This window comes from Pseudomonas sp. R4-35-07 (genome assembly GCF_003852235.1).
Taxonomy (GTDB): Bacteria; Pseudomonadota; Gammaproteobacteria; order Pseudomonadales; family Pseudomonadaceae; genus Aquipseudomonas.
Genome location: NZ_CP027732.1, coordinates 5206671 through 5660098 on the forward strand (window position 1 = coordinate 5206671; position 453428 = coordinate 5660098).

A 453428-nucleotide genomic window follows, 5' to 3' on the forward strand; every position below is an offset into this window, starting at 1 on the left:
AGACGGACTTTTACCCGCAAAGGTACGGCGTACGTAACACCGCGCAACACGCATTCTTTGACATCAAATGCCGGTTCGCCCAGGCGATAACCGACGTACTCCAGCGCAGCATTGCCGGAGTAGCTGATGATCGGGAAAACGGATTTGAAGGCCGCATGCAGGCCCACGTCGCGGAACTGATCTTTGGTCGCTCCCGCCTGCAAGAATTCACGATACGAATCCAGCTGGATAGCCAGAAGGTACGGGACATCCATGACGTCCGGCAACTTGCTAAAGTCCTTGCGGATACGTTTTTTCTCAGTATATGAGTAAGCCATCAGCGTTCCCCAGCTTGGTCACCTGCTTGTTTGGCCCTCCCGACGGGAGCAGCCAGAAAATCTTGCAAACCCCATGGTTTGCACCACCGCATCGGGTGGCTACAGCGCGTTAATGGCGGCGACCGAGTCGTCAGCCAAGAACGGAAAAAGGCCGGTGGCAAGAGCCACCAGCCATCAGCCTTCAGCTTAAAGCGTGGGCTGGAGACGCAAGGTCGATGCTTACTTCAGCTCGACTTTAGCGCCTGCTTCTTCCAGAGTAGCTTTGGCTTTGTCAGCAGCGTCTTTCGACACAGCTTCCAGAACCTGGGCAGGAGCGCCGTCAACTACAGCCTTGGCTTCTTTCAGGCCCAGACCGGTCAGTTCACGTACTGCCTTGATCACGTTTACTTTCTTCTCGCCAGCTTCCAGCAGCATGACGTTGAATTCGGTTTGCTCTTCAGCAGCGACAGCAGCAACAGCTGGGCCAGCGGAAGCAGCGGCAGCGGAAACGCCGAATTTTTCTTCGAAAGCTTTGATCAGCTCAACAACCTGCAGAACCGACATTTCAGCTACGGCGTTGAGGATATCGTCTTGGGAGATAGACATTGCTGTATTTCCTGAATTGGGGGACGGCCTACGCGGCCATCGAAATAAACAAAAATACGCGAGAGACGTTGCTCAGCCTTAGGCTGCGGCAGCTTCTTTTTGCTCGCGAACTGCAGCCAGAGTACGAGCCAGCTTGCTGGTAGCGCCTTGAATCACGCTCATCAGCTGCGAAATGGCTTCGTCGCGGGTCGGCAGTGTTGCCAGTACGTCGATTTGGTTAGCTGCGAGGAACTTGCCCTCGAACGCAGCTGCCTTGATCTCGAACTTGTCCTGACTCTTGGCGAATTCCTTGAACAAACGGGCAGCAGCGCCTGGATGATCTTTGGAGAACGCGATCAGAGTCGGGCCGGTGAACACGTCGTTGAGCACACTGTATTCAGTGTCAGCAACGGCGCGCTTGAGCAAGGTGTTACGTACAACACGTACGTACACGCCAGCTTCACGAGCCTCTTTACGGAGTCCGGTCATAGCGCCTACTGTCACACCACGGGCATCAGCCACGACAGCGGACAGAGCAGCTTTGGCAGCCTCGTTGACTTCAGCGACGATGGCCTTCTTGTCTTCGAGATTAATTGCCACGGGTTTAACTCCTGCTTGTTACCGTTTCATCCGGCCTAGGCCTGATGTCGTTTTGGTGTCTGATTCGGTAAGGAACCGGGAGCACCATCTGCGTAGGCTTGTTGGTTTAAGACTTGCGTCGCCTACGGTCTTGGATAGCCCCCGCCAGGCAGGGACCCCAATCTTTCAATTGGCGCAATCACTTGCGCCAACCTGTGTCTTATACGTCCAGCGAGCCTTGGTCGATGACCAGACCTGGGCCCATAGTGGTGCTCAGGGTAACGCGCTTGACGTAGATACCTTTCGAGGAAGCAGGCTTGATACGCTTCAGATCAGCGATCAGAGCTTCAACGTTTTCCTTCAGCTTGACGGCATCGAAGCCGACCTTGCCAACGGAGGTGTGAATGATGCCGTTTTTGTCGGTGCGATAACGAACCTGACCAGCCTTGGCGTTTTTAACCGCGGTAGCTACGTCTGGCGTTACGGTGCCGACTTTAGGGTTAGGCATCAGGCCACGTGGACCCAGGATCTGACCCAACTGACCTACAACGCGCATTGCATCCGGGGAGGCAATAACGACGTCATAGTTCAGGTCGCCGCCTTTCATTTCGGCAGCCAGGTCGTCCATGCCAACGCGATCGGCGCCAGCGGCCAAAGCAGCTTCAGCGGCCGGACCTTGGGTGAAGACAGCAACACGTACGGTCTTGCCAGTACCGTGTGGCAGCACAGTAGCGCTACGAACGACCTGGTCGGATTTACGTGGGTCAACGCCCAGATTCACAGCAACGTCAACGGACTCGCTGAACTTGACAGTCGACAGCTCGGTCAGCAGAGCAGCAGCGTCTACAAAATTGTAGGCCTTGCCCGCTTCGATTTTGCCGGCGATAGCCTTTTGGCGCTTGGTCAGCTTAGCCATTACACACCCTCCACGTTAAGGCCCATGCTACGAGCAGAACCGGCGATGGTACGCACGGCTGCATCCATATCAGCTGCAGTCAGATCCGCGTTTTTGGTTTTCGCGATTTCTTCCAGCTGAGCACGAGTTACGGTGCCAACCTTAACGGTGTTCGGACGAGCGGAACCGCTAGTCAGACCGGCAGCTTTCTTCAGAAGAACCGAAGCCGGAGTCGACTTGGTTTCGAAAGTGAAGCTACGGTCGCTGTATACAGTGATGATCACTGGAGTCGGCAGACCTGGCTCAAGACCCTGAGTACGGGCGTTGAAAGCCTTGCAGAACTCCATGATGTTCACGCCGTGCTGACCCAGAGCTGGACCGACGGGCGGGCTAGGGTTGGCCTGAGCGGCCTTCACTTGCAGCTTGATGTAAGCGGTAATCTTCTTGGCCATGAGGCACTCCAATTACGGGTTCGAACGCCTCGAAAGGCTCCCCGGTTACTTGCGCGTTTATCCCAGTGACGACAAAACCCCACAGCCTAGGCTGCGGGGTTGGGATGCTTGCTCAGCTAGACCTTCTCGACCTGACTGAACTCCAACTCTACCGGAGTAGAGCGACCGAAAATGAGCACTGCCACTTGGATCCGGCTCTTTTCGTAGTTAACTTCTTCGACAGTGCCGTTGAAATCAGCGAACGGACCGTCTGTAACACGAACAACCTCACCTGGCTCGAACAACGTCTTCGGCTTAGGTTTGTCGCTACCGTCAGCAACACGACGCAGAATTGCTTCCGCTTCTTTGTCAGTGATCGGCGCAGGCTTATCAGCGGTACCGCCAATGAAACCCATGACACGAGGAGTGTCCTTGACCAAGTGCCAAGTACCTTCGTTCATGTCCATCTGTACCAGCACGTAGCCAGGGAAGAACTTACGTTCACTCTTGCGCTTCTGACCATTCCGCATTTCAACCACTTCTTCAGTGGGAACCAGAATTTCGCCGAAGCCATCTTCCATGCCTGCCAGCTTTACGCGCTCCAGCAAAGAGCGCATAACATGCTTCTCGTAACCCGAGTAAGCATGCACAACGTACCAACGCTTAGCCACGGGACACCCTTAGCCAACAATCAAGGAAACAAGCCAGCCGAGCAGGGAATCAAGCCCCCACAACAGCAACGCCATAACCAGAACGACAGCCACGACAATCAATGTGGTCTGTGTGGTTTCTTGGCGAGTCGGCCAAACGACTTTACGAATTTCGGTGCGAGCTTCCTTTACCAGGACCGCGAAAGACTTGCCTTTAACGGTCTGCAGACCTACAAAGGCAGCTACAGCAGCAAGGGCAAGCAAAGCGAGAACGCGGTACAGGATCGGCGAAGCAGAATAGTACTGATTGCCAACAACGCCTACGACCACCAAGGCGACTACGGCGAGCCACTTGAACAGATCGAAACGAGAGCTTTGAGCTTCAGCCTTAGGAGTCATCTATGAAGATCCTGTGAAAAGAAAGCCAGACACACCACGTGAATCTGGCAGGTCAGGAGGGAATCGAACCCCCAACCTACGGTTTTGGAGACCGTCGCTCTGCCAATTGAGCTACTGACCTAAAACAAAATCAGGCCGACCATTATGCAGGCCCGAAAAAGACTTTACAACAACCAACCCCAACAGACTTGAAATCAACTGACAACCAACGCCAGAAACAACATGATACAAGCCGAGGCAGCCGTTAAAACAAAGGCAGATATTTTCATATCTGCCTTGTTATATGGAGCTCTTGAGCGGATTTGAACCGCTGACCTCACCCTTACCAAGGGTGTGCTCTACCAACTGAGCTACAAGAGCAAAACACCGTGCACAACCTGCAAACTTGGAGCGGGTAGCGGGAATCGAACCCGCATCATCAGCTTGGAAGGCTGAGGTTCTACCACTAAACTATACCCGCGGAGCTTGCAGCTCACGCTAAAATGGTGGAGGGGGAAGGATTCGAACCTTCGAAGTCGTAGACGTCAGATTTACAGTCTGATCCCTTTGGCCGCTCGGGAACCCCTCCTAAGCGAGCCGGCATTTTACATCACGCCGACCTTCTGTCAAGCATTTTCTCATTTAAATTATGAGGTTAGCTGCATTGACGTCGCTTCCCACCAAAGCCTCTGAAGGTCTTCACTGCGAAGCGGGCGCCATTCTATGCAAACTATTCGAGAGTTGCAATGCCTTCGCACAGCATTATTTTGTGTTTTAACTCATTGAATTCCTTAGCAAGGTTTTCAAAGGGCAGATCATCCGCCAAGCGCCTGCTTTCAGGGGCCACTCGAAGCCAGTAACCGCTGGCCTCAGGCATGTTCAGCAATTGAACCTTGACCTTTATATCCAGGCTGGTGAGGCGCTGCTCGACAGCTTGCGCCTGACGCTGATCGGTAAATCCTCCGATGTACAGGCAGGAATTTTGCGTGTCGGGCGTTTTTGCACGATCTCTTCGAGCCATCGTTTCGGAAGATTCACTCAGCAATCGTATGTCCTGCTGGGAGCCACGATAAAGGCTCAGGGGGGTGACGTCCTTGGCGCGCAATGGCGCCTCTTGCTGATGCCATATGTAATAAAAGACGTTGAGGATCAGTAGAAGCAGGAACAGCCAACGCATAAACACCTCATAACAACGGACATGCCATTGCCAGACCAATAAATACCAGATCAGGAACAAGCCGCGCCTGCGGCACAGCGTCGAACACCAGGTCAGCATCTCCACCCGTCAGGAACACCGTGAAGTCGTCTCCCCAATAACCTCTGGCAAGCTCGATCTGTGTCAACACAAACCCCCTTAGCATCAGTGTACAGCCACGCTCGACGGCCTCGGCGGTTGTACGTCCAGGCGATAGACGTTCCAGAGCACGCTCAGCAGCAGCGTCGTCGTAGCGTATCTTGCGCGTATGCGTGCGCAGCTGGTCGCGCATAAGAGGCAGACCAGGGCAAATGAAACCTCCCAAGTGTTCGCCATGTGCATCGATAAAATCGGCAGTCGCCGCAGTGCCAAAATCCAGCACCAGGCAAGCGCCTGACGCCAACTTGTACCCACCAAGGATCGCCAGCCAGCGATCAAGACCAAGCCGCTCGAAATCGTCATAGCCATTGCGAACGCCCGCCATCTGCGCAGCTGATGTCGCGCACGAAACAGTGATGCCAAAAGCCTCGACCAATGTCTCGACCAGCTTGTTTGTTTCCTCCAGCGCACGAACGCTCACCAGCCGGCAACGGGTGAGCGACATGTCCGGCACCGCATTCAGACTTTCAATCAATGCGAGATTCGAACCGACAACGCCCTCCGCCACGGCGGCGACCCTGTCGACACTCAGCACTCGCCATTTGATAAAGCTATTCCCACAGTCGAGCTCAAGAATCATCACGCAACCTCAGGCTTAGCTCACCACCGCTGTAAGTTTTCTCAACACCGTCAACGCTCAAGCGCAACGCACCTTGACGGTCAACACCGAGTACCACTCCATCAATACGACTCACACCGGCGATAAGCGATACCGCCCGCCCTTGCCATGCATGATTGCTCTCCCATTCCTCCTGGAGAGCTGAAAAGCCAGACTCCCTGTGCCGATCCAGGTAGCGCTGGAGCTGCAAGCTGACTTGGGCCACCAAGGCATTACGATCAGCAGCAGAACCCGTCTCAAGCTGTACCGACGTCCATTGCTGGTCAACCTCGGCCTTCTGCATATTCACGTTGATGCCGATGCCGACAACCACGTGACAGATGTCTGCCGGATCCCCCACTAACTCCAGCAATATTCCAGCAATCTTCTTCTGCCCGACCAATACGTCGTTTGGCCATTTCAAGGCTGCGCCCTGCACACCCGACTCACGCAAAGCCTGGATGACCGCCAAACCCACCACAAGACTCAAGCCCTCCAATTGCCCGAGGCCATCCTCAATACGCAGCACGAGACTGTAATAGATATTTTGGGCGAATGGACTGACCCACTTTCGGCCACGCCTGCCTCGGCCAGCTGTTTGCTGCTCAGCCAATACCAGAACCGGCGCGGCTTGCGCAGCACCCACCAAGCGCAACGCCTCAGCATTGGTGGAATCAATCGAGTCATGAACGTGGATAGGCCACGGCGCCGACGGCACACTTCGCGCAATCTCTTCTGCATTCAAAAACACCAGCGGCGCTGCTAGCTGGTATCCCTTACCACGCACCTTATGAATAGGTAGATTCAATTCAGCCTCAAGAAGCTGAAGCTGCTTCCACACGGCACTGCGGCTAACGCCCAGGGCGGCACCCAGCGCCTCCCCGGAATGGAATCGGCCATCTTTCAGAAGTTCTAACAGCGTAAGCATGCAGGTATCGCCTCACAATGAGGCACGCATAATAGCCATGCGAAGAGGCATTGCATAGAAAGGCCGCACATCCCCAGCCGGAGATATATACCCCTGGCACTTTTCGACCGTCCAAAACAAAACCCCTGTTTGCGTACGCAAACAGGGGTTCTGGAATTTAATCTTGACGATGACCTACTCTCACATGGGGAAACCCCACACTACCATCGGCGATGCATCGTTTCACTACTGAGTTCGGGATGGGATCAGGTGGTTCCAATGCTCTATGGTCGTCAAGAAATTCGGGTACTGAGTCGTGGCCAGATGGCCTCGCTTCAGCAAATTGGGTATGGGATAGAAGTCGGTGTTTTGTGAGCCTCGAACTTTCGGTTCATTGCGTCTTCACACACCGCAATCTGGTTGCTCTGGATTAAAGAGCCGACGCAAATTGCTTGGGTGTTATATGGTCAAGCCTCACGGGCAATTAGTATTGGTTAGCTCAACGCCTCACAGCGCTTACACACCCAACCTATCAACGTCGTAGTCTTCGACGGCCCTTCAGGGGACTCAAGGTCCCAGTGAGATCTCATCTTGAGGCTAGTTTCCCGCTTAGATGCTTTCAGCGGTTATCTATTCCGAACATAGCTACCCGGCAATGCCACTGGCGTGACAACCGGAACACCAGAGGTTCGTCCACTCCGGTCCTCTCGTACTAGGAGCAGCCCCTCTCAAATCTCAAACGTCCACGGCAGATAGGGACCGAACTGTCTCACGACGTTCTAAACCCAGCTCGCGTACCACTTTAAATGGCGAACAGCCATACCCTTGGGACCGGCTTCAGCCCCAGGATGTGATGAGCCGACATCGAGGTGCCAAACACCGCCGTCGATATGAACTCTTGGGCGGTATCAGCCTGTTATCCCCGGAGTACCTTTTATCCGTTGAGCGATGGCCCTTCCATACAGAACCACCGGATCACTAAGACCTACTTTCGTACCTGCTCGACGTGTCTGTCTCGCAGTCAAGCGCGCTTTTGCCTTTATACTCTACGACCGATTTCCGACCGGTCTGAGCGCACCTTCGTACTCCTCCGTTACTCTTTAGGAGGAGACCGCCCCAGTCAAACTACCCACCATACACTGTCCTCGATCCGGATAACGGACCTGAGTTAGAACCTCAAAGTTGCCAGGGTGGTATTTCAAGGTTGGCTCCACGCAGACTGGCGTCCACGCTTCAAAGCCTCCCACCTATCCTACACAAGCAAATTCAAAGTCCAGTGCAAAGCTATAGTAAAGGTTCACGGGGTCTTTCCGTCTAGCCGCGGATACACTGCATCTTCACAGCGATTTCAATTTCACTGAGTCTCGGGTGGAGACAGCGCCGCCATCGTTACGCCATTCGTGCAGGTCGGAACTTACCCGACAAGGAATTTCGCTACCTTAGGACCGTTATAGTTACGGCCGCCGTTTACCGGGGCTTCGATCAAGAGCTTCGCGTTAGCTAACCCCATCAATTAACCTTCCGGCACCGGGCAGGCGTCACACCCTATACGTCCACTTTCGTGTTTGCAGAGTGCTGTGTTTTTAATAAACAGTCGCAGCGGCCTGGTATCTTCGACCGGCATGAGCTTACGGAGCAAGTCCTTCACCCTCACCGGCGCACCTTCTCCCGAAGTTACGGTGCCATTTTGCCTAGTTCCTTCACCCGAGTTCTCTCAAGCGCCTTGGTATTCTCTACCCAACCACCTGTGTCGGTTTGGGGTACGGTTCCTGGTTACCTGAAGCTTAGAAGCTTTTCTTGGAAGCATGGCATCAACCACTTCGTCGTCTAAAAGACGACTCGTCATCAGCTCTCGGCCTTAGAATCCCGGATTTACCTAAGATTCCAGCCTACCACCTTAAACTTGGACAACCAACGCCAAGCTGGCCTAGCCTTCTCCGTCCCTCCATCGCAATAACCAGAAGTACAGGAATATTAACCTGTTTTCCATCGACTACGCTTTTCAGCCTCGCCTTAGGGACCGACTAACCCTGCGTCGATTAACGTTGCGCAGGAAACCTTGGTCTTTCGGCGTGGGTGTTTTTCACACCCATTGTCGTTACTCATGTCAGCATTCGCACTTCTGATACCTCCAGCAAGCTTCTCAACTCACCTTCACAGGCTTACAGAACGCTCCTCTACCGCATCACTTACGTGATACCCGTAGCTTCGGTGTATGGTTTGAGCCCCGTTACATCTTCCGCGCAGGCCGACTCGACTAGTGAGCTATTACGCTTTCTTTAAAGGGTGGCTGCTTCTAAGCCAACCTCCTAGCTGTCTAAGCCTTCCCACATCGTTTCCCACTTAACCATAACTTTGGGACCTTAGCTGACGGTCTGGGTTGTTTCCCTTTTCACGACGGACGTTAGCACCCGCCGTGTGTCTCCCATGCTCGGCACTTGTAGGTATTCGGAGTTTGCATCGGTTTGGTAAGTCGGGATGACCCCCTAGCCGAAACAGTGCTCTACCCCCTACAGTGATACATGAGGCGCTACCTAAATAGCTTTCGAGGAGAACCAGCTATCTCCGAGCTTGATTAGCCTTTCACTCCGATCCACAGGTCATCCGCTAACTTTTCAACGGTAGTCGGTTCGGTCCTCCAGTTAGTGTTACCCAACCTTCAACCTGCCCATGGATAGATCGCCCGGTTTCGGGTCTATTCCCAGCGACTAGACGCCCTATTAAGACTCGCTTTCGCTACGCCTCCCCTATTCGGTTAAGCTCGCCACTGAAAATAAGTCGCTGACCCATTATACAAAAGGTACGCAGTCACCTAACAAAGTAGGCTCCCACTGCTTGTACGCATACGGTTTCAGGATCTATTTCACTCCCCTCTCCGGGGTTCTTTTCGCCTTTCCCTCACGGTACTAGTTCACTATCGGTCAGTCAGTAGTATTTAGCCTTGGAGGATGGTCCCCCCATATTCAGACAAAGTTTCTCGTGCTCCGTCCTACTCGATTTCATGACTAAGAGATTTTCGCGTACAGGGCTATCACCCACTATGGCCGCACTTTCCAGAGCGTTCCGCTAATCTCAAAGCCACTTAAGGGCTAGTCCCCGTTCGCTCGCCACTACTAAGGGAATCTCGGTTGATTTCTTTTCCTCAGGGTACTTAGATGTTTCAGTTCCCCTGGTTCGCTCCATACACCTATGTATTCAGTGTAAGGTAACCATCTTATGATGGCTGGGTTCCCCCATTCAGACATCTCCGGATCAAAGTCTGTTTGCCGACTCCCCGAAGCTTTTCGCAGGCTACCACGTCTTTCATCGCCTCTGACTGCCAAGGCATCCACCGTATGCGCTTCTTCACTTGACCATATAACCCCAAGCAATCTGGTTATACTGTGAAGACAACATTCGCCGAAAATTCGATCATACTCAATTAAGAGCGACTCACAAATTTTACCTTAGCCTGAGCCGTTACCAGTGAAAGTAACGGTCAGTCTATCTTTCTATCACATACCCAAATTTTTAAAGAACGATCTAATCAAAGACTAGAAATCAATATTCACAGCGGAATACTCATTTCTAAACTCTAACAGCAGAAACAGTTAATGGTGGAGCCAAACGGGATCGAACCGTTGACCTCCTGCGTGCAAGGCAGGCGCTCTCCCAGCTGAGCTATGGCCCCATAACAAAATTGGTGGGTCTGGGCAGATTCGAACTGCCGACCTCACCCTTATCAGGGGTGCGCTCTAACCAACTGAGCTACAGACCCAATTTCGAGCGCAACTGATTAGCTAAGAGCTATCAGCTTGGAGCTTAAAGCTGCTTCTATCGTCTTCTTCAATGAATCAAGCAATTCGTGTGGGAACTTATGGAGCAGCTGATGTCGTCGATTAAGGAGGTGATCCAGCCGCAGGTTCCCCTACGGCTACCTTGTTACGACTTCACCCCAGTCATGAATCACACCGTGGTAACCGTCCTCCCGAAGGTTAGACTAGCTACTTCTGGTGCAACCCACTCCCATGGTGTGACGGGCGGTGTGTACAAGGCCCGGGAACGTATTCACCGCGACATTCTGATTCGCGATTACTAGCGATTCCGACTTCACGCAGTCGAGTTGCAGACTGCGATCCGGACTACGATCGGTTTTCTGGGATTAGCTCCACCTCGCGGCTTGGCAACCCTCTGTACCGACCATTGTAGCACGTGTGTAGCCCAGGCCGTAAGGGCCATGATGACTTGACGTCATCCCCACCTTCCTCCGGTTTGTCACCGGCAGTCTCCTTAGAGTGCCCACCATGACGTGCTGGTAACTAAGGACAAGGGTTGCGCTCGTTACGGGACTTAACCCAACATCTCACGACACGAGCTGACGACAGCCATGCAGCACCTGTCTCAATGTTCCCGAAGGCACCAATCCATCTCTGGAAAGTTCATTGGATGTCAAGGCCTGGTAAGGTTCTTCGCGTTGCTTCGAATTAAACCACATGCTCCACCGCTTGTGCGGGCCCCCGTCAATTCATTTGAGTTTTAACCTTGCGGCCGTACTCCCCAGGCGGTCAACTTAATGCGTTAGCTGCGCCACTAAGAGCTCAAGGCTCCCAACGGCTAGTTGACATCGTTTACGGCGTGGACTACCAGGGTATCTAATCCTGTTTGCTCCCCACGCTTTCGCACCTCAGTGTCAGTGTTGGTCCAGGTGGTCGCCTTCGCCACTGGTGTTCCTTCCTATATCTACGCATTTCACCGCTACACAGGAAATTCCACCACCCTCTACCACACTCTAGTCAGTCAGTTTTGAATGCAGTTCCCAGGTTGAGCCCGGGGATTTCACATCCAACTTAACAAACCACCTACGCGCGCTTTACGCCCAGTAATTCCGATTAACGCTTGCACCCTCTGTATTACCGCGGCTGCTGGCACAGAGTTAGCCGGTGCTTATTCTGTCGGTAACGTCAAAACAATCACGTATTAGGTAACTGCCCTTCCTCCCAACTTAAAGTGCTTTACAATCCGAAGACCTTCTTCACACACGCGGCATGGCTGGATCAGGCTTTCGCCCATTGTCCAATATTCCCCACTGCTGCCTCCCGTAGGAGTCTGGACCGTGTCTCAGTTCCAGTGTGACTGATCATCCTCTCAGACCAGTTACGGATCGTCGCCTTGGTGAGCCATTACCTCACCAACTAGCTAATCCGACCTAGGCTCATCTGATAGCGCAAGGCCCGAAGGTCCCCTGCTTTCTCCCGTAGGACGTATGCGGTATTAGCGTCCGTTTCCGAACGTTATCCCCCACTACCAGGCAGATTCCTAGGCATTACTCACCCGTCCGCCGCTCTCAAGAGAAGCAAGCTTCTCTCTACCGCTCGACTTGCATGTGTTAGGCCTGCCGCCAGCGTTCAATCTGAGCCATGATCAAACTCTTCAGTTCAAACATCTTTGGGTTTTTAAGAAACCCTAAACTTGGCTCAGCAATCGTTGGTTACATCTTTGATTTCTCGCGGAGTAACTTGTGATGCTGATAATCTTGTTGACTATCAGTCTGACTCCACAAGCACCCACACGAATTGCTTGATTCAGTTGTTAAAGAGCGGTTGGTTAAGAGCTATTCGTCTCAACCGAGGCGCGCATTCTACAGCAGCCTCATTTGCTGTCAAGTGGTTATTTTCAGAAGTTTTCGAAGATTTCTTCAACAACTTCAACCACTTGCGCTTGCGATCTCTCGTAAGCGGGAGGCGAATTCTACAGCGTTACACGCTGCTGTCAACACCTCTTTTTCAACTTCCTTTCGGCTTCGATGAACTGAAGCAACCTGCCGCCGAAACCTACTTAACTCATTGTTTACCAAGGAGTTTCCGTTTCGACTGCGCCGGAAGTGGGGCGAATTATAGAGAGATATAATTCGCCGTCAAGCCCTTATTAACGACTTATTCGGATTTGAGCGTAATGCGCGCAAATGCCTTCTTCCCCGCCTGGCAAACGTGAGTCGCGCCCAGCTCGTATATAAAGGTGCGATCAACTACCTCACCATCGATACGCACACCACCCGAGCCGAGAAGATCACGGGCAACCGCTGAGTTCTTCACCAGGCCAGCCTTATTAAGGACAGCTGCGATCGGCATTGCCTCGGTCGCCGTCAACTCGATCTCCGGCAGGTCGTCTGGCAACTCGCCATCCTTCATACGATTACCCGCCGCACGGTGAGCGTTGGCCGCAGCCTCTTCACCATGAAAGCGCGCCACGATTTCTTCGGCCAGCTTGATCTTCACATCACGCGGATTGGCGCCTGCTTCCACATCGGCACGCAACGCATTGATCTCATCCATCGAGCGAAAGCTCAGCAATTCGAAGTAACGCCACATCAACGAATCCGGAATGGAAACCAGCTTGCCGTACATCACGCCCGGCGCTTCCTGGATGCCAACATAGTTACCCAACGACTTGGACATCTTCTTGACGCCGTCCAACCCCTCCAGCAACGGCATGGTCAAGATGCACTGAGCTTCCTGCCCATAGGCACGCTGAAGCTCACGCCCCATCAACAGGTTGAACTTTTGATCCGTGCCACCCAGCTCGACATCCGCACGCAAAGCCACCGAGTCATACCCCTGGACCAACGGGTAAAGAAACTCATGAATAGCAATCGGCTGATTGGTGGAGTAGCGCTTGTCGAAGTCATCCCGCTCGAGCATGCGCGCAACAGTGTATTGCGACGTCAGGCGAATGAAATCCGCCGGCCCCATCTGGTCCATCCAGGTGGAATTGAATGCCACCTCGGTTTTGGCCGGATCAAGGATTTTGAATACCTGGGTCTTGTAGGTCTCAGCGTTGTCGAGCACCTGCTCGCGCGTCAGCGGCGGACGCGTCGCACTCTTGCCGCTCGGGTCGCCGATCATCCCGGTGAAGTCGCCGATAAGGAAGATGACTTGATGACCCAGCTCCTGGAACTGACGCAGCTTATTAATAAGCACGGTATGGCCAAGGTGCAGATCCGGCGCGGTTGGGTCAAAGCCGGCCTTAATACGCAGGGGCTGGCCGCGCTTGAGCTTTTCGACCAGCTCAGCTTCGACCAACAGTTCTTCCGCACCACGTTTTATCAGCGCTAGCTGCTCTTCAACCGACTTCATAACAGACCCGCAAGGCTCAGATTCAAAAGGGAACCAACCATACAAGATCAGGGCCTAATTACAAGTTTTGCCCTGCGCACGGACACCATTACGCAAGCCCAGCGTTCGCGAGCTTGCGCCACAGATGATTTGGTTATATTTTATACAGTTATTTCATCTTCATCATGTCATTCATCTTTTCCATTTCATCTTCAAAGTCAAAATACCTATGACCACTGAACCGTCTAAAGCGCCGCCGCTTTACCCGAAGACCCACCTGCTTGCCGCAAGTGGTATCGCCGCCCTTCTCAGCCTGGCACTCCTGGTATTCCCTTCCAGTGACGTAGAAGCCAAACGAACATCCCTAAGCCTCGACCTGGAAAGCCCTGTTGAGCAACTGACACAAGATCAAGACGCTTCCGACGCCCAACAAGCCACAAATCCCCCTGCTGAGTCGCCGTTCGCGCAGATTGAAAACACGCCCGAAGAGACTCAGGAAGCCGTCCAGGAAAAGCCCGCAGCAATTGCAGTCAAGAGTCCTCAGCACCGCGAAGTGATCGTGAGTAAAGGCGACACACTCTCAACGCTGTTCGAAAAGGTCGGATTGCCTGCCGCGACCGTCAATGACGTGCTGGCCACCGATAAGCAAGCCAAGCAATTCACCCAGCTCAAACATGGCCAGAAGCTTGAGTTCGAACTGACGCCCGATGGCCAGTTGAACAACCTGCACACCAATATCAATGACCTGGAAAGCATCAGCCTGAGCAAGGGCGCAAAGGGCTTTGCCTTCAATCGCATTACCACCAAACCGGTCATGCGTTCTGCCTACGTACACGGCGTGATCAATAGCTCGCTGTCGCAATCCGCCGCCCGTGCGGGCCTGTCCCACAGCATGACCATGGACATGGCCAGTGTATTTGGCTACGACATCGACTTTGCCCAGGACATCCGCCAGGGTGACGAATTCGATGTGATCTACGAGCAGAAAGTCGCCAACGGCAAAGTGGTCGGCACCGGCAATATCCTCTCTGCGCGCTTCACCAACCGCGGCAAAACCTACACCGCAGTGCGTTACACCAACAAACAGGGCAATACCAGTTACTACACTGCGGATGGCAACAGCATGCGCAAGGCGTTCATCCGTACACCGGTGGACTTCGCTCGTATTAGCTCGCGTTTCTCCATGGGTCGCAAGCATCCAATTCTGAACAAAATCCGCGCCCACAAAGGTGTCGACTATGCCGCTCCCCGTGGCACGCCAATCAAAGCAGCTGGCGACGGTAAGGTTCTGTTGGCCGGACGTCGCGGTGGTTACGGCAACACAGTGATCATCCAGCACGGCAACACCTACCGTACGCTATACGGCCACATGCAAGGGTTCGCCAAAGGCGTCAAAACCGGTGGCAACGTGAAGCAGGGGCAAGTGATCGGTTACATCGGCACGACTGGCCTGTCCACCGGGCCGCACTTGCATTATGAATTCCAGGTCAACGGGGTACACGTAGATCCATTGGGCCAGAAACTGCCAATGGCCGACCCGATCGCCAAGGCAGAACGCGCGCGCTTCATGCAACAAAGCCAGCCGCTGATGGCCCGCATGGATCAGGAGCGTTCCACCCTGCTGGCTTCGGCGAAGCGTTAAGGCATGCCGCGCTATATCGGTGTGATGTCCGGGACCAGCCTCGATGGCCTGGATATCGCCCTTATCGAACAGGATTCGGCGATCAGTCTGATCACCACCCATTACATCCCCATGCCTGCCCCCCTGCGCGCCGAGCTGCTCAGCCTGTGCGCCAGCGGCCCGGACGAGATCGCCCGTTCGGCAGTCGCCCAGCAAGCCTGGGTAACACTTGCCGCTCACGGCATCCACACTGTGCTAGACCAGCAAAACCTCAAGCCCCAGGACATCCGTGCGATTGGCAGCCATGGGCAGACCATCCGCCATGAACCTGCCCGGGGGTTTACCGTACAGATTGGCAACCCCGCGTTGCTCACCGAGCTGACCGGCATCACAGTGGTCAGTGACTTTCGCAGCCGCGACGTAGCCGCAGGCGGTCAGGGCGCCCCCTTGGTACCTGCCTTCCACGAGGCGCTGTTCGGTGAAAGTACCGGCAAGCGTGCGGTGTTGAATGTCGGCGGTTTCAGCAACCTGAGCCTGATAGAAACCGGCAGGCCGGTATCGGGCTTCGACTGCGGCCCGGGTAATGTCTTGCTGGACGCGTGGATTCATCATCAACGTGGCGAGCACTTTGATCGTGACGGGCAATGGGCAGCCAGCGGCAAGGTTCAGCTGCAGTTACTCAACACGCTGCTCAGCGACCCTTTTTTCGCGACCAAAGGCCCGAAAAGTACCGGCCGGGAAGTTTTCAATCTGCGTTGGCTGCAGCAACATCTCGACGGGCTGCCAGCGTTTCTTCCCGAGGACGTGCAAGCCACATTGCTGGAGCTGACCAGCCTGACCATCGTCGAATCTCTGCAAAGCGCCCAACCTCAGACAGAAACCCTGTTGATATGCGGCGGCGGCGCTCACAACGGGACGCTGATGGATCGATTGGCCGCGCTGCTACCGTCCACACAGGTCAGTAGCACCGCGTTCTATGGTGTAGACCCCGACTGGGTGGAAGCCATGGCCTTCGCCTGGCTGGCCCACTGCTGCCTGGAAGGCATCGCCGCGAACCGCCCTAGCGTCACAGGTGCTCGCGGGCTGCGCGTGCTGGGCGCGATCTACCCGGCCTGATCTCCAGGCAGCAAAACGCCGCTTGGCCGATCAAAGCCAAGCGGCGTTTTTTATGCGTGCAGATCAGGCTTCGATCAGATCGAGAACGAAGACCCACAACCACAGGTCGTCGTAGCGTTAGGGTTCTTGATCACGAAACGCGACCCCTCGAGCCCTTCCTGGTAATCCACTTCAGCACCCGCCAGGTACTGGAAGCTCATCGGATCAACGACCAGGCTCACGCCCTCGCGCTCAACGATGGTGTCGTCATCGGCCACATCTTCATCGAAGGTAAAACCGTACTGAAACCCTGAACAACCGCCGCCCGTAACGAATACGCGCAGCTTCAAGCGATCATTACCCTCTTCATCGACCAGGCTCTTCACCTTGTGCGCAGCACCGTGGGTGAATTGCAAAGCCGTGGGGGTGAAGGATTCAACGCTCATGCTGATAATCTCCCGGCGTAGCGCCGCCATATGCGTGATGGCCGGTATTATCCGCTTCTCCTAGAAAAGCGGTCAACTATTATGGGAGCAGCGACAAGCTTCAAGCCGTTGAGGTCCAAGCTTGCCGCTGACAACTTGAAGCTTGCGGCTGCCTTTAAGGCAACATGCCCGCATGGGACAAGCCCAACTTCTCATCCAGACCAAACAGGATGTTCATGTTCTGCACCGCCTGGCCCGATGCGCCCTTGACCAGGTTATCGATCACCGACAATACCACCACCAGGTCGCCATCCTGCGGACGATGCACCGCAATCCGGCACACGTTGGCGCCCCGCACGCTACGGGTTTCCGGATGGCTGCCCGTCGGCATCACATCGACGAACGGTTCGTTGGCATAACGCTTCTCGAACAATGCCTGCAGGTCTACCGAGCGATCGACAACGGTCGCGTACAACGTGGAGTGGATCCCACGGATCATCGGCGTCAGGTGCGGTACGAAGGTCAGGCCCACATCCTTACCCGCAGCACGGCGCAACCCCTGGCGGATTTCAGGCAGGTGACGATGCCCTTTTACCGCATAGGCCTTCATGCTTTCCGACGTCTCGGAGTACAGCGAGCCTACTGCGGCCCCACGACCGGCTCCGCTGACGCCCGACTTGCAGTCCGCGATCAGACGCGAAGCATCCGCCAAGCCGGCTTCCAGCAGCGGCAGGAAACCCAGCTGGGTCGCAGTCGGGTAGCAACCCGGCACCGCGATCAGGCGGGCCTGCTTGATCTGTTCACGATTGACTTCCGGCAAGCCGTACACCGCCTCCTCCAGTAACTCTGGCGCGCCGTGGGGCTGGCCGTACCACTTGGCCCACTCATCGGCATCTTGCAGGCGGAAGTCCGCCGACAGATCGATAACCTTGGTGCCCGCCGCCAATAGCTCGCCAGCCAACGCGTGCGCAACCCCGTGAGGCGTGGCGAAGAACACCACATCGCAGGCGCCCAACGTCTTGATGTCCGGCACACTGAAGGCCAGGCCGTCATAGTGGCCTCGCAGATTGGGGTACATATCGGCCACGGCCAGGCCAGCCTCGGAGCGTGAAGTGATAACCACCACCTCAGCCTGCGGATGCTGAGCCAACAGACGCAGCAATTCGACACCGGTGTAACCCGTGCCGCCGACGATACCGACCTTGACCATAAACCTGCCCTCAACGAACCCACTGGAAAGCCGTCGATAATAGGGGCCGTATCGCCCTGCGACAACCGCCAACGTGACGTACGGGCGCATGAGCTACTACTATCTTCGCTACCGTGAACCTGGGAATTACTGAAAATGCTCTATCTATGGGTCAAAGCCTTCCATATCGTCAGCATCGTCTGCTGGTTTGCCGGGTTGTTCTACCTGCCACGCCTGTTTGTCTACCACGCCCAAAGCGAAGACACCGTCAGCAAGGAGCGCTTCAGCGTCATGGAACGCAAGCTGTACCGGGGCATCATGGGCCCGGCGATGGTTGCCACGCTGGTCTTCGGCATCTGGTTGCTGGTGCTCAACCCCGGTATTTTCCAATCGGGCGCGTGGATCCACGCCAAACTCACCCTGGTCGTCCTGCTGATCGGCTACCACCACATGTGCGGCGCGCAGGTAAAACGCTTTGCCCGTGGCGAAAACACCCGCAGCCATGTCTTTTATCGCTGGTTCAATGAAGTGCCCGTTCTGATATTGCTGGCGGTCGTAATTCTGGTCGTGGTCAAACCGTTTTAACGTCAATTACCCGGGGAACCTCCAATGTCGCTGCCCGCCCTGCTTGAACAACGTTTGCGCCTGCCTGTGGTGGCTGCGCCGATGTTCCTGATTTCCAACCCGCAACTGGTGCTGGCCTGCTGCCGCAACGGGGTCGTCGGCAGTTTCCCGGCGCTCAATCAACGCGAAAGCAGCGGTTTCAAGGCCTGGCTGGAGGAAATCGAAGCCGGCCTGGCGCTGTTGGATAACCCGGCACCCTATGCCGTCAACCTGATCGTGCACAACAGTAACCCACGACTGGCGGCCGACCTGGCGATCTGCGTCGAGCACAAAGTGCCCATCGTTATCACCAGCCTCGGTGCGGTGAAGGAACTGGTCGATGCCGTGCACAGCTACGGCGGCCTGGTGTTTCATGACGTAACTACTCGTCGCCATGCCGAAAAAGCCGCTGAAGCGGGCGTCGACGGCCTGATCGCGGTCGCCGCCGGCGCGGGTGGTCACGCCGGCACCTGGAGCCCGTTTGCGCTGATTGCCGAGATACGCCAGTTCTTCGACAAAACCCTGTTGCTGGCCGGCTGTCTCAACCACGGTCGGGAGATTCTCGCCGCCCAAGTGCTTGGCGCGGACCTGGCGTATTTCGGCACGCGCTTTATCGGCACCACCGAAAGCCATGCCCCGGATGCGTATAAAGAGATGCTGCTCACAGCGCGCGCCGCCGACATCGTGCACACTCCGGCTGTTTCCGGCGTGCCTGCAAGCTTTATGCGCCAGAGCCTGGAAAACGCCGGTTTTGATCTCGCTGCCCTTCAGGGCAAAGGTGAGGTCAACCTCGGCTCCAAGCTCAAACCGTTGAGCGATGAGGCCAAAGCATGGAAGACTGTATGGTCTGCCGGCCAAGGCGTCGGTGAGATCAATGATTTGCCGAGCGTGGATGAACTCGTCGCGCGACTGGATGCGCAATACCGCCAGGCACGCGAAAACGCGGCACAATTACGCTGGCCACGTTGAACCAAATACCAGGCCTGCCAATTGGGCAGCCTGCATACCCTCCCCTGATCAAGTGACAAGGATGCCCGCATGAGCGACAGCCGTTTCAAGATTGTGTTCGACGGAGCCTTGCGCCCGGGTGTCGAAAGCACCACCGCCAAACTGAACCTCGCCGAGCTGTTCAAGAGCGATGTCGAAGCGATCGAAAAGCTTTTCACCGGCCGCCCGGTCGCGCTCAAGCGCGATCTGTCCCGCGCCGATGCCGACACCTACCTCACCGCCTTGCAAAACGCCGGCGTCGAAGCACGTATCGAAGCCGAACAACCCGTGGCTTTCAGCCTTGCCGAAACCCACGAGACAGGCGCATCGGCCTCGGACTTCTCGCACGCCGCCGCATCGCCTTACGCACCGCCACGCGCTGCGGTCGGTGATAACTTGCCGGAGTACGCCACGCTCAAGGTCTTCACTATCCACGGGCGTATCGGTCGCCTGCGCTATCTCGCCTGGACGCTGGCACTGACCGTCGCGATGCTTGTGGCTGCAGGCATCATCAGCACCGTGGGTTTCGCGGTGGCCACTGCCTCGCCAACGATCGCGATCATTCTCGGTTCGCTGCTGGGCTTTGCACTGTTCGTTGCGCTCGTCGTGGTAAGCGTGCAAATCGGCGTGCAGCGCCTGCACGACCTGGGCTGGTCTGGCTGGCTGTATTTGCTGAACCTGGTTCCGCTGGTGAACAGCGTTTTCCCTCTGCTGCTGCTGGTACTGCCGGGTAACACTGGCGCCAACCAGTACGGTGCGCCCCCACCGCGCAACTCCACAGCGGTTAAAATCCTGGCTTCGTTGTGGCTGGCGTTTATCCCGTTGATGCTCATCGTCGTGGTCACCCTGGGCATGAACGGCTATCTGGATCAACTCGAAGCCAACATGGGCAGCAGCTATGAAAGCAGCTCCCTGAGCACCGATGAAGATGCCGACCAAAGCGTCATCGGTGATGAAGACGCCGCGCAAAGTGCTGACGACGCGGCCGAACCTGTAGACTCTCCAGAACAGTGAAGAAACGCCCGCCGCCTGTGATGCCTCTGTCACAGGCCGGCGGCGTTGCGATGGAGAAAGGCATGACCCGTTACGCTCTGATCACCGGTGCCTCCAGCGGTATCGGCCTGGCTTTGGCCGAAGCCCTGGCCCGACGTGGCCGCAGCTTGATTCTGGTGGCCCGCCAGCGTGATCAGCTGGAAAGCATTGCGATCGAATTGACTCAGCGTTTCGGCGTCGAGGTGCTATTTCGCGCCTGTGACCTTGGCGAGCCGCTGCGGTTGTCGGGTTTTTTGCTGGAACTCGAAGAAGGTGAGCGGCAGATCGACCTGCTGGTCAACTGCGCCGGTATCGGCACCAGCGGGCCGTTCCTGGCCCAGGACTGGATGACCGAGCAGGACCTGATCGAAGTCAACATCCTCGCCCTGACCCGCATGTGCCATGCGTTGGGCAATGCCATGGCGCTGCACGGCGGCGGGCAGATTCTCAACGTGGCTTCGGTCGCCGCCTTCCAGCCAGGCCCGTGGATGAGCAGCTACTACGCGAGCAAAGCCTTTGTGCTGCACTTCTCCGAAGGCTTGCGCGAGGAACTGAAGACCTGTGGCATCAACGTCTCGGTGCTGTGCCCCGGCCCCACGCGCACCGCCTTCTTCGGTACCGCGCAAATGGACACCGCAAAGCTCGACCGCAGCCAACAGTTGATGAGCCCCGAAGAAGTCGCGCTCTACACCGTGCGTGCGCTGGAGAAGAACAAGGCCATCATCATCCCCGGACGGCGCAACCGCTGGCTGGCATTCAGCCCACGCCTGAGCCCGCGCTGGCTGACCCGCAAAATTGCCGGCGGCATCAACAAGGCCTATTGCCCGCGTTGACCGCTTAAGTACACTCACCTTCACTTTCACCCTGGAGAAACAGCTGTGGATACTCTGTTCACCAAGATCATCAACCGGGAAATACCCGCGAACATCATCTATGAAGATGACCAAGTCCTCGCTTTCCACGACATCGCCCCACAGGCGCCGGTCCATTTTCTGGTCATCCCGAAAAAGCCCATTCGCACCCTCAATGACCTGACCGAAGACGACAAAGCCCTGGCCGGCCATATCCTGTTCACCGCCCAGCGCCTGGCGGTGGAACTAGGCTGCGAAAAAGGCTTCCGCGTGGTGATGAACTGCAACGAAGACGGCGGGCAGACCGTTTACCACATTCATATGCATGTGCTGGGTCAGCGCCAGATGAACTGGCCGCCGGGCTGAGTGCGCAGGGGCAAATTGACTCAGCGCAAACGCGCCGTCCTCTCTTGCGGTAAACTGGCCGCCGAGATTCTTCCCGGAGGTCAGCATGACTACCCAACGTCACTACTCGCCGATTGACCGTCTGTTGCTGCAAGCCGACACGGCCATGCGTACGCTGCTGCCGTTCAGCGGCCAACCGTACCGCCCGTCACCCGCCATCGTGCAGCCGGACGCACAGATGAGCGAGACCGAAACCCGCCATGTGGCCGGGCTGATGCGCATCAACCACACCGGTGAAGTCTGTGCCCAGGCGTTGTACCAGGGCCAGGCCCTGACCGCCAAGTTACCGCAGGTACGTGCAGCGATGGAGCACGCGGCCGAGGAAGAGATCGACCACCTGGCGTGGTGCGAACAACGCATTCGCCAGCTGGGCAGTCATCCCAGTGTGCTGAACCCGCTGTTCTATGGTTTGTCGTTCGGTATCGGCGCCGCTGCCGGCCTGATCAGTGACAAGGTCAGCCTCGGTTTTGTCGCAGCCACCGAACGTCAGGTCTGCAAGCACCTGGACGAACACCTTGAACAACTGCCGGCCGAGGACGAAAAGTCCCGGGCCATTCTTGAGCAGATGCGCATCGATGAAGAGCACCACGCTGAAAGCGCACTGGATGCCGGCGGCTTCCGCTTTCCTGCGCCGGTGAGATTCGGCATGAGCATGCTGGCCAAGGTCATGACCAAGAGCACCTACAGAATCTGAAGCATGAAGATCATTCCCACGCTCCGCGTGGGAATGCCACCCAGGACGCCCCGCGTCCCGCTTTCAGCGCAAAATCCGGCACCTGCGCAAGGGTGACGCGGAGCGTCACGAGATGCATTCCCACGCAGAGCGTGGGAACGATCAATCAGCCGAGCTCGATGATTTCGTAATCATGGGTAATGACCACACCGGCCGCGCCCAGCATGATCGACGCCGAGCAGTACTTCTCTGCCGACAGCTCGATGGCACGCTTGACCTGCGCTTCCTTCAGCGCGCGCCCCTTTACCACAAAATGCATATGGATCTTGGTAAACACCTTGGGATCTTCGGTTGCGCGTTCGGCTTCCAGAAAGGCTTCGCAGCTTTCCACGGCCTGACGGGATTTTTTCAGGATACTGACCACGTCGAAATTGCTGCAACCGCCGACACCCAGCAGCAACATTTCCATCGGGCGTACACCCAGGTTGCGGCCACCGGCTTCCGGCGGGCCGTCCATGACCACCACATGGCCACTGCCCGATTCACCGAGGAACATGGCTTCGCCCGCCCATTGGATGCGTGCCTTCATCGCCCAGACTCCACTGCTAAAAAAGGGTCGCCAGCTTAGCACAGGGCCTCGCAGCGGCAGCGCCCTGCAGGAAAACGATCAATAACAGCGTTTGCCGGTGAAATACGCTAATCGAGTCAGAATGTGTCTGGTAAGCTGGCGCCAAATCAATGGCGCATTGCCATCGTTTGTACAGCGTGTATCAATGCCGGTCGCGCTGATAAAAACAAATCCAACCACATCGTGCAGTTTTTCGGGATACAACCATGGTTGCTCTTACTCCCACACCCAAGATCAAGAACCTCGACAAGCTGCTGATGCATTGCCAGCGCCGGCGTCATCCGGCCAAGCACAACATCATCTGCGCGGGCGAGCGCTCCGAAACACTGTTCTTCATTATCAAGGGCTCGGTCACCATCCTGATCGAGGACGAAGACGGTCGCGAAATGATCATCGCCTACCTCAACACCGGGGATTTTTTCGGCGAGCTGGGGCTGTTCGAGCAGGCTGGCAAGGAGCAACAGCGCAGCGCTTGGGTGCGCACCAAGGTGGAGTGCGAAGTGGCTGAGATCAGCTATACGAAATTTCGCGAACTGGCCCAACATGATCCCGACATTCTGTATGCCCTGAGTGGGCAGATCGCCCAACGTCTGCGCGATACCACGCGCAAGGTCGGCGACCTGGCGTTCTTCGACGTGACCGGGCGTGTCGCTCGCTGCCTGCTGGAGCTGTGCAAGCAGCCCGACGCCATGACCCACCCCGACGGGATGCAGATCAAGGTCACGCGCCAGGAAATCGGGCGCATCGTGGGCTGTTCGCGGGAAATGGTGGGGCGTGTGCTCAAGGATCTGGAAGAGCGCAACCTGGTGCACGTCAAAGGCAAGACGATGGTGGTGTTCGGAACCCGTTAGCCTGGCAGCAAGCCTGCCAACATCTGACGGTACAAGGTGTCGAGCCGGCTGATTGCGTCCGGCACGGGAAACACTTCGTGCAGCGCGATATGGCTCTCGGCACGCACCCGCTGTTCCAGGCCACAGGCTTGATTGAAACGATTGACCGCCGCAACCAACTCATCGCGATCGTTATCCAGCAATAAAGCACCGTGTACCAACCCCACTGGGCGACCACCGCTCTGCCGCCAACGTTGGGCCGTGCCGACCATTTTCCGGCCGTTGAGATTGACGTTGTAACGACCGTCGCAGAACGCGCCATCGATTTCGCCAATAGACGCCTCGCCGCCCAATTCAAGCAACACATCGCAGATCGGCTGGCACAGGCGCTGGTAGCCGGTTTCGATGCGCCCTTGATCCCCCTCACTGCGCGGCGGCGCATAGACCAAGGCGATATTGACCGTGGCGGCCGACTGCGGCACCGGCTCACCGCCGGTTTCGCGCAACAGCACCGGCCAACCGGCCTCTGCCGAGACTCGGCTGGCCGCTTCAAAAGCCGGCAATCGGCTCAAACGTCGCGGCATGACCAAGGCTTGATCGTTGGGTTGCCAGAACAACAGCCCGTATTCCCGCTCACCCGCGCAGACGGCGGCCAGCAAGTCCTGCTCGGCGGCAAGGCCTGCTTGCACAGTCATCGAAACCAGCTTAGTCATCTACATTGACCTACCTGAATAAGCACAAGACCAATGTGGGAGGGGCCTTGCTCCCGATGGCGGTGTATCAGTCGTGAATCAGTCAACCGAACCACCGCTATCGGGAGCAAGCCCCCTCCCACACTTTTACTGCGTTTCACATCTCGACTGCGCTGGGATCAATCCAGTGTGGAACCGCTGACCGCCCCACCCCGCTCCGGGAAGAACAGACGCTGCAGTTCCGCCCCTGGGTTCTCGGCGCGCATGAACGTCTCGCCGACCAGGAACGAATACACCTCGCTGATCTCCATCAGCTCCACATCGGCGCGGTTGACGATGCCGCTCTCGGTGATCACCAAGCGGTCACGCGGAATACGCGGCAGCAGGTCGAGGGTGGTTTCCAGGCTGACATCGAAGGTGTGCAGGTTACGGTTGTTGACCCCCACCAGCGGTGTGTCGAGGGTCTTCAGCGCACGCTCCAACTCGTCGCCGTCGTGCACCTCGACCAATACATCCAGGCCTACGCTCTTGGCTACCGCTGCCAGCTCGGCCATCTTCACGTCATCCAGTGCGGAAACGATCAGCAGCACACAGTCAGCGCCCAAGGCACGGGCTTCGACGATCTGGTAAGGATCAACCATGAAGTCCTTGCGGATCACCGGCAACGTGCACGCGGCGCGCGCCTGCTGCAGGAACAGGTCGGAGCCTTGGAAGAAATCGACATCGGTCAGTACGGACAGGCACGTCGCCCCGCCCTTTTCATAGCTGACGGCGATTTCCTGTGGCACGAAGTGTTCGCGGATCACGCCTTTGCTCGGTGAGGCCTTCTTGATCTCGGCGATCACCGCCGGCTGCTTCTTCTTGGCCTGTTCGAGCAAGGCCTTGGCAAACCCTCGTGGCGCATCAGCAGCTTTTGCCAGGGCTTCCAGCTCGGCCAGGCTCACACGGGCACGGCGCTCGGCGACTTCTTCAGCCTTGCGCGCCAGGATTTTTTCCAGAACGGTCGGAACACTCATGCTTCATTCTCCATCTTGAATACGGCGGTGAATGCTCCGAGTTCTTCAAGTTTCTCGCGAGCCAGACCGGTGTGCAGCGCATCGTGGGCCAAGGCGACACCTTCCTTAAGACTATAGGCATGGTCGGCTGCGTAAAGTGCCGCGCCAGCATTGAGCACAATCATTTCCGCGGCTTTTTGACCGTTTTCGGTCTTGCGTCGCCCCAAGGCATCACGAATCAATTCCAGCGACGCCGCTGGGCTTTCCACCGCCAGGCCATGCAGGCTCTGGCTCTTCATGCCCAGGTCCTCAGGCTCGACCCAATATTCTGTAACTTGGTCGTTCTTCAACTCCGCCACGAAGGTTGGCGCCGCCAGGCTGAATTCGTCCAGGCCATCTTTGGAATGCACCACCAGCACATGCTTGCTGCCCAGGCGCTGCAGCACTTCGGCCAGTGGCCGGCACAACGCCTGGCTGAATACACCGACGACTTGATGCTTCACACCGGCCGGATTCGTAAGCGGGCCGAGCATATTGAACAGGGTACGCAGGCCGAGGTCCTTGCGCGGGCCGGCCGCGTGTTTCATCGCGCCGTGGTGGGATTGGGCGAACATGAAGCCAATGCCGACGCTGTCGATACAGCGTGCCACCTGTACCGGCGTCAGGTTCAGGTAGATGCCGGCCGCTTCCAGCAGGTCCGCGCTGCCACTTTTGCCGGACACCGCGCGGTTGCCGTGCTTGGCCACGGTGCAACCCGCTGCCGCGACCACGAACGAGGACGCCGTCGATACGTTGAAGATGTTCGCACCGTCGCCGCCGGTGCCGACCACATCGACCACGCCGTCGAGGGTCTTGAGTTCGACCTTGTCCGCCAGCTCGCGCATAACCGATACGGCACCGACGATTTCGTCGATGCTTTCGCTCTTCATGCGCATGGCCATCATAAACGCGCCGATCTGTGCGTCGGAGCATTGGCCGGTCATGATCTCGCGCATCACATCGCTCATTTCAGCGGTGCTCAGGTCCAGGTGACCGACGATACGGCCCAGGGCAGTCTTGATATCCATGGAAAGTCCTTAGCGCGTGCCGCCGCTCTGCTTGAGAAAATTGGCGAACAGCTCGTAGCCCTGCTCGGTCAGGATCGATTCAGGGTGAAACTGCACCCCTTCGATATTCAGTGTCTTGTGGCGCAGGCCCATGATCTCGTCGACCGAGCCGTCCTCCAGCTGGGTCCAGGCCGTCAGTTCCAGGCACTCGGGCAGGGTGTCGCGCTTGACCACCAACGAGTGATAACGGGTCACGGTCACGGGCAGGTTCAAGCCGTGGAACACGCCCAGATCCTTGTGGAATACCGGGCTGGTCTTGCCGTGCATCACCTGGCGCGCGCGCACCACATCGCCGCCAAACGCCTGGCCAATGGACTGATGGCCCAGGCACACGCCGAGAATTGGCAGCTTGCCGGCAAAATACTGAATGGCTTCCAGGGAGATGCCCGCTTCGTTCGGTGTGCACGGGCCAGGCGAAACTACGATGCGTTCCGGATTCAGTGCCGCGATCTCGGCGACGGTCAGTTCGTCGTTGCGCACGACCTTGACCTCGGCACCCAGCTCGCCCAGGTACTGCACAACGTTGTAGGTAAAGGAATCGTAGTTATCAATCATCAGCAACATGTGGGTTCAAACCTCTTGAATTCACTGATTTCAAATGACCGCCTTCCAAGCGTGTGGCCCGCTGCCAGACGCACGTTCCGGTTGCCGGGGTGAACGGCAAGGGGCGTCAGACAAAGGGTAAAAGAAGGCAAATCGGTACAGATCCGGCCAGGCCGGCAGGGAAAAATGTCAGGCGCGCCAACGCCAACGGGCGTGTGCCTTGACTACTCGCATCAAGAGTTTGCTGATGATCAACACGGGGAGGGTCTCATTCATACGTTCAGGCACAGTAACGTAGCCTCGCCAGCGGTGCAATATAGAGCAGCAAATACGGGCTTATGCTCGCTGGGATGCGCGTAGGAAAATTCGGTTTTGCGCTATAGAAAACGCTCAATACTTTGCTAGTGTTTCGATTCCGACATAAAAACAACTCAATGGAATTTTCCATGCCCAGAGCTCCGTTCTTCGCCCCCCTGGCTGCCGGCCTGCTTTCCCTGGCTTGCGCGCAGGCCTATGCGGCACCGTCACCCTACTCAACCATGGTGGTGTTCGGCGACAGCCTGGCCGATGCCGGTCAGTTCCCCGACGGCAGTGCCGGATCGACGTTGCGCTTTACCAACCGCACCGGGCCGACGTTCCAAGGGGATTACGGTCTCGTTTCTTCGACCTTGCTCGGCGCAAAGCTGGGTGTAGCGCCAAGCGACCTGAATGCCTCCACCTCACCGGTGCGTGCGGTCCAGGGTTTGCCGGACGGCAACAACTGGGCAGTCGGCGGCTACCGTACCGACAATATCCTCGACTCGATTACCTCGGTCTCCAACGCTGCGATCCCACCCGGCAATGCCGGGGGCGGCACGGTGCTGCGCAGTCGACAGGGTTACCTGCCGGCAAACGGCGGGCTGGCCGATCCGAATGCGCTGTACTTTCTGTCCGGAGGCGGCAATGACTTCCTCCAGGGTCGCGTACTCAGCCCCGCTCAAGCGGTCGCCGCCGGCGGGCGCCTGGCGGACAGTGCCCAGGCCCTGCAACAAGCCGGCGCGCGTTACATCATGGTATGGATGCTGCCCGACATCGGCTTGACGCCGGCCGTCAACGGCACCCCGCAGCAGGCAGCAACGTCAGCCCTGAGCGCTGTTTTCAACCAATCCCTGGTACAGCGCCTGTCGCAGATCGATGCACAGGTCATCCCGCTGAACATTCCATTGTTATTGAACGAAGCCTTCGCCGATCCGGCCCGCTTCGGCCTCGCCACCGGGCAAAACTTGACCGGTACCTGTTTCAGTGGAAACAGTTGCACCGCCAACCCGGTCTACGGCATCGGCGGCACCAATCCGGACCCGACCAAGCTGATCTACAACGACTCGGTCCACCCCACGGTGGCGGGGCAACAGCTGATCGCCGACTACGCCTATTCCCTGCTCGCGGCGCCTTGGGAGCTGACCTTGCTGCCGGAAATGGCCCAAGGCACATTGCGCGCCCATCAAGATGAGTTGCGCAACCAATGGCAGGCAGACACCGGCCACTGGCAAGCCGTGGGCCAATGGCGAGCGATCGTGGCGGGAGGGGGTCAGCATCTGGATTTCGATGACCAGAGCAGCTCGGCCAGCGGCGATGGCAGTGGCTATAACCTCAACATCGGTGGCAGCTACCGACTCAACGAGGCCTGGCGCGTGGGCGTCGCCGCAGGCCTGTACCGCCAGACACTGGAAGCCGGCGCCAGCGATTCGGATTACAAGCTCAACAGCTACATGGGCACGGCGTTCGCCCAGTATCAGCAGAATCACTGGTGGGCCGACGCCGCCTTGACCGGCGGCAAGCTGGACTTCGACAGCCTCAAGCGCAAGTTCGCCCTGGGCGTCAGCGAGGGGTCGGAAAAGGGTGACACCGATGGCTGGCTGTGGGCCTTGAGCGGTCGCGTGGGTTATGACATCGCCGCGCCAGGCAGTGACTGGCACCTGTCGCCCTTTATCAGCGCCGATTACGCGCGGGTCGAAGTGAACGGCTACTCGGAAAAAGACAGCCGCTCCACCGCCCTGACCTTCGATGACCAGCAGCGCGACTCCAAGCGCCTGGGCGTCGGGCTGCAGGGCAGCTATCGCATTAACCCGCACACCCAGGTGTTTGGCGAAGTGGCCCACGAGCACGAGTTCGAAAATGACACCCAGAGGGTGAATATCTCGCTCAACAGCGTGCAGGGGATCGACTTCAAGCTGGACGGGTATACGCCGCGCAGCAATTCGGATCGCTTGAGCCTGGGGGTCAGCCACAAACTGACGCAGGAACTGGCGTTACGGGCGGCGTATAACGTGAGGAAGGATGACAATTTGACCCAGCAAGGGGTCAGTGTCGGGGTGAGTCTGGATTTCTAACGAGACCTTACAACCAACACAAAATCCATGTGGGAGGGGGCTTGCTCCCGATAGCAGAGTCTCAGTCACTGCATCTGTAACTGATACACCGCCATCGGGAGCAAGCCCCCTCCCACATTTTTGATCGGCGCCAGCCGCTAGTCCTGCGGCGTTTGCTCAGCCAACGCCACCGCACGGAACATCGCCCGGCGCTTGTTCAGGGTTTCTTCCCATTCAAGGGCCGGCACCGAGTCAGCGACGATGCCGCCACCGGCCTGCACATGCAGTTCGCCGTCCTTGATCACCGCCGTACGGATCGCAATCGCCGTGTCCATGTTGCCGTTCCAGGCGAAATACCCCACGGCGCCGCCGTAGACGCCTCGCTTGACCGGCTCCAGTTCGTCGATGATTTCCATGGCGCGAATCTTTGGTGCGCCCGACAAGGTACCGGCCGGCAGAATCGCACGCAGTGCGTCCATCGCAGTCAGGCCGGCCTTCAGCTCACCGGTGACGTTGGACACGATATGCATCACATTGGAATACCGTTCGATGACCATCTTCTCGGTCAACTTCACCGAGCCGATTTCCGAGACCCGCCCGGTGTCATTACGTCCCAGGTCGATCAGCATCAGGTGCTCGGCGATTTCCTTGTCGTCGCTCAACAGGTCCTCTTCCAGCGCCAGATCCGCTTCTTCGGTGGCGCCACGCGGGCGCGTACCGGCGATCGGGCGCACGGTGATCAGGTTGTCTTCGACGCGCACCAGCACTTCCGGCGAGCTGCCCACCACGTGGAAGTCACCGAAATTGAAGAAGTACATATACGGCGTCGGGTTGAAACAGCGCAGCGCTCGGTACAGGTCGATCGGCGCGGCCTTGAAGTCGATGGACATCCGCTGCGAAGGCACCACCTGCATGCAGTCACCGGCGAGGATGTATTCCTTGATGGTATCGACTGCCCGCTCGTAGTCCGCCTGGGTAAAACTGGAGCGAAATACCGGGTCGGCGGCGGGCGGACGGCTGAGGTCCAGGCCACGGCGCGGGGTGATCGGCTGGCGCAGTTTTTCCAGCAGCGCTTCGAGGCTGGCCTGGCCTTGCTCGAAGGCATCCGCCTGGGCAGGGTCGGCCAGCACAATCGCGTGCATCTTGCCGGCAAGGTTGTCGAACACCACCACCGCGTCGGAGACCATCAGCAAGATGTCCGGCACGCCCAGCGGGTCCGGGTTCGGGCATTTACCCAAGCGCTGCTCCACGTAGCGCACGCAGTCGTAACCGAAATACCCCACCAAACCGCCGTTGAAACGCGGCAGGCCGGGAATGGTCGGCACGTTGTAGCGCGCCTTGAAGGCTTCAACGAAGGCCAGCGGGTCTTCTACGTCATGGCTTTCGATCTCGAGGCCATCATGGGTGATGCTCACATGATGGTCATGCACGCGCAGTACCGTGCGGCACGGCAGGCCGATGATCGAATAACGGCCCCACTTCTCGCCGCCCTGTACCGATTCCAGCAGATAAGAGTTCGGCTCGTCGGCCAGTTTCAGGTAGATCGACAGCGGCGTGTCGAAGTCGGCCAGGGTTTCACAGGCCATGGGGATACGGTTATAGCCGGCAGCGGCCAAACGCAGGAATTCTTCGCGGATCATCAGGTGCCTCGTGGTGTGAGGGTCAATCGGTCAGGTAGGCAAACGGGCCGCAGCGCGGCGGGGATCAGTCAGGCGCGCCAACGCCAACGGGCCAGGGCCTTGATGACTTTCATCCAGAGTTTGCGAGTGACCACCACGATGGCATTTCCAGTAGGGGACGGGTCGATGTCGGGCAACGTTATCTCAGCGCCCGCGCCCAAGCAACCGGGGATTAACAGGCGCAGGTCATCGATGACCAGCGCTGGCGATTCTTCTGCAATCGGCCGGCCATGGTTGTAGCCGTAACTCAAGGCCACGCACTGCACCCCCGCCGCTTTTGCCGCCAAGACATCACTGCGCGAGTCGCCGACGAACAACGATTGGGACGCCGGAATATTCGCCATTTTCATCACGAAAAACAGCGCCGCCGGGTCAGGCTTTTTCTGCGGCAGGGTATCGCCGCCGATGATCCAGCGAAAATACCGGCCGATCTTCATCTGGTCCAACAGCGGAGCGACGAAGCGCTCCGGCTTGTTGGTGATCAGGGCCATTTCCACGCCCTGCTTGCTCAGCCACTTGAGGGTGTCACGCACGCCGGGATACACCACCGTCCGTTCATGGCTGCTTTCGTAGGCGGCATTGAAGAGTTCCAGGGCATGTTCGGCTTCAACCTCATCCACACCGGTGGCGTCGATATGGCCTGCCAGTGCCCGTCGCACCAACATCGGCGCACCGTTGCCCACCCATTCACGCACCGCCTCGATCCCCACAGGCTTGCGCCCCAGCTTGAGCAGCATCTGGTCCACCGCCGCCGCCAGGTCGGGCACCGAGTCGATCAAGGTACCGTCCAGGTCGAACATCACCAGCCGTGGCAATTTGCCGGGGAACAGCTGCTCAAAGCCGCTCATGGACGCGCCAGCGCCAGTTCGGCATGCATCTTGGCGATCACTTCCTGGTAATCCGGCGCATTGAAGATCGCCGAGCCGGCCACAAAGGTGTCGGCGCCCGCCGCCGCGATCTCACGGATATTGTTCACATTGACCCCGCCGTCGATCTCCAGGCGTATGTCCCGGCCCGACGCATCGATCAGCGCCCGCGCCTCGCGCAGTTTGTTCAGGGTGCCGGGGATGAACTTCTGCCCGCCAAAGCCTGGGTTGACGCTCATCAGCAGGACCATGTCGACCTTGTCCATCACGTACTCCAGCACACTCAGCGGCGTGGCCGGGTTGAACACCAGGCCGGCCTTGCAACCGCCTTCGCGGATCAATTGCAGGGTGCGGTCGACGTGCAGCGTGGCTTCCGGGTGGAAGGTGATGTAGGTCGCGCCGGCGTCGATGAAGTCACCGACGATGCGGTCCACCGGGCTGACCATCAGGTGCGCGTCGATCGGCGCGGTAATCCCGTATTTGCGCAGCGCAGCGCACACCATCGGGCCGATGGTCAGGTTGGGCACGTAATGGTTGTCCATGACGTCGAAGTGCACGAAGTCGGCGCCGGCGGCCAACACCTTGTCCACTTCTTCGCCCAGGCGGGCGAAGTCGGCGGAGAGAATCGATGGAGCAATGACGAAGGGCTGCATGACGCACCTTTTTTGAGCTAAATCACGATGGCGCGCATTGTATACCTCATGCTTTGCCCTGCGCACCGTGACCTAACTCAACGGCTAGTACGCAGCCCGGTAGATTTTCTCGATATCGGCGGCACTGAGCTGGCGCGGATTGTTGCGCATCAGGCGTTCGATACCTGCAGCTTCAGTGGCCATCGCCGGGATAGCCTCCTCCGGCACGCCGAAACTGCGCAGGCCCGACGGAATCTCGACGGCGGCGCACAGTCGCGTCATCGCCTCGACGGCCTGGTCGGCGGCATCATTCACACTCAGCCCGCTGACATTTACCCCCATGGCCTGGGCGATGTCGCGCATCCGCTCGACACAGGCCAGCTTGTTCCAGTGCATCACATAGGGCAGCAACAGTGCGTTGCTCACGCCGTGGGCGATGTTGAACCGGCCGCCCAACGGATACGCCAGCGCATGCACCGCGCCGACGCCCGCGTTGCCAAAGGCCATGCCGGCCATCAGGCTGGCGGTGGCCATATCGTCACGGGCCTGCAGGTTGGCCGGGTTGGCATAAACCTTGGGCAAGGCGCCGGCAATCAGCTTGATCGCGCCGATCGCCAGGGCATCGGTGATCGGCGAGGCGTTCAGCGACAGGTAGGATTCAATGGCATGCACCAGTGCGTCGACGCCACTGGCGGCCGTGACGCTGCGTGGGCAGGTCAGGGTCATTTGCGGGCTGATCAGCGCGACATCCGGCAGCAGGTAGTCGCTGACGATGCCTTTTTTCAGCTGGGCGACCTTGTCGGAAAGAATCGCCACATTGGTCACCTCGGAGCCGGTGCCGGCGGTAGTGGGAATCGCGATCAGCGGCGGGCCCTTGCGCGGCACCTGGTCGACGCCGAACAAATCCGCCAGGGCGCCGTGGTAACCGGCGTACGCGGCCACGCTCTTGGCGATGTCGATGGCACTGCCGCCGCCCACGCCGATCAACCCGTCGTGCCCGCCATCGCGGTAGGCCTGCATGCAGTCTTCGACAATGGCGACTTCCGGGTCGGGCAGCACGCGGTCGAAAATTTCATAAGTCCGCCCGCCCAGATGCTCAAGTGCCAGCGCGACGGTGCCGGACTTGACCAGCGCGGCATCGGTGACAATCAGCGGGTTATCCACATCCAGGCGCGTCAACTCGGCGCCGAGTTGCTCAATGGCGCCAGCGCCGGTCAGCAGTTTGTGGGCGATCTTGAATGAGGAAGTACTCATGTGCGCGGCCTCTTGTCGGTGATGGGCTGGCACAAGAATAGCTGGGGATTTTGGGTTGCCTAGCATTCACCGACTGAATGGTAATTTCCTGAATGAACGCAAACTAATGTGGGAGGGGGCTTGCTCCCGATAGCGGTGAGCCAGTTGATAAATAAATCAACTGACAGAATGCCATCGGGAGCAAGCCCCCTCCCACATTTTGATCTCCAACAGGCTTTAGACCTGGGCGGTGCGCAGCTTCTCGCTACGGCCACGCAGCCATTCCAGGGTCAGCAACAGCACCACCGAGAAACCGATCAGCAGGGTCGCCGCGGCGGCAATGGTGGGGCTGAGGTTTTCACGGATGCCGCTGAACATCTGCCTGGGCAATGTGGCTTGCTCCGGCCCGGCAAGGAACAGCGTCACCACCACCTCATCGAACGAGGTGGCGAAGGCAAACAACGCGCCGGAAATCACCCCCGGCGCGATCAGCGGCAAGGTCACCCGGCGAAACGCGGTCAATGGTGATGCGCCCAGACTGGCCGCCGCCCGCACCAGATTGTGGTTGAAACCCTGCAAGGTCGCCGACACGGTGATGATCACAAACGGCACGCCCAGTACCGCATGTACCACGATCAGCGAGAAGAAGCTGTTGCCCAGGCCCAGCGGGGCAAAGAACAGGTAACTGGCCACGCCAATAATCACCACCGGCACCACCATCGGCGAAATCACCAGGGCCATCACCAAGGCTTTGCCAGGGAAATTGCCACGGGTCAGGCCAATCGCCGCCAGCGTGCCGAACACCATCGCCAGCACCGTGGCTGCCGGGGCGACGATGATGCTGTTCTTCAGGGCGCGCATCCATTCGGCCGACGCGAAGAAGTCCTGGTACCACTGCAGCGAGAAGCCCTGCAACGGGTACACCAGGAAACTGCCGCTGTTGAACGACAGCGGGATGATCACCAGCACCGGCAGGATCAGGAACAGCAGGATCAGGCCACACAGAATCCGCAGGCTGTAGAACCACAGCCGCTCCACCGGTGACATATAAGGGCTCAGCATCGCAAGGTCTCCTCAGCTCAGGCGCAGGCGACTGGCGCCCACCAGCCGGTTGTAGATCAGGTACAGCAACACCGTCGCCAGCAGCAGCAAGCCGCCCAACGCCGTGGCCATGCCCCAGTTGATGCTGGTGTTGGTGTAGAAGGCCACGAAGTAGCTGACCATCTGGTCGTTCGGGCTGCCCAGCAACGCCGGGGTGATGTAGTAACCAATCGCCAGGATGAACACCAACAGGCAACCGGCGCCGACACCGGCGTAGGTTTGCGGGAAGTACACGCGCCAGAAGCTGGCGAACGGGTGGCAGCCCAGGGAAATCGCCGCACGCATATAAGTCGGTGAGATACCTTTCATCACGCTGTAGATCGGCAGAATCATGAACGGCAGCAGGATATGCACCATGGAGATGTACACGCCGGTACGGTTGAAGACCAATTCCAGCGGCGCATCGATCAGCCCCAGGCCCATCAGGGCGCTGTTGATCAGGCCGCCGGATTGCAGCAGTACGATCCACGCCGCCACCCGCACCAGGATCGAAGTCCAGAATGGCAGCAGTACCAGGATCATCAGCAGGTTGCTTTTGCGCGCCGGCAGGTTGGCCAGCAGGTAAGCCAGGGGATAGGCCAGCAGCAGGCAGATGACCGTGATCACCAGGCCCATCCAGAACGTTCGGGCGAAGATATCCAGGTAGATGGCCTGGTCGGGGGTGGCCGGAGCGATTTCGCCCAAGTCGTCGATACGGTGATCGACGGCCGCCAGCAGGTAGTAAGGCGTCAGGCTGCTGGTATTGCGCCGGATCGCCTGCCAGTACGCCGGGTCGCCCCAACGTTCGTCGAGGGTTTCCAGCGCGGCTTTATAAGAGGCCGGCGCTTCGGTAAACGGCAGCGCCCGCGCGGTTTTGGTGAGCAGGCTGCGATAGCCGGCCAGTTCCATGTTCAAGCGTTTGGACAGATCGCCAAGGGTCTGGTTTTTGCGCGCTTGGGCCAAGTCTTCACTGAGCGCCTGGTACACCGGCTCGCCGGGCAAGCCACGGCCATCCCAAGCCGTGACCGCCACCACCGTACGCGGCAAGCCGCCCACCACTTCCGGGTTGCCGACGCTCTTGTAGAGCAACGCAACGATGGGCACCAGGAACACCAGCAGCAAAAACAGCACTAATGGCGCAATCAAGGCCTGGGCTTTCCAGCGATTGAGCCGCTCGGCACGGGCCAGGCGCTGCTTGAGGGTGGGAATGGCGAGGGCCATGGCTGAACTCCGGATCTTGAAGATAAATGCAGATCCCTTGTGGGAGGGGGCTTGCCCTAATGCCAGTGTAGGAGCGAGCTTGCTCGCGAAAAACGCCCAGGCAACGCGTTCATTCTGAATAAACGCGGGGCCCTGAGTTCTTCGCGAGCAAGGGCTAGCCGCCCGCCTCGCTCCTACAAAAAGCCTCAAGGCTTGCCCCCTCCCACATGGGTTACTTGGCTGCCCAGGAATTGAAGCGCTGCTCGAGCTGCTCGCCGTTATCGGCCCAGAAGCTCACATCGATCTGCACCTGGTTGGCGATGTTTTCCGGGGTGGTCGGCATGTCCTTGAGCACGCCCTTGGCCAGCAACGGGACGGCCTGGGTGTTGGCCGGGCCGTAGGCAATGTTTTCGGAGTAGGTCTTCTGCTGCTGCGGCTGCACCGAGAAGGCGATGAATTTCTTCGCCGCTTCGGCGCGGTCCTTGGCCAGGCCCTTTGGAATGGCCCAGGCGTCGAAGTCATAGATGCCGCCGTTCCACACCACTTTCAGATTGCTTTCTTTCTGCACGGCGGCGATGCGGCCGTTATAGGCCGAGCTCATCACCACGTCGCCCGAAGCGAGGTACTGCGGCGGTTGCGCACCGGCCTCCCACCATTGGATCGAGGCTTTGAGTTCGTCGAGTTTCTTGAACGCACGGTCCTGGCCATCTTTGCCGGCCAGCACTTTGTAGACGTCCTTAGGCGCGACGCCGTCGGCCATCAAGGCGAATTCCAGGGTGTACTTGGCGCCTTTGCGCAGGCCACGCTTGCCCGGGAATTTCTTGGTGTCCCAGAAATCCGCCCAGCCGGCGGGTGCGGACGCCAGTTTGTCGGCGTTGTAGGCCAGCACCGTCGACCACACGAAGAAGCCTACGCCGCAAGGCTGGATCGCGCCTTTGACGTAGTCTGCCGTGTTGCCGAACAGTTTCGGGTCCAGGGGCTCGAACATGTCTTCGTCGCAACCACGGGAAAGCTCAGGCGACTCCACTTCCACCAGGTCCCAGGACACGCTCTTGGTGTCGACCATGGCTTTGACCTTGGCCATCTCACCGTTGTATTCACCGGCGATGATCTTGCCGTTGCCCGCGCTTTCCCACGGTGCATAGAAGGCCTTGACCTGGGCCGCCTTGTTGGCGCCGCCAAACGATACGACGGTCAGGTCCGGGCCTGCCATGGCCTGTGTCGCGCCCATCAGGCCGATAGCCAGGACGGAAAACTTAAGGGATCTCAACATTGTTGTGCTCTCCACGTGCAGGGTTGGTGAAGCCAGGGGGCGATCAGTTCGCCTCTAGAAGTGGGTCGAGTGCGCGAACGTGCTCGACTTGCCAGCCAATCGGTACTACGTCGCCGACCGCCAGGGCCGGGTCCAGCTCGGCGATCGGTTGTTTCACGAAAAAATCGGTCTTGCCGCAGACTTCCAGGCGCAAACGCACGTGGTCGCCCAGGTAGATGAACTCCGCCACCCGCCCGGAAAAACGGTTGATGCAGCTGTCACTTGCGCCATTGAGGCTGACACGCTCCGGGCGCACCGACAGGGTCACCGGGCCGCCGATCTGGCCGACGTTCACCGCCAGCGCCTCCACCTTCTCGCCGCGCGCCAGTTCCACCACGCAGCGCTCGCCGGTGTGGCTGTACAGACGGCCATTGAGGCGGTTGTTTTCGCCGATGAAGTTGGCCACAAAGGTGTTTTTCGGTTCTTCGTAGAGGGTGCGCGGCGCGGCGATCTGCTGGATTTCGCCCTGGTGGAACACCGCCACGCGGTCGGACATGGTCAAGGCTTCGCCCTGGTCGTGGGTCACATACACCACGGTGACGCCAAGGCGCTGGTGCAGGTGCTTGATTTCCATCTGCATGTGTTCGCGCAGTTGCTTGTCGAGGGCGCCGAGGGGTTCGTCCATCAGCACCAGTTGCGGCTCGAACACCAATGCGCGGGCCAGAGCCACCCGCTGTTGCTGGCCCCCGGACAGTTGCGCCGGGTAGCGCTGGGCAAAGGCGTCGAGCTGCACCATGCTCAACACGCGCTTGACCCGCTCGCTGATGTCGGTCTTGCTCAAGCCACGTACGGACAGGGGAAACGCCAGGTTCTCGGCCACGGTCATGTGCGGAAACAAGGCGTAGTTCTGGAACACCATGCCGATATCGCGCTTGTGCGGCGGCACGTTATTGATCGAGCGGCCAGCCAGCTGGATTTCGCCAGCGGTGGGCGTTTCAAAACCGGCCAGCATCATCAGGCTGGTGGTCTTGCCCGAACCGGACGGCCCGAGCAAGGTGAGGAACTCGCCCTTGCGAATCTCCAGGTTGAGGTCTTTGACGATCAGGTTTTCGCCATCGTAGCTTTTCTGCACGCCACGAAAGCTGACCAGCACATCATTTGAATCCACCTCGCTCATACCCGCACCTTTGTGTTTTGGACTGCTGTGACACAAGCGTAGTCCAGGCGCGAGGCCCCGGAAATCGGGGGCCAGGAGAGAATCGCATCAGCCGGATGGAAGGTTCGGGGTAGGGATCGCCCTACACACATGGCGGGCATGGGACAGTGCAGCGACAAGCCTTCGCTGGGCGGCGCTTGCGCGGTGTCGTTAATGGATACGCCGCTACAGCAGCTTGTGTTCCATGGCGTATTTCACCAGCTCGGCCAGGGAGCTGATATGGAGCTTTTGCATCAAGCGCGCCTTGTGGGTGCTGATGGTTTTGCTGCTCAGGGCCAGTTGCACGGCGATGTCATTCACGTTGGCGCCCTGGGCCAGGCGTTCGAACACCGAAAACTCGCGCTCCGACAACAGCGAATGCAAGGGGCGTGAGTCCGTCAGGCCGACTTCGAAGACCATGCGGTCGGCCAGGTCCGGGTCGATATAACGCCCGCCCGCCGCGACCTTGCGAATCGCCATCAGCAACAGCGCCGGGTCGCTGTCCTTGGTGGCATAACCGGCCGCGCCAACCTTGAGAGCACGGGCGGCCATTTGCGCTTCATCGTGCATGGACAGCACCAGGATTGCCGGCGGGTTATTCAGCGCACGAATGCGCGCGATGGCTTCCAGGCCATTCACACCGGGCATGGAGATATCCAGCAACACCACCTCGCAGGGCACATGACGCAGCGTCTCCAGCAACTGCTCGCCATTGCTCGCTTCGCCCACAACCAGCAGGTCTTTGGCCAGGCCGATCAATTGCTTGATGCCTTCACGAACAATGGTGTGGTCTTCGGCTACCAGTACGCGGATCACGGGAATTTCCTTTTTAGTGTCATGCATTCAACGGCACCGTGACACTCAGGGTGGTGCCCTCCCCCAACTCACTGACCAGGGACAACTGCCCGCCCATGATCAGCACCCGCTCGCGCATGCCGACCAGGCCGAACGATACCGGCCGCCCTTGAGCCTGCACGAAGCCGATACCGTCATCGCTGATGGTCAGCCGCAGGTCCGGGCCGTCCACCTCCAGCGTGAGTTCTACAGTATGCGCCTGGGCATGGCGCATCACATTGGTCAGGGCCTCCTGCAGAATGCGAAACAGGCCGATGGCCTTGGCATCGCTCAGCACCGGCACGTTTTCCGGGACTTTGACCAGACAGGGAATCTGCGTGCGCGCTTCGAAACGTCGCGCCTGCCATTCGATGGCCGAAGCAATGCCGGCATCGAGAATCGGCGGGCGCAGCGCGGTTGCCACATCCCGCACCAGTTGGAAGAGCTGGGCGATCAGGCGTTTCATACTGTTCAAACGCTCGTTGAGGCCCGGGTCGAGCTGCGCATAGGCCAACTCACACATTGAGGTTTCCAGCTTGAGCACGGTGAGCATCTGCCCGAGTTCGTCGTGAACCTCGCGGGCGATACGCGCCTTTTCTTCTTCGCGCACCGTTTCCAGGTGAGCTGACAATTCGCGCAACTGCGCCTCGCTTTGCAGCAAGGCGGCCACATAGCGGCGGCGCTCGGTGACGTCCGTCAGGTACACCACCAGGTACTCGCCGTCGGCAAAGCGCAGAAAGCTCAAGGACACATCGGCGGGCAGGATGCTGCCGTCAGCGCGCAGGCAATCGGTGGCGAAGGTCTGGGCACCGTCCTCGCTGGCACGTGCGCGTTTCCACAGGTTGAGCCAGCGGTCCATGCTCAAGGCCGGGTCAAGATCGATCAGCGGCCGCTCGATCAACGCGCCAGGGCCATAGCCGAGCATGCTTTCGGCGGCGCGGTTGGCATACCGCACATGGCTGTCCCAATTGACCCACAGGATGCCGACCGTACTTTGATCGATGGAAAACTGCGTCAGCCGCAAGGCTTCGGCACCGGCGGCACGCGCTGCGCTTTCCTCCCGAGCCGCCAGCAGGGCGTGCTCCAGGCTGCGCTGCTGGCGGCGCTGCCAGAGCACTGCCGCGAGGCTGGCGAGCAGCAACAGGCCCAGCAACACGCTGAGGTTTTTCCACAAGCCCATTGATTCGGAAAAACGCGGGTACTGGGGTTGCAGCCAGCGGTTATGCAACTGGTCGAGGTCGCGGGCGGGTATCGCCCGCAAGGCACTTTGCATGATGCCCGCCAGTTCCGGCCACTCATGCCGCGTGGCCACCCGCAGCAACTGCGGCAGGCCGATATCGCCGACCACCGCCAGCCCGGCAAACTCCGCCTCGCCGGCCAACCGGCTCAGTTGCGCCTCATCCACCACCGCATAGCGCGCCTGCTGGCTCACCAGTAACTGCAGGGCCTGGCGTTCCACGGGCACGCCTTGCAGGTTGAGGTTGGGATACGTACTGCGCAGGTAGTCGGCCACCGCGCTGGGCATGCGCACAGCGATGCGCGAGTGTGTGTCGAGTTTTTCCAGCTCCACCGCGCCGCCGCCTTCGCGAATGCCGACGATATGCTGAGGCACCCGCATATACGGGTCGCTGAACAACCACAGGCGCAAGCCGGCCGGGGTTTGCTGCAGGCCGGGAGCGATATCCACCTCGCCGTCACGCACGGCGGCTTCCAACTGCTCCTGATCAGGAAAGTTTCGCCAGGTCAGCTCGATACCCAGCGCCTTGGCCAGCCACTGCATCAACTCGACATTGGCTCCGGACAAGCGCTGCAGGCGTCGGTCGTATTGTGCGTAGGGCGCCTGCAGTACCAAGCCCACCCGCAATTGCGGGTGCAGCGCCAGCCACTCACGCTGCTGCGCATTCAGTTGCGCCTGAGGGGCGACGGGTGCCGGCGCGGCGTTCGCCATCAAGGCAACCCACAGACAGCCGATAACCAGCAGGAAGCGAAAACCCATGATCCACGTCTCACATCACTGACAAATACTGATCAACCCATTAGGCTGCTGGAATCATTTCTGGCCGGGATTTAACGATGCCACCTCGAAACCGTTCGGCACTGCCAGCATTGTGCCTGTCGCTGCTATTTACCAGCGCCTTTTCTGTCCAGGCCGCCGACGCGCCAGCGCCCGCCGCCGAAACACCCGTCGAGCGCCAGCCTTTGCTCGAGCGCAGCCAGGCAGAAGCCAGCGCGCTCGAACGCCAGGTCGCGCAACAGGAACAACAACAATTGCAGGCCGGCAGCGATACGTTCCTGGCCCTGTGGAAGCCCGCCAACAGCGCCGAACCCCAGGGCGTGGTGATTATCGTGCCAGGCGCCGGCGAAAATGCTGACTGGCCGCAAGCAATCGGCCCGCTGCGGCGTAAATTGCCGGACGCTGCCTGGGGCACCCTCAGCCTGTCGTTGCCGGACGTCAATCTGGACACCCTGCCGCCACGCGTCATCGAGCCGCCCAAAGCGGCGGTCGATACCAGCAGCAAAGACGGCAGCACGGTCGCCAAGCCGGTCGAACAGGCCGCCAGCGCAGAAGCCGAAGGCACTGACCCGGCGGTGGTACCGGGCGCGGATGAACAGGACAAGACCGATGCCAAACGCATCTTCGACCGCATCGACGCCGCCGTCGCGTTCGCCCAGACCCAGGGCGCCCGCAGTGTGGTATTGCTCGGTCATGGCACCGGCGCATGGTGGGCCGCGCGTTATCTGAGCGAGAAACAGCCTGCCCAGGTACAGAAACTGGTGATGGTGGCCGGAAAGACACCCGCCGCGCGTCAACCGGACCTGCAGCAAATGGCGCCGGCGTTGAAAGTACCTACGGCGGATGTGTTCTATCAAGACGGCGCCCAGGACGGCAAAAACGCATTGGCACGTGCCCAGGCGGCCAAACGCGGCAAAAATGAGGGCTACAAGCAGGTGCAGCTCAAGGCGTTGCCCGGCAACAGCGCCGCCGAGCAGGAACAACTGTACCGGCGCGTTCGCGGCTGGTTGAGCCCGCAGGCCAGCAAAGACTGAACACAGTGTCCGCCATTGCCAAAAAACAATGTGGGAGGGGGCTTGCTCCCGATAGCAGTGTGTCAGTCTCAGTAATTCAAACTGACCCACCGCTATCGGGAGCAAGCCCCCTCCCACATTAGGGCAATCGCCTCAGCGAAAGTCCCGCCGCTCGCGAATCAACGCATAGGCGTTATGCAGCTCACGGGTTCGCTCGGTCGCCTCGCGCACCTGCGCGGGGCTGGCGCCACTGCCGGCGATCTTGTCCGGGTGGTGGCGGCTGAGCAGGCGGCGATAGGCCCGCTTGATCACCGAAGGCTCGGCGGTGGCCGTCACCCCCAGAAGCCGCAACGCGTCCTGATAAGCCCCGCTACGATTGACCAATGGCTTGCGCGCCGGCGTGTAATCGGAGGCCAAGGCCCGGACCTGTTGCGGCGTCCAGCCCAGCCATTTACCCCACAGCTCGATCAGGTCGCGCTCGGCATCATCCGCCCGGCCGTCCGCCCAGGCCATGCGCCAGCAGGCCCGTAAAACACCCTCGGCGGCATGGGGTTGCGCCTTGAGCACGCGCAGATAACTGCGCACTCGGTCACCGCCGGACTTGCCACGATTAAACGCCAGGATGGCTCGGCGCTGGGCCGACTCGGTCATCTCCAGTGCGCGCATTTCCTGGCGCGCCTGCTGGATATGCCCGTCCACGATCCGGCCGTTACTTTTGGCCAGGCGCCCCAACAGCACGAACAACAACTCGTCGTTGCGCAACGCGGGGCGCCCGCCAAGGCGTTCGCGCAACTGCGCCCAGCTGTGCAACTGCAGGCGCCGGTCCAGCGCCTGTCCCAGCAATGCACCCAACAAAGCCCCCGGAATACTGGCAATCGCAAAGCCAGCCCCGGCGCCGATCAGCGTCCCTGGCCACAACATCCTACGGCCTCGCTGTCAGCAAGGTTTCGACCTGCGCCAGACGCTCAAGCGTTCCGACATCAACCCAGCGTCCCTTCATGTGTTCACCCGTTACCAGACCTTTGTCCATCGCCGCCCGCAACAGCGGCGCCAGCTTGAAGGCACCCGCACTGCAGCCCGCGAACAACTGGGGGTCGAGCACGGAAATGCCACTGAAGGTCAGGTTATCGGCACCGGGCGCCGCATCATGAAGCAACCCGTCGTTCAAGTGGAAGTCGCCACCGGAGGGGTGATGCGCCGGGTTGTCGACCATCACCAGATGGGCCAGGCCCTGGAGCGGTCGCTTCAACTGGCTGAAGTCGTAGTCGGTCCAGATATCACCGTTGACCACCAGAAACGGCGCATCCCCCAGCAACGGCAACGCCTTGAAAATCCCGCCGCCGGTTTCCAGCGGCTCGCCTTCGGCTGAATAGCGGATGCGCAGGCCGAACTGGGCACCGTCGCCCAGGTAGCTTTCGATCTGTTCGCCGAGCCAGGCATGGTTGATCACGATCTCGGTGAAGCCGGCCTTGGCCAGCGCTTCAAGGTGATACTCGATCAGCCGCTTGCCGCCCGCCTGCACCAGCGGCTTGGGCGTATGCAGCGTCAGCGGGCGCATGCGCTCACCCTTGCCGGCCGCCAGGATCATCGCTTTCATACGCAGGCCTCGGCCGGTTGGCGCAGGCTGGCGAGCAGCTCGCCCAGGTCATTCAACTCCGGTCGGTCGGCGAGCACCGCTTCTATATAGGCAAAGAAGCGCGGCACATCCGCCAGGTAGCGTGGTTTGCCATCACGGTGGCAAATCCGCGAAAAGATACCGATGACCTTGAGGTGACGCTGCACGCCCATCAGGTCGCTGGCGCGCAGGAAGTCTTCAAACTCGGCCTGCACGGGGATCCCCAACTGCCCGGCGCGCTCCCAATAGCCACGCTGCCACTCCCGCACGCGAGCCTGGGGCCAACTGAGGAAGGCGTCCTTGAACAGGCAGGTAATGTCGTAGGTTACCGGGCCGTAGACCGCGTCCTGGAAATCCAGCACGCCGGGGCTGGGCTCGCTGATCATCAGGTTGCGCGGCATATAGTCGCGGTGCACCAGCACTTTGGGCTGCGCCAGGGCGCTGTCGATCAGCTGTTCGCTGGCGCGCTGCCAGAGGGCTTGCTGCTGGGTATCCAGCTCGATACCCAAGTGACGGCGTATGTACCATTCAGGAAACAATTCGAGCTCGCGGCGCAGCAACGCCACGTCATAGCTGGGCAACGGCGCGTCCATGGGCAACTGCTGGAACGCCAGCAACGCGTCGATGGCGTCGGCAAACAATTGATCGGCGTTTTGTTCGTCAATCACGTCCAGGTAGGTGTTTCGGCCCAGGTCATTGAGCAAAAGAAAGCCACGCGGCAAATCTTCCGCATAAATTTTTGGCACATTAATTCCCGATTTCGCGAGCAAATGCGCGATATCGACGAAAGGTTTGCAGTTTTCCTGGGGCGGTGGCGCATCCATCACGACGAATGTATGCGCCCCACCCTCCCAGCGGAAGTAACGCCTGAAACTCGCGTCGCTGCTGGCCGCAGTCAATGTGGCCGGGGGTACGGCGCCCCAGTCCTGGGCGTTGAAGAGGATCGGCAACTGCTCATCCAGCCAGACTTCCAGCTGTTGTAAACGTAGATCGTGCTCGGGCATTACAAGGGTCTCCGACGGCGCTAGCCGTCAAGCGGGGCATGCTTTATTATCACGCATCTTTTTCAGACCATCGAGAGGCGTGCGGCCCAAACCGCGGGCAGATGGCACGCAGGAAGCCCGGACTAATAAGATGGCATTGAAATCCCCCGCGTTTCGTAGAAAATTTCCGTTGCTGGTAACCGGCAGTCTGCTGGCCTTGCAACCCTTCGCCACCTCATTCGTGGTCGCCGCGGAACAGTATGACTGCTCAGTCTCTGCTTCGGGTGCCTGGGATTGCGCGCCGAAAACCGCCGCCGCCCCATTGCCACCGCGCCCGGTGCATGACGGCTCTGCCGTCAGCTCGGCCAACAGCACGCCGCAAGGCGAGGCTGGCGGCAGCGTCGACGCCGAGCCCAAGACCATGCTGGTCACCGAAGCCAAGGGCCGTGGGCTGCGTTCGCGCAGCAAAGACTACAGCCACCTGGACTGGGTGCCTCGCGAGAAGCTGACCGCAGCGCAGCTGGCCGAGACCGGCCCTTACTGCGGCGGTGCCTACATCGAGCCGACTCGTCCTGGCATGAACGACAAGACGGACAAGAGCGATGCGCCGACCTTCATCGGTGCCAAGGCCTCTCGTTACGAGCAGGAACAGCAGGTCGCGACACTGGCCGGTGACGTCGTCATGCGCCAGGGCAGCATGCAGCTGGAGTCCCAGGAAGCCAGCCTGTATCAGGCCGAGAACCGTGGCGAGCTGAACGGCAACGTGCGCCTGCGCGACAACGGCGCCCTGATCGTGGGCGACCATGCCCAGGTCCAGCTCGATACCGGCGCGGCCCAGATCGACAACGCCGAATACGTGATGCACAAGTCGCGTATCCGCGGTAACGCGCTCTACGCCAAGCGTGCCGAGAACGCGATCATCCGTCTCAAGGACGGTACGTACACCACCTGCGAGCCGGACAGCAACGCCTGGCAGCTCAAGGGCAACAACATCACGTTGAACCCGGCCACCGGTTTCGGTACAGCCACCAACGCGACGTTGCGGGTCAAGAACATCCCGATCCTGTACACCCCTTACATCTATTTCCCGATTGACGACCGTCGTCAGTCCGGCTTCCTGCCGCCGAGCTTCAGCACCGGCAGTGAAACTGGCTTTACGCTGGTGACGCCGTACTACTTCAACCTGGCACCGAACTACGACGCCACGTTGTACCCGCAATACATGACCAAGCGCGGCATGTTGATGGAAGGCGAATTCCGCTACCTCACCAAGTCCAGCGAAGGGCAGTTTGGTGGGGCGTACCTCAACGACGACAACGACGAGCGGAAGAACCAGAGCGATTACGAAAAAACCCGCTATATGCTCAATTGGCAGCATAAGGGTGGGTTGGATTCGCGTCTGACGTCTCAGGTGGATTACACCCGGATCAGTGACCCATACTACTTCCAGGATTTGAAGTCGTTCGAGGAAGGGGTTGAGAGCCAGGATTATCTGAATCAGCAGGGCTCCCTGACGTACCGGGGCGATTCATATCAGGCCCGTTTGAACGTCCAGGCCTATCAGCTCGCGACGATTTCTCAGATCACGCCGTATGACCGGTTACCGCAGCTCACGTTGAATGGCCAACTGCCATTCCACCCGGGCGGATTGAACTTCAGTTATGAAACTGAAGCTGTACGCTTTGATCGTGACTTGGAAAATGGCACCTTTACTGACGAGAACGGCGCCGTGTCGCCTCGTCTGGACACCAACGTCAGAGGCCTGACCCGTGCAAACGGCACACGCCTTAACGTTGCACCAGCCGTCGAATACCCGATGAACTGGGCTTACGGTTTTATTACACCGAAGCTCAAATACGTTTACACCAAATACGATCTTGACCTTGATACGCTTGGCAAAAACTCGCTGGGTCCGGGAGATGAGTTCAAAAGCTCCCAAGACCGCGCCATACCTATCGCCAGTGTAGACAGCGGCCTGTACTTCGACCGTAAAACCAATTTGTTCGGTAAAGATTTCAATCAGACCCTGGAACCACGGGCCTATTACCTTTACGTACCGAACAAGGACCAGAGCGACATTCCGGTCTTTGATACCAGTGAATACTCGTTCAGCTACTCTTCGCTGTTCCGCGATAACCGCTTCAGCGGCTCCGACCGGATCGGTGACGAGAACAAGCTGTCTCTGGGCGTGACGAGCCGCTGGATCGAAGATAACGGTTTCGAGCGCCAACGCGTTTCGGTAGGTCAGGCCGTGTACTTCAAGGATCGTGAGGTTCAACTGCCAGGCGTATTGGCCGCTGATCGTGATGACGCCCGTACGGACGTATCGCCTATCGCTTTGGAATATGAATTCCGCTTCAACCGCGATTGGCGTGCCAGTGCTGACTACAATTGGGACCCCGAAAGCCATTCCCCACGGTCCGGCAGCGCGATGTTCCACTACCAGCCGGAAAACAACCCGAACAAGGTGATCAACGTCGGTTATCGTTATCGCAACGACCAGATCGTATATAACCAGTTGACCAACAAATGGCAGTTCGGCGGCGACTACGGTCAGCCAGGCGATCCGAACTACGTGAAGGATTATTACAAAATCCAACAACACGACTTCTCGATGATGTGGCCGATCATTCCGCAGTGGAACCTGATCACCCGCTGGCAGTATGACTACGCCCGCAACCGTACCCTTGAAGCCTTTGGTGGTTTCGAGTACGACAACTGCTGCTGGAAACTGCGCGTCATCAACCGCTACTGGGTTTCCAACGACGAATACAGCCAGATCGCCCCTCTCAACGAAAAGGGTGACCACGGGCTCTTCTTCCAGATTGTCCTCAAAGGACTCGGCGGCCTGACCGGCGCCAAGGTAGAGAGCTTCCTCGACAAAGGCATTGAAGGTTATCGTGAACGTGAAGACAAAGCTTTCTGAGTGTTTGCGCCCGCTCGTGCTGGGCGCGCTGTTCCTGGGTGCAGCCTCGGCGCATGCCGCGGTGCAACAGCTGGATAAGGTCGCAGCCATCGTCGATAACGACGTGATCATGCAGAGCCAACTGGACCAACGGGTCAAGGAAGTTCAGCAAACCATCGCCAAGCGTGGCGGTGGTGTGCCGCCGACCAGCGTCCTGGAACCCCAGGTGCTGGAACGCCTGATCGTGGAAAACCTGCAACTGCAGATCGGCGAGCGCTCCGGTATCCGGATTTCTGATGAAGAGCTGAACCAGGCTGTCGGCACCATCGCTCAACGTAACAACATGAGCATCGATCAGTTCCGCGCGGCCCTGGCCCACGATGGCCTGTCCTATGAGGACGCGCGTGACCAGATCAAGCGTGAAATGATCATTAGCCGTGTACGCCAGCGTCGCGTCGCGGAGCGGGTTCAGGTGTCGGAGCAGGAAGTGAAGAACTTCCTGGCCTCGGACCTGGGCAAGATGCAGCTCTCCGAAGAGCTGCACCTGGCCAATATCCTCATCCCAACACCCGACAGCGCCAACGCCGAGCAGCTCAATGCAGCTGCAGCCAAAACCCAGGCTATCTATGATCGCCTCAAGGCCGGCGCTGATTTCGCCCAAATGGCGATTGCCCAGTCCGGCAGCGACAACGCGCTCGACGGTGGTGACATGGGCTGGCGTAAAGCCGCTCAACTACCACCGCCGTTCGACCGCGAGCTGAGTGCGATGAACGTGGGTGACATTACCCAACCGGCACGTACCCCAGGCGGTTTCATCATCCTCAAGCTGCTGGCCAAGCGCGGCGGCGAGACCTCGCTGAAAGACGAAGTACACGTTCGTCACATTCTGGTCAAACCAAGCGAAATCCGTACCGAGGCACAAACCAAGGAACTGGCCCAGAAGATCTATGACCGCATCGAAAGCGGTGAAGACTTCGCCACCCTGGCCAAGAGCTTTTCGGAAGACCCGGGTTCTGCCCTCAACGGCGGCGACCTGAACTGGATCGACCCGAAAGCCCTGGTGCCCGAGTTCCAGCAGGTGATGGCCGATACTCCGCAAGGCGTACTGTCCAAGCCATTCAAGACCCAATACGGCTGGCATGTGCTGGAAGTCCTTGGCCGTCGCGCCACCGACAACACCAACCAGGCCCGCGAACAGCAAGCCCTGACCGTACTGCGTAACCGCAAGTACGACGAAGAGCTGCAAACCTGGTTGCGTCAGATCCGTGACGAAGCCTACGTAGAAAACAAGCTGCCAGGCGCCGAGCAAACAGGCACCGACCAGGCAACCCAGTGAAACCCCAGCGTTTCGCGGTAACACCCGGCGAGCCGGCCGGCATTGGTCCAGACCTGTGCCTGCTGCTCGCCTCGCAACCCCAGCCATATCCCCTGATTGCCATTACCAGCCGCGACCTGCTCCTTGAGCGGGCCGCGCAGCTGGGTGTGGCTGTCAACCTGCTGAGCGTCGCACCGGGCAACTGGCCCGACCTGCCGGCGCCGGCGGGCAGCCTGTATGTGTGGGACACGCCCCTGCAAGCCAAGGTCATCGCCGGGCAACTGGACAAGGCCAATGCGGCCTTCGTGCTGGAAACCCTGACCCGCGCCGGCCAAGGCTGCATCGACGGCGACTTCGCCGGCATGATCACCGCGCCCGTCCATAAAGGCGTGATCAACGAATCCGGTATCGCCTTTTCCGGCCATACCGAATTCCTGGCCGAACTCACACACACCGAACAAGTCGTGATGATGCTGGCCACCCGTGGCCTTCGCGTCGCGTTGGTCACCACGCACCTGCCGCTGCGCGACATCGCCGACGCCATCACCGCCGAGCGCATAGAACGCGTCACACGCATCCTGCACGCCGACCTGCAACACAAGTTCGGCATTGCCCAACCGCGTATCCTGGTCTGCGGGCTCAACCCCCACGCCGGTGAAGGCGGGCATTTGGGCCGTGAAGAAATCGACATCATTGAACCGACATTAGAGCGTCTGCGCCAAGAAGGCATGGACCTGCGTGGCCCATTGCCTGCCGACACTCTGTTTACCCCCAAATATCTGGAGCACTGCGACGCAGTGCTGGCGATGTACCATGACCAGGGGCTGCCCGTGCTGAAATACAAAGGCTTCGGCGCCGCAGTCAACGTGACACTGGGCCTGCCGATCATCCGCACCTCCGTCGACCATGGCACTGCCCTGGACCTGGCAGGCAGCGGCAAGATCGATACCGGCAGCCTGCACGTAGCCCTGGAAACCGCCTATCAGATGGCCGAGACCCGTATATGACTGAGCATTACCAACACCGGGCGCGCAAGCGCTTCGGGCAAAACTTCCTGCACGACGCTGGCGTAATCGACCGCATCCTGCGCTCCATTCACGCCAAGCCTGAAGACCGCCTGCTGGAGATCGGCCCAGGCCAGGGCGCATTGACCCAGGGCCTGCTGGCCAGTGGCGGCCAATTGGACGTGGTTGAGCTGGACAAGGACCTGATCCCGATTCTCAACCAGCAGTTTGCCGACAAGCCCAACTTCAATCTGCATCAGGGCGATGCGCTGAAGTTCGACTTCAATACGCTCAACGCTGCGCCCAGCAGCCTGCGTGTGGTCGGTAACCTGCCGTACAACATCTCCACCCCGCTGATTTTCCACCTGCTGAACAACGCCGGAATCATCCGCGACATGCACTTCATGCTGCAAAAAGAAGTGGTGGAGCGCCTGGCCGCCGGGCCGGGCGGGGGTGATTGGGGCCGGCTGTCGATCATGGTCCAGTACCATTGCCGCGTCGAACATCTGTTCAACGTCGGCCCGGGCGCATTCAACCCGCCGCCGAAGGTCGACTCGGCCATCGTGCGCCTGGTGCCGCATGCCGTGCTGCCGCACCCGGCCAAGGACCACAAACTGCTGGAGCGCGTCGTGCGCGAAGCGTTCAACCAACGCCGCAAGACCCTGCGCAATACGCTCAAGGCGCTGTTGAGCAACGCCGAAATCGAAGCGGCCGGCGTCGACGGCAGCCTGCGTCCAGAGCAACTGGACCTGGCCGCGTTCGTACGCCTGGCCGACCAGCTTGCCATCCAGCCTGCGCCGACAGTGGAATAAGGCATCAGGCAAAAAATGTGGGAGGTCCCACTAAGTCTTCGACGTAGCGCTGTCGCGCATCAAACTGGTTCATCGTAAGGTTGAAGAACGCGTGCGGGGCAAAGGCCGTAGCCAACACTGGTGTGACAGCACCCGAGTGGGAGAGTGGCCTGCACGGTATCGGCGTGGAGTCATTGTCGGCACAGCAAAGCTGTGACCACGTATAAGAGAGTGAATCCGCTCGCCACCGTGTACCCCGCCCGCGTCGTTCAATCCTGCGAGGAATTGTCATGACGCGCAAGAACCAAAAGCGTTTTGAGGTTATCCATCCGGACTGCGCTGCGGTTGATGTGGGCGGCAGTGAGCATTTAGCCGCTGTTGATCCGACCAAATGCGATGATCCGGTTAAGCGGTTTTCAACCTTCACCGATGATTTGCATGCCATGGCCGATTGGTTTGAATCCATGGGCGTCAAGGTGGTGGCGATGGAGGCGACCGGAGTTTATTGGATCCCGCTCTTTGAAATACTCGATAGACGGGGGTTTGAAGTCTATCTCGTGAATTCCCGTGCGACTCGGCAAATAACCGGCCGCAAGTCCGACGTACTGGATTGTCAGTGGATCCTTCAGCTCATGACGCACGGTCTGCTGCGAGGCGCTTTTCGGCCCTCGGACGATGTGTGTTCACTGCGCTCACTGGTCCGTCAGCGTGGCAATAAGGTCCGCGACCAAGCCAAGGCCCTCAACCGGATGCAAAAGGCTTTGGTCCAGATGAACATCCAACTGGCTCAAGTCATCAGCAACATTGCCGGGGTGACAGGCATGAGTATTTTGCGGGCAATCGTTGATGGAGAACGTGACCCCGAAGTACTTGCCATGCTCAGAGACAAGCGCGTCAAAGCCGACCAGGCCACTGTCGCCCGAAGTTTGCGGGGTAACTGGCGAGCTGAGCATTTGCATGCACTGAGTCAGGAACTGGCGGCTTACGACTTCCTTGAAAAACAGATTGGTGAATGCGACCAAGCCATCGCCTTTGCACTTGAACGGTTGCCTGTTCTTCAAGACGAGGTCGTGCTCCCAGCTAAAACGCTGCGCAACCCACACCGCTCCACTGAGCAGCAATTGACCCTGCATCGAGCGCTGAATAAGGTGATGGGGGTAGATTTAACCGCAATTCCTACTATCGGCATCGATACGGCGTTGGTTTTGGCTAGCGAATTGGGATCGGACTTGTCACGGTTTCCGACCTCACAGCACTTCTGTTCCTGGCTGGGCCTCGCGCCGCCAACGCGAATTTCGGGAGGAAAACCCTTGCCCGGGAAATCTCTAAAAGTGATTAACCGAGCTGCACAGGCTTTAAAGCAAGCCGCTTCTATCGCACGCAATGATAAAAGCTTTATCGGAGCAAGCCATCGGGCGCGCCTAACCCGAATGGATACTTGCTGCGCAATCAAGGCGACAGCGCATCAACTGGCCCGGCTGATTTACGCGATGCTGACTAAAGGTCAACCGTACGTTGAAAAAGGAATCGAGGAGTTTGAAGAAAAAAGCCGCGACCGGCAGATGCGCGCCTTGGAGCGCAAGGCGCGTAAGTTAGGAATGCAGCTGGTTAAAGCGGCTTGAAATTAAGAGCAAAAACAATGAGTTATTTTTTGTTTGATAAGAGGGGGCTTGCCCCCGATGGCGGCGCGTCAGTCAATGACTGTTTAACTGACCCACCGCTATCGGGGGCAAGCCCCCTCCCACCTTTGAACTGCGCGCCCCCGACACCATCTCTGGCCTAGTGCCCACCTATTGGCCTAGACTGGCCCGCATCTGCTGTCCTGCGCATCTGCTTTTAAGGCCTCTTGCATGTCCGATCCTCGCTACCAGATCGACGTCAGCGTCGTTACCCGCTTCCTGGCGGACCAATCGCAACCTGAACACAACCGCTTTGCCTTTGCCTACACCATCACGGTGAAAAACAACGGGCTGGTGCCGGCCAAGCTGCTGTCGCGCCATTGGGTGATCACCGACGGTGATGGTCAGGTCGAAGAAGTACGCGGCGCGGGTGTTGTCGGCCAGCAACCGTTGATCGACATCGGCGCCAGCCATACCTATAGCAGCGGCACGGTGATGACCTCCAAAGTCGGCACCATGCAAGGCACCTATCAAATGAAAGCGACCGACGGCAAGCTGTTCGACGCGATCATCAAGCCGTTCCGCCTCGCCGTACCCGGAGCCCTGCACTGATGGCAACGTATGCGGTCGGTGACCTGCAAGGCTGCCTGGAGCCCCTCAAGTGCCTGCTCGAACGCGTCACGTTCGACCCGGCAACCGATCGCCTGTGGCTGGTCGGCGATCTGGTCAACCGTGGTCCGCAGTCCCTGGAAACCTTGCGCTACCTCTATAACCTGCGTGATTCGCTAGTCTGCGTGCTGGGCAACCATGACCTGCACCTGCTCGCGGCCGGCCACAACATCGAGCGCCTGAAAAAAGGCGACACGCTGCGGGAAATCCTCGAAGCGCCGGACCGGGCCGAGTTGCTGGAATGGGTGCGCCGACAAAAGCTCATGCATTACGACGAGGCCCGCAACATCGCCATGGTCCATGCTGGCATCCCACCGCAATGGACGTTGAAAAAAGCCCTCAAGTGCGCAGCCGAAGTCGAAAGCGCCCTGGCCGATGACAACCTCTATACCGCCTACCTCGACGGCATGTATGGCAACGAGCCGATGAAGTGGGACAGCGACCTCAGCGGCGTTGCGCGCCTGAGGGTGATCACCAACTACTTCACGCGCATGCGCTTCTGCACGGCCGAGGGCCGACTGGACCTCAAGAGCAAGGAAGGCGCCGATACCGCGCTGCCTGGCTATAAACCCTGGTTTGCGCACAAGGAACGCAAAACCCGTGACACGAAAATCATCTTCGGTCACTGGGCCGCCCTTGAAGGCAAATGCGAAGAACCCGGCGTATTCGCCCTCGACACCGGCTGCGTGTGGGGTGGTGCCATGACCTTGATGAACATCGACACCGGCGAGCGCATCAGTTGCCAGTGTGAATCCCCCGTATCCAATACACAGACGGCCGCCGCCAAGCCCTAGGAGCCCGCCATGACAGAATTCAAACGTATTCCCCCGAACAAGCCCAAGCCCTGCGCGAACAAGGCGCTGTGGTCGTCGATATCCGTGACCAGCCTACGTATGCCGCTGCGCACATTGCCGGCGCCCAGCATCTGGACAACGTCAACATCGCCGACTTCATCCGCGCCGCCGACCTCGACGCGCCGCTGATCGTTGCGTGCTACCACGGCAACTCCAGCCAGAGCGCAGCGGCCTATCTGGTCAGCCAGGGTTTCTCCGACGTCTACAGCCTGGACGGCGGCTTTGAGCTGTGGCGTGCGACCTATCCTGCGGAAATATCTTCAGGCGATTCGCAATAATTTTTTTCACACCCCGCTACCCCGCGTGACGCTTGGGCTTGCGCCGTTTCTGACGAACGGCGCGGCCAAACTAATTACGCATCGCGCCTTGACCTCCCCGATTCCGAACTATCCTTAGGCACAGGCCATCCAAATCAGGGGAGAGCCGGTACACCGGCGTGCGGGTCATCGGTAGCGTTTCAGGGTGTTCTGGGGGGAAAACAGCTATTGGCGAACGTCAATGACTGCCAGCATCGACTGATTGATCCGGCGTCGGCTCCACGTATCGAGCGAGGTGACGACGTCATGAGTATCTTTAGCCACTTCCAACAACGTTTCGCGTCCACACAGGAGGAGGAACTCACGCTTCAAGAGTACCTCGAACTGTGCAAACAGGACCGCAGTACCTATGCGTCTGCCGCCGAACGCCTGCTGCTGGCAATCGGCGAGCCGCAGCTGGTGGAAACCGCCAACAACTCGCGGCTGTCGCGAATATTCTCCAACAAGGTGATCCGCCGCTATCCGGCCTTTGAAGACTTCCACGGCATGGAAGAATGCATCGACCAGATCGTCTCCTACTTCCGGCATGCTGCTCAGGGCCTGGAGGAGAAGAAACAGATCCTCTACCTGCTCGGCCCCGTCGGCGGTGGCAAGTCGTCCCTTGCCGAAAAACTCAAGCAACTGATCGAAAAGGTGCCCTTCTACGCGATCAAGGGCTCGCCGGTGTTCGAGTCGCCCCTGGGCCTGTTCAACGCCACCGAAGATGGCGCGATCCTCGAAGAAGACTTCGGCATCCCTCGGCGCTACCTCAATACCATCATGTCGCCCTGGGCCACCAAGCGCCTGTCCGAGTTCGGCGGCGATATCAGCCAGTTCCGCGTGGTCAAGCTCTACCCGTCGATCCTCAACCAGATCGGCGTCGCCAAGACTGAACCGGGCGACGAGAACAACCAGGACATCTCCGCACTGGTGGGTAAGGTCGATATCCGCAAACTGGAAGAATACCCACAGAACGATGCCGACGCCTACAGCTACTCGGGCGCGCTGTGCCGGGCCAACCAGGGCCTGATGGAATTCGTGGAGATGTTCAAGGCGCCGATCAAGGTGCTGCACCCACTGCTCACGGCCACCCAGGAAGGTAACTACAACAGTACCGAGGGCCTGGGCGCGATTCCGTTTACCGGGATCCTGCTGGCTCACTCCAACGAATCGGAGTGGCACACCTTCCGCAACAACAAGAACAACGAAGCCTTCATCGACCGTATCTACATCGTCAAGGTGCCTTACTGCCTGCGGGTCAGCGATGAAATCAAGATCTACGACAAACTGCTGTTCAACAGCTCCCTGGCCAAGGCGCATTGCGCACCCGACACCCTGAAGATGCTCGCCCAGTTCACCGTGCTGTCGCGCCTCAAGGAGCCGGAGAACTCGAATATCTACTCGAAAATGCGCGTGTACGATGGGGAAAACCTCAAGGACACCGATCCCAAGGCCAAATCGATCCAGGAATACCGCGACACGGCGGGCGTCGATGAAGGCATGAACGGCCTGTCGACGCGCTTCGCGTTCAAGATCCTCTCCAAGGTCTTCAACTTCGACCCTCACGAGATCGCCGCCAACCCGGTGCATTTGTTGTATGTGCTGGAGCAGCAGATCGAACAGGAACAATTCCAGGCCGAAACCCGCGAGCGCTATCTGCGCTTCCTCAAGGAATACCTGGCGCCGCGCTACATCGAATTCATCGGCAAGGAAATCCAGACCGCCTACCTGGAGTCCTACAGCGAGTACGGCCAGAACATTTTCGACCGCTACGTGCTGTACGCCGACTTCTGGATTCAGGACCAGGAATACCGCGACCCGGAAACTGGCGAAATCCTCAACCGCGTGGCACTCAACGAGGAGCTGGAGAAAATCGAGAAACCCGCCGGCATCAGCAATCCGAAGGATTTCCGCAACGAAATCGTCAACTTCGTGCTGCGCGCCCGCGCCAACAACAACGGCAAGAACCCAACCTGGCTCAGCTACGAGAAGCTGCGGGTGGTGATCGAGAAGAAAATGTTCTCCAATACCGAGGACCTGCTGCCGGTTATCAGCTTCAACGCCAAGGCGAGCAAGGAGGACCAGCAGAAACACAACGACTTCGTCACACGGATGGTCGAGCGCGGCTACACCGACAAACAGGTACGGCTGCTCTCCGAGTGGTATCTGCGGGTGCGCAAATCGCAATGACGTAGCTGCAAGCTTTTAGCTACAAGCTGCAAGTAAAAGCCGATCCGCTTTTACTTGTCGCTTGCGGCTTACGACTTGAAGCTCCCCGGAGGGGCCCCCATGAGCTATGTGATCGACCGACGCCTCAATGGCAAGAACAAGAGCACGGTAAACCGCCAGCGTTTCCTGCGGCGTTACCGTGACCATATCAAAAAGGCTGTTGAAGAGGCCGTCAGCCGCCGCTCCATCACCGACATGGAACATGGCGAACAAATCAGTATTCCCGGACGGGACATCGACGAACCCGTGCTGCACCACGGCCGGGGCGGTAAGCAAACCGTGGTGCATCCGGGCAACAAGGAGTTCACCACGGGTGACCACATCCAGCGCCCGCAGGGTGGCGGTGGGGGCAAGGGCGCGGGCAAGGCCGGTAACTCCGGCGAGGGCATGGACGAATTCGTGTTCCAGATCACCCAGGAAGAATTTCTTGAATTCATGTTCGAGGACTTGGAGTTGCCCAACTTGGTCAAACGCAACCTGACCGGCACCGACACGTTCAAAACCGTGCGTGCGGGTATCAGCAACGAAGGCAACCCGTCCCGTATCAACATCATCCGCACGCTGCGCTCAGCCCACGCCCGGCGTATCGCCCTGTCGGGCAGCAGCCGTGCAAAATTGAAGCAGGCCAAGGAAGAGCTGGAGCGCCTGAGGCGCGAAGAACCGGACAACTTCGGCGATATCCAGGAAATAGAGGCAGAAATCGAGAAACTCAGCGCGCGCATTCATCGCGTGCCGTTTCTCGATACCTTTGACTTGAAATACAACCTGCTGGTCAAGCAGCCCAACCCGAGTTCCAAGGCCGTCATGTTCTGCCTGATGGACGTGTCCGGTTCCATGACCCAGGCCACCAAGGACATTGCCAAGCGCTTCTTTATCTTGCTGTACCTGTTCCTGAAGCGGAACTACGACAAGATCGAGGTGGTGTTCATTCGCCATCACACCAGCGCCCGGGAAGTGGACGAAGAAGAATTCTTCTATTCCCGCGAAACCGGCGGCACCATCGTCTCCAGCGCGCTGAAGCTGATGCAGGAAATCATGGCCGAGCGCTACCCGGTCAATGAGTGGAATATCTACGCGGCCCAGGCGTCCGACGGGGACAACTGGAACGATGACTCGCCGATCTGCCGCGACATCCTGATCAACCAGATCATGCCTTTCGTGCAGTACTACACCTACGTCGAAATTACCCCCCGTGAGCACCAGGCGCTATGGTTCGAATACGAGCGCATCGGCGAAGCCTTTGCCGATACGTTCGCCCAACAGCAACTGGTCTCGGCCGGCGATATCTATCCGGTCTTCCGTGAACTCTTCCAGCGCAGGTTAGTGACATGACCGCCAAAAAAGAGCATAAGCGCCAACCCATTTCCACAGGGTCCGAATGGACCTTTGAACTGATCCAGGCCTATGACCGGGAAATCAGCCGCATCGCGGCGGGTTATGCCCTGGACACTTACCCCAATCAGATCGAAGTGATCACCGCCGAACAGATGATGGACGCCTACGCCTCCGTCGGTATGCCGCTGGGTTATCACCATTGGTCCTACGGCAAACACTTTCTCAGCACCGAAAAGTCCTATACCCGCGGCCAGATGGGCCTGGCCTACGAGATCGTGATCAACTCCGACCCGTGCATCGCTTACCTGATGGAAGAAAACACCATCTGCATGCAGGCGTTGGTGGTGGCCCACGCATGCTACGGGCATAACAGCTTTTTCAAGGGCAACTACCTGTTCCGCACCTGGACCGATGCCAGTTCGATCATCGATTACCTGGTGTTCGCCAAGCAGTACATCATGCAATGCGAAGAGCGCCACGGCATCGACGCGGTGGAAGACCTGCTCGACTCCTGCCACGCGTTGATGAACTACGGCGTTGACCGTTACAAACGGCCCTATCCGATTTCGGCCGAAGAAGAACGCCTGCGTCAGAAGGAACGTGAGGAACACTTGCAGAAACAGATCAACGATCTGTGGCGCACCATTCCAAAGCGCGCCGGCAAGAACAGCGACAAGGACAATGCACGCTTCCCCGCCGAACCTCAGGAAAACATCCTGTATTTTCTGGAAAAACATGCGCCGCTGCTGGAGCCATGGCAACGCGAAATCGTGCGCATCGTGCGCAAGATTGCCCAGTACTTTTATCCACAGCGCCAGACCCAGGTGATGAACGAGGGCTGGGCGACGTTCTGGCACTACACGCTGATGAACGACCTGTACGACGAAGGCCTGGTCACCGACGGGTTCATGATGGAATTCCTCACCTCCCACACCAGCGTGGTGTTCCAGCCCGGCTTCGATAGCCCGTACTACAACGGCATCAATCCCTATGCGCTGGGCTTTGCGATGTATCGGGACATCCGGCGCATGTGCGAACACCCCACCGAGGAGGACCGCCGCTGGTTCCCGGAAATCGCCGGTAGCGACTGGCTCTCCACCATCAAGTTCGCCATGAGCAGTTTCAAGGACGAGAGCTTCATCCTGCAGTACCTGTCTCCCCAGGTGATTCGCGACCTCAAGCTGTTCAGCATCATGGATGACGATCTCAAGGACGACCTGGTAGTGCCCGCTATTCATGACGAACCCGGCTACCGGACTATCCGCGAGACCCTGGCGGCGCAATACAACCTGGGCAACCGCGAGCCCAACGTTCAGATCTACAGCATCGATGTGCGGGGTGACCGCTCGCTGACCTTGCGTCACCAGCAGCACGACCGCAAACCCTTGGGCGAATCCACAGAGGAGGTGCTCAAGCACTTGCACCGGCTGTGGGGCTTCGATATCCACCTGGAAACCCTGCAGGGCGACCAGGTGGTGAAAACCCACCACGTTCCCCCGCGCAGTGATCATAACGACACCGACTACGGCCGCCTGGACCTGGCCGTCGTGCATCTCTGAAACGGCAAAGCCTCCATTGGCCCGGCACAGACGGTATCCTGTGCCGCTAATGGAGGCTTTTTCATGAAAATCTACAAAGTCGGCGGTGCGGTGCGTGATCGCCTGCTGGGCATCGAGGTCACCGATATCGATCGCGTCGTCGTTGGCGCCACCATCGAAGAGATGCAGGCCAAAGGCTTCAAGCCGGTCGGCGCTGACTTCCCCGTGTTCCTGGACCCGAAAAACGGCGATGAATACGCCCTCGCCCGCACCGAGCGCAAAAGTGGCAGGGGCTACGGCGGCTTCGTGTTTCACGCCAGCCCCGACGTCACGCTGGAAGAAGACCTGGTTCGTCGCGACCTGACCATCAATGCCATGGCCGAAGATGATGAGGGCAATCTGACCGACCCCTATCACGGCCAACACGACCTGGAAGCACGTGTTTTACGTCACGTTTCGCCCGCGTTCGCCGAAGATCCCCTGCGAGTGCTGCGGGTTGCGCGGTTTGCCGCTCGCTATGCGCACCTCGGATTCAGCGTGGCTCCCGAAACCCTGGCACTGATGCGTCAGCTCAGCGAATCCGGCGAACTGGAAGCGTTGACGCCGGAGCGTAGCTGGAAGGAAATTTCCCGGGCATTGATGGAAGACCAGCCCCAGGTGTTTATTCAAGTGCTGCGCGACTGCCATGCGCTGAAAACCCTGATGCCGGAAGTGGATGCGCTGTTCGGCGTACCGCAGCCCGAAGCCCATCATCCCGAGATCGACACCGGCGTGCACACCCTGAGCGTGCTGGAACAGGCTGCAGTGCACAAACAACCGTTGACCGTACGCTGGGCCTGCCTGCTGCACGACCTGGGCAAAGGGCTGACATCTGTGGATAAGTTGCCGCAGCACATTGCCCACGAACACCGGGGCTTGAAGCTGATCAAGACGGTTAATGAACGCTTCAAAGTGCCAAAGGATTGCCAGGAACTCGCGCTGCTGGTGGGCCAATATCACACCCACGGGCATCGCGCCCTGGAGCTGAAGGCGTCGACGCTATTGGAGTTGCTGCAAAGTTTTGACGTCTACCGTCGACCGCAACGCTTCGAGGAATTCGTGGTCGCCTGCGAGATGGATGCGCGGGGCCGCAAGGGTCTTGAACAGCGCAGTTATCCACAGGCGGATTATTTGCGGGGGGCGGCAAAGGCTGCGCGCGAGGTGGCGGTGGCGCCACTGCTGGAAAAAGGCTTCAAAGGTCCGGAGCTGGGTGAGGCGCTCAAGCGTGAACGGCTCAACGCACTAAAAGCCTACAAAGAACAACATAAGCCTCTGTAGGAGCGAGCTTGCTCGCGAAGGACATCAACGATAACGCAGCGCCCTCTGGTTTTTCGCGAGCAAGCTCGGCTCCTACAGAAGCACATCTGCCGTGAGTGGCCGGCCCTGCCACTCAAACGCCACAGGCGCGAGCACCTGATCGATCTGCGCATCACGCCACAGCGCCGCCATGGTCTTGCCCGCCTCAGGATGCACACGATCCGGCGCCATCATCGAGAGCGGCCACAACACGAAAGCGTTTTTCAGGATTTCTGCCCGTGGCAGGATCAAACCGTCGAAATTACCCACCAGATCGCCATACAGCAGCACGTCGATATCCAGGGGCAACCCTTTACGATCTGGCGCATAGCGGCCGTTGTCGGCCTCGATGGATTTCAACCGACGGTCCAGCTCCATCAATGACAGGTCGGTCCAGGCCGACACCACCAGATTGAAGAACGGCCCGCTCTTGATACCCACCGGCTGGCTTTCGAACACCGCCGAACAGCGCATGTCCGTCAAAAAGCTCGCCAGCGCATCGAGTCCCGCACGTAAATTGAGCTCGCGCTCGATATTACTGCCTAGGCCAAGGTAAACCTGAGTCAGCGACATCCGCGCTCGATCTCCACGCCCACGCCTTTGGCCGCTGGGACGGCACCTGGCTTGGTCAATTTGAGGTGCAGCCAGGGAATCTGGAATTCACTCATCAACACTTCGGCCAGGCGTTCGGCGAAGGTTTCCACCAGTTGGTACTGGGACTGCTCGGCAAAGGCCTGGATACGCGCGGACACGCTGGCATAGTCCAACGCCAGGGTCAGGTCGTCACCGGCAGCGGCCGGACGGTTATCCCAGGCAAAGCTCAGATCCAGGCGCAGGCATTGACGGATTCCGCGCTCCCAGTCGTAGGCTCCGATCACGGTGTCGACTTCCAGGCCTTCGATAAACACTCTGTCCAAGCACTCTTCTCCGCAGCACGACAAGGGCGCGATGCCCCGTTAGAATCAGGGCGTCCTCGCCCGGAATAGTTAGCATGTTTTGGTCACTGGCGATTCTCGCCTACCTGCTCGGCTCGCTGTCCTTTGCCATTTTGCTCAGCCGCCTGACGGGAAATCCCGATCCGCGAATGAGTGGCTCAGGCAATGCCGGCGCCACCAATATGTTGCGCCTGGCCGGCAAGAAACTCGCCGTGCTGACGCTGCTGGGCGACATCTGCAAGGGCCTGCTGCCCGTACTGCTCGCCAGCCTCGTCGGCCTTTCCCTGCAACAGCAGGCCTGGGTGGGCGTATGCGCCGTCCTAGGCCATCTGTTCCCCCTGTACTTTCGTTTTCGCGGCGGCAAAGGCGTCGCCACGGCGGCCGGCATGCTGCTGGGGATCTACCCGCCGGCAGCCTTGCTGGCGGTGCTCGCCTGGCTGCTGACGTTCTACCTGACCCGCACCAGCTCGCTGGCTGCGCTGATCGCCACACCGCTCACCCTGCCATTACTGGCCTGGCAAGCACCGGCGGCGCTGCTGCCGATGAGCGTGCTGACACTGCTGATCGTCTGGCGCCACCGCGGCAATCTACGCGACCTGTTTGCCGGGCGCGAACGGCATTTCTAACGGGCGTCCAGGCTAACCCTTACAACGGCGACAACTGCTCCATCGGCCAACGTGCCTGCACGCTGATCGCCAGGCTCTCATGCTGCCCGGCCTGCAGGCGTTGGCAGCCGGCGTAGGCGATCATCGCGCCATTGTCGGTGCAGAACTCAGGGCGCGCATAGAACACGTCGCCGTTCATCTCACCGAGCATTTTCTCCAACGCGCTGCGCAAAGCCTTGTTGGCACTGACGCCGCCAGCAATCACCAGGCGCTTCATGCCTGCCTGCTTCAGGGCGCGCTTGCACTTGATGGTCAAAGTCTCCACCACGGCCTGCTGGAACGCCAGCGCGATGTCGCAACGGGCTTGCTCGCCGTCGTCTCCGGCGCTGACGCTCTGCTGCCAGGTATTCAACGCCGAGGTTTTCAAGCCGCTGAAGCTGAACATCAGCCCCGGGCGATCGCACATCGGCCGTGGGAACGTGTAACGACCGGCCACGCCTTTTTCGGCAAGACGGGCGATTTCCGGACCACCGGGGTAATTGAGCCCCATCATCTTCGCGGTCTTGTCGAATGCTTCGCCTGCGGCGTCGTCCAGCGACTCGCCCAACAACGTGTATTGGCCGATGCCGTCGACCTGAACCAGCTGCGTATGCCCCCCCGAAACCAACAAAGCGACGAACGGGAACGCTGGCGGTGTTTTTTCCAGCATCGGTGCCAGCAAATGCCCTTCCATGTGGTGCACACCGAGGGCCGGAATCCCCCAGGCAAACGCCAGCGCCTGGGCACAGGAAGCCCCAACCAGCAGGGCCCCGACCAATCCCGGGCCTGCGGTATAGGCAATCGCGTCGATCTCGGTCGGCACGCAGCCGGCCTCATCCAACACCTGGCGAATCAACGGCAGCATGCGTTTGACGTGATCACGGCTGGCAAGCTCCGGCACCACGCCGCCATAGGCGCGGTGCAGGTCGATCTGACTGAACAGCGCATCGGCCAAAAGCCCGCGTTCACTGTCGTAAAGTGCGACACCGGTTTCGTCGCAGGAGGTTTCAAGTCCCAGTACTAGCATGGGTTTGCGCCTTGTAGAGGCTGAATTCGAAGGCGCGCATAATAGTCGCCACTCCCCCTCCCGACTAGCGGTTTTCGATCAGAGGCTTTGCATTCCTGCCAATGAGGGGTTAACATCCGCAACCCTTAAAAACCGACGACCTCAGCCGCGAATTGTTTGCGACGAGAACGTTGATCCCGGTAATGAAAGAAGGTAGCTCTGGATGCCAGCCGTCAAAGTAAAAGAGAACGAACCCTTCGACGTAGCTCTGCGTCGTTTCAAGCGCTCCTGCGAAAAAGCCGGTGTTCTGGCTGAAGTTCGTAGCCGCGAATTTTATGAGAAGCCAACTTCTGAGCGTAAGCGTAAAGCAGCAGCCGCTGTTAAGCGTCACGCCAAGAAAGTTCAGCGCGAACAGCGCCGCGCCGTTCGTCTGTACTAATACACAGACGTTCGTAGCAAGCTTCTGCCAAGCCCGGCCCTCAGCCGGGCTGTTGGCATTTGCGGATATCGCTTGATGCTTCATCGTCGACGCCGCACACGCGACCGAGACACCGCTTCACACGTCAGGACTGGCTCTTTTGCCAGCGGTGCACGTCTCTTCTGACGAGCCTAACAAGGCTACTGACGAGCACACCTATTCTTCAAGCAGGCGATCAACTGTGTCGACTGTGCCCATTGATGAGCTTCCGAGACCGCTCACAGGTCAAGACCGGACTCACGGGCAACTTTTATTCGTCGGACACTGATAGAGACTAACGTCAGCGAATGTTCGGCAGATACACTCCCTGACACCCCATGCAGACGATAATGCTCGAGCGCCCAACGTGCGCTTGAACATTTCACGGGTCCTCATTTACACGCAGTGATGACGAGAACGCCATGGCCGGGCTGATTCCCCAGAGCTTTATTGACGACCTTCTGAACCGCACCGACATCGTCGATGTTGTCAGCTCACGCGTGCAACTGAAAAAAGCCGGCAAGAACTACACCGCCTGCTGCCCGTTCCATAAAGAAAAAACCCCGTCGTTCAGTGTCAGCCCGGACAAGCAGTTCTATTACTGCTTCGGTTGCGGCGCCGGCGGCAACGCCCTCGGCTTCCTGATGGACCACGACAACCTGGATTTCCCCCAGGCCGTCGAGGACCTGGCGAAAGCCGCCGGCATGGAAATCCCCCGCGAAGAAAGTGGCCGTGCGCACAAACCGCGACAACCCACCGACTCGCCGCTGTATCCGCTGCTGACCGCCGCCGCCGATTTCTACCGGCAAGCACTTAAAAGCCATCCGCAGCGCAAAGCCGCTGTCGATTACCTCAAGGGCCGGGGCCTCACGGGGGAAATCGCCCGGGACTTCGGGCTCGGTTTTGCCCCGCCCGGCTGGGACAACCTGTACAAGCACCTGAGCAGCGATACGCTCCAGCAAAAAGCTATGATTGACGCCGGCCTACTGATTGAAAACGCCGAGACCGGCAAACGCTATGACCGCTTCCGTGACCGCGTGATGTTTCCGATCCGCGACAGTCGCGGCCGCATCATCGCGTTCGGTGGCCGAGTGCTGGGGGACGACAAGCCCAAGTACCTGAACTCCCCGGAAACCCCGGTGTTCCATAAAGGCCAGGAACTCTACGGCCTGTTCGAAGCGCGCAAGAACAACCGCAACCTCGACGAGATCATCGTGGTTGAAGGCTATATGGACGTCATCGCCCTGGCCCAGCAGGGCCTGCGCAATGCGGTGGCGACCCTCGGCACCGCCACCAGCGAAGAACACATGAAGCGCCTGTTCCGCGTCGTGCCCAGCGTGCTGTTCTGTTTCGACGGTGACCAGGCCGGCCGCAACGCCGCCTGGCGCGCACTCGAGGCCACGCTGTCGAGCCTGCAGGACGGGCGCCGTGCACGCTTTTTGTTCCTGCCCGAAGGCGAAGACCCGGACACCCTGGTGCGCTCCGAAGGCACCGACGCGTTCCGGGCGCGTATCAATCAACATGCGCAACCGCTTGCGGATTATTTTTTCCAGCAATTGACCGAAGAAGCCGACCCGCGCTCGCTTGAAGGCAAGGCCCATATGGCTACCCTCGCAGCGCCGTTGATCGACAAGGTTCCAGGCGCCAACTTGCGCACCTTGATGCGCAAGCGCCTGCTGGAAATCACCGGATTGAGCGGCGAAGCCGTGAGCCAGCTGGTGCACAGCGCTCCTCAGCATGCGCCGCCCGCCTACGACCCAGGCATGGATTACGACGCCATGCCGGACTATGCCGACTTCCACCAACCGCAGGAGGCGTTTACGCCCCAGCAGGAGTGGACGCCGAAGAAGCCCGGGGCCGGCGGCAAGAAGTGGGACAAAAAGCCCTGGAGCAAGAATGGCAAGCGCGGCGATCGCGATGAGGCCTATGCCCCGCGCACGCCGGTTGCCGTAGAAGCGCCAACGCTGATTGCGTTGCGCACGCTTATCCACCACCCGCAATTGGCGGGCAAGGTTGAAAGCGCCGATCATTTCGCCAACGAAAGCAACACCTACGCTCAGGTGCTTATCGCCCTGATCGAGGCCGTGCAGAAAAATCCTAAGCTAAACTCAATTCAGCTGATGGCTCGCTGGCATGGCACGGAACAGGGCCGCCTATTGAAGGCACTCGCGGAAAAGGAGTGGCTAATTGACGGCGATAACCTTGAACAACAGTTTTTAGACACCATTAACAGGTTATCCGCGGGTCAACATACACAGACCCTCGATGAGCTCATCAAGAGAGCAAGACAGCCGGGATTGTCGGCTGAAGAGCAAATTCAGATAGCAAAACAGATGCGCGACCTCTTAAAACAGAACGTTTGCACATCAAACCCGACCTCAGCTGGCGTGTGAGGTCATAGCTCGGGTATAATCCTCGGCTTGTTTTTTGCCCGCCAAGACCTTCAGTGGATAGGGTGTTATGTCCGGAAAAGCGCAACAGCAGTCTCGTATCAAAGAGTTGATCACCCTTGGTCGTGAGCAGAAGTATCTGACTTACGCAGAGGTCAACGACCACCTGCCTGAGGATATTTCAGATCCAGAGCAGGTGGAAGACATCATCCGCATGATTAATGACATGGGGATCCCCGTACACGAGAGTGCTCCGGATGCGGACGCCCTTATGTTGGCCGACGCCGATACCGACGAGGCAGCCGCTGAAGAAGCCGCTGCCGCGTTGGCCGCGGTGGAGACCGACATCGGTCGCACGACTGACCCTGTGCGCATGTATATGCGTGAAATGGGTACCGTCGAGCTGCTGACACGCGAAGGCGAAATCGAAATCGCCAAGCGTATCGAAGAGGGCATCCGTGAAGTGATGGGCGCAATCGCGCACTTCCCTGGCACGGTTGACCACATTCTCTCCGAGTACACTCGCGTCACCACCGAAGGCGGCCGCCTGTCTGACGTCCTCAGCGGTTATATCGACCCGGACGACGGCATTGCGCCGCCTGCCGCCGAAATACCGCCGCCTGTCGATCCGAAGGCGCCGAAAGCGGACGACGACGCCGACGAAGACGAGGCTGAAGCCAGCACCGACGACGAAGAAGAAGTCGAAAGCGGTCCAGACCCAGTCATCGCTGCCCAGCGTTTCGGTGCGGTTTCCGATCAAATGGAAATCACCCGCAAGGCCCTGAAGAAGCATGGTCGTGCCAACAAGCAGGCAATTGCCGAGCTGCTGGCCCTGGCTGAGCTGTTCATGCCGATCAAGCTGGTACCGAAGCAATTCGAAGGCTTGGTTGAACGCGTTCGTAGCGCCCTTGAGCGTCTGCGTGCACAAGAGCGTGCGATCATGCAGCTCTGTGTCCGTGATGCGCGCATGCCGCGTACCGACTTCCTGCGCCAGTTCCCGGGCCACGAAGTTGACGAAAGCTGGAGCGACGCCCTGGCCAAAGGCAAGGCGAAATACGCCGAAGCCATTGGTCGCCTGCAGCCGGACATCCTCCGTTGTCAGCAGAAACTGAGCGCACTGGAGGCTGAAACCGGCCTGACGATTGCCGAGATCAAGGACATCAACCGTCGCATGTCGATCGGTGAGGCCAAGGCCCGCCGCGCGAAGAAAGAGATGGTTGAAGCCAACTTGCGTCTGGTGATCTCCATCGCCAAGAAGTACACCAACCGTGGCCTGCAATTCCTCGACCTGATCCAGGAAGGCAACATCGGCTTGATGAAAGCGGTGGACAAGTTCGAATACCGTCGCGGCTACAAGTTCTCGACTTATGCCACCTGGTGGATCCGTCAGGCGATCACTCGCTCGATCGCCGACCAGGCCCGCACCATCCGTATTCCGGTGCACATGATCGAGACCATCAACAAGCTCAACCGTATTTCCCGGCAGATGTTGCAGGAAATGGGTCGCGAACCGACCCCGGAAGAGCTGGGCGAACGCATGGAAATGCCTGAGGATAAAATCCGCAAGGTATTGAAGATCGCTAAAGAGCCGATCTCTATGGAAACCCCGATCGGTGATGACGAAGACTCCCATCTGGGTGACTTCATCGAAGACTCGACCATGCAGTCGCCAATCGATGTCGCCACTGTTGAGAGCCTTAAGGAAGCGACTCGCGACGTACTCTCCGGCCTCACTGCCCGTGAAGCCAAGGTACTGCGCATGCGTTTCGGCATCGACATGAATACCGACCACACCCTTGAGGAAGTCGGTAAGCAGTTTGACGTGACCCGTGAGCGGATCCGTCAGATCGAAGCCAAGGCGCTGCGCAAGTTGCGCCACCCGACGCGAAGCGAGCATCTGCGCTCCTTCCTCGACGAGTGATACCAGAACCCCCGGCCCAGGCCGGGGGTTTTGCTTTCTAACAATTACTTCCACAGATAACTGCCCCGCAACCCCCCTCCCCCGCAATGCCCGTCTACACTCGAGAAATTCCCCGTGCCATAACGAGACCGTTATGCCCAGATTGCCGACCGTGATACTGCTGTCGCTGCTGACCTGGACCGCAACGGCTGGCGCGTTGACTCTCACGGATGATGAGCGTAGCTGGCTGACGGACCATCAGGAGCTGCGCCTTGGGGTGGATACGTCCTGGCCCCCCTTTGAATACCGCGATGAAGAGAGCCGCTACCAGGGTTTGTCCGCCGATTATGTGCGCCTGATCCAGGATCGCCTGGGCATCCGGGTCAAGCTGATCGAGCCAGCAAACTGGACCGCTGTGCTTGAGCAGGCACGCAACAGTCAGCTCGACCTGCTACCTGGCGTCATGTCTACCCCGGAACGCCAGAGTTTCCTGGCCTTCACGCGCCCCTATCTCGACTTTCCCATCGTGATACTGGCCCATGAAGGCGGCGCCAAGCCGCGCAATCTCAACGATTTGTACGGACTGAAAATCGCCGTGGTGGAAAACTATGCGCCTCATGAATTACTACGCACCCACCACCCGGACCTCAATCTCGTCGCGATGCCGAACGCCAGCTCTATGCTGCAGGCCCTGGCCACCGATGAAGTCGATGCGGTCGTCAGCGACCTGGCTTCCAGCGTGTGGAGCCTGCGCCAACTGAAACTCGATGGTTTGTACGTGAGCGGCGAAACGCCCTACCGCTATCAGCTGGCAATGGGCGTTCCGCAGGATGAGAAAATACTGGTGGGCATTCTGGACAAGGTCCTCGCCGATCTCAGCCCAGCCGAAACCGATGCGATCCAGCAGCGTTGGGTCGGCAGCTTCAGCGATCACCGCACGCTATGGGCGGATTTGCTGATGTACGGTCTGCCTGCGGTATTGCTGCTGAGCACCGTGCTGGCCGTTGTGATTCGAATCAATCGTCGGCTCAGCTCGGAAATTTCCCGCCGGGTCGCCCTTGAGCAAGAACTGCGCAGCAGTGAGTACCACTATCGCGGCCTGGTGGAGAGCCTGTCCGCTATCGCCTGGGAAGCCAACATCAGCGATTTCACCTACAGCTACGTGTCGCCCCATGCTGAAGAATTGCTCGGCTACCCCCGCGCCCATTGGCTGATCCCCGGTTTCTGGCGCAACATCATTCATCCTGCCGACCTGACCCGCGCCGAAACGTATTGCTACCGTGAAACCCGCGCTAACCGTGATCACAGCATCGACTATCGCGTTATCACCGCCGATGGCCGCTGCCTGTGGGTACGCGACATTGTCAGCCTGATCGAATACGGCCATGAACCGGTGCTGCGCGGCTTGATGATCGACATCAGCGAAGCCAAGCGTACGGAAGAGGCACTGCAGCTGTCCGAGCAGAAGTTTGCCTCAGTGTTCCAGCAATGCCCGGACATCCTGGTGATCGCCCGCCTGTCCGACGGATGCCTGCTTGAAGTCAACAAGGCCTTTGAAGACCAGATCGGCCTGAGCGCCCAGGAGGTGGTGGGCAAAACCGCCACCGAGCTGAATATCTGGGGTGTTGAAGGCGTCGGTCCGGATTTGCTGCAACGCGTGCAGACCACCAGCATCCGCAACCTGGAGATGATTTTCTGGCGCAGCAATGGCCAGGCGTTTACTGGGCTTATTTCGACCGAGCCGTTCCAACTCGATACCACCGAGGCCCTGGTGGTCGTGGTGCGAGATATCACCCAGCTCAAGGAAACCCAACAGCAGCTGCAAACTTCCGAGGAGAAGTTTGCCAAGGCGTTTCATGCCTCCCCCGATGGCTTGTTGCTGAGCCGGCAAAGCGATGGGCTGCTGATCGAAGTGAACGAAGGCTTCAGCCACCTGACCGGCTACACCAGCGCCACGTCGCTCGACCAGTCGGCCCTGGACCTTGGCATCTGGGTCGACCTCAATGAGCGCAAGCACATGCTCGAGTTGATGCAGCGCGACGGCTTTGTCCGCGACTTCATCTGCCATATCCGCCGCGTTGACGGCCAGATTCGCCTCTGCGAACTGTCCAGCCGCCCGCTGCCCATCGGTGACGAAAACTGCATGCTGACCATCGCCCGCGACATCACCGAACGCCAGCTGATGCAGGAAAAACTGCAACAAGCCGCCACGGTGTTCGAAAGCACCGCCGAAGGCGTATTGATCACCGACACCCGGCAGAACATCAGTGCAGTAAACCGCGCCTTCAGCGAAATCACTGGCTACAGCGAGGCCGAAGCGCTGGGCCATACCCCGCGCCTGCTCGCCTCCGGCATGCACGACAGCGCTTTCTATGCCGCAATGTGGCACCAACTGACGACCCAGGGTCATTGGCAGGGCGAAATTTCCAACCGGCGCAAGAACGGTGAGCTGTACCCGAGCTGGCTGACCATCAGCGCCGTGCGCAATCGCGAGCAGGTGGTCACGCATTTTGTCGCCGTATTTGCCGACATCTCCAGCCTCAAGCTCGCCCAGGCGCGCCTCGACTATCAGGCCCATCACGACCCGTTGACCGGCCTGCCCAACCGCACGCTGTTTGAAAGCCGACTGCAGGCCGCCCTCAACGGCCAGCAGGAAAGCGGCAATCAAGGCGCGGTGTTGTTTCTTGACCTGGACCGCTTCAAACACATCAACGACAGCCTGGGCCACCCGGTCGGCGACCTGCTGCTCAAAGACATCGCCGTACGCCTCAAGGACCAGCTGCGCGATATCGACACCGTCGCCCGCCTGGGCGGCGATGAATTCATCATCCTGCTGCCCGGCCTGCACCAGGCCAGCGATGCGCAATATCTGGCGAACAAACTGCTCGATTGCTTCACACCGCCCTTCCAGGCCGGCGAGCACGAGTTCTTTATCAGCGCGAGTATCGGCACAAGTTTGTACCCGCAGGACGGCACCGATGTCGCCACCCTGGTCAAAAATGCCGACGCCGCGATGTACCGCTCCAAAGCCAAGGGCCGCAACCGCGTTGAAAGCTACACCCGCGACCTGACGGCTCAGGCCAACGAACGTGTGGCACTGGAGCATGAACTGCGCCGCGCGATCGAACGTGAAGAGATGAGCCTGTATTACCAACCCAAACGCAGCCTGCTCACCCAGCAACTGATCGGCGCCGAAGCCTTGATACGCTGGCATCACCCGACCTTTGGCGACGTACCGCCGGAACACTTCATCGCCCTGGCCGAAGAGAACGGCACGATTCTGCAAATTGGCGACTGGGTACTGGAACAGGCCTGCCGACAGATGCACGCCTGGCAAGGCGCTTTCGATGATTTCGGGCCGCTGTCCGTCAACCTCGCCGGCGCGCAATTGCGTCACCCAAACCTGCTGTCACGCATCGAACAACTACTGCGCGATTACCGCCTGGAACCCGGCTGCCTGCAACTGGAGATCACCGAAAACTTCATCATGAGCCAGGCCGAAGAAGCGCTTGACGTGCTGCACCAACTCAAAGGCCTGGGCGTGCAGCTGGCAATCGATGATTTCGGTACCGGCTATTCCTCCCTCAGCTACCTCAAGCGCCTGCCGCTGGACTTCCTCAAGATTGACCAATCCTTCGTCCGCGGCCTGCCCGACGACCCTCACGACGCCGCCATCGTCCGCGCCATCATCGCCCTCGGCCACAGCATGCAATTCACCATCATCGCCGAAGGCGTGGAGAACCCCGCCCAGCAAGCCTTCCTCGCCGCAGAAGGCTGTGAACAGATGCAAGGCTACATCGTCAGCCTGCCACTGCCACCGGAGCAATTTGCCGCAACCTTCCTTCATACACGGATGAGGGATTTTACGGATGGCACAGCGGGGAAACCGTCGTTATAATCCGCGTCCAGTTACAAGGGCCTATAGCTCAGTTGGTCAGAGCAGAGGACTCATAATCCTTTGGTCCACGGTTCAAGTCCGTGTGGGCCCACCACTTTGAAAGCCGCGCATTGCGCGGCTTTTGTGTGTCTGGCGGAACCCTCACCAATACAGTCCTACGGTCCACAATAGCCTTCGGACCTTGCGCCGCATTGATGCACGACATCAGCCCATCGATTTTCGAAAGCCGGCTTTTAGCCGCGTCGTAGGCATCAAGAGCAACCGCTTTGTCTTGAGATGGTTTGACCGCCCGCGCTTCACTCGCCCGTTGCGCGTCGCGGGAGTTGATGAAGTTGCAGCTATCAAATGTCTTGTTGGCGGCATAGACCTGTTTACCGCGACCACTCAGGCCGGCATAGCCACCGTCCCTCACCGAGTCGTAGACCTGTTGCCAGTCTTGCGGCAGGTAATCACGCAGAGCCGGGTTGTCCATGATGCTGCCTATTCCACGCGATCCGGTGATCGACTGGTACTGCTGCTTCATCTGGTCAATCTGCGACGTCATCTGCTCGACTTGCTGCGCCCAGCGCGCAGTGTTGGCCGTGAACTCGGCCATGGTCATCGGCGAGTCACTTGCCTGGGTGGTTACTGTTACAGGTATTTGCGCGAAGGCTGCTGAAGGCATTGCAATGCCTACAGCCAAGAACCAAGAGGGTAAGGGACTTTTCATATTCGCCACTCCAAAGGTTGGGGGCGAACGCAGGATCGTACTGTTCCGATCTGTCGGTCTGTTTAGGAACCGCGCCCGGCACGCTGAGCGTTCTTGGGGCGACTAGGCGGCCATTCTGTTCTTGGCGGTCAGGCCCTTCTTCTCAGGCCGGCACCCGGTACGCGCGAGGCGTTCTTGGGGCGGTGCAACGTTCGTTAAAAGACCAAAACTATTCATTCTGGCGTGCGGCACTTTCCCATTTTGGCTAGGGGATGTCGATCATGCAGAACGTTTAGCCAGCGATTTGCTCGCGTTTTAGCGAACGCGCTTTCCGGAGAAAAATTTAGTCATGACGAAGAAATACAAAGGTATGAGGACTAGTGCAGGATAGGCTAACCGCCGGTAAACTACCCCGGTAGTTTCTGATCGCCCTGCCGGGGCTTTATTCATTGAGGTGCTAGCCACATATGGAGAAAGCGAAGATGCCGAAGTCGGCTCAGTACCTGGACGTTTACTTGGGGGCGCTCAAAGAGCCATGGGCTGATTACTGCAAGGCTCTCGGTAAGAAGCCCGGCGCGGCAATCAAAGAGGCTATCGAGCAGCAGCTGGCGAAGGCGGCCGCAAATCCGCAGCCGAAGATTTACCATCAGATCTACGAAGCACCTGCCGCCGAGCCTAAGCAACGATTTGAAGTCCTACTGACGGCTTCTGAAAAAGCGGCAATAAAAGAACGGGCGCAGATGGAAAGATGTTCAATGCGCCGGTGGATTGTCGATGCCATCCGAGCTGGACTGACTCATGAGCCGCAATTTGGAATGAATGAGATCGACGCACTGGGTGAGTCGAACTATCAGCTTTTGGCCCTTGGCCGCAATCTGAACCAGATCTCTCGTCGCCTGAACGAAGGTGCATACGAGCCGGTAACTGTCGAGCGGATCGAAGCGCTAACCCGCATCGTTGATAACCATACAGATGTCGTCAACAGAGCTATAAGGGCAAGCCTAGAGCGATGGAAGGTCGAGTGATAATTTCCCCGATGGAGTACTGCTTACCACACACAAACCCATCAAGTCAGTCCACGTATGCCTCGCAATGATAGAGCGCTCATGCTGCACCGATAATCAGTTCAATATCCAATGGATGGCGATATGAAATCACGTGGTTTTTTCAGCTTCATTAAAGACACCCCTGCCTACAAAGACTCTGAAAAAAACTGGTACGTCGAACTAGCCGACTATACGGTCTTTTGGTTCGATCTCGTGATCAATTCGCCCCCAGGAATCGACTTTCAAAAAGTAGCCGCTGCATACCTGAAGGACTACCGCGACGTAGTAAAAGAGAGCAATGACAAACGTTTTGTGTATTTCATAGCCGCCAGGCAAAAAGTGCGATTCAGCACTAGAAAGCCCCCGAAATACAGTCTAACAAAGAGAGAGATAATAATTTATCTAGAAATAGGCAAGAAGCGAAAAGTTAGAAAACTGCGCTTCCTGGCATCGCCATCTCTTAGCGGCAGACGACTGCCCATTATCGTTGACAATGGACGATTCATTTCAATTTGGGGCAGCGATCAGAGTAAGCCTGTAGGAGTATCGGTGCACGAGTTCTTAATGGGGGAGAATATCAATATTGGAATCGATACTGAGATATTATACGTTGGCTCCACCGATGATCCCGCAACCCGCCCGTTGAAGCGAGACCATCGAGGTTACAGTGATTCGCTATATGACACGCCCACCGATGAAAGAGACATTTTTGTCTATTACAACCTATTTAAAGCGACTTCAGTTACACAGTCAAACCCATATCTAATTAGCTTCGCAGTTAGCAACTCTGCAATAGATGAAGTACAAAAGATGGAGGAAGGCATACTGCTAGAGCATGGACTCATCCATTATTTCGGAACTAAAAGTCAGGAAAAAAGCAAAATTTTGGAGTACGGAAGACTAAGAGATGGGTTAAGAAGACTTTCTGCCAATTACAAAATTGAGTCTGTTACTTACTATATCCAGGCGGCGACGCCTACTGAATACTGGCACATCTATTCCAGGCAAGTGCCAGTGAACCATCGACACAACTTCTCTCTTAGCCTCGCAGGCGAAGAAGCGTTATTGGGAGAGCCAGTGGAGCTCTGAAGCCGTCTAGTCAACACTGAAGATATCTCTCAAATTGCTTAGTGCTGACAGAAAGACCATCAGCATTAACCCGCTTGAGCACCCGGAAAGTTGCCTATCGCCCACTGACCTAACTCGATGCCGTCGAGTTCGCTGATCAGAATTCTGCGCCGCCCCCAGCCCCCCTGTTGTTGATCTTGAGCTTCGCGGTCTCTAGGAATGCGCCACATGTCTGCCCCGGACGTGTGCCCCCAGTTCTTTTCGTTGACCCTAGATAAACGAAGCCCTCTCCCTTTTCGGTTCGACCACTGCTGGTCGATCCTCAAGCCAATCCGGAACCGAAGCGCACTTCTAAAATGGTAAACAAAAACCAAAAAAATCTAGAAAATTTACCAATTATGGTAAGCTCAGACCGAGAAATGGTAAATTTTACGGCATCTCATCTATAGGTCAGAGCCGTGCGCTTCCGGAGCACACATGGACAGCAAAGCAATTCTAAGCCTCATAGACCTGGCGCTAGGCGGAGATCCGCGCACTCTACGCATGCATCTTCACAAAATGGCGGTCAAAACCGGCCACCGGGATCCAGAGCTATCTGAAAAAATCCTGTCACGACTATCGACCAACGGCCTTAGATCAGCTCAGCCAGCGAAACCTATCCCAGTGGATTCAGACAGCCGACTAAATTTAGTCAGGGTCGAAAATCCGGTCGTCATGGATGACGCCCCCATTTACTCCGAAGAAATCCTGGCACTGCTAGACCAGGTCGTTCTTGAGCGAAAGTCGGCATCAAAGCTATTAGCCGAAGGTTTGTCTCCTGCTAAATCACTATTATTCCAAGGGCCACCTGGAGTCGGTAAAACGATGACGGCACGGTGGCTTGCATCAAGACTAGGCCTCCCGTTTTTAACGCTAGACCTAGCAACTGTCATGAGCAGCTTTCTAGGCAAAACCGGAAATAATATCAAGGCAGTGATTGATCATGCGTCTTCATTTCCCTGCGTGTTGCTTCTTGACGAGTTTGATGCGGTAGCTAAGCGGCGAGATGACGACAGGGAGCTAGGAGAACTTAAACGGTTGGTAACTGTACTGTTACAGGTCATTGATGAATGGCCTGAATCGTCAGTATTAATAGCTGCAACAAATCACGGCGACCTCTTGGACCCTGCCATCTGGCGTCGGTTTGATCTGGAAATATCATTTGATCTTCCAAGCGAACAAATGCGAAAAGCTTATATCATTAGCTACTGGCCAGAACTAACTAAACACGCGGATAATCTCGCACATTTTTTTGGTGAAATCTCCTACAGTGATATTGATCGAAGCCTAAGGAAAGCCAAGAAGAAAAGCATATTAAATGAGTGCAATTTTATCACCTGTATCACTGGAGCCATCGAGAACAAACCAGGTAATAAAGTTGAGTTAAAAAAGAAAGATGTCATTAGATTAGCAGCAGAAGGAATGTCTCAGAGAGCCATATCTATCGCACTGGAAATAAGCAGACCAACCGTAAAAAAAATTATGGACCAACACGTCGAATGTAAGGAAACCTAATGAACAATTTTATAGTCGGATATGGCGAAACGCTTACAACAAAGGTAGATATCGGTGGTGGTGGTGGCGACAAAAAACACCCATACTCAATATCCGAGGCAATGAAGCGCATTGGCTCTCAGCTTGAAGAGATAATATCTAAAATAGAAAACAAACCAGATACAGAGTGCGCTGGCGGCAAGGTAGTCATAAAATTTATTCAGCACCCTTCCTATCTAGCAAAGTCTTATTATCCAAGGAAACTGTTCTCTGCCTACGGAATGGAAGATATTGGGTCCCGGGCGGTAACCGTAAAACCTGAGCAATGGGGTGTCAAAAAGCACCCGGAAGCTGGATTGGCTAGCTGTGTGTTTGTATCTGGTGAAAAAAGTCAATACAGGAAACTACTAACTGATCTAACATCAAACTCTTTAACAAGAGCATCCGAAGACGTTCTAAGAACTCTTGAACGTATCGAATATTTTGATGCAGCCGAAAAGATAAAAAGCATTGACACGTCTGGCGACAGTTTGAATCTTGAAGTGGTTATACACGCATCCGCTGACGACGAGTATGTTGTTCGCGCTTTCGACGACTATGCTTCTCTCAACGGCGGAGCAGTAAGACGAGAAAAAGCCAAAGTCGTAGGTGGATTGACATTTTTGCCTGTAAGCATTCCACATGGCAAGGAACAAATTCTGGCAAAATTTGCTCAACTCAGAGTACTCAGAAGCATTCCAAAGTTGAGGATGAATAAACCGGAAACACTACGCAGCCCTGTGAGCAACCCGGTAACTCTTCCTAACTGGAATCCAGACATCTTGAATCGTGACTTCAAGGTTTGCATTTTCGATGGAGGCTTAGGAGACGGAAATCATATATTTAACTGGGTGACCGAGATCGTACCAGCAGGAATGGAAGGTTCACATCCAGAGTATCTTGCTCACGGTAGCGAAGTTTGCTCTGCATACTTATTCGGACCAGCGTTGGGTTCGGACTGTACGCTCGGATCTCCGTACACTACAGTCGACATAGTCAGAGTTATTTCCCAGGGTGACGACGACCCTGACCTATTTGATGTACTCACTCGCATTGAAGACACCCTGAAGCTCAAAACTTATAAATATGTAAACCTGAGCCTCGGACCTAATATTGCGATTGACGATGACGAAGTTCACGTGTGGACATCCGTTATCGATGCGCTTCTTCAGGACGGTGACTGCCTCGCAGTCGTCGCAGTAGGGAACGACGGTGACCTACCAGGCGATTATGGTCGTGTACAACCACCTAGTGATATGGTCAACAGTCTTTCAGTTGGGGCAAGTGATGGGGAGCTCCAAGGGTGGGCAAGAGCGCCTTATAGCTGCGTGGGGCCAGGCCGCAGTCCTGGAGTGGTAAAACCTGATGGCGTGATGTTCGGTGGCGCGCCTCACAACCTGTTCAGAGTCTACTCACCAAGGATCCATTCTTTCGTAGACACTATGGGCACAAGCTATGCTGCTCCATACGCATTACGTGTGGCTGCCGGCATTGACGCCATCACAGACTTCAATTTATCCACAAACACAGTTAAAGCTCTGATGGTGCATTCTGCGAAACCGGATGAGCATGATCTGAAAAATGTAGGTTGGGGTAGATTCCCTACCTCACCTGAATCGGTAATTACATGCCTTGATGATGAGGCGACTATCGTGTTCCAAGGCGAGCTTGAGAACTCAAAGCATCTCCGAATCCCAGTACCTCTTCCGGCATCAACTGATTCAACATGGGTACATTTAAGTGCTACATTCTGTATAAGTGCCATCGTGGATCCTGAACATCCATTGCGCTACACCAGATCCGGTCTTGAAATTTCTTTTCGGGCGAATGAAGATCGGTTTACGTTGGACGGAGCTAATGCTGACACCAAGCCATTTTTTTCGCTAGGAAAACTATACCCGAGTGAGTATGAGTTGAGAGAGGATGCACACAAATGGGAAACCACTCTTTCTAGACATCAACGTTTTAAACGATCTACACTTCAATCCCCAGTTTTTGATGTTAAATATCACGCCCGCGAGCAAGGCGGAACAATTAGCGAAGATCTACCTGCCATTCGCTATACATTGATACTTACAATACGCGCAGAAGGTGACAACAGTATCTACAACAAGATACTGCAAGAAAACCAAACGTTACAGGCTATAAATGTAAGAACCAGAATTGAGATTAAACCCTAGATTGATTGAGTTCTATAAACAATGAGCAACCCAACAGGGTTGCTCATTGCCCACCTAGCTTAGCGAAGACTAGTTGTTTGCAACTCATAATCGATCGCTTCTTGGCTCGTGCCCCGGGCCACTTTTTTATGACGACTCAACGCCATGGACGTTTGCTCTGAATTGGACTAGCCTCGGCATACAGGCAATGTCGAATAGCCATCACGGAGAAAAATTATGCCAAGGCAGGCGATTCAAGCTCACTCCACCGCTCGTGGTATCCCTTACCTACTCCATTTCACACGAGCATCGAACCTTCCTACAATCCTTCAACATGGGCTATACCCGATAGGAAGGACCCATGAGGTCGGCTTAGCTCCCCAGATCAACGATCAACTGCGCCGTGACGGTCACAAAGATAGCAACTCGGTTTCAATCGGATTTCCAAACAGCCAGATGCTGTACAAGTACAGAATGGCCGAGCCCCTCGTCGACTGGGTCATTCTGGTCCTGCACCCCAGCATTTTATGGGTAAAAGATTGCGCATTCTGCAAGCACAATGCTGCTGATGGCCGAATCAGTTGCTGCCCGCTCCCCGAACTGATGACTCCTGAATCGCTCTTGGGTATGTTCGAGGAAATCGACGGATGCTTGCCGCGGGTTGAGCAACGGTTGAAAATATCAGACCCTACAGACGTTCAAGCGGAGGTTTTGGTTTTCGATGTAATCGAGCCGCAGTACATCGTCGGAGTTATTTACGAGAAAGCCCTTGTCCGTGATGCCCATGCACATTTGCTAGGCGATCGAAAGCCGTATGTGCATTCGAACAACAAAGGCATGTTCGCAAACCGTAAATATGCTCGCACATGGGGCTGAGAAAAAATTAGGATTTTTATGGCATCTAGACCGATTTTTATCCCGAACAGCACAGGACCTACGCTAGTAGACACTAGGCATGTCGAATTCAAATGGTTTCCAGGATTATCAGCATCTCAAAAACAGAAATCTGTTGAGTCGCTGCACCAAGCTGCAAAGGAACAGATCTCCTCACTCACCGACGTCCTTGAGGTGTCCAGCAAATCGAAGCTCGACCTTGGAATCGCTCTAAGTGCTTTCAACCTCACCATTACCACGCTCAAAAACAATCTGACATTTAGTGTTGAATGTGCATTTCAAGGCAGCAAGGTTTTTGAGCATGGCGGACCTTATCGCGATATTTTTTCCCTAACCTCCCGGGAAGCCAAGAAAGATGAGAGGATAAAATCGTCGGGAAGGCTCACAGCGTTTCAGTTTTTCGGCACTGAATGGCCACTCGAGCCAAGAACCGCATTCTATGATTGGCTATACATCAACGCGCTCAAAAAGCATCCATTGATCGCAACTCAGCTAACGTTATATTCAGCGTTTACAGATATTGAGTTTAATCCTGAGCGCTCAATAAATTGCCAGGCGTACTCTGTAGCGCTGTTCATAGCGCTTGAGCAGCGCGGCCTACTTGAACAGGCCGCCAGTTCGAAAGATGCATTTCTGGAGATCGTAGAAAGCGCAAAGGTCAGCAATACGCATCGCGACGACACCATTCAAGGCGATTTGCTGAGTTAGGCTGTAAAGGCCCGGTTCGACCCCACCGTCATAGAAAAAGAGAGCGTCACCGCCTGCGAGTTTGCCTTGGAGTCGATCCTTGCTTACAAATGTGTACAAGCTGCAAAAACAGTACCTTTGCGGTACAGTGCCCAGCTTGAACAACCTTCTCAAGACTACGCTCAACGCCAAGTAATACGGGGCCTCCAGCTATGCCAAGCTACGTTCAGTTTCGGACGGTTTCTCGAGGCATATCAGCTCGCCCAGCAACTCACAATCCCTTGGTCGTAGGTTCGAGTCCTACTGGGCCCACCAATTTCAAAAGCCGCGCATTGCGCGGCTTTCGCATGTCTGGCGCCGCAGTTCTGTAAGCCCGACCAAGCCTGTAACATGCACACCCACTGCCCCCCGCACTGGAGCTTCACCCTTGCCCGCCTTAGACGAAATCGACCGTCAACTGATCGCCGCCTTGCAGCTCAACGCCCGCGAAAGCGTGGCCATGCTTGCCCGGCAGTTGGGGATCGCGCGTACCACGGTGACTTCGCGCCTGGCGCGTCTTGAGAAGACCCAGGTGATTACCGGTTATGGCGTGCGCCTGGGTCAGCGCGTGGCGGATGGCGGGTTGCAGGCGTATGTGGGCATTACCGTGCAACCACGTTCAGGCAAGGAAGTGCTGCGCCGGCTGAGCGCGATGGCTCAGGTGCAGCAGTTGTGCGCAGTGAGCGGCGAATTTGATTATGTGGCGTGGCTGCGCACAGAGTCGCCGGAGCAGCTTGATCAATTGCTGGATCAGATCGGCAGTGTGGAGGGTGTGGAAAAAACTACCACCTCCATCATCCTCAGTAACAAATTGGACCGTGGACAACCTATCTGACCAGCCACTTCGCCATATTGACTAAAACCAGTGCAATCCGACGACACATTGCGTCTTATTAACGAGCGCAACGCTCCCTAAACTGGCTGCCATCTTTTCCTATACTCAACGGGCCCTGTCCCGCCGAGTCGTCAGTAAGGTCAGCCATGAGCATTCCGTCCAGCACCATCAGCAAGACCAACCGACACCCCGCCAATGGTAAAAAGCCCATCACCATCTTCGGCCCGGATTTTCCGTTTGCCTTTGATGACTGGATCGAACACCCCGCCGGCCTGGGCAGTATTCCTGCCGCCAACCATGGTGCTGAAGTGGCGATTGTCGGCGCGGGGATCGCGGGCCTGGTGGCCGCTTACGAACTGATGAAGCTGGGCCTCAAGCCGGTGGTATACGAAGCCTCGAAAATGGGCGGTCGCCTGCGTTCCCAAGCGTTTGAAGGCGCCGAAGGCATTATCGCCGAGCTGGGTGGGATGCGCTTTCCGGTGTCGTCCACCGCCTTCTATCACTATGTGGACAAGCTGGGCCTGGAAACCAAACCCTTTCCCAACCCGCTGACGCCGGCGTCTGGCAGTACCGTCATCGATCTGGAAGGCCAGACGCACTACGCGCAAAAACTCTCCGACCTGCCGGTGCTGTTCCAGGAAGTCGCCGACGCCTGGGCCGACGCGCTGGAAGCCGGTTCGCAGTTCGGCGATATCCAACAGGCGATCCGTGACCGCGACGTGCCGCGCCTCAAAGCGTTGTGGAATAAGCTGGTGCCGCTGTGGGACGACCGCACCTTCTATGACTTCGTCGCCACCTCAAAAGCCTTTGCCAAGCTGTCGTTTCATCATCGCGAAGTATTTGGTCAGGTCGGTTTCGGCACCGGCGGCTGGGACTCGGATTTCCCCAACTCGATGCTGGAAATCTTCCGCGTGGTGATGACCAACTGCGACGACCATCAACATCTGGTCGTTGGCGGCGTGGCCCAAGTGCCCATGGGCATCTGGCGTCACGTACCGGAGCAATGCGCCCACTGGCCTGCCGGCACCAGTCTCAGCTCATTGCATCGAGGCGCACCACGGGCCGGCGTGAAGCGCATTGCTCACGCCGCCGACGGACGTTTCGCCGTTACCGATATCTACGGTGACACCCGCGAATACGCCGCCGTATTGACCACCTGCCAAAGCTGGCTGCTGACCACCCAGATCGAATGCGACGAAACCCTGTTCTCGCAAAAAATGTGGATGGCCCTGGACCGCACGCGCTACATGCAGTCATCGAAAACTTTTGTCATGGTCGACCGCCCGTTCTGGAAAGACAAAGACCCGGAAACCGGCCGCGACCTGATGAGCATGACCCTCACCGACCGCCTGACGCGCGGCACTTATCTTTTCGACAACGGCGACGACAGGCCTGGGGTGATCTGCCTGTCCTATTCGTGGATGAGCGACGCGCTGAAAATGCTGCCCCAGCCCATCGATAAGCGGGTCAAACTGGCACTCGACGCGCTGACGAAGATCTACCCGAAAGTCGACATCAAGGCGCGCATCATCGGCGACCCGATCACCGTGTCCTGGGAAGCCGACCCGCATTTCCTCGGGGCCTTCAAAGGTGCATTGCCCGGCCACTATCGGTATAACCAGCGCATGTATGCGCACTTCATGCAGAAGGACATGCCCGCCGAACAACGTGGGATTTTTATCGCCGGCGACGACGTTTCCTGGACCCCAGCCTGGGTGGAGGGCGCGGTACAAACCTCGCTGAACGCGGTGTGGGGCATCATGACCCACTTCGGCGGCAGCACCCATCCGGAAAACCCAGGGCCCGGCGATGTGTTTGACGAGATAGGGCCAATCGCCCTGCCCGAATAAGGAGCCTGACATGCGTGTCGCCCTGTACCAATGCCCGCCACTGCCGCTGGACGTGGCCGGTAATCTCAAGCGCCTGCAGCAACTGGCGCATGAAGCGTCGGGTGCCGATGTGCTGGTGCTGCCGGAAATGTTCCTGACGGGCTACAACATAGGCGCCGAAGCCACAGGCGCCTTGGCCGAGGCCCGGGATGGCGAGTCGGCACACACCATTGCTGAAATCGCGCAAAGTGCCGGGCTGGCGATTCTGTATGGTTACCCGGAGCGGGCCGAAGACGGCCAGATCTACAACGCCGTGCAGTTGATCGACGCCCACGGCAAACGCCTGTGCAACTACCGCAAGACTCACCTGTTTGGCGACCTCGATCACGCGATGTTCAGCGCGGGTGAGGATGACTTCCCGCTGGTGGAAGTGAACGGCTGGAAGCTGGGTTTCCTGATTTGCTACGACCTGGAGTTTCCGGAAAACACCCGGCGCCTGGCCCTGGCCGGTGCCGAACTGATCCTGGTACCGACTGCCAATATGGTGCCGTTCGACTTTGTTGCCGACGTCACCGTGCGGGCGCGGGCGTTCGAGAACCAATGTTTCGTGGCCTATGCCAATTACTGCGGGCACGAAGACGATATTCACTATTGCGGCCAAAGCAGCATTGCCGGGCCCGATGGCCAACGCATCGCCCAGGCGGGCCTGGATGAAGCGTTGATTGTCGGCACGCTGGACCGGCAATCGATCCTCGACGCCCGCGCCGCCAATCATTACCTGCACGACCGTCGCCCCGAGCTTTACGGCGCGCTGCACAAGCCCTGATCCACCGGGTTTGCTAGCATAGGCGCTTCCCCCGCTTCGGAAGTGCCCATGCCTGCGTCGGTTCACGCTCAACCCCTGCACCTCACTCTGGCTAATGGCCTGCGGATTCGCCTGCGCCATGCACCGCGCTTGAAGCGCTGCGCGGTTGTTTTGCGGGTGGCTGCCGGCAGCCATGACGCGCCATTGGCATGGCCGGGGCTGGCGCATTTCCTTGAGCATTTGTTGTTTTTGGCAACCGAGCGCTTTCCGGCAGACGAAGGGTTGATGGCCTACGTGCAGCGCCATGGCGGGCAAGTGAATGCCAGCACCCGCGAGCGCACTACCGAATTCTTTTTCGAGCTGCCGGTTCCGACCTTCGCCGATGGGCTCGTGCGGTTAGCCAACATGCTGACGCACCCTCGTCTGGCCCTCGACGACCAACTACGCGAGCGCGAAGTGCTGCACGCCGAGTTCGTTGCCTGGTCGCAAGATGCCAAGGCGCAGCAACAGGTGGCCTTGCTGGAGGGCTTGGCCGCTGATCACCCGTTGCGCGGCTTCCATGCGGGCAATCGCGACAGCCTGCCAGTGGAATGTGAGGCTTTTCAGCAGGCGTTGCGCGAACTTCATCAGCGCTTCTATCAAAGCGGGCAGATGACGTTGAGCCTTGCCGGCCCACAATCGCAGCAAGACCTGGAAGCGCTGGCGCAGCAATTCAGTGCGCAGTTGAACGGCGGCCCGTTACATCCCCAGGCCGCGCCGCCAGCGTTGATGGCCGGGCAAGCCAGGGGCTATCAACATGTTGCCGATCATCATCTGCATCAGGTCATCACCTGTGACGCACCGCGCGAAGCGCTGGCGTTTCTCTGTACCTGGCTCAACAGCCCGGCGCCGGGTGGCTTGCTCGCTGAACTCAAAGCGCGACGCCTGGCGACTGCCTTGCACGCCTCGGTGCTGTACCACTTTGCCGGACAGGCTGTGCTGGATATCGACATCCAAGGCGATGCGACTACACAGATCGAGGCGCTGCTGCACGACTGGCTGAGTTTTTTCGCACACAGCGACTGGACGCCCCTACGCGAAGAGTTCGTCTTGCTGACTGCTCGCCAACAACAAGTCCAAAGCGCCCTGGGGCTGGCACGCAACGACCTCGAAGACGTATCGGACCAAAGTCTCGCAGCGCTCAAGGCCATGCTCGACGCACTGCATCTGCCGCCCGCCAGGCATGAATGGCAGCTTGCGCCGGCTAACCCGTTTCTTCGTCCCGCTGCTCAAGAAGAACGTGCCGGCTTGATTCGCGGCCAGACCAGCGCCCACCGGGGCTTGCGCACATTCGCCCAGGACCGCTCGCGGGGCCGACGGGAAACATCGGCGCTGACATTCAGCCAGGCATTGGCCAATGACACCGGTGAAGGCGCCCTGTACCTGCGCTGGCGATTTGAGGGCGCCGTGCCTGCTGGCCTGGACAGTCTGTTACAACCGCTGCGCGACAGTGCCGGTCAAGCGGGCGTCGAGTTGGCTTTCGAAACCATCGCCAATGACTGGCAGGTAAAAATGCTCGGTTTCCACGAGCCCATGCCAGCCGTGCTTGAAGCAATGACGCGCTGCTTGAGCACTGCCGCTGAACACTTGGCGCCTCCACCCCCGGCACCGATGATTGCCATCCGCGAATTGCTCAAGGCATTGCCCGCCTGCTGTGCCGGCGTTCAGCCGACGCCCCAAGCGACGCCAGCCTCGTGGGCCACCGCCCACTGGCAAGGGCTGGGCTCAGGGTTGCCGGCAGCCTGTGAAGCGGCGATCAAGACCGCAGCGGCCCGCTTGCCTGGGCAGCCTGCGCCTTTGCAATACGAACCTCAATCGCTCAAAGGTCAGCGTCGCTGGCACGAGGTCAACACCGCGTCCAGCGAAGCGGCGATGCTGCTGTTTTGCCCGACACCCACTCACGCCCTGTCCGATGAAGCCGCCTGGCGCTTGCTCGGTCATCTGCTTCAGGGGCCGTTCTACCAGCGCCTGCGGGTCGAGCTACAAATCGGCTACGCCGTTTTCAGTGGCATCCGACAGGTCAATGGGCAGACCGGCTTGCTGTTCGGCGTGCAGTCCCCCAGCGCATCCCTCGGTGAGATCGTTGAACAGGTGCAGACGTTCCTGGCACAACTGCCGTCGTTGATCGAGCGCAACGCAGACATGGGCAACGAGGCCTTGGCGCAGCAATTCACTGCCCAATCCCTGCCGATGGCCCAAGCCGCTGTTTTGCTGTGGCATGCGCAGTTGGCGGGCCACTCATCGGGTTATCTGGAACAATTACAAGAATTGATACAAAGCTGCTCGCGGGACGATATGCGGCGCGCCGTGCAACAACTGAACGACGCCACAGGCGGCTGGCGCTGCATTGCTAATGGCCCGTGCATCGGGGGGCGCTGGCAGCCAGCTGCGTGATCATTGCCAACCGTGCAACAGGCTTTTTCTTTCGGGACAGCGCTAACTTGAAAAGAATTGCGTAATATTCCCACGCAATATCTGAACATCTCCCATGGGAGGTGGACTATATGTACTACTTGGTAGTGAACATCCCGTCCCTTGATAGGAGTATGAATATGACCTGGTCCAAACCTGCTTACACTGATTTGCGCATCGGTTTCGAAGTCACCATGTACTTCGCCAGCCGTTAATCCGCTGGGTAATACAACGCCTCGGTTCGCCCGGGGCGTTTTTGTTTTGAGCTGTGCTTGATGGAGCGATCATGTTTGTCCAGATTCTAGGTTCCGCCGCCGGCGGCGGCTTCCCGCAGTGGAACTGCAACTGCGTGAATTGCGCAGGTTTTCGTGATGGTAGCCTGCGGGCCCAGGCGCGGACCCAGTCGTCCATCGCGATTTCCGATGATGGTGTGAATTGGGTACTGTGCAACGCATCACCGGATATCCGCGCACAACTGCAAGGGTTTGCGCCGATGCAACCGGGCCGCGCCCTGCGTGACACCGGCATCAGCGCGATCATCCTGATGGACAGTCAGATCGACCACACCACCGGCCTGCTGAGCCTGCGCGAGGGTTGCCCGCACCAGGTGTGGTGCACCGACATGGTCCATGAAGACCTGAGCACCGGTTTCCCGCTGTTCACCATGCTTACTCACTGGAACGGCGGCCTGGCCTGGAACCGTATTGAGCTGGACGCCAGCTTCACTATCCCGGCCTGCCCCAACCTGCGCTTCACGCCACTGCCGCTGCGCAGCGCCGCCCCGCCGTATTCGCCGCACCGCTTCGACCCGCACCCAGGCGACAACATCGGCCTGATCGTCGAAGACCTGCGCACTGGTGGCAAACTGTTCTACGCCCCAGGCCTGGGCAAGGTCGACGCGCCGCTGCTGGACATCATGGCCGGCAGCGACTGCCTGCTGGTGGACGGCACGATGTGGGACGACGACGAAATGCAGCGCCGTGGCGTCGGCACCCGCACCGGCCGCGAAATGGGCCACCTGGCGCAAAATGGCCCTGGCGGCATGCTCGAAGTGCTGGAACAGTTGCCCGAGCAGCGCAAAGTGCTTATCCACATCAACAACACCAACCCGATCCTCGATGAAGATTCCCCCGAGCGAGCCGAGCTGGTGCGGCGTAATGTCGAAGTAGCCTACGACGGCATGAGCATCGAGTTGTAGGAGACTCATATGACTGATACACCGATGACCCCTGAAGCATTCGAACACGCCCTGCGCGCCAAAGGCGCCTTCTATCACATCCACCACCCGTATCACGTGGCGATGTACGAAGGCCGCGCCACCCGCGAGCAGATCCAGGGCTGGGTCGCCAACCGCTTCTACTATCAGGTGAACATTCCCCTCAAGGACGCGGCGATCCTGGCCAACTGCCCGGACCGTGAAATCCGTCGCGAATGGATCCAGCGCCTGCTCGACCACGATGGCGCGCCCGGAGAAGACGGCGGCATCGAAGCCTGGCTGCGCCTGGGCCAAGCCGTCGGTCTCGACCCGGACCAACTGCGCTCCCAGGAACTGGTATTGCCCGGCGTACGCTTTGCGGTAGACGCCTACGTCAACTTCGCCCGCCGCGCCAGTTGGCAAGAAGCCGCCAGCAGCTCCTTGACCGAACTGTTCGCGCCGCAGATCCACCAGTCGCGCCTCGACAGTTGGCCGCAGCATTACCCGTGGATCGACCCGGCCGGCTACGAATACTTCCGCACCCGCCTGGGCCAGGCCCGTCGCGACGTGGAACACGGGTTGGCGATCACCCTGCAGCACTACACCACCCGTGAAGGCCAGGAGCGCATGCTGGAAATTCTCCAGTTCAAACTGGACATCCTGTGGAGCATGCTTGACGCCATGAGCATGGCCTACGAACTGAACCGCCCGCCATACCACAGCGTGACCGAGCAGCGGGTGTGGCATAAAGGGATCATCCTATGAGCTTTGATCGCAGCAAAAAACCGACCTGGCGCCCGGGTTACCGCTTCCAGTATGAGCCCGCGCAGAAAGGCCATGTGCTGCTTTACCCGGAAGGCATGATCAAGCTCAACGACAGCGCCGCGCTGATTGGTGGCTTGATTGACGGTGAGCGCGACGTGGCGGCCATCATCGCCGAGCTGGACCGGCAATTTCCCGGCGTGCCGGAACTCGGTGATGACATCGAGCAATTCATGGAGGTCGCCCGTGCCGAGCACTGGATCACCCTTGCCTGAAAAACCCGCCATCGGCCTGCCGCTGTGGCTGCTCGCCGAGCTGACTTACCGCTGCCCGCTGCAGTGCCCGTACTGCTCCAACCCGCTGGATTTTGCCGAGCAGGGCAAGGAGCTGAGCACCGAGCAATGGATCAAGGTCTTTCGCGAAGCCCGCGAAATGGGCGCCGCCCAGCTCGGGTTTTCCGGCGGTGAACCGCTGGTGCGGCAGGACCTCGCCGAACTGATCTTCGAAGCGCGCAAGCTGGGGTTCTATACCAACCTGATCACCTCAGGCATTGGCCTGACCGAACAGAAGATCAGTGATTTCAAAAAGGCCGGCCTGGACCATATCCAGATCAGCTTCCAGGCCAGCGACGAACAGGTCAACAACCTGCTGGCCGGCTCGAAAAAAGCCTTCGCGCAAAAGCTCGAAATGGCTCGGGCGGTGAAAGCCCACGGTTACCCGATGGTGCTGAACTTCGTCACCCATCGGCATAACATCGACAAGATCGACCGCATTATCGAGCTGTGCATTGCCCTTGAGGCGGATTTTGTCGAGCTTGCCACCTGCCAGTTCTACGGCTGGGCGCAGCTCAATCGTGTGGGGTTATTGCCGACCAGGGAACAACTGGTACGCGCCGAACGCATCACCAACGAATACCGCGCCAAGCTCGAAGCCGAAGGCCACCCGTGCAAGCTGATTTTCGTGACGCCGGATTACTATGAAGAACGCCCGAAAGCCTGCATGAATGGCTGGGGCAGTATTTTTCTGACAGTGACACCGGACGGTACCGCCCTGCCCTGTCATGGTGCCCGACAAATGCCGGTGCAGTTTCCCAATGTGCGCGACCACAGCATGCAACACATCTGGTACGACTCGTTCGGCTTCAACCGTTTTCGCGGCTACGACTGGATGCCCGAGCCGTGCCGTTCATGCGATGAGAAGGAAAAGGACTTCGGCGGCTGCCGTTGCCAGGCCTTCATGCTCACGGGGGATGCGAGCAACGCCGACCCGGTGTGCAGCAAGTCCGAGCAGCACGGCATCATCCTTCAAGCGCGGGAAGAAGCCGAACACGCCACCCAGACCATCGAGCAACTGGCGTTTCGCAATGAGCGCAATTCGCGCCTCATCGCCAAAGGCTGAGGGTCTCAGCGCTTGGCGATGATGTACACCGCGTGAATGATGCCGGGGAAGTAACCGCACAGGGTCAGCAGAATGTTCAGCCAGAACGCGCCGCCGAAGCCTACTTGCAGGAACACACCCAGTGGCGGCAGCAGAATGGCGATGATGATACGAATGATGTCCATGGGTCAGCTCCAGAAAATCGGCTCGTGTGAGCCGTGTAGCTAATCGACCTTGGCGCTTCGTGAGGGTTCAGTGGGTTCTGGCGTTGGGCCATCTCACGCCAGAATCTGCAGGCCATGCTTTTGAACGATGCTCAACAACTTGAGCGCCATGCCGCTGGGTTGTTTTTCGCCGGATTCCCACTGCTTTACTGTCGAGGCGCTGGTGTTCAGGTAGCGAGCGAACACCGGTTGGCTAACGTGGCTGCTTTCACGCAAGTGTTTGATCTGCTCGGCTAGCATTTGTGCAGGAACCGATGCCAAACACGATTCGTCGAACTCACGAAGCGTGGTTTTGCCAATGGCACCAATTGTAAAAAGCGCTTCGGCAGATTGGTGAATGGACTCAAGCGCCTCACTTTTATATTTTCTGGTCATGATATATCTCCACAAACTCTGTTAGATCCGGCAATTGCTGAATCTGAGCATCGTTTAAATTTTCATAGATCTTCGCCAGCGACCGAAACCCATCCAGTTCACTCTGACTGATATTGCTCTGACTCTGCTTGGCGAACAGGAATTGGTACATCCAGTAAGAAGAGGAGCACTGAGTGCCCCCATCGACAATCCTTGCCGAAGCCCGCTAAAAAGCCACTATTTCCAATGACGCACAAGCAACCTTTCCAGTCTAAAAATTACGCACGCAAAAAAACGCCCCCAGCCAAAAGAATCAGGCTGGAGGCGCCGCGTATCCCGCGAGACGGTTCAGGAAGTCGAGGTCAGACAGCGATGCCCTTGCGGCATTGCAGTTGGGCGGTACGTACCCGAGAGAAGGCGCGGGCAAGGCGCAGAAGCATTTCGTCGATGTGGTTTCTGCTGACATTCAGGGCGGGGGTAAAGCGCAGACAATCAGGCTGCGTAGCGGTGAGGATCAGACCTTCGTGCAGCGCGGCCTTTACCACCGCAGCCGCAGAATCGTCCGACAGCGTGAGGCCCCATAGCAGACCGTTGCCGCGCAATTGTCCGTGTTCATAACGGTGGGCCAGGCGCGCGAGGCCTTCTGCCAGGTAGTGGCCGGATTCGCGTACCTGTTCGAAAAAGCCGCTGGCCAACACGGCATCGAGTACCGCACTACCCGCTGACGCCATCAGCGCATTGCCGTGATGCGTGCCGTCCAGCTCGCCCGCTTCGAAACAACAGGCTGTGCCGCGCGCCAGCAACGCCGCCAGGGGCACGCCACCGCCCAGGCCTTTGCCGAGGGTAATGATGTCGGCGCGTACGCCGTATTGCTGTTCGGCGAGCAGGCTGGCGCAGCGGCCGATGCCGGTTTGCACTTCGTCAAGAATCAGCAGGATGCCCAGCTCGCGGCACAGACGTTCGACGCCTTTGAGGTAGTGTTCGGTGGCGGGAATGACACCCGCGGCGCTCTGGATTGGCTCCAGCATGATGGCGACGGTGTGCGCATCGACGGCGGCGTGCAGCGCCGGCAGATCGTTGAACGGCACATGGCTGAAGCCCGGCAGTTGCGGTTCGAAACGGTTTTCGCAGGCACCTGCCGAAGCCGACAAGGCCGCGAAACTGCGGCCATGGCAGCCGTTGCCTGCCGTGATGATGTGGTAAGCGCCGCCGCGATGCAGTTGGCCCCATTTGCGCGCCAGCTTGATGGCGGCTTCAGAGGCTTCCGCACCGCTGTTGAGCAGGTACGCCTGATCGCTGCCGGTGTGATGGCACAGGCGATCAACCAGGTCGAGCTGAGCCCGGTTGTGCAGGCCCATCCCAGGGTTGATCACGCTTTGCATCTGCTCGGCAATCGCGTCGCGCACGACTTGTGGACTGTGACCGAGGCTATTGGCGCCGCTGCCTTGGCTGAAATCCAAGTAGGCACGGCCGTCGCTGTCCGACAGCCAGGCGCCTTGACCCTGGACGAACACCTCGGCGGGGCGGGTGGCAGACGGCATCAGACAATGGCTGGAAAAATCACGATGCGGATCATGAAGCACCAGGTCGTCAAGGCTAGGCGCGGCGCGCCGGAACAGGTTCACAGTTCACCTCTGACAGCAAGCGGACCTTGGTCGGTACCGGATGCAAGCTCGGTGCTGAGGTGTGTTGCCTTTCCTATGTAAACGCCATTACCAAAAACGTTATTCATTGCTCGATCCGGCCCTGCAAGCCCTGCGAATAGGCGCTAGACTAGGCGTCTCAAGGGCCCACGGCCATTTCGATTTTTCAGCTTTTTCGATAAGCAAAACTTATGGATTTCAAGCAACTGCGTTATTTCGTCGCGGTTTACGAAGAAGGTCATGTAGGCCGTGCCGCCGAGCGTCTGTCGATCTCCCAGCCGGCCTTGTCGCAGCAGGTTCGCCAACTGGAACAGAACCTGGACGTGAGCCTGTTCGAGCGCAGCAGCAAACGCCTGCTCCCTACGCTGGCAGCACACACGTTATACAACCATGCCTTGCCCCTGATCGACGGCATGCAGCAAGCCGTGGAGGCGTTGCGCAACTTCAAAGGCCAGGCGATGCGCACCTTGGCCATCGGCGTGCTGCAAACCGTGCACACCAGCCTAGTGCCGCAGATGCTCGAGCGAGTGCGCAAGGCCCAACCTCACCTGGTGGTGCAGATCTACGAATTGACCGGGCTGGAAATCGAACGCCGGCTGCTCAACGGCTCGCTGGACATCGGTATCAGCTACCTGCCAACGCGTCAGCCGGGCCTGCATGGCGTGTTGTTGTATGAAGATGAATTGAAGGTGGTCATCCCTGAGCAGCATCCCTTGCGGGAATTCAAGAAGGTCTCGCTGAAACAGGCAGCCGAGTTGCCCATGTTGCTATTGGGCGAGGAATTTCAGGTGCGCCAGATCTGGCAGGCCCAGTTGGCCAACCTGGGCCGGCGCCCGCAGGTGCAGGCGGAGCTCAATACCATGGTGGGGATTCTCGACAGCTTGCCCCACACCCAGTTGGCCACTGTGCTACCGGGGCGCTCACAGGACGAACACAACAGCCAGTCGTTGCTGTGGAAACCATTGAGCGAACCCAGGGTACCGTTGAAAGTCGGATTGGTGTGCCGTGACGTGCAGCGCCAGCAAGCGACGGTGGCATTGCTGCTCACGTTGCTGGAAGACGTGATGAATGCCCCGCAGGCAGGCGCCTGACTTTTTCGCGGGCAAAAGAAAACCCCGCCGAAGCGGGGCTTTGCAGACTGTTTCCCTGACATCCATTTCACTCCGCCATCCTGGCAGAATCCTACGTGTCCGTGTTGTTGCTTTGCGCTTCCTGCGCGACGTCCATGTGAAGTAGATTATCCGTGGATCCAATATGGCGATAGAGGACGATTAGCAGCACGTCATGTAAGAGAATGCTTACAAGCGCGCCTCGCCCCCTAGAACAGCGCTTCATCCATCAGGAACAGCGATTCGCTACCGGCTTTTACCGACGCACTCAACGAGTGAATGCGTGGCAACAGGCGCGCAAAGTAGAAGCGCGCAGTGCCCAGCTTGCTGGCATAGAAATCTTCTTCGGCCTCTTTGCCCAACGCGGCCTTGGCCATGCGCGCCCACATATAGGCGTACGCCATGTAACCGAACGCATGCAGGTATTCCACCGAGGCTGCGCCGATTTCATTCGGGTTGGTCTTGGCACGGTCCAGCACCCAGGCGGTCAGTTCATCCAGGTTATCCACCGCCGCGCCGAGCGGACGGGTGAACTCGCCCAATGCCTCGCCCGCAGTGGCGATGAACTGGCGGATCTCATCGGCGAACAAGGTGTAGAACGCGCCACCGCTGCCGACAATCTTGCGCCCCATCAAATCCAGCGCCTGGATACCATTGGTGCCTTCGTAGATCTGGGTGATGCGCACATCACGCACCAACTGCTCCTGGCCCCACTCGCGAATGTAGCCGTGGCCACCAAATACTTGCTGGCCGAGCACGGTGGTTTCCAGGCCCAGGTCCGTGAGGAATGCCTTGGCGACCGGCGTCAGCAACGCCACCAAGTTGTCGGCGCGCTCGCGGGCGGCGGCGTCTTCGCTGAACTTGGCGATGTCCAATTGCGTTGCGACGTAGGTGGAGAACGCACGGCCGCCTTCGTTCGCCGCCTTCATGGTCAGCAGCATGCGGCGCACGTCCGGGTGCACGATGATCGGGTCGGCGGGTTTTTCCTTGGCTTGTGCGCCCAATGGAGAGCGGCTCTGCAGCCGGTCGCGGGCATATTCAATTGCGTTCTGGTAGGAGCGTTCCCCGGAAGCCAGGCCCTGAATGCCCACCCCCAGGCGCTCGTAGTTCATCATGGTGAACATCGCCGCCAAGCCACGGTTAGGCTCACCCACCAGGTAACCCACCGCTTCGTCGAAGTTCATCACGCACGTCGCGGAGGCCTGGATGCCCATCTTGTGTTCGATCGAACCGCAGTTCACCGGGTTGCGTGCGCCGAGGCTGCCGTCGGCGTTCACCATGAACTTCGGTACCAGGAACAACGAGATACCTTTGGGGCCCGCCGGTGCATCCGGCAGTTTGGCCAGCACCAGGTGGATGATGTTTTCGGTCAGGTCGTGTTCGCCGCCGGTAATGAAAATCTTGGTGCCGCTGACTTTGTAGGAACCGTCCGCTTGCGGCTCGGCCTTGGTGCGAATCATGCCCAGGTCAGTGCCGGCATGGGCTTCGGTCAGGCACATGGAACCGGCCCACTCGCCGGAATACATCTTCGGCAGATAGGTGGCCTTGAGTTCCTCGCTGGCGTGGGTATTGATCGACACGCAAGCGCCCGAGGTCAACATCGGGTACAGGCCGAAAGCCAGGCTGGACGAGTTGATCATCTCTTCGACCTGTGCCGACACCGCCTTGGGCATGCCCATGCCGCCGTACACCGGGTCGCCACCCACACCAACCCAGCCGCCTTCGGCGTAAGTCGCGTAGGCCTGGGGGAAACCGTCCGGCGTAGTGACCGCACCGTCCGTCCAATGGCAACCTTGCTCATCGCCGCCACGGCTTAACGGCGCGATGGATTTGGCGGTGACCTTGCCGGCTTCTTCGAGGATCGCTTCAACGGTTTCGGCGTCAACCGTGTCTGCCAGGGCAGGCAATTGGGCCCACGTCGTGGCGACTTCAAAAACTTCGTTGAGGACGAAGCGCATATCACGCAACGGCGCTTTGTAATCAGCCATGGCAAACCTCGTGAGAAGGTGAAAAGTGATTCGATAGGATCGGTTTTACAGACTCCGAGTGTACCCGAACAACTTTTCAGACACATAGGGTCCGTTCGTGACCAATAAGTATTTATAAGTCACAACGACCCGTTCGGCCTATAGGGAAAACGCGCGCGCCGGTAAGCTCATCAGGCAGTCGCTGCCCGCCTCCACCGCAGCCCGGTGCATGGCGGTGCGTGGCAACAGGCGCTTGAAGTAAAAGTCGCAGGTCGCCAGTTTGCCCTGGGCAAACTCTGGCTCGTGGTGTGCCTGCGCCGCGATCGCCATGCGCAACCACAGGTAGGCAAGGATTATGTAGCCGCTGTACATCAGGTAATCCATGGCCGCCGCGCCCACTTCGTCGGGATTTTTCATCGCCGCCGTGCCGACCTTCAGGGTCAGCTCACCCCATTGCTGGTTCAACTGGTTGAGCTGCTCTACAGCGGCCTTGAGTTGTGCGTGCTCGGCATTGGCGACGCAGAACTTATGCACAATTCTGGTAAAGCCGCGCAGCAACTTGCCCTGGCTGCCCAGCACCTTGCGCCCCAGCAGGTCGAGGGCCTGGATACCGTTGGTGCCTTCATAGATCGGCGCAATCCGGGCATCCCGGACCAATTGCTCCATGCCCCACTCGCGAATGTAGCCATGGCCGCCGAATACCTGCATACCGTGGTTGGTCACCTCCAGCCCGGTTTCGGTCATAAAGGCTTTGCAGATCGGCGTGAGGAAGGCCAACAGGTCCTCGGCCTCTTGGCGCTGGCCGGCGTCGTCACTCAGGTGCGCCGTGTCGAGCAACTGGGCGGTGAAGTAGGTCAGCGCGCGATTACCTTCGTTGAAGGCTTTCATGGTCAGCAGCATGCGGCGTACGTCGGCATGCACGATGATCGGGTCGGCGGCTTTCTCCGGGGCCTTGGCGCCAGTCAACGAGCGCATTTGCAGGCGGTCGTTGGCGTATTTGATCGCGCCCTGGAAGCTCGCCTCGCCATTGCACAAGCCCTGCATCCCAGTGCCCAGGCGCGCGTGGTTCATCATGGTGAACATGCAGTTGAGGCCTTTGTTCGCCTCACCAATCAGGAAGCCCTTGGCGCCGTCGAAGTTCAGCACGCAGGTGGCCGAGGCCTTGATGCCCATCTTGTGCTCGATGGCGCCGCAGTGCACCGCGTTGCGTTCACCGGAGTCGGCATGGAACTTGGGCACGATAAACAACGAGATGCCTTTGGTGCCCGCCGGTGCATCCGGCAGTTTGGCCAGCACCAGATGGATGATGTTGGCACTCATGTCGTGCTCGCCGGCCGAGATGAAGATCTTGCTGCCCGTGACCGCATAACTGCCGTCGGCCGCAGGTACGGCGCGGGTCTTGATCAAGCCCAGGTCGGTGCCGCAGTGGGCTTCGGTCAGGCACATGGTGCCGGTCCATTCGCCAGCGGTGAGCTTGTGCAGGTAAGTGGCTTTCTGTTCGTCGGTGCCGTGGGCGTGGATCGCTGACATTGCACCGTGGGTCAGGCCTGGGTACATGCCCCAGGAGGTGTTGCTGGAGCCAATCATCTCGCTCAGCACCAGCCCCAGTGACTGCGGCAAGCCTTGGCCGCCGCAGGCCGGGTCTGCCGCCAGGCCATGCCAGCCGCCTTCCACGTACTGGGCGAAGGCTTCCTTGAAGCCCTTGGGCGTGGTCACCACACCCTGATCAAAATGACAGCCCTCTTCATCGCCGCTGCGATTGAGCGGCGCGAGTACGTTCTCGCAGAACTTCGCGCCCTCTTCGAGAATTGCATTGACCATGTCGGGGCTGGCGTCCGTCGCGCCCAGGGCCGCGTAATGGCCGTGGAAGTCGAACACGTTGTCGATCAGAAAGCGCATGTCGCGCAGGGGAGCTTTGTATTCAGGCATGGCAATGTCTCCGGCGGCAGATAGTTCAACCTACTGCCGGCCAACGCCCCGGACAATCACTGTAGCGCTGCTGAATACAGCACCATTACTCAACCGGCAGCACGCTCCATACGCACCGCACCGCGACGGTTCTGCCCGGCCGCAATCACACAATTGCGCCCAGCGCCCTTGGCGGCATACAGCGCCTGGTCGGCGCACTTGAGCACTTCTTCAGCGCTGCGCTGCTCGGCCTGACGCTCGGCCACGCCGATGCTGACGGTCACCGACACACTCGAGGCGCCGCTGCCGGCTCGACGCTGGCGGCCTTGATGGTCATCAGGCGGGCGGTCCGGGTTGCGCAACTTGATCGCATAGTTGGCGATGATCTCGCGAATTTCCTCCAAGTGGGGCAGGCATTCATCCAGGCTCTTACCGGCGAACACCACGGCAAACTCTTCCCCGCCGTAACGATAAGCACGCCCACCACCGTTGACCTTGGACAGCTTGCTCGCCACCAGGCGCAACACCTGGTCACCCACGTCATGGCCATGGGTGTCGTTGAAACGCTTGAAGTGGTCGACGTCGCCCATCGCCAGCACGTAGTTGCGCCCCAGCCGCTGCATGCGCTCGTTAAGGGCGCGGCGCCCCGGCAAGCCGGTCAGCTCATCGCGAAACGCCATTTGATACGCCTCGTGCGCCACACCGGCAGCGATCATCAGCATGACCTGGCTGCACATGATGTTGAGGGTAAACGGCAGGATGAAGGTTTGCGGCAGCATCCAGAACATCCCCAGCAACCCCACCAGTTGCGCGGCGTGCAGCGGGCGCGGCTGATACCAGTACTGGGCGGCCAGGGTGAGAAAGCCGATCAGAAACATCGGGTATGACAGCTGGATCAGGCTCATCCAGGCGCCATGCAGCACCGGCCAGCGAATTTCAGCCAACCAGTCCAGCACGCCCTGGGGATAACTTTGCTCCAGCGCCAGCGCCACGCTGCCGACGGCAAGCAACACCGCGCAACGTGCGACGAAGTCGCGGAACAGGTGGGTCTTTTCCTGCCACAGCGCATACACGCTGAACAACAAGGGCAGCAGCAGGCAGCACAGGTGAAACACCACGGCGGCGTCTTCGCGCACGCGGCCATTATCGCGGTAGAAATCGGTCTGGGTGTCGAGCAGGAAATAAGCGACATACACCGTGATCATCAGGAACAGCTCACGCTGGCGCCGATACACCGCGCAGTACGCACCGCCGAGCAACAGCACCAAGGTTGGCAGCACGTTGAACAGCGAGGTGAAGAAGACGTTGAGGTCTTTGAGATACGCAGCCGAGAGCCCGGCCAGCAACAGCAGCAACGAGGGCAGGAAATGGCTGAACCGTACAGCAGACACGCGTGACAAGGGTAAAACTCCGACCCGCAAAAAATGATGGCATAGTGCCTCTGCGCGACCAGTTAACCACAACTCGTCCGGCATGTATCACATTGCCATCACTGTAACGGCACGGTCCGGTAATCCCTTAATGCCAGGGTGCAATTTTTATAGTCGACAGTGACCGAATGTGGGAGGGGGCTTGCTCCCGATAGCGGTGTATCAGTCAACCCCTTTGTAGCTGACCCACCGCTATCGGGAGCAAGCCCCCTCCCACAGGGGATCGCATTAACACTCTCAGGCTCGTGGCATTACAACTGGCGAAAAAAAACCGCCGCCCCTTAGGGCGGCGGTTTTGGAAGATCCCGGTGCAGCTTAGTAAGCCAGGCCGAAGTCTTCTTCTTTCATGTCCATCAGGTTGCTGGCGCCCGACAGCATGGTTGCCACGTGGGTGCGGGTACGCGGCAGGATGCGCTGGAAGTAGAAGCGCGCGGTCTGCAGCTTGGCGGTGTAGAACGCCTCTTCGGTGGTGCCAGCAGCCAGTTTTTCAGCGGCCAGGCGGGCCATGTCGGCCCAGAAGTAAGCCAGGCACGCGTAACCGGAGTACATCAGGTAGTCCACCGAGGCGGCACCGACTTCTTCACGGTCTTTCATCGCGGCCATGCCGACCTTCATGGTCAACTCGCCCCACTCTTTGTTCAGCGCCGCCAGCGGTGTAACGAACTCTTTGACCGCGTCATTGCCTTCGTTGGCCTGGCAGAACTTGTGGACGATCTTGGTGAAGCCCTTCAGCGCTTCGCCTTGGGTCATCAGCACTTTACGACCGAGCAGGTCCAGCGCCTGAATGCCGGTGGTGCCTTCGTACAGCATCGAAATACGGCTGTCGCGAACGTTCTGCTCCATGCCCCACTCAGCGATGAACCCGTGGCCGCCGTAGATCTGCACGCCGTGGTTGGCGGACTCGAAACCGACTTCGGTCATGAACGCCTTGGCGATCGGGGTCATGAAGGCCAGCAGGCCATCAGCCTGTTTCTTGGCTTCGTCATCGGTGCCGTACTTGACGATGTCCACTTGCTTGGCGGTGAAGTACACCATCGCACGGTTGCCTTCGGCGAAGGCTTTCATGGTCAGCAGCATGCGGCGTACGTCGGGGTGCACGATGATCGGGTCGGCGGCTTTTTCCGGCGCTTTCGGGCCGGTCAGGGAGCGCATCTGCAAGCGATCACGCGCATATTTGAGGCCGCCCTGAAAGCCGATTTCGGCGTGGGCCAGGCCTTGCAGCGCAGTCCCCAGACGCGCGGTGTTCATAAAGGTGAACATGCAGTTCAGGCCTTTGTTCGCCGGGCCGATCAGGTAACCGGTAGCCGCGTCGAAGTTCATCACGCAGGTGGCGTTGCCGTGGATACCCATCTTGTGCTCCAGGGAGCCACAGGTCACCGCGTTGCGCTCGCCCACCGAACCATCGGCGTTGGGCAGGAACTTGGGCACGATGAACAACGAGATACCTTTGGTGCCAGCCGGTGCATCCGGCAGGCGCGCCAGGACGATGTGGACGATGTTGTCGGCCATGTCGTGTTCACCGGCCGAGATGAAGATCTTGGTGCCGGAGACTTTGTAGGAACCGTCAGCCTGGGGTTCGGCCTTGGTGCGCAGCATGCCCAGATCGGTGCCGCAGTGCGGCTCGGTCAGGCACATGGTGCCGGTCCACTCGCCCGAGACCAGTTTGGTCAGGTAGGCGTCTTGCTGCTCGGGCGTGCCGTGCTCGGAAATGGTGTTCATCGCGCCATGGGACAGGCCTGGGTACATGCCCCACGACCAGTTGGCTTCGCCGACCATTTCACTCACCGCCAGGCCCAGGGACTCCGGCAGACCTTGGCCGCCGTGCGCTACATCGTGAGCCAGGCTCGGCCAGCCGCCTTCGACGAACTGTTTGTAGGCTTCTTTGAAACCTGCTGGGGTTTTAACGCCTGACTCGCTCCAGGTACACCCTTCGATGTCACCCACGCGGTTCAACGGTGCCAGCACTTGCTCACAGAACTTGGCGCCTTCTTCCAGAATGGCGTCGACCATGTCCGGCGTAGCGTCCTGGCAAGCCGGCAGGCTCTGATAGTGCGCTTCATAGCCGAGCAGTTCGTCACGCACGAAGCGAATATCACGCAAGGGGGCCTTGTAGTCAGGCATAGCGATAAACCTCTGCTGATGTATCTGGGATGAACAACCGCGTGGATGTGTGATGGCGGTCAAACAGGTGTTTGAAACATACGTTTACGACCTGGGGTTGTCAAGCGTCGGCCCGATGCCGTTTGTCTTGATGCGGGTCAATGGCAGGCACGGCGAAGCCTGTGGCGGGTTGCCACAGCTCAAGAAGTGTAGGAGTTCGGCGGGAGGGCACGGAACACATGTGGGAGGGGGCTTGCTCCCGATGGCGGTGCATCAGTCAAATAGCTATCGACTGATAGACCTCTATCGGGAGCAAGCCCCCTCCCACATTGTGAAGTGCATTCAGCGTGAATCAGGCGTAGGTATCGATCAACGTACCGAGCATTTCGTCCGAAGCCTTGGCAACTTTTGCCCCCAGCTCCACTTGAAACTTGCCCTGGGCCATTTCGACCATATTGCTCGCCGAATTGGATGCCTGGGCACGATCGTTGGCTTGCAGACGGTCGCTCTGCGCGGCCGATGGCTGGGTGGTCGCGGCGCTGGCAATGTTGCCGGCGGCCTGGTCGACACGGCTCTGCCCGGCCTGAATAGTGCTCAGGCCCGAATAAAACGCGCTGCTTCCAGAGATTTCCATGGCGCAAGCCTGCCTTTAGAGAATCGTGATGGCCAATTGAACCAGACATCCTGGCAAAAGGCCCGCTAAAAACACTAATGGCATATTGCCTTAGCGATAGCCAAAATCAGTCAAGCAGGTCCATTTCCAGGTAGGCGGCCACCGCGCCTGCCCCGGCGTGCTTGAGTTTGGGTACTCGCCCCAGGCAAGGCGCCGGCAAACGCTCGGCCAAGGTGGCGAGGTTCTCTTCCAGACGAGAGGTCTTCGGATCGATGATATTGGCCACCCAACCGGCCAGCGACAGACCATCTCGTGCGATCGCTTCGGCCGTGAGCAACGCGTGGCTGATACACCCCAGCCGCACCCCCACCACCAGAATCACCGGCAGCTTGAGCGCAATGGCCAGGTCCGACAGATTGGCCTGGTCGGCCAGGGGCACACGCCAACCGCCCGCGCCTTCGATCAACGTGAAGTCCGCTTGGTGCGCCAGGATCCGTTGCATCGGCTTGAGCAGCGACTGCACCGTGAGCGCGACACCTGCCTCACGGGCGGCCAGATGCGGTGCAATCGCCGGTTCGAACGCCACCGGGTTGACCTCGGCATACGTCAAGGGCAACGAACATTCGGCGAGCAGCGCCAGGGCATCGGCATTGCGCAACCCCTTGGGCGTTACCTGGCAGCCCGAGGCCACGGGCTTTCCCGCCGCCGTGCTTTTGCCGGCTTGCCGCGCGGCATGCAGCAGGCCGGCAGCGATGGTGGTCTTGCCCACATCGGTGTCGGTACCGGTGATGAAATAAGCGGCGCTCATAGCGGTTTCTCCAGTACGGCGTACACCACCTGATAGGTGGCGGGCAGGCCGTGGGCCTGACGGAACTGCTCGTAAGCCTGGATCAATGCCGCGATTCGCGCACGGCCGGTCAACCCTCCCGGGCGCCCTGGGTTGAGGTTATGCGCGCCCAAGGCTTTCAATTCGTGGGTCAGGCTGCGTACGTCCGGGTAATGCAGTACATGGGCCCGCCGCTCCAGGCTCGCCACCCGAAAACCACTGGCGGCGCACAGCTGTTGATACGCCTCGAAGGTGCGGAAGCGGTTGACGTGAACCAGGCCATCCGCCGCGCGCCAGCTTTCGCGCAGCTCATCCAGCGTGCCCACGCACAGGCTGGCGAAGGCCAGCACGCCGCCCGGTTGCAGCACGCGAAACGCTTCACTGAGGACCGCATCGAAATTCGCACACCACTGCACCGCCAGGCTGGAGAAGATCAGCTCGAAGCTGTCGGCCTTCAGCGGCAGGCGTTCCGCATCCCCCGCGACGAAGTGCTGCGCGCCGCCCAAAGGCAGCGCATGGTTGAGCATGCCCTCGGCAATATCCAGCGCCGTGCCTTGGCCGGCCGGCAGGCGCTCAGCCAGTGCACGGCTGAAATAGCCCGTGCCGCAGCCCAGGTCGAGCCAGCGCTGGGGCGCGCGGCCCATCGGCAGCCGAGCGAGCAGTGCGTGCCCGACCGCCCGCTGCAACTCGGCCACGCTGTCGTAACTGGCGGCGGCTCGAGAGAACGACGCGGCCACCTGACGCTTGTCCGGCAAGGCGCCCGGCAGAGGAGGATGGGATAGATCAGTCATCAACGCACTCATGCAAAAAAGCCTGGATGGCCCCCGCCACACCGTGGGGGTCCTCCAGAAGAAAAGCGTGACCGGCCTGTTCAATCAGGCCGATTTCCACATCGGGCAGCAGCGCCAGCAAATCACTGGCGGCTTCGGCCGGCACCAGCCCGTCCTGACCGGCAAACAGGTGCAGCTGTGGCCCGCGAAAGGCCTGCAAGGCGGCGCGGGTGTCCAGTTGGGCGAGCAACTCCAGGCCGGGCATCAATACGCTGGGCGCAGTGTTCGGTGCCCCGCTGACCAGCAGCCGCGACAGCCCGCGTGGGTCGGCGGCGCCTTTGGCGCACAACAGGCCAAAGCGCTTGAGGGTGACCTGGGAATCCGCGTGGCAGCCGGCGAGGAACGCGTCGAATGTTTCAGCGGGCATGGCATGCGGCCAATCAGCGTGGGCGACAAAACACGGATTGCTCGCCAGGGTGAGCAAACCGCAGCAACGCTCGCCGCGTCGCGCCGCCAGCTCTGAGGCGAGCATGCCGCCGAGGGACCAGCCGCCGAGCCAGACATTGTCCGGCAGCGTGGCATCCAGTTCGTCGAGCCATTCGGCCAGTTCGCTGCCGTCCAGTGCCGGCAAGGGCTCGACCTGCACCTGCAGGTGTTCATTCAAGCCCTGCAACGCCGCAGCCAGCGGCTCCAGCGGCGACACCCCCAGGCCCCAGCCGGGCAGCAATACCAGTCGGTCACGCATGCTCGGGCTCCGTGGCGTTCAACAATCGGAAACATGCTTCCAACGCGTTTAACAATAGCTGCACCTGCGCCGCGCTGTGGGCCGCCGTCAATGTCACGCGCAAACGAGCACTGCCGGCGGGCACAGTGGGCGGGCGAATCGCGGTCACCATCAACCCGCGCTCGCGCAGCATGTGCGACAGGCGCAGGGCACGCGCGCTGTCGCCAATCAGGATCGGTTGGATCGGGGTAAAACTGTCCATCAGCGCCAGGCCGATCTGTTCGGCGCCCTGGCGAAACTGGCGGATCAACGCGTTGAGGTGCTCGCGTCGCCAGTGTTCGCTGCGCAGCAGCTCCAGGCTTTTCAGGGTGGCGCAGGCCAATGCCGGTGGCTGGCTCGTGGTGTAGATGTATGGACGGGCGAATTGGATCAGGCTTTCGATCAGTTCTTCACTGCCCGCCACAAAGGCCCCGGCGGTGCCGAACGCTTTGCCCAGGGTGCCGACCAGCACCGGCACGTCCTCCTGACTCAGGCCGAAATGTTCGACGATGCCCGCGCCATTGGCCCCCAGCGGGCCAAAGCCGTGGGCGTCATCCACCATCAACCAGGCACCTTTGGCCTTGGCTTCACGGGCCAGCGCCGGCAGATCGGCCAGGTCGCCATCCATGCTGAATACGCCATCGGTCACCACCAGCGTGTTACCGCAGGCTTTCTCCAGGCGCTTGGCCAGGCTGGCGGCATCGTTATGCAGGTAGCGGTTGAAACGCGCCCCCGACAACAAGCCGGCATCCAGCAACGACGCATGGTTGAGACGGTCTTCCAGCACCGTATCGCCCGGCCCCACCAACGCCGTGACCGCACCGAGGTTGGCCATGTAGCCGGTGGTAAACAGCAACGCACGCGGGCGCCCGGTCAGGTCGGCCAGTGCTTCTTCCAGCGCATGGTGCGGCGTGGCGTGGCCCACCACCAAGTGCGACGCACCACCGCCCACGCCCCAGCGGGACGCACCGGCGCGCCAGGCCTCGATCACCTGCGGATGGTTGGCCAGGCCCAGGTAGTCGTTATTGCAGAAGGCGAGCAGCGGCTTGCCGTCCACCACCACTTCCGGGCCCTGAGGGCTCTGCAGCAAGGGGCGTTGACGGTAAAGGTGTTCGGCACGGCGGGCAGCGAGGCGCGCGGCGAGATCGAAAGACATGCAGGGTCAACTCGGTCAAAACTGTGGGAGGGGGCTTGCTCCCGATGGCGGTATCTCAGTCAACATAAGTGCTGACTGACCCATCGCCATCGGGAGCAAGCCCCCTCCCACATTGGGATTTGGTTTCAGTCAAACAGCGGCGTTGTAGAACTGTTCGCTGCTCTTCTGCTCCACCAACGCCTGCTCAATGGCCGCCTGATGCACTTCATCGGCGTGCTCCTCGCGGGCTTCCGGCAGGATCCCGAGGCGCGAGAACAATTGCATGTCCTTGTCCGCCTGCGGGTTGGCGGTGGTCAGCAGCTTGTCGCCGTAGAAAATCGAGTTGGCGCCAGCAAAGAACGCCAGCGCCTGCATCTGCTCGTTCATCGCCTCACGCCCAGCCGACAGGCGCACATGGGATTGCGGCATCAGGATGCGCGCCACCGCCAGCATGCGGATGAAGTCGAACGGGTCGATGTCGTCGGCATTTTCCAGCGGCGTACCGGCCACCTTGACCAGCATGTTGATCGGCACCGACTCCGGATGCTCCGGCAGGTTGGCCAGGTGGATCAGCAGGTTGGCACGGTCATCCAGGGACTCGCCCATGCCAAGGATGCCGCCCGAGCAGATTTTCATCCCCGACTCACGCACGTAGGCCAGGGTTTGCAGACGCTCGCCGTAGGTGCGCGTGGTGATGATCGACCCGTAGAATTCCGGCGAGGTGTCCAGGTTGTGGTTGTAGTAATCAAGGCCAGCCTGGGCCAGCGCGGCGGTCTGGTCCTGATCGAGACGGCCGAGGGTCATGCAGGTTTCCAGGCCCATGGCCTTCACGCCTTTGACCATCTCCAGCACGTAGGGCATGTCTTTGGCCGAAGGATGCTTCCATGCGGCGCCCATGCAGAAACGCGTCGAACCGATGGCCTTGGCGCGCGCGGCCTCTTCGAGGACCTTTTGCACTTCCATCAGTTTTTCTTTTTCCAGGCCGGTGTTGTAGTGACCCGACTGCGGACAATATTTGCAATCTTCCGGGCACGCGCCAGTTTTGATCGACAGCAGGGTGGATACCTGCACGCGGTTGGCGTCGAAATGCGCGCGGTGCACGGTCTGCGCCTGGAACAGCAGGTCATTGAACGGCTGCACGAACAGTGCTTTGACTTCGGCCAAAGACCAATCGTGACGCAGGGTGGCAGAGGTGCTGGCGCTCATGGGTGATTCCTTGATTATGCTTAGGCTAACGCTGCGGGCAGGGCAATACCCACAGGTACGACACGGATGCTCGGCATATTTAAGGAAGATTCATGCGCTGTCAACCAACCCACAAACACCAGGTTTACATCTGGTTAAAAAGCGTACAAACCTGTTTAATCTGCGATGAACGGGCTGATAGCGTCGATTGTGTGTGCAATGCCTGCGAAACCGAGCTGCCATGGTTGATGGAGCAGTGCGACGTGTGCGCCCTGCCCTTGCCGATGGACGGGTTGATTTGCGGCCAATGCCAGAAACACCCACCCGCGTATAAACAGGTGATCGCGCCCTGGACCTACAGTTTTCCGGTGGACAGCCTGATCAGCCGGTTCAAGCATCAGGCACGCTGGCCCTTGGGGCACTTGCTGGGACGCCTGCTCGGGCGATTCCTGCACCACCGGTTCGAGAATACCGAACTCAGCCGCCCCGATTGCCTGCTGCCGGTGCCGATGCCACCCAAACGTCTGCGCCAGCGGGGTTATAACCAGGCCGCAATGCTGGCGCGCTGGCTCAGCAGCGACCTGAACATCCCCTACGATGAACACCTGCTGTTACGTCCCCATGAAACCGTTGCGCAACAAGACCTCGACGCCAAGACGCGCAAGCGCAACCTGCGCGATGCCTTCGCCCTGGCACCCGGCGCCTGGGTGCAGGGACGTCACCTGGCGCTGGTCGACGATGTACTGACCACCGGCGCCACCGCCCATAGCCTGGCGCGGTTATTGATGCAGGCCGGTGCGCGCCAGGTCGATGTGTATTGCCTGGCCCGCACGCCAAAACCCGGCGCGTGACTTGACTCCCGTGCCGCTGGGCGGCAACGTCCGCTCATTCCAGCCAAGCGTGTCCACATGCCTCTGACCTCCCCGCTCAGCCAGCACATCATCCGCCGCCCTCAGCGCATTGCCCTGCTGGGGCATATCGCCGAGCAGGGCTCCATCACCCGCGCCGCCAAAAGTGCGGGGTTGAGCTACAAAGCCGCCTGGGACGCCATCGATGAACTGAACAATCTGGCGCAAAAACCTCTGGTGGAGCGCAGCGTCGGCGGCAAAGGCGGTGGCGGCGCCAGGCTGACCGCCGAAGGTGAGCGCGTGCTGCGCCTCTATCAGCGCCTGCAAGTGCTGCAAGCTGAAGTGCTCGCCACGGACGAAGCGGCCCGCGACTTCAACCTGCTGGGGCGCCTGATGCTGCGCACCAGTGCGCGCAATCAACTGCACGGCCAGGTCAGCGCCATTGAGCGCCAGGGCCGTAATGACCGAGTCCGCCTGCGATTGGCTGGCGGCCTGCAGCTGGACGCACAGATCACCCACGACAGCACGCAACGGCTGGAGCTTGAGGCTGGCGTGGAAGTGGTTGCCCTGATCAAGGCCGGATGGTTGGAATTGTTGGCCATCGGGCAAGCCGCAACACCTGGACACAATTGCCTGAGCGGTATGATCGAGACGATTCTGGACGCCGAAGACGGCCCCAGCGAAGTGCGCATCGGCCTGCCCAACGGTCAGGTGCTGTGTGCCCTGGCGCAGCCCGCCGCACTTACCGCGCTCAATGCAGCGCAAGGCCAGCCGATCCAAGTGCAGTTCGCCCCCGGCAATGTATTGCTCGGCACCCCGGTGTAGCCGGCACGCGCCATCAAACTGCAACAATTTCGTCACGCGCGCTCCTTAAGGTGTCTGCAAAAACCGTAGGGAGCCTGACATGAACTTATTAGAAGAAAACCAAGCCACCGACCTTGAACAGATGGTCGGCCTCACCCGTCGCCGCTTCATCGGCGCCGGCGCCCTGTGCGGCGCTGCGATGTTCCTGGGCGGCAACCTGCTCAGCCGCAGCGCACTGGCCGTGAACGCCGCTTCTGCCAGCCCGTTGCTGGGGTTTGCCAGCATCGGCGCGGCTACCAGCGACGGCATCACCCTGCCGCCCGGCTACAGCGCCTCGGTGCTGATCAGTTGGGGCCAGCCCTTGAGCAAGCGTGCGCCAGCCTTCGACCCCAGCGGCAACGGCACCGCCGAGGCCCAGGAACAACAGTTCGGCGACAACAACGACGGCATGAGCCTGTTTCCCTTCCCCGGTGACGACCGCCGCGCACTGATGGCGATCAACAACGAATACACCAACTACCGCTACCTCTATGCCCATGGCGGCGCGCCGCAATCGGCCGAAGACGTGCGCAAGGCGTTGGCCAGCGAAGGCGTTTCGGTGATCGAAATACAGCGCAAGGGCGATACCTGGCAGTTCGTCCAGGATTCACGCTACAACCGGCGCATCCACGGCAACACGCCGATCCGCCTGAGCGGGCCCGCCGCCGGCCACGACTGGTTGAAAACCCGCGCCGACAAAACCGGCAAGAAAGCCCTCGGCACCTTCCAAAACTGCGCCAACGGCAAGACGCCGTGGGGCACTTACCTGACCTGCGAAGAGAACTTCACCGACTGCTTCGGCAGCAGCGACCCACAGCAAAGCTTCGACGCCGGGCAAAAACGCTATGGCGTGGTCGCCGCCAGCAAAGACATCCACTGGCACACCCACGACCCGCGCTTCGACATGGCCAAGAACCCCAACGAACTCAACCGCCATGGTTGGGTAGTCGAAATCGACCCGTTCGACCCGCACTCCACACCCGTCAAGCGCACCGCCCTGGGCCGCTTCAAGCATGAAAATGCCGCGCTGGCAGAAACCCGCGATGGCCGCGCCGTGGTGTACATGGGCGATGACGAGCGCGGCGAGTTCATCTACAAGTTTGTCAGCCGCGATCGGATCGACCACAACAACCCGAAAGCCAACAAGGATCTGCTCGATCACGGCACTTTGTACGTGGCGATCTTCGACGCGGGCGATGGCGACGCCGACCATCCCAAGGGCAAAGGCCAATGGGTCGAACTCACCCACGGCAAAAACGGCATCGATGCCAGCAGCGGCTTTGCCAGCCAGGCCGAAGTGCTGATTCATGCGCGCCTGGCTGCCAGCGTGGTGAAAGCCACGCGCATGGACCGCCCGGAATGGATCGTGGTCAGCCCCACCGACGGCCAGGTCTATTGCACACTCACCAACAACGCCAAGCGCGGCGAAGACGGCCAGCCGGTGGGCGGGCCCAACCCGCGCGAAAAGAATGTGTATGGCCAGATCCTGCGTTGGAAAGCCGACGCCGATAACCACGGTGCCACGCACTTTACCTGGGACCTGTTCGTGGTCGCCGGCAACCCCGGCGTGCACGCGGGCTCGGCGAAGGGCGGCTCGTCCAACATCAACCCGCAAAATATGTTCAACAGCCCGGACGGCCTGGGTTTCGACAAGGCCGGCCGCCTGTGGATCCTCACCGACGGCGACTACAGCAACGCGGGCGACTTCGCCGGCATGGGCAATAACCAGATGCTCTGCGCAGACCCAACTACTGGAGAAATCCGCCGGTTCATGGTCGGGCCGGTGGCGTGTGAAGTGACCGGGATCAGCTTTTCGCCGGATCAGAAAACCCTGTTCGTGGGCATTCAGCATCCGGGTGAAACCGGGGGCTCGACCTGGCCGGAGCACCTGCCGAATGGCAAGCCGCGCTCGTCGGTGGTGGCGATTCGGCGGGATGATGGCGGGGTTGTCGGCGCCTGACAAACCGCTATCGGGGGCAAGCCCCCTCCCACATTTTGAACTGCGGATACATTCAAGTGTGGGAGGGGGCTTGCCCCCGATAGCGATAGCACAGCCCCCACCTATCTCAAGCCCGGTGCGTTACCATACCCGGCCGGACGCGGCGCCCTGCTGCGCGCAGGAGTTCGCATGGCCCACCCGTTTGAAACACTCACTCCCGACCTGGTGCTCGACGCCGTCGAAAGCATCGGCTTTCTCAGCGACGCCCGTGTATTGGCGCTCAACAGCTACGAAAACCGCGTGTATCAGGTGGGCATCGAAGACTCCGAACCGCTGATCGCCAAGTTCTACAGGCCCCAACGCTGGACCAACGAAGCGATCCTGGAAGAACACCGTTTCACCTTCGAGCTGGCTGACTGCGAAGTACCGGTGGTCGCCCCACTGATCCACAACGGCGAAAGCCTGTTCGAGCACCAGGGTTTCCGCTTCACTCTGTTTCCACGCCGTGGCGGCCGGGCGCCGGAGCCGGGTAACCTCGATCAGCTCTATCGCCTCGGGCAATTGCTCGGGCGTTTGCATGCCGTGGGTTCCACCCGCCCGTTCGAACACCGCGAAGCGCTCGGCGTGAAGAACTTCGGTCACGACTCCCTGACCACGTTGCTCGAAGGCAACTTCATTCCCAAGAGCCTGTTGCCGGCCTACGAGTCCGTGGCCCGCGACCTGCTCAAGCGCGTGGAAGAGGTCTACAAGGCCACCCCGCACAAGAACATCCGCATGCACGGCGACTGCCACCCCGGCAACATGATGTGCCGCGACGAGATGTTCCACATCGTCGACCTGGATGACTGCCGCATGGGCCCGGCGGTGCAGGACCTGTGGATGATGCTCGCGGGTGACCGCCAGGAATGCCTGGGCCAACTGTCGGAATTGATGGACGGCTACCAGGAATTTCACGACTTCGACCCACGGGAACTGGCTCTGATCGAACCCTTGCGCGCCCTGCGCCTGATGCACTACAGCGCCTGGCTGGCGCGACGCTGGGAAGACCCGGCATTTCCCCACAGCTTCCCGTGGTTTGGCAGCGAGCGCTATTGGGGCGACCAGGTGCTGGCGTTGCGTGAGCAGTTGTCGGCGCTCAATGAAGAACCCCTCAAACTCTTCTGACCGCTGATCGTTCCCACGCTCGCTGATCGTTCCCACGCTCCGCGTGGGAATGCATCGGGTGACGCTCTGCGTCACACATTCAAGAGCAGACGCAGAGCGTCCAAATCGGCATTCCCACGCGGAGCGTGGGAACGATCGAAAAACCCAATTACAATCGCGCTTTGTTAGCTGCCTAAGCAAGGATTCTGCAATGCACGCCGCCAACCCTCGCAAGGGGTACATCCTGGGCCTGAGTGCCTATGTCATCTGGGGTCTGTTCCCGCTCTATTTCAAAGCCATTGCCAGTGTGCCCGCCGCCGAGATCATCGTGCATCGCGTGCTGTGGTCGGCGCTGTTCGGCGGTTTGCTGTTGATGGTGTGGAAACACCCAGGCTGGTTTCGCGAGCTGCGCGACAACCCCAAACGCCTGGCGATCCTCGCCCTCAGTGGCTCACTGATCGCCGCCAACTGGCTGACCTACGTGTGGTCGGTGAACACGGGGCGCATGCTTGAAGCGAGCCTGGGTTACTACATCAACCCGCTGGTGAATGTGCTGCTCGGCATGCTCCTGCTCGGCGAACGCCTGCGTCGTCTGCAATGGGTGGCCGTGGGTTTGGCGGCGGTCGGTGTGGCGCAACAGGTGTGGCAGGTCGGCAGCTTGCCGTGGGTGTCATTGGTGTTGGCGCTGACGTTTGGCTTCTATGGCCTGATCCGCAAGCAGGCGCCGGTCAAAGCGCTGCCGGGGCTGGTGGTGGAAACCTGGATGCTGGTACCGATTGCCATCGCGTGGTTGCTGTTCAACCCGACGGCGCACAGTGCACAACTGGCTTTCTGGAGCACCTCCGAAGCCTGGTGGCTGGTGGCGGCCGGGCCAGTCACGCTGGTCCCGCTGGTGTGTTTCAACGCCGCCGCACGGCATTTGCCCTACACCGCACTGGGCTTTCTACAGTACGTCGCGCCCACGCTGGTGCTGTTGGAAGCCGTGCTGCTGTTCGGCGAACATCTGGCGCCCAGTACGTTGATCGCCTTCGCCTTCATCTGGGCCGGCCTGGTTATCTACAGCCTGGACGCCTGGCTGACCGTGCGCAAACGCTGATCAAATAACGTACAAACCCTTGCAAGCCACGGCCTTCGTGGCTTGCAGCGATTCACCCCAAGGTTATCCACAACCTGATCCCCGCCATTTGTGCACAAGCCGTTGAAACTGTTCGTTTTTTGCTCAGGCGGCAAAGAGGCCCGGTCGGCGTGGCTTGGCGACGGGTCTCTACAGGTTATCCACAGGCCCATGCAAGATTTCCATGCATAACCTTGTGCATGATTATTCGTCGGCGCGCAGTTCCACCATCAGATCATCCGCCAGGGTTTCCAGGGAGGCCTGCAACGTATCCAGGGATAACGTCGACGGCACCTGCAGCAAGGCCTCGGCGTTGAACAGCGGATCGCCGCTCATCGGCGCCGGGCGCACGTCGGTGCTCAAGCGCTCCAGGTTGACGCCCTGTTGACTCAACAGCGCAGTGATCTCACGCACGATGCCCGAGCGGTCATTGCCCACCAGGGTCATCACAATCGGTTTTGAAGCCGACGCCTGCCCGGAACTGCCCTCACCCACCAGCACGCGAATGCCGTGTGTGGATAAATCCTCCAGCGCCCCCACCAATGCCTGACGACTCTCTGCGGGAACGCTGACACGCAGAATCCCGGCAAACTGCCCGGCCATATGGGCCATGCGGCTTTCCAGCCAGTTGCCACCGTGGGCGGCAATGTTTTGCGCGATGCGCTCAACCAGGCCGGGTTTGTCGGCGGCGATAATTGTGAGTACAAGATGGTCCATGGCGAAGCCCTCTGGAATTCAATCTACAAGGTGGACCCGGGAGCCCTCGAAAACAAATCGTGTACCATTTTTATATTTATCTGGAACAATCCAATAGTTTTTTGAGAACATCCGATTCTCCGCTGTGACCGTACGACCAAAGTGGGTCGCTAAACGACGTATTTAGTCTAATTTTCACAACCGCAAGTCATCATGTAGTATGCCCAACCGTGCACTACATAATGAAAATCTGAAAAAGCGCATAAGCTCCGCAGAGTGAGGCAAGCAATGACTGAACACGTTCAAGTCGGTGGCCTGCAGGTCGCCAAAGTCCTGTTCGACTTCGTGAACAACGAAGCCATTCCCGGTACCGGCATCACTGCCGACCAGTTCTGGGCCGGCGCCGACAAGGTCATCCACGACCTGGCCCAGAAGAACAAAGCCCTACTCGCCAAACGCGACGATTTCCAGGCGCGGATCGATACCTGGCACCAGACCCATGCCGGCCAACCCCACGACCCGGTGGCCTACAAAGCCTTCCTGCAAGACATCGGATATCTGCTGCCAGAAGCCGCAGACTTCCAGGCCTCGACCCAAAACGTCGACGATGAAATCGCGCGCATGGCCGGCCCTCAGCTGGTGGTGCCGGTGATGAACGCCCGCTTCGCCCTCAACGCCTCGAATGCGCGCTGGGGTTCGCTGTATGACGCGCTGTATGGCACCGACGCCATCAGCGAAGCCAACGGCGCGGAAAAGGGCAAGGGCTATAACAAAGTGCGCGGCGACAAGGTCATTGCCTTCGCCCGTGCGTTCCTCGACGAAGCCGCGCCGCTCAGTGCGGGCAGCCACTTTGATTCCACCGGCTACAAGATCGTCGACGGCAAGCTGATCGTCAGCCTCAAGGGCGGCAGCAACAGCGGCCTGCGTGACGACGCGCAGTTGATCGGTTTCCAGGGCCCCGCGGCCGAGCCGATTGCGATTCTGCTCAAGCACAACGGCCTGCACTTCGAGATCCAGATCGACGCCAGCACCCCGGTCGGCCAGACCGACGCCGCCGGCGTCAAAGACGTGCTGATGGAAGCCGCACTCACCACCATCATGGACTGCGAAGACTCCGTCGCCGCCGTGGATGCCGACGACAAAGTGGTGATCTACCGCAACTGGCTCGGCCTGATGAAGGGCGACCTGGCCGAAGAAGTGGCCAAGGGCGGCAAGACCTTCACCCGCACCATGAACCCCGACCGCGTCTACACCGGCGTGGATGGCAGCGACGTGACCCTGCATGGCCGTTCGCTGCTGTTCGTGCGCAACGTTGGCCACTTGATGACCATCGACGCGATCCTCGATAAAGACGGCAACGAAGTGCCCGAAGGCATCCTCGACGGCCTGCTCACCAGCCTGGCGGCGATCCACAGCCTCAACGGCAACAGTACGCGCAAGAACAGCCGCACCGGCTCGGTGTACATCGTCAAACCGAAGATGCACGGCCCCGAAGAAGCGGCGTTCACCAATGAGTTGTTCGGCCGTATCGAAGACGTGCTGAACCTGCCGCGCAATACCCTCAAAGTCGGGATCATGGACGAGGAGCGGCGTACCACCGTCAACCTCAAGGCCTGCATCAAGGCGGCCAGCGAGCGTGTGGTATTTATCAACACCGGCTTCCTCGACCGCACCGGCGATGAAATCCACACCTCCATGGAAGCCGGCGCGATGGTGCGCAAGGCCGCCATGAAAGCGGAAAAATGGATCGGCGCCTACGAGAACTGGAACGTCGATATCGGCTTGAGCACGGGCCTGCAAGGGCATGCGCAAATCGGTAAAGGCATGTGGGCGATGCCCGACCTGATGGCCGCGATGCTCGAACAGAAAATCGCGCACCCACTGGCCGGCGCCAACACCGCCTGGGTGCCCTCGCCCACCGCGGCTGCGCTGCATGCGCTGCACTATCACAAGGTTGACGTGTTCGCGCGCCAGGCCGAACTGGCCAAGCGCGAGCGCGCATCCGTGGACGATATCCTGACTATTCCCCTGGCCAGCAACACCGATTGGTCTGACGAAGAAATCCGCAACGAACTGGACAACAATGCCCAGGGCATCCTGGGTTATGTCGTCCGTTGGATCGACCAGGGCGTCGGCTGTTCGAAAGTGCCGGACATCAACGATGTCGGCCTGATGGAAGATCGCGCTACCCTGCGTATCTCCAGCCAGCACATCGCCAACTGGTTGCGCCACGGCATCGTCGACGAAGCCCAGGTGATGGAAAGCCTCAAGCGCATGGCGCCGGTGGTGGACCGTCAGAATGCCGGGGATGCGTTGTACCGCCCGCTGGCGCCGGATTTCGACAGCAACATCGCGTTCCAGGCAGCGGTGGAGTTGGTGATTGAAGGGACCAAGCAACCGAACGGGTATACCGAGCCGGTGCTGCATCGTCGGCGTCGGGAGTTCAAGGCTAAAAATGGCCTGTAAATGAAGAAGCCCTGATCGGAAGATCGGGGCTTTTTTTCGGGTGTTGGGGTGATTGAACTGGCCTAATCGGGAGCAAGCCCCCTCCCACATTTTGAATTGTGAATACTTTCAGAAGGTGGGAGGGGGCTTGCTCCCGATGGGGCCATCACCTTCATCACAAAACTCAGGAAACCATCCCCAACTCCTGCTTCACCAACTTCGCCAACTCCGCGCTATCAATCGGCTTGAGCAAAAAAGCCACCACTCCCAACTCCATGGCATCGATCACATCCCGCGCTTCGGCGTCCCCCGACATGATGATGATCGGCAACTCCGCACGAGTCGACTCGCGCACTTTTCGGATCAGTTCCAAACCGTTGCTCGGCGCCATGCGCAGGTCGGTGATCAGTAAACCGATGGAGCTGGTGGATTTCAACAAATCCCACGCCGCCTCACCATTGTCAGCCGTCATGCAGCGAATGCCATTCAGCCCGAGGATTTCCGCCAGCAATTCACGCGCATCCTTGTCGTCGTCCACGATCAATACACGTTGGGGCGGTAAATCGGGCTCCAGCATCACGGCGCTCAGCGCCTCGCGCTCGGCATCACTCAAAATATCGTGGTCGGACATACAGTTCTCAGCAATTCTCATCAATCTCGCAGCACACTCGTCAGACATCTGCGGGAGGGCGAACAATGTGCACTTCGTCGGAAAGTTTGCCTAGTGGGTGTTCTACGGGCTTTGGACGATAGTCATGTAAGGTTTTTCCTTAGTTTTGCGTGGGTTTCACCAACCTAGACTTACGTCCAATGGGCACCCGCCGTGCGGCAGTCGACCATGCAGCACGATAACGACAAAAAAACTGCGGTCACTGTTATGAGTAAAGCTGATGCTTTCACGCAGGCGGGTAAAACCGCCGTGTTGCAGAACATCCATGGCACTTTGCAATTCCTGCAACGCTTTCCTCCATTCAATCAGATGGAGCAGGCACACCTGGCGTTTCTGGTGGAACAGTGCCAACTGCGCTTCTATGGCCCCGGCGACAGCATCCTCAAACCGTCGGGCGGGCCGGTCGAGCATTTTTATATCGTCAAGCAGGGCCGCGTGGTCGGCGAGCGCCCGGACTCGGCAGATACCACGTTCGAAATCACCACCGGCGAGTGCTTCCCCCTCGCCGCCTTGCTCGGCGAACGCGCCACCCGCACCGAGCACAAAGCCTGCGAAGACACCTTCTGCCTGCAACTGAACAAGATGGCGTTCATCAAGCTGTTCGCCCTGTCCAGCCCGTTTCGGGATTTCGCCTTGCGCGGTGTCAGCAGCCTGCTTGATCAGGTCAACCAGCAGGTGCAGCAAAAAGCCGTGGAAACCCTCGGCACCCAATATTCCCTGAACACGCGCCTGGGTGAACTGGCCATGCGCCATCCCGTCACCTGCAGCCCGGACACCGCGCTGCGCGAAGCGGTGAGGCTGATGCACGAACAGCAGGTCGGCAGCATTGTGATTGTCGATGAGCACAAGGCGCCGCTGGGCATCTTCACCTTGCGTGACCTGCGTCAGGTGGTGGCCGACGGTACCGGTGATTTCAGTCAAGGTATCGCCGGCCATATGACTCAGGCGCCGTTTTTCTTGTCCCCGGACCACAGCGCATTCGACGCGGCGATCGCCATGACCGAGCGGCATATCGCCCATGTATGCCTGGTGCAGGACCGGCGCCTATGTGGCGTGGTATCGGAGCGCGATCTGTTTTCCCTGCAGCGCGTCGACCTGGTGCACCTGGCGCGGACCATCCGCAACGCGTCCCGGGTGGAACAGCTGGTGGCGATCCGCGGCGAAATCGGCCAACTGGTCGAGCGCATGCTGGCCCACGGCGCTTCGTCGACCCAGATTACTCACATCATTACCTTGCTGAACGATCACACCGTGTGCCGGGTCATCGAGCTGACCCTGGCGGAAAGAGGCGACCCCGGCGTGCCCTTCAGTTGGTTGTGCTTTGGCAGCGAAGGCCGCCGCGAACAGACGCTGTACACCGACCAGGACAACGGCATCTTGTTCGAGGCCAAAGACGCCGTGGAGGCCGCCGACATTCGCGAGCGCCTGCTGCCCCTGGCGCAACAGATCAACCAGAGCCTGGCGCTGTGCGGCTTCAGCCTGTGCAAGGGCAATATCATGGCCGGCAACCCGGAGCTGTGCCTATCACGGGCCGAGTGGGCGCGGCGGTTTGGCGCCTTCATCCGCGAAGCGACGCCGGAAAATCTGCTGGGGTCGAGCATCTATTTCGATTTGCGGGTGGTGTGGGGCGACGAGCAGGGCTGCGAGCAACTGCGCCAGGGCATTCTGGACCAGGTGGCGGACAACCGACTGTTCCAGCGCATGCTGGCCGAGAATGCCTTACGCCAACGCCCACCCGTGGGGCGCTTTCGCGAGTTCGTGCTGACGCGCAAAAGCGGTGAAAAGGCCACCCTTGATCTCAAGGTGCAAGGCCTCACGCCGTTTGTGGACGGTGCGCGCCTGCTGGCCCTGGCCCACGGCGTGCATGCCAACAACACCCTGGAGCGGCTGCGCCAGTTGGTCGCCAAAGGCGTGATCGAGCCACTGGACGGCGCCGCGTATGAAGAGGCCTATCACTTCATCCAACAAACCCGCATGCAACAGCACCAGGTGCAGACGCGGGAAAACCAACCGTATTCCAACCGCGTCGATCCGGACAGCCTCAACCACCTGGACCGCCGCATCCTGCGGGAATCCCTGCGTCAGGCCCAGCGCCTGCAAAGCAGCCTGACCTTGCGCTATCAACTGTGAGCCTGTTCAGTTGGCTGCGCGCGAAAAAACCCAGGCTCGACGCGGCGCAGCAGCAACGCCTGGCCGAGTTGCGCGGGCCCTCGCCGCTGGGCCATGGCACATTGCGCAGCCAGCGCTGGGTGGTGGTCGACCTGGAAACCAGCGGCCTGAACCTCAACCGTGACCAGGTGCTGTCCATCGGCGCCGTGGTGATCGAGGACGGTGCGGTGGATTTCTCGCAGATGTTCGAACGCACCCTGCAACGCACCGCCACCAAACTCAGCCCCAGCGTGTTGATCCACGGCCTCGGCCCCAGCGCCATCGCGGCCGGCAGCGACCCGGTGGACGCGCTGCTGGACTTCATGGCGTTCGTTGGCGACAGCCCGCTGCTGGCCTTCCATGCGCCGTTCGATCAACACATGCTGGGCCGGGCGCTGATGGACAGCCTGAGTTATCGCCTGACCCACCCGTTTCTCGATGTGGCCGATATCGCCCCGCTGTTATGCCCTGAAGCGAACATCCGTGAGGCGGGGCTGGATGACTGGATCAGCCATTTCAAATTGCAGGTGGGCGAGCGCCATCACGCCAGCGCTGACGCACTGGCGACGGCGGAGCTGATGCTGATTCTGTTCAGCCGTGCGCGCCAGCAACACATCGACACGCCCCAGGCGCTGCAAGAGCGTTTGTCCCAGTGGAAGCGGCGTAAACAAGCTCCGTCTTTCTAGGGGACGCGGAGCGTCCGGGGCGGCATTCCCACGCCGTCGTTCTAGGGGACGCGGAGCGTCCGGAGCGGCATTCCCACGCAGAGCGTGGGAACGATCTCCCGACAGACGCCAATTGCGCCCATCCCACGCCTCTGACACAATCGCGAATAATTCTCGTTAGTTTAAACTTTTATTCGGTGATGCCTTGTCGTCGGTCCAGCCCCCACACAGTGAGCTTGTTGGCGCATTGTATCGCGACCATCGTGGCTGGCTGCTGGCCTGGCTGCGGCGCAACGTAGCCTGCCCGAGCCGCGCCGAAGACCTCAGCCAGGACACCTTCATGCGCCTGCTGGGCCGAGATGAGCTGCGCGCACCCCGCGAGCCACGCGCCTTTCTGGTGGCAATTGCCAAGGGCTTGCTGTTCGATTATTTCCGCCGCGCCGCCCTGGAACAGGCCTACCTCACCGAATTGATGCTGATCCCGGAAAGCGAACACCCTTCGCCCGAAGAACAGCACCTGATCCTTGAAGACCTCAAGGCCATCGACCGCCTGCTCGGCACACTGTCGAGCAAAGCCCGCGCCGCGTTCCTCTATAACCGCCTCGACGGCATGGCCCATGCAGAAATCGCCCAGCGCCTGGGTGTGTCGGTGCCGCGTGTGCGCCAGTACCTGGCCCAGGGCATTCGCCAGTGCTACATCGCGCTGTATGGCGAGCCGACGTGACGCTGATCAGCTCCAAGCCAGTATCGGCCCGCGTGCTGGACGCCGCGATTGCCTGGCAACTGTCCCTCGACGCAGGCGATGGCAGCGAGGTGGAACAGGAAGAATTCGCCAAATGGCTGGCCAGCGATGAAGAACACGCCCGCGCCTGGCGCCAGCTGGGCATGCTCGACCAGCGGTTCAGCGTAGCCTGCGGGCCCGCGCGGGCCGCGTTGTTGCAGTCGCGCGAAAGCGTTCGCCAGCGCATGCGCAAGCTGGGCCGTGGCCTGGCGAGTATTGCGCTGGTAGTGGGGCTGGCGTTGTTTGCCGGTGAGCGGTATGTGCCGATCCACTATTGGCTGGCCGATCAACGCACCGCCACCGGCGAACAGCGCACGCTCACGCTGGCGGACGGCAGCCGGATCACGCTCAATACCCACAGCGCAATTGACGTGCATTTCGACGCTAAACGCCGTTTGATTGTGTTGCAGGAAGGCGAAATTTTCGTCGAAACCGGCCACAACGATGCGCGTCCGTTCTCTGTCCAGACCCGCGACGGCAACCTGCGGGCGTTGGGGACGCGGTTTATCGTCAGGCGCGAAGATCACGCCACGCGCCTGAGCGTGCTGCAATCGGCCGTGGCCGCCCAGCCTCAGGCACTGCATCAGGAGCAGGTGTTCAAGCAAGGCCAGCAAGTGCTGATGCGCAGCGATGGCCTCGGCCCTTTGCTTGCCGTCCCGCCGGCCACCGACGCCTGGACCCGCGGCATGCTGGTCGTCGACAACGCCCGCCTGGGCGATGTGGTGGCGGAACTCGGCCGGTATCGCACCGGCCATCTGGGCGTGGATGACAACGTGGCCGACCTGCGCATCACCGGCAGCTTCCCACTGCATGACACCGCCCTGGCGCTCAATGCGCTATTGCCCACACTGCCGGTGCGGATCGAGCAGCACACGCCGTGGTGGGTGACTGTCAAGGGTAAACCTTAGGGTTTGAAGTGCCTGGGCGGGCGCCATCGGGGGCAAGCCCCCTCCCACACTTTGATTTGTGAATACATTCAAAATGTGGGAGGGGGCTTGCCCCCGATGAGGCCCTGAAGAACACCACAAAAAAATATTTCAACCCCGCCCTATCACTTTCCAATTCTCGTCCGGCACCTAGGCAATTGAGAAATATTTCCATTCAGGAGCCGCCCATGTCCCGCACGCTAGACACTTTATTGCGCCCCAGCCTGTTAGCCTTGGCGATTGCCCTCGGCGCCCCGCTGCTCAGCGCCCCGCTGATCGCCGCCGAACAGGCCACCAGCGTGCGCGCCTACAACCTGCCGGCCGCACCACTGGCCGCCACCCTGAACCAGATCGCCAGCCAGGCCGGCCTCGCCCTCACCCTCAACCCGGCGCTCGCCGCCGGCAAGACCTCGGCCCCGGTCAAGGGCCAGTTCGACGCGCAGGGTGCGTTGCGTGAAGCGTTGCGGGGCACGGGGTTGCAGTTGGAGCAGAGCAGCGCCGGGACGTTTACGTTGGTAGCGATTGCAGATGGTGTCGTGGCGTTGCCGGAGACGAGCATTATTGGTCAGGGCAGTTATGAGAGCGCGTGGGGGCCGGTGGACGGCTATGTTGCCACTCGCACTGCAGCGGGCACCAAGACCGACACGCCCATCGCAGAATTGCCCCGTTCGGTCACGGTAATCACTCGCCAACAAATGGAGGACCGCTCTGTTCTCAACCTTAACGATGCCCTGCGCTACACCGCAGGCGTGCAGAGCAGCGGCTATGGCTCGGATTCACGCAGCGATTGGTTGCTGGTGAGGGGTTTCGTTCCCACTCAATTCCTCGACGGCCTACCACTCCCAAAAGGCAACTACGCCACGCCCAAAATAGACACCTGGAACCTTGAGCGAATTGCCGTCCTGCGTGGCCCCGCATCGTCGGTTTACGGGCAAACACCGCCAGGGGGATTGTTGGATATGGTCAGCCGACGTCCCCAGGCCGACGCCTCGAACGAAATTGAAGTACAAGCCGGCAGCAATAATCACAAGCAGATCAACTTCGATAGCACCGGCAAAATCGACGACGAAGGCCAGTTTCTCTATCGTATCAGCGGCGTCGTGCGCGACAGCAATACTGCGGTGGACCACATCCCCGACAAGCGCTACAACGTTGCCCCCAGCCTTACTTGGAATATCAATGACGATACCAAGCTGACCCTGCTCACCCAGTTCACCCGCGACGATACCGGTATTACCGGACAGTTTCTGCCGCTTCAGGGCACCAAACTAAGCTCGCCCGCCGGGAAGATTTCCCACCATAAGAACCTGGGTGATCCGGATTGGGAATTTTATGATCGCACCTACTACGCACTCGGCTATGCCTTCGAAACACGCTTAAACGACACGTGGCAGTTTCACCAGAACCTGCGCTATACCAAGAATGACTTGTCGTTCCAAGGCATAACCGCCGGTGGCGCGTTCTTCCCAAATGGACCTGAAGTCGCGGTCGACGCCGATGGCAACGTGAGTCGCTCTGCAGGCAAGGTCGATGAGAACATCGGCCAGTTTGCCGTAGATAACAATTTTCAGGCTGACTTCAAGACCGGTTCGATCAGTCATACGCTGCTACTGGGGCTCGATCACCAGCGCTCGGACAGTGACGCACGCTGGCTGTGGGGCTCGGCAGGTGTCCCCACCATCAACTTCAACCGCCCGGTATATGGACAGGACTTCTCCAAGGTCCAGTACTTCAGCATGTACGACTACACGCAGAAGACGCACCAGACCGGTTTCTACGTCCAGGACCAAATGGCGCTGGACAACTGGCGGCTGACCCTGGGTGGACGCGAAGACTGGGTGCACACCGGCACCACGTTCCATAATCAGAACGACGCCACCAATACTCAGCGCGACAAGCACTTCAGCGGCAATGCTGCACTGAGCTACGTCTTCGAAAACGGTATCACTCCGTACCTGTCCTACGCCGAATCATTCCAGGCAGGGTCAGGCACCCAAGTGGGCAGTACCGGGGCGTTCAAACCCACCGAAGGCAAGCAGTACGAGGCCGGCCTCAAGTATCAGCCGCCAGGCACCCAAGCCCTGTTTACCGCTGCAGTGTTCGACCTGACACAGCAAAACACCTCCGTTACCGAAGGCAGTATCACTCGTCAGGTGGGTGAAGTACGGGTCCGTGGTTTTGAATTGGAAGCCAGCGCTGACGTCACAGAAAGTCTCAAGCTGGTAGGTTCCTATACCTACAACGACAGCGAAATTATCGAGGGTGCAGCCGCTGAAAAGGGCAATCGACTGAACCAATTGCCTCGCAACCAAGCCACGGGATGGGCTGATTACACTTGGCGCAGCGGCATGCTGGATGGCTTCGGGGTTGGCGCGGGCGTGCGCTACGTCAGCGACACCTATGGCAACGCCGCCAACACCGAACTGGGCCATGTAGGCTCCTACACCGTCTACGACGCCTCGGTGCACTACGACCTTGGCCGTTTGAACAGCACCATGAAGGGGGTGACCGTAGCCGTCGACGCCAAAAACATCTTTAACAAGGACTACCTGTCTACTTGCGACGGTTTTTACTGCTACTACGGTGACCAGCGTAATGTGGTTGCCAGCGTGAACTACAAATTTTAAGACGGTGAACAACCGCTGATAAAGGGCCGCCCAAGTTGCGGCCCTTTTGCCTTTGGAGCCGTGATGAAAAGCAAAACCATCCGCCGCTGGTCCTTCATCCACACCTGGACCAGCCTGATCTGCACCGTATTCCTGCTGCTGCTCGCCCTAACTGGCCTGCCGCTGGTGTTTCACCACGAGATCGACCATCTGCTGGGCAACGAGCCGCAGCTCAAGCAGATGCCCGTCGGGACGCCGCAACTCAACCTGGAGCAACTGGTGGCCAAGGCCCAGGCTCATCGACCCGGCGAGGCCATGCAGTACCTGGCGTGGGACGAGGACGACCAGAACGGTGTGATCGCGATCATGGCTGCAACAGCCGGCACCGAACCGAATTCGTCCCACACCTTCATGCTGGATGCGCGTACCGGCGAAGCGGTGGAAATGCCCTCCGCCAACGGCGGGCTCACCCTGTTCCTGCTGCGCCTGCATGTGGACATGTTCGCCGGGCTGCCAGGCAAGCTGTTGCTGGCGTTCATGGGGGTTCTGTTCGTGCTGGCGATCGTCTCGGGCACGGTGCTGTACCTGCCGTTCATGCGCCGCTTGAAGTTCGCCACCGTGCGCCAAAACAAGTCAACTCGCCTGCGCTGGCTCGACCTGCACAACCTGATCGGCGTAGTCACCCTGACGTGGGCACTGGTGGTGGGCGTGACCGGTGTGATCAGCGCCTGCGCCGACCTGATCATCGCCGCCTGGCGCGAGGACGCCCTCAGCACCATGATCGAACCCTATAAAAACGCCCCGCCACTGACTCAGCGCGCACCGGCCACTGAGCTGCTGAGCATTGCCGCCAACGCCGCGCCGGGAATGGAGCCAGACTTCATCGCCTTCCCCGGCACGCGCTTTTCCAGCGAACATCACTACGCCGTGTTCATGAAGGGCAGCACCCACCTCACTTCCCATCTGCTCACCCCGGTATTGATCGACGCCCGCACCCTGGCCGTGACCGCCATCGCCGCACGGCCCTGGTACATGGACGCCATGGGCATGTCCCAGCCGCTGCACTTCGGTGACTACGGCGGCATGCCGATGAAAATCCTCTGGGCGGTGCTGGATGTGCTGACCATCATCGTGCTGGTCAGCGGGATTTACTTATGGATCGTGCGGCGCAAGGCGGGTAAGGCATGAAGCCCCGGCAGTCGAGTTTCTGGAAAGTGTTTGGCATTCCGCTGGGGATTGGCCTGCTCAGCGCCGCCGGGTTGTTTGCGGCGTTGCTGGGGGACGGGGGGTGGGATGCGTTGAGTTGGGTCGGATTGGGCGTTCCCGCTGGCATTGGTGCATGGGCGTTGTTCAAGCGGCGCGGCTGAGGGTGCTATCGGGGGCAAGCCCCCTCCCACACTTGACTGTGTGAACCCGATCCAATGTGGGAGGGGGCTTGCCCCCGATGAGGCCTTCAAAACCACCAAAAATCCCCCTCGCCAGCCACGGCACAAGCCTCTAGGCTAGCCACATCCCATTTCGAGGAATGCCCATGTCCGCCCCCAGCATGACCTTGTTCCACAACCCCGCGTCGCCGTTCGTGCGCAAAGTGCGCGTGCTGCTGATCGAGACCGGCCAGCAGGACCGTGTGGCCCTGCATGCCTGTATGCCCACCCCCGTCAACCCGGATGCGCACGTGGTGCAAGGCAACCCGGTCGGCAAGATCCCGGCCCTGCGCCTGGCCGACGATTCGGTACTGCATGACAGCCGGGTGATCCTCGATTACTTCGACCACCAGCACGTCGGCAACCCGCTGATCCCCCGCGACGGTTCGGCCCGCTGGCGCCGCCTGACCCTGGCCTCGATGGCCGACGGGATCATGGATGCCGCCGTGCTGGTGCGCTACGAGACTGCGATGCGCCCGGTGGAAAAACACTGGGACCAGTGGCTGGACGAACAGCGCAACAAGATGCGTCGCGCACTGGCCGAGCTGGAAGCCGAGGCGATTGCCGAACTGGCCAGCCATTTCGACATCGCCGCGATCAGCGTGGCCTGCGCCTTGGGCTACCTCGACTTCCGCCATCCCGACCTGCAATGGCGCATGGATAACCCAAGGCTTGCCGCCTGGTACGCTGAGGTCAGCCAGCGGCCTTCGCTGCAGCAGACCCAACCGCCCGCGTGATGTTCACACAGACCCAATGTGGGAGGGGGCTTGATCTGGCCTAATGAAATTGGACACATCAATAGGGCGCTATGATGGCGCCCAAATCTAAGGTGTGCAGATGATGCGAAAGTCCTATTCCAGCGAGTTCAAGCTCAACGCCGCAAGCATGGCGCTTGATCAGAACATGCCTGTTCCCGAAATTTGCGCCAGTTTGGATATAGGCCCTACGGCTTTGCGCCGCTGGGTCGAGCAGGTGCGCAAAGAGCGCGCCGGAGCAACAATGGTGGGCACAAAGGCGATTACTGCCGACCAGAAGAAAATTCAGGAACTTCAAACCCTGCTCAGGCAGAAAGATCGGGATATCGAAATCCTAAAAAAGGCCAGTGTTCTCCTGCTTTTGGACTCCAAAGATCATTTCCTCTGATCAGCGAGCTAGGCGAACAGTACGGCATTACAGATTGCTGCCGCGTTTTTGAAGTCAACCGCAGCAGCTACTACGCCTGGCGTCAGCGCCAGGGGAAAATCAACCTGGAGCGCGAAGCGCTCAAGGTTGTTCTAGTTAAGTACCACAAGGCCTCAAGAGGATCGGCTGGAGCGAGAACCCTCTCTGAAGACCTGCGAGGCGCAGGCCATCAGGTGGGGCGTTACATGGCTCGCAGCTTGATGAAGGAAGCCGGGATTGCAAGCCGCCAACGCAGGCCCCATAAATACAAGTCATCAGGCGCGGAGTCTTTAGTGGCTGAGCATGAGCTGGAGCGCGAGTTTTACGTAGCTGACATCAACAAGGTCTGGTGCGCGGACATCACCTATATCCAGCTCGGTAAGCGCTGGCTTTACTTCTCGGTAGTTTTGGATCTGTTTGCCCGCCGAGTGGTGGGATGGTCGTATTCACTGGTCGCCGATGCGACGCTGGCAAGTGAGTCACTGCGCATGGCTGTTGAATTGAGAGGGCGGCCTAAAGGTGTGCTGTTTCATTCCGATCAGGGCTGCCAGTACACCAGCCATAAATTCAGGGCCGAACTGCAGGCACATGAGCTGAAGCAGAGCATGAGTCGAAAAGGCCAGTGCTGGGATAACGCCCCGATGGAGCGTTTTTTTGGCAGTTTGAAGTCCGAGTGGGTGCCCGAGAAAGGTTACAGCTCGGAGTGCGAAGCTCGGGCAGATATCAACCGATATGTGGCGCGCTACAACAGCGTAAGGCGCCACAGTTACAACGGTTACCACTCACCGATAGCGGCGGAAAAGCTAGCGGCGTGAAAACCGAAAAGAATGTCCAAAATTACTAGACCAGAACAGCTTGCCCCCGATTGCGGTGTGTCATTGAGCACATCTGTTTCTGAACCACCGCTATCGGGGGCAAGCCCCCTCCCACATTGGAAAGCGGTGTGATTGAGGAAGTCGATCATCCTGGCCTTCATTTGCTGATCTTCGCGCAATCCGATCATTGCACCGCCTCCACCTTGCGCTTGCCCACGCCATACCAATCCAGCCTGCGCGTCAGCACCATCACCGTGCCCAGCAGGCTGAACAGCAACAACGAGCCCATCAGCAACGCGTAATCCTCGGCACTCAGCAGCCCGTACAACAACCCATACAACGCCGCCAAGCCCACCGAAAAGCCCAGGCCATGGACCACGCTGCGCAGCACATGGCACACGTAGAAGCCGATCAACAGCACGCAGGCGCTGGCCGATATCAGGTACGCCAGGGCAAACCCCAGATGCTCGGACAGCGACAACAGCAGCAGGTAGAAGAACGCCAATGCAAAGCCCACCAAGGCGTACTGGATGGGGTGCACCGCCAGGTTCTTGAGCACTTCGAACAGGAAGAAGCCGGCAAAGGTCAGGGCGATGAACAGCAGCGCGTATTTGATCGCGCGCTCGCTCTTGAGGTACTGGTCCACCGGGTCGATGAAGTTCACGCCGAAGCTGCGGTTATTGAAGTCATCACAGCCCTGGCGGTCCAGGCAAGTTTGCAGGGCCTGCTCGAGGTTGGTTGCGAAGAACGAGGTTTGCCAGTGGGCGGTAAAGCCCTTGTCGGTGACTTCCCGCTGCGCCGGCAGGAAGTTGCCGATAAAGCTTGGGTGCGGCCAGTTGGAGGCAAGTGATACCTGGCTGGTCTTGCCCACGGGCACCACCTGCAGTTGTTCGGTGCCCTGCAGGCGCAGGTCAAAGGCGAAGTCCACGGCGGCGGGTTGGCTGCTGTCCTGGTCGGGCAGCAGCACATGCACGCCCTCCCCCAGCCAGTCCACCAGGGAGCCCGGCGCAAATTCCAGGCGCTGATCGCCCAGCTCCAGCGTCAGCGCATTTTCGATGCCGCGAATATCGCTGATGCCCATCGCCAGAAACGCCGGTTCAAAACGGTAATCAGCGAAGTTTTCCGTGATGCCCAGTTGTGCTGGCAGTTGGAAACGCCCACTGATGCGGTTGTCGGCATGAAACAACCGCGCCTGGTAGATGCCCCGTGCGCGCAGCTCGGTCTGCACCTGGCCGTCGAGTTCAAAGCGCTCCGGCAGGAAATACAGACGGCCGCGCTCCTCGCGGGTTTCTTCGTAGCGTTTGTTGAGTTTTTCATTGAGTTTCCATTCGCGCACCGTCTTGCGATAAGGCACCACCATTACCGGGCCGGTGAGGCGCTGCGCGAAGCTGGAACTGCGGGCGATGTCCATCAATACGCCGTCGCGCAGTTGCTGGCGGTCGCTGATAATGCCGTTGATCATCAGCAACGGAATCAGCAACAGCAGGATCAGCAGCGCAATCGCGCCAAGTTTGAAAAGCAGGCTGCGGTTCATGGGACTCTCCCTGTTTTGATAAGGAGAGTCTGGGCAGCCTGTGTGGGGGATTTATGTGGGCAGTGTGGAGATTGTGTGGAGATGCAGCACCACCTCCACGCCACCCGGTACGTTGCCGATCTGCAGCGTACCGCCGTGCAGCTTCATCACTTCTTCGACAAAGTTAAGGCCCAGGCCGGTGCTTTTGCGCCCGCTGGCCGGACGCGGCAGGGAATAGAAACGCTCGCTCAGGCGCGGCAAGGCGTAATCCGGAATCGGCGCGGCCTGGTTGAACAGGCTCACCCGAACGTCGTTGTGCCGCACCTGCGCACTGAACCGCAGTTCGCCGCCGGGCGGGGTGAAGTCCAGGGCGTTGTCCAGCAGGTTGCCCAGGGCCTGGCGCAGCAGGAAGGGTTCGCCAAACACCCGCACATCGGCGCCGATACTTTGCTCGACCTGCAGGCCGGCGCTTTCGATCCGCGCACATTGCGCCTTGAGTACATCATCGACCAGGCCCGCCAGCGCGATACTCGATTGTTCTTCCAACCCCTGGCGTTGCTCCACCTGCGCCAGGTTCAACAACCGCTCGATCAACTGTTGCAGGCGCGCGCTTTCACTGTCGATATTGCCGACAAAACGCTGCTGCTGTTCGCGGGTCATGTCGCCCTGCAGCAACTCCGCCGCGCCGCGAATGGCCGCCAGCGGGCTTTTCAGTTCGTGGGTCAGGGTGTGCACGTAATGTTCGACATAGGCTTTGCCCTCCAGCTGCGTGCGCATGTGTTCGACAGCGGTGGACAGCTGCTTGAGCTCGCCGCCACGGTAATGCGGCAACTCGGCCCGACGCCCTTCGCTGACGGCCTCGGCATAGGCGGTCAAGCGTTTCAGGGCGACGCTCAGCCACCAAGACAACAGTGCGCCCAGCAGCAGGCCCAGAGTCACCAGCCCGGCGCCGTACCACAGCAGGCGCCGCTCGGTGCGGTCGACGTAGGGCTGTAACGAGCTATTGGGCTTGGCCACGGTCACCACGCCGATAATCCGGCCGTCGTCACGAATCGGCGCGCCCACGTGCATCACCGACGAGGTTGGGTCATCCGCTTCGCTGCGGGTTGAGCGCGCGCCGTACTCACCGCGCAGGGTCAGGTACACGTCGTTCCACCTGGAATAGTCCTGACCCACCGCCTCGCCCGTGGAGTCGAGTAATACCGTGCCCTTGGCGTCGGTGACATAGATGCGGTGGTTGACCTGGTTCTTCGGCAGGCCCCAGATGACCGCGCCCGGCTGACGATTGCCATACGCCTTGAGCACCTGCGGCCAGTGGCTCTGGCCGAGGGTGCCGTTCTTCACATCGGTGCGTAGGATTTCGGCGAGCAGGTTGGCGGTGTCCACCAGGGTTTCTTCGGTGGACTGGCGTACGCCGGGGCGGATTTCCTTCATCACTGTGTTGAGCACAAAGTAACCGGTCAGGCCGATAAACAGCGCGTACACCAGGAAAATCCGCAGCCCCAGGCGCATCAGCTATGGCTCGGGCTGTAGCTGTAACCCAGGCCGCGATGCGTCTGGATCGGCTCGGCATCGGCGGCCACGCTGCGCAACTTGCCGCGCAGGCTTTTGATATGGCTGTCGATGTTGCGCTCGTAACCAGCGTCGGCGGGTACGCCTACCGCGTCCAACAGTTGCTCGCGGCTGAACACACGCTCGGGTTGCTCCAGCAGGCTTTGCAGCAGGCGGAATTCGTGACGCGTCAGGCTCAGCGGCTGGCTGCGATAGTGGATCTGCATGCGTTCCAGGTCGACCTGGAACACCGCAGGCGCCGCATTCGGGCCGACCCGCTTGAGAATCGCCCGCACCCTGGCCGCCACTTCACGCGGGCTGAAGGGCTTGACCACGTAATCGTCGGCGCCGATTTCCAGCCCCACCACCCGGTCGATCTCGCCATCGCGCGCGCTGAGGAACATCACCGGCACTTCGCTGAACCTACGCAGTTGCTTGCAGGTTTCAAAACCGCTGATGTCGGGCAGGCCGATGTCGAGGATGATCAGGTCGGCCGGGGTTTGGCGCTGATGCTCCAGCGCCGCCTGGCCCAGGCTCAGCCAGGTGGTGCTAAAGCCCTCGCCTTGCAGGGCGAAGATCAGCGTGTCGGCAATCGCCGCTTCGTCTTCGACAATCAGGATATGCGGCATGTGGGTCCGTCAGCAGTCCGGTTTTTCGGCAGTGTAACGACGGGCCGGGTTTACTGCTGCACCGAATTCACGCAAGGCCTTGGCGCCGATCAGCAGCGGGTAATTGAAGCTGCTGCGGTCGGTGAGGTTGACCTCGACGGTACGCTTGACGTCACCCAGGCACATCTCCAGGTCGATCACCGGGCGCTTGGCCACACTGGCTTCGTCCTTGTCGTCATCTTCGTCGGCGCGGCTCTTGATCTTGCTGATGCGCGAGACCTTGTGCTCGTAGACTTTGTTGTCGGCGTCCTTGCCGCCGAGGCGGAAGCGCACCCAGTCATCGCCATCACGGGTGAAGGTTTCGATATCGCGGGCCGACAGCGAGGCGGTCAACGCGCCGGTGTCCATCTTGGCCTTGAAGGTCTGGCCGATTTCCGGCAGTTGAATGTATTCGTAGCGACCGTAGAGGGTCGGTTCGGCGGCCATCACGGGCAAGGTGGTGATAACGGGAAAAACTAGGGCGAACGCGCCAAGGAGCAATTTCACGGCATGATTTCCTCGAAAGAAGTGGACGGATTCTAGACCGCACGCACGGCACTTAGTTGGATCACCGAGCATAACCGGCACGTTGTGAAACATTCGTACAGCCATTTGCGATTTGGCCTCTAGACTCACCTTGCTTATCATTGCCCGCCCACAGAATTTCAAGAGTTGCTTATGCGCCGCCTGCTCACCGGCTGTTTGGTCACACTGCTGCTGTTACTCAACACGCTGATTTTGATCGGCCCCTTGCTGGTGTTTGCCCTGCTCAAGCTGGTGGCACCGGGCCGCTCGCGTGACTATGCGTCATCGGCGGTGATGTGGATCGCCGAGACCTGGGCCGAGATCGACAAGCTGATCTTCGCGGTGTGCATTCCCACCCAGTGGGATATTCGCGGCGGTGAGGACCTGCGGGGCGACACCTCTTACCTGGTCATCAGCAACCACCAGTCCTGGGTGGATATTCCAGCGCTGATCCAGGCATTGAACCGGCGCACACCGTTCTTCAAATTCTTCCTGAAAAAAGAGCTGATCTGGGTGCCCTTCCTTGGCCTGGCCTGGTGGGCGCTGGATTATCCGTTCATGAAGCGCTACACCAAAGCGTACCTGGCCAAGCATCCGGAGTTGGCCGGGCAGGACCTGAAGATCACCAAAGAGGCCTGCGAGCTGTTCAAGCGCCAGCCGGTGACGGTGGTCAACTACCTGGAAGGCACGCGGTTCAGCGAGGCTAAACGCAAGCAGCAGGACTCGCCGTTTAACCGACTGCTCAAACCGAAGGCGGGCGGCGTGGCCTTTGTGTTGGCGGCGCTGGGCGAGCAGTTGGATGCCGTCCTCGACGTGACCGTGGTCTATCCACAGCCAAAGATTCCAGGGTTCTGGGATTTGATCAGCGGCGCAGTGCCGAAGGTGATCGTGGATATCCGCACCCGTGAATTGGACGCGGCGCTGTGGCAGGGGGACTACGAGAACGATCCGGCGTTTCGCCTGACCGTCCAGAACTGGGTCAACCAGCTCTGGCGGGAGAAGGATGCGCGCATCGAGCAGCTGCGCGCGCAGCAGTCTTAGCTGCCGGTGCCCCAGGCCTGGGCCAGCTTGCCCAGCACCGAGCTATCGGCGCCCTGCCCGCCCAGGTATTGCAGGATCACCGGGGCAAACTGACCGATCATGCCGCTGTCCATGCCCAGGGCGCTGAACGCGGTGTTCAAGTCATTGGTGTTTTTCACGTTGCCCAGCAGGCCGTCCAGGCCGCTGGTCTTGCTGCCGCCGGCCTGGCCGAGCATCCCGCTCAAGGCACCCAGGCTGCCCAGGGCGTTGTTACCCGACAGTTTATCGAGGCCCGGCACGCTATCGCCCAGCTGCGAAAAGTCATTGCTGCTCAGCTTGTTCTTCGCCAGGCCCAGCATCGCGCCCGTGCCGCCGACGGCTTGCTCCGGGGTGATATTGAGTTGAGAGGTCAAGGCTGTCAGCAGGTCGGCCGTCTCCGATGTTGGAGCAGCGGCGGCGGCTTTGTTGTTGCCACCCTGCATGCCGGAAATGGCGTTGGCCGCATCGCCAAGGCTGAAGCCTGCGGCAAACACCGGGCTGGCGGCCACGGTCAACAGGCAGGAAAGGGCAAAACCGCGTGAAATCTTCATCAAGACAACCTCAGGAGATAGGTGCAAAAGCAGGCGTTGGACTGGGTATCCCGTCGGTTGTTCCGGAACCCATCGGGGATAAGCGGGTCTAGGAACTGACTACAAAATTTGTCAGGAAGAGACTTATGACTGCGATCCAACCCCAAGTGATTGAGCACAAGCCTGCCTTCTGGAGCCGCCCGCGTCTGTTCATCGGCGCCTGTGCCGTAGTGGCTGCCGGCATCGGCGGCGCGCTCTACACCCAGGACAGCGTCAAATCCGCGGCGACGTTGGTGACAACGACCCAGCAGCCGGCCGCGCAAATCATGGCGCACAAGGATTATCTGGAAGTACAGCCGATTGCCGCCACGGCGCCTGCGCCCGACCAGAGCCTGGAGCTGTGGGCCATCCCCAAAGACGGCACGCCTGTGTCTCTGGGACTTTTGCCGGAAGATGGCAAAGGCATCATTGGTTTGAATCCACGCCAACAGGAAAGCATCAGCAAGCCGGTGGAACTGATGGTGAGTTCGGAGACCAAGGGTGGCTCGCTGAGCAAGCAGCCAACCGGCCCGACCGTCTACCAGGGGGCACTGGCCATACGCTAATCCCTAAAACACCCTAAATCCCTTGTGGGAGGGGGCTTGCTCCCGATAGCGGCAGGTCAGTCACACAGGCACTGACTGAACCACCACCATCGGGGGCAAGCCCCCTCCCACATTTGGTTTTCAGTGGCTGGGACATCTGCCCAAGGCTTTACGCCGCGCTGAACAGCTTATGCGGGTCAATCACAAACTTCTTCGGCACACCCGCATCGAACTCGCCATAGCCACGTGGCGCGTCATCCAGGCTGATCACCTGCACGCCGACGATTTCGGCGATGTTGATACGGTCCCACATGATCGCCTGCATCAGCTGGCGGTTGTACTTCATCACCGGCGTTTGCCCGGTGTGGAAGCTGTGGGATTTGGCCCAACCCAGACCAAAACGAATGCTCAGGCTGCCCATTTTAGCGGCGGCATCGACAGCGCCTGGGTCTTCGGTGACGTACAGGCCAGGGATACCGATCTTGCCCGCCACGCGTACCACGCCCATCAGTGAGTTGAGCACCGTGGCCGGGGCTTCGGCCTTGACGCCGTCGTGGCCGTGGCCGCGTGCTTCAAAGCCGACGGCATCGACGGCGCAGTCCACTTCCGGCTCGCCGAGCAGCGCGGCAATCTGTTCGTGCAACGGCGTGTCGGTGGACAGGTCGGCGATTTCAAAGCCCTGGGCCTTGGCGTGGGCCAGGCGGATCGGGTTGACGTCGCCGATGATCACGACCGCAGCGCCCAACAGACGTGCTGATGCGGCAGCGGCGAGGCCCACGGGGCCAGCACCGGCGATGTAGACCGTGCTGCCTGGACCAACGCCTGCCGTGACCGCGCCGTGATAGCCGGTCGGCAGAATGTCGGAGAGGCACGTCAGGTCACGGATTTTCTCCATCGCCTTGTCGCGGTCCGGCAGTTTCAACAGGTTGAAGTCGGCGTAAGGCACCAGCGCGTATTCAGCCTGGCCACCGGTCCAGTCGCCCATGTCGACATAACCGTAGGCACCGCCCGGGCGCGCCGGGTTGACACTCAAGCACACGCCAGTGTGCATTTCCTTGCAGGAGCGGCAACGACCGCACGCTACGTTGAAGGGCACCGACACCAGGTCACCGATCTTCAGGTTCTCGACATCGCTGCCCTTCTCGATCACTTCGCCGGTGATTTCATGCCCCAGCACCAGGCCGGTCTGGGCGGTGGTGCGGCCACGCACCATGTGTTGGTCGGAGCCGCAGATGTTGGTAGAGACCACGCGCAGGATGACGCCGTGCTCGATCTTCCTGCCACGGGGGTCCTGCATTTTGGGATAGTCGATTTTCTGTACTTCGACCTTGCCGTTGCCGAGATACACGACACCACGATTACCAGACATGCTTTCACCTCGCTGTTGTTTTTATGGAACTGCGTTGCCCTGTTAGGTGGGCAGCGCGTTTAAGTGCTCGGGTTACAGATGCTGTTTTTGCGTTGTTTGTGAGGGCCTCATCGGGGGCAAGTCGAATCGTCGCACCGCCCCTCCCACATTGGAATGCGTTCCCCTGTGGGAGGGGGCTTGCCCCCGATGGCGCCGGTCAGAGCACCACCGTCCGATTGGCGTTCAGAAACACCCGCCGCTCGATGTGATACCCCACCGCCCGCGCCAACGTGAGCCCTTCGATATCGCGTCCCTTGGCAATCAAATCCTCGGGATAGTGGCTGTGATCCACCACCTCCACGCCTTGGGCGATGATCGGGCCTTCATCCAGATCGTTGTTGATGTAATGCGCCGTGGCGCCGACCAGTTTCACGCCCTTGTTGTACGCCTGGTGATAGGGCTTGGCGCCCTTGAAGCCCGGCAGCAACGAGTGGTGGATGTTGATCGCCTTGCCATCCAGCTTGCGGCACAGTTCCGGCGACAGCACCTGCATGTAGCGCGCAAGAATCACCAATTCGGCGCCGGTGTCTTCCACCACTTGCCACACCTGGCGCTCCTGGGACGGCTTGTCGTTGGGGTCCAGCGGGAAATGGAAGTAGGGAATCTGGTGCCAGTCGGCCAAGGGTTTCAGATCGGGGTGGTTGGACACCACCGCGACCACGTCCATCGACAATTGGCCGATGCGCTGGCGGTACAGCAAGTCATTCAGGCAGTGATCGGCCTTGGAGACCATGATCACCACTTTGGGCCGGTAGTTGGGCGCCGTCAGCTCGAAGATCATGCCAAAGGCTTCGCCGCGCGTGGCCAGGCCGTCGCGAAAGGCTTGCTCGTCAAAACCGTCCGGCTGGCGAAATTCCACGCGGATGAAAAACCGGCCCGAGAGGCGGTCATCGAACGAGTGGTGCTCGGTGACGTAGCAGCCCTGCTCGAACAGGTAGCGGGTGACCGCGTCCACCGTGCCGAGCACGCTGGGGCAGTCGGCGGTTAAAATCCATGTATCGGGTGCGCGGCTCATTACGGTTGACTCCTTGATCGTTCCCACGCTCTGCGTGGGCATGCCGCCATGGACGCTCTGCGTCCGCTCTTGGGACGCGGAGCGTCCCGGGATGCGTTCCCACGCGGAGCGTGGGAACGATCAGGCTTGAACGCTCAGGCCAAACTCGGCGCAGGCGTCCTGCAACCACAACCACCAGTAGTCCGAGAAGCTGCGACGGATCAGCAGTTCCCAGGTGTCTTCTGCGGTATGACGGATCACCAGTTGCGACTTGGCGAACACCGTGCCCACCGCCTTGCCCACCGGGAAGTTGTTGGGGTGCACGTCGTAGCTGGTGGACTTCATCAGCACATCGCGCACGTTCGGACCACTGAGTTCAAGAATTTGCTGGCCGCCGCTGACGTTGACGATCTGAATATGCAGGTCGCCCAACGCCGCGCGCAGGTTTTGTTCGGCAGCGAACTCTTCGCCGCCTGGCACGATCAACAGCCACTCGTCCGGGCCGAGCCATTGCAGGCTGGTTTCACCGTTGACGATGACCTGCAGGGCGCCAGGCAGTTCGATGCCCAGGGCCTTGTGCACGCCGCTGGCGAATGCGGCATCGTGGCCGTCGCCGCGGAGGGTCAGGTGGCCCAGAAGCTTCTTTTCACGCACGGTCACGCCGGCATTCTTGCGGCCCTTGCCGACCAGGGTGGCGAGGTCGGCATGGTGCAGCGAGGACTCGGCCTTGGCGCCGGTGGTGGGGCGTTGTTGGTATACGTTGGCTGCTGTCATAAAGCACCTGTCTGAATTCTGTATTGATCGTTCCCACGCTCTGCGTGGGAATGCCGCCATGGACGCTCTGCGTCCGCTCAAGGGACGCGGAGCGTCCCGGGGATGCATTCCCACGCCGAGCGTGGGAACGATCAGGTATCAGATGTTCTGCCGCTCACCTTTCGGATCAAAGAACACCGAAGACACGATCTCCGCCTCGATCACGCTGCCATCGGCCTGGGGCGAAAACACCCGTTCGCCGATGCGCTTCAAGCCGCCCTTCACCACGCCCATGGCAAACGAATAGCCCAGGGAGTTGTGCGCATAGCTTGAGGTGACGTGGCCGACCATCTTCATCGGGATCGTCTGCTTCGGATCGAACACCAACTGTGCGCCTTCCGGCAGCCATACCGTCGGGTCAATCGGTTTGAGCCCGACAAGCTGCTTGCGCTCTTCACGCACGCAGTCTTCGCGGTTCATTCCGCGCCAGCCGATCCAAGAGAACGGTTTGGTACGGCCTACGCACCAGCCCATGTTCAGGTCGTCCGGGGTCATCGAGCCGTCGGTGTCCTGGCCGACGATGATGAAGCCCTTCTCGGCGCGCAGTACGTGCATGGTTTCGGTGCCGTACGGCGTCAGGTTGTACTTTTTGCCGGCCTCGACGATCTGTTCCAGCACGCCCATGGCGTAGTCGGCCTGCACGTTGACTTCATACGACAGCTCGCCGGTAAACGAGATACGGAACACCCGCGCCGGTACGCCGCCCACCAGGCCTTCTTTCCAGGTCATGAACGGGAAGCCGTCCTTGTCCAGGTCGATGTCGGTGACTTCACTCAGCAGTTTGCGGCTGTTGGGGCCAGACAGGGTCATGGTCGCCCAATGGTCGGTGACCGAGGTGAAGTACACCTTGAGGTCCGGCCATTCGGTCTGTTGATAGATTTCCAGCCACTGCAGAACACGCGCGGCGCCGCCGGTGGTGGTGGTCATCAGAAAGTGATTGTCGGCCAGACAGGCGGTGACGCCGTCGTCGAAGACCATGCCATCTTCCTTGCACATCAGGCCGTAGCGCGCCTTGCCCACGTCGAGCTTGGTCCAGGCGTTGCTGTAGATACGGTTGAGGAACTCACGGGCATCCGGGCCCTGGATATCGATCTTGCCGAGGGTGGACGCATCCAGCAGGCCGACGCTGTCGCGCACGGCCAGGCATTCGCGTTTGACCGCAGCGTGCAGGTCTTCGCCGTTGCGCGGGAAATACCACGGGCGTTTCCACTGGCCGACGTCTTCAAATTCGGCGCCGTTCTTCACGTGCCAGGCTTGCAGCGCGGTGTAGCGCACCGGTTCGAAGATGTGCCCACAGTGACGGCCCGCTATCGCCCCGAATGTCACGGGTGTGTAATTGGGACGGAACATGGTGGTGCCCATCTGCGGGATGGTCACGTTCAGCGAGCGGGCGGCAATGGCCAGGCCGTTGACGTTACCCAGCTTGCCCTGGTCGGTACCGAAGCCCAGCGCGGTGTAGCGCTTGACGTGCTCGACCGATTCGAAACCTTCGCGGGTAGCCAGTTCGATGGCGGCGGCGGTCACGTCGTTCTGCAGGTCGACGAATTGCTTCGGCGCCCGTGCGGTAACTTTTTCGTGCGGCACCTGGAACAGCGCCAGGGTCGGCTCTTCCAGACGGCTCAAGGCTTTCGGCAACACGCCTTCAACCGGGGCGAATCCGGCTTCGCTGGCCGCACGTACGCCGCCTTCGAACCCATCGGCCAGGGAATCGCCCAGGCCGTAGACGCCGTTGATACCGCCGACGCACACGCGTTTCTGCGGCGCTTCGCCCGGCACGAAACCGAGGATGTCTTCACGCCAGGTCGGCTTGCCGCCCAGGTGCGAGGCCAGGTGGACCACCGGGCTGTAGCCGCCGGAGCTGGCCACCAGGTCGCAGTCCAGCCACTCGCCGGGGCTGGTGACTTTGTGTGCTTTCACATCGATCGCAGCCACTCGGGCAGCGCTCACGCGCTTGGTGCCACGCGCTTCGACCACGGCGCTGCCGGTGAGGATACGAATGCCTTTGGCGCGGGCTTCTTCAACCAGCGCGCCGCGTGGATTGTGGCGTACATCGGCCACCGCGACCACTTGCAGGCCCGCATCGAGCCAGTCCAGTGCAACGCGGTAAGCGTGGTCGTTGTTGGTCGACAGCACCAGCTTTTTGCCCGGTGCCACGCCGTAGCGGCGCACGTAAGTAGAGACGGCTCCGGCGAGCATGTTGCCCGGCACGTCGTTGTTGCCGTACACCAGCGGACGCTCACACGCACCGGTGGCCAGCACCACACGCTTGGCACGCACGCGGTGGATACGCTGGCGCACCACGCCAATCGGCGCACGGTCGCCAAGGTGGTCGGTGAGGCGCTCGTGAATGGTCAGGAAGTTATGGTCGTGGTAGCCGTTGACGGTGGCGCGGGGCAGCAGCACCACGTCCGGCAGGGCTTTGAGCTCAGCGATCACGCTGGCGACCCATTCGGTCGCCGGCTTGCCGTCAAGGCTTTCACGCGAATCCAGCAGCGAACCACCGAACTCTTCCTGTTCATCGGCAATGATCACCCGCGCACCGCTGCGCGCAGCCGCCAGTGCAGCGGCGAGGCCGGCCGGGCCGGCACCGACCACCAGCACATCGCAGTGACGGTTGAAGTTGTCGTAGGTGTCCGGATCGTTCTCGGTCGGCGAACGGCCAAGGCCGGCCGCCTTACGGATGTACTTCTCGTAGGTCATCCAGAACGACTGCGGGTACATAAAGGTTTTGTAATAGAAACCCGGCGGCATCAGCTTGCCGCCGACCTTGCCGAGGATGCCCATCATGTCGTTGTTGACACTCGGCCAGCCGTTGGTGCTGGTGGCAACCAGGCCTTGGTACAGCGCTTGTTGCGTGGCGCGCACGTTGGGAATCTGGGTGGCTTCGGTGGCGCCGATCTGCAGCACCGCGTTCGGCTCTTCGGCGCCGGCGGCGAAGATGCCGCGAGGGCGCGAGTACTTGAAGCTGCGGCCGATGATGTCGACGCCGTTGGCGAGCAGTGCAGCGGCCAGGGTATCGCCTTCAAAGCCCTTGTAGCTCTGCCCGTTGAAGGTAAAGGTCAGGACTTTGTTACGGTCGATCCGGCCACCGTTGGACAGGCGATTGATCTGGCTCATACCTTCTCTCCAGCGGCCTTGGCGGTGAATTGCGGCTTCTCGCCGATCTTGTAGGTTTCAAGAATTTCGTAAGTCAGGGTGTCGCGCGTTGCGTTGAAGTACTGACGGCAACCGGCGGCGTGAATCCACAGTTCGTGGTGCAGGCCACGGGGGTTGTCGCGAAAGAACATGTAGTCGCCCCACTGCGCATCGGTGCAGGCATTCGGGTCCAGCGGGCGCGGGATGTGCGCTTGGCCGGACGCGTGGAATTCCTCTTCGGAGCGCAGTTCGCCACAGTGAGGACAGAAGATATGCAACATAGGAAATTTCTCCTGTTAGTGGGCGACGGCCGCAGCGCCGTGTTCGTCGATCAGCGCACCGTTGTGGAAACGGTCGATGGAGAATGGCGCGGCCAACGGATGCATTTCACCCTTGGCCAGGCTCGCGGCAAACACGTTGCCTGAGCCCGGCGTAGCCTTGAAGCCACCGGTACCCCACCCGCAGTTGAAGAACATGTTCGGCACCGGGGTCTTGGAGATGATCGGGCAGGCGTCCGGCGTGGTGTCGACGATGCCGCCCCACTGGCGGTTCATGCGCACCCGGGACAATACCGGGAACATCTCGACGATGGCCTGGATGGTGTGTTCGATCACCGGGTACGAACCACGCTGGCCGTAGCCGTTGTAGCCGTCGATACCGGCGCCGATCACCAGGTCGCCCTTGTCGGACTGGCTGATGTAGCCGTGCACGGCGTTGGACATGATCACGCTGTCGATAATCGGCTTGATCGGCTCCGACACCAACGCTTGCAGCGGGTGGGACTCGATCGGCAAACGGAACCCGGCGAGTGACGCCATGTGCCCGGAGTTACCCGCCGTGACCACACCGACGCGCTTGGCGCCGATAAAGCCCTTGTTGGTTTCCACGCCGATGCACACGCCGTTTTCCTTGCGAAAGCCGATCACCTCGGTCTGCTGGATCAAGTCCACACCGAGAGCGTCAGCGGCGCGGGCAAAACCCCAGGCCACGGCATCGTGGCGGGCCACGCCGCCGCGCCGTTGCACGGTGGCGCCGAGGACCGGGTAACGGGTGTTTTTCGAGCAGTCGAGGTACGGGATCTCGTCCGCTACCTGTTTGGCGTTGAGCAGTTCGCCGTCTACGCCGTTGAGGCGGTTGGCGCTGACGCGACGCTCGGAATCGCGGATGTCCTGCAGGGTGTGGCACAGGTTGTACACACCGCGCTGGGAGAACATCACGTTGTAGTTCAGGTCCTGGGACAAACCTTCCCAGAGTTTCATCGCGTGTTCATACAGGTGCGCCGACTCATCCCAAAGGTAGTTGGAACGCACGATGGTGGTGTTGCGCGCCGTGTTGCCGCCGCCCAGCCAGCCTTTCTCGACCACGGCCACGTTGGTGATGCCGTGCTCTTTGGCCAGGTAGTAAGCGGTCGCCAGACCATGCCCGCCGCCGCCGACGATGACCACGTCGTAGACCTTCTTGGGGGTCGGCGTGCGCCACATCTTCTGCCAGTTTTCGTGATGGCTGAGGGAGTGCTTGAAGAGGCCGAAGCCTGAGTAGCGTTGCATAGTCATTACTCCAAAACCGCGCTCAGCGATAAACCGGGAAATCAGCGCACAGGGCAGACACGTGCTTGGCCACGTTGGCCTCGACATCGGCGTCGCCGAGGTTGTCGAGGATGTCGCAGATCCAGCCGGCCAGTTCGATGCACTGCGGCACTTTGAAGCCACGGGTGGTGACCGCCGGGGTACCGATGCGCAGGCCCGAGGTCACGAACGGCGACTGCGGGTCATTCGGCACAGCGTTCTTGTTGACGGTGATGTGGGCGCGGCCGAGGGCGGCGTCCGCGTCTTTGCCGGTGAGGCCCTGACGGATCAGGCTGACCAGGAACAAATGGTTGTCGGTGCCACCAGAGACCACATCGTAGCCGCGCTTGATGAACACTTCGGCCATGGCCTGGGCGTTGTCGATCACTTGTTGCTGATACGCCTTGAAGCCTGGCTCTGCTGCTTCCTTGAAGCACACCGCCTTGCCGGCGATCACATGCATCAGCGGGCCGCCCTGGGCGCCGGGGAAGACAGCCGCGTTGAGTTTCTTTTCGATGGCTTCGTTGGCCTTGGCCAGGATCAGGCCACCGCGTGGACCGCGCAGGGTCTTGTGAGTAGTGGTGGTGACCACGTCCGCGTACGGCAGCGGGTTCGGGTACAGACCGGCGGCCACCAGGCCGGCGACGTGGGCCATGTCGACGAACAGCAGCGCGCCCACCTTGTCGGCGATCGCACGGAAGCGTGGGAAATCCAGGGTCTTGGAGTAGGCAGAGAAACCGGCCACGACCATTTTCGGCTTGTGCTCCACGGCCAGGCGCTCGACTTCGTCGTAGTCGATCAGGCCGGTGTCGGTGTTGATGCCGTACTGCACCGCGTTGTACAGCTTGCCCGAGGACGACACCTTGGCGCCGTGGGTCAGGTGACCGCCATGGGCCAGGCTCATGCCGAGAATGGTGTCGCCGGCATTGATCAGCGCCAGGTACACCGCACTGTTGGCGGAGGAGCCGGAATGCGGCTGCACGTTGGCGTAATCGGCGCCGAACAGCTGCTTGGCGCGCTCGATGGCCAGGGCCTCGACCTTGTCCACATGCTCGCAGCCGCCGTAGTAGCGCTTGCCCGGGTAGCCTTCGGCGTATTTGTTGGTGAGGCCGCTGCCTTGAGCTTCCATCACGCGCTTGCTGGTGTAGTTCTCCGACGCGATCAGCTCGATATGATCTTCCTGACGCTGCTCCTCGGCATTCATCGCCGCCAGCAGTGCGTCGTCATATCCCTGGATCTGGTCTTGTTTGCTGAACATCGCGTCTCTCCCAGCCTTTCGTATTGTTGAGGCCCGTGCAGGGCCCTTTGATGCGATGGTAGGGCTGGCGCGTGCAGGTCAAATGCCTGCGCACGCCACGCAAAGGTGCGTTTACGACATTAGATGAGCGACACGAAACAAATGTGGGAGGGGGCTTGCCCCCGATAGCGGTGGATCAGCTTGCAGATGCAGCGGCTGACACACCGCAATCGGGGGCAGCCCCCTCCCACAAGGGTTAAGCGATGATCTGGCGGATGAGTAGCAGCAGGAGGAAATGCGCGGGGTACAGAGCGTACGCCCAGCGACGCATGGCGGGCGGGGAGGCGCTTTTGGCATGTCGCAACAAGACCAATCCGGCCAATGGCGCGATCAGGCACGCGGCCAACCCGGTCAGCGCAACGATCGAGCCGCTGTTGAGCAAAATCTGCCATTGGTTGGCGGCCACGCAAACCAAGCCCGGCAATACACTGAAATACCATGGCCGACTGAATACCAGCAGCATCGCCAGTGGCAGCAATACACCAAAAAACCCGAACATCAGTTGCGTGGAAAATACAGCGCCTATTGCGAGCGCCAGCAGCGCCAATCCCCGATCAACCAGGGCTTTGTGCTGCCATCCCCTGGCAACCAGCACGCCCAGTGCCAGGGTCGGCAGCACATTCAACGTATCGGCATCTTCGATGAACAGCCGGTAGGGCACTTCGCTGATCACACTGAACAACAGCAGCCAGCCCAGGTAGCGCCACTGGCCGCTCATCGGCGCCTTGCGCGCGCGATGCAGGTTCGCCGCGATCGCCAGGCAAAACCACGGGAACGCCAGGCGCCCCGGCACGTACAGCCCATCCAGGCTCAACCCCACATAGCGCAGGTGGTCCAGCACCATGCTCAGCAGTGCCAGCCACTTGAGCAGATCCAAAGCGCCATCGCGGATACGTCCGACAGGAATCGTTTCAGTACCGTGCATAATTCCCCAACGACTTTGCATTTACAGTGCGTGCGCCCCCCTCCCAATCTTGGTTAAAGTGCGCACCAACATCGACCACAGGAATGGGCCATGACCGACAAGAGCCAACAATTCGCCAGCGACAACTATTCCGGCATCTGCCCGGAAGCCTGGGCCGCCATGGAACAAGCCAACCAGGGCCATCAACGCGCCTACGGTGATGATGAGTGGACCCACCGCGCCGCCGACGGTTTCCGCAATCTGTTCGAAACCGACTGCGAAGTGTTCTTCGCCTTCAACGGTACCGCCGCCAACTCCCTGGCGCTGTCTTCGCTGTGCCAGAGCTACCATAGCGTGATTTGCTCGGAAACCGCCCACGTCGAGACCGACGAATGCGGCGCGCCGGAGTTTTTCTCCAACGGCTCCAAGTTGCTCACCGCGCGTACCGAAAACGGCAAGCTGACCCCGGAATCGATCCGCGAAATCGCCCTCAAGCGCCAGGACATCCACTACCCGAAACCGCGCGTCGTCACGCTGACCCAGGCCACCGAGGTCGGCAGCGTCTACACCCCGGAGGAAATCCGCGCCATCAGCGCTACCTGCAAGGAACTGGGCCTGAACCTGCACATGGACGGCGCACGCTTCTCCAACGCCTGCGCCTTCCTCGGCTGCTCACCGGCCGACCTGACCTGGAAGGCCGGTGTAGACGTGCTGTGCTTTGGCGGCACCAAGAACGGCATGGCGGTGGGTGAAGCCATCCTGTTCTTCAACCACAAGCTGGCCGAAGACTTCGACTACCGCTGCAAACAGGCCGGCCAACTGGCGTCGAAGATGCGCTTTTTGTCGGCACCGTGGGTGGGCCTGCTGGAAAACCACGCCTGGCTCAAGCATGCGCGCCACGCCAACCACTGCGCGCAACTGCTCAGCAGCCTGGTGGCGGATATTCCTGGCGTTGAGCTGATGTTCCCGGTGCAAGCCAACGGCGTGTTCCTGCAACTCTCGGAACCGGCCATCGCCGCGCTGACCGCCAAGGGCTGGCGTTTCTACACCTTTATCGGCAAAGGCGGCGCGCGCTTCATGTGTGCGTGGGATACCGAGGAAGAGCGTGTAAGAGAATTGGCGGCCGATATCAGGGAAGTGATGAACGCTTGAAGTAGAAATCAGCCCAGCCCGTGCTGGCCGATTGCCGAGTCTGTTTTTTGATATTTCTGACAGCAGCGCAATGTGATTTCGTTGTCTAGCCTCTTGGAACCCGAAAGGAAACGCAGCGATACCTGCCACCTTTCGGGTCTATTACCCGTCGAATGATCGGCCGGAAATACCTATCCAATGGAGAGCTTAATCATGGAATATCAAAACAACATCAATACCCTGCAAAGCAACGGCACCGATAGCACCACCGTCATCGACTGGGACGAGTTCAGGAAACACGCCAAAGTCGGCGACACCATCCGCGAGCCATCCAGAACGCTCAGGATCTATGACAAAGTCTACGAAATGACCGCCTCAGGCCAACACTTCGTCATCCACATCTACGCCCAGTAACCCCCAGATCGTTCCCACGCTCTGCGTGGGAATGCCTCCTCCCCTGGACGCTCCGCGTCCCACCCCAACTCAAGGATGAGCACGTGGGTAGAAGCCGCTACGTCATCACCGAGCCCGAAAAGCCGCACTTTCTAACCTGTACGGTCATGGAGTGGCTGCCACTCTTCACCCGCAGTTACTTGGTGGACCATCTTTTAGATTGCTGGCGATATCAACAAAGTAACCATGCGTTAAACCTGTTTGGCTACGTCGTGCTGGAAAACCACCTGCACTTCGTTGCCCAAGCGCCCGACTTGGGAAAATGCGTCAGCCAATTCAAATCCTTCACTGCCCGCACCATCATCGACGACCTGCAAAGCAAAGGTGCGGAGCGCGTGTTACAGCGCCTGCGTTTCAGCAAACGTGCGCACAAGGCAGATCGTGTTTATCAACTCTGGCAGGAAGGCTCCCATGCAGAACTGGTCTACAGCGAGGCCGTCATGCGTCAGAAGCTTGATTACATCCATCACAACCCCGTGAAACGAGGCTATGTGGACCGCGCAGAACACTGGCGGTACTCCAGCGCTCGCAACTATGCAGGGATGGAAGGGCTGATCGACATACAGCCTTGGCTCTGATAAGCGGGACGCGGAGCGTCCCATGAGGCGTTACCACGCGGAGCGTGGGAACGATCAGCGCTAGTCAAGATCGTTCCCACGCTCCGCGTGGGAATGCCTCCCGTGGACGCCGCGTCACCAGCGCTCGGGTCAGAACTCGATGCGCACATCGCCCTTCGGCACACTGCAGCATGACAGGATGTAACCCTCGGCTTCGTCCTCTTCGGTAATCCCGCCGTTGTGCTCCATCTCCACCTCGCCGCCCAGCTTCATCACCTTGCATGTGCCGCAGATGCCCATGCCGCATGCTTTCGGGATCAACAGGCCAAGCTTGGCCGCCGCCGCATGCACGGTTTCGCCCGGCGCCACGCGAATGCTCTTGCCGGACGCAATGAATTCCACCTGATGCAGGTCCGCCAAGTCGACTTCAGGGGCATCAGCGGCCTGTTCGGCCTGCTCCACCGCGTCGGCCCGCGCTTCCGGCGGCGTCGCGCCGAAGGATTCTTCGTGATAGCGCGTCATGTCGAAACCGGCGGCTTCCAGCAGGCGTTTTACCGCGCTCATATACGGCGTAGGGCCGCAGCAGAACACTTCGCGCTCGAGGAAGTCCGGCACCATCAGTTCGAGCATCTTGTGGTTCAGATAGCCGCGGTACCCGGCCCAGGGTTCTCCAAGTCCATGCTTCTCGCAGATCAGGTGCAGGCTGAAGTTATCGATCCGCGACGCCATGTGTTCCAGTTCGCGGTGGTAGATGATGTCTTTCGGCGAGCGGGCGCTGTGGACGAAGACCATGTCGACATTGGCGTTGGTGTCGTAAAACCAGCGCGCCATGGACATCACCGGGGTGATACCGACGCCGCCGCTCAGGTACAACACTTTCGGATTGGTGTAGTCGATCGCGTTGAACAGCCCCACCGGCCCGTGCACCGCCAGCTCCTGGCCTTCATGCAGCGTGTCGTGCAGCCAGTTGGAAACTTTGCCGCCCGGTACGCGCTTGATGGTCACCGAAAAACTGTAGGGCACCGAGGGCGAACTGGAAATGGTGTAGGAGCGCATGATCGGCTGGCCTTCGATTTCCAGCTCCAGGGTGACGAACTGCCCGGGCTTGAAAAAGAACAGGATCGGTTGATCGGCCATGAAGCAGAAGGTGCGCACGTCCCAGGTTTCCTGGATGACTTTGACGCAACGGACGATGTGCCGACCATTGGCCCAGGTCTGGGTGGTTACCGGATTCAGGAAGCTGTTGGACATACTGTTCTCCACCGCCGAGGCTCGGCCTTATGGTGGCGATTCTGCGTAACGCGAGAATCCGCCATTTACCTATCTGCGACATTCACATACTTACCGCGACCAGCCCCCAACGACAGGGGGTTGCGCGTCGGGATCAGATTGGGCCATGTCGCCCATGGATAAGGTTCGACGCAACGCCGGGCCCACACTCGCTCCCAACGAAAGACACTTTCTTTACGCCTTGCACAGCACCAACCGTAGCCACTATTCGCCGGCCACACAGAATGGCCATGAGGACATACACGATGGACGTCACCGCAACCTTAAGCTTGGGCGATCCGCTGGAACCCGCACGCAAGGCCACCGCGCAGATGCTGCAAGAGCGCGAGCGCACCTTTTCGCTGCCACAGCCGTTTTACTCTGATGAGCGACTGTTCGATATCGACATGCAGGAGATCTTCCAGAAAGAGTGGTTGATTGCCGGCATGACCTGCGAAATCCCCACCAAGGGCAATTACCTGACCCTGCAAGTGGGCAAGAACCCAATCATCGTGATCCGTGGCGCCGACGGTGTGGTGCACGCCTTCCACAACGTATGCCGCCACCGTGGCTCGCGCTTGTGCACCAGCGAGAAGGGCAAGGTCGCCAAGCTCGTTTGCCACTACCACCAGTGGACCTACGAGCTGGACGGTCGCCTGTTGTTCGCCGGCACCGAGATGGGCGCTGACTTCGACATGAAGCAGTACGGCCTCAAACCGGTGAACGTGAAGACCGCCGGCGGCTACATTTTCATCAGCCTGGCCGAAAACCCACCGGCCATCGATGACTTCCTGTCGACCCTGAACCATTACATGGAACCGTACGACATGGAGAACACCAAGGTGGCGATCCAGACCACCTTGTTTGAAAAAGCCAACTGGAAGCTGGTGCTGGAAAACAACCGCGAGTGCTACCACTGCAACGCGTCGCACCCGGAACTGCTGAAAACCTTGCTGGAATGGGACGACGTCACCGACCCGCGCGCCGACCAGGCGTTCAAGGACCACGTGGCTGCTTCCGCCGCCGCCTGGGATGCCGAGAAAATCCCTTATGCTCACGCCAGTTTTGGCCTGCGCAACCGTATCGTGCGCATGCCACTGCTCAAGGGCACCGTGTCGATGACCCTGGACGGCAAACAGGGCTGCGCAAAACTGATGGGCCGGATCAAGAACCCCGACCTGGGCTCGATGCGTATCCTGCACCTGCCCCACTCGTGGAACCACTGCATGGGCGATCACATCATCGTGTTCACCGTGTGGCCGATCAGTGCCCAGGAAACCATGGTCACCACCAAGTGGATCGTGCACAAGGACGCGGTGGAAGGCGTTGATTATGACGTGGAGCGCATGCGCCAAGTGTGGGACGCCACCAACGACCAGGACCGTCGCCTGGCCGAAGAGAACCAGCGCGGGATCAACTCCACCGCTTACCAGCCAGGCCCGTACTCCAAGACCTATGAGTTCGGCGTGGTTAACTTTGTCGATTGGTACAGCGAACGCATGCTGAACAACCTCGGTGCCGCGCCCGCGCCCTACCTCAAAGGCGTGGCCGCCCACGAATAACTGACACGCCTTGGATCAAAATGTGGGAGGGGGCTTGCTCCCGATAGCGGAGTATCAGCCAATGCATGTGCAAGCTGATCCATCCCTATCGGGAGCAAGCCCCCTCCCACACTTGTACCAGGTGCTGAACAATATTTGATCAACTCTCGCGCGGACCGCTAAAAGCCTGCCCTCCAGCCATTGCCCAACAACTTATCCACAAAGCCACTCACAGCAATTGTGGGCAACTGCGTTTTCCTTTGAAAATAAATCAAGAAAATCCGTGACTTATTCAAAGCCCAGGGTTTCACCTCCCATTGATCATTTTTTGATCTAAAGCCTGTAAGCCACGGTACTCAAGGGCTACAGAGGAACGCGAACACCTTATCCACAGAAGCACCAACAGACTTTGGGGGCAACTTTGCTCACGCTGTGGAAAACCGCGTCAAACCTGCATATATCGGGGGGTTCAGCACTTTCAGGGCTGTAAAAACAACCTTTGATCAGATTTTGAGCAGATTGAGGATAGCCTTTGTTTATAAGGCCTGTAACCGACAGCGAACATCTTATCCACAGGCGGATCAACAGCCATTGTGGGTAAACCTCAGATCCAAATGTGGGAGGGGGCTTGATCTGGCCTAATGAAATTGGACACATCAATAGGGCGCTATGATGGCGCCCAAATCTAAGGTGTGCAGATGATGCGAAAGTCCTATTCCAGCGAGTTCAAGCTCAACGCCGCAAGCATGGCGCTTGATCAGAACATGCCTGTTCCCGAAATTTGCGCCAGTTTGGATATAGGCCCTACGGCTTTGCGCCGCTGGGTCGAGCAGGTGCGCAAAGAGCGCGCCGGAGCAACAATGGTGGGCACAAAGGCGATTACTGCCGACCAGAAGAAAATTCAGGAACTTCAAACCCTGCTCAGGCAGAAAGATCGGGATATCGAAATCCTAAAAAAGGCCAGTGTTCTCCTGCTTTTGGACTCCAAAGATCATTTCCTCTGATCAGCGAGCTAGGCGAACAGTACGGCATTACAGATTGCTGCCGCGTTTTTGAAGTCAACCGCAGCAGCTACTACGCCTGGCGTCAGCGCCAGGGGAAAATCAACCTGGAGCGCGAAGCGCTCAAGGTTGTTCTAGTTAAGTACCACAAGGCCTCAAGAGGATCGGCTGGAGCGAGAACCCTCTCTGAAGACCTGCGAGGCGCAGGCCATCAGGTGGGGCGTTACATGGCTCGCAGCTTGATGAAGGAAGCCGGGATTGCAAGCCGCCAACGCAGGCCCCATAAATACAAGTCATCAGGCGCGGAGTCTTTAGTGGCTGAGCATGAGCTGGAGCGCGAGTTTTACGTAGCTGACATCAACAAGGTCTGGTGCGCGGACATCACCTATATCCAGCTCGGTAAGCGCTGGCTTTACTTCTCGGTAGTTTTGGATCTGTTTGCCCGCCGAGTGGTGGGATGGTCGTATTCACTGGTCGCCGATGCGACGCTGGCAAGTGAGTCACTGCGCATGGCTGTTGAATTGAGAGGGCGGCCTAAAGGTGTGCTGTTTCATTCCGATCAGGGCTGCCAGTACACCAGCCATAAATTCAGGGCCGAACTGCAGGCACATGAGCTGAAGCAGAGCATGAGTCGAAAAGGCCAGTGCTGGGATAACGCCCCGATGGAGCGTTTTTTTGGCAGTTTGAAGTCCGAGTGGGTGCCCGAGAAAGGTTACAGCTCGGAGTGCGAAGCTCGGGCAGATATCAACCGATATGTGGCGCGCTACAACAGCGTAAGGCGCCACAGTTACAACGGTTACCACTCACCGATAGCGGCGGAAAAGCTAGCGGCGTGAAAACCGAAAAGAATGTCCAAAATTACTAGACCAGAACAGCTTGCTCCCGATAGCGGTGGGTCAGTTACAGCTATATCAACTGATACTCCGCCATCGGGAGCAAGCCCCCTCCCACAGGGGTTCAGCGTACGACGCCTTCTTCTATCAACAGCTTGAGAATGGCTTCAGCGCCCGCCTCCGGGCTCACGCCCTTGAGCACCTGCCCACCACCACCACTGGCTTTGGCCGTTGCTGCCTTCATACGGTCGGCGCCGCTCTTGGCCTTGATCACCTTGAGGCGCTTGGGCCGCGGCTTGGCCGGCTGCAGCAGCGCGTCTGTGAATAACTCGTCCTGCTCGATCTCGACTTCGTGGGCGGCAAGCTCGCCACGTTGCGCCGGCCCATAGGCGCTTTGCCGAGGCTTGGGCGCGGCGTTATCCACAGTGGCGAGAAAAGGCAGGCGTACCTTCAAGCGCCGCCGCTGGCCACGGGGCAAGGCTTGCAGCATGTGGGCTACGCCGCTTTCGATGGACTCCACCTGGGCCAGGCCGACAATCAGCGGCCAACCCAATTGTTCGGCCAGCAGGAACGGCAGCATGCCCGACCCCTCGCCGGTTTCCGCCTGGCTGCCGGTGAGCACCACCTGGGCACCGGCGTCGCGTAGATAGTCACTCAACACCGGCAACGCATCGGCGCCCGCCGGCTGTTCCAGTACATGCAGTTGCGGCAGGCCCATGCCCAGGTAGCTGCGCAAGGTCGGCTCGCTGATGTCACCGGCGTGCAGTACCTGCAACTTATCCCCAGCCATCTGCAGCCCCAGCTCGACCGCACGCGCATCTTGTTCGGCACGGCGCGGGCGCCCGGAAGTGGGGTGGGCGCCGACGGATACCAGGCTGATTACATTGGTTGTCATGGTCATATCCCTAGGCTGCATCGCGCTTGGCGCCGTTGCGGTGGGCCTCGACCGCAGCGATCAAGGCTTGCAGAATCGCGGCGCTTTCGCCGATCACCGACAGGTCGGCACGCTTGATCATGTCGCAACCCGGGTCGAGGTTGATCGCCACCACCTTGTCGCAGGCACCGATGCCTTGCAGGTGCTGGATCGCCCCGGAGATGCCTACGGCCACGTACACCCGAGCCGTGACCCAAGTGCCGCTGGCGCCGACCTGGCGATCACGCGCCATATAGCCATCGTCCACCGCCACCCGCGACGCGCCCTCGGTGGCGCCCAAAGCGGCGGCGGTCTGGTGGAACAGCGCCCAGTCCTTCACGCCGTTGCCGCCAGAAAAAATGAATTCCGCTTCAGCCATGGGAATCGCCGCCGGGTCTACCGCCACGGCGCCGAGGTCTTCGATACGTGGCAGGCTGCGCGCGAGGGTTGTGGATAACTCCACGGGCAAGACTTCATGGCGCGTCTCGCTGACCGGATCAGCACATTCAGCGGCCGCGAGGATCAGGCGCGGCAATGGCCGGGCCAGATCTTCCTGGCCCGCACCGGCGCGGCCGATGCACGCCTGGCCTTTGATCTGCCACACCCGCGTGGCCGGGCGCTCCTTGAGGCTGGCGGCAAAGCGCCGCCCCAGCTCGCCGCCGCCGCTGCGGCTGTCCGGCAGCAACCAATGACGCGGGTTGAACTGGTTATCCACAGCCCGCAGGCCCTGGACGCGCTGCTCCGGTGAATAACCGTCGAACTCGTGACCGTCCAGCACCAGCAGGCGGTCTACACCCGCTGTAGCAAACGCGCTTTCCTTATGTTCACCAAACACCACCGCCAGTACCGCGCCGTCACTGCCGGCAAGTTGCCGGGCCAGGCCAAGCAAATCGCGGTCGTGGCTGCTCAGGCGGCCGCCGACCATGTCCGGCACCACATTGATGTAGAACGCCGGCGTCGGCACCTGGTGCAGCGGCAACAGCACCTCGACCGCCGCCGTACGCTTGGCCGCACCGCCCTGCTGGGCGCCACTGCGGTCGATACGCTTGATCCCGTTGGGGCCGATAAAACCAATACCATGCACGTTCTTGCGGATCACACCGTTGGGCCCCATCCAGCTCTGTTGCACGGGCTGCATCGCCGCGTGCAAAGGATGAAGACGGTTACGGGCGATCCATTCGGCACGGGGATCGCGGCGGATAATGTCGCTCATCAATGCACCTCCGCAGGTTCACGCTTGTTGGGCGCCTTGGCCGGTGCCGCATCTTCAAGCAAGGCGTCGGCCACCAATTCGGCAATGTCTTTGATCAACGGGCGCGGTTCGACCACGCCTTCAAGCATCGCCGTGCACTGCGGGCAACCCACAGCTACCAGTTCGGCGCCGGTCTCGCGGATGTCGTCCATGCGCATGTCCGGGATGCGTTGCTTGCCGGGGATGTCGGTGATCGGCGCGCCGCCACCGCCGCCGCAGCAGCGTGAACGAAAGCCCGAGCGTTGCATCTCCTTGACCTCGATGCCCAGCGCCCGCAGCACCTGGCGCGGCGCTTCGTACTCGCCGTTGTAGCGGCCCAGGTAGCAGGGGTCGTGATAGGTCACGCTGTTGCCTTTGTGCTGACCCAGGTTCAGCGCGCCCTCGCCGATCAGCTCGGCCATGAAGGTGCTGTGGTGCTGTACGAGGTAGTTGCCGTTGAAGGCGCCGTATTCGTTTTTCAGCACATGAAAACTGTGCGGATCGCAGGTGACGATGCGCTTGAAGCTGTACTTGGCCAGGGTCTGAATATTGCGCGAAGCCAGCAACTGAAAGGTCGCTTCATCGCCCAGGCGCCGTGCCACGTCGCCGCTGTCGCGCTCTTCCAGGCCAAGCACGGCGAAGTCGACCCTGGCCGCCTTGAGCACTTTGACGAACGCGCGCAGGGTGCGTTGGTTGCGCATGTCGAAGGCACCGTCGCCGACCCAGAACAGCACCTCGCAGCTGCCTTTTTCGCTGAGCAGCGGCAGGTTCAAATCCGCCGCCCAGTTCAGCCGGCCGCCGGGTGCGAAGCCGCCGGGGTTGTCGGTGGCGATCAGGTTTTCCAGGACTTCGGCGCCTTTGTTCGGCGTTGCGCCCTTTTCCAGGGTGAGGTAGCGGCGCATGTCGACGATGGCGTCCACGTGCTCGATCATCATCGGGCACTCTTCCACGCAGGCGCGGCAGGTGGTGCATGACCACAGGGTTTCGGCGTCCACCAGGCCGTTGACGATCGGCTGGTGCGGGTTGCCGCCGTGCTCGCCTACCGGTTTGCCTGGATAGGGGCTGCCGGCGAACTTGGCATCGGTGCCACCGGCCAGGCCGACCACCATGTCCTGGATCAGCTTTTTCGGGTTCAGCGGCTGGCCGGCGGCGAACGCCGGGCAAGCGGCTTCGCACTTGCCGCACTGCACGCAGGCGTCGAAACCGAGCAGTTGGTTCCAGGTGAAGTCCTTGGGTTTTTCCACGCCCAACGGCGCGGTTTTGTCGCTCAGGTCCAGCGGTTTCAAACCGGTGGAACGCCCGCCCCCAAAGCGCTCGGCGCGGCGGTGCCAGGCCAGGTGCAAGGCACCGGCGAAGGCGTGCTTCATCGGGCCGCCCCAGGTCATGCCGAAGAACATTTCAGACACGCCCCACAGCACGCCCACGCTCAACAACGCGGCCAGCAGCCAGCCGCCGAAGTCAGCGGGCAAGATGCCGGCCACCGGCAGCGTCACCAGGAAAAAGCTGACCGAGAACGCCATCAGGCTTTTCGGCAAGCGCATCCACGGGCCCTTCGACAGGCGCGCGGGCGGGTTGCGGCGGCGCAGGTACATGAAGATGGCGCCGACAAACATCAGCACCGAAGCCAGCAACAAGGCGTAGCCGAGGATACGGTTGTGCAGGCCGAAACCGTGCACCAGGATCGCCAGCAGCGCCGACAGCACAAAGCCCAGCGCAGTAGCGACGTGGGTATTGGCGATGTATTTGTCGCGGGCGACCACATGGTGCAGGTCGACCATGTAGCGCTTGGGCATGGCCAACAGGCCGCCGAGCAGGTCGACCTTGGAGGCGCGGCCACGGCGCCACATGTTCACCCGGCGCAGGGCGCCGAGGACGGCAAGGCCTAGGGCGGCAAACAAAAGAATAGGCAGCAAGGTGTTCAACATGGTGAAGCTCCCACAGACCACACAGGTCTACTGTGAAACTGGCCTTGAAATGTGGGAGGGGGCTTGCTCCCGATGGCGGAGTGTCAGTCGATATAGCTGTAGCTGACCCACCGCTATCGGGAGCAAGCCCCCTCCCACATTTGGACCGAGTCCACTTTGGTTCGGTGTCGGCTTAGAAATCCTTGCACAAGCGCAGGGCGTCATAGATCGCGGCATGGGTATTGCGCTGGGCCACACAGTCACCGATGCGGAACAACAAGTACCCTTCACCCGCTTCGCTCAGGCACGGCTGCGGCTTGATCGCGAACAGGGCTTCGACGTCTATCTGGCCCTTGTTGCGCGAACCTTCCTTGAGCCCGTAATAAATCGCCTCGTCCGGGCGCACGCCGTTCTCCACCACCACCTGGTCAACCACCCGCTCTTCCTTGGCCCCGGTGTATTCGTTCTCCAGCACCGCCACCAGCTTGTCGCCTTCGCGGTAGACCTTTTCCAGCATCATGTCGCCGGTCATGATCACTTCCTTGGGGTACATGCTGCGGTAGTAAGTCGGGAACGACGTACCGCCGATGGCCACGCCCGGCTTGATATCGTCAGTGACGATCTCGACCTGGCAGCCTTTGTCCGCAAGGAAATCCGCCACCGACATGCCGGTGAATTCGCAGATGGTGTCGTACACCAGCACGTTCTTGCCCGGTGCGACTTTGCCGTCGAGCACGTCCCAACTGCTCACCACCAGGCCTTCGGCAGCGCCCCAGTGTTCGTTCTGTTCAATGAACGGATGCCCACCGACGGCCAGCACCACCACGTCCGGGCGCAGGTCGAGGATAGTTTCGGCATCAGCCGCCACACCCAGGCGCAGGTCGACTTTCAAGCGTGCCAGCTCCAACTGGAACCAGCGGGTGATACCGGCGATCTGGTCACGCTGTGGCGCTTTCGATGCGGTGGTGATTTGCCCGCCGATAAATTCTTTCTTCTCCAGCAGGGTTACGTCGTGGCCACGTTCGGCGGCGACGCGCGCCGCTTCCATCCCCGCAGGGCCAGCACCGACCACCACGACTTTGCGTTTGGGCCCGGTGGACTTCTCAATAATGTGCGGCACGCCCATGTATTCACGGGAGGTCGCGGCGTTCTGGATGCACAGCACATCCAGGCCCTGGTACTGGCGATCGATGCAATAGTTGGCGCCGACGCACTGTTTGATCTGGTCGATCTGGCCCATCTTGATCTTGGCGATCAGGTGCGGGTCGGCAATATGGGCGCGGGTCATGCCGACCATGTCCACGTAGCCGCCTTCCAGAATGCGCGTGGCCTGGTTCGGGTCCTTGATGTTCTGCGCGTGCAGCACCGGGACTTTCACCACTTCCTTGATACCGGCCGCCAGGTGCAGGAACGGCTCCGGCGGGTAACTCATGTTCGGGATCACGTTGGCCAGGGTGTTGTGCGTATCGCACCCCGAGCCCACCACGCCAATGAAGTCGAGCATGCCGGTGTCGTCGTAATACTTGGCGATCTGCTTCATGTCCTCGTGGGACAGGCCGTCCGGGTGGAACTCGTCGCCGCACAGGCGCATGCCCACACAGAAATCGTCACCGACTTCGGCGCGCACGGCCTTCAACACTTCCAGGCCGAACTTCATGCGGCCTTCGAAGGTACCGCCCCATTCGTCGGTGCGCTTGTTGACCCGCGGACTCCAAAACTGGTCGATCATGTGCTGGTGCACGGCGGACAGTTCCACCCCGTCCAGGCCACCGGCCTTGGCGCGCTTGGCGGCGCTGGCATAGTTGCCGATCACGCGCCAGATCTCTTCCGGCTCGATGGTCTTGCAGGTGGCACGGTGCACCGGCTCACGCACGCCGGACGGCGACATCAGGGTCGGCCAGTTGAAGCCGTCCCAACGCGAGCGACGGCCCATGTGGGTAATCTGGATCATGATCTTGGCGCCATGCTTGTGCATGGCGTCGGCCAGGTTCTGGAAGTGCGGGATGATGCGGTCAGTGGACAGGTTCACCGAACTCCACCATTCCTGGGGACTGTCGATGGCCACCACCGAGGAGCCGCCGCAGATCGCCAGGCCGATACCGCCCTTGGCCTTCTCTTCGTAGTACTTCACATAGCGGTCGGTGGTCATGCCGCCGTCGGTGGCATACACCTCGGCGTGGGCGGTACTGAGCACGCGGTTGCGGATGGTCAGTTTGCCGATCTGAATCGGTTGGAACATTGCTTCGAAAGCCATGGCACGGTCCTCGGCTTACAACGGCTTGACGGTGAACAGGCCATCATCGTGGCCCTCTTCGGAGCCTCCGTAGACTTGTTCGGCCACAGTGCGAATAGTGCTGCCACGCGCTTGAAGGATCTGGTCCATCGCGCCGGCAAACCAGCCGGTGAACATGTAGTCGACTTTGCGCCCGACCTTGCCGTACACGTAGACGAAGGCCGAATGTTCCAGCTTGACGCTGGCGGTGCCTTTATCCAGGTCGATGTCCTGGATCTTGAACAGGCCCCAGCCGCGTTGCGACAGGCGCTTCATGTAGTGCTCGAACACCGCGACGCCTTCCAGGCCGTGGCACTCGGCTTCTTTTTCACACCAGTGCCAGGCGGACTTGTAGCCGGCCTTGTAGAGGATCTCGGCGTAGGCGTCGGCACCCAGCACTTCTTCGATGCCCATGTGGTTGTTGACGAAGAAATGGCGCGGCACGTACAGCATCGGCAGGGCGTCGGAGGTCCAGACACCGGTTTCGCTGTCGACTTCGATTGGCAATTGCGGGGCGATCTTGGCCATGGAAACTTAACTCCAGAAAAATTCGTAGTGGTGTTGCCGGTGGGTGTCTGGCTTATTCGCCCCAGACGTCTTTCAAGACATTGACCCAGTTCTCGCCCATGATCTTGCGCACCACGCGTTCAGGATGGCCGCGCTTGAGCAGGGTCTCGGTGAGGTTGGGAAACTCGCCCACGGTGCGGATGCCCAGCGGGTTGATGATCTTGCCAAAGCTGGTCAGGCGGCGGGCGTAGCCTTTGTCATGGGTCAGCATTTCAAAGAAATCCTGGCCATGGCCCTGGGTGAAGTCGGTGCCGATGCCGATGGCGTCTTCGCCGACGATGTTCATGGTGTATTCGATGGCTTCGGCGTAATCGTCGATGGTCGAATCGATACCCTTGGCCAGGAACGGCGCGAACATGGTCACGCCGACAAACCCGCCGTGGTCGGCGATGAACTTGAGTTCTTCATCGGATTTGTTGCGCGGGTGCTCCTTGAGGCCCGAGGGCAGGCAGTGGGAATAGCACACCGGTTTTTTCGATTCGAGGATGACTTCTTCGCTGGTCTTGGAACCGACGTGGGACAGGTCGCACATGATGCCGACGCGGTTCATCTCGCCGACAATCTCACGCCCGAAACCCGACAGGCCACCGTCGCGCTCGTAGCAGCCGGTGCCCACCAGGTTCTGGGTGTTGTAGCACATCTGCACCACACCGACGCCGAGCTGTTTGAAGATCTCGACATAGCCGAGCTGGTCTTCAAACGCGTGGGCATTCTGGAAGCCGAAGATGATGCCGGTCTTGCCCTGCTCCTTGGCGCGACGGATATCGGCGGTGGTTTTCACCGGGATCACCAGGTCGCTGTTTTCGCGGATCAGGGTCTGGCTGGCGACGATGTTATTGATCGTGGCCTGGAAGCCTTCCCACACCGACACCGTGCAGTTGGCGGCCGTCAGGCCACCTTTGCGCATGTCTTCGAACAGGTCGCGGTTCCACTTGGCAATAATCAGACCGTCGATAACGATGCTGTCGGCGTGCAACTCGGCTGGGCTCATCAGGCGTCCCCTTATTGGCGATTCATGCGCCGAATCGTCTGCCGGCGCTTTGGGGCCAGCATATGCCCAGGGGCCGACGGAGCCGGGTGCAAAAACGACAGGGGAATTGCCGAAAGCGTCAATCCGCGACAAAGCCTGTGTAGACATGCCTGACTGGCGACTGTTCTTTGTCTTACGCTTGAGCCAGAATTCCGCATCACCTGATATGAGACGGCGCAATGAAATCGATTTTCCTGGCTTTGGCACTCATCGCAACCGGCGTCCACGCCGCCGAAGACACCGACAGCACGCCGTGCGACGGCATCGAGAACGACCAGCAAACCCTGGAATGCGCCACCTACAACAAAACTACCGCCGAGCAATTGTTGAAAGACAACTATCAGGGCCTGCTGGAACGCATGGGGTCCACCTACGGCAGCGACAAGACCAAGCTCGCCGACATTACCGCTCGTCTGAAGGATGCCCAGCAGAAGTGGGAAAAACTGCGCGATGCCGATTGCGCGGTGGACACCTTCCCGGCGGCGACCGGGACCAAGGCGTATGCGATTGCGCTGAATGATTGCCTGGCGCGGATGAGTGACGAGCGGTCGGAGTTTTTGGAGTCGATTGGGCAGGAATAAGCCCACCTTTTCAACGCTACTACCTGACTATTTTTAAATGGACTTTGCATGAAACTTACGCCGTCAGAATGGCTGGAAAAAATAGACTTCCTAATAAATAAAGCAGTAACCTCCGACCTCGACAGAGGGTGGGACGAAGACATCATCACCTACAAAATACTGAACAGTTTTACCAAGAAGTTGAAAAAAGTAACGATCACATCTCCCGCCCCTCAAAACGTCGCATGGGACCTTTACAAATTTGCCGGAAAGAATTTTGAAACCAAGTATGGAGATATTGCCATACTTGTAAAATTCACTTTTCCAAACGGCAACGAAAAAGAGGGAGTTGCTTTTCTTGAAGCCAAGCGTTTCTATACGCAATACAGTCGCTTCAAAGCGCTTGACTTTGAACAGCTGCAACTTCAACTTGACAATACCCATGCCCACCGAACATTGCTGTATGTTGGCAGCGCCAGTTCGCGACACGCCACTAACTTGGAACTACAGTACTGCAGCACTTTCCAGCAGGACGCACTCAGCGAAGGTCACGCATTGACAGTGCCCTCAGAGACCACTGTTTCTCTTGAGGATAAAAAGCTAACGCTCCTGGATCATTCGCTGCCTCTATCTTATATCTTGACAACGCGCTACCTGAAAGGAATGGAGCTCGATTACGACCCCGATACGGTTCGTCGTACGAAAGGCTTTATGAACGATAAAAGCGGCGTGAAGTTTCTACTGGTGACGCACATCACCTACGACCTGACGCTTGAGCCGGAACCTGGAAAAATAAAAATCGGTCGTCAGTACAAACTCGTCAGCCTGGTTCCAGACGACCCCATGCCAGCGAATTAAATAAACATCATAACGTCACTTTCCGCCTGACATCCCTGAGTACTCATATGACTATCTGCGGCATCGAAATCAAAGGCAGCGAAGCCATCATCGCCGTCGCCTCCCTGGATGGCCTGGCGCTGACCCACGTCGCTCTGGCCACCAAGAAAATCGCCCTTGAAGATGACGACGAAGCCGCCAACGTCAAAGCCTTCGCCGTCCAGGTGAAAGCGTTCGTGCAGGCAAACGCCATCACCCGTATCGCGATCAAGAAACGCAGCAAGAAAGGCGAATTCGCCGGTGGCCCGACGACGTTCAAGATTGAAGGGGTGTTTCAGTTGCTGGACGGGGTGGAGGTGACGCTTTTGTCACCGCAAACCATCAATGCGCAGAACAAGAAGCGCAACTTTGATCTGCCTGCCACGCTGAACAAGTATCAGCATGAAGCTTACAAGGCGGCGTGTTCGGCCCTGCTGAAGAAATAAGCCACACCAAAATCTACTGTGGGAGGGGGCTTGCCCCCGATGGCGGTGTGTCAGTCACTTATGTGCTGCTGACCCACCGCTATCGGGGGCAAGCCCCCTCCCACATTTGATCCGCGGTGCCGGCCGCTTTTATACCTAATTATAGAAACAACTATAAATTATAGTCGCGCCTATAATTGACTAAAAAACGATCAAACCACCTCCCGTCGCCGATCCTCCCTCGGACATTTCGCAAACCTCGCCCGATAGCTGCGGGTGAAATACGACGGCGACTCGAACCCGCAAGCAATACTCACTTCCAGCACGCTCATATCGCTCTGGCGCAGCAGTTGCCGGGCTTTTTCCAGGCGCAGGCGCAGGTAGAAGTTGCTGGGTGTGTCGTTCAGATGCAGGCGGAACAAGCGCTCCAGTTGGCGCCGGGTGACCTTGATCGCGTCGGCCAGCGCCAGGGTGCTCAGCGGTGGCTCGGTGTGTTGCTCCATCTCGCCGATCACGTGCACCAGCTTCTTGTTGTTGATGCCGTAGCGCGTGGCGATCTGCATGCGCTGGTGGTCTTTGCGCGGGCGGATGCGGCCCAGCACGAACTGTTCGGACACCTGGATCGCCAGGTCCGGGCCGTGGGCCTGGGCGATCAGGTCGAGCATCAGGTCGATGGACGCGGTGCCGCCGGCGCAGGTGATGCGACGGCGGTCGATCTCGAACAGTTCCTGAGTGACGCTCAGGTGCGGATACGATTCCTTGAACGCATCGATGGCTTCCCAGTGCAAGGTCAGGCGGTGGCCGTCGAGCAGGCCCGCTTCGGCCAGCACACAGGCGCCGGTGTCGATGGCGCCGAGGGTCACGCCGTCGTGGTCGAGACGGCGCAGCCAGTGTTCCAGCGCGGGCGTGGCGAACTGCAGCGGTTCGAAGCCGGCCACCACCAGCAGCGTTGCGCCTTTCTTCAGCGGTTCCAGTGCGGCGTCGGCATTGACCGACATGCCGTTGCTCGCCAATACCGCACCGCCATCGGCGCTCAAGACATGCCAGCGGTACAGCTCGCCACGGAAGCGATTCGCCACCCGCAGCGGCTCCAGCGCGGAAATAAAGCCAATGGCCGAGAACCCCGGCATCAGTAAAAAGTAGAAATCCTGGGACATGGTGGCGCTCTCGTCGGACCGGCAGCGTGGCACTGTGATACTCCCGTTCCTGGGCGGATTCAAGGGGCAGGTCGCTGCAGTGCAAAAGTGGGTCGCCGCCGTGCGTTTTGTCACCAGCCAAGCTGCGTAACGTGGCACCACGGCGCACAAAGACGCCGGCCCCACAATAACGACCTGCCGAGGGCTCCACCATGAACCGACTGATCAGCCGCAGCGTGCTTGCACTCAGCGTCAGCGCTATTTTGAGCACCCCCGTCATGGCAGCGGATGCCGCTTCCTGCCAGAACGTGCGCCTGGGCGTGGTGAACTGGACCGACGTGATCGCCACCAGCGCCATGACCCAAGTGCTGCTCGACGGGCTCGGCTACAAGACCAAACAGACCAGCGCCTCCCAGCAGATCATCTTTGCCGGCATCCGCGACCAGCGCCTGGATCTGTTCCTGGGCTACTGGAACCCGCTGATGACCCAGACCATCACGCCGTTCGTCGACGCCAAGCAAGTCAAAGTGCTCGACAAGCCGAGCCTGGAAGACGCGCGCGCTACCCTCGCCGTGCCGACTTACCTGGCGGACAAGGGCCTGAAAACCTTTGCCGACATCGCCCGCTTCGAAAAAGAGTTGGGCGGCAAGATCTACGGCATCGAGCCGGGTTCGGGCGCCAATACCCAGATCAAGGCCATGATCGCCAAGAACCAGTTCGGCCTGGGCAAGTTCCAACTGGTCGAATCCAGCGAAGCGGCCATGCTCTCTGCGGTCGACCGTGCGGTACGGCGCAAGGAACCCGTGGTGTTCTTCGGCTGGGCGCCGCACCCGATGAACGTCAACGTCGCCATGACTTACCTCACCGGCAGCGAAGACGCCCTGGGGCCCAATGAAGGCAGGGCGACCGTGTGGACCGTCACCGCGCCGACCTATGCCGAGCAGTGCCCCAACGTCCACAAGTTGTTGACCAACCTGACCTTCACCGCCGCCGATGAGAGCCGGATGATGCAGCCCTTGCTGGATCACAAGGACCCCATTGAGTCGGCCAAGCAGTGGCTCAAGGATCACCCGCAAGACCAGGCGCGCTGGCTGGAAGGTGTGACCACCTTCGATGGCAAGCCGGCGGCGGCCAACCTCCAACTGACCGTTAAATAACCTGTTCAAGACACCGCTTCGCAGCCCCGACCGACTGCGAACGGCACCCCCACGCCTGTAAGGAACCGCCTCATGAACCACGACGTCATCATCACCTGCGCACTCACCGGTGCTGGCGACACGACCGCCAGAAGCCCGCACGTGCCGGTCACCCCCAAACAAATCGCGGCCGCCGCCGTGGAAGCCGCCAAGGCCGGCGCGACCGTGGTGCACTGCCATGTGCGTGACCCGCACACCGGCAAGTTCAGCCGCGACGTGGCGCTGTACCGCGAAGTGATGGAGCGCATCCGCGAGGCCGACATCGACATCATCGTCAACCTCACTGCCGGTATGGGCGGCGACCTGGAGATCGGCAGTGGCGAGCACCCCATGGAGTTTGGTCCCAACACCGACCTGGTCGGCCCACTGACGCGCCTGGCCCATGTCGAGGAATTGCTGCCGGAAATCTGCACCCTCGATTGCGGCACCCTGAACTTCGGCGATGGCGACACCATTTACGTGTCCACTCCGGCGCAATTGCGCGCCGGCGCCAAGCGTATCCAGGCGTTGGGCGTTAAAGCCGAGCTGGAGATTTTCGACACCGGCCACCTGTGGTTCGCCAAGCAGATGATCAAGGAGGGCCTGCTCGACAACCCGCTGTTTCAACTGTGCCTGGGCATCCCGTGGGGCGCGCCGGCCGACACCACCACCATGAAAGCCATGGTCGACAACTTGCCCGCCGACGCCGTGTGGGCCGGCTTCGGCATCGGCCGCATGCAGATGCCGATGGCGGCGCAGGCGGTGCTGCTGGGCGGCAACGTGCGAGTCGGCCTGGAAGACAACTTGTGGCTGGACAAAGGCGTGCTTGCCACCAATGGGCAGTTGGTGGAGCGCGCCGGTGAAATCCTCAGCCGCCTCGGGGCGCGGGTCATGACCCCGGCGGAAGGTCGCATCAAGATGGGCCTGGCCAAACGCGGCTAGTCCCTGCCAAAACCAAATCAAAAATGTGGGAGGGGGCTTGCTCCCGATAGCGGTGGCTCAGCCTAAAGATGCATGACTGAAACACCGTCATCAGGAGCAAGCCCCCTCCCACAAGGGATCACCGAACGCTTTAGGAATGTGCCAATGAGCTTTATCACCGAAATCAAAACCTTCGCCGCCCTCGGCAGCGGTGTTATCGGCAGCGGCTGGGTGTCCCGCGCCCTCGCCCACGGCCTGGACGTCGTGGCCTGGGACCCGGCACCCGGCGCCGAAGCGGCCCTGCGCAAACGTGTCGCCAACGCCTGGGCCGCCCTGGAGCAACAAGGCCTGGCGCCGGGAGCATCCCAGTCGCGCCTGCGCTTTGTTGCCACCATTGAGGAATGCGTAAGGGACGCCGACTTCATCCAGGAAAGCGCCCCGGAACGCCTGGAGCTGAAACTGGATTTGCACAGCAAGATCAGCGCCGCAGCCAAGCCAAATGCGCTGATCGGCTCGAGTACTTCCGGCCTGTTGCCGAGTGAGTTCTACGAGCGCGCCACCCACCCGGAGCGTTGCGTGGTTGGCCACCCGTTCAACCCGGTTTACCTGCTGCCGTTGGTGGAAGTGGTCGGCGGCAAGCACACCGCGCCGGAGGCGATCCAGGCCGCGATCAAGGTCTATGAATCCCTCGGCATGCGCCCACTGCACGTGCGCAAGGAAGTGCCGGGGTTTATTGCTGACCGCCTGCTGGAAGCGCTGTGGCGCGAGGCGCTGCACCTGGTCAACGATGGCGTGGCGACCACGGGCGAAATCGACGACGCGATTCGCTTTGGCGCCGGGCTGCGCTGGTCGTTCATGGGCACCTTCCTCACCTACACCCTGGCCGGTGGCGATGCGGGCATGCGCCACTTCATGGCGCAGTTCGGCCCGGCATTGCAGTTGCCGTGGACCTATTTGCCGGCGCCGGAACTCACCGACAAGTTGATCGACGATGTGGTCGATGGCACCCGCGACCAGTTAGGCAAACACAGCATTGCGGCGCTGGAGCGCTATCGTGATGATTGCCTGCTGGCGGTATTGGAGGCAGTCAAAGTGACTAAAGCCAAACACGGCATGAGCTTTGCCGAATAACTCACATTCTTGACCGAGTCTGGATCCATGCCCGCATTGAAGACCTACACCACTCAAATCCTGCCTGAATGGGTCGACTACAACGGCCACCTGCGCGATGCGTTCTACCTGCTGATCTTCAGCTACGCTACCGACGCACTGATGGACATGCTGGGCCTGGACAGTGACAACCGCGAAGCCAGCGGCCACTCGCTGTTCACCCTCGAGTTGCATCTGAACTACCTGCACGAAGTGAAGCTGGGAGCCGAAGTGGAGGTGCGCACCCAGCTGATCGCCCACGACGCCAAGCGCCTGCATCTCTATCACAGCCTGCACCCGGTGGGGGATGACAAGGAACTGGCCGGCAACGAACAGATGCTGCTGCATGTCGACCTGGCGGGGCCGCATGCCACGCCGTTCACCGAGGCCGCGCTGGAACGTCTGGCTGCCATCAGCGCCGCACAGGCCGAGCTGCCAATGCCCGCCCTGCTTGGCCGTGTCATTGGTTTGCCGGCAAAAAAAGCCCCGAGCCAGCCGTGACTGGATCGGGGCAGAGTGCCTTGTGTGAGCCGTGCATCCGGAGGGTGACCAAACCATCAAGCTGCGTGCCTGGGACCAGTGTGCCGGTAAGTGCACCTGGCGCATGGCCCGAAAACGACACCCTCATAGCCATCTGAGGCATTCACGCATTCTGCCCTTGCCGACCGCCTGGGCGGCTACCAGAATCGAGGTCGAACCCCGCTCCCCTCACCAGGATAAACGTCATGATGCATGCGGATTTGATTGACCAGGATGACCTGTTGGGCCAACTGCGCTCGTTGGGTTTCGAAGTGTCCAGCGGTGCCACTGCCGAGCAGGCTTGCGAGTGCGCGGTACGCGGTTTGAGCGAGGCACGGGCCAAGGCGCTCAAGGGCATGGTTGAGCGGATGTACAGCGGCAGCGCGACGATTCTGCCGGCGGTGCGTCAGGCGATCGATAAGCAGTTGTTGCCGGCCTTGATGCAGTTCAGGCAGAGCTCCGGCGCCTGACAGAGTGCTATCGGGGGGCAAGCCCCCTCCCACCTTTGACTGTGTTCACAAATCAAATGTGGGAGGGGGCTTGCCCCCGATGCAGTCAACCCGGTCTAGAGCCTTACACTGGCGAAAGTCGACTCATTCCTGGCCTGGCTCAACGCCGACATCGGCCCCGACAACGGTGACAACACCAGCGCCTGCGGAATCGGCAGCATCGCCACCTGCTGGGTGGTGTTGGAGCCTACACGCTCATCGCGCGGCGGAATGCCGAAGTATTCGCGGTAGCACTTGGAGAAATGCGGGGTGGACACAAACCCGCACACCGACGCCACTTCGATGATCGACATCGGCGTTTGCTTGAGCAACTGCCGCGCACGGATCAGGCGCAACTTGAGGTAGTAGCGCGACGGCGAACAGTGCAGGTATTTCTGGAACAACCGCTCCAGCTGGCGACGCGACACGGCGACATAGACCGCCAGTTCGTCCAGGTCGATGGGCTCTTCCAGGTTGGCTTCCATCAGCGCCACGATTTCCTGCAGCTTCGGCTGGTTGGTGCCGAGCATGTGCTTGAGCGGCACACGCTGGTGATCCTGTTCGTTGCGGATGCGTTCGTACACGAACATCTCGGAGATGGCGGCCGACAGCTCACGGCCGTGGTCGCGGCTGATCAGGTGCAGCATCATGTCCAACGGCGCGGTGCCGCCGGAGCTGGTGAAGCGGTTGCGATCGAGGGTGAACAGGCGTGTGCTCATGGCCACGCGGGGAAACGCTTCCTGCATCGACGCCAGGCATTCCCAATGCACGCTGCAATCGAAACCGTCGAGCAGGCCCGCACAGGCCAGGGCCCAACTGCCGGTGCAGACCGCACCGAGACGACGGGATTGACGCGCCTGGCTTTGCAGCCACGACACGTGTTCGCGGGTGACGGTGCGCTGGATGCCCACGCCACCGCACACGATCACCGTGTCCAGGGCTGGAGCCTTGTGCATGGCGGCATCGGGGGTGATCTGCAGGCCGTCACTGGCCCATACTTGGTTGCCGTCGACACTCAGGGTTGTCCAGCGATACAACTCGCGGCCGGACAGCTGGTTGGCCATGCGCAGAGGTTCCACGGCCGACGCCAGGGAAATCAGCGTGAAATTGTCCAGCAGCAAAAAGCCGATGGATTGAGGCGCACGGTTCTGGGGTTGAGCCCCGGAGTTGAACGACGTCATCGCAGTATCTCCTCACACAAAGCGGGTGATGGCCTCAGGCGAGGCTCTTGTTATTGCGCTCATCTCCTGAGAGGGAGAGAGGCTTTGAATTGATAGAGCAAATGCCATGCCTGAAATTGAATAGCCATTCAACAAATCCTGAAAACGACCTGTTGATGCGTCTATATAAGCCCGCCGATTAAACGCGAGATATGACGCACGAGGCCGGGGCCCAGAGGGCCGTGAGCAGATCGGTAGCACTTGTGGGAAGGCGCTTTGCGGGCGTAGGAGAAGTCTGTCACCCAACGCACGGGAGACGGGTGGTCGAGGGAGAAATCGTTCGCGAGCTACTTATCTATTTGCGACGCGCTAAAAGGTGGCGCTTTGGGCTCGGGTGTTCACTTTATGAGCAGTACTGGTTGCACTGGCGCTATCGGGGGCAATCCCCCTCCCAGCGTTGAAATGTATTCACAGGTCAAAATGTGGGAGGGGGCACCCCCTTCCCACATTGGTCTTGCCTGTTACTCGTGATATTGCGCCGACAGCTCGTGCACCGCGCGCAGGAACGCGCCGGCATGCTCCGGGTTCACTTCCGGGGTGATGCCATGACCCAGGTTGAACACGTGCCCGGTGCCTTTGCCGTAGCTGGCGAGGATGCGCCCGACTTCGGTGCGGATCGCTTCCGGCTTGGCGTACAGCACGGTCGGGTCCATGTTGCCTTGCAGCGCGACCTGGTTACCAACGCGGCGGCGGGCTTCGCCAATGTCGCAGGTCCAGTCCAGGCCCAGGGCATCGGCACCGGCGTCGGCGATGCTTTCCAGCCACAGGCCACCACCCTTGGTGAACAGGATGACCGGCACCTTGCGGCCTTCGTGTTCGCGGATCAGGCCGCTGACGATCTTGCGCATGTAGGCCAGGGAGAATTCCTGGTACGCCGCCGCCGACAGGTTGCCGCCCCAGGTATCGAAAATCTGCACCGCTTGCGCGCCGGCCATGATCTGGCCATTGAGGTACGACGTGACCGACTGCGCCAGCTTGTCCAGCAACAGGTGCATGGCGTGCGGGTTGTCGTAGAGCATGGCCTTGGTCTTGCGGAAGTCTTTCGACGAGCCGCCTTCGACCATATAAGTGGCCAGGGTCCATGGGCTGCCGGAGAAACCAATCAGTGGCACGCGGCCGTTGAGCTCGCGGCGGATGGTGCTGACGGCATCCATCACGTAGCCGAGGTCTTTGTGCGGATCAGGGATCGGCAAGGCTTCGATATCAGCCAGGGTACTGACGACTTTCCTGAAACGCGGGCCTTCGCCGGTCTCGAAGTACAGGCCTTGGCCCATGGCGTCCGGGATGGTGAGAATATCGGAGAAGAGGATGGCCGCATCCAGCTGCGGGTAGCGGTCCAGCGGCTGCATCGTGACTTCGCAGGCGAACGTAGGGTTCATGCACAGGCTCATGAAGTCGCCGGCATTGGCGCGACTGGCGCGGTATTCCGGCAGGTAGCGACCGGCTTGACGCATCATCCACACGGGCGTGACGTCTACGGGCTGCTTGAGCAGGGCACGAAGGAAACGGTCGTTCTTGAGGGCAGTCATGTCGGCATCCGCAAAAAAAGTGAGGGCATTTTCTCAGAGCGCGACGCAAAAGGCACGGAATGCGCCGTGCCTTTTGTCTATCGGGTCAATTTGTCGCGGACATGGAAACGCTGCAAAACCAATGTGGGAGGGGGCTTGCTCCCGATTGCGGTGGTTCAGTTATAGATACTGAAACTGACACACCGCTATCGGGAGCAAGCCCCCTCCCACATTTTGATCCCATTTCAAGCGGGGATCGGGGTCAGACTTGCAGGTAGTCCAGGATCCCTTCTGCGGCGTTACGGCCTTCGAAGATCGCGGTTACCACCAGGTCCGAGCCGCGCACCATATCGCCGCCGGCGAAAATTTTCGGGTTGCTGGTCTGGTGCTTGTACTGGCCTTGCTCCGGGGCCACAACACGGCCCTGGCTGTCGGTCTGGATCTCGAACTGCTCGAACCACGGCGCCGGGCTTGGGCGGAAACCGAAGGCGATGACCACGGCGTCGGCCGGGATGATCTCTTCGGAACCCGGGATCGGCTCAGGGCTGCGACGGCCACGGGCGTCCGGTTCACCGAGACGGGTCTCGACCACCTTCACGCCTTCGACGCGGTCTTCACCAACAATCGCGATCGGTTGGCGGTTGTAGAGGAATTTCACGCCTTCTTCCTTGGCGTTCTTCACCTCTTTGCGCGAACCGGGCATGTTGGCTTCGTCACGGCGATACGCACAGGTCACCGACTTGGCGCCCTGGCGGATCGAGGTGCGATTGCAGTCCATCGCGGTGTCGCCACCGCCAAGCACCACGACCTTCTTGCCTTTCATGTCGACGAAGTCTTCCGGCGACTTTTCAAAGCCCAGGTTGCGGTTGACGTTGGCGATCAGGAAGTCGAGCGCGTCGTACACGCCCGGCAGGTCTTCACCGGCAAAGCCGCCCTTCATGTAGGTGTAGGTGCCCATGCCCATGAATACCGCATCGTATTCGGCGAGCAGTTGCTCCATGGTGATGTCTTTGCCGATCTCGGTGTTCAGGCGGAACTCGATGCCCATGCCGGTGAACACTTCGCGACGGTTGCTCAGTACGGTCTTTTCCAGCTTGAACTCGGGGATGCCGAAGGTCAGCAGGCCGCCGATTTCCGGGTTCTTGTCGAACACCACCGGGGTCACGCCGCCACGCACCAGCACGTCGGCACAGCCCAGGCCCGCAGGGCCCGCGCCGATGATCGCGACGCGCTTGCCGGTCGGCTTGACCTTGGACATGTCCGGGCGCCAGCCCATGGCGAACGCGGTATCGGTGATGTACTTCTCCACCGAACCGATGGTCACCGCGCCAAAACCGTCGTTGAGGGTGCACGCGCCCTCGCACAGACGGTCCTGCGGGCACACCCGGCCGCAGACTTCCGGCAGGGTGTTGGTCTGGTGCGACAGCTCGGCGGCGGCGAGGATGTTGCCCTCGGCCACCAACTTGAGCCAGTTGGGAATGAAGTTGTGCACCGGGCACTTCCATTCGCAATACGGGTTACCGCACCCCAGGCAGCGGTGGGCCTGGTCGGCCGAGTGCTGGGGTTTGAAGGGTTCGTAGATCTCCACGAACTCTTTCTTGCGTTGACGCAACAGTTTCTTCTTCGGATCTTTGCGCCCGACATCGATGAACTGGAAGTCGTTATTCAGACGTTCAGCCATGTTAAAACCTCATCAAACTGTTCAGGCGCATATCACTGCGGGTTGGCACGGATGCTGGAAAGCAACGATTTCAGGTTGGCAGCCTTGGGCTTGACCAGCCAGAAACGACGCAGGTAGTCATCGAGGTTTTCGGCGAGGTTACGCCCCCATTCACTGCCGGTTTCCTCGACGTACTCGTCCAGCACGTGCTGCAAGTGGTTTCGGTATGACTCCATGGCTTCGCCGCTGATCCGCTGGATCTCGACCAACTCGTGGTTGACCTTGTCGACGAAGGTGTTGTCCTGGTCGAGCACGTAGGCGAAACCGCCGGTCATGCCCGAACCGAAGTTGTAACCGGTCTTGCCCAGTACCGCGACAAAGCCTCCCGTCATGTACTCGCAGCAGTGATCGCCGGTGCCTTCCACCACGGTGTGGGCACCGGAGTTACGCACGGCGAAACGCTCACCAGCGGTACCGGCGGCGAACAGCTTGCCACCGGTGGCGCCGTACAAGCAGGTGTTGCCGATGATGGCGCTGTCCTGCGACTTGTAGACGCTGCCGAGTGGCGGAACGATCACCAGCTTGCCGCCGGTCATGCCCTTGCCCACGTAGTCGTTGGCGTCGCCTTCCAGGTACATATGCAGGCCACCGGCGTTCCACACGCCGAAGCTCTGGCCCGCAGTGCCCTTGAAACGGAAGGTGATCGGCGCTTTCGCCATGCCCTGGTTGCCGTGCTTGCGTGCGATTTCGCCGGAAACACGAGCGCCGATGGAGCGGTCGCAGTTGCAGATATCCAGCGCGAATTCGCCACCGCTGGCATCGTTGATCGACGAACCGGCCAGGTCGACCATTTTCTCGGCCAACAGGCCCTTGTCGAACGGTGGGTTGCGGTCTACCTGGCAGAATTGTGGCTTGTCTGCCGGGATGTGATCGCTGCCCAACAGCGGCGTCAGGTCCAGGTGCTGTTGCTTGGCGGTCTGGCCTTCGAGGATATCCAGCAGATCGGTACGACCGATCAGCTCTTCCAGCGAGCGTACGCCCAGCTTGGCCAGCCACTCACGGGTCTCTTCGGCGACGTAGGTGAAGAAGTTCACCACCATGTCGACGGTGCCGATGTAGTGATCCTTGCGCAGCTTTTCGTTCTGAGTGGCGACGCCGGTAGCGCAGTTGTTCAGATGGCAGATGCGCAGGTATTTGCAGCCCAGGGCGATCATTGGCGCGGTGCCGAAGCCGAAGCTCTCGGCGCCGAGGATTGCGGCCTTGATCACGTCGAGGCCGGTTTTCAGGCCACCGTCGGTCTGTACCCGAACTTTGCCGCGCAGGTCGTTGCCGCGCAGGGTCTGGTGGGTTTCGGCAAGGCCCAGTTCCCATGGCGCACCGGCGTATTTGATCGAGGTCAGCGGCGATGCGCCGGTACCGCCGTCGTAGCCGGAGATGGTGATCAGGTCGGCATAGGCCTTGGCCACGCCGGCGGCGATGGTGCCCACGCCAGCCTCTGCTACCAGCTTCACCGAGACCAACGCCTGCGGATTGACTTGTTTGAGGTCGAAAATCAGCTGCGACAAATCTTCAATCGAATAGATGTCGTGATGCGGCGGCGGCGAAATCAGGGTCACGCCGGGTACCGCATAGCGCAACTTGGCGATCAGGCCGTTGACCTTGCCGCCAGGCAGTTGGCCGCCTTCACCGGGCTTGGCGCCCTGCGCGACTTTGATCTGCAGCACTTCGGCGTTGACCAGGTATTCCGGGGTCACCCCGAAACGGCCGGTGGCAACCTGCTTGATTTTCGAGCTCTTGATAGTGCCGTAACGCGCCGGGTCTTCACCGCCTTCGCCGGAGTTGGAACGCGCACCCAGGCGGTTCATGGCTTCGGCCAGGGCTTCGTGAGCCTCGGGCGACAAGGCGCCCAGGGAAATACCGGCGGAGTCGAAGCGCTTGAGGATCGATTCCAGCGGTTCGATTTCGCTGATGGCCAGCGGCGTGTCCAGGGTCTTGACCTTGAACAAGTCGCGGATCATCGACACCGGGCGGTTATCCACCAGGCTCGTGTACAGCTTGAACTTGGCGTAGTCGCCCTGCTGCACGGCGGCTTGAAGGGTGCTGACCACGTCCGGGTTGTAGGCATGGTATTCGCCACCGTGCACAAACTTGAGCAGGCCGCCTTGCTGGATTGGCTTGCGCGCGCTCCAGGCTTCGGCCGCCAGGGCTTTCTGCTCGGCTTCGATGTCGACGAAACGCGCACCCTTGATGCGGCTCGGCACACCACGGAAGCTCAGCTCGCAGACTTCTTCGGACAGGCCGATGGCCTCGAACAGTTGCGCGCCACGGTAGGAGGTGACGGTGGAGATGCCCATCTTCGACAGGATCTTCAGCAAGCCTTTGGTGATGCCCTTACGGTAGTTCTTGAACACTTCGTAGAGGTCGCCCAGCACCTCACCGGTACGAATCAGATCGCCGAGCACTTCGTACGCAAGGAACGGATACACAGCCGAGGCACCGAAACCGATCAACACGGCGAAGTGATGCGGGTCACGGGCGGTGGCGGTTTCCACGAGGATGTTGGAGTCGCAACGCAGGCCCTTTTCAGTCAGGCGGTGGTGCACCGCGCCCGTTGCCAGGGCGGCATGGATCGGCAGCTTGCCTGGGCCGATATGACGGTCGGTCAGCACGATCTGGGTACGACCGGCGCGCACGGCTTCTTCGGCCTGGTCGGCGACGTTGCGCACAGCGGCTTCAAGGCCCAGGCTCTCGTCGTAGTTCAGGTCAATGATCTGGCGGTCGAAGCCCGGACGCTCCAGGGTCATCAAGGAGCGCCACTTGGCCGGGGAAACGACCGGCGAGCTGAGGATCACGCGCGACGCGTGCTCCGGCGATTCCTGGAAAATGTTGCGCTCGGCACCCAGACACACTTCCAGAGACATCACGATCGCTTCGCGCAGCGGATCGATCGGTGGGTTGGTCACCTGGGCGAATTGCTGGCGGAAGTAGTCGTACGGCGTGCGCACACGCTGGGACAGCACGGCCATCGGCGTGTCATCGCCCATGGAGCCGACCGCCTCGTAGCCTTGCTCGCCGAGCGGACGCAGCACCTGGTCGCGCTCTTCGAACGTGACCTGGTACATCTTCATGTATTGCTTGAGCTGGTCGACGTCGTAGAAAGCCGAACCGTGGTCGTTGTCTTCCATGGTCGCCTGGATGCGCAGGGCGTTCTTGCGCAGCCATTGCTTGTACGGGTGACGGGACTTCAAACGGTTGTCGATGGCGTCGGTATCGAGGATCTGCCCGGTTTCGGTGTCCACGGCGAGGATCTGGCCAGGGCCTACGCGGCCTTTGGCGATCACATCTTCAGGCTTGTAGTCCCACACGCCGATTTCCGACGCCAGGGTGATAAAGCCGTTGGTGGTGGTGACCCAACGCGCCGGGCGCAGGCCGTTGCGGTCGAGCAGGCACACCGCATAGCGACCATCGGTCATGACCACGCCGGCCGGGCCGTCCCACGGTTCCATGTGCATCGAGTTGTACTCATAGAACGCCCGCAGGTCGGGGTCCATGGTCTCGACGTTCTGCCACGCTGGCGGAATGATCATGCGCACGCCACGGAACAGGTCGATGCCGCCGGTGACCATCAGCTCGAGCATGTTGTCCATGCTGGAGGAGTCGGAACCGACGCGATTGACCAGCGGGCCGAGCTCTTCCAGGTCCATCAAATCATTGGCGAACTTGGTGCGACGGGCCACGGCCCAGTTGCGGTTGCCGGTAATAGTGTTGATCTCGCCGTTGTGGGCGAGGAAGCGGAATGGCTGGGCCAGCGGCCATTTCGGCAGGGTGTTGGTGGAGAAGCGCTGGTGAAACACGCAGATTGCGGTTTGCAGGCGCTCATCGCTCAGGTCCGGATAAAAGGCGGTGAGGTCCGCCGGCATCATCAGGCCTTTATAAATGATGGTCTTGTGGGAAAAGCTGCAGATGTAGTGGTCGGTATCGGCGGCGTTGGCCACCGACGAACGACGACGGGACGTGAACAGCTTGATCGCCATGTCCTGGTCGCTCAGGCCGTCGCCTGCGATGAACACTTGTTCGATCTGCGGCAGGCGCTCCAGGGCCAGGCGGCCGAGTACGCTGGTGTCGATCGGCACTTTGCGCCAGCCGACGAGCTGCAGGCCGGCAGCAACGATCTCGCGGTTCATGTTCTCGCGAGCAGCTTCGGCTTTAACCGGGTCCTGGTTGAAAAACACCATGCCCACGGCGTACTGCTTGGGCAGCTCGACGGCGAAGTGCTCTTTGGCGACCGCGCGCAGGAACTGGTCGGGCTTTTGAATCAGCAAGCCGCAACCGTCACCGGTCTTGCCGTCGGCGTTGATCCCACCGCGGTGGGTCATGCAGGTCAGGGCCTCGATGGCCGTTTGCAAAAGGGTATGACTGGGCTCGCCCTGCATGTGGGCTATCAGGCCGAAACCGCAGTTATCCTTGAATTCATCGGGTTGGTACAGACCTGCTTTCATAGACACTTTCTCACCAGGCTGCCTCTTATATCGAGGCAAATTTCTTTTCAATTCAACCGGTTACCTTCCACGCCGGACGTGCGCCGGCTTAGCGGGGGCAAAAGGGAGGTCATTGTACACACCGCCACAGACGCTCACAAATTTAGCGACGAAATGTCGCAAATCTATGTCGCATTTATGAAAGGTTTAAAGCGATATGCTGTGCTAGTCAAAACTTTTTTAATTCTGACCGCTACGACTCAAAAGCTACCGTGACGCAGACACCACAAAGCGCGCGGCCTTCAGGGCTGCACGCTGTTGTAGTTTTTTGAGGTGCCGGGAGGGCGGCCTGGGTAAGGCCGCCGGATCTTCAGCGAGTTGTTGCCAGTTCTTGTTGAACGCTGGCAACAGTGCGAGGCCAAGGTTTACCAGCCTGAACCTTCGCTGGCAAGGCCTTGATGGCGGAATCGGCTGCGGCGCGGCTTGGGAAGCTGCCGTAGGTGATCACATACAGCGGCTTGCCGTTGAGCACTTTCTTGAAATAACGGTACTGGCCGCCCTGCTCTTTGACGAACGCCTGGGCGTTGGCCTCGGAGCTGGTGCCGAGTATCTGCACCACGAAGTTGCCGGTGGGCTGGCTGCTGTACCAGCTGCTGCCGGCAGCGCCGGCCTTGGCAACGGTGGCCGCCGGTTTTTCCGCAGGCTTGGCCGCTGGAGCAGGCGTTGGCGCGGGCTTGGTCACCGGCGCAGGCGCAGGCTTGGCTGTGGCAACCGTCGGCGCGGGGGTCGGCTTGGCAGCTGGCGCAACCGGTGCAACGGGAGTCGCTGGCGTACCGGCAGGCACGCCCGCAGGTGGCGCGGTGGTGGTCACGGTTGGCGGTGTCGCGCTGGAGCCTTCCACCGGCACGCCGTCGTCGCCTTCGGAGATACCACCGGCTTCTTCGGCCAGTGGGCCGCGCATCACAGGTTGGCCGACCATCGGCAGGTTGGTCGGTTGGCCGGAATTGGCGAATTCGACGTTCGGCGTGGGCTTGCCCAGTGGCAACTGCGCCTGTTCGGTTGGCGCGCCAGCGGTTGCCGGTGCCTTGCTGCGGCCTGGGATCAACCAGGCGGCGGCAACAGCGACCACGACAACGGCAGAAATAGCCAATACGTGCTTCTTAGGCATAGTGAACCCCATCTTTGGACGCTTGACCGCAGAGCGGCTGGCAATCATGGCTTCGATCATTGCATCGCGGGCAACCTGATTGATGTTGCCAGGCCAGCCATCGGAGCTTTCGTGAATATCAGAGATCTGCGCAGCGGAGAAAAGTTCGATACCCGCCCCCGCGCCCTCGAGGCGTTGAGCCAGGTATTCGCGGGTCTCTTCTTCTTCGTACGGCTGCAATTCGATGACGTGGAACAGCTCTTGGTCACCGCTGATCTGCTCCAGATCGGCGATCAGTGACGACTCGCCAAACAAGAACACATGGGGACGCCCTTCCGGGGTACCCGCCGCCAGCGCCAACAGGGCTTCCAGGGCAGATTCGTCGAGCTGCTCGGCGTCATCCACCAACAGATAGACTTCCTGGCCGGTCAGGCCCAGTTGCACCACCTGTTTGAGAATCGCGTTCGGCTCAGGGTTGGCCACGTCCAACGCCTGCGCCACCTGGCGCAACACGCCGGCCGCGTCACCGGCACCACGGGCCGAGACGACGACGCTCTGCACCGATTGCTTGTTGGTGCTGGCAACCAGCGCCTGGCGCAGCAAGGTCTTGCCGCTACCCAACGGCCCCGTCACCACCAGCAGCAACTGGCTGTAGCGCGCGAGATGGTGCAATTGCCCCAGTACCGGCTTGCGCTGGGCAGGGAAGAATTTGAAACCAGGCACCCGAGGCGCGAAAGGGTCGTGGCTCAGGTGGTAGTGGCCGAGGAACGCCTCGTCGGCATGCAAACTAGTCATCGGGATCTTATTAACCTTTAAGCTGGGCCAGGGCGCGGTAATCCGCTCCCAGCGTGGCCTGTAAAATCTCTTTCGGATAATCGTCGGTCACCACCGCTTCGCCCATGTGGCGCAACAGCACCAGTCGCAGTCGACCGTCGATCACTTTCTTGTCTATCGCCATGTGTTCCAGGAAATCCGCCTCGCTCATTTCAGACGGCGGAATCACCGGCAAACCGGCGCGCTGGAACAGACAGATACCGCGATCACGCTCCTGGACGCTGATCCAGCCCAGGCGCTGCGACATTTCCAATGCCATCACGGTGCCAGCCGCTACGGCTTCCCCATGCAGCCACACACCATAGCCCATGTGGGTTTCGATCGCATGGCCGAAGGTGTGGCCCAGGTTCAGGGTAGCCCGCACACCGGACTCCCGTTCGTCGGCATTCACCACCAACGCCTTGGCCGCACAGGAGCGGGAAATCGCTTCGGTGAGTGCCACCTGGTCGAGGGCGCGCAAGGCGTCCATGTGTTCTTCCAGCCAGGTCAGGAAGGGCTCGTCGCAGATCAGCCCGTACTTGATGACTTCCGCCAAGCCCGCCGACAGCTCGCGCGGGGGCAGGGTGTTGAGGGTTGCGGTGTCAATCAGCACGGCCTGCGGCTGATAGAACGCGCCGACCATGTTCTTGCCCAGCGGGTGGTTGATACCGGTCTTGCCGCCCACCGACGAATCGACCTGGGACAGCAGCGTGGTCGGCACCTGGATAAAGTCCACGCCACGCTGGTAGCAGGCGGCCGCGAAGCCGGCCATGTCGCCGATCACACCGCCGCCCAGAGCGACCACGGTGGTACGGCGGTCATGCCGTGCGCTCAGCAGGCCATCGAAAATCAGTTGCAGGGTTTCCCAGTTCTTGTGGGCTTCGCCGTCGGGCAGGATCACCGAGATCACCGAGTACGCCGCCAGGCTGCGGCTCAGACGCTCAAGATACAGCGGCGCCACCGTTTCGTTGGAGATGATCGCCACTTGCCGACCGGCAATATGCGGTGCGAGCAGCTCGGGCTGGTCCAGCAGACCTTCGCCAATATGGATCGGGTAGCTGCGCTCGCCTAGATCGACCTTAAGTGTCTGCATGTGTCCCCGCGTTGAAGATATTTTGACGACCGGTAACGCCTGGATCAGACGCTGCCTGATGGCTCTACGCCACACCCCGCGAGGTCATGGCGCGCCGCCGAGAATAGCGCATTTGCGGCCAGGCTTTAACGGGGTGGTAGCCGTTGCAGGCGCTCAAGAATGTCGAGTACCACCATTCGCGGCGGCCGTTCATCGGTTTCCACCACCAGATCGGCGATTTCCCGATACAGCGGATCACGCAGCGCCAGCAGGTCTCGCAAGGTTTTTTCCGGGTTGGCCGTGCGCAGCAACGGGCGATTGCGATCACGGGCGGTGCGGCCCACCTGCTGCTCCACCGAGGCATGCAGGTACACCACGCGACCACCGGCGTGCAGGGCGCGGCGATTTTCATCGCGCATCACCGCGCCACCGCCGGTGGCCAATACCACGCCATCGCAGCCGCACAGCTCGGCAATCATTGCCTGCTCGCGGTCGCGAAAGCCCAGCTCGCCTTCCTTATCGAAGATCCATGGGATATTGGCACCCGTGCGCAATTCAATTTCCTTATCGGAATCTTTGAATGGCAGGCGCAGCTCTTTGGCCAGCAAACGGCCGATGGTGCTTTTTCCAGCCCCCATCGGCCCTACAAGAATCAAATTTCGCACAGAATCAACGACTCACAGCAATCGCCTGGTTATTCATGATACGCGGAGTCAGGAATACCAGCAGCTCGGATTTTTTCTCCGCCCGCACATCGCGCCGGAAAAGGCGGCCAAGATACGGCACATCGCCTAAAAATGGCACTTTATCTACCACTTTGCTTTGGGTATTGGAGAAAACCCCGCCGATGACAATGGTCTCGCCATCCTTGACCAGGACCTTGGCATTGACCTCGTTTTTCTTGATCGGTGGAACGTCGTTGAGTTTGTTCAGATAGTCGGGCTCGTCCTTGGTGACTTTGACCACCATGATCACATGATCGTCGGGGGTGATTTGCGGCGTGACCTCCAATGACAGCGAGGCTTCCTTGAACGACACCGAGGTTGCGCCCTGGGACGTGGATTCCTGGTAGGGGATCTCGGTGCCCTTGAGGATGCGTGCGGTTTCCTTGTCCGAGGTGACCACCTTGGGCTGTGAGACGATTTCGCCGTTGCCGGACTTTTCCATGGCGGTCAGCTCAAGGTCCAGCAGCAGGTTGTCGGTGATAAAGGCCAGTCCCAGGCCCGAGGTGGCGGTCAGCGAACCCAGGTCGACGAAGGGTGAGCTGGGTGGGTTCTCTGGTAGCTGCGCGCCGTCCGCCTGGGGCTTGGGGATACCGCCGGCGCTCCAATTGCCGCGATTGAGCCGCCCACCCCAGCGTGCGCCCAAGCCTTTGTCGTAATCGACATTGGCCTCGACGATGCGCGCCTCGATCATCACCTGGCGCACCGGCACATCCAACTGCGCCACGATCCGCCGCAGTTCTTCCAGCCGCTCTCCAGTCTGGTAGGCGATGATATTGTTGGTGCGGTCGTCGACCGCCACCGAGCCGCGCTCGTCGGTCGCGCCTTCAAAGCCGGTCACTGACTGGAACAGCTTGGCCAGGTCCGCTGCCTTGGCATAATTGACCTGCAGCAACTCCCGGCGTAACGGTGCCAGCTCAGCCATCTGCTTGCGCGCCTCCAACGTCAGCAGTTCGCGAGCGGCCAATTCGTCAGCCGGCGCCACCAGCAATACGCCGGCCTTCACCCGTTTGTCCAACCCCTTGGCTTGCAGCACCAGGTCCAGCGCCTGGTCCCAAGGCACCTCCTTGAGCCGCAGAGTGATCGAACCTTGCACCTCGTCACCGGCCACCAGGTTGAGGCCTGCGACATCGGCGATTTGCTGCAGCGCTGCGCGCAAATCGATGTTCTGGAAATTGAGATTCAGCTTGTCGCCCGTGTGGCCGACCGAAGCAGCACTTTCGGGCGGCGGCAATTGGATCAGGTCGAGGCGATTGGGTACAGCAGCAGCCGTCGGCGCCGTGAACGCTATCCATAGCGCCACACCGAAGCACGAGAAAATCCTTTTCATGGTTTGATTCCGTTATGAGTTGACGTTCATTACCAGGGTTCGCGGGCGCTCCAGCCAGAGGCCCTGTTCATCGGGAAAGCGCTCGATCAGCTCGACATGACTGTCCTGGATGGACATGACCTGGCCATGATCGGGCCCGAGGTAGTCACCGACCGCCAGCCGATGCACTGTCGGTCCGGCACGCAATAGCGCGAAGGTCTGTCCACCGCCCGACAGCGTACCGACCATGGCGAACTGCTCGATTGCGATGCCCTCCAGCAGCCCGCGAGGCCGAGTGAGATCCGGAGCAAGGGCCGCTCGCCCAGGCGTGTGCTCCGCTTGCAAGGCGGGCCGTTGAAACGGGTCGCGCAGGGATGATGAGTCATAAACAAAGCGCGGAGCCGGGACGACCGCCTGGGACGCGCTGCCGCCTGGGGACGCACTTCGATAGGCCTTGGCCAACAGGTCAAGACGCAACAATGCCCCTTCAGGCCGCACCGCCACGTCATGCACCGTGACGATGCGCTGCAACCCGCCCAGGGCGCTGACGAACGCCGCCAAGTCGTGATAGGCCCCCGTAGCGGCAATCTTCAAGGGCTGCTCGACATGGAACGGCAGCGACGCCTCATCCAGCACCTCGACGCCCTCGATCCAGACGCCTTTGGCAACCGCCAGCCGGGCGATGTCCTCCAGCAAGCCCGGTACGGAGGACTCACCGGACAACTGCCCTTGAAGGCCCGCGACAGTCTCTTCCATCGCCCTGACTTGTTCGGTGTACGCCTCAAGCTCGGCGGCCAAGCCGGTTTTTTCTTCAAGCTGCGCTTGCAGCGCCTGCTCCCGAGCCTCGAGGCCGTGCAGTCGCTCCCGCGAAGCCCCCAGGTAAACCCCCTCTCCAAGCAACAGCACCAAGCCGGCCAGCGCACAGCCAAGCAGGGCCTTTCCAGGCCAGGGCCATTTTGCAGCGTTGTAGGAGAGTGCGGAAAAGTCGAGCCTGGGCAGGCTCATGGTTGCGCCTCGATGGTTTCCCCCTGACGCACCATCAACTGAAACTCGTGATCGCCGCGCTCGCCCTCTGCCCGCACCCGCTCGAGCCGCGCGGAGTGGCCTCCCTGTGACGCCTCCAACCGACGCATCAACTGGGCGATATCCTGATTGCTGTCGGCACTGCCACGGATGCTGATCGTATCGCCACTCGCGACCACTTCATGCAGATGAACGCCATCGGGCATCGCGCGCGCCAACTGATCGAACAGCCGAGCACCGGAAGATCGCGCATCGTGCAGGTCCTGCACGACCTTCATGCGCTGTGCCAATTGCTGGCTTCGCTCCTGCAGGTCGTCGATGGTCTTGATGCGTGAGTCCTGCACGGCGACATCCCCGTTCAGGCGCACATTGCGGGTAACCTGCCGGTCGATCGCCTGGTCGATCACCTGGTCAGCCAGCCACACCGCCGCGAGCGCCAGGCAGGCAAATACCAGCAACAGTGCCAGGAAATATTTGCGGCGCCGCTCCGCCAGCAACCGGCGCCAGGGCAAAAGATTGATTCGTGTCATCCAGCGAAACTCCTCAGGGCTAACCCGCAAGCCACTCCCATCCCCTGGGCATCGACGGCCCATTGTGCGCCATCGACTCGATGACCCGGCGTGAAGCTGGCAAAATCCTGACGGCAAGCGCGCTCCAATGCAAACGCTTCGACATCCACTACCTGTGTCACCAGCCCGGCCAGGGCCAGCGCCGCCTCGCGGGCCTCGACCTGCTCACGCAGGCACGCCACCAGCAACACCTCGACCCGCCCCGCTTCCTGGGGCGATGGCCCGCGCACCTGAAAATCGATGGCGACCTCGTCCAGAGGATAAGGAATGTACTGGTCGGCCTCCATCTGTATCTGCCAGGCCATCTCTTCGTCGCCCAGGTCCGTGTCCATTTCGATCACCCGCGTAATGACCGAAGGGCCCGCCACCGCGACGGCCGCGTGCCTGGTGCCACTGTGCAAGCGGGATAAAGCCTGGTGCAGCGCCCGCCCTACGCCGTCGAGGTCAAGCAATGTGCCATCGACCACCGCATGTGCCGGCAATACCTGCGTGACATACCCCTGAATGCTGAAACCTTGCGCCGAACGGCCCAGCTCGACCAGCTTGATACCCTGGTCATTGATGTCAACGCCGAGGACGACGTCGAGTTTTCGCCTGAAAAATCCCTTTCCCATAAAACTCCCTAAAGCTTTGCCTGTCTTACCGCCTGATTGCCGCCGGGCAGCGTGCATTCGGTCGACTTGTTTGAGCCGCGCGAATGACGCCCGAAGGCGAAAATGCTTTAATGCCCAGCGTTTTTTCCCGCTTTTTATCTGCTGCCCGGGTCGATCCATCGTTTGCCATGCATGCCCCGACGCGTAACTCTTTCATTTCTCTGGAAATCCAAAAGCCTTGATTCGTCTGCTGAAGTTTTTCGGGTACTCCATTGTCGCGATCGTCTGCGGGCTGCTGCTCGTACTCAGCGGGGCCTACCTCTACCTTAGTCCGGGTTTGCCGTCCGTAGAGGCTCTCAGAAGTATCCAGTTGCAGATTCCTTTGCGGGTCTACAGCAGCGATGAAAAACTGATCGCGGAGTTCGGCGAAATGCGCCGCACCCCGATCCGTTTCGCCGACATTCCACCCAATTTCATCAGCGCGTTGCTGTCGGCTGAAGACGATAATTTCGCCAACCACTACGGCGTCGACCCCAGTAGCCTGGTACGCGCAGCCACGCAGTTGGTAAAAAGCGGACACATTCAATCGGGCGGCAGCACCATCACCATGCAGGTGGCGAAGAACTTCTTCCTCACCAGCGAGCGCAGTTTTTCGCGCAAGGCCACCGAGATCCTGCTGGCGCTGCAGATTGAACGTCAGCTGACCAAGGATGAAATTCTCGAGCTGTACGTCAACAAGATTTACCTGGGCAACCGCGCCTACGGCATCGAGGCGGCTTCCCAGGTGTACTACGGCAAGTCGATTCGTGATGCCAGCCTGGCTCAGATGGCGATGATTGCCGGCCTGCCCAAGGCGCCGTCGCGCTTCAACCCCTTGGCCAACCCGGCGCGCAGCAAGGAGCGTCGCGACTGGATCCTGGGGCGCATGTACAAGCTGGGCAAGATCGACCAGGCCGCCTACGAAAGCGCGGTGGCCGAACCGTTGAACGCCAGCTATCACGTGCCGACGCCGGAAGTGAATGCGCCGTATATCGCCGAAATGGCGCGTGCCGAGATGGTCGGCCGGTATGGCAGCGAGGCCTACACCGAAGGTTTCCGTGTTACTACCACCGTTCCAAGCAACTTGCAGGAAATTGCCAACCATTCGCTGCACGAAGGCCTGATCACCTATGACCAGCGCCATGGCTATCGCGGCCCTGAATCGCGCTTGCCGGGCAAGACCCTGAGCGCCTGGACCACCGAGCTGGGCAAACAGCGCTCCATCAGTGGCCTGGAGCCAGCCATCGTCACCCAGGTGAAGAAAGACGGCGTGCAAGTGCTGACCCGCACCGGCGAAGCGCATGTGGCGTGGGACAGCATGAAATGGGCGCGCCCGTTCCTGAATACCAACAGCATGGGCCCGATGCCCAAGCAGCCGTCCGACGTGGCGCAGGTGGGTGATTTGATCCGCGTGCAGCGCCAGGCGGATGACAGCCTGAAATTCAGCCAGGTCCCGGTCGCCCAAGGCGCCCTGGTGTCCCTCGACCCGCAAAACGGTGCGATCCGCTCCCTGGTCGGCGGCTTCGCCTTCGAGCAGAGCAACTACAACCGCGCCACCCAGGCCAAGCGCCAGCCGGGCTCGAGCTTCAAGCCATTCGTCTACAGTGCCGCGCTGGATAACGGCTATACCGCCGCCAGCCTGGTCAACGACGCACCGATCGTGTTTGTCGATGAGTACCCGGACAAAGTCTGGCGCCCGAAGAACGACACCAACACCTTCCTCGGCCCGATCCGCATTCGCGAGGCGTTGTACAAGTCGCGCAACCTGGTGTCGATCCGCCTGCTGCAGGCGATGGGCGTGGGCAAGACCATCGATTACATGACCCGCTTTGGCTTCGCCAAGTCTGATCTGCCGCCGAACCTGTCCCTGGCCCTGGGTACCGCCACTCTCACGCCGATGGAAATCGCCACCGGCTGGAGCACCTTTGCCAACGGCGGTTACAAAATCTCGCCATACCTGATCGACAAGATCGAAAGCCGCAATGGCGACACCCTGTTCACTGCCAACCCGCCACGGGTGCCCGGCGATGTGGTCAACGGTGTGGCGGCGACCGATGGTCTTGCCGCACCTAGCAACGGCGGCATCACCATCGAGCCGACCCCAGGCACGACGCCTGCCGCAAATCCCCCCGCGCCGGCCGAGCCGCAAGCACCGGCAGTGGCTGAACGCATCGTGGACGGCCGCACCACCTATATCCTCAACAGCATCCTGCAAGACGTGATCAAGAAGGGTACCGGCCGGCGCGCATTGGCCCTCGGCCGCGCGGACATCGCTGGCAAGACCGGTACCACCAATGAATCCAAGGATGCCTGGTTCTCCGGCTACAACGGCGACTATGTGACCACCGTATGGACCGGTTACGACCAGCCGGAAAGCCTGGGCCGTCGCGAATTCGGCGGTACAGTCGCGCTGCCGATCTGGATGAGTTACATGGGCGCGGCACTGAAGGACAAGCCGCTGCACACCCAGCCGGAACCGGAAGGCATCCTCAGCCTGCGCATCGACCCGGTAAGCGGCCGCGCAGCCTCGCCGAGCACGCCGAACGCGTACTTCGAACTGTTCAAGAGCGAAGACACACCGCCGTCGGTCAACGAGCTGGGCAACGGGGTTGCACCGGGCAGCCCGCTGCCGGCGGATGAAGGTGCGCCGATCGATCTATTCTGATGACGCGCACGGCTTTGTGGTCAAGCACATGTGACGCGGAGCGTCACGGGGTGCATTCCCACGCGGAGCGTGGGAATGATCAGCCACAAAAAAGCCCCGACTCGCGAGAGCCGGGGCTTTTTTGTGGGTGCGCTACAACGGATTAGCCGTTGAACACATCATCCACGCTTTTGAGCGGGTAGTTCTTCGGATACGGCAGGGTTGCCACACCAGTCTCGATTGCAGCCTTGGCCACGGCATCGGAGATCAGGGTGATCAGGCGCTTATCCATCGGTTTGGGAATGATGTACTCACGCCCGAATTCCAGCTTGGCGCCACCGTAGGCGTCGCATACATCCTGCGGCACCGGCAGCTTGGCCAGTTCACGCAGGGCGTTGGCGGCCGCTACTTTCATCTCTTCGTTGATGCGCTTGGCGCGAACGTCCAGGGCGCCACGGAAGATGAACGGGAAGCCCAACACGTTATTGACCTGGTTCGGGTAGTCCGAACGGCCGGTGGCCATGATCACGTCGCTGCGGGTGGCGTGCGCCAGTTCCGGGGAGATTTCCGGGTCAGGGTTGGAGCAGGCGAACACGATCGGGTTCGGCGCCATCGACTTCAGGCCTTCGGCGCTCAGCAGGTTCGGGCCGGACAGGCCGACGAACACGTCGGCACCGTCGAGGGCATCCGCCAGGGTGCGCTTGGAGGATGGGTGGGCGAACATTGCCTTGTACTGGTTCAGGTCGGTACGCTCGGACTGGATAACGCCCTTGCTGTCGACCATGTAGATGTTTTCCAGCTTGGCGCCCATGCTGATGATCAGCTTCATGCAGGAAATGGCCGCAGCACCGGCGCCCAGGCAGACGATTTTCGCCTCGCTCAGGGTTTTGCCGGCGATTTCCAGGGCGTTGATCATGCCGGCCGCAGTAACGATCGCGGTGCCGTGCTGGTCATCGTGGAATACCGGGATGTCGCACTGTTCGATCAGGGCCTTTTCGATCTCGAAGCACTCAGGTGCCTTGATGTCTTCCAGGTTGATGCCACCGAAGGTGATGGAGATGCGCTTGACGGTGTCGATGAAGGCCTGCGGGCTTTCGGAGTCGACCTCGATGTCGAAAACGTCGATGCCGGCAAAGCGCTTGAACAGCACGCCCTTACCTTCCATGACCGGCTTGGAAGCCAGTGGGCCGAGGTTACCCAGGCCCAGGATCGCGGTGCCATCAGAAATCACTGCAACCAGGTTGCCCTTGCCGGTGTACTTGTACGCCAGCTCGGGGTCGCGGGCGATTTCACGTACGGGCTCGGCAACGCCAGGGCTGTAGGCCAGCGACAGGTCGCGGGCGGTGGCAGTGGCTTTGGTGAGCTCTACACTCAGCTTTCCTGGACGAGGATTGGCATGATATTCGAGAGCGGCAGTTTTCAAATCAGACATATCGGCATTCCGCTTTTACTGTTGGTCGACGGACCGCCGAGGATACGCGTGTCGTAAAGCCCCTACAAGACTGGTCGGTCACAGGTGTCAAGGCCCTGCAACAGCGTACTTTAGTCTAAAGCCACGGGATACAAGGGCTTGACTGTTCACAATCGACTGAAAAAATGTCTACAATTTTTTATCATTGCACCAATTTGAGCATGCCGGGATCGGTAATCGGCAGCAGCCAACGTGCCTGGCCGCTTTTGCGCCCACCACGCCGAGAGCGATCCTGCACCCAGCCACGCGCCTCGATTGTCTTGCCTTGCAGACCATCGAGCATGGCAGTGTCGAATTGATGGGCCAGATCGGGCGCAACGCGTAATACCAGTGAACCCTGCAATTCGATCCAGGTTCCGGCGCGATTGCGTTCGATCTTGCTGACACGGCCGCTGACCAGGGCGAAGCCGGACTGCTTGAGCCGGGCCACTCCTTGCACCGGCGATTGCCGCCACAGGCCCAGCCCTGCCTGGCGCGCCGTGTGCTCAGCCGCCTGCTGACAGGCAACGAGGTCGACGTTGGGCGCGACACCCACCTGAAAACCCAGGCCCTCGGCCAGTAATTGGGCTTCCAGGTTCTTGCCGTCGGCGCTGTAAAGGTGCGCCAGGGTGCGCCCATAGCGATCCTTGGCCTCGCGACCCGGCACCAGCCCGACGCGTCCTCCACTGGCCCTCACCAAGGCTTGCAAGCGCTGGCGCGCGGCGATGGCAAAGGGCTCGTCAGCGCGGCCCTTCTTGCCGGTTTCCGGGGCGTTGAGGCCGATCAGCCGCACGCTGCGGCCATCCTTGAGGCGCACGGTGTCGCCGTCCACCACGCGCTGTACTTCTACACGCGCCACGGAGGCCGGCGCCGGGCAAAACACCTGGGCCTGGGCCGCGCCGAACCAAATCCCAGGCACAAAAAAGGCGCCCACAAGGGACGCCTTTTTCAACAGCTGGCAAAAGCCCATAAGGCCTTTGAGCCTTACTCTGCTGGAGTAGCAGCAGCAGGCTTCTTGCCGAAAGCACCAAAGCGATCTGCGAAGCGCTGTACACGGCCGCCGGTGTCCAGAGTTTTCTGCTTACCGGTGTAGAACGGGTGGCACTCGTTGCATACGTCAGTACCCAGTGGCTTGCACAGGTTCGAACGAGTCTCGAACTTGTTGCCGCAGCTGCAGGTGACTTCGATGGTTTCGTACGCTGGATGGATATCGGCTTTCATGGCACTTCCTCGGGCTAGCGTGCCGCCACTCGACACTATTGTCGAATACCGCACGTAATTAGGCCGCGAATTCTAACAGACCTTTTCAATCGCGCAAGCGGCGGTGACGGCCGAGTACGCCCTTTCATCAGAAAATCCCGGCGCCTGCGCAAGTCTCTCCTTCCTGCAGCAGAGACGGGACACCTCCACCGTCGGTCTGCTAGGCTCCCGCCCCTGCGCCACCGCCTGCCTTTATAGATGAGACTTCTCGCGTGCCCGACGCCATTTTGCGCCTAGCCCTGCCCTCGCCCCTGCGCCGCCTGTTCGATTATCGGGCCCCGGCCGGTGTGCCACGTGCGCAGCTGGAGCCAGGCATGCGCGTGCGCGTGCCGTTCGGGCGCCGGGAAATGATCGGCATCCTGGTGGAAGTCACCGACCACAGCGAAGTGCCCGCCGAAAAACTCAAGCCGGCCATCGCCATCCTCGACACCACCCCGCCGCTGCCGCCCGCGCTGTTCAAGTTGTGCCTGTGGACCGCACAGTATTACCAGCACAGCCTGGGCGATACCTTGAGCTGGGCGCTGCCGGTGCTGCTGCGCCAGGGCGAACTGGCCGAAGCGCGCCAGGAGCGGTTCTGGTCGATGACGCCCGGCGCCCGCCTGGATGACCCGCGTATCGCCCGCGCCCCGCGCCAGCGTGAAGCCCTGGCCACCCTGGCCCAGCACCCGCATGGCGTCGCCCATCAGCTCTTGAGCAAGCTGATGCTGAGCAAAGACAGCCTCGACCTGTTGCTCGCCAAAGGCCTGGTGCAGGTGGAAATCCGCAAGCATGCCCCCGACCCGCGCCACGAACACTGGCTGGCGCAACCGGAGCTGCCGTTGAACCCCGAACAGCGCGCCGCCTATGAAGCGATCCGCGCCGGGTTCGACAGCTTCCACGCGTTCCTGCTGGCCGGCGTTACCGGCAGCGGCAAGACCGAAGTCTATTTGCAGTTGATCCGCGAAACCCTGCAAGCGGGTAAACAGGCGCTGGTGCTGATCCCCGAGATCAACCTCGGCCCGCAGACCCTGGCGCGTTTCGAACAGCGTTTCAACGCCCGCATCGCGCTGGTGCACTCGGCGGTCAACGACCGTGAGCGTCTGGAGTCGTGGCTGGCGGCGCGGGACGGCGAAGCCGACATCATCATCGGCACCCGCTCGGCGCTGTTTACCCCGATGAAAAATCCGGGGCTGATCATCATCGACGAAGAACACGACGGCTCCTATAAACAGCAGGAAGGCCTGCGTTACCACGCCCGCGACCTGGCGCTGGTACGCGCACGCCAGGAAGACATCCCGATTGTGCTCGGCTCGGCCACGCCTTCCCTGGAAAGCCTGCATAACGCCTACACCGGCCGGTATGGCCTGCTACGCCTGAATGAGCGCGCAGGTGGCGCCAAACAGCCGCGTTTCCTGCGCCTGGATGTAAAAAGCCGTCCGCTGGACAGCGGTATTTCCGGCCCGATGCAGCAAGCCATCGGCCAGACTCTCGCCGCCGGCCAGCAAGTGTTGGTGTTCCTCAATCGCCGTGGCTTTGCGCCGACGCTGTTGTGCCATGACTGTGGCTGGATGTCCGAATGCGAACGCTGCGATGCGCGCATGACCGTGCACCAGCGCTACGGCGAATTGCGCTGCCATCACTGCGGCCATGTCGAGCCGGTGCCGCGCCACTGCCCGCAATGCGGCAAGGTCGACCTGCGCCCGGTCGGCGCGGGCACCGAGCGCGCCGAAGAGCGCCTGGGCATTCTGTTCCCGGATTACCCGGTACTGCGGGTGGACCGCGACAGCACCTCGCGCAAAGACGCGATGAACCAATTGTTCGCCACCATCCAGAAAGGCCAGCCGTGCATTCTGGTTGGCACGCAAATGCTCGCCAAAGGGCATCACTTCCCACGGGTGACCCTGGTGTCGATCCTGGATGCCGACGGTGGTTTATTCTCCGGCGACTTCCGCGCCAGCGAGCGCATGGCGCAGTTGATCGTGCAGGTCGCCGGCCGCGCCGGGCGCGCCGAAGAGCCGGGCCGGGTGATTATCCAGACACACCTGGCCGACCACCCACTGCTGATTCAACTGACCGAGCAAGGTTACTTTGCCTTCGCCGAGCAGGCATTGAGCGAACGCCGCGCCGCCGGGCTGCCGCCGTTTTCGCACCTGGCACTGCTGCGCGCCGAGGCGCATAAACCGGGCCAGGCCGAAGCCTTTCTCGACGAGGCCTGCAGCGCCGCCGAACGTTTGCTCGCCGAACTGGGTCTGAGCGGCATCGAACTGCTCGGCCCGGTGCCCGCACCGATGGAGCGCCGCGCCGGGCGCTATCGCGCGCAGTTACTCTTGCAGGCAACGTCCCGCGCACCGCTGCATCGGCTATTAAGTAGCTGGTTGCTTGCCCTGGAGCAAATGCCCAGCGGCCGGCAAGTGCGATGGTCGCTGGATGTAGACCCGGTAGATTTGTATTAAGCCGTTCCCTGTAGGAGCGAGCTTGCTCGCGAAAAACGTTAACGATAACGCGGTATCCTGATTTCACGCGGCGCCCTCGGGTTTTTCGCGAGCAAGCTCGCTCCTACAGGGAGGCACAACGCCCTTAAACAGCTCCACAGGTCTGGAACGGTTGGCAAGCCCGCCCTCGCCACGGATAATGCCCAGTTTTTCCACCTGCGCATCGCGCGCCGCCGCTTGCGGTCGAAAGAGAACACCATGAAAGACACCATTCGCCAGCTGATCCAGCAAGCCCTCACCCAACTCGTCAACGAAGGTGTGTTGCCTGAAGGCCTGTCGCCGGCGATCCAAGTGGAGAACACTCGCGACAAGACCCACGGCGACTTCGCCAGCAACATCGCGATGATGCTGTCCAAGCCCGCGGGCATGAAACCCCGCGACCTGGCGGAAAAAATCATCGCGGCGCTGCCGGCCGACGCCAGTGTCACCAAGGCCGAAATCGCCGGCCCAGGCTTTATCAACTTCTTCCAGAACACCCAGGCCCTGGCGTCGCGCCTGGATGCCGCCCTGGCCGATGCCAGCATCGGCGCACGCAAAGCCGGCGACAGCCAGCGCGTGGTCATCGACCTGTCGGCACCGAACCTGGCCAAGGAAATGCACGTTGGCCACCTGCGCTCGACCATCATTGGCGACGGCGTGGCGCGGGTACTGGAATTTCTCGGCGACACCGTGATCCGCCAGAATCACGTGGGCGACTGGGGCACCCAGTTCGGCATGCTGATGGCGTACCTGCAGGAAAACCCGATCACCAGCAACGAACTGGCCGACCTGGAAAACTTCTACCGCGCCGCCAAGAAGCGCTTCGACGAATCCGCCGAGTTCGCCGACCGCGCGCGCAGCCTGGTGGTCAAGCTGCAAGCGGGCGACAAGGAATGCCTGGAACTGTGGGGTCGTTTCCGCGATATCTCGCTGTCCCACTGCCAGGAAATCTACGAACTGCTCAACGTCAAGCTGACCATGGCCGACGTGATGGGCGAAAGCGCCTACAACGATGACCTGATCAACGTGGTCAACGACCTCAAGGCCGCAGGCCTGCTGGTCGAGAGCAACGGCGCGCAGTGCGTGTTCCTTGAAGAATTCAAGACCGCCGAGGGCGAACCGCTGCCGGTGATCATCGTCAAGGCCGATGGTGGCTATCTCTACGCCACCACCGACCTGGCCGCCGTGCGCTACCGCAGCGGCGTGCTCAAGGCCGACCGCGCGCTGTATTTCGTCGACCAGCGCCAGGCCCTGCATTTCCAGCAGGTGTTCGAAGTGGCGCGCCGCGCCGGCTTCGTCACTCACCCGATGCACATGGAACACATGGGCTTCGGCACTATGAACGGCGCCGATGGCCGCCCGTTCAAGACCCGTGACGGCGGCACCGTGAAGCTGATCGACCTGCTGACCGAAGCCCAGGAACGCGCCTACAGCCTGGTGAAGGAAAAGAACCCTGAGCTGGCCGAGGCCGACCTGCGCAACATCGCCCGCGTGGTAGGCATTGGCGCGGTGAAATACGCCGACCTGTCCAAGCATCGCACCAGCGACTACAGCTTCAACTTCGACCTGATGCTCAACTTCGAAGGCAATACCGCACCGTACCTGCTGTACGCCTACACCCGCGTGGCCGGTGTATTCCGCAAACTGGGCAAGGACTTCAGCGAAGTCGAAGGCCAGATCGTGCTGGACGCACCCCAGGAGCAGGAACTGGCCGCCAAGCTCGCGCAGTTCGGCGAAGTGCTCAACAGCGTCGGCGAGAAAGGCACGCCGCATATCCTCTGCACCTACCTGTACGAAGTGGCCGGCCTGTTCTCCAGCTTCTACGAGAATTGCCCGATCCTCAGCGCCGACGATGAAGCCCAGAAGCACAGTCGCCTGCGCCTCGCCGCATTGGCTGGACGGACCCTCAAGCAAGGCCTGGAGCTGCTGGGCCTGGAAACTCTGGAGCGCATGTAAGTTGGCCGCCAAGAAAAAACCTGCACCCAAGCGCGGCGCCAGCCGCTATCAGGCCCCGGCCAAGCAGCCGATTCCGGGTTGGCTGTGGATGGCCATCGGCCTCACGGTCGGCGCATTCGTGGTATTTCTGATGAAGCTGGAGCCCGGCCAGGGCGATGACGTCAAGCGCGTCAAACAGGAGCAGCAGAAAGCCACGAAGATCGCCGAGGCCAACAAGACCGCACCAAGCCCCACGGCGCCGGTGAAGCCCAAGTACGATTTCTACACACTGCTGCCGGAATCGGAAGTGATCGTGCCGCCCGACGCCGTGCCGGAGAAAACCCTGCCGACGCCGCAAGTGCCGACCACGCCGGTGACGCCTGCGGAAGCGGCGAAAATCGACACGGCGCGCGCCCAGGCGGCATTGGCAGGTATCACCCCGCCGCCGGCACCTCCAGTGGCAGAGACCAAGGCCGCACCGGTGACCAAGTTCTTCCTGCAAGCGGGCTCGTTCCCGAAACAGGCGGATGCCGATCGTGTGCGGGCGCAGATCATTCTGCTGGGTCAGGCGGTGACGGTGGAATCCGGCACGGTGAAGGACGCGACCTGGTATCGCGTGCTGGTAGGCCCGTTCAGCAACCGCGAGCAGTTGACCGTGGCGCAGAAACAATTGGCCGGCGCAGGGTTTAGCAACCTGCTGTTACAACAGCGCCAGAGCCGCTGATCATCCCTCATGATCGTTCCCACGCTCCGCGTGGGAATGCAGCCGTGACGCTCCGCGTCACAAGAGAAGACGCAGAGCGTCAATTGCGGCATTACCACGCAGAGCGTGGGAACGATCAGTCCACCACTCATCCCTGCGACCGTCCTACGGTTGAAATCCCCTCCGCCACCCCCATATCAGTTTCCATCAGGGCATTTTCGCCCCGCTGCGTGGAGACTCTCCCCTTGACCACCATCGTTTCAGTACGTCGCCACGGCAAAGTCGTCATGGGCGGCGACGGCCAGGTTTCCCTGGGTAATACCGTGATGAAAGGCAACGCCAAGAAAGTGCGTCGCCTGTACCACGGCCAGGTGCTCGCCGGGTTCGCAGGCGCGACCGCCGACGCCTTCACCCTGTTCGAGCGTTTCGAAGGCCAGCTTGAAAAGCACCAGGGCCACTTGGTGCGCGCCGCCGTCGAACTCGCCAAGGAGTGGCGCACCGACCGCTCCCTCAGCCGTCTTGAAGCTATGCTGGCGGTCGCCAACAAAGACGCGTCCTTGATCATCACCGGCAACGGCGATGTGGTTGAACCTGAACACGGCCTGATCGCCATGGGTTCGGGCGGCGGCTATGCACAGGCCGCGGCCAGCGCGCTGTTGAAGAAAACCGATCTGTCGGCGCGTGAAATCGTCGAGACCGCGCTGGGTATCGCCGGTGATATCTGCGTGTTCACCAACCACAACCAGACCATTGAGGAGCAGGACCTCGCCGAGTAAGCCGTAGGCTTATTCCCGCTTGAGGCCGCCAAACACTATGTCCATGACTCCCCGCGAAATCGTCCATGAACTCAATCGCCATATCATCGGCCAGGACGATGCCAAGCGCGCCGTTGCCATTGCGCTGCGTAACCGCTGGCGCCGGATGCAACTGCCCGAAGAGTTGCGCGTTGAAGTAACGCCAAAGAACATCCTGATGATCGGCCCGACCGGTGTTGGTAAAACCGAGATCGCCCGGCGTCTGGCCAAGTTGGCCAATGCACCGTTCATCAAGGTCGAAGCCACCAAGTTCACCGAAGTGGGCTATGTGGGCCGCGACGTCGAATCGATCATTCGCGACCTGGCCGACGCCGCCTTGAAAATGCTGCGCGAGCAGGAAGTGACCAAGGTCAGCCACCGCGCCGAAGACGCCGCCGAAGAACGCATCCTCGATGCCTTGCTGCCACCGGCACGCATGGGCTTCAACGAAGATGCCGTGCCGTCGTCAGACTCCAACACCCGTCAGCTGTTTCGCAAGCGCCTGCGTGAAGGCCAGTTGGACGACAAGGAAATCGAGATTGAAGTGGCCGAGGTGTCCGGCGTCGATATTTCCGCGCCACCGGGCATGGAAGAAATGACCAGCCAGTTGCAGAACCTGTTCGCCAATATGGGCAAGGGCAAGAAGAAAAGCCGCAAGCTCAAGGTGAAGGAAGCGCTGAAACTGGTGCGCGACGAAGAAGCCGGGCGCCTGGTGAATGAGGAAGAACTCAAGGCGAAGGCCCTGGAAGCGGTCGAGCAACACGGCATTGTGTTTATCGATGAGATCGACAAAGTCGCCAAACGCGGCAACTCCGGTGGTGTCGATGTGTCTCGCGAAGGCGTACAGCGCGACCTGCTGCCGCTGATCGAGGGCTGCACGGTGAACACCAAGCTGGGCATGGTCAAGACCGACCACATCCTGTTTATCGCTTCCGGTGCGTTCCACCTGAGCAAGCCAAGCGACCTGGTGCCGGAGCTGCAAGGTCGCCTGCCGATCCGCGTGGAACTCAAGGCGCTCACTCCGGGCGACTTCGAGCGCATCCTCAGCGAGCCGCATGCGTCGTTGACCGAGCAGTATCGTGAGCTGCTGAAAACCGAGGGCCTGGGCATCGAATTCCAGGCGGACGGTATCAAGCGCCTGGCGGAGATTGCCTGGCAGGTCAACGAGAAGACCGAGAATATCGGTGCGCGGCGTCTGCACACGCTGCTTGAGCGCCTGCTTGAAGAAGTGTCGTTCAGCGCCGGGGACATGGCAGGCTTGCAGAATGGCGTGGCGATCAAGATCGATGCGGATTACGTCAACAGCCACCTGGGTGAATTGGCGCAGAACGAAGACTTGTCGCGGTATATCCTGTAAGCCTCACACAGAACTGCTTTGCTTAAAATGTGGGAGGGGGCTTGCCCCCGATTGCAGTGGGTCAGCTACAGATAAGCTGACTGATCCACCGCTATCGGGAGCAAGCCCCCTCCCACATTGTTAAGCCGGTTTATTCAGGATTATCTCCAATGTCGAAATTTCCTACTGCTGTAAACCTGCACAAAACCTCCAACACCCTCGGCCTCACCTACGGCCCCGACGAGGTTTACCAACTGCCCGCCGAATTCCTGCGCGTGCACTCACCCTCCGCCGAGGTCCAGGGCCACGGCAAACCCATCCTGCAATTCGGCAAGCTCAACGTTAAGTTGATCAAGCTGGAACCGGCCGGCCAGTACGCACTGAAATTGACCTTCGACGACGGCCATGACAGCGGGCTGTTCACCTGGGACTACCTGTATCAACTGGCCGTGCGTCAGGACGCGCTGTGGGCGGATTACCTGGCCGAACTGAAAGCTGCCGGAAAAACCCGCGACCCGAGTCAGTCGGTCGTGCGCCTGATGCTCTAGCCCAGGCTTCTTGCTCTTTAGAGGGCATTTTCTAATTTCATCTGCTTGAATGCCCTGTCTGGTGGCCAACGATTGGCCCGCTTGCGAAAAAAATTAAACTCGGGTAACCAATGGAACTGGCAAGTTCCCTGCATTTGACGATGCGGTATCAACGGTCACCCGAGTCGCAGTACCAGGCTGGTGTCGTGTATCGAAATGGGTGCGCAGCAATCGCCGGTACTCGTCTTTCGGACAATGGAGCGTCGTAGATGAGTAACAAGAATAACGATGACTTGAAACGCCAGGCCTCTGAAAACACCCTGGGGTTGAACCCGATCATCGCGTTACGCAAAAAGGATCTATTGGCCTCGGCGAAGATGGTGCTGACCCAAGCCATCAAGCAACCGTTACACAGCGTCAAACACGTCGCCCATTTTGGGGTGGAGCTCAAGAACGTGATGTTCGGCAAATCGGCGCTGGTGCCGGAAAGCGACGACCGCCGCTTCCACGACCCGGCCTGGAGCCAGAACCCGCTCTACAAGCGCTACCTGCAGACTTACCTGGCGTGGCGCAAGGAACTGCACGACTGGATCGGCGATAGCAATCTGTCGGAACAGGACATCAGCCGTGGCCACTTCGTGATCAACCTGATGACCGAAGCCATGGCCCCCACCAACAGCGCAGCCAACCCGGCGGCGGTCAAACGCTTCTTTGAAACCGGTGGCAAAAGCCTGCTCGACGGCCTGTCCCACCTGGCAAAGGACATGGTGCACAACGGCGGCATGCCGAGCCAGGTCAACATGGGCGCCTTCGAAGTGGGCAAGACCCTGGGCATCACCGACGGCGCCGTGGTGTTTCGCAATGATGTGCTGGAGCTGATCCAGTACAAGCCGATCACCGAGCAGGTGCACGAGCGCCCGCTGCTGGTGGTGCCGCCGCAGATCAACAAATTCTATGTATTCGACCTGAGCCCGGAGAAGAGCCTGGCGCGTTTCTGCCTGCGCAATGGGCAGCAGACCTTTATCGTCAGTTGGCGCAACCCCACCAAGGCCCAGCGCGAGTGGGGCCTGTCGACTTACATCGAGGCGCTCAAGGAAGCAGTGGATGTGATCAGGGCGATTACCGGCAGCAAGGACGTGAACATGCTGGGCGCCTGCTCCGGCGGCATCACCTGCACCGCGCTACTGGGCCACTACGCGGCGCTGGGCGAGAAGAAGGTCAACGCCCTGACCCTGCTGGTGAGTGTGCTGGACACCACGCTGGACACCCAGGTGGCGCTGTTCGTCGATGAACAGACGCTGGAAGCGGCGAAGCGCCATTCCTATCAGGCCGGCGTGCTCGAAGGCCGCGACATGGCCAAGGTATTCGCGTGGATGCGGCCCAACGACTTGATCTGGAATTACTGGGTCAACAACTACCTGCTCGGCAACGAGCCGCCGGTGTTCGACATTCTGTTCTGGAACAATGACACCACGCGCCTGCCGGCCGCGTTCCATGGCGACCTGATCGAGCTGTTCAAGAACAACCCGCTGGTGCGCGCCAACGCGCTGGAAGTGTGCGGTACGCCCATCGACCTCAAGCAAGTCACGGCCGATATCTATTCACTGGCCGGCACCAACGACCACATCACACCCTGGCAGTCCTGCTACAAGTCGGCGCAATTGTTTGGCGGCAAGGTGGAGTTCGTGCTGTCGAGCAGCGGGCATATCCAGAGCATCCTCAACCCGCCGGGCAACCCCAAGTCCCGCTACCAGACCAGCGAGGGGCTGGCGGGCACTGCGCTGGAGTGGCAGGAAAACGCGACCAAGCATACGGATTCGTGGTGGCTGCACTGGCAGGTGTGGCAGGCGGAGCGGGCGGGTAAGTTGAAAAAAGCGCCTACGACATTAGGCAGTAAGACCTATGCTGCCGCCGAAGCGGCGCCAGGCACCTATGTACATGAGCGGTAGATTGGAATGAGATCCAAATGTGGGAGGGGGCTTGCTCCCGATAGAGATGGATCAGTGTCAGGTGTGCTGACTGACACACCGCCATCGGGAGCAAGCCCCCTCCCACATTTTGACCCCATTTCTCCTGTAATACTTCACAGGGCTTGAGCATGCCGCAACCGTTCATCTTCCGCACTATCGACCTGGATGGCCAAGCCATCCGCACGGCGGTACGACCGGGCAAGCCGCACTTGACGCCGCTGCTGATCTTCAACGGCATCGGCGCCAACTTGGAGTTGGTGTTTCCGTTCGTGCAGGCCCTGGACCCGGACCTGGAGGTGATCGCCTTCGACGTGCCGGGCGTGGGCGGTTCCTCCACGCCCAACCGGCCCTATCGCTTCCCCGGCTTGGCCAAGCTGACGGCGCGCATGCTCGATTACCTGGACTATGGCCAGGTGAACGCGGTGGGCGTGTCGTGGGGCGGAGCGCTGGCGCAGCAGTTTGCCTATGACTACCCGGAACGGTGCAAAAAACTGATCTTGGCGGCCACGGCGGCGGGTGCGGTGATGGTGCCGGGCAAGCCGAAAGTGTTGTGGCTGATGGCCAGCCCCAGGCGTTATATCCAGCCGTCCCACGTGGTGCGTATTGCGCCGATGATTTATGGCGGCTCGTTTCGCCGCGACGCCAAGCTGGCCGCCGAACATGCCAGCAAAGTGCGCTCGGCCGGTAAGCTGGGCTACTACTGGCAACTGTTCGCGGGGCTGGGCTGGACCAGCATTCACTGGTTGCACAAGATACGTCAGCCCACCCTGGTATTGGCCGGGGACGACGACCCGCTGATCCCGCTGATCAACATGCGCCTGCTCGCCTGGCGCATCCCCAATGCACAGCTGCACATCATCGATGACGGCCATTTATTCCTGATCACCCGGGCGGAAGCCGTGGCGCCGATCATCATGAAGTTTCTCGAGGAAGAGCGCCTGCGCGCCGTGATACATCCGCGCCCGGCGGTGTGAAGGATCGCACCACCGCGCAACTTGCCAGGAACCGACTATGGTTCTGAATTGGCGTGCCTCTTGATGGCTTGACGAAGGAGTGTTGGCTCATGCGAGAAAGACCCGTGACGAACCCGGCGCCCACCCCTGCTGCGTTCATCAACGCGCAAAACGCGATCACTGGGCTGCGCGGCCAGGATCTGCTGTCGACCCTGCGCACCGTCGCGGCACATGGCATGCGCAACCCGATGCACACCGCACGCCACGCCCTGGCCCTGGGCAGCCAACTGGGCCGCGTGTTGCTGGGTGAAACGGTGCATGAACCCAACCCCAACGACAACCGCTTCAGCGACCCCACCTGGAAGCTCAACCCCCTGTACCGGCGCAGCTTGCAGGCCTACTTGAGCTGGCAAAAACAGACGCGCAACTGGATTGATGACAGCGCCCTCAGCGCGGATGACCGCATTCGCGCGCAGTTCGCCTTCACCCTGCTCAACGATGCCGTCTCCCCGTCCAACACCTTGCTCAACCCTCTGGCGATCAAGGAACTGCTCAATTCCGGCGGCAACAGTGTGGTGCGCGGCGTGAGTCACTTGTTCGAAGACCTGCTGCACAACAACGGCCTGCCGCGCCAGGTCAGCAAGCATGCCTTCGAAGTGGGCAAGACTGTCGCCACCACCCCGGGTTCAGTGGTGTTTCGCAACGAACTGCTGGAGCTGATCCAGTACAAGCCCATGAGCGAAAAACAATACGCCAAGCCCTTGCTGGTGGTGCCGCCGCAAATCAACAAGTACTACATCTTCGACCTCAGCCCGGCCAACAGCTTCGTGCAATACGCCCTGAAAAACGGCCTGCAGACCTTCATGGTCAGTTGGCGTAACCCGGATGTGCGCCATCGCGAATGGGGCCTGTCCACCTACGTTGCTGCGCTGGAGGAAGCGCTCAACGTCTGCCGCGCGATCACCGGCGCGCGCGAGGTCAACCTGATGGGCGCCTGCGCGGGTGGCCTGACCATTGCGGCTCTGCAAGGCCACCTGCAAGCCAAGCGCCAGCTGCGGCGCGTCGCCAGCGCCAGTTATCTGGTGAGTTTGCTGGACAGTCAGATCGACAGCCCGGCCGTGTTGTTCGCCGATGAGCAAACCCTTGAAGCCGCCAAGCGTCGCTCCTACCAGAAAGGCGTGCTGGACGGCCGCGACATGGCCAAGGTGTTCGCCTGGATGCGCCCCAATGACCTGATCTGGAACTACTGGGTCAACAACTACTTGCTGGGCAAAGAACCGCCGGCCTTCGACATCCTGTACTGGAACAACGACAACACGCGCCTGCCCGCCGCGTTGCATGGCGACCTGCTGGATTTCTTCAAGCACAACCCGCTGAGCCATCCCGGGGGCCTGGAGGTGTGCGGAACCCCCGTCGACCTGCGCAAGGTCACGGTAGACAGCTTCAGCGTGGCCGGCATCAACGATCACATCACGCCATGGGACGCCGTGTATCGCTCCACCCAACTGCTGGGCGGTGAGCGGCGTTTCGTGCTGTCCAACAGCGGACATATCCAGAGCATCCTTAACCCGCCCGGCAACCCCAAGGCCAATTACGTCGAGAACCCCAAGCTGAGCAGCGACCCGCGCGCCTGGTACTACGACGCCCATCACGTCGAAGGCAGTTGGTGGCCGCAGTGGTTGGCGTGGGTCCAGCAACGTTCGGGCGTGCAACGCGAAACCCTCACTGCCCTGGGCAACCAGAATTACCCACCGATGGAAGCGGCGCCAGGCACCTACGTGCGCGTGCGCTGAGCTCAACGATCCCACTTAAGAAGGCTGGATGAAGACCCGCGACCGTATCCTTGAATGTGCCCTGCTGCTGTTCAATCGCAAGGGCGAGCCGAACGTGTCGACCATGGAAGTGGCCAATGAAATGGGGATCAGCCCCGGCAATCTCTATTACCACTTCCACGGCAAAGAGCCTTTGGTGCTTGGGTTGTTCGAGCGCTTTCAGGCTGAGCTGGCGCCCTTGCTCGATCCGCCCGCCGACGCGCAACTGGAGCCCGAGGATTACTGGCTGTTCCTGCACCTGATCGTGGAGCGCATGGCCCACTACCGGTTCCTGTTCCAGGACCTGTCGAACCTGGCCGGGCGTTTGCCGAAACTGGCGAAAGGCATTCGTAGCCTGCTCACGGCGCTCAAGCGCACCCTGGCTTCTTTACTGGCACGGTTGAAGGCGGCGGGGCAATTGGTCAGCGATACACAAGCGCTCGGCCAATTGGTGGAACAGATCACCATGACGCTGCTGTTTTCCCTGGACTACCAACGGATTCTCGACCGCAAGGGTGAAGTGCAGGTGGTGATTTACCAGGTGATGATGCTGGTAGCGCCGCACTTGCTCGCGCCGGCACGGCAGGCGGCCGAGAGATTTGCGCTCAAATACCTGGATAACACCGACTGAACAGATCGTTCCCACGCGAGAGCGTGGGATGATCGTTCCCACGCTCCGCGTGGGAATGCCTCTTGGGACGCTCCGCGTCCGCCAACCGCGCGCACAGGTGACGCAGAGCGTCACGGCCGCATTCCCACGCGGGAGCGTGGGAATGATCTTTAAAATGCAGCGCCATAAAAAATGCCCGACCTCTGCAGGCCGGGCATTTTTTGTGTCCTGGAAAAACTCAGGACTGACTGGATGGCGTCGGCGTCGACGTAGCAGTCGGGGCCACAGCAGCTGGGGTCGGTGCGGACACTGAGTTGGCTGTGGAAGCGGTTGCCGCAGCAGGCTTGGCTGCCGCTGGTTTTTTCGCTACCGCTGGCTTCTTAGCAACGGGTTTTGCCGCAGGCTTGGCAGCGGCAGATTTGGCTGCGGGTTTTGCAGTTGCAGGCTTAGCGGCGGGTTTCGCGACGGCCTTGGCTGCGGGTTTAGCGGCAGCTTTGGCGGCTACGGGTTTTGCGGCAGACTTGGCGGCCGGCTTGGCAGCGGCAGTTTTCGCCGGAGGCTTGGCGGCCGATTTTGCAGCCGCTTTGGCTGGAGCCTTCACCGCAGGTTTGGCGGCAGCTTTAACCAAGGGCTTGGCCGCGGCTTTCGCAGCGGGTTTGGCCGCAGCGGTTTTAGCGGCAGGCTTGGCCACAGGGTTTGCAGCAGCTGCCTTCACGGGAGTCGCTTTCGCGCCAGTGAGTTTTTCGATTTGCTTGGTCAGGGTGTCGACCTTGCTGTGCAGCGTTTTCAGTTCAGCCTTGCTCGGCACGCCCAGTCGCGAAATAGCACTGTTGAGACGCTTGTCGAAGGTTTCTTCCAACTTGCTCCAAGTGTCGGAAATGCTCGACTTGGCAGAACCTGCGCTGGCCTTGGCCGCATCAACTTTTTTACCAACGGTGCTCTTGGTCAACTTCTCGGCCTTCTCACCGTCCTTGACCAGCGTCTCGAAGTATTTGCCACCGTCACTGCTAACCTTCGAGTACACGCCTAAACCAGCAAGCCAGATCTTTCGGGAATATTTTTCAACTTCCCCGACCCACGAGCTGCTTTCTTTCTGAGTAGTTTTTTTAACAGCCATCCCGATGTCTCCTTAGTGTTTACGCGCGACACGTTCGAGCAATGCCGTCAGCTCTTCGAGCTTAGCAGAGAGTGTCTCCACGTCATGTTTAGACGCAATGCCGATTCGATTCAAGGCACTTGCAACACGTGTGTCAAAAGCTTTTTCAACTTTATCCAGTTGCACTTCAACCCGGCGGCTGATGCTGGAGACGTTACTCGTTACTTGGTCAATCTGACTGTTGGCGGCATCAAGTTGTTCAACCACAACTTTTTTGCTTTTACTTTCAATATGTTGACCGCTCTTAACGAGCTCTTTGAAGTATTCGCCACCCTCGCTGCCGACCTTGGCGTAGGCACCAAGACCCGCCAGCCAGATCTTGCGGGCATAGCCTTTGACCTCACTCAGGACAGTGGTCTGACTGTCGATTTTTTTCTTCAAAATAACTTTGGCCATGGTGCACCTCACGCAAAATTGGGTGGAGGAACCGCCCGCAGGAGTTGAGGGCTTGGGCACAAAGTAAGGTGAAAAATTAGAATCGGCACCCTAAGCGTCATCACATCAGGCCAATGCCTTATCCACGGCTTTTTCGATTTCGGATTTGAGGGTACCGCTCATGGCCGACATCAACAGCCCCAGTTCCACCTCGATACGCAATGAATCATCGGCGACCAGAACGGTGCCTTTAACGCCTGACCGCTTGAGGTTCAAGGTATCGCCAGACCATGACGACTCCAGGCCATATTTATCCTTGAGTTTCTGCGCCAGCAGGTCGGCCTTCGCCCGGGCGCCTTCTTTACCCAGGGTATGCTCACGCTCAACGGTTATACGGGCCATTGCAATGACTCCTCTCTATAAGTGCCTGGAAACCTTCGATGCGGCAAAAGGTCTCGATAAGCACCTATCTTACCTTCAGCCTTGCCAAGACAAAGCAGGCCCTGGGGATTATCATGTCCCGCATTCTCTTTTGGTGACAGCGATATGACTGATCAGCGCAAAGGCAGCGATGCCGAACCCACCACTCACTTCGGCTTCAAGAACGTCCCGGAAAGCCAGAAAGCGGAAAAAGTCGCTGAGGTGTTCCACTCCGTAGCCGCCAAGTACGACTTGATGAACGACGTGCTCTCCGGCGGCATGCACCGCCTGTGGAAGCGGTTCACCATCGAACTGTCGGGCGTACGCACCGGCAATCGCGTGCTGGACATCGCCGGCGGTACGGGTGACCTGGCGGCCAAGTTTTCCAAGCTCGTGGGGCCGACCGGCCAGGTGGTATTGGCCGATATCAACGGCTCGATGCTCAAGGTTGGGCGTGACCGCCTGCTCGACAAGGGCGTGGCCGGCAATATCGAATTCGTCCAGGCCGACGCCGAAAAGCTGCCATTCCCCGACAACCACTTCGACTGCGTGACCATCGCCTTCGGCCTGCGCAACGTCACCCACAAGGAAGACGCGATCCGCTCGATGCTGCGCGTACTCAAGCCGGGTGGCCGCCTGTTGGTGCTGGAGTTCTCCAAGCCGACCAACGCGCTGATGTCCAAGGTGTACGACACCTACTCGTTCGCCTTCATGCCGTTGATGGGCAAGCTGATCACCAATGACGCCGAGAGCTACCGCTACCTGGCCGAATCGATCCGCATGCACCCCGACCAGGAAACCCTGAAGTCGATGATGGTGGAGGCAGGTTTCGACCGCGTGACCTACCACAACATGACCTCGGGCATCGTCGCCCTGCACCGCGGCATCAAGCCCTGATGTTGCTCGCAGGCCTTCTGGCAAGCGTCGAACACGGCCTTAACCGTGTTTTGCGCCTGGACAGCACCGCACTGGCGCGGCTTGCGCACCTGACCGGCAAAGTCATCGCCGTCGATTGCCGCAGCCCCGCCTTGCAGCTGTTTATCCTGCCCAGCGATGAAGGCCTGCTGCTCGCAACGCAATGGGCCGCCGAGGCCGACTGCACCCTGCGTGCGCCTGCCTCCAGCCTGTTGCACCTGGCGCTGAGCCGCAACAAGACCGCTATCCTGCACAGCCCCGAAGTGGCGCTGGAAGGCGACAGCGCGGTGCTGATGGACCTGGCCGCCGTGCTGCAAGACCTGGAGCTGGACTGGGAATACGAACTGTCACGCTGGATCGGCCCCGTCGCCACCCAGTTGGTCAGCGGTCACCTGCGCAGCCGTTCGCGCTGGTACCAGCAAGGGTTCGCCAGCCTCAACCAGAACCTCACCGAATACCTGAGCGAAGAATCGCGCACCCTGGTCGGGCAACGGGAAGCGCAAGCGCGCTTTCGTGAGCTCGACAAGGCCAAAATCGACCTGGAACGCCTCGAGGCCCGCTTCGAGCGCCTGAGCCGTTCCCTTGATCCAAGCGATAACGCATGAAGCTGCTCGCCGTCCGCCGTTTGTTTCGTATCCAGCGCGTCGTAATCCGCTACCGCCTCGATGACCTGCTGTTCGCCCTGCCCCTGCCATGGTTCCTGCTGGCGGTGCGCTATGTGCTGCCGTGGCGCTGGTTGCCGCGTAAAAAGCTGGAGCTGAGCCGAGGCGCATGCCTGCGCCTGGCATTGCAGGACCTGGGGCCGATCTTCATCAAGTTCGGGCAGATCCTATCGACGCGCCGCGACCTGCTGCCCGAAGACATCGCCGATGAACTGATGCTGCTGCAAGACCGCGTGCCGCCGTTCGATTCGCAGGTGTCGATGAAGCTGATCGAAGAGCAGCTGGGCAAGAAGATCACCGAGGTGTTCAGCCGCTTCGATGTCGAGCCGCTGGCATCAGCCTCGGTCGCGCAGGTGCATGCCGCGCAGCTCAAGAGCGGCGAAGAAGTCGTGGTGAAGGTGATCCGCCCGGGCCTCAAGCCGATCATCGGCCAGGACCTGGCGTGGCTGTTCATTCTCGCCCGCGCCGCCGAACGTTTTTCCGCCGATGCGCGCCTGCTGCATCCGGTGGATGTGGTGGCCGATTACGAAAAAACCATCTACGACGAGCTCGACCTGCTGCGCGAGGCCGCCAACGCCAGCCAGCTGCGCCGCAATTTCGAAGGCTCGCAACTGCTGTATGTGCCGCAAGTGTATTGGGACTGGTGCCGCCCCAAAGTGCTGGTGATGGAGCGCATCTACGGTGTGCAGGTCACCGACCTCGCAACCCTGGCCGACCAGCGTACCGACATGAAGATGCTGGCCGAACGCGGCGTGGAGATTTTCTTCACCCAGGTGTTCCGCGACAGTTTCTTCCACGCCGACATGCACCCCGGCAATATCTTCGTCAGCACCGTCAACCCGTGGAGCCCGCAATACATTGCGATCGACTGCGGCATCGTCGGCAGTCTCACGCCGGAAGACCAGGACTACCTGGCGCGCAACCTGTTCGCCTTTTTCAAGCGTGACTACCGCCGCGTGGCGCAGTTGCACATCGACTCGGGCTGGGTGCCGGCGGAAACCAAGCTCAACGAATTCGAAGCGGCGATCCGCACCGTGTGCGAGCCAATCTTTGAAAAACCGTTAAAAGATATTTCGTTCGGTCAGGTGCTGATGCGTCTGTTCCAGACCGCGCGGCGCTTCAATATGGAAGTGCAGCCGCAGTTGGTGCTGCTGCAGAAAACCTTGCTCAACATCGAAGGGCTGGGCCGTCAGCTGTACCCGGACCTCGACCTGTGGAACACCGCGCAGCCGTTCCTGGAACGCTGGATGCGTGAGCGGATGAGCCCGAAAACCATGCTGGGCAACCTGCACAGCCAGATGGAACAGCTGCCGCACCTGGCCAACATGACCCGCGATTTGCTGGAGCGCATGTCCCAGCCGCACGCCAAGGATCCCGAGCCGCCATGGCGCAAGCGCAAGGACGACTGGTTCCTGCGCCTGCTCGGTGCCGCGCATCTGGTGGGTGGGGTCATGCTGGCGATTGGTGGCCCGTTGAATCAACTGGGCCAGTGGCCGGCCGGCATCATGGTGGCCGTGGGCGTTTATCTGATCGTGCGTCGATAACCCATCCGGTTATACACTGTCGCAAATTGCCGGAGCCGAACATGAAAGACTGGCTGGACGAGATCAAGTGGGACAGTGACGGCCTGGTGCCGGCCATTGCCCAGGACTACAAGACCGGGCGCGTGCTGATGATGGCCTGGATGAACCGCGAGGCCCTGAGCCTCACCGCCGCTGAGCAGCGCGCCATCTACTGGTCACGTTCGCGTGGCAAACTGTGGCGCAAGGGCGAAGAGTCCGGGCATGTGCAAACACTGCATGAGTTGCGCCTGGACTGCGATGCCGACGTGGTGATCCTCAAGGTCGAACAGGTCGGCGGCATCGCCTGCCACACCGGCCGTCACAGTTGCTTCTATCGCGTGTTCGAAAACGGCGAATGGAAGGTGGTGGAACCGGTACTCAAAGACCCGCACGCCATCTATTCGGCAGGACATTGAACATGAGCGATACCCTGAACCGTGTGGCCCAGGTGCTGGAAGAGCGCAAAGGCGCGGATGCCGACAGCTCCTACGTCGCCAGCCTGTATCACAAGGGTCTGAACAAGATCCTGGAAAAGCTCGGCGAAGAATCCGTCGAGACGATTATTGCCGCCAAGGATGCGCAGATCAGCGGCGATTGCAGCGATGTCATCTATGAGACCGCCGACTTGTGGTTCCATAGCCTGGTCATGCTCGCCCAACTGGGGCAGCATCCACAGGCCGTGCTGGATGAACTGGACCGTCGCTTCGGCCTGTCCGGGCACGCTGAAAAGGCCTCGCGCCCGTCCGCCTGAATAACTTTTATCGAGGATTTGCAGCATGGGTATTTTCGACTGGAAACACTGGATCGTCATTCTGGTGGTAGTGGTCTTGGTGTTCGGCACCAAGAAACTGAAAAACCTCGGCACCGACGTGGGTGAGTCGATCAAGGGCTTTCGCAAGGCCATGAACGATGACGAAAAACCTGCCGACCCGGTGGTGAATCCGGTTCCGCCAGCCCAACCGGTGCACCCTCAGGCCGCCCAGCCGATCACCGAGCGTCGTACCTTCGACGTGCAGGCTGAAAAAGTCGAAGAGCCGACCCGCAAAGACTCGTGAGCACTGACTAATGTTTGGTATCAGCTTCTCTGAACTGCTGCTCGTCGGCCTCGTCGCCCTGCTGGTATTGGGGCCGGAACGCCTGCCCGGTGCAGCACGCACAGCCGGCCTGTGGATCGGGCGCCTGAAACGTAGTTTCAACGCGATCAAACAGGAAGTTGAACGGGAAATCGGGGCCGACGAGATCCGTCGACAGCTGCACAACGAACACATCCTGTCGTTGGAGCAGGAAACGCGCAAGATTCTGTCGCCGGTGCAGGAACCCGCCAAACCTGCGGAACCTGTGGTTGAAAACAGCATCGCGCCAGCAGCCGCAACCACCCCGACAGAGCCTGCGCCGACGCCCGTTGCGTCGCCCGCGCCCCATGACCCTACATTGCCGCCGCGAGCCCCATGAGCGCTGATAAACCGGAAAACGACCAGCACATGCCGCTGGTCTCGCACCTCACCGAGCTGCGTACCCGCCTGCTGCGTTGCGTAGCGGCCATCTTCATCATTTTTGCCGGGCTGTTCGCCTTTACCCAGCAGATCTATACCTTCGTCTCCACGCCACTGCGCCAGTATTTGCCGGCGGGCGCGACGATGATCGCCACCGACGTGTCGTCGCCGTTCCTGACGCCGTTGAAGCTGACCATGATGGTCTCGCTGTTCCTGGCGATCCCAGTGATCCTGCATCAGATCTGGGGCTTCATCGCGCCGGGGCTGTACAAGCATGAGAAACGCATCGCCGTGCCGTTGCTGGTGTCGAGCATCCTGCTGTTCTACACCGGCATGGCGTTCGCCTACTTCCTGGTGTTTCCGCTGATCTTCAAATTCTTCGCCGCCGCCACCCCGGCCGGCGTGGAGATGATGACCGACATCACCAGCTACCTCGACTTCGTGATGACGCTGTTCTTCGCCTTTGGCGTGGCCTTCGAAATCCCGGTGGCGGTGGTGTTGCTGGTGTGGATCGGCGTGGTCAATGTGAAGTACCTGAAGAAGATCCGCCCGTACGTGATCATCGGCTGCTTCGTGGTCGGCATGATCCTTACCCCGCCAGACATCTTCTCCCAGACCCTGCTGGCCGTGCCGATGTGGATGCTGTTCGAGATCGGCATCCTGTTCAGCGGCTTGATCAGCAAGCGTGGCGAACACCCGGATGATCAGGCCGCCGACGACGACCAGCCGCCAGCGACCCAGCCGTGAACCTGCTGCTACTCGAAGAGGCCGATTTTATTGCGGCCGACCGGGTGATCCTGCGTGATCGGCGCCTGGTGCATATGCAGCAAGTGCATCGCGCCGAGGTGGGTGACAACCTGCGAGTGGGGCGTATTGGCGGGGCGATGGGCAATGCGCAGTTGCTGCGCCTGCAAGACAGCGAGGCCGAGCTGCAGGTCAGCTTCGACCAACCGCCGCCGAGCAAACTGCCGCTGACCCTGCTGCTGGCGCTGCCACGCCCGAAGATGCTGCGCCGGGTGCTGCAAACCGTTGCGGCCATGGGCGTGCCCAAGGTGGTGCTGGTCAACAGTTACCGGGTGGAAAAAAGCTTTTGGCAAACGCCGTTCCTTGAGCCGCAGGCGGTCCGCGAGCAACTGATCCTGGGCCTGGAACAGGCGCGGGACACGGTACTGCCCGAGATCATTATCGAGAAACGCTTCAAGCCGTTCGTTGAAGATCGCCTGCCGGCCATGGCTGAGGGCACGCTTGGCCTGATCGGCCACCCCGGCGACTACCCGCCCTGCCCACGAGGCCTGGAGGAACCGGTGACCTTGGCGATTGGGCCGGAAGGCGGCTGGATTCCCTATGAAGTCGAGCTGCTGACCAAGGCCGGCCTGCAACCGGTGCAACTTGGCGCACGTATCCTGCGGGTGGAAACCGCCGTGACCGCCCTGCTTGCCCGGTTGTTCTAACCCAATAACCTATGCACAGCGCAGTCAAGCCAGCGCCCACAAGGTATGTGCGTTAACCGTCAGATCGAGACAAAGAAGAAACTCGCGATCAACGCCATCCCCACGGCCCACACCAGCGAACGCAACAGCGCCCAGTCCGCCAGGTAGCAAATGATGTACAGCAGGCGGCTGGTGATGAACAGCACCGCCAGCACGTTGATCGTCACCAGCTCGGCGGTGCCGGCCAAGTGTGCGATGATCACCGCCGCCGCAAAGGCCGGGGTGACTTCAAAGCTGTTGAGTTGCGCATTGTGGGCACGCTTGGCAACGCCTTCGACCGTGTCCAGGAACGCGCGCGGGTCGTGGTTATGCCGCGGCCCGAACTTGCCGCCGCTGAACTTGGCCACACCGGTACACAGGTACGGCAGAAAGATTGCGATCAACACACACCAGAAAGCCACTGTCATCAGTCATTCCCTTTTTTGGTTTTATCAAGGCAGTCAGAGCGTCATCACTCACAGGCCGATCGGCGCCGACGTTCAAGCTATGAGCCATGATCGGCCGAAAGGTTCTTTCCTGTAAGGGCACCTGTTTATACTAAACAACTTCCCGACGCACGCTGTGCACCTACATTTCCCCGTCCCAAGGACCCCGGATGCTTGAACTTGTCGCCGCCTTCATTTGCCTCACCACCCTGCTCACCTATGTGAACTTTCGTTTTATCGGCCTGCCGCCGACCATCGGTGTAATGGTCACTGCGCTGCTGTTTTCGCTGATCCTGCAAGGCCTCAGTTTCATCGGCTACCCCGGCCTGGAAGAGCGCATCCAGCAACTGATCGGCCAGATCGACTTCGGCGATTTGCTGATGAACTGGATGCTGTCGTTCCTGCTGTTCGCCGGCGCGTTGCACGTCAACCTGAGCGACCTGCGCAGCTACCGCTGGCCCATCGGCCTGTTGGCGACCTTTGGCGTATTGATCGCTACCCTGGTGATCGGCAGCCTGGCGTACTACATCTTCGCCCTGTTCGGCTGGCACGTGAGTTTCCTGTATTGCCTGCTGTTCGGCGCGCTGATCTCGCCGACCGACCCGATTGCGGTACTGGGCGTGCTGCGTACCGCCAACGCCTCGAAACCGCTGAAAACCACGATCGTCGGCGAATCGTTGTTCAACGACGGCACCGCAGTGGTGGTGTTCACCGTCCTGCTGGGCATCGCGCAGCTCGGTGAAACACCGACCGTCGGCGCCACGGCCATGCTGTTCGCCCATGAGGCACTTGGCGGTGTGGTGTTCGGTGGGCTGATCGGTTACCTCGTGTACCTGATGATCAAGAGCATCGAGCAGCACCAGATTGAAGTCATGCTGACCCTGGCGCTGGTGATCGGCGGCTCGGCGATGGCCACTGAACTGCACGTCTCGGCACCGATTGCGATGGTGGTGGCAGGGCTGATCATCGGCAACCTGGGCCGCAAGCTGGCGATGAACGACATGACCCGGCGCTATCTGGATGGTTTCTGGGAGTTGCTCGACGACATGCTCAACGCCCTGCTGTTTGCATTGATCGGCATGGAACTGCTGCTGTTGCCGTTCAACTGGCTGCACGTATTGGCGGCCAGTTTGCTCGCTGTGGCGATCCTGCTGTCACGCCTGCTGACCGTGGCGCCGGCGATCCTGCTGCTGCGCCGCTGGCGTACGGTACCGCGCGGCACCATCCGCATCCTGACCTGGGGCGGTTTGCGCGGTGGCGTCTCGGTAGCACTGGCCCTGGCATTGCCGCTGGGCCCGGAACGCGACTTGTTGCTGAGCATCACCTATATCGTGGTGCTGTCGTCGATCTTGTTGCAAGGCTTGACCATTGGCCGGGTCGTAAAGCGCGTAGCCGAGTCGCAGTGAGCCCCTGAGCATTTACATTTCTACACCACAAGTTTGCCTACGGGCGCTCTGCACAGATGTTCAAGCAGGTGCCGCATCGCCAGTGGGCGGCGCGGCATCGAGCTGTGCATGACAACCAGATCCCGCGAATAGCGCGACGCGTCGTCGACCGACAAGACACATAGGCCACGGCTCGACATCCCCGACCACTGCGGTACCAGTGATACACCCATGCCTTGGGCGACCAGCATGACGATGGTTTCCAAGGCATCCAGCTCACACAATACCTGCGGAGCAAAGGACTGTTCATCCAGAAAACGCTGGGCAATCTGCCCACCCCACGAACGGGCGTCATAGCGAATGAATGGCCGCTCGCGCAGCAATGCTTCGAAGGTCTGCGCGTCACACTCAGCGGGAGCAATCAGAATCAGGGGTTCGGCCCGCAGCAAGGTGGTCGCTAACGCCTTGGGCGGCTCAAACGGCGGTCTGACAAGAATCGCCGCGTCCAACTCGCGGGCAAGCAATCTCTCATAGAGGCTTCTGGAGTCACCCGGTGTGATCTTCAGCTTCAGCTCCGGTGCTGAAAGTGCCAGTCGCTCGATCGTTCTTGGCAAGACGCCGGTCAATGCCGTTGAAATAGCGCCGATCTTGATCTCTCCCGATAAGCCATCCTGACTCAGGTCCTCCTGCAACTCGCGCGCCTGCTCGATGACTGCCTGAATTTTTGGTAACAGCAGCAGGCACTGGTCCGACGGCCACGCGGCATGCGCCGTGCGCATAAGCAGCGTGCACCCCAGCGTCCGCTCAAGCGCCTTGACCCGTTGGCTGATCGCCGCTGCGGTACGGTTTTCGCGTCGCGCCGCCGCAGCAATGGAGCCGGTTTCAATGACCGCGACCAGGCTTCTCAGGAATCGAATATCCATAAATTTTCCTTTCGCTCAGACCAACGCGAACCCGTTTTACCCGGATGCGCGGCCTGTTTAATTTGAGGATCCCCCTACAGAGATTCCGCTCATGAACAGACCCTTCCACGCTGCATACCATGTTTATGACTTAAACAAGGCGCGCATTTTTTATCGAGATGTTTTGGGCTGCGCAGAAGGCCGCAGCAGCGAGACCTGGATCGACTTCGACTTTTTCGGCAACCAGCTTTCACTGCACCTGGGCACGCCCTTCCCCACGACGCGTACCGGCCTGGTGGGGGACCATCATGTGCTGATGCCGCACCTCGGTGTGGTGTTACCGCTGGAGGAGTGGCTGGCACTGGCCGAGCGTCTCACTCAAATGAGCACGCCCTTCGAGATCCCGCCGGTGGTTCGTTTCGCCGGCGAGCCGGGCGAACAGCGCACGATGTTTTTTCTCGACCCCAGCGGCAATCCCATCGAAGTGAAAGGCTTCAAGGATTTCGCTGGACTGTTCGCTCAATAAACCCCTGACAACTACAACAATAAGGGTCACCTGCATGAACACCAAAAAACCAACCAGCCTCGTCACCCGGATTATGATCGGCCTGGCAGCCGGAATAATCGTCGGTATCCTTCTTAACCAGTTTCCCGAACATAAGTCCTGGTTCATTGACAACCTGCTGCAACCGGCAGGCGACCTGTTTATCAAGCTGATGAAGATGATCGTCGTGCCTCTGGTCTTCGCTTGCATGACGGTCGGCATTGCCGGCATGGGAAATCCCGCCGCCTTGGGACGTGTCGGCGTGAAGACCCTCGTTTATTTCTTCACGATCACCAGTATTGCAATCGTCTTCGGCCTGATTGTGGGTAATGTCGTCGCGCCCGGCTCGGGCGCAGAATTCGGCAGCACTTTGCCAACACCCGTAACAGGGCTGGCTGCCAACAGCACAACGCAGAACCTGGGCCAGACGCTATTGGCGATCGTGCCGGATAACATCGTGTTGGCCATGTCGCAGGGCAAGCTACTGTCGGTGCTGTTTTTCGCCATCCTGTTCGGCTGCGCCTTGTCTATGTTGCCTGAGCAGCGCAAGGCTCCGCTGATCAGTGTGATGCAGGGCATCTCAGACACCATGTTCAAAGTCACCCATCTGGTAATGCACTACTCGCCGATAGGCATTTTCGGGCTGATAGCGGTCACCGTCGCCAGCTTTGGCCTCAGTGCCCTGCTGCCGTTGGCCAAGCTGATCGGCACGACTTATGTCGCAGTGCTGTTATTTGCCCTGTGCATATTGGGTGCAGTCGCTCGATTGGTGGGTGTCGGTTTTTTCCATTTGGTGCGAGAAATACGCAGTGAATTGCTGCTGGCCTATAGCAGTGCCGCCTCAGCGACGGTGATGCCTCAATTGATCGAGAAGATGGAGCGCTACGGCGCGCCACGCCCTATTACCAGCATGGTTATCCCGTTGGGCTACTCGTTCAACCTGGATGGCGCATCGCTGTTCGCTGCACTGGGCACGTTGTTCATCGCCCAAGCGTATGGCATCGACTTGAGCCTGGCCGATCAGGGGATGCTGATATTGATCATGGTGTTGACGTCGAAGGGCGCAGCGGGCGTGCCAGGCTTCATGTTTATCATCCTTACCGCGACGTTGACTGCAGCGGGGCTCCCCGTAGAGGGCGTGGCGATCATTGCAGGCGTTTATCGCCTGATGGATATGCCAGTCACGGCATTGAATGTGCTGGGCAACGCGTTGGCGCCGCTGGTAATTGCTCGGTGGGAAGGCCAATTGAAGGCACCTGACAGCACGCCTGCGGCCAATCTCGCCGACGTACCGGTCCAAGGCCTGAAGGTTCCCGGAACGCCCCGCAAAGCTCGCATTTGAGCCTTGTGCGGGGCTGCATCATTGCTTTTCCTTGCTTTGAGGACGCTGCTCCGCTGCGCCGACGTGAGTCCCGGAAAGCACCTTGCCTTCGCTACGAATCTGCGCATGGCTGATCAGCGCAAAGATGAAGCTGCCACCGATGATATTGCCGGCCAGGGTCGGGCCGGCAAATATCAGCCAGAAGTCATGCCAGGACAGTTCGCCGGCAAACACCAGGTAGGACACTTCCGCCGAACCCACTACGATGTGGGTAAAGTCCCCCAGCGCCATGAGGTAGGTGATCACAATAATGATGAACATCTTGGCGCTTTCCATCGACGGGATCATCCACACCATGGTGGCGATCATCCAGCCGGAGACGATGCCCTTGGCGAACATCTGGCCGCTGTCATTCTCCATGACCTTGCGCCCGATTTCGAGGAAGGCCAGGTCGGTCTTTGCATCGAAGATCGGCAGGTGCAACATCACATAAGCCACCAGCAAGGTCCCGCACAGGTTGCCCACCAGCACCACCGTCCAGAGCCGCAACAGGCGCCCGGCATTGGCCAGAGTCGGTTTGCTCATCACCGGCAATACGGCAGTGAGGGTGTTTTCGGTAAACAGTTGCTGGCGCGCGAGGATCACCGCCAGGAACCCCGCGCAATAACCAAAGCTGGCGATGACCTTGAACGCTTCGCCGTCCGGCAAGCGCGAGTTGAGCAATCCCATGGCCATCAGCGACAGCCCCATGGTCAACCCGGCAGCCAGGGCAGACCACCACAACGCCGCGACGTTGCGCTCCAGCTCCTGGTCGCCCTGAGTACGGATGATTTCATGCAGCACCGCCGCGCGGGGCGGCTGGTTCTTGTCTACGTCCTGCTGCTCTTCGTGGGACAGGTTGGGGGTTTTGCCTGCTTCGTCGGTGGCCATGATGTTCCGGTGTCCAAGGGGGGCGTGTAGCTACGACACGCCGCCACCGTGGCTGTTCAGTGACCAGGCAACTAAAGCGCAATCCTCCAGGCCTTGACCCAACTCCATCGGACTCTTGAAGACAGTATTTACACCGCCACGCTGTTACTCGGAAAGACCGTCGCCCTCGAACTGATCCTTCACGTATTTGATTTCGGTGCGGCCGTGAGGCGCTGGCAGGCCGTCTTCACCGAGGTTGACGAAGACCATTTTCTCTACGGTCAGGATGCTCTTGCGGGTGATTTTGTTACGCACTTCACAGGTCAGGGTGATGGAGGTGCGGCCGAACTCGGTTGCGGTGATGCCCAGTTCGATGATGTCACCCTGGCGCGAGGCGCTGACGAAGTTGATTTCGGAGATGTACTTGGTCACCACGCGCTGGTTACCCAATTGCACGATCGCGTAGATCGCCGCTTCTTCGTCGATCCAGCGCAGCAGGCTGCCGCCGAACAGGGTGCCGTTGGGGTTGAGGTCTTCGGGTTTTACCCATTTGCGGGTGTGGAAGTTCATGGGGGGCGGACTCCGAGGTGTTTGAGCGATAAATTTCTCCCCCCAGCTTCAAGTTTTAAGCGACAAGCTGCAAGTTAAAAGCCGATTCGCTTTTACTTGCCGCTTGTAGCTTGTCACTTGCCACTAGCCAACCAAAGAAAGCTATAATCGCCCCCGATTTCGAACGGCTACTCCCGTTCTCCCGCCACCTGTCCGAGGGGCGCTGCAGCAGGCTTGGCCTGTCAGGCTCGGATGGGGCGTTGTCTGGCCTGGCTCACCTGGCTTGATACTAAACGCACAACGGCGCCCATTCGCACACTACGAATGGAGGCTCTTCATGAGCGCTGTAATTACGCCTGCAGAATTCAACGACTACAAAGTCGCCGACATGTCCCTCGCCGCCTGGGGCCGTCGCGAAACCTTTATCGCCGAATCCGAAATGCCAGCCCTGATGGGCCTGCGTCGCAAATACGCCGCTGAGCAGCCGCTCAAGGGTGCGAAGATTCTCGGCTGCATCCACATGACCATCCAGACTGCCGTGCTGATCGAAACCCTGGTTGCCCTGGGTGCCGAAGTGCGTTGGTCGTCCTGCAATATTTTCTCGACTCAAGACCAGGCCGCTGCCGCTATCGCCGCCGCCGGTATTCCGGTGTTCGCCTGGAAAGGCGAAACCGAGGCCGAGTACGAGTGGTGCCTGGAGCAAACCATCCTCAAGGACGGCGCGCCTTGGGATGCCAACATGATCCTCGACGACGGCGGCGACCTGACCGAGCTGCTGCACAAGAAATACCCGCAGATGCTCGACCGCGTCCACGGCGTGACCGAAGAAACCACCACCGGCGTACACCGCCTGTTGGACATGCTGGCCAAGGGCGAGCTGAAAATCCCGGCCATCAACGTCAACGACTCGGTGACCAAGAGCAAGAACGACAACAAATACGGCTGCCGTCATAGCCTCAACGACGCCATCAAGCGCGGCACCGACCACCTGCTGTCGGGCAAGCAAGCCCTGGTGATCGGCTACGGTGACGTGGGCAAGGGTTCGTCCCAGTCCCTGCGCCAGGAAGGCATGATCGTCAAGGTCTCCGAAGTTGACCCGATCTGCGCCATGCAAGCCTGCATGGACGGTTTCGAAGTGGTTTCGCCGTTCATCGACGGCATCAACGACGGCACCGAAGCGAGCATCGACAAGGCGCTGCTGGGCAAGATCGACCTGATCGTGACCACCACCGGTAACGTGAATGTCTGCGACGCGAACATGCTCAAGGCGCTGAAGAAACGCGCAGTGGTCTGCAACATCGGCCACTTCGATAACGAGATCGACACCGCTTTCATGCGCAAGAACTGGGCATGGGAAGAAGTAAAGCCACAGGTGCACAAGGTTCACCGTACCGGCTCGGGCGATTTCGACCCGCAGAACGACGATTACCTGATCCTGCTGGCCGAAGGCCGTCTGGTGAACCTGGGTAACGCGACCGGCCACCCAAGCCGCATCATGGACGGCTCGTTCGCCAACCAGGTACTGGCGCAGATCTTCCTGTTCCAACAGAAATACGCCGACCTGTCGCCTGCCCAGAAAGCCGAGCGCCTGACCGTGGAAGTACTGCCGAAGAAACTCGACGAAGAAGTGGCCCTGGAAATGGTCCGCGGCTTCGGCGGCGTGGTGACCCAACTGACCAAGACCCAGGCCGACTACATCGGCGTGACCGTTGAAGGTCCGTTCAAGCCGCACGCTTATCGGTACTAAGCAGCTGCAAGCTTTCAGCTACAAGCGCCAAGGAAAAGCGTTTGTGCTGAGGGTTTGCTACTTCATTGCTCTTTAAGCAGCCGCGAGCTGTGAGCTTCATGCTGCAAGAACAGGCGCACCGCCCTCTTGCAGCTTGAAGCTTGCAACTCGCAGCTGGAGACCTCCCCATGTCCCAAGACCGTCGCTACAGCTTCGAGTTCTTCCCGACCAAGACCGATGCTGGGCATGAAAAACTGATGACCACTGCCAAGCAGTTGGCCAGCTACCAGCCCGACTTCTTTTCCTGCACCTACGGCGCCGGCGGTTCGACCCGTGATCGCACGATCAACACCGTGCTGCAGCTCGAAAGTGAAGTCAAAGTTCCTGCCGCTCCGCACTTGTCGTGCGTGGGCGATAGCAAAGCCGACCTGCGCGGCCTGCTGACCCAATACAAAGCCGCCGGCATCAAGCGCATCGTCGCCCTGCGTGGCGACCTGCCCTCCGGCATGGGCATGGCCAGCGGTGAGCTGCGCTACGCCAATGACCTGGTGAGCTTCATCCGCGAAGAAAGCGGCGATCACTTTCACATCGAAGTGGCCGCTTATCCGGAGATGCACCCCCAGGCGCGCAATTTCGAAGACGATCTCAAGAACTTCGTACGCAAGGCCAACGCCGGCGCCAATAGCGCGATCACCCAGTACTTCTTCAACGCCGACAGCTACTTCTACTTCGTCGAGCGTGTACGCGCCATGGGTGTGAACATCCCGATCGTGCCGGGCATCATGCCAATCACCAACTACAGCAAGCTGGCGCGCTTCTCCGACGCCTGCGGTGCCGAAATCCCGCGCTGGGTGCGCAAGCAACTGGAAGCCTATGGCGACGACGTCAAAAGCATCCAGGCGTTCGGCGAGCAGGTCATCACCGAGATGTGTGAGCAATTGTTGCAAGGTGGTGCGCCAGGGTTGCACTTCTATACCCTGAACCAGGCTGAACCCAGCCTTGCCATCTGGAACAACCTCAAGCTGCCACGCTAAGGCTTGCCCGGTTGTGCCAAGGCCCTCGTTCAAACGAGGGCCTTTGTGCTTCACATACACACGGAACCCCGCAGTCCATGAATACAGTGTCTTCCTCTTCCCGTCCGCAGCTGGTCTACCTCGTCTTCGGCGCCGAAACCTACCACCAGGAAGCGGTATTCAGCATCGCCAGCGCATTGGCTTTCCTGCAGGACACCCCTGATGCAGCCGTGGACATCCAGGTCTTCAGCGACAACCCCGAACCCTATCGCCTGCTGCCGGTGCGTGTACGCCCGCTGGACGAGGCGACCCGCAAGCGCTGGAGTGAACCCCACGGTTATCACTTTCGCACCAAGCACGTTGTGCTGCGCCAGGTGTTGCAAGAGTCGCCGGTAGCGTTGCTGATCGACACCGACACGTTTTTCCACCGTTCCCCCCTGACGCTGTTCGAGCGTGTGCAGCCGGGCACCTTGCTGTGTAACGCCTTCTACACCAAGTACGGCGATAACCACGAAAGCATCCTCTACACCGCCCTGCGCCAGCGCCTGTTGGAGATGGGCGTGGCCGACGATGACATGATGACCCTCAACTCCGGCGTGATGGGCCTGACCCAGAAGGACGCGCACATCCTCGACCGTTCGATCGAGTTGATGGACGAACTGTTTCCCCATGCCCAGGGTGCCTACACACTGGAAGAGTTCTGCCTGTCCATCGCCGCCTACCGCACCGTCAACGTGCGCGAGTGCCCGGACCTGATCCACCATTACTGGAGCCGCAAGCAGCTGTTCCGGGCCAAGGTCAAGGCCTGGATCGCCAAGCACGCCGCCGCGCCCACCAGTGCACTGGCCCTGGCCGACACGCGTCAGGTGTCCGCCCACTTGCCGCGCCCGCCGCGTTTGCAGCGCACGCTGTACAAACTGATTACCCTGTTGCTGCCCAAGCACCAGCAGCAGTTCATCCGTGAAATCCTCTACGGTTGCTATGAACACGAAAACGAATTCGACCAGGCCTGCGGCCCCGTTTGGTGGGACAAGGCCCGACAGAACCAGGAAGAGCGCCAGCAACGCCCGATTGACGCGCACCAGCTCGAACGCTGGTTCGCCAACCCGGTGGTGCGCCTGATCCTCGGCGAGCGGCGTGCCGCGATCCACGCTCACCTGATGGACGCGCCAGTAAACTGAGACCCGGCGCCAACGCGCGTGCCAGAGCTTCTCTTTATCTCGGTAGCGTCGTAACCTCAGGGAATGCCCGTCATTTTCAAGTTGTTGATCGCTACGCTTTTCACTTGCCTGAGCCTGGCCGCTTATGGCGAGAAACTGCGCATTGTCACCGAACCATGGGCGCCCTACGTCTACGACGACAACGGCAGCATGCGTGGCCTGGACTACGAAACCACGGTGATCGTGTTCCAGCGCCTCGGCGTGGATGTGCAATGGCAGTTCCTGCCCTGGAAACGTTGCCTGGCGATGCTTGACCAAGGCCACGCCGACGGCGCGCTGGATATTTTCCACAGCCACGAGCGCGACGCCTTGCTGCTCTACCCCAGCGAACCCTTGTCGACGGTCGAATTCGTGCTGTTCTACGCCAATGAGCGTCCGCACCCCGCCGAAACCCTCGAAGACCTGCGCGGCCTGAGCGTGGGCATCTCTCCCGGTTACCTGTATGGCGACGCCTTCGGCGCGTCCGACAGCTTTGCCCGTGAACCCGCTCCCAGCCATGAGGCCAACTTCGGCAAGCTGATGCTGGGACGCATCGATATGGTGGTCACTGACCGTCGCGTGGGGCAGCACGTGATCAAGCAATTGGGCCTGGAAGACAAGGTCAGCCAGGCGCCGCTGGTGGTCAGCCGCCAGCAGCAGTTTCTTGCCGTACGCCGTGGCGCGGGCATGGATTTGCTGGTCCAGCGCTTTGCCGCTGAGCTCAGGCGCTTCAAGCAAGAGCCGGCCTACGCCGCCTTGAGCGCCAAATATGGCGGTATCCAGGCGCAAACGGCGCCCATCAGCGCGTCCGAATACACCGTTGAGCAGCAGGAAAGCAGCGCGCAGTGATTGCTCTGTTATACTCCGGCCTTTCCGCCAGGCTTACGCCCGGCCGCTGAGGTCTTGAAAAAGGCACCCAACCCCGCTACAGCGCAGCTTTGCAGCCCGCGCGAGCCGGTGGAGTGCCCGCCAGACGCAGCAGGACCGGACGGGATTACGCTCCCCTAAGCGCCATTCACGCCCGGCAAGATTATCCCTCTGGGCCAAGCCCTAACTAAAACAGGATTACTCATGTCCTTTGCTTCCCTCGGTCTCTCCGAGGCTTTAGTCCGCGCCATCGAGGCAGCGGGCTATACCGAGCCTACTCCGGTGCAACAGCGGGCCATTCCCGCCGTGTTGCAAGGTCGCGACCTGATGGTTGCGGCGCAGACAGGTACCGGTAAAACCGGTGGTTTCGCCCTCCCGATTCTGGAGCGGTTGTTCCCCAACGGTCACCCGGACAAATCCCAGCGTCACGGCCCGCGCCAACCGCGCGTACTGGTCCTGACCCCTACCCGCGAACTCGCCGCCCAGGTGCACGACAGCTTCAAGCTGTATGCCCGCGACCTGAAGTTCGTCAGCGCCTGCATTTTCGGCGGCGTCGGCATGAACCCCCAGGTTCAGGCCATGTCCCGTGGTGTTGACGTGCTGGTGGCCTGCCCGGGTCGCTTGCTCGACCTGTGCGGCCAAGGCAGCGTCGACTTGTCCCACGTGGAAATCCTCGTGCTGGACGAAGCCGACCGCATGCTCGACATGGGCTTTGTCCATGACGTGAAGAAGGTCCTCGCCCGCCTGCCGGCCAAACGTCAGAACCTGCTGTTCTCGGCAACGTTCTCCCAGGACATCACCGCCCTGGCCGGCAAGCTGTTGCACAACCCGGAACGCATCGAAGTCACGCCGCCCAACACCACGGTCGAGCGTATCGAGCAACGCGTGTTCCGCCTGGCCGCCAGCCACAAGCGTTCGCTGCTCGCGCACCTGATTACCCACGGTGCCTGGGAACAGGTGCTGGTATTTACCCGCACCAAGCACGGCGCCAACCGCCTGGCCGAGTACCTGGACAAGCACGGCCTCACCGCCGTCGCCATCCACGGTAACAAGAGCCAGAACGCGCGCACCAAAGCCCTGGCCGACTTCAAGGCCGGCAGTGTGCGCATCCTGGTCGCCACCGATATCGCCGCGCGCGGCCTGGATATCGACCAGTTGCCCCATGTGGTCAACTTCGAGCTGCCGAACGTCGACGAAGACTACGTGCACCGTATCGGCCGTACCGGCCGTGCCGGTCGTTCGGGCGAGGCCATTTCCCTGGTCGCACCGGACGAAGAAAAGCTGCTGAAAAGCATCGAGCGCATGACCAAGCAGAAAATCGCCGACGGCGACCTGATGGGCTTCGATTCCAGTGCCGTGGAGGCCGAAAAGCCTGAAGCGCGCGAGCGTCCTGACGTGCGCAACCCCCGCAACCCACGCGGTCCGAAGGGCGATGGCCCTAACGGCGGCGGTGGCGGTGGTGGCCGTCGCGACAAGGGCAAGGACAAGGGCAAGGAAAAAACTGCGACCAGCAGCCGTGGCGAACGCCCGGCCCGCGAGCAGAAGCCCCGTGAAGGCACCCCGGCCCGCGAACAGCGCCAGCCGAGCCAGCCTCCACGCGCCGCATCCGACCGTGCCCCGGACGAATTCCTCGACGACGATGTGGATAACTTCGGTAACCGCGTTGACTACGTGCCACAAGCCAAGCCGGCGCAAGGCCGTGGCCGTCGCCCAGGTGCCCCGGCACAAGGCGCAGGCGCAGCCGCTCCACGGGGTGGCCAGCCACAGGGCGCGCGCCAGAACGGCCCGCGCAACAGCAGCGGCGGCACCACCGGCACACCACCGGCCAAACGCAGCGGCCCGCGCAACGGCGCACCGCGTGACGGCCAGGCCCGTCGCGAAGACTCGCGCAGCAACAACCGCCGCCCGGCCCGTGACGACCAGCCGCTGTCCGAGCCTGCGGTGCAAAACCCGCGCGGTGGCCCGGCACCGAAGATCATCCACAAGGAGTCGAAAGCGGATCGCTTCCCGACACCCGAGCAGTTGGATCAACTGCCTGGCCGTCCTCGTGGTGAAAAACCAGCGCTGCTGACCCGCAACCGCTGAGTTCCAAGGCGCCATAAAAAATGCCCCGCATCTTGGATGCGGGGCATTTTTTTTGACTCGACCAGATCAAATGTGGGAGGGGGCTTGCTCCCGATAGCAATGGATCAGCCAGCACTGCTGGGGCTGACCCACCGCTATCGGGAGCAAGCCCCCTCCCACAAAGGTCCGCATTGTCAGGCGGACATTACTTCTGCTTCACACCTTCCAGCGAAATATCCAGGTCGACGGTCTGCGAAGTCGGGCCTGGGCCTTTCACGCCGAAGTCGTTCAGGTCGATCGTGGTCTTGGCGTTGAAGCCTGCACGCTCGCCGCCCCATGGGTCCTTGCCTTCACCGTTGAAGGTGGCCTTGAAGGTCACAGGCTTGGTCACACCGTGGAAAGTCAGGTCGCCGGTCACGTCAGCGGTTTTGTCGCCGGTGGGTTTAACCGCGGTGGACACAAACTTGGCGTCGGCAAACTTGGCCACGTCGAGGAAGTCTTTGCTGGCGATGTGCTTGTCACGCTCAGCGTGGTTGGACCACAGGCTGGCGGTTTTCACGTCGACTGCGATTTTGCTGGCTTCCGGCTTGGCGGCATCCCAGCTGAAAGTACCATCCCAGTCCTTGAAGGTACCGTGGATGGAGCTGTAGCCCAGGTGGCTGATTTTCCAGTCGATGAAGGCGTGCTGGCCTTCCTTGTCGATCTTGTAGTCAGCAGCCATCACCTGACCTGCGGACAGCAGGGCGGTACCGATAGCCAGAGCGGCGAGAGTCTTTTTCAACATGCTTTCTATTCCTTGTGAGTCGAGGTTGAACATCAGGCTTTGCGCCCCAGCATTCGCTTAAGGGTCACATCACGATCGATAAAGTGGTGTTTCAGCGCAGCCACGCCATGCAAGCCGGCGAAGACCACCAACACCCAGGCGAGATACAGATGCACCACGCCAGCGGTGTCTGCCTGGTCCGGTAGTCCGGAAACCACGGCAGGAATCTCAAACAGGCCAAACACCGGGATACCGACACCGTCTGCGGTGGAAATCAGGTAACCGGCAATCATCACGGCAAACAGCCCCACATACAGGAACGCGTGACCAAACGCGGCGCCGATGCGGGTCAGCCGGCTGTAGCTGGCCAGCGGCGCGGGCGGCGGGCTGACCAGGCGCCAGACGATACGTACCAGCATGATGGCGAACAGCGTGATGCCAATGCTCTTGTGCAGGTCCGGCGCGTCTTTGCGCCAGGCACTGTAGTAATCGAGACCGACCATCCACAGGCCCAGGGCGAACAATCCAAATACCACCAAGGCCACGCCCCAGTGCAAAACCATGCTGACCCAGCCATAGCGGGCCGATGAATTGCGTAACTGCATGAACTTAATCCCGTAAGAACTGTGCCCAAGACTAGCGCTTTACCTATCGAATTAAAGCGAAAAATTTCGCTTTGAAATATCGAGAAATGCGATCTGAAGGCTATGCATCATAAATTAACAAGGGATTAAGACTATTCCCAAGAAACGTGACAGACCGTCCTGCATTTACCGCGAATTTCCCCACAATGGCTTGTGACCCACGCCACCATTGCATAGGCTTGCGCGATTGTTTCGCCCGCGCAGGTTGCGGGACCGCTTCGAGGAGATCACCGATGGGCTTGAACAACCAGTGGATGCAACGCGACCTCGCGGTGCTGTGGCATCCCTGCACCCAGATGAAAGACCACCAGCAACTGCCACTGGTCCCGATCAAGCGCGGTGAAGGCGTATGGCTGGAAGACTTCGAAGGCAAACGTTACCTCGATGCCGTCAGCTCTTGGTGGGTCAACGTGTTCGGCCACGCCAACCCGCGCATCAACCAGCGCATCAAGGATCAGGTCGACCAGTTGGAACACGTGATCCTCGCCGGCTTCAGCCATCAGCCGGTGATCGAGCTGTCCGAGCGCCTGGTGGCGATGACCCCAGATGGCCTGACGCGCTGCTTCTACGCCGATAACGGCTCGTCGTGTATCGAAGTCGCGCTGAAAATGAGCTTTCACTACTGGCTCAACCGTGGCCTGCCGAACAAGAAGCGCTTCGTCACCCTTACCAACAGCTACCACGGTGAAACCATCGCGGCGATGTCGGTGGGCGACGTGCCGCTGTTTACCGAAACCTACAAGGCATTGTTGCTCGACACCCTCAAAGTGCCGAGCCCGGACTGCTACCTGCGCCCCGAGGGCGTGAGCTGGGAAGAGCACTCGCGCACGATGTTCCAGGCCATGGAACAGACCCTGGCCGAGCACCACGACAGCGTCGCCGCCGTGATCGTCGAACCGCTGATCCAGGGCGCCGGTGGCATGCGCATGTATCACCCGGTGTACCTCAAGCTGCTGCGCGAAGCCTGTGACCGTTATGGCGTGCACCTGATCCACGACGAAATCGCCGTGGGCTTTGGCCGCACCGGCAGCATGTTCGCCTGTGAACAGGCCGGCATCCGCCCGGACTTCCTGTGCCTGTCCAAGGCCCTGACCGGCGGTTACCTGCCGCTGGCCGCCGTGGTCACCACCGACGACGTATACGACGCCTTTTACGACGACTACCCGACCCTGCGCGCCTTCCTGCACTCCCACAGCTACACCGGCAACCCGCTGGCCTGCGCGGCGGCCCTGGCCACCTTGGATATTTTCGAAGAAGACAACGTCATCGAAAACAACAAGGCCTTGGCCCAACGCATGGCCACGGCCACGGCGCATCTGGTCGACCATCCGCATGTATCTGAAGTGCGCCAGACCGGCATGGTCCTGGCCATCGAGATGGTGCAGGACAAAGCTACCAAGACCGCCTACCCCTGGCAGGAACGCCGTGGCCTGAAGGTGTTCGAGCACGCCCTGGAACGCGGCGCGCTGTTGCGACCGTTGGGCAGCGTGGTGTACTTCCTGCCGCCGTATGTGATTACCCCGGAGCAGATCGATTTCCTTGCCGAGGTTGCGAGTGAAGGCATCGATATCGCCACCAACAGCAAGGTCAGCGTTGCCGTGCCGAAGGACTTCCACCCAGGCTTCCGCGACCCAGGTTAACCATGATCGTTCCCACGCTCCGCGTGGGAATGCAGCCCTGGACGCTCCGCGTCCGCTCTGCACACCCTTTTCCAGAGAACACATATGAGACTGTCCCGCTTTTTCACCGACACCCCGCTGAGCCTCGGCGATCACGAGTTGCCCGAAGCCCAGGCGCATTACATCAGCCGCGTGCTGCGCATGAGCGAGGGCGACGCCGTGCAACTGTTCGACGGCTCCGGCCAGGAGTTTCTCGGCAGCTTGCTGGAAGTCGGTAAAAAACGCGTCAGCGTGCAACTGACGGAAAGCTTCAAAGGCCAGGCCGAATCGCCGCTGCATATCCACCTCGGCCAAGGCCTGTCCAGGGGCGAGCGCATGGACTGGGCGATCCAGAAAGCCACCGAACTGGGCGTCAACGCCATCACCCCGATTTTCAGCGAGCGCTGCGAAGTGCGCCTCAAGGACGAACGTGCTGACAAGCGCCTGCTGCACTGGCGCCAGGTGGCGATCAGCGCGTGCGAGCAATGCGGGCGCTCGACGGTGCCGGTGATTCACCCGCCGCTGTTACTGGCGGACTGGCTCAAGCAAGCCGAGGCAGACTTGAAGCTGGTACTGCACCCGGTGGCCGAGCCGATGGTCAGCCACGCCAAGCCTGCGAGCCTGGCCTTCCTGATCGGGCCTGAAGGCGGACTGACCGACAACGAAGTCGACACCGCCCAAGGCGCCGGCTTCCACGCCGCCCGCCTCGGCCCTCGGGTGTTGCGCACCGAGACTGCACCGGTGGTCGCCTTGGCCGTCGCCCAACAACTCTGGGGCGACTTCTAACTACCCCTTTGCAAACCCAGTCAACACTGTGGGAGGGGCAAGCCCCCTCCCACATTTGGTTGGGTTGCTACCGCCTACTCCACTGGGTCGTTGGTAGGGTTGGCAATGATCGCCTTCAACTCACGGGTCATCGGGAACTCCAGGTTCAGGCCCTTGGGCGGAATCGGCTGTTCAAACCAGCGCTGGTAAATCCCGTTGATCTCCCCCGAGCGGTACAGGTCGCCCAGCGTCTCATTGACCACCGCAAGCAACTGCGGATCATCCTTGCGCACCATGCAGCTGTAGATCTCCCGCGACTGCTCCTCGCCCACCACCACCCAGTTGTGCGGGTCCCTGGCCTTGGCACGTTCACCGTAGAGCAACGCATCATCCATGTAGAACGCTGCCGCACGGCCGGTCTCGAGCATCTTGAACGCCTCGCCGTGGTCCTTGGCGCTGATGACAAACATATTGGCCTTGTGTTCGGCGTTGTAGCTTTTGAGGAATCGTTCGTTGGTGGTACCGGCGGTGGTGACCACGTTCTTGCCGTTAAGGTCGGCAAAGCCCTTGATGCCGCTGTCCTTCGCCGTCAGCAATTGCCCCTTCACGTAAATAAACCCGTAGGAAAACGCCACCTGCTTCTGCCGGTCGGCCGTCACCCCGGTAGAGCCGCATTCCAGGTCGACGGTACCGTTCTGCACCAGCGCAATTCGGGTCTGTGAGGTCACCAGGGTGTACTTGACGTTGAGGTTGGCCACCCCGGTTTTCTGCTGGATACGCTCGACGATCTTGCTTGCCAGGTCCACTGAATAGCCCATGGGTTTGCCACTGCTATCCCCTACATAGGAAAACGGCACCGACGCATCGCGGTATCCCAGGGTGATGGACCTGGTGTTGGCGATCTTGCCCAGGGTGCCCTCCAGCGGCGCTTGGGCCCCATGGGCCTGTGCGCCGAACAAAAGGCCCAGGGTACAGCCGGTCAACAGGATCTTTTTCATTGTTATTCTCCGTTGGTTTTCGGGTGGTCGAGTGTCAAGCGGCGCGGGGCGTCAGGCCCTGCATATCGATGGAAGGGCTGCGCTGACCGATCAACTCGGCCAGCAGTTGGCCGCTGCCGCACGCCAGCGTGAAGCCAAGGGCGCCGTGGCCGAGATTCAGCCACAGGTTGCGGTAGCGGCTTGCGCCAATCAGCGGCACCCCGGTGGGCGTGGCCGGGCGCATACCGGCCCATTCAACCGCGTGGGCGTAGTCGCCGGCATTGGGAAATGTCTCAAGGGCCTGGCGTTTCATCAAAGCCAGCCGCTTGGGATCAAGACCCGCGTCGAAGCCGACAATGTCCACCATGGCCGCGACCCGCAGTTGCTCACCGATGCGCGCGTAGACGATCTTGCGATCGTAGTCGGTGATGCTCACATTCGGCGCCCGGTGCTGCGCGCCAATCGGCACGCTCAGGCTGTAGCCCTTGAGCGGATACAGCGGCAGCGACAACCCCGGCAAGCCCAGTTCAGCGCTGCGATGCCCTGCCGCCAGCACCAGTTGCTCGACCGGCATCACCTCATCACCCAATTGAAGGGCGTGCACCACTGCGTCGGTGTGGCGAATCCCGGTGACCCTGCGCCCCAACAAAAACGTGCAACGCCCCGATGCTTCAAGCCGCGCCGCCAATTGCTGGCAAAAGGCATGACAATCCGCTACTTCCTCGTTGGGCGTGTAGATCCCGCCGACAAAACCATCACCGGCCAACGCCGGCTCCAGGCGCGTGCAATCGCTAGCGGACAACACCTGCTGTTGCAGGGCATTGGTGACTTTACTGCGGGCATGTTCAAAGGTATTGGCGTTGCGAAACGTCACCAGCTTGCCATTGCGTCGCCAATCGAAGTCGCCCAGGCGATCTTCCTCGCGCCATTGCTGCAAGGTGTTCTGGCTCAGGGATGCCAGGCGCAGCAAGTGAGCGGCATTGCGCTTGTTCACCGAACTACGACAGGCGCCGATAAAGGCGGCCATCCAGCGCCATTGCTGGGGATCGAGACGCGGGCGCAGCTTCAACGGCGAGTCACCGCGCAGTAACCAGCCAATCGCTTGCAGCGGCACCCCGGCGTCGGCCAGCGGCGCAACATAGCGGTAGGACAACTGCCCGCCATTGGCGTAACTGGTTTCACTGCCCAGGCTGTCACGCGCTTCGATCAGCGTCACTCTATGGCCGGCACGCACCAACGCAAAAGCGCTCGCCAGGCCGATAACCCCACCACCGATGATGCAAACCTGCCTGGCCATCCCCGCCTCCCGCCGTTAATTGACAGCACTCAGCGTAGAGCCAGGTGACAGGCCACCGACAATGAATAAAGATGGCGCACCTATAAACAAAGGTTATGGGACTCGCCATGCGCTTGCGTCATATCGAAATCTTCCAGGCCATCCGCCAGACTGGTTCTATCAGTGCCGCCGCGCAGTTGTTGCACGTCTCGCAACCGGCTGTGACCAAAGTGTTGCAGCATGCCGAACTGCAACTTGGCTTTGCGCTGTTCCTGCGGGTACGCGGCAAATTGCAGCCCACGCCTGAAGCCCTGGCCCTGGAAAGCGAAGTCGAAAAAGTCAGCGCAAGCCTGCAAGGCGTGCGGCGTCTGGCCAAGAGCTTGCGTCGCGAACCGGGGCAAAGCATCCGCATCGGTGCGATCCCGGCGTTGGCGCTGTCGCTGCTGCCGCCGTCAATCCTGGAATGGAAGCGTGATTACCCGGACATCGCCTGTGAGCTGTCCAGCGACCATAGCGGCGAGCTGGTGCAGAAGCTGTTGATGCGCGAGATCGACCTGGCGTTGACGCTCACGTTCTCCGGCCATCCGGGGCTCACCACCCAGGTGCTGGCCAACGGCGTGCTGGTGGCGCTGGCGTCAAAAGGCTACTGGTCGGACGCTGAACGGCACAAGCCCTTGCCGTTGGCCGAACTGGCCGGCGCGCCCTTGATCGGCTTGTCCAGCGCTGACCCGCTGGCAGCGAAGCTGGGCAGCTACCTGGAAAATGTAGAGCCCGCGCCTCGGGTGACGATCGCGGTGCAAACCTATTCCCTGGCCCGCGCGATGGTCGAATCCGGCGCCGGCCTCACCGTGATCGATCCGTTCACCGCGCTGGGTGCCTCAACGGCCACTACCCACATTCGCACGCTCACCCCGCCGCTGCCGATTACCCTCTATGCATTGACCCGCGCCAACGAGCCCCCGCCGCATATGCTGGCCAGGCTGCTGGAGATTTTCGGCAGTCGCGCCTGTGAGCTGCTGGAACGTCTCTAAACACACCTCCCACATTCAGAGCACGTAATGCATGATCGCCACAAAATGCAGCAGGCTGCCGCCGATCACAAACAAGTGCCAGATGCCATGGGAATGGCGCAGGCGATCCTCCAAAGCAAAAAAGATAATGCCAACGGTGTACAACACCCCACCCGCCGCCAGCCAGGTAAACCCTGCCGTGCCCAACGCCGCGAGCAGCGGCTTGACCGCCACCAGCACGATCCAGCCCATCACCGCATAGATCACGATCGACAGGATGCGCTTCTCCGAGCGGGGCTTGATCTCCTGCAAGATGCCGATCACCGCCAGCCCCCACACAATCCCGAACAGCGTCCAGCCCCAAGGCCCGCGTAGCGTCACCAGGCAAAACGGGGTGTAGCTGCCGGCGATCAACAGGTAGATCGAAAAGTGATCGACCTTCTGCATGATCTCTTTTCGTCGCCCGCGCACGCTGTGGTACACGGTGGACGCGCTGTACAGCACCATCAAGGTAAAGCCATAAATCGCCACACTGACGATTTTCCAGGGGCTGCCGTCCAGGCTCGCCACCACCAACATCCACACGACGCCAATACACGCCGCGACTGCACCGAGCAAATGGCTCCAGGCGTTGAATCGTTCCCCGTGGTACATCTGCAACCGACCTCCCGTGACCAATAAGGGTTGGCTGGCAAGCCTCCAGCCTTCGCCATAAGAGTGCAAGCGCCTTATGACGTTCCGAGGACGCCGAGCACATTTGCGGGCACAATCGAGGGCATTCGAACAAGAGCCACGGCCATGCTGATCGACGAAGAATTCACCCTCAAAAAGCTGGAAATCTTCCTGGCATTCATGCGCACCGGCAACCTGGCCCGCGCCGCCGCCGAGCTGCAAACCAGCAACGTCAGCGTGCACCGCGCCATTCATTCGCTGGAAAACGCCCTGCGCTGCCCGTTGTTCAAGCACGAAGGGCGCAATCTCACGCCACTGGAAAGCGCCTATGTACTCGAAGAGCGCGCGCAGAAACTGGTGGCTGATGTGGTCGACAGCGTACGCCTGACCCGCGAAGCCGCCGGCTTTTCCGCCGAACGATTCAAGCTGGGTTCGCTGTATTCATTGACGGTCAAGACCGTGCCGCAACTGATCATGGGCCTGAAAATCAGGCGCAGCGAACTGAATATCGACCTGATCCTTGGCTCCAATTTCGACCTGCTCTACAAGCTCAAGAACATGGAAGTGGACGCGATCCTCATCGCCCTCGACGACCATGCGAACGACCCGGACTGCGCGCAGATTGCGCTGTTCAGCGACGATATCTTCCTCGCCACTCCGGCCGACTCGCCCTTCGACCGAGAACAGCAGATCGACCTGGCCGACGTGCGCGACGCAACCTTCATCACCCTCACCCAAGGCTTTGCCACGCACCAGGACGGCAACCGCGTGTTCAAGCAGGCCGGGTTCGAGCCGAAAGTGGCGATGCAGGTCAACGACATCTTCACGCTGCTGAGCATGGTCAGCTCGGGCGTGGGTTATGCGCTGCTGCCGGGCCGGATTGCAGCGGTGTATGAGAACCGCGTGAAGCTGATACCGCTGCAGCCCAGGTATCGGCTGCAGCAGCATATCGGCGTGGTGTTCTTGAAGGCCAAGGAGCGCGACCCGAACTTGCTGGCGCTGTTGGCGGAGTGTCGGATGTATGCCAATCGCCAGGGGTCAGCTTGAGCTGATCGTTCCCACGCTCCGCGTGGGACACGCCTCCTGGGACGCTCCGCGTCCCGACTTCAAGAGCGGACGCGGAGCGTCCAGGGCTGCATTCCCACACGGAGCGTGGGAACGATCACTCAGCCCACCAACCCCCGCACGATGAAATACAGCAGCGAAGGCCCGAGCAAACACCCAAGCCCGGTATGAAACGTCGCCGTCAGCGCGCCATACGGCACCAACCGCCGATCCGTCGCCGCCAGCCCCGCCGTCACCCCGCTCACGGTGCCGGCCAAGCCACCAAACACCATCGCCGAACGCGGGTTGTCCAGGCCCATCCAGCGCGCCGCCACTGGTGTGCCGACCATCACCAGAATCGCCTTGATCAACCCGGTGGCAATCGACAGCGCCATCACATCCGAGGTCGCGCCAATCGCCGCGCCGGTCACCGGGCCGACGATGTAGGTCACTGCGCCCGCGCCAATGGTGGTCATGCTGATCGCATCGCGATAACCGAACGCCCAGGCCATGCTCGCGCCGACGATGAACGGCAGGATCGTGCCCAGCAGCAGCGCAATCACACCGATCATGCCGGCTTTGCGCGCCTCGGTGGCCTGCACTTCAAATGCAGTGGCAACAATGGCGAAATCGCGCAACATCGCACCGCCCATCAGGCCGATACCAGAGAACAGGGCCAGGTCCGCCAGGCCTTTCTGCCCACCCGTTAGCGTGCCGCCGACCCAGGCCAGCACCAGGCCGATGACGATGGCAATCGCCGAGCCGTGGATGCGCCCGAACGTAAGGCGCTTGGACAGCACCACGGAAATCCACATCACCACGCCCACAAAGGCAAACGCGGTGATCAGGCCGTTATGCTCCAAGCCTTTCTCTATGAGGTCCCACATTTCAGCGACCTCCCGCAGGAACGATCAGCGGTTCTTCGGCGGGCAGAGGCTCGCCCCTGTGCGTGCGGCTGATCAAGGCGATGGTGCAACCACAGACCACCACCGAACCAATCGCCGCCAGCACCGCGACCGGGCCGCCGTGCAGGGCGGTCACGACGTTTTGTTGCGCCGCCATCGCCACCACCACGGGAATGTACATGGCGCCCCAGAAGCCCACGCCCATCTCGCACTCCTTGGTCATCCCGCCGCGCTTTTGCATCCACAACCGTGCGCAGATCAGCAGGATCATGGCGATGCCCACGCCGCCCACGTTGGATTTGACACCCAGTAAAACGCCGAGCATGTCGCCCATGATCACGCCTGCAAGCGTGCAGATCGCCAGCAATGCCACACCGTAGATAATCATCGTTGTTGTCCTCAAAGTGCTCGATCGAAATTGTTGTTGTTGTGCTTCGAAAGCCTTGGGTAGTGCTTTATCGGTGGCGGCGCTCCTCCTCTTCCAGCAAGGCCTGCAAGGTGTCCAGGCGCGCGCCTTCGCAGGCGATCACCGTGCCTTGTTCGAACACGCGGCGTGACAGGCCGGTGAGCACGGCGCCGGGGGGCAGTTCGATTTGCAGGCGCACACCGCGCTCATAGGCGCTTTGCACGGTGCCGCGCCAGTCGACGACGCGGCACATGTTGAAGGCCAGGTCGTCGCAAAGGTGTTCGGGGTTGTGGATCGGCCGCGCGCGGGTGCTGCTCAGGTAGGTGATGCGCGGCGTCTTGAGCGGAATGAAGGCCTGGGCGAGGACCTTGGCGGGCGCGTCCAGCAACGCACAGTGGGACGGTACGCTGACAGCCAGGCGCCGGGCGATGCCGTTGCCTTTGATGCGCGCCGCCACCTGTTTCATCGCCTCGTCGCTGCCGGCGATGACCGTCTGGTTATCGGCGTTGATATTGGCCAGGTACACGGGGGTTTGCGCGCTGTGGATCTCGGCCAGCAACGTTTCAACGGTGGATAAATCAGGGCCTATCAGCGCGGTCATGCCATAGCCCTGTGGATAAGCCTGCTGCATCAACTCACCGCGCAGGCTGACCAGCCTGACGGCGTCGGCGAAATCCAGCGCGCCGGCGATGACAGCGGCGGGATAGGCGCCGATGGACAGGCCCGCGACGTAATCCGGGGTGCGCTCCAACAGACGGGCGTGGGCAATGCCGGCGATCAACAGGCACAGTTGCACGGCGCGGGTACTTGCCAGGGCTTGCTCCGAATCGAGCAGGCGTACGTCTTCGCCCAGCACATCGCTGGCTTCTTCCAGCACCGCTTCGGGCAGCGACTGGAGCATGCCCGGCCGTTGGGCACCCTGCCCCGGAAACACCAGCAGGCTGCTCATGCCACGGCCTGCCACGGGTCGAGCACCAGGTGTGCACCGCTGGCGGTTTTCAGCAGCACGCGGGGTGATCCGCTGGCCCATTCGCGCAAGGCGACGGCGCCGAACGGGGTTTGCAGTTGCAGGTCGACGGCGCACTCTGCCCTATCAAGCATCGCCAGGAGGTCTTCAGCATCACGTCGGGCCAAAGGTGCGGCTGTGCGCAGAAGCAAATCCAGGTCACTCTGGGCATGCAGCGCTTCAATCCCGCTGGCCAACTCGAAACCCGCGCTGCCCGTGACGCCCCATCTCTCCTGCGCCAACACCGGCCGCAGTTGGTCGAGCGCGCGCAACGCCGGTAAATCCCTCGGCGAAATCACCCCACGCAACGCTTCCGGGATCACCCGCCGCTGCACCGCCGCCAGCGGCATCCACCCGGCAAAACGGTGCTCGCGCAAACGCCCGCGCACGCCGACCGCCACATAACCCGGTTCGGCGATGGCACGGCGCACCACCACCGGGTGGCCGGCACCGAGCGTCTCCCGCACCCAGGCCGGTGCGTCGGCGGGCACATGCGCCGGGGTCATGCCCCAGAGCAAGTCGTGGGCGTTCACCATTGTTCCCGCAACAGTTGGCGAACGTGGCTGGAGGCTGCGCGATTGGTCGCGCCGAGGCGCACGCTCAAATCGGTGCTGCCGACATCCTTGATCGCATTCATCAGGCAATCGCCGACTCGCGCCACATCGTCCGCCGTGGGCTGTTCAATCTGGCTGACCGACAAGGTCTCCCAGAGCAAGCCGAGGCTGGCATAGCTGTCGATGTCGTAGGCCATGGGCGGCACGCTGGCGGCCAGGGCTTCCAGCTCTTCGACGCTGCGCAGCGTCACCCGCGCCGCCGAAGCCTTGCCCATGGCGTGCACCATCACGCCGGGGTCACGCAGGGCGATCAGGCGGTTGGCCTGGTAACCGTGGGCCAGGAACGCACCGGACATGGCCTTGCCCACCAGCAATGCGATCACCGGATGCCCGGCGAGACGGGCACGAGCGTAGCTGTCGGCCGCAGCGGCCAGGGCCTGATGGATGCCGAGCGCTTCTTCGCGACGGCCATAGGCTTGGCTAGGCACATCGACGATGGCGATGATGGGACGCTTGTCGCCCCTCGCGACGGCCTCATCGACGGCCTTGGCCAGGCCCCAGCCTTCGAGCAGGCCGACTTCGCCATTGCGCGCCCGGGGGAAGCGGTTTTGCGCGTCCGTGACCACGGCGACAAAGCGCACTTTTTGCTCACCCAAGACCGCGTCGGCAACCCTCAGCGACGCCGGCAAACCTGCTACAGGCGCAGCGCCGGCGCTCAATGCGTTGAACCACTGCAAGCCTCTCATGAGCGTTCTCCTTGATACAGCTCGCGCACCGTCGCCGGGTCGATTTGCGGTACGGCGTCCAATTCGGCCAAGCGTGTGAGGTAATAATCAGCCTGGCGACTGCGTTGTAGCGCGGGCAAGCCTTGCTGCAACAACGCACTGACCGTCTGCTGGATCTGCGCCACATCGTCGGCCACGTAACGGTCGGCCAGGCCGCTGTTGAAACGCTGTTCGCCGCCCGTAAGGCTCCAGATAAAGGGCCGATCGCGCGAGTCGTATTCTTCCAAGCCGGCTTCCTGTTCGATCACTTGCGGACCATTGAGGCCCAAGCGCGCTTCACGGGTGAGGACGAGGTAGCTGCACAGCCCGGCCGCGATGGACATGCCACCGAAACAACCCACGCTGCCCGCCACCACGCCGATCACCGGCTGGTACTGGCGCAGGTCGACAATCGCCGCGTGTATGTCGGCAATCGCAGCCAGCCCCAGGTTCGCTTCCTGCAGCCGCACACCACCGGTTTCCAGCAGTAGCACGGCGCGGGTCGGGACGCCGGTGCGGTTATCTTCAGCCGCCAGTTCCAGGGCGCCGGCGATTTTCGCGCCGCCCACTTCGCCGAGGCTGCCGCCCTGGAAGTTGCCTTCAATGGCTGCAATCACCACAGGCAAGCCGCCGATGCTGCCCTTGGCGATCACCACGCCGTCATCGGCCTGGGGCACCACACCTTGGCGGCTGAGCCAGGGCGACATGACGCGCTGGAAGGGGTCGATCAGTTCGCGAAAGGTGCCGGCATCCAACAAGGCCTTGGCCCGCTGCCGCGCACCCAGTTCGACAAAGCTGTGTTTGGCGAGCAAGTCAGTCATGGCCGATCTCCTCGAAGCCTTGCTCCAGGCGCAAGCGCACCACGCCGGGGGTGGCGCCGAAATCGTGGATATCAATGTTCAGGGCCGGTGGTGTCTGCTCCTGGAAGATGCGTTCGAACAGGTGCTGCCAGCGTTGTTCGGCGCCATTCACCGAGGTCTGTACCTGGATGGTCAACGTGCCGGCGGTGCCCGGTTCCAGCAGCACCTCAAGGTCGCCGGAGCCGACGCACCCCACCAGCGCGCGGCCTTTTGCTGGCTGCCCGGCGGGGAATTCAAAGGTTAAGGTTTCCATCACAACGCTCCGTCGAGGCGGTCGATAAACAGGCAGGCGGCCAACAGGTCGGCGGCGCCACCGGGGGAGGCATTCAGGGCCAGCAGTTGTTGGTCCAGCGCGTGCAGTTGGCGGCGACCGGCGAGGCTGGCGCTGCCGCCGGCTTCGAGCACGGCCTGGGCGCCGCGCTGCATGGCCTGCAGGCCTTCCGGGCCGGCGCGGTAGAGCACGCAGGTGTCGGCCAGGTCGGTCATGATCGCGAGCAAGGCGTCGAGGCGCGCGTTCTGTTCACCGGCGTGTTGCTGGCGGCTTTTGTGCAATTGCGGCAGGCCGCGTTGCAGCACTGACGGGAAGCCCAGTTGCGCTTCTTCACGGGCGCCGCGTGCGCCGTAGCGCTGGGCGACCAGCGCGCCGTGGCTCAGGGGTTGCGGGGCGTAGCGGTCGTTGAGCAGGGCCAGCCTGGCGGCGGTCAGCGGTATGGCGCGGGGTTGCAGCGCTGCCGCCGCAGTCAGCAGGCCGAGGGCCCAGATCGCGCCGCGATGGGTATTCACGCCGCCCGTGGTAGCAAGCATTGCCTGTTCACCCTCGCGACCGATACGACCCAGAGCTTCACGCAGGGGCAACCCGATTTCACCGATCTCGAGGGCGGCTTCGGCCATTTCCTTGAACATCGGCCACAGCGACAGCGCCGACGCGTGCATCAGCCCCAGGTGCAAATCAAGGTGCGCACCGTTGCCGCGACGGTCCACCAGGGCCGGTTTGGGCGACAGGTCGGCTTCATCGATCAGCGCATCGACGGCCATATCCGCCAGGCGATCGGCCAGGCTCACTTCATGCAGTTTGAGCGCGCGCATTTACCAGCTCCTGAATTTGGCGGGCGGGTTGTACAAGCCACCGGACCACTCCACCAGGTCGGCCACGCTCTTGGCGGCCAGCAGTTCACGGGTGGCGTCGGTGCGGCGGATACCCAAGTCTTCGGGCAAGGCAATCAAGCCTTCGCGGCGCATGCGGGCGGTGTCCTTGGGGTTATGGCGCAGGCCGATGGCGGTCACCCCGGCGACGGCGGCGATCATCGCCTGGCGCTCCTCCAGGGAGCGGGCCTTGTAGAGGTAGGCGATGCCTTCTTCGGTGAGCAGATGGGTGACGTCGTCGCCGTAGATCATGATCGGCGCCAAGGGCATGCCGCTTTTGCGTGCCACTTCCACCGCGTCGAGGGTCTCGACGAAGGTGGGTTTGCCGCCTTCCTGGAAAGTCTCGACCATTTGCACCACGAGTTTTTTGCCGCGCTCGAGCAGTACGACCGGCGCATCGTCGTGGCGCATATCCAGCCAGGCCGGCGTGCCATGGCGGCGGCCGCGTGGGTCGTGGCCCATGTTCGGCGCGCCGCCAAAACCAGCGAGGCGGCCACGGGTCACGGTGCTGGAATGGCCATCGCCGTCGACTTGCAGGGTGGCGCCGATAAACAGGTCCACCGCATATTGGCCAGCCAATTGGCAGAACATGCGGTTGGAGCGCATCGAACCGTCGCGGCCGGTGAAGAACACATCCGGGCGGGCGGCGATGTAGTTTTCCATGCCCAGTTCGGTGCCGAAGCAATGCACGCTTTCAACCCAGCCGCTTTCGATGGCGGGGATCAGCGTGGGGTGCGGGTTGAGGGTCCAGTTGCGGCAGATCTTACCTTTGAGGCCGAGGGATTCGCCGTAGGTGGGCAGGATCAATTCAATGGCGGCGGTGTTGAAACCGATGCCATGGTTGAGCGACTGCACATTGTGTTTTTCGTAGATGCCACGGATCGCCATCATCGCCATCAACACATGCACCGGCTTGATGTGGCGCGGGTCGCGAGTGAACAGCGGCTCGATGTAGAACGGCTTGTCGGCCACCACCACAAAATCGACCCAGCTTGCCGGGATGTCGACGCGGGGCAAATCAGTAACGTCGTCCACCAACTGGTTGACCTGCACGATAACGATGCCATCGCTGAACGCGGCCGGTTCGATCAGCGCCGGCGTGTCTTCGGTACTGGCGCCGGTGTAGATGTTGCCGGCGCGGTCGGCCATGAAACCGGCGGAGAGCACCACGTTGGGGATCAGGTCCACCACCAGCCGTGCGTAGAGTTCGATGTAGGTATGGATCGCGCCGATTTCCAACAGGCCGTCTTCGAGCAATTGGCTGATGCGCAGGGATTGGGTGCCGGCAAAGGAAAAGTCGAGCTTGCGCGCGATGCCCTTTTCAAACAGATCCAAGTGCTCGGAGCGCCCGACGCTGGGCATGATCATGTGCAAATCGTGGAGCTTGGCCGGGTCAGCCTTGGCGAGGGAGCGCGAGAGGAAATCCGCCTGTTTCTGGTTGTTGCCCTCCAGCACCACGCGGTCGCCGGGGAGGATCAATGCCTCAAGCGCCTCGACGATCCGGTCACTGGGCAACACTGCCCCGTCTGCAAACGGCTTAACCAGCCCGAGCCGCCGCTGCTTCTCGTCGCGCCGCCGCGTCCAGCGCGAGTCGGGGTTTATTGTGGTTGTCATGGTCGCTCCACGGGGTTTGCTGTCGTGGGCTGTACCTTAGGAGTGATTCAGGGGGGCATCAATCAAGCTCAGCAGCAAACCGTTACGCCTGGAGTAATGGAGCATCAGCAAATGCTGAACCAAGCCAAGTGAAGATCAAAAAGGTGGGAGGGGGCAAGCCCCCTCCCACATTTGCTCGCCGGTGTCTGTTAGATAGCGGTCCCAAAAAGGGAACGATCAGTCCCTTTTTAGGACCGTCTCAAGTTTCCAGCGAAGGGCTGACTTGCTCCAATGCTCTATCAACCAACAACTGCCCCAACTCAGCCATTTGCTGGATCCCGAGCATGATTGCGCGCTGGGAAGTGTCCAGGTCGAAGGCCAGATTGCAGGTGAGTGCATTGAGAGAGGACAGAGTTTCGCTGGCGTTGACCAGCAGGGTTTCGGTGTTTTGGTGAGGGGTTACGGTGAAGAGGCTTGCGGGTGGATTGGGTGTAAGTTTGACCATGATTTACAGCTCCGATATGTGATGGAGACTGCCCTTTTCCGCTTGCACGCGAATAAGGTGGCAGCTGTGCGCAGGTGTGCAAGACCGGGCATATCGGACCCCGGCAGACCCCGAAGGATCTCCCGCGCACAGCCGCCATAACAAGTACAGCAGGCATGAAAAACGCCCGCTGAATGGCTATGGGCGTTGGTGCGCCGACATGTAACCGGACTTGCACGTCCGTGTCACCGTTTTTTGCGATGACGGGACGAAGACTAGGCGCGCGGGCCTCTCATCACAAGTTCATGCGCGGCCCAAAATCTTGCAGGAAAAGTCCGAGAGCCAGCCCATCACAACACCATCATCACCTTGACCTTCCCCAGGCCTTCCAGTGCATAACTGTGGTACTCATACACTTCTCCCTGAATAACCAGCTGCAGGGCCCCCCCTTCATTATTGACTTGGACATCCGGCTCTTTTGTTTTGAGAAAAGGGGGTGCAGGCACTAATGCGCTGAGGATTTCCTGATCACTTCCCAAATCCTTATGCACGTAGTACCTGTAGGAAAACCCCACCGTCGCACCACCTTGGCTATCTCGCGCACCATAGATCGACATACCGTTGCCCAGGGAATGCTTCAACACCACTTCATCCAAGTCCGGTGTTCCGGGCGACAGGATCCAACTGCCGCCGATATAGATCAGGCAGACCACAAGCAGGCAATTACGCAGAACAGGCATGAGGCGCTCAGTGGCCTTGCGAAATGGCATATTCAATACCTCTTCTTATCCAATATTGGTCCCGTGGGTCATCACCAAAAGGCTCACCGCCCCACCATGATCCAAAATCCGGACGGGTCGTTTTGGCGACGGTTTGAGCGACACCGGCGGCTCGCAGCAACACATTTTCGGGAATGCCCAGCACCGTGCCCGTAGCACCGTAATTGAAGTTACCAAAAGCTTCGTACTGACGCCCCCGCTTCTTGTAGTTCCATGGGCCGGCTGCACGAACCTGGGAATAAAACCACGAATAGGCGAATGCCGAACCGGGCTTGAGATGAATGCGCTTGCATTTGGATATCGCCATGTTTTCAAGCATTGAAACACCAGGCGGCATTAATGGTACGGCCATTTGCAGGTCCTTGCTGGCAGTGAGGAGCGTAGAACTTAGCCACCCCGCTCAGGCCTGAAAACCCAATAAATACAAATGCAGAACTCGCCGACAACAACCACATCTCATTCCTACAAGATGTTCAGGTTGTTGCTCGGAACTTGTCTCTCTAGCCTTTCTTCATCCAACCCCACCACGGGCGATCCTTCGTTTGAGGTCTGGAGACGAGCATGAACAATGTTGGAGAGGGCTTGCACCCGATAGCGGTGTGTCAGCTGACAGATTCATTGGCTGATACACCGCTATCGGGAGCAAGCCCCCTCCCACATTTGTCCAGTGGTGTCTATTAGATAGCGGTCCCAAAAAGGGAACGCTAAATCCCGTTTGAAAGGCGATCTGATCGACTACTGGTCCGTCAGCATAAGTGGTAACTGGCGCATCATTTTTCGGATGTTCGACGACCAGGTCGAACTGGTGGATTATCTTGACTACCACTGAGTAGAGGTACCGATATGGGTATGCACAACCCACCTCACCCAGGTGAAATATTGCTTGAAGATGTGATTCCGGCCCTGGGCATTACCATCACCGAAATAGCACGGCGGCTTGGCTTCGCCCGCGAAACCTTTTCAAGGATCCTGCATGGTCATGCGCCTGTCAGCCCCGACCTTGCCGTGAGGTTGGAGCGCGCTGGCGTAAGCAGCGCTCGGCTATGGCTGTCGATGCAAAGCGCCTACGACTTGTGGCAGGCCGAGCATCGTGAGCAGCCAGTGATCGAGCGGTTTGCGCGGATTGACTGAGGTCTGCAGACGAGCACAATCAGTGTGGGAGGGGGCTTGCTCCCGATAGCGGTGGTTCAGTGACAGTTGCTGAGACTGGCACACCGCCATCGGGGGCAAGCCCCCTCCCACATTGGATCTGCGTAGGGCTCAGGCCAGTCCGGACTCGGCCAGCAACGCTTCCAGCCCCATCAAGTCCGGCACCTTCGCCACATGTTCGCCCACCTGTACCGCCGCCAGCTCCAGCGGGCACAGCGGGACGTCCACGTAGCTCAGTTCACTGTCGAGCTTGTACGAGCGCGGGATTCCCTGGATTACCAGCGCAATGAACTTCAAGGTCGGCCGTCCACCCAGTGCATTCAACACGACGATGCGTGAACGCTCGCCGGTCATGCTGGCTTCGCCGCACACGGCTTCGAAGCTGATCAAGGGGATTTGCCGATCGCGCCAGGTCACCTGGCGCAGGTACCACGGCGGTGCATCGCTGGCCGGTTCGCCGCGCTGGAAGTCGATCAGTTCGGCTACCGCAACGTTGGGCACTATCAGGTGACGGTCAGCCAACGGTAGCAACAGCCCGGTGAGTTGGCTTGCGCGATGGTCAAGCATGGGACTTGCTCCAATACGCGATGCTTTCCAGCAGCACCGACTCCTGGTACGGCTTGCCGAGGTAGTCGTTGACGCCGATGGCCATGGCGCGGTCGCGGTGTTTCTGGCCGGTGCGCGAGGTGATCATGATGATCGGCAGGCGCATCAGGCGTGGATCGTTGCGCACCTGGATCGCCACTTCAAAGCCGTCCATGCGCGGCATTTCGATGTCGAGCAGCATCAGGTCCGGGGTGTGTTCCTCGAGCACGGCGAGGGCGTCGAGGCCGTCCTTGGCGGTCAGCACGTTCATGCCATTGCGCTCCAGCAGGCGGCTGGTGACTTTGCGCACGGTGACCGAGTCGTCCACCACCAGCACCAGCAGCGGGCGCTTTTTCAGCGGGTCGTTGAGGATCAGCGGCGCATCCACCGACTGCGCCGGCAACGCCGGTTGTCGTGCGCGGATATGCGCCAGCAGGTCGATGATCAACACCACACGGCCATCGCCCAGGATCGTCGCCCCGGACAAGCCCTGAACACCCGCAAACTGCGGTCCCAGGCCCTTGACCACAATCTCGCGGGTCCCGGCCATGGCATCCACATGCACCGCCACGTGCCGTTCATTGCACTGCACCAGCAACACCGGCACCGGCTGGTACTGGCCGAGCAGTTTGGGGCGGCTGACGGTGTGCAGCAGGTCGCCGAGGTAAAACAGTTCGTAGACTTGGCCGGCATAGGCATAGCGCGGCGGATCTTGCTGGTAGTGCCCCGCTAGTTCATGGGGCGGCACGCGCACCAGGCCGTCGATGGTATTGAGCGGGATCGCATACTGATCGTCCGCGCACTGCACCATCAGCGCACGGTTGACCGACACGGTAAACGGCAGGCGAATCCGGAAATGCACACCCACGCCGGGGATCGAGTCGATCACCATCGAACCGCCGAGCTGGCGCACTTCTTCGTGCACCACGTCCATGCCCACACCGCGTCCGGAAATCTGGGTGATTTTTTCTGCAGTGGAAAACCCCGGTTGCAGGATGAACTGCAGCACGTCGCGGTCGCTGATCTCTTGATTGGGGTCGAGCAGGCCGCGCTTGATCGCCTTGCGGCGCACGGCTTCGAGGGGCACCCCGGCGCCGTCGTCGCGCATGTCGAAGACGATGTCGCCGCCTTCGTGGGTCAGGTCCAGGGTGATGCGCCCCTTCTCCGGCTTGCCCGCCTGAAGGCGCACTTCGCGGGACTCCAGGCCATGGTCGACGGCGTTGCGCAGCATGTGTTCCAGCGGCGCCGCCATGCGCTCCAGGACGTTGCGGTCCATTTCGCCCTCGGCATTGCCGACCACGAATTCGACGTCCTTGCCCAGTTCACCCGCCACTTGGCGCACGATGCGCTTGAGGCGCGGCAGCATACGCTCGAACGGCACCATGCGCGTGCGCATCAGGCCTTCCTGCAGCTGGGTGTTGATACGCGCCTGTTGCTGCAGCAGGTCATGGGCGTCTTGATTGCGGCGCTCAAGGGTTTCTTTGAGGTCGAGTAAATCGGAGGCCGATTCGGACAACGCGCGGGACAATTGCTGCAATTGCGAATGGCGATCCATTTCCAGCGGGTCGAATTCTTCGTAGCCCAGGCGCTCGGCCTCGGCCTGCTGGCGACTGAAAAGCCGGCTCTGGGTTTCGGTGTCGAGGCGGCGCAGTTGGTCGCGCATGCGCTCGATGGTGGTTTCCACTTCCGTGAGCGCAGTGCGTGCGTCGTTGACTTGTTGCTCGATACGGCCGCGGAAGATCGATGTTTCGCCGGCCAGGTTGACCAGGTCGTCGAGCAGTTCGGCAGATATCTTCACCATGTCGGCGGCCGGGTCGACCGCCGCTTCCGCCTTACCCACCGGTAATGCCACCGGCACTACCGGCTCATCGCTGGGGTGCACCAGGCTTTTGATGCGCTCGATCAGCTTGTCCACCGAGCCCACCGGCAAGCCGTCCGCCACCGCATCGATCATCTGCGCCAGCCGGTCGTGGCAACCTTGCAGCAGCGCGAACAGCTCGGGCGACGGCGCGAGCAGCCCTGCGGACAGCCCCTCGTAGAGAAACTCCAACTCGTGGGCCAGGTCGCCAATCGGGCCGATCTCGACCATGCGCGCGCCACCCTTGAGGGTGTGCAGGTCTCGCAGCAGGGTTTCCACTTCCTGGCGGTTGCCGGGTTCGGCCTGCCAGCGCAGCAACGCACTGCCGGAGCTGTCGAGAATATCGGCAGCTTCCTCGAGGAAAATATCCAGCAGCTCGGGGTCGGCACCCGAGGCTTCCGGTGACGCAACCGGGGCCGCCGAAAGGCTGCTGTGGCGCAGTTCGCGCAACCTCGCGACCAGCTCGGCGCTGTCGCTCAGGGGCTGGTGCTGATGCAGTTCCTCCAACTGCAAGGCCAGGCGTTCGTGGCTGGCCATCAGCAGCTGGGACAGCTCGGTGGAATAGCTGTAGCGGCGGTCTACCAGCCCCTCGTAGACACATTCCAGCTCCTGGGCCAGGTCGCCCACTGGGCCGATTTCGGCCATGCGTGCGCCACCCTTGAGGGTGTGCAGGTCCCGCTGCAACGAGGACAACGGCGCCAGGCCATCGGGCTCCAGCAACCAGCGTTTGAGCGATTGCCCGGCGCTGTCGAGGATATCCACCGCCTCTTCAAGGAAGATGTCGACGATCTCATCGTCCATCGCCGTGTGCCGGCTCAGCTCCTCGGTCGCAGCACCCAGCTCGGCGACACTCAGGCCACGGCTGCCGTCACGTTTGATCAGGCCGGTGGCAGAGGGATCGAGGGCGTCATCCAGCAACGCGCGCAGGGCCTGTACCCGTATCGGCGCCGGGCTGATTTCCTGCCCGGCCGCCAGTTGGTCGAGCATATTGATCAGCGCTTCATGGGCCTGCTCGGCCTCTTGGAAGAACCGCTCGCTGACCGCCAGGCTGCTTTCTTCCACCGCGCCATACAGGTCGAGCAAGGCTTCGCACAATTGATCGATAGGGTGCAGATCGGCGATGTGCGCGCCCTCGCCCAGGGTGGTCAGTTCGTCCAGCAGCGCAGTCAGCTCCTGGCGCTCGCCGGGGTGTTGCTGCCAGCGGCGCAGCAGGCTTTCGGCGTCGAGCAGGATGTCCATGCCCTGGGCCAGGAAGTTGCTGATCAGTTGCGGGTCGCACTTGACGCGCAGGCCGGTGCCGGGGGCGTTGAGCAGGTTTTCGAGCTGTTGGTCCAACAGACCTTGGGTGCGCGTGATCAAGTCTGCGGCGCCCTTGATCGGCGCCAGGGGATCGCCGTTCAGATCACGCAATCCCTTTTGCAACAGGCCCTCGGCTTCCAGCAACAACTCGATTTCGTCCAGGTCCAGCGGCACACGGTGCGCCTTGTATTCGCGGGTCAGGTGGTCGAGCGGACGTACCAGTTCGGCAATCGGCAACACGCCGGCCATGTAGGCGCTGCCCTTGAGGGTATGCAGGGCGCGTTGCAATTCATCACTGACCTGCAGCGGCAGGTGTTCGGCGGCCTGTTGCAGGAACTGGTCGAGGCTGTCCAGATGGCTCTGGGCTTCATTGCGGAAGATCTCCAGCAACATCGGATCGTGGGGCTCGGCAACCGGTACCTGGGCGCCGCTGGCCAACCCGTGGGCGCGGGCAGCGAGGGCGTCGACCTCATCGCGCTGGCGCTGGTCGTCGGTGGCGAAGTCGGCGATCAACTCCGGCAGCAGCGCCACCGCGTCATCCAGCACCTGCTGCACTTCAGGGCCCATGGCGACGTTGCGCTCAAGCACGCGGTTCAGCAGGTTTTCCACGGCCCAGGCCAGTTCCGCCATCACCAGGGCGCGGACCATACGGCCGCTGCCTTTCAGGGTGTGGAAGGCACGGCGCATTTCGCCCTGGGCGGTTTTTTCCGTGCTGTCGGGCAGGTAACGGTGCAGCACTTCGAGGACTTCATCGGCTTCCTCGAGGAAGACTTCGCGCAACTCATCGTCAATCGGCGCTTCATCGGGTGGGGGCGGCTGCAAGCTCCCCGGGCGCTGCAGGGCCGGAGGGTTGAGGCGCGAGGTGGGACTGGCCAGCGCATCGAATTGGGACTGGCTTGGCGCGCTGTCGCCGGACAGGGCACCGTCGGGCGCAGCCAGTGCCTGGCGCCAGGGTTTTTCCACCGGCAGGTAGCCCAGCGCGCTCAGGCCCTGGGTGGCCAGTTCCAGCACTTTTTCCCCAGCGGCGTCGGGGTCCTGGAGCATGCGTTCCAGGTAGTACTCCAGGCTGCTGATCACCTCGGCGAAATGCGCCAACGGCGCTTGGCCGGGCGCGGCATCGTTGACCATCAATTGCTCATCGACGTAATTGGTACAGCCGCGCATCAAGCTTGCCGCGCGAGGCAGTGGAATCATCGCCAGGGCGCCGCGCACCTGGCTCAGCAGCTCCGGCAGGGATTCCAGGCGTTGGCGGTCCCAATCGGCCTCGATGCAATCGATCACCAATTCTTTGGCCTGGCGCAGGCACTGGCAGGATTCGCGGATCACCAATTGGTGGATCTGGGTCAGGTCGGTGGTCGGCAGGCGGCTCTCTTCGCGGCTCTCCGGCTCCACCGTGCCGACCATCCCGGCCAATGTGGCTTCGACGTAGAGCAACGCCCCGGCAACGTCCATCAGTACAGCGTCACTGGGTTCGCGCTGGCCCTGCACCAGGCTCAAGACCACGGCGAGCTGGTCGATGATCACTTTGCGCGGCTGGCCGAAACCGAGGACCGCCAGGGTATCGGCGATCTGCCGCAGCGGCGCCAGCAGCGGGTCAAGGTCCTGGGTGTGCTGGCGGTCGCTGCGCACGAACAGATCGAGGCGTTCCTTGACCCGCACCAGCTCTTCGCACAATGCGCCGAGCACCGAGCCCATGGCGTTGCGGTCCGGCCCGGCCAGGCGCGCCCGCTCGGCATCGACCACGGCACTGTCGGGCAGGGCCTCGTCCAGGCCGTAGCGCTCCTTCAGGCTCTGCATGCGCGGCGTCGGCCGGGTGACTTTGGCGACGTAGAACAGCAGGCTCTTGAGCAGCTCATCCGGCGCCGGCTGGTTGATCCCGACAATGCCCTGGGCTAGCAGGCGCTTGAGTTGCTTACCGCTGGCCTTGAGCAGGCTGCGCAGTGCCGGGCTGTTGGCGATCACCCCGGTGAGCATGCCTTCGACCAGCGCCGAGGTGACTTGCCACAACGGCAACAGCGGCGCGCCCTGGCACAAAGCTTCGAGGCGCGCGAACACCCGCGCCATGTCTTCCAGGTTGCTCGGGCCGTGGTCCTCGCGCAGCAACCCGGCCAGGGCTTGTTGCAGCAGTGCGTGCCATTGGCGCAGTTGTTCGTGAATGTCCGGCGCTGTGCGCTGAGCCAGCGCCTCATCGGGCAGCGGCGCGATCGTCAGCAACTGCGGGCTGAACAGGCTGGTCTCCGACAGCAGGCCTTCACCGCGGGCGCTGCGCAAATCGTTGAGCAGCGGCAGCACCACCAGCGGCAGGTCGCGACGGGCGCTGTGCACGCGGTCCAGGTACAGCGGCAATTGGCCGAGGGCCTGTTGCAGCAGGCGGATGCTTTCGTCGCGCTGGCTGACCTGCCCGGCCTGCAGCGCGAGTGCCAGGGCTTCGATCTCTTCAGCCAGCAGGGCCGCGCCGTAGAACTCGACCATTTGCAGCGCGCCGTGCACCTGGTGGATACCGGCCAGGCACGCATCAATGCCGTCGCCGGTTTCAACATAAGCGTCCAGCGCCGAACGAGCCTGTTTCAGGGTTTCGGCAATGTCGCCCTTGACCCATTCGAGGGCCACGTAGTCGTGCCGATCAACCATAACTGCTCCGCTTAGAATTCATGAGTTGCTGGTATCTCACAAACGATGGAGATCCAATGTGGGAGGGGGCTTGCCCCGATGGCGGTGTGTCAGGCGACCAACTTTTGACTGTTAGACCGCAATCGGGGGCAAGCCCCCTCCCACATTTTGACCGCATTTCAATCATCGACCTCTTTGGGTGGCGGGAGCGTGAAACCCGACACCGAGCGCCGCAACTGACTGGCCATCTTCGCCAGGTTGCCAATGCTTTCGGCCGTCGCCGTGGAACCGGACGACGTCTGCGTGGTGATCTGCTGAATCACATTCATGGTCAGGGAAATCTGCCCCGCCGACGAGGTCTGCTGCTGCGCCGCGTTCGAGATGCTCTGGATCAAGGCCGCCAGGGTTTTCGAGACCCCTTCGATCTCTTCCAGGGCCACCCCGGCGTCCTGGGCCAGCCGCGCGCCGCGCACCACTTCGGTGGTGGTCTGTTCCATGGAAATCACGGCTTCATTGGTGTCGGCCTGGATCGCCCGCACCAGGGTTTCGATCTGCCGGGTGGCGGCCGATGAGCGTTCGGCCAGCCGTTGCACTTCATCGGCCACCACCGCAAAACCGCGCCCGGCATCCCCGGCCATGCTCGCCTGGATCGCGGCGTTCAGGGCGAGAATGTTGGTCTGGTCGGCGATGTCGTCGATCAGGCTGACGATGTCGCCGATCTCCTGGGACGATTCCCCCAGGCGCTTGATGCGCTTGGCGGTGTCCTGGATCTGTTCGCGGATGTTGTCCATGCCGTGGATGGTGTTGTGCACCACCTCGTTGCCCTTGTTGGCGATCTCTACCGAACGCTCCGCCACCGCTGAGGACTCGGCGGCGTTGGCTGACACCTGGTCGATGGATTGGGCCATCTGGTTGATCGCGGTGGAGGCTTCGGCGATCTGCTGGGCCTGATGCTCCGAGGCCTGGGCCAGGTGCATGGCGGTGGCCTGGGTCTCCTGCACCGCGCCGGCGACTTGCCCGGCGGTGAGGTTGATGGTCGCCACCAGGTCGCGCAGCTGATCCACCGAATAGTTGATCGAATCGGCAATGGTGCCGGTGAAGTCTTCGGTGACCGAGGCCGTGACAGTCAGGTCGCCGTCAGCCAAGTCTTCGATTTCGTCCAGCAGACGCATGATCGCGTTCTGATTACGCTCATTTTTCTCGGCGGTTTCATGCAGTTGGCGGTTGGTCTCGCGCACCATCACCAGGCCGATCAGGATGATCGAGGCCAGCGCCAAAAGCCCCAGCACATAGCCGCCGAGGGTATCCAGACTGCGCCCGCCAGCGAGGTTTTCAAAACCGGTGGCCAGGTGCGAGGCTTCATCGAGCAGGGTTTGCGACAGGTTGAAAATATTGCTCGCCGAAGCGCGTACCTGAAACAGCTGTGGCGAGGTTTCGAGAATTTCATCGACGGAACCCGAGACGAATTCGAACAGTTCGGCAATTTCCCCCAACCGGGCGCGGGCATCAGGGTCTTCGACCTGGGTGATGCGCAGGCCGGGGTTGCCGTTGAGCATGCCATTGAGCACCACGCCAAAACGGTTGGCGTCGCGACCGAAGGCATCGGCGGCCTGCACCGCGGTTTCGTCGCCGGCGAGCACGGTGTTGACCGCGCCCAGGATGCGCTCCGCCAGCAATGACTGGCGCTGGGCCAGCGCTACCTGGCTCGCGGGGGCGCCGCGCTGGAGCAATATGTCGACGACTTTTTCCGACTCTATCTGCAACTGCGGCACGGTCTCGGCGAGGGTGGCGGCCACCTGGTGCAATGACAGCACGGTCTGTTCGCTGGCGAGAATGGCATCGGTGTTTTTCAGCAGGGCTTCCCAGTCGGTCTGCACCGCACGCATTTCAGCGCGTACGGCGCTGGGTGCGGCTGGCAGGCCCGTTTGCGGGTCGCCTTTTTTCAGATAGCCCCAGCGCTGGGCAAAATCGTTGCGCGCCTCGCCCAATAGTTTGAACGCGGCTGCCTTGCCGGCGGCGGCTTCGGTGGCGTTCTTGGCGATGCGCTGGGACAGCACCCGCAGTTCGCCAGCGTGGCCGATGTACTGTTTGTCGTAGGTGGACTGCGTGTTGAGGTACGCGAAGTTGGCGAACAACAGCATGATGAACACGATCAGGGCGATAAACAGCACGATGATCTGCGAGCGGCTGCGCGAGGCGGCCTGGGGCTTGGGCGTGGTCACGGTGCTCATGCGGCAACATCCATGAAGCCTGGAGCCTGGGCCAGGGCGAAGGGGCTGAAGACCTGCCACTGCGGGTCGCCATCGAATTGGCCCTGGATAAACGGCGCGCCAGCGGCGGTACTCGCCTGCCAGGCGTCCAGTGCGAAATGCTGCATGCCCACCACCTCGTCCACCAGCAACCCGACAAACAGATCGTTGAATTCCACCACCAGCACCCGCCGTTGCTTGCGCGCCTTGGACAGTGCCTGGCCGAGGAACCCGCCCAGGTCCATCACCGGCAGCAAGCGCCCGCGCAGGTTGGCCACGCCCTTGACCCAGGGCTTGACGCCAGGCATCAGGGTGCAGCGCGGCTCATGCAACACCTCGGCGACTTCGCCCATGGGCGCCACAAACCATTGCTGCCCCAGGCGAAAGCCAATCCCGCTCCAGCGTTGCAGGCGGGTTTCCTGGGACGGCAGGTCGGCGGCCAGCAGGCGGCAGCGGCGGTCGATGTCCAGCAGCAGCTCAAAGGCGGTTTGCGACTCGGTCATGATGGCGTGCCGTCAACCGGCCAGCACCTTGTTCAGCGTGGCGATCAGGGTTTCTTCATCGACCGGCTTGGTCAGGTAGTCCTTGGCGCCCTGGCGAGTGCCCCACACCTTGTCGGTTTCCTGGTCTTTAGTGGTGATGATGATTACCGGGATGTGCTCGGTTTCTTTGTCTTTGGTCAGTTGGCGCGTGGCCTGGAACCCATTGAGGCCCGGCATCACGATGTCCATCAATACCGCGTCAGGTTTTTCCTGGCGGGCAAGCGCCACACCATCGCCGCCATTGGCGGCCTTGAGAACCTCGTGACCGTGCTTTTCCAGCATGCCGGTCAGTTTGTACATTTCGGTCGGCGAATCGTCGACGATCAGAACACGTGCCATGGTTTTCCCCACTACATTGGTCGGCGCCGGCCCCTTTGAGGCGGCGTCAGTGTGCTTGTTCTACTGCGGCGAAGGCAGGCACATAGGCCTTGATCGCACCCAGCAGTTCTTCCTTGCTGAAAGGCTTGGTCAAAAACTGATCGACACCCACGATACGCCCCTTGGCCTTGTCGAACAGGCCGTCCTTGGAGGACAGCATGATCACCGGGATCGACTTGAACGCCGGGTTATTCTTCACCAGCGCGCAGGTCTGGTAGCCATCCAGGCGCGGCATCATGATGTCGACAAAGATAATGTGCGGGTGATGGTCCACGATTCGGGCCAGGGCATCGAAACCGTCGATGGCCGTGATGACCTCGCACCCCATGTTCTTCAACAGCGTCTCGGCGGTGCGGCGGATCGTTTTCGAATCGTCGATCACCATCACTCTCAAGGCGTTGGAATGCTGTTCCATAGTTGCTCTACCATCGCCACAGCGAATCGGTTTTCGGTGTGTACTGCCTGATCTCTCACAGAATGAGCGCCACAAGCCTTGGAATTCAAGGGCTGCTGCGCCGTGGCAGTCTTTTTAGCACAGTCTCCGGGCGCAATCTATCGAGGCGCCCGCCTGGTGGTTTTTCCTTGACCCACAACAGCCGCAGCGCCACTCTGACGCCACTTTTATGCGCCCTAATTTGCTAGAGGAAATCCCCCATGAGCGTTCGCGTCGGCATTGTCATGGACCCTATCGCCAGCATTTCCTATAAAAAGGACAGCTCGCTGGCCATGCTCCTGGCCGCCCAGGCCCGCGGCTGGACCCTGTTCTATATGGAACAGCGCGACCTTTACCAGGGCGACGGCGAGGCCCGTGCGCGGATGCGCCCGTTGCAGGTATTCGCCAACCCCGAGAAGTGGTTCGAACTGCAGGATGAAATCGACAGCCCCCTGAGCGACCTGGACGTGATCCTGATGCGCAAGGACCCGCCGTTCGACATGGAATTCGTTTATTCCACCTACCTGCTGGAGCAGGCCGAACGCGCCGGCGTGTTGATCGTCAACAAGCCGCAAAGCCTGCGCGACTGCAATGAAAAACTGTTCGCCACGCTGTTCCCGCAGTGCACGCCGCCGACCGTGGTCAGCCGCCGCGCCGACGTGCTGCGTGAGTTCGCCGCCAAGCACGGTGATGTGATCCTCAAGCCGCTGGACGGCATGGGCGGCACCTCGATCTTCCGTCACCGCGCGGGCGACCCGAACCTCTCGGTGATCCTGGAAACCCTGACCGCGCTGGGCACCCAGCAGATCATGGGCCAGGCCTACCTGCCAGCGATCAAGGATGGCGACAAACGCATCCTGATGATCGACGGCGAGCCGGTGGATTATTGCCTGGCGCGCATCCCGGCGGCCGGCGAGACCCGTGGCAACCTGGCGGCCGGTGGCCGTGGTGAAGCGCGGCCGTTGTCGGACAAGGACCGCTGGATCGCCGCTCAAGTCGGCCCGACCCTTCGCGAAAAAGGTCTGCTGTTCGTAGGACTTGACGTAATTGGCGAAAACCTCACCGAGATCAACGTCACCAGCCCGACCTGTATTCGCGAGATTGATAACGCATTTGGCACCAACATCGGCGAAATGCTGATGGCCGCGATAGATGCGAAGCTGCAAGGGGCAAGCTCCAAGCGGCAAGGTTAAAGCCGGACTACGTCAAAGCTTGCAGCTTGTAACTTGTCGCTTGAAGCTAAAAACCAACATTGCGCTATCATGCCGAACCCAGATACACGCGATGTTGGTTTTTATGCCTCTGCCGTCCGAACTGCCCCCCGAACTCTCCCACAGCGGCGTGCGCCCGGCTGATCGGCTCGGATTTACCCTGTTCCTGGCAGCGCTGATTCACCTCGCACTGATCCTCGGCCTGGGTTTCACCATGGTCGAACCCAAGCAGATCACCAAAACCCTGGAAATCACGCTGGCCACCTTCAAGAGCGATAAAAAGCCCGAGAAGGCCGATTTTCTCGCCCAGGAGAACCAGCAAGGCAGCGGCACGCTCGACAAGAAAGCCGTGCCCAAGACCACCGAAGTGGCGCCGTTCCAGGACAACAAGGTCAACAAAGTCACCCCACCGCCGGCTCCCAAGCCTGAAGTCAAACAGGCCACGCCCAAGGCTGCCGTGACCACGGTTGCGCCCAAACCGCAAAAAGCCCCGACCCAGCGAGAAAAGACCAAGACCGAGCCCAAACCCGAGCCCGTCAAGCCTGCGCCAACGTTCGATAGCTCGACGCTGTCCGACGAGATTTCCAGCCTCGAAGCCGAACTGGCCCACGAACAGCAGCTCTACGCCAAGCGCCCGCGCATCTACCGCCTGAACGCCGCCTCGACCATGCGCGACAAAGGCGCCTGGTATAAGGACGAATGGCGCAAGAAAGTCGAGCGCATCGGCAACCTCAACTATCCGGAGGAGGCGCGCCGCCAGCAGATCTACGGCAATTTGCGCTTGCTGGTGTCGATTAACCGCGATGGTTCGCTGTATGAAGTGCAGGTACTGGAGTCGTCCGGCCAGCCCTTGCTGGACCAGGCCGCCCAGCGCATCGTGCGCCTGGCCGCGCCCTTCGCGCCTTTTACGGGCGACTTGAACGATGTGGACCGCCTGGAAATCATCCGCACCTGGAAATTCGCCAAGGGTGACCGCCTTTCCAGCAACTAATCGCCGGATCATTCCCACGCTCCGCGTGGGAATGCTGCCCCGGACGCTCCGCGTCCTGTTTTAAAGCCGCGACGCTGAGCGTCACCGGATACGTTCCCACGCAGAGCGTGGGAACGATCAGTAACTCCCAGCTTGTCAGTTCGCCCCTCCAACGCCACACTAGTGGACATGAAAAATGTCAGCCCGACCTACCTCAAGCATCACTTCCTGATCGCCATGCCCCATATGGCCGACCCGAACTTTGCGCAGACCTTGACCTACATCGTCGAGCACACGGCCAATGGTGCCATGGGGCTGGTGGTGAACCGCCCGCAGGAGCTGAACCTGGCCGATATCCTCGAGCAGCTGCGCCCGGAAATCGATCCGCCAGCCAGCTGCCAAGGCGTGCCGATCTACATCGGCGGGCCGGTGCAGACTGATCGTGGCTTCGTGTTGCACCCAAGCGGGCCGAAGTTCCAGGCCACGGTAGACCTTGAGGGCGTCTCGCTGTCCACGTCCCAGGATGTGTTGTTCGCGATTGCCGACGGCGTCGGCCCCGAGCAAAGTGTGATCACTCTGGGATACGCCGGTTGGGAAGCCGGGCAGTTGGAGGCCGAACTGGCCAGCAATGCCTGGCTGACCTGCCCGTTCGACGCCGACATCCTCTTCAATACCGCCAGCGAACTGCGCCTGGAAGCCGCCGCCGCCAAGCTGCGGGTCAACCTCAGCCTGTTGACCAGCCAGGCGGGGCACGCCTGATGGCTTTGCGTCTGATCCTGGGGTTCGACTACGGCACCAAACAGATCGGCGTAGCGGTGGGCCAGGTGATCACCGGCCAGGCCCGCGAGCTGTGCACATTGAAGGCCCAGAACGGCGTGCCGGACTGGAACCAGGTCGAAGCGCTGATCAAGGAATGGAAGCCCGATGCCGTCGTGGTCGGCCTGCCCCTGAACATGGACGGCACGCCCAGCGAGATGTGCCTGCGCGCCGAAAAGTTCGCGCGCCGCCTCAATGGCCGCTACAACCTGCCCTTCTATACCCACGACGAGCGCCTGACCACCTTTGAAGCCAAGGGCGAGCGCCGTGACCGTGGCGGGCAGAAGGGCAGTTACCGCGACAACCCCGTGGATGCCATCGCCGCCGCCCTGTTGCTGCAGGGTTGGCTGGATGAAAACACCGCTTTATTTGAATCCTGACTGACGCGGCTTGCTGCTTTGCCGCTTTTGTAGGAGCGAGCTTGCTCGCGAAGAACTCACAGGCACCGCGTACATCCAGGCTTCACGCGTTATCGTTGACGTTTCTCGCGAGCAAGCTCGCTCCTACACACTTAATGAGGAGCCACCATGAGCCTGCCCAATCCCGCCGAACTGATCAGCCAGATGGCGATACGCCTCAAGGCGCACCTGGAACACCGTGCCATCGGCGAACCGCGCTTTATCGGCATCCGCACCGGTGGTGTGTGGGTGGCCCAGGCGTTGCTGGAAGAGCTGGGCAGCGACTCGCCCCTGGGCACGCTGGATGTGTCCTTCTACCGTGACGATTTCAGCCAGAACGGCCTGCATCCGCAAGTGCGCCCCTCACAGCTGCCGTTCGAGATCGAAGGCCAGCACCTAGTGCTGATCGACGACGTATTGATGAGCGGGCGTACCATACGCGCAGCCATGAATGAGCTGTTCGACTACGGCCGCCCGGCCAGTATCACCCTGGTGTGCCTGCTGGACCTGGAGGCTGGGGAATTGCCGATCAGCCCGGATGTGGTCGGTGCGACGCTGTCTTTGCAAGCCCACCAGCGGGTAAAATTGTCCGGTCCAACGCCGCTCGAACTCGAACTGCAAGACCTTGCCCTTTAACCCGCCTTGTAAAAGAGTCCCCGCGATGACGCCTCTAGATGCCAAGCGCCCGCTGCAGCTCAATGCTCAGGGTCAGTTGCAACATTTCTTGTCCCTCGATGGTTTGCCCCGCGAACTGCTCACCGAAATCCTCGACACCGCTGACTCGTTCCTCGAAGTCGGTGGCCGGGCGGTGAAAAAAGTCCCGCTGCTGCGCGGCAAGACCATCTGCAACGTGTTCTTCGAGAACTCCACGCGCACCCGTACCACCTTTGAGCTGGCCGCCCAGCGGCTGTCGGCCGACGTGATCACGCTGAACGTATCCACCTCGTCGGCCAGCAAAGGCGAAACCCTGCTCGACACCTTGCGCAACCTGGAGGCCATGGCCGCAGACATGTTCGTGGTACGCCATGGCGATTCCGGCGCGGCGCATTTCATCGCTGAACATGTCTGCCCGAATGTGGCGATCATCAATGGCGGCGATGGCCGCCACGCCCACCCGACCCAGGGCATGCTCGACATGCTTACCATCCGTCGGCACAAAGGCAGCTTTGAAAACCTCTCGGTGGCCATCGTCGGCGACATCCTGCACTCGCGGGTCGCGCGCTCGAACATGCTGGCCCTGAAGACCCTCGGCTGCCCGGACATTCGCGTGATCGCGCCAAAAACCTTGCTGCCTGTTGGGGTCGAACAGTACGGCGTGAAGGTCTACACCGACATGGCCGAAGGCCTCAAGGATGTCGACGTGGTGATCATGTTGCGCCTGCAACGCGAACGCATGGCCGGTGGCCTGCTGCCGAGCGAGGGCGAGTTCTACCGCCTGTTCGGCCTGACCACCGCACGCCTGGCCGGTGCCAAGCCGGATGCCATCGTGATGCACCCCGGCCCGATCAACCGAGGGGTGGAAATCGAGTCGGCGGTGGCGGACGGCCCGCAGTCGGTGATTCTCAACCAGGTGACCTACGGCATCGCCATCCGCATGGCCGTGCTGTCCATGGCCATGAGCGGGCAAACCGCGCAACGTCAATTCGAGCAGGAGAACGCCCAGTGAAGCTCAGCATCCTCGGCGCCCGCGTCATCGATCCGGCCAGTGGCCTGGATCGCGTTACCGACCTTCATCTGGACGCCGGCAAGATCGTCGCCATTGGCGCAGCGCCGGCAGGCTTTCTTGCCGTCGAGAGCATCGACGCCAAAGGCCTGGTGGCCGCGCCAGGGCTGGTGGACCTTAACGTCGCCCTGCGCGAGCCGGGCTACAGCCGCAAAGGCAACATCACCAGCGAAACCCGTGCGGCCGCCGCCGGTGGCGTGACCAGCCTGTGCTGCCCGCCGAACACCAAGCCGATCCTCGATACCTCGGCGGTCACCGAGTTGATCCTCGACCGTGCTCGTGAAGCGGGTAATTGCAAAGTGTTCCCTGTCGGCGCCTTGAGCAAAGGCCTGGAAGGCGAACAACTGGCTGAGCTGATCGCCTTGCGCGACGCCGGTTGTGTGGCGTTCAGCAACGGCCTGGAAAGCTTTCGCAGCAGCCGTACCTTGTGCCGTGCCCTGGAATACGCGGCCACCTTCGACCTGACGGTGATCTTTCATTCCCAGGACCGCGACCTGGCCGAAGGCGGCCTGGCCCATGAAGGCGCGGTGGCCAGCTTCCTCGGCTTGCCGGGCATCCCGGAAACCGCAGAAACCGTGGCCCTGGCCCGTGATTTGTTGCTGGTGGAACAAAGCGGCGTACGCGCGCACTTCAGCCAACTGACCAGCACCCGCGGCGTCGCCCTGATCGCCCAGGCCCAGGCCCGCGGCTTGCCGGTGACGGCAGACGTGGCGCTGTATCAGTTGATACTGACCGACGAAGCGCTGATCGACTTCTCCAGCCTCTATCACGTGCAGCCGCCGCTGCGCACCCTGGCCGACCGTGAAGGTTTGCGCGCGGCAGTAAAGTCGGGCGTGGTCTCGGCGATTTCCAGCCACCACCAGCCCCACGAGCGCGATGCCAAGCTGGCGCCGTTTGGCACCACCGAGCCGGGTATCAGCAGCGTCGAGCTGCTGCTGCCGCTGGCGATGACCTTAGTGGAGGATGGCTTGCTGGACCTGCCTACGCTGCTGGCACGTCTGAGCACCGGCCCGGCCCAGGCCTTGCGCTTGCCGGCGGGCCAGCTGGCGGTGGGGTCGGCGGCGGACCTGGTGCTATTTGACCCGGCCAGCTCCACGGTTGCCGGGGAGCACTGGCTGTCCAAGGGGGAAAATTGCCCGTTCATTGGTCACAGCCTGCCGGCGACGGTGCGGTACACCCTGATGGATGGGCGGATCAGCTACCAGGCTTGAAGCCGATCTGAAGCGAACACAAAAAATGTGGGAGGGGGCTTGCCCCGGTACAAACCGGGGACATCGTTTACATTTCTAACCGGGGACATGGTTTACAGGTTAATACGCATGATCAGGAGGTAACTGATCATGCCCTGGAACCAAGAGTCTCCGATGAATCAACGAATCAGACTGGTCGCTGACTGGCTTTCTGGTAATTACACCAAAAGCCAGCTGGCGCGCCGCTTTAACGTAAGTCGGCCTACCGTCGACAAATGGATCGGCCGGCACAATGGCGATTTAAAGTCGTTAGCCGAACTGTCCCGACGCCCTCACAACAGCCCCAATAAAATCGACGATGAAATCCTGGCCCGTGTGGTGGCGATGAAGGAGGCGCACGATAAATGGGGTCCGAAGAAGCTTCTCGAGCTATTGCGACTTGAAGATCCCTCCATCGCCTGGCCTTCCCCAAGTACAGCAGGCCAATGGCTTGATCGACTTGGGCTCGTCCAAAAGCGGCGCTTCAAGCGCAGACACGGTACTTCCCCTGTAGTAATGCGCGAGGCCAACGAACCTAACCAGACGTGGTGCGCCGACTACAAAGGGCAATTCAAAATGCATAACGCGCAGATGTGCTTCCCTTTGACCATCACAGACCACGCTTCCCGGATGATTTTGGCGTGCAGGGCTCATTCAAAGATCAAGACTGAACCTGTTAAACAAGCCTTTGAGAGACTGTTTCAGGAGTACGGCATGCCCGAAGTTATTCGGTCGGACAACGGTGTTCCGTTTGCCTCTCCTGGCCTGGCAAGAATATCCACGCTGGCAGTTTGGTGGATACGTCTGGGCATCTATCCGGAGCGCACCATGCCAGGAAGACCGGCCCAAAATGGTCGCCATGAGCGGATGCACCGTAGCTTGAAACTGGAGCTGCCCTTAGGAGAAAACTTAATCGAGCAGCAGCTTTTGCTGGAGCATTTCAGGCATGAGTTCAATTACGTGCGCCCTCATGAAGCGCTCGGTATGAAGCGTCCAGGGGACGTGTATGTGCCGTCTACCCGGATTTACCCAGGATGCTTGCCGGATGTGGAGTATCCGTCCGAAATGAAGGTTCGAAGCGTCAGACAGGACGGGTCGATCAAGTGGAACGGCAAGTTGGTATTTATCAGCGAGGCGCTGTCAGGGGAGCAGATAGGGCTTAAAGAGGCTGAGGATGATGTTTGGGATTTGTACTTGTGTGATTATCCCCTGGGAAGGCTTGGGCGAGGTATGACCCGCGTCCAAGCCTCAAATGTGTAAACGATGTCCCCGGTTTCAGATGTAAACGATGTCTACGGTTCTACACCCCGATTGCGGTGGGTCAGTCAGCTTATCTGTAGCTGACCCACTGCTATCGGGGGCAAGCCCCCTCCCACATTGATTTTCTATTAGGCCTAAACGATCAGCGCCCGTTGTTACGCTCGGCATTGCGGATCGAAATCTGGCTGTTCAATGTCCAGAAGTCGTACAGCACCCCCACCAGGAACAAACCGCCGGTCAGCAGGTAGATCAGGCCGGTGATCCATTTGCCCTGGTACATCCGGTGCACACCGAACACGCCCAGGAATGCCAACAGAATCCAGGCCACGTTGTACTCGATGGGCCCGGCGGTAAAACGCAGGTCAGCTTCACGGTCCATGGCCGGGATCAGGAACAGGTCGATCAGCCAGCCAATGCCGAGCAGGCCGAAGGTGAAAAACCAGATCGTGCCGGTGACCGGCTTGCCGTAATAGAAGCGATGCGCTCCGGTAAAACCGAAAATCCATAGCAGGTAACCGATCACCTTGCTGTGGGTGTCTTGCTGCGAAGCAACCTGTTGATAGGTGTTCATGAACTACCTCTTTTCACTCAATAGATAAATTTGTTCATTTTTTTTGTGACTTTTTTACGGGCGCCCGACGTACGGCAAATGGTATCTTCCTGCCCTCAAAGCCTTATGCCGCCTGACTTGTGTCGGACAATTGCGACGAATCGTCGCGTTTTTGCTGAATTTGACCTCAAGGTTCAGTCGACAAACGGCCTGAGAACGACACCAAAACCTGTTATAAAGTTGCGCGCAAACCCATAAGAGCCACGCCTAATGCGACCATTTTTCAAGACATGGCTAACCATTTGCCTATTAATGCCACTGGCCGCCCACGCCACCAATCGTGAGCAACGTCTTCCAAACGTTAACGGTTTTACCCCTAAAGTTCATAGCACGCCCAGCACCGCCAAATCGGTAAAGCCGACTGTCAGCCGCCCGACTCAACTGAGCAAGGCCCACGGTAAAACGCTTTCCACCCAGCTGGCCGTGAATACCAAGCAAAGCAGCGATGTTCTCAGCCGTGCCGTCAACGTGCTCGGTACTCCTTATCGTTGGGGCGGCAGCAGCCCAAGTAAAGGGTTCGACTGCAGCGGCCTGGTGAAATATGCGTTCAACGATGTCAAGGCCGTGGATTTGCCGCGCACGTCCAACGCCATGGCCGCCGGCCACGGGTTGAAAGTCGATCGCAAAGACCTGAAGCCGGGCGATTTGTTGTTCTTCAAGCTCAAGAGCCGCCAGGTCAACCATGTTGCCATCTATCTGGGCAACGACCGCTTCATCCACGCGCCACGTCGTGGCAAGTCGGTGAGCATCGACACGCTGAAAAAGCCGTTCTGGGACAAGAACTACGTGATCGCCAAGCGGGTGCTGCCCAAAGAGCAGAACAACACCCTGCGGATCGTGCAGCGCTGATTCCAGGCTGAAATGCAGTCAATGTGGGAGGGGGCTTGCTCCCGATAGCAGAGTGTCATTCAACAGATTTGTTGGCTGATCTACCGCTATCGGGAGCAAGCCCCCTCCCACATTTGGTTTCATTGTTTGCTGAAACTCATATGTCTGCTGGCACCCTCGCCTTTTCTCGCGCGTCGTCCCGACTGATCACGCCCTGCGCGACCAACGCCTTCAAGCTCATATCCAGCGTCTTCATCCCCACTGCCCCGCCGGTCTGGATGGCCGAGACCATCTGCGCCACCTTGTCTTCGCGGATCAGATTACGAATGGCCGGCGTGCCCAGCATGATCTCGTGAGCCGCTACCCGTCCGCCGCCGACCTTCTTCACCAGCACCTGGGACACCACCGCCTGCAGCGACTCCGACAGCATTGAGCGGACCATGGCCTTTTCTGCGGCCGGGAACACGTCCACCAGCCGGTCTACCGTCTTTGCCGCCGAGGTGGTGTGCAAGGTGCCAAATACCAGATGGCCGGTCTCAGCGGCCGTCAGCGCCAGGCGGATGGTTTCCAGGTCACGTAGCTCGCCCACCAGGATCACATCCGGGTCTTCGCGTAGCGCCGAGCGCAGGGCCACCGAAAAGCTGTGGGTATCGCGATGCACCTGGCGCTGGTTGATCAACGCCATTTTCGGCCTGTGGATAAATTCGATGGGGTCTTCCAGCGTGAGGATGTGCTGGCGCCGATGCCGATTCAGGTAGTCGATCATCGCCGCCAACGTGGTGGACTTGCCCGACCCGGTGGGCCCGGTCACCAGCACCAGGCCACGGGGTAACAGCGCGATACGCTGGAACACCTCGCCCAAGCCAAGGCTTTCCAGGCTCTGGATGTCGGTGGGGATGGTGCGAAACACCGCGCCAACGCCACGCGCCTGCTGGAACACATTCGCGCGAAAGCGCGCCACGCCAGGCAGCTCGAACGCAAAATCCGTTTCAAGAGATGTTTCGAAATCCTTTTGTTGGTATTGGTTGAGCAAAGGGCTCAGTAAATCCGCCACTTGCGTGCCGGCCAGTATCGGACTGTCCAGCGGCCAGACCTCGCCATCGATGCGCAACATCGGCGCCAGGCCGGCCGACAAATGCAGGTCGGAGGCGCCTCGGCGCACGCTGGCCGTCAGTAATTCAGTGATATCCATAGGGCTTTCCATTTCCAGTAGAATGCCGCGGACTCCATATCCACGGGCGCAACTTGAATGTCGACGATAGCAGACAACATCGGCCTGGTTAGCCAGCGCATCCGCGCCGCCGCCGACGCCGTGCAGCGTGACGCAAGCAGCATCCACCTGCTGGCCGTGAGCAAGACCAAACCGGCGCAAGCCGTGCGCGAAGCCTTTGCCGCCGGGATGCATGACTTTGGTGAAAACTATCTGCAGGAAGCCCTGGGCAAACAGGCCGAATTAACCGACTTGCCCTTGAGTTGGCACTTCATCGGCCCCATTCAATCGAACAAGACTCGCGCGATCGCCGAGAACTTCGCTTGGGTGCATTCCGTGGACCGCCTGAAAATCGCACAACGTCTGTCCGAACAACGCCCTGCCGACCTGCCGGCGCTGAATATCTGCATCCAGGTCAACGTCAGTGGCGAAGCCAGCAAGTCCGGCTGTACGCCCGCCGACCTGCCGGTCCTGGCCAATGCCATCAGCGCCCTGCCGCGCCTGAAGCTGCGGGGCCTGATGGCGATCCCCGAGCCGACTGACGATCGCGCGGCGCAGGATGCGGCGTTCGCTACGGTGCGCGAGCTGCAAGCCAGCCTGAACCTGCCACTCGACACACTTTCCATGGGCATGAGCCACGACCTCGAGTCGGCCATCGCTCAAGGCGCCACCTGGGTGCGGATCGGTACCGCGCTGTTTGGCGCCCGCGACTACGGCCAGCCGTGAAATGGCTGACGTTCATCTAGCTAAGGACCTGTCATGAAAGACATGCGTATTGCCTTTATCGGCGCCGGTAACATGGCAGCCAGCCTGATCGGCGGCCTGCGGGCCAAGGGCCTGGACGCTGCGCAGATTCGCGCCAGCGATCCAGGCGCCGAAACCCGCGCCCGCGTCAGCGCCGAACACGGCATTGAAACCTTTGCCGACAACGCCGAAGCCATCCAGGGCGTCGACGTCATTGTGCTGGCGGTCAAGCCCCAGACCATGAAGGCCGTGTGCGAAAGCCTGCGCCCAAGCCTGCAGGCGCATCAGCTGGTGGTGTCCATCGCCGCCGGCATCACCTGCGCCAGCATGAACACCTGGCTCGGTGCCCAACCGATCGTACGTTGCATGCCGAATACGCCGTCCTTGTTGCGCCAGGGCGTGAGCGGCTTGTACGCCACCGCCGACGTCAGCGCCGCACAGCGTGACCAGGCCCAGCAACTGTTATCCGCCGTGGGCATTGCCCTGTGGCTGGAGCAGGAGCAGCAACTGGACGCAGTCACCGCCGTTTCCGGCAGCGGCCCGGCGTACTTCTTCCTGTTGATCGAAGCCATGACCGCCGCCGGCGTGAAACTGGGCCTGCCTGCCGACGTTGCCGAGCAACTGGCCGAGCAAACCGCCCTGGGCGCCGCGAAGATGGCGGTGACCAGCGATGTGGATGCGGCCGAGCTGCGCCGTCGCGTAACCTCTCCGGGCGGCACCACGCACGCCGCTATCGAATCATTCCAGGCCGGTGGCTTTGAAGCCCTGGTGGAAAAAGCACTGGGTGCTGCGGCACATCGTTCCGCCGAAATGGCTGAGCAACTGGGCAAATAGTCGTCACTTACCAAGGTAAACAAACATGCTCGGAATCAATGACGCTGCCATCTTCATCATCCAGACCCTGGGCAGCCTGTACCTGCTGATCGTGCTGATGCGCTTTATCCTGCAACTGGTGCGGGCGAACTTCTACAACCCGTTGTGCCAGTTCGTGGTCAAGGCCACCCAACCACTGCTCAAGCCGCTGCGCCGGGTGATACCGAGCCTGTTCGGGCTGGACATGTCGTCGCTGGTACTGGCACTGCTGCTGCAGATCCTGCTGTTCGTGGTGATTCTGATGCTCAACGGCTACCAGGCCTTCACGGTGCTGCTGTTGCCATGGGCGCTGATCGGCATTTTCTCGCTGTTTTTGAAGATCATCTTCTGGTCGATGATCATCAGCGTGATCCTCTCGTGGGTTGCCCCCGGCAGCCGCAGCCCAGGCGCCGAGTTGGTCTACCAGATCACCGAACCGGTGCTGGCGCCGTTCCGCCGCCTGATCCCCAACCTGGGCGGTCTGGATATTTCGCCGATCTTCGCGTTTATCGCGATCCAGCTGATCCAGAGCTGGGTGATTCCACGGCTGGCGTTTTATGCGTTCATGCCCAAAGAGCTGTTCGGCCTGATCTGACAATACGCTGGAAAGTGTGGGAGGGGGCTTGCCCCGATGGCAGTAGATCAGTCAAATAGATGTCGACTGACACACCGTCATCGGGAGCAAGCCCCCTCCCACATTTTGTATCTGTGTACCGGCGCAGGCCTTTGCTTGCCGCTGGGTCCAGTGGTCTTTAGACTTACGCCTCATTTAAACGAGAGCAGGGTCGATGCCAACTGCCTTCCCCCCCGATTCCGTTGGACTGGTCGTGCCCCAAATGGCGCACTTCAGCGAACCCTTGGCCCTGGCCTGCGGCCGTTCGCTGCCCGCCTACGACCTGATCTACGAAACCTACGGCCAACTCAACGCCACGGCGAGCAACGCCGTGCTGATCTGCCACGCCTTGTCCGGCCACCATCACGCTGCGGGCTTCCACAGCGTCGACGAGCGCAAGCCCGGTTGGTGGGACAGCTGCATCGGCCCCGGCAAGCCCATCGACACCAACAAGTTCTTCGTGGTCAGCCTGAACAACCTCGGCGGCTGCAACGGTTCCACCGGCCCCAGCAGCCTCAACCCGGAGACCGGCAAGCCCTTCGGCGCCGACTTCCCGGTACTCACCGTGGAAGACTGGGTGCACAGCCAGGCGCGCCTCGCCGACCTGCTGGGCATCGGCCAATGGGCGGCCGTGATCGGTGGCAGCCTGGGCGGCATGCAAGCCCTGCAATGGACCATCACCTACCCGGATCGCGTGCGCCACTGCCTCGCGATCGCCTCGGCGCCCAAGTTGTCGGCGCAGAACATTGCCTTCAACGAAGTGGCGCGCCAGGCCATCCTCACTGACCCGGAGTTCCACGGTGGTTCGTTCCAGGAAGCGGGGGTGATCCCCAAGCGTGGCCTGATGCTGGCGCGGATGGTCGGGCACATCACCTACCTGTCCGATGATTCCATGGGCGAGAAATTCGGCCGTGGCCTCAAGAGCGAGAAGCTCAACTACGACTTCCACAGCGTCGAGTTCCAGGTGGAAAGCTACCTGCGTTATCAGGGCGAGGAGTTCTCCGGGCGTTTCGACGCCAACACCTACCTGCTGATGACCAAGGCGCTGGACTACTTCGACCCGGCCGCGAACTTCAATGACGACCTGGCGAAAACCTTCGAGCAGGCCACGGCCAAGTTCTGCGTAATGTCGTTCACCACCGACTGGCGCTTCTCGCCGGCGCGCTCACGCGAGCTGGTGGACGCCCTGATGGCTGCGCGCAAAGACGTCTGCTACCTGGAGATCGATGCACCGCAAGGCCACGACGCCTTCCTGATTCCGATCCCGCGTTACTTGCAGGCGTTCAGCAACTACATGAACCGCATTACGCTTATATGAATTGCTTACGCTTTGGGAGAACGCCATGAGAGCCGACCTGGAAATCATCCAAGACTGGATCCCCGCCGGCAGCCGCGTGCTCGACCTGGGCTGCGGTGATGGCGAGCTGCTGAGCTGGCTGCGCGACAACAAGCAAGTCACCGGCTACGGCCTGGAAAACGACCCGGACAACATCGCCCAGTGCGTGGCCAAGGGCATCAACGTGATCGAGCAGGACCTGGACAAGGGCCTGGGCAACTTTGCCAGCGACAGCTTCGACATCGTGGTGATGACCCAGGCCCTGCAAGCAGTGCACTACCCGGACCGTATCCTCGACGAAATGCTGCGCGTCGGCCGCCAGTGCATCATCACCTTCCCCAACTTCGGGCACTGGCGCTGCCGCTGGTACCTGGCCACCAAGGGCCGCATGCCGGTATCGGACTTCCTGCCGTACACCTGGTACAACACGCCGAACATCCACTTTTGCACCTTCGAAGACTTCGAAGCCCTGTGTGGCGAGCGTGAGGCCAAGGTGATCAACCGCCTTGCCGTCGATCAACAACATCGCCACGGCTGGGCGAGTAAGCTATGGCCCAACCTGTTGGGCGAAATCGGTATCTACCGGGTCAGCAGCCCTGGCCTGACCGACCACAAGATTGCCGTCTAATCATTATCAAGAGGGACGCTCATGAGTCGTTTGGCTGTTTTTCTCCTGACCGCCTGCCTGGGCGCCAGCGCCATGGCTGCGCACGCTATCGACGCTAACCGCAAGAAAGACTTTGGCGATATTACCGTTCACTACAACACCTTCACCTCCAGCTTCCTGCCACCCGAGACCGCCCAGAACGTCGGCATCGTGCGCAGCAAGGAAAAGGGCTTGATCAATGTGACCGTGATCAAGGGCGTCACACCGGTCGCAGCCCAGGTAACCGGTACCATCAAAGACCTGGGCGGCAAGAGCGAAATCCTGACCTTCAAGCAAATCGAAGAGAAAGGCGGCATCAGCTACCTCGCGCCCTACTCGGTGACGCAGCGGGAATACAAGACGTTCACCATCAACGTTGAAACCGGTGGCAAGGCCCATGGTTTCCAATTCAACCAAGAACTGTTCCCGGCCGAATGATGAACCTTACCCAACTCGTACTGGCCAGCCACAACGCCGGCAAACTCAAGGAACTGCAGGCCATGCTCGGTGAGTCCGTGCAACTGCGCTCCATTGGCGAGTTCAGCCAGGTAGAGCCGGAAGAAACCGGCTTGTCGTTCGTTGAAAACGCCATCCTCAAGGCACGTAACGCTGCACGGATCTCCGGCCTACCGGCTTTGGCGGATGATTCTGGCCTGGCGGTAGATTTCCTCGGCGGCGCGCCGGGCATCTATTCGGCACGCTACGCCGATGGCAAGGGCGACGCGGCCAACAACGCCAAGCTGCTCGACGTCCTCAAGGACGTGCCCGATGCCGAACGTGGCGCGCAGTTCGTCTGCGTGCTGGCGCTGGTGCGGCACGCCGATGACCCGCTGCCGATCCTGTGCGAAGGCTTGTGGCAGGGTCGCATTCTGCACGCGGCCAGCGGTGAGCATGGCTTTGGCTATGACCCGCTGTTCTGGGTACCGGAGCGCAACGTCTCCAGCGCCGAACTGAGCCCGGCCGACAAGAACCAGATCAGCCACCGCGCCCGCGCCATGGCGTTGCTGCGCCAGCGTTTGGGCCTGAAATGACCCAGAACACCTCTGCGCAGCCGCTGATCCACGGTGGCACGCAAACACCCCGGGCGGCTCTGCCGGTGCTGCCGCCCCTGGCGCTGTACATTCACATTCCGTGGTGCGTACGCAAATGTCCGTATTGCGACTTCAACTCCCATACCGCAAGCAACGTGCTGCCGGAAGAAGAGTACGTGGACGCCCTGCTGGCGGACCTGGACCAGGACCTGCACGCCGTTTACGGCCGAGCGCTGAGTTCGATCTTTTTCGGCGGAGGCACCCCCAGCCTGTTCAGCGCCGCAACCTTGGGGCGCCTGCTTGAAGGCGTGCAAGCACGCATCCCGTTTGCCGACGATATCGAGATCACCCTGGAAGCCAATCCGGGCACCTTTGAGCAAGAGAAGTTCGTCGCTTATCGCAAGCTGGGGATCAATCGCCTGTCCATCGGCATCCAGAGCTTCCAGCAGGAAAAACTCGAGGCGCTGGGTCGCATTCATAATGGTGACGAAGCCGTACGTGCAGCGGATATGGCGCGCCAGGCCGGGTTCGATAACTTCAACCTGGACCTGATGCACGGTTTGCCCGATCAGTCCCTGGACGACGCCCTGGCCGATCTGCGCCAAGCCATCGCATTGAAGCCGACGCACTTGTCCTGGTACCAGTTGACCCTGGAACCCAACACGGTGTTCTGGAACCAGCCCCCTGCGCTGCCGGAAGACGACACCCTGTGGGACATCCAGGAAGCCGGCCAGGCGCTGCTCGCCGAGCACGGTTACACACAATATGAAGTGTCGGCCTATGCCCAACTCGGTCGACCGGCGCGGCATAACCTCAATTACTGGAGCTTTGGCGACTTCATCGGTATCGGTGCCGGTGCCCATGGCAAGCTCAGCCATCCGGACGGGCGCATCGTGCGCACCTGGAAAACCCGCGCACCGAAGGACTACCTCAACCCGGCCAAAAGCTTCCAGGCGGGGGCCAAAGAACTGACCAATGAAGAGCTGCCGTTCGAGTTCCTGATGAACGCCCTGCGTCTCACCGAAGGCGTAGACGCCAGGCTTTACGCCGAGCGCACCGGCCTTGACCTGGCGAGCCTCGCCGAAGGCCGCCGCGAGGCAGAACAAAGTGGCTTAATGCAGGTCGAACCGTCACGCCTGGCGGCGACCGACCGCGGGCAACTCTTTCTCAATGACCTGTTGCAGACGTTTTTGAGCTGACGCTTTTTAAGGAAATCGAATGGATTTGGTACTCGACCTGCTCGCCACCGTATCCCGCTGGAGCCGTAGCAACCTGTCGGAAATCTCCCTGGCCTTGGTCGGTTGTTTGCTGGTGCTGTTCGGCGCTGACATCAAGGGCTGGATCGAAGCCCGCCTGGGCAGCATCGCCGGCGCGTTGCGCGTCCCCCTGATGGCGTTGGTGTGCATGATCGGCAGCGGCGCGGCGCTGATCTACGCCACGCCGTGGATCGTGCGGGGGCTGAGCCAGTTCAATAACTACAGCCTCGCGCCGGTGCTGGTGGTGGTGCTGGTGTTGATTGGCGTCGTCGCCGACCGCCGCTGATTCCAGACCCAACACAGATACCAATGTGGGAGGGGGCTTGCCCCCGATTGCGGTGGATCAGTCACCAAATCTTTGGCTGATACACCGCTATCGGGGGCAAGCCCCCTCCCACATTTTTACTGCATTTCAAATTCGGAAGCGGGTCTCAGGCCAGCTTCTCGAACTTCAAATCCCACACGCCATGCCCCAACTTCTCGCCACGGCGTTCGAACTTGGTGATCGGGCGCTCCGCAGGGCGCGGTACGCATTTGCCGTCTTCGGCCAGGTTGCGGTAGCCGGGGGCGATGTTCATCACGTCCAGCATGTATTCGGCATAGGGCTCCCAGTCGGTGGCCATGTGCAGGATGCCCCCCACTTTCAGCTTGCTGCGCACCAGTTCCGCGAAGGAAGCCTGGACGATGCGACGCTTGTGGTGACGGGCTTTGTGCCATGGGTCGGGGAAGAACAGCATCAGCCGGTCGAGGCTGTTGTCGGCAATGCAGCGGTTGAGCACTTCAATCGCGTCGCAGTCGTAGACCCGCAGATTGGTCAGGCCCTGGGTCAGCACGCCGTTCAACAGCGCGCCGACACCTGGGCGGTGCACTTCTACACCGATGAAATCCTGGTCCGGCGCGGCCGCCGCCATTTCCAGCAGGGAATGGCCCATGCCGAAGCCGATTTCCAGGGAACGCGGGGCCGAGCGCCCGAACACCTGGTCGAAGTCCACCGGCGCATCGGCCAGGGGCAACACGAACAGCGACGTGCCTTGGTTGAGGCCTTTTTGCTGGCCTTCGGTCATGCGCCCGGCGCGCATCACGAAGCTCTTGATGCGGCGGTGCTTGGACTCGTCGCCTGCTTCCACGGGGTTCGGCGTTTCGTTTGATTCAGTCATCAATAGCTCTTACTTGATCAGGCCATCCAGCGGCGAAGAGGCGCTGGCATAGAGTTTTTTCGGCATACGCCCGGCGAGGTAGGCCAGGCGGCCCGCGACAATTGCGTGTTGCATGGCTTCGGCCATCATGATCGGTTGCTGGGCATGGGCAATGGCCGAGTTCATCAGCACCGCGTCGCAGCCCAGCTCCATGGCGATGGTAGCGTCGGAGGCAGTGCCCACGCCCGCATCCACCAGCACCGGGATCCTGGCTTCTTCAAGGATGATCTGCAGGTTGTAAGGGTTGCAGATCCCCAGGCCGGAGCCGATCAGGCCAGCCAGCGGCATCACCGCGATGCAGCCGATTTCCGCCAGCTGGCGGGCGATGATCGGGTCATCGCTGGTGTAGACCATCACGTCAAAGCCTTCCTTGACCAGGGTTTCGGCGGCCTTGAGGGTTTCGATCACGTTGGGGAACAGGGTTTTCTGGTCGGCCAGCACTTCCAACTTCACCAGGTTGTGGCCGTCGAGCAACTCACGGGCCAGGCGGCAGGTGCGCACGGCTTCGATGGCGTCAAAGCAGCCAGCGGTGTTCGGCAGGAAGGTGTAGCGGTCCGGCGACAGCACGTCGAGCAGGTTCGGCTCGCCCTCGATCTGGCCGAGGTTGGTGCGACGTACGGCGAAGGTAACGATTTCGGCGCCCGAGGCTTCGATGGCCAGACGGGTTTCTTCCATGTCGCGGTACTTGCCGGTGCCGACCAGCAGACGGGACTGGTAGGTACGACCGGCCAGGACGAAAGGCTTGTCGCTACGAACGATGCTCATGGGAAATCCTCGTAATGGGGTGAGGTTCTGCAGAATGCGTTACGGCCGGGGCGACTAACCGCCGCCGATGGCGTGCACCACTTCGACACGGTCACCTTCGCTGAGCGCGGTGCCTTCGTGCTGGCTGCGCGGGACGATATCCAGGTTGAGCTCCACTGCGACACGACGCCCGGTGAGGTCCAGGCGGGTCAGCAGGGCCGCGACGGTTTCACCGTCGGGCAGTTCAAGGGGTTCGCCGTTCAACTGAATGCGCATGCCACGGGCCGCCATCGTTTTTAGGGGCCGGCATTCTAACGCGATTGGGCGCTGAAGGTCAGCTTCAAGCGTCAAGCGGTCAGTTGCAGGCGCCAGGCGAGCAAGCCGAGGAAAAACCAGCCGAGCAGGAACGCCAGCCCGCCGAACGGCGTGATGATCCCGAGTTTGCTGATGCCGGTCAGGGTCAACAGATACAGGCTGCCGGAGAACAGCACGATGCCGACCACAAATGAAATGCCCGCCCAGGTGACCAGTCGACCAGGAATATGCGCGGCCAGCAGCGCCACGCCAAACAACGCCAGGGTATGCACCAGTTGATACATCACGCCGGTGTGAAAGATCGCCAGGTAGTCGGCGCTCAGGCGGTTTTTCAGGGCATGGGCGGCGAACGCGCCGAGGGCGACACCGGTAAAGCCAAAAAAGGCAGCCAGCATCAGAAAGCTACGCAGCATGAGGAACTCCAGTCAGACTCATCGGGCAGGGTCTGTATAATGGCCCGCTCAACGGGTTCGGCCAAGCCATCTCTATGCTGCGTGTCCTCTTCAATCGCTTTCTCAACGTCGTGAAATGGTTCGCCATCGGCAGTGTGCTGCTGGTGCTGCTGTTTCGCGTCGTACCGCCGCCGTTCACTGCGCTGATGGTGGAGCGCAAGGTCGAATCCTGGATCGACGGCGAACCTATTGACCTGCAGCGCAGCTGGGTGGCGTGGGACGAGATTTCCGACGACCTCAAAGTGGCGGTGATGGCCAGTGAAGACCAGCGTTTCCCGCAACACTGGGGCTTCGACTTTGGCGCGATTCAGGCGGCGATCGTGCATAACGAGCGCGGCGGTACCATTCGCGGCGCCAGCACCTTGAGCCAGCAGGTGTCGAAGAACCTGTTCCTGTGGACCGGCCGCAGTTATCTGCGCAAGGGCCTGGAAGCCTGGTTTACCGGGTTAATCGAGGTGCTGTGGCCCAAGCAGCGCATCCTTGAGGTGTACCTCAACAGCGTGGAGTGGGACGAGGGTGTGTTCGGTGCGCAAGCAGCGGCGCGGCATCATTTCGGGGTGAGCGCCAAAGGGCTGTCGCGTCAGCAGGCCAGCTACCTGGCGGCGGTGTTGCCGAACCCACGGGTGTGGAGTGCCAGCCATCCAACCGCCTATGTGGCGCGGCGCGCGGCGTGGATTCGCCAGCAAATGAGTCAGTTGGGTGGCGAGGACTATTTGGTCGAGTTGAACAACTCCCGCAAGGCTCCCTGGTCCGACTGACACAACACAGAAACAAATGTGGGAGGGGGCTTGCTCCCGATAGCGGTGGATCAGTCACTCATATGTCGACTGACACTCTGCTATCGGGGGCAAGCCCCCTCCCACATTTTTAACCCAGCATTGCCAGCTGGATCAGGCGGCGATCGACAGCTTCAGCTTGTTCATCGCGCTTTTCTCAAGCTGACGAATCCGCTCGGCCGACACGTTGTACTTCTGCGCCAGGTCGTGCAGCGTGGCTTTTTCTTCCGCCAGCCAGCGCTGGTAGAGAATGTCACGGCTGCGGTCGTCCAGCACTTCCAGCGCTTCGTGCAGGTTGTGATTGGAGTTGTCGCTCCAGTCGGCGTCTTCCAGTTGACGCGCCGGGTCGTACCGGTGGTCTTCCAGGTAATTGGCCGGCGATTGGAAGGCGCTGTCGTCGTCTGCTTCGGCAGCCGGGTCGAAGGCCATATCATGGCCGGTCAGGCGACTTTCCATCTCGCGCACTTCACGGGGCTCCACGCCGAGGCTTTCGGCCACGCGGTGGACTTCCTCGTTGTTCAGCCACGCCAGGCGTTTCTTCTGGCTGCGCAGGTTGAAGAACAGCTTGCGCTGGGCCTTGGTGGTCGCGACTTTCACGATGCGCCAGTTGCGCAGGATGAATTCGTGGATTTCCGCCTTGATCCAGTGCACGGCGAACGACACCAGGCGCACACCCATTTCCGGGTTGAAACGCTTCACCGCCTTCATCAGGCCAACGTTGCCTTCCTGAATCAGGTCAGCCTGTGCCAGCCCGTAGCCGCTATAGCTACGGGCGATATGTACGACAAAACGCAGGTGGGCGAGCACCATCTGCCGAGCCGCCCCCAAATCCTGCTCATAGTAGAGACTCTCGGCCAGTTCACGCTCCTGCTCGGGCGTCAGCAAGGGAATGCTGTTTACCGTGTGCACATAGGCTTCCAGGTTCGCACCCGGGACCAAGGCATAAGCAGGTTGCAAAGAAGTGGTCATACGAAAAAACCTCCGACTCACATAACTCGTGCAGTTCAGCACTGCGAAAATTGACCGGGGAACCGTAGGACAAGTTCCCTAAACTGCTGACAAGGTCAATACAAACGAAACTACATTACCCTGACATTAACTACTTCGGTGCCAGCTCACGTAAGTGCCGTGCCACCGCAATCCACGCACCGATATACCCCAACAATACCGCGCCAAGCAAGAGACTCAAACCATCGGCTACCGGCACCCCTGCCAGGGCAAAATCGCTGCCGTACAAGCCGGCAAGCCCGATAACCGCATCGTTCAGCCAGTTCAGGCCAAAAGCCAGCACGCCCCAGGACAAAATCCCGGCACCAAAGCCATAAAGCGCACCCATGTACAGAAAAGGACGACGCACATAGCTGTCCGTGCCGCCGACCAGTTTAATCACTTCTATCTCGGTGCGGCGGTTTTCAATATGAAGACGAATGGTATTACCTATCACCAAAAGTAATGCAGACACCAACAGCACCGTCAAACCGAACACGAAGCGGTCGCCCAGCTTGAGGATCGCGGCCAGCCGCTCTACCCAGACTAGATCAAGTTGCGCCTGTTGCACCTTGGGCATCTCTGCGAGTTTTTGTCGCAGGGCTTCCAGGGCCGGCTTGTCCACTTCATTGGGCGTCACCAGCACCACGCCTGGCAGCGGGTTCTGCGGCAGCTCTTTAAGCGCCTCGCCCAGGCCGGATTGTTGCTGGAACTCTTCCAGCGCCTGATCGCGGCTGATGTATTCGGCATCCGCCACCCCTGGCAGGTTCTTGATCTCGTCGCGCAGGCCCTCGCCGTCCTTGGTGCTGGCGTCGAGGTTCAGGTACAGGGAAATCTGCGCCGCGCGCTGCCACGAACCGCCCAGGCGCTCCACATTATTGAGCAGCAACGACAAGCCCATTGGCAGGCTCAGGGCCACGGCCATCACCAGGCAGGTGAAAAAGCTGCCGATCGGCTGCTTGCCCAGGCGGCGCAGGCTGTCGAGCAGGCTGGCACGATGGCTTTCGATCCAGGCACGCAACAGGGTGCCAAAGTCCGGGCCGTCGTCTTCGTCGTGTTTTTTCTTTTTCGGTTGCGGGTCGGCCGGTTTCGGCGCCACGCGTTCGGATACCTTAGGGCTGCGTGTTGCACTCATACGCCGGCCTCCCCGTCGCCGATCAAACGACCGCGTTGCAGGGTCAGCATGCGATGGCGCATGCGCGCAATCAGCGCCAGGTCGTGGCTGGCGATCAACACGCTGGTGCCCAGCCGGTTGATGTCTTCGAACACCCCCATGATCTCGGCCGCCAGGCGCGGGTCGAGGTTACCGGTGGGTTCATCCGCCAGCAGCAAGGCCGGGCGGTGAACGATGGCGCGTGCGATACCGACGCGCTGTTGCTGGCCGGTGGACAGGTCGCCGGGGTAGAGGTCGGTCTTGTCCGACAAGGCCACGCGCTCCAGGGCTGAATCGACCCGCTTGACGATCTCGGCCTTGGACAGCCCGAGAATCTGCAGGGGCAAGGCAATGTTGTTGAACACCGTGCGGTCGAACAGCAACTGGTGGTTTTGAAACACCACGCCAATCTGACGGCGCAGGAACGGGATCTGCGCATTGCTGATGGTGGCCAGGTCCTGTCCCGCCAGCAGCAGCTTGCCGGTGGTTGGGCGCTCCATGGCCAGCAGCAGGCGCAACAAGGTGCTCTTACCGGCGCCGGAATGCCCGGTCACGAACAAAAACTCGCCCCGCCGTACTCGAAAGCTCAGCTCATGCAAGCCCACATGCCCGTTGGCGTAGCGTTTACCGACCTGTTCGAATCGAATCATGAACGCTCCCGCTCGGCAAACAGTGCCTGTACAAAGGGTTCGGCTTCAAAGGTGCGCAGGTCGTCGATGCCTTCACCGACGCCGATATAACGAATCGGCAACCCGAACTGCTTGGCCAGGGCGAAAATCACACCGCCCTTGGCCGTGCCGTCGAGCTTAGTCAATGCCAGGCCGGTCAGTTGCACCGTCTGGTTGAATTGTTTGGCCTGACTGATGGCGTTCTGCCCGGTACCGGCGTCCAGCACCAGCAGTACCTCATGCGGGGCGTCGGCGTCGAGCTTGCCGATCACGCGGCGGACCTTCTTCAGCTCTTCCATCAAATTGTCTTTGGTGTGCAGGCGGCCGGCGGTGTCGGCGATCAACACATCGATGTTCCGGGCCTTGGCTGCCTGCACGGCATCGAAAATCACCGACGCGGAGTCGGCACCGGTGTGCTGGGCGATCACCGGGATCTTGTTGCGCTCGCCCCACACCTGCAGTTGCTCAACGGCAGCGGCACGGAAGGTGTCGCCGGCGGCGAGCATGACTTTCTTGCCTTCGGACTGCAGTTTTTTCGCCAGCTTGCCAATGGTGGTGGTCTTGCCGGCGCCGTTGACGCCTACCACCAGGATCACGAACGGCTTCTTCGGGGTGATCACCAGCGGCGCTTCAACGGGTTTAAGCATGGCGGCCAGCTCGGCCTGCAAGGATTTGTACAACGCGTCGGCGTCGGTCAGCTGCTTGCGGGCGACCTTCTGGGTCAGGCTCTGGATGATCACGGCGGTGGCTTCGACGCCTACGTCTGCGGTGAGCAGGCGGGTTTCGATGTCTTCCAGCAGCTCGTCATCAATGGTCTTCTTGCCGAGGAACAGGCTGGCCATGCCCTCGCCGATACTGGCGCTGGTTTTGCTCAGACCTTGCTTGAGCCGGGTGAAAAAGCCGGTTTTGCTGGTTTCAGCGGCCGGCTCTTCGATGATGGCAGGCGCAGGGGCCTCAACGGCGGGTGGCGTCTGGACGACTGTCGCTACGGGTTCAACCACCGTAGGAATAGGCGGCGCTACGTGCTCAACCTGCACATCTTCAACCAGCGCCACCGGCTCTTCAGCCACCGGCAGTGGCGGCCACGGCTTGTGCTCTGGCTCTGGCTCTGGCTCTGGCTCTGGCTCGACCGCAGGCTGCAGCACCGGCTCGGCCATCGGCAACACCGTCGGCGCCGGTGTTTCGGCTACCGGGTCGGCTTCTACTATAGGCTCAGGGATAGGTTCAGGTTGAACCTGTGGCTGTTCGACGACGGTTTCCTGCGGCTTTTTGCGCAGCCATCCGAACAGGCCTTTCTTCTCGCCAGCCGCAGCTGGGGTCTTCTTGTCGTCGTTGGAACCAAACATGGAGACGGCTATCTCAAGGTAGCGACGCGCCAGCAGGCGCTTCGGTAAATAAAATTCGATGCGTAACAGACTGTTTTTTAGCCAGCTCGTTCATGCGCAACATTTTGAAGGCCAAAATAGAGCCTCAACAAGACAGCCGCAGTGGCCGCCCCTAAGTCGGATCGGTATCCTAGCACCTCCTCGCCCGCCGACGCTAAGACCAAGCGGGCAGTCCAACAGGTTAAAAAACGAATGAATGCTCTAGCCCGCCGCGCCGCAGGCCTGCTGCTCAGCACAGTTTGTCTGCCCCTTTCAGCTTTGGCTGCCGACCCACAACCCACCCACGAATTCACCCTCGACAACGGCCTCAAGGTGGTCGTGCGCGAAGATCATCGCGCGCCGGTGGTGGTTTCCCAGGTCTGGTACAAGGTCGGCTCGAGCTACGAAACCCCGGGCCAGACCGGTTTGTCCCATGCCCTGGAACATATGATGTTCAAGGGCAGCGCCAAGGTCGGCCCCGGCGAAGCCTCGCTGATCCTGCGCGACCTGGGCGCTGAAGAAAACGCCTTCACCAGTGACGACTACACCGCTTATTACCAGGTGCTGGCCCGCGACCGCCTGGGCGTGGCCTTCGAACTGGAAGCCGACCGTATGGCCAGCCTGCGCCTGCCGGCCGATGAGTTCAGCCGCGAAATCGAGGTCATCAAGGAAGAGCGCCGCCTGCGCACCGACGACAACCCGATGTCCAAGGCCTATGAACGCTTCAAGGCCATGGCCTTCCCGGCCAGCGGCTATCACACGCCCACCATCGGCTGGATGGCTGACCTTGAGCGCATGAAGGTCGAGGAACTGCGCCACTGGTACCAGGCCTGGTACGTGCCGAACAACGCGACCCTGGTAGTGGTCGGCGACGTCACGCCGGACGAGGTGAAAAACCTGGCCCAGCGCTACTTCGGCCCGATCCCCAAGCGTGACGTCCCGCCAGCCAAGGTCCCGATGGAGCTGGCCGAGCCCGGCGAGCGCCTGCTGACCCTGCACGTGCAAACCCAGCTGCCCAGCGTGTTCCTCGGTTTCAACGTGCCGAGCCTGGCCACTGCCGAGGACAAGCGCTCGGTACAAACGCTGCGCCTGATCTCGGCCCTGCTCGACGGCGGTTACAGCGCGCGTATCTCCGAGCAGCTGGAGCGGGGTGAAGAACTCGTCTCCGCCGCGTCCACCGATTATGACGCCTTCACTCGCGGCGACACGCTGTTCATGCTGACCGCCACGCCCAACCAGCAGAAGAAAAAGACCGTCGCCCAAGCCGAAGCCGGCCTGTGGCGCCTGTTGGAAGAGCTAAAAGCCAAGCCGCCAACCGTCGAAGAGCTGGAACGCATCCGCGCCCAGGTGATTGCGGGCGTGGTCTACCAGCGCGACTCCATCACCGCCCAGGCCACGGCGATCGGCTCGCTGGAGACCGTAGGCCTGTCCTGGAAGCTGATGGACACTGAGCTTGCCGACCTGCAAAGCGTCACCCCGGAAGATATCCAAAAAGCTGCACGCACCTATTTCACCCGCGAACGTCTGAGCGTCGCCCATGTTTTGCCTGAGGAGACCGCTCATGAGTGACCGCAAGAGCAACCGCCTGATTCTGCCCGGCCTGATCGCCGTCACCTTGATCGCGGCCGGTGCTGTGTACCTGTTGCGCCCGAGCGAGTCGGTCGCCAGCCAGGCCCTGGACAAGGCCCAAACGGCCAACACACTGCAATCGCTGGCTGAACTGGACGGCAAGGCGCCGACCAACCGCAAGCTAGACGTGCAAACCTGGAACACCGCCGAAGGCGCCAAGGTGCTGTTCGTCGAAGCCCATGAACTGCCGATGTTCGACGTGCGCATCCTGTTCGCCGCCGGCAGCAGCCAGGACGGCGATGTGCCGGGCCTGGCCCTGATGACCAATGCCATGCTCAACGAAGGCGTGCCGGGCAAGGACGTCAGCCAGATCGCCAGCGGCTTTGAAGGCCTGGGGGCCGACTTTGGCAATGGCGCCTATCGCGATATGGCCCTGGTATCCCTGCGCAGCTTGAGCGACAGCGACAAACGCGATGCCGCACTCGCGCTGTTTGATGACGTGATCGGCAAGCCGACCTTCCCGGCCGACTCACTGGCACGCATCAAGAATCAGATCCTGGCCGGCTTCGAATACCAGAAACAGAATCCCGCCAAGCTGGCGAGCATCGAGCTGTTCAAGCGCCTGTACGGCGACCATCCGTATGCCCACCCAAGCGAAGGCACGCCTGAAAGCGTGCCGGCGATTACCGTGCAACAGCTGCAGGCATTCCACGCCAAGGCTTATGCGGCAGGCAATGCCGTGATCGCGGTGGTGGGCGACCTGACCCGCGCCGAAGCCGAAGCCATGACCGCCAAGGTCTCTGCCGCGTTGCCCAAGGGCCCGGCCCTGGCGAAGATTGCCCAGCCAACCGAGCCAAAGGCCGGCCTGAGCCGCATCGAGTTTCCCTCCAAGCAGACCCACCTGCTGTTTGCCCAGTTGGGCATCGATCGCGCCGACCCGGACTACGCTGCACTGTCCCTGGGCAACCAGATTCTGGGCGGCGGCGGTTTCGGCACGCGGTTGATGAGCGAAGTGCGTGAAAAACGCGGCCTTACCTACGGCGTGTACTCCGGCTTCTCGCCGATGCAGGTGCGCGGCCCGTTCATGATCAACCTGCAAACCCGCGCCGAAATGAGCGGCGGCACGTTGCGCCTGGTCGAAGACGTCGTGGCCGACTACCTCAAGACCGGCCCCACCCAGAAAGAGCTGGATGACGCCAAGCGCGAACTGGCCGGCAGCTTCCCGCTGTCCACCGCGAGCAACGCCGATATCGTCGGGCAGCTCGGCGCCATGGGTTTCTATAACCTGCCGCTGAGCTATCTGGAGGATTTCATGAAACAATCCCAGGCCCTGACCGTGGAGCAGGTCAAGGCTGCAATGAACAAACACTTGAGCGCCGACAAGATGGTCATCGTGACCGCCGGCCCGACGATTGCGCAAAAGCCACTACCGCCCCCCACTGATAAACCTGCCGAGCAGCCGCTCGGGGTTCCGGAGCATTAATGGCCAGTTCATCTCGCCCGAAAAAACCTGTCCACAACGTACATAACGGTGTGGGCCAACTGCGCATCATTGGCGGTGAATGGGGCAGCCGCAAGCTGAGCTTCCCCGATGTCGTGGGCCTGCGCCCGACGCCAGATCGCGTGCGCGAAACCTTGTTCAACTGGCTTGCGCCCTACATCGGCGGCGCCAAGGTGCTCGACCCGTTTGCGGGCAGTGGCGCGCTGTTCCTGGAGGCGCTGTCCCGTGGCGCCTCCCAGGCCCAGGCGCTGGATGCTAGCAATGTGGCGGTGTCCAGCCTCAAAGAACACTTGGGCACGTTGCGCTGCACCAACGGCCAGGTTCAGACCGCCGACGCCTTACGCTACCTGGAAACCCAGGCGGCCAGCGAATACGACGTGGTGTTCCTCGACCCACCGTTCAACCAGAACCTGCTGCCGACCGTGTGCGCATTGCTGGAAGAACGCCAATGGTTGGCGCCGGATGCGTGGGTCTACACTGAAAGCGAGACAGCGCCGTCGACGCTCGGCCTGCCGGGGAGCTGGCGCTTGCACCGTGAGCAGAAGTCCGGGCGGGTTTATTACGCGTTGTGGCACCGCACCCTGTAGGAGCGAGCTTGTCAGGCAGCGAGTATTTCATGACGGCATCTGTGGACCGCTTCACCCCCGCCTTCGGCCTCGGCAACCCCCATCTGCAAACGCTGTGGGGGCCGCTATGGCGTCCCACCACGCATATCGAGCGTCAGCGCGAACGCCTGTGGCTGGAAGACGGCGACTTTCTGGACCTCGACTGGCACGGCCCACATGACGTGCACGCGCCTCTGGTGCTGGTGCTGCACGGGCTGACCGGTTCGTCCAATTCGCCCTACGTGGCCGGCCTGCAAAAGGCGCTCGCCGCCCAAGGCTGGGCCAGCGCAGCCTTGAACTGGCGCGGTTGCTCAGGCGAGCCGAATTTGTTGGCCCGCAGCTACCATTCCGGTGCCAGCGAAGATCTGGCGGCAGCGATCGCCCATCTGCGTGCCAAGCGGCCGTTGGCGCCGTTATATGCGGTGGGTTATTCCTTGGGCGGCAATGTATTGCTCAAGCACCTGGGGGAAACCGGCGACGCCTCCGGGCTGCAAGGCGCGGCGGCGGTATCGGTGCCGTTTCGCCTGGATCAATGCGCGGACCGTATCGGGATTGGCTTTTCGCGGGTGTATCAGAAGCACTTTATGCGCGAGATGCTGGCTTATATCCGCGTCAAGCAACGCCAGTTTTTGCAGGACGGCCGACAAGACGGGCTCAACACCCTGGAGGCGTTGGGTCCGTTGGAGAAAATGCGCACGTTCTGGGATTTCGATGGCCGGGTCACCGCGCCGCTGCACGGTTTCCTCAGCGCCGAGGATTACTACCGCCGCGCCTCGAGTCGCTATTACCTGGGCGCTATCCGCACGCCGACGTTGATTATCCAGGCGGCGGATGACCCGTTTGTGTTTGCCCACAGTTTGCCCGAAGCCAGTGAGCTATCAGACTGTACCGAGTTCGAGCTGACGGCCAAGGGCGGGCATGTGGGGTTTGTAGAGGGTTCGCTGAAACGCCCCGGCTACTACCTGGAACGCCGCATCCCCCAATGGCTACTGGCACAACACGGATAAAAATGTGGGAGGGGGCTTGCCCCCGATAGCAGTGGGTCAGCTAGAGATCAGCTAGCTGATACCCCCCTATCGGGGCATAGGTATCTACACAACTTTGGCGTGGCCTGACCCTGTGACGGCTCGGGAGCCGAAGCCTCTCTAACTGACGCCCCGCGACCTAAATGTGGGAGGGGGCTTGCCCCCGATGGCGGCCTGACAGCCGACCAAGCTGTTGGATCAGAGTGAGTACATATCCTTTGCTGCGGTAACGGCGGCTTAGGGTTCCGCCCTGACGGCGGGTCACTTTGGAAAAGAGCCCCAAAGTAACCAAAGGGCTCTTGCCCCACCACTCGGCACCTCGCCCCGGCTCGGTGTGCCCGTAATCCGACAGTGATGTGGGGGGCCGCCGCCACGCGCCATCCATGGCGCGGGGCGGCTAAACCGGCATCCCTGCCGGTTTACCCCCCAAATCACTGTCGAATTCCGGCCAGCGTGGTTTAACGGGGCGCTTAGATCAAAAGCAAGAGCAAGAGCAAGAGCGGCTCGCTTCGCATCGTGGTTACTGTTGGCTGCTGCACAGTTGTGTAGATACCTATGGCTATCGGGGGCAAGCCCCCTCCCACATTTTGATTGGGTTCGCAGGCCGATTGCTCAGTCGCCTGTGGCCACTTCCCGCTTGGGGTCCGTAATCCACTCACTCCAAGATCCCGCATACAACTTGCCCAACGGATACCCCGCCAAGCCCAACGCAAACAGGTTATGACACGCTGTCACACCCGAACCGCAATACGCCACCAGCTCATCCGGCGACCGGCCCTGCAACTGCGCAGCAAAACGCTGTTTGAGCTGCTCAGCCGGCAAAAAGCGCCCATCACTGCCCAGGTTTTCATTGAAGGCCGCGCATTGAGCGCCTGGAATATGCCCGGCGATCGGGTCGATTGGCTCCACATCGCCACGAAAACGCGCCTGGGCGCGAGCATCGATCAACGTCATGCCCGGTTCGCCCAGGCGTTTCTGCAACTGTTCGGCATCGAGCACCAATCGATTATCCGGCGTACCGGCAAACGTGCCTCGTTCAACCACCGGCGCATCCAGGCTCAATGGGAAGCCCGCCGCGTGCCACGCCTTGAGGCCGCCATCCAGGATAAACACACCCTCGCGCTTGCCGAGCCAGGCCAGCAACCACCATGCCCGAGCCGCAAAGGCCCCTGGGCCGTCGTCATACAGCACCACGTCGGTATCAGCGCTGATGCCCCATGCCTGCAATTGCTGAATGAAGGCGTGCGCCGCGGGCAGCGGGTGACGGCCGGTCACGCCCTTGATCACCGGGCCGCTGAGATGGCGCTCCAGGTCGGCATATTGCGCCCCTTCGATGTGCCCTTCGGCATAGCTGCACAGGCCGTAATCCGGGTCTTCCAGGGCAAAACGGCAATCGAGGATCACCAGCCCGGCCGACGTTTGGCGCTCGGCTAATGCCTGGGGGCTGATCAGTTGGGCAAGCGGCATGACTGACTCCTGTGCATACAAAGGGGAAAGGTCTTACTTCACTTCTTCCAATGCCTGGTTCAATGGCACGTAAAACTCTTTGAACAACGCATCCACCGCCGTTTTTGCCTGAGGCGTGACAAACCCAGCCTCCAGCACCAGCACCTGATAGACCCCACGTTTTATCGCTTCGGCGCTCAAATGGGTGGAATTTTCATTGGTGGTGCACAGGAAACGCACCCACGAGGTCAGGATGATCCAGGCATTGAGGGTCAGGGCCTCGGTTTGCACCGGGTCCATCGTGAGGATGCCGGCGTCGACAAAGCCCTGGTAGATCGCCCCGCCCTGGATCAGGCAGCGCTGGGAGAAGCGTCGGTAGCCAGTGGCCAGCTCGGGGTCGCTTTCCAATAAATGTTCGAGGTCGCGGTGCAGGAAGCGGTAGCGCCACATGCCGGCCAGTACCGCCTGCAGGTAAAAGCGCTTGTCTTCCACCACCATCGCCCGCCCCTGGGGCGGGCGTAGGAAACTGTCCACCAACGCTTCGTATTCGCGAAACAGCACGGCGATAATCGCCTGCTTGTTGGGGAAGTGGTAGTACAGGTTGCCCGGGGAAATTTCCATATGGGCAGCGATATGGTTGGTGCTGACACTGCGCTCGCCCTGCTGGTTAAAAAGCTCCAGGCTGGTTTGCACAATTCGCTCGCTGGTCTTTACTCGTGGTGCCATAGGGCTCAGCTTCCAAACACGGGATTGGGCATCTTACGGCCTATCCGGGTCAGGATAAATCTGGTTGTTACTGCAATGTTATTTGACAATTTAGAGTAATGACTCTAAAAATCCAGGCAGACCTATAACAACCGGGACCGCGCCATGTCTGCCAACGTTGCCTACCTGCAGCAATCCCAGGCGCTGGATCAACTCCAGATCCTGTTCGACGCTCAACGTCGCGCCTATGCCGCCAACCCGATGCCGCCGGCCGCGCAACGCCAGCAATGGCTCAAGGCCCTGCGCGATGTGCTCAGCGATGAACGCCAGGCGCTGATCAATGCGATCAGCCAGGACTTCAGCCATCGCAGCGCGGACGAAACCCTGTTCGCCGAACTGATGCCCAGCCTGCACGGCATTCACTACGCGAGTAAACACCTCAAAGGCTGGATGAAACCTTCTCGACGTGCTGTAGGCATTGCCTTTCAGCCCGCGTCGGCCAAAGTCATTTACCAACCGCTGGGTGTGGTCGGCGTCATCGTGCCGTGGAACTACCCGCTGTACCTGGCCATCGGTCCGCTGGTCGGGGCCTTGGCCGCCGGTAACCGGGTAATGCTCAAGCTCAGCGAATCCACGCCGGCAACCGGCGAACTGCTCAAGGCATTGCTGGCAAAAATCTTCCCCGAGGACCTGGTGTGCGTGGTGCTCGGCGAAGCTGACGTCGGCGTGGCGTTTTCCAGGTTGCGTTTCGATCATTTGCTGTTCACCGGCGCCACCAGCATCGGCCGGCATGTGATGCGGGCCGCCGCCGAACACCTCACACCGGTCACCCTGGAGTTGGGCGGCAAATCGCCGGCCATTGTTTCCGCCGACGTACCGCTCAAGGACGCCGCCGAACGTATCGCCTTCGGCAAGGCCTTGAACGCCGGGCAAACCTGCGTGGCGCCCGACTATGTGCTGGTGCCGGAGGAACGTGTGGACAGTTTTGTCGAGGCTTACGCCAACGCGATTCGCGGGTTTTATCCGACCCTGGCCGACAACCCGGACTACACCGCCATCATCAACGAGCGACAACTGGCCAGGCTCAATGCCTACGCCAAGGATGCCACCGACAAGGGCGCCACCCTGATTCCTCTTTACGACCAGGGCCAGGCACGCCGTATGGCCCATAGCCTGTTGCTGAATGTGAGCGACGATATGACGGTCATGCAGGACGAGATCTTTGGTCCGCTATTACCGATCGTGCCCTATCGCGGCATCGACCAGGCCTTTGCCTACATCAACCAACGCCCTCGCCCGCTGGCCCTGTATTACTTCGGCTACAACAAACGCGAACAGGACCGTGTGCTCCACGAGACCCACTCGGGCGGCGTGTGCCTGAACGATACCCTGCTGCACGTGGCCCAGGACGACATGCCATTCGGCGGCGTCGGCCCCTCTGGCATGGGCCACTACCACGGCCACGAAGGTTTCCTGACGTTCAGCAAGGCCAAGGGCGTGCTGGTCAAACAGCGTTTGAACGCGGCGAAGCTGATCTACCCGCCCTACGGGAAAACCATCCAGAAGTTGATCCAGAAGCTGTTTATCCGCTGATAACCTCACCTGCGGGACAAAAAAAACAATGAACCCCAGCCTGACTGAAACACCTGCGCTGTCGCGGCGCGGCGTCTTGAAAATCGGCCTGTGCGCCAGCGCGTTCCTGGCCACCGCCGGGCTGGGGGCGAGCCTCAGCGGCTGCTCAAGCAGCACGCCGGCCAGCGGCTTTGCGCTGTTGCGGACCAGTGACCTGCCATTTTTGCGCGCGGTCATCCCGGTACTGCTGGAAGGCGCAGCCAGCGCCCAGGCCATCAGCGCCGGAATTGAAGACACCCTGAAAAAGCTCGACTACAGCCTGCAGTATCTGTCACCGCAGATGTTCAAGCTCACCCAGCAGCTGTTCGATGTGCTCGGCATGGGCATTACCCGAGGCCCGCTGACGGGTATCTGGGGCAGCTGGGAAAATGCCAGCGCGGAGCAGCTGCGCAACTTCCTGCAGCGCTGGGAAAACAGCTACCTGAACCTGCTGCGCATGGGCCAGGGCTCGCTGCTCAAGCTGGTGACCATGGCCTGGTACTTCCGGCCCGAGTCCTGGGCCCATTGCGGCTATCCCGGGCCGCCGAAAATCTGATTTGCATCCCCGACAATAAAAACCAGAGACGAACCTGATGCCCGTACCCGATCTATTCCGCGACGGCATGGCCCGCGGCTGGAAAACCCACAACGGCGCCGCCCTCGACAGCGACCTGACCCTGGAAGCCGACGTAGCCATCATCGGCAGCGGCGCCGGTGGCGGCACCACCGCCGAAATCCTCAGCGCCGCGGGCTACAAGGTGCTGTTGATCGAAGAAGGCCCACTCAAGACCAGCACTGATTTCAAGCTGCTGGAAGACGAAGCCTATGCCAGCCTGTACCAGGAAGGGATCGGCCGCATGAGCAAGGACGGTGCGATTACCATCCTGCAGGGCCGGGCGGTGGGCGGCACGACGTTGATCAACTGGACCTCCAGCTTCCGCACACCGGATGCCACCCTCGCCCATTGGGCCAGCGACTACGCGGTGAAGGGCCATAGCAGCGCCGAGATGGCGCCATGGTTCGAGACCATGGAGCAGCGCCTGGGCATCGCGCCATGGGCCCTGCCGCCCAATGCCAACAACGACGTGATCCGCAAAGGCTGCGAAAAGCTCGGCTACAGCTGGCACGTGATCCCGCGCAATGTGCGCGGTTGCTTCAACCTGGGTTATTGCGGCATGGGCTGCCCGGTCAACGCCAAGCAATCGATGCTGGTGACCACCATCCCCGCCACGCTGGAGAAAGGCGGCGAGCTGCTCTACCTGGCTCGCGCCGAGCGCCTCAAATACAGCGGCGACATGATCAGCAGCCTGGAATGCGTGGCCATGGATGAGCGCTGCGTGGCGCCTACCGGCCGCAAGATCACTGTTAAGGCCAAACACTACGTACTCGCGGGCGGCGGCATCAACAGCCCGGCATTGCTGATGCGCTCCGGCGCGCCCGACCCGCATTCACGCCTGGGCAAACGCACCTTCCTGCACCTGGTGAATTTCTCCGCCGGGTTGTTCGACGAGGTGATCAACCCGTTCTACGGGGCGCCGCAGTCGATCTATTCCGACCACTTCCAGTGGCAGGACGGCACCACCGGTAAAATGTCCTACAAACTAGAAGCTCCGCCCCTGCATCCAGGACTGGCCACCACCCTGTTCGGCGGCTACGGCGCGCAGAATGCCTTGGACATGAGCCAATTGCCCCACACCCACGCCATGCTCGCGCTATTGCGAGACGGCTTTCACCCCGACAGCCCTGGCGGCGCAGTGGAATTACGCGGTGACGGTACGCCGGTGCTCGACTATCAGGTCTCGCCCTACGCCTGGGACGGCCTGCGCCGGGCCTTCCACAGCATGGCCGAGATTCAGTTCGCGGCCGGCGCCAAATCGGTCAAGCCCCTGCATCACGACGCCCGGTACGTGAATAACCTGGCAGACGCACGTAGTTTGATCGACGGTTTGAGCCTCGAGCTGCATCGCACCACCCTGGGCAGCGCCCATGTGATGGGCGGTTGCGCCATGGGCGAAGACCCGACAAACGCAGTGGCCGATAGCCTCGGTCGCCATCACCAACTGCGCAACTTGTCGATTCACGACGGCTCTCTGTTCCCCACCAGCATTGGGGCAAATCCCCAATTGTCGGTGTATGGATTGACTGCCCAACTGGCGTCGGCTTTGGCCGAACGTCTGAAAACAGCGTGAAAAATCGCAGGATTCACCGCATCTATCTACATAAGTCGACTTGGCCGACCGGGATGGCTGCGATACCATCCGGTTCCCCAACGGACTCCGCCAGGACGACGCGATGAACCGAGTGTTGTACCCAGGTACCTTCGACCCGATTACCAAAGGCCATGGCGATCTGGTCGAACGCGCCTCTCGCCTGTTCGACCATGTGATCATCGCGGTTGCCGCCAGCCCCAAGAAAAACCCGTTGTTCCCGCTGGAACAACGCGTGGAGCTGGCCCGTGAGGTCACCAAGCACCTGCCTAACGTAGAAGTGGTGGGCTTTGCGACGCTGCTGGCGCATTTTGCCAAGGAGCAGAACGCCAATGTGTTCCTGCGTGGCCTGCGCGCGGTGTCGGATTTCGAATATGAATTCCAGCTGGCCAACATGAACCGCCAACTGGCGCCGGACGTGGAAAGCCTGTTTCTGACGCCGTCGGAACGTTACTCGTTCATTTCCTCGACGTTGGTGCGCGAAATCGCTGCTTTGGGCGGAGATATCACCAAGTTCGTGCATCCAGCCGTTGCGGACGCGCTGACGCTACGCTTCAAGAAGTAAGACCGCTCAACCGGCGCCCGCTCGCGCTGCGGGCGCCAATGCGGCACAATTGCGCGCATTAGTTTTCAGATGCCTTGGCTGACGGCCCTGGCAGGAGTTTTCATGTCCCTGATCATCACCGACGATTGCATCAATTGCGACGTCTGCGAACCCGAGTGCCCGAACGCTGCAATTTCCCAGGGCGAAGAGATCTACGTGATCGACCCCAACCTGTGCACCCAGTGCGTCGGCCACTACGACGAGCCCCAATGCCAGCAGGTGTGCCCGGTGGATTGTATTCCATTGGATGAAGCCCATCCGGAGACGGAAGAGCAGTTGATGGAGAAGTACCGGAAGATTACCGGTAAGGCTTGAGGCTATTCAGCGTCTGTAAGGGCCTCATCGGGGGCAAGTCGAATCGTCGCACCGCCCCTCCCACATTTGAAATGTGTTCACATGTGGGAGGGGGCTTGCCCCCGATGGCGATATCAGCCATCACACAGCACTCAGCTCTGACACTTGGGGCAAAACACACTCGCCCGCTGCCCCAGCACCACATTGCGCAACTCGGTCCCGCAGACCTTGCACGCCGCGCCGCCCCGGCCATAAACGAACAGTTCCTGCTGGAAATACCCCGGCTGCCCATCGCCGCCGATAAAGTCGCGCAACGTGGTACCGCCGCGCTCGATGGCTGCCGCCAGCACGCGCTTGATCTCGATCGCCAGCTTCAGATAACGCCCCCGCGATATACCGCCCGCCGCGCGACGCGGATCGATTCCCGCCGCAAACAGCGCTTCCGTCGCATAGATATTGCCCACGCCCACCACCACCGCGTTATCCATGATGAACGGCTTCACCGCCATCGACCGTCCACGGGACAGCTGGAACAAACGCTCGCCATCAAACAGCGCGGTCAACGGCTCCGGCCCCAGGCGGATCAGCAGCTCGTGGTTGTGCGGGTCCTGGCTCCAGAGCATCGCGCCAAAGCGCCGGGGGTCGGTGTAGCGCAGGGCCAGGCCGGATTCCAGCTCGATATCCACATGTTCATGCTTGGCCGCAGGCATGCCGACTTCAACCAGGCGCAGGTTGCCCGACATGCCCAGGTGGCTGATCAAGGTGCCCACTTCGGCATTGATCAACAGGTACTTGGCGCGCCGCTCCACCAGCACGATGCGCTGCCCGGACAGGCGCACATCGAGGTCTTCCGGGATCGGCCAGCGCAGACGGCGCTCACGCACCACCACCCGGCTGACGCGCTGGCCCTCCAAGTGAGGGGCAATCCCGCGCCGGGTGGTTTCGACTTCTGGTAACTCAGGCATGTGTACCTCGGGAAGAAAGGCTCAGTGCGCGCCCAGCTCGCGGATCGACAACTTCAGGCTTTCGAAGTCGTAGTCCGACAGGCCCACGTAATCCAGCACCAGGTGGCCGATCGCCTCCCATTCACGGTCGACGGTCTGGTTGCCCAGCACGCGATAGGACGAACAAATGTGCTCGGCCATTTTCAGGATCGCCAGCAGGTTTTTAAGCACGGGTGCGCGCGATGACTCATCGCTGAAAATCGCCAGGGCGTTGTGGTGATTGGCGATGGCGTCGGTCACATGCTCCGGCAGGCGCCAGGATTTGGCGGTGTAGTAGCCCACCACGGCATGGTTGGTGTTGAACGCGTTGTTTTCGGTGTCGACCACACGGCAATCCGGGCCGGCATTGGCGTAGGCCTGTTCCAATACCGTCATGTAATTGGGGAACCGCTTGAGCATCAGCGGTACGCCGCAATCGTGGAACAGGCCCAGGGCATAGGCTTCGTCGACCGCTTGAGCGCCGGTGCGCTTGGCCAGGGTCAGGCAGGTCATAGCCACGTCCTGAGCCGTGTCCCAGAAGCGGTTGAGCGTGACGATGGTGTCATCGCTCATCTCGCCTTTGATCGACAACGCATTGATCAGGTTGATCACCGAGCGGCTGCCCAGCAGGTTCACCGCGCGCTGGATCGAGGCGATCTTGTTGCTCAGGCCGTAATACGGCGAGTTGACGATTTTCAGCAACGCGCCGGACAGGCCCGGGTCCTGGGCGATCAACCGGGCGATCACTTCCAGGTCCGGATCGGGCATGTACTGTTCCATCTGCAAATCCACCATGATTTGCGGCTGGGGCGGCACGCTGATGCCTTGCAGCACCTGCTGAATCTGTTCGGCGGAAAGCTCTTGGGACATAAGTACACACTCTGGGCTAGGCGGGGATTCTAACCCTTATGCAGACATGGCCGACACCCAAATGCCAGATTGAAACCGGACTTAATGTGGGAGGGGGCTTGCTCCCGATAGCAGTGGATCAGTCAGCTCATCTGTTTCTGACATACCGCTATCGGGAGCAAGCCCCCTCCCACATGTCCGGCGGCGCGCTCAGTAACTACACAACACGGTATACTCCCGCTCTTTTTTCCGGAGCGACGTCATGTCCCTGCCAAGCCTGCGTCTCAAAGCCAACGCCGATCGTCGTTTGCGCAACGGCCACCTGTGGGTCTACAGCAACGAAATCGACGTGGCCGCCACCCCACTCCACGGCTTCCAGGCAGGTGACCAGGCTATCCTGGAAGCGGCCGGCGGCAAGACCCTCGGCATCGTAGCCATGAGCCCGAACAACCTGATCTGCGCCCGCCTGCTGTCGCGCGACATCAAGTTGCCGCTGGACAAGTCGCTGCTGGTGCACCGCATCAACGTCGCCCTGTCGCTGCGTGATCGCCTGTTCGACAAGCCGTTCTATCGCTTGGTCTACGGTGATTCCGACCTGCTGCCAGGTTTGGTGGTCGACCGTTTCGGCGACATCCTCGTCGTGCAGATCGCCTCGGCGACCATGGAAGCCCATAAAGAAGACGTGATCGCCGCGCTGACCCAAGTGCTCAAGCCGAGCGGCATCTTGTTCAAGAACGACTCCGCCGCGCGCGACGCCGAAGGCCTCAACCGCTACGTCGAAACCGTGTTCGGCCTGGTGCCGGAGTGGGTAGCGCTGGAAGAAAACGGCGTGAAATTCGAAGCCCCGGTGATCCAGGGCCAGAAAACCGGCTGGTTCTACGACCACCGCATGAACCGCGCACGCCTGGCGCCGTATGCCAAGGGCAAGCGCGTACTCGACCTGTACAGCTACATCGGCGGCTGGGGCGTGCAAGCTGCCGCTTTCGGCGCCAGTGAAGTGTTCTGCGTCGACGCCTCCGCCTTCGCCCTCGATGGCGTCGAGCGCAATGCCGCGCTGAACGGCGTCGCCGAGAAAATGACCTGCATCGAAGGCGACGTGTTCGAAGCGCTCAAGGAACTCAAAGCCAGCGAAGAACGCTTCGACGTGATCGTCGCCGACCCGCCGGCCTTCATCAAACGCAAGAAAGACATGAAAAACGGCGAAGGCGCCTACCGCCGCCTGAACGAGCAAGCCATGCGCCTGCTCAGCAAGGACGGCATCCTGGTCAGCGCCTCGTGCTCCATGCACCTGCCCGAAGACGACCTGCAAAACATCCTGCTGACCGGCGCCCGCCACCTGGACCGCAATATCCAGATGCTCGAACGCGGCGGCCAGGGCCCGGACCACCCGGTGCACCCGGCGATTGTCGAGACGCGCTATATCAAGAGCATTACGTGCCGGTTGTTGCCGAACAGCTAACACCGGAACCTCCCTGTAGGAGCGAGCTTGCTCGCGAAAAACTCATACACGACGCGGGCTACCTGATAGCGCTGCGTTATCGTTGACGTTCTTCGCGAGCAAGCTCGCTCCTACAAGTGAAGGTGCGTCATATCCAGATGGCATCCCATAGCGGGTATTGACCAATGTGCTCGACCAAACCTGCACGCAAAGGATTTGCGACGATATAACGGGCCATTGCCTTCAAATCCTCCTCACGACGCAATGCCCGATCGAAATAGCCTTTTTGCCAAAGCGTCCCGTAAGAGCACCTCGCACTGTTGATCGCGCGGGCACTTCGCGACTTGGTGATTCGCATCAGTCTTGGCAAGTCGCCATTGTGCAATTCCACCAGCCAGTGGAAGTGGTCAGGCATGACCACCCAGGCGAGCGAAGTCGCCTCACCCTCTTCCTGAGCTTTCCTGAATTCGCTGACGAGCAGGCGACCAATGCGCCAGTCCTGAAAAATTGATTGTCGTTGGTAGGTAACAGCCGTGATCAGGTACACGCGGCCCGATTCTGAATAGCGCCCAGTGCGCAGCCGATGAGCATTTTGCTGGGTGGACATTCCTTCGTCCTCTTCTGTGATTGGAAGAGAAACGGTAGGAGCCGAAGCGTCGACTAGCCTGTAAACAATAGTTCTGAATATGTCTTGCCCCTGTAGGAGCGAGGCGGGCGGCTAGCCCTTGCTCGCGAAAAACCAACAGGCGACGCGCGCTGCCTGATAGCGCTGCGTTATCGTTGACGTTTTTTGCGAGCAAGCTCGCTCCTACAGGAAGACGGTGTAGAATCGGCCCTATTCATCGCCAGTCATCCCCCGGCGGGTTTATGAGCTCGAGGCCCCAGCACGCGGCGATCCCGCGACGCGAGTGGCAACTTCCGGACACACGGCCATTTTCTGAGTGTTCCAGACGTCTATAGAAGCTCACTCCCTTTAGTACTTGATTAGCCGCCCGGAGTGCTCCATGCCAGATTATCGCTCGAAAACATCCACCCACGGCCGCAACATGGCCGGCGCGCGCGCACTGTGGCGTGCCACGGGGATGAAAGATGACGACTTCAAGAAGCCGATCATCGCGATTGCCAACTCGTTCACCCAGTTCGTCCCTGGCCACGTCCACCTCAAGGACCTGGGCCAATTGGTCGCCCGCGAGATCGAACGCGCCGGCGGCGTGGCAAAGGAATTCAACACCATCGCCGTGGACGACGGCATCGCCATGGGCCATGACGGCATGCTGTACTCGCTGCCGAGCCGCGAGATCATCGCCGACTCCGTGGAGTACATGGTCAACGCCCACTGCGCCGACGCCATCGTGTGCATTTCCAACTGCGACAAGATCACCCCCGGCATGCTGATGGCCGCCCTGCGCCTGAACATCCCGGTGATCTTCGTCTCCGGCGGCCCGATGGAAGCCGGCAAGACCAAGCTTGCCTCCCACGGCCTCGACCTGGTCGACGCCATGGTCATCGCCGCCGATTCCAGCGCTTCTGACGAGAAGGTCGCGGAATACGAGCGCAGCGCCTGCCCGACCTGCGGTTCATGCTCCGGCATGTTCACCGCCAACTCGATGAACTGCCTGGTGGAAGCCCTGGGCCTGGCCTTGCCGGGCAACGGTTCGACGCTGGCCACCCACAGCGACCGCGAGCAACTGTTCCTGCAGGCTGGCCGCACGATTGTCGAGCTGTGCAAGCGCTACTACACCGAGAACGATGAGTCGGTATTGCCGCGCAATATCGCCAACTTCAAGGCGTTCGAAAACGCCATGACCCTGGACATCGCCATGGGCGGTTCCACCAACACCATCCTGCACTTGCTGGCTGCCGCCCAGGAAGCCGAGATCGATTTCGACCTGCGCGACATCGACCGTCTGTCCCGTCACGTGCCGCAACTGTGCAAGGTCGCGCCGAACATCCAGAAGTACCACATGGAAGACGTGCACCGCGCCGGTGGGATCTTCTCGATCCTGGGCTCCCTGGCCCGTGGCGGCCTGCTGCACACCGACCTGCCGACCGTGCACAGCACGTCCCTGGCCGAAGGCATCGCCAAGTGGGACATCACCCAAACTGACGACGAAGCCGTGCACACCTTCTTCAAGGCAGGCCCTGCAGGCATTCCGACCCAGACCGCGTTCAGCCAGTCGACCCGCTGGGACACCCTGGACGACGACCGTGAAAACGGCTGCATCCGCAGTGTCGAGCACGCCTACTCGCAAGAAGGCGGCCTGGCCGTGCTGTACGGCAACATTGCCCTGGACGGTTGCGTGGTGAAGACCGCCGGTGTGGATGAATCAATCCACGTGTTCGAAGGCCGCGCCAAGATCTACGAAAGCCAGGACAGCTCGGTGCGCGGCATCCTGGCTGACGAAGTCAAAGAAGGCGACATCGTAATCATCCGCTACGAAGGCCCCAAAGGCGGCCCGGGTATGCAGGAAATGCTTTACCCAACTTCGTACCTCAAGTCCAAAGGCCTGGGCAAAGCCTGCGCCCTGCTCACCGATGGCCGCTTCTCCGGCGGCACCTCGGGCCTGTCCATCGGGCACGCTTCGCCGGAAGCCGCTGCCGGCGGCGCGATCGGCCTGGTGCAGGATGGTGACAAAGTGCTGATCGACATTCCGAACCGTTCGATCAACCTGTTGATCAGCGATGAAGAACTCGCCGCACGCCGGGTTGAGCAGGACAAGAAAGGCTGGAAGCCGGTGGAGAAGCGTCCGCGCAAAGTCACTACCGCGTTGAAGGCATACGCGCTGTTGGCAACCAGTGCCGATAAAGGCGCTGTGCGTAACAAGGCGATGCTCGACGGGCTGTAAGCCTCGCCCATGAAAATGCCCCGTACTTGGCGGGGCATTTTTTTGCCTGGAGATAAACCCCAAGACCGATGAAGATCAAATGTGGGAGGGGGCTTGCTCCCGATAGCAGAGTGTCAGGCAATATATGAGCTGCCTGACCCACCGCTATCGGGAGCAAGCCCCCTCCCACATTTTCTTTGACCGCGCTCAGCCTGTTACTGAATATCCTCCGGCTTGACGATCACCCAGTTCTTGTCCGCCGTCACCGGCAACCCTTCCTTGGCCTGCGCCGCCGCATGCTTGGCCATCATGCCGTTGAGCTGGGTCATGTATTTGTCTTTGCGGTTGATCCACAAATGGATGCCACCCTTGGCCACGTCTACATCGTGGAACAGCATGTAACCGTCGCTGGTCGGGGTGTCGCCGCCGACGATAACCGGTTTTTTCCACTCGTCGATGTACGTGAGGATCGCCGCATGTTTGCCGGCCATCCAGGTCGCCGGGGTCCACAGGTACGGCGTCAGTTCCAGGCCGAGGTTGGCCTTCTCGTCGTACTTGCCGGCAGCGATCTGTTTGCGCGCGGTGGTCAGTTCGCCCGTTGTGCGGTCCTTGAGCAGAGTGGTCACGCCGATGACATTTTCGGGTTTGACGTTGTAGCCATACTTCGGATCGGCGGCGACCATGCGCACCAGTTCCTCCGAGGCAGCAGTCATCACATACACGTCGATGCCGTTTTCCATCAGCTTGTTGTACAGCTCGGCCTGGCCGGTGAAGACTTTCGGTGGCTGCACTTCGGATTTCTTCACTGCGTCGCCTTCAAAATAGGTGACGGGCACAGGCTTGCCGGAGGCCATCAGCTCGTCGACCTGAACCTTGAGTTCCTTGAGGGTGAAGCCGGAAAACACCTGGGCCACCCACGGGTAGCACACCATGTCGTCCACTTCGCAGAGGCGATAATAGTAGCTGAACAGGCTTTCCTTGTGGTCGGCGGTGTCTTTGAACGGCATCAGCTTGAGCGAAGGGTCGAGGCTGTCGCGGGTGATCAGGCCCTTGTTCTCCATGTACGGCAGCAAGGATTCTTCAAGGTCGTAGCGGTAGCTGGTGTTGTCCATGTCGAACACCGCGAAATTGCCCTTGTTGGCATTGGCAGCGATCATCTCGTTCAATTGTTTGGCGGCAGGCGCCGGCCAGTGTTTCAACTCGGTGGCGGCCAGCGCCTGGCTGGCGAGCCCAAGGCAGAGAGCGGCGGCAAGCAATTTCGGCGCGAGCTTCATAAGCGTTCCTTCCTGAGTGAAAGACATCGACGCTAACAAATCTGTGTGACAGTCCTCGCGTTGAGCACGACGGCCTGCGTCCTGATTCCGCCAAGGGCATACGCGGCAGCGTCAAACGCTTATTCCAAAAACGACAGTGACCATTCCATATCGGTATTAAATCAATATATTTCAAGCTGTTAGGCTCTCCGGTTCGCAATCGCAGGCTCACGCGATTGGCTGCCTTCTCAACGGAGCTTCAATGAATCTTCCCCTGATTCTCAACTTACTGGTGTTCGTGGCCCTGTTGCTGGGCCTGGCACAAACCGGCCGTACCCACTGGAGCCTTGCCAAGAAGGTGCTGTTCGCCCTGGTGCTTGGCGTGGTATTCGGTGTGGTGTTGCACGCCATCTATGGCGCCGGCCACCCGGTGCTCAAGGCTTCCATCGGCTGGTTCGACCTGGTCGGCAACGGCTATGTGCAACTGCTGCAAATGATCGTGATTCCGCTGGTGTTCGCCTCGATCCTCAGTGCCGTGGCGCGTCTGCACAATGCTTCGTCCCTGGGCAAGATCAGCTTCCTGACCATCGGCACCCTGCTGTTCACCACCGCGATTGCCGCGCTGATCGGTATCGGCCTGACCAACCTGTTCGGCCTGACTGCCGAAGGCCTGGTCGCCGGCACCCAGGAAATGGCGCGCCTGCAAGTGATCCAGAACGATTACGCGGGCAAGGTCGCCGACCTGAACATCCCGCAATTGCTGCTGTCGTTCGTGCCGGCCAACCCGTTCGCCGACCTGGCCCGGGCCAAGCCGACGTCGATCATCAGCGTGGTGATTTTCGCCGCGTTCCTGGGGGTTGCTGCGCTGCAACTGCTCAAGGATGACGTGGAAAAAGGCCAGAAAGTGCTCAACGCCATCGACACCCTGCAAGCCTGGGTGATGCGCCTGGTGCGCCTGGTCATGAAGCTGACCCCGTACGGCGTACTGGCGCTGATGACCAAGGTGGTCGCCAGCTCCAACCTGCAGGACATCATCAAGCTCGGCAGCTTTGTCGTGGTGTCGTACTTGGCCCTGGGCCTGATGTTCGTGGTGCACGGCCTGTTGTTGTCGCTGGCCGGCGTCAACCCGCTGCGCTTCTTCCGCAAAGTGTGGCCGGTGCTGACGTTTGCCTTCACCAGCCGCTCCAGCGCGGCCTCGATCCCCTTGAGCATCGAAGCGCAGACCCGTCGCCTGGGCATCCCGCAGTCAATCGCCGGTTTCGCCGCTTCGTTTGGCGCGACCATCGGCCAGAACGGCTGTGCAGGGCTTTATCCTGCGATGCTGGCGGTGATGGTGGCGCCGACTGTCGGCATCAACCCGCTGGACCCGCTTTGGATCGCGACATTGGTGGCGATTGTGACCTTGAGCTCGGCCGGCGTTGCCGGGGTTGGCGGTGGTGCGACCTTCGCCGCGCTGATCGTGCTGCCGGCCATGGGCTTGCCGGTGTCACTGGTAGCGCTGCTGATTTCCGTGGAGCCGCTGATCGACATGGGCCGCACGGCGTTGAACGTGAATGGCTCGATGACGGCGGGGGCGATTACCAGCCAGCTTATGGGGCAGACGGATAAAGCGTTGCTCGATGCCGATGAGCATGCTGAGTTGGCGCAGGCCTGATAGGACGCTATCGGGGGCAAGCCCCCTCCCACACTTTGATTTGTGAATACATTCAAATGTGGGAGGGGGCTTGCCCCCGATGCTTTTAGGCCTTTTCCCACACTTCGAAGTTGTAAGCCGGTTTATCACCCTCTGCCGGGTTCTCCAGATTCGACACCAACTTCCACTGGCTCTGATCAAACTCCGGAAACCACGCATCCCCTTCCGGGCTCAACGCCACCCGCGTCAAGTACAGGCGATCGGCATGTTCCAGCCCCTGCGCATACAGTTGCGCACCGCCGATCAGCATCAGCTCATCCACGCCCTGCTCCAGTGCCCACGCCTCGGCGCGTTCAACCGCAGCTTCCAGTGACGCAAATACTTGCGCACCTTCAAGCACCAGATCGGTCTGACGGCTGACCACGATGTTCAGGCGCCCCGGCAACGGTCGGCCCAGGGAATCCCAGGTCTTGCGCCCCATGATGATCGGCTTGCCGAGGGTGGTGGCCTTGAAATATTTGAAATCCCCCGGCAAATGCCAGGGCATGCTGTTGTCGACGCCGATCACGCGGTTTTCACCGAGGGCTGCGATCAGGCTTAGAGGGAGAGTTTTTTTCATGGCGACGAGAATACCAGAGCTGCGAGTCAGCGGTTATGCTCCAACCTCACGAACACAACAGGATGGCGCGTGACTGCACTGAACCCGCTGCACACACTCTGGCTGACCGAAACCGTGCGCCTGCGCGAAGAACACGCCGGCCCCCTGGAAGACCTCGAAGCCAACCGCCTGGCCCGCTCGGCCGGTGGCGACCTGCCAACGCGTATCGCGCAACGTGCGCTGCACCTGGCCGAACGCGACGGCCTGACCGGCGCGCTCAGTCGCTGGCTGCAAGGCGCGCGCCTGGCCGTGATACTGCTGGCGATAGTCGCGATTATCAGCGGCGCCGGCCTGGCGTTTGCCGCGCTGGGCAACGGCGTTACCCCGGTGAATGTGTTCTGGGCCCTGGGCAGCCTGCTCGGCCTGAACCTGATCCTGCTGCTCAGTTGGGCCCTGGGCCTGGTGTTTGCCGGCGAACACAGCGCCAGCCTCGGTCGCCTGTGGCTGTGGCTCAGCGAAAAACTTGCGCGCGACGCCAAGGCCGCGCAGCTGGCACCGGCACTGCTACTGTTGCTGCAGCGCCATAAACTCAACCGTTGGGCGGTTGGTGTGCTGGTCAACAGCCTGTGGTTGCTGGCGTTGCTCAGCGCCCTGCTGGTTTTACTGATGCTGCTCGCCACCCGGCGTTACGGCTTCGTGTGGGAAACCACCATCCTGGGAGCGGATACCTTCATCGCCGTCACTCAGGCCCTTGGCACACTGCCCGCCCTGCTCGGCTTCAACGTACCGACGGTCGAGATGATCCGCGCCAGCGGCGACTCCGCACTGAATATCGAAAGCGCCCGCCAGGCCTGGGCCGCCTGGTTGGTGGGGGTGTTGCTGGTCTACGGGGTGCTGCCCCGGCTGGTACTGGCGCTGCTGTGCCTGTGGCGCTGGAAACGTGGGCGCGCGGCCTTGGGCCTGGACCTCACCCAGCCCGGCTATGCCCAACTGCGCGAGCGCCTGATGCCGAGCAGCGAGCGGCTGGGGGTCAACGATGCGGCGCCGGAACACCTGCACCAGGTGGCGGGCGGCGTCAGTGAGCTGCACAGCGACGGCGCGCTGCTGGTTGCCATCGAACTGGACGAGCAGCGCCCCTGGCCGCCCAAACTGCCCGGCACGGTCAAGAACGCCGGCATTCTCGACAGCCGTGAATCGCGCAACAGACTGCTGGAGCAGCTCACACGCTTCCCGCCCGCGCGCCTGGCCATCGCCTGCGACCCGCGTCGCTCGCCCGACCGTGGCAGCCTGGCGCTGATCGCCGAACTGGCGCGCAGTGCCGCGGCCACACGGGTGTGGCTGCTGCAAGCGCCGCCCGGCCAGGCGCTGGATGCCGAGCGCCTGGGCGACTGGCACAGCGCGCTGCAACAGCTTGAGCTGCCCTTCGCCGACTGCGCACCGTTGAACTGGCTGGAGAGCGGTCATGACTAAACCCCTGAAGCTCGCCGTAGTCGGCCATACCAACGTGGGCAAGACCTCACTGCTGCGCACCCTGACCCGCGATGTCGGCTTTGGCGAAGTCTCCCATCGCCCCAGCACCACGCGGCATGTCGAAGGTGCGCGCTTGTCGGTGGATGGCGAAGCCTTGCTGGAGCTGTACGACACACCCGGCCTGGAAGACGCCATCGCCCTGCTCGACTACCTCGAACGCCTCGACCGCCCCGGTGAACGCCTGGATGGCCCGGCCCGCCTGACGCGGTTCCTGGAAGGCAGCGAAGCGCGCCAACGCTTCGAACAGGAAGCCAAGGTGCTGCGCCAACTGCTGGCCTCGGATGGCGGCCTGTACGTGATCGACGCCCGCGAACCGGTACTGGCCAAGTACCGCGACGAGTTGCAGGTGCTGGCCAGCTGCGGCAAACCCTTGCTGCCGGTGCTCAATTTCGTCAGCAGCAGCGAGCACCGCGAACCCCAGTGGCGCGAAGCCCTGGCTCGCCTTGGCCTGCATGCGCTGGTGCGCTTTGACAGCGTGGCGCCGCCGGAAGACGGCGAACAGCGGTTGTATGAAAGCCTGGCCCTGCTGCTGGAAAACGCACGGCCGCAGTTGGAACGGCTGATCCTCGACCAGCAAGCCCAACGCCAGGCGCGCCAGCAAAGCGCCGCACGCTTGATCGCCGAATTGTTGATCGACTGTGCAGCGTGCCGGCGCAGCGTAATGACCGCAGATGAGCCGCACGCGATCAGCGAACTGCGCAAGGCCGTGCGCCAACGCGAACAAAAGTGTGTGGATTCCCTGCTCAAGCTGTTCGGCTTCCGCCCGCAGGACGCCGCCGCCAGCGACCTGCCGCTGCTGGACGGACGCTGGGGCGACGACCTGTTCAACCCCGAAACCCTCAAACAGCTTGGGGTGCGCGTAGGTGGCGGGATCGCCGCAGGCGCGGCAGCCGGCGCGGGCGTGGACCTGTTGGTCGGCGGCTTGACCCTCGGCGCCGCCGCCATCGCCGGTGCGATTGCCGGTGGCGCGCTGCAGACCGCACGCAGTTATGGCGGCCGCCTGCTCGGCAAAATCAAAGGCCAACGCGAGCTGACCGTCGATGACAGCGTGCTGCGCCTGCTTGCCCTGCGCCAACGCCAGTTGCTCAAGGCCCTGAACCTGCGCGGCCATGCGGCGATGCACGGCATCAAGGTCGATACGCCCCAGGATAAAACCTGGCGCGAAGGCAAGCTGCCAGACGCCTTGAACAAAGCGCGCGCCTATCCGCAATGGTCATCGCTCAACCCCCACTCCAGGTTGAGCCAGGCCGAGCGTCAGGAGCAAATCGAGGCGCTGGCTCAGCGGTTGGACGAAGCCTGATCCGCCATTAGCGCGCCGGCCCCCACAGTGCCGTGATATTTCGCTCGGCCATGGCCGGCCCCACACTCATGCCCACACCGGTATGCATCAGCGCAATGCTGATGCCGGCAGCCGCCTGCACAAACGAAAACGGCGCGGGCCCACGCGAGCCATATACGCCCTGCCAACGCTCCAGCACCTGGAGTGTGCAGCCCAGGGTCTGCTCGGCCAGCTCGATCAGCCAGTCATCGACCTGCTCGGCGTTGAACGGCGAGGCATCGCTGCCGTAATCATGGGAATCGCCGATAATCAGGTCGCCATGGGGCGTAGGGCTGATCAGCAGGTGAATGCCGTGCTCATGCAGGTGCGGTGCTTCGCGCAGGATCTGCGCCTGCACCGGCGCCGCTTGCGGCAAGTCGGCGAACGCGCCGTAATGCACGCAACTGAGGCCGGTCAACACGGCGTGTTGCAGGTTCAGCTCAAGCGTCGGCCGTGCATGTAGCATTTGCAGGCGGCACACCTGTGGATTGAGCGCAGCGATCGATTCGACCAGCAGGGTCTGGTAGTCGTGCCCGGAACAGACAATGATCTGCTCGCCGCGAAAACGCCCCGCCGTGCTGTGCAACTGGCCTGGCTCGACGTCGCGCACCAGGGTCGAAAAGTGAAATTCCACATTCAGTTCCTGGGCCAGGTAGTTGATCAGCGCCGGGATCGCTTCGCGCGAATACAGTTGCTGATCGTCCGCGCCATGCAGCGCGGCGCGGTGATGGCGGAACTGGCCGCCGTACAGGTCGTTCAACGCCGCGCCTTGCAGCAACGCCACGTTGTAGCCGTGCTCGCGGGCACGCCCGGCGCAGAAGGCTTCGAGCAGGTGCTCTTCGGCTTCGGTACGGGCGAACAGGTAGGAGCCATTGCGCTTGAGCTGAAAGCCGGCGACCTGCGCCCAGTGTGCCCAGATATCGCGGCTTTGCCGCGCCAGGTCGAGCATCGGCCCCGGCGGTTGGCCGGTGACCAGCGCCTGGCCGAAGTTGCGTACAGACGCACCCAGCGGGGTAGCGCTGCGTTCGAAAACCTTGACCTTGAGCCCGCGCCTGGCAGCGGCGTATGCATGGGAGAGGCCGAGAATGCCGGCGCCGACAATTAACAGATCACTACTCATACTGTCCTCTCGTTCCCGCGCTCCGCGTGGGAATTCATCCAGTGACGCTCCGCGTCACGACCTTCAAGAGCGGACGCGGAGCGTCCGGAGCGGCGTTACCACGCGGAGCGTGGGAACGATCGGTACCCTTACTGCCCCGCCACCTTCTCCGACTTGCCGTCATAGCGCTTGCGCCATTGCGCCAGGATGCTGTCGCGGTTCTTCGAGGCCCAGGCAAAGTCGTTCTTGATCAACCGCTGCTCGTAATCGGCGGGCAATTCGGTCTGTGGCTTGGCAATCCCTGGCTGGGCCAGTACCGCGAAGTTGTCCTTGTACAGCTCCATCGCCGCCGGGCTGGCGGAGAAGTCCGCGAGTTTCCTGGCCGCATCGGCGTGGGCCGTGCCCTTGAGCACCGCCGTCGCCTCGATTTCCCAGCCCAGGCCTTCCTTCGGCAGGATGATGTCCAGCGGCGCCCCCTGGCGCTTGAGCTGTACGGCCGGGTATTCAAACGAAATACCAATCGGAAACTCCCCGGACGCCGCCAGCTTGCACGGCTTGGAGCCGGAGTGAACGTACTGGCCGATGTTCTGGTGCAGCTCGTCCATGTACTGCCAGCCCTGCTGCTCACCAAAGGTTTGCAACCAGGCGCTCACGTCCAGAAAGCCGGTACCGGAGGACGCCGGGTTGGGCATCACGATCTTGCCCTTGTACTCAGGCTTGGTCAGGTCCTGCCAACTCACCGGTTTGCTCAGGCCCTGTTTTTCGGCTTCGACGGTGTTGAAGCAAATGGTCGCCGCCCACACATCCATGCCGACCCAGGCCGGTGGGTTGGCGGCGTCGCGGTAGTTTTTGCCGATCTTGTCCAGGTCCTTCGGCGCGTAACGATCGAGCATGCCTTGTTGATCGAGGATCGCCAGGCTGGAGGCGGCCAGGCCCCACACCACGTCGGCCTGCGGGCGGTCCTTTTCAGCCAACAGCTTGGCGGTGATGATGCCGGTGGAGTCGCGCACCCACTTGATCTGGATGTCCGGGTTGGCCTGCTCGAAGGCCTTTTTGTAGGTCTTCAACTGCTCGGCTTCGAGGGCCGTGTACACGGTCAACTCGGTGTTGGCGAAGGCATTCAGGCTGAATGCAGTGAGTACGGCAGCGACCAGCGCCAGTGACTTGAACATCGAATACCTCCTTTGAAGGATCATTGCCCGGGCGCGGTCTGGCGCCAGGCTTGGGAGCGGCGCAAGGCGCCACGTGAGGCCCACGCCAGCAGCAGCGAGACGCTGCCTGAGGTGAACAGGATCAGGGTGGACATGGCTGCCGCGCCGCCCACATTGCCGGCGTCGTCCATGTTCAAGACGGCGACGGCGGCGAGGATGGTGTCGGGGCTGTAGAGAAAGATCGCAGCGGAGACGGTGGTCATCGCCGACACGAACAGGTAACGCAGAATATCCAGCAGCGCCGGCAGGCAGATCGGTACCGTCACTTTCAAGTAATGGCGGTAGAGCGGCGCCTTGAGGGACAACGCGGCGGCTTCGAATTCCACGTCCAGTTGGCGCAGCGCAGTGGTGGCGGTCATTTGCGCAGTGGTCAGATAGTGAGCAATGGTGCACACCACCAGCAGTGCCATGCTGCCGTAGAACACATGCAGCGGGTTGCCGCCAAGGTTGAAAAAGAACACGTAGCCCAGGCCCAGCACCAGGCCCGGTACGGCCATCGGCACAAAGCTGAGCAGGCGCAGGGCCAGGTTCAGGCTCGGTTGACCCTTGGTTTTTTCCATCAGGTAGGCGCCGGTGAAGATCAGCACACTGCCGATCAACGCCGTGCACAGCGCCATGGTCAGGCTGTTGCGATAGGCCAGCCAGCCGCCGCCGGCAGTGTCTTCGAACTGGTAGTGGTTCAAGGACAGCGACAGGTTGTAGGGCCAGAACTTGACCAGCGAGGAATACACTGCCATGCCGAACACCAGCAGCAGCGCCGCGCAGATCAGCAGCACGATAGCCAGGTAGCAGCCATCCCTGGAACGCGATGGCAGTGGTTGAAAGACCTGGGCACGGACGCTCATGGCGTCGCCGTGACGGCGCCGCAGCCACGCATCCACACCAAAGCTGAACAGCGCCGGCAACAGCAGCACCATGCCGATCAACGCGCCGCGGCCGAACTGCTGCTGGCCGACCACCGCCTTGTAGGCTTCCAGCGCCAGCACCTGGTAGTCCCCGCCCACCACCACGGGCACGCCGAAGTCAGTGATGGTCAGGGTGAACACCAGGCAGAACGCCGCAAACACCGCCTGGCGCGTGGCCGGCCAGGTAATGCTGCGAAACGCTCGGGCGGGGCTGGCGCCCATGCTTGAGGCCGCGTCGAACAAGCGCGCATCCGCCAGCGACAAGGCCGACAGCAGAATCATCAGGGCGTGTGGGAAGGTGTAAATCACCTCACCCAGCACAATGCCCCAGAAGCCGTAGATATTGTCCGAGAGCAACCCGCGCAACAGACCCTGGTTGCCGAACAGATACACCAGTGCAATGCCCGGCAACATCGATGGCGCCATCAAGGGCAGCAGCGACACGCCGCGCCAGATCACCTTGCCGGGGATCAAGGTGCGCTGCAGCGCGTAGGCAAACAGATAGGCCAGCGGTACGACGACGGCCGCGACGCTCAGGGAAACTTTCAAGCTATTGCCGAGCAACCAGTGGAAGTTGGCACTGGTCAGCAGCTCGCGTGCAGCGATCAACCCGCCGCCCTGCCCGGCTTCGCTGCTGAAGCCACGCCAGAAAATCGCCAGCAGCGGCAGCAGAACCGCCACGACCAACAGGCCCAGCCACACTAATTTGCCGCCGACCACAAACAGGCGGTCGCCCGTTTCAGCCCGGGAAACCGTGCGCGGCAGTGTCATCGCCGTATCCATGGCCATCTCAGGCAAACACCTGCAAGCTGCGCGGCGGCAGGGCCACCAGAATGTCCTGGGCCCCCAGGCGCGGCATGGCTTCCGGCGCCAGCTCGGCCAGCAGTGGGTGGCCCGGCAACTGCTCCAGCTCAAAACTCATGCGGCAGCGATTACCCAGGAAGGTGATCTCGCGGACTTTGGCCGGGAACAGGTTTTCCTCATGCACCGGCGGGTTCACGCTGATCGCTTCCGGGCGGCAGAACAGCCGGCCGGATTTGGCGATGCCGGCGTCATCGGCCAGTCGCACATTCATCCCGCCGACCTGGGCATGGCTGGCGCTGTTGCGGCTGAACGGCAGCCAGTTGCCCTGGCCGACGAACTCCGCCACGAACGGCGTGGCCGGGCGGTCATAGATTTCCTGCGGCGTGGCGTACTGCTCGACCTTGCCGTTGTGCATGACCGCGATGCGGTCGGCCATCAACATGGCCTCGTCCTGGTTGTGGGTGACCATCAGCGTGGTGATGCCCAGGCGGCGCTGAAGTTGGCGCAGCTCGGTACACAGATGCTCGCGCACCCGCGCGTCGAGGGCCGACATGGGTTCATCCAACAGCAATAACGAAGGCGCCGGCGCCAGGGCCCGCGCCAGCGCGACACGTTGCTGCTGGCCCCCGGACAACTGGCCGGGGAATTTCTTTTCGCTGCCGAGCAGGCCGACCAATTCGAGCATTTGCCCGACACGCTTGCGCACCTCATCACGGCCGCAGCCGGCGAGGCCGTAGCCGATGTTCGCTTCAACGGTCAGGTTGGGAAACAGCGCGTAGGACTGGAACAAAATGCCGTAGTCCCGCGCCTGGGGCGGCAGCCGGGAAACATCGCGGTCACCCAGGTAAAGCTCGCCGCTGTCCTGGCGCTCAAGCCCGGCGATGCAGCGCAGCAACGTGGTTTTGCCGCAGCCGGACGGGCCCAGCAGGCACACCAGCTCGCCAGCGGCAACGTCCAGGGACACGTTGTCCAACGCGGTAAAGGCGCCGAAGCGTTTCTGGATACCGCGCACCTTCATCGGCGCGCCGGGTTGGGTCAGGGCTGTGTTCATGGTGGCACCTCATCGAACGGATGAAGGCCATGCTAGGGAGGGAATGCGTAGCTGGTGTGGCAGAAAGGCAAAAGGAGGTGATAGTGGTATTGGTGGATTTGTGTAGGATTCTTAGAAATGTGGTGCCGGGTCCCGATCGTTCCTACGCTCCCGCGTAGGAATGCAGCCCGTGACGCTCTGCGTCACCTGTGGGCGGCAGTGACGGGACGCGGAGCGTCCCAGGAGGCATTCCCACGCGGAGCGTGGGAACGATCAGCTCGCTCCTACAAGGGTGACATTTCCTGGGCCAGGCCAAGGAAAGCTGCGGGCAACCGGGCACCTTTACGCTCCTTGAGGCAGTACAGATACTCGGGAATCTGCGGCGCCTTCTCGAGGGTCAGCACCTTCAGCTGTGGATCATGCGGCACTTCGTGGCGTGCGATGATGCTGATGCCGATATTGCGCAGCACTGCCTCGCGAATCGACTCACGGCTGCCAATCTCCAGCAACGGCCCGTACCCCACGCCCGCGTTCTTCAGCATCTCTTCCGTCAGCCTGCGGGTGGTAGAACCCGCTTCACGCATCAGCAAGGTATGCCCGATGAGCGCGCTCAACGGTACGTGATCAAGCTTGGCCAACGGGTGATTGCGGTGTACCGCCAACACCAGCGGGTCCGTGCCCAGCACGCGGCGCACCAGACGCGGGTCTTCCACTAACTGCGACGAGGCGGCGACGTCGACGCGGTAGTCGTCCAGCGCTTCGAGCACCTGCTGGGAATTGCCGATTTCCACCGACACCTCTACGTGCGGCAGGCGTTCGCGAAAGGCTTTGACCAGGTCCAGAATGTAGTACGGCGCGGTGGCGGCAATCCGTAAGGCGCCCTGGACCTGGCCGTTGTTGCGCAGGAAAAACTCGATGTCCGCTTCCTGCTGCAACAGCGCCTTGACCATCGGCAACAGCCGCGCGCCTTCATCGCTGACGGTCAGGCGGCGGCCGCCACGGTAGAACAGTTCAACGCCGTAGTGGCTTTCCAGGTTGCGGATCTGGGTAGTGACCGTGGGCTGGCTCAGGCCGAGCTTTTTCGCTGCCTGGGTAATGCTGCCCAGGCGGGCGACCATGAAAAACGCCTTCAGCTCAGCACTCAGCACACCACCCTCTCATCGTCTATTTGCGCAACAGGCGCAGGCCATTGAACACCACCAGCAGGCTGACCCCCATGTCGGCAAACACCGCCATCCACATCGTCGCCATGCCCAGGAAGGTGACCGCCAGGAAGATGGCCTTGATCACCAGCGCCAGGACGATGTTCTGCTTGAGGATACTCGACGTTTGCCTGGAGAGCCGAATGAATGCCGGGATCTTGCGCAGATCATCGTCCATCAGCGCGACATCGGCGGTCTCGATGGCGGTGTCGGTGCCTGCGGCGGCCATGGCAAAGCCGATTTCGGCGCGTGCCAGGGCCGGCGCGTCGTTGATACCGTCGCCGACCATACCGACGCGGTGGCCTTGGCCGTAGAGCGTTTCAATGGCGTGCAGCTTATCGGTGGGCAGCAGGTCGCCCTGGGCCTGGTCGATACCGACCTGGGCAGCAATCGCCTGGGCGGTGTGAGTGTTATCGCCGGTGAGCATCAGGGTCTTGACGCCCAGTTCGTGCAGTTGCCGGATGGCTTCGCGGCTGCTGTCCTTGACCGTGTCGGCTACGGCGAACAGGGCCAGCGGGCCTGACTTGTCGAGCAGCAGCACCACGGACTTGCCTTGTTTTTCCAGGGCGAAGAGTTTCTCTTCCAGGGCCGGCGAGCACAGCCCGAGGTCTTCCACTAGACGGTGGTTGCCCAGGTGGTAGGTTTCGCCGTTTATGTCTCCGCGCACGCCACGACCGGGCAATGCCGCGAAGTTATCCACAACGTAGGACGCCAGGTTTTTATCCACCGCCGCGTTGGCGATCGCCAGGGAGACCGGGTGGTCGGAACGGCCGGCCAAACTCGCGGCCAGCGCCGGCGCGCTGTCCTGCACCGTGGCGAACAGCGGCAAGTAGTCGGTTTGCACTGGCTTGCCGTGGGTGATGGTGCCGGTCTTGTCCAGGGCGAGGTAGTTGAGCTTGTAACCGCCCTCCAGGTACACGCCGCCCTTGATCAGGATGCCTTTGCGCGCCGCCGCCGCGAGGCCGCTGACAATGGTCACCGGGGTGGAAATCACCAAGGCGCACGGGCAGGCGACCACCAGCAACACCAGGGCGCGGTAGATCCAGTCGAACCAGACGCCCGCCATGAACAGCGGCGGTATGACCGCCACGCCCAGGGCAAACAGGAACACCGCGGGTGTATAGACCTTGGAGAAGCGGTCGACAAAACGCTGGGTCGGTGCCCGCGAGCCCTGGGCCTGCTCCACCGCGTGAATGATCCGCGCCAACGTGGAATTGTTGGCCGCTGCGGTCACCTTGTATTCCAGGGAACCGGCCTGGTTGATCGTACCGGCGAAGACTTTATCGCCCAGGTTTTTTTCGATCGGCAGGCTTTCACCGGTGATCGGCGCCTGGTCGACCGTGGATTGACCGGCAGTCACCTCACCGTCCAGGCCAATGCGTTCGCCAGGCTTTACCCGCACGATGGCGCCTAAATCAATACTTTTGACCTCTTGCTCCAGCCATGAACCGTCCGCCTGGCGCACCGTGGCCTGCTCCGGGGTCATCTGCATCAAGCCGCTGATGGCATTGCGCGCACGGTCCAGGGACTTGGCCTCGATCAACTCGGCCACGGTAAACAGGAACATCACCATCGCCGCTTCCGGCCATTGGCCGATCAGCACGGCGCCGGTCACGGCGATACTCATCAGCGCGTTGATGTTCAGGTTCAGGTTTTTCAGGGCAATCCAGCCCTTTTTGTAGGTGGTGAGGCCACCGCTGAGAATCGACACCAGCGCCACCAGGGCGATCACCCAGGTCGGCGCCACGCCCGTGAAATGCAGGACTTCCGCGCCCAATGCCCCCACGCCCGAGACTGCCAGCGGCCACCAGTGCTTCTTGGCGGGCGGCGCGGCGGCGGGGGTGCCTTCTTCGATAGGGTCGGCCTGCATGCCGATGGATTTGATGGCATCGATGATCGGCGCAGTGCTCGGCAAGTCATGGGTGACGCCGAGGATGCGGTTGATCAGGTTGAATTCCAGCTGCTGCACCCCGGCGAGCTTGCCCAGTTTGTTCTGGATCAGCGTTTGTTCGGTGGGGCAGTCCATCGCTTCGATGCGAAAGGTGCTCAGGCGCGAGCCGGCGGTGGGAGCGTCGCTCAGCTGTACTTTTGCAGGCGCCGGGGTGCCGGAGCAGCACCCGCCGCCGTGGTCGTGCGCGGGCTTGAGCGTTTGCTCGCCGTGATCATGCTCGTGATCGTGCTTATGCGGGGTGTGGAGGGAATCGCTCATGCTGTCGCGTCCGTAGATGTGCCTGTTGCCAAGTAAAGACCCTGTAGCCACTATAGGGTCAAGCACCCATTTGGAGATTGCTGCGATGAAGATCGGCGAACTGGCCAAACTGACCGACTGCCCGGTGGAAACCATCCGTTATTACGAGAAGGAAAGCCTGCTGCCACCCCCGGCGCGCACTGACGGCAACTACCGGGTGTACACCCAGGCGCACACCGAGCGGCTGATCTTTATCCGCAACTGCCGCAGCCTCGACATGACCCTGGAAGAAATCCGCAGCCTGCTCAACCTGCGTGACAGCCCACAGGACCAATGCGAAAGCGTGAATGCGCTGATCGACGAACATATCCACCATGTAAAAGCGCGGATCGATGGGCTGCTGGCGTTGCAGGAACAATTGCTGGACCTGCGCCAGCGCTGTGGCGGCGGGGCGCAGTGCGGGATCTTGCAGCGCTTGGAGGTCAGCGGGAGCGTGCAGGCCAGCGAGGCCGAGCCGTCGCATGTGGGCAGAAGCCACGGGCATTAGACTTAAGTGAACGCGGACCAAATGTGGGAGGGGGCTTGCCCCCGATTACGGTGTGTCAGCCATAGAAATGCTGGCTGATCCACCGCTATCGGGGGCAAGCCCCCTCCCACATTTAGATCAGGACAGACTTCAGATCGCCACGTCAGCCTTGATGCTTGGGTCGGCGTCGTAGCCGACGATTTCAAAGTCTTCGAACTTGTAGTCGTAGATCGACGCCGGTTTACGCTTGATCACCAGTTCCGGCAGCTTCTTGGGCGTGCGCGCCAGCTGGGTCTGGATCTGCTCCATGTGGTTGCTGTACGCATGGGTGTCGCCGGTGGTGACGATGATCTCGTGGGGGATCAGGTCGCACTGCTGGGCCAGCATGTGGGTCAGCAACGCCAGGGCGGCAGTGTTATAGGGCAGGCCGAGGAATACATCGGAGCTGCGGATGTATAACTGCATCGACAGATGGCCATCATGCACAAAGGCCTGGTACAGCAGGTGGCACGGTGGCAAGGCCTGCTTGCCGTTGCGCGCGTTTTCCTGGGGGCTCTTGGTTTCATCCGGCAGGTATTCGACGTTCCAGCCGTGGAACAGGATGCGGCGGCTGTTGGGGTTGGTCTTCAACGTCTCGACCATGTAGTCGATCTGGTTGATCTTGCCGCCGTCCTTGGTCGGCCAGGCGGTCCACTGCTCGCCGTACACCGGGCCCAGGTCGCCGTCTTCGGTGGCCCATTCATCCCAGATACGCACGCCGTTTTCGTTGAGCCACTTGATGTTGGTGTTGCCGCTCAACATCCAGATCAGTTCGTTGGCGATGCTTTTGAAATGCAGCTTCTTGGTGGTCAGCAGCGGGAAGCCATCGGCCAGGTTATGCCGATACTGACGGGCGAACACGGCCTTGGTGCCGGTGCCGGTACGATCGCCCTTGGTCAGGCCATTGGTCACGACGTCGTGCAGGAGTTCGAGGTATTGCTTCATGTGGGTACCCGTATCGTTGAAGCCGAGGCGCGCACGCCTCGGCGTTCGAATTTAAAGCGCGGTGCTCTTGATGCCTTGTGGGCGGTTGTAAGCCCACCACAGCAGGCCCAGGCCGACCAGGATCATCGGGATGCTGAGCACCTGCCCCATGGTCAACCAGCCCCACGCCAGGTAGCCCAACTGCGCATCCGGTACGCGCACGAACTCGACGATGAAGCGGAAGATCCCGTAGAACAGCGCGAACATCCCCGACACGGCCATGGTTGGGCGTGGCTTGCGCGAGAAGATGTACAGGATGAGGAACAATGCCACACCTTCCAGGGCGAACTGGTACAGCTGCGACGGATGGCGCGGCAGTTGCGCCGGGTCGCTGAACGGCGGGAAAACCATGGCCCACGGCACATCGGTCGGCTTGCCCCACAGCTCAGCGTTGATGAAGTTACCGATACGCCCAGCGCCCAGGCCAATCGGCACCAGCGGCGCGACGAAGTCCATCAGCTGGAAAAACGACTTGCCGTTGCGCCGGCCAAACCACCAGGCGGCGATCATCACGCCGATAAACCCGCCGTGGAACGCCATGCCGCCCTTCCACACCTCAAAGATCAGCGTCGGGTTGGCGATGTAGGCCGACAGATCGTAGAACAGCACATACCCGAGTCGCCCACCGACAATGACCCCCATCGACAACCAGAACACCATGTCGGAGAGTTTCTCCTTGGTCCAGGTCGGGTCGAAACGGTTCAGGCGCCGGGACGCCAGCAGCCAGGCACCGCCGATGCCGATCAGGTACATCAACCCATACCAATGGATTTTCAGCGGACCGATGGCCAGGGCCACCGGGTCGATCTGCGGGTAAGGCAGCATTGCGACTCCTCGTTAAAACATTTAGTCATGACGCACCGGACCATGCCGATGCGCGATTAAGCCTGCGTTACAGCTGCGAGATCAAATTAAGAAGTTCACATACACACCAAACAGCCCGGCATGTTAACGGATGGAAGGTGCGCGGCCCAACTTCGTTACGATGGAACGCCCGCGGTTCTGTGGGTAGAGTGAGGAAAAAACACACAAGGGATCGCCCGATGTGCCTGATTGTTTTTGCCTGGCGGCCGGGCCATGCCCAGCCGCTGATCGTCGCGGCCAACCGTGATGAATTCTACGCCCGGCCCAGCCTGCCGCTGGCTCAATGGCCGGATGCACCACAGGTCTTTGCCGGCCGCGATCAGGAAGCGGGCGGCACTTGGCTGGGGGTCAACGCCGAGGGGCGCTTCGCCGCGCTCACCAATATCCGCGACCCGCACCAGCCGCCGTCACGCAAGTCCCGGGGTGAGCTGGTGGCGCGCTTTCTCAGTGGTTCGCTGCCGATTGACGATTATTTGGCGGAAGTTAACGGTCGTTCGATTGAATACGCCGGGTTTAATCTATTAGTGGGCACGCGGGATGAGCTTTGGCACTACAACGCCAATAAGACCGAGCCGATGCGTTTGGAGGCGGGCGTGTACGGTTTATCCAATGCCGGCTTGGATACGCCCTGGCCGAAGCTGCTCAAGGCCAAGGCGGCACTCGTTGAAATCCTCGACGATCCACAGCCGGACGCGTTGCTGGGGATCTTGAGTGACCCGCAGACCGCACCGTTTGCTGAACTGCCGGATACCGGCGTCGGCTTGGCGACGGAGAGTTTGCTGTCGAGTGTGTTTATCGCCAGCCCGAGTTACGGGACGCGGGCAAGCACAGCGTTGATCGTGAATGCCGACGGGACGCGGCGGATGGTGGAGCGCAGTTTCGGGCCGCAGGGTGGGCGGTTGGGCGAGGTCGAGCTCAATCTCTAACCCCACCGAAAATCAAATGTGGGAGGGGGGCTTGCTCCCGATTGCGGTGTGTCAGCTAAACATGTGCTGACAGTTACACCGCTATCGGGAGCAAGCCCCCTCCCACATTTTGATTGGCGCCAGGATTTAGAGGGTTTTCGCCGAGGCCGGATTGATCATCCGCGTCAGCCCCAAATTCTTCAGCGCCAATTGCAGCGAGCTGTGGATAACTTGCGGGTTGTCGATGGTCATCAGTTCGGCCAGCAAATCCTTGGCCATGCTCAATTCAACCTGGCGCAGCATCCATTTCACTTTGGGCAAGTTGGTGGCGTTCATCGACAGGCTGTCAAAGCCCATCGCCATCAACAGCACCGCCGCCGCCGGGTCGCCGGCCATTTCACCGCAGATACTCACCGGCTTGCCTTCGGCATGGGCGTCGCGCACCACATGCTGCAGCGCTTGTAGCACGGCCGGGTGCAGGTAGTCGTACAGGTCGGCTACCCGCGGGTTGTTGCGGTCCACAGCGAGCAGGTATTGGGTCAGGTCGTTAGAGCCTACCGACAGGAAGTCCACCTGCCGTGCCAGCTCCTTGGCCTGGTACACCGCCGCCGGGATTTCGATCATCACGCCAATTGGCGGCATCGGCACGTCGGCGCCTTCGTCGCGCACTTCGCCCCAGGCACGGTGGATCAGGTGCAAGGCTTCTTCCAGCTCGTGGGTGCCGGAGATCATCGGCAGCAGGATGCGCAAGTTATTCAGGCCTTCGCTGGCCTTGAGCATGGCGCGGGTCTGCACCAGGAAAATTTCAGGGTGGTCGAGGGTGACGCGAATCCCGCGCCAGCCGAGGAAGGGGTTGTCTTCCTTGATCGGGAAATACGACAGTGACTTGTCGCCGCCGATATCCAGGCTGCGCATGGTCACCGGCAACGGGTGGAAGGCCTGCAGTTGCTCGCGATAAATCGCCAGCTGCTCCTTCTCACTCGGGAAACGCTGGTTGATCATGAACGGTACTTCGGTGCGGTACAGCCCCACCCCTTCAGCGCCGCGCTGTTGCGCCCGCGCCACATCGGCCAGCAGGCCGGTGTTCACCAGCAGCGGCACGCGGTGGCCGTCGAGGGTCACGCACGGCAACTCGCGCAACGAGTCGAGGCCCAGCGCCAGTTGTTTCTCTTCCTCGACCACTTCGGCGTATTGCTTGCGCAGCAATTCGCTGGGGTTGGTAAAGACTTCGCCGCGATGACCATCGACGATCATGTCGATGCCATCCACCTTGGAATACGGCAGGTCCACCAAGCCCATCACCGTCGGAATGCCCATGGCGCGAGCCAGGATCGCAACGTGGGAGTTACCCGAGCCCAATACCGAGACCAGGCCGACCAACTTGCCCTCAGGCACTTCGCCGAGCATGGTGGCGGTCAGTTCTTCGCTGATCAGGATGGTGTTGTCGGGGTAGACCAGATTGGTGGTGCGGTCTTCCTGCAGGTAGGCCAGCAGACGGCGACCGAGGTCACGCACATCCGAGGCGCGCTCGCGCAGGTAAGCGTCGTCCATCAATTCGAAACGGTTGACGTGATCGGTAACCACTTGGCGCAGCGCGCCCTGGGCCCACTGGCCGGTCTTGATCACGGTCTTGACTTCATTACCCAGGGACGCGTCGTCGAGCATCATCTGGTACACGTCGAACAGCGCACGCTCTTCCGGGCGCAACTGGGTGGCCAGCTTGGTCGACAGGTTGCGCATGTCGGCGCGTACGCCTTCCAGGGCGGTCTTGAACAGTTTGATTTCAGCGTCGATGTCGTGAACGGTCTTGTCCGGTACCACATCGAGGTCGGCCGGTGGCAGCATGACCACCGCCGTACCGACGGCGGCACCCGGCGAACCCGGCACGCCGACGAACTTGGCTTCCTGGATGCCCTTGCCCTGGCGACCCAGGCCGCGAATCGAGCCCGTGGCTTCGGCGTGGGCGATAACCCCGGCCAGCTGCGCGCTCATGGTCACCAGGAAGGCTTCTTCACCTTCGTCGAACTGGCGGCGTTCTTTCTGTTGGATGACCAGCACGCCGACGACGCGGCGGTGGTGAATGATCGGCGCGCCGAGAAACGAGGCGTAGCGCTCTTCGCCGGTTTCGGCAAAGTAGCGATAACGCGGGTGATCGGCCGCGTTTTCAAGGTTCAGGGGTTCTTCACGCGTCCCCACCAGGCCCACCAGACCTTCATTGGGTGCCATGCTGACTTTGCCGATGGAGCGCTTGTTCAAGCCCTCGGTGGCCATCAGCACAAAACGGTTGGTCTCGGGGTCCAGCAGGTAAACCGAGCAGACCTGGCTGCCCATGGCTTCCTTGACGCGCAACACAATAATCCCCAACGCCGCCTTGAGATCCTTGGCGGAGTTAACTTCCTGGACGATCTTGCGCAGCGTATTGAGCATGGCTCGGGGTCGAACTCCGTCGTCAGTCGCGCGCTAAAAGGCGCGGGGCAAGCTCTTTGAGAGCGCGACGATAAACCTCGCGCTTGAATGTCACCACCTGGCCCAGCGGATACCAATAACTGACCCAGCGCCAGCCATCGAACTCCGGTTTACCGGTCAAATCCATCCGCACCCGCTGCTCATTGGAGATCAGGCGCAGGAGAAACCATTTCTGCTTCTGGCCGATACACAGCGGTTGGCTGTGGGTACGCACCAGGCGTTGCGGCAAACGATAGCGCAACCAGCCCCGGGTGCAGGCCAGAATCTGCACATCTTCGCGCTCAAGGCCGACTTCTTCGTTCAACTCACGGTACAAGGCGTCTTCAGGGGTTTCGTCGGGGTTGATCCCACCTTGAGGAAACTGCCAGGCATCTTGGTTGATTCGGCGAGCCCATAGCACCTGTCCGGCATCATTCGTAAGAATAATCCCGACATTAGGACGGAAACCATCGGGGTCGATCACGGCAACAACCTCGCAAACGCATGTCGCCGCATTGTTCCACAAAGGTTCATCCAGCGGCAACGAGGCTTCTTACCTTATGTGCACTCTTGTGAAAAGACCGTATTCTGGACGCCTTTTTACAGACTTTTCAGCGAGTAACCGCAATGCGCCTGGCTTTATTCGACTTGGACAACACGCTCCTGGGCGGTGACAGCGATCACGCCTGGGGTGATTACCTGTGTGAACGCAGGATTCTCGACCCGGTAGCTTACAAGGCGCGTAACGACGCGTTCTATCAGGACTACCTGGCCGGCAAGCTGGACAACGCCGCTTACCTGAACTTCTGCCTGGAAATCCTCGGCCGCACCGAGATGGCTCAGTTGGACGAATGGCACAACGACTATATGCGCGACTGCATCGAACCGATCATGCTGCCCAAGGCAGTGGAACTGCTGGCCAAGCACCGCGCCGCTGGCGACATGCTGGTGATCATCACCGCCACCAACCGTTTCGTCACCGCGCCGATTGCCGCACGGCTGGGGGTTGAAACCCTGATCGCCACCGAGTGCGAGATGGAAAATGGCCGCTACACCGGGCGCAGCACCGATGTGCCGTGCTTTCGTGAAGGCAAGGTGACGCGCTTGAACCGTTGGCTGGAAGAGACCGGGTATAGCCTGGAAGACAGCTACTTCTATAGCGACTCGATGAATGATTTGCCGCTGCTGGAGCAGGTGACTCATCCGGTGGCGGTGGATCCGGACCCGAATTTGCGGGCCGAGGCTGAAAAGCGGGGCTGGCCGGTGATTACGCTGCGCGGCTGATAAAGCTATCGGGGGCAAGCCCCCTCCCACAGGGGAACGCATTCCAATGTGGGAGGGGGCTTGCCCCCGATGCAGGCGACACGGGCCCAAGCCTTACATAGGCTTGGCCACCATCAGGTAGAAAATCGCCATGAACGCCAGGAATGCAGGCCAACCCAGGCCAAACCACCAGCGCATATAGGTTGCGGCCTTGAGTGGCATCGTCGTACCTTCGCGCAACGCCTGTTCCGCCATCTGGTGCACACGAATCTGCAACCACACCACTGGCAGCCAGCAGATCCCCGCCAACACATACAAACCGAACGTCCACTGCAACCAACTCTGCTGCAACGACCAACCCGCCAGATGCATCAAGCCGATCCCACTCAATGGCTGGAACACTGCCGTGGTCGCGGTAAACGCCCAGTCGGCAAAGACCAGGTGCTTGAATGTTACGGCGATCACTTCCACTTTGCCGCTGCGCCAGGCGCGCAACGCGTAGTAGGCCGAGCCCGCGCCCAGCCCGAATAGGATGGTGGACGAAAGGATATGCAGGGTTTTGAGCAGCAGGTAAGCACTCATCGGCGACACTCATTCACAGTAGGTTCAGTCCAAAAAAGCCATAACGTAGCCACCATCAGCACCAAGTTCTTGGCGACGGCGGCGTAGGGGTCGAACCAGTAGTGGGGCAAAACGAAGCTGATGACTACGGTGTATCCGACCATCAACAACAGTTGCAATAGCAGGGTGTGGCGCCGCCAGCGCCTGATCAGCAGCCCGGTGCCCAACAGACCATCGCACAGCGACCCGCCGATCACCGCCAGCATCGCCCAAACACCGTGCACGCCTGCCTGCGCCATGATGCGCAAGCCCCACTCGTACCCCGGCCCCAGGCACACCGCTGCGGTGCCCAGCCAGATCAGCACCAGCACCGCCAGCATCAAGGGACGGACCGTAAGCTGGCTGCTCACGGCCGCTGTCGGCCAGCCCTGCAAACGCGACGACAGCGGTGCCGCCGAATAACCGCAGACCGAAGCCAGCACCTCGGGGTCGGCCACGTTGTCCTGTTGCGCCAGAGTAATGCTTTGTCTGTTCAGCGCACGCCAACCCAGGCGGTCGCCCACCCGACCGCTCAACCCTAGCAGCGGCGCCTGGACGTATCGGCCCGGCGCCCAGCCTTGTACGGCGCGCAAGTGATCAATGACCTGGCTCAGCCGCATCGGTTCAGGCCCTACCAATGGCAACACCATCGCTTCAACTGGCCACCGACGCAGCAATGCCAGTACGGCCCCGACGACGTCAACGATATGCACCGGTTGCAGATGGGCCTTGAGGTCCAGCAACGGGATCAGCGGCCACGGCGAAAGCGCGGCGAGCCAGGCACTGCTGGCGCCGCCCTCACCCACTACCAATGAGGGTCGCAATACCACCGCTTCAATCCCGAGGCCAAGCAGATAGTCGTCAGCCGCGCCTTTGCTGGCGAGAAACGGCACATCGGATTGCGCTGAAGCGCCCAGGGCGGAAACCTGCAGCACTCGCACGCCGCGCTGCGCCGCCAGATCGAACAACGCGCAAGTGCCCCGGTCCTGCACCCGGCTCAGCTCGGCCGCATCCACGCTCAGCAGACCGGCTGCATTGATCAGTAAATCAACGGATTCGGGAAAGTCGAAACCTTCGGGGTCGACGGCCAGCAGGTTCAGATCCAGCGGGCGCCACTCCACGCCCGGCCAATTCTGGCTTCGAGGCTCGCGACAAGTAGCGACCACTTGATGCCCCGCCTGCTGCAGAGCCAGCAACAGGTGGCGCCCGACAAACCCGGTGGCGCCTACCAGAAGAATGTTCATGAAGCTCCTTTCAAACCGGTTTGGCACCCATCAGCCCGGCAATCGCCACAAACCCCACCAGGCTGACCACCGCCAGCACCAAGGTGAAATTCAGGCTACCGCCCTCGCCTTTACGCAGCCGATTGAGCCGTGCCACCAGCCAGAACCAGGCCAGCGCCGCCACGGTATACAGAATGCTGGAACCCAGGATCCAGGTTTGCCCCAGCGGCCAGCCGACCAGGTGCACCATCCACCAGCCGGTGAACGGCATGCTCACCAGGCAAATGCCCATCAGCAGCCAGACGAACGCCCACGGGCGTTGCACGACCACCGCCGGGCCGGCGCTGCGCTTGCGCCAGGCCAGTACTGCCAGGCCCAGGCCGCTGAGCAGCAGCAATACGGTGGCGGCGATGTGAATAACCTTGAGGGTGGTCAGCGTTTCCATAGTCTCGATTCCTTGAAGGCCGCTCAGTCAGCGTAGTCGCTCAACCGAGGAACAACTGGTAGGCCGGGTTTTCGCTTTCATCCCAATACGGGTAGCCGATCTCGGCGAGGGCGGCCGGGACCAGGTGGCGCTCGTCCGCCGGCACTTGCAGGCCGGCGACCACCCGGCCGTCAGCCGCGCCGTGGTTGCGGTAGTGGAACATCGAAATATTCCAGCGCCCGCCCAGTTTGTTAAGAAAGTTGAACAACGCCCCCGGCCGTTCCGGAAATTCAAAACGAAACACCAGCTCGTCACTGACCTTGGCCGCATGCCCGCCGACCATATGGCGGATGTGCAACTTGGCCAATTCGTTTTCGGTGAGGTCCAGCACCGGGAAACCCTGGTCGGTGAGGCTGGCGATCAATGCGCTGCGCGGGTCGTTTTCCGGGTGGGTCTGCACGCCGACGAAGATGTGCGCCTCGCTGCCGGTGTGATAGCGGTAGTTGAATTCGGTGATCTGGCGCTTGCCCACTGCCTCGCAGAATGCCTTGAAGCTGCCCGGTTTCTCGGGAATGGTCACGGCGATAATGGCTTCGCGGCCTTCACCCAGTTCGGCGCGTTCGGCCACATGGCGCAGGCGGTCAAAGTTGACGTTGGCGCCGGAGTCGATGGCGACAAAGGTCTGACCGCTGACGCCACGGGTCTCGACATACTTCTTGATCCCGGCCACGCCCAATGCGCCTGCCGGCTCGGTGATCGAGCGCGTGTCGTCGTAGATATCCTTGATTGCCGCACAGATTTCATCGGTGCTGACGGTGATCACTTCATCCACATAGTCTTTGCAGATGTCGAAGGTGTGCTGGCCGATCTGCGCCACCGCCACGCCGTCGGCGAAGAGGCCGACGGTCGGCAGCACCACGCGCTCACCCGCCGCCATCGCCGCTTGCAGGCAGTTGGAGTCGTCCGGCTCGACGCCGATGATCTTGATGTCCGGGCGCAGGTATTTCACATACGCCGCAATGCCGGCGATCAGCCCGCCGCCGCCCACCGGCACGAAGATCGCGTCCAACGGCCCTGGATGCTGGCGCAGGATCTCCATCGCCACGGTGCCCTGCCCGGCAATGGTGTGCGGATCATCGTAGGGGTGAATGTAGACGTAGCCTTTTTCATCGACCAGCTTCAGTGAGTAGGCCAGGGCTTCCGGGAAAGAATCACCGTGCAGCACCACCTTGCCGCCACGCGAGCGCACGCCTTCGACCTTGATTTCCGGGGTGGTCTTGGGCATCACGATCGTCGCCTTGACCCCCAGCACCTTGGCCGCCAGGGCCAGGCCCTGGGCATGGTTGCCCGCCGAGGCGGTGACCACGCCGCGTGCGCGCTCCTCTGCGCTGAGCTGGCACAGCTTGTTGTAGGCGCCGCGAATCTTGAACGAGAACACCGGCTGCAAGTCTTCGCGCTTGAGCCAAATCTGGTTGCCCAGCCGCTCGGAAAGCTGGCGGGCAGTCTGCAGGGGTGTTTCTACGGCAACGTCGTAAACGCGCGAGGTGAGGATCTTTTTGACGTAGTGTTCAAGCATCGGCAGGCATCTACTTCAGGGGTTGGGCAGGGCCAGGGAGTCTAACCCGGCTTTTGGCCGGGAGACCACACGAATCCCAAGGTTTGTTGGGGTATACTCGCCGCCCTCGATCACTCCCCCGCCCGTTCCGGAGCCCGCATGACCCAGGATCAACTCAAACAGGCAGTGGCCCAGGCCGCTGTCGATTTAATCCTTCCCAAACTCGACGACAAGAGCATCGTCGGTGTCGGCACCGGCTCCACTGCCAACTGCTTTATCGATGCGCTGGCCCAGCATAAAGGTGCGTTCGATGGCGCAGTGGCCAGCTCCGAAGCGACCGCCGCGCGCCTCAAAGGCCATGGCATTCCGGTGTACGAGCTCAACACCGTGAGCGACCTGGAGTTCTACATCGACGGCGCGGACGAAAGCGACGAGCACCTGAACCTGATCAAAGGCGGCGGCGCAGCCCTGACCCGCGAGAAGATCGTCGCGGCCGTGGCCAAGACCTTCATCTGCATTGCCGACGCCAGCAAGCTGGTGCCGGTGCTCGGTGCATTCCCGCTGCCGGTGGAAGTCATCCCGATGGCCCGCAGCCACGTGGCCCGCGAGCTGGTGAAACTGGGCGGCGACCCGGTGTACCGTGAAGGCGTGTTGACCGATAACGGCAACATCATCCTCGATGTGTTCAACATGCAGATCACTAATCCGGTGGAGCTGGAGACGCAGATCAACGCCATCGTTGGCGTGGTGACCAACGGCCTGTTCGCCGCACGCCCGGCGGATGTGCTGCTGTTGGGTACCCCGGAAGGCGTGAAAACCCTCAAAGCTTAATAACACCGCAGTTCCAATGTGGGAGGGGGCTTGCTCCCGATGGCAGTGTGTCAGTCAGAATATCTGGTACTGATACACCGCCATCGGGAGCAAGCCCCCTCCCACATTTGATAGCGATCCGGTCTGGATTTCTGTAACACAAACGCTACTTTTCGCAGCACTCCTCTCCAAAACCGTGCGCTCTGTCACGCCCCGTCTGGTATCCAATCCGTTACAAATTACAACCAAGCGACCCACGCGTTTAACAATGCGCCAATTCGCCGCCGCCCATGGAATGAGGCGCGCATTGTGCAAAGCGTCTGCGCTTGAACCTCTCATCACCTCAAGGAAGACCCTGTGATAAAGCCCCTAGCCCTCGCTCTCAGCGTCGCCGGCACCCTGCTGTCGACGCATCTTCAGGCCTATGATTACGGCCAGCACGCCACCACCACCCTGGAAAAACTGATCAACGACTACCCCGGGCGTTATCGCGACACGGCCAATTTCGCCGGGGCGGCCGATTGGATGCAGAGCCAGATGGGCACGGCCTACAGCATCAGTCGCCAGGACTTCACCTGGAACAACGGCAGCCGCGCCTCGCAAAACGTGGTGGCCTACGCCGCCGGCACTAAACCGCAGTACGTGGTGATCGGCGCGCACTTCGACACCTACTTCGGTCGCCCCACCCTGCAAGGCCTGGACGACAACGGCTCCGGCGCCAGCGTGCTCACCGAGGTGGCGAAGAACCTGGGCGGGCTGCAACTGGAAAATGGCTTGCAGGTGGTGGGCTTCGGCGCGGAAGAAGAAGGCCTGCGAGGGTCCAAGGCCTTCGTTGAGTCCCTGAGCGCAAGCCAACGCGCCAACATGCTCGCGATGATCAACCTCGACAGCCTGACCACCGGCGACATGATGTATGCCCACGCCGGCCAGAACAGCGCGGCCAACCCCAGCCTGGCGGCGTTGCGCGAACACACCTTCCAGATCGCCAAGGAACTGAATATCCCCCTGTTCACCAACCCCGGCCTGGACCCGCAATACCCCAAGGGCACCGGCTGCTGCAGCGATGGCGAACCGTTCGAACCGCTGAATATTCCGATCCTGTATATCGAGGCGACCAATTGGGAGCTGGGCGACCTGGATGGCTACACCCAGACCTACAATCCGAAAATCCCCGGCGGCTCGACCTGGCACGACCCGAACGAAGACAATAAAGCCGTGCTCACCGATGCCTTCGGCCAGGCGCGCATCGATCAGCGCCTGCGCGATTATTCGCGCCTGCTCAGCCGCCTGGTGCTGGAACTGACCAATGCCGACTTGATGGCCTCGACTGCCTCGGGCGGCGCCGTCGCACGCAATATGCAGGACAACCTGCAGCGCCAGCACCAGGCCAGCGTGCGTTTGCATGATCGCCGCTGGCTGACCTTGCAGTCGGCCAGTCGTGAAGTGGGCAGCTTCGATGGCGAAATCGGCGTGGACGGTCAATACAACCCGGACAGCGGTTTCGACCGCGCACCCAACCCAGAGGCCCGGCAGTTGGGCGTGCATGCGCTGGGCGACTACCAGCTGAGCTCAGCCCTGAACATCGGTGCCAGCCTGAGCTACCGCAACGGCCGCGACACGCTGGAGCACCGCGGCAAACTCGATAGCGACACCTGGCAGGCCGCCGTCTACGCCCTGCTCAACGACGGCGGGCCGAGCTGGCTGGCCGGTGATCTGAGCGCCGGCCACACGCGCTTCGATTCCAAACGCAACCTGCTGATCCAGGCCAGCGGCGGGCCGGTGCTGCTCAACCAGCACCTGACCGGCAAGACCGACGCGCTGTCCCTCGGCGCACGGGTGCTGGGCGGCTATGACTTCGATTTTGGTGCCCTTCAGAGCGGACCCTTTGCCGGGCTCGATTACAGCCACTACCGCATCGATCAGTTCGACGAGAAGCAGAACCTGCGCACCGCGCTGGACTACGAAGAGCAGTCGTTCGATTCCCTGGAAGCCAGCCTGGGGTGGCGCGTGCGCGGTGCTGTCGCTCTGCCTTACGGCTTGAGCCTGATGCCTTACGGCAACATCGCGTGGGTCAAGGAATTGGCCGATGGGCGTCTCGACGACCTGCAACTGACCGCCCGCGCCGATGGCCAGGCCCGCACCGCCAAACTGGGGTCAGTCGATAAACGTTTTGGCCGTGCGCAACTCGGCAGCCAATTGGCAATCACCCCGCAATTGGGGATGTACGCCGAAGTGAACAGTCGACTCGGCCATGCCGAGGGCAGCCAGACCGGCTACTCGCTGGGTGTGCAGTGGATGTTCTGATCAGGGCTTCTTGAACACGTAGAACAGGTTCGGCTCACTGACGAGGTACAGCGTGCCCTCGTCATCCATGGCGATCCCTTCGGCCTGCGGCACACGTTTTTTCAGGCCATGGCGCCCGTTGAGCAGTGACAGACTGCTTAACGGGCGACCATCGATATCCAGTTCCAGCACCAGGAACGACTCATCGGAAAGCGCCAGTAAATGGCCGCTGCGCTCGTCGTATTGCAGGCTCGACAGGTCGCGCACGAATAACCCGGCATCACGCTTGGGGTTGTTGATCACATGCACCGAGTAGGTTTTTTCCGCTTTGAAATGGGGAAAGCCGTGGACCTCATAGATCACCATCGGGTCGCGTTCCTTGGCGACAAACAGGCGCTTGCCCACCGAGTCATAGGCCAGGCCTTCGAAACCCTTGTTGCTGCCAATGTGCACGCCCAGGGTCATCTGCTCCGCATCGGCGGCATCGAGAAATTGTGTGTCATCGTCCACATGCACTTTGATCAGGCGCTGTTGGCGCTCGTCACTGATCACGTAAATATTGTCGCTGATGAACTCCACCGCCTCGGCATCGCCAAACCCCACCAGGGGAATACGCCGCAGAATCTTGCCTTGCAGGGACAGCTCGACCAGCTCGGCGTTTTTATTGGTGACGGTAAACAGGCTTTTGCGCACCGGGTCGTAGGTGAGGGCCGACACATCGTCGTCGAGCCCTTCGATCACCTGGCCTTCCAGGGAGACGCGGTAATCGGCCAGGCCGATGCCGCGTTCATCCGCTGGCTGGTGCCACACCTGCCAGTTGAACCAGGCACGCTCGAACAGACGGAATTGCTGCGCAACGATCGCGGCAGCGACCAGCGCAATCAACAGCAGGATTAAAAGAGCAGGTTTGGGGCGGGCAAATCGACGCATCGTGGCGGGCTCAGAGAAAAACTGGCGAATAGATATCAAGATCGCCTGAATTTAAACTTAAACGCAACGGGCTGTCTGGTGAATGCCGCTTTTTAGGACGTGTCCGACGTAAGACGTAGGTTATTTCTGTTTTTCAAACCGATAGAACAAGTTTGGCTCGCTGACGATATACAGCGTACCGCTCTCGTCCATGGTCACCCCTTCGGCACGCGGGATGGTGTCCTTGAGGCCGTTGAAGCCGCCCAACAGGGTCATGAAGCTGACTTGCTCGCCGGTTTCATCCAGCTCCAGCAGCAGATGGGAGTCGGCGGACAGCACCAGCAAGTGCCCGGTACGCGGGTCGATGGCCAGGGCAGACAGGTTACGCACATCCAGCTCGGTACTCGCCCGTTTCTGCTTGTCGCCTGTGAGGGTCTGGCTGCCGTCGCTCTTCCAGGTAAACAGTGCCGGTGGGCGCTCTTCGCCCAGCACCAACTGCTGGTTGCGCGGGTCCCAGGTGATTGCTTCAAAGGCTTTGTTCTGGTCCTTGGACGGGCCCAGGTCATAACTGGGGAAATCGGCCTTGTTCAACGCCGTGGTGCCGGCGTCTACCTTGACGATGGTCAGGCTGTGCTCGCGCTCATCGACCACGGCCATCAAGCCATTCTCCATCACCGTCAGGCCTTCCGGATTGTTCCAGCCGTTGAGGGGCATCTTGCGCAGCACGTCGCCTTGCAGGCTCAGCTCCACCAGGAACGGGTTCTTACCCATCACGGAGAACAGGGTTTTGGTGCTTGGGTTGTAGGACAGGTCCGAGGCCTCGTCCTTCTCCATCCCGAGCAGCAACTTGGCGTCGATGACCGCGTGATAGTCCGGCAGCCACACGCTTTCCCGGCGTTCAGCCGGGCTTTCAAAACCCTCCAGCACCCACAACACACCGCGATCATCCCAGTGCATCGCCCAGGCGATGCCATACAGGATCGCACCGGCCAGAAACACCCAGGAATACCAGCGCATGGTCAAGCGAGAGCGAAGCGTAGGTTTGGAAGTGGGCAGAGGCACGGCCATTGAGGGCTTTTTCCGGAAGTCAGCTATAGGGAATAGAGCGAGAAGCTGGAATTATGCGGATGGCGTGTGAAAAAAATGCAAAACCCGATAGTCGGGAACACACACAAAACCAATGTGGGAGGGGGCTTGCCCCCGATAGCGGAGTGTCAGGCACAGGTTAGCTGGCTGACACACTGCAATCGGGGGCAAGCCCCCTCCCACATTTTTTCAGCGAACGACGCTCTCGAAGCGGTTGACGCCCGACAACTCCAGCACCAGCTTATCGCCGACATTCAGCGGCCCTACGCCAGCCGGGGTGCCGGTCAGGATTACATCACCCGCCTGCAGCGAGAAGCAGCCGGCCATGTGCTGGATCATCGGCACGATCGGGTTGAGCATCTGCGCGCTGTTGCCGTTCTGGCGGACTTCGCCGTTGATGGTCAGGCGAATGCCGATATCAGTCACGTCCGCGAACGTGCTGCCGACCACAAAAGGCGCAATCACCGCCGCGCCGTCGAACGACTTGGCGATCTCCCACGGCAGGCCCTTGGCCTTCAGCTCGGCCTGTTTGTCGCGCAGGGTCAGGTCCAGGGCCGGGGCGAAGCCGGAGATGGCGTCCAGCACTTCTTCGCGGCTTGGGTTGTTCGACAACGGCTTGCCGATCAACACGGCAATTTCCGCTTCGTAATGCACCGAACCGCGCTCGGTAGGAATAGTGAAACCGCCTTCCAGCGGCACTACGCAACTGCCCGGCTTGATGAACAGCAACGGCTCGGTCGGCACCGGGTTGTCCAGCTCCTTGGCGTGTTCGGCGTAGTTACGTCCGATACATACCACTTTGCCTACCGGAAAGTGGATGTTGGTGCCGTCGATATACTTGTGCTGGTAGCTCATGGAACGACTCCTTAAAAAGCGTCCTTAAACAACGAAGATCTTGCCTGGGTTCATGATCCCGTTCGGGTCGAACACCGCTTTCACGGCCTTCATGTATTCGATTTCAACCGGTGAGCGGCTGTAAGTCAGGTAATCGCGCTTGGTCATGCCCACGCCGTGTTCGGCGGAGATCGAGCCGTTGTATTTGGCGACGGTCTCGAACACCCATTTGTTCACGGTGGCGCACTTGGCGAAGAACTCGTCCTTGCTCAGGGTTTCCGGCTTGAGGATGTTCAGGTGCAGGTTACCGTCGCCAATGTGGCCGAACCAGACGATTTCGAAATCCGGGTAGTGCTCGCCGACGATAGCGTCAATTTCTTTCAAGAAGGCCGGCACTTTGGAAACGGTGACCGAAATATCGTTTTTGTACGGCGTCCAGTGGGAAATCGTCTCGGAGATGTATTCGCGCAGCTTCCACAAATTATGCAGCTGGGTCTCGCTCTGGCTCATCACGCCATCCAGCACCCAGCCTTGCTCGACGCAATGTTCAAAGGTCTCGAGGGCGTGATTGGCGACTTCCTCGGTGGTGGCTTCGAATTCCAGCAGCGCGTAGAACGGGCAATCGGTTTCGAACGGCGCTGGCACGTCGCCACGCCCGAGGACTTTGGCCAGGGCCTTGTCGGAGAAAAATTCGAAAGCGGTCAGGTCCAGCTTGCTCTGGAAGGCGTGCAGCACCGGCATGATCGAGTCGAAGTCGGTGGTACCGAGCACCATGGCGGTCAGGTTTTTCGGCGCACGGTCCAGGCGCATGGTGGCTTCCACCACGAAGCCCAGGGTCCCTTCGGCGCCGATGAACAGCTGGCGCATGTCGTAGCCGGTGGCGTTCTTGATCAAGTCACGGTTCAGTTCCAGCACATCGCCTTTGCCAGTGACGACTTTCATCCCGGCCACCCAGTTACGGGTCATGCCGTAGCGAATCACCTTGATCCCGCCGGCATTGGTGCCGATATTGCCGCCAATCTGGCTGGAACCGGACGATGCGAAATCCACCGGGTAGTACAACCCATGTTCTTCGGCAACGTTCTGCAATTGCTTGGTGACCACACCCGGCTGGCACACCGCGGTGCGGTCGGTAAGGTTCACGTCGAGAATCTGGTTCATATAGTCGAATGACACCACCACTTCGCCATTGGCCGCCACCGCCGCCGCCGACAGGCCAGTACGGCCACCAGATGGCACCAGCGCCATCTTGTGGGTATTGGCCCAACGGACGATGGCCTGCACCTGCTCGGTGGTCTTGGGAAAGACGATGGCGCACGGCGCGGGCGCGAAGTGTTTGGTCCAATCCTTGCCGTAAGCCTCCAGGGAGTCGGCGTCGGTCAGCACTTTGCCGGGCTCAACCAGGGTCTTCAGCTCATCAATCAGGGCAGGATGGGTCATCGACAGAACTCTCGAACAATTCATGGTCATCCTGAGAACGCTTCACGTCGCAGGAATAGGTGTTTAGCGGGGCGCGTATGCTAGCATACCGCCCCCGCAGGACAGAGCCCAAGGGCGTTTCTGCGGTGACGGCTTTCCTGCCGTCCGGGTCAGCTTAAGCGATCCGATTCCCTGCCATTTTTCTCCGGGATACAGGTTTACGCAGATGAGCAAGACTTCTCTCGATAAGAGCAAGATCAAGTTCCTTCTTCTGGAAGGCGTCCACCCATCGGCTGTCGACGTTCTGAAAGCCGCCGGGTACACCAGCATTGAGTACATCACCAGTTCTCTGCCGGAAGCCCAGCTCAAGGAAAAGATCGCCGACGCGCACTTTATCGGCATTCGCTCCCGCACTCAGTTGACCGAAGAAATCTTCGACCACGCCAAGAAACTCGTGGCGGTCGGCTGCTTCTGCATCGGCACCAACCAGGTCGACCTCAACGCAGCGCGCGAACGCGGCATCGCGGTGTTCAACGCACCGTACTCCAACACCCGTTCCGTAGCGGAGCTGGTGCTGGCCGAGGCCATCCTGCTGTTGCGCGGTATCCCCGAGAAGAACGCTTCCTGCCACCGTGGCGGCTGGATCAAGAGCGCGGCCAACTCCTTCGAAATCCGCGGCAAGAAGCTGGGTATCGTCGGCTACGGTTCGATCGGCACTCAGTTGTCGGTATTGGCTGAAGGCTTAGGCATGCAGGTGTTCTTCTACGACACCCTGACCAAGCTGCCATTGGGCAACGCCACCCAGGTCTCGAGCCTGACCGAGCTGCTGGGCATGTCCGACATCGTCACCCTGCACGTTCCGGAAACTGCCGAGACCCAGTGGATGATCGGCGAGAAGGAAATCCGCGCCATCAAGAAAGGCGGGATCCTGATCAACGCCGCGCGCGGCACAGTGGTCGAGCTGGACGCCCTGGCCGAGGCGATCAAGGACAAGCACCTGATCGGCGCCGCCATCGACGTGTTCCCGGTAGAGCCACGCTCCAACGACGACATTTTCGAAAGCCCGTTGCGCGGCCTGGACAACGTGATCCTGACCCCGCACATCGGCGGCTCTACCGCTGAAGCCCAAGCCAACATCGGCCTGGAAGTCTCGGAAAAACTGGTCAAGTACAGCGACAACGGCACCTCGGTATCGTCCGTGAACTTCCCGGAAGTGGCCCTGCCGGCTCACCCTGGCAAGCACCGTCTGCTGCACATCCACCAGAACATTCCGGGTGTGATGATGGAGATCAACAAGGTCTTTGCGGAAAACGGCATCAACATCTCCGGTCAGTTCCTGCAGACCAACGAGAAGGTCGGCTACGTGGTGATCGACGTCGACGCCGAGTACTCGGACCTGGCGCAAGAGAAGCTGCAGCACATCAACGGCACTATTCGCAGCCGGGTGTTGTTTTAAGAGCAGTTGTAAGCGGCAAGTTGCAAGCGGCAAGCTAAAAGCTCTTGCTTGCAGCTTGTAACTTGTAACTTGAAGCTTGCAGCCATAAAAAAACGGGAGCCCCGCAAGGGACTCCCGTTTTTTTATTTCACGTTAACCGTGATGACTTTCGAGGCAACCGTCGGGTTGAACTGCATGTGCAGTTTGTCGCCGGCCACCAGTTGCAAGGTGTGCTTGCCGGGCGTCAGGGTCAGTTCGGTTTCGGTCTGAGCCTTGCCGTAATGGATCACGGTATCGGTGGCCGGAATCGGCAGTTTCGCATCGGGCAATTCTTTCTGGTCGATCAGCAAGTGGTGGTGGCCGGTGCCGGCCGTCTGGTCGGTGGCCGGCGCCAGTTGCAGGCCTTCCATGCCGAACTTCACGGTGAAAGTCTTATCGACGGTGGCGCCGTCTTTGGGCGAGACGATGAATACTTTCGCGTCTTCAGGCGGCGCGCTGCGCGGGATGCCGTCGGCGGCAGTGGCCAACATCGAAGCACCCAGCATCAAAGAGGCCAGGGTTGCACGGGACAAAAGGGCTTTCATTCGCTTCTCCAGTTTTTTGTGAAATCTGTAGGGTTCTGACAACTTCGCGACAAATTGCTGTCCAAGGCACTCGACACCATAGCAAAGCGATGCTGAACGGCGTCTCGCCCGTACGAATTCTTTAGGAGTGACCATGCGCTTTTTGCCTGGCCTGTTACTGCTGCTTCCCCTTCTAAGCGCCCCGGCTCACGCCGAGCTGATCGATGATGTCAACGATCGCGGTGAGCTGCGCATCGCCCTTGAAGCCAACACCCCGCCTTACAATTTCAAGGAGGGCGAGAAGCTCACCGGCTTTGAGGTTGAGCTGGGCGAACTGCTGGCAAAGGAGATGGACGTACGCTCCTCGTTTATCACCACCGATGATGCCGACCTGCTGAACGGCGTGGCGACCGGCAAATATGACGTGGCGCTTAACCATATCGCTATGACTGCCGAGCTTGAGGATCAGTTCGATTTCAGCGCGGCGTATCACCAGACGCCGGAGCTGGTGATTCCGTTCCAGAAGGGCAACCCGGCGTTCAAGAGCAGCCTGGACAATGCGTTGAAGCGAGTGAAGGATGACGGCCGCTTGAAGGCGTTGGAGCACAAGTGGTTTGAGGGCAATGCACCGCAGTGACCAATGTGGGAGGGGGCAAGCCCCCTCCCACATTTGTTCCAGGCAAGACTTGACGCCGGCTTAAAACGGCTCGTTGCCGCGCCGACGGAACCAGCCGGTCAGGGACAGGCGTTCACGCGTGGCAGGCAGGACCTCGTGGGGCACTTCGCCGGAGAGGAACACCACCAGGCTGCCGCCGGTAGGCGCCACGTCGTGTTCGATGCCACCCTTGAGGTACATGCGCAACTGCCCGCCGTGTTCGGGCAGCCAGGCGTCGTTCAAATAGATCACGGCCGAGACCATGCGCCGGTCATCGTCGCGAAAACGATCCACATGCTTGAGGTAGAACGCCCCGGGCGGGTACATCGCGAAGTGGCTTTCGAAGTCTTCCAGGCCAAGGAACAGGCCACGGTTCATGGCCAGGCGCAGGCCGTCCATTATCGCCATGTAGGTATCGCAGACGGCGGCATCGCCCTCTTCCAGCCACTGGATGTGGTCGCCGCGAATCCCCTCGCGAATTTCCTGGGCGGGCCCGCGCCCCACCGCCGCTGGCGCCAGCTCACCTTCAGCCGCACGTTTACGGCACTCAGCCGCCAGCTCCAGGGTCAGAGCCTGGGGCAGGAAGGCATGCTGCTGCGACCAGCCTTGTTCGGCCAGGTCGTCGACAATGCGTTGCAGCAGGGGGTGATCAAGGGGCATTTGCATGGCGCGCATAGTATCCATACGCCTGTAAATCCGACAGCGCCGTCGAGCGCTCGAATACACTTTAGTCAGGTGACTGATAGGACTTCTCGACAAATCCTACGCCCGACACGGACAATAGTGGCCGACTGACAGGAGTCCTTATGCGTCGTTTGTTTCTTTCCTTGCTGATGTTCTGCGTTTTGCCCGCCTGGGCAGACGGCCATGACCAGTTGTACAAGGTTGCCGGCTGGGCCGAACAACGTGCGCATTTCAATGACGCCCTCAGTGCCGCCCAACAGCGCTACCGCAACAGCCTGCCGCCGGCGGTGTACCAGGCGCTGGTGGACAACAGCAACAAACGCTTCGCGGCCCAGGCCATGGACCAGCGCGCCGAGGCCCAGTTGCGCAAGCACCTGGCGGACCCCAAACCGGCCCTGAGTTTTTTCCAGTCGCCCCTGGGCCGCAAGATTGTCGCCGCCGAACTGCTCGCCACGCGTCGCGACCAATTGGCGAAAAACGCCCAGGGCCTGCCGAAAATCCAAGCCGATGCTACCCGCAGCCTGATCATCGGCCACCTGGCCCAGGCCCTGCCCGCGCGTGAAGCGGGCGCCGAAGTCAGCCTGGCGATTGCCGGCGTGGCAGCGGACAGCTTGAGCCAGATGATCCCCGGCCTGTTGGGCGGCGGCCAGGCTCAGGGCATGTTGAACGGGCAGCGTGAGCGGCTGATGCAGCAGATCGACAAAGATCTGAATAACACGCTGCTGTACGTCTATCGGGATTTGTCTGACCCGGAGCTGGAAGAATTCGCTACGTTTGCCGAATCGCCGGAAGGCAAGGCGTATTACCAGGCAGCGCTCGCCGCCATCCGCGCAGGGCTGGCTGTCGGTCAAAGCACCTCCAGCCTGGCGCAGTAGAAAAAAATGTGGGAGGGGGCTTGCTCCCGATTGCGGTGTGTCAGCTACACATAAGTTGACTGGCACACCGCTATCGGGAGCAAGCCCCCTCCCACATTTGGATCGTGTCAGGTCAGATGGCTCGTCAAGTATCGGAAATACTCTTCGCGAATTTCTGGAATTTCATTGGCCAGATGATGCCTGCCGCGCTTGAGCATCAACACCTCGGGCTGGTCGAACTTGCTGCGCAGCACCCGCAAATTGTGCTGCCAATCCACCGTCATATCCTCTTCACCCTGCACGATCACCGGCCGCCGTGGGCTGCGCGGTGCGGCTTCGATGCGTTTGATCCAGCGCGCCAGGGCGCCTACCCAGGCGGTCGGCAGTTGGCGCGGCTGCAACGGGTCGGCTTCGAGAAAGGGCTTGAAGGCCGGGTCGTTGGAGTTATCGCTGAACCGTCGCGCGATGCCTTTGACGAACGGGCGCAGCAGGTAATAGCTGGCTTGCGACCAGCCCCATGCACGCGGACGTACCAGCGGCGACAGCAGAAAGGTCTTGCCCTGGGCCGGGCTTTCGGCGCCGTGGTTGAGCAGGTGATCCACCACGATGGCGCCGCCGGTGCTTTGCCCGAACAGGTGCCAGGGTTGCGGCAATTGCAGCGCCTGGGCCTCGGCGAACAACGCCTGGACCACGTCCTGGTACACCGCAAACTCATCGATACTGGCACGCACGCCGCTGGACAAGCCATGGCCCGGCAGGTCGCAGGCGATCACCACGAAGCCCTGGTCCAGCGCCCAGTCCACTACGTGGCGGTACAGCCCCATATGGTCGTAGAAGCCGTGGAACATGAACATTGTCGCCACGGGCGCAGCCGGCCACCATACCTGCGCCACCACCTCGAACCCGCCCACCTCCAAGCGCCCCAGACGGCTCACGGCCGGCACCTTGCGTGCGCCCAGGTCGAGTCCATAGAAACGTTGATAGACCCGCGCCTCGGCTGACAAAGGCTGCGCATCCACCAGGGGCCGCAAGCTTTCGCGCAGATGATCAGGGTCAAAGTTAACGGGCATAAAGGCTTCCAGACTGACGGTGAAGATGAATATCGAGCTGCGATATTCATCTGTCAGGACAAGCATGGCAAGCTACGCGACCCGCGAGGATACCTCTGAATGCGACAGCCCTACCGCACTGCCTTGTTCGCCAGCCTGGTGCTGATTCTCTGCGCCGCCGTGCTATGGGCCGCGTATGACTGGTTCCAGGGCCGTTACCTGCGCGCCTTCAGCGAACACACGGCGGTGTTCTCCGGCGATGCGCTGCAACTGCCCGCCGCACTGCGCGGGCCTGGGCCGATTCGCCTGGTGCACTTCTGGGACCCGGCCTGCCCGTGCAATGTCGGTAACCAGCAACACCTGGGTGAGCTGATCGAGCAATACGCGCCGCAAGGTGTCGAGTTCTATGCCCTGCAAAAGGCCGGCAGCCACGGCGCCTTGCCGGACACCCTGCGCCAGATGAAAACCCTCGACGCCCTGCCCGGCGCCGATCAGGTGCCGGCCAGCCCGGCCGTGGGCATCTGGGACCGTACGGGCAAGCTGGCGTATTTCGGGCCGTACAGCGAAGGGCTGACGTGCAATTCCGGCAACAGTTTTATTGAGCCGATCCTCAAGGCCCTCGAAGCCGGGCGCGAAGTGAATGCCACGCACACCCTGGCGGTGGGCTGCTATTGTTCGTGGCCTAAGGAACCGTAGTCTGTCCATTCAGGGTTAAGGAAAGTCGATGAAGCGTGTCTTGCAGGCTCTCGTGGTGCTGGTTGTGCTGGTCGCCCTCGGCGCCGGCTGGTACGTCTACAGCAAGCAACCCACCCGCCAGGGCACGGTCACCCTGGCGCACTTGCAAGGCTCGGTCACGGTGCGTTACGACGACCGTGGCGTGCCGCATATCCGCGCCGGCAACGAGGCCGACCTGTACCGCGCCCTGGGCTATGTGCATGCCCAGGACCGGCTGTTCCAGATGGAAATCATGCGCCGCCTGGCCCGTGGCGAGCTGGCCGAGGTGCTCGGGCCCAAGCTGCTGGAGACCGATAAGCTGTTTCGCAGCCTGCGGATTCGCGAGCGCGCCTCAAGCTACGTCGAGCACATGAACACCGAGTCGGCCGCCTGGAAGGCCCTGCAAGCCTACCTGGACGGGATCAACCAATATCAGGCCAGCCACGCCAGCCCGATGGAGTTCGACGTGCTGGGCATCCCCAGGCGCCCGTTCACCGCCGAGGACTCCATCAGTGTCGCCGGGTATATGGCCTACAGCTTTGCTGCGGCCTTTCGTACCGAACCGGTGTTGACTTACGTACGCGACCAACTGGGCAGCGACTACCTCAAGGTCTTCGACCTCGATTGGCAAGCCAAAGGCGCCCTTAACCTGGCGGCCGGTGACTGGAAGACTCTTGGCGCCCTCGCCAGCCTGAGCGAGCAGGCCCTGGCTGACAACGGCTTGCCGCAATTTGAAGGCAGCAATGCCTGGGCCATCAGCGGCAGTCGCACCCAGAGTGGCAAACCATTGCTGGCGGGCGACCCCCATATCCGCTTCTCGGTGCCGTCGGTGTGGTACGAGGCGCAGCTGTCGGCGCCCGGCTTTGAGTTGTATGGCTACCACAACGCGCTGGTGCCGGTGGCCTTCCTCGGGCACAACCTGGACTTCGGCTGGAGCCTGACCATGTTCCAGAACGACGACCTCGACCTGATCGCCGAAAAGGTCAACCCGGCCAACCCTAACCAGGTCTGGTATCACGGCCAGTGGGTCGACATGAGCAGCAGCGAACAGCAGATCCAGGTCAAGGGCCAGGCCCCGGTCACGCTGACCCTGCGCCGCTCGCCCCACGGCCCGATCGTCAATGACGTGCTCGGTGAAAACGCCGGCACCACGCCGATCGCCATGTGGTGGGCGTTCCTCGACAGCGAAAACCCGATCCTCGAGGGTTTCTACCAGCTCAACCGTGCCGACTCCCTGGCCAAGGCACGCGCGGCGGCGGCTAACGTCTCGGCGCCTGGGCTGAATATCGTGTGGGCCAATGCCAAGGGCGATATTGGCTGGTGGGCGGCGGCGCAATTGCCGATACGCCCGGCCGGCGTCAACCCGGCGTTCATCCTCGACGGCAGTACCGCCCAGGCCGACAAGCTGGGCTTCTACCCTTTCAGCGCCAATCCCCAGGAAGAAAACCCGGCGCGCGGCTATGTGGTCTCCGCCAATGCCCAGCCGGCCTCACCCACCGGCATGGAGATCCCCGGTTATTACAACCTGGCCGACCGTGGCCAGCAGCTGAATGCGCAGTTGAGCGACAACCGCGTGAAGTGGGACGTCAACAACAGCCAGGCCCTGCAACTGGGCACCACCACTGCCTTTGGGCCGCGCCTGCTGGCACCGCTGTTGCCGGTACTGCGTGAGGTGGTTACAGACCCGGCGCAGGTAAAGCTGGTGGAGCAACTGGCAAGCTGGAAAGGCGACTACCCGCTGGATTCCACCAGCGCCACCCTGTTCAACCAATTGCTGTTCAACCTCGCTGACGCCACCTTCCACCCGAAACTGGGCGACGCTATGTTCAAGACCCTGCTCGGCACCCGCGTGATCGACGCCGCCCTGCCACGCCTGGCCGCCACGCCGGATTCGCCCTGGTGGAACGGCACGCGAGCCGGCACCGTCAAGCTGGCCTGGGATAACAGCCTGGCGCACCTGAAAGCCACCTTCGGTGATGACCCGTCCCAGTGGCAGTGGGGCAAGGCGCACACCCTGACCCACGGCCACCCGCTGGGCATGCAGAAGCCGCTGGACAGGCTATTCAACGTGGGCCCCTTCGCGGCGCCGGGCAGTCACGAAGTGCCGAACAACCAGACCGCCATGATCGGCCCGGCGCCCTGGCCAGTGACCTACGGCCCCTCGACCCGCCGCCTGATCGACTTCGCCGACGCGGCCCATGCCTTGACCATCAACCCGGTGGGACAAAGTGGTGTGCCCTTTGATGCTCACTACAGTGATCAGGCGCAAACCTATATCGAAGGCGGCTACGAGCAGGCGCACTTCAATGAAGAGGAAATCACGGCCAATACCCGTGGCACCCTCAAGCTGCTACCGGCCAGATAAGCTACACGGGCGCCGCGAAATTGAGCCTGAACTGTTGCGGCGTCACGCCCAGCCGACGGTTGAACACACTGCGCATGTGCTGCGCATCGCGAAAACCGCATTGGTAGGCCACCGTCTTGAGCGGCGCGTGCGTGCTTTCGAGCATGACCCGCGCTGCATCAACCCGCGCCCTCTCGACAAATTCCGCCGGCGTAATCCGTGCTTCACGGGCGAACACCCGGGAGAAATTGCGCGCGCTCATATTCGCCGCCCTGGCCAGGTCGGCAATGCCCAGGTCCCCGGTCAGGTTCGCCAGCACGTACAACTGCACCAACGCCACCGCCGAGGTGGTTTCGGCATGGGGCGTGAGGAACGGACTGAATTGTGACTGGCCGCCCGAGCGCTGGGTGAACACCACCAGACGCTTGGCCACGCTCAACGCGACTTCCGGTCCATGGTCCTGGGCCAGCAGGTACAGCGACAGGTCGATCCCCGCCGTGACCCCGGCCGAGGTGTAGAGGTTGCCGTCCTGCACATACAGGCGGTCGGCTTCGACCTGGGCCGAGGGGCACAACCGGGCCAGGTCGGCGGCGTCTCCCCAATGGGTGGTCACGGTTTTACCGTCTAGCAGACCGGCGCGGGCCAGCATGAAGGCGCCATTGCAGATCGAACCGAAGCGCCGGGCCCGCGCCGCGGCGGCGCGCAGCCAGTCATCGAAGGCCGGGCCAAAATCTTCGAACGGCAACTGCGGGCCGCCGGCGACCAGCAACAGGTCATAAGCCTGCAGGGCTTCGCTGTAATGCCGGTGGGCCTGCAATGACAACCCGTTGGAACAGGCCATGCTGCCGTGTGCGAAGCCGATCACGTCCAGCTGATAGTGGTCTTCAGGCGCGAGGAAGCGGTTGGCCTCGCAGAACACATCCATCGGCCCGGTCACGTCCAGTGACTGGACGCCGGGGAAGATCAGGATGGCGACGGTTTTGCCCATGCTCACAGACACCTTTTCTTAGCTGAATAAAACACAGAACCCTGTGGGAGGGGGCTTGCTCCCGATGAGGCCGTGTCAGTCAGTACATGTATGACTGACCCACCGCCATCGGGAGCAAGCCCCCTCCCACATTTGGATTGTCGCAGGCCTTACCCTAGCCGATTTTGCCTTGGCACGATGTGTCGGCACATTGGCCGGGATCGCTCCCTCGCCGCCATAGCCCTCGCACGCAAGCACGACCAGACTGGATGCTTCCCAGAGGAGAGCCCCCATGAGCACCACCATCGCCGGTATCAAGATCCCCGACAGCACCCTGGCCAGGGCCACCACCGAATACATCCGCGACATCGAGTCCGACCTGCTCTACCACCACTCCCGCCGGGTATTCCTGTTCGGCGCATTGAGCGGTGAGCGCAAGCAGTTGGCGTACAACCCGGAGTTGCTGTATGTCGGCGCAATGTTCCACGACCTCGGCCTGGTGGAAGGCCACCGCAGTGCCGACGAACGCTTCGAAGTGGACGGCGCCAACGCGGCGGCCGCTTTCCTCAAGCCTTATGGGCTCAGTGATGACGATATCGAACAGGTATGGCTGTCCATTGCCCTGCACACCACACCGGGCGTGCCGCAGCATCTGCGCCCGACCGTGGCGCTGGTGACGGCAGGGGTGGAGATGGACGTGCTGGGCCTGGACTACGCCGCGTTCAGCAACGTGCAGCGCGAAGCCGTGGTGCATGCGCATCCACGCGGTGAGGGATTCAAGGAATGCATCATCTGCGCGTTCGCCGATGGCTTGCGTCATCGCCCGCAGACCACGTTTGGCAATGTGAAGACCGACGTGCTGGTGGATCAGGAGCCGGGGTTCAAGCCGATGAATTTTGTCGAGGTGATTCGTACTTCACCCTGGACCTGATCGTTCCCACGCTCTGCGTGGGAATGCAGGCCAGGACGCTCCGCGTCAGCTTCTAAACGCGTGACGCAGAGCGTCACAGGAGGCGCTCCCACGCGGAGCGTGGGAACGATCATGGCGGTGTATCAGTATCAGGTGTGCTGACTGACACTCAGCAATCGGGGGCAAGCCCCCTCCCACATTTTGATCCGGTTCCGGCAGTTAGACCGGTGCGGGCGCCCGGCGCGCGTCCGGCTGTTTCCAGCCATCCGCCGCCGCTTCTTCGATCGCTTGCTGGATGGCCTTCTTGCGATGCTCCTCGGCCCGACGGCTGAAGAACCACACCAGGAAGGTCACCAGCGACACCGCCAGCAGAATCAGGCTGGCCACCGCGTTAATCTCAGGTTTGACCCCAAGGCGCACGGCCGAGAACACTTCCATCGGCAAGGTGGTCGAACCCGGCCCCGAGACGAAGCTGGCCAATACCAGGTCATCCAGCGACAGCGCAAACGACATCATGCCGCCCGCCGCCAGCGATGGCGCGATCATCGGGATGGTGATCAGGAAGAACACCTTCCACGGCCGTGCGCCCAGGTCCATCGCCGCTTCTTCGATCGACAGGTCCAGTTCACGCAAGCGTGCCGACACCACCACCGCCACATATGCCGCGCAGAAGGTGGTGTGGGCGATCCAGATGGTGACAATGCCACGCTCCTGGGGCCAGCCGATCATCTGCGCCATGGCCACGAACAGCAGCAACAGCGACAGGCCGGTGATCACTTCCGGCATCACCAGCGGCGCCGTGACCAGGCCGCCGAACAGCGTACGGCCCTTGAACTGGCTGATGCGTGTCAGCACGAACGCCGCCAGCGTACCCAGCGCCACCGCCGCCACCGCCGTGTAACAGGCGATTTCCAGGGAACGCGCCACCGAGCCCATCAACTGGGTGTTGTCCAGCAGGCCCACGTACCACTTGATCGACCAACCGCCCCACACCGTCACCAGCTTGGATTCGTTGAACGAGTAGATCACCAGGATCAGCATCGGCAGGTAGATGAACAACAACCCCACGACCAGCATGAAGCTGGAGAAACGAAAGCGTTTCATATCTTGCCCTCCAGCTCTTTAGCCTGGCTGCGGTTGAACAGAATGATCGGCACGATCAGGATCGCCAGCATCACCACGGCCAATGCAGAGGCCACCGGCCAGTCACGGTTGTTGAAGAATTCTTGCCACAGCACTTTACCGATCATCAGGGTTTCCGGGCCGCCGAGCAGTTCAGGAATCACGAACTCGCCCACCACCGGGATAAACACCAGCATGCAGCCTGCGATAATGCCGTTCTTGGACAGCGGCACGGTGATTTTCCAGAAACTATTGAAGGTGCTCGAACCCAGGTCCGACGCGGCTTCCAGCAGGCTCTGGTCGTGTTTGACCAGGTTGGCGTACAGCGGCAGGATCATGAATGGCAGGTACGAATAGACCACGCCGATATACACCGCGATGTTGGTGTTGAGGATCTGCAGCGGTTCGTTGATCAGCCCCATGGACATCAGGAAGCCGTTGAGCAAACCGTTGTTGCTGAGGATGCCCATCCACGCATAGACGCGGATCAGGATCGCGGTCCAGGTCGGCATCATGATCAGCAGCACCAGCACCGTTTGCATTTCCTTGCGCGCGGTGGCGATGGCATAGGCCATCGGGTAGCCGATCAGCAGGCACAGCAGCGTGCTGAAAAACGCCATCTTCAGCGAGCCCAGGTACGCGGCGATGTAGAGCTCATCGCCCGCCAGCAAGCTGTAGTTGGCCAGGTTCAGCACCACTTGCAGCTTTTGCTCAACGTAGGTGTAGATCTCGGTGTAGGGCGGAATCGCCACATCGGCTTCAGCAAAGCTGATTTTCAGCACGATAAAAAACGGCAGTGCGAAAAACAGGAACAGCCAGAGGAAGGGAATCCCGATGACCACCTGCTTGCCACTGGGCACGATGCGATCCAAACGCCGCTTGAATTTCTTCATGTTCATGAGCGCAGTACCACGCCGCTGTCGTCTTCCCACCAGACGTACACCTGGTCGCCCCAGGTTGGGCGCTGGCCACGGCGTTCGGCGTTGGCGACGAAGGACTGCACCAGCTTGCCGCTCGGCAGCTCCACATAGAACACCGAGTGGCCGCCCAGGTAGGCAATGTCGTGGACTTTGCCGCTGGACCAGTTGTGCTCGCAGGTCGGCATCTGGGTTGTGACCAGCAGTTTTTCCGGGCGGATGGCGTACGTCACCGACTTGTCTTCCACTGCGGTGGCGATGCCGTAGCCCACGTAGATATCGCGGTCCAGGTCCGGGCACTTGAGCACGGCGTGGCCTTCGGCGTCGTCCACCACTTGGGTGTCGAAGATATTGACGTTGCCGATGAACTCGCACACCAGGCGGCTGGTGGGCGTTTCGTAGATGTCGATCGGGCTGCCGATCTGGGCGATCCAGCCCAGGTGCATGATCGCGATGCGCTCGGCCATGGTCATGGCCTCTTCCTGATCGTGGGTCACCATCACACAGGTCACGCCGACGCGTTCGATGATCTCGACCAGCTCCAGTTGCATCTGAGAGCGCAGCTTCTTGTCGAGGGCGCCCATCGGCTCATCGAGCAGCAGCAGTTTCGGGCGCTTGGCCAGGGAACGGGCCAGGGCCACACGCTGGCGTTGGCCGCCGGACAACTGGTGCGGCTTGCGCTTGGCGTACTGGCTCATCTGCACCAGCTTGAGCATCTCGGCCACGCGAGCGTCGACTTCAGCCTTGGGAATCTTGTCCTGTTGCAGGCCGAAAGCGATGTTCTGTGCCACGGTCATGTGCGGGAACAAGGCGTAGGACTGGAACATCATGTTGATCGGCCGCTCGTAGGGCGGCATGTCGGTGATGTCCACACCGTCGAGGTAGATGCGACCTTCAGTCGGGCGCTCGAAGCCTGCGAGCATGCGCAGCAAGGTGGACTTGCCCGAACCCGAACCGCCGAGCAAGGCGAAGATCTCGCCTTTCTTGATTTCCAGGGACACATCGTCCACCGCAATCGTCTCGTCGAACTTCTTCGTGACCCGGTCGATTTTGACCAACACCTTTTTCGGTGTCTGGTCGCCCTCGAGGGCTTTCTTATAGGCGCCGGAGGCAACTGCCATTTACGAAACTCCCAAAAAAAGAGTACAGCTCGCCCGGTGCAGGCGAACCTTGAATAGTTTGAGCCTTACTTGCCCGTCTTGACCTTGGTCCAGCTACGGGTCATTAAACGCTGCACGTTCGGGGGTAGCTCGACGTTGACGAATGTCCGGTCGAGAACCGCCTGCGGTGGGTAAACCGCTGCGTCGGTGCGTATCGATTGCTCCATCAGTGTGTCCGCCCCGGGGTTAGGGTTGGCATAACCGACGTAGTCACTGACCTGAGCGATCACTTCAGGTTGCAGCAAATAGTTGATGAAGGCGTGAGCCTCTTTGACGTTGGCAGCGTCCTTGGGGATCGCCAGCACGTCAAACCACAGGTTGCCGCCTTCCTTGGGAATCGCGTAGGCGATGTTCACGCCTTTGCCTGCCTCGCTTGCGCGGGCCTTGGCCTGGAACACATCACCAGAGAAACCGGCTGCCACGCAGATATTGCCGTTGGCCAGGTCCGAGATGTATTTGGAGGAATGGAAGTAGGTCACGTAGGGCCGTACCTTGAGCAGTTTTTCCTCGGCCTTCCTGTAGTCGGCCGGGTTGGTACTGTTAGGGTCCAGGCCCATGTAGTTGAGCACGGCCGGCAGCATTTCATCCGCCGAGTCCATGAACGAAACGCCGCAGGTGGCGAGCTTCTTCATGTTTTCCGGCTCGAACAGCACGGCCCAGGAATCGATCTTGTCGACGCCCAGCACCTCCTTCACTTTGTCGACGTTGTAACCGATGCCGTTGGTGCCCCACAGGTACGGCACGGCGTAGCCATTGCCCGGATCATTTTTCTCAAGACGCTTGAGCAATGCCGGATCAAGGTTGGCGTAATTGGTCAGCAGGGACTTATCCAGCTTCTGGAACGCCCCGGCCTTGATCTGCTTGCCCAGGAAGTGGTTGGACGGCACCACCACGTCGTAACCGGTACGCCCGGCGAGCAGCTTGCCTTCCAGGGTTTCGTTGGAATCGAACACGTCATAGACGGGCTTGATGCCGGTGGCCTTTTCGAAGTTGGCCAATGTGTCGGGGCCGATGTAGTCCGACCAGTTATAAACATGCACGGTCGGTGCGGCCTGCACGCTGACAGCCAGCGTGATACCTGCACCCACCAGCAAGGCTTTGCGAAATAAAGAAATTGGCAAGTGGAGGTCCTCTTAAATAGTTGGCCCTAGAGTTGTTGCCCGGCAACAAAACCGGCGCGCAACTTACCCTCGATAAACCGATCCGGCAAAACTTTCTTTGATCTAATTTGTGGGAGGGGGCTTGCCCCCGATGGCGGTGTGTCAGCTTGCACAGGTGTTTCTGATACAACGCCATCGGGGGCAAGCCCCCTCCCACAGGTTTTGAGGCTTATTTACCGGATTTGATCTTGGTCCAGCTGCGCGTCATTTCACGCTGGGTCGCAGCCGGCAGGTCCGCAATCGCGTAGAGCTTGGCCTGCACTTCTGCCGACGGGTAGATGCCCGGGTCGCTGGTGATGTCTTTGTCGACCAGCGCGGTGGCCTTCTCGTTGCCGTTCGGGAAGCGCACGCTGTTGGTGATCGACGCCATGACTTCCGGCTTGAGCAGGTAGTTCATGAATGCATAGGCGGCGTCGACGTTTTCAGCATCTTTCGGGATGGCGACCATGTCGAAGAAACTGCCGGCGCCTTCTTTCGGAATGTCATAGGCCACTTTGACCTTGCCACCGGCTTCAGCCGCACGGGACTTGGCCTGCTGGATGTCACCCGAATAACCCACGGCCACGCAGATGTTGCCGTTGGCCAGGTCCGAGATGTACTTGGACGAGTGGAAGTAGCCAATCGACGGGCGGATTTTCAGGAACAGGTCTTCGGCTTGCTTGAGGTCGGCCTTCTTCTGGGTGTCGGTCGGCAGGCCCAGGTAATGCAGCGCGATCGGCAGCATTTCGGTCGGCGAGTCGAGGAAGCTCACGCCGCAGCTTTTCAGCTTGGCGATGTTTTCCGGCTTCATCAGCACATCCCACGACTCGATCTTGTCCACGCCCAGCGCGGCCTTGACCTTCTCCGGGTTGTAACCGATACCAATTGAGCCCCACATGTACGGGAAGGCGTGCTTGTTGTCCGGGTCGCTGACCGACACGGCTTTAAGCAGGGATTTGTTCAGGTTGCTGTAGTTGGGCAACTTGGACGTGTCCAGCTCCTGGTAGACACCGGCCTTGATCTGCTTGGCGAGGAAGTTGTTCGATGGTACGACGATATCGTAGCCGGACTTGCCTGCCAGCAACTTGGCTTCCAGGGTCTCGTTGCTGTCGAACACGTCGTACACCACCTTGATGCCCGACTCTTTTTCAAAGTTGGCGACGGTGTCCGGTGCAATGTAGTCGGACCAGTTGTAGACGTGCAGCACTTTATTGTCCGCCTGGGCCGCGCTCGCCATTGCGCCCATCAGGGACAAGGCGAGGAGGGTCTTGCCAGCGTTCTTCAAACCTAATGCCTTCATTGGGTGATGCTCCGATTTTTCTTTTTGGGGCCGCAAGTTGTAGGTGTTTCGGGCCCAGCCAAAGGGCAACAAAACAGGACGACAGTCTGGCAAGTTCGGGGGCCCGCTTTCAACAGGCCCCCACATTTATCTACACAGTCGCAGCACCCGAAAGCCGCTGCGCACTGAGCCTAGCACTTAGCCCTGCAATGCCGCCAAAGTCAGGTCCAGGCACTGGCGGGCCTTGGTCACCAGTTCGTCGATTTCGGCCTGGCTGATCACAAGCGGCGGCGAAATGATCATGGTGTCGCCCACGGCGCGCATGATCAGGCCATTTTCGAAGCAGAACGTGCGGCAGATCATGCCCGCGCCCTTCCCTTCGTAACGCTTGCGCGTGGCCTTGTCCTGCACCAGCTCGATCGCTCCGAGCATGCCCACGCCGCGCACTTCGCCCACCAGTGGATGGTCCGCCAGCTCCCTCAGACGTTTCTGCAAATACGGTGCCGTTTCGTCGTGTACACGGTTAACGATTTTTTCATCGCGCAGGATGCGGATGTTTTCCAGGGCCACCGCCGCCGCCACCGGGTGCCCGGAGTAGGTGAAACCGTGGTTGAAATCGCCGCCTTCGTTGAGCACGGCCACCACATCGTCGTGCACGATCAGGCCGCCCATGGGCACGTAGCCCGAGGTCAGGCCCTTGGCGATGGTCATCATGTGGGGCTTGAGGTCGTAGAAATCGCTGCCGAACCACTCGCCGGTACGGCCGAAACCGCAGATCACTTCGTCGGCGACAAACAGGATGTCGTACTTGGCGAGGATTTCCTTGATGCGCGGCCAGTAGCTGTCGGGCGGCACGATCACGCCACCGGCGCCCTGGATCGGCTCGGCAATAAAGGCTGCGACCGTGTCCACGCCCAGCTCCAGGATCTTCTCTTCCAATTGGTTGGCGGCCCAGACCCCGAATTCGTCAGGGCTCATGTCGCCGCCTTCGCCAAACCAGTACGGTTGGGCGATGTGGGTGATGCCCGGGATCGGCAAGTCGCCCTGTTCATGCATGTAGGTCATGCCGCCCAGGCTGGCGCCGGCCACCGTCGAGCCGTGGTAGCCATTCTTGCGGCTGATGATGGTTTTCTTGTTGGGCTGGCCTTTGATCGCCCAGTAGTGGCGGACCATACGCAACATGGTGTCGTTGCCTTCGGAGCCGGAACCGGTGAAGAACACGTGGTTCATGCCAACGGGTGCGACGTCGGAAATGACTTTGGCCAGCTCGAGTACCGGCGGGTGAGCGGTCTGGAAGAACAGGTTGTAGTACGGCAGTTCTTTCATCTGCCGGGCGGCGGCGTCTGCCAGTTCATCGCGACCGTAACCGATCGCCACGCACCACAGGCCGGCCATGCCGTCGAGGATCTTGTTGCCTTCGCTGTCCCACAGGTAAACGCCGTGGGCTTTGGTGATGATCCTTGGGCCTTTCTCTTTCAATTGCTTGAAGTCGCTGAACGGCGCCAGGTGGTGATCATTGCTCAAGGCTTGCCATTCACGGGTTTGCGGGTTGTTGCTGGACATACCGATCTCCTAGACATTTCAGGTGAGGGCGCGCTGTTCCAGCAGCGCGCCCGGCGCATCAGACGGCAAAGAGCAGGAATTCCCGCTCCCACGAACTGATCACGCGCTTGAAGTTTTCATGCTCGGCCCGCTTGACCGCGACGTAGCCGGTGATGAACTTCTGACCCAGGTATTTCTCGATGGTCTTGCTGTTTTCCATGCGTTCCAGCGCGTCTTCGATGGTCAACGGCAGGCGCAGGTTGCGTCGCTCGTAGCCACGCCCCACCACGGGTGCGCTCGGGTTATGGCCTTCGACCATGCCGATGTAGCCACACAGCAAGCTGGCGGCAATCGCCAGGTACGGGTTGGCATCGGCGCCCGGCAAGCGGTTTTCCACGCGGCGGTTCTGCGGGCCGGCATCCGGTACGCGCAGGCCCACGGTGCGGTTTTCTTCGCCCCACTCCACGTTCACCGGCGCCGAGGTGTCGGGCAGGAAGCGGCGGAACGAGTTCACGTTGGGGGCGAATAAAGGCAGCAATTCGGGGATGAATTTCTGCAGGCCGCCGATGTGATTGAGGAACAGTTGGCTCATAGTCCCGTCTTCATTGGAGAAGACGTTCTTGCCGGTGGCGATCTCGATAATGCTCTGGTGCAAGTGCATCGCGCTGCCGGGCTCGCCGGTCATCGGCTTGGCCATGAAGGTGGCGGCCACGTTGTGCTTGAGCGCCGCTTCACGCATGGTGCGCTTGAACACCAGGATCTGGTCGGCCAGGGACAGCGCATCGCCGTGACGGAAGTTGATTTCCATCTGTGCGGTGCCGTCTTCGTGGATCAGCGTGTCGAGGTCCAGTTCCTGCAGCTCGCACCAGTCGTAGACGTCTTCGAACAGTGGGTCGAATTCGTTGGCGGCTTCTATAGAGAAGGACTGGCGGCCCGTCTCCGGGCGACCGGAGCGGCCGATGGGCGGTTGCAGCGGGAAGTCCGGGTCTTCGCAGCGCTTGGTCAGGTAGAACTCCATCTCCGGCGCCACGATGGGCTGCCAGCCGCGGTCGGCGTAGAGCTTGAGGACCTTCTTGAGCACGTTGCGCGGCGACAGCTCGATCGGGTTGCCTTGCTTGTCGTAGGTGTCGTGGATCACCTGGGCGGTCGGCTCGATGGCCCACGGCACCAGGAACACCGCGTTCTGGTCGGGGCGGCAGATCATGTCGATGTCGGCCGGGTCGAGCAATTCGTAATAGATGTCGTCTTCGACATAGTCGCCGGTCACGGTCTGCAGCAGAACGCTCTCGGGCAGGCGCATGCCTTTTTCGGCGATGAACTTGTTGGTCGGCGAGATCTTGCCCCGGGTGATGCCGGTGAGGTCGCCAATCATGCATTCGACTTCTGTGATCTTGTGGTCTTTCAACCAATCGGTGAGCTGGTCGAGGTTGTTACTCATAAATGCCTCTGGGCTGGGTTTCCTGGCATCCATTAAAAGGCCAGGCGTTGGTTGACGCAGCATCCGCGTCGTTTTGTTCACTCAGGGTAGGAGCTTACCTGCCATTTGCTGCAGCGTTGCATTCCTCACGCCAAACTTGTGCAGAATCATGAGCAGCACTCTGCATTGGCGCTGCCGGGCGGCACCGTTGAGACAAACGAAGGGAAAAAGAGAGGGTCGGCCCAAGCGTCAAGAATATTGGCCGGTGCGCAGGGATACACGCTGCAGGAATAAACGGAACACACAGCCTGGCTGAAGCAGGCCAAGACGCCAGTTGGCGGCAGGCGAGACATGAAGCACCCCGGTATTATTGCTGTTATGGGTTTGAATCGAGCTTAGCCTTGTTCATTTTTTTACACAACACCCCCGTAAAAAATACAACACGGCCCGCTCAAGCCTGCAGGTCCCAAGACCCTCAAACCCAAAAAAACGCCCCAAAAAGCCCCAAAAAAGGCGCCCTGGCGCTTTTTCAGGGCAAAAAAGGCCTCGCTTGACTTCGGCATGCCGTTCGGGTTGACTGAAACCAGAAAAGATCAATGATTGATATTTTTAACAACAAAGGTGTTGCATCATGTCGGTACCCCCGCGTGCCGTTCAGCTTAACGAAGCGAACGCGTTCCTTAAGGATCATCCTGAGGTTCTGTACGTAGACCTTCTAATTGCGGATATGAATGGTGTGGTGCGCGGTAAGCGCATCGAACGCACCAGCCTCCACAAGGTTTACGAGAAGGGCATTAACCTGCCTGCCTCTTTATTTGCCCTGGATATCAACGGCTCTACGGTGGAAAGCACCGGCCTGGGCCTGGACATCGGTGATGCTGACCGAATCTGTTATCCAATCCCCGACACCCTGTGCAATGAGCCCTGGCAAAAGCGCCCCACCGCGCAACTGCTGATGACCATGCACGAACTGGAAGGCGAACCCTTCTTCGCCGATCCGCGCGAAGTGCTGCGCCAAGTCGTGAGCAAGTTCGACGACATGGGCCTGACCATCTGCGCCGCCTTCGAGCTTGAGTTCTACCTGATCGACCAGGAGAACGTGAACGGCCGGCCACAACCGCCTCGCTCGCCGATTTCCGGCAAACGCCCGCACTCGACACAGGTCTACCTGATCGACGACCTCGACGAATACGTCGACTGCCTCCAGGACATTCTGGAAGGTGCCAAAGAGCAAGGCATCCCGGCCGACGCCATCGTCAAGGAAAGTGCCCCGGCGCAGTTCGAAGTGAACCTGCACCACGTCGCCGACCCGATCAAGGCATGCGACTACGCGGTACTGCTCAAGCGCCTGATCAAGAACATCGCCTACGACCATGAGATGGACACCACCTTCATGGCCAAGCCTTACCCAGGCCAGGCAGGCAACGGTTTGCACGTACACATCTCCATTCTGGACAAGGACGGCAAGAACATCTTTGCCAGCGAGGATCCCGAGCAGAACGCCGCATTGCGTCACGCGATCGGCGGTGTGCTCGAGACCCTGCCCGCCCAAATGGCGTTCCTGTGCCCCAACGTCAACTCCTACCGTCGTTTCGGCGCACAGTTCTACGTGCCGAACTCGCCGTGCTGGGGCCTGGACAACCGCACCGTGGCGATTCGCGTACCGACCGGCACTGCCGACTCCGTGCGTATCGAACACCGCGTGGCGGGTGCCGACGCCAACCCTTACCTGCTGATGGCTTCGGTCCTGGCGGGCGTGCACCACGGTCTGACCAACAAGATCGAACCGGGCGCTCCCGTGGAAGGCAACAGCTACGAGCAGAACGAACAAAGCCTGCCGAACAACCTGCGCGATGCCCTGCGCGAGTTGGATGACAGCGAGGTGATGGCCAAGTACATCGATCCTAAATACATCGATATCTTTGTCGCCTGTAAGGAAAGTGAGCTGGAAGAGTTCGAACACTCCATCTCCGACCTTGAGTACAACTGGTATCTGCATACCGTTTAAACAGCGGCTGCAGAAAAAGAGCGCCGCAGAGCTTATGGCCTGCGGCGTTTTTTATGGGTTTCTTCTGAGGGACCGCGTTGGCAGCATCGGGAGCAAGCCCCCTCCCACATTTGACTGCATTCCAAAGTTGGAACTCGGTCAAGTGTGGGAGGGGGCTTGCCCCCGATGGCGCTCTGGCAGACAACACACCTTCCTGCTCATACAATGCCCGCTGCCCTGTAGGAGACTTCCATGCCCCCCCGCCCCGCCGCCCCTCGCAAACCCCGCGCCCGCAGCCAGGCCCGGATCGACGCGATCCTGGACGCCGCCCGCGCCTTGCTGGCGGCCGAAGGCGTGGCCGGCCTGTCGATCTACAGCGTGGCCGAACGGGCGCAAATCCCGCCCTCGTCGGTGTACCACTTTTTCGCCGGCGTGCCGGCGTTACTGGAGGCATTGACGGCGGATGTGCACGCAGCCTTCCGCGCGGCCATCCAGGCGCCCATCGAACATGACTCGCTCCAGACCTGGCGCGACCTGTCCTGCATCGTCGAGCAGCGCATGCTCACCGTCTACAGCAATGATGCCGCGGCGCGCCAGTTGATTCTGGCCCAGCATGGCTTGACCGAAGTCACCCAGGCGGATCGTCAGCATGACCTGGAATTGGGCGATCTGATGCTCGGCGTGTTCAATCGCCATTTCGACGTGCCGACACTACCCGGCGATGTGGATGTGTTTGCCCTGGCATTGGAGCTCAGTGACCGCGTGTATGCGCGTTCGGTGCATCAGCATGGGCAGATTACGCCACGCATGGCGGAGGAAGGGATGCGGGTGTTTGATGCGTATGTGGGGCTTTATTTGCCGGTGTATTTGCCCAAGCGGTGAGTCTTCTAATGATCGTTCCCACGCTCTGCGTGGGAATGCATCCCGTGACGCTCCGCGTCACTTTTATGCAGCGGGACGCGGAGCGTCCCAGGCGGGATTCCCACGCAGAGCGTGGGAACGATCAAGGCGGTCTCAAACACTCACAACTTGGCGATCGACACCTCGGTCGATTTCACGAAGGCAATCACTTCACTGCCAATCACCAACTCCAGCTCTTTGACCGAGCGAGTGGTGATCACCGAGGTGACGATGCCGGACGCCGTCTGCACATCGATTTCCGACAACACGTCGCCCACCACGATTTCCTTGATGGTGCCTTTGAACTGATTACGCACGTTGATGGCTTTGATAGTCATACGATTTCTCCTCGAGTGGAAATTAGCTGCAAGTTGCGAGCTACAAGCTGCAAGTAAAAGCACCGGGCTCCTTCTTGCAGCTTGAAGCTAAAAGCTTGCCGCTGCTTTATTGCGCCCAACGCAATTGCGTCGGCAGCGGTGAAACGGGTTCGGGTTCCGGCGGTGAGCCGGGCAGCGACAGCACGCGGTTGAGCACTTCGGCTTCCAGCGCAGCCAGGCGATGTGAACCTCGGGCGCGGGGACGAGGCAGGTCCACCATCAGGTCCAGGCCGATTTCGCCGTCTTCGATCAGGATGACCCGGTCGGCAATCGCCACGGCTTCACTGACGTCATGGGTGACCAGCAGCACGGTAAAGCCATGTTTCTGCCACAGGTTTTCGATCAGTTGCTGCATCTCGATACGTGTCAGGGCATCCAGCGCGCCCAGCGGTTCGTCAAGCAGCAACAGGCGCGGCTGGTGAATCAGGGCCCGCGCCAACGCGACGCGCTGCTTCTGGCCACCAGACAAGGCCGCCGGCCACTCCTCGGCGCGCTCGGCCAGGCCTACCGCCTCCAGCGCTTGCAACGCCTTGGGGCGCCAGTTGCCCGTAAGGCCCAGGCCGACGTTGTCGATGATCTTTTTCCACGGCAGCAAGCGCGCTTCCTGGAACATCAGCCGCGTGTCTTCGATTGCCTCATGCAGCGGCGCAGAACCCGCCAGCAGCTCGCCGCCACTGGCTTTGTCCAGCCCCGCCAGCAGGCGCAGCAAGGTACTTTTGCCGCAGCCGCTGCGGCCGACCACCGCCACGAATTGGCCGGCTGGGATATGCAGGTCGATGTCCTTGAGCACTTCACGCGCGCCAAAGGATTTGCGCAATTTGCGCACCGCCAGGGGGATGCCCTTGAGCAGGCGCGGGGGTTGTTGAGCCGTCATGCCGCACCTCCCTTATTCACTTGATACGCCGGGTGCCAGCGCAGCCACACCCGTTCCAGGCCTCGCGCCGCCAGGTCGGCCAGCTTGCCGAGGATCGCGTACATGACGATGGCCAGCACCACCACGTCGGTCTGCAGGAACTCGCGGGCGTTCATCGCCAGGTAACCGATGCCGGAACTGGCCGAGATGGTTTCCGCCACGATCAGCGTCAACCACATAAAGCCCAGGGCAAAGCGCACGCCCACCAGGATCGACGGCAACGCGCCCGGCAGGATCACTTGCCAGAACAGGCTGAAGCCGGACAAGCCGTAGCTGCGCGACATTTCCACCAGCGCCGGGTCGACGTTGCGGATGCCGTGGTAAGTGTTCAGGTAGATCGGGAACAACGTGCCCAGGGCCACCAGGAAAATCTTCGCAGTCTCGTCAATCCCGAACCACAGGATCACCAAGGGAATCAGCGCCAGGTGCGGCACGTTGCGGATCATCTGCACCGAGCTGTCCAGCAGACGCTCGCCCCACTTCGACAGACCGGTGATAAAGCCCAGGGCCAGGCCGATGCTGCCACCGATCACAAAGCCCAGGCCCGCGCGCCAGCCGCTGATCGCCAGGTGCGTCCAGATTTCGCCGCTGCGGACCAGGTTGATGCCAGCCTCGATGACCGCACTGGGCGCCGGCAGAATGCGCGTCGACAACCAACCTGCCGTCACCGACAACTGCCACACCGCCAGCAATAGAATCGGCAGCACCCAGGGCGCTACGCGATGGCTGAATTTTTCCAGGTTCATAGCGCCCCCTCAGCTCTGCGACGCAGCTTTGGGAAGGATGTCGTTGGCCACCATCTCGCCGAACGGGCTGACGTAGCCGGCACTTTTCGGCAGTTCGGGCCGTTCGATATCCAGGTGCGGGAACAGCAGTTCTGCGACCCGATACGACTCTTCCAGGTGGGGATAACCGGAGAAGATAAAGGTGTCGATGCCCAGGTCTGCGTATTCCTTGACCCGTGCCGCAACCGTTGGGCCATCGCCCACCAGCGCAGTGCCCGCGCCGCCGCGCACCAGGCCGACCCCGGCCCACAGGTTGGGGCTGACTTCCAGGTTGTCGCGACTGCCGCCATGCAAGGCCGCCATGCGCTGCTGGCCCACCGAATCGAAGCGCGCCAGGGACGCTTGGGCGCGGGCGATGGTTTCGTCGTCCAAGTGGGAGATCAGTTTATCGGCGGCTTTCCACGCCTCCTCGTTGGTTTCACGCACGATCACATGCAAGCGAATACCAAAGCGCAGGGTGCGCCCAAGCTTGGCGGCCTTGGCCCGTACTTGTTCGATTTTTTCCGCCACCGCTGCCGGGGGTTCGCCCCAGGTCAGCACCATTTCCACCTGTTCGGCTGCCAGGTCCTGGGCCGCTTCGGACGAACCGCCGAAATACAGCGGCGGGCGCGGCTGCTGGATTGGCGGGTAGAGCAACTTGGCGCCTTTGACGCTGATGTGCTCGCCGTCGTAATCAACGGTCTCGCCTTCCAGCACGCGACGCCAGATGCGCGTGAATTCCACCGACGCCTGGTAGCGCTCTTCGTGACTGAGGAACAAGCCGTCGCCGGCCAGTTCTTCCGGGTCACCACCGGTCACCAGGTTGAACAGCGCACGGCCACCGGACAGGCGGTCCAGGGTCGCCGCCTGGCGCGCGGCCACGGTCGGGGAAATGATCCCGGGGCGCAGCGCAACCAGAAATTTCAAACGCTGGGTCACCGGAATCAGCGAGGCGGCCACCAGCCACGAGTCTTCGCAAGAGCGCCCGGTGGGGATCAACACCCCACCGAAGCCCAGACGGTCAGCGGCCTGGGCCACTTGTTGCAAGTAACCGTGATCGACGGCGCGAGCGCCTTCGGCGGTGCCAAGGTAATGACCGTCGCCGTGGGTAGGCAGGAACCAGAAAATATTGAGGCTCATGGAGTTGTCTCCTGAAGAAGTCGGATTACGGCGCTTTGGCAACCGAGGCGGGTGGGGTCCAGATCACGTCCTTGATGCTCAAGGGCTTGGGAATCAATTTGAGCTGGTAGAAGCTGTCGGCGATTTTCTGCTGCGCCGCGACCACTTCGGGCGTCAGGAACAGCGCGCCGTAGCCCTGGCGTTTCACCGAGGTCAGGGTGATATCAGCGGGCAGGCCGAGCAGCGGCGCGACCTGGTCCGTCACTTCCTGCGGGTTGGCCTTGGACCATTCGCCCACGGCGCGCACTTCTTCCACCAGCGCCTTGATCACTTCAGGGTGCTGTTCGGCGTAGGGCTTGGTCGCCAGGTAAAACTGGTGGTTGTCAGCAATGCCGGTGCCGTCGCGCAGGGTGCGCGCTTGCAGTTGTTTCTCGGCGGCGGCCTGGTACGGGTCCCAGATTACCCAGGCGTCTACACTGCCGCGTTCGAAGGCGGCGCGGGCATCGGCGGGCGGCAGGAACACGGTTTTCACGTCGGTGTAGGCAAGGCCGGCGTCTTCCAGCGCACGAACCAGCAGGTAGTGCACGTTGGAGCCTTTGTTCAGCACGATCTTCTTGCCCTTGAGCTCGGCCACCGTTTTGATCGTCGAATCCTTGGGCACCAGGATCGCTTCACTGGTCGGCGCGGGCGGCTCGTAGGCCACGTAAAGCAGATCCGCACCGGCGGCCTGGGCGAACACGGGTGGGGTTTCGCCGGTGACGCCAAAGTCGATGGAGCCGACGTTCAGGCCCTCGAGTAATTGCGGGCCACCGGGGAATTCGGTCCATTGCACCTGCACGCCCTGGGCAGCCAGGCGTTTTTCCAGGGTGCCCTTGGCCTTGAGCAGCACCAGCGTGCCGTATTTCTGGTAACCGATGCGCAGGGTTTCTGCGGCGTGGGCTTGAACGATGGCGCCGAAGGACACAGCCGCAGCAAACAGTGCGACCAGACCGCGACGCAAAATGACAGTGCGCATGGCGCTCTCCAAATGTGCGATTAGGGTATTGGCGGCACCTGCTTGGCCGTTGGCGGCTGAGTAAGGTGAGTGTTTCCAGATGTCGGGGTAAGGCTTAAATGCTCCAGCGAGCACTCAACAAGCGTTCATTCAGTACATGCGGGTCCAGCGGTTTCGGGCGGCGGGCCATGGCGCTGTAAAACTGCTCCAGGGCTTCGTCCAAGCGCTGTTCAAGCACGGGCACCAATTGCGCCTGGGCACTGCCTTCGCCGTAGGCGATCTGGCTGTCTTCGGCAAAGATCCCATGCAGCAATTCCTGCGCTTTGAGCGCCGACAGCACGGGTTTAAGGGCGTAATCCACCGCCAGCATGTGCGCGATGCTGCCACCGGTGGCCATCGGTAAGACCACCTTGTGGGCCAGGGCGCGCTCAGGCAGCAGGTCGAGTACCGTCTTCAAGGCACCGGAGAACGAGGCCTTGTAAACCGGCGTGGCGATCACCAAACCATCGGCATTCGCCACTTGCTGCAACAGGTCGATGACCTTGGGGCTGTCGAACCGTGCATGCAGCAGGTCTTCGGCCGGAAAGTCGCGGATCTGGTAATTCACCACTTCCACGCCCTGGTCCTGCAGCCATTGACGGGTTTTCTCCAGCAAGACCCCGGAGCGGGAACGCTGACTGGGACTGCCTCCAAGTGTTACGACCAGCATGCAAGTATTCCTTGAGCAAGTGTCGGCGGTTCGCTGTGTGGCGATGGCGCCAAGATGGAACAGACCTTAGCAGTAGATTTATATATCTTTAAATCTTATTTATTCATTTGTTTATTCCATAAAAACATATGAGATAAACAGATCGCCAGACGAAAAAAAAGGCCGTCGAAACGGCCTGAAAAACCCCTGCTTGTGTGCTTGAAATGTGCTCAACATGTGGGAGGGGGCTTACTCCCTCCCACATGGGTCCTGTGTTAACGATTGGGTTGCGGGGTAAGCCGCAGGTACGGCTTCACTGCCCTATAGCCCTTGGGAAAGCGTTTCTTGATCTCTTCCTCGTCCTTGAGCGACGGCACGATCACCACCTCATCACCGTCCTGCCAATTGGCGGGAGTGGCGACCTTATGGTTGTCGGTCAGCTGCAGCGAGTCGATCACCCGCAGGATTTCGTGGAAGTTACGACCGGTGCTGGCCGGGTAGGTAATGGTCAGGCGGATTTTCTTGTTCGGGTCGATCACGAACAGGGAGCGCACGGTGAGGGTGTCACTGGCGTTGGGGTGGATCAGGTCGTAAAGGTCCGAGACCTTGCGGTCGGCATCGGCCAGGATCGGGAAATTGACGACGGTGTTCTGGGTTTCGTTGATGTCTTCGATCCATTTGTGGTGCGAGTCCACCGGGTCAACCGACAAGGCGATGGCCTTGACGCCTCGCTGGGCGAATTCATCCTTGAGTTTGGCAGTGAAGCCCAGTTCGGTGGTGCACACCGGAGTAAAGTCCGCCGGGTGGGAGAACAGCACACCCCAGCTATCACCCAGCCATTCGTGGAAACGAATCTTGCCGGCGCTGGAATCCTGTTCGAAGTCGGGGGCGATGTCGCCCAGTCTTAGGCTCATGGTGGGGCTCCTGATGAGTGCTTATTGAGCCCACTGTGCAGGGTTTGGGAAGATTTTAAAAAGAATAAATATCGATTTATCTAGACGATAAAGGAATATAAAAATCTGTTCATTGGACATCGGAGCGGACGAGGATCAACATCGTTTTCAAGGTTCGAGAAGGCCTTGAGACGCTGTACCAAGAGGGATTTCAGGAAGGGCTTGCGGGGGTTGAGCCCGACTTGAAAGCAACACACCTTGCCCGGCATTGCGCCGGGCAAGGCTTTACAGTCTTACAACAGCGGGATCGAGTAGCTGACGATCAAGCGGTTTTCGTCCTGGTTACGCGCGTTGGCGATATCGCTGCGCCACATAGCGTTTTTCCACGCCACGCCGACGTTTTTCAGCGGACCTTCCGGTACGACGTAGGCAACAGTGATGTCACGTTCCCACTCGGACTGGCCGGTGAACTCGGCACGGTTGCTGGCAACGGTGTCGATATGGTCGCCTTTGAGGTAAACCACACCAGCGGTCAGGCCAGGTACGCCAACCTTGGCGAAGTCATAGGAGTAGCGAGCTTGCCAGGTACGCTCGCCGGCACGGGCGAACTTCTGGATCTGCATGTCGGTAGTGATGTAGGCCGACGAGCCGTCACCCTGGTTCAGCCAAGGGAAGTCGCTGCTGCCGTTGCTGACCTGGTAACCACCACCGAAGGTGTGACCGGCAACCGAATACAGGAACAGGCCGCTGTACAGGTTGTTGTCGACTTTCCCACGACCGGAGTTGACGCCACCATAGTTGCCTGTAGAAAAGTAGGCGGACTGGTTGCCGTTGTTACCGTCGTCGGAGCTGTTGAAATAACGCAGGTCAGACTTCAACACGCCCGGACCGATGGCCCAGTTATGGGTCAGGCCCAGGAAGTGCTGCTTGTAGAAATCTTCCAGGTTGCCGTAGTAGTACTGGGCGGTCAGATCCTTGGTGATCTTGTAGTCGCCACCGGCGTAGTAGAACTTGTTGCTCGAACGCCAGTTCACGCCACGGCTGTTAGCACCGGAGATGGACAGGCTTTCGTTGTTGCTGGAGTTACGGCCCTTGGCTTTTTCGATCTGGCCGGCGACCAGGGTCAGGTCCTTGATGTCGCTGGAGGTGATCTGGCCACCCTGGAAAGTCTGCGGCAGCAGACGACCATCGTTGGTCACGATGACCGGCAGCTTGGGCTGCAAGGTACCCAGCTTCAATTCAGTCTGGGAAATCTTGGCTTTGGCAGTCAGGCCCAGGCTCGAGTAGTTATCAACGGCTTCGCCATTGGACTTGCTCGGGAAGATGGTGCCGCCATAGGACGTGGCAGTCGCGCCGTTGGTACCGCCGCCGGAATCCAGGCGAACACCCAACAGGCCGATAGCGTCAAGACCGAAGCCAACGGTGCCTTGGGTATAACCGGAGATGAAACGCAGATCGAAGCCTTGGCCCCATTCTTCGTTCTTGCTCGGGTTGGCCGTGCCTTCGCGGTTATCGGTGTTGATATAGAAGTTACGCAGACCCAGTGTGGCCTTGCTGTCTTCGATGAAACCGGCAGCGCCTGCTTGCTGGGCGATGGCGCCCAACGCTACAGCCACAGCCAAGGTGGACTTCTTCATGTACCGCTCCTCTCATTTCTAATTTTTGTATTTCTTTGGTCTCGGGTCTGACGCCCTCGATCCACAGATGCGCGATTAGCGCCAGATAGTGACCACCAAGTCAATCCTAACCTTGCATGCCTACTACCTTCGTCTAACCGCAGTTGATTTGGTCCCTGCAGGGTAATGCAGTTTTTCATACACCCAAAAAGAATTGTTTCATTCTTTTTCATACCATTCAGGAATAAGCGCATTCACCCACCGGGCTGGTCAGGCTAGACCGACCATCCCATAAGCTAATTCCTAAAGGGTATTTATCAGCACTTTTTTAGATCGCTTAGTGTTGACGCTCTGCTGCATACGTCACCCACGATCAAAAAGGCGACGCCATCATGGCCAAAGGCACATCCTCCCGTCAATTTGTTACAGTTTTTGTATCGGGATTACTTTCTTTTGATGTCAGCGCGGCTGTCGGCTACTGACGGCGTTTTTATCGTATCGGCACAAATGAAGGCTTCTGAAGCCTTGGTAAAGTTTTTGAAGGCGCAGGGCTCAAATGTGGGAGGGGGCTTGCTCCCGATTGCGGTCTGTCAGCGACTTATCAGTTAACTGACCCACTGCTATCGGGGGCAAGCCCCCTCCTACATTTGGTTAGGTAGTGTTGCTGGATTGGGTTTACAAAGGCTTCTCGAAAATTTTCGAGTTGCGCTGATAGTTGTACAGCGACGCCCGCGCCGAGGGCAGGCGGTCCACGCTGCTTGGTACAAAGCCGCGTTCACGGAACCAGTGGGCGGTGCGGGTGGTGAGTACAAACAAGGTTTTCAGGCCCTGGGCCCGGGCACGGGTCTCGATGCGTTCGAGCAATACATCGCCGCGTGCGCCATGGCGGTATTCCGGGTTCACCGCCAGGCACGCCAACTCACCCGCATCCGAATCGGCGATCTGATACAACGCCGCGCAGGCAATGATCATGCCTTCACGCTCGACCACGCTGAACTGCTCGATCTCACGCTCAAGCACTTCCCGGGAACGACGCACCAGGATGCCCTGCTCTTCCAGCGGGCTGATCAGGTCGAGCAAACCGCCGACGTCTTCAATCGCCGCTTCGCGCACCAGTTCGAATTGCTCCTGGGCAACCAGCGTACCGCCGCCGTCGCGGGTGAACAGTTCGGTGAGCAAAGCGCCGTCTTCGACGTAGCTGACAATATGGCTGCGCCCTACCCCACCACGACAGGCTTCGGCGGCGGCATCGAGCAGCTCTGCCTGATAGTTGCTGCCCAGGCGCTGCAGGTGCGCCGGCACTTGCTGCGGACGCAACTCACGCACCAGTCGGCCGTTTTCATCGATCAGGCCCAGGTCGGCACCAAACAGCAGCAACTTGTCGGCGCCCAGGTCGATGGCGGCACGGGTGGCAACGTCTTCGCAGGCCAGGTTGAAAATCTCACCGGTGGGCGAATAACCCAACGGCGACAGCAATACGATGGAGCGCTCGTCCAGCAACCGGTTAATGCCCTTGCGGTCGACCCGGCGCACTTCGCCGGTGTGGTGATAGTCCACGCCTTCGAGCACACCGATTGGCCGCGCGGTCACCAGGTTGCCGCTGGCCACCCGCAAGCGCGAGCCCTGCATGGGCGATGACGCCATGTCCATGGACAGGCGCGCTTCGATGGCAATACGCAACTGCCCCACCGCGTCGATCACGCACTCGAGCGTCGCCGCATCGGTAATGCGCAAACCTTCGTGATAAGCCGGGGTAAGGCCGCGCGCTTCAAGGCGCGCTTCAATCTGCGGACGCGAGCCGTGCACCAGCACCAGTCGCACGCCCAGGCTGTGCAACAGCACCAGGTCGTGGACGATATTGCCGAAGTTCGGGTGTTCCACCCCATCGCCAGGCAGCATGACCACAAAGGTGCAGTCGCGGTGGGCATTGATGTAGGGCGAAGCGTGACGAAGCCAATTAACGTAGTCGGGCATAACACCTGGGCCTGTAATAAAAAGCAGCCAAAAAAGGATCAATCGTGAAAGCGCACAGCGGGCTGATGGTTATCGTCGGAACAGGCTTGGCGACACGCTCACTCTCCTTTCTATGTACGAACAGGCAGGGGTTAATTTATGCAGGTTTCAGGCAGTAATGTTCGATCAGTTCCCGCAATAGACGCACTGTAGGCGTCAAGCGTGACATTTCGAGGTATTCGCCCGGCTGGTGCGCACAGGCGATATCGCCAGGGCCGAGCACCAGGGTTTCGCAACCAAGGCGCTGAAGATAAGGCGCTTCGGTGCCGAACGCCACTGCTTCGGCACGGTGGCCGGTCAAACGTTCCGCCACCCTTACCAACTCCGCGTCTTCCGGCTGCTCGAAGGGCGGTACTTCCGGGAACAGCGGCGCGTAATCGATCTTGACCTTATGCCGCTCGGCCAGGGGCTCGAGTTTTTGCCGAATGGCGGCGCGCAGCACCGCAGGGTCCATGCCCGGCAGGGGGCGCAGGTCGAACTCCAGGGAGCATTGGCCACAGATGCGGTTGGGGTTGTCGCCGCCATGGATGCAGCCGAAGTTCAGGGTCGGCTGCGGCACGCTGAACTGCGGGTTGCGGTATTCGCGCTGCCAGGCAAGGCGCAGGCCGCGCAGTTCGCCGATGGCGTCGTGCATGGCTTCAAGGGCACTGTGACCAAGGCTTGGGTCCGACGAATGGCCGCTGCGCCCTAGGATGTCGATGCGTTCCATCATCACGCCTTTGTGCAGGCGGATCGGCTTGAGGCCGGTCGGTTCGCCGATCACCGCCGCCCGGCCCAGTGGCCGCCCCGCCTCGGCCAGTGCGCGGGCACCGGACATGGAGCTTTCTTCATCGCAGGTGGCGAGGATCAGCAGCGGTTGCTTGAATGGTTGGTCCAGCAGCGGCAGCACCGCTTCAATCGCCAGCGCAAAAAAACCCTTCATGTCGCAACTGCCCAATCCTACCCAGCGGCCGTCGACTTCCGTCAGCTTGAGCGGGTCGGTTTTCCACAGGGCCGCGTCGTAGGGCACCGTGTCGCTATGACCAGCCAGCACCAGGCCACCGGGGCCACTGCCGAAACTTGCCAACAGGTTGAACTTGCCGGGGCTGACCTGCTGGATGTCGATGGAGAAGCCCAGGTCGCCCAGCCAGGTGGCGAGCAGGTCGATCACCGGGCGATTGGTCTGGTCGAGGGACGCCTGCGTGCAACTGACCGACGGCGCGGCAATCAACGCGGCGAACTGCTCTTTCATGGACGGTAACGGCATGCGCGGTCTCCAACTTCCCGGATGAACCCCACTATAGAGCCATCTGCACGACACAATAAACCGTTGCGGCACGTTGCCGGGCTCAGTCCTGTACACTGCACGACCTTGGCAGCCACACTTTTCCCCGGCTGCGCTCCCGATCCTGGATTTTCCGGCCATGCAGAAAGAAACCGAAATCAAGCTCCGTGTCAGCCGCGAAACACTCGCCGCGCTGCGTGAGCACCCGCTACTGAAAAAACGCAACAAAAGTGGCTGGGAACGCCGTGAGTTGATGAACCAGTATTTCGACACCCCCGAGCGCGACCTGGCCCAGGCCAAGGTGGCCCTGCGCTTGCGCAAGGACGGTGACGACATCATCCAGACCCTCAAGACCCGTGGCCAGAGCGTCGCCGGTTTGTCGGAACGTAACGAATACAACTGGGACCTGCCCAAGGCCAAGCTCGACGTGAAGAAGCTCGACGGCGAATGCTGGCCCGAGCAACTGGCCGAGCTGGACAAAAAGACCCTCAAGCCGATCTTCACCACCGACTTCGTGCGCGAGCGCGCCGAAATCGCCTGGGGTCGCGGCAAGGCCAAGGTGGTGATCGAAGCCGCCCTGGACCTGGGCCACGTGGTGGTCGGCAAGCAGAAGGAAGAAATCTGCGAGCTGGAACTGGAACTGCGCGAAGGCGAACCGGCCGCCCTGCTGGAACTGGCCGCCGAACTGGCCGCGACCCTGGCGCTGATGCCGTGTGACATCAGCAAGGCCGAGCGCGGCTATCGCCTGTATGACGCCAGCAGCTATTCCTTGAGCCTGCCGGCACCGCAGATCCACGCCGAAATGCCGTTGGACGATGCCTTCGCCGCAATCATGTGGCACTTGCTGGGCAGCAGCCAGCGCCTGGCCGAGCAATATCGCTTCAATGGCCACTGGCGCTTGCTGCAGGACTGGGTCGAGACCCTCGGCGAATTGCGCGCGCTGATCGGCAGCCTCGGCCAGGCCGCGCCGCGTCAATCCACCAGCGAATTGCGCAGTGTCCTGGATGCGTTGCTGGAAGACTGGCGCCCGCTGGTCCAGGCCGGTGACGACGATGAAGACATCCGCAAAGCCGCGCCGGAGCAGTTCGTTGAAGAGCTGCAGGACGTGCGCTGGGGCCTGTTCTCCCTGAACACCTCGCGCTGGCTGCTGGCCCGCACCTGGACCGCCGAGCGTAACGTGCGCGGCAACCGCCAGGGCGCTGCGCAAATCACCAACTGGCTACCGCGCCTGCTGGCCGACGACGCCGTTGCTCTGCAACTGCCGCGCTACCAGCAACAGCCGGAAGACCTGGCCGAGCAACTGCCGCGTATCGAACGCATCCAGGCCTGGCTGCACCATGCCCGTCAGGTGGTGGATATTCCGGAACTGGACCGTTTGTACGGCGAACTGAACAAGCTGGCGCACCTGGCTAACCAGCCGATCACCGATGAGTCGCTGGATGCGCGGATGCACCAGGCGATTGCGGTTTATCAGAATCGTGCCTGGAAGACTTTGCTGCGTCTGTAAGATCGCCATCGGGGGCAAGTCGAATCGTCGCACCGCCCCTCCCACATATAACTGCATTCCAAAGTAGGAACTCGGTCAACTGTGGGAGGGGGCTTGCTCCCGATAGGGCCGGACCTGCTAGCGCAATACTGGCAGGCTGGTTGTGGATTTTATTTCCGACAACGCCACAATCGAATTAACCTCCTGAATCCCCGGCACCATCGACAACTTATCAAAGAAAAACCGCTCGTACGCCTCGATATCCGACGCAACAATGCGCAACAGAAAATCCACCGCGCCCATCAGCACATAACACTCCAGCACTTCCGGAAAGCCACGAATCGCCTCGGTAAACTCGGTGAAGTTGGACCGACCGTGGGCGTTGAGTTTGACCTCGGCGAAAATCTGCGTGTTGAGGCCGATTTTTTTGCGGTCCAGCAAGGTGACCTGGCCACGGATCACGCCATCCTCTTTGAGCCGCTGAATACGCCGCCAACATGGTGACTGCGAGAGGCCGACCTGCTCGGCGATCTGTGCGCTGGAGAGCGAAGCGTCCTCTTGGAGCAGGGCCAGGATACGACGGTCATAAGCGTCCAGTTCGCTTTGCATAGAAATACCTTATAAATTGATTAAGCTGAATTGATTGATTCGATTATCTGCCAATCTGTTCGATTTGAGATAAGAAATCTCAGGCGCTGCGTGTAAAAATTTCTTCAGTCGAATTTGGAGAATCAACATGCACGCCGTCGAAACCGCTCACTCTGTTACCCGCGCCGATGCATGGGCCGTCGATAGCCTTCACTGCGAGGCGCATTATCGAATCGTCGCGGAGGCGGAGCCGGACGTACTGTGTCGGGTGTTGAATTACTTCGCGCTGCAATTTCTCACGCCCAATCAGGTGAGCGTGAACAGGGAAGACGACCTGCTGCGCATCGACATCATGATGGGCGGCCTGAGCTGGCACCGCGCCCAGGTGATCGGTGAAAAGATTCGAAACCTGATCAGCGTGTGTTCCCTGGAACTGCGCCCGGCCGACTGCGCGCGGCTTCAAGCCGTGGCCGCAACGTCTCGGTAAAAACCTGCAATACACGTACACGCAGAGTTTTCAGAAGCTGGCTAGCCTGGGATTACACCCGACGCCCACCAGGAAACTCTCATGTCCACCGCCCTGCCAGATCGCCCTCTGGAACTGCATCCGTTGCTGCCTGCATTGCTCGAGCAGGAGCTGATCACGGCAGAGACGGCGCAACGGTTGTTGTCCGCGCCCACCAGCGCCCAGCATCCCCTGGAGCGTATCGCCGCAGAAGGGCCATGCCTGGAAACGTTAACCCAATGGCTGGCCCGGCAGGTCGAGCAACCTTATCTGCGCATCGACCCGCTGAAGATCGACGTCGCGACGGTGGTGCCGTTGATGTCCCATGCCTTCGCCCAACGTCATGCCATCCTCGCAGTCGCCGTGGATGCGCGCAGCGTCACGATCGCCAGCGCTCAACCCCATGTCAGTGGCTGGGAGGCCGGGCTTTCCCAAGTACTCAAACGCACGATCAAGCGCGTGGTGGCCAATCCCCAGGCGATCCAGCGCTGCATCAACGAGTTCTATCGGTTGGCCAAATCGGTCAGTGGGGCTGATCAAAAAATGGCAGCGCCCGGCAATGCCGAACTGCTCAACCTCGGCGCCAGCGATAAGGAGCCGCACGCCGATGACGCGCACATCGTCAATATCGTCGACTGGCTGCTGCAGTACGCCTTTGGTCAGCGGGCGAGCGATATTCATATCGAGCCCTGCCGCGAACAGGGTCGTGTGCGCTTTCGCATCGATGGCCTGTTGCATGACGTCTACCAATTTCCGCCACAGGTCACCACCGCTGTCGTCAGCCGCCTGAAAAGCCTTGGCCGTATGAACGTGGCAGAGAAGCGCAAACCCCAGGATGGGCGCATCAAGATGAAAACCCCGGCGGGGGCTGAAGTGGAACTGCGCCTTTCGACCTTGCCCACCGCTTTTGGCGAGAAGCTGGTCATGCGCATTTTTGACCCCCAGGTGCTGCTCAAGGATTTCGACCAGCTGGGCTTGTCTGCCGAAGATCAACAGCGCTGGCAGGCCATGACCCGACAGGCCCACGGCATTATCCTGGTCACCGGCCCGACCGGCTCGGGCAAGACCAGCACGCTTTACGCCACCCTCAAGCAACTGGCGAGCCGGGAGGTCAACCTGTGCACGGTGGAGGACCCCATCGAGATGGTCGAACCGGCGTTCAACCAGATGCAGGTGCAGCACAACATCGACCTGACCTTCGCCAGCGGTATCCGCGCGTTACTGCGCCAGGACCCGGACATCATCATGATCGGCGAGATTCGCGACCGGGAAACCGCCGAAATGGCGATCCAGGCCGCGCTGACCGGGCACCTGGTGCTGTCGACCCTGCATACCAACGACGCGCCGAGCGCGATCAGCCGCTTGCAGGAACTGGGGATCGCTCATTATTTGATCAAGGCAACGCTGATAGGCGTCATGGCGCAACGCTTGGTGCGTGTGCTGTGCTCCCATTGCAAACACGCCGTGGCCGACGCCTATGAAGCCGCTGGCTGCGTTGAATGCCGTGACAGTGGTTACCGGGGCAGAGCCGGGCTCTATGAGATCATGACGGTGGACGAAACCCTCAAGGCGCTGATTACCCCCGGCGCGGACGTGCAGGCCTTGCGCCATGCGGCTCTCGGGCAAGGCATGCACAGCCTGCGCATGGCTGGCCTGCAAAAGGTGAAGGCCGGGCTGACGACGATGGCGGAAGTCCTGAGGGTGACCCCTGGGGATTCAGAAACAAATCCTTTGTTTGTTGGGCATTGAAACCGTCCTTATCCGTGACGAGACCGTTACACTCGGCCGAACGTCGTGTCACTGACATCATCAGATAGGGAATCGTTATGCAGATCGGAACCGTACTGCTTCTTTTCGTGGGGTTGGCCATTGCCATCCTGTTCATGGGTTTCAAAGTGGTGCCCCAGGGCTACCAGTGGACAGTCGAACGTTTCGGCCGCTATACCAACACCCTCAAGCCTGGCCTCAACATTATCATCCCGGTCATGGACCGCATCGGCCGCAAGATCAACGTGATGGAAAGCGTGCTAGATATTCCCCCCCAGGAAGTGATTACCGCCGACAACGCCACCGTACAGATCGACGCCGTGTGCTTCTTCCAAGTGGTGAACACGGCCCAGGCCGCGTATGAGGTGAACAACCTCGAGCATGCCATCCGCAATTTGCTGCAAACCAATATCCGTACGGTGCTTGGCTCCATGGAGCTGGATGCGATGCTGAGCCAGCGCGACGGTATCAATGAAAAACTGCTGCGCACCGTCGACGAAGCCACGGCACCGTGGGGCATCAAGATCACCCGTATCGAAATCAAGGACATCAGCCCGCCTGCCGACCTGATGGCGGCCATGTCCGGGCAGATGAAAGCCGAGCGGATCAAGCGTGCGCAGATCCTCGAAGCCGAAGGCCTGCGAGCCTCGGCGATCCTCACCGCCGAGGGCAAGAAGCAGGCGCAGATCCTCGAGGCCGAGGGTAGCCGCCAGGCCGCCTTCCTTGAGTCCGAAGCGCGCGAGCGTCAGGCCGAGGCTGAAGCCCGGGCGACCCAGGTGGTATCGGAAGCGATCGCATCCGGTAACGTGCAGGCGGTGAACTACTTCGTCGCGCAGAAATACATCGATGCCCTGGGCAAGCTGGCGTCGGCCAACAACAGCAAGGTAATCCTGATGCCGCTGGAAGCCAGCCAGGTGATCGGTGCCGTGGGTGGTATCGGCGAGATCGTCAAAGCGGCTTTCGACAACAAGAAAGGCTGAGGTCGCCATCATGTGGGAATTCCTGCTGCACCTTTCGTTCTGGGACTGGCTGGCGCTGGGCACCGTGTTGTTGATTCTCGAGGTGTTCGGCGCGGGAGGCTACCTGTTGTGGATGGGTATCGCCGCAGCCGCCGTGGGAGTGATCAAGTTTATCGTCCCGCCCCTGGGACTTGAGTGGCAACTGCTGCTGTTCGCCCTGTTGTCAATATTGACGGCCGTGTACTGGTGGAAACGCCAACGCAGCGGCGCCAAGGCCAGCGATCAACCCGGCTTGAATGAGCGCGGTTCAGAGTTGGTCGGACGCACCTTCTTGGTGCATCAGGCGATCGTAGATGGCAGGGGCAAGGTTAAAGTCGGCGATGGCGTATGGATGGTCACCGGTGTCGATGCGCCCGTAGGCGCTCAAGTGCGCGTGATTGGCCAGGATGGGGTGGTTTTAAAGGTTGAAACTGTTTAGTCAGTGATGGAACTGGATCAGGTTAACTACAATCAAAATGTACAGATAACCCACCGGAGTCACCCATCATGCGTCTTAAATATGCTGTCGCAACCCTCGCTGTGCTCTCCCTCCCTGTCGGCTCAGCCATGGCCGATAGCTTCTGGCGTAATGTCATCTCGTCGGGCGCCACCACCGGCTCGACCTACCTGACCTTCAAGGACCACAAGCTGGTAGTCGCCGCCCAGGACGACGCCGGCAGCTTCGTCGCCAGCAACGGCGGCATTCGCGGCCCGTACCTGGAAGCGGCCATGCAGAAGGTCCGTGCTGATAACCCTGGCCTGCAAGCCACGGATATGGAACTGGCCAACGCCATCCTCGCGAAGAACGCTGTAACCGAGTAATACCTGCACATTAAAAAATGCCGCTTTTTCAAGCGGCATTTTTTTGCCTGGAGCGTGACGAATCATTCACGGGCGACAGGCTATATTCAGTCGAGCCGTGCAACCATGCAGGGCTGACACGTCCATTACTCATCGCCTACCTGAAACGGATGCCCTCTTCGTCATGAGCCAACAGCCCTTCCTGCCGTTTTCCAAACCTACCATCGATGAAGCCACCATCTCGGCGGTCGGCGATGTGCTGCGCTCGGGCTGGATCACCAGCGGGCCGAAGGTGCAGGCGTTCGAAGCGCAGCTGTCGGAATATTTCGGAGGCCGGCCGGTACGCACCTTCAACTCCGGCACGTGCACCATGGAGATTGCCCTGCGTATCGCCGGTATCGGGCCTGGGGATGAAGTCATTACCACACCGATTTCATGGGTTGCCACGGCCAACGTTATTCTGGAGGTAGGCGCCACTGCGGTATTCGCCGATATTGACCCGGTGACCCGCAACATCGACCTGGCCCAGGTTGAAGCCGCGATAACCCCGCGCACCAAGGCGATCATCCCGGTCTATCTGGCCGGCTTGCCCCTGGACATGCCGATGCTTTATGCGCTGGCCAACAAGTACAACCTGCGCATCATCGAGGACGCCGCCCAGGCCCTGGGTTCCAGTTGGGACGGGGAACGCATCGGCGCCAGCGGCGACTTCGTGTCGTTCAGTTTCCAAGCAAACAAGAACATCACCTCATCCGAAGGCGGCTGCCTGGTGCTCAACAACGCCGATGAAGCGCGCCTGGCCGAGAAATACCGCCTGCAAGGCGTGACCCGCAGCGGTTTTGATGGCCTGGATGTGGACGTGCTGGGTGGCAAATTCAACATGACCGACATTGCCGCCGCCATTGGCTTGGGGCAGTTTGCGCATATCGAGAAGATCACCGCCCATCGCCAGAACCTGGCTCGGCACTACTTCGAATGCTTCGGCAGCGATTTTGAACAAGTGTACGGCGCGCAACTGCCGCCTGCAGACTTCGAAAACAGCAACTGGCACCTGTTCCAACTGGTATTGCCGGAGCGTCAGGACGGTTTGCCTGCCCGCGCCACCTTTATGGAGCGGATGCAGGCCCACGGCGTCGGCATCGGTTATCACTACCCGCCGATCCACCTGCTGAGCCTGTATCGGGCACAAGGGTTCAAGGAAGGCATGTTCCCGGTGGCGGAGCGTGTTGGGCGTTTGATCGTGTCCTTGCCGATGTTCACGGCGATGACGAAGGCGGATGTAGAGCGGGCCGTGGCGGCGGTCAAAGCGGTATTGAAAGCAGGCTGATCACTTAATGTGGGAGGGGGCTTGCCCCCGATGACGGAGTGTCAGCCAATGCATCTTTGACTGAACCACCGCTATCGGGAGCAAGCCCCCACCCACATGGGCCTTGCGTTTACTCGCCGATAGCGGCTTTGTAGCCGGCAGCGTCAAGTAGCTTGTCCAGATCAGCAGGGTTGCTTGGCTTGAGCTTGAAGATCCAGGCGCCGTACGGGTCAGAATTCAGCAGCTCAGGACTGCCACTCAACTCTTCGTTGACCGCAATCACCTCGCCAGCAACCGGCGAGTAGATATCCGAAGCGGCTTTCACCGACTCAACCACACCCGCCTGGCCTTGCGCTTCAAAAGTGGCACCGACCTCAGCCAGTTCAACAAACACCACATCACCCAAGGCTTCCTGTGCATGGTCGGAGATCCCGACGGTCACGCTGCCGTCGGCTTCCAGGCGGGCCCACTCGTGACTTTCGGCAAAACGCAGGTCGGCAGGGATATTGCTCATAGTCTGTGTCCTCAAGAAGAAATGTCAGCGGCCATAGGCCTGCCGGAAAATAGTTAGATCAGGGTTTTGCCATGGCGTACAAAGGTCGGCTTGACCACTCGCACCGGGTACCACTTGCCGCGGATTTCCACTTCGGCCCGGTCGGCAGTCGCCGTCGGTACGCGCGCCAGGGCAATGGATTTGCTCAGCGTAGGTGAGAAACTACCACTGGTGATCTCCCCTTCGCCAACATTGGCGATACGAACCACCTGGTGAGCGCGCAGAACCCCACGTTCTTCCAGGACCAGTCCCACTAATTTGAATTGCACGCCGGCAGCCTTTTCCGCCTCCAGCGCGGCGCGGCCGATGAAATTTCGCCCTGCGGGCTCCCAGGCGATGCTCCAGGCCATGTTGGCGGCCAGGGGTGATACCTGCCGGTGGATATCCTGGCCATACAGGTTCATGCCGGCTTCCAGGCGCAGGGTGTCGCGGGCACCGAGGCCGATGGGGGAGATACCGGCGCCCACCAGATCGTTGAAAAAACCCGGCGCCTGGTCGGCAGGCAGGACAATTTCCAGGCCGTCTTCGCCGGTGTAACCGGTGCGGGCAATAAACCAGTCGCCGTCGGCCTGGCCTTCGAACGGCTTGAGCTGATGGATCAGGGTGCCACGGGACTGGGTCACCAATTCGGCGATCTTGTGCCGCGCATGGGGACCTTGAATGGCGAGCATGGCCAACTCGGAGCGCTCCCGGAGTTGCACTTGATAGCTGCCCAGTTGCGCCTGCATCCAGGCCATGTCCTGGTCACGGGTGGCGGCGTTGACCACCAGCCGGTAACCGGTTTCGGTACGGTAGACGATCATGTCGTCCACTACCCCGCCCTGCTCGTTGAGCATGGCGCTGTACAACGCGCGGCCGCAGCCGTGCAATCGATCGACGTCATTGGCCAGCAAGTGCTGGAGCCATTCCTTGGCCTGAAGGCCGCTGACATCGATCACGGTCATATGAGATACATCGAACACCCCGCAGTCGCGCCGCACCTGATGGTGCTCCTCAACCTGCGAGCCGTAATGCAAAGGCATATCCCAACCGCCAAAATCGACCATTTTCGCGCCGAGGGCGAGATGCAGGTCATACAGAGGCGTACGCTGTCCCATGGGTGTCTCCTTCCGGGCTTGGCGAAGGTGCGCAGAGTTGCCGTTAGTGCCGAGCGCCTTGGGTGACAAGGCCTGCAGACACCTGTGGCAACCCGCCTCGAAAGACGCGGCACACCGAATGCCGCGCATTGTAGCCGCAAGCTGTAGGACTGGCACCTAACCGATTTGTCGTGCGGAACGTCGGATCAGTCCGATGACCGGCAACAACCCAACCAGTACCAGGGTCAGCGCCGGCAGCGAGGCCCGCGCCCACTCCCCTTCACTGGTCATTTCAAAGATCCGCACCGCCAGGGTGTCCCAGCCAAACGGGCGCATCAGCAAGGTGGCGGGCATTTCCTTGAGCACATCGACGAACACCAGCAGCGCCGCGCTCAGGGTGCCGGGCAGCAACAGCGGCAGATACACCTTGCAAAACAGTTGTGGCCCGCTCACGCCCAGGCTTCGGGCGGCCTCGGGCAACGACGGACGGATACGCGCCAGGCTGTTTTCCAGCGGCCCGTAGGCCACCGCCAGGAACCGCACCAGGTAGGCGAGCACCAGCGCCGAGAGGCTGCCCAGCAGCAACGGTTTGCCCGCACCGCTCAGCCAGCCCGACAGCGGCACCACCAGTTCGCGGTCCAGGTAGCTGAAGGCGAGCATGATCGACACCGCCAGCACCGAGCCGGGCAAGGCATAACCGACATTGGCCAGGCTGATGCCGGAGCGAATCGCCCGAGTCGGCGCAAGGCGGTTGGCGAACGCCAGTATCAGCGCCACTCCGACGGTGATCAGCGCCGCAATCGCGCCCAGGTACAGGGTGTGCAGGATCAGGCCGGTGTAGCGCTCATCCAGGTCGAACCGGCCGCGTTGCCAGAACCAGGCCACCAGTTGCAGTATCGGGATCACAAACGCGCAGGCAAACACCAAGCCACACCAGCCACTGGCCGCTGCCGCCTTGAACCCACGCAGGTGATACAACGCCTTGCCTCGCGGGCGCTCGTTGCTGGGCCGGCTCGCTCCCCGAGCGCGCCGCTCGCCATACAGCACCAGCATCACCACCAGCAGCAACAGGCTGGCCAGTTGGGCTGCGCTGGACAGGCTGAAAAAGCCGTACCAGGTTTTATAGATGGCGGTGGTGAACGTGTCGAAATTGAACACCGAGACCGCACCGAAATCCGCCAGGGTTTCCATCAAGGCGAGGGCGACACCCGCTCCAATCGCCGGACGGGCCATGGGCAGCGCCACGCGCCAGAACGCTTGCCAGGGCGACTGGCCCAGCACCCGCGCCGCTTCCATCAAGCCCTTGCCCTGAGCCAGGAATGCGGAGCGCGCCAGCAGGTAGACATAGGGGTAGAACACCAGCACCAATACGATGATCACGCCGCTGGTGGAACGCACACGCGGCAGGCGCAGCCCGGCGCCGAACACGTCGCGCAGCAGGGTTTGCACGGGGCCCGCAAAATCCAGCAGTCCCACGAACACGAAGGCCAACACGTAGGCCGGAATTGCAAAGGGCAGCATCAGTGCCCAATCCAGCCAGCGCCGCCCGGGGAATTCGCAGAGGCTGGTCAGCCAGGCCAGGCTTACGCCCAGCAACGTCACGCCAAGGCCAACGCCGAGCACCAGGGTCAAGGTGTTACCCAGCAAACGGGGCATCTGGGTGTCCCAGAGGTGGGACCAGATCTGGTGGTCGACGCTTTGCCAGGACAGCAACAGCACGCTCAGCGGCAGCAGCACCAGGGCGGCGACGCTGAAGACCGGCAGGTACCAGCGGCGTTGGGCGGGATGGGCCAAGAGCAAATTCCCTGGGAATGGAGTATCTGAAAGCAGACATAAAACAGTGTGGGAGGGGGCTTGCCCCCGATGGCGGTGAATCAGCCACTGATGATTAGACTGACACTCCGCAATCGGGGGCAAGCCCCCTCCCACATTTTGATCTGCGGCGATTTACAAAATCAGTTCCAGCCGGCGCGATCCATCAAGCGGATAGCCTCGGCCTGGCGCTTGCCCGCCACTTCCACCGGCAAGGTGTCGGCCACGAATTTGCCCCAGCTCGCCACTTCGGCCGACGGCGGTACCGCTGGGTTGGCGGGGAACTCCTGGTTCACATCGGCGAAAATCTGCTGCGCCCCGGGCGTGGTCATCCACTCCACCAAAGCCTTGGCCGCCGCCGGGTGTGGCGCGTGCTTGGTCAGGCCGATGCCCGACAGGTTCACATGCACGCCACGGTCGCCCTGGTTCGGCCAGAACAGCTTCACCGCCAGGTCCGGCTTCTGCTTGTGCAGGCGACCGTAGTAGTACGTGTTGACGATACCCACATCGCATTGCCCGGCATTGATCGCCTCCAGCACCGCGATATCGTCGGAGAACACATCGGTGGACAGGTTATTCACCCAGCCTTTGACGATTTCTTCAGTCTTGCTCGCGCCATGGGTTTCGATCAGCGTGGCGGTCAGTGACTGGTTGTAGACCTTTTTCGCCGTGCGCAGGCACAGCCGGCCTTCCCACTGCTTGTCGGCCAGGGCTTCGTAGGTGGTCAGGTCGCCCGGTTTTACCCGGTCGGTGGAATAGGCGATGGTGCGCGCGCGCAGGCTCAAGCCGGTCCAGGCGTGGGCCGAAGAACGGTATTGCAGCGGAATGTTCTTGTCGATCACCTCGGAGGTGAACGGCTGCAGGATGCCCATCTGCTCGGCCTGCCAGAGGTTGCCAGCGTCGACGGTGAGCAGCAGGTCGGCGGTGGCGTTTTCGCCTTCGGCCTTGATGCGCTGCATCAGCGGCGCTTCCTTATCAGTGATGAATTTGACCTGTACACCGGTCTTGCGGGTGTAGGCGTCGAACACCGGCTTGATCAGTTCGTCGATGCGCGAGGAGTACACCACCACTTCGTCGGCGGCCTGCACGGTGGTGCTGCCGATCAGGGTGAGTGCCAGGGCAGTCAGGAGGCGCTTGGGTGCCAACATGGGTGCGGTCGCTCATTTGCAAAAAGAGCGCAAATGATAAGGACTCACATTTGGTACCGCTTGCTGGAGGCGTTACCAGATGTTGCACGGCCGGAGGTATGCGTGAGGGCTGGCGGCCTCATCGGGGGCAAGTCGAATCGTCGCACCGCCCCTCCCACATGGGGCAGCATTTCAATTTACGGTTTGGCCAGGTCCGGGAGGTCGCCGGTCAAGCCCAAGGCCTGGCGTACAAACAATGCCTTGGCTTCCGGCAGTTGGTCGACGATTTTCAAGCCGGCATTGCGCAGCCAGCGCAACGGCAGTTGATCAGCCTGGAACAAACGCTCGAAACCTTCCATGGCCGCCATCAGCGCCAGGTTATGCGGCATGCGCCGCCGCTCGTAGCGGCTCAGCACCTTCACATCCGCCAGACGTTCACCACGTTCGTTGGCCGCCAGCAGCACTTCAGCCAGCACCGCAGCATCGAGAAACCCCAGGTTCACGCCCTGCCCCGCCAGCGGGTGGATGACGTGGGCCGCATCGCCAATCAATGCCAGGCCTTCGGCCACATAGCGTTTGGCGTGGCGCTGACGCAACGGCACGCAGACGCGCGGGTCGGCGCTGATCACGTTGCCGAGGCGCCCTTCAAAGGCACGCTCCAATTCATCACAAAAGCGTTCATCGTCCAGCGCCATCAGGCGCTCGGACTCCGCCGGCGTGGTCGACCACACAATCGAGCACCAATCCTCTTGCCCATCGCGCACCAGCGGCAAAAACGCCAGCGGGCCGGTGTCGGTGAAGCGTTGCCACGCCGTGCGTCGGTGCGGCTGGCTGCTGCGTACGCTGGTCACGATGGCGTTATGCAGGTAATCCCATTCACGGGTGGGCGTGCCGGTCAGGCGGCGCACCGCCGAGTTGGCGCCGTCGGCGGCGACCACCAGCGGCGCGCGCAGCTTGCGCCCATCGGCCAGGGTCAGCAGCCAGTCATCGCCGGAACGGCGCATCTGCTCCAGGCGCGCATTGGCCAGCAGCCCCAGGTCGCAATCATGCAGGCGGTCCAGCAAGGCATCCTGGACCACGCGGTTCTCGACGATATGCCCCAGCACTTCGGCATGTACGCTGGCCGCCGAGAAGTGGATCTGCCCAGTGCCGCTGCCGTCCCACACGTGCATCTCGCCATACGGGCTGGCGCGGCGCTGGACGATGCCGTCCCACACGCCAAGGCGCTCCAGAATGCGCTGGCTGGCGGCGGACAGCGCACTCACCCGCGGTTCAAACGGCGCTGCCGGTTCGAACGGCTTGACGCTCAACGGACTGCCGTCAAGCAGCAACACCTGCAGGCCACTGCCCTGCAACGCCAGCGCCAGGGCGCTTCCGACCATTCCGGCCCCGACAATCAGCACATCTGCGTGCATGTCCATAGTCAAGCCTGTCTCGCTGGCGGCTTGCGCCGCACGTAAAGGGTTTTGTCGACCCGCGCCACCAAGGTGCCGCAGCCGTCATGAATCTGAACCTTGTCGCGGCCCGGGTTCTCCATCAGCCACTTACGCATCGGAGCGCGTGCCCAGGCCCATGGCCTGGCGGGCGAACCAGCGTTTGGCCGGCGGTAACAGGTCCAGGCCAAGCAGGCCCATGTTGCGCCCCAGCGCCACCAGCGGTTGCCCGCTGCCGAACAGGCGCGTGACCTGGTCGGAGAAACCCACGGTCAGTTGCTGGTCCAGGCGCTGGCGCTCGCGATAGCGTTGCAGTGTCGCCAGGTCACCCGGCACTGCCGGCCCGGCCAGCAAGGCTTCGGCCAGGGCATTGGCATCGCGCAGGGACAGGTTGAAACCCTGCCCGGCGATCGGGTGCAGGCTATGCGCGGCATTGCCGAGCACCACCAGGTGCGAGCGCACTTGCTCTTCCGCTTCCACCAGGCTCAGCGGATACAGATGCCGCGCGCCCACTTGTTTCAGGGTGCCCAGGCGATAGCCGAACACGCCCTGCAATTCGCTCAGGAAACTGCGCTCATCCAGATTGGCCAGGCGCTGGGCGTCCATGCCGATGCGCGTCCAGACCAGCGCACAGCGGTTGTCGGGCAGCGGCAGCAAGGCCATCGGCCCCTCATCGGTGAAACGCTCGAACGCTTCGCCATTGTGGGCTTCGCTCGGGGTGATATTGGCGATCAGCGCGCTCTGGTTGTAGGGCCGGGTTTTCACGCCGATGCCAAGCTGCTCGCGCAGACCGGAGCGGCCGCCATCGGCCAATACCGCAAGGTCACACTCGAGTACGGTTTCGTCATTGAGGGTCAGGCGATAGCCGTCGGGCAGCGGCTCCATGCGCGTGACTTCCGCCGGGCAGCGCCAGCTGACCACCTCTTTATCCAGGCCTTGCCACAGGCATTGGCCCAGCCAGGCGTTTTCCACCACGTAACCGAGGGCCGGCACCCCCTCTTCCAGGGCTGACAGACGCGCGGTGGAGAAGCGTCCACGGTCGGACACATGAATCTGCTTGATCGGCTCGGCGCGACGGGAAATATCCTGCCACACGCCCAGGCGCTGATAGATCTGCCGGGCACCAAAGGACAACGCCGAAGAACGCGCATCGTAGCTCGGCTGATAGCTGTCACCCGGCGCGAAGGGTTCGATCAGTGCGATTTTCCAGCCGCGCGCCTTGGCCCCGGCCTGCAACGCCAGGGCTAGGCTGGCGCCCACCAGACCGCCGCCGATGATCGCCAGGTTGACCCGGCTCATCGGGCAGCCGCCATCAGTGCTTCGATCTCGGCCACCGTCTTGGGCACCGCGCCGGTCAGGATTTCACAGCCTTGCTTGGTCACTATCACGTCGTCCTCGATGCGTACGCCAATGCCACGCCACTTCTTCGCTACGTTCTGGTTGTCCGGTGAAATATAGATCCCCGGCTCCACGGTCAAGGCCATGCCGACTTCCAGCACGCGCCATTCACCGCCCACTTTGTACTCGCCCACGTCATGCACATCCATGCCCAGCCAGTGGCCGGCGCGGTGCATGTAAAAGGCGCGGTAGGCCTCATTGGCGATCAACTCGTCAACGTCGCCTTGCAGCAACCCCAGCTTGACCAACCCGGCAGTGATGACCTGCACGGTCGCCTCATGCGCCTGGTTCCAATGCTTGTTCGGCGCAATCTGCTTGAAGGCGGCTTCCTGGGAAGCCAGCACAATTTCGTAGATCGCCTTCTGTTCGGGCGAAAACTTGCCATTGACCGGCCAGGTGCGGGTGATGTCACTGGCGTAGCAGTCGATCTCGCAACCGGCGTCGATCAGCACCAGGTCGCCGTCCCTGAGCAGCGCGTCATTCTGCTGGTAATGCAGGATGCAGCTGTTACGCCCGGACGCGACGATGGAGCCATAGGCCGGCATTTTCGCGCCGCCCTTGCGGAATTCGTAATCCAGCTCGGCTTCCAGGCTGAACTCGTGCAGGCCGGCACGGCTGGCCTGCATCGCCCGCACATGGGCCGCGCAGGAAATCCGCGCCGCCTCGCGCATCACCTTCACTTCCGCCGCCGATTTATACAGGCGCATGTCGTGCAACAGATGATCCAGGGCAACGAATTCGTTCGGCGGCTGGGCACCCAGGTGCGCTTTGGAGCGGATCACGTTGATCCACTCCATCACGTGCCGGTCGAATTCGGCATTGCTGCCCATGGCTGAATACACCCGGTCACGGCCTTCGATCAGGCCGGGCAGGATGTCGTCGATGTCGGTGATGGGAAACGCGTCGTCAGCCCCGTAATCACGGATCGCGCCTTCGGTGCCGGCGCGCAGGCCATCCCACAATTCGCGTTCGGCGTTGCGTTCGCGGCAGAACAGCACGTACTCGCCATGCTGGCGACCGGGCATCAGCACGATCACCGCTTGCGGTTCGGGAAAACCGCTCAGGTACTGGAAGTCGCTGTCCTGGCGGTAGACATGCTCCACATCACGATTGCGGATCGCCACGGCGGCGGCCGGCAGGATCGCGATGCTGTTGGGTTCCATCTGCGCCATGAGCGCCTTGCGGCGACGGGTGTATTCCGCTTTGGGGATATGGATCATGGACAGATGGGCTTCCTCGTTTAGTGCAGCGACGGCCTTAGTGCAACGACGGCTTAGCAGCGACCGGTTCAGCGGACTTTTTGGTCTCGGTGAACAACAGCAACGGCGCGACGCGCAGGTATTCCATGACTTCCATGTAGTCGCCCTCGCCGTCCTCGGACTCTTCCAGGGCGTCTTGCACCTGGGAGATGGCTGCCAGGTCCTGCAGCACCTCCTTGGCGTCGGTGCTCAGCTCCAGGCCACCGGCGTTCACGCCGAAACCGTGGAGGAAACCCTGGCACCACTGGCCCAGCGCGGCGGCGCGTTCGGCCAGCGGCGCATCGTCGGTGGGCAGCAGCAGGACCACGGTGACGTCATCACCGGTCAGCTCGCCCTTGACCATCTCTTGCAGGCCGATCAGCGCATTGCGCACGTTTTCTTCGGGTTCTTTCTCCAGCAGCTCGGCCACATCGGCCAGCCAGTTGTCGGCATCGAAGCCGACACCGGTGCAGCTGCGGCCCAACAGCACGCCGTGCAGTTCGGCAGGCGAGCAAGGATGGCCGCTGGTGCTCAGCAGTTTGGAAAAAGCGTCGTACGGGGAGTTCTGAATGGGCATGGTGAGCTAGGCGCCAGACGGCGCAATGTCTAGAATGGAGCGCTGTATCCTAGCACCGGCAGACGTACCAAGACTATCGAGGACGTCAGATCGTTTATCCTGCAGTTGCCATTCATCAGACAATCCAGTGGAACCCAATGGAAGACACCGACCTGCAAGCGCTGATGGCCAGACTCGAACTGCTAATTGATCGGGTCGAGCAACTTAAGAGTCAAAACGGACTCCTACTAGCTCAGGAAAAAACCTGGCGCGAGGAACGCGCTCACCTCATTGAAAAAAACGAAATCGCCCGGCGTAAGGTCGAATCGATGATTTCGCGCCTGAAGGCCCTGGAGCAAGACTCATGAGTTCAAGCAATAGCGTTACCGTGCAGATCCTCGACAAAGAATATTCGATCATCTGCCCCCAGGAAGAGCGCAGCAACCTGGTGAGCGCTGCCCGCTACCTGGACGGCAAGATGCGCGAAATCCGCAGCAGCGGCAAAGTGATCGGCGCCGACCGCATCGCCGTGATGGCCGCGCTGAACATTACCCACGACCTGCTGCATAAGCAGGAGCGCCCTGACGTGCAGGCCAGCGGCTCGACCCGCGAGCAAGTGCGTGACCTGCTCGAACGCGTTGATCTGGTGCTTTCCACCGATTCAGACGCACCCAAGGGCTGATTGCCGAGTCTGTTTAAGGTATACTCGCCCCACTCCCTGGCGTGCTTGCCAGTCGGCGATGTCCCGGAGCCGATTCGCACTACCCTGGAAGTTGCACGTTGGGCTGGTGTGCATGTCCGCTAGACGGAAAGCCTTAAAGCCTACTGCTTCTTCCACCTTGAACTTTCGGGTTCAAGGGCTTAGTCGACAGCGGTTCTGTCGGGGAGCCTGAATTTCCAAACTCAATGCCAGTCCCAGGACTGGCATTGTTTTATGAGCCGAAAAGCCATGACCCAACCTGCGCCGCTTTCCCGTCCGCAACTTCGACGCATGTTGCGCAACGCCCGCCGCGCCCTCACGCCCCGCGAGCAGCGCCAGGCCGCCTGCGGCCTGTATCGGCAACTGGCACAGCACCCGCTGTTTCGCAGGGCCAAACATATTTCCTTATATTTACCGACGGACGGCGAAATCGATCCGCGCCTGCTGCTGCGCGCTGCCCAGCGCCGGGGTAAGGCCACCTACCTGCCCGTACTGAGTGCGTGGCCACGTACCAAGATGGTGTTCCAACGCGTGCGGCCTGGGGATAAGTTGTTGCCCAACCGCTTTCGCATTCTGGAGCCACGGGCCAATGCCCGGTGCCAACGCAAGGTGTGGGCGCTGGACCTGGTGCTGCTGCCGCTGGTGGGGTTCGATAATGAGGGCGGGCGATTGGGCATGGGAGGCGGATTCTATGACCGCAGCCTGGCCTACCTTGCCAGGCGAAAAAACTGGCGCAAGCCGACGCTGTTGGGGCTGGCCCATGAATGTCAGCAAGTCGATCGCCTGGCGCAGGCGAGCTGGGACGTGCCGCTGGCGGGCACTGTCACCGATAAGCAATGGTTTGTCGCAGAAACGTCGCAGGAACCGCGACGCGTTTAAAACCGTGTTAACGCTTGAATTGCTGTTGCACAGGCGAGAGTTCAACTGGCGCATCGGTCTTGTTCGACCACAGGCTCTGGGCATACCCGGTGGTCACGACGCCCAGACCAAACAAAATTACCAAAATCCATAGTAAATCCGGTTTACGTTGCATCGATTGCCCCCCTTCAGGCACCTCGTACACGATGACAACAACGTTCCAAAGTAGTCCGTTGCGGCTGTACCAAGCTTAAAAGCCGGCATTCTGCGGTAACGTGAACCAACACGCAAACCTTGACGCCAACCGACTGTCGGTTTGTCATGGCATTGCCCGACAACTTGCCCAATGCCTTTCTCAGGAGCCCCGAAATGGCCTACTGGCTGATGAAATCCGAGCCCGACGAGCTCTCCATCAACGACCTGGAAAAGCTCGGCAACACGCGCTGGGACGGGGTTCGCAACTACCAGGCGCGCAATTTCCTGCGCGCCATGGCGGTGTGCGATGAGTTTTTCTTCTATCACTCCAGTTGTCCGGAGCCGGGTATTGCCGGTATCGGCAAAATTATCCAGGCCGCCTACCCCGACCCCACCGCGCTGGAACCGGACAGCCATTATTTCGACGCCAAGGCCAGCGCGGAGAAAAATCCGTGGAGTGCTATCAATGTGGCGCACGTCCAGACGTTTCCCAAAGTACTGGGCCTGGGCTACCTGAAACAGCAAGCCTCCCTCGCCGAGTTGCCACTGGTGCAGAAGGGCAGCCGGCTTTCGGTGATGTCGGTCACGCCGGAGCAGTGGGCTGCGATTCTTCGACTGCTTTAACTGTTCCGATGCTGTTGCTATCAGGCGGCAGTATGCCACTGGACCGGGATGCAGGGTATGTGTGATGTACCGGACTTACTGGCGCGGGGATTGACTGTTGTTTTTTTGCGGTGGCGCTGTCGCGGTTCAGGAGAAGTCTTGGCTCTTGAGACAAGCATCTAAGACCCTTCGGTTATAAAAAGAAAAGAAATCAGAAAAAACAACATAAAGAACTGTCACTTATGACAGTAGCTGGCTCTTTCTCCTTAGTGCTTACTTTGGCGTAACGGTTGCCACCGAAAACTTGAGCAACTGGTCACACTCATTACTTCAGGGAATAGCCATGCCTGACATAACGACATCCAAACACTCCGAATGTGGCGATATTACTACCATCACTATCGATAAAAACAACCCCACGGGAATAATGACCGTAACAGGAGAATATCCATCATGGGGATTCAAGGGCGACATAGAGGTTGAGTACGCTGCTTCTGGAAGTGTATTCACCCTTAAAACTCGAAGGTATAGATTCAGCGGTGCGAACCAAGGGCAGAACCAGAGATTCGAAGTTGAGTTCGGTCCAATATTGGCGATAGATCCAATACAGGGTGGACAATGGATTAATTGGCCTTCATCTATGGAGAGGCCCTATTATCCTCCGGGGATGATTTTTACATTTTTATTCAACTTCCATGTTGAACCATGTGGGGTAACCAGATACGACAAGAGATTCGTGGTTTTCCAATAATTACTTCAATTGTAAACACCAACGAGCCTGCGGCTTGTCACGCAAGCCGCAGGCTCGTTAATCAGCAGTTACTGAATAATCAAGTTATTGAACAACAAATCCTCCACCATCGGCTTGCCCGTCTCGTCATTCATCACTTGCTGGGTTTGCTTAAGAGCTTCCTGACGCAGCTTTTCCTTACCTTCGACGCTGCTCATGGCTTCGTTGGTCTGCTGGGTAAACAGTGCCACCAGCTGGTTGCGAATCAACGCATCGTTGGCTTTGACCGCTGCGGCGGCTTCGGTACCGGTGACGCGCAGGGCGATGTCGGCCTTGTACACCTTGAGCTTGGCCGTGCCATCCAGCCCGTAGTTGCCCACGAATGGCGGGGTAAGGCTGATATAGCTGACTTTCGGCGCCTCGCCCTCTTTGGCTTCTTCGGCCAGGGCCGCCATCGGCAAGGTCAGGGCCAGCATCAACAGGATCCACGCTTTCACAGTTCATTCCTCGAATTCGGTTGCCGGGTAGCATAACGCTAGCAAGGCTGAGCACAAGCTTATGGGGGCTTATCAGGCGCGGGCATGCTCGTTGACCCACGGGCGTACCCTCCTACACTTATCGGCCACGACGCCAAAAGGAATAGTCCGATGAAAGCTGTGCTGTGCAAAGCCTTCGGCCCCGCCGAAAACCTGGTGCTGGAAGAGATCGCCAGCCCTGCGATCAAGCAGAACGAAATCCTGCTGGACGTGCACGCGGCCGGGGTGAATTTCCCGGACACCCTGATTATCGAAGGCAAGTACCAGTTCAAGCCGCCCTTCCCGTTTTCGCCGGGTGGCGAAGCGGCGGGCGTGGTGAGTGAGGTCGGGGAGAAGGTCAGTCACTTGAAAGTCGGTGATCGTGTAATGGCCTTGACCGGCTGGGGCAGCTTTGCCGAGCAGGTCGCGGTGCCGGGCTATAACGTGCTGCCGATCCCGCCGAGCATGGACTTCAACACCGCCGCCGCCTTCAGCATGACCTACGGCACCTCGATGCACGCACTGAAACAGCGGGCCAACCTGCAACCCGGCGAAACCCTGTTGGTGCTCGGCGCTTCCGGTGGCGTGGGCCTGGCCGCCGTGGAAATCGGCAAGGCCATGGGCGCCCGGGTGATCGCCGCCGCCAGCAGCGCCGACAAGCTCGCGGTGGCTAAGGCGGCCAGCGCCGATGAGCTGATCAACTACAGCGAAGCCAGCCTCAAGGACGAGGTCAAGCGCCTGACCGGTGGCAACGGCGCCGATGTGATCTACGATCCCGTGGGTGGCGACCTGTTTGACCAGGCCATCCGCTCGATCGCCTGGAACGGCCGCTTGTTGGTGGTGGGCTTTGCCAGCGGGCGCATCCCGGAACTGCCGGTGAACCTGGCACTGCTCAAGGGCGCGGCGGTGGTGGGGGTGTTCTGGGGTTCGTTTGCCCAGCGTCAGCCACAGGACAATGCGGCGAATTTTCAGCAACTGTTCACCTGGTATGGCGAGGGCAAGTTGAAGCCGTTGGTGTCGCAGGTGTATCCGCTGGCGCAGGCTGCGCAGGCTATTAACGACCTGGGGCAACGCAAGGCGGTGGGCAAGGTGGTCGTTCAAACCCGCTGACCAATGTGAAATGCAGTCAAATGTGGGAGGGGGCTTGCCCCCGATTGCAGTGGATCAGTTGACACATATGTTGACTGAACCACCGCTATCGGGGGCAAGCCCCCTCCCACATTTGGATCTCCAGCGCCTGCAGAATCCACTTACGACCACAACTTATCTATTCGCGACATGTTCATAAGAGAACATGCAATTGCTTTGATTTCCTGTGTTTGCAGATAAGAGGCGATGCTATTTTCGGTAACGAAACTGTAACATTCGCATCCGCAGTCAAAACAAGAAATCTGGAGCTCTTGAATGTTTGCTTTCTTTCGCCCTGCCGCACATCAGGCGCCCCTGCCTGAAGAAAAAATAGACACAACCTACCGACGGCTGCGCTGGCAGATCTTCGCCGGTATTTTCATCGGTTACGCCGGCTACTACCTGCTGCGCAAAAACTTCTCCCTGGCCATGCCCTACCTGATCGACGAGGGTTACACCCGTGGTGAACTGGGCCTGGCGATGTCGGCCATCGCGATTGCCTACGGCCTGTCCAAGTTCCTCATGGGCTTGGTGTCCGACCGCTCCAACCCGCGCTACTTCCTGCCCTTCGGCCTGCTGGTTTCAGCCGGGGTGATGTTCATTTTCGGTTTCGCGCCGTGGGCAACGTCCAGCGTGACCATGATGTTCATTTTGCTGTTCATCAACGGTTGGGCCCAGGGCATGGGCTGGCCACCGAGTGGGCGGACCATGGTGCACTGGTGGTCGCAGAAGGAACGCGGCGGCGTGGTATCGGTGTGGAACGTGGCGCACAACGTCGGCGGCGGCCTGATCGGCCCGCTGTTCCTGTTGGGCATGGCCTGGTTCAACGACTGGCATGCGGCATTTTACGTGCCGGCCACGGTGGCGCTGGCAGTGGCGGCGTTTGCCTTCATCACCATGCGTGACACCCCGCAATCGGTCGGCTTGCCGCCTATCGAAAAGTACAAGAACGACTACCCGGAAGGCTACGACGCCAGCCACGAAGACGAATTCAGCGCCAAGGAAATCTTCGTCAAGTACGTGCTGCGCAACAAAATGCTGTGGTACATCGCGTTCGCCAACGTGTTCGTCTACTTGCTGCGCTACGGCGTACTGGACTGGGCGCCGACCTACTTGAAAGAAGCCAAGCATTTCACAGTCGACAAGTCGTCGTGGGCGTATTTCTTCTACGAGTGGGCCGGTATCCCGGGCACGCTGCTGTGTGGCTGGATGTCGGACAAGATCTTCCGTGGCAATCGCGGCCTGACCGGCATCGTGTTCATGGCGCTGGTGACCGTGGCGACCCTGGTTTACTGGCTTAACCCGCCGGGCAATCCTACGGTCGACATGATCGCTCTGGTTTCCATCGGCTTCCTGATCTACGGCCCGGTGATGCTGATCGGCCTGCAGGCGCTGGAACTGGCACCGAAGAAAGCCGCCGGTACGGCTGCGGGTTTCACCGGCCTGTTCGGCTACCTGGGCGGTTCGGTGGCCGCGAGTGCGGCGATGGGCTACACCGTGGACCACTTCGGCTGGGACGGTGGTTTCGTGCTGCTGATCGGCGCATGCGTCTTGGCGATTGCCTTCCTGATCCCAACGCTGTGGCACACCAACAGCGTCAGCTCGGCGCGTTAACCGCCTGAGCAATCCTTTGCACAACGCTTGAGCCGCGCCTCCAGGTTTTTATCTGGCATGGCGTGGCTACGCAGGGCGTTCACGGTCTGCTCGACATAATCACGAGTGGTGCCGTAACGCCCGCAAGCGCTTTGCAGCACATGATTGAGCACAATATCGGGCAAGTTGCCGGCATAGCTGGGCAAGTGCCGCTCAAGCACAAACCCCAACGCCTGTACCTGGCTGCCATCTTCCAGCCGGCAACTGAGCCAGTGCGGTCGATAGGACGGGTAAGGCATCTCGCGTTGCCACAACGCATAAAGCGAAGCCTCCAACTGATCTTCCGGCAAGCGGTAAGCAAACCCGCTGCACGAGCCGCCTCGATCCAGCCCGAACACCAAGCCCGGCAACTCCGGCGTGCCCCGGTGCTCGTGGGACCACAAGTACAAGCCCCGATGATAACCATGGACCCGCGCTCGCACCCGCTCGGTGGATGAACATTCCGGGCGCCAGATCAGCGAACCATATGCAAATAGCCAGACCGGCCCACCCTTGTGCCGAGCCATGGTGGCCTGCATTGAGCTCATCAATTGTTCGTGAGTGAGTTGCGGCCCCAAGTCGAGCCGCGGAGGGTAAGCCAACTGCAAAAGATCGGTTTCAATGGCGGTCATGGCGAAAAGCGATGCGCCTCCTATGTATTACCAGTTGTAAGCGACTTTACCGTAATAAAACGCGCCGCTGTAACCGTACGGCGAAAAAGTGCTGTAGGCGAGATTGCCACCACTGCTGGCGTAGGCATTGACCTTCTCGGGGTATTTGTCGGTGACGTTGTCGCCACCAAGGGTGAAAGTCCAGTTCTTCAATTTGTAATCCGCCGACAGGTCGAGCACCCAGGCCGCCTTGAAGGTCTGGTCGTTGACCTTGTCCGCCTGGTAGCTGGTGAACTCACCATAGCGCACCAGGTTGCTGTGCAGCGCCCACTGGCCGAAGGTGAAATCGTTGCCCAGGCTCAGCTTGTGCTGGGGGGTGGTGTCACCGAGCAAACCGATGCGCTCGCGACGGTCCACCCGCACCAGGTTGGCGCCCAGACTGTCGAGGACCGCCGGGTTGGCTTTCACGTCGGTGACTTTGGTGTGGTTGTAGTTGTAGCCCACGGTGCTGTTCCAGCGGATACCGTTATCGAACTGATAGCGATAGTTGGCCACCAGGTCGATGCCGTCGGTGCTGGTGTCGGTGGCATTGGTGAAGTAACGCGCGGTGGTGTAGTTGATATTGCCGACCCCGTTGGCTTGCAGGTAGGCAACCGTCGCCGGGTTGAGCGCGAGGTTGGACGACAGGCTGATGCGGTCACGTATGTCGATGCGATACACATCCAGCGTCACCGTCAGGTCGTCGGCAGGCTCCAGCACCAGGCCAAGGCTGTAGTTGCGTGACTTCTCGGCCTTGAGGTCTTCGGCGCCGAGCAGTCGCGCCACCTGGCTGTTAGCCGGGAACGTGCCGGCCTCCTGGATCGTGTTGCCGATCAACTGCGACGAGGTATAGGCGAAATTCTGCTGAGCCAGGGACGGCGCGCGAAAGCCGTTGGAAATGCTGCCGCGCAACGCCACTTGCGGGGTGAAGTCATAACGGGCCGACAGCGAACCGCTGAAATTGGAGCCAAAATCGCTGTAGTCCTCATGGCGCACGGCAGCCGAGGCGCTGAGTTTTTCGGTGAAGTTGGTTTCCAGGTCCAGATATTGCGCCCAGTTATGCCGGGTGCTGGTGCCCGCATCCGCATCGCGGAAGCCGCCGAGGCCCGAGCTGCCGGTCTGGTAGTAGGACGCGGGCTCCCCTGCTTCGATTTGATAGCTCTGATGCAGGTATTCACCGCCAAACGCCACGGAAACCGGGTACGGCAGAAAGCCCAGGTCAAACTCCCGGGACAGGTCCAGGCTGACTTGCTTCTGATCGTTGCTCAAGGTGCCGTTGTTGAATTTGCGCGGCGTGCCCAGGCCCAGGGACGTATTGATGGTTTCAGTGCCCAGTTCATACTGGTTCTTGCCGTAGTTGGCCGACAAATCGTAGTGCCAGTCGTAAGCCAGCAGACCACGCAAACCGGCCACCAGTGAGGTGTCTTCCAGGTTACCCTTGATCAGCGGCAGGTAGCCGTTAGGGTTGAGCGCCGCAATATTGTTGGACGCATTGCTCGCCCGATAGAACGCTGCCGTTTCGCCACGCCGCTTGCTGTAGCCGCCGAAGGTGTAGAACTCGGCCGCATCGTTGAAGGCATATTCGGCGTTGAACTGGAACTTGCCTTCATTGGTGGCAGGCTCGCCCTGACGGAACACACGCTGACCGTAGGTGGTAGAGCCGATGCTGCCGGGGCGGTAATCATTACCTGCGCGATTGGTGTAATCGTTGTCGGCGCCTTCGGCCGAGAGGTTGATAAAGCCATTGTCGCCCAATGCGAGGCCGGTGTTGCCACTGACAGTGCGCTGGATTCCGTCGCCCTTCTTGTATTCACCGAACTTGGTGGAGACGGAGCCGCCATGGTCGGCATGCTTGAGGATCACGTTGATCACCCCGGCGATCGCATCGGAGCCGTAACGTGCAGAGGCGCCATCACGCAGCACTTCGATGTGGTCGACTGCCGAGAGCGGGATCGCGTTCAAGTCTGCCGGTGCAGAACCACGGCCCACCGCTCCGCCGAGATTGACGAAGGCACTGGTGTGACGGCGCTTGCCGTTAACCAGCACCAGCACCTGGTCCGGCGACAGGCCGCGCAACTGCGCCGGGCGCACCAGTTCGGCGCCATCGACCAGGCTTGGCCGGGGAAAGTTGATCGATGGAATCAGGCGCGCCAACACGGCGCCCAATTCGTCGGAGCCGGTGCTGCGCAGGGTTTCGCCGGAGATCACGTCGATAGGCGACAACGAAGCGCTGGCAGTGCGCTCCTGAGCGCGGGTACCGGTAACGATCACAGCGTCGAGCCTGGGCGCTTCGGCGGCAGGCGTTTCGTCTGCCAGGACGGGATTGAACCCCACAGCGGTCAGCAAATTGGCCGACAAAATCGCTGAGTACAGCGCGTGTTTCTTGTAACTCCCCATACCGCTCCCCTTGAATCAGGAATCAGAACTTCACTGCTCTGAATTCGTACGATCGGTCCGGCTGGCGGGCGGTGGCGGTCAATGTGTTGGTGATTGACAGAAGATCGGTAGTCCGTTGAGATATAGCTTAATGATATTTATGTAACAAATTAAATACCTTTAAAGAATAAGCGAAAGCATAAGCAAGCAGGTCCACTTGTCAGGATTGAGGGCAACAATCCGCTACTTTCAGCCCCGGTTCAGCCTGGGAATACGCCAAGCCGTCAATATGGCGCGCACAGAACGACCCACTTAGCCGCCCTTTACACCGACTATCGAGGTCGCCCCCCATGAAGAAATTTCGATTGCCTGGCCTGTTACTCCTCGCCCAAGCCAGCACGGCATTGGCTGGCGAAAGGTTGGCTGCCGAGGACGACAAAGGCTTTTGGTACGCCCAGACCAGCGTCTATACCCGGCATTTCGCGCCGGACCTGGAGCACAACAATAACCAGGACCTGATCGGCCTGGAGCGCAACGACGCTTCTGGTTCCGTGTATGGCGGGGCGACGTTTCGCAACTCATTCCGCCAGCGTTCGTACTACGCCTATGCGGGCAAGCGCTATGACATGGCTGAGTACCCGGTGTACCTGAAGGTCACGGGCGGAGCGATCCAAGGTTATCGCGGCAAATACCGCGACAAGATCCCACTGAACCGTTACGGCGTGGCGCCAGTGATCATTCCGTCCTTGGGCGCGTATTACGGGCCAGTGGCGGCGGAAGTGGTGCTGCTGGGGTTCAATGCGGCAATGGTGACGACGGGGTTACGATTCTGAGCGGGCAAGGGCCATGCGCGCTGGTTTGCTCACGAATGCGCTGTGTCAGTCGACCTATTTGTAAACCGATCCATTGCAATCGCGGGCAAGCCCACTCCCACAGGTTGATCGGCTGTTTACCCTGATGGTGTGATTTGCTCAAGGCCTCGGAGCGTAGGCAAACACGTCAGCGCGCATCTGGTGCGCATCCATACCGGCGTCGACCAATGCATCCAGCGTGCCGTAGATCATCGCCGGTGATCCACTGGCGTACACATGCACGGCCTTAAGGTCGGCAATGTCTTCGCACACGGCTTCATGCAGCAACCCGCAACGTCCTTCCCAACCGCACAGGTCACTGACGACTTTGTGCAGGAACAGGTTGGGCAGTTGCCGCCACTGATCCCAGTGCTCGATCTCGTAGAAGTCTTCTGGGCGGCGCACGCCCCAGTACAGGTGCACCGGGTGCTTGAAGCCCGAAGCCCGGCAATGCTCGATCAGGCTGTGCATCTGAGCCATGCCGGTGCCAGCGGCGATCAGCACCAGCGGCCCGTCCGGCAACTGGGCCAGGTGAGTGTCACCGAACGGCAGTTCGATGCGGGCCATCTGATTGCGCTGGAGCTGGTCCAGCAGGTTGCGTGCGCTGTCTTCGCGGGCCAGTACGTGCAGTTCCAGCTCGCGTCCACAGTGAGGCGCCGAGGCCAGGGAAAACGCCGACTTCTCGCCGTTCTCACGTTCGATCATCAGGTATTGCCCGGCGTGGTAGCGCACGGCCTTGCCCGCCGGAGCGCGCAGGCGCACGCGCCATACATCGCCGCCGACTTCCACGCATTCGCTCAATTGGCACGACAACTTGCGCAACGGCAGCTCTCCCGGTGCCAGCACGCCATCCCACAAGACAATACAATCTTCCAACGGCTCGGCGATGCAGGTGTAGAACTCACCATGGTCACGCACCTCTCCCGCCTGCTGCACCCGGCCCTCCACCAGCAGCGCCGCGCACACGTGGCAGACGCCGTTGCGACAGGCCTGCGGGCATTCGTAGCCCAGGCGGCGCGCGCCGTCGAGAATTCGTTCGCCAGGGTCCAGTTCCAGGACCGCGCCGGAAGGTTGCAAGGTTACACGCATCAATCTATTCCCAATTCTTTCCAGATTGCATCGACGCGAGCAGTCACTGCGTCATCCTTGACGATCACCCGGCCCCACTCGCGGGTGGTTTCACCCGGCCATTTGTGAGTGGCATCCAGGCCCATTTTCGATCCAAGGCCCGACACCGGCGAGGCAAAATCGAGGTAATCGATTGGCGTGTTGTCGATCATTACCGTGTCGCGCTTGGGGTCCATGCGCGTGGTAATGGCCCAGATCACGTCATTCCAGTCGCGGGCATTGATGTCGTCGTCGGTGACGATAACGAACTTGGTGTACATGAATTGTCGTAAAAACGACCACACGCCCAGCATTACCCGCTTGGCATGGCCCGGATACGACTTCTTCATGGTGACGATGGCCATGCGGTACGAGCAACCTTCCGGCGGCAGGTAGAAGTCGGTGATTTCCGGAAACTGCTTTTGCAGGATAGGCACGAACACTTCGTTCAGCGCCACGCCGAGAATGGCCGGCTCGTCTGGTGGCCGGCCGGTATAGGTGCTGTGGTAGATCGGTTTGATCCGATGGGTGATGCGCTCGACGGTGAACACCGGAAAGCTGTCGACTTCGTTGTAATAACCCGTGTGGTCACCGTAAGGCCCTTCATCGGCCATCTCACCGGGGTGAATCACACCCTCGAGGATGATTTCGGCGGTGGCTGGCACTTGCAGGTCATTACCACGGCACTTCACCAATTCGGTGCGGTTGCCGCGCAGCAGGCCGGCAAAGGCGTATTCGGACAGGCTGTCCGGCACTGGCGTCACGGCGCCCAGGATGGTGGCAGGGTCGGCGCCGAGGGCCACGGACACCGGGAACGGCTGGCCCGGATGCTTTTCACACCACTCGCGAAAGTCCAGGGCGCCGCCACGGTGGCTCAGCCAGCGCATAATCACTTTATTGCGGCCGATCACTTGCTGACGGTAGATGCCGAGGTTCTGGCGGTCCTTGTTCGGGCCCTTGGTGACAGTCAGGCCCCAGGTGATCAGCGGGCCGACATCGCCGGGCCAGCAGGTCTGCACCGGGAGCATGGCCAAGTCGACGTCATCGCCTTCGATGATTACTTCCTGGCACACCGCGTCCTTGACCACCTTCGGCGCCATGGCAATGATCTTGCGAAAGATCGGCAGCTTCGACCAGGCGTCCTTCAAGCCTTTGGGCGGCTCGGGCTCCTTGAGGAAGGCCAGCAGCTTGCCGATCTCGCGCAGCTCGCTGACCGCCTCGGCGCCCATGCCAAAGGCGACGCGTTCGGGGGTGCCGAACAGGTTGCCGAGCACCGGGATGTCAAAGCCGGTCGGGTTCTCGAACAGCAGCGCCGGGCCCTTGTTGCGCAAGGTGCGGTCGCAAATCTCAGTCATTTCCAGTACCGGTGAAATCGGCATCTGGATACGTTTCAACTCTCCGCGCTGCTCAAGTTGCTGCACGAAATCCCGAAGATCCTTGAATTTCATTAACCATGCCACCCGTAAAATAGGCGTACATCCTACCTGCTCTAGAGGCGGCTGGCAGCTTAATTGGCCGTCAACCCCCGTGATTGCAGCGATCTGAACAACGGCTCCAGGAAGGCCTCGATGTGCCGCGCGCCTACGTCGGAAAGGTGGTTATCGTCGGTGTACAGCGCGCGGCCATTGAGTTCCACCCGGCACAAGCCGTCGGTGCCGCACAGCAAGGGCGCGGGGTCCAGCACCCTGACACCGCTGTCGGCCGCCGCCAGCTCGTCGAACAGCTGGGAAATAAAGGCCTGGCGCTTCACATGCTCGGCCACGGCGAGCCCTTCACCGTCCACCGGCCGGTTCATCATCGCCAGGCGACTGAGGCGGTAAGGCACGATGATTTCCTGCAGCGGCACCTCCTTGACCAGCCAGACCTTATGCCCGGCAGCGCGCAGCGCCTGGATGCGCTCGCGCAGGCCCTGGGCAAAGCGCTGCTCGGCGATAGCACGCACATACTCGCCGGTGCTGGGGTCCTTGAGCGCATGCTCTTTGTCACCCGACATCTGCCCATAGACATACAGGCTCCAGCGCGCCGCCAGCACCACATCGCTGAATTTTTTCTCGGCCATCGCCTTCTCGACGCGACGGTTGAAATGCGCGCACCGGGCAATGTTCTCCAGGCCATCCAACGGAATACAGCCCGCGAAGCTGGCTTCAACCAAGCTGATATCGTGGCGATCAGCGCCCTCTTTGAGTGCCGGAATCAGCGCGGTAGCATGGCTGTCACCCCATACCAGCGCCGAGACGGACTGGGTTGGCGGACCAAAGTGGCAGAACAACCGCTCGTCGGGTGTGTCTTTGTCAGCCATGCACGCCAGCAGGTCCGGGCTCCATTTTTTCGCCTGAGCAAAACGCAACGCCTGTTCGGACAACCGTGAAGGCACACCGTCGAATTCACGTATCGCAAGGCCCGTAAAGCCCAGCCCCAGGATGCCGACCACGGCTGCCGCCAGAATTGCCTTGCGGGCGGCCAACAAGCGCTTTTCCCGGAACGGCGTTTCCACGAAGCGCCAGGACAAGTAGCCCAGCACCAACGAGAGCAGCATCAACCCGGCCAATTCCAGGGTGCTCAAGCCATCCACCGCAGCATAGTTGGCGTACACGAACACCGGCCAATGCCAGAGGTACCAGGAATAGGAAATCAGCCCGATCCCGACCATCAGCCGCGTACTCAACAGGCGTCCGACCCAGGTGTGTTGCTGCCCGTTGGCCCAGATCAGCCCGACCACACCCAGCACCGGCAATAGCGCGGTCGCGCCGGGGAAAGGGGTTTTCGCGTCGTAACCCAATACGGCGATCAGAATCAGTGCCAGGGAGGCCAGGCTGACCCCTTGCGCCAGGGCGGGCGAGGCGCGCCACTCATATTTGGGCAGCACCGCCAGCATCGCGCCGGCCAGCAACTCCCAGGCCCGCAGGTGCAGCAGGAAAAACGCTTTTTGCGGCTCATGCTCAACCGCCCAGACGCTCATGCCAAAGGAGCCCAGCAACACCGCGAACAGCGCCAGGCGCCAGTGTTTCAGGCGGCTTGAAAGCAACGTGAGCAGCAGCGGGAAGACAATATAGAACTGCTCTTCTACCGCCAGCGACCAGGTATGCAGCAGCGGCTTGATGTCAGAGGACGCATCAAAGTAGCCATGCTGGCGCGCGAACAGCAAATTTGAGGTAAAGGTCACCTGATAGTGCGCCGACCGCCCCAACTCCTCATAGTCCTTGGGCGCCAACAGGAACCAGCCCACCGCCAGTGTCGCTGCAATCATTACAAACAGCGCCGGCAGGATGCGCCGTGCGCGGCGGGCCCAGAAATCAATGAAACTGAAGCGTCCGGCCTGGCGCTCGCGCCAGATAATGGACGTGATCAGAAAACCGGAAATAACGAAGAAGACGTCAACGCCAACGAAACCGCCGATAAGGCCAGGAACGCCGAAGTGAAACAACACGACGGCGAGGACAGCGATGGCACGCAGGCCATCGATGTCTCTGCGGTAAGCAAGAGTGGTCATAAGAATTGTGGTCAGTCTGTGACGAAAGGAGTGAGCGTAGTCGCGCGTACAATTTTTGTTACTTAACGGACACTTATGCCATAAAACCCGATGAATCTCGACGCAAAAAAAATGGCGCCCCCTTGGGGCGCCATTTTTCGGACCTGAAACGCGGTGTTACTTGCGCTTCATCGACAGGAAGAACTCGTCGTTGGTCTTGGTGGTTTTCAGCTTGTCGATCAGGAACTCGATGGCGGCCACTTCGTCCATCGGGTGCAGCAGCTTGCGCAGGATCCACATGCGCTGCAGTTCGTCGTCGGCGGTCAGCAACTCTTCGCGGCGCGTGCCGGAGCGGTTGATATTGATGGCCGGGAACACACGCTTTTCAGCAATACGACGGTCCAGGGGCAGTTCCATGTTGCCGGTACCCTTGAACTCTTCGTAGATCACTTCGTCCATCTTCGAGCCGGTTTCAACCAGCGCGGTGGCGATAATGGTCAGCGAGCCGCCTTCTTCGATGTTCCGCGCGGCGCCGAAGAAACGCTTTGGCTTCTCCAGGGCGTGGGCATCGACACCACCGGTCAACACCTTGCCGGAGCTCGGGATCACGGTGTTGTAGGCACGGGCCAGACGGGTAATGGAGTCGAGCAGGATCACCACGTCTTTCTTGTGCTCGACCAGGCGCTTGGCCTTCTCGATCACCATTTCGGCAACCTGCACGTGGCGGGTTGGCGGTTCATCGAACGTCGAGGCAACCACTTCGCCACGCACGGTGCGCTGCATTTCGGTCACTTCTTCCGGACGCTCATCGATCAACAGCACGATCAGGTGAACTTCAGGATTGTTACGCGCAATGTTCGCTGCAATGTTTTGCAGCATGATCGTCTTACCGGCTTTCGGCGGCGCAACGATCAGGCCACGCTGGCCCTTGCCGATGGGGGCGCACAGGTCGATCACACGACCGGTCAAGTCTTCGGTGGAACCGTTGCCGGCTTCCATCTTCATGCGCACGGTCGGGAACAGCGGGGTCAGGTTCTCGAAGAGAATCTTGTTTTTCGCGTTCTCTGGACGATCGAAGTTGATCGTGTCGACCTTGAGCAGAGCGAAGTAACGCTCGCCTTCCTTCGGAGGGCGGATCTTGCCCACGATGGTGTCGCCGGTGCGCAAGTTGAAGCGACGGATCTGGCTCGGCGAGACGTAGATATCGTCTGGGCCGGCAAGATAGGAAGCGTCTGCGGAGCGGAGGAAGCCGAAGCCGTCCTGGAGAATCTCCAGCACGCCATCACCGGAGATTTCCTCGCCGCTTTTCGCGTGCTTCTTGAGCAGGGAGAAAATCACGTCCTGCTTGCGCGAACGGGCCATATTTTCTATGCCCATTTCTTCGGCCAGTTGGAGCAGGTCGGTAATCGGCTTTTGCTTGAGTTCAGTCAGATTCATATAGGAATGACGTAATCATTTATGGAGGGGGGAAATTAAGCTTTTGGCTTAATGAGGCCGCGCCGCAGAGAAGGCGACAGGATCGCGTACTAATCGAAAAGGAATGCGTCGGCGACGGCTTGCAGGGGGCAGTGGAGAAACCAGTGCGGGGCCGAATGTACCACCTGAATTTCGGAGCGTCTAGCCCTGTTTTACGAAAAAGCCCCGAGATTTTCGGGGCTTTTTTGGCGACGCTTAGATGTTGGCGTCGAGGAAAGCTTGCAGCTGGGACTTCGACAGCGCACCTACTTTAGTGGCTTCGACGTTGCCGTTCTTGAACAGCATCAACGTCGGAATACCACGCACGCCGTGCTTGGCCGGGGTTTCCTGGTTCTCGTCGATGTTCAGTTTGGCAATGGTCAACTTGCCTTCGTAAGTGGTTGCAATGTCGTCCAGGACCGGAGCGATCATTTTGCAAGGGCCGCACCATTCGGCCCAGTAGTCAACCAGCACCGGGCCGGCAGCCTTGAGTACTTCGGCCTCAAAGGTCGCGTCGGTGACGTGCTTGATAAGATCGTTGCTCATGGATGTCTCCGGAATGTAAGCAAAAAAAACGTTGCCCATCATAGCCGCCCTTCCCCCGTTCAGGAAGCCGCCTCTGATTGAGTCTTGCTATGGCGACGCATGACTTTGCATATCGCCGGTTCACGGCGCGACAGGTGTGACGAAGGCAATACCCGTGCGCAATGCGGCATTACGTACATGTTCCTGCATGGTTTTCTGCGCCGCCGCACTGGTGCGCCGGGCCAGGGCACGCAAAATCCTGCGATGCTCCTGCCAGGTTTCCATGGCGCGCTCTGGCCGGATGAACGGTAGTTTCTGGCTTTCCAGGAATACATCGGCGCTGGCGCTCAGAATGCTCACCATCGCCTGGTTGCCGCTGGCCAGCAGGATGCGCTGGTGAAACTTGAAGTCCAGCCGGGCGGCAGCTTCAAAGTCACCCGCTTTGAGCACCTTGCGCATCGCCTCGACATTGTCTTCCAGGCTGTCGAGCTCGTCGGTGGTCAATGTGACCGCCGCCAACCCTGCCGCGAACCCTTCCAGGGCGTAACGCAGTTGGAAGATCTCCAGCGGCGTGGCCTGCGCCGCAAACGGCCAGGCGAGTTCGGACGGTGGGTCCGGCGCCTGCACAAACACGCCCTTGCCCGGCTGCACACTCACCACACCCAAGGCGCTCAAGGACGATAACGCCTCACGCAACGATGCCCGGCTCACGCCCAACCGCACCGCCAGATCGCGTTGCGAGGGCAATGCATCGCCCGGCCCGAAACCCTGCTCCTTGATCAGTTTGCGGATGGCCTGCAGGGCCGCTTCCGGTACGGCTTGGGCGATGGAATTCATAAAAACTCAAGGTTCCAGTCAACTGAGCGACTAGTTGTAAAGCTATTCACGCCTGCCGGCAAGCCACGCCCCAAAGGGGCTCGCGGGGTTTTTACGGCGCTCGAAAAGGGTGCGAAAAGTTTAATGACTGTTCAGACCAGTAAGACCATCCCACCTCAACGGATCCGTGCCTTACAGACAATTCCATGAGCGCTGGCATGGGCTGTGCACTGGGCAAACTCAGAAAATTCCTTCGCCCTTCTCGGAGAGTTGCCATGACCAAGCGCTACAGCGCCCTGCTCACTGCCCTGTTTGCCAGCCTGATGCTGAGCCAGGCACCCGCCCAGGCCAACGGTTTGGACGACATTGTTGCCCGAGGCACCCTCAAGGTCGCCGTGCCGCAGGACTTCCCGCCGTTCGGCTCGGTGGGCCCCGACATGAAACCCCGCGGCCTGGACATCGACACCGCCAAGCTGCTGGCCGACCAGCTCAAGGTCAAGCTGGAGCTGACTCCGGTCAATAGCACCAACCGCATCCCCTTCCTCACCACCGGCAAGGTCGACCTGGTGATCTCCAGCCTGGGCAAGAACCCCGAACGCGAAAAAGTCATCGATTTCTCCAAGGCCTACGCGCCTTTCTACCTCGCCGTGTTCGGCCCGCCTGACGCGGCGATCAGCACCACCGACGACCTCAAGGGCAAGACCATCAGCGTGACCCGTGGCGCCATCGAGGACATCGAGCTGACGGCTGTCGCGCCCAAAGAGGCGACCATCAAGCGCTTTGAAGACAACAATTCGACCATCGCCGCCTACCTGGCCGGCCAGGTCGACCTGATCGCCAGCGGCAACGTGGTGATGGTGGCGATCAGCGAGCGCAACCCGAAACGCGTACCGGCGCTGAAGGTGAAGCTCAAGGACTCCCCGGTGTACGTGGGTGTGAACAAGAACGAGCCGGCGTTGCTGGAGAAGGTCAACCAGATACTGGTCGCGGCGAAGGCTGATGGCAGCTTGGAAAAGAACGCTATGCAGTGGCTCAAAGAGCCGCTGCCGGCTGATTTGTGACGCGACGGAGCTGACTGATGGCGTATCAATTCGACTTTGTACCGGTGCTGGCCAACACCGACCTGTTGTTACGCGGCGCCCTGTTTACCCTTGAGCTGACGGCTATCGGCGCACTGCTGGGAGTGGCCCTGGGCACCGTCGGTGCGGTCGTGCGGGCATGGAAGATTCAGCCGTTCGCCTGGTGCTTTGGCGTGTATGTCGAGTTGATCCGCAACACGCCCTTTCTGGTGCAGCTGTTTTTCATCTTCTTCGGCCTGCCGTCCCTGGGCTTGAAAATCACCGAGTGGCAAGCTGCCGTACTGGCGATGGTGATCAACCTGGGGGCCTACTCCACGGAGATCATCCGTGCCGGCATCCAAGCCATACCGCGCGGGCAACTGGAGGCTGCGGCGGCATTGGCCATGACGCGTTTCGAAGCGTTTCGCCATGTGGTGCTGCTGCCGGCACTGGGCAAGGTGTGGCCGGCCCTGAGCAGCCAGATCATCATCGTGATGCTGGGCTCGGCAGTCTGTTCGCAGATCGCTACCGAAGAGCTGAGCTTTGCCGCCAACTTCATCCAGTCGCGCAATTTCCGCGCTTTTGAAACCTATGCCCTTACCACCCTGGTGTACCTGTGCATGGCGTTGATGATTCGCCAGTTGCTCAACTGGATCGGCCGCCGCTATGTGATGAGGAACAGCCGATGAGTGATTTTTCCTTCTGGGACATCGTGCGCAACCTGCTCACCGGCCTGCAATGGACGCTGTTGCTGTCGCTGGTGGCGTTCATAGGCGGCGGTTTGATCGGCCTGCTGGTGATGGCGATGCGCATCAGTCACAAGGCATTCCCGCGCAACGTCGCCCGCACCTATATCGAACTGTTCCAGGGCACGCCGCTGCTGATGCAACTGTTCCTGGTGTTTTTCGGTGTGGCATTGCTCGGGGTGGATATTTCGCCCTGGCTGGCGGCGGCCATCGCCCTGACCCTGTTTACCAGCGCCTACCTTGCCGAAATCTGGCGCGGCTGCGTTGACTCCATTGCCCACGGGCAATGGGAGGCATCGGCCAGCCTGGCGCTCAACCCCCTTGAACAACTGCGCTACGTGATCCTGCCACAGGCCCTGCGCATTGCCGTGGCGCCGACAGTGGGGTTTTCGGTGCAGGTGGTCAAAGGCACCGCTGTGACTTCGATCATCGGCTTTACCGAACTGACCAAGACCGGCGGCATGCTCGCCAATGCCACCTTCGAACCCTTCATGGTCTACGGCCTGGTGGCCCTCGGTTACTTCCTGCTCTGCTACCCCTTGTCCCTCAGTGCGCGCTACCTGGAAAGGAGACTGCATGCCTCTGCTTAGAATTTCTGCCCTGCATAAGTATTACGGCGATCACCATGTACTCAAGGGCATCGACCTCACTGTTGAAGAAGGCCAGGTGGTGGCGATCATCGGCCGCAGTGGCTCGGGTAAATCCACCTTGCTGCGTACCCTCAATGGCCTGGAGTCGATCAACGACGGCGTGATCGAAGTCGATGGCGAATACCTCGATGCCGCCCGCGTCGACCTGCGCAGCCTGCGGCAGAAGGTCGGGATGGTGTTCCAGCAGTTCAACCTGTTCCCGCACCTGACCGTCGGCGAGAACGTCATGCTCGCCCCGCAAGTGGTGCAGAAGGTGTCCAAGGCCAAGGCCGCGCAGTTGGCCAGGCAGATGCTGGAGCGGGTCGGCCTGGGGGAAAAGTTCGACGCTTTTCCGGACAGGCTGTCCGGTGGGCAGCAACAGCGCGTCGCCATAGCCCGCGCCCTGGCCATGTCACCCAAGGTGCTGCTGTGCGACGAAATCACCTCGGCCCTGGACCCGGAATTGGTCAATGAGGTGCTCAGCGTGGTGCGCCAACTGGCTAAAGATGGCATGACGCTGATCATGGTGACCCACGAAATGCGCTTCGCCCGGGAAGTCGGTGACAAACTGGTGTTCATGCACCAAGGCAAGGTGCATGAAGTGGGCGACCCCAAGGTCCTGTTTGCCAACCCGCAAACGCCGGAGCTCGCCAACTTCATCGGTTCAGTGGAACAGCCGGGCTGACCAGTTCAAAACGACCCTGCCCCTCCAGCGACGTCTGGCTTCGCACTTGCAGCGCCTCGGCGGGCAGGTCGGTGTCGATGTCGACCTGGGCGGTCAAGCGCTGACCTGTTACCGGCCTCCCTGCGACGCGTGCCGTCAGGACCTGGCCCGGTAATAACTGCCCAGCCGCACCACCGCCGGGCGGGTCCCAGTCGACGGCACGCCCATCCACCTGTGCATGCTTGAGGCTAAGCCGCAACCGCCCCTGTCGGCCAAAACGAAATGCTTGCCCATCGGCGGCACCGATAAAACGCAACGCCATCACCGACGGCTCGACGCACAACACGTTGAGCTGCAGCGTGCGCGTGGCGAGCGTCACCGTAGGGCTTTCCACCAGCGCCTCCCTGCGAATGACACCGTAGTCGATACGCGGTTGGCTCACGGACAACCGGCAGTTTTCGGCCCGCGCCCCCTGAACCAGCAACACCGTGCAAAACAGTGCACAGCCGAGGCTTTTAAACTTACCGCCCATGGCACACCGCCGCTGTTGTATCAAAGAACTTGTCATGATCAGGCTGGCCCCCGGATGGAATGTTCAGCAGGCAACTGGCAGAGTCCGGCAATGAAACCCTCAGGTCTTGCACCTCGTTCACGTCGTTCAGGAAGATCATGCCCTCGCCCACTACGCTGGTCAGAAAACGATCGCCCTTGCCGAACACCGCGGCCCCTTGAGGCAGTGGCCGGCCTTGGTCATCACTGGCATTGACCAGCATGCGGCGCACGCTCACCACGTCGAATGCCACGGTGTTGACGGAACCGCGGCCTGCGGCGAGCACACGGGTGCCGTTCTTCAGGTCAACGCGCTTTGGCAAGGACTGGGTTTGCACCTCGATATGGCTGTTGGTGTAGGCAGGCAAGCCTGGAAGCACCGCCTGGCCGGTAAAGTCAGTCCACACCGGGCCTTGCGGGGTGTCGATTTTTGCAGAGCCAATGTCGCCCACCGACGCAATACCAAACGTGTCCTGCACCGTGTAGGGCGAGAAGGTAATCCCACCTTCATGAGCGACCACGCCACCTTGCAGCTGCCCGGTGTAACTGGTGCCTAACGGGTCGCGACTGACACCCAGACCGACTCGGGTGTAACGCGGCGTGAGGTCTATCTGGCCGCGCATCGATTGCTCCTGCGCACTGAGGTCGCGCTCGACGCCCACTTCATAGTTCACATACTCATTGACCCGTTCAGTGAGCGCCGTGCCGGTACGGGACTGCCCCCCACGGCGGCTGATATAGCTGTTCACACGACGATCACCGCCCAGGGGCACGCTGACCTGCAACCGCAAGGACAAATCATCATCGAGCACGGTGTCGCGCCGGTTTCGATCCCGAGTGGCGTCGCGGCGTGCCTGAGTGCTGCCTACCTGCGAGTCGGCAATCAACGCAACATCGGCATAGCGAAACGACTTGTTCCATGAGGCGAACACGTGTTCGCTCGATTGCCCGTCAAATTGAGCGCTACGGGTATAGCCCAGGGAGAAGGCACCCAGGGTGGGGTCGACCCATGTCACGCCCGCCGTGTATTGATTCTTGAAGCGTGACGCCAGCACGTCGGCCGTGGTCGGGCGGCCGGCCTCGATCACCTCGCGATAGCCGCGGGTCTGGCTGGTTGCGCTGAGGTTGAGCTCGACGTCGGCGGATACCGGGCTGTTCACGGACACGCTACTGCGTGAGCCGGACACGGCATGACGGCTGTCGCGGGACAGGTTATGACGTGCGCCCACCGACACTCGCTGGAAAAACACGCTGCTCAGCGTGCCACCTGCCGACCAGTACTCGTCGGTACTCAACAAGCCGAAACCACCCGTTGAGTCGCGCCCCAGGCCCCACGTCCCGCTGCCCATGGCGACGACGGGCGACGGCCCCTCACCCTGCGTCTCTTCACGTAGTTTGCCGAGGGACAAGTAATAACCGGGTGCCGCCGGCGCGGCGCCGGCGAACGAAGCCGCCGGCACCACGAAGCTACGTCGGCCCCCGCGTACATCGATCACACTGACCTCAAGGTCGCTTGTGCCATTGAGCAGCGGCAAACCGGTCAGCCGGAAAGGCCCTTCGGGCACCAGCGTACTGTGGATCAACACACCGGACTGACGCACCTCAATCCGCGACTGGCTGTGTCCCAGGCCTTCCACCACCGCGTTATTGCTGCCCGCCGGCACGCGCGACTGGCCGTCGGGGGAAAACTGCACACCCGACAGCTGGATGCCACCAAACAGCGGATTGTTGCTGGACAGCTGGCCCGCCTGGAAAGTCGAGCGCAGCGCGGCGATATCCCGCTGCGCATAGGCATACAGGTGCTCGTTGTGCGTCACGCCGTTATCGGAGACATGGATTTGACGACTGCGAAGAATCCAATCTCCCAGGTTGAAACCCGCTTCGGTGTAAGCCGACACGAACCGGTTGGTCCCACTGCGCGAATGGCTGTCGAAACCCTGCACATCATAGTTGAACAAGCCCGCCGCACCGCCCCGGGCAAACTCCCCGGCCTCCCACTGCGGTTCGCGTAGTGATGAGGTGGGCACCACCAGCGCCACTTCATCGTTGCCAGGGCGCAGCCGCACCATGGTCGTGGGAAACTCCCCCAGAAAGTCATGGCATGCCTGGTCGGCAGTGGCGCCTTTGCGGACGATGGCAGTGGGTTTGACCAACCCGGCTTTGTCCAGTAATGCCGGGGTAAAGCACAATTGCCCAGTGGCATCGAACTGGGCGTCCACCAACCCGAGCGGGTTGCCGTTGACTTTCAACCCCACCACCTGGGTGCCCTCGCGAAAGCGCGCGGCCGTGCGGAAGTAGTCCGAGACTTTCGGGTCAATGCCGTGCGTGGTCAGTGCCGCCAGGTCAAAGCCCTCGCCCAGTTCCAAGGCAGGGGCAACGCCAGGCAAGCTCCACAGTGTTGCCATCCCCATGAGCAACGTGGGTCGGCGGGTCCATAAAAAAGCTCCGGTTCGGTGACTCGACAGGTTTGTCATGGGTCGATCAACCCCCGTCGGTATTGATCGGGGCCCGGTAGTTTTCTACCGAAAAGCCGTAGATCGTGGCCGGCTGAATCTCTATATCAGTCAGTTCCTCCAAGGGTCCTTCAACCTTCACCGCCAGCGCTTCGCCCGGCAAAATGTAGGTGCGCGGCAGCGTAGCCAGGGCTCCCTGTGGCAATAACCGAACCTGCGGAGCCATGCGCACCACATAAGCGCTATCGTTGTGGACCGTCAAACGTTGCCCTGTACGTCGCCACTTCAGCAGCTCCCAGGGCGTGTGATGAACTGGCAGGCCTTGGGGATGCAGGATCAGCGGTAAATTCTGCCGCAAGGTGATACCAATGGTCGCACCGCCCGCAGCACGCGCCTGGGGAATGCCCTCGAAAGACACGCGTTTGAGCCGCTGAGTCTTCAACGGGGCCTTCAATGTGCTGATGAAACGCACCAGTTGCGTTTCGCCCCCTTCCACCCGCGCAATAGGCGGCGTCACGATCAAGAGCGGTTCCGCATCTTCCGGTATGTTTTCTATTACCGAATGCAGCAGCGCTGGAGCCGCGTCGGTATTCTTGATGTTTATCGTCGCTTCACCCTGCTCTTCGTTCAATACAATGACCGTGGTTTCCGGCAACATACCATCAGCCACCGCAACACCGACAAAGCACAAGAGCAACAGTGCATATAACAAACGCGTACTCTTTCTTACGGGACGACTAAGCACTCTGTGTTCCCCACAACCTTGAAGTTGACTATTGAGCGTCGGGCGCGCTTATAAAACAGCCGACCAGAAACACATGTTTCTTGATCGACTGTTGTTATGTCGCTTAGATGTAACTCAATTCAAGTGTTGCGCGCCCATCAAGGGTAACGTCACGACTCAGGTCCAGGTCCTGGCCTTTATTGATCACCGCGCGCACAGCAATCGTCCCGGTCAACTGGTTGATAGAGGCGGGTGTGGCGGCCGTGCTGCTGCGCCAGGAATATTGGCTAGGCGATTGTGCGACTTTGCCATCACTGTTCTGCCAGGCGCCGGCGCTGATCCGCATGATCGGAAACAGTGTTGCGGTCGGCGAGCGCAGGTCCCTGAGGGTAACGGCAAAGCCACCCGTTCTCCGGCCGGCCACAGTCCCCAACCCGAAGTTGTTCGCCTCGGTGTAACCACCCCCGAGCGCAGTGAGGATGCCCGTTACCTTGCTCCCGGCCTGCAGGTCGACAAATTTGAGCCCGAACTGGGCAGGCGTATTGCCACAGCTGACGGTGATAGGCGTGGTTTTTTCGGTGAGCGCGTTAAACGCCGTCTGGGACAGTTGGCCCGAAGGAATATCGCCGTAGTTGATAATGCCACCGCCGCTCATACTGAGGTTACAGGCGGCGGGCTTGATGACCCCCCTGACGATCAGTTCTGCGCTGGTGGCAGCATGTGCGCCAATGTTTGCCGCCAGGCAAACGAGACCCAGGGTCAATCCAACAATTTTTTTCATATTCGACCTGTCACTTGAAAGTTATCAGGTGCTCTCTACGTTCGTCTTGGCGGCTCCATCGCCAAACGGTTTATCTTCCTGGATGTCTACAACGACACATAAATAACACCAAGGCAAAATTGCCGGGTGACAGTGTGTCGCCTTGGTGCTTCATTAAAGAATCAGATAACGCCTGGGTTAATGTGAGAACTGTAAAACCTGCTGGTCATTTAAACCCAATTTAAAAGTAGGCTAAAACAAAATACCCGATGACATAATCAAACGCGCCCTGTAGGGAAAATCAAAACGCGGCTTTACTACGAGGCAAAGTTAAAACTCCTACAAAATTAATTCACTACTCCCCGCTTGTCATTCGATGCCATCCTACATATCTCACAAATTACCCCCACAGACAGCCGCAGAAAAATTACCGAAGCACAACGCGTTGGCTCCAGCGGTCGATCGTGGCACGATGGCAAGGTTATCGACCGAGACCCCAAACCATGCCGCAATCCCAAGCCAAGAATCTGTCCCTGATCGCTGCCATCGACCTGGGCTCCAACAGCTTTCACATGGTCGTGGCCAAGGCCCAGAACGGTGAAATCCGCATCCTTGAGCGGCTCGGCGAGAAAGTGCAACTGGCTGCCGGGATCAACGACGAGCGCCAGCTCAATGAAGAGTCCATGCAGCGCGGCCTCGACTGCCTCAAGCGCTTTGCGCAACTGATCAACGGCATGCCGCCTGGCGCTGTACGAATAGTGGGCACCAACGCCTTGCGTGAAGCCCGTAACCGCAACGAATTCATCCATCGCGCCGAGGAAATCCTCGGGCATCCGGTAGAGGTTATTTCCGGTCGCGAGGAAGCACGCCTGATTTACCTCGGGGTCTCCCATACGCTGGCTGACACCCCGGGCAAACGCCTGGTGGCGGACATTGGCGGTGGCAGCACCGAATTCATCATCGGCCAGCGTTTCGAACCCCTGCTGCGCGAAAGCCTGCAGATGGGCTGCGTCAGCTACACGCAGCGTTATTTCAAGGACGGCAAGATCACCCCGGCGCGCTATGCCCAGGCCTACACGGCGGCGCGGCTGGAGATCATGAGCATCGAACACGCCCTGCACCGCCTGAGCTGGGATGAAGCCATCGGCTCTTCCGGCACCATCCGTGCCATCGGCCTGGCGCTCAAGGCCGGCGGCCATGGCACCGGCGAGGTGAATGCCGAAGGCCTGGCGTGGCTCAAGCGCAAGCTGTTCAAGCTGGGGGATGCCGAGAAGATCGACTTCGACGGCATCAAGCCTGACCGCCGCGCCATCTTCCCCGCCGGCCTGGCGATTCTTGAAGCCATTTTCGACGCCCTCGAACTGCAACGCATGGACCACTGTGACGGCGCCCTGCGCGAAGGTGTGCTCTATGACCTGCTCGGTCGCCATCACCATGAAGATGTGCGTGAGCGCACCCTCAGCTCGTTGATGGAGCGTTACCACGTAGACGTGGAGCAAGCGGCGCGCGTAGAGCGCAAAGCCCTGCATGCCTTCGACCAGGTGGCCGACGACTGGGACCTGCAAAACGGCGTATGGCGTGAACTGCTGGGCTGGGCCGCCAAGGTGCACGAGGTGGGCCTGGACATCGCCCATTACCATTACCACAAGCACGGCGCCTACCTGATCGAACACTCGGACCTGGCCGGGTTCTCACGGGAAGACCAACAGATGCTCGCGCTGTTGGTGCGCGGCCACCGCCGCAATATTCCCAGGGACAAATTTGCCGAGTTCGGCAAAGACGGCATCAAGCTGATTCGCCTGTGCGCGCTGTTGCGCTTTGCCATCCTGTTCCACCACATCCGTGGCACCCAGGAAATGCCCCAGGTGAAGCTGCGCGCCGACGGCGACAGCCTGGAAGTGATGTTCCCCAAAGGCTGGCTGGATGAAAACCAGCTGACCCAGGCGGACTTCGCCCAGGAAGCGGAGTGGCTCACGCGGGTGGGGTTCAGCCTGAACCTGCATTAACCCGATCTAAACAGCACAGCAAAACAAAATGTGGGAGGGGGCTTGCTCCCGATAGCAGAGTATCAGTCAACAGATTCATCGACTGACCCACCGCTATCGGGAGCAAGCCCCCTCCCACATTTTTGACTGCGTTGGGTTTCAGTTCACCGTCAGGATCGGGCTGCCCAGCTTCTCCAGCAACGTGGCCTGTGCACTGCGCGGGTTCTGGTTGCCGGTCGGTGTGTTGCGCACATACCGCCCATCCGACTGCAGGCTCCAGCTGTGGGTGTTGTCGGTCAGGTAGCTTTCCAGCTCCTTCTTGACCCGCATGACCAGCTTCTTGCCCTCCACCGGGAAGCAGGTCTCCACGCGTTTGTCGAGGTTGCGCTCCATCCAGTCGGCGCTGGAGAGGAACATCTGCTCTTCGCCACCGTTCAGGAAATAGAACACCCGCGTGTGCTCCAGGAAGCGGCCGATGATCGAGCGCACATGGATGTTATGCGAGACGCCGACAATGCCCGGGCGCAGGCAGCACATGCCACGGACCACCAGGTCGATGCGCACGCCCGACTGGCTGGCCTTGTACAGCGCACGGATGATCTTCGGATCGGTCAGCGAGTTGAATTTGGCGATGATGTGCGCCGGCTTGCCCTCGAGGGCGAACTGGGTCTCGCGGGCAATCATGTCGAGCATGCCCTTCTTCAGGGTGAACGGCGCGTGCAGCAACTTCTTCATGCGCAAGGTCTTGCCCATACCGATGAGCTGGCTGAACAACTTGCCGACGTCTTCGCACAGGGCGTCGTCGGACGTCAGCAGGCTGTAGTCGGTATAGAGCTTCGCGTTGCCGGCGTGGTAGTTGCCGGTGCCCAAATGGGCGTAACGCACGATTTCACCGGCTTCGCGGCGCAGGATCAACATCATCTTGGCGTGGGTCTTGAAGCCGACCACGCCATAGATCACTACCGCACCGGCTGCTTGCAGGCGGCTGGCCAGTTGCAGGTTGGACTCCTCATCGAAGCGCGCTCGCAGCTCGATCACCACCGTGACTTCCTTGCCGTTACGCGCAGCGTCGACCAGGGCATCGACGATTTCCGAGTTGGCGCCGGAGCGATACAGCGTCTGGCGCACAGCCAGGACGTGCGGGTCCTTGGCGGCCTGGCGCAACAGGTCGACCACTGGGGTGAACGACTCGAAGGGGTGCAACAGCAGAATGTCCTGCTTGCTCACCACGCTGAAGATGTTCTCGCTGTTTTGCAGCAGTTTCGGGATTTGCGGTGTAAACGGCTTGTATTGCAGCTCCGGGTGGCTGTCCAGGCCGGTGATGCTGAACAGGCGCGTCAGGTTCACCGGGCCATTGACCTGGTACAGCTCGGATTCGGCCAGGTTGAACTGCTTGAGCAGGTAGTCCGACAAGTGTTTCGGGCAGGTATCCGCCACTTCCAGGCGCACCGCATCGCCGTAGCGCCGCGAAAACAGCTCTCCGCGCAGGGCACGGGCCAAGTCTTCGACGTCTTCGGAGTCCAGCGCCAGGTCGGCGTTGCGGGTCAGGCGGAACTGGTAGCAGCCCTTGACCTTCATGCCCTGGAACAGGTCATCGGCGTGCGCATGGATCATCGACGACAGGAATACATAATTATCGCCAGCGCCCCCTACTTCTTCGGGTACCTTGATGATTCGTGGCAACAGGCGCGGCGCCGGGATGATCGCAAGGCCCGAGTCGCGGCCGAAGGCGTCGATGCCTTCGAGCTCGACGATGAAGTTCAGGCTTTTGTTCACCAGCAACGGGAACGGGTGCGTCGGGTCGAGGCCGATCGGGGTGATGATCGGTGAAATCTCGTCACGGAAGTAACGGCGCACCCAGGTCTTGATCTTGGCGGTCCAGTGACGGCGACGGATGAAGCGGACCTGATGTTTTTCCAGTTCCGGCAGCAGGATATCGTTGAGGATCGCGTATTGGCGGTCCACATGGCCGTGCACCAGCTCGCTGATGCGCGCCAGGGCCTGGTGCGGTTGCAGGCCGTCGGCACCGGCTTGCTCACGGGCGAAGGTGATCTGCTTCTTGAGACCGGCGACGCGGATCTCGAAGAACTCGTCCAGGTTGCTCGAGAAGATCAACAGGAACTTGAGCCGCTCCAGCAACGGATAGGACTCATCCAGCGCCTGTTCCAGCACGCGAATGTTGAATTGCAGTTGGGACAGCTCGCGGTGGATGTACAGGCTGCTGTCATCCAGGTTGGTAACCACGGCCACTGGCGCCGGCGCCGGCGCTTCGGCGGCCACCACAGGCGGGGCAGGCTCAAGCTCCGGCGGGGTCTCGGTGACTTGTTCAACCACCGGATGAGCGTCTTTTACGGCAACTTCTGTAAGTCCTTCGGTATTCATCGAGTGTTCCTGTGAGGGCTATGGTTGCTCTCTAAGCAATTGGGCAGCGCCGGGATTCCCAGTTCCACCCAATGGGCGGCTTCTTCGAGCAGCAGGTCAATGCTCAAGCGCTCCACCCCCGGCATCGAGGCCACCGCTTCCCGGCGATTTTCACCGTCCAGCACGAATACCGGCAGGATCAGATCATTCGTCGTCAGTACATTTTCACGTACCAGACGGCGAGAAAAATCATCACGGCGGTTGCGACGCAGACGTGTGGCGGGGAATAGCCGGTTGGCGGGGGTAAAGCTCACGACAGACTCCTGAGCCCGCGTTTACGGGCGGGCGGTGCAGTTATAAGCGGCCATTATGACGAATGAATGACAGTTGTGCTTATCGATGCGACCTGTAGTCGCATTCGGCATTTGCGTAGGAATTGTTCACTTCGTGACACATCTCGATACTTTCATGAATCTTCGTGAAGGCGTAGGCTGCGCGTTCATTTCGCCAGCACCCTAGACCATGCTTCAACAATTTCTGCATGACTTCGGCTACTTTGCCCTCTTCCTCGGCACGTTCTTCGAAGGCGAGACCATCCTCGTGCTCGCAGGCTTCCTGGCGTTCCGTGGATACATGGATATCAACCTGGTGGTGGTCGTTGCCTTTTTCGGCAGCTACGCCGGCGACCAGCTGTGGTACTACATGGGGCGCAAGCACGGCCGCAAATTGCTGGCGCGCAAACCGCGCTGGCAATTGATGGGCGACAAGGCGCTGGAACATATCCGCAAGCATCCGGACATTTGGGTGCTGAGCTTTCGGTTCGTCTACGGTTTGCGCACGGTGATGCCAGTAGCGATTGGCCTGTCCGGCTACCCACCTCTGCGGTATTTGATCCTCAACGGTATCGGTGCGGCGATATGGGCGGCTGCGCTAGGGGCTGCGGCCTATCATTTCGGCGCGGTACTCGAAGGCATGCTCGGCAGTGTCAAGAAATACGAGCTGTGGGTGCTGGGCGCCTTGCTGGTGCTGGGCTTGGGCCTGTGGCTGCGACGCCGCGTCAAGAATGCCCGCATCGCCCGCGAGGCGTGTGCCGAAGCCAAGGCCCGGCTCGCTGCCGAACCCGCCCCGGTCGAACCCCCTAAGACGCCAGGCGAGTAACCCGGCTTCTGCAGCAGTAGAGGCCGATCACGCTGAGCAGGCTGTAGCTCAGCAGCGCCAGCCAGCCCAGCGTGCTGGCCGGCCATAGCCCGACCCACGGGGCCAGCCCTACCAACGGTAGATTCAGCCCCAGGCGCACCCCTTCCGCCTTCAGCGCCCACGGGCGATTCTCCAGTGCGATCCCCAATGTGAACAGCCCCAGGGCCATCGCGCTCCAGCCCACGACCAGCGCCGCCGTGGGCAGACCTTCTGCGAAATTCATCAAATAACTGCCAAACCCCACATAAGCCGCAAACTGCACGGCAACGTAGACCTGCTGGCGCGTATCCAGCGGCACCTCGAATTTGCGGAACTGGGCCAAGTCCGGCTTGGTCATCGGGTACCTGGCTTTCACGTCGGCAGGGCGCCAGCCAGTGCGCATGAACCAGATGCGCAGCTTGTCCCAGCGGTTCTCAGTACGACGGGCATCGCTCCACAACTGCGCATAAAACTGCAGGTTCGCCCACAGCGGATTCCAACTGGCCAGGGGCGTGGTCACGCCGAAGATCACCGGTTCGTTGTCGTCCTCTTCCTGGAATGTGCCGAACAGCCGGTCCCAAAAAATGAACACCCCGCCATAGTTGCGATCCATGTAGAGGGCGTTCTGCGCGTGGTGGGCACGATGATTGGACGGTGTAACGAAGAACACCTCAAACCAACCGAGCTTGGACACGTGACGTGTATGCACCCAGAATTGATACAGCAGGTTGAGCGAAGCCACACTGACGAACACCACCAACGGCACACCGAGCACCGCCAGGGGCAGGTAGAAGATCCAGCTCAACAAAAAGCCGGTACTGGTCTGACGCAATGCGGTGGTGAGGTTGTAGTCCTCGCTCTGGTGGTGCACTGAGTGCGCAGCCCACAGGATATTGCGCTCATGGCCCAGGCGATGCAGCCAGTAGTAGCAGAAGTCGTAGAGCACAAAGGCGCACACCCAGGTCCACACGCTTTGGGCCGACCATTCGATCAGCGCCAGGTGCTTGAGGGCGAATGCATAGGTAAGCAAACCCACGCCTTTGGTCAGTAACCCGGTGGTGGTAGACAGCACGCCGGTGCTGAGACTGTTGATAGCGTCGGCGACTCGATAGTTGCGCGCACCGCGCCAGCGGTCAGCCAGCAGCTCAACCACGATCAAGGCAATGAAAAACGGTACCGCGTAAGGCACGAAGTCCATGGGCTAGTCCGGTCTATTTTTGTTACATCAGATTAGTGCAGTCCCATGAGATCCCATTGGCAACAGGTTACAAATTAGTAGACATTTAACGCCATGAATCAGGAGAAATGCCCATGAGCAAAAAGATTGCAGTGATCCTTTCCGGCTGTGGCGTGTACGACGGTGCAGAAATCCATGAAAGCGTGATCACCTTGCTGCGCCTGGACCAGCGCGGCGCTCAGGTGGAGTGCTTTGCGCCAGATATTGCGCAACTGCATGTGATCAACCACCTTACCGGCGAAGAAATGCCCGAATCGCGCAATGTGTTGGTGGAGTCAGCGCGCATCGCCCGAGGCGCGGTGAAAGATATCCGTGAGGCCAACGTGGCTGACTTCGATGCGCTGATCGTGCCGGGCGGGTTTGGCGCGGCGAAGAACCTGTCGAATTTCGCAGTGGAAGGCGCCGGCTGCAGCGTCAATCCGCAGGTGCTGGAGCTGGCGGAAGCCTTTGCCGAAGCGGGCAAGCCGGTGGGGCTGATCTGCATTTCCCCGGCCCTGGCCGCAAAAATCTACGGCCCGGGCGTGATCTGCACCATCGGCAACGATACCGACACCGCAGCGGCCTTGGACAAAATGGGCGCTACCCACCAGGAATGCACGGTGGAAGATATCGTCGAGGACAAGGCACGCAAGTTGGTGAGTACACCGGCGTATATGCTGGGCAAAAATATCAGCGAGGTGGCGTCGGGCATCAACAAGCTCGTGGACCGGGTGCTTGAACTGACCCACGAAGACGACTAACGCCCTCTTTCTGTAGGAGCGAGCTTGCTCGCGAAGAACCTGAGAGCGCCGCGTTCATCCAGAGTGCCCGCGTTATCGTTGCTGTTCTTCGCGAGCAAGCTCGCTCCTACACAGGCTTCATCAAACGGGTAAGCAGGCGGTCCAGCGCGTTGGCGAACGCCTGTTTGTCCTTCTCGCTGTGCGGCGGTGGCCCGCCGCCCATCTGGCCTTGCTCGCGCAAGTCGGTGAACAGGTTACGCACTGCCAGGCGCTCACTCATGTTCGCCGGGCTGAACTCTTTGCCGCGCGGGTCGAGGGCCGTGACACCCTTCTTGACCAGGCGGTCCGCCAGGGGCACATCGCTGCAGATCACCAACTCGCCCGGCATGGCGTGCTCCACCAGGTAGTCATCGGCCGCGTCAGGGCCGCTGGGCACCACGATCAGCTTCACACAGGCAAAGCTGGGTTTGATCTGGCTCTGGCCGGCCACCAGCACCACGTCAAACTGGCGCTTGAGGGCGAACTTCACCACCTGATCCTTGGCCGCCCGCGGGCAGGCGTCCGCATCGATCCACACCCGCATGACTATGCCGCCACCCGCTTCTCGGCCAGGCGACTGCGGCCATACAGCACCACAATCGCCAGGATCGCCACGGCCTGCGCACTCAACGAATACGCATCGGCGTGGATGCCCAGCCAGTCGAAGTCAAAGAACGCCACCGGTCGCGTGCCGAAGACGCCCGCTTCCTGCAATGCTTTGACGCCATGCCCGGCGAACACCACCGACAGTGCGCACAGCAGCGCGGCGTTGATGCCGAAGAACAGCGCCAACGGCAGCTTCGCCGAACCGCGCAGGATCACCCAGGCCAGGCCCACCAGCAGCACCAATGCGGTGGCGCCACCCGCCAGCACCGCGTTGTGCCCGGCCGGACCGGCTTGCAGCCACAGGGTTTCGTAGAACAGGATCACTTCGAACAGCTCGCGGTACACCGAGAAGAAGGCCAGCAGCGCAAAGCCGAAACGCCCACCACCGCCCACCAGGCTGCTCTTGATGTAGTCCTGCCAGGCCGCCGCGTGACGCCGGTCGTGCATCCATACGCCCAGCCACAGCACCATCACGCTGGCGAACAGCGCCGTGCAGCCTTCCAGTAATTCACGCTGGGCGCCGCTGACATCAATCACATACGCCGCCAGCGCCCAGGTAGCCAAGCCGGCCAACAGCGCCAGGCCCCAGCCGACGTTGACGCTGCGCACCGCCGATTGCTGGCCGGTGTTACGCAGGAAGGCCAGGATCGCGGCCAGCACCAGGATCGCTTCCAGGCCTTCGCGCAGCAGGATCAACAAACCGGAGATGTAGCTCAACGACCAGCTCAAGCCATCGCCGCCGAGCAAGCCGGCCGACTCGCTGAGCTTGCCCTTGGCCGCGTCCAGGCGCTGTTGCACCTGTTCGATCGGCAGCCCGTCCTGCAAGGACTGGCGGTAGGCCATCAGCGCCTTCTCGGTGTCTTTGCGCACGTTGGCGTCGACGTTATCCAGCGAGCTTTCCACCAGCTCGAAGCCTTCCAGGTAAGCGGCTACCGACAAGTCATAGGCTTGTTCGTGGTCGCCGTTACGGAACGCGGCCAGGCTTTTGTCCAGGGTGGCAGCGGTGTAGTCGAGCAACTGTGCCGGGCCACGCTTGACCTGCGGCGGCTGTGCGCGTTGAGCGCGGAAGGTCGCTGCCACCGCCGGGCCGTCAGCGGCCAGTACTTCGTTGGGCGTCTGGCGCGCCAGGTCGGCCAGGTTGAAGGTGTGCTCGCTGTTGACCGCAGCCGGGTCAGCCGTGAAGCCTGCGATGTAGGTGGCGAGGTCCCAGCGCTGGCGGTCATCCAACTGGTCGGCAAAGGACGGCATGTCGGTGCCTTCGACACCCAGGCCCAGGGTGTTGTAGATCGCATAAAGGCTCAGGCGATCCAGGCGCGTGGCATCGCGCAGGTTAGCGGGCGGCGGGGTCATGCCCATGCCGGCCGGGCCATCGCCAGCGCCGGCCGTGCCGTGGCACACCGAACAATGCTGGGCATACAGCGGCGCACCGCGCGTAGGGTCGGGAGTGATCGCCGGCGCCTGGCTGACTTCATACGCCACCGCCAGCCTGGCGCCCAACTGACGGGCCTGGTGGGCGACAGTTGCGCCGTCTGCATGGGCGGTGACTGCCGCGAGCAGCTCATCGACGCCCTTGATCAACTCGATGCGTTCGGGTTTTTCCGGCAGTTGCGCAACCAGACCCTGCAACACGCCCAAGAACTCCACCTGTTCGCGAAATTCCGATTCGTCCACCACCTTGCCCGCCTCCACAGTGGGCGGATAGTCGGCGCCAATGTAGTCAAGCAGATGCAACGCCTGGGGTGCGCCTTCGGCCGTCGCGGCCAACAGATTGAAGCTGCACGACATCAACGCCGGCAGCACCAGCCAGGCGAGAAAACGGAAGGGGGCAGTCATGAATGAATCTCAAGTGGAAATACGAAGTAACACTATTGTTCAGCTTTAAAAGATTTGACTCAAGATGTTATTTGGCATTGCCACAAAACCAATGTGGGAGGGGGCTTGCCCCCGATAGCGGTGGTTCAGCTAGCGATGAGCTGACTGATACCCCGCCATCGGGAGCAAGCCCCCTCCCACATTTTGATCCGGTTTCGCCAATTACGCCGTGGCGCGATGCAGGCTGGCGAGGAAACCGGCGGCGCCGACGAACAACCCGGCGAATGTGCGGTTCACACGCTTCTGCTGCTTAGGCGAGCGCAACAGGCGCAGGACTTTCGAGGCCAACCCCGTATAACCGGCCATCACGATCATATCGACGCTGATCATCGTTGCACCAATGATCAGGTACTGGACCGCCAACGGTGCCTGTGGATTCACGAACTGCGGCAATACCGCGAGCATGAACACCAACGCCTTCGGGTTGCTGGCGTTGACCAGAAAACCACGGAACATCATGGCCATCGGCTTGCCAATCGGGCGTACTGCGGCGTCATCGGTCATGTCCATGGGCGAGGCGCGCCATTGCTTGATGGCCAGGTAGACCAGGTACGCCACGCCAAACCATTTGATCGCATAAAACGCGGTGGAGGACGTCGCCAGGATGGCACCCAAGCCGCCCGCCACCACGGCAATCTGCATCGCCAGGCCCAGCTGCAGGCCAATGGCGTTCCAGTAACCGCGTACGAAACCGTATTGCAGGCCGCTGGACATCGAAGCGATGGCGCCCGCGCCGGGGGAAAGGGAGATGATCCAACTGGCCAGGAAAAAGGCCAGCCACGTGTCGAGTGCCATTGCACACCTCAGGAAGGAGTTTGTGGTTGTGCCTTAAGCTAACGCTGGCGGCCAAAGGCTGGCTATCAATTTTTGCAGGCGGTGATTTCTAACGGTCGCCAGGAAACACATGGGTACCGGGCCAACGCCGCACCGAGCGCTGGAAGAACAGGCTGTTGGGCACTTGTACCATCGCGCTGTCCGTACCGGCCTCTGCCACCTCGACCAGCGTGGTATAGAGCAGATTGATCGCCACGACGCGCCCTTTCACACCGGGTTTGTCGACAGTGTCCACCAATTCGACGATGTCGCCGAGGCGGAACGGCCCCACGGTGAAGATCAAGATCGCGCACAGCAGGTTGGACAGCACCGACCACATGGCGAAGAACGCTACCGCCGCCACCGCCACAAAGCCTGACAGCGCCGTCCACAGCACCGTGGCGGATACGCCCAGGCGGCCCAGCACGAAGATCAGCGCGCTGCCCATGATCAGCCAGCGCAGGCCACCGCGCAGCGGCATCAACAACTGTGGCGGGAACGGATAGCGATCACCCAGGCGAGTCAGGCCCTGGGCGACAAAACGCTGGGCAAGGTAACCCGCCAGCAGGATCAGCAGAATTTGCACGCCGATCCACACCGGCTCGATCCATTGCGCCGGCAAGGGCAGCTGCAACGCTTCCATCAGGACAGCGCCTCCAGCTCCGCTTGCAGGGTTTCAAGCACTTCGAGGGCTTCCATCCAGGATTCCTCCAGTTGCCCCTCTCGCACCTTGAGCCGGGCCTGTTCGGCCAGCAGGTCGCGCAGTTCATCCTTGCGCGCGGCCTCGTACACAGCGCTGTCGCCCAGGCTGGTTTCGATCTTGGCCAGGCGCTCGTGCACCTTGCCCAACTCAACCTCCAGCTTGTCGGCTTCGCGCTTGTGCGGCGCCAACTGCTGACGCAGTGCGGCGGCAGCCTGGCGCTGGGCTTTCTTGTCGGTCTTGTCCGGGTTGACCGGTGTGTTGCTGGCCGGCGCATTGCGCAGACGGTAGTCGGTCAGCCAGCGCGCATAGTCGTCCAGGTCGCCGTCGAATTCCTCGACCTTGCCGTCGGCCACCAGCAGGAAGTTATCAGTGGTGCTTTTGAGCAGGTGGCGATCGTGAGACACCACCAGTACCGCGCCACTGAATTCCTGCAGGGCCATGGTCAGCGCCAGGCGCATTTCCAGGTCCAGGTGGTTGGTCGGCTCGTCGAGCAGCAGCAGGTTCGGGCGGTCCCAGGCGATCAGGGCCAGGGCCAGGCGGGCCTTTTCGCCACCGGAAAAATTCAGCACCGGCTCATCGATACGCGCGCCACGGAAGTCGAAACCCCCGAGGAAATCACGCAGGGTCTGTTCGCGCTCGGTGGGCGCCAGGCGTTGCAGGTGCAACAGCGGACTCGCCTTGGAATCCAGCGAGTCCAGTTGATGCTGGGCAAAGTAGCCCACCACGGTGTTCTCGCCGCGCGTCAGGCGGCCGGCCAAGGGCTCCAGTTCGCCCGACAGGTTCTTGATCAGCGTCGACTTGCCCGCGCCGTTAGGCCCCAGCAAACCGATACGCGCGCCAGGCGTGAGCTGCAGCTTGACCTTTTCGAGGATGGTCTTGTCGCCATAACCCAAGCGTGCATCCGACAGATCGAGCAAGGGGCTGGAGATTTTCACCGACTCACGGAACACGAAGTCGAACGGCGAATCGACATGGGCCGCCGACAGCTCTTCCATGCGCTCCAGCGCCTTGATCCGGCTCTGGGCCTGCCGCGCCTTGGTGGCCTGGGCCTTGAACCGGGCGATATAGCTTTCCATGTGCGCGCGCTGCGCCTGCTGCTTCTCGAAAGCTTGTTGCTGCTGGGCCAGGCGTTCGGCACGGGCGCGCTCGAAGGCGGTGTAGCCACCCCGATAGAGCGTGATTTTCTTCTGTTCGACATGGGCGATATTGTCGACCACGGCATCGAGGAAATCCCGGTCGTGGGAAATCAGCAACAGGGTGCCCTGATAGTTCTTGAGGAAGTCTTCCAGCCACAGGATCGCATCAAGGTCCAAGTGGTTGGTCGGCTCGTCGAGCAGCAACAGGTCCGAGGGACACATCAGCGCCTGGGCCAGGTTCAGGCGCATGCGCCAGCCGCCAGAGAAGTCGGCGACCGGGCGATCCATCTGTTCGTTGGTAAACCCAAGGCCTGCGAGCATCTTGCGGGCGCGGGCGTCGGCGGTGTAGCCGTCGGCGCTGTCCAGCTCCGAATGCAGACGGGCCTGGGCGGCGCCGTCCTGGGCTTGCTCTGCGGCGGCGAGGTCGTGTTGCACCTGACGCAGGCGTAGGTCGCCATCGAGCACGTAGTCGATCGCGATGCGGTCCAGGGTGTCGATCTCCTGGCGCATATGGGCGATGCGCCAGTCGGCCGGCAGCAGGCAGTCCCCGGAATCCGGGGTCAGCTCACCCAACAACAGGGCGAACAACGTGGATTTGCCGGCGCCATTGGCGCCGATCAGGCCGGCTTTGTGACCGGCGTGCAGGGTCAGCTCGGCATCTTCAAGAAGACGCTGCGGGCCACGCTGTAATGTTAGGCTTTGAAGTCGGATCATAATGGCGGCGGAGTCTACCAGCTTCGTTGGCCGCTGGCTTGGGTGTGAATATGTGCGCTGACCTGTGGAGCTTTGCCCTCTCGACTTACGCCCGGCCCGGCGTGGAGGCTGCTTGCCTGCGGTTGCAGGCGCAAGGCGCGGATGTGTGCCTGTTGCTGTGTGGTGCGTGGCTGGAGCAACGGGGTGTGGCGCGGTTGCCCGAACGCGTGGTGGCGCTGCAGCAGCTTGCGCGGCCATGGCGCACGCGTGTCGTCGAACCCTTGCGCGAAGTCCGCGTGCAATGGCGGTCGCTGGCACAGCAGGATGCGCAGTTGGCTGAATTACGGCGTCAGGTCAAAGCATTGGAACTGGAGGCCGAGCGAGCATTACTGACACGCCTGGAAGCGCTGGCGAAGACATGGCCGACCAACGAGGGGAAAGGGCAATACGAATGGCTTGAAGACCTGGCAAGCGAAGCCGCCGACCTTGACCACAACGCGCTGCAGCAGCTGCGCGTTGGGGTCACCCGCACTTAGGAAGCGCTGGTTGGGGTGGTGCTTGGCGCTACCGGTGCAGAGGTGCTGCTGGCCGATGCGGTCGGAGCGGAGGACGTTGCCGGGGTAGCGGCAGGTGCTGCAGGAGTTGCTGGCTTTGCAGGGGCTGGTTTTGCCGCAGCTGGCTTGGCAGCAGTGGTTTTAGCAGCTGGCTTCGCGACTGGTTTCGCAGCAACGGTTTTAGCGGCTGGCTTGGCGGCTGGTTTCGCAGCAGCGGTTTTGGCAACTGACTTGGCAGCTGGTTTCGCAGCAGCGGTTTTGGCAACTGGCTTGGCGGCTGGTTTCGCAGCAGCAGTTTTCGCAGCTGGCTTGGCGGCTGGTTTCGCAGCAGCAGTTTTAGCCGCTGGCTTGGCGGCTGGTTTCGCTGCAGCGGTTTTCGCAGCTGGCTTGGCGGCTGGTTTGGCAGCAGCAGTTTTAGCAGCTGGCTTGGCGGCTGGTTTCGCTGCAGCAGTTTTGGCAGCTGGCTTGGCGGCTGGTTTCGCTGCAGCGGTTTTCGCAGCTGGCTTGGCGGCTGGTTTCGCTGCAGCAGTTTTGGCAGCTGGCTTGGCGGCTGGTTTCGCTGCAGCGGTTTTCGCAGCTGGCTTGGCGGCTGGTTTCGCAGCAGCGGTTTTGGCAACTGGCTTGGTGGCTGGTTTCGCAGCAGCAGTTTTAGCAGCTGGCTTGGCGGCAATTTTAGCCGGCGCCTTCGCTGCAACAGCTTTGCTGGCTGGCTTTTTGGCCGCGCTGGCGGTGACGGCTTTTGCCGGCGTACGCGCGCCAAGGGCCTTGGAGACGGCTTCTTTCACACGACCAATGCCCTGGGCCAGTTTCAGGCTTTCCTGAGCGTCTTTTTTGAGCTGGGAAATGTAGGTGCGGGTTTCGGTTTGACGGTCCTTGAGGGCGTCCAGCAGGTCCTCAAGTTCGTTAACTGCGTCTTTGGCCTTGGCTTGTGCCTTGGCTTTACCGGCAGTGGCGGCGTCTTGCAATTTGGTGCGGGATTTGTGCAGCTTTTCTTGCGCTTTGCCGCGTTGTTTTTCCAGTTTGGCGAGCAGTTTTTCTGCATCGGCCAAGGCCTGGGAACAAGCGCTTTCCAGATGTTCGAGCAAGCTGCCCGACAATTGTTGGAGTAAGTGCAACGGGGTATTTACAGGCTTCTGTTTGGCCGACATGGTTTACCTCCTGGCTGACGTGGGTGCGGCTCATACTAGCCCTCTGCTCTTACCGCCGCTAGGCCATGTTGACAGTATCGTTTGCGTTGCGTTGCAACGTACGAAAATTCTTATCGATATAACAGAAAACCACCCCACTGCTCAGCCACTCGCGCTGGCATAATCCGTCGCACTTTCGGCGGAGAACACCCATGTTGCGTTACCTTTTCCTAGTGCTTGGCCTGGCGATTTTCAGCGCCGATGCGAGCGAGCAATCGCCGCCAAAAACCGCTACTCAAGACCAGCACGACCTCGCCTACAGCCTGGGCGCCAGCCTCGGTGAGCGTCTGCGCCAGGAGGTGCCCGACTTGCAGATCCAAGCCTTGGTCGACGGCCTCAAACAAGCCTACCAAGGCAAACCATTGGCACTGGATGACACCCGCATCGAACAGATTCTTGCTCAGCATGAGGCACAGAACGCCACCGACGCCCAAGTGCCGCAGAGCGAAAAAGCACTCGCTGCCGAACAGCAATTTTTGTCGAAGGAAAAAGCTGCAAAGGGTGTGCGCGAATTGGCGGACGGCATCCTGCTCACCGAGTTGACGCAGGGTACCGGCAACAAGCCGTTGGCAACTGATGAAGTGCAGGTGAAATACGTGGGTCGACTGCCCGATGGAAGCGTGTTCGATCAGAGCGCACTACCCCAATGGTTTCGCCTGGACAGCGTGATCAGTGGCTGGAGCAGTGCATTGCAACAGATGCCGGTGGGCGCGAAATGGCGCCTGGTCATTCCCTCGGCCCAAGCCTATGGCGCGGACGGCGCAGGCGAATTGATTGCGCCCTACACACCCCTGGTCTTCGAAATCGAGTTACTCGGAATCCGCCACTGACGCATAAAAAAACGGTGCGTCAAGCGCACCGTTTTTATCTCATTGCCCCAATCAGACCTGAGTAGCAGGCTCTTCTTTGTGGGCGTTGTGCAGTACTTCGATCAGGCAATCTTCAAGCTCGAAACGCTCATGCAACAGACCGCCCAGCTCTTTGAATTTTTCCGCGACACACTTGCCTTCATCGCACAGATCGTTAAAAGCCAGCAGCTTTTCGGTAATCACATCAATGCGCGGGTAAATGGTCTCAGCGAACTCAAGACCACGCTTGTCCTCGAAGGCTTCCGCCTCCTTGGTGAGTTGAGTGTAAATACTCAGGTGACCGGCAGAAACGTAATCGACCAATACAACGCAGAAATCCTGCAACGGCTCACGCTTCTCGGCCAGCGCTCCAGGCTCGGCGCCCAATTCATCAAAAGCCAGAACCAATTTGCGACGTGCATCCAACCATTTGTCGATCAGTGTGTGCACGCCACCCCAGCGTTCGCGAGCATTCTTACAACGTTCCAACATGATGATCTCTCTTCCCTATAGGGGACGCTGCTGCCCCGTGCCCGCGCAACACTTCAAGGTTAAAGCGGCAGCCGGACAAGGCCACGTCTGACAAGCGGTTTCGATAACGCGTGCGGGCCAGATTATGCCCGCATCACTATGGCTTCAAGGTACGCAGGAGAGAAAGTTCATACAAGCGTTTAATCCCGTCCTACGACATGAACCGTATTTTCCTCGCTTTACGCTAGATAACGCCGACTGAGCAACAAGCGAGAAAGCGGCGTGGCACCCAGAATCAGCATCGCCACGAAAAACAACAGACTCCACTCCGGCAGGCTGAGGTCAAATAGCGTCCAATTGATTTCGACGCAATCGACAGTACCCTTGAAGACTGACCGAGCAGCCTGCCAAAACGACAGGTTTTCAATCATGTAATCAAGGGTTGGCCAGCACTTCGGCATTTGGTCCGACGCAGTGTTCTGCAGCAGCACCTGGCGCCCGGCGGTGACGGCGCCAAACAACGCACACCCCGTGCTCGCCAGCCCATACACATACACGCCGGAGCGACCAGGGTTATGAAGGGCCGCGATCAGGTTGATCAGTACAAAGGCGGCGAGCAACAACCGTTGCACCTGGCACAAAAAGCATGGCTGCAACAGTGCGCCATATTCCAGATAGAAAGACACGCCCAACGTCAGCGCACCGGCCATGAACGCCAGGAAAAACAAGGAGCGTAAGGGGGCCAAAGACATTGTTTATCCGCACCGCAAGAGATAGGTCGCTACGGTAGAGGAAAGGCCCGACCCCTTTCAATACGCCTTGGAGCAGACAATTCCGCTAAAACGCGGGGAGATCCCGCCAGCACACTGAGGAAATCGCCCTTCAAGACGTAAGAATTGGTTACGAGCCCACTTAAGCCGAATGTTTACATAGGGTTAAGGGGTTGGCCTCTAGATCCGTCTGAGCCAACCCGTTGGTCCTTTCCTACTTCAAGCTTGGGCGGGGGCTGGCAACGGTGAGGCCAGCAGACGATTGTCGAGCAACCCCAAGCCTTCCTGAAACAGCTGGTTGCTGCGCTCGGTATCACCCAGTTGGGCCAGCAGGCGGGCCAATTCAGCACAGGCTTCGGGATTGCGCTGCACCTGCAGGCTGCTTTCCAGATAATCACGTGCCTTACCCCACAGGCTGTTCTGCAGGCACAGACGGCCCAGCGTCAGCAACAGGCTGGCATCGCCCGGATGATCCTTCAGCCAGCCTTCGGCAAACTTCAACTGACGGGCCGGGTCGCTGCCGCGCAGCAGGCCGTAGAGCCGAATAAGATGGCTGTCATAGCCGCGCTTGAGCGCACCGCGCAGGGCTTCCTCGGCCTTGGCGTCCGCGCCCAGTCGACGCAGTTGGTCAGCATACGCCAACACCAGTTGCGGCTCCTGGCGCTGGGCTGAAGTCAGTTGCTCCCAGGCGCGGTCAAGAGACCGCAAGCCGGCCTCGCCCGGCTCCTCACGGTGTGCGGCCAGGCTGAGGTTTTCTCCCCAGGCCCGGCGCTCCAGTTCGGCCAGCTCACCGGTCGGCAGCACCTTGTCCTTACGCAGTTCAGGCAACAGGCGAATCACCGCCGACCAATCACCGCGCTGCTGATGCAGCCGCTGCAGCTGACGCAGGACCTGGGCATTGTGAGGATGGCGCTCATGCATCGCCTGCAGGGTGACCAGGGCACCTTCAGTATCGCCACGGTCCATCTGCAATTGTGCATGGCTCAAGGCAACGGCCAGTTCCGCCTGGGGCTGGCGAGCCAGCGCGCGCTCCAGCAAACCATCCGACTCTGCATAACGTCCCAGCTCATTGGCCGCACGCGCCGCACCAAGGTAGTACAGCAGTGGTTGGCGCTCCGCTTCCGCGGCACGGTGCAGGTGGCGTTCGGCACTGGCCCAGCGGCCTTCGGCCAGGTCCATCTGGCCTTGCTCGATTGCAATCTGCACACGGCGGCTGCGATTGCGCCGCGACCAGGGGTTGACCACGCCACCCGAGGCAGTGACCAGGCTCAGCAGGACGCGAATCAGATAGATCGCCAGGCCTATGGCAAACACCGCCACCAAGGTGGCCCACAGGCTCGATTCGTAATGCAGCACATGAGGATAGGTAATCAGCACGTAGCCGGTGTGTTTCGAAATACCCACGGCTAACGCCAGGGCGATCGCAATTGCCAGCACCAGGATCACATAGAAACGCTTCATCGGCTCTACTCCTGGGTCGCAGGCTTGGCAGCCGAAGCCTTGGCTTCGTCGGCAGACAGATGACGACGTTCGAGGTACGCCTGCACAGCCGCGAGGCTCGCGGCCAGGTCAGGCGTCACCACCGACACGGCCTTGGGCTCGAGCTCGGCGATACGCGCTAGCATCGCCTTGCTCTGCGGGTTGTCCTGGTTGAAGTTATCCTGCAGTACGCTGCGCGCTTCACCCAGCGAGCGGCTATACACTGCCGATTCGCCGTTGAGCGCAGCCCACTGTGCCTGCTCCAGCGCCAGGCTCAGGGCCAGGCGCACCTGATTCAACCCTTGGCCCGCCAGCAGCGGACGAATGTTGTCATCGGGATTGAAGTCGATACGGAAATAACGGGATACCTGCTCCCACCATTGGCTCAATTGATTGCCCGTATCGCTGGTCGGGCGACCCTGGGAAGCGGGCTCAGTGAGTTGATACTCCGGGGCGATCGCCGCCAGTTGCACCACTTGGTCGCGCAACGCGGCCAACTGCAGGTACAACCCGGTGCGGTCCGGCTGTTCGGTGCTGCGCAGCGCCGCCAAGCTCTTGGCCAGTTGCTCGCGCGCCGCGAACGCGCCGGGGTCGCTCTGCTCACGCAGAATCTCGTCGGCACCCTGAACCAGCGACTGAGCGCTGTTGATGTCCTGCAAGGCCGACAGACGCAAGCTGGCCAGACGAATCAGGTGCTCGGCCTCGGCCAGGCGCCAATCCTTGCGGCTGGCACCCAGTACGGTTTCCAGGCGCTGGTTCAGGCGTTGCTGGTCACCCTGCAACTGGGCGACCAGGCGTCGGCGCTCTTCCAGCTCATCGGCGCCGGGCAACTGCGCCAGGCGGGCGGCCAACTGTTGCTGGCTCTGCTTGAGGCTCTGGGATTGGTCATCCAGGGTCTGTACCTGACCCAGTTGCTGCTGGCTGCTGGCTTGCAGGGCACGCACCTGCCAGATTCCCCAGCCGCCGGCGGCAACGCCCGCAGCGCCAAGCAGCAAAGCGACGACTGCCAGGCCATTGCCACGGCGTGGCGCGGCGACCGGCGTTCCGACCGGCGCATCAAGCGCGGGCTGAGCTTCATCTTTAGGCAAGGCTGTTTCGCTCACGTATCCGTCCTTTGCGTATCAGAGAGTGGGAACGGGATGACTCCCTAACGCCACTAACAAAGCCGCAGCACTCGCGCCGCGACAATCCACAACTTTTTCTGCGCCAGCGGCCCGCGCCATCTCGTAGACGCGCGGGCTGGGCACGAACAACGGCAGCTGCGCCACCTCAGGCCAATCGGAGCCGGCTAGGGCCTGCAAGTGTAAAAAACCTTGCCCACTGCTGACCACCAGGCCGTTCAAGCGTTCCAACTGGATGCGCTGCGTCAGTGCGCCTGGGTCGTAGGCCGCAAGCAAACGGCGATACAGTTCCAGATAGTCGACACTAACACCTCGCTCGCGCAAACGCTCCGCGAGCAGCTCCCGACCGCCCTCGCCGCGCAGGATCAACACCTTGGCACCGGGGAGCGCGATAGCCTCGCGCAACGCCGGCAATTGAAGCAAGGCCTCGCTGTCGTCACCCGTTGTCGGATAGTGCACGTCCAGACCCTGCTCGGCCAGTATCTGTGCAGTAGCAGCACCGACACTGAACCACGGCAGTCGCGGCCAGGGCGCGCTCAATTGTTGCAGGGCAAGACGCGCCGCCGGCTTGCTCACCACGATCACTGCGCAGTAGCGCTGCAGCGCCCCGAAGACTGCCCGTTGTTCAGGCGTGACCGGCAAGGCTTCGATCTCCAGCAAGGGCAGCTGGCTGCTGAAAACACCTGCATCGGCCAATGTCGCCGCCAAGGCTGCCGATTCTTCGGCAGGCCGTGTGAGCAGCAATCGCCACGGGGTCACTGCGGGCCGGCCTCGCCGTAGACTTTTTGCAGAATGGCGCCAGCGCCCTTGCTCAGCAGTTCCTCGGCGACCTGGATGCCCAGGGCCGTGGCCTCACGTTGTGGGCCGCGCACTTGCGCGGTCAGCAGCGTGCCGCCGTCCGGGTCCCCGACCAGGCCACGCAGCCACAGGTTCTCACCTTCGAGCACGGCATAGCAGGCGATCGGTACCTGGCAGCCACCGTTGAGGTGCTTGTTCAGGGCACGCTCGGCTGTGACGCGAACCTCGGTGTCCGCATGATCCAGCGGTTTGAGCAGTGCATGAATTTCGCTGTCGGCGGTACGACATTCAACGCCGACTGCACCCTGCCCTCCAGCAGGCAAGCTGTCCTCCACGCTGATTGCATGGGTGATGCGGTCTTCGAAGCCCAGGCGGATCAGGCCGGCCGCTGCGAGGATGATCGCGTCGTACTCACCCGCATCCAACTTGGCCAGGCGCGTGTTGACATTGCCGCGCAGGAAGCGGATCTGCAGGTCGGGGCGACGGGTCAGCAATTGTGCCTGGCGACGCAGGCTGGAGGTCCCCACGATGCTGCCCAGGGGCAAGTCATCCAGGGAGGCATAGGTGTTGGAAACAAAGGCGTCGCGGGGGTCTTCGCGCTCGCAGATGCAAAAAAGGCCCAGGCCTTCAGGGAAGTCCATGGGCACGTCTTTCATCGAATGCACGGCGATGTCGGCTTCGTTCTCCAGCAGCGCGGTTTCCAGTTCCTTGACGAACAAGCCCTTGCCGCCAATTTTCGACAGTGGCGAGTCCAGCAATTTATCGCCGCGACTGACCATGGGTACCAGGGTCACCCTGAGGCCAGGGTGGGCCTGCTCAAGGCGTGCTTTGACGTAGTCGGCCTGCCATAAGGCCAGGGCACTTTTACGGGTGGCGATGCGGATTTCGCGAGAAGACATGGATCAATCCGTACTGAATAGATACGGCAGATAATAACAGCTCAGGCAAATACGCTTTGATTTGAATCAGCAAGTGCGGGGCCTCCCTGGCCGCGTCGCACCGGGATAAGGACTGCGCAGCTCGCCAGGGCCTCTGGGTTAAAGCTGCTGCATCATCTTGCGCACGCCGGCGACATGGCGCCGACTGACGATCAAGGCATCGCCATTGAGCCCCTTGAGGAACAGCTGAAAGTGCCCCAGGGGCGTGCGTTGCAAGCGTTCGATACGCTCACGGGCCACCAGCGCATTGCGATGGATACGCACGAAGCGGTCGCCGAATTCATCTTCCAGGGCTTTGAGCGGCTCATCGAGCAACACTTCACCGGCTTCGTGGCGCAAGGTTACGTATTTATGGTCGGCGATAAAATAAACCACCTGACCGAGGGGAATCAGCTCGATGCCCTTGCGGGTGCGTGCACTGATATGGCTGCGGGGGCCGTTACCACTCTGAGCGGCAGGCTGGGTCAGGGCTGCGAGCTGAACACGGCTGGGGCGCTCGGCTTTCTTCAAGGCCTTGAGCAATGCTTCGCCAGTCACCGGCTTGACGAGAAAACTGACACCGCTGTCTTCCAGCGTCTGTGCAGAAAACTCTTCCTCGGCCGCGCATAACACCACCGCAGGGGGCGACTCGCGTTCGCTCAGGCGGGCGGCAACTTGCAGACCATCGAGGCCCGGCATACGGATATCGAGCAACACCACATCCGGCTTGAGGCTATCGATCAACGTCAACGCCTCCTCGCCGCTGGTGGCGCTCGGCTCAAGAACTGTATAACCCTCGAGTTCACTGACCAGACGGCTCAGTCGCTCGCGGGCTTGGGGTTCGTCATCAACGATCAGGACATTCATATAGCGCTGGATTCCTGCGTGAGTCTCGCACAAGGATAGCGTAGACAGGTGCGGTGACTTGCGTCACAGCGATCCACGCTAAGACTAGCGCGAGCGGCAAAAAGTGCCCTGGGAGCGGCACCCAAATTTACCCGGACCTGTTCAATAGCGCCCAAGACCCGCTGCATTCGCGCAGCGTCGTAGGGTTTGCTGATACACAATCCGAATACCCCCCTTTTTTAATGGATAGTCTGGGCTCTGACCGCATGACCCGACTTTGGTGCATTCACACACGCTCAGTCCAACTGTAGACGCTCGCTGAGACGATATTGCTCAATCGTCAAATATCGTTTCAATAAGAACCTGCTCCCAGTCTCGTCCCGGACGCGGTCGGCGGCAAGGCACTTAGCCATCCTTTGCACAAATAAAATTGCCGTCCGCCCACAGCACCGCGTCTGCGGACAACCCTGTTATTATCGGCGGCACACCTCCACGCCTCTTTTAAGCAGATCACGAGCGAATCCATGAGCACCGACAAGACCAACCAGTCCTGGGGCGGCCGCTTCAGTGAACCCGTCGACGCCTTCGTCGCGCGCTTCACCGCCTCCGTCACCTTCGACCAGCGCCTGTACCGCCACGACATCATGGGCTCCATCGCCCATGCCACGATGCTGGCCAAGGTCGGCGTACTGACCGACGCCGAGCGCGACAGCATCATCGATGGTCTGACCACCATCCGTGGCGAGATCGAAGCCGGTACGTTCGACTGGCGCGTCGACCTGGAAGACGTGCACATGAACATCGAGGCTCGCCTCACCGATCGCATCGGTGTGACCGGCAAGAAGCTGCACACCGGTCGCAGTCGTAACGACCAGGTGGCCACCGATATCCGCCTGTGGCTGCGCGATGAAATCGACTTGATCCTGGCTGAAATCACCCGCTTGCAGAAAGGTTTGCTGGAACAGGCCGAGCGTGAATCGGACACCATCATGCCCGGCTTCACTCACCTGCAGACCGCTCAGCCCGTGACCTTCGGCCACCACCTGCTGGCCTGGTTCGAAATGCTCAGCCGCGATTACGAGCGCCTGGTGGATTGCCGCAAGCGCACCAACCGCATGCCGTTGGGCAGCGCCGCGCTGGCGGGCACCACCTACCCGATCGACCGTGAGTACACCGCGCAGCTGCTGGGTTTCGACGCCGTCGGCGGCAACTCCCTGGACGGCGTGTCGGACCGAGATTTCGCCATCGAATTCTGCGCCGCCGCGAGCATCGCGATGATGCACCTGTCGCGCTTCTCCGAAGAGTTGGTGCTGTGGACCAGCGCGCAATTCCAGTTCATCGACCTGCCGGACCGTTTCTGCACCGGCAGTTCGATCATGCCGCAAAAGAAAAACCCCGACGTGCCCGAGCTGGTGCGTGGCAAGAGCGGCCGCGTATTCGGCGCACTGATGGGCCTGCTGACCCTGATGAAAGGCCAGCCGCTGGCCTACAACAAGGATAACCAGGAAGACAAGGAGCCGCTGTTCGACGCCGCCGACACTCTGCGCGACTCACTGCGTGCGTTTGCCGACATGATCCCGGCGATCAAGCCCAAGCACGCGATCATGCGCGAAGCAGCCTTGCGGGGTTTCTCCACCGCGACCGACCTGGCCGACTACCTGGTGCGGCGTGGCCTGCCGTTCCGTGACTGCCATGAAATCGTGGGCCATGCCGTGAAATACGGAGTGGATACCGGCAAGGACCTGGCTGAAATGAGCCTGGAAGAATTGCGCCAGTTCAGCGACCAGATCGAGCAGGACGTGTTCGCCGTGCTAACCCTGGAAGGCTCGGTGAATGCGCGTAATCACGTGGGCGGCACCGCGCCAGCGCAGGTGAAGGCAGCAGTGGTACGCGGCCAGGCCCTGCTAGCCAGCCGCTGAATAAAATGTGGGAGGGGGCCAGCCCCCTACCACACTTGATTACTTTTTAGCCGCAATCACCGCCATAAACCCAGGCATTGCCGCCTGCCGGTCCGCCTCGACCTTTTGCGCATTGGGCATCGCATTCAAACGCTCCAGCAGCGCCTTCGCCTTCGGCATTTCAGCCAGCAAATCCAGCCCAAACAGTTTCTCGCCCACGGCACAGGCGAGGTTCGTGGTGTACATGAAATACAGATCCGCAAGGGTGAAGCTTTCCCCCGCCACATAAGGTGCGAACTTGCCGTGCCGGCCCAGACTCCCCACCCCAAGCAGCAACTCGCCCCTGGATTTTTCCTTGATCGCCTCCGGCACCTGCATGCCAAAGAACGCCTCGGCGAAGCACGCCCGTGCGGGCAATTCAATGTACAACTCGATCTCCCTGCACAACGCCAGCACCTGGGCGCGCTGGAACGGCTCGGCCGGCAGCAGCGCGGGCCCTTCCTGAGTCTGCTCGATGTACTCGAGGATCACGCTGGTTTCATTGATGAAGCCTTGCTTGACGCCGAGCACCGGCACTTTGCCTCGTGGGCTCACCGCCAGGGCTTCAGGCGTTTGTCCTGCATAAAAAGGCACCTCTTCGAAAGGCAGGCCTTTCTCCATCAGCGCCAGCTTGACCATGTTGTAGTAGTTGCTGACCGAAAAACCGTAGAGCTTGAGCATTGCGAACGCCTCCAGGCCGGGTGTGGGGTTGGCTGCAAGCGTTATAGACGCTGAGGCGCGGCCTGACCAGCAGCATCACCCGCCTGAATGGAGTTAGACTGGCGCCCTTTCCTTGAGGAGCCTGCCATGAGCGAGCCGACCGATATCGACAACGACGAAGAAGAATTCACCGAAAACACGCTGATCGAAGCGATTGAAAACCAGATCGAAAGCGACAACCCGCCAGCGGCCAAGGCCACGTTCAACAAACTGACGCTGGTCGGTTATGAGCGCGAAGAGATTCTGAATCTCATGGCCCATGTGCTGGCCTTCGAGATCGATGCAATGCTGGACGAAGACCGCGCTTTTGATACCCAGTGGTATGAAACAGCGCTGCGAGCATTGCCTGAGTTGCCGCCGGAAAAACAATAACCCTCGGGCGCGCAGCAACGCGCTGGACAGTTCGGCAAAGTGCGTTCACCTTATGGCCTGCTAGCCTCTAATAAATTTTAGAAAGTCTGGAGTCCTTATGTCGTATACCCCTGAGTTGGTTGCCGAACTGGAAATCCTTGTACTCTTCCCCCTGGACAGCACCAAGGAAGGTCTGAAAGTCCATCAGACCGCCGCCCCCACTGCCATCGCCGCTGCCAAGCGTCTCCATGCGAAAGGGCTTATCGACCAACCGGATGGAGGCTATCTGACCAGCCTTGGCCGGGACGCCGCCGAGCAAGCGCAGACCTTGCTGACTATCTTGACCACCGCCTCCACCAAAGAAGCCGCCTGACACCTGATCCCGCCCATGGAGTCCGTCCCTCTGCGGATTCCACGGGCGTTGCTGTGCAAGGTGCAAAATTCTGGCGCCAACCGCCATTTCCTTCTAAACCTCCTACGCTACTGCCTGTAAACTCCTACACGGCCGCCCACGTCGGGCCCTGCGAGCCACCGAATTCGACATGACCCGCACCCATGAAATCCGCCCCGACCTGGACGAAGGCATCGACCGTAAGGTGCTGACCCAATTGCGCGCGCGTTTCATGGCCCTCAATGAAGGCCGCATGTCCCGGGCCGTCGAAGGGTTGACCCCGCGCCAACAAAGCGTGCTCACCTTGTTGCCGCTGTTTTTCCACGTTAATCACCCTTTGCTGCCGGGCTATGTCTCCAGCGGCACACCGGCCGGGCTTTCGAACTTCGAACCCGATGCCCAGGCCCTGGCCGAAGCCCAGCGCCTGACCCGTTCTTTCTCCTACAAACCGCGCCATGGCAACCCGCCCCGCCCGATCCACGGTCTGTTCCTGATGGGCAGCCTGGGCACGTTGGCCCAGGCGGATCAAAGCGATATGGACGTGTGGGTCTGTCACGCTCCGGACCTGAATGAAAACGAGCTGGCCGAGCTGCGCAAGAAGTGCCAGCTGCTGGAAGCCTGGGCTCAGACCATGGGTGCCGAGGCGCATTTCTTTCTGATCGAACCGACGCGCTTTGTGCTCGGTGAACGGGACACCCAACTGAGTTCCGACGATTGCGGCACCACCCAACACTATTTGCTGCTGGACGAGTTCTACCGCACCGCCATCTGGCTGGCCGGGCGCACGCCGATCTGGTGGCTGGTGCCGGTGTATGAAGAAAGCCGCTACGCCGAGTTCACCCACACGCTGATCTCCAAACGCTTCATTCGCGCCGACGAAACCCTCGATCTCGGCCATCTGGCGCGCATTCCTCCGGGGGAGTTCATCGGCGCCGGGCTGTGGCAACTGTTCAAGGGCATCGAGTCGCCCTATAAATCGGTGCTCAAGCTTCTGCTGACCGAGGTCTACGCCAGCGAACACCCCAACGTGCACTGCCTGAGCCTGCGCTTCAAGCGCGCGGTGTTTGCCAATCAGCTGGACCTGGACGAGCTGGACCCGTACATCGTGGTCTACCGCCGCATCGAGGAATACCTCAAGGCCCGTAATGAACCCGAGCGCCTGGAACTGGTGCGGCGCAGCCTGTACCTGAAGGTCAACCGCAAGCTCAGCGCCGGCCAGCGCACCGCCAGTTGGCAACGGCTGCTGCTCGAACGCCTGGCCGATGAGTGGGGTTGGGATCAGCGCCAATTGGCCCTGCTGGACAGCCGCAGCCAATGGAAAGTGCGTCAGGTCGCTTCCGAGCGCCGTGCCCTGGTCAACGAGCTGAACTACAGCTACCGCTTCCTCACCCAGTTCGCCCGTACGGAACAGACCGTCAGCCTGATCAACAAGCGCGACCTCAATGTGCTGGGCCGGCGCTTGTACGCAGCCTTTGAACGCAAGGCCGGCAAGGTTGAGTTCATCAACCCCGGGATTGCCCCGGACCTGGCCGAAGATACCCTGACCCTGGTGCACTCCCCCAACCGCAAGGAGCCGGGCCAGCACCATTGGGGCCTGTATAACGGCAACCTCACGGCCCTGGAATGGGAGCACTTCGCGCCGATCAAACGCAGCCGCGACCTGCTGGAAATGCTCACCTGGTGCCATCGCAACGGTGTGATCGACAGCAGCACGCGCCTGGCGCTGCACCCCGGCGCCAGCGACATGACCGAGTTTGAGCTGTTCAACCTGCTGGGCAGCCTGCAACAGACCATTGCCCTGCCCCTGGCCAGCGTCGATGAAGCGCGCCTGTTGCGTTCGGCGGTACCGGAAGAAGTGCTGTTGCTGATTAACGTCGGCGTCGACCCACTCAAGCATCACCGTGACCTGAATATTCTGATGACCACCGAGCGCACCGACTCCCTGAGTTATGCCGGCGTGCGTGAAAACCTGGTACTGACCCTGGACCAGGTCACGGTCAATAGCTGGAACGAGGTGATGGTCAGCCGCTACGACGGCCCCCATGCGCTGCTCGACTGCCTGCGCGACTACCTCAACCAACTGCCGCCGGCTCATTTGCCGCGGTTGCGGGTGCGCTGTTTCTGTCACAACCGAGCGCAGTTCATTGCTCAGCGCGTCGAAGAAATATTCAACACCGCACAGCATCTGCTGCTCGGCCAAAGCAACCACCGCTACCTGCTCCAGGTGCAGCAGCACTATCACGTCATGGAACTGATTCCCGGCCAAGCCACCCACGTGTCACTGCCAACCCAGGACGCCTTGGTCGCCTACCTCAGCGAAGAGCTGGCCAGCTACAGCCCGTGGCACCTGGACGCCATGGCGCTGGAAGACCACGACCTGGCGCTGCTGCTGCCCATGGGCCAGGCCGATTGCATACAAGTGTTCTATCGGGTCAATGAAGGCTTCGCCGAGCTGTATGTGCTCGACGAATTCAACGCGCTCTGGCAGCAGCGCTTGCCGTTCCATGATGAACAGAGCCTGTTGGCACCGCTGCAGCGGTTCCTGCTGTCGATCATCTATCGCCGCGAAGCGCTGTCACCGCTGGACACACACCAGCCGTTGGGCGAAGTACAAACCCTCTACTACCAACTGTTGCCATCGGGCAGCGCCCGCGCACGCGTTGTCGAGCCAAGGCCGGCGCCGCAACACCCGGCCAACAAGCCGTTTTATGACGTGCAGGCGATTATCGGCAAGGCGGCGCCTGGCCAGGTGGGTGTCACGCTGTACTGCAATCAGCGGGAGTTTTCCGAGATGGAATTTGGCGACCAGCTGTTCGCGGTGGTCGCCCGGGAGATCGTCGGGCAACGCCGGGAGCCCGAGCGTTACCGTTGCTACATCACCGACCTGGATCTGTCGGGTCTGCTGGGCGATGTGCAAAGCCCGAGCAATCTGTACCTGCGCTACAAGGCCGAGCTGGAGCTCGCGCTCAATGAAGCGCTGAGCCAGATTTAAAGCGGGAACGCGCCGCCGTCTTTGGGTTGGCCTTCGACACTCAGCAGCTCAAGCTTGAGGGTCTTGCCGCCTGGCGCAGGCCAGTCGATGTGCTGGCCCACTTGCAGGCCGAGCAAAGCGCTGCCGACCGGCGCCAGGATCGAGATCTTGCCTTCGTCGGCGTTCGCGTCCTTGGGGTAAACCAGGGTCAGGTGATAGTCCTTGCCACTGCCTTGTTCACGGCAATGCACGCTGGAGTTCATGGTCACGACAGTTGCAGGCACTTCATCGTGACCAACCACTTCTTCGGCGCGGTCGAGTTCGGCCTGCAACGCTTCGACGCCGGGAAACTCGTCGCCCAAGCGGTCGATCAGTTGCTCCAGACGCTGCACGTCAAGACGGGTAAGAATGATGGACGGTGCGGTGGTCATGATTCAGGCAGACTCCTTTTTTCTGCACAAAAAAGCAAAACCCCGCCAGGAAAAGGCGGGGTTCTCACGGACCTCGATGAGTTGAGGCGTATCCGGACACTACCACAGCGTCACAAATAAACAAGACGGCGTCAGGTTTGGGCCCTGCGCTGCTCAGCCTGCGCACAGATCACTCGACGCCGGGCATCGTCGGCGGAGCGCCACTCACGGATGTCTTCCACGTGGCGGAAGCAGCCGCGGCAGACTTTCTGCTCGTCCAGGCGACACAAGCTGATACAAGGTGATGGCACCGCCGGGCTGACATTGCTGAACAGCGGCTTGGGTGGGCGTACGGGTGCAGGCTGAGTCACCATCAGATCTCGTCGAAGTCCAGCTCGGCGCCGGTATATTCCTCGACCAGCCGCGTGAGCATCTCACCCAGCAACTCTTCACTCTTGTCGCACTGCCATTTGCCGCTGTCTTCGTCGTAGTCGAAGTGAACGCCACCGGAGCGCGCCGCCAGCCACAACTGACGCAGCGGTTCCTGGCGACTGAAGATCAGTTGCTGGCCGCTCTCGAATTTGACGGTCAGCACACCGGCCGAGTTTTCCAGATCCACATCCAGGTCGCTGTCGTCGAAAATATCTTCCAGCTTCTCCTGGGTGGCATCCACCAGGTCGTGAAAACGGGCTTCGGTCAAACTCATTGTGGCAACCTCAAAAGTGTCTGGTTCTGCTCAAGCGCCGCACGATACGGACGCGCCCCGCCGATTGCAAAGGATACCGATTTCAACGCGATTGACGGCGTGAAATATCCTCAAACAGCGTAGTCCGCTTCCCGACCCTCTCGGCAAACCCCCGCCGGACGGGTATTCCGGCGCATAGGCAAGCTGGCGGGTGGTCGGTATACTCGGGCGCAATTAATGCATATTCAAGGATTTCGCCATGAAGCGCCTGATCTCTTCCCTTGCTGCGCTCGTCGCGGTCGCTTGCCTCGTTAGTGCCTGTGGTCAAAAAGGCCCGCTGTACCTGCCCGACGACAGCAAAGACCCGAACGAACAGGCGCAGTCGTCGCAAAAGCCATCGAAAGCGCACAAGCACGACACTTACTAAGGGACCCTCATGGACGCTTTTAACTACCGGGACGGCGAGCTGTTCGCGGAAGGCGTGGCGCTGTCTGCGATTGCCGAGCGCTTTGGCACCCCGACGTATGTGTATTCCCGTGCACATATCGAAGCGCAATACCGCTCGTTCACCGACCCGCTGGAAGGCGTGCCGCACCTGGTGTGCTACGCGGTGAAAGCCAACTCCAACCTGGGTGTACTCAATGTCCTGGCGCGTCTGGGCGCTGGTTTTGACATTGTGTCCCGTGGCGAACTCGAACGTGTATTGGCCGCCGGTGGCCAGGCCGACAAGATCGTGTTCTCCGGCGTCGGCAAGAGCCGCGAAGACATGCGCCGCGCCCTGGAAGTGGGTGTGCACTGCTTCAACATCGAGTCCACCGACGAGCTGGAGCGCCTGCAGCTCGTGGCCGCCGAAATGGGCGTTCGCGCGCCGATCTCCCTGCGCGTCAACCCGGACGTCGATGCGGGCACCCACCCGTACATTTCCACCGGCCTCAAGGAGAACAAGTTCGGCATCGCTATTGCCGACGCCGAAGACGTGTACATCCGCGCCGCCCAATTGCCGAACCTGGACGTGTTGGGTGTCGACTGCCATATCGGCTCGCAACTGACCACCCTACCGCCGTTCCTGGATGCGCTCGACCGCCTGCTGGCGCTGATCGACCGCCTCGGCGATTGCGGCATCTACCTGCACCACATCGATCTGGGTGGCGGTGTGGGCGTGCGTTATCGCGATGAAGAACCGCCGTTGATCGCCGACTACATCAAGGCGGTGCGCGAGCGTATCGAAGGCCGCGATCTGACGCTGATGTTCGAGCCGGGCCGCTACATCGTCGCCAATGCCGGTTTGCTGCTGACCCAGGTCGAGTACCTCAAGCACACTGAGCACAAGGACTTCGCCATCGTCGACGCGGCGATGAACGACCTGATCCGCCCGGCGCTGTACCAGGCCTGGATGAATGTCACCGCCGTTGCCCCTCGCGACAGCGAAACGCGCGCGTACGACATCGTCGGCCCGATCTGTGAGACCGGCGACTTCCTGGCCAAGGATCGTCAGCTGGCCCTGGAGGAAGGCGACCTGCTGGCCGTGCATTCGGCCGGTGCCTATGGGTTTGTCATGAGTTCCAACTACAACACGCGCGGGCGAGCCGCCGAGGTGCTGGTGGACGGTGATCAAGCGTTCGAAGTGCGTCGCCGCGAGACGGTAGCCGAGTTGTATGCTGGCGAAAGCCTGCTGCCGGAGTAAGCCATGCTGCTGCGTTTTACCAAGATGCACGGGCTGGGCAATGACTTCATGGTTCTCGACCTGGTCAGCCAGCACGCACACATCCTGCCCAAGCACGCCAAACAATGGGGCGACCGGCATACCGGTGTCGGCTTCGACCAATTATTGCTGGTGGAAGCGCCGACCAACCCGGAGGTGGATTTCCGTTATCGGATCTTCAACTCTGATGGCTCTGAAGTGGAACAGTGCGGCAACGGTGCGCGCTGCTTTGCGCGCTTCGTGCTGGACAAGCGCCTGACCGCCAAGCGCCAGATCCGCGTCGAGACCAAAGGCGGCGTGATCGAACTGGATATCCGCAGTGACGGCCAGATCAGCGTCAACATGGGCGCGCCACGCCTGGTGCCGGCGGACATTCCGTTCCAGGCGCCCGAGCAGGCCCTCAGTTATGCGCTGGAGGTGGACGGCAACAGCGTGGATATCGCCGCCGTGTCCATGGGCAATCCCCATGCGGTGCTGCGGGTCAATGACATCAACAATGCGCCCGTGCATGAACTGGGGCCGAAGATCGAACATCACCCGCGCTTTCCGGCGCGGGTTAATGTGGGCTTCCTGCAGGTGATCGACCGTTCCCGCGCGCAATTGCGTGTGTGGGAGCGCGGCGCCGGCGAAACCCAGGCCTGCGGCACCGGTGCCTGCGCCGCTGCCGTGGCCGCGATCAGCCAGGGGTGGATGGATTCACCGCTGCTGATCGACCTGCCGGGTGGGCGCTTGTCCATCGAATGGGCAGGCCCTGGCCACCCGGTGATGATGACCGGGCCGGCCTCGCGTGTATACGAAGGACAGGTCCGTCTATGAGTGAGCCAAGCCAATGACCGATAAGCCTCAAGTACCCGCACACGTCACCCCAAGTGAAAGCCTGGAGGCCGCTGCAGTCGCGGCGTACCTTGAGGCTCATGCGGATTTTTTCGTCGAGCACGAGCAATTGCTTCCGGCCTTGCGCATCCCCCACCAACGCGGCGATACCGTGTCGTTGGTGGAGCGGCAAATGCAGATCCTGCGCGAGCGCAATATCGAAATGCGCCACCGGCTCTCGCACCTGATGGATGTGGCCCGCGACAACGATCGCCTGTTCGACAAGACCCGTCGCCTGATCCTGACCCTGATGGACGCCGCCAGCCTGGAAGAAACGGTGATAGCTGTGGAAGACAGCCTGCGCCAGGACTTCCAGGTGCCGTTTGTCAGCCTGATCCTGTTCAGCGACAACCCGATGCCGGTGGGGCGTTGGGTCAGCGGTGGCGAAGCGCAAACCGCCATCGGCGGCCTGCTTTCCGAAGGCAAGACCATCAGCGGCACCCTGCGCGAGCATGAACTGGACTTCCTGTTTGGTGCCGAACAGCGCCAACAGATCGGCTCCACCGCCGTGGTTGCCCTTAGCCATCAAGGCCTGCATGGCGTACTGGCCATCGCCAGCCGCGATCCCGCGCATTACAAAAGCTCGGTGGGCACCCTGTTTTTGACCTACATCGCCGAAGTGCTGGGCCGCGTCTTGCCGCGTTTCACCACTGCCCTGCGCGCGGTGCGCTAGCCATGGAACGGCATCTGGACGCTTACTGCGCTCACCTGCGCAACGAGCGCCAGGTGTCGCCTCATACCCTGGAAGCCTACCGGCGGGACTTGAACAAGGTCCTGGCCTATTGCGAAAAGCAGCAGATCGCCAGCTGGAAAGCCCTGGATATCCAGAGCCTGCGCAGCCTGGTCGCACGGCTGCACCAGCAAGGCCAGTCCTCGCGTAGCCTGTCGCGCCTGCTGTCGGCGGTGCGCGGCCTCTATCACTACCTGAACCGCGAAGGCCTGTGTGACCACGACCCGGCCAATGGCCTGTCGCCGCCCAAAGGCGAGCGCCGCCTGCCCAAGACCCTGGACACCGACCGCGCTCTGCAACTGCTCGATGGCGCGGTCGAGGATGACTTCCTGGCGCACCGCGACCAGGCGATCCTCGAGTTGTTCTACTCCTCGGGCCTGCGCCTGTCGGAGCTGACCGGCCTGAACCTCGATCAACTGGACCTGGCAGATGGGCTGGTGCAGGTGCTGGGTAAAGGCAGCAAGACGCGGGTGTTGCCCGTCGGCAGAAAAGCCCGTGAAGCCCTGCAACTGTGGTTGCCGTTGCGCGCGCTGGCCAATCCGCAAGACGACGCGGTATTTATCAGTCAACAGGGCCGACGCCTGGGGCCACGGGCCATTCAGTTGCGCGTAAAAGCCGCCGGCGAGCGCGAACTGGGGCAGAACCTGCACCCGCATATGCTCAGGCACTCCTTTGCCAGCCATATGCTGGAGTCGTCCCAGGACCTGCGCGCGGTACAGGAGCTGCTCGGCCACTCCGACATCAAGACCACGCAAATCTACACCCACCTCGACTTCCAGCACCTGGCAACGGTGTACGACAGCGCCCATCCACGGGCCAAACGCATCAAGGGCGGCGACTCATGAGCATCAAGCTGATCACCTTCGACCTGGACGACACGCTCTGGGACAACGTACCCGTCATCATCAGCGCCGAAGCGTCAATGCGCGAATGGTTGGCGCTCAACGCATCCAAGGTCGGCGACTTGCCCCTGGAGCATTTCGCCAGCCTGCGCCAACAGGTGCTGCAACGTCATCCTGAACTCAAACACCGCATCAGTATCCTGCGTCACCGTGTGTTGATGCATGCGTTTGAGGAGGCCGGTTATCCACAGCCTGAAGCCACGGAAATGGCCGACGTGTGTTTTGAAGCGTTCATTCATGCGCGGCATCAACTCACCGTCTTCCCCGAAGCCGAGCCCATGCTCAAAGCGCTGCGCCAGCACTTCCTGCTGGGGGTGATCACCAACGGCAATGCCGACGTACAACGCGTAGGCCTGGCGGACTACTTTCACTTTGCCTTGCGTGCCGAGGATATCGGCATCGCCAAGCCAGATGCGCGGTTGTTTCAGGAGGCATTACAGCGCGGCGGCGTGATGGCCGAAGCGGCGGTGCATGTTGGCGATCACCCGGGCGATGACATTGCCGGGGCGCAACAGGCGGGGCTGCGAGCAGTGTGGTTCAACCCGGCGGGCAAGGCGTGGGAAGGGGATAAACTCCCGGATGCGCAAATTCGCAGCCTGACGCAATTGCCGGAGTTACTTCGCCGCTGGCAGTAACACCGATGGCCAAATGTGGGAGGGGGCTTGCCCCCGATTACGGTAGATCAGCCAGCCTATTTGGTGATTGATTCTCCGCTATCGGGGGCAAGCCCCCTCCCACATTTGGATCACCACAAGGCTCGAATAAATCAGCAGGCATGAAAAAACCCGCAGCGACGGCGGGCTCTTTCAGCAAGCAGGTGGCTGACCTCAGATAGGACGGCTGCCGTACTTGTTATCCGGCTTCTTCGGTGGATCAGCCACCACGTTGGGCTCGACTTCGACCACTTTGCCGCCTTTGGCGAGGAATTCTTCCATCGCACGGGCCAGGGCATCGCGTTCTTTGTTCTTGGCTTCAACGCTGGGCAGTTCGTCTACCGAAACAGCCGCCTTGGCCTTGCCTTTGGCTTTGGGCGCGACATCATCGCCAGCACTGTCATCAAGGTCTTCAGCAACGTCATCAGCCGCCGCTTCAAGACTTTCCTCAGTGTCGTCTTCGTCACCTACTTCAAGGTCGTCGTTTTCCAGATCATCGTCGCTCATGTTCTACCTCATGACTTGCGAAAAGCAGATTAGTTATAGCCCAGCTTCACCCTCTGTCGAGGTCGCCGGAAAAAAATCAACATCCACTGGATCACCAGTGGCTTATGCCCCTTCACCGTGCAAGGTGGCGAGGACTTTACGAGCACCGCCATGATCACGGTGCTCGCCCAGATAAACACCTTGCCAGGTCCCCATCGCCAAGCGGCCGGCCTTCACCGGCAAACTCAGCTGGCAGCCCAGCAGACTGGTCTTGAAGTGCGCCGGCAGATCATCCGGACCTTCGTCGTTGTGTTCGAACCCTGCATGGCCTTGCGGCACCAGCAAGTTGAAGAAACGTTCGAAGTCACGGCGAACCGCCGGGTCGGCATTCTCGTTGACCGTCAACGAGGCCGAGGTGTGCTGCAGCCACAGATGCAACAGGCCCACGCGACACGCCTTCAATTCAGGCAAGCCGGCAAGCAACTCGTCGGTCACCAGGTGAAAGCCCCGGGGCTTGGCCCGAAGGGTAATCAGGGTCTGTTGCCACATACAGTTCTCCGCCCATCGGCGCGCATTCTAGCGCGCTCTGGAAAAAAACAAAGTGCCGAATACGCCTACATGTCTGTAAGACATTCGCACCCTTAAAAGTGCCGTGTAGATCCCATCACAAAGTTGACGAAAAACCCATGCCACTATAGGCAAAGACAAACGCCAGACAAAAAAATGCCCGGCAAGCCGGGCATCTTTTTCTCGCGTACTTACAGGTTGTAGCCACGCTCGTTATGTTGCGCCAGGTCGAGACCGACCGCCTCTTCTTCTTCGGTGACGCGCAGGCCCATGACCATGTCCAGCACCTTGAGGATCACGTAGGTGACGATCGCCGTGTAGATCACGGTGAAGCCGACGCCTTTGCACTGGATCCACACCTGGGCGGCGATGTCAGTGGTAGCGGCGTTGAAGCCACCCATCGACGGAGCCGCGAATACGCCGGTCAGGATCGCGCCGAGGATACCGCCGATACCGTGCACGCCGAAGGCGTCCAGGGAGTCGTCGTAGCCCAGCTTGCGCTTGAGGGTAGTGGCGCAGAAGAAACACACCACGCCCGCCGCCAGGCCAATGACCAAGGCGCCCATCGGACCCACGGTGCCAGCCGCCGGAGTGATCGCAACCAGGCCGGCCACCACACCCGAGGCGATGCCCAGTGCGCTCGGCTTACCGTGGGTGATCCACTCGGCGAACATCCAGCCCAGCGCCGCAGCAGCGGTAGCAATCTGGGTAACCAGCATCGCCATGCCGGCCGTGCCGTTGGCTGCGGCAGCGGAACCGGCGTTAAAGCCGAACCAGCCGATCCACAGCATGGCCGCGCCGATCAAGGTGTAACCCAGGTTGTGCGGGGCCATCGGGGTGGTCGGGAAGCCTTTACGTTTGCCGAGCACCAGGCACGCCACCAGGCCAGCCACACCGGCGTTGATGTGCACCACGGTGCCACCGGCGAAGTCCAGCACGCCCCAGTCCCACATCAGGCCGCCGTTGCCGCTCCAGACCATGTGCGCAATCGGCGCATAGACCAGCGTGAACCAGATGCCCATGAAAATCAGCATCGCGGAGAACTTCATGCGCTCGGCGAAGGCACCGACGATCAGCGCCGGAGTGATGATGGCGAACGTCATCTGGAAGGTGATGAACACCGCTTCCGGGAACAGCGCCGCAGGCCCGGTAATGCTGGCTGGAGTGACCCCTGCCAGGAACGCCTTGCCCATGCCTCCGAAGAAGGAGTTGAAGTTGACGACGCCCTGCTCCATACCGGTGGTATCGAACGCAATGCTGTAACCGTAGACGACCCACAGGATGCTGATCAGGCCAGTGATGGCAAAGCATTGCATCATCACCGACAGAATATTCTTGGAGCGGACCATGCCGCCGTAGAACAGCGCCAGGCCAGGAATGGTCATGAACAGCACCAGTGCGGTGGCGGTCAGCATCCAGGCAGTGTCGCCGGAGTTGAGGACTGGAGCCGCCACTTCGTCTGCCGCCATTGCAAGGCCTGGCATTACGATGGACAACAGGGCTCCGAGCCCTGCGAATGTACGCAGAGTCATAGTGTTTTTCTCCTGGGGCGTTGGGGTTTGGCGGCTTAGATTGCGTCGGTATCGGTTTCGCCGGTACGGATGCGGATAGCCTGTTCCAGATTGACCACGAAGATCTTGCCGTCACCGATCTTGCCGGTGTTGGCGGCCTTGGTTATCGCCTCGATAACCCGGTCAAGATCCTTGTCGTCAATGGCGACATCAATCTTCACCTTCGGCAGGAAATCGACCACATATTCCGCGCCGCGATACAGCTCGGTATGACCCTTCTGCCGACCGAAGCCCTTGACCTCAGTAACGGTAATGCCCTGCACGCCGATCTCGGACAGTGACTCGCGTACGTCGTCCAACTTGAACGGCTTGATGATGGCAGTGACTAGCTTCATGAAAACTCTCTCCCGAATTGGTGGACTTGCCCCAGGAAAACAAACCCGTCTCAAGTCTAAGCGCAGTGCCTGGCTTTGTAACGCATCGTCGCCTCGGCATTTACCGTGGCGACGCCAGCGAACCACTGGTGACGAAACCTGTACCCCTGATCCGTCGGCGCACTGCATTCGTCACAGCGACTGCATCAGTGCATGGGTCATGATCGTCTAAGCAGAAACCTTGCCAGCTCCGTAAAAATCACTGAAATCAGTCCGTTGCCCACTCATGCCCACCTGCGGGGCGTTCCGGCGGTGGCGATGCGCATCAAAACAGTGCGAGAGCGCCCATCCCGATGCGCGAAAAGCGTGCGCGCCAGGGCCGTGAAAAGACTATAGACGCTGCGTGATACACTGCCGGCCAACTGTTTTCCGGAATATTTCCCATGCTCGCGCCCAAAGACTTCCTCGACGCCCTGAGCGGCCACGCCTCTCGCCTGTTCAGCGGCGACACCCCGCTGCCCCGCAATGAAATCGAAAGCCAGTTCAAGGCATTGCTGCAAAGTGGCTTCAGCAAGCTCGATCTGGTGAGCCGTGAAGAGTTCGACAGCCAGATGGTGGTGCTCGCCCGCACGCGTGCGCGGCTGGAAAGCCTGGAGGCAAAAGTGGCGGAACTGGAAGCGCGGCTGACGCCACCTTCCGCCGAGTAAACGCGATAAGTGTGGGAGGGGGCTTGCCCCCGATAGCGATTTTTCAGCTGATGAACGCTTTGCTGACACACCGCCATCGGGGGCAAGCCCCCTCCCACATTTGTCCGGTGTCTTGGCCTGATACGTTCTGTAAAACCTCCCCCGCGTTGCTTTTCCCGCCCTCGTCTACCCTTGAATAACCCGCAGGAAGCGGCCCCATTCAAGGATCGAGCATGTCCCTCGCCATCGTCCACAGTCGCGCCCAGATCGGCGTTGAAGCCCCCGTCGTCACGGTTGAAGTGCATATGGCTAATGGCTTGCCATCACTGACGCTGGTGGGCTTGCCTGAGACGGCGGTAAAGGAAAGCAAGGACCGTGTACGCAGCGCCATTCTCAATTCGGCCCTGCAATATCCGCCGCGTCGCATCACCCTCAACCTCGCGCCCGCCGACCTGCCCAAGGACGGCGGGCGTTTTGATTTGGCGATTGCCCTGGGGATCCTGGCGGCCAGTATGCAGGTGCCGGCGTTGATGCTCGATGACGTTGAGTGCCTGGGCGAGTTGGCACTGTCGGGCGAGGTACGCGCGGTGAAAGGCGTTTTGCCGGCCGCACTGGCGGCGCGCAAGGCCGGGCGCACCTTGATAGTGCCCAGGGCGAATGCTGAGGAAGCGTGCCTGGCATCGGGGTTGAAGGTGATTGCGGTGGACCACTTGCTGCAGGTGGTGGCGCACCTGAACGGGCATGTACCGATCGAGCCCTACCAGTCCGACGGCTTGCTGTATTTGAACAAACCTTACCCGGACCTCAGTGAAGTACAGGGCCAGTTGGCTGCCAAGCGTGCCTTGCTGATCGCCGCTGCGGGGGCGCACAACCTGTTATTCAGCGGGCCACCCGGCACCGGCAAGACCTTGCTCGCCAGCCGCCTGCCGGGTTTGCTGCCGCCACTGAGTGAGCACGAAGCGCTGGAAGTCGCGGCGATTCAATCGGTGGTCAGCCTGGCGCCGCTGAGCCATTGGCCGCAACGGCCGTTTCGCCAGCCGCATCACTCGGCGTCAGGCCCCGCGCTGGTCGGCGGTGGATCGAAGCCACAACCGGGGGAAATCACCCTGGCCCACCACGGCGTATTGTTCCTCGACGAGTTGCCGGAGTTCGATCGCAAAGTCCTGGAGGTGCTGCGTGAGCCACTTGAGTCGGGGCATATCGTGATTTCCCGCGCCCGCGATCGGGTGAGCTTCCCGGCACGCTTCCAATTGGTCGCGGCGATGAACCCCTGCCCTTGCGGCTATCTGGGCGAACCCAGCGGCCGTTGTCGATGCACACCGGAGCAGATCCAACGCTATCGCAACAAGCTGTCCGGGCCGTTGCTGGATCGGATCGATTTGCACCTGACCGTGGCGCGGGAGGCCACGGCACTGAGCCCGGCACAACAGACCGGTGACAACACTGCGAAAGCTTCCGCAGCAGTGGCCGATGCTCGGGAACGCCAGCACCGACGCCAAGGATGCGCCAACGCCTTCCTCGACCTGCCGGGGTTGCGCGAGTACTGCAAGCTGGCAAAGGTCGATGAAGGCTGGTTGGAAAGCGCATGCGAGCGACTGACGCTGTCGTTGCGGGCGGCCCACCGGTTACTCAAGGTAGCGCGTACCCTGGCGGACCTGGAACAAACAGAGAACATCGCTCGCCACCATCTGCAAGAGGCCTTGCAGTACCGTCCGGCGGCGAGCACGTGAGCCCTGCGCCCGCGCATTCTGAATGGTGGTGGCTTAGCGGAACCGGTCTACTTCATGCCGCAGGCCCGCCGCCAGGGTCTCCAGTTCCTTGGCGGTGATCGCCAGGTTCGACACCACCTCACGCTGCTCGCTGTTAGCCAGCGCAATGCTCTGCAGGTTGCTGCTGAGCAAGGTCGCGGTGCTGCTCTGCTCCTGGGTGGCGGTGGTGATGGCGGCAAACTGCTGGCCGGCCGAGCGGCTCTGCTCGTCGATGCGCGCCAGGGCCGAAGCCACGTCGGCATTGCGCGACAGGCCTTCCTGCATCAGTACATTGCCGTGTTCCATGGTGCTGATGGCATTCCCGGTTTCCTGCTGGATGCTCTGGATCATGCCGGAAATTTCATCAGTGGCCTGGCGGGTGCGCGAGGCCAGGTTGCGCACTTCGTCAGCGACCACGGCAAAGCCACGGCCTTGCTCGCCCGCGCGGGCAGCTTCGATGGCGGCATTCAGCGCCAGCAAATTGGTCTGTTCCGCGATCGACGTAATCACGCCAACGATGCCGCCGATTTCCTGGGAACGCTGGCCCAAAGTGTTGATCACCGTCGCGGTGCTGTTCAGGGCGGTGGCGATATGTTCCAGGGACGACGAGGCCTCCTGCATCGAGGCACGCCCGATGCGGGTCTGCTGGGCATTTTCCTGGGCCAGACGCTCGGTGCTGCCCATGTTGTCAGCGATATTCAGGGAGGTGGCGCTGAACTCTTCCACCGCGCCCGCCATGCTGGTGATCTCGCCGGACTGCTGTTCCATGCCTTCATAGGCACCGCCAGACAAACCGGACAACGCCTGGGCACGGCTGTTGACCTCTTCCGCCGCCTTGCGGATGTGCGAAACCATGGTCGACAGCGCTTCGCCCATCTGGTTGAAGCTGCGCGCCAGCTGGCCGATTTCGTCATGGCTGGAAACATTCAGGCGCGCGCTCAGGTCGCCTGCACCGAGCGCTTCGGCTTGGCGCACCAGGTCACTCAGGGGCGCGAGCTTGCTGCGCAACAGCCACACGGTGGCGCCCACCGCCAACAGCATGGCCAGCACGCTGCCGATGACCAGGCGCAGGCCGACGTCCCAGGTCACTGCACGAATCTCAGCCTTCGGCATGCTTGCCACCACCGCCCAGGGGCCGCCCTCGAACGGTACCGAAACGCTGTAGAAATCTTCGTTCTTGTCGCTCCAGAAGCGCCCTTCACCCGGCTTCTTCGCCAGGTCGAGCATCACCGGAATGGCTTGATCCAAGGCTTGTACACCGGCCGGCGGCACCAGCCAGTGCTTCTGTTCATCCAGCAACGAGAGAGAGCCGGTCTGGCCGATACGGAAGCGCTTGAGATTGTCGAACTGGGCTTTCTGCTCGTCGGTGTAGTCGAAACCGATGAACAGCACCGCAATGACTTTTCCGCTGGCGTCACGCACTGGGCTGTACTGGGTCATGTACGAGCGATCGAACAACACTGCCCGACCGATGTAGGTCTGTCCGCTGAACACACGCTGGTAGGCCGGCCCTTGGCGGTCCAGCACAGTGCCGATGGCGCGGTTGCCATCCTGCTTGGTCAGGGACGTGCTGATGCGGACAAAGTCATCGCCGCTGCGCACGAATACCGTGGCCACGCCGCCGGACATGTCCTTGAATTCATCCACTTCGCTGAAGTCGTTGTTCAGCAACTGGCTGCCCAGGTACAGGCTCGGGGTTTGCACACCGGCCACGGCGACTGGCTGGTCCGCACGCACGCTCAAGCCGGCGCCGAAGCGCTTTTCAAACAGCCCGCTCAAACGCTGGGTGCTCTCGCGCAAGGTGCTGTGGAAGGTATTGAGTTGGTCGGCGAGCAGGCGCGCCTCGCTGGCCAGGTGTTCCTCGCGGGTGGCGAGGTTGGCGGTGTCGAGGGAGCGTAGAGCGAAAACGGTACTGCCGCTGATAACGACAGCAAGAATCACGGCCAATGCGAGGCCTAACTGGGAGGCGATCCGAGCGCGAGGTTGAGACATGACAGCTCCTGAGCCGAGGCCAGGATCATCCTGATCTCTTAGCGCTGCTCGGCGAATTATCTGGTGGGAAACGTAAGTGCACGATGGTTCCAACACTCCTACTTCGGCGGAGTTTTACAATACTTGAGCGATTCACAGGGGTATCGCGCAAACGATTGCAGTACACATGCCAAACCCTTCATTCAAGGCGGGCCACTTCGGGCAAAACCATCGCATGCACCTCGCCCTGGAGAAACTCCGCCAAACGCCGCAGGCGCTCACCACCGGGGCGGGTTTTGGGCCACACCAGGTAATAGCTTTCCCCGCTGGCGACGGCCGTTGGCCAAGGCAGGCTCACGCGTTTCTGGGCGACGTCCTCTGCCACCATCAGCAAGTCACCCATGGACACCCCATAACCCCGCGCGGCGGCGATCATGCCCAACTCCAGCGTATCGAACACCTGCCCACCCTTGAGCGAAACCCGGGACGCCAACCCCATGCGTTCCAACCAGTAGCGCCAGTCGCGACGGTCCGGTGTCGGATGCAGCAGTTCGGCCGTTGCCAGCCGCGTCACGTTCCAGGGGCCGTCATCCAAGAGATTGGGCGCGCCCACCGGAATCAGCATTTCGGCAAACAGGTAACTGGCCTCCCAGTCTGCGGGAAAGTGCCCGTTACTGAGCAATACCGCGCAATCGAACGGCTCCTGGTTGAAGTCCACTTCATCGATGCTCATCCACGCACTGGTGAGCTGCACCTCATTGCCCGGCTGCAAGGCCCGAAAGCGACTCAACCGCGCCAGCAGCCAGCGCATGGTCAAGGTGGACGGCGCTTTCATACGCAAGATGTCATCTTCGGCATTCAGGGTATGGCAGGCGCGCTCCAGGGCGGCGAAACCTTCGCGCACGCCGGGCAGCAACAAGCGCGCCGCCTCCGTGAGCTGCAGGGTGCGGCCGCTGCGCTGGAAAAGCCGGCAGGCGAAATGCTCTTCGAGCGTACGAATATGCCGGCTGACCGCACTTTGGGTAATCGACAACTCCTCTGCCGCGCGGGTAAAGGAATGGTGACGAGACGCGGCCTCGAACGCCCGCAGGGCGTAAAGCGGAGGAAGACGACGGGACATTCTGAAAGCTCCGACAGCGCAATCCGCAAACCCTACCAGAATAGTTCAGGCATGAGTTTTAATCATGCAGACGATCGCTTTTATCCTTTTGTGCAATGCGCTCAAAGCGCCGAGAATCAGCCCTCTCCACCCCCCTGACCTGTCGAGTGTGATGATCATGCAGCATCCTGTACGCACCGAACTCTGGGCCATTCTGCGGCTGTCGGGGCCGTTGATTGCCTCACAGTTGGCGCACATGCTGATGGTGCTGACCGACACCCTGATGATGGCCCGCCTGAGCCCCGAAGCCCTGGCCGGCGGCGGCCTGGGCGCGGCGAGCTATTCGTTTGTGGCGATTTTCTGCATCGGTGTAATTGCGGCGGTGGGCACCCTGGTGGCGATCCGTCACGGCGCGGGCGACATCGACGGTGCCACCCGGCTGACCCAGTCCGGGCTGTGGCTGGCGTGGTTGATGGCCCTGGCGGCGGCGCTGCTGCTGTGGAACCTGAAGCCAGTGCTGCTGCTGTTCGGCCAGACCGAAACCAACGTGCAGGCCGCCGGGCAGTTCCTGACCCTCCTGCCATTCGCCCTGCCCGGCTATCTGAGCTTCATGGCGTTGCGCGGTTTCACCAGCGCTATCGGCAAAGCCACGCCAGTGGTGGTGATCAGCCTGTGCGGCACGGTGGTCAATTACCTGCTCAACCATGCGCTGATCGAAGGCATGTTCGGCCTGCCGAAGCTCGGGCTGATGGGCATTGGCCTGGTAACGGCCATCGTCGCCAATGGCATGGCGTTGGCGCTGATGTGGTACATCCGCAGCAACCGGACCTACGCCGCCTACCCCCTGACTACCGGCCTGCTGCGCCTCAATACTCACTATCTGCGCGAGCTGTGGCGCCTGGGCCTGCCGATCGGCGGCACCTATGCAGTGGAAGTCGGGCTGTTCGCGTTTGCGGCGCTGTGCATGGGCACCATGGGCAGTACGCAGTTGGCGGCGCACCAGATTGCCCTGCAGATCGTCTCGGTGGCGTTCATGGTCCCGGCGGGGATGTCCTACGCGGTGACCATGCGTATCGGCCAGCACTATGGCGCCGGGCGGTTGTTGAGCGCGCGCCTAGCCGGGCGGGTCGGCATAGGGTTCGGCGCCATGGTCATGCTGGGGTTTGCCGTGGTGTTCTGGCTGTTTTCCGATCCGCTGATCGGGCTGTTCCTCGACCATGACGACCCGGCCTTTCACGAGGTGATCGTGCTCGCCGTCAGCCTGCTGGCCGTCGCGGCCTGGTTCGAGCTGTTCGACGGTGTGCAGACCATTGCCATGGGCTGCATCCGTGGCCTCAAGGACGCCAAGACCACCTTCCTGGTGGGGCTCGGTTGCTACTGGCTGATCGGCGCGCCATCGGCCTGGTTGATGGCGTTCACGTTAGGCTGGGGGCCGACCGGCGTGTGGTGGGGCCTGGCGCTGGGCCTTGCCTGCGCGGCGGTGAGCCTGACGTGGGCGTTTGAGGCGAAGATGAAACGGATGATTCGACAGGAGCCGGAAATACAAACTGGTTTCCAGACCGCACAGACGCACTAAGGTCCTACTCGATTAGAAATGTGGGAGGGGGCTTGCCCCCGATAGCAGTGGGTCAGCCAACACATTTGTTGCCTGATACACCTCATCGGGAGCAAGCCCCCTCCCACATTTTTAGATTGAGTTTATTCAGCCCAACAACGCCTGCTGGCCCTTGCCAAACGTCAGGTACTCCACCAGCTCGGCCAATGGCAGCGGTTTACTGATCAAGTAGCCCTGGGCTTGATCGCAACCAAACAGCCTCAAAAGCGCAAGTTGCTCAGCGGTCTCCACGCCTTCGGCCACCACTTCCAGGTTGAGGTTGTGGGCCAGGTTGATCATGGCGTGCACCAGTTTGCGATTCTCTTCGCGCCCTTCCATGCCGCCGACGAAGCTCTTGTCGATCTTCAACAAGGCAATCGGCAGGCTGTTGAGGTGCACGAACGATGAGAAACCGGTGCCGAAGTCATCCAGGGAAAACCGCACGCCGAGGCGACCGAGGGCGTCCATGGTCTGTTTGACCAGGTCGCTGCGACGCATCACAGCGGTTTCGGTCAACTCGAACTCCAGCCATTGCGCTTCCACGCCACGCTCGGCAATCAGCCGACTGAGTGTCGAGAGCAGTTGACTGTCCTGAAACTGGCGAAACGACAGGTTGACCGCCATGTGCAACGCCGGCAGGCCACGTTCGCGCAGGTCCTGCATGTCGCGCAGGGCACGGGCAATAACCCAGTAACCCAACGGCACGATCAGGCCACTTTGTTCGGCCAGGGGCACGAACTCGCTCGGTGGCAACAGGCCACGCTCGCCGTGGCGCCAACGCACCAGAGCTTCCAGGCCCACAATATGCCCATCGTCCAGGTCAAGGCGCGGCTGGTAGTGCAGCTCCAGCTCATCGCGGCGCAACGCACGGCGCAATTCGCTTTCCAGGTCGGCCAGGCTGCGCGCGTTGCGGTTGATGCGTTCGTTGAAGATATGAAAGGTACAGCCCTGGGTGCTTTTGGCCTGCTGCATGGCGATATGGGCGTGCCACATCAACGGGTCGGCCCCGGCGCGGGCGCGGGCATGCGCCACACCCAGGCTGCAGCCGATCAGCAGGCTTTCACCGTCCACCCAGTAAGGCTCGGCCATGACTTCGGTGATGCGCTCGGCCATCCACTCGGCGCGCTGGGGCGCACGGCGGGTGTCGATCAGCAGCGCGAACTCATCGCTGCCCAGGCGCGCCAATTGGTCACCGGCTTCAAGCTGGCTCTTGAGCCGCGATACCACCTGCAGGATCAAGCGGTCGCCGGCCTGATGACCGAGGGCATCGTTGGCGTGACGGAAATTGTCCAGGTCCAGGTGACCGAGGGCCAGGCCGCGACCTTCGTTATCCGCCAGCCGCGCCGCCAGCAAGGTCTGGAAACCCTGGCGGTTGGCGATACCGGTGAGCGGGTCCTGTTCGGCCAGGCGCTGCAACGTGTTCTCCAGTACGCCACGCTCGCGCACATGGCGCAGGCAGCGGCGCAAGGTATCGGCGTCCAGCACGGAATGGACCAGCCAATCGCTGACACCGAGCGGCGAAACCAGCGGTTCCTGTTCCAGCAACAATACACACGGCAAGCTGCACCGGCCCGGGCCGGGTTGCAGAGGGGGCGTGGTCAAGAGCACCGCACCGTGGTCGTCGTCGAACAGACGACTCACCGAGTCCCAGTTGGGCGCGCTGATCAGCACAGCCCCGTCGCCCATCGGCGCCAGGCACTCGCGCAACAACGCTGCCCACTCAGGCTCATCGGCCAGCAGCAGCAAACGCAAGGGTTCGACAGGCGTAGACAAGCTAGCTCCCTAGACTCTGCAAGAATTCGTTGGCGGTGGCATTATGACGTGCGGTCTGACAATGACCAATGCCTGACAAATGATAGGTGCTATCAAACACGCAGACTGTGAAAAATAGTCGCAATACCCCGCACATCCTGCGGCAAAGTAGCAAAACCGGCAAATTTAGATCGAGTGGTACGTCACACCGTCGATCCAGGGCAGCAGAAACTTGCCAGCCTGTTAAAATGCCCGCCCTTTTGAACGACGACTCCCCGAACTCTGTATGTCCCGACTCAATCCCCGGCAGCAAGAAGCCGTGAACTACGTCGGCGGCCCTCTATTGGTGCTCGCCGGTGCTGGCTCCGGCAAGACCAGCGTGATCACCCGCAAGATCGCGCACCTGATCCAGAACTGCGGCATCCGCGCCCAGTACATCGTCGCCATGACCTTTACCAACAAGGCGGCGCGGGAAATGAAAGAGCGCGTCGGCACCCTGCTCAAGGGTGGCGAAGGCCGTGGCCTCACCGTGTGTACCTTCCACAACCTCGGGCTGAACATCATCCGCAAGGAACATGCGCGACTGGGCTACAAACCGGGCTTTTCGATCTTCGACGAGGCCGACGTCAAAGCCCTGATGACCGACATCATGCAGAAGGAATACGCGGGCGACGACGGCGTCGACGAGATCAAGAACATGATCGGCGCCTGGAAAAACGACCTGGTCCTGCCCGCCGAAGCCCTGGAAGCCGCACGCAACCCCAAGGAACAGACCGCCGCCATCGTCTACACCCACTATCAGCGCACGCTCAAGGCGTTCAATGCGGTGGACTTCGACGACCTGATCCTGCTGCCGGTCAAACTGTTCCAGGAACACAAGGACATCCTGGAAAAGTGGCAGAACAAGGTGCGCTACCTGCTGGTGGACGAATACCAGGACACCAACGCCAGCCAATACCTGCTGGTGAAACTGCTGATCGGTACACGCAACCAGTTCACCGTGGTGGGCGACGACGACCAGTCGATCTACGCCTGGCGCGGTGCGCGCCCGGAAAACCTGATGCTGCTCAAGGACGACTACCCGTCCCTGAAAGTGGTGATGCTGGAGCAGAACTACCGCTCCACCAGCCGTATCCTGCGCTGCGCCAACGTGCTGATATCCAACAACCCCCACGAGTTTGAAAAACAACTGTGGAGCGAGATGGGCCATGGCGACGAAATCCGCGTGATCCGCTGCCGCAACGAAGACGCCGAAGCCGAGCGCGTGGCCGTGGAAATCCTCAGCCTGCACCTGCGCACCGACCGGCCTTACAGCGACTTTGCGATCCTGTATCGCGGTAACTACCAGGCCAAGCTGATCGAGCTGAAACTGCAGCACCACCAGGTGCCGTATCGCCTGTCGGGCGGCAACAGCTTTTTCGGGCGCCAGGAAGTGAAAGACCTGATGGCCTACTTCCGCCTGATCGTGAACCCGGACGACGACAATGCCTTCCTGCGCGTGATCAACGTGCCGCGTCGGGAAATCGGTTCGACGACCCTGGAAAAACTTGGCAACTACGCCACTGAACGCAAGATCTCGATGTACGCCGCCACCGACGAAATCGGTCTGGGCGAGCACCTGGACACGCGCTTCACCGATCGCCTGTCGCGCTTCAAGCGCTTCATGGACAAGGTCCGTGAGCAGTGCGCCGGTGAAGACCCGATCAGCGCCCTGCGTAGCATGGTCATGGACATCGACTACGAAAACTGGCTGCGCACCAACAGTTCCAGCGACAAGGCTGCGGACTACCGCATGGGCAACGTCTGGTTCCTGATCGAAGCCCTGAAGAACACCCTGGAAAAAGACGAAGACGGTGAAATGACCGTTGAGGACGCCATCGGCAAGCTGGTGCTGCGCGACATGCTCGAGCGTCAGCAGGAAGAGGAAGACGGCGCCGAAGGTGTGCAGATGATGACCTTGCATGCATCCAAGGGTCTGGAATTTCCCTACGTGTTCATCATGGGCATGGAAGAGGAAATCCTCCCGCATCGCTCCAGCATCGAAGCCGACACCATCGAGGAAGAACGGCGCCTGGCCTACGTGGGCATTACCCGTGCGCGTCAGACACTGGCCTTCACCTTCGCCGCCAAGCGTAAGCAATACGGCGAAATCATCGATTGTGCCCCCAGCCGCTTCCTCGATGAGTTGCCGCCGGATGACCTGGCCTGGGAAGGCAACGACGACACCCCGACCGAGGTGAAGGCCGTTCGCGGCAACAGCGCCTTGGCTGATATACGCGCGATGTTAAAGCGCTAGAATCGACTACTTTTTAATCTACTTTCGGCGCCTGTTGCGCTAACAGAGGAAGCTTTCCGTGGAAGCACTGCACAAGAAAATTCGCGAAGAAGGCATCGTGCTTTCCGATCAGGTACTCAAGGTTGATGCCTTTCTGAACCACCAGATCGATCCGGCACTGATGAAACTGATTGGCGACGAATTCGCCGCGCTGTTCAAGGACTCCGGCATCACCAAGATCGTCACCATCGAAGCCTCAGGCATCGCCCCGGCGATCATGACCGGCCTGAACCTCGGCGTGCCGGTGATCTTCGCACGCAAGCAGCAGTCCCTGACACTGACCGAAAACCTGCTGTCGGCGACGGTGTATTCCTTCACCAAGAAAACCGAAAGCACCGTGGCAATTTCCCCACGCCACCTGACCAGCAGCGACCGCGTACTGGTCATCGATGACTTCCTGGCTAATGGCAAGGCCTCCCAGGCGCTGATTTCGATCATCAAGCAAGCGGGCGCGACCGTCGCCGGCCTGGGCATCGTTATTGAGAAGTCGTTTCAGGGTGGCCGTGCGGAACTCGATGCCCAGGGTTATCGGGTTGAGTCGCTGGCGCGGGTGAAGTCGCTGGCGGGTGGGGTTGTGACCTTTATCTGATTCAACACAGCTCAAAATGTGGGAGGGGGCTTGCCCCCGATGGCAGTGGGTCAGCCAACCTTTTTGGTGACTGATACACCGCTATCGGGGGCAAGCCCCCTCCCACATTTGCCTTGTGTTGGAATGTCAGTGCGCGGTGGCCTGTAGGCCGGCGAGTAGCAGGCGCTGGTACAGGTCCTCCTTGAACCCCTCCGGCTGATCCAACCGCATCCGCTCCAAGTGCTTGGGAAACGCCTCCGGCTCCGGTGCATCCAGCGCCGCCTTGCCCAGTTCCAGTATCTCCGTGAGCTTGAATTTGCTCTTGAGCCAATTCAGAGCACGCAACAGGTCCCGCTCCTCATCCGTGAAATCACTGCCCAACGGGTATTCCGGGAACAGCCGTCGATGCTTGGCTTGAATCGCCTGGAGCCGCTGCGGTGTGTTGTCGGCAAAACGCGGGTCCAGCTTGAAATCCTTGGGCAGCTTGCCGGCTTTTTGCGCCTGGTCGATCAAGCCTTCCTGGAAGCGCGAGTCAGTGATATTGAGCAACGCCTCGATCACCTGGGCATCCGTCTGACCGCGCAAATCGGCAATCCCGTACTCGGTAATGACGATATCCCGCAGGTGCCGGGGAATGGTGCAATGGCCGTACTCCCAGACGATATTCGAACTGACCTCCCCCGCCGACTCGCGCCAGCTGCGCAGGATCAGGACCGAGCGTGCGCCTTCCAGCGCGTGGCCCTGGGCAACGAAGTTGTACTGCCCGCCCACGCCGCTGAGCACGCGGCCATCTTCCAATTGGTCGGCCACACCGGCGCCGAGCAGGGTGACCATGATCGCGCTGTTGATAAACCGTGCGTCCTGGCGCTGTAAACGCTTGAGCTCTTCCTGGCCGTACAGCTCGTTGATATAGCTAATGCGCGTCATGTTGAATGCCTGCCGCCTGGCGTGGCTCATCTCCTGCAAGCGCTGGTAGAAACTGCGCGGGCCGAGGAAGAAACCGCCATGGATCGAGATGCCATCGGGCTGCGCCGCATCGTCGAGCAGCCCCGCGTTGGCCTGCTCCTGGGTTGCCACATCCGGGTACACCTTGCGCCGAATGATTCCGGCATCGGCCAGCACCAGCAAGCCGTTGACGAACATTTCGCTGCAACCGTAAAGGCCACGGGCGAATGGCTCAACGCCGCCTTCACGGCTGATCAAGGGCGCCCACTGATACACATCCAGGTCGGTCAGCAACAATCGATAGGCTTCGTTATCGGCCTGGCGCGCCAGCAATGCGGCGGTCAGCGCGTCGCCCATGGAGCCGATACCGATCTGCAAGGTGCCGCCATCACGCACCAGCGTGCTGGCATGCAGGCCGATAAAGTGGTCCTGGAAGCCCACCGGCATATTTGGCGTGGAGAACAGCGTGGTGCTGTCTTTCTCATCGAGCAGGTAATCGAAGGCGTCCATGCCCAACTCGGCATCGCCGGGCATGTAGGGCAAGTCGCTATGGACCTGGCCGACGATCAGGATGGTCTCACCCGCCGCGCGCCGCTTGGCGATCATCGGCAGCAGGTCGAGGGTGATATCCGGGTTGCAGCTCAGGCTCAGGCGGTCGGGGTGCTCGGCGCTGCTGGCAACCAGTTGCGCCACCAGGTTCAGGCCGGCGGCGTTGATGTCCCGCGCGGCATGGCTGTAGTTGCTGCTGACGTAATCCTGCTGCGCCGAGTCGCTGTGGAGCAGGCTGCCGGGCTGCATGAAGAACTGCTGCACGCGAATATTCTTCGGCAGGCTGTCCGTGTGCAGGTCAGCGAGGAAATCCAGCTCGGGGTAATCGCCGAATACCCGCTCGATAAAAGGTTCGAGAAAGCGCTTCTGCAACCCGTCGCCTAGCGTCGGCCGGCCCAGACTCAATGCGGTGTAGATCGTCAGCGCGCGCTCGGGCAGCTTGGCGATACGCCGGTAGAGCGCATTGGCGAAGAGGTTGGGTTTGCCCAAACCCAGGGGCATGCCCATGTGGATATGCGCCGGCAAGCGCGCCAGTACGTCGTCAACTGCTTGCTCGATTGAACACAACTGCACCATCCGACTGCTCCCGAACATTCCATGAATTGGGGTTGGACCGAGCTTGCCGGGTCTTTGCTGCAATGACCAGCCACGAAACGCAAATCGCGGGCACAAAAAAGCCGCTCGTGAGCGTAATGCTGTTCACTTAAGCGGAGCAGCCTTACGGTCCACTGGGTACCGGGTTTTGGAAATCTTCACCGTCCTTGGCCTTCCCGGCCTTGGGCGGTGATCCAGAAACATTCCTCCTACTCCTCCCCTCAGCTCGCTTAGCCTCCTTCCTGTTGCCGATACCGGATTAGCGGCTGCCATCACTATCAACTGCACCGCTATGTACTGGCAGGCAGGCTTGAACCGTATATCCGAAGGTGCGCGGCCGAACGCTACAGCGGCTTGGCTGGCCTCTCGACGAATAATGTTATAAGCCAGCAAAAGCCCCCAGACCTCCTGATAAATCAGCTCGACTTTCTTACTGCGCAGCGTTACCGCGTTCTGTTGCATCGAGCTTTTGATATCCCTGAAGCCCAGCTCAATCTACCATCGCTCCAGGTACAGCTCAGCCACAGCTGCGGTGTCGTAGTCCTCGACAGGCAAAGAGGTAAGCAGCGATCTGACTTTTCCATGGCTTTCATAGCTAACTTCACGCACTTCCCAACTCAGGGGCAACTCAGGATTTCGTTTACGTGCCTGAGGGGAAACCTTCATCCGGACGAGACGGTCGCGCTCGCCGTAGCGCTCTACTTCCTCCATGACCAAATTCTTGCGAGCAGGTGTCAGCCAGTGTCGGTTCGCGCCGCCACCCACCACGCTTAGCAGTAGATCCGCGCCCCAGAAGCCTTTGTCGAACAAGGTGATCGAATTGTCCGGAATTTGCCCCAGAAACGTTTCGGCCAACCGCATTTCACTGCCCCGATAAGGGCTGAGCTGCGCATCGAGGATGACATGCGAACGGACATTCATCAGCGCAACGAGCCGCAGAATCGGAAACGGGGTTTGACGGTCGGTGCCGGTATTACCGGAGCCAAAATGTTCTCTGAGCTCAGGTGAGTCAGCAGTTCGCAGTAGTGCACCGTCCACCGCGAAGACCTGTAGACCGTTCCAGTCATCTCCCTCGTAACGCTCGTTGCCCCAATGTTTACCGGTCTGACGGAACAGCGATTCAACGGGGTCAGCGCCGAGCCTTTTGCGAGCTTCAGTTACCCCGCTTCGGGCCAGCAACTGATCAGAAGCCAAGCCTTGCGCGCAGATATTCAAACGCCTGGCGACCTCATGAACAGGCTCATCGCGGAACAGAGCCATGCCCAAAACTAGCCAAAGAACTTGATCGCTCGGCAAACGGCGCCGTCGTATCGTAGCTTGCGCCGAGAGGTTCAGCGCACTCGCTACCCACTCGATAGGGATGTTCTGAGTGAAGGTGCTAAGGTCAGAAAAATTGAAGAGATCGCCGAGGTCGAGCAACTGCTGCTGAATGGGCATAAAAAAATCCGATGCCAGGGGTCTGACATCGGATTCTCTAGAAAGCCCGGCTTGGACTCAAATGCTTAAGTGAACAGCATTACGCTCGTGAGCGGCCTTTTTGGCGAAGATCGGCGGGTTAGAGCCCGGACATCTTCTTGATCGCGCCCTTCAGATCGTCATCCGAACAGTCAGCGCAGGTGCCTTTAGGCGGCATGGCATTGATGCCCGTGATCGCCTTGGCGAGGATGCCGTCAAGGCCGCCCTGGTGATCGGCGCGCTCTTTCCACGCGGCGGTATCGCCAACTTTCGGTGCGCCCAGCAAGCCGGTGCCGTGGCAAGCATTGCAGTGCTTGGCGATGATGTCGTCCGGGGTTCTCGCCCCACCGCCGCCCGCCGCGACCGCGACTTCCATGCCCTTGCATTCCTGGCCCTGGACACACACCTGGCCCACAGGCTCCAGGCGCTTGGCGATGTCATCGTTGGTCGCAGCTTGAGCGCTGACAGCCCATAGGGCCAGTACGGTTGCTGGTGCAGCCAGCATTTTCATAATTAGGTTCACGCGTTCACCCTCAATGGTGGCTATTCACGCCTGCGGCCACGGTTTCACAGGCGGCGAAAGTATAGCGGTTAGCCCGCCCGGCCGAAACAACCCTATTAAATAAAGGGAGATTCGGCCTCACGGTGTACAGCTGCGCGAACCCCTGCAACGCAGGCAGGGCGCCTCTATTTTAAAAGTTCGCGGGTGTGGCTGCGCTGATTAGTCGCGCCGGCACGTCGAACGGATTGCGAAAACGATGGGGCTTGGTGCTTTCAAAGTAGTAGCTATCGCCTGCTTCGAGCACAAAAGTTTCAAGACCGACCACCAGTTCCAAGCGCCCTTCCACCAGAATCCCGGTTTCTTCGCCTTCGTGGGTGAGCATTTCTTCGCCCGTGTCGGCGCCTGGCGGGTAGATTTCGTTGAGGAACGCGATGGCCCGGCTCGGGTGCGCTCGGCCTACCAGCTTCATGGTGACGGCGCCGTCAGAGATGTCGATCAGCTCATTGGCTTTATAGACGATCTGCGTCGGTATTTCCTGGAGGATCTCTTCGGAAAAGAACTCGACCATGGACATGGGAATGCCGCCCAGGACCTTGCGCAGGGAACTGATCGAGGGGCTGACGCTGTTTTTCTCAATCATCGAAATGGTGCTGTTGGTGACGCCCGCACGCTTGGCAAGCTCGCGCTGGGAAAGACCTTTGAGTTTACGGATGGATTGCAGTCGTTCGCCGACGTCCAATGCAGGAGCCTCCTAGGATTCAGGCTTTGTTGTAATTGAGCGTTATCATGGCGACAGCGTTCAGTATTTACAACACTTGGGCCTAAATCCCGGACAGCTGTATTCGTCCTGGGCGATCAAGTGCCGCAATAGAGCCTTGGCACCCGGCGCAGGTTGCAGAAGATCTGGTAAGGGATGGTGTCAGCAGCGGTCGCGACCTCGCTGGCGAGGATGTGCTTGCCCCACAATTCCACTGTGGAACCCAGGCCCGCCTGGGGCACATCCGTCAGGTCGACGCAGAGCATGTCCATGGACACCCGGCCCAGCAACTGGCTGCGCTGGCCGGCGACCAGCACCGGCGTGCCCGTCGGCGCGTGGCGCGGGTAGCCATCGGCATAGCCCATGGCAACCACGCCGATACGCATCGGCTTGGGTGTGACGAACCTGGCGCCGTAGCCTACCGGCTCGCCGGCTGGCAGTTCGCGCACGCAAATGATCTTGGACTCCAGGGTCATCACCGGCTGCAAACGGGCAGCGATGGCCTGGTCGTCACCAAAGGGCGTGGCGCCGTAGAGCATGATGCCTGGGCGCACCCAGTCGCTGGGCACACTCGGCCACCCCAGGACGGACGGTGAATTGCGCAGGCTGACCTCCGCCGCCAGCCCTTGGCGGGCCGCTTCGAATACCGCCACTTGTTCGTTGCTGCTCACACAATCGAGCTCATCGGCGCGGGCGAAATGGCTCATCAACACGATCTTCGCGACGTTGCCGCTGGCCAGCAGACGCTTATACGCCTCCTGGAAATCCTTGGGATGCAGGCCGACACGGTGCATGCCCGAGTCCAGCTTGAGCCAGAGGGTCAACGGCTGGCTCAGCGTGGCCTGCTCGATAGCCTCGAGTTGCCATAGCGAATGCACCACGCACCACAGGTTTTGCTCGACGATCAGCGCCAGCTCGTCGGCTTCGAAAAAACCTTCCAGCAGCAACACCGGCGCACGTATGCCGGCGGCGCGTAGTTCCAGGGCCTCTTCGATGCACGCTACCGCGAACCCGTCAGCCTCGGCCTCCAGCGCCTGGGCCACGGGCACCGCGCCATGCCCGTAGGCATCCGCCTTGATCACGGCGAGGGCTTTGGCCCCGCTGACTTCGCGGGCCAGTTGGTAGTTGTGGCGCAGGGCTTGAAGGTCGATCAGGGCACGGGCAGGACGCATGGCGGCAGGCTTCTAGGCGGCAGAGTAAAAAAACCGGTGCCGACCAACAACGTCGGCGCCGGGAGAGGGATTCAGGTTAAGGCAGCGCAGCCACGACGGACAGCTCTACCAGAATGTTCGGCTCACACAGTTTGGCTTCAACCGTAGCGCGAGCGGGCGCGGCGCCTTTGGGCAGCCACGTATCCCACACCGCGTTCATACCGGCGAAGTCGGCATCGATGTCCTTCAAATAGATGGTCACCGACAGCAACCGGGTCTTGTCGGTGCCGGCCAGGTCCAGCAAACGCTCGATGTTGGCCAGGGTTTCACGGGTCTGCTGCTCGATGCCGGCATTCATGTCGTCGCCGACCTGGCCTGCCAGGTACACGGTGCCGCTGTGAACAAC

418 protein-coding genes, 7 tRNA genes, 3 rRNA genes, 1 other RNA gene, 7 pseudogenes and 1 riboswitch (2 of these 437 cut by a window edge) are annotated in these 453428 nt (G+C 60.6%); of the genes and pseudogenes, 197 read left to right on the forward strand and 239 right to left on the reverse strand.

From position 1 onward, the window contains the following. From rpoB to tyrS, 20 genes are all read right to left on the reverse strand, one after another. Positions 1-317: the 5' portion of a DNA-directed RNA polymerase subunit beta gene (rpoB, locus tag C4J89_RS23835; RefSeq protein ID WP_057724824.1), read on the reverse strand. Its footprint begins 3757 nt before the window's first position; the window shows 317 of its 4074 coding nt (coding positions 1-317); it begins with the start codon at positions 315-317; its stop codon lies off the left edge, out of view. 219 nt (positions 318-536) lie between these two features. Beyond that, entirely contained in the window at positions 537-902 is a 366-nt protein-coding gene (gene rplL, locus C4J89_RS23840) for a 50S ribosomal protein L7/L12 (RefSeq protein ID WP_003176432.1), read from the reverse strand. Positions 903-980: 78 nt separating this feature from the next. Beyond that, positions 981-1481 (reverse strand): 50S ribosomal protein L10, encoded by a 501-nt coding sequence (gene rplJ, locus C4J89_RS23845; RefSeq protein ID WP_003232405.1) that lies wholly within the window; start codon positions 1479-1481, stop codon positions 981-983. Between the two features lie 199 nt (positions 1482-1680). After that, complete coding sequence (gene rplA, locus C4J89_RS23850; protein ID WP_003232403.1) at positions 1681-2376, reverse strand: 50S ribosomal protein L1; 696 nt, start codon at positions 2374-2376, stop codon at positions 1681-1683. Next, positions 2376-2807 carry a 50S ribosomal protein L11 gene (gene rplK, locus C4J89_RS23855; protein ID WP_003176435.1) on the reverse strand — a complete coding sequence of 144 codons (432 nt, stop codon included), beginning with the start codon at positions 2805-2807 and terminating at the stop codon, positions 2376-2378. The genes rplA and rplK overlap by 1 nt, the downstream gene beginning before the upstream one ends. A 116-nt stretch (positions 2808-2923) precedes the next feature. Beyond that, positions 2924-3457 carry a transcription termination/antitermination protein NusG gene (gene nusG / locus C4J89_RS23860; protein WP_003176436.1) on the reverse strand — a complete coding sequence of 178 codons (534 nt, stop codon included), beginning with the start codon at positions 3455-3457 and terminating at the stop codon, positions 2924-2926. Positions 3458-3466: 9 nt separating this feature from the next. Then, positions 3467-3835: a preprotein translocase subunit SecE gene (secE, locus tag C4J89_RS23865; RefSeq protein ID WP_124364616.1), complete on the reverse strand. Its 369-nt coding sequence runs from the start codon at positions 3833-3835 to the stop codon at positions 3467-3469. Positions 3836-3880: 45 nt separating this feature from the next. Beyond that, a tRNA-Trp gene (locus C4J89_RS23870) sits at positions 3881-3956 on the reverse strand. A 163-nt stretch (positions 3957-4119) separates the two neighbouring features. Further along, a tRNA-Thr gene (locus tag C4J89_RS23875) sits at positions 4120-4195 on the reverse strand. Between the two features lie 26 nt (positions 4196-4221). Beyond that, positions 4222-4295 (reverse strand) — tRNA-Gly (locus C4J89_RS23880). 23 nt (positions 4296-4318) lie between these two features. After that, positions 4319-4403, reverse strand: a tRNA-Tyr gene (locus tag C4J89_RS23885). A gap of 141 nt (positions 4404-4544) precedes the next feature. Further along, complete coding sequence (locus C4J89_RS23890; protein WP_124364617.1) at positions 4545-4991, reverse strand: hypothetical protein; 447 nt, start codon at positions 4989-4991, stop codon at positions 4545-4547. 7 nt (positions 4992-4998) lie between these two features. Next, positions 4999-5748 (reverse strand): pantothenate kinase, encoded by a 750-nt coding sequence (locus C4J89_RS23895; protein WP_124415713.1) that lies wholly within the window; start codon positions 5746-5748, stop codon positions 4999-5001. Further along, a complete protein-coding gene (birA, locus tag C4J89_RS23900) occupies positions 5738-6694 on the reverse strand; it encodes a bifunctional biotin--[acetyl-CoA-carboxylase] ligase/biotin operon repressor BirA (RefSeq protein ID WP_124415714.1) in 957 nt (318 codons plus the stop codon). The genes C4J89_RS23895 and birA overlap by 11 nt, the downstream gene beginning before the upstream one ends. Before the next feature lie 161 nt (positions 6695-6855). Continuing rightward, positions 6856-6971: ribosomal RNA gene (gene rrf, locus C4J89_RS23905) — 5S ribosomal RNA — on the reverse strand. A gap of 165 nt (positions 6972-7136) precedes the next feature. Next, positions 7137-10028, reverse strand: a 23S ribosomal RNA gene (locus C4J89_RS23910). A gap of 239 nt (positions 10029-10267) precedes the next feature. Further along, positions 10268-10343 (reverse strand) — tRNA-Ala (locus C4J89_RS23915). 10 nt (positions 10344-10353) lie between these two features. Further along, positions 10354-10430, reverse strand: a tRNA-Ile gene (locus tag C4J89_RS23920). A gap of 122 nt (positions 10431-10552) precedes the next feature. Next, positions 10553-12089 (reverse strand): 16S ribosomal RNA (locus C4J89_RS23925). The 16S, 23S and 5S rRNA genes sit together here with 2 tRNA genes alongside, the layout of an rRNA operon. Before the next feature lie 496 nt (positions 12090-12585). Beyond that, positions 12586-13785 carry a tyrosine--tRNA ligase gene (gene tyrS, locus C4J89_RS23935; protein ID WP_124415715.1) on the reverse strand — a complete coding sequence of 400 codons (1200 nt, stop codon included), beginning with the start codon at positions 13783-13785 and terminating at the stop codon, positions 12586-12588. Positions 13786-13993: 208 nt separating this feature from the next. Here tyrS and C4J89_RS23945 point away from each other — a divergent pair, with 208 nt between their 5' ends. Beyond that, on the forward strand, positions 13994-15406 hold the full coding sequence (locus C4J89_RS23945; protein ID WP_124415716.1) for a peptidoglycan DD-metalloendopeptidase family protein: 1413 nt from the start codon (positions 13994-13996) through the stop codon (positions 15404-15406). A 3-nt stretch (positions 15407-15409) separates the two neighbouring features. Then, positions 15410-16501: an anhydro-N-acetylmuramic acid kinase gene (locus C4J89_RS23950; RefSeq protein WP_124415717.1), complete on the forward strand. Its 1092-nt coding sequence runs from the start codon at positions 15410-15412 to the stop codon at positions 16499-16501. 74 nt (positions 16502-16575) lie between these two features. On the opposite strand, the gene erpA is transcribed toward C4J89_RS23950, so the two are convergent. After that, the gene (gene erpA / locus C4J89_RS23955; protein WP_003176443.1) at positions 16576-16926 is read right to left on the reverse strand and encodes an iron-sulfur cluster insertion protein ErpA; all 351 of its coding nucleotides are present in this window, start codon (positions 16924-16926) and stop codon (positions 16576-16578) included. 154 nt (positions 16927-17080) lie between these two features. Next, a complete protein-coding gene (gene argC / locus C4J89_RS23960) occupies positions 17081-18115 on the reverse strand; it encodes an N-acetyl-gamma-glutamyl-phosphate reductase (RefSeq protein WP_124415718.1) in 1035 nt (344 codons plus the stop codon). A 135-nt stretch (positions 18116-18250) separates the two neighbouring features. Between argC and hemJ the strand changes: the two genes are divergently transcribed. The 6 genes from hemJ (at position 18251) to coq7 (ending at position 22666) form a co-directional block, all read left to right on the forward strand. After that, a complete protein-coding gene (hemJ, locus tag C4J89_RS23965) occupies positions 18251-18679 on the forward strand; it encodes a protoporphyrinogen oxidase HemJ (RefSeq protein WP_124368536.1) in 429 nt (142 codons plus the stop codon). A 24-nt stretch (positions 18680-18703) separates the two neighbouring features. Further along, entirely contained in the window at positions 18704-19666 is a 963-nt protein-coding gene (locus tag C4J89_RS23970; protein ID WP_124364623.1) for a nitronate monooxygenase family protein, read from the forward strand. 69 nt (positions 19667-19735) lie between these two features. Continuing rightward, complete coding sequence (locus tag C4J89_RS23975; protein WP_124415719.1) at positions 19736-20698, forward strand: DUF805 domain-containing protein; 963 nt, start codon at positions 19736-19738, stop codon at positions 20696-20698. Positions 20699-20760: 62 nt separating this feature from the next. Next, positions 20761-21549 carry an SDR family oxidoreductase gene (locus C4J89_RS23980; RefSeq protein ID WP_124415720.1) on the forward strand — a complete coding sequence of 263 codons (789 nt, stop codon included), beginning with the start codon at positions 20761-20763 and terminating at the stop codon, positions 21547-21549. Between the two features lie 45 nt (positions 21550-21594). Next, positions 21595-21933 (forward strand): histidine triad nucleotide-binding protein, encoded by a 339-nt coding sequence (locus C4J89_RS23985; protein ID WP_124364626.1) that lies wholly within the window; start codon positions 21595-21597, stop codon positions 21931-21933. Positions 21934-22018: 85 nt separating this feature from the next. Next, positions 22019-22666: a 2-polyprenyl-3-methyl-6-methoxy-1,4-benzoquinone monooxygenase gene (gene coq7 / locus C4J89_RS23990; protein WP_124364627.1), complete on the forward strand. Its 648-nt coding sequence runs from the start codon at positions 22019-22021 to the stop codon at positions 22664-22666. Between the two features lie 145 nt (positions 22667-22811). Here coq7 and C4J89_RS23995 read toward each other — a convergent pair whose 3' ends face one another. Next, the gene (locus C4J89_RS23995) at positions 22812-23234 is read right to left on the reverse strand and encodes an OsmC family protein (protein ID WP_003194686.1); all 423 of its coding nucleotides are present in this window, start codon (positions 23232-23234) and stop codon (positions 22812-22814) included. 245 nt (positions 23235-23479) lie between these two features. Between C4J89_RS23995 and crp the strand changes: the two genes are divergently transcribed. After that, on the forward strand, positions 23480-24124 hold the full coding sequence (crp, locus tag C4J89_RS24000) for a cAMP-activated global transcriptional regulator CRP (protein WP_124364629.1): 645 nt from the start codon (positions 23480-23482) through the stop codon (positions 24122-24124). Here the strand turns inward: crp and C4J89_RS24005 are convergent. From C4J89_RS24005 to C4J89_RS24020, 4 genes are all read right to left on the reverse strand, one after another. Further along, positions 24121-24816 carry a lipoate--protein ligase family protein gene (locus tag C4J89_RS24005; RefSeq protein WP_124415721.1) on the reverse strand — a complete coding sequence of 232 codons (696 nt, stop codon included), beginning with the start codon at positions 24814-24816 and terminating at the stop codon, positions 24121-24123. The genes crp and C4J89_RS24005 overlap by 4 nt on opposite strands. A 158-nt stretch (positions 24817-24974) precedes the next feature. Next, positions 24975-25811, reverse strand: coding sequence for an indole-3-glycerol phosphate synthase TrpC (trpC, locus tag C4J89_RS24010; protein WP_124415722.1), 837 nt, complete (start codon positions 25809-25811; stop codon positions 24975-24977). Next, entirely contained in the window at positions 25808-26857 is a 1050-nt protein-coding gene (gene trpD / locus C4J89_RS24015; RefSeq protein ID WP_057723690.1) for an anthranilate phosphoribosyltransferase, read from the reverse strand. Before trpD ends, trpC begins: the two co-directional genes overlap by 4 nt. 9 nt (positions 26858-26866) lie before the next feature. After that, a complete protein-coding gene (locus C4J89_RS24020) occupies positions 26867-27460 on the reverse strand; it encodes an aminodeoxychorismate/anthranilate synthase component II (protein ID WP_124364632.1) in 594 nt (197 codons plus the stop codon). Positions 27461-27885: 425 nt separating this feature from the next. On the opposite strand from C4J89_RS24020, the gene estP reads away from it, so the two are divergent. Next, a complete protein-coding gene (estP, locus tag C4J89_RS24025; protein ID WP_124415723.1) occupies positions 27886-29808 on the forward strand; it encodes an esterase EstP in 1923 nt (640 codons plus the stop codon). A gap of 137 nt (positions 29809-29945) precedes the next feature. Here the strand turns inward: estP and trpE are convergent, their stop codons facing one another. From trpE to C4J89_RS24075, 10 genes are all read right to left on the reverse strand, one after another. Beyond that, the gene (gene trpE, locus C4J89_RS24030) at positions 29946-31427 is read right to left on the reverse strand and encodes an anthranilate synthase component I (protein ID WP_124415724.1); all 1482 of its coding nucleotides are present in this window, start codon (positions 31425-31427) and stop codon (positions 29946-29948) included. Between the two features lie 68 nt (positions 31428-31495). Next, on the reverse strand, positions 31496-32314 hold the full coding sequence (locus tag C4J89_RS24035) for a phosphoglycolate phosphatase (RefSeq protein WP_124364635.1): 819 nt from the start codon (positions 32312-32314) through the stop codon (positions 31496-31498). Then, entirely contained in the window at positions 32311-32985 is a 675-nt protein-coding gene (gene rpe, locus C4J89_RS24040; RefSeq protein WP_065937054.1) for a ribulose-phosphate 3-epimerase, read from the reverse strand. Before rpe ends, C4J89_RS24035 begins: the two co-directional genes overlap by 4 nt. 84 nt (positions 32986-33069) lie before the next feature. Then, positions 33070-34218, reverse strand: coding sequence for an iron-containing alcohol dehydrogenase (locus tag C4J89_RS24045; RefSeq protein ID WP_124364636.1), 1149 nt, complete (start codon positions 34216-34218; stop codon positions 33070-33072). A gap of 216 nt (positions 34219-34434) precedes the next feature. Next, positions 34435-35259 carry an ABC transporter permease gene (locus tag C4J89_RS24050; protein ID WP_124364637.1) on the reverse strand — a complete coding sequence of 275 codons (825 nt, stop codon included), beginning with the start codon at positions 35257-35259 and terminating at the stop codon, positions 34435-34437. Positions 35260-35271: 12 nt separating this feature from the next. Continuing rightward, entirely contained in the window at positions 35272-36498 is a 1227-nt protein-coding gene (locus C4J89_RS24055) for an ABC transporter permease (RefSeq protein WP_124372035.1), read from the reverse strand. Positions 36499-36709: 211 nt separating this feature from the next. Beyond that, on the reverse strand, positions 36710-37750 hold the full coding sequence (locus tag C4J89_RS24060) for an ABC transporter substrate-binding protein (protein ID WP_124364639.1): 1041 nt from the start codon (positions 37748-37750) through the stop codon (positions 36710-36712). A 43-nt stretch (positions 37751-37793) separates the two neighbouring features. Beyond that, positions 37794-38906: an ABC transporter ATP-binding protein gene (locus C4J89_RS24065; protein ID WP_124364640.1), complete on the reverse strand. Its 1113-nt coding sequence runs from the start codon at positions 38904-38906 to the stop codon at positions 37794-37796. A 204-nt stretch (positions 38907-39110) separates the two neighbouring features. Beyond that, a complete protein-coding gene (locus C4J89_RS24070) occupies positions 39111-39767 on the reverse strand; it encodes a response regulator transcription factor (protein WP_177413017.1) in 657 nt (218 codons plus the stop codon). Next, a complete protein-coding gene (locus C4J89_RS24075; RefSeq protein WP_124415725.1) occupies positions 39760-41754 on the reverse strand; it encodes a histidine kinase in 1995 nt (664 codons plus the stop codon). Before C4J89_RS24075 ends, C4J89_RS24070 begins: the two co-directional genes overlap by 8 nt. A 77-nt stretch (positions 41755-41831) precedes the next feature. Here C4J89_RS24075 and C4J89_RS24080 point away from each other — a divergent pair, with 77 nt between their 5' ends. Further along, complete coding sequence (locus tag C4J89_RS24080; RefSeq protein WP_124415726.1) at positions 41832-42806, forward strand: alpha/beta hydrolase family protein; 975 nt, start codon at positions 41832-41834, stop codon at positions 42804-42806. A gap of 132 nt (positions 42807-42938) precedes the next feature. On the opposite strand, the gene C4J89_RS24085 is transcribed toward C4J89_RS24080, so the two are convergent. Genes C4J89_RS24085 through C4J89_RS24095 form a run of 3 tightly spaced genes read right to left on the reverse strand, consistent with a single transcriptional unit; the run spans position 42939 to position 45404 of the window. Beyond that, a complete protein-coding gene (locus C4J89_RS24085; protein WP_124415727.1) occupies positions 42939-43706 on the reverse strand; it encodes a TerB family tellurite resistance protein in 768 nt (255 codons plus the stop codon). A gap of 1 nt (position 43707) precedes the next feature. Next, positions 43708-44382, reverse strand: a complete 675-nt coding sequence (gene murU / locus C4J89_RS24090; RefSeq protein WP_124415728.1) for an N-acetylmuramate alpha-1-phosphate uridylyltransferase MurU — start codon at positions 44380-44382, stop codon at positions 43708-43710. Continuing rightward, entirely contained in the window at positions 44379-45404 is a 1026-nt protein-coding gene (locus C4J89_RS24095) for an aminoglycoside phosphotransferase family protein (RefSeq protein WP_124415729.1), read from the reverse strand. Before C4J89_RS24095 ends, murU begins: the two co-directional genes overlap by 4 nt. Positions 45405-45534: 130 nt before the next feature. Between C4J89_RS24095 and C4J89_RS24100 the strand changes: the two genes are divergently transcribed. The 12 genes and pseudogenes from C4J89_RS24100 to C4J89_RS24155 all read left to right on the forward strand — a co-directional run bounded on the left by C4J89_RS24100 (position 45535) and on the right by C4J89_RS24155 (position 61255). Then, positions 45535-48309: an LPS-assembly protein LptD gene (locus C4J89_RS24100; protein WP_124364647.1), complete on the forward strand. Its 2775-nt coding sequence runs from the start codon at positions 45535-45537 to the stop codon at positions 48307-48309. Further along, positions 48290-49624, forward strand: a complete 1335-nt coding sequence (locus C4J89_RS24105; RefSeq protein ID WP_124365212.1) for a peptidylprolyl isomerase — start codon at positions 48290-48292, stop codon at positions 49622-49624. Before C4J89_RS24100 ends, C4J89_RS24105 begins: the two co-directional genes overlap by 20 nt. Next, entirely contained in the window at positions 49621-50610 is a 990-nt protein-coding gene (gene pdxA / locus C4J89_RS24110; RefSeq protein WP_124364648.1) for a 4-hydroxythreonine-4-phosphate dehydrogenase PdxA, read from the forward strand. Before C4J89_RS24105 ends, pdxA begins: the two co-directional genes overlap by 4 nt. Continuing rightward, complete coding sequence (gene rsmA, locus C4J89_RS24115; RefSeq protein ID WP_124364649.1) at positions 50607-51419, forward strand: 16S rRNA (adenine(1518)-N(6)/adenine(1519)-N(6))-dimethyltransferase RsmA; 813 nt, start codon at positions 50607-50609, stop codon at positions 51417-51419. Before pdxA ends, rsmA begins: the two co-directional genes overlap by 4 nt. A 269-nt stretch (positions 51420-51688) precedes the next feature. After that, positions 51689-53020 carry an IS110 family transposase gene (locus C4J89_RS24120; protein ID WP_124414627.1) on the forward strand — a complete coding sequence of 444 codons (1332 nt, stop codon included), beginning with the start codon at positions 51689-51691 and terminating at the stop codon, positions 53018-53020. A 228-nt stretch (positions 53021-53248) separates the two neighbouring features. Next, entirely contained in the window at positions 53249-53629 is a 381-nt protein-coding gene (apaG, locus tag C4J89_RS24125; protein WP_124364650.1) for a Co2+/Mg2+ efflux protein ApaG, read from the forward strand. Further along, positions 53629-54480, forward strand: coding sequence for a symmetrical bis(5'-nucleosyl)-tetraphosphatase (locus C4J89_RS24130; protein ID WP_124415730.1), 852 nt, complete (start codon positions 53629-53631; stop codon positions 54478-54480). Before apaG ends, C4J89_RS24130 begins: the two co-directional genes overlap by 1 nt. A 9-nt stretch (positions 54481-54489) precedes the next feature. Continuing rightward, positions 54490-54818, forward strand: a pseudogene (gene glpE / locus C4J89_RS24135) (thiosulfate sulfurtransferase GlpE). A 285-nt stretch (positions 54819-55103) separates the two neighbouring features. Next, positions 55104-57026, forward strand: coding sequence for a PrkA family serine protein kinase (locus tag C4J89_RS24140; protein ID WP_124364653.1), 1923 nt, complete (start codon positions 55104-55106; stop codon positions 57024-57026). 99 nt (positions 57027-57125) lie between these two features. Continuing rightward, positions 57126-58397 carry a YeaH/YhbH family protein gene (locus tag C4J89_RS24145; protein ID WP_124364654.1) on the forward strand — a complete coding sequence of 424 codons (1272 nt, stop codon included), beginning with the start codon at positions 57126-57128 and terminating at the stop codon, positions 58395-58397. Beyond that, on the forward strand, positions 58394-59959 hold the full coding sequence (locus C4J89_RS24150; protein WP_124364655.1) for a SpoVR family protein: 1566 nt from the start codon (positions 58394-58396) through the stop codon (positions 59957-59959). The genes C4J89_RS24145 and C4J89_RS24150 overlap by 4 nt, the downstream gene beginning before the upstream one ends. 63 nt (positions 59960-60022) lie before the next feature. After that, on the forward strand, positions 60023-61255 hold the full coding sequence (locus tag C4J89_RS24155; RefSeq protein WP_124415731.1) for a multifunctional CCA addition/repair protein: 1233 nt from the start codon (positions 60023-60025) through the stop codon (positions 61253-61255). A 72-nt stretch (positions 61256-61327) separates the two neighbouring features. Here C4J89_RS24155 and folK read toward each other — a convergent pair whose 3' ends face one another. Further along, positions 61328-61846 (reverse strand): 2-amino-4-hydroxy-6-hydroxymethyldihydropteridine diphosphokinase, encoded by a 519-nt coding sequence (gene folK / locus C4J89_RS24160; protein ID WP_124364657.1) that lies wholly within the window; start codon positions 61844-61846, stop codon positions 61328-61330. Then, entirely contained in the window at positions 61837-62190 is a 354-nt protein-coding gene (gene folB / locus C4J89_RS24165) for a dihydroneopterin aldolase (protein ID WP_015886183.1), read from the reverse strand. The genes folK and folB overlap by 10 nt, the downstream gene beginning before the upstream one ends. Before the next feature lie 74 nt (positions 62191-62264). On the opposite strand from folB, the gene plsY reads away from it, so the two are divergent. Further along, entirely contained in the window at positions 62265-62834 is a 570-nt protein-coding gene (plsY, locus tag C4J89_RS24170) for a glycerol-3-phosphate 1-O-acyltransferase PlsY (protein ID WP_124364658.1), read from the forward strand. A 19-nt stretch (positions 62835-62853) separates the two neighbouring features. On the opposite strand, the gene tsaD is transcribed toward plsY, so the two are convergent. Next, entirely contained in the window at positions 62854-63879 is a 1026-nt protein-coding gene (gene tsaD, locus C4J89_RS24175) for a tRNA (adenosine(37)-N6)-threonylcarbamoyltransferase complex transferase subunit TsaD (protein WP_124364659.1), read from the reverse strand. A gap of 202 nt (positions 63880-64081) precedes the next feature. On the opposite strand from tsaD, the gene rpsU reads away from it, so the two are divergent. The 5 genes from rpsU (at position 64082) to C4J89_RS24200 (ending at position 72597) form a co-directional block, all read left to right on the forward strand. Further along, complete coding sequence (gene rpsU / locus C4J89_RS24180; RefSeq protein WP_002551877.1) at positions 64082-64297, forward strand: 30S ribosomal protein S21; 216 nt, start codon at positions 64082-64084, stop codon at positions 64295-64297. A gap of 440 nt (positions 64298-64737) precedes the next feature. Further along, on the forward strand, positions 64738-66708 hold the full coding sequence (gene dnaG, locus C4J89_RS24185; protein ID WP_124415732.1) for a DNA primase: 1971 nt from the start codon (positions 64738-64740) through the stop codon (positions 66706-66708). Between the two features lie 67 nt (positions 66709-66775). Further along, positions 66776-68626: an RNA polymerase sigma factor RpoD gene (gene rpoD, locus C4J89_RS24190; protein ID WP_124364661.1), complete on the forward strand. Its 1851-nt coding sequence runs from the start codon at positions 66776-66778 to the stop codon at positions 68624-68626. 133 nt (positions 68627-68759) lie between these two features. Next, positions 68760-72503, forward strand: coding sequence for a bifunctional diguanylate cyclase/phosphodiesterase (locus tag C4J89_RS24195; RefSeq protein ID WP_124415733.1), 3744 nt, complete (start codon positions 68760-68762; stop codon positions 72501-72503). Positions 72504-72520: 17 nt separating this feature from the next. Beyond that, a tRNA-Ile gene (locus C4J89_RS24200) sits at positions 72521-72597 on the forward strand. Positions 72598-72723: 126 nt separating this feature from the next. Here C4J89_RS24200 and virB5 read toward each other — a convergent pair. Continuing rightward, positions 72724-73212 (reverse strand): annotated as a pseudogene (gene virB5, locus C4J89_RS24205) (P-type DNA transfer protein VirB5); the annotation flags it as partial. Between the two features lie 461 nt (positions 73213-73673). Here virB5 and C4J89_RS24210 point away from each other — a divergent pair. The 15 genes from C4J89_RS24210 (at position 73674) to pqqE (ending at position 89931) form a co-directional block, all read left to right on the forward strand. Beyond that, entirely contained in the window at positions 73674-74216 is a 543-nt protein-coding gene (locus C4J89_RS24210; protein WP_164487604.1) for a MobC family plasmid mobilization relaxosome protein, read from the forward strand. 123 nt (positions 74217-74339) lie between these two features. Then, the gene (locus C4J89_RS24215; protein ID WP_177413018.1) at positions 74340-75326 is read left to right on the forward strand and encodes a hypothetical protein; all 987 of its coding nucleotides are present in this window, start codon (positions 74340-74342) and stop codon (positions 75324-75326) included. A gap of 456 nt (positions 75327-75782) precedes the next feature. After that, complete coding sequence (locus C4J89_RS24220) at positions 75783-76859, forward strand: AAA family ATPase (protein WP_124415734.1); 1077 nt, start codon at positions 75783-75785, stop codon at positions 76857-76859. Continuing rightward, positions 76859-79057 (forward strand): S8 family peptidase, encoded by a 2199-nt coding sequence (locus C4J89_RS24225; protein ID WP_124415735.1) that lies wholly within the window; start codon positions 76859-76861, stop codon positions 79055-79057. The genes C4J89_RS24220 and C4J89_RS24225 overlap by 1 nt, the downstream gene beginning before the upstream one ends. A 216-nt stretch (positions 79058-79273) precedes the next feature. Beyond that, entirely contained in the window at positions 79274-79912 is a 639-nt protein-coding gene (locus C4J89_RS24230) for a DarT ssDNA thymidine ADP-ribosyltransferase family protein (RefSeq protein WP_124415736.1), read from the forward strand. 18 nt (positions 79913-79930) lie between these two features. Further along, positions 79931-80638, forward strand: coding sequence for a hypothetical protein (locus C4J89_RS24235; RefSeq protein WP_164487605.1), 708 nt, complete (start codon positions 79931-79933; stop codon positions 80636-80638). A gap of 406 nt (positions 80639-81044) precedes the next feature. Further along, on the forward strand, positions 81045-81491 hold the full coding sequence (locus C4J89_RS24240; protein WP_124364663.1) for an Lrp/AsnC family transcriptional regulator: 447 nt from the start codon (positions 81045-81047) through the stop codon (positions 81489-81491). Between the two features lie 167 nt (positions 81492-81658). Then, entirely contained in the window at positions 81659-83341 is a 1683-nt protein-coding gene (locus tag C4J89_RS24245) for an NAD(P)/FAD-dependent oxidoreductase (RefSeq protein WP_124416067.1), read from the forward strand. Between the two features lie 10 nt (positions 83342-83351). After that, positions 83352-84146, forward strand: coding sequence for a carbon-nitrogen hydrolase family protein (locus tag C4J89_RS24250; RefSeq protein WP_124408345.1), 795 nt, complete (start codon positions 83352-83354; stop codon positions 84144-84146). A gap of 48 nt (positions 84147-84194) precedes the next feature. After that, the gene (gene pqqF, locus C4J89_RS24255) at positions 84195-86558 is read left to right on the forward strand and encodes a pyrroloquinoline quinone biosynthesis protein PqqF (RefSeq protein ID WP_124415737.1); all 2364 of its coding nucleotides are present in this window, start codon (positions 84195-84197) and stop codon (positions 86556-86558) included. A 158-nt stretch (positions 86559-86716) separates the two neighbouring features. Continuing rightward, the gene (gene pqqA, locus C4J89_RS24260) at positions 86717-86791 is read left to right on the forward strand and encodes a pyrroloquinoline quinone precursor peptide PqqA (protein WP_003194766.1); all 75 of its coding nucleotides are present in this window, start codon (positions 86717-86719) and stop codon (positions 86789-86791) included. A 71-nt stretch (positions 86792-86862) separates the two neighbouring features. Next, positions 86863-87774: a pyrroloquinoline quinone biosynthesis protein PqqB gene (pqqB, locus tag C4J89_RS24265; RefSeq protein ID WP_078739427.1), complete on the forward strand. Its 912-nt coding sequence runs from the start codon at positions 86863-86865 to the stop codon at positions 87772-87774. Between the two features lie 9 nt (positions 87775-87783). Next, the gene (gene pqqC / locus C4J89_RS24270) at positions 87784-88536 is read left to right on the forward strand and encodes a pyrroloquinoline-quinone synthase PqqC (protein ID WP_124415738.1); all 753 of its coding nucleotides are present in this window, start codon (positions 87784-87786) and stop codon (positions 88534-88536) included. Further along, entirely contained in the window at positions 88533-88808 is a 276-nt protein-coding gene (gene pqqD, locus C4J89_RS24275) for a pyrroloquinoline quinone biosynthesis peptide chaperone PqqD (RefSeq protein WP_124364667.1), read from the forward strand. Before pqqC ends, pqqD begins: the two co-directional genes overlap by 4 nt. Continuing rightward, complete coding sequence (gene pqqE / locus C4J89_RS24280) at positions 88750-89931, forward strand: pyrroloquinoline quinone biosynthesis protein PqqE (protein ID WP_124364668.1); 1182 nt, start codon at positions 88750-88752, stop codon at positions 89929-89931. The genes pqqD and pqqE overlap by 59 nt, the downstream gene beginning before the upstream one ends. A 5-nt stretch (positions 89932-89936) precedes the next feature. Here pqqE and C4J89_RS24285 read toward each other — a convergent pair whose 3' ends face one another. From C4J89_RS24285 to C4J89_RS24300, 4 genes are all read right to left on the reverse strand, one after another. Continuing rightward, positions 89937-90095, reverse strand: coding sequence for a YqaE/Pmp3 family membrane protein (locus C4J89_RS24285; RefSeq protein WP_003194776.1), 159 nt, complete (start codon positions 90093-90095; stop codon positions 89937-89939). Positions 90096-90188: 93 nt separating this feature from the next. Beyond that, positions 90189-90509 (reverse strand): DNA-binding transcriptional regulator, encoded by a 321-nt coding sequence (locus tag C4J89_RS24290; protein ID WP_124415739.1) that lies wholly within the window; start codon positions 90507-90509, stop codon positions 90189-90191. Continuing rightward, positions 90493-90660, reverse strand: coding sequence for a type II toxin-antitoxin system RelE/ParE family toxin (locus C4J89_RS24295; protein WP_124415740.1), 168 nt, complete (start codon positions 90658-90660; stop codon positions 90493-90495). Before C4J89_RS24295 ends, C4J89_RS24290 begins: the two co-directional genes overlap by 17 nt. Before the next feature lie 190 nt (positions 90661-90850). Beyond that, complete coding sequence (locus C4J89_RS24300; protein ID WP_124415741.1) at positions 90851-92113, reverse strand: aspartate aminotransferase family protein; 1263 nt, start codon at positions 92111-92113, stop codon at positions 90851-90853. Positions 92114-92322: 209 nt separating this feature from the next. On the opposite strand from C4J89_RS24300, the gene C4J89_RS24305 reads away from it, so the two are divergent. Continuing rightward, the gene (locus C4J89_RS24305) at positions 92323-93222 is read left to right on the forward strand and encodes a LysR family transcriptional regulator (protein WP_124415742.1); all 900 of its coding nucleotides are present in this window, start codon (positions 92323-92325) and stop codon (positions 93220-93222) included. 227 nt (positions 93223-93449) lie between these two features. Here the strand turns inward: C4J89_RS24305 and C4J89_RS24310 are convergent, their stop codons facing one another. The 10 genes from C4J89_RS24310 to bioB all read right to left on the reverse strand — a co-directional run bounded on the left by C4J89_RS24310 (position 93450) and on the right by bioB (position 105958). After that, on the reverse strand, positions 93450-95228 hold the full coding sequence (locus tag C4J89_RS24310) for an acyl-CoA dehydrogenase C-terminal domain-containing protein (RefSeq protein WP_124364671.1): 1779 nt from the start codon (positions 95226-95228) through the stop codon (positions 93450-93452). Positions 95229-95366: 138 nt separating this feature from the next. Further along, positions 95367-97136, reverse strand: coding sequence for an acyl-CoA dehydrogenase C-terminal domain-containing protein (locus C4J89_RS24315; RefSeq protein WP_124415743.1), 1770 nt, complete (start codon positions 97134-97136; stop codon positions 95367-95369). An 89-nt stretch (positions 97137-97225) separates the two neighbouring features. After that, the gene (locus C4J89_RS24320; protein WP_124364673.1) at positions 97226-98515 is read right to left on the reverse strand and encodes a diguanylate cyclase; all 1290 of its coding nucleotides are present in this window, start codon (positions 98513-98515) and stop codon (positions 97226-97228) included. 345 nt (positions 98516-98860) lie between these two features. Continuing rightward, positions 98861-100666: a phenylacyl-CoA dehydrogenase gene (locus C4J89_RS24325; RefSeq protein WP_124364674.1), complete on the reverse strand. Its 1806-nt coding sequence runs from the start codon at positions 100664-100666 to the stop codon at positions 98861-98863. A gap of 331 nt (positions 100667-100997) precedes the next feature. Then, positions 100998-101279 (reverse strand): pyrroloquinoline quinone biosynthesis protein PqqE, encoded by a 282-nt coding sequence (locus tag C4J89_RS24330; protein WP_124364675.1) that lies wholly within the window; start codon positions 101277-101279, stop codon positions 100998-101000. Positions 101280-101385: 106 nt separating this feature from the next. Next, entirely contained in the window at positions 101386-102066 is a 681-nt protein-coding gene (gene bioD, locus C4J89_RS24335) for a dethiobiotin synthase (protein WP_124415744.1), read from the reverse strand. Continuing rightward, complete coding sequence (gene bioC, locus C4J89_RS24340; protein ID WP_124415745.1) at positions 102063-102875, reverse strand: malonyl-ACP O-methyltransferase BioC; 813 nt, start codon at positions 102873-102875, stop codon at positions 102063-102065. Before bioC ends, bioD begins: the two co-directional genes overlap by 4 nt. Further along, on the reverse strand, positions 102868-103599 hold the full coding sequence (locus tag C4J89_RS24345) for an alpha/beta fold hydrolase (protein WP_124415746.1): 732 nt from the start codon (positions 103597-103599) through the stop codon (positions 102868-102870). The genes bioC and C4J89_RS24345 overlap by 8 nt, the downstream gene beginning before the upstream one ends. Next, on the reverse strand, positions 103592-104773 hold the full coding sequence (gene bioF / locus C4J89_RS24350) for an 8-amino-7-oxononanoate synthase (protein WP_124415747.1): 1182 nt from the start codon (positions 104771-104773) through the stop codon (positions 103592-103594). Before bioF ends, C4J89_RS24345 begins: the two co-directional genes overlap by 8 nt. Positions 104774-104902: 129 nt before the next feature. Beyond that, on the reverse strand, positions 104903-105958 hold the full coding sequence (gene bioB / locus C4J89_RS24355; protein WP_124415748.1) for a biotin synthase BioB: 1056 nt from the start codon (positions 105956-105958) through the stop codon (positions 104903-104905). Positions 105959-106050: 92 nt separating this feature from the next. On the opposite strand from bioB, the gene C4J89_RS24360 reads away from it, so the two are divergent. From C4J89_RS24360 to rarD, 5 genes are all read left to right on the forward strand, one after another. Then, a complete protein-coding gene (locus C4J89_RS24360) occupies positions 106051-106788 on the forward strand; it encodes a ComF family protein (protein WP_124415749.1) in 738 nt (245 codons plus the stop codon). Between the two features lie 57 nt (positions 106789-106845). Beyond that, positions 106846-107610 carry a TOBE domain-containing protein gene (locus C4J89_RS24365; RefSeq protein WP_124415750.1) on the forward strand — a complete coding sequence of 255 codons (765 nt, stop codon included), beginning with the start codon at positions 106846-106848 and terminating at the stop codon, positions 107608-107610. 79 nt (positions 107611-107689) lie between these two features. Further along, entirely contained in the window at positions 107690-109588 is a 1899-nt protein-coding gene (locus tag C4J89_RS24370; RefSeq protein WP_124415751.1) for a PhoX family phosphatase, read from the forward strand. A 168-nt stretch (positions 109589-109756) separates the two neighbouring features. Beyond that, positions 109757-110731 (forward strand): serine/threonine protein kinase, encoded by a 975-nt coding sequence (locus C4J89_RS24375; RefSeq protein ID WP_124364684.1) that lies wholly within the window; start codon positions 109757-109759, stop codon positions 110729-110731. A 190-nt stretch (positions 110732-110921) separates the two neighbouring features. Beyond that, positions 110922-111806, forward strand: coding sequence for an EamA family transporter RarD (rarD, locus tag C4J89_RS24385; protein WP_124415752.1), 885 nt, complete (start codon positions 110922-110924; stop codon positions 111804-111806). A gap of 222 nt (positions 111807-112028) precedes the next feature. Here rarD and C4J89_RS24390 read toward each other — a convergent pair whose 3' ends face one another. Continuing rightward, complete coding sequence (locus C4J89_RS24390) at positions 112029-112541, reverse strand: glycine cleavage system protein R (RefSeq protein ID WP_124364686.1); 513 nt, start codon at positions 112539-112541, stop codon at positions 112029-112031. 267 nt (positions 112542-112808) lie between these two features. Here C4J89_RS24390 and C4J89_RS24395 point away from each other — a divergent pair, with 267 nt between their 5' ends. Continuing rightward, the gene (locus C4J89_RS24395) at positions 112809-114986 is read left to right on the forward strand and encodes a malate synthase G (RefSeq protein WP_124415753.1); all 2178 of its coding nucleotides are present in this window, start codon (positions 112809-112811) and stop codon (positions 114984-114986) included. 163 nt (positions 114987-115149) lie between these two features. Here the strand turns inward: C4J89_RS24395 and C4J89_RS24400 are convergent, their stop codons facing one another. Further along, entirely contained in the window at positions 115150-115596 is a 447-nt protein-coding gene (locus C4J89_RS24400; protein ID WP_124364688.1) for a response regulator, read from the reverse strand. Positions 115597-115842: 246 nt separating this feature from the next. Between C4J89_RS24400 and C4J89_RS24405 the strand changes: the two genes are divergently transcribed. The 10 genes from C4J89_RS24405 to C4J89_RS24445 all read left to right on the forward strand — a co-directional run bounded on the left by C4J89_RS24405 (position 115843) and on the right by C4J89_RS24445 (position 126161). After that, positions 115843-117765, forward strand: coding sequence for a putative nucleotidyltransferase substrate binding domain-containing protein (locus tag C4J89_RS24405; protein WP_124415754.1), 1923 nt, complete (start codon positions 115843-115845; stop codon positions 117763-117765). Next, entirely contained in the window at positions 117762-118469 is a 708-nt protein-coding gene (locus tag C4J89_RS24410; protein WP_124415755.1) for a PolC-type DNA polymerase III, read from the forward strand. Before C4J89_RS24405 ends, C4J89_RS24410 begins: the two co-directional genes overlap by 4 nt. Positions 118470-118653: 184 nt before the next feature. Then, positions 118654-119172: an RNA polymerase sigma factor gene (locus C4J89_RS24415; protein WP_124415756.1), complete on the forward strand. Its 519-nt coding sequence runs from the start codon at positions 118654-118656 to the stop codon at positions 119170-119172. Next, positions 119169-120137, forward strand: coding sequence for a FecR family protein (locus tag C4J89_RS24420; protein WP_124364693.1), 969 nt, complete (start codon positions 119169-119171; stop codon positions 120135-120137). The genes C4J89_RS24415 and C4J89_RS24420 overlap by 4 nt, the downstream gene beginning before the upstream one ends. A 206-nt stretch (positions 120138-120343) precedes the next feature. Beyond that, positions 120344-122782 (forward strand): TonB-dependent siderophore receptor, encoded by a 2439-nt coding sequence (locus C4J89_RS24425; RefSeq protein WP_124415757.1) that lies wholly within the window; start codon positions 120344-120346, stop codon positions 122780-122782. 63 nt (positions 122783-122845) lie between these two features. Next, positions 122846-123949: a PepSY domain-containing protein gene (locus C4J89_RS24430; RefSeq protein ID WP_124415758.1), complete on the forward strand. Its 1104-nt coding sequence runs from the start codon at positions 122846-122848 to the stop codon at positions 123947-123949. Continuing rightward, positions 123946-124128 carry a hypothetical protein gene (locus tag C4J89_RS24435; protein ID WP_124405479.1) on the forward strand — a complete coding sequence of 61 codons (183 nt, stop codon included), beginning with the start codon at positions 123946-123948 and terminating at the stop codon, positions 124126-124128. The genes C4J89_RS24430 and C4J89_RS24435 overlap by 4 nt, the downstream gene beginning before the upstream one ends. A gap of 164 nt (positions 124129-124292) precedes the next feature. After that, positions 124293-124922, forward strand: a complete 630-nt coding sequence (locus C4J89_RS24440) for a glutathione S-transferase N-terminal domain-containing protein (RefSeq protein ID WP_124415759.1) — start codon at positions 124293-124295, stop codon at positions 124920-124922. A gap of 100 nt (positions 124923-125022) precedes the next feature. Further along, positions 125023-125328: a transposase gene (locus tag C4J89_RS27270; protein ID WP_256681760.1), complete on the forward strand. Its 306-nt coding sequence runs from the start codon at positions 125023-125025 to the stop codon at positions 125326-125328. Positions 125329-125354: 26 nt separating this feature from the next. Further along, positions 125355-126161 carry an IS3 family transposase gene (locus tag C4J89_RS24445; RefSeq protein ID WP_256681820.1) on the forward strand — a complete coding sequence of 269 codons (807 nt, stop codon included), beginning with the start codon at positions 125355-125357 and terminating at the stop codon, positions 126159-126161. Positions 126162-126345: 184 nt separating this feature from the next. On the opposite strand, the gene creD is transcribed toward C4J89_RS24445, so the two are convergent. Genes creD through C4J89_RS24465 form a run of 4 tightly spaced genes read right to left on the reverse strand, consistent with a single transcriptional unit; the run spans position 126346 to position 130379 of the window. Continuing rightward, on the reverse strand, positions 126346-127695 hold the full coding sequence (gene creD, locus C4J89_RS24450; RefSeq protein WP_124415760.1) for a cell envelope integrity protein CreD: 1350 nt from the start codon (positions 127693-127695) through the stop codon (positions 126346-126348). Between the two features lie 51 nt (positions 127696-127746). Beyond that, on the reverse strand, positions 127747-129186 hold the full coding sequence (gene creC, locus C4J89_RS24455) for a two-component system sensor histidine kinase CreC (RefSeq protein ID WP_124415761.1): 1440 nt from the start codon (positions 129184-129186) through the stop codon (positions 127747-127749). Next, positions 129186-129854, reverse strand: coding sequence for a two-component system response regulator CreB (gene creB / locus C4J89_RS24460; protein ID WP_124415762.1), 669 nt, complete (start codon positions 129852-129854; stop codon positions 129186-129188). Before creB ends, creC begins: the two co-directional genes overlap by 1 nt. Positions 129855-129863: 9 nt before the next feature. Then, a complete protein-coding gene (locus tag C4J89_RS24465; RefSeq protein ID WP_372238960.1) occupies positions 129864-130379 on the reverse strand; it encodes an ATP-dependent zinc protease in 516 nt (171 codons plus the stop codon). 171 nt (positions 130380-130550) lie between these two features. Here C4J89_RS24465 and C4J89_RS24470 point away from each other — a divergent pair, with 171 nt between their 5' ends. After that, on the forward strand, positions 130551-131438 hold the full coding sequence (locus tag C4J89_RS24470) for an acyltransferase (protein WP_124364701.1): 888 nt from the start codon (positions 130551-130553) through the stop codon (positions 131436-131438). On the opposite strand, the gene C4J89_RS24475 is transcribed toward C4J89_RS24470, so the two are convergent. Beyond that, on the reverse strand, positions 131435-132007 hold the full coding sequence (locus tag C4J89_RS24475; protein ID WP_124364702.1) for a DUF2780 domain-containing protein: 573 nt from the start codon (positions 132005-132007) through the stop codon (positions 131435-131437). The two genes, C4J89_RS24470 and C4J89_RS24475, sit on opposite strands and share 4 nt — an antisense overlap. A gap of 125 nt (positions 132008-132132) precedes the next feature. Here C4J89_RS24475 and C4J89_RS24480 point away from each other — a divergent pair, with 125 nt between their 5' ends. Continuing rightward, positions 132133-132591: an anti-sigma factor domain-containing protein gene (locus C4J89_RS24480; protein WP_124364703.1), complete on the forward strand. Its 459-nt coding sequence runs from the start codon at positions 132133-132135 to the stop codon at positions 132589-132591. A 148-nt stretch (positions 132592-132739) separates the two neighbouring features. Here the strand turns inward: C4J89_RS24480 and fdhA are convergent, their stop codons facing one another. The 8 genes from fdhA to C4J89_RS24520 form a co-directional block, all read right to left on the reverse strand. Continuing rightward, on the reverse strand, positions 132740-133939 hold the full coding sequence (gene fdhA, locus C4J89_RS24485) for a formaldehyde dehydrogenase, glutathione-independent (RefSeq protein WP_065885453.1): 1200 nt from the start codon (positions 133937-133939) through the stop codon (positions 132740-132742). Between the two features lie 196 nt (positions 133940-134135). Beyond that, positions 134136-134993 (reverse strand): formyltetrahydrofolate deformylase, encoded by an 858-nt coding sequence (purU, locus tag C4J89_RS24490; RefSeq protein WP_124364704.1) that lies wholly within the window; start codon positions 134991-134993, stop codon positions 134136-134138. 120 nt (positions 134994-135113) lie between these two features. Beyond that, positions 135114-135746, reverse strand: coding sequence for a sarcosine oxidase subunit gamma (locus C4J89_RS24495; protein WP_124415763.1), 633 nt, complete (start codon positions 135744-135746; stop codon positions 135114-135116). A 138-nt stretch (positions 135747-135884) separates the two neighbouring features. Then, a complete protein-coding gene (locus C4J89_RS24500; protein WP_124408367.1) occupies positions 135885-138902 on the reverse strand; it encodes a sarcosine oxidase subunit alpha in 3018 nt (1005 codons plus the stop codon). After that, a complete protein-coding gene (locus C4J89_RS24505; RefSeq protein WP_124372093.1) occupies positions 138899-139201 on the reverse strand; it encodes a sarcosine oxidase subunit delta in 303 nt (100 codons plus the stop codon). The genes C4J89_RS24500 and C4J89_RS24505 overlap by 4 nt, the downstream gene beginning before the upstream one ends. Positions 139202-139216: 15 nt before the next feature. Further along, the gene (locus C4J89_RS24510; protein WP_010207084.1) at positions 139217-140467 is read right to left on the reverse strand and encodes a sarcosine oxidase subunit beta; all 1251 of its coding nucleotides are present in this window, start codon (positions 140465-140467) and stop codon (positions 139217-139219) included. Positions 140468-140489: 22 nt separating this feature from the next. Continuing rightward, entirely contained in the window at positions 140490-141743 is a 1254-nt protein-coding gene (glyA, locus tag C4J89_RS24515) for a serine hydroxymethyltransferase (protein WP_124415764.1), read from the reverse strand. 235 nt (positions 141744-141978) lie between these two features. Continuing rightward, positions 141979-142707 (reverse strand): TraX family protein, encoded by a 729-nt coding sequence (locus C4J89_RS24520; protein ID WP_124415765.1) that lies wholly within the window; start codon positions 142705-142707, stop codon positions 141979-141981. 90 nt (positions 142708-142797) lie between these two features. Between C4J89_RS24520 and C4J89_RS24525 the strand changes: the two genes are divergently transcribed. From C4J89_RS24525 to C4J89_RS24535, 3 genes are all read left to right on the forward strand, one after another. Next, positions 142798-143838: a low specificity L-threonine aldolase gene (locus C4J89_RS24525; protein ID WP_124364710.1), complete on the forward strand. Its 1041-nt coding sequence runs from the start codon at positions 142798-142800 to the stop codon at positions 143836-143838. A gap of 192 nt (positions 143839-144030) precedes the next feature. Further along, positions 144031-144231 (forward strand): hypothetical protein, encoded by a 201-nt coding sequence (locus C4J89_RS24530; protein ID WP_124368612.1) that lies wholly within the window; start codon positions 144031-144033, stop codon positions 144229-144231. 83 nt (positions 144232-144314) lie between these two features. Continuing rightward, a complete protein-coding gene (locus tag C4J89_RS24535) occupies positions 144315-144848 on the forward strand; it encodes a transposase (RefSeq protein WP_124364712.1) in 534 nt (177 codons plus the stop codon). 129 nt (positions 144849-144977) lie between these two features. Here C4J89_RS24535 and gbcB read toward each other — a convergent pair whose 3' ends face one another. Next, entirely contained in the window at positions 144978-146078 is a 1101-nt protein-coding gene (gene gbcB, locus C4J89_RS24540) for a glycine-betaine demethylase subunit GbcB (protein ID WP_124364713.1), read from the reverse strand. A gap of 284 nt (positions 146079-146362) precedes the next feature. Here gbcB and gbcA point away from each other — a divergent pair, with 284 nt between their 5' ends. The 3 genes from gbcA to C4J89_RS24550 all read left to right on the forward strand — a co-directional run bounded on the left by gbcA (position 146363) and on the right by C4J89_RS24550 (position 149474). Next, entirely contained in the window at positions 146363-147658 is a 1296-nt protein-coding gene (gene gbcA / locus C4J89_RS24545; protein ID WP_124368614.1) for a glycine-betaine demethylase subunit GbcA, read from the forward strand. Between the two features lie 677 nt (positions 147659-148335). Beyond that, positions 148336-148641 (forward strand): transposase, encoded by a 306-nt coding sequence (locus C4J89_RS27275; protein ID WP_256681760.1) that lies wholly within the window; start codon positions 148336-148338, stop codon positions 148639-148641. Between the two features lie 26 nt (positions 148642-148667). Then, positions 148668-149474, forward strand: a complete 807-nt coding sequence (locus C4J89_RS24550) for an IS3 family transposase (protein ID WP_256681820.1) — start codon at positions 148668-148670, stop codon at positions 149472-149474. A gap of 121 nt (positions 149475-149595) precedes the next feature. Here the strand turns inward: C4J89_RS24550 and C4J89_RS24555 are convergent, their stop codons facing one another. The 6 genes from C4J89_RS24555 to C4J89_RS24580 form a co-directional block, all read right to left on the reverse strand. Continuing rightward, on the reverse strand, positions 149596-150366 hold the full coding sequence (locus C4J89_RS24555; protein ID WP_124415766.1) for an electron transfer flavoprotein subunit beta: 771 nt from the start codon (positions 150364-150366) through the stop codon (positions 149596-149598). A 10-nt stretch (positions 150367-150376) separates the two neighbouring features. Continuing rightward, positions 150377-151597 (reverse strand): electron transfer flavoprotein subunit alpha/FixB family protein, encoded by a 1221-nt coding sequence (locus C4J89_RS24560; protein WP_124415767.1) that lies wholly within the window; start codon positions 151595-151597, stop codon positions 150377-150379. Next, the gene (gene dgcB / locus C4J89_RS24565) at positions 151597-153540 is read right to left on the reverse strand and encodes a dimethylglycine demethylation protein DgcB (RefSeq protein ID WP_124415768.1); all 1944 of its coding nucleotides are present in this window, start codon (positions 153538-153540) and stop codon (positions 151597-151599) included. The genes C4J89_RS24560 and dgcB overlap by 1 nt, the downstream gene beginning before the upstream one ends. 172 nt (positions 153541-153712) lie before the next feature. Continuing rightward, the gene (dgcA, locus tag C4J89_RS24570) at positions 153713-155773 is read right to left on the reverse strand and encodes a dimethylglycine demethylation protein DgcA (protein WP_124368618.1); all 2061 of its coding nucleotides are present in this window, start codon (positions 155771-155773) and stop codon (positions 153713-153715) included. 15 nt (positions 155774-155788) lie between these two features. Further along, entirely contained in the window at positions 155789-156319 is a 531-nt protein-coding gene (locus C4J89_RS24575) for a DUF5943 domain-containing protein (RefSeq protein ID WP_122542214.1), read from the reverse strand. Positions 156320-156371: 52 nt separating this feature from the next. Further along, positions 156372-157349 (reverse strand): dipeptidase, encoded by a 978-nt coding sequence (locus C4J89_RS24580; RefSeq protein WP_017531059.1) that lies wholly within the window; start codon positions 157347-157349, stop codon positions 156372-156374. A gap of 218 nt (positions 157350-157567) precedes the next feature. Between C4J89_RS24580 and C4J89_RS24585 the strand changes: the two genes are divergently transcribed. The 3 genes from C4J89_RS24585 to C4J89_RS24595 are packed head-to-tail and all read left to right on the forward strand — an operon-like array spanning position 157568 to position 159270. Further along, positions 157568-157969: a lysozyme inhibitor LprI family protein gene (locus tag C4J89_RS24585; protein WP_124364720.1), complete on the forward strand. Its 402-nt coding sequence runs from the start codon at positions 157568-157570 to the stop codon at positions 157967-157969. Between the two features lie 48 nt (positions 157970-158017). Further along, complete coding sequence (locus C4J89_RS24590) at positions 158018-158806, forward strand: hypothetical protein (RefSeq protein WP_124415769.1); 789 nt, start codon at positions 158018-158020, stop codon at positions 158804-158806. Between the two features lie 47 nt (positions 158807-158853). Continuing rightward, positions 158854-159270 carry a DUF3010 family protein gene (locus tag C4J89_RS24595; RefSeq protein WP_124415770.1) on the forward strand — a complete coding sequence of 139 codons (417 nt, stop codon included), beginning with the start codon at positions 158854-158856 and terminating at the stop codon, positions 159268-159270. A 191-nt stretch (positions 159271-159461) separates the two neighbouring features. Here the strand turns inward: C4J89_RS24595 and C4J89_RS24600 are convergent, their stop codons facing one another. Continuing rightward, positions 159462-160406: a GlxA family transcriptional regulator gene (locus C4J89_RS24600; protein ID WP_164487607.1), complete on the reverse strand. Its 945-nt coding sequence runs from the start codon at positions 160404-160406 to the stop codon at positions 159462-159464. A gap of 191 nt (positions 160407-160597) precedes the next feature. On the opposite strand from C4J89_RS24600, the gene C4J89_RS24605 reads away from it, so the two are divergent. The 5 genes from C4J89_RS24605 to C4J89_RS24625 all read left to right on the forward strand — a co-directional run bounded on the left by C4J89_RS24605 (position 160598) and on the right by C4J89_RS24625 (position 164619). Further along, entirely contained in the window at positions 160598-161542 is a 945-nt protein-coding gene (locus tag C4J89_RS24605) for a choline ABC transporter substrate-binding protein (RefSeq protein WP_124364723.1), read from the forward strand. 72 nt (positions 161543-161614) lie between these two features. Continuing rightward, the gene (locus tag C4J89_RS24610; RefSeq protein WP_124364724.1) at positions 161615-162502 is read left to right on the forward strand and encodes a 3-keto-5-aminohexanoate cleavage protein; all 888 of its coding nucleotides are present in this window, start codon (positions 161615-161617) and stop codon (positions 162500-162502) included. A 144-nt stretch (positions 162503-162646) separates the two neighbouring features. Beyond that, positions 162647-163612 carry an L-carnitine dehydrogenase gene (locus tag C4J89_RS24615; RefSeq protein ID WP_124415772.1) on the forward strand — a complete coding sequence of 322 codons (966 nt, stop codon included), beginning with the start codon at positions 162647-162649 and terminating at the stop codon, positions 163610-163612. A gap of 27 nt (positions 163613-163639) precedes the next feature. After that, complete coding sequence (locus C4J89_RS24620; RefSeq protein WP_124364726.1) at positions 163640-164131, forward strand: thioesterase family protein; 492 nt, start codon at positions 163640-163642, stop codon at positions 164129-164131. A 224-nt stretch (positions 164132-164355) separates the two neighbouring features. Beyond that, positions 164356-164619, forward strand: a complete 264-nt coding sequence (locus tag C4J89_RS24625) for a hypothetical protein (RefSeq protein WP_124415773.1) — start codon at positions 164356-164358, stop codon at positions 164617-164619. A 95-nt stretch (positions 164620-164714) separates the two neighbouring features. Here C4J89_RS24625 and C4J89_RS24630 read toward each other — a convergent pair whose 3' ends face one another. From C4J89_RS24630 to pilM, 11 genes are all read right to left on the reverse strand, one after another. Next, a complete protein-coding gene (locus C4J89_RS24630) occupies positions 164715-165818 on the reverse strand; it encodes a GlxA family transcriptional regulator (protein ID WP_124364728.1) in 1104 nt (367 codons plus the stop codon). A 500-nt stretch (positions 165819-166318) separates the two neighbouring features. Continuing rightward, positions 166319-167386 carry a uroporphyrinogen decarboxylase gene (gene hemE, locus C4J89_RS24635; RefSeq protein WP_124368627.1) on the reverse strand — a complete coding sequence of 356 codons (1068 nt, stop codon included), beginning with the start codon at positions 167384-167386 and terminating at the stop codon, positions 166319-166321. A 241-nt stretch (positions 167387-167627) separates the two neighbouring features. Next, positions 167628-169046 carry an FAD-dependent oxidoreductase gene (locus C4J89_RS24640; protein ID WP_003171228.1) on the reverse strand — a complete coding sequence of 473 codons (1419 nt, stop codon included), beginning with the start codon at positions 169044-169046 and terminating at the stop codon, positions 167628-167630. A gap of 32 nt (positions 169047-169078) precedes the next feature. After that, a complete protein-coding gene (gene gltB, locus C4J89_RS24645) occupies positions 169079-173524 on the reverse strand; it encodes a glutamate synthase large subunit (protein ID WP_124415774.1) in 4446 nt (1481 codons plus the stop codon). 349 nt (positions 173525-173873) lie between these two features. After that, the gene (locus tag C4J89_RS24655) at positions 173874-175445 is read right to left on the reverse strand and encodes an SPOR domain-containing protein (protein WP_124415776.1); all 1572 of its coding nucleotides are present in this window, start codon (positions 175443-175445) and stop codon (positions 173874-173876) included. 10 nt (positions 175446-175455) lie between these two features. Further along, positions 175456-176556, reverse strand: coding sequence for a 3-dehydroquinate synthase (aroB, locus tag C4J89_RS24660; protein ID WP_124415777.1), 1101 nt, complete (start codon positions 176554-176556; stop codon positions 175456-175458). Positions 176557-176681: 125 nt separating this feature from the next. Continuing rightward, complete coding sequence (aroK, locus tag C4J89_RS24665) at positions 176682-177200, reverse strand: shikimate kinase AroK (RefSeq protein WP_003171222.1); 519 nt, start codon at positions 177198-177200, stop codon at positions 176682-176684. A gap of 4 nt (positions 177201-177204) precedes the next feature. Continuing rightward, positions 177205-178587, reverse strand: a complete 1383-nt coding sequence (locus C4J89_RS24670) for a type IV pilus secretin PilQ (protein WP_124415778.1) — start codon at positions 178585-178587, stop codon at positions 177205-177207. 12 nt (positions 178588-178599) lie between these two features. After that, positions 178600-179571: a pilus assembly protein PilP gene (locus C4J89_RS24675; RefSeq protein ID WP_124415779.1), complete on the reverse strand. Its 972-nt coding sequence runs from the start codon at positions 179569-179571 to the stop codon at positions 178600-178602. Then, the gene (locus C4J89_RS24680) at positions 179568-180119 is read right to left on the reverse strand and encodes a PilN domain-containing protein (RefSeq protein ID WP_124415780.1); all 552 of its coding nucleotides are present in this window, start codon (positions 180117-180119) and stop codon (positions 179568-179570) included. Before C4J89_RS24680 ends, C4J89_RS24675 begins: the two co-directional genes overlap by 4 nt. Continuing rightward, on the reverse strand, positions 180116-180772 hold the full coding sequence (gene pilM, locus C4J89_RS24685) for a type IV pilus assembly protein PilM (RefSeq protein ID WP_164487608.1): 657 nt from the start codon (positions 180770-180772) through the stop codon (positions 180116-180118). Before pilM ends, C4J89_RS24680 begins: the two co-directional genes overlap by 4 nt. Positions 180773-180992: 220 nt before the next feature. Here pilM and C4J89_RS24690 point away from each other — a divergent pair, with 220 nt between their 5' ends. After that, entirely contained in the window at positions 180993-183455 is a 2463-nt protein-coding gene (locus C4J89_RS24690) for a penicillin-binding protein 1A (protein ID WP_372238991.1), read from the forward strand. Positions 183456-183597: 142 nt separating this feature from the next. Here C4J89_RS24690 and C4J89_RS24695 read toward each other — a convergent pair whose 3' ends face one another. The 3 genes from C4J89_RS24695 to rpmE all read right to left on the reverse strand — a co-directional run bounded on the left by C4J89_RS24695 (position 183598) and on the right by rpmE (position 186105). Beyond that, complete coding sequence (locus tag C4J89_RS24695; protein ID WP_124364741.1) at positions 183598-184866, reverse strand: malic enzyme-like NAD(P)-binding protein; 1269 nt, start codon at positions 184864-184866, stop codon at positions 183598-183600. Positions 184867-185047: 181 nt separating this feature from the next. Beyond that, positions 185048-185854 carry a thermonuclease family protein gene (locus C4J89_RS24700; RefSeq protein WP_124415783.1) on the reverse strand — a complete coding sequence of 269 codons (807 nt, stop codon included), beginning with the start codon at positions 185852-185854 and terminating at the stop codon, positions 185048-185050. A 14-nt stretch (positions 185855-185868) separates the two neighbouring features. Beyond that, complete coding sequence (gene rpmE / locus C4J89_RS24705) at positions 185869-186105, reverse strand: 50S ribosomal protein L31 (protein WP_003237330.1); 237 nt, start codon at positions 186103-186105, stop codon at positions 185869-185871. A gap of 251 nt (positions 186106-186356) precedes the next feature. On the opposite strand from rpmE, the gene C4J89_RS24710 reads away from it, so the two are divergent. The 10 genes from C4J89_RS24710 to C4J89_RS24755 all read left to right on the forward strand — a co-directional run bounded on the left by C4J89_RS24710 (position 186357) and on the right by C4J89_RS24755 (position 199254). Continuing rightward, the gene (locus C4J89_RS24710) at positions 186357-188576 is read left to right on the forward strand and encodes a primosomal protein N' (RefSeq protein ID WP_124415784.1); all 2220 of its coding nucleotides are present in this window, start codon (positions 186357-186359) and stop codon (positions 188574-188576) included. Positions 188577-188813: 237 nt separating this feature from the next. Further along, positions 188814-190550, forward strand: coding sequence for an arginine--tRNA ligase (gene argS, locus C4J89_RS24715; RefSeq protein WP_124415785.1), 1737 nt, complete (start codon positions 188814-188816; stop codon positions 190548-190550). A gap of 1 nt (position 190551) precedes the next feature. Then, positions 190552-191253 (forward strand): SPOR domain-containing protein, encoded by a 702-nt coding sequence (locus C4J89_RS24720; RefSeq protein ID WP_124368642.1) that lies wholly within the window; start codon positions 190552-190554, stop codon positions 191251-191253. A 224-nt stretch (positions 191254-191477) separates the two neighbouring features. After that, a complete protein-coding gene (gene hslV / locus C4J89_RS24725; RefSeq protein WP_003171209.1) occupies positions 191478-192008 on the forward strand; it encodes an ATP-dependent protease subunit HslV in 531 nt (176 codons plus the stop codon). Positions 192009-192045: 37 nt separating this feature from the next. After that, a complete protein-coding gene (hslU, locus tag C4J89_RS24730; RefSeq protein ID WP_124415786.1) occupies positions 192046-193383 on the forward strand; it encodes an ATP-dependent protease ATPase subunit HslU in 1338 nt (445 codons plus the stop codon). A gap of 149 nt (positions 193384-193532) precedes the next feature. Next, entirely contained in the window at positions 193533-193910 is a 378-nt protein-coding gene (locus tag C4J89_RS24735; RefSeq protein ID WP_124364747.1) for a gamma-butyrobetaine hydroxylase-like domain-containing protein, read from the forward strand. 248 nt (positions 193911-194158) lie between these two features. Continuing rightward, the gene (phaC, locus tag C4J89_RS24740) at positions 194159-195838 is read left to right on the forward strand and encodes a class II poly(R)-hydroxyalkanoic acid synthase (protein WP_124364748.1); all 1680 of its coding nucleotides are present in this window, start codon (positions 194159-194161) and stop codon (positions 195836-195838) included. Between the two features lie 149 nt (positions 195839-195987). Continuing rightward, positions 195988-196833, forward strand: a complete 846-nt coding sequence (gene phaZ / locus C4J89_RS24745; RefSeq protein WP_124368646.1) for a poly(3-hydroxyalkanoate) depolymerase — start codon at positions 195988-195990, stop codon at positions 196831-196833. A gap of 89 nt (positions 196834-196922) precedes the next feature. Next, positions 196923-198605 (forward strand): class II poly(R)-hydroxyalkanoic acid synthase, encoded by a 1683-nt coding sequence (gene phaC, locus C4J89_RS24750; protein ID WP_124364750.1) that lies wholly within the window; start codon positions 196923-196925, stop codon positions 198603-198605. Between the two features lie 28 nt (positions 198606-198633). Then, on the forward strand, positions 198634-199254 hold the full coding sequence (locus C4J89_RS24755; protein ID WP_124364751.1) for a TetR/AcrR family transcriptional regulator: 621 nt from the start codon (positions 198634-198636) through the stop codon (positions 199252-199254). Between the two features lie 217 nt (positions 199255-199471). On the opposite strand, the gene C4J89_RS24760 is transcribed toward C4J89_RS24755, so the two are convergent. The 3 genes from C4J89_RS24760 to C4J89_RS24770 form a co-directional block, all read right to left on the reverse strand. Next, the gene (locus C4J89_RS24760; RefSeq protein ID WP_124415787.1) at positions 199472-200350 is read right to left on the reverse strand and encodes a phasin family protein; all 879 of its coding nucleotides are present in this window, start codon (positions 200348-200350) and stop codon (positions 199472-199474) included. A gap of 12 nt (positions 200351-200362) precedes the next feature. Continuing rightward, positions 200363-200785 carry a phasin family protein gene (locus tag C4J89_RS24765; protein WP_124364753.1) on the reverse strand — a complete coding sequence of 141 codons (423 nt, stop codon included), beginning with the start codon at positions 200783-200785 and terminating at the stop codon, positions 200363-200365. Between the two features lie 105 nt (positions 200786-200890). Next, a complete protein-coding gene (locus C4J89_RS24770) occupies positions 200891-201166 on the reverse strand; it encodes a polyhydroxyalkanoic acid system family protein (protein ID WP_124364754.1) in 276 nt (91 codons plus the stop codon). Between the two features lie 144 nt (positions 201167-201310). Here C4J89_RS24770 and ubiE point away from each other — a divergent pair, with 144 nt between their 5' ends. Genes ubiE through C4J89_RS24815 form a run of 9 tightly spaced genes read left to right on the forward strand, consistent with a single transcriptional unit; the run spans position 201311 to position 207267 of the window. Further along, positions 201311-202081, forward strand: a complete 771-nt coding sequence (gene ubiE, locus C4J89_RS24775; RefSeq protein WP_003171186.1) for a bifunctional demethylmenaquinone methyltransferase/2-methoxy-6-polyprenyl-1,4-benzoquinol methylase UbiE — start codon at positions 201311-201313, stop codon at positions 202079-202081. After that, positions 202081-202704 carry an SCP2 domain-containing protein gene (locus tag C4J89_RS24780; protein ID WP_124415788.1) on the forward strand — a complete coding sequence of 208 codons (624 nt, stop codon included), beginning with the start codon at positions 202081-202083 and terminating at the stop codon, positions 202702-202704. Before ubiE ends, C4J89_RS24780 begins: the two co-directional genes overlap by 1 nt. Next, a complete protein-coding gene (gene ubiB, locus C4J89_RS24785; protein ID WP_124364756.1) occupies positions 202701-204305 on the forward strand; it encodes a ubiquinone biosynthesis regulatory protein kinase UbiB in 1605 nt (534 codons plus the stop codon). The genes C4J89_RS24780 and ubiB overlap by 4 nt, the downstream gene beginning before the upstream one ends. A gap of 41 nt (positions 204306-204346) precedes the next feature. Then, positions 204347-204739, forward strand: coding sequence for a phosphoribosyl-AMP cyclohydrolase (gene hisI, locus C4J89_RS24790; RefSeq protein WP_124405515.1), 393 nt, complete (start codon positions 204347-204349; stop codon positions 204737-204739). Between the two features lie 2 nt (positions 204740-204741). Next, a complete protein-coding gene (locus tag C4J89_RS24795) occupies positions 204742-205074 on the forward strand; it encodes a phosphoribosyl-ATP diphosphatase (protein ID WP_124364757.1) in 333 nt (110 codons plus the stop codon). Between the two features lie 25 nt (positions 205075-205099). Beyond that, positions 205100-205378: a twin-arginine translocase TatA/TatE family subunit gene (locus C4J89_RS24800; protein WP_124364758.1), complete on the forward strand. Its 279-nt coding sequence runs from the start codon at positions 205100-205102 to the stop codon at positions 205376-205378. A gap of 10 nt (positions 205379-205388) precedes the next feature. Further along, positions 205389-205775, forward strand: a complete 387-nt coding sequence (tatB, locus tag C4J89_RS24805; protein ID WP_124364759.1) for a Sec-independent protein translocase protein TatB — start codon at positions 205389-205391, stop codon at positions 205773-205775. Further along, complete coding sequence (gene tatC / locus C4J89_RS24810; RefSeq protein ID WP_124364760.1) at positions 205772-206563, forward strand: twin-arginine translocase subunit TatC; 792 nt, start codon at positions 205772-205774, stop codon at positions 206561-206563. The genes tatB and tatC overlap by 4 nt, the downstream gene beginning before the upstream one ends. Then, the gene (locus C4J89_RS24815; protein WP_124364761.1) at positions 206560-207267 is read left to right on the forward strand and encodes a 16S rRNA (uracil(1498)-N(3))-methyltransferase; all 708 of its coding nucleotides are present in this window, start codon (positions 206560-206562) and stop codon (positions 207265-207267) included. The genes tatC and C4J89_RS24815 overlap by 4 nt, the downstream gene beginning before the upstream one ends. Before the next feature lie 59 nt (positions 207268-207326). Here C4J89_RS24815 and C4J89_RS24820 read toward each other — a convergent pair whose 3' ends face one another. Beyond that, entirely contained in the window at positions 207327-207713 is a 387-nt protein-coding gene (locus C4J89_RS24820; protein ID WP_124364762.1) for an MAPEG family protein, read from the reverse strand. Between the two features lie 188 nt (positions 207714-207901). Here C4J89_RS24820 and C4J89_RS24825 point away from each other — a divergent pair, with 188 nt between their 5' ends. Continuing rightward, positions 207902-209137 carry a sodium:proton antiporter gene (locus tag C4J89_RS24825; RefSeq protein ID WP_124415789.1) on the forward strand — a complete coding sequence of 412 codons (1236 nt, stop codon included), beginning with the start codon at positions 207902-207904 and terminating at the stop codon, positions 209135-209137. A gap of 20 nt (positions 209138-209157) precedes the next feature. Here the strand turns inward: C4J89_RS24825 and C4J89_RS24830 are convergent, their stop codons facing one another. Next, positions 209158-210039: a LysR family transcriptional regulator gene (locus C4J89_RS24830; protein WP_124415790.1), complete on the reverse strand. Its 882-nt coding sequence runs from the start codon at positions 210037-210039 to the stop codon at positions 209158-209160. Positions 210040-210130: 91 nt separating this feature from the next. Here C4J89_RS24830 and C4J89_RS24835 point away from each other — a divergent pair, with 91 nt between their 5' ends. Together C4J89_RS24835 and C4J89_RS24840 are read left to right on the forward strand one after the other, a co-directional pair. Next, positions 210131-210544, forward strand: a complete 414-nt coding sequence (locus C4J89_RS24835) for a VOC family protein (RefSeq protein ID WP_124415791.1) — start codon at positions 210131-210133, stop codon at positions 210542-210544. 34 nt (positions 210545-210578) lie between these two features. Continuing rightward, positions 210579-211904, forward strand: coding sequence for a cation:dicarboxylate symporter family transporter (locus C4J89_RS24840; RefSeq protein WP_256658893.1), 1326 nt, complete (start codon positions 210579-210581; stop codon positions 211902-211904). Between the two features lie 18 nt (positions 211905-211922). Here C4J89_RS24840 and C4J89_RS24845 read toward each other — a convergent pair whose 3' ends face one another. Both C4J89_RS24845 and C4J89_RS24850 read right to left on the reverse strand, forming a co-directional pair. Further along, the gene (locus tag C4J89_RS24845) at positions 211923-212813 is read right to left on the reverse strand and encodes a formate/nitrite transporter family protein (protein ID WP_124364766.1); all 891 of its coding nucleotides are present in this window, start codon (positions 212811-212813) and stop codon (positions 211923-211925) included. Between the two features lie 144 nt (positions 212814-212957). Then, entirely contained in the window at positions 212958-213362 is a 405-nt protein-coding gene (locus C4J89_RS24850) for an acyl-CoA thioesterase (RefSeq protein WP_124364767.1), read from the reverse strand. 188 nt (positions 213363-213550) lie between these two features. After that, a riboswitch (S-adenosyl-L-homocysteine riboswitch) is annotated at positions 213551-213657 on the forward strand. Between the two features lie 21 nt (positions 213658-213678). On the opposite strand from C4J89_RS24850, the gene ahcY reads away from it, so the two are divergent. From ahcY to C4J89_RS24875, 5 genes are all read left to right on the forward strand, one after another. Beyond that, positions 213679-215088 carry an adenosylhomocysteinase gene (ahcY, locus tag C4J89_RS24855; protein WP_124415792.1) on the forward strand — a complete coding sequence of 470 codons (1410 nt, stop codon included), beginning with the start codon at positions 213679-213681 and terminating at the stop codon, positions 215086-215088. Between the two features lie 167 nt (positions 215089-215255). Next, entirely contained in the window at positions 215256-216101 is an 846-nt protein-coding gene (metF, locus tag C4J89_RS24860; protein ID WP_124364769.1) for a methylenetetrahydrofolate reductase [NAD(P)H], read from the forward strand. A 77-nt stretch (positions 216102-216178) separates the two neighbouring features. Next, positions 216179-217261, forward strand: a complete 1083-nt coding sequence (locus C4J89_RS24865; protein ID WP_124415793.1) for a hypothetical protein — start codon at positions 216179-216181, stop codon at positions 217259-217261. A 63-nt stretch (positions 217262-217324) separates the two neighbouring features. Beyond that, positions 217325-218128 (forward strand): ABC transporter substrate-binding protein, encoded by an 804-nt coding sequence (locus tag C4J89_RS24870; protein ID WP_124415794.1) that lies wholly within the window; start codon positions 217325-217327, stop codon positions 218126-218128. 222 nt (positions 218129-218350) lie between these two features. Further along, a complete protein-coding gene (locus C4J89_RS24875; protein WP_124372137.1) occupies positions 218351-220231 on the forward strand; it encodes a DEAD/DEAH box helicase in 1881 nt (626 codons plus the stop codon). A 184-nt stretch (positions 220232-220415) separates the two neighbouring features. On the opposite strand, the gene C4J89_RS24880 is transcribed toward C4J89_RS24875, so the two are convergent. Together C4J89_RS24880 and C4J89_RS24885 are read right to left on the reverse strand one after the other, a co-directional pair. Then, positions 220416-220994: a YceI family protein gene (locus C4J89_RS24880; protein WP_124415795.1), complete on the reverse strand. Its 579-nt coding sequence runs from the start codon at positions 220992-220994 to the stop codon at positions 220416-220418. A 32-nt stretch (positions 220995-221026) separates the two neighbouring features. Next, entirely contained in the window at positions 221027-221578 is a 552-nt protein-coding gene (locus C4J89_RS24885; protein WP_124364774.1) for a cytochrome b, read from the reverse strand. 272 nt (positions 221579-221850) lie between these two features. On the opposite strand from C4J89_RS24885, the gene C4J89_RS24890 reads away from it, so the two are divergent. Together C4J89_RS24890 and C4J89_RS24895 are read left to right on the forward strand one after the other, a co-directional pair. Further along, positions 221851-223257, forward strand: coding sequence for an adenosylmethionine--8-amino-7-oxononanoate transaminase (locus C4J89_RS24890; RefSeq protein WP_124415796.1), 1407 nt, complete (start codon positions 221851-221853; stop codon positions 223255-223257). A gap of 84 nt (positions 223258-223341) precedes the next feature. Continuing rightward, positions 223342-224061, forward strand: a complete 720-nt coding sequence (locus C4J89_RS24895; protein WP_124415797.1) for a 16S rRNA (uracil(1498)-N(3))-methyltransferase — start codon at positions 223342-223344, stop codon at positions 224059-224061. A gap of 74 nt (positions 224062-224135) precedes the next feature. On the opposite strand, the gene C4J89_RS24900 is transcribed toward C4J89_RS24895, so the two are convergent. Together C4J89_RS24900 and C4J89_RS24905 are read right to left on the reverse strand one after the other, a co-directional pair. After that, entirely contained in the window at positions 224136-225038 is a 903-nt protein-coding gene (locus C4J89_RS24900; protein WP_124415798.1) for a transporter substrate-binding domain-containing protein, read from the reverse strand. A gap of 34 nt (positions 225039-225072) precedes the next feature. After that, positions 225073-226314, reverse strand: a complete 1242-nt coding sequence (locus C4J89_RS24905) for a D-amino acid dehydrogenase (protein ID WP_124415799.1) — start codon at positions 226312-226314, stop codon at positions 225073-225075. A gap of 107 nt (positions 226315-226421) precedes the next feature. On the opposite strand from C4J89_RS24905, the gene C4J89_RS24910 reads away from it, so the two are divergent. After that, positions 226422-227324, forward strand: coding sequence for a LysR family transcriptional regulator (locus tag C4J89_RS24910; RefSeq protein ID WP_124415800.1), 903 nt, complete (start codon positions 226422-226424; stop codon positions 227322-227324). Between the two features lie 15 nt (positions 227325-227339). Here C4J89_RS24910 and C4J89_RS24915 read toward each other — a convergent pair whose 3' ends face one another. Continuing rightward, entirely contained in the window at positions 227340-227957 is a 618-nt protein-coding gene (locus C4J89_RS24915; RefSeq protein ID WP_124372145.1) for a hemolysin III family protein, read from the reverse strand. Between the two features lie 144 nt (positions 227958-228101). On the opposite strand from C4J89_RS24915, the gene C4J89_RS24920 reads away from it, so the two are divergent. Beyond that, positions 228102-229022 carry a LysR substrate-binding domain-containing protein gene (locus C4J89_RS24920; RefSeq protein ID WP_124372146.1) on the forward strand — a complete coding sequence of 307 codons (921 nt, stop codon included), beginning with the start codon at positions 228102-228104 and terminating at the stop codon, positions 229020-229022. A 119-nt stretch (positions 229023-229141) separates the two neighbouring features. Here the strand turns inward: C4J89_RS24920 and madM are convergent, their stop codons facing one another. The 12 genes from madM to C4J89_RS24985 form a co-directional block, all read right to left on the reverse strand. Continuing rightward, positions 229142-229906: a malonate transporter subunit MadM gene (madM, locus tag C4J89_RS24930; RefSeq protein ID WP_046069909.1), complete on the reverse strand. Its 765-nt coding sequence runs from the start codon at positions 229904-229906 to the stop codon at positions 229142-229144. A gap of 1 nt (position 229907) precedes the next feature. After that, positions 229908-230312: a malonate transporter subunit MadL gene (gene madL, locus C4J89_RS24935; protein WP_124364782.1), complete on the reverse strand. Its 405-nt coding sequence runs from the start codon at positions 230310-230312 to the stop codon at positions 229908-229910. A 67-nt stretch (positions 230313-230379) separates the two neighbouring features. After that, the gene (gene mdcH, locus C4J89_RS24940; protein WP_124415802.1) at positions 230380-231279 is read right to left on the reverse strand and encodes a malonate decarboxylase subunit epsilon; all 900 of its coding nucleotides are present in this window, start codon (positions 231277-231279) and stop codon (positions 230380-230382) included. Then, on the reverse strand, positions 231276-231872 hold the full coding sequence (locus C4J89_RS24945; RefSeq protein WP_124415803.1) for a malonate decarboxylase holo-ACP synthase: 597 nt from the start codon (positions 231870-231872) through the stop codon (positions 231276-231278). The genes mdcH and C4J89_RS24945 overlap by 4 nt, the downstream gene beginning before the upstream one ends. Beyond that, positions 231866-232636 carry a biotin-independent malonate decarboxylase subunit gamma gene (gene mdcE / locus C4J89_RS24950; protein WP_124415804.1) on the reverse strand — a complete coding sequence of 257 codons (771 nt, stop codon included), beginning with the start codon at positions 232634-232636 and terminating at the stop codon, positions 231866-231868. The genes C4J89_RS24945 and mdcE overlap by 7 nt, the downstream gene beginning before the upstream one ends. After that, positions 232633-233475 carry a biotin-independent malonate decarboxylase subunit beta gene (locus C4J89_RS24955; protein ID WP_124364786.1) on the reverse strand — a complete coding sequence of 281 codons (843 nt, stop codon included), beginning with the start codon at positions 233473-233475 and terminating at the stop codon, positions 232633-232635. Before C4J89_RS24955 ends, mdcE begins: the two co-directional genes overlap by 4 nt. Then, positions 233468-233767, reverse strand: a complete 300-nt coding sequence (locus C4J89_RS24960) for a malonate decarboxylase subunit delta (RefSeq protein WP_124364787.1) — start codon at positions 233765-233767, stop codon at positions 233468-233470. The genes C4J89_RS24955 and C4J89_RS24960 overlap by 8 nt, the downstream gene beginning before the upstream one ends. Then, positions 233767-234600: a triphosphoribosyl-dephospho-CoA synthase gene (locus tag C4J89_RS24965; protein WP_124415805.1), complete on the reverse strand. Its 834-nt coding sequence runs from the start codon at positions 234598-234600 to the stop codon at positions 233767-233769. The genes C4J89_RS24960 and C4J89_RS24965 overlap by 1 nt, the downstream gene beginning before the upstream one ends. Continuing rightward, the gene (gene mdcA / locus C4J89_RS24970; protein ID WP_124415806.1) at positions 234601-236271 is read right to left on the reverse strand and encodes a malonate decarboxylase subunit alpha; all 1671 of its coding nucleotides are present in this window, start codon (positions 236269-236271) and stop codon (positions 234601-234603) included. Positions 236272-236509: 238 nt separating this feature from the next. Then, positions 236510-236755 (reverse strand): DUF6124 family protein, encoded by a 246-nt coding sequence (locus C4J89_RS24975; protein ID WP_124415807.1) that lies wholly within the window; start codon positions 236753-236755, stop codon positions 236510-236512. 329 nt (positions 236756-237084) lie between these two features. Continuing rightward, entirely contained in the window at positions 237085-237504 is a 420-nt protein-coding gene (locus C4J89_RS24980; protein ID WP_124415808.1) for a hypothetical protein, read from the reverse strand. Then, a complete protein-coding gene (locus C4J89_RS24985; protein ID WP_124372157.1) occupies positions 237482-237865 on the reverse strand; it encodes a polymorphic toxin type 44 domain-containing protein in 384 nt (127 codons plus the stop codon). The genes C4J89_RS24980 and C4J89_RS24985 overlap by 23 nt, the downstream gene beginning before the upstream one ends. A 363-nt stretch (positions 237866-238228) precedes the next feature. Here C4J89_RS24985 and C4J89_RS24990 point away from each other — a divergent pair. Together C4J89_RS24990 and C4J89_RS24995 are read left to right on the forward strand one after the other, a co-directional pair. After that, positions 238229-238342, forward strand: a pseudogene (locus C4J89_RS24990) (type II toxin-antitoxin system RelE/ParE family toxin); the annotation flags it as partial. A 14-nt stretch (positions 238343-238356) separates the two neighbouring features. Further along, on the forward strand, positions 238357-238644 hold the full coding sequence (locus C4J89_RS24995) for a HigA family addiction module antitoxin (RefSeq protein WP_124415809.1): 288 nt from the start codon (positions 238357-238359) through the stop codon (positions 238642-238644). A gap of 129 nt (positions 238645-238773) precedes the next feature. On the opposite strand, the gene C4J89_RS25000 is transcribed toward C4J89_RS24995, so the two are convergent. From C4J89_RS25000 to pilG, 6 genes are all read right to left on the reverse strand, one after another. Further along, a complete protein-coding gene (locus C4J89_RS25000) occupies positions 238774-239229 on the reverse strand; it encodes a chemotaxis protein CheW (protein WP_124364792.1) in 456 nt (151 codons plus the stop codon). After that, positions 239222-245035, reverse strand: coding sequence for an Hpt domain-containing protein (locus C4J89_RS25005; RefSeq protein WP_124415810.1), 5814 nt, complete (start codon positions 245033-245035; stop codon positions 239222-239224). Before C4J89_RS25005 ends, C4J89_RS25000 begins: the two co-directional genes overlap by 8 nt. A gap of 158 nt (positions 245036-245193) precedes the next feature. Further along, complete coding sequence (locus C4J89_RS25010; RefSeq protein WP_124415811.1) at positions 245194-247245, reverse strand: methyl-accepting chemotaxis protein; 2052 nt, start codon at positions 247243-247245, stop codon at positions 245194-245196. Then, positions 247242-247766: a chemotaxis protein CheW gene (locus tag C4J89_RS25015; protein ID WP_124364795.1), complete on the reverse strand. Its 525-nt coding sequence runs from the start codon at positions 247764-247766 to the stop codon at positions 247242-247244. Before C4J89_RS25015 ends, C4J89_RS25010 begins: the two co-directional genes overlap by 4 nt. A gap of 12 nt (positions 247767-247778) precedes the next feature. Further along, the gene (pilH, locus tag C4J89_RS25020; protein WP_034116227.1) at positions 247779-248144 is read right to left on the reverse strand and encodes a twitching motility response regulator PilH; all 366 of its coding nucleotides are present in this window, start codon (positions 248142-248144) and stop codon (positions 247779-247781) included. A 46-nt stretch (positions 248145-248190) separates the two neighbouring features. Continuing rightward, positions 248191-248598, reverse strand: coding sequence for a twitching motility response regulator PilG (gene pilG, locus C4J89_RS25025; protein ID WP_124364796.1), 408 nt, complete (start codon positions 248596-248598; stop codon positions 248191-248193). Positions 248599-248837: 239 nt separating this feature from the next. On the opposite strand from pilG, the gene gshB reads away from it, so the two are divergent. The 8 genes from gshB to C4J89_RS25070 all read left to right on the forward strand — a co-directional run bounded on the left by gshB (position 248838) and on the right by C4J89_RS25070 (position 256223). After that, the gene (gene gshB, locus C4J89_RS25030; RefSeq protein ID WP_124415812.1) at positions 248838-249809 is read left to right on the forward strand and encodes a glutathione synthase; all 972 of its coding nucleotides are present in this window, start codon (positions 248838-248840) and stop codon (positions 249807-249809) included. A gap of 103 nt (positions 249810-249912) precedes the next feature. After that, positions 249913-250818: an energy transducer TonB gene (locus C4J89_RS25035; protein ID WP_124415813.1), complete on the forward strand. Its 906-nt coding sequence runs from the start codon at positions 249913-249915 to the stop codon at positions 250816-250818. Positions 250819-250986: 168 nt separating this feature from the next. Then, on the forward strand, positions 250987-251556 hold the full coding sequence (locus tag C4J89_RS25045; protein WP_124364798.1) for a YqgE/AlgH family protein: 570 nt from the start codon (positions 250987-250989) through the stop codon (positions 251554-251556). Then, on the forward strand, positions 251556-251993 hold the full coding sequence (gene ruvX / locus C4J89_RS25050) for a Holliday junction resolvase RuvX (protein WP_003213744.1): 438 nt from the start codon (positions 251556-251558) through the stop codon (positions 251991-251993). Before C4J89_RS25045 ends, ruvX begins: the two co-directional genes overlap by 1 nt. 147 nt (positions 251994-252140) lie before the next feature. Then, positions 252141-252647 carry a bifunctional pyr operon transcriptional regulator/uracil phosphoribosyltransferase PyrR gene (pyrR, locus tag C4J89_RS25055; protein WP_124415815.1) on the forward strand — a complete coding sequence of 169 codons (507 nt, stop codon included), beginning with the start codon at positions 252141-252143 and terminating at the stop codon, positions 252645-252647. A 25-nt stretch (positions 252648-252672) separates the two neighbouring features. Next, entirely contained in the window at positions 252673-253677 is a 1005-nt protein-coding gene (locus C4J89_RS25060; protein ID WP_124364800.1) for an aspartate carbamoyltransferase catalytic subunit, read from the forward strand. Further along, complete coding sequence (locus C4J89_RS25065; protein WP_124415816.1) at positions 253674-254945, forward strand: dihydroorotase; 1272 nt, start codon at positions 253674-253676, stop codon at positions 254943-254945. The genes C4J89_RS25060 and C4J89_RS25065 overlap by 4 nt, the downstream gene beginning before the upstream one ends. 129 nt (positions 254946-255074) lie before the next feature. Then, entirely contained in the window at positions 255075-256223 is a 1149-nt protein-coding gene (locus C4J89_RS25070) for a DDE-type integrase/transposase/recombinase (protein WP_124415817.1), read from the forward strand. A gap of 142 nt (positions 256224-256365) precedes the next feature. Here C4J89_RS25070 and C4J89_RS25075 read toward each other — a convergent pair whose 3' ends face one another. After that, on the reverse strand, positions 256366-256794 hold the full coding sequence (locus tag C4J89_RS25075) for a TM2 domain-containing protein (RefSeq protein ID WP_124415818.1): 429 nt from the start codon (positions 256792-256794) through the stop codon (positions 256366-256368). Between the two features lie 249 nt (positions 256795-257043). Here C4J89_RS25075 and C4J89_RS25080 point away from each other — a divergent pair, with 249 nt between their 5' ends. Further along, positions 257044-257682 carry a C40 family peptidase gene (locus C4J89_RS25080; protein ID WP_124364803.1) on the forward strand — a complete coding sequence of 213 codons (639 nt, stop codon included), beginning with the start codon at positions 257044-257046 and terminating at the stop codon, positions 257680-257682. Between the two features lie 136 nt (positions 257683-257818). Here C4J89_RS25080 and C4J89_RS25085 read toward each other — a convergent pair whose 3' ends face one another. After that, entirely contained in the window at positions 257819-258853 is a 1035-nt protein-coding gene (locus tag C4J89_RS25085) for a type IV pilus twitching motility protein PilT (protein WP_124415819.1), read from the reverse strand. Between the two features lie 57 nt (positions 258854-258910). On the opposite strand from C4J89_RS25085, the gene C4J89_RS25090 reads away from it, so the two are divergent. The 9 genes from C4J89_RS25090 (at position 258911) to C4J89_RS25130 (ending at position 265635) form a co-directional block, all read left to right on the forward strand. Continuing rightward, positions 258911-259597: a YggS family pyridoxal phosphate-dependent enzyme gene (locus tag C4J89_RS25090; protein ID WP_124415820.1), complete on the forward strand. Its 687-nt coding sequence runs from the start codon at positions 258911-258913 to the stop codon at positions 259595-259597. Positions 259598-259630: 33 nt separating this feature from the next. Beyond that, the gene (gene proC, locus C4J89_RS25095; RefSeq protein WP_124415821.1) at positions 259631-260449 is read left to right on the forward strand and encodes a pyrroline-5-carboxylate reductase; all 819 of its coding nucleotides are present in this window, start codon (positions 259631-259633) and stop codon (positions 260447-260449) included. A gap of 25 nt (positions 260450-260474) precedes the next feature. Then, on the forward strand, positions 260475-261062 hold the full coding sequence (locus tag C4J89_RS25100; protein ID WP_124364807.1) for a YggT family protein: 588 nt from the start codon (positions 260475-260477) through the stop codon (positions 261060-261062). 193 nt (positions 261063-261255) lie between these two features. Beyond that, complete coding sequence (locus C4J89_RS25105; RefSeq protein ID WP_124364808.1) at positions 261256-262398, forward strand: homoserine O-acetyltransferase; 1143 nt, start codon at positions 261256-261258, stop codon at positions 262396-262398. A gap of 25 nt (positions 262399-262423) precedes the next feature. Continuing rightward, complete coding sequence (metW, locus tag C4J89_RS25110; RefSeq protein WP_124364809.1) at positions 262424-263044, forward strand: methionine biosynthesis protein MetW; 621 nt, start codon at positions 262424-262426, stop codon at positions 263042-263044. A gap of 21 nt (positions 263045-263065) precedes the next feature. Beyond that, on the forward strand, positions 263066-263500 hold the full coding sequence (locus C4J89_RS25115; RefSeq protein WP_124415822.1) for a DUF4426 domain-containing protein: 435 nt from the start codon (positions 263066-263068) through the stop codon (positions 263498-263500). Continuing rightward, entirely contained in the window at positions 263497-264093 is a 597-nt protein-coding gene (gene rdgB, locus C4J89_RS25120) for an RdgB/HAM1 family non-canonical purine NTP pyrophosphatase (protein ID WP_124415823.1), read from the forward strand. Before C4J89_RS25115 ends, rdgB begins: the two co-directional genes overlap by 4 nt. Then, the gene (gene hemW / locus C4J89_RS25125; RefSeq protein WP_124415824.1) at positions 264090-265292 is read left to right on the forward strand and encodes a radical SAM family heme chaperone HemW; all 1203 of its coding nucleotides are present in this window, start codon (positions 264090-264092) and stop codon (positions 265290-265292) included. Before rdgB ends, hemW begins: the two co-directional genes overlap by 4 nt. A 19-nt stretch (positions 265293-265311) precedes the next feature. Next, complete coding sequence (locus C4J89_RS25130; protein ID WP_122716594.1) at positions 265312-265635, forward strand: DUF3392 domain-containing protein; 324 nt, start codon at positions 265312-265314, stop codon at positions 265633-265635. 145 nt (positions 265636-265780) lie between these two features. Here the strand turns inward: C4J89_RS25130 and trmB are convergent, their stop codons facing one another. From trmB to C4J89_RS25150, 4 genes are all read right to left on the reverse strand, one after another. Continuing rightward, on the reverse strand, positions 265781-266506 hold the full coding sequence (trmB, locus tag C4J89_RS25135; protein ID WP_124415825.1) for a tRNA (guanosine(46)-N7)-methyltransferase TrmB: 726 nt from the start codon (positions 266504-266506) through the stop codon (positions 265781-265783). Between the two features lie 9 nt (positions 266507-266515). Beyond that, entirely contained in the window at positions 266516-267310 is a 795-nt protein-coding gene (locus C4J89_RS25140) for a thiazole synthase (protein ID WP_124415826.1), read from the reverse strand. A 54-nt stretch (positions 267311-267364) separates the two neighbouring features. Further along, the gene (gene thiS / locus C4J89_RS25145) at positions 267365-267565 is read right to left on the reverse strand and encodes a sulfur carrier protein ThiS (protein WP_122462156.1); all 201 of its coding nucleotides are present in this window, start codon (positions 267563-267565) and stop codon (positions 267365-267367) included. Positions 267566-267636: 71 nt separating this feature from the next. Continuing rightward, positions 267637-268017: a DUF423 domain-containing protein gene (locus C4J89_RS25150; RefSeq protein ID WP_124415827.1), complete on the reverse strand. Its 381-nt coding sequence runs from the start codon at positions 268015-268017 to the stop codon at positions 267637-267639. A gap of 74 nt (positions 268018-268091) precedes the next feature. Here C4J89_RS25150 and mtgA point away from each other — a divergent pair, with 74 nt between their 5' ends. After that, positions 268092-268814 (forward strand): monofunctional biosynthetic peptidoglycan transglycosylase, encoded by a 723-nt coding sequence (gene mtgA, locus C4J89_RS25155; RefSeq protein ID WP_124415828.1) that lies wholly within the window; start codon positions 268092-268094, stop codon positions 268812-268814. A gap of 132 nt (positions 268815-268946) precedes the next feature. Here the strand turns inward: mtgA and rpoH are convergent, their stop codons facing one another. From rpoH to ftsY, 4 genes are all read right to left on the reverse strand, one after another. After that, complete coding sequence (rpoH, locus tag C4J89_RS25160; RefSeq protein ID WP_003176698.1) at positions 268947-269801, reverse strand: RNA polymerase sigma factor RpoH; 855 nt, start codon at positions 269799-269801, stop codon at positions 268947-268949. A 130-nt stretch (positions 269802-269931) separates the two neighbouring features. Next, positions 269932-270954 carry a permease-like cell division protein FtsX gene (gene ftsX / locus C4J89_RS25165; RefSeq protein ID WP_124364817.1) on the reverse strand — a complete coding sequence of 341 codons (1023 nt, stop codon included), beginning with the start codon at positions 270952-270954 and terminating at the stop codon, positions 269932-269934. Further along, positions 270951-271622 carry a cell division ATP-binding protein FtsE gene (ftsE, locus tag C4J89_RS25170; RefSeq protein WP_003213784.1) on the reverse strand — a complete coding sequence of 224 codons (672 nt, stop codon included), beginning with the start codon at positions 271620-271622 and terminating at the stop codon, positions 270951-270953. Before ftsE ends, ftsX begins: the two co-directional genes overlap by 4 nt. Further along, positions 271619-272986 (reverse strand): signal recognition particle-docking protein FtsY, encoded by a 1368-nt coding sequence (ftsY, locus tag C4J89_RS25175; protein WP_124415829.1) that lies wholly within the window; start codon positions 272984-272986, stop codon positions 271619-271621. The genes ftsE and ftsY overlap by 4 nt, the downstream gene beginning before the upstream one ends. A 231-nt stretch (positions 272987-273217) precedes the next feature. Here ftsY and C4J89_RS25180 point away from each other — a divergent pair, with 231 nt between their 5' ends. The 4 genes from C4J89_RS25180 to C4J89_RS25195 are packed head-to-tail and all read left to right on the forward strand — an operon-like array spanning position 273218 to position 277686. After that, positions 273218-274573 (forward strand): pitrilysin family protein, encoded by a 1356-nt coding sequence (locus C4J89_RS25180; RefSeq protein ID WP_124415830.1) that lies wholly within the window; start codon positions 273218-273220, stop codon positions 274571-274573. Next, positions 274566-276056, forward strand: a complete 1491-nt coding sequence (locus tag C4J89_RS25185) for a pitrilysin family protein (RefSeq protein ID WP_124415831.1) — start codon at positions 274566-274568, stop codon at positions 276054-276056. The genes C4J89_RS25180 and C4J89_RS25185 overlap by 8 nt, the downstream gene beginning before the upstream one ends. Beyond that, on the forward strand, positions 276056-276661 hold the full coding sequence (gene rsmD, locus C4J89_RS25190) for a 16S rRNA (guanine(966)-N(2))-methyltransferase RsmD (RefSeq protein WP_124364821.1): 606 nt from the start codon (positions 276056-276058) through the stop codon (positions 276659-276661). The genes C4J89_RS25185 and rsmD overlap by 1 nt, the downstream gene beginning before the upstream one ends. 29 nt (positions 276662-276690) lie before the next feature. Then, positions 276691-277686: a hydrolase gene (locus C4J89_RS25195; protein ID WP_124368707.1), complete on the forward strand. Its 996-nt coding sequence runs from the start codon at positions 276691-276693 to the stop codon at positions 277684-277686. Between the two features lie 630 nt (positions 277687-278316). Here C4J89_RS25195 and C4J89_RS25205 read toward each other — a convergent pair. Continuing rightward, positions 278317-279171, reverse strand: coding sequence for a sulfurtransferase (locus tag C4J89_RS25205; RefSeq protein WP_124415832.1), 855 nt, complete (start codon positions 279169-279171; stop codon positions 278317-278319). A 33-nt stretch (positions 279172-279204) separates the two neighbouring features. Further along, on the reverse strand, positions 279205-279876 hold the full coding sequence (locus C4J89_RS25210; RefSeq protein ID WP_124364824.1) for a TetR/AcrR family transcriptional regulator: 672 nt from the start codon (positions 279874-279876) through the stop codon (positions 279205-279207). 144 nt (positions 279877-280020) lie between these two features. Between C4J89_RS25210 and C4J89_RS25215 the strand changes: the two genes are divergently transcribed. The 5 genes from C4J89_RS25215 (at position 280021) to C4J89_RS25235 (ending at position 284592) form a co-directional block, all read left to right on the forward strand. Beyond that, positions 280021-281448 (forward strand): coniferyl aldehyde dehydrogenase, encoded by a 1428-nt coding sequence (locus tag C4J89_RS25215; protein ID WP_124415833.1) that lies wholly within the window; start codon positions 280021-280023, stop codon positions 281446-281448. 28 nt (positions 281449-281476) lie between these two features. Beyond that, positions 281477-282022 carry a twin-arginine translocation pathway signal protein gene (locus tag C4J89_RS25220; protein ID WP_124415834.1) on the forward strand — a complete coding sequence of 182 codons (546 nt, stop codon included), beginning with the start codon at positions 281477-281479 and terminating at the stop codon, positions 282020-282022. Between the two features lie 37 nt (positions 282023-282059). After that, complete coding sequence (locus C4J89_RS25225) at positions 282060-283655, forward strand: GMC family oxidoreductase (RefSeq protein WP_124415835.1); 1596 nt, start codon at positions 282060-282062, stop codon at positions 283653-283655. Positions 283656-283758: 103 nt separating this feature from the next. Continuing rightward, positions 283759-284238, forward strand: a complete 480-nt coding sequence (gene coaD / locus C4J89_RS25230; protein WP_049711086.1) for a pantetheine-phosphate adenylyltransferase — start codon at positions 283759-283761, stop codon at positions 284236-284238. A gap of 102 nt (positions 284239-284340) precedes the next feature. After that, complete coding sequence (locus tag C4J89_RS25235; RefSeq protein WP_003195146.1) at positions 284341-284592, forward strand: YfhL family 4Fe-4S dicluster ferredoxin; 252 nt, start codon at positions 284341-284343, stop codon at positions 284590-284592. A gap of 131 nt (positions 284593-284723) precedes the next feature. Here the strand turns inward: C4J89_RS25235 and mutM are convergent, their stop codons facing one another. Then, entirely contained in the window at positions 284724-285536 is an 813-nt protein-coding gene (gene mutM, locus C4J89_RS25240; protein WP_124364828.1) for a bifunctional DNA-formamidopyrimidine glycosylase/DNA-(apurinic or apyrimidinic site) lyase, read from the reverse strand. A gap of 21 nt (positions 285537-285557) precedes the next feature. Then, positions 285558-286370 carry an HDOD domain-containing protein gene (locus C4J89_RS25245; protein WP_177413034.1) on the reverse strand — a complete coding sequence of 271 codons (813 nt, stop codon included), beginning with the start codon at positions 286368-286370 and terminating at the stop codon, positions 285558-285560. A 295-nt stretch (positions 286371-286665) separates the two neighbouring features. Between C4J89_RS25245 and C4J89_RS25250 the strand changes: the two genes are divergently transcribed. Beyond that, the gene (locus C4J89_RS25250) at positions 286666-287862 is read left to right on the forward strand and encodes a class I SAM-dependent rRNA methyltransferase (RefSeq protein WP_124415837.1); all 1197 of its coding nucleotides are present in this window, start codon (positions 286666-286668) and stop codon (positions 287860-287862) included. 127 nt (positions 287863-287989) lie between these two features. On the opposite strand, the gene C4J89_RS25255 is transcribed toward C4J89_RS25250, so the two are convergent. Then, positions 287990-288448: a transposase gene (locus C4J89_RS25255; protein WP_124415838.1), complete on the reverse strand. Its 459-nt coding sequence runs from the start codon at positions 288446-288448 to the stop codon at positions 287990-287992. Positions 288449-288845: 397 nt separating this feature from the next. Here C4J89_RS25255 and ilvD point away from each other — a divergent pair, with 397 nt between their 5' ends. Next, positions 288846-290687, forward strand: coding sequence for a dihydroxy-acid dehydratase (gene ilvD, locus C4J89_RS25260; protein ID WP_057723488.1), 1842 nt, complete (start codon positions 288846-288848; stop codon positions 290685-290687). 194 nt (positions 290688-290881) lie between these two features. On the opposite strand, the gene C4J89_RS25265 is transcribed toward ilvD, so the two are convergent. Then, positions 290882-291940, reverse strand: a complete 1059-nt coding sequence (locus tag C4J89_RS25265; protein WP_124415839.1) for a haloacid dehalogenase-like hydrolase — start codon at positions 291938-291940, stop codon at positions 290882-290884. Positions 291941-292181: 241 nt separating this feature from the next. Between C4J89_RS25265 and C4J89_RS25270 the strand changes: the two genes are divergently transcribed. Further along, positions 292182-293573 (forward strand): L-cystine transporter, encoded by a 1392-nt coding sequence (locus C4J89_RS25270; protein WP_124415840.1) that lies wholly within the window; start codon positions 292182-292184, stop codon positions 293571-293573. 85 nt (positions 293574-293658) lie between these two features. Here the strand turns inward: C4J89_RS25270 and C4J89_RS25275 are convergent, their stop codons facing one another. Further along, on the reverse strand, positions 293659-294171 hold the full coding sequence (locus tag C4J89_RS25275; protein WP_124372190.1) for a dihydrofolate reductase: 513 nt from the start codon (positions 294169-294171) through the stop codon (positions 293659-293661). A 69-nt stretch (positions 294172-294240) separates the two neighbouring features. On the opposite strand from C4J89_RS25275, the gene C4J89_RS25280 reads away from it, so the two are divergent. Then, positions 294241-295620, forward strand: a complete 1380-nt coding sequence (locus C4J89_RS25280; protein ID WP_124415841.1) for a DUF2868 domain-containing protein — start codon at positions 294241-294243, stop codon at positions 295618-295620. After that, positions 295613-296980 carry a DUF3482 domain-containing protein gene (locus tag C4J89_RS25285; protein ID WP_124372192.1) on the forward strand — a complete coding sequence of 456 codons (1368 nt, stop codon included), beginning with the start codon at positions 295613-295615 and terminating at the stop codon, positions 296978-296980. Before C4J89_RS25280 ends, C4J89_RS25285 begins: the two co-directional genes overlap by 8 nt. A gap of 7 nt (positions 296981-296987) precedes the next feature. On the opposite strand, the gene C4J89_RS25290 is transcribed toward C4J89_RS25285, so the two are convergent. The 6 genes from C4J89_RS25290 to C4J89_RS25320 form a co-directional block, all read right to left on the reverse strand. Next, positions 296988-298118 (reverse strand): TIGR03364 family FAD-dependent oxidoreductase, encoded by a 1131-nt coding sequence (locus tag C4J89_RS25290; RefSeq protein WP_124415842.1) that lies wholly within the window; start codon positions 298116-298118, stop codon positions 296988-296990. A 128-nt stretch (positions 298119-298246) separates the two neighbouring features. Next, positions 298247-299269 carry a putative 2-aminoethylphosphonate ABC transporter substrate-binding protein gene (locus C4J89_RS25295; protein ID WP_124415843.1) on the reverse strand — a complete coding sequence of 341 codons (1023 nt, stop codon included), beginning with the start codon at positions 299267-299269 and terminating at the stop codon, positions 298247-298249. A gap of 20 nt (positions 299270-299289) precedes the next feature. Continuing rightward, on the reverse strand, positions 299290-300996 hold the full coding sequence (locus tag C4J89_RS25300) for a putative 2-aminoethylphosphonate ABC transporter permease subunit (RefSeq protein WP_177413036.1): 1707 nt from the start codon (positions 300994-300996) through the stop codon (positions 299290-299292). Between the two features lie 7 nt (positions 300997-301003). Next, positions 301004-302068, reverse strand: a complete 1065-nt coding sequence (locus C4J89_RS25305; RefSeq protein WP_124364841.1) for a putative 2-aminoethylphosphonate ABC transporter ATP-binding protein — start codon at positions 302066-302068, stop codon at positions 301004-301006. 263 nt (positions 302069-302331) lie between these two features. Beyond that, on the reverse strand, positions 302332-303195 hold the full coding sequence (locus C4J89_RS25315) for a LysR family transcriptional regulator (RefSeq protein ID WP_124415845.1): 864 nt from the start codon (positions 303193-303195) through the stop codon (positions 302332-302334). Positions 303196-303211: 16 nt separating this feature from the next. Then, positions 303212-305458 carry a heavy metal translocating P-type ATPase gene (locus tag C4J89_RS25320; RefSeq protein ID WP_124415846.1) on the reverse strand — a complete coding sequence of 749 codons (2247 nt, stop codon included), beginning with the start codon at positions 305456-305458 and terminating at the stop codon, positions 303212-303214. A gap of 85 nt (positions 305459-305543) precedes the next feature. Between C4J89_RS25320 and cadR the strand changes: the two genes are divergently transcribed. Then, positions 305544-305984 (forward strand): Cd(II)/Pb(II)-responsive transcriptional regulator, encoded by a 441-nt coding sequence (gene cadR, locus C4J89_RS25325; RefSeq protein ID WP_124415847.1) that lies wholly within the window; start codon positions 305544-305546, stop codon positions 305982-305984. Positions 305985-306113: 129 nt separating this feature from the next. On the opposite strand, the gene C4J89_RS25330 is transcribed toward cadR, so the two are convergent. Beyond that, entirely contained in the window at positions 306114-306947 is an 834-nt protein-coding gene (locus tag C4J89_RS25330) for a thymidylate synthase (RefSeq protein WP_124364845.1), read from the reverse strand. A gap of 51 nt (positions 306948-306998) precedes the next feature. After that, complete coding sequence (lgt, locus tag C4J89_RS25335) at positions 306999-307811, reverse strand: prolipoprotein diacylglyceryl transferase (protein ID WP_122542012.1); 813 nt, start codon at positions 307809-307811, stop codon at positions 306999-307001. 218 nt (positions 307812-308029) lie between these two features. Between lgt and C4J89_RS25340 the strand changes: the two genes are divergently transcribed. Beyond that, on the forward strand, positions 308030-308776 hold the full coding sequence (locus C4J89_RS25340) for an NRDE family protein (RefSeq protein WP_124415848.1): 747 nt from the start codon (positions 308030-308032) through the stop codon (positions 308774-308776). Between the two features lie 126 nt (positions 308777-308902). Here C4J89_RS25340 and ptsP read toward each other — a convergent pair whose 3' ends face one another. Together ptsP and C4J89_RS25350 are read right to left on the reverse strand one after the other, a co-directional pair. Next, positions 308903-311182: a phosphoenolpyruvate--protein phosphotransferase gene (gene ptsP, locus C4J89_RS25345; protein WP_124364847.1), complete on the reverse strand. Its 2280-nt coding sequence runs from the start codon at positions 311180-311182 to the stop codon at positions 308903-308905. A gap of 22 nt (positions 311183-311204) precedes the next feature. Continuing rightward, positions 311205-311684: an RNA pyrophosphohydrolase gene (locus C4J89_RS25350; RefSeq protein ID WP_003176750.1), complete on the reverse strand. Its 480-nt coding sequence runs from the start codon at positions 311682-311684 to the stop codon at positions 311205-311207. Between the two features lie 143 nt (positions 311685-311827). On the opposite strand from C4J89_RS25350, the gene C4J89_RS25355 reads away from it, so the two are divergent. Next, positions 311828-312484, forward strand: coding sequence for an HAD family phosphatase (locus C4J89_RS25355; protein ID WP_124415849.1), 657 nt, complete (start codon positions 311828-311830; stop codon positions 312482-312484). A gap of 93 nt (positions 312485-312577) precedes the next feature. On the opposite strand, the gene C4J89_RS25360 is transcribed toward C4J89_RS25355, so the two are convergent. From C4J89_RS25360 to ilvA, 4 genes are read right to left on the reverse strand one after another with little or no spacing between them, the layout of a single operon-like run. Next, on the reverse strand, positions 312578-313045 hold the full coding sequence (locus C4J89_RS25360; RefSeq protein WP_124364849.1) for a DUF2269 domain-containing protein: 468 nt from the start codon (positions 313043-313045) through the stop codon (positions 312578-312580). Then, positions 313042-314307 carry an SDR family oxidoreductase gene (locus C4J89_RS25365; RefSeq protein WP_124364850.1) on the reverse strand — a complete coding sequence of 422 codons (1266 nt, stop codon included), beginning with the start codon at positions 314305-314307 and terminating at the stop codon, positions 313042-313044. The genes C4J89_RS25360 and C4J89_RS25365 overlap by 4 nt, the downstream gene beginning before the upstream one ends. Before the next feature lie 10 nt (positions 314308-314317). Next, entirely contained in the window at positions 314318-314731 is a 414-nt protein-coding gene (locus C4J89_RS25370) for a DUF2269 family protein (protein ID WP_124415850.1), read from the reverse strand. A 40-nt stretch (positions 314732-314771) separates the two neighbouring features. Beyond that, positions 314772-316286: a threonine ammonia-lyase, biosynthetic gene (gene ilvA / locus C4J89_RS25375; RefSeq protein WP_124364852.1), complete on the reverse strand. Its 1515-nt coding sequence runs from the start codon at positions 316284-316286 to the stop codon at positions 314772-314774. Positions 316287-316424: 138 nt separating this feature from the next. On the opposite strand from ilvA, the gene rpiA reads away from it, so the two are divergent. After that, positions 316425-317096 (forward strand): ribose-5-phosphate isomerase RpiA, encoded by a 672-nt coding sequence (rpiA, locus tag C4J89_RS25380; RefSeq protein ID WP_010207308.1) that lies wholly within the window; start codon positions 316425-316427, stop codon positions 317094-317096. Between the two features lie 336 nt (positions 317097-317432). After that, positions 317433-319379: an autotransporter domain-containing protein gene (locus C4J89_RS25385; protein ID WP_124415851.1), complete on the forward strand. Its 1947-nt coding sequence runs from the start codon at positions 317433-317435 to the stop codon at positions 319377-319379. Here the strand turns inward: C4J89_RS25385 and C4J89_RS25390 are convergent, their stop codons facing one another. From C4J89_RS25390 to C4J89_RS25405, 4 genes are all read right to left on the reverse strand, one after another. Next, positions 319380-320288, reverse strand: a complete 909-nt coding sequence (locus tag C4J89_RS25390; RefSeq protein ID WP_124364855.1) for an SdiA-regulated domain-containing protein — start codon at positions 320286-320288, stop codon at positions 319380-319382. A gap of 120 nt (positions 320289-320408) precedes the next feature. Next, positions 320409-321335 carry an SdiA-regulated domain-containing protein gene (locus C4J89_RS25395; protein WP_124415852.1) on the reverse strand — a complete coding sequence of 309 codons (927 nt, stop codon included), beginning with the start codon at positions 321333-321335 and terminating at the stop codon, positions 320409-320411. A gap of 207 nt (positions 321336-321542) precedes the next feature. Further along, a complete protein-coding gene (locus tag C4J89_RS25400; protein ID WP_124368736.1) occupies positions 321543-322208 on the reverse strand; it encodes a fumarylacetoacetate hydrolase family protein in 666 nt (221 codons plus the stop codon). 24 nt (positions 322209-322232) lie between these two features. Beyond that, positions 322233-323627, reverse strand: a complete 1395-nt coding sequence (locus C4J89_RS25405) for an FAD-binding oxidoreductase (RefSeq protein WP_124415853.1) — start codon at positions 323625-323627, stop codon at positions 322233-322235. Positions 323628-323832: 205 nt separating this feature from the next. Here C4J89_RS25405 and serA point away from each other — a divergent pair, with 205 nt between their 5' ends. Continuing rightward, positions 323833-325062 carry a phosphoglycerate dehydrogenase gene (gene serA, locus C4J89_RS25415; protein ID WP_034116292.1) on the forward strand — a complete coding sequence of 410 codons (1230 nt, stop codon included), beginning with the start codon at positions 323833-323835 and terminating at the stop codon, positions 325060-325062. Positions 325063-325184: 122 nt separating this feature from the next. Here serA and C4J89_RS25420 read toward each other — a convergent pair whose 3' ends face one another. Further along, entirely contained in the window at positions 325185-325625 is a 441-nt protein-coding gene (locus tag C4J89_RS25420; RefSeq protein ID WP_124415854.1) for a DUF4399 domain-containing protein, read from the reverse strand. A 133-nt stretch (positions 325626-325758) separates the two neighbouring features. Here C4J89_RS25420 and C4J89_RS25425 point away from each other — a divergent pair, with 133 nt between their 5' ends. Then, positions 325759-326241 carry a transporter substrate-binding domain-containing protein gene (locus C4J89_RS25425; protein WP_124415855.1) on the forward strand — a complete coding sequence of 161 codons (483 nt, stop codon included), beginning with the start codon at positions 325759-325761 and terminating at the stop codon, positions 326239-326241. A gap of 60 nt (positions 326242-326301) precedes the next feature. On the opposite strand, the gene C4J89_RS25430 is transcribed toward C4J89_RS25425, so the two are convergent. Next, positions 326302-326934 (reverse strand): 2OG-Fe(II) oxygenase, encoded by a 633-nt coding sequence (locus C4J89_RS25430; protein ID WP_124365216.1) that lies wholly within the window; start codon positions 326932-326934, stop codon positions 326302-326304. 131 nt (positions 326935-327065) lie between these two features. Here C4J89_RS25430 and C4J89_RS25435 point away from each other — a divergent pair, with 131 nt between their 5' ends. Then, positions 327066-327818, forward strand: coding sequence for a DUF2059 domain-containing protein (locus C4J89_RS25435; RefSeq protein ID WP_124411026.1), 753 nt, complete (start codon positions 327066-327068; stop codon positions 327816-327818). Between the two features lie 107 nt (positions 327819-327925). Here C4J89_RS25435 and C4J89_RS25440 read toward each other — a convergent pair whose 3' ends face one another. Next, positions 327926-328867: an alpha/beta hydrolase gene (locus C4J89_RS25440; protein WP_124415856.1), complete on the reverse strand. Its 942-nt coding sequence runs from the start codon at positions 328865-328867 to the stop codon at positions 327926-327928. Between the two features lie 99 nt (positions 328868-328966). Between C4J89_RS25440 and C4J89_RS25445 the strand changes: the two genes are divergently transcribed. Together C4J89_RS25445 and C4J89_RS25450 are read left to right on the forward strand one after the other, a co-directional pair. Continuing rightward, positions 328967-329542: a DUF6436 domain-containing protein gene (locus C4J89_RS25445; RefSeq protein WP_124415857.1), complete on the forward strand. Its 576-nt coding sequence runs from the start codon at positions 328967-328969 to the stop codon at positions 329540-329542. Between the two features lie 28 nt (positions 329543-329570). Further along, the gene (locus C4J89_RS25450; RefSeq protein WP_124415858.1) at positions 329571-331925 is read left to right on the forward strand and encodes a penicillin acylase family protein; all 2355 of its coding nucleotides are present in this window, start codon (positions 329571-329573) and stop codon (positions 331923-331925) included. Between the two features lies 1 nt (position 331926). On the opposite strand, the gene C4J89_RS25455 is transcribed toward C4J89_RS25450, so the two are convergent. Beyond that, a complete protein-coding gene (locus C4J89_RS25455; protein WP_124415859.1) occupies positions 331927-332892 on the reverse strand; it encodes a GlxA family transcriptional regulator in 966 nt (321 codons plus the stop codon). Positions 332893-333163: 271 nt separating this feature from the next. Here C4J89_RS25455 and C4J89_RS25460 point away from each other — a divergent pair, with 271 nt between their 5' ends. Continuing rightward, positions 333164-333802, forward strand: coding sequence for an HD domain-containing protein (locus C4J89_RS25460; protein ID WP_124415860.1), 639 nt, complete (start codon positions 333164-333166; stop codon positions 333800-333802). Positions 333803-334000: 198 nt separating this feature from the next. Here the strand turns inward: C4J89_RS25460 and C4J89_RS25465 are convergent, their stop codons facing one another. From C4J89_RS25465 to C4J89_RS25495, 7 genes are all read right to left on the reverse strand, one after another. Beyond that, complete coding sequence (locus tag C4J89_RS25465; RefSeq protein WP_124364867.1) at positions 334001-334885, reverse strand: ABC transporter permease subunit; 885 nt, start codon at positions 334883-334885, stop codon at positions 334001-334003. Further along, on the reverse strand, positions 334882-335802 hold the full coding sequence (locus C4J89_RS25470) for an ABC transporter permease subunit (protein ID WP_057014223.1): 921 nt from the start codon (positions 335800-335802) through the stop codon (positions 334882-334884). Before C4J89_RS25470 ends, C4J89_RS25465 begins: the two co-directional genes overlap by 4 nt. Continuing rightward, a complete protein-coding gene (locus tag C4J89_RS25475) occupies positions 335799-336941 on the reverse strand; it encodes an ABC transporter ATP-binding protein (RefSeq protein WP_065893882.1) in 1143 nt (380 codons plus the stop codon). The genes C4J89_RS25470 and C4J89_RS25475 overlap by 4 nt, the downstream gene beginning before the upstream one ends. A 65-nt stretch (positions 336942-337006) precedes the next feature. Then, entirely contained in the window at positions 337007-338101 is a 1095-nt protein-coding gene (locus tag C4J89_RS25480) for a polyamine ABC transporter substrate-binding protein (RefSeq protein WP_124415861.1), read from the reverse strand. A gap of 208 nt (positions 338102-338309) precedes the next feature. After that, entirely contained in the window at positions 338310-339404 is a 1095-nt protein-coding gene (locus C4J89_RS25485) for a polyamine ABC transporter substrate-binding protein (protein WP_124416070.1), read from the reverse strand. A gap of 192 nt (positions 339405-339596) precedes the next feature. Next, entirely contained in the window at positions 339597-340961 is a 1365-nt protein-coding gene (locus tag C4J89_RS25490) for an aspartate aminotransferase family protein (protein WP_124415862.1), read from the reverse strand. A 58-nt stretch (positions 340962-341019) separates the two neighbouring features. Further along, positions 341020-342378: a glutamine synthetase family protein gene (locus C4J89_RS25495; RefSeq protein WP_124364870.1), complete on the reverse strand. Its 1359-nt coding sequence runs from the start codon at positions 342376-342378 to the stop codon at positions 341020-341022. 610 nt (positions 342379-342988) lie between these two features. Between C4J89_RS25495 and C4J89_RS25500 the strand changes: the two genes are divergently transcribed. After that, positions 342989-344365 (forward strand): glutamine synthetase family protein, encoded by a 1377-nt coding sequence (locus C4J89_RS25500; protein ID WP_124364871.1) that lies wholly within the window; start codon positions 342989-342991, stop codon positions 344363-344365. Between the two features lie 231 nt (positions 344366-344596). Beyond that, the gene (locus C4J89_RS25505) at positions 344597-345226 is read left to right on the forward strand and encodes a TetR/AcrR family transcriptional regulator (RefSeq protein ID WP_124415863.1); all 630 of its coding nucleotides are present in this window, start codon (positions 344597-344599) and stop codon (positions 345224-345226) included. Positions 345227-345366: 140 nt separating this feature from the next. Here the strand turns inward: C4J89_RS25505 and C4J89_RS25510 are convergent, their stop codons facing one another. From C4J89_RS25510 to argE, 10 genes are all read right to left on the reverse strand, one after another. Next, a complete protein-coding gene (locus C4J89_RS25510; protein ID WP_003176783.1) occupies positions 345367-345582 on the reverse strand; it encodes a molybdopterin-binding protein in 216 nt (71 codons plus the stop codon). 106 nt (positions 345583-345688) lie between these two features. Then, positions 345689-346495 carry an aliphatic sulfonates ABC transporter ATP-binding protein gene (gene ssuB / locus C4J89_RS25515; protein WP_124364873.1) on the reverse strand — a complete coding sequence of 269 codons (807 nt, stop codon included), beginning with the start codon at positions 346493-346495 and terminating at the stop codon, positions 345689-345691. Next, positions 346492-347280 (reverse strand): aliphatic sulfonate ABC transporter permease SsuC, encoded by a 789-nt coding sequence (ssuC, locus tag C4J89_RS25520; RefSeq protein WP_124364874.1) that lies wholly within the window; start codon positions 347278-347280, stop codon positions 346492-346494. The genes ssuB and ssuC overlap by 4 nt, the downstream gene beginning before the upstream one ends. Before the next feature lie 9 nt (positions 347281-347289). Continuing rightward, on the reverse strand, positions 347290-348438 hold the full coding sequence (ssuD, locus tag C4J89_RS25525) for an FMNH2-dependent alkanesulfonate monooxygenase (protein WP_124364875.1): 1149 nt from the start codon (positions 348436-348438) through the stop codon (positions 347290-347292). A gap of 25 nt (positions 348439-348463) precedes the next feature. Next, positions 348464-349432: a sulfonate ABC transporter substrate-binding protein gene (locus C4J89_RS25530; protein ID WP_124364876.1), complete on the reverse strand. Its 969-nt coding sequence runs from the start codon at positions 349430-349432 to the stop codon at positions 348464-348466. 94 nt (positions 349433-349526) lie between these two features. Next, on the reverse strand, positions 349527-350120 hold the full coding sequence (ssuE, locus tag C4J89_RS25535; RefSeq protein ID WP_124415864.1) for an NADPH-dependent FMN reductase: 594 nt from the start codon (positions 350118-350120) through the stop codon (positions 349527-349529). 254 nt (positions 350121-350374) lie between these two features. Continuing rightward, the gene (locus C4J89_RS25540; RefSeq protein WP_015886425.1) at positions 350375-351013 is read right to left on the reverse strand and encodes a peroxiredoxin; all 639 of its coding nucleotides are present in this window, start codon (positions 351011-351013) and stop codon (positions 350375-350377) included. Positions 351014-351285: 272 nt separating this feature from the next. Beyond that, complete coding sequence (locus C4J89_RS25545; RefSeq protein ID WP_065934171.1) at positions 351286-352629, reverse strand: OprD family porin; 1344 nt, start codon at positions 352627-352629, stop codon at positions 351286-351288. Between the two features lie 654 nt (positions 352630-353283). After that, positions 353284-354582, reverse strand: a complete 1299-nt coding sequence (gene argA, locus C4J89_RS25550) for an amino-acid N-acetyltransferase (protein ID WP_124364878.1) — start codon at positions 354580-354582, stop codon at positions 353284-353286. A gap of 136 nt (positions 354583-354718) precedes the next feature. Beyond that, entirely contained in the window at positions 354719-355867 is a 1149-nt protein-coding gene (gene argE / locus C4J89_RS25555) for an acetylornithine deacetylase (RefSeq protein WP_124411031.1), read from the reverse strand. 157 nt (positions 355868-356024) lie between these two features. Here argE and C4J89_RS25560 point away from each other — a divergent pair, with 157 nt between their 5' ends. Beyond that, a complete protein-coding gene (locus tag C4J89_RS25560) occupies positions 356025-357392 on the forward strand; it encodes an inorganic triphosphatase (RefSeq protein WP_124411032.1) in 1368 nt (455 codons plus the stop codon). Between the two features lie 117 nt (positions 357393-357509). Here the strand turns inward: C4J89_RS25560 and C4J89_RS25565 are convergent, their stop codons facing one another. After that, complete coding sequence (locus tag C4J89_RS25565) at positions 357510-357980, reverse strand: Lrp/AsnC family transcriptional regulator (RefSeq protein ID WP_124364881.1); 471 nt, start codon at positions 357978-357980, stop codon at positions 357510-357512. 127 nt (positions 357981-358107) lie between these two features. Here C4J89_RS25565 and C4J89_RS25570 point away from each other — a divergent pair, with 127 nt between their 5' ends. The 6 genes from C4J89_RS25570 (at position 358108) to C4J89_RS25595 (ending at position 363357) form a co-directional block, all read left to right on the forward strand. After that, the gene (locus C4J89_RS25570; protein ID WP_124368753.1) at positions 358108-358446 is read left to right on the forward strand and encodes a hypothetical protein; all 339 of its coding nucleotides are present in this window, start codon (positions 358108-358110) and stop codon (positions 358444-358446) included. 81 nt (positions 358447-358527) lie between these two features. Next, positions 358528-360213 carry a GspE/PulE family protein gene (locus C4J89_RS25575; protein ID WP_124415865.1) on the forward strand — a complete coding sequence of 562 codons (1686 nt, stop codon included), beginning with the start codon at positions 358528-358530 and terminating at the stop codon, positions 360211-360213. A gap of 77 nt (positions 360214-360290) precedes the next feature. After that, complete coding sequence (locus C4J89_RS25580; protein ID WP_124364884.1) at positions 360291-361211, forward strand: SPFH domain-containing protein; 921 nt, start codon at positions 360291-360293, stop codon at positions 361209-361211. A gap of 10 nt (positions 361212-361221) precedes the next feature. Next, positions 361222-361668, forward strand: a complete 447-nt coding sequence (locus tag C4J89_RS25585; RefSeq protein ID WP_124415866.1) for an NfeD family protein — start codon at positions 361222-361224, stop codon at positions 361666-361668. A gap of 68 nt (positions 361669-361736) precedes the next feature. Continuing rightward, the gene (locus C4J89_RS25590) at positions 361737-362051 is read left to right on the forward strand and encodes a DUF2388 domain-containing protein (protein WP_124364886.1); all 315 of its coding nucleotides are present in this window, start codon (positions 361737-361739) and stop codon (positions 362049-362051) included. Between the two features lie 163 nt (positions 362052-362214). Continuing rightward, complete coding sequence (locus tag C4J89_RS25595) at positions 362215-363357, forward strand: DegT/DnrJ/EryC1/StrS aminotransferase family protein (RefSeq protein ID WP_124364887.1); 1143 nt, start codon at positions 362215-362217, stop codon at positions 363355-363357. A gap of 109 nt (positions 363358-363466) precedes the next feature. Here the strand turns inward: C4J89_RS25595 and gcvH are convergent, their stop codons facing one another. The 9 genes and pseudogenes from gcvH to C4J89_RS25640 form a co-directional block, all read right to left on the reverse strand. After that, complete coding sequence (gcvH, locus tag C4J89_RS25600) at positions 363467-363850, reverse strand: glycine cleavage system protein GcvH (RefSeq protein WP_124415867.1); 384 nt, start codon at positions 363848-363850, stop codon at positions 363467-363469. A 53-nt stretch (positions 363851-363903) separates the two neighbouring features. After that, positions 363904-364986, reverse strand: a complete 1083-nt coding sequence (gcvT, locus tag C4J89_RS25605; RefSeq protein WP_124415868.1) for a glycine cleavage system aminomethyltransferase GcvT — start codon at positions 364984-364986, stop codon at positions 363904-363906. Positions 364987-365142: 156 nt separating this feature from the next. Further along, on the reverse strand, positions 365143-366759 hold the full coding sequence (locus C4J89_RS25610; protein ID WP_124364890.1) for an iron ABC transporter permease: 1617 nt from the start codon (positions 366757-366759) through the stop codon (positions 365143-365145). 161 nt (positions 366760-366920) lie between these two features. Further along, positions 366921-367925, reverse strand: coding sequence for an extracellular solute-binding protein (locus C4J89_RS25615; RefSeq protein WP_124415869.1), 1005 nt, complete (start codon positions 367923-367925; stop codon positions 366921-366923). 176 nt (positions 367926-368101) lie between these two features. Beyond that, a complete protein-coding gene (locus C4J89_RS25620) occupies positions 368102-369319 on the reverse strand; it encodes a 2-octaprenyl-3-methyl-6-methoxy-1,4-benzoquinol hydroxylase (RefSeq protein WP_164487626.1) in 1218 nt (405 codons plus the stop codon). 8 nt (positions 369320-369327) lie between these two features. Beyond that, positions 369328-369420, reverse strand: a pseudogene (locus tag C4J89_RS25625) (tetrameric acyl-CoA thioesterase); the annotation flags it as partial. 28 nt (positions 369421-369448) lie between these two features. Then, positions 369449-370636, reverse strand: a complete 1188-nt coding sequence (gene ubiH, locus C4J89_RS25630) for a 2-octaprenyl-6-methoxyphenyl hydroxylase (protein WP_124415871.1) — start codon at positions 370634-370636, stop codon at positions 369449-369451. Next, on the reverse strand, positions 370633-371955 hold the full coding sequence (gene pepP, locus C4J89_RS25635) for a Xaa-Pro aminopeptidase (RefSeq protein ID WP_124364895.1): 1323 nt from the start codon (positions 371953-371955) through the stop codon (positions 370633-370635). Before pepP ends, ubiH begins: the two co-directional genes overlap by 4 nt. A gap of 37 nt (positions 371956-371992) precedes the next feature. Beyond that, a complete protein-coding gene (locus tag C4J89_RS25640; RefSeq protein WP_124415872.1) occupies positions 371993-372550 on the reverse strand; it encodes a YecA family protein in 558 nt (185 codons plus the stop codon). Between the two features lie 137 nt (positions 372551-372687). Here C4J89_RS25640 and C4J89_RS25645 point away from each other — a divergent pair, with 137 nt between their 5' ends. The 4 genes from C4J89_RS25645 (at position 372688) to C4J89_RS25660 (ending at position 374108) form a co-directional block, all read left to right on the forward strand. Further along, positions 372688-372897, forward strand: a complete 210-nt coding sequence (locus C4J89_RS25645) for a TIGR02449 family protein (protein ID WP_003177365.1) — start codon at positions 372688-372690, stop codon at positions 372895-372897. Next, positions 372894-373211, forward strand: coding sequence for a cell division protein ZapA (locus C4J89_RS25650; protein ID WP_005792389.1), 318 nt, complete (start codon positions 372894-372896; stop codon positions 373209-373211). Before C4J89_RS25645 ends, C4J89_RS25650 begins: the two co-directional genes overlap by 4 nt. Positions 373212-373241: 30 nt before the next feature. Beyond that, positions 373242-373420: non-coding RNA, 6S RNA (ssrS, locus tag C4J89_RS25655), on the forward strand. A 58-nt stretch (positions 373421-373478) separates the two neighbouring features. Then, positions 373479-374108, forward strand: a complete 630-nt coding sequence (locus C4J89_RS25660; protein WP_124416071.1) for a 5-formyltetrahydrofolate cyclo-ligase — start codon at positions 373479-373481, stop codon at positions 374106-374108. Positions 374109-374115: 7 nt separating this feature from the next. Here C4J89_RS25660 and C4J89_RS26995 read toward each other — a convergent pair whose 3' ends face one another. Next, entirely contained in the window at positions 374116-374262 is a 147-nt protein-coding gene (locus C4J89_RS26995; RefSeq protein WP_015886446.1) for a hypothetical protein, read from the reverse strand. Between the two features lie 194 nt (positions 374263-374456). Here C4J89_RS26995 and C4J89_RS25665 point away from each other — a divergent pair, with 194 nt between their 5' ends. Further along, positions 374457-374906 (forward strand): EVE domain-containing protein, encoded by a 450-nt coding sequence (locus C4J89_RS25665; RefSeq protein ID WP_124415873.1) that lies wholly within the window; start codon positions 374457-374459, stop codon positions 374904-374906. Between the two features lie 322 nt (positions 374907-375228). Then, positions 375229-375636, forward strand: a complete 408-nt coding sequence (locus C4J89_RS25670; protein ID WP_124415874.1) for a hypothetical protein — start codon at positions 375229-375231, stop codon at positions 375634-375636. A 68-nt stretch (positions 375637-375704) separates the two neighbouring features. Here C4J89_RS25670 and C4J89_RS25675 read toward each other — a convergent pair whose 3' ends face one another. Beyond that, on the reverse strand, positions 375705-376112 hold the full coding sequence (locus tag C4J89_RS25675) for a flagellar basal body-associated protein FliL (RefSeq protein ID WP_124415875.1): 408 nt from the start codon (positions 376110-376112) through the stop codon (positions 375705-375707). 150 nt (positions 376113-376262) lie between these two features. Between C4J89_RS25675 and C4J89_RS25680 the strand changes: the two genes are divergently transcribed. Further along, on the forward strand, positions 376263-377240 hold the full coding sequence (locus tag C4J89_RS25680; RefSeq protein ID WP_124415876.1) for an NADPH:quinone oxidoreductase family protein: 978 nt from the start codon (positions 376263-376265) through the stop codon (positions 377238-377240). Positions 377241-377534: 294 nt separating this feature from the next. Beyond that, positions 377535-378872, forward strand: coding sequence for a glycerol-3-phosphate transporter (gene glpT / locus C4J89_RS25685; protein WP_124364901.1), 1338 nt, complete (start codon positions 377535-377537; stop codon positions 378870-378872). Here glpT and C4J89_RS25690 read toward each other — a convergent pair. Then, positions 378869-379522, reverse strand: a complete 654-nt coding sequence (locus tag C4J89_RS25690) for a gamma-glutamylcyclotransferase (RefSeq protein WP_124364902.1) — start codon at positions 379520-379522, stop codon at positions 378869-378871. The genes glpT and C4J89_RS25690 overlap by 4 nt on opposite strands. Before the next feature lie 27 nt (positions 379523-379549). After that, positions 379550-381937, reverse strand: coding sequence for a TonB-dependent siderophore receptor (locus tag C4J89_RS25695; RefSeq protein ID WP_124415877.1), 2388 nt, complete (start codon positions 381935-381937; stop codon positions 379550-379552). A gap of 329 nt (positions 381938-382266) precedes the next feature. Here C4J89_RS25695 and C4J89_RS25700 point away from each other — a divergent pair, with 329 nt between their 5' ends. Beyond that, positions 382267-382749, forward strand: coding sequence for a sn-glycerol-3-phosphate transporter (locus C4J89_RS25700; protein ID WP_124415878.1), 483 nt, complete (start codon positions 382267-382269; stop codon positions 382747-382749). 138 nt (positions 382750-382887) lie between these two features. Here C4J89_RS25700 and C4J89_RS25710 read toward each other — a convergent pair whose 3' ends face one another. From C4J89_RS25710 to C4J89_RS25735, 6 genes are all read right to left on the reverse strand, one after another. After that, positions 382888-383856 carry a CDP-6-deoxy-delta-3,4-glucoseen reductase gene (locus tag C4J89_RS25710; RefSeq protein ID WP_124364906.1) on the reverse strand — a complete coding sequence of 323 codons (969 nt, stop codon included), beginning with the start codon at positions 383854-383856 and terminating at the stop codon, positions 382888-382890. Next, positions 383856-385322 carry a 4-hydroxy-3-polyprenylbenzoate decarboxylase gene (gene ubiD, locus C4J89_RS25715; protein ID WP_124364907.1) on the reverse strand — a complete coding sequence of 489 codons (1467 nt, stop codon included), beginning with the start codon at positions 385320-385322 and terminating at the stop codon, positions 383856-383858. Before ubiD ends, C4J89_RS25710 begins: the two co-directional genes overlap by 1 nt. Positions 385323-385381: 59 nt before the next feature. Further along, positions 385382-387364 (reverse strand): acyltransferase family protein, encoded by a 1983-nt coding sequence (locus tag C4J89_RS25720; RefSeq protein WP_124415879.1) that lies wholly within the window; start codon positions 387362-387364, stop codon positions 385382-385384. A 156-nt stretch (positions 387365-387520) separates the two neighbouring features. Beyond that, entirely contained in the window at positions 387521-388780 is a 1260-nt protein-coding gene (rho, locus tag C4J89_RS25725; protein ID WP_003176825.1) for a transcription termination factor Rho, read from the reverse strand. A 234-nt stretch (positions 388781-389014) separates the two neighbouring features. After that, positions 389015-389344, reverse strand: coding sequence for a thioredoxin TrxA (trxA, locus tag C4J89_RS25730; RefSeq protein ID WP_124368772.1), 330 nt, complete (start codon positions 389342-389344; stop codon positions 389015-389017). A 120-nt stretch (positions 389345-389464) separates the two neighbouring features. Next, entirely contained in the window at positions 389465-390160 is a 696-nt protein-coding gene (locus C4J89_RS25735) for a FadR/GntR family transcriptional regulator (protein WP_124364910.1), read from the reverse strand. Positions 390161-390414: 254 nt separating this feature from the next. On the opposite strand from C4J89_RS25735, the gene C4J89_RS25740 reads away from it, so the two are divergent. From C4J89_RS25740 to C4J89_RS25755, 4 genes are read left to right on the forward strand one after another with little or no spacing between them, the layout of a single operon-like run. Beyond that, a complete protein-coding gene (locus tag C4J89_RS25740; protein WP_064454657.1) occupies positions 390415-391200 on the forward strand; it encodes a transporter substrate-binding domain-containing protein in 786 nt (261 codons plus the stop codon). Positions 391201-391217: 17 nt separating this feature from the next. Next, entirely contained in the window at positions 391218-391886 is a 669-nt protein-coding gene (locus C4J89_RS25745; protein WP_124364912.1) for an amino acid ABC transporter permease, read from the forward strand. Next, positions 391883-392533 carry an amino acid ABC transporter permease gene (locus tag C4J89_RS25750; protein ID WP_124415880.1) on the forward strand — a complete coding sequence of 217 codons (651 nt, stop codon included), beginning with the start codon at positions 391883-391885 and terminating at the stop codon, positions 392531-392533. Before C4J89_RS25745 ends, C4J89_RS25750 begins: the two co-directional genes overlap by 4 nt. Beyond that, on the forward strand, positions 392520-393257 hold the full coding sequence (locus C4J89_RS25755) for an amino acid ABC transporter ATP-binding protein (RefSeq protein WP_124415881.1): 738 nt from the start codon (positions 392520-392522) through the stop codon (positions 393255-393257). The genes C4J89_RS25750 and C4J89_RS25755 overlap by 14 nt, the downstream gene beginning before the upstream one ends. Here the strand turns inward: C4J89_RS25755 and C4J89_RS25760 are convergent. The 4 genes from C4J89_RS25760 to C4J89_RS25775 all read right to left on the reverse strand — a co-directional run bounded on the left by C4J89_RS25760 (position 393229) and on the right by C4J89_RS25775 (position 397743). Then, entirely contained in the window at positions 393229-393768 is a 540-nt protein-coding gene (locus C4J89_RS25760; protein ID WP_124364915.1) for a hypothetical protein, read from the reverse strand. The genes C4J89_RS25755 and C4J89_RS25760 overlap by 29 nt on opposite strands. After that, a complete protein-coding gene (locus C4J89_RS25765) occupies positions 393758-396259 on the reverse strand; it encodes a fimbria/pilus outer membrane usher protein (RefSeq protein WP_124415882.1) in 2502 nt (833 codons plus the stop codon). The genes C4J89_RS25760 and C4J89_RS25765 overlap by 11 nt, the downstream gene beginning before the upstream one ends. Before the next feature lie 7 nt (positions 396260-396266). Continuing rightward, positions 396267-396896 carry a fimbria/pilus chaperone family protein gene (locus C4J89_RS25770; protein WP_256681821.1) on the reverse strand — a complete coding sequence of 210 codons (630 nt, stop codon included), beginning with the start codon at positions 396894-396896 and terminating at the stop codon, positions 396267-396269. A gap of 190 nt (positions 396897-397086) precedes the next feature. Next, positions 397087-397743, reverse strand: coding sequence for a DUF1120 domain-containing protein (locus C4J89_RS25775; protein ID WP_124415883.1), 657 nt, complete (start codon positions 397741-397743; stop codon positions 397087-397089). 482 nt (positions 397744-398225) lie between these two features. Between C4J89_RS25775 and ppx the strand changes: the two genes are divergently transcribed. After that, positions 398226-399728 (forward strand): exopolyphosphatase, encoded by a 1503-nt coding sequence (ppx, locus tag C4J89_RS25780; RefSeq protein ID WP_124364918.1) that lies wholly within the window; start codon positions 398226-398228, stop codon positions 399726-399728. 138 nt (positions 399729-399866) lie between these two features. Here the strand turns inward: ppx and ppk1 are convergent, their stop codons facing one another. Together ppk1 and C4J89_RS25790 are read right to left on the reverse strand one after the other, a co-directional pair. Next, positions 399867-402089, reverse strand: coding sequence for a polyphosphate kinase 1 (gene ppk1 / locus C4J89_RS25785; RefSeq protein WP_124415884.1), 2223 nt, complete (start codon positions 402087-402089; stop codon positions 399867-399869). A 44-nt stretch (positions 402090-402133) separates the two neighbouring features. After that, positions 402134-402382: pseudogene (locus C4J89_RS25790) on the reverse strand (porphobilinogen synthase); the annotation flags it as partial. 208 nt (positions 402383-402590) lie between these two features. Between C4J89_RS25790 and C4J89_RS25795 the strand changes: the two are divergent. Then, entirely contained in the window at positions 402591-403226 is a 636-nt protein-coding gene (locus tag C4J89_RS25795) for a DedA family protein (protein WP_124364920.1), read from the forward strand. Here the strand turns inward: C4J89_RS25795 and C4J89_RS25800 are convergent. After that, positions 403207-404442 (reverse strand): sterol desaturase family protein, encoded by a 1236-nt coding sequence (locus C4J89_RS25800; protein ID WP_124415885.1) that lies wholly within the window; start codon positions 404440-404442, stop codon positions 403207-403209. The two genes, C4J89_RS25795 and C4J89_RS25800, sit on opposite strands and share 20 nt — an antisense overlap. A 113-nt stretch (positions 404443-404555) precedes the next feature. Between C4J89_RS25800 and elbB the strand changes: the two genes are divergently transcribed. Continuing rightward, positions 404556-405221 (forward strand): isoprenoid biosynthesis glyoxalase ElbB, encoded by a 666-nt coding sequence (elbB, locus tag C4J89_RS25805; RefSeq protein ID WP_124364922.1) that lies wholly within the window; start codon positions 404556-404558, stop codon positions 405219-405221. 11 nt (positions 405222-405232) lie between these two features. On the opposite strand, the pseudogene C4J89_RS27280 reads toward elbB, so the two are convergent. The 6 genes and pseudogenes from C4J89_RS27280 to C4J89_RS25830 all read right to left on the reverse strand — a co-directional run. Then, positions 405233-405319 (reverse strand): annotated as a pseudogene (locus tag C4J89_RS27280) (outer membrane lipoprotein carrier protein LolA); the annotation flags it as partial. An 8-nt stretch (positions 405320-405327) separates the two neighbouring features. Further along, complete coding sequence (locus C4J89_RS25810) at positions 405328-405783, reverse strand: YaiI/YqxD family protein (protein WP_124364923.1); 456 nt, start codon at positions 405781-405783, stop codon at positions 405328-405330. Positions 405784-405785: 2 nt separating this feature from the next. Continuing rightward, entirely contained in the window at positions 405786-407678 is a 1893-nt protein-coding gene (locus tag C4J89_RS25815) for a cytochrome c/FTR1 family iron permease (RefSeq protein WP_124415886.1), read from the reverse strand. A gap of 201 nt (positions 407679-407879) precedes the next feature. Further along, positions 407880-408512, reverse strand: coding sequence for a LysE family transporter (locus C4J89_RS25820; RefSeq protein ID WP_124415887.1), 633 nt, complete (start codon positions 408510-408512; stop codon positions 407880-407882). Positions 408513-408600: 88 nt separating this feature from the next. Next, positions 408601-409173, reverse strand: a complete 573-nt coding sequence (locus C4J89_RS25825) for a mechanosensitive ion channel family protein (protein ID WP_124415888.1) — start codon at positions 409171-409173, stop codon at positions 408601-408603. Next, on the reverse strand, positions 409173-411083 hold the full coding sequence (locus C4J89_RS25830; RefSeq protein ID WP_124368784.1) for an ATP-binding cassette domain-containing protein: 1911 nt from the start codon (positions 411081-411083) through the stop codon (positions 409173-409175). Before C4J89_RS25830 ends, C4J89_RS25825 begins: the two co-directional genes overlap by 1 nt. A gap of 50 nt (positions 411084-411133) precedes the next feature. Here C4J89_RS25830 and C4J89_RS25835 point away from each other — a divergent pair, with 50 nt between their 5' ends. Beyond that, the gene (locus C4J89_RS25835) at positions 411134-411598 is read left to right on the forward strand and encodes a TIGR02444 family protein (protein WP_177413019.1); all 465 of its coding nucleotides are present in this window, start codon (positions 411134-411136) and stop codon (positions 411596-411598) included. Here the strand turns inward: C4J89_RS25835 and C4J89_RS25840 are convergent. Next, positions 411595-412764, reverse strand: coding sequence for an AlgP family protein (locus tag C4J89_RS25840; protein ID WP_124415890.1), 1170 nt, complete (start codon positions 412762-412764; stop codon positions 411595-411597). The genes C4J89_RS25835 and C4J89_RS25840 overlap by 4 nt on opposite strands. Before the next feature lie 191 nt (positions 412765-412955). On the opposite strand from C4J89_RS25840, the gene C4J89_RS25845 reads away from it, so the two are divergent. After that, the gene (locus C4J89_RS25845) at positions 412956-413633 is read left to right on the forward strand and encodes an FKBP-type peptidyl-prolyl cis-trans isomerase (protein ID WP_124415891.1); all 678 of its coding nucleotides are present in this window, start codon (positions 412956-412958) and stop codon (positions 413631-413633) included. A gap of 51 nt (positions 413634-413684) precedes the next feature. On the opposite strand, the gene rsd is transcribed toward C4J89_RS25845, so the two are convergent. The 7 genes from rsd to C4J89_RS25875 form a co-directional block, all read right to left on the reverse strand. Continuing rightward, positions 413685-414143, reverse strand: a complete 459-nt coding sequence (gene rsd / locus C4J89_RS25850) for a sigma D regulator (protein ID WP_124364931.1) — start codon at positions 414141-414143, stop codon at positions 413685-413687. Between the two features lie 218 nt (positions 414144-414361). Beyond that, positions 414362-414874 (reverse strand): disulfide bond formation protein B, encoded by a 513-nt coding sequence (locus C4J89_RS25855; RefSeq protein WP_124415892.1) that lies wholly within the window; start codon positions 414872-414874, stop codon positions 414362-414364. A 237-nt stretch (positions 414875-415111) separates the two neighbouring features. Next, positions 415112-416353 carry a heme biosynthesis protein HemY gene (locus C4J89_RS25860; protein WP_124415893.1) on the reverse strand — a complete coding sequence of 414 codons (1242 nt, stop codon included), beginning with the start codon at positions 416351-416353 and terminating at the stop codon, positions 415112-415114. 5 nt (positions 416354-416358) lie between these two features. Continuing rightward, positions 416359-417474 (reverse strand): uroporphyrinogen-III C-methyltransferase, encoded by a 1116-nt coding sequence (locus C4J89_RS27285; RefSeq protein WP_256681763.1) that lies wholly within the window; start codon positions 417472-417474, stop codon positions 416359-416361. An 18-nt stretch (positions 417475-417492) separates the two neighbouring features. Then, complete coding sequence (locus C4J89_RS27290; protein WP_256681631.1) at positions 417493-418251, reverse strand: uroporphyrinogen-III synthase; 759 nt, start codon at positions 418249-418251, stop codon at positions 417493-417495. Continuing rightward, on the reverse strand, positions 418248-419189 hold the full coding sequence (hemC, locus tag C4J89_RS25870) for a hydroxymethylbilane synthase (protein ID WP_124415894.1): 942 nt from the start codon (positions 419187-419189) through the stop codon (positions 418248-418250). Before hemC ends, C4J89_RS27290 begins: the two co-directional genes overlap by 4 nt. A 138-nt stretch (positions 419190-419327) precedes the next feature. Beyond that, positions 419328-420074 carry a LytTR family DNA-binding domain-containing protein gene (locus C4J89_RS25875; RefSeq protein ID WP_124364935.1) on the reverse strand — a complete coding sequence of 249 codons (747 nt, stop codon included), beginning with the start codon at positions 420072-420074 and terminating at the stop codon, positions 419328-419330. Between the two features lie 503 nt (positions 420075-420577). On the opposite strand from C4J89_RS25875, the gene argH reads away from it, so the two are divergent. Continuing rightward, positions 420578-421972 (forward strand): argininosuccinate lyase, encoded by a 1395-nt coding sequence (gene argH / locus C4J89_RS25880; protein ID WP_124364936.1) that lies wholly within the window; start codon positions 420578-420580, stop codon positions 421970-421972. Positions 421973-422011: 39 nt separating this feature from the next. Here the strand turns inward: argH and C4J89_RS25885 are convergent, their stop codons facing one another. Beyond that, entirely contained in the window at positions 422012-422671 is a 660-nt protein-coding gene (locus C4J89_RS25885) for a glutathione S-transferase family protein (protein ID WP_124415895.1), read from the reverse strand. 126 nt (positions 422672-422797) lie between these two features. Between C4J89_RS25885 and C4J89_RS25890 the strand changes: the two genes are divergently transcribed. The 3 genes from C4J89_RS25890 to C4J89_RS25900 all read left to right on the forward strand — a co-directional run bounded on the left by C4J89_RS25890 (position 422798) and on the right by C4J89_RS25900 (position 426444). Then, positions 422798-423082 carry a hypothetical protein gene (locus C4J89_RS25890; RefSeq protein WP_124364938.1) on the forward strand — a complete coding sequence of 95 codons (285 nt, stop codon included), beginning with the start codon at positions 422798-422800 and terminating at the stop codon, positions 423080-423082. 97 nt (positions 423083-423179) lie between these two features. Beyond that, positions 423180-423434, forward strand: a complete 255-nt coding sequence (locus tag C4J89_RS25895) for a TIGR02647 family protein (RefSeq protein ID WP_003195403.1) — start codon at positions 423180-423182, stop codon at positions 423432-423434. 169 nt (positions 423435-423603) lie between these two features. After that, entirely contained in the window at positions 423604-426444 is a 2841-nt protein-coding gene (locus C4J89_RS25900) for a class I adenylate cyclase (RefSeq protein ID WP_124415896.1), read from the forward strand. Here C4J89_RS25900 and rnk read toward each other — a convergent pair. The 3 genes from rnk to cyaY form a co-directional block, all read right to left on the reverse strand. Next, a complete protein-coding gene (gene rnk / locus C4J89_RS25905) occupies positions 426441-426854 on the reverse strand; it encodes a nucleoside diphosphate kinase regulator (protein ID WP_124415897.1) in 414 nt (137 codons plus the stop codon). The two genes, C4J89_RS25900 and rnk, sit on opposite strands and share 4 nt — an antisense overlap. Positions 426855-426985: 131 nt before the next feature. Then, positions 426986-427204, reverse strand: coding sequence for a DUF1289 domain-containing protein (locus tag C4J89_RS25910; RefSeq protein ID WP_124416073.1), 219 nt, complete (start codon positions 427202-427204; stop codon positions 426986-426988). A gap of 2 nt (positions 427205-427206) precedes the next feature. Continuing rightward, positions 427207-427539, reverse strand: coding sequence for an iron donor protein CyaY (cyaY, locus tag C4J89_RS25915; RefSeq protein ID WP_124364942.1), 333 nt, complete (start codon positions 427537-427539; stop codon positions 427207-427209). A gap of 238 nt (positions 427540-427777) precedes the next feature. Between cyaY and C4J89_RS25920 the strand changes: the two genes are divergently transcribed. Genes C4J89_RS25920 through C4J89_RS25945 form a run of 6 tightly spaced genes read left to right on the forward strand, consistent with a single transcriptional unit; the run spans position 427778 to position 432360 of the window. Continuing rightward, positions 427778-427945, forward strand: coding sequence for a lipoprotein (locus tag C4J89_RS25920; protein ID WP_003195417.1), 168 nt, complete (start codon positions 427778-427780; stop codon positions 427943-427945). Between the two features lie 9 nt (positions 427946-427954). Continuing rightward, positions 427955-429202, forward strand: a complete 1248-nt coding sequence (gene lysA, locus C4J89_RS25925) for a diaminopimelate decarboxylase (protein WP_124415898.1) — start codon at positions 427955-427957, stop codon at positions 429200-429202. Between the two features lie 3 nt (positions 429203-429205). Continuing rightward, entirely contained in the window at positions 429206-430036 is an 831-nt protein-coding gene (gene dapF, locus C4J89_RS25930) for a diaminopimelate epimerase (protein ID WP_124364944.1), read from the forward strand. Between the two features lie 13 nt (positions 430037-430049). Beyond that, complete coding sequence (locus C4J89_RS25935; protein ID WP_124364945.1) at positions 430050-430766, forward strand: DUF484 family protein; 717 nt, start codon at positions 430050-430052, stop codon at positions 430764-430766. 2 nt (positions 430767-430768) lie between these two features. Further along, entirely contained in the window at positions 430769-431668 is a 900-nt protein-coding gene (xerC, locus tag C4J89_RS25940) for a tyrosine recombinase XerC (protein WP_124415899.1), read from the forward strand. Continuing rightward, a complete protein-coding gene (locus C4J89_RS25945; RefSeq protein WP_124415900.1) occupies positions 431665-432360 on the forward strand; it encodes an HAD family hydrolase in 696 nt (231 codons plus the stop codon). Before xerC ends, C4J89_RS25945 begins: the two co-directional genes overlap by 4 nt. 192 nt (positions 432361-432552) lie before the next feature. Here C4J89_RS25945 and sutA read toward each other — a convergent pair whose 3' ends face one another. The 4 genes from sutA to glnK all read right to left on the reverse strand — a co-directional run bounded on the left by sutA (position 432553) and on the right by glnK (position 435337). Beyond that, a complete protein-coding gene (gene sutA / locus C4J89_RS25950; RefSeq protein ID WP_124364948.1) occupies positions 432553-432885 on the reverse strand; it encodes a transcriptional regulator SutA in 333 nt (110 codons plus the stop codon). Between the two features lie 102 nt (positions 432886-432987). Further along, positions 432988-433413 carry a secondary thiamine-phosphate synthase enzyme YjbQ gene (locus tag C4J89_RS25955; protein WP_124415901.1) on the reverse strand — a complete coding sequence of 142 codons (426 nt, stop codon included), beginning with the start codon at positions 433411-433413 and terminating at the stop codon, positions 432988-432990. A gap of 209 nt (positions 433414-433622) precedes the next feature. Beyond that, on the reverse strand, positions 433623-434963 hold the full coding sequence (locus tag C4J89_RS25960; protein WP_124372266.1) for an ammonium transporter: 1341 nt from the start codon (positions 434961-434963) through the stop codon (positions 433623-433625). 35 nt (positions 434964-434998) lie between these two features. Continuing rightward, positions 434999-435337 carry a P-II family nitrogen regulator gene (gene glnK, locus C4J89_RS25965; protein ID WP_002555808.1) on the reverse strand — a complete coding sequence of 113 codons (339 nt, stop codon included), beginning with the start codon at positions 435335-435337 and terminating at the stop codon, positions 434999-435001. Positions 435338-435759: 422 nt separating this feature from the next. Between glnK and C4J89_RS25970 the strand changes: the two genes are divergently transcribed. Next, complete coding sequence (locus C4J89_RS25970) at positions 435760-436023, forward strand: accessory factor UbiK family protein (protein WP_003195432.1); 264 nt, start codon at positions 435760-435762, stop codon at positions 436021-436023. Positions 436024-436235: 212 nt separating this feature from the next. Next, positions 436236-437732, forward strand: a complete 1497-nt coding sequence (locus C4J89_RS25975; RefSeq protein ID WP_124364952.1) for a YifB family Mg chelatase-like AAA ATPase — start codon at positions 436236-436238, stop codon at positions 437730-437732. 33 nt (positions 437733-437765) lie between these two features. Here the strand turns inward: C4J89_RS25975 and C4J89_RS25980 are convergent, their stop codons facing one another. Beyond that, complete coding sequence (locus C4J89_RS25980) at positions 437766-439742, reverse strand: methyl-accepting chemotaxis protein (protein WP_124415902.1); 1977 nt, start codon at positions 439740-439742, stop codon at positions 437766-437768. 178 nt (positions 439743-439920) lie between these two features. Further along, positions 439921-440841: a LysR substrate-binding domain-containing protein gene (locus tag C4J89_RS25985; RefSeq protein WP_124415903.1), complete on the reverse strand. Its 921-nt coding sequence runs from the start codon at positions 440839-440841 to the stop codon at positions 439921-439923. Between the two features lie 151 nt (positions 440842-440992). On the opposite strand from C4J89_RS25985, the gene C4J89_RS25990 reads away from it, so the two are divergent. Next, positions 440993-442396, forward strand: a complete 1404-nt coding sequence (locus C4J89_RS25990; protein ID WP_124415904.1) for a NorM family multidrug efflux MATE transporter — start codon at positions 440993-440995, stop codon at positions 442394-442396. 126 nt (positions 442397-442522) lie between these two features. Here C4J89_RS25990 and C4J89_RS25995 read toward each other — a convergent pair whose 3' ends face one another. Beyond that, positions 442523-444187 carry a bifunctional diguanylate cyclase/phosphodiesterase gene (locus C4J89_RS25995; RefSeq protein WP_124415905.1) on the reverse strand — a complete coding sequence of 555 codons (1665 nt, stop codon included), beginning with the start codon at positions 444185-444187 and terminating at the stop codon, positions 442523-442525. Positions 444188-444452: 265 nt separating this feature from the next. Between C4J89_RS25995 and rep the strand changes: the two genes are divergently transcribed. Both rep and C4J89_RS26005 read left to right on the forward strand, forming a co-directional pair. Continuing rightward, positions 444453-446462: a DNA helicase Rep gene (gene rep / locus C4J89_RS26000; RefSeq protein WP_124364957.1), complete on the forward strand. Its 2010-nt coding sequence runs from the start codon at positions 444453-444455 to the stop codon at positions 446460-446462. Positions 446463-446520: 58 nt separating this feature from the next. After that, positions 446521-447090 carry a xanthine phosphoribosyltransferase gene (locus C4J89_RS26005; protein ID WP_003176890.1) on the forward strand — a complete coding sequence of 190 codons (570 nt, stop codon included), beginning with the start codon at positions 446521-446523 and terminating at the stop codon, positions 447088-447090. Between the two features lie 126 nt (positions 447091-447216). On the opposite strand, the gene C4J89_RS26010 is transcribed toward C4J89_RS26005, so the two are convergent. From C4J89_RS26010 to C4J89_RS26035, 6 genes and pseudogenes are all read right to left on the reverse strand, one after another. Further along, a complete protein-coding gene (locus tag C4J89_RS26010) occupies positions 447217-449139 on the reverse strand; it encodes an acetyl-CoA hydrolase/transferase C-terminal domain-containing protein (RefSeq protein WP_124415906.1) in 1923 nt (640 codons plus the stop codon). 123 nt (positions 449140-449262) lie between these two features. Next, positions 449263-450594: pseudogene (locus C4J89_RS26015) on the reverse strand (IS4 family transposase). Between the two features lie 118 nt (positions 450595-450712). Continuing rightward, on the reverse strand, positions 450713-451123 hold the full coding sequence (locus tag C4J89_RS26020) for a cytochrome c5 family protein (protein WP_124369032.1): 411 nt from the start codon (positions 451121-451123) through the stop codon (positions 450713-450715). Between the two features lie 181 nt (positions 451124-451304). Continuing rightward, positions 451305-451853: a cupin domain-containing protein gene (locus C4J89_RS26025; protein ID WP_003176893.1), complete on the reverse strand. Its 549-nt coding sequence runs from the start codon at positions 451851-451853 to the stop codon at positions 451305-451307. A 116-nt stretch (positions 451854-451969) separates the two neighbouring features. Continuing rightward, positions 451970-453043, reverse strand: a complete 1074-nt coding sequence (gene alr / locus C4J89_RS26030; protein WP_124415907.1) for an alanine racemase — start codon at positions 453041-453043, stop codon at positions 451970-451972. A 76-nt stretch (positions 453044-453119) separates the two neighbouring features. Then, positions 453120-453428, reverse strand: the 3' portion of a protein-coding gene (locus tag C4J89_RS26035; RefSeq protein WP_124364960.1) for a RidA family protein. The gene runs 45 nt beyond the window's last position; 309 of the gene's 354 nt are visible here — the last part of the coding sequence; the start codon falls outside the window, past its right edge; it ends in the stop codon at positions 453120-453122.

What these genes read in the sequence shown, in the direction of transcription:
- rplL (WP_003176432.1), bottom strand. Translation starts at nt 902, where the DNA reads ATGTCTATCTCCCAAGACGATATCCTCAACGCCGTAGCTGAAATGTCG.
- rplA (WP_003232403.1), bottom strand. Translation starts at nt 2,376, where the DNA reads ATGGCTAAGCTGACCAAGCGCCAAAAGGCTATCGCCGGCAAAATCGAA.
- rplK (WP_003176435.1), bottom strand. Translation starts at nt 2,807, where the DNA reads ATGGCCAAGAAGATTACCGCTTACATCAAGCTGCAAGTGAAGGCCGCT.
- secE (WP_124364616.1), bottom strand. Translation starts at nt 3,835, where the DNA reads ATGACTCCTAAGGCTGAAGCTCAAAGCTCTCGTTTCGATCTGTTCAAG.
- C4J89_RS23890 (WP_124364617.1), bottom strand. Translation starts at nt 4,991, where the DNA reads ATGCGTTGGCTGTTCCTGCTTCTACTGATCCTCAACGTCTTTTATTAC.
- C4J89_RS23895 (WP_124415713.1), bottom strand. Translation starts at nt 5,748, where the DNA reads ATGATTCTTGAGCTCGACTGTGGGAATAGCTTTATCAAATGGCGAGTG.
- birA (WP_124415714.1), bottom strand. Translation starts at nt 6,694, where the DNA reads ATGCTTACGCTGTTAGAACTTCTGAAAGATGGCCGATTCCATTCCGGG.
- tyrS (WP_124415715.1), bottom strand. Translation starts at nt 13,785, where the DNA reads ATGAAGTCGGTTGAAGAGCAGCTAGCGCTGATAAAACGTGGTGCGGAA.
- C4J89_RS23945 (WP_124415716.1), top strand. Translation starts at nt 13,994, where the DNA reads ATGACCACTGAACCGTCTAAAGCGCCGCCGCTTTACCCGAAGACCCAC.
- C4J89_RS23950 (WP_124415717.1), top strand. Translation starts at nt 15,410, where the DNA reads ATGCCGCGCTATATCGGTGTGATGTCCGGGACCAGCCTCGATGGCCTG.
- erpA (WP_003176443.1), bottom strand. Translation starts at nt 16,926, where the DNA reads ATGAGCGTTGAATCCTTCACCCCCACGGCTTTGCAATTCACCCACGGT.
- argC (WP_124415718.1), bottom strand. Translation starts at nt 18,115, where the DNA reads ATGGTCAAGGTCGGTATCGTCGGCGGCACGGGTTACACCGGTGTCGAA.
- hemJ (WP_124368536.1), top strand. Translation starts at nt 18,251, where the DNA reads ATGCTCTATCTATGGGTCAAAGCCTTCCATATCGTCAGCATCGTCTGC.
- C4J89_RS23970 (WP_124364623.1), top strand. Translation starts at nt 18,704, where the DNA reads ATGTCGCTGCCCGCCCTGCTTGAACAACGTTTGCGCCTGCCTGTGGTG.
- C4J89_RS23975 (WP_124415719.1), top strand. Translation starts at nt 19,736, where the DNA reads ATGAGCGACAGCCGTTTCAAGATTGTGTTCGACGGAGCCTTGCGCCCG.
- C4J89_RS23980 (WP_124415720.1), top strand. Translation starts at nt 20,761, where the DNA reads ATGACCCGTTACGCTCTGATCACCGGTGCCTCCAGCGGTATCGGCCTG.
- coq7 (WP_124364627.1), top strand. Translation starts at nt 22,019, where the DNA reads ATGACTACCCAACGTCACTACTCGCCGATTGACCGTCTGTTGCTGCAA.
- C4J89_RS23995 (WP_003194686.1), bottom strand. Translation starts at nt 23,234, where the DNA reads ATGAAGGCACGCATCCAATGGGCGGGCGAAGCCATGTTCCTCGGTGAA.
- crp (WP_124364629.1), top strand. Translation starts at nt 23,480, where the DNA reads ATGGTTGCTCTTACTCCCACACCCAAGATCAAGAACCTCGACAAGCTG.
- C4J89_RS24005 (WP_124415721.1), bottom strand. Translation starts at nt 24,816, where the DNA reads ATGACTAAGCTGGTTTCGATGACTGTGCAAGCAGGCCTTGCCGCCGAG.
- trpC (WP_124415722.1), bottom strand. Translation starts at nt 25,811, where the DNA reads ATGAGTGTTCCGACCGTTCTGGAAAAAATCCTGGCGCGCAAGGCTGAA.
- trpD (WP_057723690.1), bottom strand. Translation starts at nt 26,857, where the DNA reads ATGGATATCAAGACTGCCCTGGGCCGTATCGTCGGTCACCTGGACCTG.
- C4J89_RS24020 (WP_124364632.1), bottom strand. Translation starts at nt 27,460, where the DNA reads ATGTTGCTGATGATTGATAACTACGATTCCTTTACCTACAACGTTGTG.
- estP (WP_124415723.1), top strand. Translation starts at nt 27,886, where the DNA reads ATGCCCAGAGCTCCGTTCTTCGCCCCCCTGGCTGCCGGCCTGCTTTCC.
- trpE (WP_124415724.1), bottom strand. Translation starts at nt 31,427, where the DNA reads ATGATCCGCGAAGAATTCCTGCGTTTGGCCGCTGCCGGCTATAACCGT.
- C4J89_RS24035 (WP_124364635.1), bottom strand. Translation starts at nt 32,314, where the DNA reads ATGAGCGGCTTTGAGCAGCTGTTCCCCGGCAAATTGCCACGGCTGGTG.
- rpe (WP_065937054.1), bottom strand. Translation starts at nt 32,985, where the DNA reads ATGCAGCCCTTCGTCATTGCTCCATCGATTCTCTCCGCCGACTTCGCC.
- C4J89_RS24045 (WP_124364636.1), bottom strand. Translation starts at nt 34,218, where the DNA reads ATGAGTACTTCCTCATTCAAGATCGCCCACAAACTGCTGACCGGCGCT.
- C4J89_RS24050 (WP_124364637.1), bottom strand. Translation starts at nt 35,259, where the DNA reads ATGCTGAGCCCTTATATGTCACCGGTGGAGCGGCTGTGGTTCTACAGC.
- C4J89_RS24055 (WP_124372035.1), bottom strand. Translation starts at nt 36,498, where the DNA reads ATGGCCCTCGCCATTCCCACCCTCAAGCAGCGCCTGGCCCGTGCCGAG.
- C4J89_RS24060 (WP_124364639.1), bottom strand. Translation starts at nt 37,750, where the DNA reads ATGTTGAGATCCCTTAAGTTTTCCGTCCTGGCTATCGGCCTGATGGGC.
- C4J89_RS24065 (WP_124364640.1), bottom strand. Translation starts at nt 38,906, where the DNA reads ATGAGCGAGGTGGATTCAAATGATGTGCTGGTCAGCTTTCGTGGCGTG.
- C4J89_RS24070 (WP_177413017.1), bottom strand. Translation starts at nt 39,767, where the DNA reads ATGCATGACACTAAAAAGGAAATTCCCGTGATCCGCGTACTGGTAGCC.
- C4J89_RS24075 (WP_124415725.1), bottom strand. Translation starts at nt 41,754, where the DNA reads ATGGGTTTTCGCTTCCTGCTGGTTATCGGCTGTCTGTGGGTTGCCTTG.
- C4J89_RS24080 (WP_124415726.1), top strand. Translation starts at nt 41,832, where the DNA reads ATGCCACCTCGAAACCGTTCGGCACTGCCAGCATTGTGCCTGTCGCTG.
- C4J89_RS24085 (WP_124415727.1), bottom strand. Translation starts at nt 43,706, where the DNA reads ATGTTGTGGCCAGGGACGCTGATCGGCGCCGGGGCTGGCTTTGCGATT.
- murU (WP_124415728.1), bottom strand. Translation starts at nt 44,382, where the DNA reads ATGAAAGCGATGATCCTGGCGGCCGGCAAGGGTGAGCGCATGCGCCCG.
- C4J89_RS24095 (WP_124415729.1), bottom strand. Translation starts at nt 45,404, where the DNA reads ATGCCCGAGCACGATCTACGTTTACAACAGCTGGAAGTCTGGCTGGAT.
- C4J89_RS24100 (WP_124364647.1), top strand. Translation starts at nt 45,535, where the DNA reads ATGGCATTGAAATCCCCCGCGTTTCGTAGAAAATTTCCGTTGCTGGTA.
- rsmA (WP_124364649.1), top strand. Translation starts at nt 50,607, where the DNA reads ATGACTGAGCATTACCAACACCGGGCGCGCAAGCGCTTCGGGCAAAAC.
- C4J89_RS24120 (WP_124414627.1), top strand. Translation starts at nt 51,689, where the DNA reads ATGACGCGCAAGAACCAAAAGCGTTTTGAGGTTATCCATCCGGACTGC.
- apaG (WP_124364650.1), top strand. Translation starts at nt 53,249, where the DNA reads ATGTCCGATCCTCGCTACCAGATCGACGTCAGCGTCGTTACCCGCTTC.
- C4J89_RS24130 (WP_124415730.1), top strand. Translation starts at nt 53,629, where the DNA reads ATGGCAACGTATGCGGTCGGTGACCTGCAAGGCTGCCTGGAGCCCCTC.
- C4J89_RS24140 (WP_124364653.1), top strand. Translation starts at nt 55,104, where the DNA reads ATGAGTATCTTTAGCCACTTCCAACAACGTTTCGCGTCCACACAGGAG.
- C4J89_RS24145 (WP_124364654.1), top strand. Translation starts at nt 57,126, where the DNA reads ATGAGCTATGTGATCGACCGACGCCTCAATGGCAAGAACAAGAGCACG.
- C4J89_RS24150 (WP_124364655.1), top strand. Translation starts at nt 58,394, where the DNA reads ATGACCGCCAAAAAAGAGCATAAGCGCCAACCCATTTCCACAGGGTCC.
- C4J89_RS24155 (WP_124415731.1), top strand. Translation starts at nt 60,023, where the DNA reads ATGAAAATCTACAAAGTCGGCGGTGCGGTGCGTGATCGCCTGCTGGGC.
- folK (WP_124364657.1), bottom strand. Translation starts at nt 61,846, where the DNA reads ATGTCGCTGACTCAGGTTTACCTTGGCCTAGGCAGTAATATCGAGCGC.
- plsY (WP_124364658.1), top strand. Translation starts at nt 62,265, where the DNA reads ATGTTTTGGTCACTGGCGATTCTCGCCTACCTGCTCGGCTCGCTGTCC.
- tsaD (WP_124364659.1), bottom strand. Translation starts at nt 63,879, where the DNA reads ATGCTAGTACTGGGACTTGAAACCTCCTGCGACGAAACCGGTGTCGCA.
- rpsU (WP_002551877.1), top strand. Translation starts at nt 64,082, where the DNA reads ATGCCAGCCGTCAAAGTAAAAGAGAACGAACCCTTCGACGTAGCTCTG.
- dnaG (WP_124415732.1), top strand. Translation starts at nt 64,738, where the DNA reads ATGGCCGGGCTGATTCCCCAGAGCTTTATTGACGACCTTCTGAACCGC.
- rpoD (WP_124364661.1), top strand. Translation starts at nt 66,776, where the DNA reads ATGTCCGGAAAAGCGCAACAGCAGTCTCGTATCAAAGAGTTGATCACC.
- C4J89_RS24195 (WP_124415733.1), top strand. Translation starts at nt 68,760, where the DNA reads ATGCCCAGATTGCCGACCGTGATACTGCTGTCGCTGCTGACCTGGACC.
- C4J89_RS24210 (WP_164487604.1), top strand. Translation starts at nt 73,674, where the DNA reads ATGCCGAAGTCGGCTCAGTACCTGGACGTTTACTTGGGGGCGCTCAAA.
- C4J89_RS24215 (WP_177413018.1), top strand. Translation starts at nt 74,340, where the DNA reads ATGAAATCACGTGGTTTTTTCAGCTTCATTAAAGACACCCCTGCCTAC.
- C4J89_RS24220 (WP_124415734.1), top strand. Translation starts at nt 75,783, where the DNA reads ATGGACAGCAAAGCAATTCTAAGCCTCATAGACCTGGCGCTAGGCGGA.
- C4J89_RS24225 (WP_124415735.1), top strand. Translation starts at nt 76,859, where the DNA reads ATGAACAATTTTATAGTCGGATATGGCGAAACGCTTACAACAAAGGTA.
- C4J89_RS24230 (WP_124415736.1), top strand. Translation starts at nt 79,274, where the DNA reads ATGCCAAGGCAGGCGATTCAAGCTCACTCCACCGCTCGTGGTATCCCT.
- C4J89_RS24235 (WP_164487605.1), top strand. Translation starts at nt 79,931, where the DNA reads ATGGCATCTAGACCGATTTTTATCCCGAACAGCACAGGACCTACGCTA.
- C4J89_RS24250 (WP_124408345.1), top strand. Translation starts at nt 83,352, where the DNA reads ATGCGTGTCGCCCTGTACCAATGCCCGCCACTGCCGCTGGACGTGGCC.
- pqqF (WP_124415737.1), top strand. Translation starts at nt 84,195, where the DNA reads ATGCCTGCGTCGGTTCACGCTCAACCCCTGCACCTCACTCTGGCTAAT.
- pqqB (WP_078739427.1), top strand. Translation starts at nt 86,863, where the DNA reads ATGTTTGTCCAGATTCTAGGTTCCGCCGCCGGCGGCGGCTTCCCGCAG.
- pqqC (WP_124415738.1), top strand. Translation starts at nt 87,784, where the DNA reads ATGACTGATACACCGATGACCCCTGAAGCATTCGAACACGCCCTGCGC.
- pqqD (WP_124364667.1), top strand. Translation starts at nt 88,533, where the DNA reads ATGAGCTTTGATCGCAGCAAAAAACCGACCTGGCGCCCGGGTTACCGC.
- pqqE (WP_124364668.1), top strand. Translation starts at nt 88,750, where the DNA reads ATGACATCGAGCAATTCATGGAGGTCGCCCGTGCCGAGCACTGGATCA.
- C4J89_RS24285 (WP_003194776.1), bottom strand. Translation starts at nt 90,095, where the DNA reads ATGGACATCATTCGTATCATCATCGCCATTCTGCTGCCGCCACTGGGT.
- C4J89_RS24290 (WP_124415739.1), bottom strand. Translation starts at nt 90,509, where the DNA reads ATGACCAGAAAATATAAAAGTGAGGCGCTTGAGTCCATTCACCAATCT.
- C4J89_RS24295 (WP_124415740.1), bottom strand. Translation starts at nt 90,660, where the DNA reads ATGTACCAATTCCTGTTCGCCAAGCAGAGTCAGAGCAATATCAGTCAG.
- C4J89_RS24305 (WP_124415742.1), top strand. Translation starts at nt 92,323, where the DNA reads ATGGATTTCAAGCAACTGCGTTATTTCGTCGCGGTTTACGAAGAAGGT.
- C4J89_RS24310 (WP_124364671.1), bottom strand. Translation starts at nt 95,228, where the DNA reads ATGGCTGATTACAAAGCGCCGTTGCGTGATATGCGCTTCGTCCTCAAC.
- C4J89_RS24315 (WP_124415743.1), bottom strand. Translation starts at nt 97,136, where the DNA reads ATGCCTGAATACAAAGCTCCCCTGCGCGACATGCGCTTTCTGATCGAC.
- C4J89_RS24325 (WP_124364674.1), bottom strand. Translation starts at nt 100,666, where the DNA reads ATGCCTGACTACAAGGCCCCCTTGCGTGATATTCGCTTCGTGCGTGAC.
- C4J89_RS24330 (WP_124364675.1), bottom strand. Translation starts at nt 101,279, where the DNA reads ATGGAAATCTCTGGAAGCAGCGCGTTTTATTCGGGCCTGAGCACTATT.
- bioD (WP_124415744.1), bottom strand. Translation starts at nt 102,066, where the DNA reads ATGAGCGCCGCTTATTTCATCACCGGTACCGACACCGATGTGGGCAAG.
- bioC (WP_124415745.1), bottom strand. Translation starts at nt 102,875, where the DNA reads ATGACTGATCTATCCCATCCTCCTCTGCCGGGCGCCTTGCCGGACAAG.
- C4J89_RS24345 (WP_124415746.1), bottom strand. Translation starts at nt 103,599, where the DNA reads ATGCGTGACCGACTGGTATTGCTGCCCGGCTGGGGCCTGGGGGTGTCG.
- bioF (WP_124415747.1), bottom strand. Translation starts at nt 104,773, where the DNA reads ATGTCTTTCGATCTCGCCGCGCGCCTCGCTGCCCGCCGTGCCGAACAC.
- bioB (WP_124415748.1), bottom strand. Translation starts at nt 105,958, where the DNA reads ATGAGCGCCAGCACCTCTGCCACCCTGCGTCACGATTGGTCTTTGGCC.
- C4J89_RS24360 (WP_124415749.1), top strand. Translation starts at nt 106,051, where the DNA reads ATGCGCTGTCAACCAACCCACAAACACCAGGTTTACATCTGGTTAAAA.
- C4J89_RS24365 (WP_124415750.1), top strand. Translation starts at nt 106,846, where the DNA reads ATGCCTCTGACCTCCCCGCTCAGCCAGCACATCATCCGCCGCCCTCAG.
- C4J89_RS24370 (WP_124415751.1), top strand. Translation starts at nt 107,690, where the DNA reads ATGAACTTATTAGAAGAAAACCAAGCCACCGACCTTGAACAGATGGTC.
- C4J89_RS24375 (WP_124364684.1), top strand. Translation starts at nt 109,757, where the DNA reads ATGGCCCACCCGTTTGAAACACTCACTCCCGACCTGGTGCTCGACGCC.
- rarD (WP_124415752.1), top strand. Translation starts at nt 110,922, where the DNA reads ATGCACGCCGCCAACCCTCGCAAGGGGTACATCCTGGGCCTGAGTGCC.
- C4J89_RS24390 (WP_124364686.1), bottom strand. Translation starts at nt 112,541, where the DNA reads ATGGACCATCTTGTACTCACAATTATCGCCGCCGACAAACCCGGCCTG.
- C4J89_RS24395 (WP_124415753.1), top strand. Translation starts at nt 112,809, where the DNA reads ATGACTGAACACGTTCAAGTCGGTGGCCTGCAGGTCGCCAAAGTCCTG.
- C4J89_RS24400 (WP_124364688.1), bottom strand. Translation starts at nt 115,596, where the DNA reads ATGTCCGACCACGATATTTTGAGTGATGCCGAGCGCGAGGCGCTGAGC.
- C4J89_RS24405 (WP_124415754.1), top strand. Translation starts at nt 115,843, where the DNA reads ATGAGTAAAGCTGATGCTTTCACGCAGGCGGGTAAAACCGCCGTGTTG.
- C4J89_RS24425 (WP_124415757.1), top strand. Translation starts at nt 120,344, where the DNA reads ATGTCCCGCACGCTAGACACTTTATTGCGCCCCAGCCTGTTAGCCTTG.
- C4J89_RS24430 (WP_124415758.1), top strand. Translation starts at nt 122,846, where the DNA reads ATGAAAAGCAAAACCATCCGCCGCTGGTCCTTCATCCACACCTGGACC.
- C4J89_RS24435 (WP_124405479.1), top strand. Translation starts at nt 123,946, where the DNA reads ATGAAGCCCCGGCAGTCGAGTTTCTGGAAAGTGTTTGGCATTCCGCTG.
- C4J89_RS24440 (WP_124415759.1), top strand. Translation starts at nt 124,293, where the DNA reads ATGTCCGCCCCCAGCATGACCTTGTTCCACAACCCCGCGTCGCCGTTC.
- C4J89_RS27270 (WP_256681760.1), top strand. Translation starts at nt 125,023, where the DNA reads ATGATGCGAAAGTCCTATTCCAGCGAGTTCAAGCTCAACGCCGCAAGC.
- creD (WP_124415760.1), bottom strand. Translation starts at nt 127,695, where the DNA reads ATGAACCGCAGCCTGCTTTTCAAACTTGGCGCGATTGCGCTGCTGATC.
- creC (WP_124415761.1), bottom strand. Translation starts at nt 129,186, where the DNA reads ATGCGCCTGGGGCTGCGGATTTTCCTGGTGTACGCGCTGTTTATCGGC.
- creB (WP_124415762.1), bottom strand. Translation starts at nt 129,854, where the DNA reads ATGCCGCATATCCTGATTGTCGAAGACGAAGCGGCGATTGCCGACACG.
- C4J89_RS24470 (WP_124364701.1), top strand. Translation starts at nt 130,551, where the DNA reads ATGCGCCGCCTGCTCACCGGCTGTTTGGTCACACTGCTGCTGTTACTC.
- C4J89_RS24475 (WP_124364702.1), bottom strand. Translation starts at nt 132,007, where the DNA reads ATGAAGATTTCACGCGGTTTTGCCCTTTCCTGCCTGTTGACCGTGGCC.
- C4J89_RS24480 (WP_124364703.1), top strand. Translation starts at nt 132,133, where the DNA reads ATGACTGCGATCCAACCCCAAGTGATTGAGCACAAGCCTGCCTTCTGG.
- fdhA (WP_065885453.1), bottom strand. Translation starts at nt 133,939, where the DNA reads ATGTCTGGTAATCGTGGTGTCGTGTATCTCGGCAACGGCAAGGTCGAA.
- purU (WP_124364704.1), bottom strand. Translation starts at nt 134,993, where the DNA reads ATGAGCCGCGCACCCGATACATGGATTTTAACCGCCGACTGCCCCAGC.
- C4J89_RS24495 (WP_124415763.1), bottom strand. Translation starts at nt 135,746, where the DNA reads ATGACAGCAGCCAACGTATACCAACAACGCCCCACCACCGGCGCCAAG.
- C4J89_RS24500 (WP_124408367.1), bottom strand. Translation starts at nt 138,902, where the DNA reads ATGAGCCAGATCAATCGCCTGTCCAACGGTGGCCGGATCGACCGTAAC.
- C4J89_RS24505 (WP_124372093.1), bottom strand. Translation starts at nt 139,201, where the DNA reads ATGTTGCATATCTTCTGTCCTCACTGTGGCGAACTGCGCTCCGAAGAG.
- C4J89_RS24510 (WP_010207084.1), bottom strand. Translation starts at nt 140,467, where the DNA reads ATGCAACGCTACTCAGGCTTCGGCCTCTTCAAGCACTCCCTCAGCCAT.
- glyA (WP_124415764.1), bottom strand. Translation starts at nt 141,743, where the DNA reads ATGTTCAGCAAACAAGACCAGATCCAGGGATATGACGACGCACTGCTG.
- C4J89_RS24520 (WP_124415765.1), bottom strand. Translation starts at nt 142,707, where the DNA reads ATGCACGGTACTGAAACGATTCCTGTCGGACGTATCCGCGATGGCGCT.
- C4J89_RS24525 (WP_124364710.1), top strand. Translation starts at nt 142,798, where the DNA reads ATGACCGACAAGAGCCAACAATTCGCCAGCGACAACTATTCCGGCATC.
- C4J89_RS24530 (WP_124368612.1), top strand. Translation starts at nt 144,031, where the DNA reads ATGGAATATCAAAACAACATCAATACCCTGCAAAGCAACGGCACCGAT.
- gbcB (WP_124364713.1), bottom strand. Translation starts at nt 146,078, where the DNA reads ATGTCCAACAGCTTCCTGAATCCGGTAACCACCCAGACCTGGGCCAAT.
- gbcA (WP_124368614.1), top strand. Translation starts at nt 146,363, where the DNA reads ATGGACGTCACCGCAACCTTAAGCTTGGGCGATCCGCTGGAACCCGCA.
- C4J89_RS27275 (WP_256681760.1), top strand. Translation starts at nt 148,336, where the DNA reads ATGATGCGAAAGTCCTATTCCAGCGAGTTCAAGCTCAACGCCGCAAGC.
- C4J89_RS24555 (WP_124415766.1), bottom strand. Translation starts at nt 150,366, where the DNA reads ATGACAACCAATGTAATCAGCCTGGTATCCGTCGGCGCCCACCCCACT.
- C4J89_RS24560 (WP_124415767.1), bottom strand. Translation starts at nt 151,597, where the DNA reads ATGAGCGACATTATCCGCCGCGATCCCCGTGCCGAATGGATCGCCCGT.
- dgcB (WP_124415768.1), bottom strand. Translation starts at nt 153,540, where the DNA reads ATGTTGAACACCTTGCTGCCTATTCTTTTGTTTGCCGCCCTAGGCCTT.
- dgcA (WP_124368618.1), bottom strand. Translation starts at nt 155,773, where the DNA reads ATGGCTTTCGAAGCAATGTTCCAACCGATTCAGATCGGCAAACTGACC.
- C4J89_RS24575 (WP_122542214.1), bottom strand. Translation starts at nt 156,319, where the DNA reads ATGGCCAAGATCGCCCCGCAATTGCCAATCGAAGTCGACAGCGAAACC.
- C4J89_RS24580 (WP_017531059.1), bottom strand. Translation starts at nt 157,349, where the DNA reads ATGAGCCCAGCCGAGTTGCACGCCGACAGCATCGTTATCGACGGTCTG.
- C4J89_RS24585 (WP_124364720.1), top strand. Translation starts at nt 157,568, where the DNA reads ATGAAATCGATTTTCCTGGCTTTGGCACTCATCGCAACCGGCGTCCAC.
- C4J89_RS24590 (WP_124415769.1), top strand. Translation starts at nt 158,018, where the DNA reads ATGAAACTTACGCCGTCAGAATGGCTGGAAAAAATAGACTTCCTAATA.
- C4J89_RS24595 (WP_124415770.1), top strand. Translation starts at nt 158,854, where the DNA reads ATGACTATCTGCGGCATCGAAATCAAAGGCAGCGAAGCCATCATCGCC.
- C4J89_RS24600 (WP_164487607.1), bottom strand. Translation starts at nt 160,406, where the DNA reads ATGTCCCAGGATTTCTACTTTTTACTGATGCCGGGGTTCTCGGCCATT.
- C4J89_RS24605 (WP_124364723.1), top strand. Translation starts at nt 160,598, where the DNA reads ATGAACCGACTGATCAGCCGCAGCGTGCTTGCACTCAGCGTCAGCGCT.
- C4J89_RS24610 (WP_124364724.1), top strand. Translation starts at nt 161,615, where the DNA reads ATGAACCACGACGTCATCATCACCTGCGCACTCACCGGTGCTGGCGAC.
- C4J89_RS24615 (WP_124415772.1), top strand. Translation starts at nt 162,647, where the DNA reads ATGAGCTTTATCACCGAAATCAAAACCTTCGCCGCCCTCGGCAGCGGT.
- C4J89_RS24620 (WP_124364726.1), top strand. Translation starts at nt 163,640, where the DNA reads ATGCCCGCATTGAAGACCTACACCACTCAAATCCTGCCTGAATGGGTC.
- C4J89_RS24625 (WP_124415773.1), top strand. Translation starts at nt 164,356, where the DNA reads ATGATGCATGCGGATTTGATTGACCAGGATGACCTGTTGGGCCAACTG.
- C4J89_RS24630 (WP_124364728.1), bottom strand. Translation starts at nt 165,818, where the DNA reads ATGACGTCGTTCAACTCCGGGGCTCAACCCCAGAACCGTGCGCCTCAA.
- hemE (WP_124368627.1), bottom strand. Translation starts at nt 167,386, where the DNA reads ATGACTGCCCTCAAGAACGACCGTTTCCTTCGTGCCCTGCTCAAGCAG.
- C4J89_RS24640 (WP_003171228.1), bottom strand. Translation starts at nt 169,046, where the DNA reads ATGGCTGAACGTCTGAATAACGACTTCCAGTTCATCGATGTCGGGCGC.
- gltB (WP_124415774.1), bottom strand. Translation starts at nt 173,524, where the DNA reads ATGAAAGCAGGTCTGTACCAACCCGATGAATTCAAGGATAACTGCGGT.
- C4J89_RS24655 (WP_124415776.1), bottom strand. Translation starts at nt 175,445, where the DNA reads ATGACTAGTTTGCATGCCGACGAGGCGTTCCTCGGCCACTACCACCTG.
- aroB (WP_124415777.1), bottom strand. Translation starts at nt 176,556, where the DNA reads ATGCAGACACTTAAGGTCGATCTAGGCGAGCGCAGCTACCCGATCCAT.
- C4J89_RS24670 (WP_124415778.1), bottom strand. Translation starts at nt 178,587, where the DNA reads ATGAAAAGGATTTTCTCGTGCTTCGGTGTGGCGCTATGGATAGCGTTC.
- C4J89_RS24675 (WP_124415779.1), bottom strand. Translation starts at nt 179,571, where the DNA reads ATGAGCCTGCCCAGGCTCGACTTTTCCGCACTCTCCTACAACGCTGCA.
- C4J89_RS24680 (WP_124415780.1), bottom strand. Translation starts at nt 180,119, where the DNA reads ATGACACGAATCAATCTTTTGCCCTGGCGCCGGTTGCTGGCGGAGCGG.
- pilM (WP_164487608.1), bottom strand. Translation starts at nt 180,772, where the DNA reads ATGGGAAAGGGATTTTTCAGGCGAAAACTCGACGTCGTCCTCGGCGTT.
- C4J89_RS24695 (WP_124364741.1), bottom strand. Translation starts at nt 184,866, where the DNA reads ATGTCTGATTTGAAAACTGCCGCTCTCGAATATCATGCCAATCCTCGT.
- C4J89_RS24700 (WP_124415783.1), bottom strand. Translation starts at nt 185,854, where the DNA reads ATGGGCTTTTGCCAGCTGTTGAAAAAGGCGTCCCTTGTGGGCGCCTTT.
- rpmE (WP_003237330.1), bottom strand. Translation starts at nt 186,105, where the DNA reads ATGAAAGCCGATATCCATCCAGCGTACGAAACCATCGAAGTCACCTGC.
- argS (WP_124415785.1), top strand. Translation starts at nt 188,814, where the DNA reads ATGAAAGACACCATTCGCCAGCTGATCCAGCAAGCCCTCACCCAACTC.
- hslU (WP_124415786.1), top strand. Translation starts at nt 192,046, where the DNA reads ATGTCCATGACTCCCCGCGAAATCGTCCATGAACTCAATCGCCATATC.
- C4J89_RS24735 (WP_124364747.1), top strand. Translation starts at nt 193,533, where the DNA reads ATGTCGAAATTTCCTACTGCTGTAAACCTGCACAAAACCTCCAACACC.
- phaC (WP_124364748.1), top strand. Translation starts at nt 194,159, where the DNA reads ATGAGTAACAAGAATAACGATGACTTGAAACGCCAGGCCTCTGAAAAC.
- phaZ (WP_124368646.1), top strand. Translation starts at nt 195,988, where the DNA reads ATGCCGCAACCGTTCATCTTCCGCACTATCGACCTGGATGGCCAAGCC.
- phaC (WP_124364750.1), top strand. Translation starts at nt 196,923, where the DNA reads ATGCGAGAAAGACCCGTGACGAACCCGGCGCCCACCCCTGCTGCGTTC.
- C4J89_RS24755 (WP_124364751.1), top strand. Translation starts at nt 198,634, where the DNA reads ATGAAGACCCGCGACCGTATCCTTGAATGTGCCCTGCTGCTGTTCAAT.
- C4J89_RS24760 (WP_124415787.1), bottom strand. Translation starts at nt 200,350, where the DNA reads ATGGCTGTTAAAAAAACTACTCAGAAAGAAAGCAGCTCGTGGGTCGGG.
- C4J89_RS24765 (WP_124364753.1), bottom strand. Translation starts at nt 200,785, where the DNA reads ATGGCCAAAGTTATTTTGAAGAAAAAAATCGACAGTCAGACCACTGTC.
- C4J89_RS24770 (WP_124364754.1), bottom strand. Translation starts at nt 201,166, where the DNA reads ATGGCCCGTATAACCGTTGAGCGTGAGCATACCCTGGGTAAAGAAGGC.
- ubiE (WP_003171186.1), top strand. Translation starts at nt 201,311, where the DNA reads ATGACTGATCAGCGCAAAGGCAGCGATGCCGAACCCACCACTCACTTC.
- C4J89_RS24780 (WP_124415788.1), top strand. Translation starts at nt 202,081, where the DNA reads ATGTTGCTCGCAGGCCTTCTGGCAAGCGTCGAACACGGCCTTAACCGT.
- ubiB (WP_124364756.1), top strand. Translation starts at nt 202,701, where the DNA reads ATGAAGCTGCTCGCCGTCCGCCGTTTGTTTCGTATCCAGCGCGTCGTA.
- hisI (WP_124405515.1), top strand. Translation starts at nt 204,347, where the DNA reads ATGAAAGACTGGCTGGACGAGATCAAGTGGGACAGTGACGGCCTGGTG.
- C4J89_RS24795 (WP_124364757.1), top strand. Translation starts at nt 204,742, where the DNA reads ATGAGCGATACCCTGAACCGTGTGGCCCAGGTGCTGGAAGAGCGCAAA.
- C4J89_RS24800 (WP_124364758.1), top strand. Translation starts at nt 205,100, where the DNA reads ATGGGTATTTTCGACTGGAAACACTGGATCGTCATTCTGGTGGTAGTG.
- tatB (WP_124364759.1), top strand. Translation starts at nt 205,389, where the DNA reads ATGTTTGGTATCAGCTTCTCTGAACTGCTGCTCGTCGGCCTCGTCGCC.
- tatC (WP_124364760.1), top strand. Translation starts at nt 205,772, where the DNA reads ATGAGCGCTGATAAACCGGAAAACGACCAGCACATGCCGCTGGTCTCG.
- C4J89_RS24820 (WP_124364762.1), bottom strand. Translation starts at nt 207,713, where the DNA reads ATGACAGTGGCTTTCTGGTGTGTGTTGATCGCAATCTTTCTGCCGTAC.
- C4J89_RS24825 (WP_124415789.1), top strand. Translation starts at nt 207,902, where the DNA reads ATGCTTGAACTTGTCGCCGCCTTCATTTGCCTCACCACCCTGCTCACC.
- C4J89_RS24830 (WP_124415790.1), bottom strand. Translation starts at nt 210,039, where the DNA reads ATGGATATTCGATTCCTGAGAAGCCTGGTCGCGGTCATTGAAACCGGC.
- C4J89_RS24835 (WP_124415791.1), top strand. Translation starts at nt 210,131, where the DNA reads ATGAACAGACCCTTCCACGCTGCATACCATGTTTATGACTTAAACAAG.
- C4J89_RS24840 (WP_256658893.1), top strand. Translation starts at nt 210,579, where the DNA reads ATGAACACCAAAAAACCAACCAGCCTCGTCACCCGGATTATGATCGGC.
- C4J89_RS24845 (WP_124364766.1), bottom strand. Translation starts at nt 212,813, where the DNA reads ATGGCCACCGACGAAGCAGGCAAAACCCCCAACCTGTCCCACGAAGAG.
- C4J89_RS24850 (WP_124364767.1), bottom strand. Translation starts at nt 213,362, where the DNA reads ATGAACTTCCACACCCGCAAATGGGTAAAACCCGAAGACCTCAACCCC.
- ahcY (WP_124415792.1), top strand. Translation starts at nt 213,679, where the DNA reads ATGAGCGCTGTAATTACGCCTGCAGAATTCAACGACTACAAAGTCGCC.
- metF (WP_124364769.1), top strand. Translation starts at nt 215,256, where the DNA reads ATGTCCCAAGACCGTCGCTACAGCTTCGAGTTCTTCCCGACCAAGACC.
- C4J89_RS24865 (WP_124415793.1), top strand. Translation starts at nt 216,179, where the DNA reads ATGAATACAGTGTCTTCCTCTTCCCGTCCGCAGCTGGTCTACCTCGTC.
- C4J89_RS24870 (WP_124415794.1), top strand. Translation starts at nt 217,325, where the DNA reads ATGCCCGTCATTTTCAAGTTGTTGATCGCTACGCTTTTCACTTGCCTG.
- C4J89_RS24875 (WP_124372137.1), top strand. Translation starts at nt 218,351, where the DNA reads ATGTCCTTTGCTTCCCTCGGTCTCTCCGAGGCTTTAGTCCGCGCCATC.
- C4J89_RS24880 (WP_124415795.1), bottom strand. Translation starts at nt 220,994, where the DNA reads ATGTTGAAAAAGACTCTCGCCGCTCTGGCTATCGGTACCGCCCTGCTG.
- C4J89_RS24885 (WP_124364774.1), bottom strand. Translation starts at nt 221,578, where the DNA reads ATGCAGTTACGCAATTCATCGGCCCGCTATGGCTGGGTCAGCATGGTT.
- C4J89_RS24890 (WP_124415796.1), top strand. Translation starts at nt 221,851, where the DNA reads ATGGGCTTGAACAACCAGTGGATGCAACGCGACCTCGCGGTGCTGTGG.
- C4J89_RS24895 (WP_124415797.1), top strand. Translation starts at nt 223,342, where the DNA reads ATGAGACTGTCCCGCTTTTTCACCGACACCCCGCTGAGCCTCGGCGAT.
- C4J89_RS24900 (WP_124415798.1), bottom strand. Translation starts at nt 225,038, where the DNA reads ATGAAAAAGATCCTGTTGACCGGCTGTACCCTGGGCCTTTTGTTCGGC.
- C4J89_RS24905 (WP_124415799.1), bottom strand. Translation starts at nt 226,314, where the DNA reads ATGGCCAGGCAGGTTTGCATCATCGGTGGTGGGGTTATCGGCCTGGCG.
- C4J89_RS24910 (WP_124415800.1), top strand. Translation starts at nt 226,422, where the DNA reads ATGCGCTTGCGTCATATCGAAATCTTCCAGGCCATCCGCCAGACTGGT.
- C4J89_RS24915 (WP_124372145.1), bottom strand. Translation starts at nt 227,957, where the DNA reads ATGTACCACGGGGAACGATTCAACGCCTGGAGCCATTTGCTCGGTGCA.
- C4J89_RS24920 (WP_124372146.1), top strand. Translation starts at nt 228,102, where the DNA reads ATGCTGATCGACGAAGAATTCACCCTCAAAAAGCTGGAAATCTTCCTG.
- madM (WP_046069909.1), bottom strand. Translation starts at nt 229,906, where the DNA reads ATGTGGGACCTCATAGAGAAAGGCTTGGAGCATAACGGCCTGATCACC.
- madL (WP_124364782.1), bottom strand. Translation starts at nt 230,312, where the DNA reads ATGATTATCTACGGTGTGGCATTGCTGGCGATCTGCACGCTTGCAGGC.
- mdcH (WP_124415802.1), bottom strand. Translation starts at nt 231,279, where the DNA reads ATGAGCAGCCTGCTGGTGTTTCCGGGGCAGGGTGCCCAACGGCCGGGC.
- C4J89_RS24945 (WP_124415803.1), bottom strand. Translation starts at nt 231,872, where the DNA reads ATGGTGAACGCCCACGACTTGCTCTGGGGCATGACCCCGGCGCATGTG.
- mdcE (WP_124415804.1), bottom strand. Translation starts at nt 232,636, where the DNA reads ATGAGAGGCTTGCAGTGGTTCAACGCATTGAGCGCCGGCGCTGCGCCT.
- C4J89_RS24955 (WP_124364786.1), bottom strand. Translation starts at nt 233,475, where the DNA reads ATGACTGACTTGCTCGCCAAACACAGCTTTGTCGAACTGGGTGCGCGG.
- C4J89_RS24960 (WP_124364787.1), bottom strand. Translation starts at nt 233,767, where the DNA reads ATGGAAACCTTAACCTTTGAATTCCCCGCCGGGCAGCCAGCAAAAGGC.
- C4J89_RS24965 (WP_124415805.1), bottom strand. Translation starts at nt 234,600, where the DNA reads ATGCGCGCGCTCAAACTGCATGAAGTGAGCCTGGCCGATCGCCTGGCG.
- mdcA (WP_124415806.1), bottom strand. Translation starts at nt 236,271, where the DNA reads ATGACAACCACAATAAACCCCGACTCGCGCTGGACGCGGCGGCGCGAC.
- C4J89_RS24975 (WP_124415807.1), bottom strand. Translation starts at nt 236,755, where the DNA reads ATGGTCAAACTTACACCCAATCCACCCGCAAGCCTCTTCACCGTAACC.
- C4J89_RS24980 (WP_124415808.1), bottom strand. Translation starts at nt 237,504, where the DNA reads ATGCCATTTCGCAAGGCCACTGAGCGCCTCATGCCTGTTCTGCGTAAT.
- C4J89_RS24985 (WP_124372157.1), bottom strand. Translation starts at nt 237,865, where the DNA reads ATGGCCGTACCATTAATGCCGCCTGGTGTTTCAATGCTTGAAAACATG.
- C4J89_RS24995 (WP_124415809.1), top strand. Translation starts at nt 238,357, where the DNA reads ATGGGTATGCACAACCCACCTCACCCAGGTGAAATATTGCTTGAAGAT.
- C4J89_RS25000 (WP_124364792.1), bottom strand. Translation starts at nt 239,229, where the DNA reads ATGCTTGACCATCGCGCAAGCCAACTCACCGGGCTGTTGCTACCGTTG.
- C4J89_RS25005 (WP_124415810.1), bottom strand. Translation starts at nt 245,035, where the DNA reads ATGGTTGATCGGCACGACTACGTGGCCCTCGAATGGGTCAAGGGCGAC.
- C4J89_RS25010 (WP_124415811.1), bottom strand. Translation starts at nt 247,245, where the DNA reads ATGAGCACCGTGACCACGCCCAAGCCCCAGGCCGCCTCGCGCAGCCGC.
- C4J89_RS25015 (WP_124364795.1), bottom strand. Translation starts at nt 247,766, where the DNA reads ATGACCGAGTCGCAAACCGCCTTTGAGCTGCTGCTGGACATCGACCGC.
- pilH (WP_034116227.1), bottom strand. Translation starts at nt 248,144, where the DNA reads ATGGCACGTGTTCTGATCGTCGACGATTCGCCGACCGAAATGTACAAA.
- pilG (WP_124364796.1), bottom strand. Translation starts at nt 248,598, where the DNA reads ATGGAACAGCATTCCAACGCCTTGAGAGTGATGGTGATCGACGATTCG.
- gshB (WP_124415812.1), top strand. Translation starts at nt 248,838, where the DNA reads ATGAGCGTTCGCGTCGGCATTGTCATGGACCCTATCGCCAGCATTTCC.
- C4J89_RS25035 (WP_124415813.1), top strand. Translation starts at nt 249,913, where the DNA reads ATGCCTCTGCCGTCCGAACTGCCCCCCGAACTCTCCCACAGCGGCGTG.
- C4J89_RS25045 (WP_124364798.1), top strand. Translation starts at nt 250,987, where the DNA reads ATGAAAAATGTCAGCCCGACCTACCTCAAGCATCACTTCCTGATCGCC.
- ruvX (WP_003213744.1), top strand. Translation starts at nt 251,556, where the DNA reads ATGGCTTTGCGTCTGATCCTGGGGTTCGACTACGGCACCAAACAGATC.
- pyrR (WP_124415815.1), top strand. Translation starts at nt 252,141, where the DNA reads ATGAGCCTGCCCAATCCCGCCGAACTGATCAGCCAGATGGCGATACGC.
- C4J89_RS25060 (WP_124364800.1), top strand. Translation starts at nt 252,673, where the DNA reads ATGACGCCTCTAGATGCCAAGCGCCCGCTGCAGCTCAATGCTCAGGGT.
- C4J89_RS25070 (WP_124415817.1), top strand. Translation starts at nt 255,075, where the DNA reads ATGCCCTGGAACCAAGAGTCTCCGATGAATCAACGAATCAGACTGGTC.
- C4J89_RS25075 (WP_124415818.1), bottom strand. Translation starts at nt 256,794, where the DNA reads ATGAACACCTATCAACAGGTTGCTTCGCAGCAAGACACCCACAGCAAG.
- C4J89_RS25080 (WP_124364803.1), top strand. Translation starts at nt 257,044, where the DNA reads ATGCGACCATTTTTCAAGACATGGCTAACCATTTGCCTATTAATGCCA.
- C4J89_RS25085 (WP_124415819.1), bottom strand. Translation starts at nt 258,853, where the DNA reads ATGGATATCACTGAATTACTGACGGCCAGCGTGCGCCGAGGCGCCTCC.
- C4J89_RS25090 (WP_124415820.1), top strand. Translation starts at nt 258,911, where the DNA reads ATGTCGACGATAGCAGACAACATCGGCCTGGTTAGCCAGCGCATCCGC.
- proC (WP_124415821.1), top strand. Translation starts at nt 259,631, where the DNA reads ATGAAAGACATGCGTATTGCCTTTATCGGCGCCGGTAACATGGCAGCC.
- C4J89_RS25100 (WP_124364807.1), top strand. Translation starts at nt 260,475, where the DNA reads ATGCTCGGAATCAATGACGCTGCCATCTTCATCATCCAGACCCTGGGC.
- C4J89_RS25105 (WP_124364808.1), top strand. Translation starts at nt 261,256, where the DNA reads ATGCCAACTGCCTTCCCCCCCGATTCCGTTGGACTGGTCGTGCCCCAA.
- metW (WP_124364809.1), top strand. Translation starts at nt 262,424, where the DNA reads ATGAGAGCCGACCTGGAAATCATCCAAGACTGGATCCCCGCCGGCAGC.
- C4J89_RS25115 (WP_124415822.1), top strand. Translation starts at nt 263,066, where the DNA reads ATGAGTCGTTTGGCTGTTTTTCTCCTGACCGCCTGCCTGGGCGCCAGC.
- rdgB (WP_124415823.1), top strand. Translation starts at nt 263,497, where the DNA reads ATGATGAACCTTACCCAACTCGTACTGGCCAGCCACAACGCCGGCAAA.
- hemW (WP_124415824.1), top strand. Translation starts at nt 264,090, where the DNA reads ATGACCCAGAACACCTCTGCGCAGCCGCTGATCCACGGTGGCACGCAA.
- C4J89_RS25130 (WP_122716594.1), top strand. Translation starts at nt 265,312, where the DNA reads ATGGATTTGGTACTCGACCTGCTCGCCACCGTATCCCGCTGGAGCCGT.
- trmB (WP_124415825.1), bottom strand. Translation starts at nt 266,506, where the DNA reads ATGACTGAATCAAACGAAACGCCGAACCCCGTGGAAGCAGGCGACGAG.
- C4J89_RS25140 (WP_124415826.1), bottom strand. Translation starts at nt 267,310, where the DNA reads ATGAGCATCGTTCGTAGCGACAAGCCTTTCGTCCTGGCCGGTCGTACC.
- thiS (WP_122462156.1), bottom strand. Translation starts at nt 267,565, where the DNA reads ATGCGCATTCAGTTGAACGGCGAACCCCTTGAACTGCCCGACGGTGAA.
- C4J89_RS25150 (WP_124415827.1), bottom strand. Translation starts at nt 268,017, where the DNA reads ATGCTGCGTAGCTTTCTGATGCTGGCTGCCTTTTTTGGCTTTACCGGT.
- mtgA (WP_124415828.1), top strand. Translation starts at nt 268,092, where the DNA reads ATGCTGCGTGTCCTCTTCAATCGCTTTCTCAACGTCGTGAAATGGTTC.
- rpoH (WP_003176698.1), bottom strand. Translation starts at nt 269,801, where the DNA reads ATGACCACTTCTTTGCAACCTGCTTATGCCTTGGTCCCGGGTGCGAAC.
- ftsX (WP_124364817.1), bottom strand. Translation starts at nt 270,954, where the DNA reads ATGAGTGCAACACGCAGCCCTAAGGTATCCGAACGCGTGGCGCCGAAA.
- ftsE (WP_003213784.1), bottom strand. Translation starts at nt 271,622, where the DNA reads ATGATTCGATTCGAACAGGTCGGTAAACGCTACGCCAACGGGCATGTG.
- ftsY (WP_124415829.1), bottom strand. Translation starts at nt 272,986, where the DNA reads ATGTTTGGTTCCAACGACGACAAGAAGACCCCAGCTGCGGCTGGCGAG.
- C4J89_RS25180 (WP_124415830.1), top strand. Translation starts at nt 273,218, where the DNA reads ATGAATGCTCTAGCCCGCCGCGCCGCAGGCCTGCTGCTCAGCACAGTT.
- C4J89_RS25185 (WP_124415831.1), top strand. Translation starts at nt 274,566, where the DNA reads ATGAGTGACCGCAAGAGCAACCGCCTGATTCTGCCCGGCCTGATCGCC.
- rsmD (WP_124364821.1), top strand. Translation starts at nt 276,056, where the DNA reads ATGGCCAGTTCATCTCGCCCGAAAAAACCTGTCCACAACGTACATAAC.
- C4J89_RS25195 (WP_124368707.1), top strand. Translation starts at nt 276,691, where the DNA reads ATGACGGCATCTGTGGACCGCTTCACCCCCGCCTTCGGCCTCGGCAAC.
- C4J89_RS25205 (WP_124415832.1), bottom strand. Translation starts at nt 279,171, where the DNA reads ATGCCGCTTGCCCAACTGATCAGCCCCCAGGCATTAGCCGAGCGCCAA.
- C4J89_RS25210 (WP_124364824.1), bottom strand. Translation starts at nt 279,876, where the DNA reads ATGGCACCACGAGTAAAGACCAGCGAGCGAATTGTGCAAACCAGCCTG.
- C4J89_RS25215 (WP_124415833.1), top strand. Translation starts at nt 280,021, where the DNA reads ATGTCTGCCAACGTTGCCTACCTGCAGCAATCCCAGGCGCTGGATCAA.
- C4J89_RS25220 (WP_124415834.1), top strand. Translation starts at nt 281,477, where the DNA reads ATGAACCCCAGCCTGACTGAAACACCTGCGCTGTCGCGGCGCGGCGTC.
- C4J89_RS25225 (WP_124415835.1), top strand. Translation starts at nt 282,060, where the DNA reads ATGCCCGTACCCGATCTATTCCGCGACGGCATGGCCCGCGGCTGGAAA.
- coaD (WP_049711086.1), top strand. Translation starts at nt 283,759, where the DNA reads ATGAACCGAGTGTTGTACCCAGGTACCTTCGACCCGATTACCAAAGGC.
- C4J89_RS25235 (WP_003195146.1), top strand. Translation starts at nt 284,341, where the DNA reads ATGTCCCTGATCATCACCGACGATTGCATCAATTGCGACGTCTGCGAA.
- mutM (WP_124364828.1), bottom strand. Translation starts at nt 285,536, where the DNA reads ATGCCTGAGTTACCAGAAGTCGAAACCACCCGGCGCGGGATTGCCCCT.
- C4J89_RS25250 (WP_124415837.1), top strand. Translation starts at nt 286,666, where the DNA reads ATGTCCCTGCCAAGCCTGCGTCTCAAAGCCAACGCCGATCGTCGTTTG.
- C4J89_RS25255 (WP_124415838.1), bottom strand. Translation starts at nt 288,448, where the DNA reads ATGTCCACCCAGCAAAATGCTCATCGGCTGCGCACTGGGCGCTATTCA.
- ilvD (WP_057723488.1), top strand. Translation starts at nt 288,846, where the DNA reads ATGCCAGATTATCGCTCGAAAACATCCACCCACGGCCGCAACATGGCC.
- C4J89_RS25265 (WP_124415839.1), bottom strand. Translation starts at nt 291,940, where the DNA reads ATGAAGCTCGCGCCGAAATTGCTTGCCGCCGCTCTCTGCCTTGGGCTC.
- C4J89_RS25270 (WP_124415840.1), top strand. Translation starts at nt 292,182, where the DNA reads ATGAATCTTCCCCTGATTCTCAACTTACTGGTGTTCGTGGCCCTGTTG.
- C4J89_RS25275 (WP_124372190.1), bottom strand. Translation starts at nt 294,171, where the DNA reads ATGAAAAAAACTCTCCCTCTAAGCCTGATCGCAGCCCTCGGTGAAAAC.
- C4J89_RS25285 (WP_124372192.1), top strand. Translation starts at nt 295,613, where the DNA reads ATGACTAAACCCCTGAAGCTCGCCGTAGTCGGCCATACCAACGTGGGC.
- C4J89_RS25290 (WP_124415842.1), bottom strand. Translation starts at nt 298,118, where the DNA reads ATGAGTAGTGATCTGTTAATTGTCGGCGCCGGCATTCTCGGCCTCTCC.
- C4J89_RS25295 (WP_124415843.1), bottom strand. Translation starts at nt 299,269, where the DNA reads ATGTTCAAGTCACTGGCGCTGGTCGCTGCCGTACTCACTGCATTCAGC.
- C4J89_RS25300 (WP_177413036.1), bottom strand. Translation starts at nt 300,996, where the DNA reads ATGGATACGGCGATGACACTGCCGCGCACGGTTTCCCGGGCTGAAACG.
- C4J89_RS25305 (WP_124364841.1), bottom strand. Translation starts at nt 302,068, where the DNA reads ATGAACACAGCCCTGACCCAACCCGGCGCGCCGATGAAGGTGCGCGGT.
- C4J89_RS25320 (WP_124415846.1), bottom strand. Translation starts at nt 305,458, where the DNA reads ATGAGCGATTCCCTCCACACCCCGCATAAGCACGATCACGAGCATGAT.
- cadR (WP_124415847.1), top strand. Translation starts at nt 305,544, where the DNA reads ATGAAGATCGGCGAACTGGCCAAACTGACCGACTGCCCGGTGGAAACC.
- C4J89_RS25330 (WP_124364845.1), bottom strand. Translation starts at nt 306,947, where the DNA reads ATGAAGCAATACCTCGAACTCCTGCACGACGTCGTGACCAATGGCCTG.
- lgt (WP_122542012.1), bottom strand. Translation starts at nt 307,811, where the DNA reads ATGCTGCCTTACCCGCAGATCGACCCGGTGGCCCTGGCCATCGGTCCG.
- C4J89_RS25340 (WP_124415848.1), top strand. Translation starts at nt 308,030, where the DNA reads ATGTGCCTGATTGTTTTTGCCTGGCGGCCGGGCCATGCCCAGCCGCTG.
- ptsP (WP_124364847.1), bottom strand. Translation starts at nt 311,182, where the DNA reads ATGCTCAATACGCTGCGCAAGATCGTCCAGGAAGTTAACTCCGCCAAG.
- C4J89_RS25355 (WP_124415849.1), top strand. Translation starts at nt 311,828, where the DNA reads ATGCGCCTGGCTTTATTCGACTTGGACAACACGCTCCTGGGCGGTGAC.
- C4J89_RS25360 (WP_124364849.1), bottom strand. Translation starts at nt 313,045, where the DNA reads ATGAGTGCTTACCTGCTGCTCAAAACCCTGCATATCCTTTCGTCCACC.
- C4J89_RS25365 (WP_124364850.1), bottom strand. Translation starts at nt 314,307, where the DNA reads ATGAACATTCTTCTGGTAGGCGCCACCGGGTTTGTCGGGCGCCACCTG.
- C4J89_RS25370 (WP_124415850.1), bottom strand. Translation starts at nt 314,731, where the DNA reads ATGGAAACGCTGACCACCCTCAAGGTTATTCACATCGCCGCCACCGTA.
- ilvA (WP_124364852.1), bottom strand. Translation starts at nt 316,286, where the DNA reads ATGCTTGAACACTACGTCAAAAAGATCCTCACCTCGCGCGTTTACGAC.
- rpiA (WP_010207308.1), top strand. Translation starts at nt 316,425, where the DNA reads ATGACCCAGGATCAACTCAAACAGGCAGTGGCCCAGGCCGCTGTCGAT.
- C4J89_RS25390 (WP_124364855.1), bottom strand. Translation starts at nt 320,288, where the DNA reads ATGCGTCGATTTGCCCGCCCCAAACCTGCTCTTTTAATCCTGCTGTTG.
- C4J89_RS25395 (WP_124415852.1), bottom strand. Translation starts at nt 321,335, where the DNA reads ATGGCCGTGCCTCTGCCCACTTCCAAACCTACGCTTCGCTCTCGCTTG.
- C4J89_RS25400 (WP_124368736.1), bottom strand. Translation starts at nt 322,208, where the DNA reads ATGAGCTACCAGCACAAGTATATCGACGGCACCAACATCCACTTTCCG.
- C4J89_RS25405 (WP_124415853.1), bottom strand. Translation starts at nt 323,627, where the DNA reads ATGACCCATCCTGCCCTGATTGATGAGCTGAAGACCCTGGTTGAGCCC.
- serA (WP_034116292.1), top strand. Translation starts at nt 323,833, where the DNA reads ATGAGCAAGACTTCTCTCGATAAGAGCAAGATCAAGTTCCTTCTTCTG.
- C4J89_RS25420 (WP_124415854.1), bottom strand. Translation starts at nt 325,625, where the DNA reads ATGAAAGCCCTTTTGTCCCGTGCAACCCTGGCCTCTTTGATGCTGGGT.
- C4J89_RS25425 (WP_124415855.1), top strand. Translation starts at nt 325,759, where the DNA reads ATGCGCTTTTTGCCTGGCCTGTTACTGCTGCTTCCCCTTCTAAGCGCC.
- C4J89_RS25430 (WP_124365216.1), bottom strand. Translation starts at nt 326,934, where the DNA reads ATGCGCGCCATGCAAATGCCCCTTGATCACCCCCTGCTGCAACGCATT.
- C4J89_RS25435 (WP_124411026.1), top strand. Translation starts at nt 327,066, where the DNA reads ATGCGTCGTTTGTTTCTTTCCTTGCTGATGTTCTGCGTTTTGCCCGCC.
- C4J89_RS25440 (WP_124415856.1), bottom strand. Translation starts at nt 328,867, where the DNA reads ATGCCCGTTAACTTTGACCCTGATCATCTGCGCGAAAGCTTGCGGCCC.
- C4J89_RS25445 (WP_124415857.1), top strand. Translation starts at nt 328,967, where the DNA reads ATGCGACAGCCCTACCGCACTGCCTTGTTCGCCAGCCTGGTGCTGATT.
- C4J89_RS25450 (WP_124415858.1), top strand. Translation starts at nt 329,571, where the DNA reads ATGAAGCGTGTCTTGCAGGCTCTCGTGGTGCTGGTTGTGCTGGTCGCC.
- C4J89_RS25455 (WP_124415859.1), bottom strand. Translation starts at nt 332,892, where the DNA reads ATGGGCAAAACCGTCGCCATCCTGATCTTCCCCGGCGTCCAGTCACTG.
- C4J89_RS25460 (WP_124415860.1), top strand. Translation starts at nt 333,164, where the DNA reads ATGAGCACCACCATCGCCGGTATCAAGATCCCCGACAGCACCCTGGCC.
- C4J89_RS25465 (WP_124364867.1), bottom strand. Translation starts at nt 334,885, where the DNA reads ATGAAACGCTTTCGTTTCTCCAGCTTCATGCTGGTCGTGGGGTTGTTG.
- C4J89_RS25470 (WP_057014223.1), bottom strand. Translation starts at nt 335,802, where the DNA reads ATGAACATGAAGAAATTCAAGCGGCGTTTGGATCGCATCGTGCCCAGT.
- C4J89_RS25475 (WP_065893882.1), bottom strand. Translation starts at nt 336,941, where the DNA reads ATGGCAGTTGCCTCCGGCGCCTATAAGAAAGCCCTCGAGGGCGACCAG.
- C4J89_RS25490 (WP_124415862.1), bottom strand. Translation starts at nt 340,961, where the DNA reads ATGTCCAGCAACAACCCGCAAACCCGTGAATGGCAAGCCTTGAGCAAT.
- C4J89_RS25495 (WP_124364870.1), bottom strand. Translation starts at nt 342,378, where the DNA reads ATGAGTAACAACCTCGACCAGCTCACCGATTGGTTGAAAGACCACAAG.
- C4J89_RS25500 (WP_124364871.1), top strand. Translation starts at nt 342,989, where the DNA reads ATGTCGGTACCCCCGCGTGCCGTTCAGCTTAACGAAGCGAACGCGTTC.
- C4J89_RS25505 (WP_124415863.1), top strand. Translation starts at nt 344,597, where the DNA reads ATGCCCCCCCGCCCCGCCGCCCCTCGCAAACCCCGCGCCCGCAGCCAG.
- C4J89_RS25510 (WP_003176783.1), bottom strand. Translation starts at nt 345,582, where the DNA reads ATGACTATCAAAGCCATCAACGTGCGTAATCAGTTCAAAGGCACCATC.
- ssuB (WP_124364873.1), bottom strand. Translation starts at nt 346,495, where the DNA reads ATGACGGCTCAACAACCCCCGCGCCTGCTCAAGGGCATCCCCCTGGCG.
- ssuC (WP_124364874.1), bottom strand. Translation starts at nt 347,280, where the DNA reads ATGAACCTGGAAAAATTCAGCCATCGCGTAGCGCCCTGGGTGCTGCCG.
- ssuD (WP_124364875.1), bottom strand. Translation starts at nt 348,438, where the DNA reads ATGAGCCTCAATATTTTCTGGTTCCTGCCTACCCACGGCGACGGTCAT.
- C4J89_RS25530 (WP_124364876.1), bottom strand. Translation starts at nt 349,432, where the DNA reads ATGCGCACTGTCATTTTGCGTCGCGGTCTGGTCGCACTGTTTGCTGCG.
- ssuE (WP_124415864.1), bottom strand. Translation starts at nt 350,120, where the DNA reads ATGCTGGTCGTAACACTTGGAGGCAGTCCCAGTCAGCGTTCCCGCTCC.
- C4J89_RS25540 (WP_015886425.1), bottom strand. Translation starts at nt 351,013, where the DNA reads ATGAGCCTAAGACTGGGCGACATCGCCCCCGACTTCGAACAGGATTCC.
- C4J89_RS25545 (WP_065934171.1), bottom strand. Translation starts at nt 352,629, where the DNA reads ATGAAGAAGTCCACCTTGGCTGTGGCTGTAGCGTTGGGCGCCATCGCC.
- argA (WP_124364878.1), bottom strand. Translation starts at nt 354,582, where the DNA reads ATGCCCGACTACGTTAATTGGCTTCGTCACGCTTCGCCCTACATCAAT.
- argE (WP_124411031.1), bottom strand. Translation starts at nt 355,867, where the DNA reads ATGCCGTTACCGTCCATGAAAGAGCAGTTCGCCGCGTTGATTGCCGCG.
- C4J89_RS25560 (WP_124411032.1), top strand. Translation starts at nt 356,025, where the DNA reads ATGCAGAAAGAAACCGAAATCAAGCTCCGTGTCAGCCGCGAAACACTC.
- C4J89_RS25565 (WP_124364881.1), bottom strand. Translation starts at nt 357,980, where the DNA reads ATGCAAAGCGAACTGGACGCTTATGACCGTCGTATCCTGGCCCTGCTC.
- C4J89_RS25570 (WP_124368753.1), top strand. Translation starts at nt 358,108, where the DNA reads ATGCACGCCGTCGAAACCGCTCACTCTGTTACCCGCGCCGATGCATGG.
- C4J89_RS25575 (WP_124415865.1), top strand. Translation starts at nt 358,528, where the DNA reads ATGTCCACCGCCCTGCCAGATCGCCCTCTGGAACTGCATCCGTTGCTG.
- C4J89_RS25580 (WP_124364884.1), top strand. Translation starts at nt 360,291, where the DNA reads ATGCAGATCGGAACCGTACTGCTTCTTTTCGTGGGGTTGGCCATTGCC.
- C4J89_RS25585 (WP_124415866.1), top strand. Translation starts at nt 361,222, where the DNA reads ATGTGGGAATTCCTGCTGCACCTTTCGTTCTGGGACTGGCTGGCGCTG.
- C4J89_RS25590 (WP_124364886.1), top strand. Translation starts at nt 361,737, where the DNA reads ATGCGTCTTAAATATGCTGTCGCAACCCTCGCTGTGCTCTCCCTCCCT.
- C4J89_RS25595 (WP_124364887.1), top strand. Translation starts at nt 362,215, where the DNA reads ATGAGCCAACAGCCCTTCCTGCCGTTTTCCAAACCTACCATCGATGAA.
- gcvH (WP_124415867.1), bottom strand. Translation starts at nt 363,850, where the DNA reads ATGAGCAATATCCCTGCCGACCTGCGTTTTGCCGAAAGTCACGAGTGG.
- gcvT (WP_124415868.1), bottom strand. Translation starts at nt 364,986, where the DNA reads ATGGGACAGCGTACGCCTCTGTATGACCTGCATCTCGCCCTCGGCGCG.
- C4J89_RS25615 (WP_124415869.1), bottom strand. Translation starts at nt 367,925, where the DNA reads ATGTTGGCACCCAAGCGCCTCCTGACTGCCCTGGCACTCACCCTGATC.
- C4J89_RS25620 (WP_164487626.1), bottom strand. Translation starts at nt 369,319, where the DNA reads ATGCACGCAGATGTGCTGATTGTCGGGGCCGGAATGGTCGGAAGCGCC.
- ubiH (WP_124415871.1), bottom strand. Translation starts at nt 370,636, where the DNA reads ATGAGCCGGGTCAACCTGGCGATCATCGGCGGCGGTCTGGTGGGCGCC.
- pepP (WP_124364895.1), bottom strand. Translation starts at nt 371,955, where the DNA reads ATGATCCATATCCCCAAAGCGGAATACACCCGTCGCCGCAAGGCGCTC.
- C4J89_RS25640 (WP_124415872.1), bottom strand. Translation starts at nt 372,550, where the DNA reads ATGCCCATTCAGAACTCCCCGTACGACGCTTTTTCCAAACTGCTGAGC.
- C4J89_RS25645 (WP_003177365.1), top strand. Translation starts at nt 372,688, where the DNA reads ATGGAAGACACCGACCTGCAAGCGCTGATGGCCAGACTCGAACTGCTA.
- C4J89_RS25650 (WP_005792389.1), top strand. Translation starts at nt 372,894, where the DNA reads ATGAGTTCAAGCAATAGCGTTACCGTGCAGATCCTCGACAAAGAATAT.
- C4J89_RS25660 (WP_124416071.1), top strand. Translation starts at nt 373,479, where the DNA reads ATGACCCAACCTGCGCCGCTTTCCCGTCCGCAACTTCGACGCATGTTG.
- C4J89_RS26995 (WP_015886446.1), bottom strand. Translation starts at nt 374,262, where the DNA reads ATGCAACGTAAACCGGATTTACTATGGATTTTGGTAATTTTGTTTGGT.
- C4J89_RS25665 (WP_124415873.1), top strand. Translation starts at nt 374,457, where the DNA reads ATGGCCTACTGGCTGATGAAATCCGAGCCCGACGAGCTCTCCATCAAC.
- C4J89_RS25670 (WP_124415874.1), top strand. Translation starts at nt 375,229, where the DNA reads ATGCCTGACATAACGACATCCAAACACTCCGAATGTGGCGATATTACT.
- C4J89_RS25680 (WP_124415876.1), top strand. Translation starts at nt 376,263, where the DNA reads ATGAAAGCTGTGCTGTGCAAAGCCTTCGGCCCCGCCGAAAACCTGGTG.
- glpT (WP_124364901.1), top strand. Translation starts at nt 377,535, where the DNA reads ATGTTTGCTTTCTTTCGCCCTGCCGCACATCAGGCGCCCCTGCCTGAA.
- C4J89_RS25690 (WP_124364902.1), bottom strand. Translation starts at nt 379,522, where the DNA reads ATGACCGCCATTGAAACCGATCTTTTGCAGTTGGCTTACCCTCCGCGG.
- C4J89_RS25695 (WP_124415877.1), bottom strand. Translation starts at nt 381,937, where the DNA reads ATGGGGAGTTACAAGAAACACGCGCTGTACTCAGCGATTTTGTCGGCC.
- C4J89_RS25700 (WP_124415878.1), top strand. Translation starts at nt 382,267, where the DNA reads ATGAAGAAATTTCGATTGCCTGGCCTGTTACTCCTCGCCCAAGCCAGC.
- C4J89_RS25710 (WP_124364906.1), bottom strand. Translation starts at nt 383,856, where the DNA reads ATGCGTGTAACCTTGCAACCTTCCGGCGCGGTCCTGGAACTGGACCCT.
- ubiD (WP_124364907.1), bottom strand. Translation starts at nt 385,322, where the DNA reads ATGAAATTCAAGGATCTTCGGGATTTCGTGCAGCAACTTGAGCAGCGC.
- C4J89_RS25720 (WP_124415879.1), bottom strand. Translation starts at nt 387,364, where the DNA reads ATGACCACTCTTGCTTACCGCAGAGACATCGATGGCCTGCGTGCCATC.
- rho (WP_003176825.1), bottom strand. Translation starts at nt 388,780, where the DNA reads ATGAATCTGACTGAACTCAAGCAAAAGCCGATTACCGACCTGCTCCAA.
- trxA (WP_124368772.1), bottom strand. Translation starts at nt 389,344, where the DNA reads ATGAGCAACGATCTTATCAAGCACGTCACCGACGCGACCTTTGAGGCC.
- C4J89_RS25735 (WP_124364910.1), bottom strand. Translation starts at nt 390,160, where the DNA reads ATGAATTCCATCGCCCAAGCCGTACCGGAAGCGGCCCTGCAGGCCATC.
- C4J89_RS25740 (WP_064454657.1), top strand. Translation starts at nt 390,415, where the DNA reads ATGACCAAGCGCTACAGCGCCCTGCTCACTGCCCTGTTTGCCAGCCTG.
- C4J89_RS25745 (WP_124364912.1), top strand. Translation starts at nt 391,218, where the DNA reads ATGGCGTATCAATTCGACTTTGTACCGGTGCTGGCCAACACCGACCTG.
- C4J89_RS25750 (WP_124415880.1), top strand. Translation starts at nt 391,883, where the DNA reads ATGAGTGATTTTTCCTTCTGGGACATCGTGCGCAACCTGCTCACCGGC.
- C4J89_RS25755 (WP_124415881.1), top strand. Translation starts at nt 392,520, where the DNA reads ATGCCTCTGCTTAGAATTTCTGCCCTGCATAAGTATTACGGCGATCAC.
- C4J89_RS25760 (WP_124364915.1), bottom strand. Translation starts at nt 393,768, where the DNA reads ATGGGCGGTAAGTTTAAAAGCCTCGGCTGTGCACTGTTTTGCACGGTG.
- C4J89_RS25765 (WP_124415882.1), bottom strand. Translation starts at nt 396,259, where the DNA reads ATGACAAACCTGTCGAGTCACCGAACCGGAGCTTTTTTATGGACCCGC.
- C4J89_RS25770 (WP_256681821.1), bottom strand. Translation starts at nt 396,896, where the DNA reads ATGTTGCCGGAAACCACGGTCATTGTATTGAACGAAGAGCAGGGTGAA.
- C4J89_RS25775 (WP_124415883.1), bottom strand. Translation starts at nt 397,743, where the DNA reads ATGAAAAAAATTGTTGGATTGACCCTGGGTCTCGTTTGCCTGGCGGCA.
- ppx (WP_124364918.1), top strand. Translation starts at nt 398,226, where the DNA reads ATGCCGCAATCCCAAGCCAAGAATCTGTCCCTGATCGCTGCCATCGAC.
- ppk1 (WP_124415884.1), bottom strand. Translation starts at nt 402,089, where the DNA reads ATGAATACCGAAGGACTTACAGAAGTTGCCGTAAAAGACGCTCATCCG.
- C4J89_RS25795 (WP_124364920.1), top strand. Translation starts at nt 402,591, where the DNA reads ATGCTTCAACAATTTCTGCATGACTTCGGCTACTTTGCCCTCTTCCTC.
- C4J89_RS25800 (WP_124415885.1), bottom strand. Translation starts at nt 404,442, where the DNA reads ATGGACTTCGTGCCTTACGCGGTACCGTTTTTCATTGCCTTGATCGTG.
- elbB (WP_124364922.1), top strand. Translation starts at nt 404,556, where the DNA reads ATGAGCAAAAAGATTGCAGTGATCCTTTCCGGCTGTGGCGTGTACGAC.
- C4J89_RS25810 (WP_124364923.1), bottom strand. Translation starts at nt 405,783, where the DNA reads ATGCGGGTGTGGATCGATGCGGACGCCTGCCCGCGGGCGGCCAAGGAT.
- C4J89_RS25815 (WP_124415886.1), bottom strand. Translation starts at nt 407,678, where the DNA reads ATGACTGCCCCCTTCCGTTTTCTCGCCTGGCTGGTGCTGCCGGCGTTG.
- C4J89_RS25820 (WP_124415887.1), bottom strand. Translation starts at nt 408,512, where the DNA reads ATGGCACTCGACACGTGGCTGGCCTTTTTCCTGGCCAGTTGGATCATC.
- C4J89_RS25825 (WP_124415888.1), bottom strand. Translation starts at nt 409,173, where the DNA reads ATGGAAGCGTTGCAGCTGCCCTTGCCGGCGCAATGGATCGAGCCGGTG.
- C4J89_RS25830 (WP_124368784.1), bottom strand. Translation starts at nt 411,083, where the DNA reads ATGATCCGACTTCAAAGCCTAACATTACAGCGTGGCCCGCAGCGTCTT.
- C4J89_RS25835 (WP_177413019.1), top strand. Translation starts at nt 411,134, where the DNA reads ATGTGCGCTGACCTGTGGAGCTTTGCCCTCTCGACTTACGCCCGGCCC.
- C4J89_RS25840 (WP_124415890.1), bottom strand. Translation starts at nt 412,764, where the DNA reads ATGTCGGCCAAACAGAAGCCTGTAAATACCCCGTTGCACTTACTCCAA.
- C4J89_RS25845 (WP_124415891.1), top strand. Translation starts at nt 412,956, where the DNA reads ATGTTGCGTTACCTTTTCCTAGTGCTTGGCCTGGCGATTTTCAGCGCC.
- rsd (WP_124364931.1), bottom strand. Translation starts at nt 414,143, where the DNA reads ATGTTGGAACGTTGTAAGAATGCTCGCGAACGCTGGGGTGGCGTGCAC.
- C4J89_RS25855 (WP_124415892.1), bottom strand. Translation starts at nt 414,874, where the DNA reads ATGTCTTTGGCCCCCTTACGCTCCTTGTTTTTCCTGGCGTTCATGGCC.
- C4J89_RS25860 (WP_124415893.1), bottom strand. Translation starts at nt 416,353, where the DNA reads ATGAAGCGTTTCTATGTGATCCTGGTGCTGGCAATTGCGATCGCCCTG.
- hemC (WP_124415894.1), bottom strand. Translation starts at nt 419,189, where the DNA reads ATGTCTTCTCGCGAAATCCGCATCGCCACCCGTAAAAGTGCCCTGGCC.
- C4J89_RS25875 (WP_124364935.1), bottom strand. Translation starts at nt 420,074, where the DNA reads ATGAATGTCCTGATCGTTGATGACGAACCCCAAGCCCGCGAGCGACTG.
- argH (WP_124364936.1), top strand. Translation starts at nt 420,578, where the DNA reads ATGAGCACCGACAAGACCAACCAGTCCTGGGGCGGCCGCTTCAGTGAA.
- C4J89_RS25885 (WP_124415895.1), bottom strand. Translation starts at nt 422,671, where the DNA reads ATGCTCAAGCTCTACGGTTTTTCGGTCAGCAACTACTACAACATGGTC.
- C4J89_RS25890 (WP_124364938.1), top strand. Translation starts at nt 422,798, where the DNA reads ATGAGCGAGCCGACCGATATCGACAACGACGAAGAAGAATTCACCGAA.
- C4J89_RS25895 (WP_003195403.1), top strand. Translation starts at nt 423,180, where the DNA reads ATGTCGTATACCCCTGAGTTGGTTGCCGAACTGGAAATCCTTGTACTC.
- C4J89_RS25900 (WP_124415896.1), top strand. Translation starts at nt 423,604, where the DNA reads ATGACCCGCACCCATGAAATCCGCCCCGACCTGGACGAAGGCATCGAC.
- rnk (WP_124415897.1), bottom strand. Translation starts at nt 426,854, where the DNA reads ATGACCACCGCACCGTCCATCATTCTTACCCGTCTTGACGTGCAGCGT.
- cyaY (WP_124364942.1), bottom strand. Translation starts at nt 427,539, where the DNA reads ATGAGTTTGACCGAAGCCCGTTTTCACGACCTGGTGGATGCCACCCAG.
- C4J89_RS25920 (WP_003195417.1), top strand. Translation starts at nt 427,778, where the DNA reads ATGAAGCGCCTGATCTCTTCCCTTGCTGCGCTCGTCGCGGTCGCTTGC.
- lysA (WP_124415898.1), top strand. Translation starts at nt 427,955, where the DNA reads ATGGACGCTTTTAACTACCGGGACGGCGAGCTGTTCGCGGAAGGCGTG.
- dapF (WP_124364944.1), top strand. Translation starts at nt 429,206, where the DNA reads ATGCTGCTGCGTTTTACCAAGATGCACGGGCTGGGCAATGACTTCATG.
- C4J89_RS25935 (WP_124364945.1), top strand. Translation starts at nt 430,050, where the DNA reads ATGACCGATAAGCCTCAAGTACCCGCACACGTCACCCCAAGTGAAAGC.
- xerC (WP_124415899.1), top strand. Translation starts at nt 430,769, where the DNA reads ATGGAACGGCATCTGGACGCTTACTGCGCTCACCTGCGCAACGAGCGC.
- C4J89_RS25945 (WP_124415900.1), top strand. Translation starts at nt 431,665, where the DNA reads ATGAGCATCAAGCTGATCACCTTCGACCTGGACGACACGCTCTGGGAC.
- sutA (WP_124364948.1), bottom strand. Translation starts at nt 432,885, where the DNA reads ATGAGCGACGATGATCTGGAAAACGACGACCTTGAAGTAGGTGACGAA.
- C4J89_RS25955 (WP_124415901.1), bottom strand. Translation starts at nt 433,413, where the DNA reads ATGTGGCAACAGACCCTGATTACCCTTCGGGCCAAGCCCCGGGGCTTT.
- C4J89_RS25960 (WP_124372266.1), bottom strand. Translation starts at nt 434,963, where the DNA reads ATGACTCTGCGTACATTCGCAGGGCTCGGAGCCCTGTTGTCCATCGTA.
- glnK (WP_002555808.1), bottom strand. Translation starts at nt 435,337, where the DNA reads ATGAAGCTAGTCACTGCCATCATCAAGCCGTTCAAGTTGGACGACGTA.
- C4J89_RS25970 (WP_003195432.1), top strand. Translation starts at nt 435,760, where the DNA reads ATGCTCGCGCCCAAAGACTTCCTCGACGCCCTGAGCGGCCACGCCTCT.
- C4J89_RS25975 (WP_124364952.1), top strand. Translation starts at nt 436,236, where the DNA reads ATGTCCCTCGCCATCGTCCACAGTCGCGCCCAGATCGGCGTTGAAGCC.
- C4J89_RS25980 (WP_124415902.1), bottom strand. Translation starts at nt 439,742, where the DNA reads ATGTCTCAACCTCGCGCTCGGATCGCCTCCCAGTTAGGCCTCGCATTG.
- C4J89_RS25985 (WP_124415903.1), bottom strand. Translation starts at nt 440,841, where the DNA reads ATGTCCCGTCGTCTTCCTCCGCTTTACGCCCTGCGGGCGTTCGAGGCC.
- C4J89_RS25990 (WP_124415904.1), top strand. Translation starts at nt 440,993, where the DNA reads ATGATCATGCAGCATCCTGTACGCACCGAACTCTGGGCCATTCTGCGG.
- rep (WP_124364957.1), top strand. Translation starts at nt 444,453, where the DNA reads ATGTCCCGACTCAATCCCCGGCAGCAAGAAGCCGTGAACTACGTCGGC.
- C4J89_RS26010 (WP_124415906.1), bottom strand. Translation starts at nt 449,139, where the DNA reads ATGGTGCAGTTGTGTTCAATCGAGCAAGCAGTTGACGACGTACTGGCG.
- C4J89_RS26020 (WP_124369032.1), bottom strand. Translation starts at nt 451,123, where the DNA reads ATGAAAATGCTGGCTGCACCAGCAACCGTACTGGCCCTATGGGCTGTC.
- alr (WP_124415907.1), bottom strand. Translation starts at nt 453,043, where the DNA reads ATGCGTCCTGCCCGTGCCCTGATCGACCTTCAAGCCCTGCGCCACAAC.